Below are 443,885 nucleotides of genomic sequence, written 5' to 3' on the forward strand. Positions count from 1 at the left end.
GCTATGCCATCGATTCGCGCATGAAATCGCGGCTGGCTGTAGAAGCAATTGACGATGCTGTGGCCCGTCGCGGCGGGCCCAGCGTTGTGGCCGGTTGCCTCGTACACAGCGACCGCGGGTCGCAATTTCGCTCTCGCAGATTCCAGCATGCTCTACGAAACCATGGGCTCGTCGGATCGATGGGTCGGGTTGGCGCTGCTGGCGATAACGCTGCGATGGAATCGTTCTTCGCTGTATTGCAGAAAAACGTCCTCGACCGGGGCCGTTGGGACACGCGAGCTAGGTTGCGGACAGCGATCGTTCACTGGGTCGAGCGGACCTATCACCGCAAGCGTCGGCAACGGCGTTTGGGTAAACTGACCCCGGTTGAATACGAGCTTGTTCATCACAAGGCCGTCGCTCTGGCGGCGTAAACCCCGGAGTCAACCAAACCTTCAGCAGTCCCATGGCAACGTATTGCGATCCACGATCGGAGTGATGGACTAGTTCAGCAATGCCTGTGGTCGCGGTGTTCAGCGCGTGCTCTAGCGCTTCTAAGGACAGCGCGTGCGTCGTCATCGATGATCTGGTCGCCCAGCCGGCGATGCGGCGGGAGTACGCATCGATGACGAACGCGGTGTACACGAAGCCATACGATGTGCGCACATACGTGATGTCAGCGACCCACAGCCGGTTCGGGGCCGGTGCTTTGAAGTCTCGCATCACCAGATCCGGGCGCTCATCCGGTGTGCGCCCGGGTACCGTGGTGCGCGGTTTCCGGCCGCGAACCACGCCGCTGATTCCGGCCTGACGCATCAGCCGTGCGACCTGGTCACGGCCGATCTTCCAGCCGCTTCGGCGCATCGCGTGCCACATTTTGCGAACGCCGTAGACCCCGTAGTTGCGGGCATGCAGGTCCTTGATCACCACGGTCAGTTCCCGATCACGGATCTGGCGTTCGCAGGCCGGGCGGGTCTTCGCTGCCCGATAACCACGCGACGTTATGAATCCACCCTCGCGTGCTGCAAGTGTGCGGCAGATGAGCTCGACTCCGAACTGATCACGGTACATATCGATGTAGCGATCATTTCGGTAAGCGGCGGCCTGGCTCGGCTGCAAAAAACGCGGAGGCAGTTTTGAGGATCTCGTTCGCCCGTCGCAGCTCACGATTCTCACGCCGTAACCGGCGCAGCTCTTCAAGCTCATCTGTAGTCGCGCCCGGCTCAGTGCCGGCATCACGTCTGGCCTGCTTCAACCACCCGCGCATCGTATGCGGTGAGATCCCAAGTTTCGTTCCCACCGCCTGGGCGGCCGACCACTGCGAGCACTGCGTGTGGTGAAGATGATCCTCCATCAAACGCAACGCCCGTTGCTTGAACTCCTGGGTATAGACAGTTGGCATGATCCAATTCTCCTTCAATCAGTAGAACGGAACGAAACCCAGGACGCTTCACCCGAACGAGGGAGCCGTCAACGTCAGCAGCACAAACGTGCTCCGGCCCGGCTTCGACTCCCGCACACCATCGGCCAAAATCGCCTGCCAGTCCCGCCGATAGACCCTCGCGCACTTCGGGCACGTCAGGAACGACCGCGAACCGCAATTGACCACTTCACCCGTGGGCGTCACGACCTTCTTGGCACACTGCCGCCGGGCCACCTCACGGGCAAGAGCAACCTTGTCTGAGACCTCCATCACTGACCCACCCCAAGCACCCAGACGGGCCGGGCTGTGACCTGCACTTTTACTGCTCTGCCGCTGCACTGCGTTACGGCAGTTCGATGCTCTCGCACACAGTGAATTGCTCTTGTTTGGTGCCGTGCTAACGTATTCATCGACGCAAAGGCACCGACTGAAAATCGAAAGGTCACCGGATCGACGCCGGTCGGAGCCACAGCTTGAAGGCCCTCGCATGTCATGCGGGGGCCTTCGTGCATCCCCTGCGCTGCCCGTCCGACTGTGCGCCCAGAAATCACCGAAAACCCAGGTCCGCGGAAAGGTGAGGAGCAGAATACGTGGAGGCCGGCTCAGCAGGACCAACTGTGCTTCCACGGTGGAAACCTGCATCAGCCCCGGCACTACTCGCTGTACGTAGGGCTGCAGTTCAAGGCCTGTTACGATGGCACCGAGACGCCCGCCTATCGGCTGCAGGAGGTGCACCGCCGTGACTAGGCCATCAGCGAAGGATCGCCGCCTCACCGTCGATGGCGAGCAGTTCCGCATCCGGCAGACAGGTCGCACAGAGTACTACTACGACTGGCTCACCGGACCCAACCCGGACTACGGCTTCGCAGGCGGCACCTACCCGCCCAGCAAGCTGACCGACGACGACCACATCGAGGCGATCCGTGATTTCCTCGCTGACATCGACCCGGAGACCGGTTATCTCTCAGAGGGTTGAGGCCCCGGCCACCACGGACGGATCCGTGACGATCCGGCGCAGCACCTCGGTGAGGTGGTCGACACCGGCGAGCAGATCCTCGTCCTTGGTGAACTCGTTGAGATTGTGCGAGATCCCCTCGACGCTCGGCACGAACAGCATCACTGTCGGCACGAGGTCCTTCATGTTCGTCGAATCGTGACCGGCGACGGTGAGCACCTCGCCATGGGTCAGCCCCAGCGCCTCGGCGACGGACCGTGCGAGTTCGGTGCCTTCCGGCTGGTAGGGGTTCTGGTCCCAGGCGTGCTCGTGGACGATGTCGATCTCGACACCGACGCTCTCCTCCACCTCGACCATGGTCGCCTGCAGCTTCTTCGCCGCACTGTCGATGACCTCCATGCTCGGTGAGCGCAGGTCGAGGAGGATGCGGGCCTCGCTGGCGACAACGACCGGGGAGTTCGGGTAGACGGTGATCTCGCCGACGGCAGTATGCAGCGCACCCTCGTCGTAGTCGTCGACGAGTTCGCGGGCGGCGACAATGAGCTTGGCCGCCCCGAGCAGCGCGTCGCGCCGGTCGGCCATGAGCGCCGAGCCGGAATGCGCCTGCTCGCCGCGGATGCGCAGCTCGTACTTATGCGCAGCCCACGTGGCCGAGACAAGGCCGATCGTCACGCCGTCCTCGTCCATGCTGCGGCCCTGTTCGACATGGATCTCTGCATAGGCGGCCAGGTCGAGGTCAACTGGCCCATCGCCGCGCTCACCGATTGCTTCGAGGGCCTCGCGGACAGTCACGCCCTGTTTGTCGCGAGTCTCAAGCGCCTCGTCAAGCCCAAGCTTGCCGGTGAACACGCCTGAGCCCATCATCGAGGGCTTGAACCGACTGCCCTCCTCGTTGAACCAGTTGACAACGGCGATATTGCAGGCCGCCTGCCCGGGATTGGCAGCGAAGTGCTCGCCGAGCCGGAACGCCGCATGCGCTGAGGCCATAACGCCGTAGGCCCCGTCGAAGCGGCCGGCGGTCGGCTGGGAATCCAGGTGCGAGCCGGTGAGCACATAGGGCGCACCCGGAACGAGTTCGAGCAGCCCGAACTGGTTGCCGATCTCATCGCGGGTGACTTTCATGCCGTGACGCTGCATGAGTTCTGCGAACCAGCGGCGCTGCTGGCCATCGGGTTCGGTGGCCGCCTGCCGGTCGACCCCGTGGGTGCCGGGCACCGCACCGAAGGTGGTGTGGACGTTCCAGTCGGCGAGGAAGGCGTTGTCGCGCGTGGTGTCCTGACTCATATGTGGTCTCCGTTCTGCTGTGCGGCGTTCTCGTCCGTTCCCGAGGTGCGGTTCGCCTTCGGCATCTGGCCGCAGGGGCCCGCAGGGGCGGGCCGGGGATGACGCAGCCCTGAGCGCGAAGCCCAGGCGGGCCAGGCGGCTGCGGGATGGCCGCTGCGGATGTGCCGCTCCTCGTGCTCCACGATAGTCGCGAAAGCCCCGCTGCCGTCACCGAGTCCGCAGCCTCGCCTGCCGAGCGCGCGGCTGTGGCACGCTTTCGGCAGGCGAGCGTCAGCTACGCTCAGTCAGCGACGCCCGAAGAAAACGCCTCGGCGAGCTCCTCCCACGCGGCCTCGACATCACTGCCAGGCGGCAGCCGCCCGTCGAGTTCGAGGATCGTGAGCCCGTGGGTGGCCGCCCACAGTGCCTGCGCAATCACCGGATCGCCGATGACGGTGAAGAACGGCTGACCCGACCACTCCTCCAAGCCGCCTGGCAGCGCGGCCCGGTCAAGCGGCCCGGTCGTCGCCAGCCGGTAGAGCTCCGGCGACTCAGCCGCGGTGGCGCGGTAGGCCCGCAGCAGCGCGGGGACCGAGGCATCGGCCTCGATCGCATGCCAGCATGCCTGCCCCATCTGGGCGAAGGCGTCGATGAGCAGCTGGGTGCGCACCGCGTCCTTGCTCGGCAGATGCTTGTACAGTGACGGCGCCCGGATCCCGAGCTCGGCTGCCAGCGTACGCATGCTCAGCGCATCCCAGCCTTCGGCTTCGACGCGGCGTCGCGCAGCGGCGAGGATCTCGGCTTGGCGCCGGCTGCGCGCCGGCAGTGCGATCGGCATCTCAGTCATGGGCACCAGTCTGCCGCAGGCCGACAGCGCGCTGTCCGATCGCCGCGTTGACCTCGGCGAAGTCGGCTTCGAGGTCAGCGCGCATCGATGCCATGAACGACGCGACGACACCGGTGAAGGTCTCCTGCTGGGTCAGGCGGGTGCCGCCGCCGGGCAGCGCTTCGAGCCGGAACGAGTGCTCAGCATCGACCAACCCCGGCACCCACGTCCGCCCGGCCCAGGTGAGCTCGCGGCCGGGTTCGGCGGTCAGGATCGTAGGCGTGAAGGTCATCGTGCCTTCACCGAAGACGACGACTTTGCGCAGCTTCTCACCGACAGCGACGGTACCGGAGCTTTCGATGATCGAGGGATTCCATTCGCTGTAGCGCTTGGTGTCGGCTAGCACTGCCCACACCTCGTCGGGTGAGGCATCGAGCTCGGTGACAGCGACGACCATGACCGGGTTGAGGCGGCTGTAGGCGAAGAGGCCTGCGGCCAGGATGACGGGGATGGAAAGCCAGACGGCGATGGTGCGAGCGACGGTCATGACGAGGACTCCGATCAGTGAGGTGAACCGTCAGCCACCAGTGGCTAACACCGTTAGCCTACCGGTTGGCGCGGCTCCTCCGCAATGCCTTTCCGCTCGCCCTTCGGCTCACCGCTCCCGAGGCGGGCCCTGAGAACGGCGAACCACGCACCTGCAATGAGCACAAGCACCGCAGCGAAGGCTGTGAGCGCAACCGGGCTGGTTACTGCTGTCGTCCACATGAGGCGGGTGGGCACAAAGGCGGCGAAGCCGAAGGCGATGAGGGTGCCGATGTAGGAGCCGACCATATTGGCGATGTGCCCGGGCTTATTGCCGCGCGCGATCATCCAGACTCCGAGAGTGACGCTGACGGTGGTGAGTACCGAGAGGCCGTGGAGGAAGGTGAGGCCATCATCGAGGCCGAAGAAGAAACTGGAGGCACACGTGAGGTACATGAGCCCCACCCAGGTGCGCCCGAGCACCCGGTGCACGGCGTCGCGGCGGGGCCGGAAGATGTTGACAGGTCCGATGATGAGGACGAGGAACGCAGCACTGGCGTGAATGACAACGGCGAGCGGGATGGTCTCCATACTCGGTAAGATAGTGACGCTGTCCAAGCAAGTGCAACGTGGATAGCCACGCCCCGATTCAGTATCCGACCGTTCAGGAGAGCTAAGTGAAGCTCAGCGCGCTGGCAGAGGCCACCGGCATCTCGACCGCCTCGATCAAGTACTACCTGCGCACAGGCCTCCTGCAGCCTGGAGTCAAGCGGAATCAGACGACCGCGGTCTATCACGACACCCACGTCGAGCGTCTGGAGCTCATCGCCGCCCTCCGGCAGCTCGTCGGCCTGTCGATCGAGCAGATCAGCACCCTCACCGCCGTCATCGACGACCCGCAGGCGAGCATGCTCGATGTCATGCAGACCGCCCAGCTGCTCGGCGGCGGGCTCCCGCCGCTCACCGCCGAGCCTCCGGCTGCCCAGGATGCGCGCATGGCCGCCGCCGAGGCGCGGGTCGCCGCGGTGATGGAAGCCCAGGGCTGGCCGGACGCACCGAGTGCCGCCCGGGCAGCGGCCGCCTCGGTGGTGGCAGAGATGACGGGACTGGGACTGGAGGTCACCGATAAGTACCTGCAGCTCATCGGGGCGGCTGTCGACATGATCTCCGGTTCCGACCTCGACATCTCCGGGTCGCGGGACCGGATGGCGATGTATGTCGCCGTCGGCACCCACCGGTACTCACGCCTCGTGCTCGCGCTCCTGCAGCTGGGCCAGACCTCGCACAGCATCGCCCGGGCCGGTGAGCACACACACCGGTGACACAGAATTCATGTGCTCGCGAACGGACTGTCGCCGCAGATCAGTGTCGTTCCGGCAGCGACGCACCAGAGAAGTCCCCGCAGTGACTTCTCAGCGAATGCCACACGAGCACCGCGATCGGCGGTTTCAAGTGAATAGACCGCAAACGACAGGAGACCTGCGGCTGAGAGACCACCCCCGCGAGCCGTGTCTCAGCTGCTGCGGGCGTAGAGGCCGATCATCTCCCACTGGCGGGTGTAGCGGTTGAAAGCGCGGATCGCGCCCTCTGTGTCGTCGGTGTCGAGGCAGTCGATCCAGTCGGTGACGTGCGCAGCGCCGGTGTCCGGCCACAGCACCTCGCTCATACCACCGAGGTCGAGTTCGAGCATCGCGTTCATATCGAAGTCATCGAGCCAGTCGCCGAATGCCTCAGTCGATTCGACAACGGTGCGCAGCCGGGACTTCTCGTCCATCACGTCATGAGCCCACTCGACGCGGGCGGCAGCGGTGACAATCGGGGTGCGGATGCGGATCCGGAAGCTGCCGTCGTCGGTGTCGGTGCTGATGACGCGATCGTTGTCCGGATCGATCGCCAGCCACCACACCGGTGAGACGTCCCACGCCGAGGTGCGGGTGAACACGCGGGTGTCCGGGTCGTCCTGCATCCATTCGACCCGGTGGCTGGCTGCCCGGCGGCGGGCGGCCTTGGGCACGAACATGTCGAGCTCAGTGCGCGGATGGGCCTCCATGAGCGCATCGAGGGCGTGCCAGGAGCGGATGTCGTCCTGGACGGGGCAGACGCGGTCGAAGCTGTCGCCGGTCTCCGCGCCGGTGAGGAACAGCGGGGTGCCGCGGTAGGAGTCCGCGACAGGGTCCGGGGGCAGGCTGATGAGCCGGTCGTCGGCGTCCTCGGCGACGAGCCGCTCGATGGTCTCCCGGTTCGCACTGACGGGGTAGTCGGCGAACTCCTCGTGCACGACCAGCGGCTCGAACACCCGCAGGGAGATGACATAGCTGCGCTCGTAACCCATGTGCTCACTCTATCGTTCACACCCGGTTCGCCTCCGCCTCGGGCACGGGCTTTTCTGGACTCATTCGCCTTTTGCGCAGGACTGTCTCATAATGGTGTCCAGAATTCCCACGCTCGCCTGAGGCGACATGACACCTCTGTGGCGGCGGGGTAGGATTCGAAGCACAGACAACCGGAGAATCCCGGGGCCGACAGCCAGCAGCCCTGGGCCTGACCAGGAGGGGGTCGACGCCTGTGGGTCGCGGCCGCGCAAAGGCGAAGCAGATCAAGGTTGCCCGTAAGCTGAAGTACTACAGCCCGGAGACGGACCTGAGTGCTCTCCAGCGAGAGCTCGGGGGCGCGTCGACGTCTGATGACTCCGATGACTACGCGGACTACGATGATCCGGACTACTCCGATTATGCCGATAAGTACGCTGACGATGAGGACAGCGACGACCGCTCCCACTGAGCGCTGATTGCGAAGGGCCCTGCCGATAGGCGGGGCCCTTCGTCGTTCCCGAGGCGGTGGCTGCCGTTCCCGAGGCGGGGGCCGGCTCAGTCGAGCAGGATCGCCGCGCCCCCATCGACACCCTTGGCACCCTGCACGTAGTAGGGGTCAGAGGCATGGGTGCCGTCGTCGTCGCTGACCTCGCCGAGCAGCCAGGAGCCGGGCAGCGCGGCGAGCACCGCCTCGGCGGCGGCCGGGTCGGCGGCGAGCACCATACCGACACCGAGGTTCCAGGTGCGTTCGCGGTCGGCCTGCGGGACCTGGCCGAGGTCGCCGAGGACGTCGAAGACGGCCGGGATCTCCCAGCTGGACCGGTACATGCGCGCCAGCATGCCCGGCGGGATGACGCGGGCGACGTTGGCGGACAGACCGCCGCCGGTGACGTGCGACATCGCATGGACGGCGCCGGGCCGGGCATCGAGGATCGCTGCGAGGTCACCGGAGTACACGCGGGTGGGCGTGAGGATCTCCTCGCCGAGGGTGCAGGAGAACTCGGGCACCTCGCGGTCGAGGGCCCAGCCGGCGTCGGCGATGATGCGGCGGACGAGTGAGTAGCCGTTGGAGTGCAGGCCGGAGGCCGGCAGCCCGATGAGCACATCGCCGGGGTTGACGCGTTCGGGCCCCAGCAGGTCATCGGCTTCCACAGCGCCGGTGGCAGCACCGGCGACATCGTATTCGTCGACGCCGAGCAGACCGGGGTGCTCGGCGGTCTCGCCGCCGACGAGTGCGACGCCTGCTGCCGAGCAGGCCTCGGCGATGCCGCGGACGATGTCAGCGATGCGTTCGGGCACGACCCTGCCGCAGGCGATGTAGTCGGTCATGAACAGCGGGCGGGCACCGCAGACGATGATGTCGTCGACGACCATGCCGACGAGGTCGTAGCCGATGGTGTCATGGATGTCGAGGGCCTGGGCGATCGCGACCTTGGTGCCGACACCGTCGGTGGAGGTGGCGAGGTAGGGCCGGCGGTAGTCCTTGAGCCAGGTGGCGTCGAACAGGCCGGCGAAGCCGCCGAAGCCGCCGACGACCCGGTCGTTGTGGGTGGCGGCGACTGCGGACTTCATCAGCTCAACGGCCCGGTCACCGGCTTCGACGTCGACGCCGGCGGAGGCGTAGGTGGTGGCTTCGCGTCTTTGGTGGTCCTGAGTCATCAGCATCCTCTTTCAGCTGCCGCGGTGTCGGGCACGGTGATGGGGTAGTTGCCGGAGAAGCAGGCGGTGCACAGTTCGGCTTCGCGCTGCTGGGTGGCGGCGATCATGCCGTCGAGTGAGATGTAGCCCAGCGAGTCGGCGCCGAGGGACTGGCAGATCTCGTCGGTGTTGAGGCCGTTGGCGATGAGCTCGGCGCGGGTGGCGAAGTCGATGCCGTAGAAGCACGGCCATTTGACCGGCGGGGAGGAGATCCGGATGTGGATCTCCTTCGCCCCTGCCTCGCGCAGCATCCGCACAAGGGCCCGCTGAGTGTTGCCGCGCACGATCGAGTCGTCGACGACGACGAGCCGGCGGCCGGCGATGTTCTCCTTGAGCGGGTTGAGCTTGAGCCGGATGCCGAGCTGGCGCAGCGTCTGGGAGGGCTGGATGAAGGTGCGGCCGACGTAGGCGTTCTTCATCAGCCCCTGCCCGAAGGGGATGCCGGATTCCTCGGCGTAGCCGACGGCTGCCGGGGTGCCCGATTCGGGTGTAGCGATGACGAGGTCGGCGTCGACGGGGTATTCGCGGGCGAGCTGGCGGCCCATCTCGGTGCGGGCGGCATGCACGGTCTTGCCGTGGAGCACGCTGTCGGGCCGGGCGAGGTAGACGTATTCGAAGACGCAGCGGGCCTGTTCGGGTTCGGCCCACCGGTAGGAGCGCAGGCCGTCCTCGTCGATGGCGATGAGTTCGCCGGGTTCGATCTCGCGGACGAAGGAGGCGCCGACGATGTCGAGGGCTGCGGTCTCGCTGGCGACGACCCAGCCGCGCTCGAGGCGGCCGAGGGCCAGCGGGCGCACGCCGTGGCGGTCGCGGGCGGCATACAGGGTGTGCTCGTCCATGAAGACGAGGGAGAAGGCGCCGTCGAGTCTGGGCATGAGCTCCCGGGCGGCGGCAGTGAGGTTCTCAGCCGCCGACGAGGCGAGCAGCTCGGTGACGAGCGACGTGTCGTTCGAGGAGTCGCGCCCGGACCGGGTGCGGGCCGGTTTCTGGGTGGCGGCCTTGACCGTCTCGTCGCGGGCGGCGGCCTTCTCATCGGCCATTTCCTGCAGCTCGGCGAAGTTCGTCAGATTGCCGTTGTGGGCCAGTGCGACGGTGCCGAACGGTGTGGGCCCGAGAGTCGGCTGGGCGTTCTCCCAGGACGAGACCCCGGTGGTGGAGTAGCGGGTGTGGCCGACGGCGATGTGGCCGGGCAGAGTGTCGAGGTCGCTTTCGTCGAAGACCTGGGAGACGAGTCCCATATCGCGGTAGATGAGGATCTGCTTGCCGTTGCTGGCGGCGATGCCAGCCGATTCCTGGCCGCGGTGCTGGAGGGCGTAGAGGCCGAAGTAGGTGAGCTTGGCGACCTCCTCGCCGGGGGCCCAGACGCCGAAGACACCGCATTCGTCCTGCGGGCCCTGATCGGCGAGGTCGAAATCGTCGCTGGAGGCTGCGTTCACGCGTGTCACGCCGTCATTCTCTCACATCCGTCTCCCCCGCCCGGCCGGGTTCAGAGGGCTGTTCGCCAGCGGTCTCGACCTCGGGCACCTCGGTGTCAGCCGCCTCGGTGTCAGCCGCCTCGGTGTCGACGGCCCCGGGTGCGGGGTCATGTACGGCGGGCACAGTGTAGGTGCGGGCGCGGCGCAGGCTGATGCGGTCGAGGATGAGGGCGACGACGGCGCCGAGGAAGCCGCCGATGGTGCCGACGAAGACCATGAGCATCCACGTCGCCGAGGCCTGGGTCACCTCGACCTCGACGCCGGCCATGTCGACGGGCAGAAAGGACAGGATACCGCCTGCGATCATGCCGAGGATGACGCCGAGGATGATGAACGCCGAGTACTTGGGGCTGCGGCGGACCGAGACGTCGATCGTGTCGTCGTTCATGGGCTCCCTTGGTTGCCGTGGTGGCAGGCGGCGGCCTGCTGGTGTGCGCCCAACAGTCTAGTTCACCGGCCCTGCATGCCGCGATTTCGCTCACGCCAGAGCGATGAGCCCAACGCCGCTGATGACGATCGCAGCACCGGCCAGCCGTCTGCCGAGGTCGCGTTCGCCGAAGAGCCACCAGGCCAGCAGCACGCCGATGATGATCGAGGTCTCCCGCAGCGGGGCGACCAGGGAGACTGGCGCCTGCTGCATGGCGATGAGCACGAGGATGTAGGCCAGCGGACTGAGCACGGCGACGACTGAGACGGCGCGCTTGTCGCTGACGGCCACCGCACGCAGCTCGGCCGGACGGCACATGGCCCGCGGGGCCATGACGACGGCGTTGACGGCGGAGCTGAGCGCGAAGTACAGCAGCGGCGGATACTCGGTCGTCGTCACGACGTGGTGATCCCACAGGGTGTACCCGGCGATGAACGTGCCGGTCAGCCCGCCCCAGAACAGCCCGGGGACCAGCAGGCGGCTGCTCTCCCGTCTGCCCGTCACCCCGGCGGCGGGACGCCCGGGCACAGTGACGACGGCGATGCCGGTGACGATGATGAGCCCGCCGAGGATTCCCGGCCAGCCGGGCCGCTCGCCGAGCATCGCGAGCGCGATGAGCATCGTCAGCACCGGGCCGGTGCCGCGGGCGACGGGGTAGACGATGCCCAAATCAGCCCGATCGTAACCGATCTGCAGGGTCACCGAGTAGGCGATGTGCAGCAGGCCTGAGACGACTGCGACGCCGAGCAGCGGCCAGCCGATGAGATCCGGCTGCTGGGCGATGATCGCGATGCCCATAGGCAACAGCAGAACGGCGGAGACGAGCTGGTAGGCGAAGACGAATGCGTAGCCGTGTCCGCGCACGGTCTTGGCTGCGGCGTTCCAGACGGCGTGGGCGAGGCTGGCGGTGAGCACCAGCCCGAGGGCGGTGAGGGTCAAATCTTCATGACGACGGTCTTCGTCTGCGTGTACTCGTCGAAGGCCTCGATCGACTTCTCGCGGCCGTACCCGGACTTCTTGAAGCCGCCGAAGGGCAGTTCGACGCCGCCGCCGGCGCCGTAGGTGTTGACGAACACCTGGCCGGCTTCGATCTCTGCGGCCATCCGGTGGGCGCGTGAGAGGTTCTGCGTCCACACGGCGGAGACGAGGCCGTAGTCGGTGCCGTTGGCCTCGGCGATCGCCTGCTCATCGGAGTCGAAGCTGCGGGAGACGACGACCGGCCCGAACACCTCTTCCTGCCAGATCTCGGAACCGGCCTCGACATCGGCGACGATCGTCGGGGCGAAGAAGGCGCCCTGAGCGCCGGCCGAGCCCCCCGCACCCGAGGTGCTGATCGCCTCGGGTGCGGCGCCGCCGGTGAGGATCTCACCGGAGTCGAGACGCTCGAGGAACCCGGTCACCCGCTCGAACTGCTTACGGGAGACGAGCGGGCCGAGCATCGGGTCGTCGAGTCCGGGACCGATCGTCACCTCGCGCATCGCAGCGCTCATCTTCTCCAGCACTTCGTCGCGCACGTCGGTGTGGACGAGCAGCCGGGAGCCGGCCGAGCAGGTCTGGCCGGCGTTCTGGATGATCGAGCGGACCAGGGAGGGCACGGCTGCGTCGATGTCGGCATCGGCGAAGACGATGTTGGCCGACTTCCCGCCGAGCTCGAGCACAGTCGGGATGACCCGGTCGGCTGCCGCCCGGGCGATGATCGAGCCGGTGCCGGTCGAGCCGACGAAGCCAAGGTGGGCGACCTCCGGATGCTGGGCAAGTGCCGCACCGGCTTCCCGGCCGAGTCCGGTGACGACGTTGAAGGCGCCGGTGGGGAAGCCTGCCTGGTCGAGGATCTCAGCTAGGCGCAGGGTGGTGCGCGGGGTTTCGTCTGCCGGTTTGGCCACCGCGCAGTTTCCGGTGGCCAGCGAGGTGGCTGCCGCCCGGCCGACGAGCTGGAGGGGGTAGTTCCAGGCGACGATGTGGCCGGTGACGCCGTAGGGTTCGCGGCGGGTGTAGACGTGCATGTCCTCGCCGAGCGGGATGGTGTGGCCGTAGTAGGCCTCGATGGTGTGACCGTAGAACTCGAAGTAGCGCGCGCACACATCGACGTCGGCATAGGCCTGGGTCAGGGGTTTGCCGGTGTCTTCGCTTTCGAGCCGGGCGAGGTTCTCACGGTCGGCGCGGATGAGTTCGGCTGCTGCCACGAGCAGGCGGGAACGTTCCTGTGGGGCGGTGCGGCCCCAGGACTGCTGGGCTCTGCCGGCGGCGATGACGGCCTGATCGACTTCGTCGAAGCCGCCCCGGGCGATCTGCCCGATCGTCTCGTTGGTCGCCGGGTCGATGTTGTCGTAGGTCGTCACCGAGGGCACGTGACGGCCGCCGATGAAGGACGTGATCTGCGCAGGAGTTGAGGCCATGTCCTGAGCCTAAGCCCCCGCACCCGAGGTGTCAGCCCGCCGGCCGCATCCCGGACGCCTGACCTTCCTCAGTCGGTATCGAGGGCGGTGGCCCAGCCGGTGCCCGGCAGGTTTTCGAACACGAGGTTCGTCTGGGTGCGGGTGATGGCCGGGTGGCTGGCGAGGTTGTCGACGACGAAGTCGCGCAGGGCATCGGCATCGGTGGCGACGACGTGGATGATGAAGTCGTCGCTGCCGGCCATATGGAAGACCGAGAGCACTCCTGGCCAGGTGGGGGCATCGCGGCGCAGCGCGGCGATCGCGGTGCGGTCGAGGTGACCGATCTGGCAGGAGACCATCGCCTCCAGCGGCAGGCCGATGCGGTCCTTGTCGACGGTGATGCCGAATTTCGCGATCACCCCGGTGGACACGAGCCGGCGGATGCGCAGCGCCACAGTCGATTCGGCCACGCGCAGCCGGCGGGCCAGTGCTCGTCCTGAGGCGCGCGCGTCGGCATCGAGCAGGCGGAGCAGCTGCCGGTCAATGGCGTCGAGTTCGATATCGGCCATAGTGCACCCCTTTCCACATCGCAGTGTCTGCGGCAGACTGCGATACAGTGCCCATTGTGCCGTAGTTCCTGCGGGATTATACGGCTGCCCTGCAATTATCTGCAGCAGATGCGCAGGTTCATGTCGAAGAGGAGTTGAATGCAGGCTATGAGCCACATCACGCCCGGCGACTCCGCCGCCCACGACACCCACCCTGACACCCTGGCCGTGCACGGCATGGCCGCGCGTGCCATCAGCGAGGGCACGCACGTTCCGACGATCGATCTGTCGACGACCTACCCGCTGCCCGAGGTGGAGTCCGGCGGGGATTCCTACGAGCTGCTCGCCGGCGGCGGCCGCGCCAAAGATGGGGCGACCTCGCTGGTCTACCAGCGACTGTGGTCACCGAACGCCTCGGACTTCGAAGAGGGCCTGGCCGCCCTCGAAGGCGCGGACTCCGCTGTCGGTTTCACCACCGGGATGGCTGCGATCTGCGCCGTGCTCCAGCAGCGGGTGGCTGCCGGCAAGCCGCACATCGTAGCGATCCGCCCGCTCTACGGCGGCACCGACCATGTGCTGGCCACCGGGTTCCTCGGCACCCGCGTCACCTGGGCGACCCCCGACACGGTGACTGAGTCGATCGAGTCCGACACCGGTCTCGTCGTCATGGAGACCCCGGCGAACCCGACGCTCGAACTCGTCGACATCGCAGCTGTTGTCGCTGCCGCCGGTGACGTGCCGGTCATGGTCGACAACACGTTCGCCACCCCGGTCCTCCAGCAGCCGCTGGCGCACGGGGCTGCGTATTCGGTGCATTCGGCCACGAAGTACCTCGGCGGCCACGGGGATGCGATGGGCGGCATCGTCGCCTGCTCTGAGGAGCGCGCCGGTGAACTGCGCGGCGTCCGCTCGCTCACCGGCGGGCTGCTGCACCCGATGGGCGCCTATATGCTCGCCCGCGGCCTGCGCACGCTGCCGATCCGCATCCGCCAGCAGCAGGACAATGCGCAGGCTGTTGCCGAGGCACTCGAGGGCCATGAGGCGATCGCCCGGGTGTTCTTCCCCGGTCTCGACGGCCAGGATCCGGCCGGGCTCATCGGCTCGCAGATGTCGGGGCCCGGTGCGATGCTCGCCCTTGACATGGCTGGCGGCTACCAGGCCGCGGCGGCATTCGCCGAGCGCACCCGCCTGGCTGTGCACGCCGTCTCACTCGGCGGCGTCGACACCCTCATCCAGCACCCGGCCTCGCTGACCCACCGCCCAGTGGCCCCCGACGCCCGGCCGGCCGCCGGTGTCGTGCGCGTCTCGATCGGCCTGGAGGATCCGCGCGACATCATCGCAGACTTCACCCAGGCTCTCAGCTGAGGGACAGTTCCCGGCAGGATCTCACCGGTCGGGTGCAAGACGCGGTGCCGGCAGCCCGAACACCTGCTTCAGCGCCCGCTGCGCGGCGAACCAGCCGTTCATGCCGTGCACCCCGGGCCCCGGCGGGGTGGCTGCCGAGCACAGGTAGACGCCGGGGATGCCGAGGGAGTACGGGTCCCAGGTCAGCCTGGGCCGGGCGACCATCCGGTACAGGGACACAGTGCCTGCGGCGATGTCACCACCGGCGTAATTCTCGTTGTGGGCGTGCATCTGGGCAGCCGGCACGCAGGCGGAGTCGACGATGACATCGCGGAAGCCAGGGGCAAAGCGCTCGATCTGGGCGGTGATGTGCTCGGTGACATCGACCGGGCAGCCGGCCGGCACATGCGCGTACGTCCACAGCGGCCGCAGCCCGGCGACCTGCCGGGACGGATCAGCGACCGTCGGGTCGGAGACGAGCACGACGGGACGCTGGGGCAGCCGGCCGGCGGTGACCTCCGCCTCGGCGGCGGCCATCTGCTCCCGGGTCCCGCCCAGGTGCAGGGTCCCTGCCTGGGCGAGCTGCCGGTCGCGCCACGGAACCGGCCCGGAGAGCACGAAGTCGACTTTCGCAGCGGCATCCCCGAGCCCGAATCGCCTGAGTCCGCCTCTGACGCTGGCCGGCAGGCTGGCGTCCCAGATGCGGGCGGCAGTCCCGGCGGACGTGTCGAGCAGACAGGTGCGGGCAGGCGGCAAGTCGGCGGCGGTCTCAATGTGCACGCCTGTGCGGATCTGCCCACCGTGGGCTTTCAGGTCGGCGGCGAGCGCATCGGTGATCGCCTGAGACCCGCCGACTGGGATCGGCCACCCGGCCCCATGTGCCAGTGTCGCCAGCAGCATCGCCGCCGCGGCGGTCGCCGGGGAGGGCAGGGCGCCGATCGCATGGGAGGCAACACCTGTGAACAGGGCGCGGGCGGCGTCAGTGCGCAGCGGCAGATTCCAGGCAGGACTCCCCTGCTGCAGCAGCCGGGCTGCGAACCCGGCTGAGCGGGCGAGCGCAGCTGGGCTGCGCAGGGCGGCCGGCAGGGAGCGCTTGTCACCAAGCGAGAGCCACACGATCTCCTCAAGGTGCTCGGCAAACGAGGCGAAGAACCGCTTCCAGACCGGCCCGTCGGCACCAAGGCCTGCAGCGGTCCGGTCGAGGTCGCGCCAGGCCAGTGCCGCCGGCTGGTCCTCGAGCGGCTGGGCGTAGGAGATCTCCGGCACGGCGAGCTCAACACCGCGGGCGGCGAGGTCGAAGTCGAGCAGGAACGGGCTGGCGAGCGCCATCGGGTGGACGGCCGAGCACACGTCGTGCCGCAGCGCCGAGGCGCCGGTCCGGCCGGCGGCGAGCCCGAGGTTGAGGGTGCGCGCTCCCCCGCCGATGCTCGGCTGAGCCTCAAGAACTTCGACGGTCAGGCCGGCGCGGGCGAGCGTGACGGCAGCGGCCAGGCCGTTGGGTCCGGAGCCGACGATGACGGCATCGAGTGCCGGGCTGCGGCGGATGGCCGGCGACTGGTGCATCCGCTCAGCTGCCGGCGAGTTCAGCAGCGGTGAAGAGCGGCAGCTGCTGACTCAGATCGGCTCGCGTGCCCGAGGCGATCGCCGGGTCGGCGGCGCGTGCCTCAGCGAAGCTCAGTTCGCCGACCGCCAGGCGCAGCCACGTGTGTGGGTCGGTTTCGATGACATTGGGCGGGGTGCCGCGGGTGTGCTTGGGACCTGCGATGCACTGGGTGACGCCGAAAGGCGGGATGCGCACTTCGACCGTGCCGCCTGCGTGACGGGCGGCGAGCTCTTCGAGCGTGTAGCGCACGGCCATCGCCAGGGTGGCCCGCTCGACTTCCTCTGCGCTTGTGCGGCGGGCTTGTTCCCAGCGCGCGAGCGCGGCCCTGCCTTCGGTCTGGTCGATTCTGCGGCGAATGCTCATATCTGGTCCCCTCCGTGCATCGCATCGTACAGCCCGGCCCCGGCACGCACCTGACCGACAACGGCTGGGGCACCGTACTCGTCGATGCCGCCGGTGATCTGCGGGGCGAGATCGCTGATGACCGGCAGCGCGGCCTCCGCGTCGACCGCCCCAGCGTGGGCAAGCAGCTCGAGCGCGACCATCGAGGTGATCCGGTTCGACCCGTCGAGGCACTTGACCGCAACCGCCCAGCCGTCGCGGGTGCCCATCACCATGACGCCTTCGGCGCCGAACTTCGCGAGCACCTGCAGCCGTTCGATCGCCACCGCATTGGGCCGGCCGTGCCCGTCGATCGCCCACGGATGCTCGACGACCGCCTCGGTCAGCAGCCGGGCCGGTTCGCTCACACCGGCAGCGATCTGCCCGATGCCCCGGGCCAGGCGGGTGAGCGGCATCGCGTGCACCGGTGCCCCGCAGCCGTCGACGCCGACGTGATCTGACGGCGCCCCGCAGTAGCGTTCGACGGCGGCGGCGACCGCCTGCTGGACGGGGCTGTCGGGAGCGAGGTAGGTCTCGGTGTCCCAGCCGTTGTGGGCGCAGGCGGCCAGGAAGGCTGCGTGCTTGCCGGAGCAGTTGTAGAACAGCCGAGAGGTCTGCTGGCCGGCCGCCCGGGTGAGGTAGCGGTAGTCCGGGTCTGCCGGGGCGACCGCCGGGCACTTGAGCGCGGTCTCATCGAGACCGGCATCGGCGAGCATCGCTTCGACGACCCTCACATGCCCCTCTTCGGACCGGTGGGAGGCGGTGGCGAGCACAGCGGCCTCTCCGGCCAGCGCGACCCCAGACTCCATGACGGCGACTGCCTGCAGCGGTTTGAGGCACGAGCGGGTGGCCACCGGCGCCTCCGGCGCACCGGCGTGCGCATACACCCGTCCTTCAGGATCGACGACGACAGCGGAGCCGATGTGGCGGGATTCGATGAATCCGCTGCGCTCGATGACGGCGAGCTCAGCGGACTGGGCGGCGGTGCCCGTGGCAGGGTCAGCGGAAGCACTCATGCCCCCACTCTAAAGCCTGTCCGCCTGCGCCCCGGCTTGCTGACAGGCATACTAAGCTGAGGGGCATGAAGGTTCTCGTGCTGGGCTCAGGCGCCCGCGAACATGCCATCGTCGCCGGTCTGATCCGCGATCCGCAGGTCGATGCCGTCATCGCCGCCCCCGGCAATCCAGGCATCGCGCTCATGTGCGACACCCGCCCGGTCGAGGCCACCGACCCGGCCGCTGTCACCGCGCTCGCCCACGACCTCGACGCCGATCTCGTCGTCATCGGTCCTGAGGCTCCGCTCGTGGCCGGAGTCGCCGATGCGCTGCGCGAAGCCTCGCTGCCCGTCTTCGGTCCCAGCGGCGCAGCCGCCGTGCTGGAGGGTTCGAAGGCGTTCGCCAAGGAGATCATGGCCGCAGCCGGTGTGCCCACCGCCGAGGCGGTCGCCGCCGTCGATGAGACCGACGCCGCCGACGCCCTCGACCGGTTCGGCGCCCCCTACGTCGTCAAGGCCGACGGGCTGGCCGCCGGCAAGGGCGTCGTCGTCACCGAGGACCGCGACGCCGCACTCGACCACGCCCGCTCGTGCCTGTCGGTCGCTGACCGGGTCGTCATCGAGGACTACCTCGACGGGCCGGAGGTGTCCCTGTTCGTGCTCTGCGACGGCGTGACCGCAGTCCCGCTGGAACCGGCGCAGGACTTCAAGCGGATCGGCGACGGCGACACCGGCCCGAACACCGGCGGGATGGGCGCCTACTCCCCTCTGCCCTGGGCGCCGCCTGGACTGGTCGAGGAGATCGTCACCACCGTCGCCCAGCCGGTCGTCGACGAGATGGCCCGCCGCGGCACCCCGTTCGCAGGGCTGCTGTACTGCGGGCTCGCTCTGACCGCCCGCGGGCTGCGCGTCGTGGAGTTCAATGTGCGCTTCGGCGACCCGGAGACCCAGTCCGTCCTCGCCCGCCTGGAGACCCCGCTCAGCACCGCGCTCATGGCCGCAGCCACCGGCACACTCGCCGAGCTGCCGCCCCTGCAGTGGTCGTCTGACGCCTCGGTCACCGTCGTCATGGCCGCTGCCGGCTACCCCGAGGCCCCGGTCACCGGCACCGCGATCACCGGCCTGACCGACGCAGCCGCCCAGGATGGGGTGATGGTCCTGCACGCGGGCACCACCGCCTCGGGCCCGGCAGGCCAGCTGGCCACCAGCGGCGGGCGGGTGCTCTCCGTCGTCGCCAACGCGCCCACGCTGGCCGAGGCCCGCGAGCGCGCCTATGCCGCCGCCGCGCTCATCAGCTTCGACGGCCAGCAGCAGCGCAGCGACATCGCCGCCGCCGCGGCCGCCGGCCAGATCACGATCCCATCCACCACCGACTAGCACCACCGACTCAGGAGGTCCGCCATGAGCGCCGACGCACCGCAGAGCCTGCCGGGCTGGCAGCACGTGTACTCCGGCAAGGTCCGCGACATGTATGTGCCCGCCGACGGCCCGGCCGAGCTGGCCGAAGCCGAACGCGTGCTGCTCGTAGCCAGCGACCGGATCTCCGCATACGACTTCGTGCTCGACACCCCGATCCCGGACAAGGGCGCGGTGCTGACCGGGCTGAGCCTGTGGTGGTTCGACCAGCTCGCCGAGGTGATCGGCAACCACGTCACCTCCACCGACGTGCCCGAGGCGGTGGCCGGGCGGGCGATGGTGTGCCGGCCGCTGGAGATGTTCCCCGTCGAATGCGTCGCCCGCGGGTACCTGACCGGTTCGGGCCGGGCGGATTATGAGCGCACCGGCTCGGTGTGCGGGGTCGCGCTGCCCGCTGGGCTGCGCGAGGCCGACAAGCTGACACCGGCGATCTTCACCCCCGCCACCAAAGCCGAGCTGGGCGAGCATGATGAGAACATCAGCTTCGACAAGACCGTCGAACTGCTCGGTGAGGACGACGCCGAGCTGCTGCGCGATATCACCTTGCGCATCTACACCCGAGCTGAAGAGATCGCCCGCGAACGCGGGATCATCCTGGCCGATACGAAGTTCGAGTTCGGCCGCGATGCCAACGGCCGGGTGCTGCTGGCCGACGAGGTGCTGACCCCGGACTCCTCCCGGTTCTGGGACGCTGAGGCCTACGTGCCCGGGCAGGCCCAGGCGAGCTTCGACAAGCAGTTCGTGCGCGACTGGCTGACCGGCCCGGAGTCCGGCTGGGACAAGGACTCCGGCCAGCCCCCGCCGGCCCTGCCCGCCGAGATCGTGACCAAAACCCGGCAGCGCTACATCGAGGCCTTCGAGCGCATCACAGGCCAGGAGTTCCCCGGCTGACCTTCCGCAGCCGCGCGCGGGCCTCCGCAGCCTCGCCCGGGCCTCTGCAGCCGGGCGCGGCTCATTCCGGGGTGCGCATCCATTCGCGCTGGCCGTGGGTGAGCATCCGCAGATCCGTATCGGAGTCGAAGGTCGCGCCCAGCGCGCCGGCGAACAGCCCGAGGGCCGCTGACAGCCAGGCGAGTTCGACGTAGTCGTCCCAGGTGGCCTGTGAGCCGAGCACATCGGACATGAACTGGATGTCGATGACGACGAGCGAGGACAGCAGGATGAGGATGAAGAGGATCGCGTAGAGCAGCGCAACCCCGACGAGAAGGGTGACGACGGTCGAGAGGTTGTACAGCACGGTGACTGCGGCGAGGGTCTCGCGTTTGGGCTTGTCCCACAGCCGGTGCCCGAAGATCAGCCAGCCGACCACGAGGACGATCGACAGCAGCCCGATGAACAGCAGCCGGGTCGTCGACAGGTAGTCGGCCATCTGCCAGATCGACTGGTAGAAGATGCCGAAGGCGCCGGTGGCCGCAGCGGCGGCAAGCGCGCCGGAGAGCTTCGGCACGGCGCTCCACGGCTCATTGGACATGATCATGCCCAGCGCCATCCGCGGGCCGCCGGTGATGGTGTGGGCGTGGAGCAGGTAGACCTGCTCCTCAGCCTCGTAGCGCCAGGAGTTCCACCGATAGTCCGGCCCCGTGTCACGCGCCGGGTCCCCGCCGAGCATATGGACCACCGTGCTCGTAAGCGTCGTGATGAGCCGCCGGCTGCGCGCCCATACACCGAAAGCCGGCAGGGACACGACGCCGATCGAGGGGCCGGTGAAGACCTCGGCGACGAGCGGATGCCCGCGGGTGTGGCGGGGGATCTCGGTGAGGAAGATCGTCGCATGCGCCGGTTCGGTGCGTTCAGCGAGCTCTTCGGCGACGTCCATGTCGAGTTCGTACTCCGGTGTCAGCCGCAGCGCTGCCGCACGCACATCGACGCGCACCTCCTTGCCGAGCACGTCGCTGAGCCGGGCTGTGAGGTCCTCGCGGATCGCCTCGGCGCGCCGGGCCGGACCGCCTGGATCGGCCAGCAGCAGGATACGGTCGAAGCTCGTCGGCAGCGCTGGTGCATCGGCCATCGGCGCATTCCACCCTTCTGGTCGGCAGGAGGCGGGCGTGGAGCATGCGGTTCGGCGGCGCATCGGTCGCCGGGTGGCCAGGCTACCAGAGCACGCCGGGGGCTGGTGGCGCTGTTAGGATGAGACTGCTGAACAGACGGCTGCCGGTCAGCCGCGCACATCGCATAAGGAGAACGTGGACATGGCACGTGTCGTCGTCGAGGTCATGCCGAAGCCGGAGATCCTCGATCCGCAGGGCAAGGCGATCAGCTCGGGCCTGACCCGGCTGGGTTTCGACGGGTTCACCGATGTCCGGCAGGGCAAGCGCTTCGAGCTCACCGTCGAGGGCGAGATCACCGATGCGGTGCTGACCGAGGTGCGCGATGCGGCTGAGAAGCTGCTGTCGAATCCCGTCATCGAGAACGTCGTCGCTGTGCGTGCCGAGGAGGACCCCGGCACCGAGGCAGGTGCCCGGTGACCGACCGCAGCGCCTACACTGCCGGCGGCCCGCTCATCGGCGCCCCCACCTCGTCTGCGGCAACCCCCGGGGCTGCCGGCGCTCGGATCGGCGTCGTCACCTTCCCCGGCACCCTCGACGACCGGGATGCTGCACGCGCCGTCACCCTGGCCGGGGCCGAGGCGGTGCGCCTGTGGCATGCCGATGAGTCCCTGTCCGACGTCGATGCGGTGATCCTGCCCGGCGGGTTCTCCTACGGCGACTACCTGCGTTGCGGGGCGATCGCCCGCTTCGCCCCGATCATGGATGCCGTCATCGCAGCAGCCAAGGGCGGGATGCCGGTACTTGGCATCTGCAACGGCTTCCAGGTGCTGTGCGAGGCCCATCTGCTGCCCGGCGCGCTCGTGCGCAACGACTCTCAGCAGTTCGTGTGCCGGGACCAGAAGCTGCGCATCGAGAACGCTGAGACTACCTGGACCTCGGATTTCGCCGCAGGTCAGGAGATCGTCATCCCGCTCAAGAACGGCGAAGGCGGCTATATGGCTGATGACGCCGCACTCGACATGCTCGAAGGTGAGGGCCGGGTTGTGGCCCGCTACCTGGAGGTCAACCCGAACGGCTCACGCAACGACATCGCCGGCATCACCGATGCCAGCGGCCGGATCGTCGGGCTCATGCCCCACCCCGAACACGCCGTGGAAGCCGGCTATGGCCCGGACACCGCCGCCGGCATGCGCACCGGACTCGACGGCCAGGGCTTCTTCACCTCGGTCATCTCCGCACTCGTCAGCGCCTGAGGCCGCACTGCGGCGGTCTGCCTGCCGAGCCGGCACCGGAGCGCTAGAGTTGTGAGCATGACTGAAACGCTGCAGGATCTCGTCAACCGTGCCGTGTTCCTCTCCGCTGAGATGCAGGCCGCCTTCGGCCGCCGGATCGCCGATGCCGATTGGGAAGTCGACTTCGCCGCTGACCCGCCGGCGCTGCGCTTCACCGGCGAGCAGTCGCTGGAGGTGCGCGCCCACATGCTCGGCAGCGAATCGCAGCAGACCTCGACCTGGCATTGGGGCTGGGACAACATCAACGACTTCCCCGCCCCGGTCGTCGACCTCGCGCATGCGGTGCGCAGGCACGGCGCGGCTCATGAGCTGGGCGAACTCACCACCGAAGAGATCGACTTGAGCGATGAGCTGGCGCTGCGGCTGACGCTGGCGGCGAAGACGATCACCGGCCTGTGGGCGCACTACCCGGTCGATGCCGGTGGCGGTTCGGTCGTGTGGCTGCTCGTCGAGCACCCGGAGCTCACGCTCGGTCAGCCTGCGATCCGCGATCTCGTTCGCTCACTGGCCCAGGGCCTGACCGAGACCGAGGTGACCGATCACCGGGCTGCGCTCATCGCCTACGCCGAGCAGCGCGGCTTCCCGCTGGCCGAGCTGCCCGCAGGCGGCCTGCGCCTGCTGGCAGCCGACGGCAGCGCCGATGTCACCTTCGACGAGCAGAACCGCATCACCAACTGCGCCCTGCACCAGCCGCTCGAGGGCGAGGCCGCCGAGCAGTTCGCCGCCGGCAGCCCTGCCCCCGCTCCTGCCGAAGCCCCTGCCGAAGCCCCTGTTCCTGAGGCGGCAGCCCCGGCACCAGCAGACGAGCCCGCCCCTGCCCCGGCAGCTGCCGAAGACCCTGCTGCCAAGCCCCCCGTCGGGGAGGAACCGGCAGCGGACCAGTCGGCAGCTGACGACCCGGTCGAACAGCCTGCCGCCCCCGAGCCAGCACCGTCGCTGGCACCGGGCCCATCCCCGGCAGACCAACCAGAGAAGGAGAAGAAGCCGAAGAAGAAGGGCTTCTTCAAGAAGCTCTTCGGCGGCTGATGTCCGTTCCGGCCCGGCAAGCCGTCACCCGCGGCAGCCGGAGGCGCACCCCGGCAGCTGATCCGCCCGCGCTCCGACGAAGCGCATAGGCTAAACGGAGTAGTCGGACAATATGCGCTGAACATCGCATCACAGGTGCCTGGACGTTGCCGCGGCGGATCTTGAAATAGAGCTCACCATGCGGTGATGTGGTGCATGTCACCCTTATCTCCAACCCATGAGGTGATCCCCGTGAAAACACGTTCGAGCGCTTTCCTCGCCGCGGCCCTGAGTGTGGCCGTCGCCCTCGGTGTCTCCCAGCCGGCCTCAGCCGCCCCTGCGGAGTCCGCTGCCCCTCCGGTCGCCGACGCTTCTGTCGCGTTCGCTGATGAGCCGGTGAACGAGGCGGAGCTGGAGTCGGCGTTCTCCTACATCGAGGACATCCCCGACCACGCCCTCACGAGCCAGGAGGCCTTCGACACGTGGCAGGCAGAGCAGCCTGCTCAGGCCGCCGGCGCTGCCGGCTGCGCCCTGTCGATCACCGTGTTCATCGCCTCGAACGCCTTCGCTGTGGCGAAGATCGCCAAGATCAAGGCCGCGATCAAGGCCGCTGGCGGTGCCAAGAAGTTCGCTTCCAAGGCCATCGATGCCTACAAGTACGCCAAGCACACCAAGAAGATGAGCCGCGGAGACGCCATCGCCTATGCTGCTCGCAAAGCCGCATCGGCCGGCGGCGAGGACGTCGTCAACGCCCTCGTCGACCTGCTGTCTGCCCGCGGCATCGCCGAAGACTGCTTTGGAGCTGACCTATGAGCGAACGCAGCGACAACAGCGGCATGAAGCACAGCAGCCTCATGGTCGCCGGGCTGTTCGTCATGGTCGCGATGCTGCTCGTCCGCGAGTTCGCACCCGACGGCCCTGCGGCCATCATCGCACTCGTCGTCGGCATCATCGCCCTGGCCATCATCGTCCCGGCCTTCATCATCGCCTTGTTCCGCAGCAGATCCGGCAGCTGATCCCGCCGGTTCTGCAGCAACACCGTCCCGACGGCCACCGCCTGTCCTTCACGGCAGACGGTGGCCGTCCCCGCTTGGATACGACAGCGACATGGTCGATGATCGGGTGCCTGACAGCCGACCCGGGGCAGGACTCGGCCTCATCGCGGTCGCCGTGGCGATCACCGCTTGGCAGAGATGCGCGTCAACCGGCGCTGACGCCGAACAGCTGGCCGATGCCGTAGGTCACCGCCATCGCCAGCGCACCACCGATGAGCATACGCGCGACCGCCCTCCAGGCGATCGCCCGGCCGAGCTTCGCCGAGAGCCAGCCGGTCAGGCCGAGCGCGGCAAGCACCGCGATGAAAGCGGTGATGATCCGCCACTCCGGCGGCGGCAGCAGCACCGCGAGCAGCGGCAGCACCGCGCCGATGGTGAATGAGATCGCCGAGGCGATGGCCGCAGCCCATGGGTTCGTCAGGTCATCGGGGTCGATGCCGAGCTCAGCATCGAGGTGCGCTCCGAGCGCATCATGGGCGTGCAGCTCGGTGACGACCTGACGGGCGGTCGCCTCGCTCAGACCCCGCTGCCGGTAGATGCCGACGAGTTCGTCGAACTCCTCCTCCGGCTCATGTTCGAGCTCCCACTTCTCCAAACGGATGAGTGCCTGTTCGGAATCGCGCTGGCTGGACACCGAAACGTACTCGCCGACCGCCATCGAGGCGGCACCGGCAACGAGGCCAGCGGCGCCGGCGAGGAAGATCGCGCCCGTGCTGGCCGGGTCGGCTGCCGCGACGCCGATGACGAGCCCGGCCGTCGAGGTGATGCCGTCATTGGCGCCGAGCACTCCTGCGCGCAGCCAGTTGAGCCGGCTGGCCGTGCCGGTCTGGTGCGGTTCGCTGATCCGCTGATGCCCCTTTTCGCTCATGTCGCTGACCTCCCTGATTGAACCTGCGGTGTCTGCCGGAACCTACTGTGCGGCCGGGACCGCAGCCTTTGCCTCGGGCGCGGCGCACGCACCGCAGTACGGGTGCCGGCCGGCATCGGTGCAGTCCTGGCAGCGCAGGAACTGCTTCCGGCAGGACTCATCAGCGCAGTTGACGAACAGCGGGGTCGGCTCATCGCACTCCCGGCAGCGGCCCAGCGATTCGGCCCCGGAGCCGAACTCCATGTGCATGCGCTTGTCGAAGACGTACAGCGAACCGTCCCACAGCCCGGAGTTGCCGAAGGTCTCGCCGTAGCGGACGATCCCGCCGTCGAGCTGGTAGACCTCTTCGAAGCCGCGGTTCTTCATGAGCACCGAGAGGATCTCACAGCGAATACCGCCGGTGCAGTAGGTGACGATCGGCTTGTCTTTGAACTCGTCGTAAGCGCCGGATTCGATCTCGGCGATGAAATCGCGGGTGGTGTCCGTGTTCGGGATGACGGCGTTCTTGAACCGGCCGATCTCCGCCTCCATCGCATTGCGGCCGTCGAAGAAGACGACATCGTCGCCGCGTTCGTCCATGAGCTTGTGCAGCTGGCCGGGCCCCAGGTGCACGCCCCCGCCCTGCACGCCGTCCTCGGTGACCGTGACCTCGTCAGGATTGCCGAAGGTCACCAGCTCCGGGCGGACCTTGACGCTCAGGCGCGGGAAGTCATCGCCGGCGCCAGTCGACCACTTGATATCGGCCTTGCGGAAGGGCGCGTAGCTTTTCGTCGTGCGCACGTACTGCTTGACGTCGTGGATCTCCCCGCCGACGGTGGCGTTGATGCCGTCAGCGGAGATGATGATGCGGCCCTTGAGGTTGTGGCGCTCGCACAGCGCGTGCTGCCACAGGCGCACCGCCTCGGGGTCGGCCAGCGGGGTGAAGACGTAGAACAGGACGATCTTGGATACGGACATAGCCACATTCTAATTCGCAGCTCAGTACGGCGGCGGCGAGGCCGGAGCCGGACGGACCGGCACGGAGACCTGCGTATCGAAGCGCGTGCTCGCCATTCTGCGCTCAGCGTGCGCGACGATGTCAAGCAGGTCCCGGGCGATATGCCCACGGATGCCTCTGCCGACAGCCAGACTGTCAGTGATCCCAGCCTCGCTGAGCTGCTGCAGGGCTCTGCGCACCGATGGCACCGAGGCACCCGTCAGCTGCTCGGCGATGCGCTGGGTGAGAATCGGAGTGCGGGGCAGCAGCTCGAGGAGCTTCCACACGACAGCATCGCTGCGTGGGCGCCGGTCCAGCTGTGAATCGAGCGCCTCATGGTAGTCGTCGAGCACACTCTGCGCCTCCTGCATGAACCGCTCCGCTTGGCTGACGGCTGCATCTGCTGCGGTGATGAAGAAGTCCAGCCACGTGTTCACTCCTGCGCTGATGTCGAGCTCGGCGGGAGGCTCGGCGCCGGTCATCGAAGCACCCGGCGGAGTCGCCCGGTAAGCCGTCAGACCATCGATATATCGCTGCTGCCATGTCATGAGCACCTGGCTGATGGGCAGCACAGCTCCAGAGGTCAGTCCCCGCCGCGTGAGCACCGTGTGGATGAGGGCGCGTCCGATCCGTCCATTGCCGTCTGCGAAGGGGTGCAGCGTTTCGAACTGTGCGTGAGCCAGTCCCGCCTGGATGAGACCGCCCGTGGCTGCCCCGTTGATGAACGCCATCAGATCCTCAAGCGCTTGTGGCAGGACTTCCGGCCTCGGCGGAATGAATTCGGCCTCACCCGGGTGAATGGCTGATCCGCCCAGCCAGTTCTGGCGCTGACGCAGTCCCAGCTGACTGAAGCCGGGCAGCAGCTGTCGCTGCAGCTCTTCGAGATCGCTCCACGTCACTGCTTCAGCACTGCCGAGAGTGTCGACAGCCGCCACGACTGCAGCGACATTGCCTGCCACTTCGGCCGCCTGAGGACCGAAGCCGCTGAGAGCGTCCTGCGAGCTGAGTTCGGCGAGCACCACGTTCTTCACCGAGGGACTGACTCCCTCGATGCGTGAGCTGGCTGATAGAAACCTTAGACTCTATCCTTTCACTCACCATAGGTCTATCGAAAGCTTTCTACCTATCCTTTCACCCACCCGCCAGCCCCACTCATGCCAGCCTGGCCACTGCCTCGGGCGCGGTTTGAAGATAGGATGTCGAGTGGGATTTCACGAAAGGACCACACGAGGCGTATGTCGGACAAGCACGTCAAGGAGACCGTCGAATTCGCAGCTGCGAACCCCGACGTCGAGCAGCCCTTTGCCGAGCTGGGGCTCAAGGCGAATGAGTATGCGGACATCCGCGAGATCCTCGGCCGCCGCCCAACCTCCGCAGAGCTGGCGATGTACTCGGTGATGTGGTCCGAGCACTGCTCGTACAAGTCCTCGAAGGTCCACCTGCGCAAGTTCGGCGAGCACGTCACCGATGAGATGCGTAAGCATCTGCTCGTCGGCATGGGTGAGAACGCCGGCGTCGTCGACATCGGCGAAGGCTGGGCGGTGACCTTCAAAGTCGAGTCCCACAACTCGCCCTCCTACGTCGAGCCCTACCAGGGCGCAGCCACCGGAGTCGGCGGCATCGTGCGCGACATCATCTCGATGGGTGCCCGCCCAGTCGCCGTGCTCGACCAGCTGCGCTTCGGTGAGATCTCCCACCCCGACACCGCCCGCGTCGTCCACGGCGTCGTCGCCGGCATCGGCGGCTACGGCAACTGCCTCGGCCTGCCCAACATCGGCGGTGAGACCTGGTTCGACCCCTCATATCAGGGCAACCCGCTCGTCAACGCCCTGGCTGTGGGCGTCATGAAGCATGAGGACATCCGGCTGGCCAACGCCTCGGGCGTGGGCAACAAGGTCGTGCTCTTCGGCGCCCGCACCGGAGGCGACGGCATCGGAGGTGCCTCGATCCTCGCCTCGGAGTCGTTCGACGACACGAAGCCCTCGAAGCGTCCGGCCGTGCAGGTCGGCGACCCGTTCGCCGAGAAGGTCCTCATCGAATGCTGCCTCGAGCTGTTCGCCGCCGGTGTCGTCGAGGGCATCCAGGACCTGGGTGCGGCCGGCATCTCGTGCGCGACCTCTGAGCTGGCCTCCAACGGGGAGGGCGGCATGCACGTCAAACTCGACGATGTGCTGCTGCGCGATCCGTCGCTGACCCCGGAGGAGATCCTCATGTCGGAGTCGCAGGAGCGGATGATGGCTGTGGTGACCCCGGAGAAGCTCGACGAGTTCCTCGCAATCACCGGCAAGTGGGAGGTCGAGTCGTCTGTGCTCGGCGAGGTCACCGACACCGGCCGGCTCGTCATCGAATGGCACGGCGATGTCATCGTCGATGTGCCCCCGCGCTCGGTCGCCCACGACGGGCCGGTCTACGACCGCCCCTACACTGAACCGTCCTGGCAGGCCGAGACCCGCGCCAACACCGTCGAGGCCGCCGGACTGGCGAAGCCGCAGTCCGATGAGGAGCTGCGCTCGACACTGCTTGAGCTGCTCGGCTCGCCGAACCTGTGCTCGAAGGATTGGATCACCGGCCAGTTCGACCGCTACGTGCAGGGCAACACAGCGCTTGCCTACCCCGATGACGCCGGTGTCATCCGCATCGATGAGGAGTCCGGCCTGGGTGTGGCGATCGCCACCGATGCCAACGGCCGCTACTGCTACCTTGAGCCGTCTACCGGCGCGAAGCTCGCCCTGGCCGAGGCGTACCGCAACGTCGCCACCTCCGGCGCCCGGCCGATGGCGGTCAGCGACTGCCTCAACTTCGGCTCGCCTGAGGACCCGGAGATCATGTGGCAGTTCGCCGAGGCCATCGACGGCCTCGCCCACGCCTGCGAGGATCTCGCTGTGCCGGTCACCGGCGGCAACGTCTCCCTGTACAACCAGACCGGGCAGACCGCGATCTACCCGACCCCGGTCGTCGGCGTGCTCGGCGTCTTCGACGACGTCGCCCGCCGCAGCCCCGCCGGCTGGCGGGATGCCGGCCAGACGATCTACCTGCTCGGTGACACCGCAGCCGAGCTCGACGGCTCCGTGTGGGCCGATGTGGTGCACGGCCACCTCGGCGGTGTGCCGCCGCGCTACCGGCCGGAAGCCGAGCGCGAGCTGGCCGGCATCCTCATCAACGCCTCCCGCGACGGCATGATCGATGCCGCCCACGACCTGTCTGAAGGCGGGCTGGCTCAGGCGCTGGCCGAGGCGGTTCTGCGGTTCGGCACCGGGGCGCGGGTGTGGCTTGATGAGGTGTGCGACCGCGATGGCATCGACCTGTTCACGGCGCTGTTCTCCGAGTCGACAGCGCGAGCGATCGTCGCGGTGCCGCGGTCCGAGGAGGTGCGGTTCACCGATATGTGCACCGCCCGGAAGTTCCCGTTCGCCCGCATCGGCGTGACCGACACCGGCGAGAACGGTAACACCGCCTTAGAACTCGTCGATCACTTCACGATCCCCGTGACCGAGCTGCGTGAGACCCACGAGGCGACGCTGCCGAAGCACTTCGGGTGAGCGTGACGCCAGACGGTCGGCTGACGCATCCACCGTTCCGGTGCTGCATTGAGCACGAGTTCCTCAGGCCGTGCCCTTGAGGATCGCGTTCCAGTACAGCGCCGGCAGTCCATGACGTTTGAGCACCCACATATCGGTGCGCTCCTTCGTCGTGTCGATGAACGGAAACGACGGCCTCGGGCGCATCGTGTAGTCGAACTCGGCGAGGATCGTCTTACCGCGCGCAGTCGTCAGCGGGCACGAGGCGTAGCCGCCGTAGGACTGCGCCAGCGGCTCGCCCTTGAGGGTGGCCAGCAGGTTCGCCACAAGCACCGGGGCCTGCTTGCGGATCGCGGCACCGGTCTTCGAATTCGGCGTCGACGCGGCATCGCCGAGGGCGAAGATGTCCGGGTAGCGCACGTGCTGGAGCGTATGCTTGTCGACGTCGATCCAGCCCTTGGGGTCCTCGGCGGCCAGCGGGGATTCCTTGATCCAGTCCGGCGCTGACTGCGGCGGCACCACATGGGCCATGTCGAAGCTGATCTCCTCGCTCGTCCCCGCAGCGTTGTCGCGGACCGTCGCGGTGCCGGCCTCGGCATCGAGGCCCGTCATCTCCGAGTTGAAGTGCACTTCGATGCCGTAGCGCTCGACGACCTTCTCCAGCTCATTCGAGAACTCCTCGACCCCGAACATCGCCGGCGTCGGCAGCACGAGCACGACCCGGATGCTGTCCAGCACACCGCGGCGCTGCCAATGGTCACACGCTAAGTAGGCGATCTTCTGCGGCGCACCTGCGCATTTGATCGGGCCAGACGGCATGGTGAACAGCGCCGTACCCGAGGTGGTGGCCTGGATGAGCTGCCAGGTCTTGGGTGCGAGCTCGGGCAGATAGTTCGTCGAGACGTTCGGGCTCTGCAGCGCTTCGCGCATGCCCGGCACTTCGTCGAAGTCGAGTTGGATGCCCGGGCAGACGACGAGCCGGTCGTAGGCGATCTGCAGGCCCGAGGACAGGCTCACTCGGCGGGCTTCCGGATCGACCTCGGTGGCGAAGTCCTTGATCCACGACACACCTGCCGGCATGACATCGGCCTGGGCGCGTCGCAGCTCGCGCGCGGGAGCGCATCCGCCTCCCACGAGGGTCTGCAGGGGCTGGTAGATGTGCTGTTCGCCCGGTTCGATGACCGCGATGTCGGTCTTGCCGGCTCTGCGCAGCCGGGCGGCGACGCTGAGCCCGGCGTTGCCCCCTCCGATGATGACGATGGCGTGGTGCAGCGGATGCGAGCTCGTGGTCATAGCGGCAGTCTCCTCAGGTGATCGGCATTGATCTACTGCAAATGTACAGACAAATCCGGGCTGGGGTCCAGACCTGAGTGCCCACGCCGTTACCGAGACCGAAGCGTCACCCTTGGCGCGAGCCGGATCTGTCGGAATACCGTCCGCTCTCGCGCGGCGGCAGACGCTTCGATCCCGTCCGCGAGGACAGGGTGCCATCGGAGCGGCGGAACCACCGGCGCTGCGGTTCGTACGGGTCGATGACGTCGGGGGCGTCACCCTCCGCCTCGGGCAGCACGACAGCGTCCTTCGTGTCGTACTCATCATCGCGCAGCCGGCGGATGTATTCCTCCGGCGGCAGGACCTTCTTCCACTGCTTCGTGCGCATCGGCGGCAGCACGCCGGCATCTTCGCGCAGGGCCCGCAGCAGCAGGTACATCTCGAAGTAGCCGAAGATGAAGAACGGCAGACCGACGAGGATGATCGTCGACTGCAGCGCCTCGAGCCCCCCGGAACCGGAGAACACGAGGAGGGTCGCAGTCACCAGCCCGATCGCCAGGGCCCAGAAGACCCGCTGGCCGAGGGGGTTGTAGTCCTCATGTCCGTTCGTCATCGTGTCGGTCACGAGTGCGGCGGAGTCCATCGAGGTGACGAAGAAGACGACGACCACAAGGATCGCGACGACGGAGACGGCGAAGGCCAGCGGGTAGTGCTCGAGGAAGGCGAACAGCGCACCCGGGATGTCGCCGTCGTCGACGACCCGCTTGACGAGTCCGCCGTCACCGGACTGCTGGCCGATGCCCTCGATGGCAAACGAGCCCCAGCCGAAGATCCCGAACCAGATGACCGAGAACATCGCCGGCACCGCGAGCACGCCGGTGACGAACTGGCGGATGGTGCGGCCGCGGGAAATGCGGGCGATGAAGATGCCGACGAACGGCGACCAGGTGATCGTCCAGGCCCAGTAGAACACCGTCCACGTCGACTGCCAGCCGGATTCGGCAATGGTGTCGTTCCAGAAGGCGAGTTCGGGCAGGGTGACGATGTAGGAGCCGAAGGACTCGATGGTGCCCTTGATCATGTACAGCGTCGGACCGGTGACGAGGACGAAGACCAGCAGGCCTACGGCGATGACGATGTTGGCGTTCGACAGCACCTTGATGCCCTTCTCCAGTCCCAGCGACACCGAGGTCAGGGCGATGAGGGTGACGACGCCGATGATGATGAGCTGCCAGCCGGCGCTCTCCGGCACTCCGAAGAGCTGGGAGAGTCCGCCGTTGATCTGCAGGGTGCCCAGTCCGATCGAGACGGCCACACCGAAGACGGTGCCGACGATCGCGACGATGTCGATGGTCTTGCCGATCGGGCCGTGGATCTTCTCACCGAGCATCGGCTGGAAGATCGAGGACACCCGAGCGGGCAGGTTGCGCTTGTGGATGAAGTAGGCGAAGCACAGGCTCGGCAGCGCGAAGATCGTCCACGTGTGGAACGTGAAGTGATACAGCGTGAAGTTCATCGCATCCCGGGCCGCCTCCGCGCTTCCGGCCTCGATGCCGAGGCCGGCGCGCGGCGGGCTGCCGAGGTGGCTGATCGGCTCGGCGACACCCCAGAACATGAGAATCGTGCCGATGCCGGCGGCGAACAGCATCGCGAACCATGCCCGGCCCGAATGCTCGGGCTCTTCATCGTCGCGGCCGAGCTTGACCCGCCCATAACGGGAGAAGGCGATGTAGATGAGGAAGATGAGGAACAGCGTCACGCCGAGGATGTAGAACCAGCCGAGCGTGTCGAGCAGCCACGTCGAGGCTGCGGACACCGCGGCATCGAGCTGCTCGGTGAAGACGATGGTGCCGAGCACGAACAGCAGGATGACGCCGGCCGAGGCGAAGAAGATCACCGGCGAGGTGCGCAGGTGCAGCATGTCGTGGAGTTTTCGCAGCATCGTTCGCAGTCTCCTTTCGGCACGAACCACGCAGCGATGACTTCTGGTTCCACGCGATCCGCAGCGGGATCAGTTTCTTCGACTCTAGCGGCTCACATCGCTCCTGCCCAGGACATCGAGCATCCATGCGTAGTCGAATGCGTCTTCCTTCCACGCGTCATAGCGCCCGGATGCCCCGCCGTGACCGGCCGACATCTCCGTCTTCAGCAGCGCATCCGCGCCGACCTCACGCAGCCGGGCAACCCATTTGGCCGGTTCGACGTAGAGCACCCGGGTGTCGTTGAGCGAGGTGATCGCGAGGATCTTCGGGTAGTCCTGTTCGGTGACGTTCTCATACGGAGAGTAGGAGCGCATGTACTCATACACCTGCTGGTCGTGCAGCGGATCACCCCATTCCTCCCATTCGATGACGGTCAGCGGCAGCTCGGGCATGAGGATCGAGGTGAGCGCGTCGACGAACGGCACGTGCGCGCTGATCCCGGCGAACCGGTCCGGGGCCATGTTCGCCACCGCGCCCATGAGCAGCCCGCCGGCCGACCCGCCGGTGGCCACCAGCCGGTCTGGTTTGGTCACCCCGGTGCCGATGAGGTGGTCGGCTGCGGCGATGAAGTCGGTGAAAGTGTTGCGCTTGGCGGTCGTCTTGCCCTCGTCGTACCAGTGCCGGCCCATCTCTCCGCCGCCGCGCACATGCGCGATCGCGAAGACGACGCCGCGGTCGAGCAGCGAGAGCCGTTTGACGCTGAAACCGGGATCCATGCTCAGCTCATAGGATCCGTAGCCGTAGAGCACCATCGGGGCTGGGCCGGCATCGCGGGCGCCGGTCTTCCACACGAGCGAGACCGGCACCTCGGTCCCGTCGTCGGCACGCGCCCACATGAGCTCCTGCTCGTAGGCGTCCAGGTCGACGCCGCCGAGCACCGGCTGACGTTTGAGCACGGTCCGCTGTCCGGTGTCCATGTCGTAGGCGAACACGGTCCCCGGCGTCACCATCGACGTGTAGGTCAGCCGCAGCCGCGGCTGCGCGAACTCCGGGTTCGCGCCGGTGCCGAGCGTGCCGACGGGTTCGTCGACGGCGATCTCCGCAAGCCTCCCGTAGGGCTCCGCTTCCGAGGCGGTGATCGCCACGGTGCCCACCCGGGCGAATCCGCCGCGCCGGTAGGAGATGACGAGGTGGCCGGCGAACGCGTCGACGTCTTCGATCCGGCAGCCGGTCATGTCACCGTCGAGCACCGGCCGGCCGGCACCAGCCGGGTCTGCGGCGGGCACGTCGACGATGTCGAAGTCGGCGCGGTCGCGGTTGTGGGTGATGATGAACCGGTCCTCACCGGCGACGATCGCGTGCTCGACGCTGTATTCGACGCCCTGCTGGCGCTCCCACACCGCCTGCGGTTCGGCGGTCGGCTCCTCGGCTGGCAGCACCCACCAGCCCTCGGTCGTCTTCGACCCGGTGACAATGCACACGTACTTCTGCGAACGGGTGAGCCCGACACCCACGAAGAACCGCTCGTCGGGTTCGTGGAACACCTGTGCGTCGGCCTCTGCCCCGGTCCCGAGGCGGTGGCGCCACACCGTGTCGGGTCGCCAGGCGTCGTCGCAGGTGGTGTAGAAGACGTATTCGCCGGTGCCGTCGAAGGTCGCCCCGGCGAAGGTGTTCTCGATGAGCTCCGGCAGATCCTCGCCTGCCTCCAGGTCGCGGATGCGCAGCGTGTAGCGCTCATCGCCGGTCAGGTCGGCCGCCCACGCGAGCTTCGTACCGTCAGGGGAGACGCTGAAGGAGCCGAGGGAGAAGAACTCGCTGCCGGCAGCCTCAGCGTTGGAGTCGAAGATGACCTCCTCGCCTGCCAGCTGCTGGCCGTCGGCCACCTCGGGCGGGGTCCAGTCATCCGGGCCGCTGATCGGGGCGCGGCAGGAGATGCCGTAGTCTTTGCCCTCCTCGGTGCGGGTGAAGTACCACCAGCTGCCGCGCCGGACCGGCACGGACATATCGGTCTCCTTCGTCCGCGTGCGGATCTCGGTGAAGATCGTCTCGCGCAGGCTCTCCAGGTGTGCGGTGCGTGCGGCGGTGTAGGCATTCTCCGCCTCCAGGTGGGCGGTCACCTGCGGGGAGTCCTTGTCCCGCATCCATTCGTAGTCGTCGGTGAAGGTGTGGCCGTGGTGGGTGCGGTCGGTGGGGATGCGCTGGGCGATCGGCGCCTGTGCGTCACGTGGTGCAGTCGTCATACCCTCAAGCCTACGGTGTCCTCAGCTTCTCTGGCGGGCTCCCAGCGGAAGGAGGATCAGACCAATGGCGCAGAACGCCGCCGCAGGAAAGGCCAGGAGCGCAGCGTGCGTGAGGACGATATCGGCCCATGAGAAGTATTCACGGCGCCGATCGACAAACGCCGCGGTAGCTGTTCCGAAAAGATAGCCACAGAGCCCCGGAATCACAATGTACGTCAGATAGATTCTCAGAACGCGTTTCCATCCTGGGACCGATAACGAGCTGCGGAATTTCATGGAGAAAACGAGGATCTCAACGATGATAAGACCGACGATGAAAGGCGACAGGAGGAATACCAGGAGCATCGCATCGGTCAGGCTCAGGGTCCCGCCGGAGATCATCAACCCCGCAGCAAGCATCACCACGAGCCACGTCACGAAGACGGTCAGCACGTACACCAGTTGTGCGCGACTATCAGTTTTCACATTCCCCCCTTCTAGGGCAATCTCAACGAAATTCACCAACTGGAAACCACCGGCAAACAAACCGCACGACAGGTCGAGGATCAGATATTAACGCAAACCCAAGGGGTCGGTCACGGCAACTTAACCTTCCCATTCCAGTTCTGGGGTTTACACGCATTATTACTCACAAGACAATCAAAACTATTCAAGACAGATTTATCCAACCACCCCCACTTGAAGCTATCGCCTGCGGCACCAAAACCTGCGATTTCGTGATTCGGCACATCCCGACCTTGACCACCAACTTCGATAACGCCAGAACGATGCAACACAAAATTTGTGCGATGCCTAATCGCACCGGTTACACAGAACGGATTCCCCACTTCAACATCGAATGTAATCCGGGCGAGACTTGAACCCTTCGTTGCATCCTTAAACAACATCTTCTTAGACGTAGCGGTTCGCGTCGCCAGAAGCTTCTTTTTTGAGTCGTATAGCTTAGTTGCACCAACGCCCTTCTGAGTTTCAATATACCTTCCTCCATCCGGACCTTCCCAGGCGACTCGCGCGAACATAGCAGACTTGTAGTTCTTTTCCTCCGTAACAGTCCTGTATGACTTTGGAAGCATAAAATCTCTATTATTGCCATTGTGATAGATCGCGGATTTAGGAAACCCTCCCGAGTTGAAGCTACACCCGAGAGCCTTAAGCCCACTTAACTTAACGTATTCATAGGGAATAAAGCTTTTATGCGAAACTGCGGAAATCGTCATCTTTTCCGAGTTGAGCTTTGCATCTTGCACTGAAGGAAGTGTAAACGAAACCGGCTCGCCATTCTTACCTCTGCTCGAGACCTGTAACGTCGATCGATCCTCAAGCTGGGTGGCATCAACCACAACCTCGCTACCGCTTGTCGAACCGACCACGGCCCCGTCCTTCAGGACGACCTTTTGACCAGGCACCGAATCTGGCCACTTGATTATTGATTTAGTCGGAGTATCAATTCTGGAAACTTGCGGGGACGTAGGCTTCGATTCGGGAAGCGGCTTTGCCGAGATTTTTTTAATTTCAGTTGACCCATCAGAATCTTCCCACAGTCGATCATCTGTCCAATCTTCGATTTCTCCCTCGCTCATTTCACTTTTCGAATCGAACGGTGTTCGCACTTCATACGCTTCTACTTGGGGGTCAGTCGATACGCTCCTGTCAGTCGCATCCTTTTCACTGCTATCTGACGAGTAGATCGTAGTACCCTCGTCTTTCCGAACCACCTTTAGATCGCCCGTCGCCATTGAGACTTTCAAGGAGTCGGTGAAGCTAACTTCGAGCCCGGTGTTAGCAACAGCTGTGTTCGAACAAAGTGTGATGGGACTGAAGAGTGCTGCGACAGCGACGACAGCCAGATATTTACGCATTCATGTCTTTTTTCTTTGGTTTGGCGCTGTGGCAATTAAGCTGGGAAGTTCCCCACGCGTGAAAATCTATCTCAGGGGCAGCCTGAACGAGATTCTTGAAATTCATCGAGCCGATAAGATACCAAGCTTGTTACGCGATTAGACTACGGACGACACTGTGGCCTACGCGTCGCCTGAGGGGCAGCCGTTCTGGGAGAAAGCCGTAGACGTTTCCACGGTTGCACTGAAGGACTTTAACAATTTCATGCACTTTCAGGCTCAGAGGTATGTGATCCTCACCATAGCGCGAGCGCAGCACCGCGGTCTATTGGACTTTCGTCATAGGATTAATGGCTCTTCGGACATTCGGTGGGGGTGAGGCGCGCCGAGTGAGGTCGGGCGGGTAGAGATTGAGGTCCCCGAGGATCATAAGCGCTGACCACCTGATCCGATACGAGGACCTCGACGTGTTTCAACATACTTCGGCGTGGGCTGATCCGCGCTCCATCACTGCCCCGTGTTCCCGCTGCGATCTGCTCCTTGTTCCGAAGGAGGTGCAGGTTGAACAGGTCCACCGCGGCGGTGAGCGGATGGTCGTGACGGTCTCGACGCCGTCGCAGCCGACCGGATGCCCGGCGTGCGGGGTCATTGCGACAGGCCGCGGCCGGCGCCCACGCGTGCTCCATGACGTTCCCGGTGTGACACCGGTGCGGGTGCTGTGGCGGCAGCGAGTCTGGCGGTGCGTCGACCCAGATTGCACGAAGAATACGTTCGTGGAGCAACTGCCCGACCTGGTCGCGCCTCGCGGGTCGATCACCCGCCGCGCCATCGCGTGGGCGATCGGGCAGCTGCGTCGCGAGCACGCGACCGTCCAGGGGCTTGCTCGCCAGCTGGGGACATCGTGGAAGACCGTCTGCCCGGCCGTTCAGCCCGAGCTTGAACGCATGGCTGATGACTCCTCACGATTCGACGGGGTCACCATCTGGCACCATGTCGATCCACGTCGGCAGGGTCTGAAGGAACTGACCGGGATGGTCGACCTCACCCGTGACGAGCACGGCAAGGTGCGGGCCAGGTTGCTGGACTTGGTGCCGGGTCGTTCGGGGAAGGCCTACGCGACCTGGCTCCGGCAGCGCGGCACCGCCTTCCGGCGGCGAGTGAAGGTCGCAGCGCTGGACCCGTTCGCCGGTTACAAGAACGCCATCGATGATGAGCTCGACTATGCCGTCGCCGTCCTCGACGCATTCCATGTGGTCAAGCTCGGCACCGCCGCCGTTGATGAAGTCCGCCACCGTGTCCAGCAGTCAACGCTCGGGCATCGCGGACGCAAAGGAGACTCGCTCTACGGCATCCAGACCATCCTTCGTGCCGGAAGAGACAACCTCACCGAGAAGCAGCTTGCCCGCCTGCACGCGGCATTCACCAACCGGGAAGAGCATGTCGAGGTGGAAATGGCCTGGCGATGCGCTCAGCAACTGCGCGATGCCTACCTGCAAGCGGACCTGACCACCGGGCGGGCCATCGCCGAGACCGTCGTCGAGACGTTCCACACCTGCCCGATCCCCGAAATCGCCCGTCTGGGCCGCACCCTACGCCGGTGGCGTGAGGCGTTCTTGGCGTACTTCAGCACAGGGCGCGCGAACAATGGCGGCACCGAGGCGATCAACGGCATCATCGAGCTCCACCGCCGCCTCGCACGAGGCTTCCGCAACCGCGACAACTACCCGCTCCGGATGCTCCTCACCACCGGCGGACTCACCCCATGACCCCCATCGAATGTCCGAAGATCCGGATTAATCAACACCTCAAGCTTCCTTGCACGACATATCCGGCCTTCTCACCCGGTCACCCTGCTAGTCTGAGCTCATGAATCCGCAGCCGCGCCTGCTGACAGCCTCCCGCCCCCAGGAGCAGAAGGTGCGCGGCCGCAGCTGGGTCTGGCTGCTCGTGCTCGCCCTCATCGGCGGCTGGCTGGCGCTCTCGGGTCTGGGCGGCCCGTACTTCGGCAAGATCTCCGAGGTCGCCACCAACGACCAGTCGACGTTCCTGCCCGCCTCGGCGGAGTCGACTCAGGTGACCGACCGGCTCGGCGAGTTCCGGACCGGGCAGGGCGCTCCGGCGATCATCATCGCCACCCGCGACAACGGGCTCGACGCCGATGACCAGTCCTGGGCTGAGGACTTCGCCTCCGATGCCGAAGCGGCTGCCGTCGATGACGTCTCCCCGCCGATCCCCTCCGCTGACGGCCAAGCCCTCCAGCTCATCGTCCCGGTCTCCGAGGACGACACCGAGGCAGGAGTCGATCAGCTGCGTCAGCTCGCCTCCGCCTCCGCTCCCGATGGCCTCGAGGTCTTCGTCACCGGCCCGGCCGGGTTCTCCGCAGATCTGGCCGAGGCGTTCTCCGGCATCGACGGGATGCTGCTGATCGTCACCTTCTCCGCGGTGTTCGTCATCCTCATCATCGTCTACCGCTCCCCCATCATCCCAGTCTTCGTGCTGCTGACCGCGCTCGCCGCCCTCGCCTCATCGATCGTCGTCGTCTATCTGCTCGCCGACGCCGGGTTCATCACCGTCAACGGGCAGGTGCAGGGCATCCTCTTCATCCTCGTCGTCGGTGCGACAACGGACTACTGCCTGCTCTTCGTCGCCCGGTTCCGTGATGAGCTCACAGCCGCCGCCTGCGCGCCGGGCACGGAGCGCAGGCGCACGGTGTGGCGTGCGTGGAAGGGCACGGTCGAACCGATCCTCGCCTCCGGCGGAACGGTCATCGCCGGCCTGCTGTGCCTGCTCGTCTCCGACCTCGCCTCCACGCAGGCGCTCGGCCCGGTCGCGGCGATCGGCATCGCGATGGGCTTGGCTGCTGCGCTGACGTTCCTGCCGGCGCTGCTGTTCGCCGTCGGCCCGGTGGTGTTCTGGCCGTTCATCCCCGGCCGCGGGAAGCGCCGCGGCACCAAGGAGAACCACGGCCTGTGGTCGCGCATCGCCGCCGCGGTCACCGCACGCCCGCGCATCACGTGGGTCACTGTCGCCCTGCTGCTGGCTGTGCCGCTGCTGGGCATCACCCAGCTCAAGGCCGATGGCGTGCCGCAGAGCGAGTTCGTGCTCGGCGCCTCGGAGGCCCGCGACGGCCAGGATGCCCTCGGTCAGCACTTCCCGTCCGGATCCGGCAGCCCCGCCTATGTGCTGCTGGACGAAGACGATGTCGATGACGCCGTCGACGCCCTCGACCCGATCTCCGGGATCGACGCCCTCGGCCTGTCCGCTGACTCGCCCACCGGGTTCATTCCGCTCGGCGACGCCGCTGACGACGCCGGCCGGCAGGGCGGTCCGCCTGGTGAGCCGATCGTCTCCGACGGCGATGTGCTCATCAACGCGACGCTGGCCGATCCGCCGGACTCCCAGGAGGCTGAGGACACCGTCGTCGAGATGCGCCAGGCGCTGGCCGACGCCCGACTGCTCACGGCTGTCGGCGGTGAGCCGGCGGTGGCCCTCGACTCGAATGAGGCGGCCAAGCACGACCGGGCGCTGGCGATGCCGCTCATCCTCATCGTCGTCACGATCGTGCTCGTGCTGCTGCTGCGTTCGCTGCTGGCCCCGCTGCTGCTGATGTTCACCACGGTGCTGAGCTTCGGCACCGCGATGGGCGTCTCCGCGCTCGTGTTCAACCATGTCCTCGACTTCCCGGGCGCGGATCCGACGGTGCCGCTGTTCGCGTTCGTGTTCCTCGTCGCCCTTGGCATCGACTACAACATCTTCCTCATGTCCCGGGTCCGTGAGGAGTCGATGGCTGCCCGTGACACCCGCGCCGGGGTGGTGCGCGGACTCGTCACCACCGGCGGGGTCATCACCTCAGCGGGCATCGTGCTCGCCGCAACGTTCGCAGCCCTTGCGGTGCTGCCGATCATGTTCCTTGTCCAGCTGGCGTTCATCGTCGCCTTCGGTGTGCTGCTCGATGCGATCGTCGTGCGCTCACTGCTCGTCCCCGGCCTGTTCTACGATCTGGGCCGGGCGACGTGGTGGCCGTGGATGCGCACGTTCACCCCGCGGTCCTGATGCGGCTGTGGTCGCTGCATCCGGCGCACCTCGACCGGCAGGGCCTCATCGCCTGCTGGCGTGAGGCGCTGCTGGCGCAGAAGGTGCTCGCAGGCCTGACCACCGGCTACCGCAGCCACCCGCAGCTGATCCGCTTCCGCGCAGCCGACGGCCCGCTGGCTGCGATCGGCGCGTACCTGTCCGGCTTAGCCGAGGAGGCCGATGCCCGCGGCTACCGGTTCGACCGCACGAAGATCCACGATGGCTCCGGCCACGCCCAGCTGCCGGTCACGACCGGACAGCTCGACTTCGAGGCGCAGCATCTCGCTGCCAAACTCTGTGTCCGCTCCCCTGCTGAGGCCGAGCGCTTCGCGACCGCGACGATCGGCACCCATCCGCTGTTCCGCCTCGGGCCCGGCCCGATCGAAGACTGGGAGCGGCCCTGACTCAGGTCAGCAGCGCGCGGTCGTCGAGCTGGGCGCCCTTGACCTTGGCGAATTCGCCGAGCAGGTCCTTGACCGTCAGCTTCTCCTTGGTGGCGGCGTCGGCTTCGTAGATGATGTCGCCTTCGTGCATCATGATGATCCGGTTGCCCAGGGCGAGCGCCTGCTCCATGTTGTGGGTGACCATGAGGGTGGTGAGGTTGCCCTGGGCGACGATCCGCTCGGTCAGCTTGGTCACCAGCTCCGCACGCGAGGGGTCGAGGGCGGCGGTGTGCTCATCAAGCAGCAGGATGCGCGGTTCGGTGAAACCGGCCATCAGCAGTGACAGCGCCTGCCGCTGACCGCCCGACAGCAGCCCGACCTTCGCCTTGAGCCGGCGTTCGAGCCCGAGGTCGAGGCTGGTGAGCTCGTCGGCGAAGGCCTCCCGGCGGGCCTTCGTCAGACCCCGTCCGAGCCCGCGCCGGCGCCCGCGGTTGAGGGCCAGGGACAGGTTCTGCTCGATGGTGAGGTCGGGTGCGGTGCCGGCCATCGGGTCCTGGAACACCCGGCCGACGTAGCGGGCGCGGGAGTATTCCTTCATCCGGTTGACCTTGACGTTGTCGATGGTGATCGTCCCGGCATCGACGGGCAGCCGCCCGGAGATCGTGTTGAGCAGCGTCGACTTGCCGGCGCCGTTGGAGCCGATGACGGTGACGAAATCGCCTTCGTCGAGATACAGGGAGAGGTTCTGCAGGGCCCCGCGTTCGTTGACGGTGCCGGGGAAGAAGGTCTTGGAGATGTTCTCAATGCTCAGCATGCTCAGCTCCCCTCTGCTGCGGTGGCGGGTGTCTTGACCGGTGCCGGCTGTGTCTCCGGCGCCAGCTGGCCGGGCGCGCGGTTGCCTCGCCCGCGCAGGGAGGGGATCTTCTTGAGCAGGCCCCAGCGCGGCAGCAGCAGGGCTGCGACGACGAGGATCGCGGTGACGGCCTTCATGTCGTTGGGGTTGAGGCCGTAGCGCATCGCGTAGAAGATGATGAGCCGGTAGATGACCGAGCCGAGGACCGCTGCGAAGCTGGCGATGACGATGGTGCGCGAACCCAGCAGCGCCTGGCCGACGATGACCGAGGCGAGTCCGACGAGGATGAGGCCGACACCCATCGCGATGTCGGCGAAGCCCTGGTACTGGGCGATGATCGCACCGCAGGCGGCGACGAGCCCGTTGGACAGGGCGAGTGTGAGGATCGTCGTGTTGTCGGTGTTGACGCCGAGGGAGCGGATCATCTCCTTGTTGTTGCCGGTCGCCTGGATCGCCAGGCCGAGGTTCGTGGTGAGGAACCAGTCGACGACGAACTTGAGCACGAGCACGGCGAGCAGGAACGCCGCCACCGACATCCATGTGCCCATGATCCGCTCCTCTTTGAGCGGCGTCATGATCGTCGTCTCTCTCAAAAGCGGCAGGTTCGCCTTGCCCATGATCCTGAGGTTGACCGACCACAAGGCGATCATCGTGAGGATGCCGGCGAGCAGCCCGTCGATCCCGCCCTTCGTGTGCAGTAAGCCGGTGATGATGCCGGCGAGCACGCCGGCCCCGCCGGCTGCGACGGTGGCGACGATCGGGTTGACCCCGGCGATGATGAGGGCCGCTGCGGTGGCGGCTCCGGTGGTGAAGCTGCCGTCGACGGTGAGGTCGGGGAAGTTGAGGACTTTGAACGTCAGGTACACCCCGAGCGCCATGACGCCGTAGATGATGCCGAGTTCGAGTGCGCCGATCATAGTGTGGTGAGATTCTCCGAGTTGTGAGGCGGACTGCAGCGAACGGGAGTGTCCAAAGGGGAAGCACCGTCCGCTGCAGCCCGCACTGTCAGCCTACGCGCCTGTCAGTGCAGGGGCATGATCATTCGACGACAGTGTCAGCAGAGTCGATGAATTCCTGGTCCATCTCAACGCCCATCCGCTTGGCGGCTTCGGGGTTGATGACCAGCTGGTACTCCGACTGCTGCTCGACGGCCATGTCGGCCGGATCCTCGCCGTCCTTGAGGATCTTGAGCGCCATGTCGGCGGTCTGCTTGCCGAGTGCCTCGTAGTCGATGCCGTAGGTCGCTGCCGCGCCCTCCTCGACCTGGCCGGCCTCGGAGCCGATGAGCAGTGCTTCGTTCTTCTCCGCGGCCTGGACCATCGTCGAGATCGCCGAGACGACGGTGTTGTCGGTCGGGACGTAGTAGGCGTCGACGTCGCCGAGGGAGTCGGCGGCCTGCGAGACCTCACCGGAGTTCGAGACGGTGGCTTCCTTGATCTCGAGGCCCTGCTCCTCGGCGGCTTCCTTGGCCATCTTGACCTGGACCTCGGAGTTGACCTCGCCGGAGCTGTAGACGATGCCGACGCTCTTGGCGTCCGGGTTGATATTCTTGACGAGTTCGAGCTGCTCGGCGACCGGGTTGAGGTCGGTGGTCCCGGTGACGTTGCCGCCGGGCTTCTCCAGGCTGTCGACGAGCTGCGCTTCGACCGGGTCGGTGACCGCGGTGAAGACGATGGGCTTATCCGAGATCGCCTGGGCTGCGGCCTGTGCGGTCGGGGTGGCGATCGCCAGTACGAGGTCGAGGTCCTGGGAAGCGAAATTCTGGGCGATCGACGTTGCGTTGGACTGGTCGCCCTGGGCGTTCTGCTCGTCGTACTCGACGTCGACGCCGGCGTCCTCCATGCCCTTCTTGAAGCCCTCTGCTGCGGCGTCAAGCGCTGGGTGCTGGACGATCTGGGTGATGCCGACTGAGTAGGACTCCTGGCCGTTGCCGCCCTCTCCTCCTTCGCCGCCGCCGCTGCCGCCTCCGCAGGCTGCCAGTGCCAGTGCCGCCGATGCTGCCGTGAAGCCCACGGCCATGCGCTTGATCCGCATGTTCTCCTCCTCTGCGAGAGGGCCGCACACCCCTCTGTGCGCGGCCGCTCAACGAGCTCAACCTATCCCAGGTGAGCATGACCTGTTAACTATCTCACAGGGGCCTGACACCTTTGCAGACAGACGGCCTTGAAGGCTCATTCGTTACGGACATTTGACTCAGAACGCCCGTTCGGGCCGGACAGCGCGGCACATGCGTCGCCATATGACGTTCGGCGCATACGACACGCTGCGCGTGTGTTCGACTCTGAGAGACCACACTGTCTGAAAGGAGCTTCAATGACTACGATCCGCACGAGCCACGCCGGTTCTCTGCCCCGCACCGAGGCGCTCATCGCCGCCAATCGAGCCCGACGCGCTGAGAACACCAACGCCGAGGCGTTCGACGAGCTGCTGACGGAGAGTGTCGTCGACATCGTGGCCCGGCAGCGCGACCTGGGCATCACCGAACCCAACGACGGCGAGTACGGTCATGCGATGGCCGCCGACTTCGACTACGGGGCGTGGTGGCATTATTCGTTCGCCCGCACCGGGGGCCTGTCACTGTCCGAACACGGGCTGTGGGAGCAGCCGGCGGTGCGTTCCGAGCCGGGTCAGGTGCGGCTGACGAGCTTCGGGGACCGGCGTGACCGGCAGCTCTTCCCCGGTGTCTACGCGGATCCCGCCGGTGGCGCTGATACCGGTGAGCAGCCGGACTTCCCGAAGGTCACCGGCCCGATCAGCTACACCGGCCACGAGCAGGTCGCTCGCGATATCCGCAATGTCACCGCCGGCCTCGAACAGGCCGGCTATGAGATCTCGCGCGGGTTCCTCAACTCGATCTCTCCCGGCTCGGCCTCCCGGATCGCCAATGAGCACTATGAGACGGAGGAGGAGCTCATCTGGGCGTTCGCCGATGTGCTGCGCGAGGAGTACCTCGCGATCACCGAGGCCGGCCTCATCGTGCAGATCGATGACCCGTCGATCGCGGAGAACTTCGACCAGATCAACCCGGAGCCCAGCTATGAGGACTATCGGGCATTCACGCAGATCCGCGTCGAGGCGCTCAACTATGCGCTGCGCGGCATCGACCCGCAGCAGGTCCGCTTCCACACATGTTGGGGTTCATGGCATGGTCCGCATGTCACCGATCTGCCGTTCGCTGAGATCGTCGACCTGGTGCTTTCGATCGATGCTGCTGGGATCACCTTCGAAGCCGCCAATGTCCGCCATGAGCATGAGTGGCGGATCTGGGAGGACACGAAGCTGCCGGACGGCAAGTACATCATTCCCGGCATCGTCTCCCATGCCACGAACGTCGTCGAGCACCCTGAGCTGGTCGCCGACCGGATCGAGCGCTTCGCCCGGCTCGTCGGCCCGGAGAACGTCGTCGCCTCAACGGACTGCGGGCTCGGCGGCCGAGTGCACCCGGAGATTGCAGTCGCCAAGCTCGAGGCCCTGGCACGGGGTGCCGAGATCGCCGGCTCCCGCCTGTGATCAGTCGAGCAGTTCGTGGCGGACGATCGACTGCTCACGGTCGGGTCCGACGCCGATGACGGAGATCCGGCAGCCGGAGAGCCGCTCGAGGGCGTGCACGTAGTTCTGCGCGTTCTCGGGCAGCTCTTCGAAGCTGCGGGCCACCGTGATGTCCTCGTCCCAGCCGGGGAAGGTCTCGAAGATCGGCGTGGCGTGGTGGAAGTCGGACTGGCTTGCCGGCATCTCGTCGTGGCGCACCCCGTCGATCTCGTAGGCCACGCACACCGGGATCTCCTCGATGCCGGTGAGCACGTCGAGTTTGGTGAGCACGTAGTCGGTGAAGCCGTTGACGCGGGCAGCGTAGCGGGCGATGACCGCGTCGTACCAGCCGCAGCGGCGCGGCCGGCCGGTGTTGACGCCGTATTCGCCGCCGGTCTTCTGCAGGCGCACGCCCATCTCGTCGAACAGCTCGGTTGGGAACGGCCCGGCGCCCACGCGGGTGGTGTAGGCCTTGACGATGCCGATGACACGGGTGATGCGGGTCGGCCCGATGCCCGCACCAACGACCGCGCCGCCGGCGCTTGGATTCGATGAGGTCACGAACGGGTAGGTGCCGTGGTCGACGTCGAGCATTGTCGCCTGGCCGCCCTCCATCACGACGACCTCACCGGCATCAAGCGCCTCGTTAAGCAGCAGCGAGGTGTCGCACACCATCGGCCGCAGCCGTTCGGCGTGCTGCAGGAAGTACTCGACGGTCTCCTCGACCTCGACGGCGCGGCGATTGTAGACCTTGAGCAGCAGTTCGTTCTTCTGCCGCAACGCGCCTTCGACCTTCTGCCTGAGGATCGATTCGTCGAACAGGTCCTGGATGCGGATGCCGATGCGCGAGACCTTGTCGGCATAGGCCGGGCCGATGCCGCGGCCGGTGGTGCCGATGGCGCGCTTGCCGAGGAACCGCTCGGTGACCTTATCCATCGTCTGGTGGTAGGGGGCGACGACGTGGGCGTTGGCGGAGATCCGCAGCGCCGAGGTGTCGGCTCCGCGGGATTCGAGCATCTCGATCTCCTCGAACAGAGCTTCGAGATTGACGACGACGCCGTTGCCGATCACCGGGGTGACGTTCGGTGAGAGGATGCCGGCAGGCAGCAGCTTGAGCTCGTACTTCTCCCCGCCGACGACGACGGTGTGGCCGGCGTTGTTGCCGCCGTTGGGCTTGACGACATAGTCGACGCGGGTGCCGAGGATGTCGGTGGTCTTGCCTTTTCCTTCGTCGCCCCACTGGGCGCCGACGACAACGAGTGCTGGCATGTGGCAGGTCTCCCTTGCTGATCGGGCCGCCGCGGCGCACAGCAGCACACCGGGGCCTTACCCGACCATTCTACGCAGGGGCTCGGACGGCGGTTCGGGCCGTCGCCTGTTGAGCCGGCGCCTGCGTTCCGGCAATTGATATCATCGGAACGTCTGAATAGAGGATGACTATTCGAGTGAGGATGGGGGAAGGCGATGGGCAGTTCGACTGTTCCTGCCTCCAGCAAGCTCCTCTTCAACCCTGTCCCGGATACTGAGCGTGCGACGGCCGTGCGGCGCCGTATCCGCCGTGCTGTGCAGCTCGGGTTCCTGTCCACCGGCGACCGCCTGCCGAGCGAGAGTGAAATGGCGAACGCGTTCGGCGTGGCGGCGGGAGCAGTGCGCGAAGCACTCGCGGCACTGCGCTCGGAGGGCATTGTCACAACGCGTCGTGGACGTAGCGGCGGCACCTTCATCGTCGGAATCCCGGGGTTCCGCATCGACGAGGTGAAGAAGGACCTGGCAGCGATGTCGATGGCAGAGCTGCGTGACCTCTCCGATGAGCTCACGGCCATTGCCCGCGCTTCAGCCGATCTCGCCGCCGAGCGCGCATACGAGGACGACATCGACAAGCTGCGGAGGCTTGCTGCTGTGTTCGCCGACACCGCTGAGCCCACCGCTCAGGCGATGGCCGACAGTCGCTTCCATGTCGAACTCACGGCCATGAGCCAGTCATCGCGTCTGACGCAGGCGCAGCTGCGTCTGCAGAGCGAGTTCGCTGAGCTTCTGTGGTGCTCAGGCACCGTCGACGCGGCACGTGAGGCACGGGATCACGCCGCCATCATCGATGCGGTGGCCCAGGGACGTTCCGGCCGTGCCGGTGACGCTGTTGCCGTGCATATCCGCGCTGCTCTGAGGACCATCGTGGAGTTCAAGCTCTCGCTGCTTCCGGAGGTGGCATGACACCGACGGGCGTTGCTGAGCGCTTCTCCGACTGGTTCAGCGCTGAGTTTGCCGCTCTTGCCGAACTGACAGATGTCGTTGCGGCTGAGATCGCGGCCCGGGCGCGCGGCCACCGCCCGCACCTTGCCGACCTCCGGGAACTCGCGACTCTCTACCCGGAGTTCATTCTGCGATCCGAGACCGTCGCTGCGGCAGGTGCTCTGTTTGCGCCTGCATCAGTTGCAGGCGCAGACCGTCTCCTGGAGTGGTGGGAGCGATCCGACGGCACGATCGCGAAGGTGAACTTCAACCTGCTGCCGAACACAACGTCCTACTACGACTATGAGCTCCGCGAGTACTTCGTTCTGCCGACGGCGCACGGCCGACGCAATATCCACGGACCGTTCGTCGACTTCCTCGGTCTCGATGAGTACATCATCACGCTCACCCTTCCTCTCACTGTGGATTCGGAACGCATCGGTGTCTCCGGTGCCGACTATCGATGCCGCGACCTCGATCTGCATATGCTTCCGATCCTGCGGAGCCTGGGCGCGCCGGCAGTTCTGCGCAACAGCGACTCCCGTGTGATAGTCGGGACCTCCGCGGAGTATCTGGTGGGCGAGCGCATGATCACGGTGCCGACCGATGCGCGCGTGTACGGAGTCCCGGTCTTCGACCGACACCTCGACCTCGTCGTTCTGACCGACTGATCACCGTCCGCTCGTCAGACGTCTATGTGTTCTTCGACGCGCGGTGCGGGGTGACCAGAGTCTTGGAACGCAGCAGCCTGCGAGACGAACTCCCTGATGATCGCCGCGAAATCGTCATGGTTCCCGTCAGGGTCCTCAGGATGCCACTGCAGACCGAGAACCCACTGATCGGCCTCCAGCTCAGTCGCTTCGACGACGCCATCCTGCGCGAAGCCGACTGCCCGCAGTCCATCACCCAGCCTGTCGACGGCCTGGTGATGCCCTGACCGCACCGTGACGCCGCATCGTCCGAGGATCCTGTGGATGACCGAGCCATTCTCTAGGCGGACGTCCTCATCGAGGAACATCGGCTCACCTGGTTCGCCGCGGTGCAGGTGCCCTGGCACCAGATCAGGGATCAGAGTTCCACCGAGAGCCACATTCAGCAGCTGCGATCCACGGCAGACAGCCAGCAGCGGAGCTCCCCGCTGCAGGGTGTCGGTGATGCCGAGGATGCTGAAGACGTCGGCATCCCGATCGATGCCGTAGGAACCCTGGACAGTCCCGAGGCTGCCGCCGTACACCGTCGGATCCACATCCCCGCCACCCAGATAGAGCACCGCATCAGCCCGTGTGATGGAGTCGAGAGAGCGGGTCTGCGGATCGTTCGGGTCGATGATCGAGATCCTGGCTCCTGCCTCATTCAGGGCCGCAAGTGTGCTCGCAGTGAATCGCTGGACCAGTTCGAACATCTCCGCGGTGAACCCTGGGAAGCTCAGAGGGACGACGACAGCGATGAGCGGCGCGTCCGGATCGGGTTGGGGTCCTGCGGGCATGACATCGGCAAGGGTGACAGCCCGGTGGCTTCCGTCCTTTCGCTGCAGGTCGGCGCGGCACTGGGCGACCAACCAGTCGAACAGACCTTGGTCGACGGGGTCGCTGTGGGCACGGTCCTCGGGGTGCCACTGGACTGCAAGCAGCCGCGGCGCCTGAGTCTGCAGCGCTTCGATCGTTCCATCCGGGGCATAGGCCGTCGCTACCACGCCCGTGCCCAAGCGTCCGATTGCCTGATGGTGGTAGGACGAGACATCGACCTGCTGGCTGCCGAGAGCGGTGTGCAGGATGCTGCCCCGCTCTATCGACACCTGGTGCACGGTGCCGACATGGTCCAGGCCGGTGGCGAGGTGTTGGATGAGGTCTCCGCCGCATGCGACGTTGACCAGCTGCATTCCGCGGCAGATCGCCAGCGTCGGGATGTCCCGTCGCATGGCCTCGCGGACGATCTCCAGGTCGTAGGAGTCCTGGAAGTCAGCATCTGTCAGAGTGAGGTCGTCGCCGGGTTCCTGACCGTAGAGTCGCGGATTGATATCCGAGCCTCCCGGAATGATCAGACCGTCGAGGCCGGCCCAATGCGATTCGCTGGAAGGATCTCCGCCCGGGTAGAGGATGCGCGGTTCGCCCCCAGCTCGGAGCACGGCGTCGAGCACGGCTGCAGCGGCGGCAGTGCCTGCATAGCGGAGTCCATTCACGGTGGAGGAGACCATTCCCGTCACTCCGATGATCGGTCTGTGCATCATCGCTCCTCGTCGAAGGGGTAGGGAAGGTCGGGCATCCATGTCGTCCAGGCGGCCTGCAGCGATCCGTCGGCCTGCGCGATCCGCAGCGCGTCGTTGATGTCGTTCAGCAGATCTGCATGCTCGTGCGCCACGCCGATTCCCCACGGATTGCGCGTCTGCACTGTGAAGGCGACATCGAAGCTGGGGTCGGCACCGAGTGGAACGGTGACGACGTCATCGTCGACGACTGCATCGACATCGCCTTCCTTCAGAGCCGTGAGCATATCGCCGAAGACGTCAGCGCTCGCACCGAACCGACACAGCTCGGTGCCGCTGAAAGTCCGGGCGAGCTTCTCGTTCACGCTGTCTGCTATGGCCGCGATGCGGTAACCGGTCAGGTCCTGCGCGCTGCGAGCCGGATCGCCTGCCCGCACGAGCACCGTCTCGTTGAAGACGGCATATGGCACCGAGTAGCTCAGAAGCGCCTGCCGCTCCGGTGAGATCCCCTGACCACACAGCACGGCATCCGAATCGCCGCGCCTGACGGCGGGGATCATCTCATCCCATGGCATGCACTGCCACTCGACCTGCCGGCCGAGAGCGCGTCCGACCAACTGTGCGACATCAGGTTCGTAACCGTGCCGTGTCCCATCCGACTGTCGCGGTCCGAACAGCGGCGGAGCATCGGAGTCGATGCAGGCCAGGCGAAGCGGCGTCATGGCACCGTCTCCCAGTACTGATCGCGCTCCCAGTCAGTGATCGCCCCGCAGAAGCGCGCCCATTCGTCGCACTTCAGTTCGGCATAGTGATCCACCAGCAGGTCGGGCAGGACGGAACGGACGAAGCCGCTGCGGTCGAACAGGCTGATGGCATCACCCAACGTCGTCGGAACGCGCGTTCCGGATGCTGCCTCCCGGTCCGCTGCCTGGTCAACAGGTTCGCCAGGATCGAGTTCGCCGTCCAGACCAGCTCGGTAGGCGCCGACGATGAGGGCATGGGACAGATAGGGGTTGACTGCGGAGTCCGGGACTCGGTATTCCATCCGTCCGATCGAGGAGATCCTCACCAGGCAGCTCCGATCGTCCAGCCCCCAGTTGACAACGTCAGGGGCGAACTGCCCGACATCCCAGAAGCGCTTGTAAGAGTTCACCGTCGAGGCCATGACGCCCATCATGTCGGCGGCATTCTCGATGATTCCGCCCATGAGCTGCTTGCCGATCGGGCTGATGTGCAGCTCACGGTTTCCGCGTTCGATGAGCAGGTTGTCGTCGTTCTCCCAGACGCTCAGGTTGTGATGGCAGCCGTTGCCCATCTGTCCCACATACGGCTTCGGCATGAAGCTGGCGGTGATGCCGAGCTCCCGCCCCACCTGGCGACAGATCTGTCGGTAGGTGACGAGTCTGTCAGCCGTCAGCTCGATGCGGTCGTAGTTCCAGTTGAGCTCCAGCTGCCCGTCGTCCTCGTAGTCTCCCTGAATCATGTCAAGGCCCATTGCCTGCCCGTAGCGGATGAGCTTCTGGTAGACGGGACGCATGATCTCCAGGTTCTCAACCTGATAAGCAGGTGAGGCGCCGTCCTTCTTGATGACTTCGAGCCCCGCGCCTTCCCACGACATCTCGGGCTCACAGCCGGAGCGGACATGGAACCCCGTATGGTCTTCGAATTCGGCGTGCACTCTCCGCATGGCGGCTCGGCTGTCCGTCGCGAGGGGGCGGCCGCCGACACCAGGGAGATGATTGGGTTCATACGCACTGCAGAAGACTCGCGCAACGGAGGTGTCCCACGGCAGCACCGTGAAGGTCTCAGGGTCCGGCAGAGCGACGAATTCCTGTGCTCCGACTCCGCCGCCGATCAAGGCTCCTGTTCGGGTGGTCTGCAGATCAGTCATCGAGGTGCGGTGCTGAAACACACCCGAGCGGAATGTCTTTCTGAAGTGCACTGCCGGCACCACCTTGGCTACGACACGGGACCCCAGAGTCGGGAGCTGATAGTAGATGTACTCCACGCCGTTCGCTCTGATGATCTCCTCGATCTCTGCGAGCACGGCCGGATCCGAGTTCGCTTCGGCATGCCGATCCAGTGCTGAGTTGTCAGTCAGATCGAAGGAGCGGCGAACGAACTGCTCGTTCATCATCGCGGCGGGCGCTGACGGGCCGAACGGTTCTACGTTGCGTGTCAGGACAGTCATAATAGGTCATCTCATTTCGTTGTCAGAAGTAGTGCGTCTGCGTCTTCAAGCTGACGCCGGTAGAACAGCTGCCGCTGGGGCGGAAGGCCGACAGTGAGGACGCCGACAGTGCGGCCGTCGCGCTGATAGGCAACTGCCGATCCATCCGCAACGGCATCGATCTGTCCTTCCAGAAACTCAGTGTCAAGATCTGCGCGGATGAGTCCATAGCCCTGTATCCGGATCTCGAAGAGATCCGACCAGAACGATGGCGGCACATGGGCCGGTGCGGACTCATCGCAGACCGCCAGATCTGCCAGCAGAGATCGGGCGGCGACCTTCGCCGTATCTGTTGGTGTGGACCAGTGCTCGACACGCCGGTCCGGAATGTCGTACTTCGGGTCAGGGAAGCGGGCGATATCCCCGACTGCGACCACGTTTCGCACGCCGCGGACGCGAAGAGATTCGTCACAGTGCACACCATCGGAGAGATCGAGCCCATTGCCCTGCAGCCACTCGACGTTGGGGGCAGAACCGATCGCCTGGATGATCACGTCGGTGGGCACAGTTCTCCCGCTCGAGAGCACCGCGGCGGCCACCCGCTGCGATCCGGCGCGTTCTTCGCACTCAAGCGCAGTGACCCGCTCTCCACCGATGAACGTCACCCCTCTGCTCTCGAGCACATTGCGGAAGGCAGCCGCCAGGCGAGGACCGACAACCCTTTCGAAGGGGCCTGTCGACCCCTCGATCACAGTGACGGAGCAGCCCAGCTGAGTGGCAGATGCGGCCGCCTCGCAGCCGATGAATCCGGCTCCGATCACAGTGACGTGCGGCCGGGGCTCTCGGTGCAGGTCTTCATACAGCCCCATCGAGTCCTCGCGCGTGCGAATGACATGCAGACCGACAGCACCCTCTGCCATCTCGAGTCGCCTGGGACGCAGGCCCGTTGCGATGACGAGCCCGCTGTAGGAGATCTCCTCACCATCGGAGAGAGTGATGCTCTGACCGTCCAGGTCTGCGCTCACAACGCGGGTGCCGAGGATCCATTCGACATCGTGGACCGACTTCTTCAGCCGGAAAGCGAGCTTCTCATCAAGCACCTCACGATCGGACGGCTCCGCCGTCAGGAGATCCTTCGACAGCGGAGGCCGGTTGTACGGCATGTGCGGTTCTGCACCGATGACGATGATCCGCTGATCCCATCCTCCTGCGCGCAGCCGCTCGACTGCGCGCAGCCCGCCGAGAGATGCTCCGACCACGACGATGGGCGCCATGTCAGTCTCCATCGGATTCCAGGAAGATCGCCTGGACTGGGCAGACATCGATGGCTTCCTCCACCTCGTCGAGCTGATCCTCGCTGAATTCCTCGGTGTACTGCAGCACTCCGTCATCGTCGAGCCGGAAGACATCCGGGGCGGCGATGGTGCACTGTCCGTGGTTCTCGCACAGGGTGCGGTCGACATTGACCTTCATAGTTATTCTCCTTCTCTCTGTTGATCAGCGCTTCTCGAACCTGATGGGCAGTCGAACCGGACCGGTGTTCCCCGAGTCCGGCAGCCATTCGTCAGCGCCGTTGATTCGCAGGTTCTTCATCCGACTGGCGAGCAGAGGCAGCGCTTCGGACATGTCGGCTCGTGCGACGAAGTGACCGAGGCAATGATGCATGCCGCCACCGAAGGCGTAGTGAGGCTTGTGCTCCGCCTGCAGGTCGATCTCCGGGTTCGGGAAGGCCCGCGGATCTGTGCCGGCGCTGTAGGTGAAGAGGTGAACGGTCGTCCCCTGCTCGATGGTCAGCCCCTGGAACTCGAAGTCGGTCTTCGCTTCACGCGTGACCCACGTGGTTGTCGGATTGGTGCGCATGACCTCCTCGACTGCCTTTCCGCCGAGTGACGGATCGGCAGCGAGCAGCTCCCACTGCTCGGGATTGCGGACGAAGGTCTGGATGGCGAGTCCGAGCTGATTGCGAGTGGTGTCCATGCCGCCGAAGATGAGCAGCACCAGCGCGTTGCGCAGTTCTTCGTCCGTCAGTCGGTCCCCTCCGCGGTTGGCCTCAACGAGGCGAGTGACGAAGTCATCTCCTGGGTTGGCCTGTCGATCTGCAATGAGCTCTTCTGCGTATTCGTAGAGCTTGCCCAGTGCATCCTCGACCTGATCGATGTCCCGGTTGATGGTCACGCCGAGAGCGAGCCCGAGGGTCGATGCGAGCTTCGCGATGCGCGGCCACTCGGATTCCGGGATCCCCAGCATGATCGTCAGCACGCGAGTGGCATAGGGCTCAGCGAAGTCGGATACGAATTCGCAGTGCCCGCGTTCGATGAAGTCATCGATGAGTTCGTTGGCCATCGCCTGGAACCTGGGTACAAGCCGTTTGATCAGCCTGGGTGAGAATGCAGGGTTCAGCAGCCTGCGGATCCGGTGATGGTCCTCCCCTTCAAGAACGAGCAGAGTCTTGGACCACCAGTCATGGAAGGCTCCACCGTGGACCCCATTGAGGTCAGGCCACTTCGCACTCCCCTGGATGAGGTTCGGACTCTTGAGCAGCTTGGAGACCTCGTCGTAGCGCAGTACCGCGATGCCATAGTTCGTCTGGGCGTACCAGCTCTGCTCCCGAGCGTCGCGCAGCTGCTCCGAATGCATGGCGAAGGTCGGCTCTGCCAGGTCGAGGTACGGGGGATCGTGCGTGAGAGCGGTCGTCATTGTGCTTTCTCCTTTCGGACTGCGCCGTCGGAAGCCAGCGCGGTAGGTGTCTTCTGCATTGGATCGACATGAGCATCTCCGTGCGGAGTATCGCTCTTCAGATAGGGTTTCGCCGCCAGCATGTAGATCAGACCCGCTGTCACGACGACGACACCGGAGATGAGGACAAGATAGTTCTCGTACCACGGAGCGCCCGGGGTGCGCGGCCAGACCATGTTGATGATCCCTGTTGCGCCCCAGCCGAGCGCCAGAAGGTTGGCGGGAAGTCCCCACTTGCCGAGAGTGAACGCACCGGCTGGCTTCCACCCCTTCAGACGCGCGCGGAGGGCCGCTATCACCACCATCTGGAATCCGAGGTAGATCCCGAGAGAGGCGAAGGAGATGATGGCGGTCAGAGCGTTCGTCGATACCCGCGACCCAAGAATGATGCCGGCCGGAACGAGGCCTGCAACGAGCAGCGCGAACGGAGGCACGTGCAGTCGATCGGAGAATCGTCCGAGGAGGCCGCTGAGCGGCAGCATGTGGTCACGAGCAAGGGAGTATCCCAGCCGGCTTGCTGCGGCCTGCAGGCTGAGGACGCAGGAGGCGAACGAAATGAGGACCACGAGAAGAACGATGCGGTAGCCGATCGGCCCGAACGCACTCAGGAGTGCGGCTCCTACGGGATCTGCCACATCACCGCGCACGACTGCGGCGATATCAGGTGTGGCGAGAATGAGGGACAGGCAGACGAACGTTGCGGCAGCTCCACCGACGTAGATCGTCATGCGCATGGCCTTGGGGATCTGCCTGCCGGGATTGGGAACCTCCTCGGCCACATCGCCGCATGCCTCGAAGCCGTAGTACTGATAGACACCGATGAGACCGGCAGCAGCGAAGGCAGCGAAGTAGTTCCCGCCGAAGTTGTCAGCCGAACCGAATCCGTTGAACAGGACACCCAAGTCGTTATGGCGGGCGAACACAATCAAGCCGCCCCCGACGATCAGGGCCCCGCCGAGCTCAGCTATGAGACCGATGCTCGCTGCCAGGCTCACGACCTTGGTCCCGCCGAAGTTCAGCAGGGTGGCAATGGCGATCATTCCGAGTGCACAGGTGATGGTGGTCGACGGACCGGGCTCGAAGCCGAACAGAGCACCGAGGTACATTCCCGAGCCGTAGGCGACCGAGGCGATGGTCACGAGGAGCGAGATGAGGTAGACCCATCCATTCATCCATGCCCAGCGGCGACCCCAGAGTCGCCGCGACCACGGGTAGACGCCGCCTGACACTGGGAAGTTGGAGACGACCTCGCCGAAGACGAGTGCGACCATCATCTGGCCTACGGCGACGATGAGCAGCGACCAGAGCATCGGAGGCCCTGCTGATGCCAGAGAGACGGCGAATAGGGAGTACACGCCGACAACCGGTGAGAGATAGGTGAAGCCGAGCGAAACATTGCCGAAAAAGCTCATCTCGCGCTTGAACTGTTTGTCGTATGAGTAGCCCAGTGACGCAAGGTGAGCAGCGTCGGCATCGTGTTGGGTTGGCGTGTTCGTCGTTGAAGCATCCGCACGCATGGTTCCACCTTCGGTTCGCGTCACGTGCATCGACTGTGATGCACGCAACTACCGTAAACCATAAAACATCCTAGTTCAAAGGTTTTAACAAAAGTTGTTCATTGTGCCTGGTCAGAGAACTGCACCGCGCTCAACCACAGCTGCCTAGCAGAGACTCCCATCAGTGCGAGGCACCATCTGGAAGTCTCCGGCTCCGCATCACGGGACTCGCTCCCAGAGTTTCGCTCCATGCCGACAGTGCTGCAGCCGCTCCCTCGCGGCACCTTCGGCGCCGACCCGGCGCTCGCGGCCTCGTGCGGCCCCGGTATCTGGCGCCCCGCTTCACGCACCGCTGAGCGCCCCGGCCACCGTGCCGGTGCGCCGACGTTCAGGCATACAGCACAGCCGGTCAGCTGGTGGCGGAGTCGGACTCCTGGGCGATCTGCTCGCGGGCGGCGGGGTCGGATTCGCGCAGGAACCGCTCGATGCGCTGAGCTTCCTCACCTTCGCCGATGGTCGCTGCGGCCCGGCCGAGGGCGTAGAGGGAGCGGAGGAACCCGCGGTTCATCTCATGGGAGTACGGGATCGGTCCGGCACCGCGCCAGCCGGCCTGGCGCAGGGCGTCGAGACCGCGGTGGTAGCCGACGCGGGCGTAGGCGTACGAGTCGACGGTCCGGCCTTCGTCGTAGGCCTCATCGGCGAGCACGGCCCAGGCGAGGCAGCTGGCAGGCAGGTCGGTGACGACATCGGTGGCTTCTTCGCCGGCTGCCATCCGCTCGCGTGCTTCGGCGTCGGGGTGGTCTGCGGGAAGGAAGGTCGGCTGCGGGCCGATCTGGTCGGCGGACAGGTTGCCGATGTGCGAGGGATTTCCGAGCGGCTGGTTCATCACGTCTCCTGGTCTGGTCGCTTCAGTCGGTCTTCACGGCTGAGGGCTGGATGGTGAACGGGTTGTCGGCAAGCGCTCCGTAGGCTCCGGCCGAGGCGAGTTCGCCGAGCTGCTTCTCGGTGGCCACTCCGGTGACCCACGTCTGCACGTCGCTGCCGAACCACTCATCGAGGTTCTCAGCATCAGCCGACACCGCGGCCATCGGCGCATCAACGGCATCCGGGCTCTCCGCCTCCCCATCGAACAACGCAGTGAGCCCGGCATCGCCAGCCTGCTTGAGAACAGCAGGATCGTCGCTGCGGACGATGATCCCGTCGGTGCGACCGGCGTCTTCGGCGGTGGTGATGACCTCGCCGATGGTGTCGGCGTCGACGGCGGGCATGAGCACGGTCGCGTTGCCGAAGTCTTCGAGGGCCTGCGCCCATGTCAGTGTCGTGCCGGTGCGCTCGGAGTCCGTGGCGGGGGCGATCGCCGCCTCGGCGAAGGTCGCGTCGTCGGTCTCGATGACCGGCTTCTCAAGCCCGAGAGCCTTCGGCTCAGCTTCGGGGTCGGCGAGGACGAGGGTGCCGTCGGCGGTGCGGGCGAGGTCGACGGCCGGCAGGTACCCGAACTTCACGTCCTCGGCCAGCGCCTCCTTCGAGTTGGCCGGGTAGAGCGCCGAACCGCCCTGAACGGCGGCGACGACAGGGCTGTTGAGACTCGCGACGGTCAGGGACTTCGCGGGGCTGAGCATGTTGAAGGTCACGAGGCCGAGCACGGCGATGACGGCGATGCCGAGTGCGATGAACACCATCGGCGAGTTCTTGCGCTCGGGCTGTTCGGGCACCGGCGTCCAGCCTTCGGGGGTCTTCGTCATGCGCGACTCCGATCGACGGTGTGCTTCGCTCCGGTGACAGTGCCGCGCAGGAATCCAGCACCCCAGCTCAGGTGCATCGTCGGCACGATCGCAGCGAACCACGCCCGCTCACCGGGCGCGCAGTCCCGGGCGCTGGCGGAAACGGCGAGGATCCCTGCCGCATAGGCGGCCACAGGCGCGAAGGTCGCCCGCCCGAGCACACGCACAGGTGCCGGGGCGCGGCGCATAGTGCCCGACGCCTCGGCGACGGCACAGACGGCGGCCGCCGCGGTTCCGAGGACGACCAGCGGGGGTGCGAAGTAGCGCGGGGAGTTCTTCGCGCCGTAGCGGCGGACGATCTCGGCGCGCCACGTGCCGGTGGCGTAGAACTGCTGGACGACTTTGCGGTATTCGGCGCGCGGCCAGTAGGTCACCTGCAGGCGCGGGTCGAAGCGGACGCGGCCGCCGGCTTCGCGGATGCGCAGGTTGAGCTCCCAGTCCTGGCCGCGGCGCAGGGTGGTGTCGAAGCCGCCGAGGCGGTCGAAGACTTCGCGGCGGTAGATGCCGAGGTAGGCGGATTCGGCGTCCTGGGCTTCGTCGCCCGCGTGGTAGGCAGGGCCGCCGAGGCCGATGCGGGACATGTAGGCGCGGGCGACGGCCTTCTGCAGGGCTGTGCGGCCGCGGGCGACCATGAGCCCGCCGCAGTTGGCGGCGCCGGTTTCGCGCAGCACGGCGATGCCGGTGGCGGTGTAGTCGGCGGTGAGCTCGGAGTGGGCGTCGACGCGGATGATGACCGGGTGGCTGGTGGCCGCGACGGCGAGGTTGAGGCTCGTCGGGGTGTCGCCAGCGGGGTTGTGGACGAGGCGGATTCGCTCGTCAGCGGCGGCGAGGCGTTCGGCGATTCCCGTCGTGTCGTCAGTCGAGGGGCCGAGGGCGAGCACGATCTCCTTGGGGCCGGCGTAGTCCTGGGCGAGGATCGTGTCGACGGCTGCGGCCAAGTGCTCGGCTTCGTTGAGGACCGGCATGATGAAGGACACGCCCGGCTCGGCCGGCAGGGCTGGCAGTGACGCGGGGGCGAGGTCTGCTCTCACTTGTGCTGCTCGTACTCCTTCACGACGGCGTCGGTGTCCCCGTCGGCGAGCAGCTCGCCCTTCTCGATCCAGATGGTGCGGTTGCAGGTGTCGCGGATCGAGCGCATCGAGTGGGACACGAGGAAGACGGTGCCGGCCTTTTCGCGGATGCCGCGGATCCGGGCCTCGGAGCGCTTCTGGAAGTCGCGGTCACCGACGGACAGGGCTTCGTCGACGATGAGGATCTCATGCTCTTTGGCGGTGGCGATGCCGAACTTCAGGCGCGCAGACATACCGGAGGAGTAGGTGCGCATCGGCATGTCGATGAAGTCTCCGAGACCGGTGAATTCGACGATCTCGTCGTACTTCGACTCGATCTCCGCCCGCGTCATGCCCATCGCGAGGCCGCCGAGGATGATGTTCCGCGAACCGGACAGGTCGCTCATGAGCGCGGCACCGACGCCGAGGAGGTTCGGCCGTGACTTCGCGTAGACGGCTCCCTTGGTGGGCGGGGTGAGTCCGGTGATGGTGCGCATGAGCGTCGACTTGCCCGAACCGTTGGTGCCGATGATCCCGATCGACTCGTTGGCGTAGGCGGTGAAGGATACGCCCTTGAGGGCGTGGACGGTGCGCAGCTCACGGCCGCGCTGCAGCAGGCCCTTGGCTGAGCCGGGGGTCAGGCGCTTGCCGGTGGCCAGGGTCTTGAAGTCGACGTAGAGGTCGTCGACGATGACGACGGGCTGGCCGTCTTCAGGACGGCTGCCGTCAGGGGTGCGGTGCTCAATCGTCTCGGCCATATCGCTCCTCAGCTTTCCAGAAGAAGACGACGCCGATGCACAGGATGACAACGGCCCAGATGGCGTGCTTCCACCAGAAGTCGACGGGGATCTCGTACTCCGGCAGCAGGATGCCGCGGGCGATGGCGAGCACCTCGTAGAGCGGATGCCAGTCATAGACCGCAGCGACAGTCGGGTACTTGTCGAGGACCGTCGCCGGGTCGAAGAAGACACCGGAGGTGTAGAAGATCATGCGGGAGATGTAGGGCACGAGCTGGCTGAGGTCGCGCAGATGGACGGTCAGACGGGCGAAGATGAGGGCCACGCCCTGGTTGAAGATCCAGAAGATGAGCACGAGGGGGATGAGCAGGAACCAGGTGAACTCCGGCCTGGCACCCCACAGCATCGTCAGGATGATCATGAGTGCCAGGGTCGGCACGAAGTTGAGCAGGTTCTGCAGCACAGTCGAGACCGGCAGGACGAGGCGCGGGAACGGCAGGGACTGCACGAGCGCTGAGTTCGAGATGATCGATTTGGCCCCGCCGTTCATCGAAGAGTTGAAGAACTCCAGCAGGAAGACGCCGATGATGACGTAGGGGACGAATCCCTCTGGCCGCATGGACCCGAGCACGAGGCCGAAGACGAGGCCGTAGATGAGCGCGGAGAAGATCGGCCGCAGCAGCACCCACAGCATTCCCAGGCGGTTGCGCTCGTTCTCGCTTTGGATGCGGAACTTCGCGAGGCTGAAGATGAAGTCGCGCCGCCGCCACACCTCTTTCAGGTAGTGGGTCAGCGGCGGGCGGGCACCAACTCTGTCGAGTGAGTACTTCGCCGCCATCTCAGGCATGCTCATGGTGCGCAGAACGCCCTTCGTCGGTTACAGGATCAGTGCGGAACAGACACATTGTAATCAGGCCCGCTCTTAGCAGTGTACGAGGCCGGGCTCCTAGCTGCGCAGTCGGCGCACCCAGGCGCGCAGATCGAGCGCTCGGCCGGCCGCGTCCGAGGCGGTGGGCCGGCTGGCGGGCGGCAGGGCCAGAATCTTCCGGGCCGCGTTGTGGGCTGGCGGCTGGTTGAGTGTTTCGGCCCCGCACAGCACCCCATCGATGAAGTGCAGCACCTGGAAGCGCCCGGACTGCTCGTCTCCGCTGACGATCGCGGTGTCGGTGCCGGTGACCCGGCCGGCGGCGAAGACACGCTCGGGGCCCTGGAAGCTCCAGTGCCACGGCACGTCGGTCCAGGCAGCGTCGGTTGCACGGTCTGCTGCGCGGTCTGCTGCGGTTTCTGCGGAGGCGAGCTGCGCGCCGAGCCATGCGCCTTGGGAGGCGGCTGCGGCTTCGGATTCCTGGGCACCCCAGGCTGCCATCGGACCGGTGGCGGGGTGGGCAAGATCACCGATCGCCCAGACGTTCGGGACGGTGGTGCCGCCGGCGCACACGTGCAGGCCGGCGTCGACGCGGAGCCGGCCGGCGCCGTCGCGGTCCCAGTCGGCGGGCAGCTCGGGCAGCACGGGGGCGGCGCCGATGGCGGCGATCCACAGTGCGTGGGCGGCGTAGTCGCTCGGGTCGGCATCGAGGACGAACCGCACGCCGGCGGCGGCGTGGCGGTCCATGAGCGCTCGGCTGATCGCCGGATGGTGGGCTGCGGCCAGCGGCTGGTCCCCGCGCAGGTAGACGGTGACCTGGTGTCCGGCGTCGGCGGCGCTGCGGGCGGCTTCGAGGGCGAGGTAGCCGGAGCCGAGGATGCCGATGTCGGTGTTCGTCTTGGCTGCTTGCCGGATCGCTGCGGCGTCGGCGGCGGTGCGGATGGTGTGGACGGGTCCGCCGGGCAGTGGGGTCTGGGGCCGGCGTGCGCGCAGGCCGGTGGCGATGACGATGCGGCTGGCGTCGATCCGGCGGTGCTGCTGCTCGCTGCCGCCGGCGAGGGTGATGTGCCCGGGCGCGATGTGCGTCGCACCAGTGCTCATGAGGGTGGCTTCGGGGGTGGGCAGCGGGGTGTGGCTGAGCTCGCGGGCGAAGAGGGTCTTCGACAGCGGCGGCAGTTCGCAGCGCTCGGGCCGCGGGTCGATGAGGATGAGGTCGGCGGTGCCGCCGGAGTCCCGGTAGCTGCGGGTGCATTCGGTGCCGGCGAGGCCGGCGCCGATGATGGCGATGGTGTCCATAGGGCTCATGGTCTCACGTGGAAGCCGCGGTCAGCCGGCCGCACGGGTGCGGGCAGGTCGGTGCTGCCGAGCAGGTGGCGGTCGACGGCGGCGGCGCAGGCGCGGCCTTCGGCGATCGCCCACACGATGAGGGACTGTCCGCGTCCGGCGTCGCCGCAGATGAACACGCCTGCGGTGTCGGTGCTGGCGTAGTCCTCGCCGCGCGGGAACGGCTGTTCGGGTCCGCTGAAGCCCAGTGCCAGGAGCACGAGGTCGGCGTCGAGGGTCTCCTCGGTGCCGGGTTCGGGCACCCGGCTGCCGTCGGACTGGATGCGGGTGCGGGCGAGGCGGACGGCGCCGATGTGGCCGTCGCCGCGGTCGAGGAAGGAGATCGTCGAGGCGAGGAAGCGGCGGGTGCCGCCCTCTTCGTGGCTGGTGGAGATCTCCAGGGTCCGCGGGGTCATCGGCCACGGCTGGTCGGCTGGCCGTTCGGCAGGCGGTTCGGCGCCGATGGCGAGGGTGGTGACGGAGGCGGCCTGCTGGCGCAGGGCGGTGCCGATGCAGTCTGAGCCGGTGTCGCCGCCGCCGATGATGACGACGTGTCTGCCGGCGGCGTCGATGATCTCGGTGTCGTCTCCGGCCTGCTGCCGGTTGACGGGCACGAGGTAGTCCATTGCGTGGTGGATGCCGGCCAGCTCACGGCCGGGGATGGGCAGATCGCGGGGCACGGGGGCGCCGGTGGCGATGATGACGGCGTCGAAGCGCTCGCGCAGCTGCTCGTAGCTGATGTCGACCCCGATCTCGATGCCGGTGCGGAAGCGGGTGCCCTCGGCGCGCAGCTGCGCGAGCCTGCGGTCGATGGTGTGCTTTTCGAGTTTGAAGTCGGGGATGCCGTAGCGCAGCAGTCCGCCGATCCGGTCCTCGCGTTCGTAGACGACGACGGTGTGCCCGGCGCGGGTGAGCTGCTGGGCGGCGGCGAGTCCGGCGGGCCCGGAGCCGACGATGCCGACGGTCTTTCCGGTCATCCGGTCGGGGATGTGCGGTGTCACCAGGCCCATCTCGAAGCCGCGGTCGATGGTGGAGACTTCGATCTGCTTGATCGTCACGGCCGGCTGGCTGATGGCGAGCACGCAGGAGTCCTCGCAGGGGGCGGGGCAGGCGCGGCCGGTGAATTCGGGGAAGTTGTTCGTCGCGTGGAGCAGTTCGAGGGCGCGGGCGGGTTCGTCGCGCCAGGTGGCGTCGTTCCATTCGGGGATGAGGTTGCCCAGCGGGCAGCCGTGGTGGCAGAACGGCACGGCACAGTCCATGCACCGGCCGGCCTGGCGGTGCAGCTGGGCGGGGTCGTGGGCTTCGGCGATCTCCCGGTAGTCCATCAGCCGGATGGGCACCGGCCGGCGGGCGGGCAGTTCGCGGGTGCGGGTGGTGAGGAAACCGTGCGGGTCAGCCATGCTGTGCCTCCAGGATCTGCTGCCAGGCGGTGTCGCCGTCGGGGTCGAGGCCGTGGCTGCGGCAGTTGTGCCGGATGGTCTCGACCGTGCGGTACTGCCGTGGGGTGACGGCGGTGAAGCGGGCGAGGGTGTCGTGGCCGCGGGCCATGCGGGCGAGCAGTTCGGCGGCCAGCGGTGAGCCGGTCAGGTGGACGTGGTCTCTCAGCAGTGCGGTGACGGTGGCGGCGTCGTCGCGGCTGAGCCGGCCGATGCTGAGGGAGTCGGCGCTGCGTTCGGCGGTGTTGAGCTTGTCTGCGGTGAAGTCGAGCAGGTAGGCGGTGCCGCCGGACATGCCGGCGGCGAAGTTCCGGCCGACGGGCCCGAGGATGAGGGCGGTGCCGCCGGTCATGTACTCCAGGCCGTGGTCGCCGATGCCTTCGACGACGGCGGTGGCCCCGGAGTTGCGGACGAGGAACCGTTCGCCGACCTGGCCGCTGATGTGGAGCCGGCCGCTGGTGGCGCCGTAGCCGATGACGTTTCCGGCGATGACGTTGTCCTCCGGCCGGCCGGCAGTGCTGGCTGCCGGCTGCAGGGAGATGATGCCGCCGGAGAGTCCTTTGCCGACGTAGTCGTTGGCCTCGCCGTGCATCCGCAGGGTGATGCCGGCGGGCAGGAAGGCGCCGAGGGACTGTCCGGCGGTGCCGGTGAGGCTGACATCGATGGTGTGGTCGGGCAGTGTGTCGGTGAGGAAGGTGCGGGTGACGGTGTGGCCGAGGAGTGTTCCGACGGAGCGGTCGACGTTGGTGATGCGGGCATGCAGGGTGACCGGCTGCCGGGAGGTCAGGGCCGCCTCGGCGCCGGTGATGAGCTGGGTGTCGATGCGGGCTGTGGGCACCTGCGGGCCGGTGCGGGTGCAGTGCCGTTCGCTGCCTGGAACGGCGACGGTGAGGATGTCGCTGACGTTGAGGCCGGCGGCCTTCCACTGCTGTTCGGCGGTGCGGGTATCGAGCCGGTCGACGCGCCCGATGGCCTCGTCGAGGCTGCGGAAGCCGAGGGCGGCGAGGTGCTCGCGGACTTCTGCGGCGAGGAACTGGAAGAACCGCACGACGTGTTCGACCTGGCCGGTGTAGCGGGAGCGCAGCTCCGGGTTCTGGGTGGCGATGCCGACCGGGCAGGTGTCCTTGTGGCAGACGCGCATCATGATGCAGCCGGTGACGACGAGCGGGGCGGTGGCGAAGCCGAACTCCTCGGCTCCGAGCAGAGCGGCGATGATGACGTCGCGGCCGGTTTTGAGCTGCCCGTCGACTTGGACGGCGACGCGGCCGCGCAGCCCGTTGAGGGCGAGGGTCTGCTGGGTTTCGGCCAGGCCGAGCTCCCATGGGGTGCCGGCATGTTTGAGGGAGTTGAGCGGGCTGGCGCCGGTGCCGCCGTCGTGGCCGGAGATGAGGATGACGTCAGCGCCTGCTTTGGCGACTCCGGCGGCGACGGTGCCCACACCGCTGGAGGAGACGAGTTTGACGTGGATGCGCGCCTGCGGGTTGGCGAGTTTGAGGTCGTGGATGAGCTGGGCGAGGTCTTCGATGGAGTAGATGTCGTGGTGCGGCGGCGGGGAGATGAGGCCGACGCCCGGGGTGGAGTGCCGGGTGGCGGCGATCCACGGGTAGACCTTGCCTGGGGGCAGCTGGCCGCCTTCGCCGGGTTTGGCGCCTTGGGCCATTTTGATCTGAATGTCGTCAGCGCAGGTGAGGTAGAGGCTGGTAACGCCGAAGCGGCCGCTGGCGACCTGTTTGACGGCGGAGCGGCGCAGCGGGTCGAGGAGACGGTCGGTGTCCTCGCCGCCTTCGCCGGTGTTGGATCTGCCGCCGAGGCGGTTCATCGCGATGGCGAGGGTTTCGTGGGCTTCCTGGGAGATGGAGCCGTAGCTCATCGCGCCGGTGGCGAAGCGGCGGATGATCGCACTGGCCGGTTCGACCTCGTCGAGTGGGATGGGTCCGTCGGGGCCGGGCTTCAGGTCGAAGAGCCCGCGCAGGGTCTGCAGGCCGGTGGCCTGTTCGTCGACACGGCGCGTGTAGCGGCGGAAGTGGGTTTCGTCGCCGGTGCGGGTGGCGTGCTGGAGGGTGAAGATCGTCTCCGGGTCGAACAGGTGGGGTGGGCCTTCGCGCCGAAACTGGTATTCGCCGCCGATCGGCAGCGGCCGGTGTGCCTGCGGTGGGTGGTCTGCGGGGTAGGCGGCCTGGTGGCGGGCTTCGACTTCGGCGGCGATGCCGTCGATGCCGATGCCTTCGAGCCGGGCGGTCGTGCCAGAGAAGTACTTGTCGACAAAGGATCCCTTGAGCCCGGCGGCTTCGAAGGTCTGGGCGCCGCAGTAGGACTGGATGGTGGAGATACCCATCTTCGACATGATCTTCAGCAGGCCCCGGCCGAGGGCGCGGAGGATGTTGCGCACGGCGGTCTGTTCGTCGATGCCGGTGATGCGGCCGGAGCGGACCATCGCCTCGGCGGTCTCCATCGCCAGGTAGGGGTTGACGGCAGAGGCGCCGAAGCCCATGAGCACGGCGACGTGGTGGACTTCGCGGACGTCGCCGGCTTCGGCGATGAGGCTCACGGAGGTGCGCTGTCGCTCGCGGATGAGGTGATGGTGAACGGCCGAGATCATGAGCAGGGATGGGATCGGGGCGAGTTCGGCGGTGGAGTGGCGGTCGGAGAGGATAAGGAACCGGGCACCGGCGGCGACGGCTGCGCTGGCTTCGGTGCACAGCTGCTCGAGGCGCTTGGCGAGGTGGGTGCCGCGGCCACCGGGGGTGTAGAGACCGCTGAGCACGACGGTGGCGGGGTGGCCGTCGACGCCGCGGGTGTCGGGCAGGCGGAGGAGCTTGGCGAGTTCATCGTTGTTGATGACAGGGTGGGGCAGCAGCACCTGGTGAGCGTTGGCGGGGCCGTCGTCGAGGAGGTTGCCCTCTCCCCCGGCTCCCATCGACAGGCTCGTGACGAGGTGTTCGCGGATGGCGTCGAGGGGCGGGTTCGTCACCTGCGCGAAGTTCTGGCTGAAGTAGTCGAACAGCAGGCGCGGACGTTCGGCGTAGGCGGCGATCGGGGTGTCGGTGCCCATCGCGCCGATCGGCTCGCTGGCGGTTTCGGCCATCGGGCCGATGAGGACGCGAAGCTCCTCTTCGGTGTAGCCGAAGGCGCGCTGTCGGCGGACGACGGAGGCCTGCGGGTGGATGATGTGCTCGCGGTCGGGGAGGTCTTCGAGCCGGACGGTGTGGGCGGCCAGCCAGTCGGCGTAGGGGTGGCCAGCGGCGAGTTCGGCTTTGATCTCGGTGTCGGAGACGATGCGTTCGGCGACGGTGTCGACGAGGAACATGCGCCCGGGGGCGAGCCGGCCGCGTTCGATGACGGTGGAGGGGTCGATGTCGATGACGCCGGTTTCGCTGGCAAGCACGACGAGGTCGTCGGTGACGGTGTAACGGGCAGGGCGCAGGCCGTTGCGGTCGAGCACGGCTCCGGCGCAGCGGCCGTCGGTGAAGGCGACGCAGGCCGGGCCGTCCCATGGCTCCATGATGAGGGAGTGGTACTCGTAGAAGGCGCGGCGCTGCGGGCTCATGTGGGGGTCGTTCTGCCAGGCTTCGGGGATCATCATCATGACCGCGTGGGGCAGGGACCGGCCAGCCATGACGAGGAGTTCGAGGACTTCGTCGAAAGAGGCGGAGTCGCTGGAGGCGTCGGTGACGATCGGGCAGAGCCGGGAGACGTCACGGGTGGAGCCATCGGACCATGGTGAGGCGAGCCGGTCGGAGGCCAGCCGCGATTCGCGGGCGCGCATCCAGTTGCGGTTGCCGCGCACAGTGTTGATCTCGCCGTTGTGGGCGATCATGCGGAACGGCTGCGCCAGAGACCATGACGGGAAGGTGTTCGTCGAGAACCGCGAGTGCACGAGTGCGATGCGGGAGGTGAAGCGCTCGTCCTGCAGATCGGGGTAGAACGGCGCGAGCTGGGCGGTGGTGAGCATGCCCTTGTAGGTGAGGGTGCGTGATGAGAGCGATGGGAAGTAGATCCCGGCGTGTTCGCAGCGCTTGCGCACGGCGAAGGCGCGGCGTTCGATCTCGGTCTCGTCGATGCTGCCGGTGGACTCGAGCGCGGTCGGCAGTTCGGGACTGAGGGCGAGGATCACCTGCTCGAAACGGGGCATGACCTCGCGGGCGGAGGCGCCTGCGGCCTCGGCGTCGACCGGGAGCACGCGCCAGCCGAGCACGGTCATGCCCTCCTCAGCTGCCACCTCGGCGACGGTGCGGCGGCCGGTTTCCGGGTGCTGCGGGTCGAGGAACGCGGTGCCGATGGCGTAGCTGCCGGCAGGCGGCAGCGGCGTGTCGATGACGCCGCGGAGGAAGGCGTCGGGGATCTGCACGGTGATGCCGGCACCGTCACCGGAGCCGGAGTCGCCGCCGACGGCTCCGCGGTGCTCCATGTTCCGCAGCGCGTCGAGCGCCTGTTCGACGATGGTGTGATCGGCTGCGCCGCGGTAGCGCACGAGCATCGCCAGACCGCAGGCGTCGTGTTCGGCAGCGGGATCGTAGAGGCCTTGGGCAGGCGGGACCGCACTGTATTGCGTGTGTGCAGTCATAGGGCGTGGCGTCTGTGAGCCGTGCTGCATGCGAGCCTCCTGTCCTCGGGCGTTGCTGTCGTGAACACCAGGAGGGCGTGCTGACGCGACTGCCTCGACATGGGACGCCACCAGCAGCTCGGAGGATGCACGGTGTGACTCTCTGTGCGAGACGTCTGCGCTGGCGCCTCCTAAGCGGGGGTTCAGACTAGCGGCAGGTCGGATCTGTCCCGTGATCCGTTTCACATTCTGGTCATCGGTTCGGGCGACCAGGGGGACGGCAGATGGCGCTTATGCGGCGGGCCGTACGCTATTCAGTTATCAAAGAGCGATCTGACACTGCCGTGCGGCAGGCAGAGGTTCGGGGGCATTGATCGGATCGGAGTCACGGAGCGGGCTGTGCGGTAGAGACGGCGAGCAGCTGCTGGGCGTGGCGCTGCCCGATCGGCGCTGATGGCGGATGTGACGGCAGGGTGGTGCCTCCGGGCAGGGTCCAGGTCAGCATTCCGGTGTCAGGATTGCGTGAGACGCGGAGTCTGCCTTCGGTTTTCATCTGATGGTGTTCCCGGCAAAGCGGGTGGAGGTTCGTCATCGCTGTCGGCCCTCCCCCGCCGGGGTCTTCGTGCTTGAACGGCTCGATGTGGTCGAGTTCGGCCTTGACTGCCGAGCGGTCACAACCGGGAAGTGTGCAGAACTGCCATTTCTCGACGAGCGCGACGCGCATGCGTTCGGGAATCGTGTAGCTTTCGGCCGCATGGTCGAGGACGGCGCCGCTTGCCGGGTCTGTCAACAGCCGGTAGACCGTGGAGTGACCGGAGCCGACGAGGTGGCGCGCAAGGGCGGGAGCGATCGGGCTGCCATCGACCGTGCCGGGAACGCTGGCGCCCTCACGCTCGTCGAGGAGGGTGAGTGCGGGCACGGTGATGGTGACGCGGGCCTGGCGTTTGAGCCATTCGCCGTCGACGGGGCATTCGATACCCACGTCGTCGAAGAGTTCACTGATGCGCTCGGCCGTAGCCTCCATGTCGACGCGTGCAGGGTTTGCCGCTTCCACGGTGGCGGCATCGAGGTCTTCGGCACTGGCGGTGCCGATGGTGCCGGCGGGACGCGACCCGACAAGGAAGTCGAACATCAGCTCATTCAGGGTGCGGTCGTCGCTGATGGCCCGACCTTCTGGTATGCCGAAGGCCGAGGTCAGACCCCGGATGGCGCTGCGGGCCATCCCGGCGAGTCGGGCGCCGAGGAGCGCGATGTCGTGGGCGGGGCCGCGGGCGATGAGCGTGCCCTGTCCGTGTGCATCGAAGTGGGTTTCGACGGTGCGCCGGTCCCGGATCTCGCGGGTGCGCTGTTCCCGGGTGGTGATGGCGGCGATGAGCTGGGTGACTGCTCGCTTGAATGCGGTCATGTCGGAGACGCGGATGCGGATGAGCCCGGCATCGAATTCTGCCAGCTGCTGCGATTCGAGGGACCGGGACCGTTCCGCGGCGTAGAGGTAACGGTCGAAGCCGACAAGCCCAACGCGCGCTTGGGCGGTGAACGCCGGCAGTCCGATCAGACCGCACGCTGCCGTATGGATGCGCAGGCGGACCTGCCGGACGGTGGTGTCGAGAGCGTCAGCCAGGTGCATAAGCGAGGTGGCCGAGAGTCGTTCGAGAAGCCAAACACAGGCCTGGTGCCGCCGTTCAGCCTCGTTGCAGAGGTCTGTGACGTCACGGTCGGCGAGCCCGAGCGCGCGCGGATCGGCGGCAAGCCAGCGGATGGCGGCGATCTGCTCGGCGAAGTCTTCGCGCGCATCAGCCGAGGTGCGGGCGAGGAAGGCGTCGAAGAGATGTCCGAGCTCCGTCATACGCTGGGAGTCGATGGCGCGGGCGGCGGAGGTGAGGCGGTAGAGGCAGTCACTGAAGTCCGCGACACCGAGCAGAGCATCGTCACCCTCTCGGGCCATCGGCTGCTGCGTTACGGACATCTTCGTCACCTCATCTCGCACATCAACTGCGCGCTCTGTACGCTCAATTATACATCAGTACGAATCCATTTCACATCAGATTCGATTACTCTCAGGCAGCTCACATATTCGAACGCACAGTCGAGTATCGGCGGAGGGGCGCTGTTCGAGGGAGCGGAACCACCGCTCCCGGACACGGCAGACTCCCCTCCGCCATGGCAGCCGCTGCCTCCCGAGGCAGAGATCCCGGCAACGGAAACCACGACTTGAGGAATGGAGACTACGACCTCGGCAGCGGGGACCACGACCTCGGCGACGGGGACCCGGGCCACGCGATGGGCGACTGCAACGGGGCCATACGCGGAAGCGAAGGAGGCGCACGGAAGCGCGCACAAGCAGCGGGAGGGTGCGGTTATCCGCGCCCTCCCTGAGCTATCCGCGGCGGGCCTTACGACGGCCGGCCAGCCCTGCCCCAGCCAGCCTCAACGCCAGCCAGCCTCGCCCCAGCCGGCCGCGCGCACCCGCGCTCGACGCGCACCCTCCCCTACACGCGGGCGCGGATCTCGCGGGCGAGTTCGCGGCGCTTGGCCTGCTCGACGGGGTCGGGCACGGGCAGCGAGGCGATGAGTTTGCGGGTGTAGTCGTGCTGCGGGCTGCCGAGCACCTGCGCGCCGGTGCCCTCTTCGAGCAGGCGGCCGTGGAAGAGCACGCCGATGCGGTCGGAGAGCATGTCGACGACGGCGAGGTCGTGGCTGATGAACAGCGCGGCGTAGTGGAACCGCTCCTGCAGCTCAGCGAAGAGCTCGAGCACGCGCGCCTGGACGGACACGTCTAGGGCACTGGTGGGCTCGTCGGCGATGAGCAACTCGGGATTGAGCGCGATGCCACGGGCGAGCGAGGCGCGCTGGCGCTGACCGCCGGAGAGCTCGTGCGGGTAGCGCTGGGCGTAGGCCTCGGGCAGCTGAACGGCTTCGAGCAGCTCGCGGGTGCGCTGGCGGCGGTCGTGAGCGGACATGTCCGGCTGGTGCACGGCGATCGGCTCAGCGACGCACTCGCCGATGCTCAAGTGCGGGTTGAAAGACGCCGCCGGGTCCTGGAAGACGAATCCGATGCGCTTGCGCAGCGGCTTGAACTTCCGCTCCTTGAACCCGACCATCTCGTGGCCGAACACGGTGAGCGAGCCGCCGGTGGCCTTCGTCAGGCCGGCGATCGCACGCCCGATGGTCGTCTTGCCGGAGCCGGACTCGCCGACCATACCGAACACCTCACCAGGCCGGATCTCGAAGCTGACCCCGTCGACGGCGGTGAAGTCGGGCTTGCCGATCCCGCCGGGGTAGACGATCTCCAGGTCTCGGGCCACGACGATCGGGGCGGCGTCCGGGCCGGTGCGCCCCGCCTCGGCGCCGGTGGCCGTTCCCGAGGCGCCGGCGGCCTCTCCCGAGGTGGTGGCCGCCCCAGCAGACCCCGCTCCCGAGGCGCCGGTCGCCTCACCAGCCCCAGCCTCGGCTCCCAGCCCGCCGGCCTCGCGCTCGGACACCGAGGTCAGGCGCGGCACGGCGGCGAGCAGGCTGCGGGTGTACTCTTCGCGCGGATCGGCGAACAGCGTCTGCACATCGGCGGTCTCGACGAGGTCGCCGCGGTACATGACGGCCACGCGGTCGGCGAGGTCGGCGACAACGCCCATGTTGTGGGTGATGAGCACGATCGCGGTGTCCATCTCGTCGCGCAGGTCGCGCAGCAGGTCGAGGATCTCGGCCTGCACGGTGACGTCGAGGGCGGTGGTGGGCTCGTCGGCGATAATGAGCTTCGCTCCGAGCGCGAGCGCCATCGCGATGACGATGCGCTGCTTCTGTCCGCCGGAGAACTGGTGCGGGTAGTAGTCGCAGCGTTCGGACGCGTTGGGAATGCCGACCTTCTCCATCGCCTCGACGACGCGGGCGCGCAGCTCTTTGCGGCCCATCTTGGGATTGTGCACGCGCAGGCCCTCGGCGATCTGCCAGCCGACGGTGAACACCGGGTTGAGGGCGGTCGAGGGCTCCTGGAACACCATCGAGGCGGATCTGCCGCGCAGTTCGCGCAGCTGTTCGCGGCTGGCGGTCACGACGTTGTCGCCGGAGACGATGATCGCCCCGCCGACGGTCGCGGTCTCGGGCAGCAGGCGCAGGATCGACTTGGCGGTCACGGTCTTGCCGGAGCCGGATTCGCCGACGATCGCAAGCACTTCGCCTGGCGCGACGGCAAGCGAGAGGTCGTTGACGGCGTGCACGTCACCGCCGTCGGTGGCGAAGGTGATGTCGAGGTCCTCGATGCTCAGCAGCGGCTCGCGCCCCGCGCCCGAGGCGGTGCTCGCCTGTCCTGCCTCCGCTCCCGAGGCGGTGGCCTCGTGGCCGCCGCCGGCACCTGTGGCTGGGGTGTGGCTGTCGTCTGTCATGCGTTCTCCACCTTCTTTGCGCGGGCCTTCTTCCTGCGCACGCGCAGCCGGGGGTCGTTGAGGTCGTTGATGGACTCGCCGACGAGCGTGATGCCCAGCACCGTCATGACGATGGCGGTGCCGGGGAACACGGAGGTCCACCAGATGCCGGAGGTGACGTCGGCCAGTGCCTTGTTCAGGTCGTATCCCCACTCGGAGGCCGAGGTCGGCTCGATGCCGAAGCCGAGGAAGCCAAGGGCTGCCAGGGTGAGGATCGCCTCGGAGGCGTTGAGCGTGAAGATGAGCGGCAGGTTGCGGGTGGCGTTGCGGTAGATGTGGCGGGCCACGATCCGCGTCTTCGACACGCCGATGACCTGGGCAGCCTCGACGAAGGGCTCGGCCTTCAGCCGCACGGTCTCAGCGCGTACCACCCGGAAGTACTGCGGGATGAACACGACGGTGATCGAGATCGCTGCGGCGAACACGCCGCCGATGACGTTGGACTGCCCGCCGGAGATGACGATCGTCATGACAATCGCCAGCAGCAGAGTCGGGAAAGCGTAGATGGCATCGGCGACGACGACGAGGATCCTATCGAGCCAGCCGCCGATGTAGCCGGAGACGAGCCCGAGGATGACGCCGAGGAAGATCGACATGAGCACGGCGACGACGATGACGAACACAGCGGTACGCGCGCCCCAGATGACGCGGGAGAGCACGTCGAATCCGCCGACGGTGGTGCCCCACGGGTGCTTGGAGCTCGGCGGCTGCTGGGCGCCGAAGCGCCCGGCCTCGTCGGCGAGCTGATTGAACCCGTAGGGGGCCAGCAGCGGGGCGAGCAGGGCGGTCAGCAGCACGATCGCGCACATGACGAGGCCTGCGATGAGCATGCCGCGCTGCAGCCCGACGGACTGCTTGAGGTGGCTGATGACCGGCACCCGCGAAGTCCAATGCCGCTTCGAGGCGCCGGTGGCGGCGTGTGCGCTGCCGGTGCTGTCGTTCGTGCGATCGGTTGGCTGGGTCATCAGTACCTCACTCGCGGGTCGATGAGGGCGGCGATGATGTCGACGATGAAGTTCGTCACCGCGACGATGACGGCGAGCATGACGACGATGCCCTGCACGGCGACGAAGTCGCGGGCGGTCAGGTAGTGGGCGAGCTGGAAGCCCAGCCCCTTCCACTCGAACGTCGTCTCCGTCAGCACCGCGCCTGCGAGCATGAGGGCGATCTGCATGCCCATGACGGTGATGATCGGGATGAGTGCTGGCCGGTAGGCGTGGCGAGTCACGAGCCTGAACTCGGACACACCTCGGGAGCGGCCGGATTCGATGTACTGCTGACCGAGCGTGCCGATGAGGTTGGTGCGCACGAGGCGGAGGAACGTTCCGCCGGTGAGCAGGCCGAGTGCGATCGCCGGCAGCACGGCGTGGCTCATGACGTCGGTGAAAGCGGCCATGTCGCCGATCCGCAGTGCATCGATGAAGTAGATGCGGGTGGGTGCGACCACCCCGCCCATGACGAGTTCGGTCGAGGAGCTTGCACGGCCGGCGATCGGCAGGATCGGGAAGAGCACGCCGAAGATGAGCTTGAGGATGAGGCCGGCGAAGAACACCGGGGTGGCGTAGCCGAGGATCGCGAGCACGCGCAGGGTGGCGTCGGGCCAGGTGTCGCGGAAGCGGGCGGCGATCATGCCCAGCGGGATGCCGAGCAGCAGCGCGACGATGAGCGCGAAGAACACGAGCTCCAGCGTCGCGGCCCCGTAGGTCATGAGGATCGAGGTGACCGGGCGGTTGTCCGACAGGGTGGTGCCGAAGTCGCCGCGCAGCATGTTTCCGAGGTATTCGAAGTACTGCACGAGGATCGGCCGGTCGTAACCGGCCGCGGCGACGCGCTCGGCCAGCTGCGCTTGGGTCAGGCGCCCGCCGAGGGCGGCGGTGATCGGGTCGCCGGTGATGCGCATGAGGAAGAAGACGAGGGTGGTGAGGATCCACACGGTCGGGATGATGAGCAGGAACCGGATGAGGATGTATCTCCCCAGGCCGGATCCGGAGCTGCGTTTGGCCGTCTTCGCTGCTGGATCCTCAGCGAGATCGGGCACCTGGACGCTTGCGGTCATGGGCTCACATTTCGTGGGTTGGGATCTGGGTGGTTCTGGTCTCCGCCGCCGAGGCGTCTCTCGCCTCCCGGCAGACCGGAGCCGAGGCGGGGGTCTGGTGGGATCCCCGCCTCGGCTGCGGTGCGCGGTTCAGTCGGGCGTCACTTCTCCAGCAGCGCCAGGCGGAACTGGAAGGACGGGTCGAGGGTCTCGTCGACGCCCTTGACGTCCTTGCCGGCGACGGCGATCTGGTTGCCCTGCAGCAGCGGCAGGGTCGGCAGATCTTCGCCGATGATGTCCTGCGCCTTGCCGAGCTCCTCAGCGCGCTTGCCCTCGTCGGCCTCGGAGCCCTGCTCCTTGAGCAGCGTGTTGAGCTCGTCGTTGGTGTAGTGGTTGGCGAGGAACGACGGGTTCTCCTCGGTGTTGTAGAAGAACGGCACGAGGTAGTTGTCGCCGTCGGCGTAGTCGGGGAACCAGCCGAGCTGGTACAGCGGGTAGACGTCGGCGGTGCGGTCCTCGGCGTACTTGACCCATTCGGTGGACTGCAGGTCGACGGTGAACAGGTCGGTCGACTCCAGCTGGTCCTTGATGAGCGCGTACTCGTCACCGGAGGACGGGCCGTAGTGGTCGGGGTTGTACTGCAGCTTCAGCTCGACCGGGGTCTCAACACCGGCGTCCTCGAGGCGCTTCTTGGCCTTCTCAGCATCGGCGCCGCCGTTGCCGTCGCCGTACATCTCCTTGAGCGATTCCTTGGCTGCCGGCAGTTCGGTGGGCATGTGCGAGTACAGCGGGGTGTAGGTGCCCTTGTAGACCTGGTCGGCCACGGCCTCACGGTCGATCGAGTCGGCCATCGCCTGGCGGACGGCCAGTGCCTTGTCCTCGTCGGCCTCATCGGTCTTGGCACCGTAGGGCATGGTGTCGAGGTTGAAGACGATGTAGCGGATCTCACCGCCGGGGCCCTGGTGGACCTCGACGCTGTCGCTGCCTTCGAGGTCTTCGATGTCGGTGGCCGACAGCGAACGCCAGGCCACATCGATCTGACCCTTCTCGACGTCGAGCTTCATGTTGTTGGCGTCGGAGTAGTAGCGCATCTGCACGTTGGACGTCTTGGCCTCGCCGAGCGCGCCCTGGTATTCGGGGTTGGCTTCGTAGGCGACGAGCTCGTTGAACTGGTACGAGCCGATCTTGTACGGGCCGCCGAAGGCGTCGCCGGAGACGATGTCGTCATCGGGGGTGATCTCGTCGGCGGAGAAGGTGTCCTCATCGACGATCGGGCCGGCCGGCCCGGCGAGCACCTGCGGGAAGATCTGGTCGTTCTCCTTGTTCAGCTTGAACTGGACCGTCAGGTCATCCGGGGTCTCAACGGATTCGAGGCTGCCGAGCAGGGAGGACGGGCCGTTGGGGTCGGCGATGCCCAGCTGGCGGTCGAAGGAGAACTTCACATCGGAGGACGTCAGCTCGTTGCCGTTGGAGAACGTCAGGCCCTCCTTGAGCTTGACCTCGAAGGTCTTCGGGTCGGTGAAGTCGGCCGATTCGGCGATGTCGTTCTCGATGTCGGCGGTGCCGGGCTTGTAGCTCAGCAGGAAGGGGAACACCTGCTTCATGACGAAGAAGGAGCCGTTGTCGTACGAGCCGGCCGGGTCGAGGACGGTCACCTTGTCGGTGGTGCCGATGGTGAGCGCATCACCGGACTCTCCTTCGCCACCGCCGCCGGTGGTCGAGGTGGAGCAGGCCGACAGCACCATCGCTGCCGCGCCGAGCGCTGCGCCGGTGGCCAGCAGCTTGCGTGATCGGAACATGAACGCGCCTTTCGTCATTCAGGAGTGGAGCAGACGTCATCCTAGTGCTGCGGTGTCACGAGGCGACGGCTTGAGCCATGTATATCCCAGATCGCAACCGAAGTGTGACCGTGGGCACGGGACTCCCCCGCACCTGCGGACGTTCGACAGCGTGCGACCCGAATACCAGGACGTTCGTCACGCCGCTAGGGGGATGCGGCGATTCACAGTGAATTGACACACACCACTGAATGTGGCTGAATCACCTCTTGTGATGCCGCGCACAAGGATCGTGCGCGTGCCGCTGTTCCCCCTCCCCTCCCGCATCCGGGACCGGAGGATGCTGCCGCCTTACCCGAGGCGGTGGCTGGGCTGATTTCCTAAGGAGTCCTTTCATGTCAGACATCATCAGTCTGCTCAACGACCTCGTCTGGTCGCCGGTGCTCGTGTACCTGTGCCTGGGCGTGGGCGTGTTCTTCACGATCCGCACGAAGGCGATCCAGATCCGCCGGATCGGCGACATCTTCGTCTACATGTTCACCGGCAAGGGCTCCTCCTCGGGGGTCTCGTCCTTCCAGTCCCTGGCGGTCTCGCTGTCCGGCCGCGTAGGCACCGGCAACATCGCCGGTGTCGCCACCGCGATCGCGCTCGGCGGCCCGGGTGCGGTGTTCTGGATGTGGACGGTCGCCCTGCTCGGCGCCTCCACCTCGTTCGTCGAGTCGACGCTGGGCCAGATCTACAAGGAGCGCGACCGCGACACCGGTGAGTACCGCGGCGGCCCGGCCTACTACCTGGCCAAGGCCTATGCGCACACGAAGGCCAAGGGCCTGTTCCAGCTCTACGGCGCGATCTTCGCCTGTGTCACGATCTTCGCCATGAGCTCGCTGCTGCCCGGCGTGCAGGCCAACGGCATCTCCTCGGCGATGGCCAATGCGTGGGGCCTGGAGCCGTGGATCCCGGCTGTGGGCATCGTCATCGTGCTCGGCTTCATCATCATCGGCGGCATCAAGCGCATCGCGAACTTCGCTTCGATCGTCGTGCCGTTCATGGCTGTCATCTACATCATCGGTGCGCTCGTCGTCGTCATCATCAATGCCGGCGCCATCCCTGAGGTCATCTCGCTCATCTTCTCCTCGGCCTTCGGCGTCAACGCCGCTTTCGGTGCCGTCATCGGCGAGGCTGTGGCCTGGGGCGTCAAGCGCGGCATCTACTCCAATGAGGCCGGCCAGGGCACCGGCCCGCACGCCGCAGCCGCCTCGGAGGTCTCCCACCCGGCCAAGCAGGGCCTGGTGCAGGCCGGCGCGGTCTACATCGACACGCTGCTCGTGTGCTCGGCCACGGCGTTCATGATCCTCTCGACCGGCATGTACCGCGTGTATGAGGGTGAGGACGGCGGCCCGCTCGTCGGCGAGGGCGGACGTCTGCCCGAGGGCGTCGAGGCAGGCCCCGGCTATGTGCAGAACAGCTTCGACACGATCGTGCCGGGCCTGGGTGCGAGCTTCATCGCGGTCTCGCTGGCGTTCTTCGCCTTCACGACGATCGTGGCCTACTACTACATGGCAGAGACGAACCTCTCCTACCTGCTGCGCAACTCGCGCAACACGCTGCTGCGCAGCGTCCTCATGCGCCTGCTGCAGCTGGCGATCCTCGTGGCCGTCGTCATCGGTGCGGTCGGCGGTGCCGGCGACGCCTGGACGCTCGGCGACATCGGTGTGGGTCTCATGGCGTGGCTCAACATCATCGGCATCCTGCTCATCCAGGGTCCGGCGTTCAAGATCCTCAAGGACTTCGAGGCCCAGCGCAAGGCCGGCAAGGATCCGGTCTACATCCCGGAGAAGTGCCCGATCCCGGGTGCTGAGCACTGGGAGTCGGGTCTGCACATCGAGGCGCACGAGGAGGCCACCGGTCAGAAGATCGACCGCCGCACCGGCGATCTCCTCGACCTCCCGCGCCCCTGATCTGCTGGCCTGACCGGCAGGGCACCTGACCGGCGGGTCACCTGACCGGCAGGTCACGTGACTGAACCGGCCCTGGCCGATGGAGATCCCATCGGCCAGGGCCGGTCTCATGTCTGCGAAGCCCTCACCCGTGCACGAACTCGATCGTCGTCGCCGTGCTCGGGGCGATGTCCATGACGAGCCGCCCGTCCTCGGCGGTCTTCACGCCGCTGCCGGAGTCGGCGAATTCGGCGAGCTCCCGGTATCCGGTCTGGCTCTGCGCGGCATTCGAGGGCGCATGGATCTGCGCGGCGCGTTCGGCGGTGAACCCCTCCGGGACACTCACGGTCACCTCGCGGCTGCCGTACTGGGCGGCGTCGGCGTTGTTGACGATGGTGACGATGTAGGAGCCCTCGGTGCGCACGGCGTAGGCGTAGGCGTCGCTGCCGCTGACGGCGACGTCGTGGAAGGTTCCGCCCACGCCGATCTCGGACAGCCGCAGGCCCTGGAAGTTCGGCTGCGTGAGCACCTCACCGTCGCCGTCCTCGCCAGTGCCCTCGGCGGAGCAGACGACCGACATCGGCGCTCCGCCCTTGCAGGCGCCGAGCATCGAGTGCATGTTCATCCGCTCGACGCCCATCTCGGCGGCATGCAGCACGTAGTCGACGGTCCACAGCGCCGAGGCGTGGGTGCGGGAGGTGTCGTTGGTTCCCGGGCAACTGGTCGGCCCGGTCTCCTCGACCCATAAGGGGATGTCGGCGGCTGTGGCCTTGTCCAGCCCGATCGACAGGAGGCGTTCGGCGCTGTCGTGGGCCAGTGGGTTGACGAGGTTCTCCCATTCGGGCCCGCGCCCGGGGACTACGTCCGAGGTGCATTCGTAGGTGGCATACCAGTGCTGGCTCAAGGCTACGGTCTCGTCGAATCCGGCATCGAGGAACGCGGTCATCCATGAGCCTTCGGCCACGCCTGGCCCGACGAGGCTGACGTCGTCGCCGACGCGCTGCTCGATCGCCGACCTGTACGCTTCGACTTGCTTGAGGTAGGCGTCCTCATCCCACTCCCCGGCCTCGCGGATCTTGAGCCCCTCGCGGTGATCGGCGGTGAACCCGTTGGGTTCATTGCCGATCGACACCGCCAGCAGGTGGGATCCGAAGGCCTGCTGCGCATGGGCGACCATGTCTGCGCCGCGCTCCGGATCGTAGTCACCCAGTGGGATGCCGAGAGTCACACTCGCGTCGACCTTTTCGACCGTACGCGCGACGCGGTTGAGATCCTCTGGAGTCACGGCGACTCTGCCAGCTGGCGGCTGTTCCCCCGACGAGGTCCAGAACATGCCCCGGTCGAGCTGGTTGCCCCCGAACCGCAAGCCCGGGCTGCCGAGTTCGGCCAGCACGTCGTCGAGGTTCCCGGCGTCAGGGTCCCAGCGCGGATCAGCCAGGTCCGTGGCCTCGAAGGAGATGCCGATGTTGTCAGCTGACAGCGCAGTACTCGCGGGGTCCGTGCTGACGCCTACGTCCACTGGATCGGGGTTGGGCGCATCAGAGCCGAGTTTCTGCACAAAGGGCACGACTGCGTCGCCAGCCTCACCCCGACCAGATGTGTCGTCTGAGCGGTCGCGCTCTTTCCCGTTGGTGCAGCCCGTGACGAGGACGGTGATGGCAAGCACTGACGCCACGCCGGCCGTAACGAGCCGGTGCCGAGCTGAGGTTGTCACAGGTGCTGCTGGTCGGCGTTTGCCGCGTAGTCCTTCACGGTGTCGTCCTTGAAGGCCTTGCGGACGTTCTCGAGTTCTTTCTCGTCGACCTTGACGTATGACTGGCCATCGGATGATCGGCCGACACCCGCGATGGGAGCGGTGAAGAAGTCGATATCGTCGCTGCGGATATCGCGCATCGCCAGCGCATACCGGGAGATCGCTGAGGAATGCAGTCCCGAGTCCAGGTACATGTACGGCGAGAAGTCCCGGACCATGCCGGTGACCTTGTTCGGGTTGGACAAGGTATCAGCGTCGACGATCTTGCCGAACAGAGAGGACATGAACTCCTGCTGGTTGCGGGCACGCTGTAGGTCTCCGTCGGCGAACTGCTTTCGTGCGCGAACGAAAGCCAGCGCTGCTTCACCGTCGAGGTGGTTTGTTCCCTCCGTGAAGCTGTGACCGCCGCTCGAGAACGCCTGCGAGGATTCGACATCGACACCGCCCACCGAGTCGGTGAGCAGCTGGAAGCCCTCGAAGTCGATCATCGCCACGTGGTTGATCGGCGCGCCGATGAAGTCCTCAACAGTGCTGACGGCGAGCGGCAAGCCTCCATACGACAAGGCCGCGTTGATCTTCGCCTTGCCGTGACCTTCGATCTCGACCCAGGAGTCACGCGGGATCGACATGAACTGGATGCTCGAACGATCCTCTGGGACGTGGGCAACCATGATGGTGTCAGAGCGGAGTCCGCGCGAGTTCGAGAAGTCCACCTGATCCATGGGCTCATCTGCGCCGAGCACAAGGATGTTCATCGCTCCGCCATCGACCGGCGGCGGCGTCTTGTCACCGAAGACCTGCTCGTCAGGGATCGTGTTCGAGTTCTTGTCAAAGGTCCGGCCGAGGTACCACGCATATCCGCCGACCGTTGCAACGAGTACAAGAACAAGGATGAGGAATCCGAAAAGAATCTTCCTGCCAGTTCGGCGAGGCTTGCGCCGCGGTCTCTGGCGACGCTCCGAGGCATCCTCAAATATGTCGTCGGGCATTACATGCGTCATTGGTTGTCCTACTCGTTCCACAGGTATCGGGAGCTGCTGACCCCTGAGGCGTCGATGGCGGTCGCCTGACTTCTGACGGCATACAGTCTTCAGAGTCTTTCCGCACAATGATAGAGCGGGACTGCTGAAGGTTTGGTTGACTTCACGACTGGATAGATTCCAGGAAGGTGAGAGGTCATGCCGAAGATCTACACCGATGAGTTCAAGCAGTCAGCGCTCGAGCTCGTGGGCGACGGAATGTCCCAGAAGCAGGTGTGCGCTGATCTTGGGATCTCGAAGTCAGCCCTGCGGGCCTGGGTCCGTGACTCCCGCCTGCGCGAGCACGGCCTCGAGCCCGTGCGCGATCCCGAGGGGTCACGCGCCCAGGCGGCAGCACTCAAACGCATCCGCGAGCTAGAACGAGAGAACAAGATCCTGCGTGAAGCAGCAGCGTATCTCTCGCAGGCGAACTTGAAGCTCGGCGGTCAGCACCCAAAATGATGTACCCGCTGGTCCGTGATCTTGCTGCCACCGGCGTGCCGGTGGCAGTGACCTGTCGGGTGCTCGGCTTTACCACGCAGGGGTTCTACAAATGGTGTGCGAATCCGGTCTCAGCCCGGGACTGGGAGGAGGCGCACCTGCTCAATGCCGCCTACGACATCCATGCAGATGACCCGGAGTTCGGATATCGCTTCATCGCTGATGAACTCGCTGCTGCCGGCTACTGCACTTCTGAGCGTCGTGTGTGGCGATTGTGTTCGCGGCAGGGATTGTTCTCTCACACGGTCAAACGGGCCCGGAAACGTGGTCAGAAGCCCGGCCCGCCGGTGTGTGATGACCTCGTCGAACGTGACTTCACAGCTCAGGCAGTCAACGAGTTGTGGCTGACCGATATCACCGAGCATCACACCGGTGAGGGCAAGCTGTATATGTGCGCGGTCAAGGACGTGTTCAGCAATAGAATCGTCGGCTATGCCATCGATTCGCGCATGAAATCGCGGCTGGCTGTGGCGGCGATTGAGGACGCTGTCACCCGTCGCGGCCGGTCACACGCTGTAGCCGGCTGCGTGGTGCACTCCGACCGAGGTTCACAATTCAGGTCGCGAAAATTTCAGCAGACGCTGAAACGTCTCGGACTGATCGCCTCGATGGGCCGAGTCGGTGCCGCTGGAGACAATGCGGCGATGGAATCGTTCTTCGCTGTGTTGCAAAAGAACGTCCTCAACCGGCGCCGGTGGGCCACCCGCGCACAGCTTCGCATAGCAATCGTCCACTGGGTCGAGCGGACCTATCACCAGAAGCGTCGGCAGCGCCGTCTGGGTAAACTGACCCCGGTTGAATACGAACTGGTTCACCACACAGCCGCCGTCCTGGCGGCATAAACGCCAGATTCAACCAAACCTTCAGCAGTCCCCTCAACGGCGATGCCGGCGAACGTGCCCGCGATCTCTACCGTCTGTTCTGCGACGGCGAGTTCCACATCACCGACGCCCGCACGGCCGAGATGGCCAAACTTGTCGAGAATGCCTACCGCGACGTCAACATCGCCTTCTCCAACGAGCTCTCCGTCGTCGCCTCGAAGCTCAACGTCGACGTGTGGGAGCTCATCGACCTGGCAAACCACCATCCGCGCGTCAACATCCTTCAGCCTGGACCTGGTGTCGGCGGACACTGCATCGCCGTCGATCCGTGGTTCCTCGTCTCGGCAGCACCTGAGGAGAGCCAGCTCATCCGCACCGCCCGCGAGGTGAACGACAACAAGCCCGAGTTCGTCCTGAACCACGTGGTGCCCAAAGCCCAGCGATTCAAGGAACCCCGGGTGGCCGTTCTCGGGCTGGCGTTCAAGCCGGACATCGACGACCTGCGCGAAAGCCCGGCCATGTACATCGCCGAAACCCTTGCCGATCGTCTTCCTGAGGGCACAATCCTCGCTGTCGAGCCGAACATCGACGAGCTCCCTGCCTCGCTGGCCGATAAGGGAAATGTCGAACTCACCGAGCTCGAAGACGCCGTCCAGACAGCCGACATCGTGCTGCTGCTGGTCGACCACTCGGAGTTCAAGAACTACGACCAGCGCCGCCTGCAGAGCACTATCGTCTACGACACCCGCGGCACCTGGCGCACCCTGCTCTGATCGATTCCTCGTCGTGACCGGTGAACCCTCCGTGGGTTCACCGGTCACGTCTGTCTGAGTCCGACTCCCAGGCTGCAGACCTACCGTGGGCGCATGCCGTCTTCCCGCCGCCCGGACTTCACCCGTGTCGAAGCCGCCATAGACTCGTGGGCAAACCAACGACTGGCAGCCGGAAATCTTGATCGCAGTGGGCGGTTGGGCCACATCATCACCGAGTTCACCGTCTTCGTCCTCAAACAGGCGTGGGCGTGCCTGTTCGGCGCGGCAATGCTGGCAGCGCTCGTCCTCACACACGTCTTCTACCCGGCCGAAGCCGGGCTGTCCCGCAGCGATGCACTCGTGCTCATCGCCATCGGCATCCAAGTGGTCATGGTGATCGGCCGACTCGAGACCGGCCGCGAGCTGTGGGTCATCGTCATCTTCCATGTCGTGGGCACTGGGATGGAGCTGTTCAAGACCTCCGTCGGCTCGTGGAGCTACGGAGGTGACGGCCTGCTATTCATCGGCTCAGTCCCGCTGTACACCGGGTTCATGTACGCTGCCGTCGGCTCCTACCTCGTGCGCGTCTTCAAGCTCTTCCACCTGCGCTTCAGCCACTATCCGCCGATCTGGCTGACGGCCCTCATCGCCGCAGCGATCTACGCGAACTTCTTCACCCACCACTACCTGCCCGACATCCGCTGGCTGCTCGTCGCCGCGGTCCTCCTCGTGTGGGGACGGTGCATGATGCACTTCCGCAACCACCGCGATCAGCCGTACCGCCGGATGCCGGTGCTCGTCTCATTCATCGGGGTGGCCTTCTTCATCTGGATCGCCGAGAACATCGGCACCTACACCGGCTCGTGGATCTATCCGCACCAGAACGACGGCTGGGAGCTCGTCTCGATCTCCAAGCTGGTCGCCTGGTTCCTGCTCATGATCATCTCCGTCGTCCTCGTCACCCTCGTCTACCGGCCCCAGCCACCAACGCCGGATACCGGCACCCGGACGTGACAACGGCGGCCCCACCTCGGGAACGGGAAGATGCCGTCTGAGGTGGAGCCGCCGGTGCTGTGGTCAGGTCACTTCATGCGCTTGCCGGCCGAGCCGAGGTGCTCGCAGGCCCCGACGATGCGGGCGGCCATGTTTGCCTCTGCGGCCTTGCCCCAGGAACGCGGGTCGTAGATCTTCTTGTTGCCGACCTCGCCGTCGATCTTGAGGACGCCGTCGTAGTTCTTGAACATGTGGTCGGCGACCGGGCGGGAGAAGGCGTACTGGGTGTCGGTGTCGATGTTCATCTTCACGACGCCGTTGCGGACGGCCTCGGCGATCTCCTCGGCCGTCGAGCCCGAGCCGCCGTGGAAGACGAGGTCGAAGGGCTTGTCCTTGCCGACCTCGGCGCCGACGGCGTCCTGGATCTCCTTGAGCAGCTCCGGGCGCAGCTTGACGTTGCCGGGCTTGTACACACCGTGGACGTTGCCGAAGGTGAGAGCGGTCAGGTAGCGGCCCTTCTCGCCGGTGCCGAGTGCCTTCGCGGTGGCCAGGCCGTCTTCGACGGTGGTGTAGAGCTTCTCGTTGATCTCGTTCTCGACACCGTCCTCTTCACCACCGACGATGCCGATCTCGACCTCGAGCAGCGTGTGGGCCTCCTGCGAGAGACCCAGCATCTCCTCGGCGATCTGCAGGTTCTCATCCAGCGGCACGGCCGAGCCGTCCCACATGTGGGAGCCGAACAGGGGCTGCTCGCCGTTCTTCACCCGCTGGGTGGAGATCTCCAGCAGCGGCTTGACCCAGTGCTCGAGCGCATCCTTGGGGGCGTGGTCGGTGTGCAGGACGATGTTGACGTCGTAGCTCTTGGCGACCTCCTGGGCGAAGACGGCGAAGGCCACTGCACCGCGCACCCGGTCCTTGATGGTCGGCCCGGACATGTACTCGGCGCCGCCGGTCGAGATCTGGATGATGCCGTCGGACTCAGCCTCGGCGAAGCCGCGGATCGCGGCGTTGATGGTCTGCGAGGATGTGCAGTTCACGGCGGGGTAGGCGAACTGCTGCGACTTGGCACGGTCGATGAGCTCGGAATAGACCTCGGTCGTTGCGATGGGCATGGGCTTCTCCTTCGACGAGCAGGGATGGACGCATGGTCGGTCGTACTCCCGATCTTGTCACCTCAGGGTCCGTATTGCCACATGTGCATCGGCTGCAGGCGGGCGGTTCCGGGCTAAAGTCGAACCATGACCTCTTCTCCCCCGCCCTCCGGCGGCCCGGCCCCGGAGCAGACCGCCGCAGCACAGATGCAGGCCGGCACCGCAGCCGGCCCGACCCCGCGCGGGGGCTCGCGCACGGCGATCGCCGCGTGGGCGCTGTGGGATTGGGGTTCGGCTGCGTTCAACGCCGTCATCATCACCTTCGTCTTCGCCCCGTATCTCACGAAGGCCGTCGCCTCGACCGAGGAGGCCGGCTCGAGTGCGCTCGGCTGGTCGATGGCCGGCGCAGGCCTCATCATCGCCCTCATCGCGCCGGCAGCCGGCACCCGCGCTGATGCCGGCGGGCGGCACAAGATGTGGCTGGGCATCCACACGCTCATCGTCATCGCGAGCATGGCCGGCATGTTCTGGGTCAAGGACACCCCCGACCACCTCGCCCTCGGGCTCATCCTGCTGGCCGTCGGCAGCATCTTCTTCGAGTTCGCCGAGGTCTCCTACAACGGGCTCATGATCCGCATCACGACACCGGCGAACATCGGCAAGGTCTCCGGATTCGGCTGGGGCATGGGCTATGTCGGCGGGCTCGTACTCCTCGTCATCCTGCTCTTCACCGTCATCCAGCCCGAGGTCGGGATCTTCGGCGCCACGGATGCCGAGGGCCTGCGCTACCGGATCGTCGCGGTGATCTCCGCGGTGTGGTTCCTGCTGTTTGCGATCCCCGTCTTCCTCTTCGCACCCGGTGCCGCCGACACGGCAGCCATGCGCGAACAGGGCAATCCGGTCGTCGCCTTCGCCCGTGACTACAAGGCACTGGTCATCCGGCTGGTGACGATGTGGCGCGATGAGCGCCGGACGCTGAAGTTCTTCATCGCCTCGGCCGTGTTCCGCGACGGGCTGGCGGCCATCTTCGCCTTCGCAGGCGTCCTGGCAGCTGGCTCCTACGGGTTCTCCCCCGCTGATGTCATCATCCTCGGCGTCGCAGCCAACATCGTCGCCGGCATCGGGTCGGTCCTCGCCGGGTTCCTCGATGACCGGTTCGGGCCCAAGAGCGTCATCATCGGCGGGCTCATCGTCCTCATCGTCGCCGGCACCCCGATCGTCTTCACCGACAGCGTCACCGTGTTCTGGGTGTGCGCCATGGTGCTGAGCTTCTGCGTGGGGCCGGTGCAGGCGGCCAGCCGCTCCTTCCTCGCCCGCATCACCCCGCCGGAGAAGGCCGGAGAGAACTTCGGCCTCTACGCCACCACCGGCCGGGCCGTCAGCTTCTTAGGCCCGGCGATGTTCGCCGTGTCCATCGCGATCTTCGGCTTCCAGCGCGCCGGAGTCATCGGCATCATCGCCGTGCTGGCCCTCGGGCTCATCCTCGTCATCCCCGTCCCCGAAGGCTCCGCCAAGGCGGCGACCGGACGCCGGGACACCTGACCACCGCCTCGGGCGCGGCCACAAGCCGAGACCAGCCCTCCTGCCGCCAGCCGATCGAGTTGTGAGACCTCAGCCACAGGCTTAGACTGAACGCACGCTCACTTATCGAACGATCGAGGTAGTTCTTATGGATCATCTGCTCAGCCCGGAAGAGCTCGATTTCGCCCATCAGATGCGCGAGTTCTTCCGCACCGAAATCCCGGAGGAAATCCGCTACCGCCAGGCCATCGGCCAGGAGCTTTCCAAAGAGGACATCGTCACCAGCCAGCGCATCCTCAACAAGCACGGCTACGCGGTGCCGAACTGGCCGGTCGAATGGGGTGGCCAGGACTGGACGCCCGTGCAGCGCCACATCTGGCTTGAGGAGATGCAGCTGGCCTCCGTGCCGACTCCGCTGCCGTTCAACACCGCGATGGTCGGCCCGGTGATCGCGACGTTCGGCTCCCGGGAGCTCAAGGAGCGCTTCCTGCCGGCCACAGCCAACATCGACATCTGGTGGTCCCAGGGCTTCTCCGAGCCCAACGCCGGCTCCGACCTCGCCTCGGTCAAGACCTCGGCCGTGCGCAAGGGCGATGTCTACATCGTCAACGGCCAGAAGACCTGGACGACGCTCGGCCAGTACGGCGACTGGATCTTCAACCTCGTGCGCACCGACCCGGATGCCAAGAAGCAGGCCGGCATCTCGTTCCTGCTCATCGACATGAAGTCCCCCGGTGTCACCGTCCGCCCGATCGAGCTCATCGACGGCGGCCACGAGGTCAACGAAGTGTTCTTCGACAACGTCGAGGTCCCCGTCGAGAATCTCGTCGGCGAAGAGAACAAGGGCTGGACGTACGCGAAGTTCCTGCTCGGCAACGAGCGCACCGGCATCGCCCGGATCGGCGACTCGAAGGTCGCACTGGCCCGCGTCAAGGCCTACGCCGCGGCCACCAAGACCTCCCGCGGCACGCTGCTCGACGACCCGCTGTTCGCCGCCCGCCTGACGAAGGTCGAAGCCGAACTCACCGCGCTCGAGTTCACCCAGCTGCGGATCCTCTCGACCCAGGTCGCAGGCGATGACAAGCCGGATCCGCGCTCCTCGGTGCTCAAGCTGCGCGGCTCGATGATCCAGCAGGACATCTCCGAGCTCATGATGGACGTGCTCGGCCCGCAGGGCATCGACTTCGTCGACAGCCGCGAGGTGCCCACCGGCTTCACGACCCTGCCTCCGGGTGCTGTCGATGCCGGCCCGCACTACTACAACTACCGCAAGGTCACCATCTACGGCGGCTCCTCGGAAGTCCAGCGCTCGATCATCTCGAAGGCTCTGCTCGGACTCTGATCCGCAGGCTCGACTCTTTCACCACTAGGAGAACTCAATGGATCTCGAACTCACAGACGTCCAGCAGGAGCTTGCCTCGACCGTCGGCCGCCTGCTTTCCACCAAATACGACGCCGCCGCCCGCGACGAGGTGCTCGCCTCCGAAGCCGGCTACAGCGCGGACATGTGGAACCAGTTCGCTGAGATCGGCCTGCTCGGCCTGCCGATCGACGAAGACTACGACGGCGCCGACATGGGATTTGCCGAAGTCGCCGTCGTCATGGAGCAGTTCGGCCGCGCACTGACCTTGGAGCCGTACCTGGCCACCGTCGTGCTCGGTGCCGGGCTCATCACCGCCGTCGGCACCGACGAGCAGAAGTCGGAGCTGCTGCCCGGCGTGGCCGCCGGTGAGACGAAGCTGGCGTTCGCCGCCTACGAACCGGCCGGACGCTACGATCTCACGCAGCCGGGCACCACCGCCTCGGTCTCGGAGTCCGGCGGAACGCTGACCGGCGAGAAGTCCGGGGTGCTCGGACTCGGAGCCGCTGACCGGCTCATCGTCTCCGCTGCCGTCGACGGCGGGGTGGGCCTGTTCCTCGTCGACCCGGCTGCCGAGGGTGTGACGATCGACGTGCGTACGCAGGCCGATGGCCACAAGGCCGGCTCGGTGCTCTTCGACAGCGCCCCGGCCACCCGCCTGGGCGAAGGCGATGCTTCAGAAGCAATCGCTGCCGTCATCGACACCGCCAACGCCGCCCTGTGCGCCGAGGCCGTTGGCGCGATGGAGGCCTCGCTGAAGATGACCGCGGAGTACCTGCACACCCGCGAGCAGTTCGGCTTCCCGATCGGCCGCAACCAGGTCCTGCAGCACCGGGCAGCCGACCTGTACGCCACGCTCGAGTACGCCAAGAGCATGGCCCTGTACGCCAAGCTCGCCGTCATCGAGAACAACCCGCAGACCCGCCACCGGGACGTCATCGCAGCCAAGCTCGTCATCGACGACGCCTGCCGGCACATCAGCCAGGAGGCGATCCAGATGCACGGCGGCATCGGCATGACGATGGAGTACCCGATCGGCCACTACGCCAAGCGGCTGACGGTCATTCCGCGCACCTTCGACGAAGCCGACGCCTTGAGCGCCGAGCTTGCCGAGATGGGCGGGCTCATCGAAGCCCGCGCAGCCGACCTGCAGGCCGGCTGAGACCGCGGGCGGCAGACCGAGACTCCCTGCCTGACCCGCGCGCTCCCCTGAACCGACCCCGAGGTGGTGAGAACCGCCTCGGGGTCGGTTGCTGCGCAGACGATGGGCACGGTGGCTGCCGGCGGTGAGTTCGGTTAGGTTGAGGAGTGCACTGCGCTGCCGCCAGTGATGACCCACTGAAGGAACCGCGATGACCCTGCCCCGGATTTCTGCGACCCGCCACCTGGCAGTCGTCGTCCTGCTCGTCCTCACCGTCCTGCTCACCGGCTGCATGAAGATCAACGGCGACCTCGCCATCAGCAGGGACCTGATGGTCTCCGGCACCGTCGACGCACTCATCGAGCGCACTGCCGTTGAAGACCTCAGCGCATTCGACTCCAGCACCTACGGCTCAGGCACCGGCGACGCTGACACCCTGATCGATGAGTCGATCGAAAGGGCACGGCAGACCCTGCCTGCAGGTGTCACGGTGGAGAAGATCGCCGATGAGCAGTACATCGGGGCGCGCTACACCTACGATGCGGTCGACCCCAGCCATACCGCGGTGGAGGACTTCGGCCTCAGCGGACTGCACCTCAGTGACCAGGACGACGAGATCACCCTGCGCATGCCCAACTTCCTCCTCATCGATGACGTCGGCCCCAGCTATGGGTCCGCCGGCTGGAGTCATGCTCCCGGCCGGTTCATGTTCGATCAGGCGAAGATGACGTTCACGTTCCCCGGTCGTGTCGTCAGCGCACCCGGCGGCGAGGTCAAGGGGAAGACGGTGACGTTCGACCTGCGGCAATTCTCAGGCGACACCGTCACGGTGACGGCGAAGGCCTCGTCGTTTCCCTGGTGGGTCCTGTTCGTCGTCGGCGGGGTGCTCGTGCTGCTCATCGTGGCCGGAGTCATCATCGCCGTCATCGCGCGCAAGAAGCGTCAGCGGCAGGCGATGCCGCCTGCGCCTGGTTACGGTGGGCCCGGTTACGGTGGGCCCGGTTATGGAGCAGGTCCCTGGATGCCAGGGCCGGGAGGACCCGGATACGGCGGGCAAGGGTACGGTTCAGCAGGACCGGGGCCTGCAGGTCCCGGGTATCCCGGGCCGGTGGGTGCTGCAGGTCCGCCGCCAGCTGGGCCCGGTGCGGGCCCGCCGCAGAATCAGCCGATGCCCCCGCACGCTCAGCCGGGGACCTATGGTCAGCCCACCCCATATACGTCTGGTCCTGCGCACCAGCCGGGCCAGCCTCATTCGGGAGCTGCGCATCCGGGGCCGGCACAGCCGGGGCAGCCAGGTATGCCGCACCCAGGGCCTGCGCAGCCGGGACCGGGGCAGCCGGGCCCAGGGCCTGAGTCGGCTGCGCCGAATGACCACCGTCGTTTTGCCCCACCCGAATCGCGCACGCACATGAAACGGTCGGGCGCAGACTGATACCTCCTGCAACGATGCACCACATGTAGCTCATGGTCTTATCAAGCTACATCGCTACAATAGCGTGGAGGAGGGCCGCCATGACCATCAGCAGTTCAGACCAGTTTCACGTCAGCGATGTCAACGACCACCTCGAGGTCGTAGGAGCCAGCAAGGAAGAATTGGAGCAAGCTTTCGCTCTGATCCGGGCCAGTCGGCACAAGAAAGTCGAAGCTCGGGCTGCTTTCGCGTCCTACGTCCGCCAGACGATGTTCGACGAGAGCGCAGCGCTCATTTCGCTTGCATCGCAGAAGCAGGTCCAACGAAGCGCGGGCCTCCGGCAGCACCTCATGGACGTCGAGGGCTTCGAAACCTATGCTTCTCTGGCAGAAACACGCAACTCTCTGGAGAGCTCTGTTCGCACGTGGGTTTCGCGGAAGCGGAAGCGCAATGAGCTGTTCACCATCGAGCTCAATGGGGCCACCATGATTCCCACGGTTCAGCTCACGAGCTCAGGTGATGAGGACCCTCGCATTGTCGAACTCATGCGCCCCCTCCTCGACGCCGGCCTCGACGGCTGGTCACTCTGGGCATGGCTCACACAGCCGAACGGGCTGCTCAGTGGAGAAGTTCCAGCCGAAGTGGTGAAGACCAACACTCGACGAGCGGTACGAGCCGCGGACCGCTACGCGGCTGAGATCCGGCGCGCGACGGAAAGCGCATGACCCGCATCTTCCCTCCCCAAGACCTACAATGTCCTGACCCGAAGAGATGCACGGTAGCCGCTATTGAACTCAGTGGTCTAGCAGAAGCTGGCGACCTGCCTATCGTCACTATCCCGAAAACGCGGCACTGGTATTGGGTCTACGACACGCAGGACGGGTACAGCCACCCAAACCCTGGTTTCGGAGACACGAGGTTCGCACCATTCGATGCACTCGACACACAGGAGCGTGTTCCGACGCTCTACCTCGCTGAATCACTTTCTGCAGCACTACTCGAAACCAGCTTCCATGACGTTCATACGCAGACACCGCGAGTCGTGTCGGAACTATCGCTGCACGACAAACTGCACGCTCGGCTCATTCCGCCCTGTGATGTGGAGCTGACCGATCTTCGGGACTCCCAGCTGAGCCGACTCGGCTACACGCGACCTCAGCTTGCGAGCAGCTCACCCGAGCACTATCCGTGCACGCGCCGGGTGGCCCGGGCAGTTCACGCAGCTCCACAGAACTGTGCAGGAATCATCTGGCATTCGCGCCAGGCGGAGCTCAGCAGCGCAGGTCCTGCTGAGGTGGCCGTTGTCTTCGCAGACCGCGTCGCGCATACACGCGGAGCCTGGAAGCTCGGCCCCTACCGAGACGCTTACGGTTCCCTTCTCGAAGGGACTGGCCGTCTCATCCTCGATGAGGTCGCTGAGACCCTCAACGTCACCATCTCGCAGATCGATCTCTGACCGCCTGCCGGCGCGGTCTCCCTGCACACGGCTGAGGGGCCCAGACGGCTGTCTGGACCCCTCAATGCTCAGCGCATGTCATGCGCGCTCAGCTCTCACTGTCGTGGTGGCTGCGGACCTGAACCATATCCGGGATTGCCGTAGCCCGGCTGTCCCGGGCCCTGCTGGGGCGGCTGTCCGAACTGCTGACCGGGCTGCCCCTGTCCCCACTGCGGTTGCGAACCACCCTGCTGCCCGTAGGACCCTGGTGCCGAACCGGGTGCCTGCGGTGGCTGCACGCGGCCGGGTCCACCGGGCTGCCCCTGCTGAGGCGGCTGACCATACGGGCCAGGCTGGCTCTGCGGTCCGGGGTGTCCGTACTGGCCGGGAGCCGAAGGGCCGGCGCTGGGCTGTCCGTACTGGCTCTGATGACCGTACTGGCCGGGTACGCCGTAGGAGGCGGCAGCGGCGGGACCGCCCTGGTGCTGCTGTTGCTTCTTCTTCCGCGAGAGCAGGACGGCGAGCAGAATGCCGCCGCCGATGAGCAGCAGCAGAAGGATGCCGCCGATGACGAAGAGGACCCACCACGGGAAAGACGAGCTCTTCGCCTTGACGGTGATGGTGTCGCCGTCGAAGCTCTTCAGGTCGTAGGTGACGACATTGTCCTCGATCTGACCACCGGGGGCGTCGATGATCTTGCCGGGGAACGTGAGCTTGACGGTGGCCTCGGTGAACAGACTGGCGGGATCGCCACCAGCGGTCTCGTATTCGCCGACACCGGATCCCAGATCGGAGGAGCGGATGAAGTTCGGCATCGAGAACGAGATCTCGCCGTTCTCCTTGCTGATCGACAGGCCATCAAGACCAGTCTCAGTGCCGCCGGTCAGCGCATTCGGGTCGACCTTGTCGAGAATGAGCTTCATGCCGAGGTCGGTGTCCGTGGAGATCTTCTCCACCGTCATCCCTTCAGGCGCCTCAGCCTCTGCTTCCCGGATGGACTCGTCGACATCGCCTTCATAGTCAGTCGACGTTCCGTAGCTGCCGTACTGGGAGGACTGGTCTTCGAGCATCTGCCGGTCGAACGTGTACTGCATGGTGCCGCTGAGCTTGAGGTCCTTGTCGATCTCCATGTCGAAGCTGACGGCCATGCATCCGGTGAGGACGAACCCCAGCAGAAGCATCAGGCCCACAGCCAGCGGCTTCGTCACACGGTCTGTCAGCGTCTTCATGGGGCACCTCTCACGCATCGTCACCGCCACAGCTTCGCAGCGCTGGTCTCAACCTATCAGGACACATGCGGGCTCGCCATGCATCGCTGTTCCAGTTTCGACACTCGGCATCGTTGCCGGCGACCTCAGCCGGTGAGCTTCCCGTTGCGGGCGATGAGCCGGCCTGCCTTGAACACGAACCGCTCATCCGGGCAGTCCATGATCGCAGCGGTCACGGTGTCGGCCTTGGCCAGCAGCAGGTCGGCTGGGGCACCGACGGCCAATCCCGCCTCGGCGTCGGAGGTCACGTCACCGGCAGGGGCGTGCGGGACACCGTCGAGGATGTGGCGGCCGCCGCGGGAGGCGACGTCGAGGCAGTGCTCGATGTCGGCATCGGCGCGGAAGCCGTTGGTGAAGGCCAGCTGCCACACCCGGCGCAGCACATCACCGTCACCGTAGGGGCTCCAGTAGTCGCGCTGGCCGTCCTCACCGAGGCCCACCCGCACGCCGGTCTCGGCGAGCATCCCCAGCGGCAGCACGGTGCCGGCCGGGGCGACAGTGGTGACGGCGATCTGGTTCGCCGCCAGCATCTCGGCCAGCCTGCGCTGTTCGCGCTCGGCGACGCTGCCGAGGACGAAGCAGTGTGAGACGGTCACCTTGCCCTGCATGCCCGCTGCCTGCGTGCGGGCGATGATCTCTTCGAGGCTGAACACGCCGACGGTGCCGCGTTCGTGGAGATGGATGTCGATGCCGAGGCCGTACTTCTCGGCCCAGCCGAAGACCATGTCGAGGTGCGTCTTCGGGTCCCGGTCATACGTCGTCGGGTCGAGCCCGCCGATGAGGTCAGCTCCGGCGGCCAGCCCCTGTTCGACGTAGCGCGGGGCGTCGGCATCGCGCAGCAGCCCGGCCTGCGGGAAGGCGACGATCTCCATGTCGACGATCCCGGCCAGGGTCTCCTTGGCGGCGTGGAGGGCTTCGAAGCGCTCGAGCTGGCAGTCGGAGTCGATCTGGGCGTGCGTGCGGATGCGGGTGGCGCCGGAGGCGACCATCCGGCTGGCGGCGTAAACGGCCTGGTCGTAGGCGCTGCGCTCACCGTGGCGCCAGTTGGCGCGGTCGTTCATGATGAGCTCGTGCAGGCTGGATCCGGCGGTGTGCGGCCTAAACGTCTGGCCCAGCCGGTTCGAGTCGAGGTGGGCGTGGACATCCCCCAGGCTCGGCATGACGACGTAACCGGTCGCGTCGATGACGTCCGCGGTCGAGGCGGGGGCCGCCTCGGCGGCGGGAGCGATGGCTGCGATGGTGCCGTCATCGAGGGTGATGTCGACGGGGTCTGCGTCAGGGGCGCGGTTGAACAGGCGGGCGCCGGTGAGGATGGTAGGCATGATCTGAGTCTATGCCCGCTGGCGCATGGCTGGAGGTGTACGGCAGGTGGGGCTCAGCTGACCGGCTGGCCGAAGGCGTGCCGGCGGATCCAGGCGTGCATGGCGATCGCGGCGGCGGCTGCGGCGTTCATCGACCGGGTCGAGCCGTACTGCTGGATCGAGAGCACCGCCTCACAGGCGGTGTGGGCGGCGTCGGTGAGGCCGGGGCCCTCCTGGCCGAAGAGGAACACGCACTTCTCCGGCAGCTCGTAGGTCTCCAGGGGCACGGAGTCGGGGAAGTTGTCGACGCCGATGAGCGGGAGGCTCCGCTCGGCACACCAGGCGGCCAGCGCCTCGGCGTCGGGGTGGTGGTGCAGGTGCTGGTAGCGGTCGGTGACCATCGCCCCGCGGCGGTTCCAGCGGCGCCGACCGACGATGTGGACGGCGGCGGCGTTGAAGGCGTTGGCGGTGCGCACGACCGAGCCGATGTTGAGGTCGTGCTGCCAGTTCTCGACGGCGACGTGGAAGCCGTGGCGGGTGCGGTCGAGGTCGGCGACGATCGCCTCGAGCTTCCAGTACCGGTACTTGTCGACGACGTTGCGGCGGTCGCCTTCGGCGAGCAGTTCCGGGTCGTAGTGCTCGCCGGTTGGCCACTCACCGGCCCAGGAGCCGACGCCGACGGTGGTGTCGGCATCGGCCCCTGGTGCAGGTGCTGGGTGCTCAGCACCCGGTGGCTGGGTCACGGCTTCTTCTTGGAGCCGGACTTCTTGGCGGCAGGCTTCTTCGCCGCAGGCTTCGACTTCGTGGCGGTCTTCGCAGCCGTCGACCCGCTGGAGGACTCGTCAGCGTCGTCGACGTCGTCAGTCTCGTCCGCCTCGGCGCCGGCATCGTCTGCATCTGCGGAGTCGTCGGCGGCAGCGGACTTCTTGTCCGCCTCGGCACCGGCGCCCTTCTTGCGCAGCTTGACGGTGCGTCCGCCGTGTCCGGCGCCGCGCAGCAGGTTCTTCTCATAGGCGCCTGAAGAGAGGCCGAAGGCCATGAGCGCAAGGACGAGCGCGATGCCGGCGGCCAGCAGGCCCTCCCACCACTCGGCCTGGCCGGCGAAGTAGCGCATCGGCATGGCGACCGGGGCGGTGAACGGGATGAAGGACAGGATCCGCAGGATGTCGGCCTTGAGCGCGAAGACCATCGGCACGAAGGCGCCGGCGGCGGCGAGCAGCACGATGAGGCCGTAGCCGATCTGGCGGGCGCGGCGCCCGGCTGGGGTGGCGGCCCACAGGAACAGCGACATGTACAGCAGCACAACGATGAGGAAGATCGCCGAGAACCAGCCGATGCCCGGGAGTGCGGCCATCGCCAGGGAGTTGAACGAGGCGATCGACAGGCCGAGCATGAGCACGCCGACGGTGATGACGAGGTAGACGAGTGCGAGCACCGTCAGCCCGTAGACCCGGCCCCAGGCAGCGGCCCTGGGCGGGATGGTGGCGGCGATGACCTCGGCGAGGCGGTTGCGCTTCTCGACCCGGGCGTTGGCGTACAGGGCAGCACCGAGGGTGAGCACGGAGGCGAGCAGCAGCAGGGCCATGCCCCAGACGAACACCGAGCTAGCCGCGGCCGGCACGGGTGGTTCCTCCAGGTAGGTCACCGGCATCTCCGGCTGCAGCTTGTTCATGATCTCCGTCGGCTTGGAGTTCAGCGCCACCAGCTGCTGCTGGCCCATGCCCGAGGGGTCGACGAGGAGTGCGGCATCGGCTTCGCCGGTGCGCACGAGCTCCTGGGCCTTCTCCACGGAGTCGACGTCCTTGATTTTCAGGCCCAGCTGCTGTTCGGCAGCTGCGGCCTGTTCGCCGAGGCCGACGGTGGCCAGAGTCGAGTCGCCGGTGGAGCCTTCCGGGCTGGCGTTCTGCGCGCCGATGATGATCGCGGCGATGACGGCCAGGCCGAGGATCAGGCTGGTGACGTAGAACAGCGGCGAGCGGGACACGGACACGGTCTCGCGGTTGGACACGAGCCAGGCGGCCTGCCGGCCGGTGAGGTCGCGGAACTCAGACACGAGCCCGGTCTTGGGTTCGCTGCCGGGATCCGGGCGGTCTTCGCGCAGCTCATAGGGCACATCGGCATCGGTGAGCAGATCGTCATCGGAGTCGATCGTCTCGACCGGGATCTCGTCCTCGGAATCGACGTCTGTCTCAGCGTCAGCCTCAGCGTCTGCGTCCTCGGCGAGGGCATCGGCTTCGCCGGGTTCGGTGTCCTCATCGAGGATGACGAGGTCGTCATCGGCGCCGGGAGCCGTCGGGTCGGCCGGGTCGACCGGGGCGCTGGCCTCAGCTGGGTCAGTGGGGTCGACCGGGTCGGTGAGGTCCTTCTTGTTCTTGTCGTTCACTCAGATCCTCTCCTTCAGCAGCTCGGCCAGGCTCGCGTTGTGCGCACCATATTCTGTCACGCCGCTCGTCTCAGCCACGGCAGCGAAGGCCCCCTGCGGATCGGATGCGGAGAAGACCACCAGCTCGCGGTCAGCTGCGCCGGTCTCCTCATCGTCTGCGACATCGATGCCAGGGTGAGCGGCCAGGCTGGTGCGTCCCGCCTCGGCGGCGGCAGCGCTCTCGTAGCGGACGGCGTACTGGTTCGCGTCCCGGCGCAGCGTGGCCAGTGCACCCTTCCCGACGACTGTGCCGCGGTCGAGGGCGATGACGTCATCAGCGACCGATTCGGTCAGCTCATAGGAATCGGAGGTGAAGATGACCGGGACGCCGGAGTCGGCGTGGTCGCGCAGCAGGCTGAAGACCTTCTCGGTGCTCGCGGCATCGAGACCGTCAAACGGGTCGTCGAGCACGACGACGTCCGGGTCGGCAGCGAGCACGGCGGCGATCTCAGCACGGGCGACCTCGGTGCCCGACAGGTGCGACAGCGGCGCGTAGGCGCGGTCGGACAGGTCGAGGCGCGAGAGCAGAATGACGGCGTTGCGCTCGGCTGCCCCCATCGTCATGCCGTGCAGGCGGGCGAGGTAGACGATCTGCTCGAGGACCTTCATCCCCGGGTAGCCGCCGCGTTCGGCGGGCAGATAGCCGAAGTTCTGCCGGTCGCCGAAGCCCAGTTCGTGGCCTTCGAGTTCGACGGTGCCATCATCGGGGGTGATGAGGCCCATGATGACGCGGACGAGTTCGGTCTTGCCGGAGCCGCGCTGGCCGACGATGCCGGTCAGGCGGCGCGGGCGGGCGGTCAGCGATACGTCCTTCAGCCACGTCTTGCGGCCGGACTTGAGCGTGATGCCGGTGAGTTCGAGCACGGGTGGTCCTTCGATTGACGGGGGTGCGCGCCGCGTGCGGCGCCGGGTCTAGTGTTGCGTGCGGTGTCAGCTGCCGTCCAATCCCAGCGGTGGCGGCACCGGGCCCGAGGTGCCGGTCCGGTTGGGATCGTGACGCTCAGTCGAGACCGAGGTCGCTGGTGCTCAGCGCGATGAGGTACGGCAGGCCTGCGGCCTCGACGCGCTCCTTGGCACCGGTGTTGCGGTCCATCACGACGGCGACGGCGATGACCTCAGCACCGGCTTCGCGCAGCGCCTCGACAGCGGTGAGCACGGAGCCGCCGGTCGTCGAGGTGTCCTCGACGGCGATGACCTTGCGGCCGGCCACATCGGGACCTTCGACGCGGCGGCCCATGCCGTGTTCCTTGGCGGCCTTGCGCACGACGAAGGTGTCCTTGGGGGTGCCGCGGACGACGGAGCGGTGCATGATCGCGGTGCCGACCGGGTCGGCGCCCATCGTCAGGCCGCCGATCGCCTCGACCTCGTCGAGGTAGCCGGTGGATTCCAGCAGGTCGAGCATGACGTCGCCGATGAGCGGGGCGCTGCGGTGGTCGAGGGTGACCCGGCGCAGGTCGAGGTAGTAGTCGGCCTCCTTGCCGGAGGACAGCGTGACCTTTCCGCGCACGACGGCGAGTTCGTCGATGAGCTGCAGCAGCTGGGATTTCGCAGTTTCTGACATGCGCTCAGTCTACGTGGACGAAGCCGAGTGCCAGCTGAAGAGGTCCTGCCTGGAGAAACACAAAGACCCCGGGGCGCGTCACGCGTCTTCCCGGGGCCTTTGCAGCACTCCCCTCGAGTACCCGGACGCATCCCCATACGTCCGTCATTCGCCCGATCCCCACCGGGTCGAATTATCACCATTTAACCATGGATTAGTTGATTTGTGAACTTGTCCTGCGAAGAAAATCTCACCGGTCACACGCGCCACCCGAGTCCGGAAATCGGCCTCTTACCTGCGTTTATATTGCATGTTTGGCTTTGCATATGCGAAGCGGCTGATAGGCGGAAGGGGCTGCTCGTGGCGAGGCGTGCCGCTCGCTGTGCCCGGCTGCCGATTCCCCAAAGGCACCTTGTCTTCACTGCGCGGGCGGCCTCGGGAGTTCAGCGGCGTGGCTGCCGGGTGAAGCGGAAGCCGTTGCTGGCGAACCGGATGAGGGGTCTGGGCAGCACCTGGGCTGCGGCGTAGGCGAGCTTGTACTGCAGGCCGGGCACGGAGACGACCCTGCCTGCGCGGGCATCGCGCAGCCCCTGCCGGGCGACGGTCGAGGCGTCGACCCAGGCTGCGGCCGGCAGATGCGACATGTCGACGTCCATGCGGTCGTGGAACTCGGTGCGCACGAACCCGGGCAGCACCGCGGTGGCGGTCACGCCGGTGCCGGCGAGTGCGGCGGCGAGGCTTTCGGTGAAGATGAGCACATGCGACTTCGCTCCGGCGTAGGTGCCCATCGTCGTGACCGCGGCCATCGAGGCGATGTTGACGATGCCACCGCGGCCGCGGGCGCGCATCGCATGGGCTGCATGCCAGGAGATGTCCTCAACGGCGCGGATGAGCACGGTGTCGAGCTTCGCGAGCTCCGCCGGGTCGGTTCTCAGCACCGAAGAGCGCAGTCCGTAGCCGGCGCTGTTGACGACGACGTCGACGCGGCGGGAGTCGATGAGGTCGGTGACCTGCCGGATCCCGCCGATCGTCCCGTCGCCCTCAGTCCGGCTGAGATCGCAGCTGAGCACCTCGCAGACGATCCGGTAGCGGTGCATGAGCCTGACGGCTGTGGCGTCGAGGCGCTCGAGGTCGCGGGCGACGAGGATGAGCCGGTAGCCGTCGGCGGCGAGCTCATGGGCGATCGCCAGCCCGATGCCGCTGGTGGCACCCGTGATGAGGGCGACCGGCGCCTCGGGCGCGGGGGCAGCGGGCACGGAACTCAGGCTGGGTGTCGATGCCATGGCCACAGCATAAGCGCACACGGCTGATCCCGCCCTGTCATCTGCAGGGCGGGATCAGACGGCTGCCGCTCAGGCGCGCTGCTCGGCCTTCTTGGCCCGGCGGGCGCGGTGCAGGATCGGCTCGGTGTAGCCGCTGGGCTGGCTGGCGCCGTCGACGATGAGCGAGCGGGCGGCTTCGAAGGCGATGCCGCTGCCCTTGCCGTCGGTGACGAGCGGCTCGTAGTTCGGATCGCCGGCGTTCTGCTCATCGACCACGGCGGCTAGGCGGTTGAGGCTCTCGTCAACCTGGTCGAGGCTGATGACGTCATGGGCGAGCCAGTTGGCCAGCAGCTGGCTGGAGATGCGCAGGGTGGCGCGGTCCTCCATGAGAGCGACGTCGTGGATGTCGGGCACCTTCGAGCAGCCGACACCCTGGTCGACCCAGCGCACCACGTAGCCGAGGATCGACTGGACGTTCTCATCGACCTCGGTCTGGCGCTCCTCGTCGCTCAGCGAGGCCGGGTCGCCCAGCGGCAGCACGAGCAGCGGGTCGAGCCCGGCGGGTTCACGGGTGGCGATCTCGCTCTGGATCTCGAAGGCGTCTGCCTGGTGGTAGTGCAGCGCGTGCAGGGTGGCGGCGGTCGGCGAGGGCACCCAGGCGGCGGTCGCGCCGGCCTTCACGTGGCCGATCTTCTGCTTAAGCATGTCGTGCATGAGGTCGGGCATCGCCCACATGCCCTTGCCGATCTGGGCGTGGCCGCGGAAGCCGGCGGCCAGGCCGATATCGACATTGGCATCCTCGTAGGCCTTGAGGAAGCTCTGGGACTTCATCTCGGCCTTGCGCACGACCGGCCCGGCCTGCATCGAGGTGTGGATCTCATCGCCGGTGCGGTCGAGGAAGCCGGTGTTGATGAATACGACGCGGTCGGCTGCCTGGGCGATCGCGGCGGCGAGGTTGGCGCTCGTGCGGCGCTCCTCGTCCATGATGCCGATCTTGAGCGTGCGCGCAGGCAGGTCAAGGAGCTGCTCGACGCGGGCGAAGAGCTCGACGGCGAAGGCGACTTCGTCGGGCCCGTGCATCTTCGGCTTGACGATGTACATCGAGCCAGCACGCGAGTTGCCGGTTCCTGCTCGCAGGGCCGGTGCGGCGGCGAGCGCGGTCATGATGGCGTCGAGGATGCCCTCGGGGACCTCCTTGCCGTCGGCGCCGAGCACGGCGTCGGTGGTCATGAGGTGGCCGACGTTGCGCACGAACAGCACCGACCGGCCCGGCAGGGAGATCTCGCCGCTGCCATTGGGGGCGACATAGGTGCGGTCGGGGTTGAGCGAGCGGGTGAAGGTGCGGCCGTTCTTCGTCACCTCTTGGGACAGGGTGCCGGTGGCCAGGCCGCGCCAGTTGCGGTAGCAGTGCGTCTTGTCCTCGGCATCGACGGCGGCGACGGAGTCTTCGAGGTCGATGATGGTGGTGACGGCGGATTCGACGACGATGTCTTCGATGCCGGCGGCGTCGGTCTTTCCGATCGTGCCGGTGGGGTCGAAGACGATGTCGATGTGCAGGCCGTTGTGCAGCAGCAGGACGTTCGTCGGCGAGTCCGGGTCACCAGCGAAGCCGGCGAACACCTCGGGCTTGGCGAGCGTGGCCTCACTGCCGCCGTTGAGTGTCACGTGCAGCTGGCCATCGGCGATCCGGTAGCCGGTGGCGTCGGCGTGCGAGCCCTCGGTGAGTGCTGCGGCCTGGTCGAGCAGTTCGCGGCCCTTGGCGATGACGGCGGCGCCGCGGGTCGGGTTGTAGCCGCTGCCCGGTGCCAGCTCACCGCTCTGGTCGATGGCGTCGGTGCCGTAGTAGGCGTCGTAGAGCGAACCCCAGCGGGCATTGGCGGCGTTGATGGCGAAGCGGGCGTTGGAGACCGGCACGACGAGCTGCGGGCCGGCCTGGTCGGTGATCTCCGGGTCGACGTTCTCGGTGGTGACCGTGACGTTCTCCGGTGCGGGGACGAGGTAGCCGATCTCCTCGAGGAACGCCCGGTACTCCTTGGCATCCGGGGCGCCGGGGTTTTTGCGGTGGTAGTCGTCGATCTTGTGCTGCAGCTGCTCGCGGATGTCCAGCAGCTCGCGGTTGCGCGGGGTGAGGTCGGCCAGCAGCTCAGCGACTCCGCTCCAGAACGCGTCGGCCTTGATGCCGGCCGCCGGCAGCGCCTCGCGTTCGGTGAAGTCAGCCAGCTCAGCGGCGACCTGCAGACCAGCGCGGGTCACTGTGTTCGATGCGGTCGTCTGATTATTGTCAGTCATCGTCATTCCTCCATGCCGGGGATGCAGGGGGATGCTGCGAGCGGGCATACCTGCACTATAGATTCCATTACGTGGAATAGTGTATCTATATTGCGGATGCTTGTGAAGCAGCTCTCAACGACCGGGTTCGTCGGGCATTGAGAGCACCAGATTCGGCCATGACAATGCGGGTGATGGGATCGGCTCCGATCTTCTTCATCCGGTTGAGGGAGACGGCAATGCCCCGCTCGACTGCCGCGCAGCCGCCGGAACGTCCTGTTCCAGCTCCGCAGGGGTCGGCCGTCGTCTGCATTGCGGGCGCTCACCTCGGTCCGCTGACGAGGTGCGGGCCCGGGGAGGCGGCAGCGGCTGTGTCCTCGGTTAGAGTGGGGGCGTGCGAATCGCTACGTGGAACGTGAACTCTGTCAGGGCCCGCGCCGAACGCATCGGTGCATGGCTGGAGCGCTCGGATGCCGATGTGCTCGCCATCCAGGAACTCAAGTGCAAGGACGCGCAGATGCCTGTCGCGGTCTTCGAGGAGCGCGGGTACGAAGTCGCCTATCACGGGCTGAACCAGTGGAACGGGGTGGCGATCGCCTCCCGGGTGGGGCTTGCCGATGTGCAGCTCGGCTTCGAGAACGTGCCCGGCTTCGGCGATGACGACGCCGTGGAGGCCCGCGCCATCAACGCCGACTGCGGCGGGGTGCGCGTGCATTCGCTGTATGTGCCCAACGGCCGCGAGCTCGATCACCCGCACTATGACTACAAGCTGCGGTGGCTGTCGGCGCTGCGCCAGGACGTCTCCGCGCAGCTAGCCGAAGACCCTAAGGCCAAGCTCGTGCTCTGCGGTGACTTCAATGTCGCCCCGCACGATGAGGACGTGTGGGACATGGAGGCCTTCGCCGGCTGCACGCACGTCTCCCAGCCTGAGCGCGACGCCTTTCAGGCACTCCTCGACGCCGGCCTGACCGATGTCGCCCGCCCGTTCACTCCCGGCCCCGGTGTGTACACGTACTGGGACTACCAGAAGCTGCGCTTCCCCAAGAAGGAGGGCATGCGCATCGACTTCCAGCTCGCCTCCGCGACCCTCGCCGAGGCAGCGACCGGTGCGTTCATCGATCGCGAGGAGCGCAAGGGCAAGGGAGCATCCGACCACGCCCCGGTCGTCGTCGACTACGCGCTCTGAGCTGACCCTCAGCCGGCCTCGCTAGCCTGACGGGAAACCGCGCACCGGCCGCTGCGGCCGGTGACCGATCCCCGAAAGGCTCCCGCATGCACACGCAGTCGCACCGTCTCCTCCCCTGGTCCAGTGCCGGTCTCGCCGCCCTCGGCGTGGGCCTGCTCATCACCTGGGCCGTCAGCATGTACAACTACGGCGTCTACGTCGATGAGCACGCACTCGGCGGGGACATCCGGCCGATCGAAATCATCCTCTTCCTCTCCGGGGTTGGGGCCGTCATCGCAGCGATGGTTCTCTTCGTCATCTGGCAGCGGCGCAGCGCCTAGACACAGACGAAGAAGCGGCGGGCTGGTTCTCACCAGCCCGCCGCTTGCTCTGCCGAGGGTCAGTCGATGACCTCGCCATCGATGATCTCGGGATCATCCCCGTCATCGTCAGCCTCGCCTCCCGTGACAGAGGTGAGGGTCAGACCCTCCCCAGCGCCCGCCTCGGCGCTGGTGTCCGGGCGATCGACGCGCACGGTGTCGCCGTCGCGCACAGCACCGGCGAGGATCTCGCGGGCCAGCCGGTCGCCGATCTCGCGCTGCACGAGCCGGCGCAGCGGGCGAGCGCCGTAGGCCGGGTCGTAACCCTCCCGGGCGAGCCACTCGGCGGCCGCCGGAGTGATCTCCAGGTTGATCCGGCGCTCGGTGAGCCGGGCCTGCATGGCAGCGATCTGCAGGTCGACGATCCGGGCGAGCTCGTCCTGGCTGAGGGCATCGAAGATGACGATGTCATCGAGCCGGTTGAGGAACTCGGGCTTGAACGCCGAATGCACCACACCCATCACCTGTTTGTGCTGCTGTTCGACGTCGAGCGTCTGGTCGACCAGGAACTGCGAGCCCAGGTTCGAGGTGAGGATGAGGATCGTGTTGCGGAAGTCCACGGTCCGGCCCTGGCCGTCGGTCAGGCGACCGTCGTCGAGGACCTGGAGCAGGATGTCGAAGACATCCGCGTGGGCCTTCTCCACCTCATCAAGCAGCACCACCGAATACGGGCGGCGGCGCACCGCCTCGGTCAGCTGACCACCAGATTCGTAACCGACGTATCCGGGAGGCGCACCGACGAGACGGGAGACCGAGTGCTTCTCGCCGTACTCACTCATATCGATGCGCACGAGCGCGCGCTCGTCATCGAAGAGGAAGTCGGCAAGCGCCTTCGCCAGCTCGGTCTTGCCCACACCGGTCGGACCGAGGAACAGGAACGAACCGGTCGGGCGGTTCGGGTCCGAGACCCCGGCGCGCGAACGGCGGATCGCATCGGCGACCGAGCGCACGGCAGACTGCTGGCCGATGAGCCGGCGGCCGATGTACTCCTCAGCATGCAGGAGCTTCTCGCGCTCGCCTTCGAGTAGCCGGCCGGCGGGAATGCCGGTCCAGGCTGCGACGACCTCGGCGATGTCGTTCTCAGTGACCTGGTCGCCGACCATCGTCTGCGCACCGGCCCTGGACTCAGCCGCCTCGGCTTCGGCGATCTGCTTCTCCACGGCCGGGATCTCGCCGTAGAGCAGGCGCGAGGCCTTCTCCAGGTCGACGTCGCGGCGGGCAATCTCGGCCTGCGAGCGCAGCTCGTCGAGCTTCTCGCGCAGCTCGCCGACGCGGTTGATGTCCGCGCGCTGTTTCTCCCATGCGGCGTTGAGACCGGCGAGCTCCTCCTGCTTGTCAGCCAGGTCCTCGCGCAGGGCGGCCAGCCGCTCGACCGAGGCCGGATCGGATTCCTTGGCCAGGGCCATCTCCTCCATCTTCAGCCGGTCGACGGCGCGGGAGAGCTCGTCGATCTCGACGGGAGCGGAGTCGATCTCCATGCGCAGCCGGCTGGCGGCCTCATCGACGAGGTCGATGGCCTTGTCCGGCAGCTGACGGTCGGCGATGTAGCGGTTCGACAGGCTGGCCGCGGCCACGAGTGCGGAGTCGGCGATCGTGACCTTGTGGTGGGCTTCGTAGCGCTCCTTGAGCCCGCGCAGGATCGCGATGGTGTCCTCGACACTCGGCTCGCCGACGAACACCTGCTGGAAGCGGCGTTCGAGCGCGGGATCCTTTTCGATGTTCTCGCGGTACTCATCAAGCGTGGTGGCACCGACCATGCGCAGCTCACCGCGGGCGAGCATCGGTTTGAGCATGTTGCCGGCGTCCATCGAGGAGTCACCGGAGGCACCGGCACCCACAAGCGTGTGCAGCTCGTCGATGAAGGTGATGACCTGGCCGTCGGAGGACTTGATCTCCTCGAGCACGGCCTTGAGGCGCTCCTCGAACTCACCGCGGTACTTCGCGCCTGCGACCATCGCGGAGAGGTCGAGGCTGATGAGGCTCTTGTTGCGCAGCGATTCGGGCACGTCACCGGCGACGATGCGCTGGGCGAGGCCTTCGACGACGGCGGTCTTGCCGACGCCGGGTTCGCCGATGAGCACCGGGTTGTTCTTTGTGCGGCGCGAGAGCACCTGCACGACCCGGCGGATCTCCGAGTCACGGCCGATGACCGGATCGAGTTTGCCCTCGCGAGCCTGGGCGGTGAGGTCGACGCCGAACTTCTCCAGGGACTGGAAGGTGTCCTCGGGGTTCTCGCTGGTGACCTTTCTGCCGCCGCGCACCTCGGGCAGGGCGGCGAGCAGGCCGTCGCGCGTGACGGACTGGCTGGTCAGCAGCCGGCCGACCTCGCCGGTGTCAGCGGCTGCGGCGATGAGCAGGTGCTCAGTGGAGACGAATTGATCGCCGAGGGCCTGCATCTCCTGTTCGGCGTTGTTGATGAGCTGCAGTGCCTGACGGGACAGCTGGGGCTGGGAGACCGACGAGCCCGAGGCCGACGGCAGACCGGCGACGGTCCGCTCAGCCTCTGCCCGAATGGCGGCCGGGTCGGCGCCCATGTGCTCGAGCAAGGCGGCGGCGATGCTCTCAGGCTGGCTGAGCAGTGCCGTAAGCAGGTGAGCCGGCTCGACCTGCGAGTTGCCGCGGGTGACGGCATCCTTGACCGCTGCGGAGAGCACCTCCTGCGATTTGGTGGTGAACTTGGCTTCCATAGGAGTTCCTTTCGGCGCCGGCATACCGACGCGGATCAGCATGAATGTGAATCTTCTGATCAGCACAACACCGTCAAACTTGAGTCTATTCCACTCAACCCTGGTTTTCGAGAGGTTTGATGCGCATACGCCACCCGTGAGGAAGGCTGCGAAAGTCCCATCTCAACGCCGGTGGTCGCACGAGTGAGGCGCTCGCCAAAGGCCCGATCAGCTCAACGGGCACCGCCCTTCAGGCCACAGCAGATCGGTTTCCGACGGGCCCACATGCGCAAAATGTCGGGACCATCGGACAGTCAGTCGGAGTTGGTCTGACCCGCCAGCACATCTGACACAGCACGGGCAAAACGGGGCGCACCACTTCGCGACAGCTTCGCGAGCAAGGTCTCCACGGTGACCGGCGGCCGCCTCATTGCAGCCGCTTGGTCTTTCACGACTCGGCAGATCGCACCCGGACTCAGGTCAAGTTGGTCCAGCAAGAAGTCATCGAGCCGAGTCGCTTCCAACCCGAGAGGTTCTAGAACCCTTTCAGGGAAGTCCTTGGTGTTCTCGGTGATGATTGCATCAGCGCGACCGCGGAGGGCAGCCGCGACTACGTGCCGGTCATCAGGGTCGGGTAACTCGACAGCTCGCTCAATGGGCTCCCATCCTTCGACGAGGGCGTCCTTGAACGCATAGTCCATCGAACGAAATCGGCTGAGGAATCTACTCTCGTCCACCTCTGGGTGAGTTCGCGCTAACGCCTTTAGCGCCTCGTCGACAACCTTGGCCGACCACAAGGGACGAAAGGTCCCCGCATCAGCGATACGCAGCAAGGTGTCACACGGCGCAATCGGCACCAACACGCATGCGTCAAGGACGACTGTGAAGCGCGACGTCAGTCACGACTTCCGTGCCTCAGCCAGCGCCTCCCGATAGGCCGCGGGCTCGACATCGTATAGACCGTCCTCTTCGGCTTGCCGAGTCAGCTCGTCCAGCCGGCTGCGGCGTTCCGCGCGCTTGCGTTCCCGATACGCCAGAACATCGTGCAACCGAAGCCTACGGTGCCGCGACTGTCCGAATCGCTCGAACGGCAACTCATGCTCTTCCAGTAGACGAACCAAGGTATTCCGGCTTACGCCTAGCAGATCGGCGGCCTGCTGTGTTGTCAGCTGCTTGTCGATCGGCTCAATACTGACGGATGCTCCTCGTTCCATCGCGCTCACGACCCTGCGGAGCACCTCGTACGCAGGGAGTGGCAACGGGATCTGTTCACCGTCCGGACCCAGAAGCACAGCTGGAGCAGGCTGATTCTCCAGGAAGCGCGCCAATTCGAGCATGTCGTGGAGATCCTCAGGAGGTTCGACGACATGCTCGTCTCGCGCACCCCGGTTCTTGGTATTGCTCATGCCTATATTATCGCCCAAAACGGTCAAATCAGCCATATCGACCATACCTTCGGATGCAGAACCGCATCTTTGACCAGACGCCAGAGCGCCACAAGCGCAGGCGTCCGTGGCGGGTGTCACACTGGTGCCATGACGAACGAATCTGCCACCACCGCCTCGGGACCGGCCACCACTGATGCACCTGTCACTGTCACCGTCGAGGGCGCGGTCGCCCTCGTCATGATCGATGCCGCCCAGACCCGCAACGCCCTGTCGATGCCGGTCATGAGTGCGCTCATCGACGCGCTCACCGAGATCGGCGAGCGCACCGATGTGCACGCTGTTGTGCTCTCGACTGCCGGGCACGTGTTCTGCTCCGGCCACGATCTCAAGGAGATCCGCGGGGCCGACCATGCCCGGCAGCAGGAGATCTTCGAGCGCTGCTCGCAGCTCATGCTGCTCATCCAGTCGATCCCGCAGCCGGTCATCGCCGCTGTCCAGGGTGTTGCCACGGCGGCCGGCTGCCAGCTGGTGGCCACCTGCGATCTCGCAGTCGCTGCCGAATCAGCCCGGTTCGGCACCCCGGGTGTGCGCATCGGGCTGTTCTGCTCGACGCCGATGGTTGCGCTCTCGCGTGCGGTGCCGCGCAAGACGGCGATGCGGATGCTCATGACCGGTGACCTGCTCACCTCCGAGGAGGCGATGGGGTTCGGGCTCGTCTCCCATGTCGTGGCTGATGACGAGCTCGCCGCTGCCGCCTCGGAAGTGGCGCAGAAGGTCGCCGAGGCCTCGGCTGCGACCGTGGCGATCGGCAAGGAGGCGTTCTACCAGCAGATTCACCTCGATACGCCGGGCGCGTACGCGCAGATGTCAGAGACGATGGCCGCCAATGCCGTCATGCCCGATGCGCAGGAGGGCATCGATGCATTCCTGACGAAGCGCCAGCCGCAGTGGCAGCACCGCACGGACGGCACCTGATCCAGGTCGCGGGACGGACTGCTGAGCTTGGTCGCGAACCGGGTCAGCCGGCGGTGGCGTCGAAGCGGTCGAGGAACCGCTTCGCCCAGCCGGTGGGCTTCGGGTCGACTCCGTGCAGGGACATGCGGGCACCTCTGGCCTTCCCGCGCTCGGTCGCGGTGAAGGTGGGGTGACCGCCGGTCGACAGAGTGATGAGCGCCCTGCCGTCCCAGCCGGTGTCACGCAGCACCTCGATGAGCCCATCCTGGCTGACCGCACTCGTGAGGTCCTGGCTGTCGGTCTGGTGGAGATCGATCCGGAAGTCAGCGCCCGTGCCGCCGACGTAGTTCGACATGCGCACTGAGGTGAAACCGGCATCCCACAGGGCGGTCAGCAGGTCGGCATGGGCCGGCCACTCTGCGGCCGGAAACCTCGAGCTGTCGTCCGGGTAGGCGGTGTTGCTGACGCTGAGCTCCACGTCGCCGGGCAGCGGCCACGTGCTGCCGCTGAGCAGGTCGGCAAGCTCGCGCAGCTCGGTGCTGGAGCGGGTCACGACGTCCATCGACTGCCGGTTGAGGGCGATGTGCTCGACGGTGATGCCGCGCTCGGCCAGCAGGTCCCGGGCCTGGAAGTAGGCGTCAGCGTCCGCCCGCCCGTCGCCGAACTCCACGCGCAGCCCCTCAGCAGATCCCGCCGTGAGGTCAGAGAGCTCACCGGCCCCGTATTCGGCGGCGAAGACGTCGAGGACGTCTGGGATGTCGGCATCGTGTTCGACGAGCACAGTCGCATCGGGACGTTCGAGGGAGTGCGTCCACTGGACGGTGAAGGGCAGGCTGCCGGCCTGCTCTGCGGTGTCGTAGAACCGGGTGATGGCGTCCTGGACGCCTGGTTCGGACATGTCGACACGGGCGGTGACGCTCGGCTCCCAGTCGTCTCCGTCCCCGCCGGAGGTGCCTGGGCCGTGTTCGACGAGCTCGACCTCGTCTGCTGCCGCGGCTCGGCGCACGCCGAGGAGGAGCTGGCGCTCACCGGCGGCAGCGTCGGTGAGCCAGCTGCGCATATCGGTTCCGAAGGCGAGCGTGACGCTGGCGTTCATGTTCTCGCCGATCTCCCCGCCCGTGACATCGGGCAGGCTGGTGAGGAACGGCAGCTGGGAGAGGTTGAGCGGTCCCGGCTGCGGAATGCTGGTGGTGACATCGTGGACGACGTGCCCGACGGTGCCGGTGAACCGGCCGGACTCCACGCTCACCTCCGGTGGTCCCTGCGGGTAGCGGTAGTCGTTGACGCGTGCGAGGAGGGCTTTCGCGGTGTCGTCGAGGGCATCGGGATCGGTGTCTGCGTCGACGGTGACGGTGACGTCGGTGCCCGAACGCGTCACCGCGGTGACGCCGGCCAGACCCTCGATCTCCGTGACGAGCTCGTCGTAGGTCGATTCCGGCAGTGGTTTCGCCGGCTGCGTGCACGCGCTCAGCGCACCGCCGGTGAGCAGCAGGCAGAGCAGCGCCGCAACGATCCGGAGTCGAAGTGGCCGGAGATCAAGGTGCGGTGTGCTGCTCATGCCTCCAGGCTATGGACGGGCACCGGCCGTGCGGTCACAGCGATGTGCCGGTTCGGGCACACCGTCTGCAAGCGGCGACCACCGCCTCGGGAACGGGAGAACCACCTCGGGAACGGGGTGCTCAGGGGAGTCACAGCAGACACGGCGCGGGCAATGACGGCAGGCCGCGGGCGGGCGCATTAGCCTGATCGCAAGGAGAGGAGTCGAAGTGAGAGTCGTCGTCACGGGTGCTGCCGGTTACGTCGGTCAAGCGATCGCCCGCAGGCTGGCCGAATCCGGTCGCAGGGTCACGAGCGTCGGGCTGGCCGACCCGCAGATCAGCGGGGTCGAGCACCACGAGTGGGACATCCGCGAGGAGATTCCCCAGCAGCTGCGGGGCCGGCTGCGCTTCACCGATGCCGTCGTCCACGCTGCGGTCATCGACGACGACTGGGCGCGCGAGGACGAGCTGCAGGCCGTCAACGTCACCGGCACCCGCCATGTGCTCGACGCGTTCCCCAAGCCGCGGATGATCTGCCTGTCCAGCACGGCCGTCTACGCGCCGGCCGATGCGCACCGCTACCTGTACGAGGAGGGCGGGCCGGTCGACCCGGACCGGTACCTGTGCGCCTATGAGCGCATCCTCGCCGAGGCCGAACGGGTCATCGCCCGGGTGCGGCCCGAAGCGCTCGTGCTGCGCCCGAACGCCGTGTACGGGCCAGACGATACGACGCTGTGGCCGATCCTGGAGCGGATGGCCGACGGCGGTGTGCTCAAGCTGCCGGCAGGCGGGCGGCACACGATGACGATGACGCACATCGACACGCTCACCGCAGCCGTCGATGCCGCGCTGACGAAGCCGGAGGCCTACGGGCCGATGAACATCGGCGACCCGCAGCCCTATGTCGTGCACGAAGCGCTCAACACCTACCTCGGGCGGTTCGGCCACCCCTCGCTCGAACTCGACACGATCGCCGCCGACCTTGCGCTTGTCAAGGCGTGGTTCGCGGAGCGCAAGGCGCGCCGGAAGAAGCGCCGCCCGCCGTACACCCGGCATGCGATGCGGAATCTGGCTCGGGAGCGGACGTACAGTCTGTCGCGGATGCACCGGATGCTCGGGATCGAGGGTGTGCAGGGGCTGCGCCGCTCGGGTGCGGCTGCCGGGCGGGTGCCGCGACGCGACTGAGGGGCCCGCCCAGGTGGGCAGACCCCTCAGTGTCTGTGGTGCTGGTGACGCGGCCTAGAGCTGGCGGCGCCGGTTGGCCATGGTGATGAAGGCCAGCAGCAGCGCGAGAACTCCGACGCCGATGCAGATGTAGCCGACCATCGTCAGGTCCATGACGCTCCAGGCGTCTCGGACGGCGAAGGCCAGGATCGCGCCGATGAGGATGAGGAAGACTCCGACTCCGAATCCCATGGGTTGCTCCGTTTCTGTCGCGCCGGAGCGCTGATCGCGCCCGACTCGGTCAGTTTCAGTATTGACGAAGTGCCCGCCTGAGACAACGACCCGGCGGAGTTTGGTGATGACAGGTGTGCAGGCACCGGTGATCTGAGTCGTTTCGGATGCATCTGCGGTGCCCGAGGTGCCGGTCGCGGGGATCTCAGACGGCGGGCTGGGAGTGTCGGTACTGGTCAGGGGGGTCGCGGAAGATCGGGCAGCTCATGCAGCGCGGCCCGCCGCGGCCGCGGCCGAGTTCGGTGCCGGCGATCGGGATGACATCGATGCCGTGCTCGGCCAGCAGCGTGTTGGCACCGGTGTTGCGGGCGTAGGCGATGACCGCACCAGGAGCGACGGCAAGCACATTGAGGCCGTCGTGCCACTGCTCGCGTTCAGCAGCGTAGGGGTCCTGGTCGGGGACGAGGACGCGCATCCTCTCGCGGCCGAGCGCCTCGGCCATCGCTGAGTGCATCTGCGCGGCCGGATAGTCGGTGATCGACAGCTCGCCTGACTGGCTGCCGGGGGTGATGAGGTAGGACGGCAGCGGGTCGAGGCCGCCGTAGCAGAGGAAGGTCCGCTCATCGACCATAGTCATGACGGTGTCAAGGTGCATGAACGACCGCCGCTCAGGCATCCGCAGCGCCAGCACCCGTTCAGCCGCTCCTGCGGTCATGAGGGTGCGGGTGAGCCGTTCGACCCCGGCTGGGGTGGTGCGCTCGCTCATCCCGATCATGACCGCGCCGTTGCCGAGGACGAAGATGTCGCCGCCTTCGGTGGTTGCGATCCCGGATTCGCCGCCGGCACTCCAGTGGGCGAAGCCGGCGGCTGCGAAGCGGGGATGCCAGCGGTAGACGGCCTCGTAGCTGATGGTCTCGCGTTTGCGGGCGCGCTTGCGCATCGAGTTGATCGCCACCCCACCGTAGATCCAGGCAGAGGCGTCGCGGCTGTAGAGGTGGTTGGGCAGCGGCGGCAGCACGAAGTCACCGTCATCCAGGTCGGCCAGCCACAGCGAGCCGGGCACTGCAACGCGGTCGACCACCTCGCGTTTGGTGATCCCGCCGATGAGCACCGCGGTGAGCCCGGTGGCATCCATGGCCGCGAGCATCTAAGAAAGCGGTGCGGCCGCGACTGGGCCGCAGGCACGCTCGTCGACGACCGCCTCAAGCACGGCGGTCTTCGCCTCGGGCACTGTGAGGGTTTCGGCGAGCAGGTCGCTGAAGAGGTGGACGGTGACTCCGGCCTCGCGCAGGGCTGTGATGAAGCCGTCGTGTTCGCTGCGGGCTACTTCGGCGAAGGGCACGTCGTCGAAGAGCAGTTCGCCCATATTGCTCGGGGTCAGCCGCTCCAGCTCGATGCCGGGCCGGTGCACGATGACCTCCCGCAGCCGCCCGGTCTCGGAGCCGACCCCCAGCGTCATCTCAGCCCCGGATCGCCGCAAGCCACTCGTGGGCGGCGGTGAAGGCCTGGGCGGTCATATCCGGGTCGACGACGACCTTCTCCCCATCAGCCGAGGGGTAGGAGCCGAGGAACTGCAGACGGCGGGCGATCCGGTGCACGCCGGCCAGCGCCTCGGCCATCCGCGGTTCGGCCACATGCCCCTGCGCGTCGATGGAGAACTGGTAGAGGCCCAGCCCGTCGCCGGTGGGCCGGGATTCAATGCGTGAGAGGTTGACCCCGCGGGTGGAGAACTGCTCCAGCAGCTCCAGCAGCGCACCGGCCCGGTCCGAGGCGAGCGCGGCGACGAGCGTCGTCTTATCCGCCCCGGTGGGTTCGGGCAGTTCGCGTTTGGTGGAGACGAGCACGAACCGGGTGTCGGCGTCCTTGCGGTCGCCGATGTCGTCGGCGAGCGCCGTGAGACCGTAGCGTTCGGCGGCCAGGGCCGGGCAGATCGCGACCTGGTAGTCGACGTCCGACTCTGCGAGGTCGCGGGCGGCGGCCGCGGTTGAGGCGGCGGGGATGTAGTGGGCGGCCGCCAGGTTCTCAGACAGCCAGGCCCTCGTCTGCGCTTCGGCGTGCGGGTGGGTGGAGAACGCGGTGACGTCGGCAAGCTCGGTGCCGGGTTTGACGGCGAGGACGAAGCGCACGCGCACGACGGTTTCGGCCACGATCTGCAGCTCGTCGTGCTGGGTGAGCGCGTCGAGGGTTGCCGGCACGCCGCCTTCGAGTGAGTTCTCGATCGGCACGACCGCGCCGGTCAGCTCGCCTGCGGCCACGGCGGCCAGGGCGGCGTCGGCGCTGCGCATGGGCGTGCGGACAGCGTCCATCCGGTCGTGGGCGGTGAGCAGCTGGATGAGTGCGGCCTCGGTGAAGGTCGCCTCGGGTCCGAGGTAGCCGAAGGACAGGGTCACAGTTGTGGTCTCCTTTCGGGGCGGGTCAGCGGGTGCCGCGCCCGAGGCGGTGACGGGCTCGGCGGGCCCGGCGCACCGTGAGTGCTCGGAGCACGTCGCGGTACTGGGCGGCCCGGTGCAGCTGGGCCTTGAGGTCCTTGCCGGTCACCCGGTGGTGGAGGTCGCATTCGACCTCTTCGACGCGCAGCCCGGCGTCGAGGACGTCGATGGTCATGGCGGTCTCGACTCCCCAGCCGGCGGCGAACGGCAGGGCGGCTTCGAAGGCCTCACGGCTCAGACACCGCATGCCCGATAACGGCTGGGTGGCCTCGAAGCCGGTGAGCTCGGCGATGCCCTTCTTCGCCAGGCCGACGACGAACCCGAATCCGCCGCCGGAGCGCTTCTGCGGCGGCAGGATCGCAATCGTCATATCGGCCTCGCCGGCGAGCACCGGTGCGGTCAGAGGTGCGGTGGCGACGGCGGAGTCCTCCAAGTCGGCGTCGATGAACAGCAGCGCCCGGTGCTCTGGCTGCTGGCCGGTGGGCGCTTCAGTGATCTCGCGGTTGCGCACGGCGAACGCGCCCGTCATCATCGCTGCGGCCTTGCCGCGGTTCTTCCGGTGCACGAGCACCTGCGCCCCGGCCTGGCGGGCCAGGTTCGCGGTGTCGTCGGAGGAGCCGTCGTCGACGACGATGACGAGGTCGACACCGGGGATCTGCCGGGTGGCGGCCACGGTCGCGGCGATCCGCTCGGCTTCATCCTTGGCCGGGATAATCGCGGCGACAGCTGTGGGTGCAGACATCGGATCCTGCCTCCTGAGGTGCAGCGGGCGGTGGGTCAGCGGATGGTGAGCTGGCGGGAGACGACGCCGGCCTTGGCGCGGCGTTCGTCGTAGTCGAGACTGCCGGACTCGTTCATCGCGGCATCGAGCTTCTTGGCGAACTCGCCCAGCGGCTCTTCGACCGCGTCGGGCTGGGTGCCGTCGGGCAGCTCCCAGACGGGGATGACGATGCCGTGGGCGCGGAAGCAGCCGAGGTAGCGGCCGAGCCCGGAGACGGTGTTCTCGCCGCGGGCGTGCAGGCGGGCCAGGCCGTTCATGACGGTGTCCTCGTCCTGCTTCTGCGCCCAGCGCAGGTAGATGTGCCCGCCCATCTCGGTCCAGTATGCGGAGTCGGCGGAGACGAGCTTCTCCGTCGGGCTGATCGACTCGTTGGCCTGTTCGAGCGCACCGGCGAGGTCCTCATCGCGGTGCTCGGGGTCATCGGCGAGCCAGTAGTCGAAGGTCTCCTGCACGCTGACGGTGAAGGGAGCAGAGGTGTCGAGGATGTCCTGCAGTCGCGGGCCGGAACCGGGGTTGGCGTTGGCCTCAGCGTAGGTGCCGGGCTCGGCGTCCTTGACCTTGAGGATCGCTGCGGCGATGTCGCGGGAGGGATCCGGGGAGGCGACCGGGACCTGCATGCCGGCCATGATGACGCCGTCCTGGCGGTGCAGTGCCTGCCAGGCCGCCGGCAGCAGCGAGGCGATGACGATCTCGCCGCCGCCGTGCTCCTCGTTCAGCTTCGCAGTCGCGGTCGCGGCGGGCACGAGTTCGCGCAGGCACACGAGGTCGGCTTCGAATGGCAGGCCCTCGAAGGGGCGCTTGACGAAGCCGGCGGCCTGCTGTTTGGCCAGGCGCTTGGCGATGAGCTCTTCCTTGGACTTCTTGGACTTCTTTCCCATGCCGGTCAGTGTATCGCCCGCACCCGGTGCCGATATCGTGGGTCTCATGGCTCTCCTCCACTCCGGACTCCACGATTCCGCCGTCGCCCAGCGCCATCTGCGCTACGCCCAGCGGCTCGTCGACGCCGGCTACAGCTTCGACCTGCTCACTGCCGATGACCACGGCCCCGCTGCCGAGGTGCTGCGGGCTGCCGAGGCGACCGGAGCCTCGGGCGCGGACTTCGCGTTCCTTCCGCAGGACTCCGGGCTCATCGCCCGGTCCGCCGATGGGCAGATCGCCGCCGTGCTCGCCGTCACCGCGGTGAGCTTCGACAACGGCCAGGCGCTGCTCATCCGGGCGCTGGCCACCGCCGAGGAGTTCCGCTCGCAGGGGCTTGCCACGGTGCTGGCGGGCATGGCCCCGCAGGTGCTCTCGGCTGCCGGGCTGCCGACCCGCTGCCTGCTCGTGGCCTCCGCTTCCGAGGCGCGGGCCACGTTCGCACACCGGGCCGGGTTCCGCGTACTCACCCCAGGCTCGGAGCTGCCGATCGACCTCGGCGGCATCGAGACCGACGTCTTCGGTGAGATCGGCGACCGGTGCTGGTGCCTCAAAGAAGTGAAGTAGAGCGCAGAGGGCCTGAGCGTTTTGAGCGTTTCTCGAGTAGAATGAGGATATGGCTGGAGCAACGAAACACGAGCGATCCTCAGAGCTGCGCGACGTCGTCGACGAAGCTTTGGACACGATGCCGAATCTCACTGACAATGTCCGGGCAGCATTCGGCAGGCTCATCGACGTGCTCGAATCCAGCGGCGACGCCGTCGTGTTTCCCGCCGAGGCGTCGCTCTCCACGACTCAAGCAGCCGACCTTCTCGGTGTCAGCCGAATGACAGTCGTGCGACTCATCGACCGCGGCGAACTCCACGCAGACACCAGCTCGGTGCACCGCCGTATTCCGGTGTCGGAGCTGAAGCGCTACCAGACCGAATTCCGCCGCCGACAGCGCACGGCAATGAGTGAGCTTGCCGAGGACATCACCGCGACCACGCCCGCCGACCGGGTGATCGAAACCCGGTGAGTGCAACGAAATCAGGCAGCGCTCCTGCGGTCGTCCTCGATGCTTGCACATTGGTGCCCATCAGACTCGCGACGACCTTACTTTGGCTGGCAGAAGCCGGAATCTTCGAGCTGCTCTGGTCCGAGCAGATCCTCGGCGAGGTGCAGCGCACGCTCCCCAAACTCGGCCTCAGCCCTGAACGAGCTGAGCGGCGCGTTGGCTCCATGCGGTACGCGTTCGGGGAAGCGGCACTTGTCGACGACTTTGACCACCTTATTCCTGCTCTGACATGCGATCCAAAGGACCGACATGTGCTAGCCGCAGCCGTGCGCGCAGAGGCTGATCTCATCGTGGCGTTCAACCTCAAGGACTTCCCTGCCGAAGCTGTGTCCGGCCGAGAAATCGATGTCGTACATCCGGATACGTTTCTGACCGCTCTGGTCACAGAGAATCCTGTCGTTGTCATCAAGGCAGTTGAACGCGGTTGCGCCGAGCTGAAGGATCCGCCACAGACCGCCTTGCAGTTCCTAGCGTCGCTCGCCTCGACTGTTCCGGCTTTCGCCGATACGGCTGCCGGTGAAATCAGATGAGAAATCGAGTTCTGTGTTTCCACACGTCTTATCTCGCCCCCCCATCATCGAGATGTCTTGGCCTGTAAGCAGATGTGACCCCTACTGCCAGGAATTGAAACAGTCACGGGTGACGGCGGGTTGATCCTGATTTCGGAGTCAGCCCGGGCAATACAAAAGCCCCGGGCGCATGCTGAGGCAGAGGCAACACCGGGGCGTTCGCTTCTATTGTAATGCGAGCTCATTCGGTTCGGCCCTTCCAGTTGCGCAGCGCAATGGCGCCGACTGCGACGGCGGCGATTGCGGCAATCACCACCCCGATGACAAGTGCTGATTGGGCTGGAACTCTCTTGACAGCTACTGCGGGTGCCGCAGCGCTCAACCCGTACCCGAGGCCGCTGAGTGAGTACAGCAGAGAGAAGCCCACGACGTGCAGATCGGGTCTCAGCTGCTGACGCAGCGTCAGATTGCGCGCGACGATACACACCGACTGAGCGACTCCTACGACGCACAGCAGGACGGGAAATGCTGGTGTCGACACGCTCAGGCCCGCTGCTCCTGCAGCGACCGTCATCACTGTCAGGGCCAACCAGCTGTGCGCGGCAGGTGCGCCTGGGATCCTCAGCCAGCCGTACAACAGCACCCCGCCGATGCTGGCGATGGCCATCGCTGAAAGCAGAACACCGGCACGCGCTGGGTTCTCTCCGCTGTCGACGAGCATGGCCGACAGCAGCAGCTCCACGAAGGACACGATGCTCATCGCGAGACCTGCGCTGATGAAGATCGGCCAGAGGACTGAAAGCGATGCCCACCGCGTTGTTCCCGGTGCTTCACGCACAGGCTTCTGGACCGCCGTGGCTTCGGGCATGACCCGAACGGAGACGGCACCAGCAAGCAGCAGCAGTCCGCACACGGCGAATACCGCCCGCGGTGACAGTGAGAAGCTGAGCGCGGCGACGAGTGCGGGCGCGACGGCCCAACATGCCATCGTCACACCGACTTCGAGGCTGAACGACCGGTGCATCTGGTCGCCGTGCACGATATTTCCCACCCCTGTCCGCAGCACTCCGGGAACTGCCGCCGCTCCACCGCCGGCCAACACGGCGATCAGCCAGGCCGCTGGTTGCACTGCGCCGCCCAGGATCGCGACCGTTGAGTAGGCGCCTGCGCTGAGGAGCAGACCGACAGTCGCTTCTCGTCGGAAGTACGCGGGACTCAGCCGCACTCCGAGCAGCGGAGCACAGCAGGCTTCAGCCACAGCGAAAAGTCCGGCCAACACGAGTCCGTGAGCGTACGAGTCGAGGAGCTGGCTTCCGAGGAAGGCCATCGCAAGAGGTGTCATCGCCACCGGCAGTCGCGTCGCGGCGATGCTCACCAGCCAGATGACGTACTCGAGTCGTGCTGAACGTTGCGTCATTGCACCGTCAGCACAGCCGCACTCACTCCGCGATCACCTGCACCGAGTCGCTGTCTCAGCTGCGCTCACCGCTGAGGATTGCCTCACGTGCTGACTCCATGAGCGCTGCTGGCTTCCCCGCCCGATCTCGGCTGAGCTGGCGATGGGCCGCAGGAAGGTCTTGCATCAACCGCGACACCGTCGACTTCGGAATCTGTGTCATGCGGGCGATCTCCCGGACGCCGACACCGGCATCAGCAAGCCTACCGATCGCCTCAAGTTCTATCTCCTTAGCTGCGACTGTGACAGCCTCGTGATAGACCCGAGCGCGCTGGCACGCACTCACGAGCGGCTCCCATTCCTCCACCACGCTGACCCTCCATCTCCTCAACTGTCCCACGCGGGACACTGCTACATTACTGTCCCACGTGGGACAGCGGCCGTCAAGAGCCCTAATCCAGCGAGGGGTGCCGGACGCGTGCGTGACCGTCTTCACGCCCGCACCATCGGCGAATCGGGAATAGGCTTTCAGGTGTGCTGGTTGGCGCAGAGTCCACCGCACCACCACCGGCAAGGAGCCCATATGCCTGCAGCAGCGCCGCCCGCACGCGCAGCGGTCAGCCCGCTGGAGGCCAAGCTCGCCGTGTTCGCCCTGGCGATCGGCGCCTTCGGCATCGGCACCGCCGAGTTCGCCACGATGGGCCTGCTGCCGCAGATCGCCGAGGGCCTTAACGCCTCAATCACCCAGGCCGGTCATGCGGTGTCGCTGTATGCGCTCGGCGTCGTCATCGGCGCACCGGTCATCACTGCGTTGGCGGCCAAGATAGACCGCCGCTGGCTGCTGCTGAGCCTCATGGTCGTCTTCATCGTCGGCAGCGTCGGATCGACCCTGGCCCCGACGATGCACCTCATGCTCGTCTCCCGATTCATCACCGGCCTCCCGCACGGTGCGTTCCTCGGCGTCGGCGCCGTCGTCGCCGCAACCCTGGCACCAGCGCACCGCAAGGGCACCGCAATGGCCCGGGTGATGCTGGGTCTGACGATCGCGAACATCATCGGTGTCCCCGCCGCTGCCGCACTCGGCACGGAGTTCGGCTGGCGGGTCGCCTATGCGCTCGTCGCGTTCATCGGCCTGCTGACCCTGGTGGCCGTGTTCTTCCTCGTCCCACAGACCGCGCCGGCTGCAGCACCGTCGATCCGCGGTGAGCTGCGCACCATGAAGCGCCCACAGGTGATCCTCACCCTCATCGCCGGATCGGTGGGTTTCGGCGGCATGTTCGCTCTCTACACCTACATCGCACCGACCCTGACCGAGCTCACCGGGCTGCCCGCCTCGGTGATCCCATGGGTGCTCGTGTGCTTCGGGGTCGGCATGACCGTCGGCACCTTCGTCGCAGGCCCGCTCGTCGATCGGTCGATCGAGCGCTCGGCTGTCATCGGGCTCGTCGGCCTGGGCATCGTGCTGCTGACCTTCGGGCTGTTCGCCCACGTGCCGGCGTTGGCGATCGGCTGCGTGTCGGTCATCGGCATCTTCAGCTCACTGTTCGTCACTGCCCTGCAGGCCAGGCTCATGCGCGAATCCCACGACGCGCCCTCGTTGACTGCGGCGATGAACCATGCGGCATTCAACTTCGCCAACGCGCTCGGCGCGTTCGCCGGCGGCATCGTCATCGACGCCGGACTCGGCTTCCGCGCACCAGCGCTCACCGGTGTCGGGCTGACCGTCGTCGGGCTGGTCGTCACGACGATCGCGATCACCACCTACCGCCAGTCACGCGCCCGTCAGGTCATCGACGTCGAAGGGTGAGTGGTCTGCGGCGCTCAACCGTGCGCACTCGTCCATCAGCTGCCGCACCCCGACAGCGAAAGCACGTTCAGCTTCTGTATGAAATCCCGTTTGAGCGATCACGTTGTCAGCCGCGCGAATCAGTTCGGCTTGCATCTGACCATCGGGTAGCGTGACGGCAGCCAGGCACACCTGCTCGACGTCTTCGACAAGCTCTTCAACATCTATGGCCAGATCATATTCTGGATCGGCCCGATGCCGACTGTGATCGATTGGCAGCAAGCGGAAGTTCGGGCAGTGTTCGCAGAGGAGTTCTTCTGCTCGCTCACGCAGTTTCACGACTTCTTCGTCAAGCACTGATCCGTCTGGAGCGACTGCGAGAATCAGCGTTCTGTCCGAAAAGTGTCCTCCGCCCAACGCTCGCGACACACCTGCTGTGGCGATCGTTCCAGCCAGCACACATACACCGAAGACCGGCAGCCAGAAAACCGCAATCTCCGAGGGCCGGTCAGCGACGCCTTCGCTGGTGAGCATGTGGAGCCACGGCGCTGAATGCACCGGAGACACCAGCAAGACCACTCCCACGGCTCCGAGCCCGGTCAGCGGCAGCGTACCTCGTACCGTTGAGAAGGAAGCTGCACCGGCGAACAGACCACATCCGAACCCGGAAAGCATCATCCAAGCGAAGAAAGTGATGAACCCACCGACGATTGGCTCGACTTCGAGCGCAACTGTCAGCGGGTCGGGTGCGGTCACGATTGACACAGCGACACTGCTGAGACCATAACCGGTTGCAGTGACGACAAACAACGGCGACCATGACGGGATCAGCCACCGCTTCATCAACCGCATAGGCCAATCCTCACAATGTCAGACGTCAGTGAGATCACTATACTCACGACGATCCGTAACTGGCCGCCGTTGAGGGCCCTCCATCGGTTGACCGCCAGCCGGGTGTCTCACCGCCGGCCGATACCACTTCACTTCCCGCCGGTGATCTCCGCGTACAGCGCTGCGAGCAGATCCTTGACCCGGGTGTCGACATCCTCTGACTGCATCTCATTGGTGAGGAACGAGAACGCGATCCCATGCTCGGGCCAGGCGCCGTGCAGTCCCCCGCCGGCCCCGGAGTGCCCGAAGGCCGCCTCGACCGGCCCGTAGGCGCCGATCGGGTCGGCGAGTTCGAACCCAAGGCCGAAGCGCAGCGGCCGGTCGTTGATCGCATCGATCCCCTCCGACCAGGTGCGGGTGAACACCTCACGCGTCTGCCGGGAGAGGATTGCGCCGTCTGCCAGCAGCAGCGCGTAGAACCGCGCCATCGACTCCGCTGTCGCGATGCCACCGCCGGCGGCCTGCTGGGCGGCATGGAAGGCGCGGGTGTTGAACGGGCTGTCCCCGGAAAGCAGCAGCCCGGCGTACATCCGGTCGACGATCGCCCGGCGCTCGGGGTCGTCATCGAGGAACGTCGAGACCCGATAGCCGGCCGCCTGGTGGATCGGCGCAACCCGGTCCTCCAGCTCCGCAGGCAGCCCGAGGTGGATGTCGAGGCCGTGCGGGCCGGCGATGCGTTCGGCGATGAGCTCGCCGACATCAGCGCCGGTGACCCGCCACACGAGCTCGGAGAGCAGATAGCCATAGGTGATCGCATGGTAGGCGACCTTGGTGCCTGGTGACCACAAAGGCTGCTGGGCTGCGAGCCGGCTGGCCATGAGCCGGTTGTCGTACTGCTCGCCGGGCCCGGCCGGATCCGGGTCGACATAGGGCAGCCCGACCGTGTGATTCAAAAGCTGGCACACCGGCACTTCGTCCTTGCCGGCAGCCGCGAACTCCGGCCAGTACCGGGCGACGGGTGCCTCGACGTCGATGAGCCCGTCATCGACGAGCATCCCGACGACGGCTGCGGCCAGGCCCTTCGTCCCGGAGAACAGCACAGCCATCGTCTCCGGCGTCCACACCTCGGGCGCAGCAGCCCCGCCACGGCAGGTGTGCCCGCCGGCCAGGCTGCAGATGAGCTCGCCGTCGCGGCACACGGCGAACGCCATGCCGCCGCCGCTTGCGCGCACGTGCCGGTCGAAGACCTCGGCGACAGAGCCGGACTCAGAGGCTGGGGACATTGGTCAGCAACTCCTGTGTGTACGTGTGCTGCGGGTTCTCCAGCACCATATCGACCGGGCCGTCATCGACGATCCGGCCGCCGTTGAGCACCGCCACGCGGGAGGCGATGTGGCGGGCAAGGGCGATGTTGTGGGTGACGAAGAGCATCGCCAGACCGCGTTCGTCCTGCAGGGTGCGCAGCAGCGAGATGATGCTGGCCTGCACGGACACATCGAGGGCAGAGGTGATCTCATCGCAGATGAGGACGCTGGGCATGTTCACCAGGGCGCGGGCGATCGCCGCACGCTGCCGCTCACCACCCGACAGGTCACCCGGGCGCCGGTCGTGGAACTGGCGGCCGAGCCGCACCGCATCGAGGGCGTCCTTGACCTGCTCGCGGCGTTGGGCGGCACTGAGCCCACCGGCCATCTCCAGGGGCACGGCCAGCGATTCGCCGATCGTGCGCCGGGGATTGAGTGAGGAGAACGGCGACTGGAAGATGTACTGGATGTCGGTGCGCTGGCCGATGCTGCGCTGCCGCGTCGAACGCGCGATCGTCTCGCCACGGTAGATGACATCGCCGGTGTAGCCGTCGTTGAGGCCTGCGATCGAGCGCGCCAACGTCGTCTTGCCGGAACCGGATTCACCCAGCAGGAGGGTGCACTCCCCGGCCTGCAGGTCGAGGTCGATCGATTTGAGGATCGTCTTCGGCCCGTAGCTCAGGCCCAATCCGCGCACCTGCAGCACCGCATCGAGCGCCGGCGCCGTCGGCTGCGGCTCGCCCACCTGGTTTGCCGTCGTCGCCCCGCCCGTACCCGAGGTGCCTGTCGCTGGGCTCGCGGTACCGGCGGTGCCGGACTCTGGGCTCGCGGTGCCGGTTTCCGAGCCCGAGGCGGTGGCCGCCTCGGCGGCGGGGCTTGCGTGGGTGGCATCGGTGGTGAGCAGGTGGGTCTTCTGGCTCTTCTCAGCGTCCTTGGCTCTGGCTTCGGCGGCGGCCTTCTCGTGCTCTGGCACGTCAGCGCGTTCGAAGTCGCCGATCCGGTTGCGTCCGGCCAGATCCGGCACGGCAGCCAGCAGCGTCTTCGTGTAGTCGTGCTGGGGGCGTTCGAGCACATCGGCGCATGAGCCGTGTTCGACGATGCGCCCGCGCAGCATCACCGCGATTCGGTCGGCGATCTCTGCCACGACGGCGAGGTCGTGGGTGATGTAGAGGCCGGCCACCTTGTTGCGCACGGTCATCTCGCGGATGGTGTCCAGCACCTGCGCCTGGGTGGCGACGTCGAGGCCGGTGGTCGGTTCGTCGAGGACGAGCACATCGGGATACATCGCAAAGGCCATCGCAATCCCGATGCGCTGCTGCTGCCCGCCTGAGAGCTGGTGCGGCCAGCGCCGCTGGTAGGCCTCGTCATCGGGCAGGCCGACTTCGCGCAGCACCTGACGGACCCGCTCGGCGCGTTCCTCGGCGGAGGAGCCGAAGCCGTGGATGTCGAGGACCTCGCTGATCTGCTCGCCGACGCGCATGCCGGGGTTGAGTGAGAGCGCAGGATCCTGCGGAATGTAGGACACCCGCGCTCCGCGCAGCTGCCGCAGCGTGGCATCGGGCAGGGCGGTCATCTCCGCCGGTTCGTCGGCATCGGAGGGGTAGAGCCACACGGTGCCGCCGGCATGGGTGAGCCCGGTGCGGAAGTGGCCGAGCACCGCGAGCCCGACGGTCGTCTTGCCCGAGCCGGATTCGCCGACAAGCGCGAGGATCTCCGAGGGTTTGAGGTCGAGGTCGACGTCGGTGATGACGTCGGCTCCCGAGGCGGTGGCGGTGATGTGCAGATCGTCGATCTCGAGGACGTTGCCGCCCTCCTGTGCCCGCGCGTGCCAGGCTGAGGAGCGGCGCGCAGACGGGCTGACCGTGGCGATGCTGCCGGTGGAAGTCGTGTCGAAGCTGCTCATTGCTCACCTACATTCGATGTGGCCGAGGCCCGTGCGATCGAGTCGGCGATGAGGTTCGTGCCGATGGTCAGCAGTGCGATCGCTGCCACCGGCAGAAGCACACCCCAGGGCTGGATGGACAGTGCGATGCGGTTCTCGTTGATCATCAGGCCCCAGTCGGCGGTCGGCGGCTGCATGCCCAAACCCAGGAAGGACAGCGAAGCGATCGCACCGATCGAATATGTCAGGCGCAGGCCGGCCTCAACGGCCATCGGGCCGGTGATGTTGGGCATGATCTCGCGGGTCAGCAGCCGCAGACGCGGCATCGCGTACATTTCGGCCGCCCGGATGTAGTCCTCGTTGATGACTCCGAGAGTGGCCGAGCGGGCCACGCGTGCGATGCGCGGGGCGTGGGTGATGCCGATGACGGTGATGAGCACCCAGCCCCGAGGCCCGAGCACGGTGATCGCCAGCAGCGCGAAGACGAGCTGCGGAATCGCCAGCAGTACATCGTTGCTGCGCATGATGAGCGAGTCGAGCCAGCCGCCGGTGTAGGCCGCGGTCATCCCGAAGAGCACGCCGAGCACCAGGCCGATGAGGGTGGCGAGCAGCGCGTAGAGGAGGAGCGTCAGGCCGCCGCCGATGAACCGGGTGAAGACATCGCGTCCGAGGTTGTCGGATCCGGCGATCCCGTCGGGTTGAAAGGGGCGGGCGACGAATTCCGTCGTCGTGTATCCCGTCGCCCAGGGCACGAAGAGCGGGCCGAGGAAGGCCAGCAGCACGACTGCGGCGGTGATGATGACGCCGATCTTCGCCTGCTTCTGCGCCCAGAACCGGGTGAGCACGGTGTTGCGCTGGCCGGTGTGGGCGTCCTTGGTCGCCAGGCTCGGGGCCGCCGCCGAGGCAGTGGTCGCCGGGTCGAGGTCGGCGCGCTGTTCGACGGCGGAGCTGTCGCGGTCGGCCGCGCCGGTGTGCGGAGGCGGGGTGGTGGTCATCAGGCGTCACCTCCGGTGCGCAGCTTGGGGTTGGTGAGGATGCCGACGATGTCGGCGAGCAGGTTGACGATGACGTAGATGAGGGCGACGATCATCGTCACCGCCTGCACGACCTGCACATCGCGGTAGTCGACGGCGTCGATGAGCGCCTGCCCGAGCCCGGGGAAGCGGAAGAGGAACTCGACGACGACGACACCGCCGGCCATCCAGGCCAGCTGGATGGCGATCACCTGTGCAACCGGGCCGATCGCGTGCGGCAGAGCGTGCCGGAAGATGACGCGGCGTTCGGGCACCCCTTTGAGGCGGGCCATCTCGACGTAGCCGGAGTCGAGGACTTCGAGCATCGTCGCGCGCATCATGCGCGCGATGTAGGGAGTGACGACGAGGACGAGCACCGCAATCGGCAGGATGAGCTGGCTGGGGAAGTCCCACACCTGGCTGCCTGGCGGCCGCATCGTCACCGCCGGCAGGATGGTGAAGACGGTCGTGGAGAAGAACGCGACGAGCGCGATGCCGACGACGAACTCCGGCAGCGCGGCAAGCACGAGGGACAGGCCGGTGACGGTGTTGTCGACGGCCTTGCCGCGGCGCAGTGCGGAGACGATGCCGAGGATGACACCGGCCGGGATGCTGATGAGCGCAGCGGCGACCATGAGCAGCACCGAGGAGCCGACCCGGTCGCTCAGCAGCTGGCTGACCGGCTGGCCGGTGGCCACCGACGTGCCGAGATCGCCGACGAACAGCCCTCCCAGCCACAGGAAGTAGCGGGTCAGCGGCGGCTCGTTGAGATTCATCTGCTCGTTGATCGCGGCAATCCGCTCCGGGGTGGCCTGCTGGCCGAGGATCGCGCGGGCCGGGTCCCCGGGCAGCAGCACGGTGGCGAAGAAGATGATGAGGGAGACGGCAAGCAGGATGACGATGCTGATCGCCAGCCGTTGGAGGATGAGTCTGACGATCATGCGACGTCTCCGATCCACACGCGGTGCAGGTTGAAGCCGGAGAGCGGCAGGCCGGTGGCGTTCTCGACGATGCCGCCGAGGTACGACTGGTAGGCGTCGACCTGGTTGGCGAAGCCCCAGATGATGAGGCCGCCACGGTCATAGAGGATCCGCTGGGCCTGCTCGACGAGTGCGCTGCGCTTGGCGGTGTCGGTCTCCCGCCGGGCGGCGGCGATGACCTCCTTGAACTCCTCGTCGTCCCAGTGCGTTTCGTTGAACGGCGCATCGGGCATGGTGCCGGAGTTCGTCTGTCCGAGGAAGTTGCGGGTGTACCAGAACGACTGCGAGAACGGATAGTTGAGATAGTCGCCCCAGTACGAGGTCAGGTCCATCCGCTTGATGTTGATGGTGATGCCAGCCTCGCTGGCCTGCTCGGCGAACACCTGTGCGGCTTCGACGACGCCGGCCTGGATCGGCGCGGTGACGAGCTCGACCTCGAGCCCGTCGGGATGGCCGGCCTCGGCGAGCAGCCGTTTGGCTCCCTCGATGTCCTGCTGGCGCTGCGGGAACTCCGGGTAGGCGGGGTCGTAGGGCGAGTACATGTCGTTGGCGACGCGGCCGAAGCCCGAGAGCACCTGCTCGACCATCTCCTCGCGGTCGATCGCCAGCCGGAAGGCCTGCCGGACGCGTTCGTCGTCGAAGGGCTCGACGTCGACGCGCATGGTGAACGGCAGCCACATGCCGGTCTCGGAGTTGAGCACCTGCATGCGCGCATCGGCGCTGATGACTTCGGCCAATGCCGCCGGGATCTGGGCCACGGCGTCGACCTGGGTGGACAGCAGCGCATTGATGAGTGCATCTGTGTCGTTGAAGTTCAGCAGCTGCACCTCGTCGAGGTACGGCCCTTCGTCGCCCCAGTAGTGAGGGTTGGCGCGCAGGATCGTCGACTGTGCCGGTGTGAAGCTCTCGAGCATGAATGGCCCGGTGCCCACAGGATTCTGCGGGTCGAAGTCGGCGGGCACGATGATGTTCGCGTACTGGCTGAGGGTGTCGTCGAGCGCGGTATCGGGGGTGCTGAGGTGGATCTCGACGGTATGGTCGTCGATCTCGCGCACTTCTTCGACGGCAGCCAGGGAGGCGGCGCCGTTCTTCGGATCGTCGGGGTCGACGATGCGTTCGATGCTGGCGCGCACATCGGCAGGCGTCAGCGGCCGGCCGTCGGAGAAGGTCACGCCCTCGCGCAGGCGCACCGTCCACACAGTCGCATCGTCATTGGAGGTGACCTCGGTGGCGAGCATCGGCACGAGGTTGTAGTCGTCGTCGCGGGTAAGCAGCGAGTCGTACATGTTGACCGCCCGGGCAACGTCGCCGAGGTTGGTGGCGACAGCGCCGTCGAGGGTGTCGGCAGCGCCGCCGCCGACGAAGCCGAGCCGCATCGTCCCGCCCTTCTTCGGCGGCCCTGTGACCTCAGCGGCCGGCCCGACGGCCGGCTGGGTGCCGGTGGCGCAGCCGGCGAGCATGAGGCCCATGCCCATGCCGGCGCCGCCGAGAACCGCCCGCCTGGTCAGCCCCTGCGGCGGTGCGGGTGGGGGTGGTGCTGTCATGATGCGGGCTCTCCTTTCGTCCTCGCCGCCCGCGCCGAAGGAGCGGGCGCGGTGTGCGCGTCGCTTTCCAGCAGGCCGGGAGTCAGGATGGTGTCGGTGAGGTAGCGGTCGATGAGTGTGTGCGGGTGGTCAACAGCCCCGGCGAGGGTGCGCAGCACGAGTCCGTCGAGGAAGATCGTCAGCTGGCCGGCCGCCTCGGCTGGGCTGGTGAGGTCGAAGGCACCGTCGCGCTGGCCGGCGGCCAGGCAGGCGGTGAGAATCGCGTCCCAGTCAGCGGCAAGCCCGGCCGCCTGGTTGCGGGAGCCTGCGCCCACGGCGATCTCGGCGTAGTTCTGCAGCCAGATCGACCAGTCCCCGGCCAAGGGGGTGGCCGCGTCGGCGTCGGTGATGCGCGCCGCGAAGCCGCGAGGGATCTTCATCTCGATGAGTGACTGCAGCAGTGCGCGGTGCTCGGCTGGTGCGCAGGCGGCTGGGGCGCGGGCCTGCAGGAGGGCGGCGCGCTCGCTGGCCAGCCGCTGGGCGGAGTGCTGGAGGGCTGCGTCGAAGACCTCTCTCTTGGAGGTGTGGTAGTAGTGCAGGCCGGCTGCGCTGATCCCGGCTTGGCGGGCGATGTCGATCATCCGCACCCGGTGGTAGCCCCATTCGGAGAACAGCTGCCAGGCCGCCTCAGCGATCCTGGCGCGCATCCGCTGCGCTTTCGCTCCGCCCGGCCGGCTTGACTCGGCTGCGCTGTCCACCGGGCCCGAGGCGGTGGCTGGGCTGGGTGCCCGCGTCTCCGAGGCGGCGGGGGCGCTGGCCCGCTGTGCGGCGGGCGCGTCCGCGCCAGGTGTGCTGGCGACGGTCGGTTCGACTCCGGCGGCGCTGGTGGTCACTCCCCTGCTGAGCCAGTCGAGGGAGACACCGGTGAGCTCAGCAATGGCCGAAAGCTCCTCAATGCGGAAACGCCGGGCACCGGAGAGCGACTTCGACAGCTTCGTCTTGTCCAGACCGATGTGCCGGGCCGCCTCGACCTGGCTGAACTCACTGTCGCGCAGGGCGCGCGCAACACGTGCAGCCACCGATGCGGTGGCCGCCGAGGCAGGCAGTGTCGCGGCAGTCATGGCCTCACCGTACAGTGAAGTTGCGAGAATCGCTACGTTGCCGGTCGCCAACCGGTTTGAAACCTGGGTCACAGCGCATCCGCGGCAGCCACACTGACCCCACCGCGCACCTCCGGGCAGCAGCCCGTCTGATGCCCGGCAATCACGCTGCATCCACTCCCCCGCGCCCACTCCATGACCGGATGCCGAGAGGCTGTTGACGCGCACCGCCGAGCAGGTAAAGTTAGTAAACAATCGTTCAGCAAGTATTCAAGCGATCTGCCGGGAGGCACCATGAGCCAGCGTTTCACGGGGAAGACTGCGATCGTCACGGGCGCATCGCGCGGCATCGGCTTCGGCATCGCCGAACGCCTCGTCGCCGAAGGAGCACGGGTGTGCATCACCGCCCGCGGTGAGGCGGCACTCGCCGAGGCAGCCGAGAAGCTCGGCGGGCCGGACAAGGCGATCTGCGTCGCCGGCAAAGCCGATCGCCCCGAGCACCAGGATGAGGCGATCGCCAAGACGACCGAGGCCTTCGGGCCGATCGACATCCTCGTCAACAACACCGGCATCAATCCCGTCTACGGCCCGATGATCGACCTCGACCTCGATGCCGCCCGCAAGGTCTTCGAGGTCAACGACATCTCCGCACTCTCCTGGACCCAGAAGGTCTACGCTGCATCGCTGGCCGAGCGTGGCGGCGCGGTTCTCAACGTCGCCTCGGTCGCAGGCCTCGGCCAGCCCGAGGGCATCGGCTTCTACGGATCGTCCAAGGCGATGCTCGTGCACATCACCCGTCAGCTGGCGATGGAGCTCGGACCGGGCATCCGCGTCAACGGCGTGGCTCCGGCCGTCGTCAAGACCCGGTTTGCCGAGAAGCTCTACGCCCACGACGAAGAGGGGGTGGCCGCGGCCTATCCGCTCAAGCGGCTCGGCACTCCTGAGGACATCGCAGCAGCCGCAGCCTTCCTGCTCTCCGACGAGGCCGGCTGGATCACCGGCCAGATCCTGACCCTCGACGGCGGCATGACACTGTGCGGCGGCGTCTGACCCAGACCCCTCAGCCAGCTGCCTGCTGACCCTTCCTGCGAACGCCCGGTCGAGCCCGCCTCAGCCGGGCGTTCGCGCTGCCAGCGATCAGCCGGATGTGCTTCGCGTCACAAAGCGCCCTGCAAGCATGCGAACCGCCGGGGGAGTTAGGTAACATTAGCCTAACGAACTTTGGACACGTTTCCGTTTCGTAAATGGGTGAGCGTAGCCTTAGTGTGGCTCACCTAAGCAGTCGGGAGTTCCCGTCTGTCCGAGCCATACCGTTACGCCCCAGCGCGTCACCGGTGAAGTCCACTGGCTGCGCGCACTCGAAAGGAGCCCTACCTGATGCGGATCAAGCATCGCCGCCTGAGCGCCGTCGCTGCTCTCTCAGCCGTCGCACTCACCCTCAGCGCCTGCGGTTCAGGCACCGGCACCTCGGCGGAGGAGACCCCCGAGAACTCCGCGACCGTGACCGTCGAAGACAACAACGGCACGCACGAGATCGCCACGCCGCCCACGAGCGTCGTCGCCACCGACAACCGCACCTTCCAGACTCTTGATGACTGGGGCGTGGAGCTCAAGGCCGGCGCCGTGGCCCTCATGCCCGAGAGCGTCTCCTACACCCAGAACGAGGATGTCATCGACCTCGGCAACCACCGCGAGCCCAACCTCGAAGCCGTCGTCGAAGCCCAGCCGGATCTCATCATCAACGGTCAGCGCTTCGCCCAGTACCAGGAGGATCTCGCCAAGCTGGCCCCGGATGCCACGATCCTCAACCTCGATCCGCGCGACGACCAGCCCCTCGACGCTGAGCTCAAGCGCCAGACCGAGGTGCTCGGCGAGGTGTTCGGCAAGCAGGAGGAGGCCAAGCAGCTCAACGAGGACTTCGATGCCTCGATCGAGCGGGTGAAGGAGGCCTACAACTCCGATGACAAGGTCATGGGCGTCATCACCTCCGGCGGCGACATCAACTACTCCGCACCGAAGGTCGGCCGCACGCTCGGCCCGGTGTTCGACATCCTCGACCTGACCCCCTCGATCGAGGCTCCGGAGGGCGCATCGGATGACCACACCGGTGACGATATCTCCGTGGAGGCGATCGCCGACTCGAATCCGGACTGGCTGCTCGTGATGGACCGCGACACCGCGGTCGAAGACGATGCGAAGCCTGCCCAGAGCATCATCGAGGAGTCCCAGGCGCTCAAGAACGTCAACGCCGTGAAGAACGGCAACATCGTCTACATGCCCAAGGACACCTACCTTGCCGAGGGCATCCAGACGTACACCACCTTCTTCAACGACCTCGCCGACGCAATGGAGAACTCCCAGTGACACCGCGCCGGCGGTGCGGGCCTGCTCCGCGCCGCCGGCGGTCCACCTGATCCCAACCGATTGAGACGATGAGCATCCACGAACGCCACCAGGCACACGCACCAGCTCACGGTGCCGCTGCCGGCGTGCTCGGATCCGCCGGCACGTCCGCCGGGGCACCTGGATCCGCCGGGGCGCCTGCGGCGGCCGCGCCCGAGGCGGTGGCCGGCACACGTGCATCGTCGCGCCTGTTCTCGTGGCCGCTGCTCATCGGCGTGCTTCTCACCGCAGCGCTGGTCGCCTCCTCGCTGTTCATCGGCGTCTACGACATCTTCGGCGCTGAAGACGGCTCGGAGATGTTCGCCATCACCCGCGTCCCGCGCACCATCGCCTTGGTGCTCGCCGGAGCGGCGATGGCAATGTCCGGTCTCGTCATGCAGCTGCTGACGCAGAACCGGTTCGTCGAGCCGACGACGACCGGCACCACCGAATGGGCGGGCCTGGGTCTGCTGCTGGCCTTCATCGCCTTCCCCGGCGCTCCGCTCATCGTCACCATGAGTGTGGCGATCATCACCGCATTCATCGGCACCCTCATCTTCTTCGCCTTCCTGCGCCGGGTGACACTGAAGTCCTCGCTCATCGTGCCGATCATCGGGCTCATGCTCGGCGCCGTCGTCGGCGCGGTCTCGACCTTCCTGGCCCTGCAGAACGACCTGCTGCAGACCGTCGGCATCTGGTTCGCCGGCTCCTTCACCGCGGTGCTGCGCGGCCAGTACGAACCGCTGTGGTTCGTGCTCATCGTCGTCATCGCGGTATTCATCGTCGCCGACCGGTTCACCGTCGCCGGCCTCGGCCAGGAGATCGCCACGAACGTCGGCCTGAACTACAACCAGGTGCTGCTGCTGGGCACCGGGCTCATCGCGATCGCCACCGGCATCGTCACCGTCGTCGTCGGCAACCTGCCGTTCATCGGTCTCATCGTGCCCAACATCGTCTCCCTGTTCCGCGGTGACGACCTGCGCTCGAACCTGCCGTGGGTGTGTCTGCTCGGCATTGCGATCGTCACCGTCTGCGACATCATCGGCCGCACGATCGTCGCCCCCTTCGAGATCCCCGTCTCGCTCATCCTCGCTGTCGTCGGTGCAGCGGTCTTCATCACCCTGCTGCTGCGGAGGCGCCGGAATGGCTGACCTGTACGAAGCGACCTACACCGACCCGGCCTCGCTGGCCCGCCAAGCCGGCCAGCTCGGCCCGTCCACCCTGCCCGACGTCAGCGGCGCCACCCCCGCCGCCGGCACCGCACAGGCCACCGCCGCCACCGCCTCGGGCGCGGCAGACGAGACCGCCGCCACCGCCTCGGGCGCGGCAGCCCGGTCCACCACCGCACGCACCCACTCTCCGGCACCGGCGCCAGACACCCGCCACCAGGGCGCCCTGCCGACGCGGGCCGCGCGGGTGCGCTACTTCGCGATCCTGGCCGGGATCGGCGCCTTCGCGCTGGCCGCCTGTTTCGCGCTGCTGGCCTGGGACAACCCGATGCCGGTCGGCTCGGAGGGGTTCTGGCTCATCGCGAATCTGCGTGCGACGAACATCACCGTCATCGTCATCGTCGCCTTCTGCCAGGCGATGGCGACCGTGGCCTTCCAGACGGTGACCCACAACCGAATCATCACGCCCTCGATCATGGGCTTCGAGTCGCTGTACACGCTCATCCACACCTCGATGGTGTTCTTCTTCGGCACAGCCGGCATCGTCGCGGCCGGGTCGACGAGCATGTTCCTCACCACCGTCGGGATCATGGTCGTCTTCGCGGCCTTCCTCTACGGCTGGCTGCTCTCGGGCCGGTACGCGAACATGCAGATCATGCTGCTCATCGGCATCATCCTGGGTGCCGGCCTCGGCTCGCTGTCGACGTTCATGCAGCGGCTCATGACCCCGGGTGAGTTCGATCTGCTCACCGCTCGGCTCATCGGCTCGATCTCCAACGCCGAGGCCAGCCATCTGTGGATCGCCGCCCCCATCGTCGCCGTCGCCGGTGGCGCACTCTGGCTGCTGGCACCCAAGCTCAACGTGCTCGCCCTCGGCCATGACACGGCCGTTAACCTCGGGCTCAACCAGCGGGCCTACAACATCATCGTGCTGCTGCTCGTCTCCGTGCTCATGGCGATCTCGACCGCCCTCATCGGGCCGATGACGTTCTTCGGGTTCCTCGTCGCGATGCTGGCCTACCAGCTCGCCGACACTCACGACCACCGGTATGTGTTCCCGCTCGCCTGGATGACGGGTGTGGCGGTGCTGGCCGGGGCGTACTTCGCGCTCAAGCACCTGTTCTATGCCGAGGGCGCGGTCGGCATCATCATCGAGGTCGTCGGCGGTTCGTTCTTCCTGCTCTACGTCCTGCGAAAGGGCCGCCTGTGATCACCCTCTCCGCTGTTCGCAAGAGCTACTCGGCCGAGGTCTCGATCGGCCCGGTCGACCTGCAGATCCCCGCCGGCGGCGTCACCGCCCTCGTCGGGCCCAACGGAGCCGGCAAGTCGACGCTGCTGACGATGATCGGCCGGCTCATGGGCATGGACGAGGGCGCGATCGAGATCGCCGGCTACGACGTCGCGACGACGAAGTCGAAAGATCTGGCGAAGATCGTGTCGATCCTGCGGCAGGAGAACCACTTCGTCACCCGGCTCACCGTCCGCCAGCTTGTGGGCTTCGGCCGGTTCCCCTACTCGCAGGGCCGGCTGACCGCCGCCGATGATGCGATCATCACCCGCTCGATCGATTTCTTGGGCCTCGGGCCGCTGGAGGGCCGGTACCTCGATGAGCTCTCCGGCGGTCAGCGACAGCGCGCCTACGTCGCGATGGTGCTCGCCCAGGACACCGACTATGTGCTCCTCGACGAGCCGCTGAACAACCTCGACATGCGCCATTCGGTGCAGATGATGCAGCACCTCGAGCGCGCCGCCGAGGAGCTCGGACGCACCGTCGTCATCGTGCTGCATGACATCAATTTCGCCGCCCACTACGCCAAGCGGATCTGCGCGGTCAAGGACGGGCAGGTCTGCTACTTCGGCACCCCGGGCGAGATCATGCGCCCCGAGGTGCTCTCCGATGTCTTCGACACCCCCGTCGACGTCATCGACGGCCCGCGCGGGCCGCTGGCCGTGTACTACTGAACCGGGCCCGAGGCGGTGGTTGCGGCAGCGCCGGATGCGGCACTCGCAGCACCGCCGAGAGCACCCACCACGTCACAAGCCCGAGGGCACACGCCGCCAGGCTCAACGGCAGCATGAATACCGAGACGTCGAACAGCCTGCCGGCGACGACACCCGGGACAGCGAACACCAGCATCGACAGCAGCGCCGCCAGACCCGGCTGGGCGGTCGCCGGCTTGAGCGTCCACAGCAGGATGGCCGCGAGGATCCCCGGCAGCGCGATGGCGAACAGGCACATCATCACCGTCTTCGTCTCCGTCATGTCAGCGGCCAGGAGCGAACCTGCGCACACCACGCTGTAGGCGAGCGCGCCGATGAGCATGCTCGTGCCGAGCAGCCGCACGGACGCCGCACTGTCAGCCCCGGCCTGGTCGTCATCACGGGGGCCGTCTGCGCTGACTGCCTCGATGCTGCTGGTGTCGGAACCTGCCGTCACTTCGGGCTCATCATCGTCACCGGCTGCAGGCTCCGCGGTGCGGTTGATGTGCCGGCCGGAGAGGAACGCCCGGATCGCGAGGCCGAGCACCCAGAGCGCGAAGGCGATGAGCAGCGGGGGCAGACCAAAGACGAGCGGATAGTAGTAGTTGCCCAGGCCAGCCAGGGTGAAGCCCCCTGACCAGAGCGGGCTCTCCAACACGAGCATGGCCGTCCAGATGACCGCATAGACGGTGATGACAGCCGCTGCGATCCACTCCCACTCGGTGCGCCGAGACAGCAGCGCCACTGCGCCCGCTGCCAAGAGCGAGGGCAGCAGCTCGAAGATGAGGCTGCTGATGAGCGCGGCCGCCTCCGGCAGGCCGCTGCGAAAGATGGCCTCGATGAGCGACAGAGCAGCGAAGACCACCCCGGCGGCTGCCAGAGCGGCAACGAGCAGCGTGTGGGATCGCGCCCGGAGACCGGCGGCGCGCACAACAGGTGGCGGTGTCTGCTGGCGGGAAGATGACATACTCTCAGCGTCTCATGCCATCCAGACACCGCCTCGACAGCGGTGAGAGGCGAGCACGGGCATCTCAGCCAGCGGCGCGGCCGTCGGCACCAGGCTGCCGGCGACTGCGGGCGGCTGCGACGGCGAGGAAGATGCGGTGGCCGGTGATGACGACGGTGATCCAGGCGATCGCGACGAGCCAGGCGGTGAGCACATCGGTCGTCCAGTGCTGGCCGAGATAGATGCGGCTGAGCCCCATGCAGGCGGCGAAGGCCAGGCAGCCGAGGACGATGAGGATCTTCAGCCACCACTGGCGGATGAGGATGAGCACCAGGTAGGCGATCATGCCGTACAGCGCCAGGGAGTTGAGCGAGTGGCCGCTGGGAAAGGAGAACCCGCCTTCATACGGCGGAACCGCATCGGCATGCGCTGGGCGCGGACGGCCGATGAGGTTCTTGCCGAGCACCGTGAACGCGACCGAGCCCAGGGCGGTGATGAGCATGAGCAGCAGCGGTGTGCGGCGCCGGTAGACGATCGTGAGGATGCCGGTGATGATGAGCGCGATGACGGTCATCCCGACGATGTCGCCGAGGTTGGTGAAGACGGTGACCGCGCGGTTGAGTGCCGGTGTGCGCAGCTCCTGCATCCAGTGCAGGATCGGCCGGTCGAGGGCGGTGATGCCGTCACGCGGGTTGTCGAGGCTTTCGTAGATCTCCTCGGCGATGGCCACGCAGCCGAGCATGATGCCCAGGCCGATGCTGGTGAAGAGGATGAGCGCGGTGTAGGGGCCGAACCAGCGGCCGAGGACCTGGCCGATCTTCCCGAGCAGCTTCCAGCCCGGCAGCAGGCGTTCATGGCGCTGCACGAATTCGGGCGCCTCGCGGATGAGCGGGTCGTCGGAACCACGCAGCCGATCGGTGCTCGTGTACTTGTCAATCACCGTTCCATTCTTGCCGATTGCGGCTGCAGACCGCCGGTGCCCCGCCGCAAGGAGCCCTGCCGGTTGAAAGTCTGAGGAAGCGCTAAGAAACAAGGACTGTTGTCGAAGTGAGCGAGGTGTTAGCGTGAACTCATCCGATGTCACTCCGGATACAGCACTTCAGTGCTGACAGGCACCACCCGTTGGGGAAGGGTTCCTCGACGGTGAAACGTCGCACCATAGGAGTTCAGCATGGAAAACATCGACATCGACCGACTTCGCGGATCCGATCTCTACGATCAGACCGGAAGCAAAATCGGCAGCATCGGGGAGGTCTACCTCGATGACCAGACCAATGAACCAGCATTCCTGACCGTCAACACCGGTCTCTTCGGCATGAACGAGACTTTCGTTCCGTACCAGAGCGTCTCGCGTGACGGCGACAACCTCGTCGCTCCGTTCGAGAAGTCCTTCGTCAAGGACGCACCGAACATCGCCGCTGACGGCAGCCTGACGCCGGAGGAAGAGGAAGAGATCTTCCGCTACTACCAGCTCGATTCCGGCACCGGCCGTGACCGCGACCGCGATGGCGTGCGCGACCACGACCGCCACGGCAAGCATGATGCCGACCGCGACGGCGTCCGTGACGCCGGTGTGGCCGGCGCTGCCGGTGGAGTCGCCGGTGCAGCCGGACACGACCGCGACCATGATCGCCACGGCAAGCACGATCTCGATCGTGACGGCGTGCGCGACCACGACCGTGCTGCTGCTGGTGACCAGCAGCAGGTCGTCGCCCATGAGGAGCGCCTCAACGTCGGCAAGGAGCAGGTCGAGACCGGCAAGGTGCGCCTGCGCAAGCACGTCGTCACCGAGAACCAGCAGGTTGAGGTTCCGGTGCAGCGCGAGGAGCTCGTCGTCGAGCGCGAGTCGATCGACCCGAACTCCCCCGAAGCCCGCAAGGGCGGCGGAATCGACGCCGATCGCGGTGCTGTCGATGAGACGGTGACGTTGCGCGAGGAGCGCCCGGTTGTCGACAAGGAGACCGTGGCAACGGAGAAGGTCAACGTCGGCAAGCGCGTCGTCGAGGACAAGGAGACCGTCGGCGGTGAGGTCCGCAAGGAGCAGATCGACATTGACGGCGCTGAAGGCCGCGATGCTGCCGGACGCGGCGTCGATGGACGCGGCGTGGACGGACGCGGGGTTGACGGCCCGGGTCCCGACGCGGACGGACGCCCGCTGCGCTGAGCTGTACCTGCTGAGCTTCAGCACCACCCCGGCCGCCCGGCCGGCTGAGCAGTCAGCGATCGGGTGAGCGATCAGAACACGGCACCCTGCCAGGTGACGGTGCACCTGCATCGGATCCCGGCAGGGTGCCGCTGTCATGTGCGCACACTGTCACGTCCGCGACATCAAACCGGCCGCCCCGCCCAGGCGTGCGGGTAGGCCACCGGCCACCGCCTCGGGAACGGTCCGTGCCCGAGGCGGTGGGCCGGTGAGCGTGTTACTGAGAGTCTGCCTGCCGGTCGGCTGGATGCTGCAGCCAGGCGCGGATCGCCTCGGAGTCGGCGCCGAGGGCCGGCGGGGCGAGGTCGTAGCTGACCGGGGTGGCCGAAAGCGTGATCGGGTTCTTCACCGTCGGGATGACGCGGTCGCCGGAGCCGGCGTTGACGACGGGTTCGAGACCGAGCTCGGCGGCGAGCTGGACGCCCTGTTCGATCGTGTTGATCGGCGCGCACGGCAGACCCGCGTCACTGAGCAGCGTGAACCATTCCTGCGCGGACTTCGCTGACAGCGCTTCGATGAGAAGCGGCTCGAGCTCACGCCGGTTGTGGTTGCGGTCAGCGTTGTGGGCAAACCGCGGGTCGTCGAGCAGCTCGCGGCGGTCGATGACGGTGCACAGGATCTCGAACTGCCGGTTGTTGCCGACGGCGACGATGAGCTCACCATCGCCGGTGGGCATCGGCTGGTACGGGTACAGGCTCGGGTGCTCGTTGCCCATGCGGTGCGGCACGACACCGCCGGCGACATAGGCGCTCGTCTGGTTCGCCAGGCCCGAGAGGGCTGAGGACAGCAGGTTCGTGTCGACCTTCTGACCCTCCCCGGTCTGGCTGCGATGCCGCAGCGCGGCGAGGATGCCGATAGTGGTGTGCAGGCCGGTGATGACGTCGAAGATCGCGACGCCGGCCCGGTACGGTTTGCCGTCGGCTTCGCCGGTGAGGCTCATGAAGCCCGAGAGTCCCTGGACGAGGAGGTCGTAGCCGGGCTGCGGGTTCTGCGGGCCGAAGCCGGTGACCGAGGCGTAGATGACCGCCGGGTTGGTCTGCACGACGGTGTCGTAGTCGAGTCCGTACTTCGCAAGTCCGCCGGGTTTGAAGTTCTCGACGAGCACATCGGCGCGGCGGGCGAGTTCGTGGGCGAGCGCGAGATCGTCGGGGTCCTTGAAGTCGAGGACGACGTCGAACTTGTTGCGGTTGGCCGACAGGTAGTAGGTGGCGTCGTCTTCGCGGATCGGCGGCTTCCAGGCACGGGTGTCGTCGCCGCCGGGGCTTTCGACCTTGATGACGGTCGCGCCGAGGTCGGCGAGCATCATGGTGGCGTAGGGGCCTGCGAGCACGCGGGAGAAGTCGGCGACGACGATGCCGGCCAGCGGCCCGGTGCCGGTGCGCGTCAGCGCCTGGTCAATGCTGCGGTTGTCCTCATGCGGTGCGCTCATGCCCCTCGCCCTCCTGCCGCGGCTGCTGTGCGTCCGCGGCCCTCGCCGTGCTGTTGCTCACAGCCACGGTAGCAAGTCTGTGCTGGCGCCCGGCAGGCGGTTCACGGCCCAGGCTGTTAGCCTGCCAAGCACACCCCGCCTGCCTGATCGGAAGCGAGCGACCCGCATGCCCTCTGCCGTCCAGCCGTCGAAGCTCATGACGGTGCTGCTCAGCGTCTGCATCGCCGCCGCGTGCGGGGCCGGCGCCGAGGTGGTCAAACGCCTATTGCGCGGCGACGACGTTACTGCTTCCTGGTGGCTGTGGCTGGCCGGCGCTGCTGTGGCGGCGGTCGTCGTGGCGGTTGTGTTCCGGTCCCGAGGTGACAGGTTGGCGGCCCTGCCGTTCATCGGCAGTCAGAGTCTGGGTTTCGGCCTCGTGTGTCTCATCGTCATCGGCTATGGGCTGCCCGGCATGACCGTGGCCGGATTCGATCCGCTCGATGCAGCCCTCACCGGCATCCTCGCCGTCATCCTCGGGCTGCTCGTGCTGTTCCTGCTCAAGCGCTGGTTCTACACTCCCCCGGACACGGCCGAGGGCGGCGAGACCGACTGAGGCATCAACCGCCTCGGGCCGGTGTCCGCGGCGGGGACTACTATGAGCCATGTCACCGTCGAAGGAGAACCTGTGTCCGAGCCCATCGTCATCTGCGAACCGCTGCGCTCCCCCGTCGGAGGCTACGGCGGCCAGTTCAAGACCACCCCTCCGCAGGAGCTCGGCCGGCAGGTCGTCGTCGCGCTCGTCGAGCGCACCGGCATCGACCCGAGCGTCATCGACGATGCCGTGTTCGGCCAGTGCTTCCCGCATATGGAAGCGCCCGCCCTCGGCCGCGTCGTCGCGCTCGATGCCGGACTGCCGACGAGCGTGCCGGGACGGCAGCTCGACCGGCGCTGCGGTTCCGGCCTGCAGGCCGTCATCGACGCGATGGGCATGATCGCCACTGGTGGTGCTGAGGTCGTCATCGCCGGCGGGGCTGAGTCGATGAGCCGCGCGCCGTACTTCAACGAGGAGATCCGGTGGGGTGTGCGCGGGCCCGGCATCGATCTCAAGGACAGCCTCGCCCGTGGGCGCGTGACCGCAGGCGGCAAGGACCACCCGGTGCCCGGCGGGATGATCGAAACGGCGGAGAATCTGCGCCGCATCTATGAGATCAGCCGTGAGGAGCAGGACGCGTTCGCCGTCGAATCCCACCGGCGGGCAGCCGCGGCGACCGAGGCCGGACGGTTTGCCGATGAGATCGTGCCGATCCAGATGCCGGCGACCCGCAAGACCGCAGCCTACGAGGTCACCACCGATGAGCACATCCGCCCGGACGCCAGTGTCGAGAAGCTCGCGAAGCTCACCCCGATCCGCGCGAAGCTCGATGAGGCCGCGACCGTGACTGCCGGCAACGCCTCCGGACAGAACGACGGCGCCGCCGCCTGTCTTGTCACCACCGCCTCGAAGGCCGAGCAGCTCGGGCTCAAACCGCTGGCCAAGATCGTGTCGTGGGCAGTGGCCGGGGTGGATCCGGCTACGATGGGCATCGGCCCGGTGCCGGCGACCGCGCAGGCTCTCGAGCGGGCCGGGCTGACACTTGCCGATATTGATCTCATCGAGCTGAATGAGGCCTTCGCCGCCCAGGCGCTGGCCTGCACCCGCGAATGGGGCTTCGGAAGGGGCGACTTCGAGCGCGTCAATGTCAACGGCTCCGGCATCTCACTCGGCCACCCGGTCGGGGCGACCGGTGCGAGGATTCTGGCGACCCTGCTGCGGGAGATGGACCGCCGTCAGGTCCGGTACGGATTGGAGACCATGTGCATCGGCGGCGGGCAGGGACTGGCCGCGATCGTCGAACGCATCGAAGCCTGACCGACTGCCGACTGGGCACACGCACGTGGGCGACCACGTCCTCGGGACCGGTGACCGGCGCCTCGGGACCGGCGACCACCACCTCGGGAACGGGCGTCACAGCAGGTGACCGTGCTGTCCGGCCAGTGGGCAGGGGCAGGTTTGGGTGCGGCGAATGTGACATGAGATACTGGCACTGAACGAGCGATAAGTCGCCGCGTTCGCACCCGACTGCACGCCACATCCCAGACTCGGATAGGCTCACCCTCAACAGTGGCCCACGTCACTGGGCAGGGGAGTCGGACCAGGCCCCGGCGAACGGCCCCACCGCTGTGAAGTGAGACGGACGCCACTTGGTAACGTTAGAGAAACGACGCCCTGTTTCGAGGGTGATCCTCGGTTCTCAGGAAGGATGAACTACCCACATGCGGATTGTCACTTTTGTCAAGTACGTCCCGGATGCTGCCGGTGACCGTACCTTCGAGTCGGACAACACCGTCGACCGCTCGGTCGACGGCCTGCTGTCGGAGCTCGACGAATACGCTGTTGAAGAAGCTCTCAAGATCGCTGACGGTGACAAGAAGGGCACGGAGGTCATCGCCCTGACCGTCGGACCCGACGACGCCGTCGACGCTGTGCGCAAGTCCCTCCAGATGGGCGCGAACAAGGGCGTCCACATCTGCGACGACAGCCTCGAAGCCTCCTGCGCTGTCGGCACCGCCAAGACTCTGGCCGCCGCCGTCAAGGTCGTCGAAGAGGAAGAGGGCCCGGTCGACCTCATCATCACCGGCCTGTCCTCGACTGACGGCGCGATGTCGGTCGTGCCGGTCATGGTCGCCGAGCTGCTCGGCCGCCCGGCTGCCACCCAGGCCTCGCACCTGGAGGTCTCCGGCGGAGTCGCCAAGATCCGCCGCGACGGCGACACCGCCTCGCAGTACGTCGAGGTGCCGCTGCCGGCTCTCGTGTCGGTGACCGACCAGATCAACGAGCCGCGCTACCCGTCGTTCAAGGGCATCATGGCCGCCAAGCGCAAGCCGCTGGACGAGTACGACATCGAAGAGCTCGGCCTCGACGCCGGCGAGGTCGGCACTGCTGGTGCCACCACCGAAGTCGTCACGCTGACCGAGCGTCCGCCGCGCACCGCCGGTGAGGTCATCACCGACGAAGGCGAGGGCGGCAACCAGCTCGTCGAGTGGCTGGCCTCGAAGAAGCTCGTCTGATCCACTATCTGAACGCAGAGGAAGCGAATACACACTTATGTCTGAAGTTCTCGTTCTCGTAGACCATGTGGACGGCGACGTGCGCAAGTCCACCTTCGAACTCCTCACCGCCGCCAAGGCACTCGGTGAGCCGACTGCACTGTTCATCGGCGATGCCGCCAAGGGCGAGGCCGCTGCCGCCAAGCTCGGCGAATACGGCGCCGAGAAGGTGCTCGTCGCCTCGGACCCGGCATACGATGAGTTCCTCGTCGGCCCGAAGGCCGAGCTGCTCGCCGAGCTCATCTCCACCCGTCAGCCGGCTGGTGTCCTCGTCCCGGCCAGTGCTGAGGGCAAGGAGATCGCAGGCCTGGCAGCCATCAAGACCGGTTCAGGCATCCTGACCGACGCCGTCGGCGTGGCTGAGGGCTTTGTCGCCACCCAGTCGGTGTTCGCCGGCGGCTACACCGTCGAGTCGAAGGTCACCCGCGGCACCCCGATCGTCGCGATCAAGCCGAACTCGGTTGCCGCTGAGCCTTCCCAGGGCGCGGCTGCTGTCGAGTCGGTCAGCTTCGCCCCGAGCGATGCCGCCAAGACCGCCCGCATCACCGCCACTGAGGAGAAGCCGGCCTCCGGCCGTCCGCAGCTGACCGAGGCCGCCACGGTGGTCTCCGGTGGTCGCGGCACCGGCGGCGACTTCGCCCCGGTCGAAGCCCTGGCCGATGCTCTCGGCGCTGCCGTCGGCGCCTCGCGTGCCGCCGTCGATGCCGATTGGTACCCGCACTCGGCGCAGGTCGGCCAGACCGGTAAGACAGTCTCGCCGCAGCTCTACGTCGCCTGCGGCATCTCTGGTGCGATCCAGCACCGGGCCGGCATGCAAACCTCGAAGAACATCGTCGCGATCAACAAGGACGAAGAGGCTCCGATCTTCGAACTCGCCGACTTCGGCGTGGTCGGCGACCTCTTCTCGGTGTTGCCGCAGGCCACCGACGCGATCAACGCACGCAAGTGATGTGACCTGCCGCCGGCCTCGGCTGGCTGCAGGATCACATGCGAAAGGGCAGGTGCCGCACGGCACCTGCCCTTTGGCATGCCCTTGGCCAGTCAGGCAGTGGCACCGAGCGGGGTGATCGTGTGCTCGATACCAAGCGCCTCCCATGCCACCCGCGCACACGAGCGCAGCCCGGCATCGGCCTCGGCGACCGGCACGATCGGCCGGTCGAGGACGAGTTCAAGGATCTGGCGGATCCCGGGTGAAACGGTCAGTCCGCCGGTGACTGGCAGCGGAGCGTGAGGGTCAGTGCCGAGGGCAGCGCAGAGCCGTCCGAGGTTGGCGGCGATGCCGGCGGCCAGGCCGGCGTAGAGGTCGGCTGCGGTGGTGGCCGGCTGGATGCCGGTCAGCGCCCCGGTCGAGACCGCGGTCCCGAGTGCCGGGGTGCGCTCACCGGCGAGCGCGGGATCGCAGGTGAGACCCTGCCACCGGCCGGCTGCGAGCGCCTCGGTCAGCGCCGCCTCGGCAGCGGCGTGGGCAGCAGGCGCGTGCTCGTCTCCGGCGCTGATGCCGAGCAGCACGCGCCTGCCCCAGGTCAGGGTGGAGCCGGCGTTGACCATCGCGGCGATCGCCAGCGTCCCGGCCGGGTGGACGAGCCGGTGGAAGTCCGAGGTGGAGCCTGCAAGCGGGCGCGGGGTCTGCGGGTCGATGTGGGCGATCCAGCCGGAGGTGCCGAGGTAGGCGTAGGCGGCACCGGGTGTGCTGCCGATGATCCCGTCGCTTGCAGCCCCGGCATCGCCGAGACCGGTGACGACCGGGATGCCTGCGGCCTCCGGGCCGAACCCGAGGTGTCCGGCGGCTGCCGGGGTCAGCGTGCCGATGGTGCCTGGGTCGACGAGCTCGGGCAGGCGCCAGGCCGCTGCGGGGGATTCGGTGATTGGGCGCGGCAGCATCCAGGCATCGGCTGCCGCGTCGTAGAGCGACGTGGTCGAGGCGCTCAGCCGGTCGCAGGTGAGGCGCCCGGTGAGCTTCCATCCGAGGAACCCGGCCGCGCTGAGAGCCAGCGCGTCGATGTGAGCTTCTGGGTGGTGGCCGGTGAGCCAGGCGATCTTGGCCGGCAGGCAGTCCGGGCCCGGTGTGGTCAGCAGCCTGGCTTCCCAGTCGGCATCGGCTGCGCGCAGCTCGGCGAGTTCAGCGGTGGCGCGGGTGTCGGAGTAGAGGATGACCCGAAGCCCCTCCGCCCCTGCCGGGCTGGAGGTGATGGGCACGAGGTCCTGCATCTGGCCGGTGAGCGCAATGGCAGCCGGCAGGCTCCCGTCTGCATCCAGGTGACCATCCGTGCGCAAGGCGCCCACCGCCTCGGCGACGGCCTGCCACCACTGGGCCGGCGACTGCTCGATCGCCCCGGTCAGCTGCCCATCCTCACCGCAGTGGCGGGTGTCGATCGCAGTCTGCGCGGAGGCGAGCGTGCGGCCGGTCGTGTCGATGAGCGCGGCCTTGAGGGTGCTGGTGCCGAGGTCGAGGCAGAGGACGTGCATGGTCGTCACTGTAGCTGCTGCGCAGGTCAGGGTGCCCTGCCGTAGACTCGGAGTGTGACCCGGAAGAAGAACCTGTCTCCAGCGGCGTGGCGCTATGTGTGGGAGCGGACGATCATGTCGTTCGCCCGCAGCCGGCGCACCGATACGGCGGCGACGCTGTCGTTCTACTTCCTGCTCGCCCTGCTGCCAGCACTCACCGCGATCCTGTCGATCCTCAACGTCTTCGGCGAAGGCCCGGACACCGTGTCGAAGGTGCTGAACTGGGCGCAGCAGGCCGGGGCCGGTGAGAACGTTACGCAGCTGGAGGAGCCGCTGCAGGATCTGGCGAAGTCACCGGCCGGTGGGCCGTTCTTCGTCGTCGGCATCCTCGTGGCGATGTGGTCGGCCTCGAAGTTCGTCAACGCCTTCGGCCATGCCGTCAACGAGATCTACGCGATGACCGAGGGCCGGCCGGCCTGGAAGCAGCGCCTGCAGACCTATCTCGTCACCATCGTCGTCATCCTGCTCACCGTCGCTGCGGTGCTCAGCCTGGTGAGCTCGCCGAGCATCATCCTGCCCTTCGGCCTCGGTGAGCAGTTCGTCGCTGTGTGGGCTTGGGTGCGGTTCCCGCTCGCGGCGATCTTCATCCTGCTCATCACCACGCTGCTCTACATCGCCACGAGCAACGTCAAGCGCGCGCACGTCACACTGTCGTCCCTCGGTGCGCTCATCGCGCTGGTCGCCTGGGTGCTCTTGAGCGTTGGCATCTACCTCTACGCGGTCGTGTTCGGCGGGTTCGAGTCGACCTACGGTTCGCTGGCCGGCGTGCTCATCGCGCTGTTCTGGGTGTGGCTGTCGAATATGGCGCTGCTGTTCGGCGTGCACTTCGACGCCGAGGTCGAACGCGCCCGCCAGCTGCGCGACGGGATCCGCGCCGATGACGTCCTCCAGGTGCCCCCGCGTGACACCCGCCGGATCGTCTCCGATGCCCGGATCCAGGCCCGCATGCGCCGCAAGGCCCATGCCCTGTGGCGCAGTCGCGGAGAGACCGATGACGAGCCGGTAGCCGATCCCGAGGCGCCGCGGCCCCTGCCGTGACCGCGCGCAGGTGAGGACAGCTCATCCCACCTGGGAAATCGCATCGTGACAGCACGGCCTGCCGGTATATGATGTGGGTAACAGCCTCAGCCAGTCATACCCGCCCGCGCGGGAGACAATGTGGCTTGCTGGAATCGACTCCCACAGGAGGGGATTATGAAGAAGCGTCTGACTCTGCTCGTTGGAATTGGCATCGGTTTCGTTCTCGGTTCGCGCGCCGGCCGCCAGAGCTACGAGCGCCTCAAGACCCAGGTCGAAGAATTCTGGCAGAACCCACGCGTCCAGGAGGGCGTCCAGCAGGCAACCGACACCGTCAAGGAGAAGGCCCCCGAGGTCGCCGAGATGGTCAAGGACAAGGCTCCTGAGGTTGCCGGCAAGGTCCAGTCCGCCGCCACCTCGGCTGCGGGTGCCGCACAGGCCAAGGCCGACGACGTGAAGTCGAATGTGCAGCAGAAGAAGGCTGAGAAGGATGCCCAGAAAGCAGCCGACAAGGCTTCGTCGCAGGCTGAGAAGGATGCGAAGAACGCCGGCGCTGTCGAGGATCCGGTCGTTCTCAACGACGCGGTCGCCGATCCGTCGCAGGATCCGCTGTCTGAGGGCGGCAACCCGAAGCGCTGATTCCTGACTCGACACTCCAGCTGTAGTGAATGCGCGCCGGCAGATGCCGGCGCGCATTTGCGTTGCCTGGGGTGGGCGCTGGCTGGGTGGCTGCCGACAAGGGCCGGTCGTTGCCCGAGTCGGCTACTCTCTGGGGCCGGCCCAATGGCGGGCGGCTGGGCCCGGCAGAAGCTGGCCTCACGCGCCGAGCGCGTTCAGTGCAAAATCCGCGCTCGTCGATATTGCACTCAACGACTATGAATCGGGGGTTTGATAGTCGCTGACTGCAAAAATCAGACGTCTCGATATTGCACTGAACGCACACACTGCCGGAAAGCTGGCGTCTAGAGCCGGCCCTGCCCCCAGCCCCAGCTCGCACCCGCCCCTTACAGCAGCGAGCTCGTCAGCCGGCAGACGTTTTCCAAGTACTTCTGTCCCAACGAGCGCTCCATCCACTCCCGCCGGTCGACCTTGACGCTGTTGGTTCGGTAGTCGGCAGCCTCGAGGTCGTACATCGCCTGCGTGAAGTCGCGGTCGACGATGAACATCGAGACCTCGAGATTCATCGCAAAGGACCTGGCGTCCATGTTCGACGAACCGATGATCGTGACCTCGTCGTCGATGAGCAGGAACTTCGAGTGCAGCACGGTCGGCTCGTGGTACTGGAAGATCTGCACGCCGGCGTCGAGCAGGTCGGCGTAGTAGGACTCCTGTGCCTTCTGCGCCACCCAGTGATCGCTGGTGGCCCCGACGTAGATGCGCACGTCGACCCCGGAGTGGGCCTCGGTGACGAGCGCGTGCATGAGCGACTCATCGGGTACGAAGTACGGCGAGCAGATGACGATCTGCTCATTGGCGTTGTAGATGAGGTGGTTGAACAGCCGCAGGTTGTTCTCCAGGTCGAAGCCCGGGCCGCTGGGCACCACCTGAGCCATCGCCCCGCCCTCGTGGACTGGGTCGAGTTCGGTGTCGAACTCCTCGAACAGGATGACCTCAGTCTCGGAGTACCAGTCGGAGGCGAACACGGCGTTGAGCTCGGCGACGATCGGGCCGGTGCAGCGCACTGACAGGTCCTTCCACTGGAATCCCTTGCGCAGGTTCGTGCGCTTGTTGTACGAGCGGTGGATGACGTTCTGGCTGCCGGTGTAGGCGATCTCACCGTCGATGACGAGGATCTTGCGGTGGTTGCGCAGGTCCGGGCGCTGGTATTCGCCCTTCCACGGCCGCAGCGGCAGGCTGCGCCGCCACGGCACTCCCGAGGCGTCGAGCTCCTTGACGAGATCGGAGTAGCCGGGGTAGCCGAGCGAGCCGACGTGGTCGATGAGGATACGCACCGTCACCCCGCGCGCATGGGCGCGCAGCAGCGCATCGAGCAGCGGGCGGGAGGCGTCGTCGATGGCGACGATGTAGAACTCGAAGTGCACGTACTTCTGGGCCTGGTCGACCTCGCGGGCCATATCGAGCATGCACTGGTGGTTGTCGCCTTCGAGGGTGAACTCATTGCCGTGGACCATCGGCAGGGCACCGAGCGAGTAGTTCAGCTGGGCAGCCGTTGACAGCGGCTCGGGCAGGTGGTCGTCGCGGCCGAGGATCGACTGGCCGCCGGTCTCATGCTTGATGAGCCGGTTGATCTCCGTCTGCATCTCCCGGCGCTTGCGCGGCAGCTTCGAGGATCCGAACATCCAGAATGCCAGCAGCCCGATATAGGGGATGAGGAAGATCGCCAGCAGCCAGCCGAGGGCCACCGAGGGCTTGCGGCGGTAGGGGATCGCACCCAGCGCAACGACGCGGATGACGAAGTCGACGGTGATGAGCGCGATGGTCACCCACAGCGGCCATCCCGGTTCGAAGGGGATGAAGGTGAAGAAGTTCACCGCTCCATCCTACTGGCCGCCACTGCAGCCGCGCTGGCGCGTCCGGCCCCGTGACGGCGGTCCCGTTCCCGAGGCGGTGCTCGTCTTAGTGCCGATGGCCGGCGATCCGGGCGGCCCACACCTCGGGTTCGGGCAGGGCGGCCCGGTTGAGGGAGTCGTTGCCGATCGTCCAGTCCTCTGTCGCCCGGCCGATCGCCGAGAGGCCGGGCACCGGCTGGCCGTCGGCGCCGACAAGCTGGAGGGAACCGGTGACCTGGATGCCGCGCTGGACGGCCGGCTTGGCGACGATCCCCTCGGCGATGAGCGAGTCGATGACCTCAGTGCGGGCATGCACGGCACCCGGCGGGGCAAGCACGGCGAGCACATGCAGGTCCGGGTGGCCGAACATGTGCGCGTCCTTCTCCCCCGGGCCCGGGCTCATCATCTCCAGGTCGATGACTCCGGCGCGGATGAGGGCGAGCAGCTTCTCGGCGTTCACCAGCGGCGGGCCCTCGGCAAAGCGCACGAGCTTCGTGCTCAGCGCCAGGAACTCCTCCCACTGCTGAGGATCGTGGGCGCGGAAGGACAGCACCTGGCGGATGCGGGGCAGCAGGCCCGTCCAGGCCTGGCCGAGAGCGCACTCGGCATCGGGGGCCTGCAGCCCGCGGGCGATGAGCACCGAACGCTCCAAGGCGGCCTTCGCCGAGGTCGCCAGACCCGGACCCCAGCCGGACTCGGCGGTCTCGTCGACCGCAGCGACCACCTCGGCGCTGGCAGGCTCCTGCCAGGCACCGGCCCGGCCGCTGAGGATGTCGGCAGCCAGGTGGCGCAGCGCGGCAGCGACATCGCGGGGGCTCGCGTCCTCGGCGAGTGCGGCGGCGTGGTGGCCGGTGAGCTCGTCGAGGTCGGCCTGCTGCTGGCCGCCGTCGGCGGGGATGTAGATGCTCGGCGGTTTGGCGTTGTAGAAGCGGCCGGACAGGCAGGTCGGCAGCAGCACCGGCTCTGCTCCGCAGGCGCGGTAGATGACATCGCCGGTGACGACGTTGCGCTCGAAGTGCCCGCAGCGGTTCTCGGTGACCATGAGCGCGAAGTCGATGAACGTCAGCGCCGCCCCGCTGGTGAGCACCCGCTGACCGGGTGAGATGCGGGCGACGGTCGAGTAGTCGTCGTGGCTGAGCGTGCCGGTCTCATCGTGGACCTCGCGGGTGGTCAGCGCCCGGCTGTGGCGGCGGGCGTGGCCGGTGGCCAGCAGCACCTCGTCATACGGTTCCCGTACCTCGGGCCCGGCGTGGACCTGCCAGCCGTCACCGGCACGGCACAGGCGGCGCACCCGTGCGGGCACGACGGTGACGGTCATCGTTTCGGGCAGCTCGGCGATGACGGTCTCGAACGCCCAGGCAAGGTAGGCGCCGACGGCCGCGCGCGGCGGGAACGGGTCGAGGCGGTGTTTGGAGGCGTGGGCCTCAGCCCAGGCGGAGAAGGACTTGCGGGCCTTGCTGGCGGCACTGCGGGAGGCTGGCCAGACGCTGACGATCGCCGAGGTGACGTTGAGGACGAAGCAGCTGGGCTGGTCGGTGCGCCAGATGCGCCCGGCACCTGGGGTGTCCTGTTCGTAGATGTCGACGTGGAGGTGCGGCCGGTCGGCAACCGGGTGATCGCGCACAGCTGCCGACAGGCTTTCCAGGGCGAAAAGACCCTTGGGGCCTCCGCCGACGATCGCGACTCTCAGTGCTGTGGAGTTCACGGGTCTCTCGCAATCTGCGTTGCGGCGCTCCGGCCGGCGCAGACCGGGCGCTCAAGTGTCAGCTGGTGAACGAGCTGCTGCACTCCTGAGGCTACAGGCGTCGGCTGACAAAGACATGAGCGTGAGACGAACGAGCGGCGACGCTGAGGACGCAGCTGCGCGCGCATCGGCCCGCAGAAGCCGGATGCGGACTGGGCTTCCATGCCGCCGGCACCCGATGGAGAATTGAAGCCAGACGTGTGGGAAGCCAGACGTGTGGAAGGAGGAAACCGTGCCCGCGATCTCGGATCAGGATTTCAGCGCAGACGTCCGCGCTGCGATGCGTGCTGCAGGACTCGAGCCGGTCACGGTGACCGATGACGGCAGGCCGGCTTACGCCCTGCTCAGCATTGACGACTACCGGCGTCTGACGCGGCAGAGCAGTGAGTCGTTCCTTGCCGCAATGAGCATGGACGACCACGCTACCATCGACTTCCAGCGGCCTGACTCCACACCGCGGGACCCTGGATTCTGACGCCTTACCCTGCGGCGTGCTGGGCTTGGACGGCGGTGACGGCGACGGTCGTGACGATGTCCTCGACCGTGCAGCCGCGCGAGAGGTCGTTGACCGCCTTCGCCAACCCCTGCAGAACCGGGCCGACGGCGACGGCGCCGGAGGACTGCTGGACGGCCTTGTAGGTAATGTTGCCGGCTTCCAGGCTGGGGAAGATGAGCACATTGGCCCGGCCTGCGACCTCGTCGCCGGGCAGCTTCTGCGCGGCGATGTCGGGGTGGACGGCGGCGTCGTACTGGATCGGCCCGACGACCGGCAGGTCCGGGTGGGCCCGGCGCACCGCAGCGGTCGCCTCGCTCACGGCGTCGACGGCCTCGCCCGCGCCCGAGGCGCCGGTCGCGTAGCTGAGCATCGCCACCTTGGGCTCGAGGCCGAAGCTGCGTGCGGTGGCCGCCGATTCGGCGGCGATCTCAGCCAGCTGATCCGGGCCGGGCTGCGGGTTGACGGCGCAGTCGCCGAACACGAGCGCGCCGTGGCCGAAGAGCATGAGGAACACCGAGGACACTGAGGCGACCCCTTCGCGGGTGCCGATGACCTCGAGTGCCGGGCGGATCGTCTCGGCGGTCGTGTGCCGGGCGCCGGAGACGAAGCCGTCGGCGTGGCCGAGTTCGACGAGCATCGTCGCGGCATAGGCCGGGGCGGCAACGCGTTCGGCGGCTTCGGCTTCGCTGATGCCCTTGTGCTTGCGCGCTGCGTAGTAGCCGGCGGCCAGTTCGCCTGCCAGCTCCTGGTTGTCTGCCGCAGACAGGTCGAGGGTGCGCACGCGGTCGAGGTCGAGGGCGAGGTCGTGTTCGCCGGCCAGTGCCGCGATCGCCTCGCGCTCACCGAGGATCGTGAGGTCGCAGAAGTCGCGCTTGGCGATCCGTGCGGCAGCGGTGAGCACGCGCACATCGTCGCCTTCGGGCAGGATGATGTGCTTGGGGTTCGCGGCCGCCTGATCGATGAGACCGGCGAGGAACCGCTCGGGGAAGTCACCAGGCGAGGCGGCTGGGCTGGTCTCCGGGGCCGAGGCCGTGGCGACGGTCGGCTGGGGTGGTGCGGTGGTCATAATGGCCGGCTCCCTTCGGATGTTTTCGGGCGCACTCGGGGCACCGACCGGCCGGGATGACTCCCGGCCGATCGTGCCGTGCGGTTGTGGTGGTGTGCTGTGTTGCGGTTGTGGGCGGGTGGCTCAGCTGTCCGGGTGGCTCAGCTGGCCGTCGTGCTGGACGGGCGGCGCAGGAACTCCGGACGCGGCCCGCCGAGCACGGCCTCGTCGACGTAGTGGTCGCTGAGGGTGCGGTTGTGGCTGCGGCGCAGGAGGTAGAACACGACGCCGACGAGGATCCAGATGCCCATCGCGATCATCGACGGCAGCGTCAGCTGGGCCGGTGAGCCGGGCACGAGCAGCAGCAGGCAGAAGGCGATCGCGACGACGACGCCGGCGGCGGCCATGATCTTGCGCGGGGTCGACCGGGCGCCTTCGACATCGGCGTGGTCCTCCTGGTGCGACCAGCGGAAGAGTTTGAAGGCGCACGCACACGTGTAGAGGAACGCGAAGGTGAAGCCGATCGAGGCCATGTCGACGATCCAGCTGAGCGCGGTGCGCCCGAACCACGGGGCGACGAGGCAGAAGGCCATGACGAAGAAGATGCCGATGTGCGGGGTGCCGTGTTTGCGGTGCACGCGGGAGAACACGGCCGGGATCATCTCGGCACGCCCCATCGCCAGCAGCACGCGGGAGCCGGAGACGAAGAAGCCGTTGAGGCCGGTGAAGATGCCCATCGAGGCGGCGATGACGAGCAGCACGAGGCCGAACACGCCCATCGAGGCCATGATCGCGTCAGCGGTCGCCCACACGCGGTCGGTGCCCATGAGGTCCTGCCACGGGTAGGCCGAGGCGGTCGCGAGGATCATCGCGCAGTACAGGCCGGTGGCAGCCAGCAGCGACCAGACGATGAGGCTGAAGGCCTTCTTGGCCGGGAAGTCAAACTCCTCTGCCGCCTGCGGGATGTTGTCGAAGCCGATGTAGGCCCAGGGGGCGATCGCGACGATGGCCATGATGCCGGCCAGCGGGTTGATGTCGGGGTGGAAGACCGGCTCGGCATTCGACAGCTGCCCGGCCGGGGAGACGATGACGCCGATAAGGACGATGATGACGGCCGAGACCATGATGACGCAGAAGATGAACTGCGCGCGGCCGGAGAAGCTGGCGCCGGTGATGTTGATGAACGCGAAGACGACGAGAGCGACGGTGGCGATCATCACCTCACCGAAGTACACATCCCAGCCGGCGACGTTGTAGAGGTAGCCGAGTTCGGCGACCTGTGGGAACACGCGCCTGCCGAGCAGGGCAAGCGCGGAGGCGTTGAGGGCGACGATCGAGGTGTAGCCCAGGGTCATGAACCACGCGCAGATGAAGGCGTGTGTGCGCCCGAAGCCCACGAGCGTGTAGGCGAAGGCGCCGCCGGAGACGGGGAAGGTGCGGGCGAGGAAGCCGTAGCTGACGCCGACGAGGATCATGAGCCCGCCGCCGATCGCCAGGCCGAGCAGCGCACCCATCGGGCCGGCTGCGGCCATCCAGTCCGTCGGCAGCACGAAGGCGCCCCAGCCGACAGCTGAGCCGAGGGCGATCGCCCACACCCAGTGCGGTTTGAGGTTCTTCTGCAGGCGGGTAATCTCGCCGGTCTCGGTGGGGCCTGCGAGGTTGGCGGCGGTGTCAGCGCCGGTGGCCGGGGCCTGTCCGTGCGTCGTTGCAGCGGAGGCGCCGGGGCCGGTCGCTCGGGTGGTGCTCATATTCGGGTCGCGGGCAGTCATGCAGGCGACCTCCTTCCGTATCCATGGGGTGATGTCGGATGCGCGTCTCGGCTGCTTCCCAGCCTGCCGGTTCGCACCCTCATCACCTATGTGATGTGCATCACTGCATCGGCTACATTACCGACACCTGTCGCCGGGCCTCAGTGCCAGACGGCGACCATTCGCTGGGTCCACGCCACCGCCTCGGCGACGGGCCCAGCCCGGGCTGCGGCACAGCCCGCGGGTACGCACAGGGGGAGGGGCATTGATGCACCCCTCCCCCAGTGCGATCGCTGTCGATCAGCCGATCGCGGCCTCGACATCGCTGAGCATGCCATCGATGCCGTGGACGAGCTCCGAAAGCTCCTCGTCGCCGGCAACCAGCGGCGGGGAGACCATGAGCATCGTCGCGCCGCGGTCGTCGCCGCGCAGGATCACGCCGGTGCGCTCGAAAGAGGCCGGCAGGATCTCGCGCAGCACCTTGAGCGACTCCTCGTCGGTGAGATCGCGGCCGGAGGCGCGGTCGGCCATGAGCTCGATAGCGTAGAAGTAGCCGGTGCCACGGACGTCCTTGACGCAGCGGTGGGCTTCAGCGAGCTTGTCGATGTCGGCGCGCAGGCCCGGCCCGCGGCGCTGGACGTTGCCGAGCACGTCCTCATCGCGCATCGCCGAGATGTTCGCGTGCGCGACGGCGGTGGCGACAGGGTGGCCGCCCCAGGTGGCACCGTGGGTGAAGACGCCGCCCTGCTCGGAGGCGTAGAGCTGGTCGACGAGCTCCTCACGGACGATCATGCCGCCGAGCGGCGCGTAGCCCGAGGTCGAGCCCTTGGCGAAGGTGATGATGTCGGGCACGACACCGGTCAGACCCTCACCGAACCAGTAGCCGAGGCGGCCGAAGGAGCAGATGACCTCATCGGAGACGAGCAGGATGCCGTACTTGTCGCAGATCGCGCGCAGGGCCTTCCAGTAGCCGTCCGGGGCGACGAGTGCGCCGCGGCCGTTCTGGACCGGCTCGGCGAAGATCGCCGCGATCGTCTCCGGGCCCTCCTCCTGGATGACCTTCTCGTAGGCCTGGATGATGTCGAGCTCCTCAGCCGGGCCGCAGTCGCCGGTGTAGCCGAGCGTGTTTGGCACCGAGCGCACACCGTCGAGCAGCGGCTCGAACGGGGCCTTGATCTTCGGCAGCTGGGTGACCGACAGGGCGCCCATCGTCACGCCGTGGTAGGCCATCTCACGCGAGATGAACTTCGTCCGCTGCGGCTGGCCCTGGCTGCGGTGGTACTGGCGGGCGAACTTGATCGCCGTCTCGACGGCCTCGGAGCCGGAGTTGACGAAGAAGGTGGTGCCCAGGTCGCCGGGGGCGAGCTCGGCGATCAGCTCAGCAGCGGCGACAGCCGGCTCGTGGACCATGCCCCAGTTCGAGGCGTAGGCGAGCTGGTGGATCTGCTTGGCACCGGCGTCGGCGATGTCGGTGCGGCCGTGACCCATGTTGACGCAGAACAGGCCGGCGAGCCCGTCGAGGTAGCGCTTGCCGTCGGTCGAGTACAGGTGGCAGCCGTCAGCGCGGGTGAAGACGGGGAAGTCGGCGTCGCGCTGGTCGCGGCGGGTGAAGTGCTGGAAGAGGTGGCGGCGGGCGCTGTCGCGCAGGCGGCCGGTGTCGGCTCCCGTCGCCGAGGTGGTGGTCGACGTGTCCATAGTCGTCATGAGTGTCTCCTTAGCTGCTGGGCAGGTGCGGCAGGTGTGCCGCGGCTTCTGCGGGTGGCGCTGGGGCGCGGGCTAAGTCGGCGCTGACCGTGCCCATCTGTCCCTCGAGCCTAGAGACCGGCGTCACACTGCGGGAGAGCCAGATGCCGACGACTTCGGGGATCCAGCGTGGACCCCTCACCCGGGCACAATCTGGTGCTGGCGCAGACGCCGACCGGGGCAGACGCTTCGAAGAGCAGGTGCCGCTCAGCGCTGAGCGGCACACCCGCGCCCGCGCCTACGGCACGGGCGCCGCCCCAGTCAGCGCTTGTGCCCCGGGCACGGCGGCCATATCCCAGACAAGGAGGATCAGCATGAAGATCGGCGTCCCAAAGGAACTGAAGAACAACGAACACCGGGTCGGCTCCACGCCTGCCGGTGTCCACGAACTCGTCAGCCGCGGCCATGAGGTCGTCGTCGAATCCGGCGCCGGCACAGGCTCGGCGATGACCGATGAGGACTTCCGCGCAGCCGGGGCGACGGTCCTCGCCACCGCCGACGAGGTGTGGGAGGCCGCTGAGCTCATCCTCAAGGTCAAGGAGCCGGTGGCTGAGGAGTTCCACCGGATGCGGCCGGGCCAAGCGCTGTTCACCTTCCTGCATTTGGCCGCCAGCCAGGAGTGCACACGTGCGCTGATGGACAAGCAGGTCGATTCGATCGCCTATGAGCTCGTCCGTTCCCCCACTGGTGCGCTGCCCCTGCTGTTCCCCATGTCCGAGGTCGCCGGGCGGCTGGCACCGCTGGTCGGCACGCAGGCGCTCATGAGCCCGGCCGGTGGGCCGGGCAAGCTCATCGGCGGGGTCTCCGGGGTCCGGCCCACCCGCGTCGTCGTCATCGGTGCGGGGGTCTCGGGCATGAACGCGGTCGCAGTGGCCGTCGGTCTGTGGGCCGATGTCGTACTGCTGGACAAGGACATCGACAAGCTGCGCGCAGCCGACCGGATGTACCAAGGCCGCATCCGGACCGTCGCCTCGACGGCGTTCACGCTCGAGCAGGAGGTGCTCGAGGCCGACCTCGTCATCGGCTGTGTGCTCATTCCCGGCTCCCGCGCCCCGAAGCTCGTCACCAACGACATGGTCCGGCGGATGAAGCCCGGTTCGGTGCTCGTCGACATCGCCATCGACCAGGGCGGCTGCTTCGAGGACTCGAAACCCACCACGCATGCGGATCCGACGTTCACCGTTCATGACTCGATCTTCTACTGTGTGACCAACATGCCCGGCGCGGTCGCGCACACCTCGACGGTGGCGCTCAACAACGTCACCAGCCCGTATGCCACGCTCATCGCTGATCACGGTGTCGCCGAGGCCGCCAAGCGCAGCGAGGCGCTGCGCGCCGGCCTGTCGACCTACCAGGGCACGCTCACCAGCCCGCCGGTCGGCGCCGACCTCGGCATCGACTCGGTCACCCCTGAGGAGGCACTCGGCATGTGAGACCGCGCCTGGGCCTCACCAGGGCGGGGCCCGCCGGCCCAATCCCGGGTACGCTGCACTCCTGCCCGCAGGGGAGCCGTCCAGCCTGCAGTCAGGCGAGGCCGCGGCGGCGCGGCTGGCATAGACTGTCAACCACGCCGCGGCACCGGTCTGCCCTCTTCGGCACGCCTCTTGCGGCGGGACGTCACCGTTGACGGCAGGCATAGGAGGGACCGATGGCCGAAACACTCATCAGGATCGACCCGTCCTCGCCCACCGCTCTGTACCGGCAGGTGCAGGAGGCGATCGTGGCCGGCATCGCCGCCGGCGTCTTCGATGTCAAGCGCCGCCTGCCCAGCTCCCGCGAGCTCGCCGCCGAGCTCGAAGTCTCGCGCAACACCATCAACCTCGCCTACCAGGAGCTGCTCGCCCAGGGCCTGCTCATCAGCCAGGAGCGGCGGGGAATCTTCGTCAATCCCGACCTGACCCCCGACCAGCTCGAGGCTTTCACCGCCTCGGCGACGGACACCGGGCCCAACGCGCCGGTCGCGCGGATCGACTGGGCCTCCCGCCTGGCTCCGGCCGGGGATGCCAGCCTGCCGGAGCTCATCAAGCCGCCGGACTGGAGTCAGTACCCGTTCCCGTTCCTGCCCGGGCAGATCGAGCTTGCCCAGTTCCCGGCGCGCTCGTGGACCCGGTGTCTGCGCGAGGCACTGTTCCAGCCGCACCTGGCCCATGCGCTGCAGGACTCCGCCGGCTGCGATGACGACATGCTCGTCGAGATGATCCGCACCCGGCTGCTGCCCTCGCGCGGGGTGCATGTGCAGCCTGAGGAGATCATGATCACGCTGGGCACCCAGCACGGCCTCGACCTCATCGCCGAGGCGCTGCTGAAACCCGGTGACCGTGTCCTCATGGAGGACCCCGGCTACCTCGACATCCGGCACATCTTGACCCGCCACCAGGCCGAGGTAGGCGAGATGCCCGTCGATGCCGACGGTGCGATCGTGCCCGCCGACCTCACCGGGGTGCAGGCGGTGTTCCTCACCCCGAGTCACCACCATCCGACGAATGTGACGATGTTGATGGACCGGCGGCAGGCCGCACTCGAGGCGGCCGCCGCCTCGGGCACGGTCGTCGTCGAAGACGACTACGATGCGGAGTTCCGCTACTCCGGCCAGCCCTCCCCTTCACTCAAGGCGATCGACCCGAGCGGCGACGTCGTGCACCTGGGGTCGTTCTCGAAGTTCCTCGCCCCAGGCCTGAGGCTGGGGTTCCTCGTCGGGCCCGCCGAGCTCATCGCCGCGCTGCGCCACTCGACTCGGTACACGGTGCGGCATGCGCCGGGGGTACTGCAGCGGGCGATGGCGCTGTTCCTCGACTCTGGTGACTATCACCGTACGCTGCGACTCAACCGGGAGCGGATGCGCAAGAAGTTCACGCTGATGTGCGAGGGCGTGGCCGAGCTGCTGCCGTTCGAGTCGCGGTGCCGGTTCCCGTCCGGTGGAGTGAGCCTGTGGTTCGAGGGCCCGGCCGAGCTCGATGCGCGCGTACTGCAGGAGGCGGCCTGCCAGCGCGGGGTGCTCGTGGAGCCGGGTGACTACTTCTTCGCCGCGACTGCTGAGCACGGGTTCGGCTCACGCGAGGTGCCGGGGCATCCGGGCGGGATCGAGCGCTACCCGTGGGCGACCCTACGGCTGGGCTACGCCGCGATCCCGACCCGGGCGATCCGGCCCGGGCTCGAGCTCCTCGCCGAGGTCGCCCGAGAGGTGCTGTAGCGGTTGGGCGCCGGGCGCCGCGCGTGAGGCACCCGCAGTCGGGGGCGGCGCGTGAGGCACCCACAGTCGGGGCGTGGCGCGTGAGGCACCCGCAGTCGGGGGCGGCGCGGCTGGAACGCCGCGATTGGGAAAGTTAGCAAAGTTATTCACGGTTTGTGGGCTTCAAACCGTCATTTACTTTGCTAACTTTCCCGACGGGCTGCCGGAAACGCCAGCGCCTTCAGACGCCGCGACTCGTCACCAGAAGAGGCGCAGCGCCGGCCCCCTCACGGGAGTCGACGCTGCGCCTGAAGTGTGTCAGCGGGACCGCGCGGCCCAGCAGCCGGTTTCCGGCTGATCACGCGTGGTCACTGCTTCAGCACAGAGATCACACATGCCGGATCACACCTAGCGGATCACACGTAGTCCTTGTACTTGTCGAGCAGGCGGACTGGCTTCTTGAGCGCGTCGCGGCGGAACGGGTCGCCGAGCTCACGGTTGCACATGATCTCGATGACGGTCGTCTTGCCTTCGTTCATCTGCGCATCGATCGCGGCCTTGAGTGCGGGGCCGACCTCGTCGAGCTGGTCGACGGTGACGCCCTCAGCGCCCATCGCGCGGGCGATCTCAGCGTAGGAGTCGGTGTCGATCTCGGCGGCGACGAAGCGGCGATTGTAGAACTCGACCTGGTTCTTCTTCTCCGCACCCCACTGGCGGTTGTGGAACACGACCGCGGTGACCGGGATGTCGTGGCGCACAGCTGTCATCACCTCGACCATCGACATGCCCCAGGCGCCGTCGCCGGCGTAGGCGATCGCCGGGCGCTCCGGGCAGGCCTTCTTGGCGCCGATGATCGTCGGCAGGGCGTAGCCGCAGTTGCCGAACGACATCGGGGCGAAGAACGACCGCGGCTCTTCGAAGCGCAGGTAGGAGTGGGCCACCGAGTTGATGTTGCCGATGTCAGTGGAGACCATGACGCGTTCGGGCATGGCCTCCTCAAGAGCGCGCAGCACCTGGCGCGGGTGCAGCCAGTTGCCCTCTTCCTCTTCAGCTTCGGCGATCATGTCCTGCGAGAAGTCGTCGCGCTCCTCGGTCCACTCCGAAAGCTCCTTCTCCCAAGCGTCCTTCTCAGACCGGATCCGCTCAGCGCGCTCATCCTTGGTCTTGTCCGAGGCGACGTCGAGGCTGTTCAGCCGCTCGAGCAGCGCTGAGGCTGCCTGCTTGGCATCGCCGAGCACGCCGACCTCGATCTTCTTCACGAGTCCGAGCATGTCGGCATCGGCGTCGACCTGGATGATCTTGGCGTCCTCCGGCCAATAGTTCAGGCCGTGCTGCGGCAGGGTGCCGAAGGGGCCCAGCCGGGTGCCGAGGGCGAGGACGACGTCGGCGTCCTTGATGAGCTTCATGCCGGCCTTTGAACCCTGGTAGCCCAGCGGCCCGCACCACAGCGGGTGAGAGGCGGGGAAGGAGTCGTTGTGCTGGTAGGAGTTGACGACCGGGGCGCCGAGGCGCTCGGCCAGGGCCTTGCATTCCTCGACTCCATCGGCGAACACGACGCCGCCGCCGGAGACTATGACGGGGAACTCCGCCTCGGCCAGCAGCGCGGCGGCACGGTCGAGAGACTCGGGCCCCCCGGGGCCGCGGTCGATGATGGCCGGTTCGCGGATCTCGGTCTCGATCTCGCCGTAGAAGTAGTCGCGCGGGATGTTGAGCTGGGTCGGGCCCATCTCCGCCTTGGCGCGGTCGAAGCAGCGGGCGGTGAACTCGGCCATGCGGGCCGGGTTGGACACATGCCCCTGGTACTTGGTGAATTCCTGGAACATCGGCAGCTGGTTGGCTTCCTGGAAGCCGCCGAGGCCGATGCCGTTGGTGCCGGCTTCCGGGGTGACGATGACGACCGGGCTGTGGGCCCAGTAGGCGGCGGCGATCGCGGTCACGCAGTTCGAGATGCCCGGGCCGTTCTGCCCGATGACCACGCCGTGGCGGCCGGAGGCGCGCGAGTAGCCGTCGGCCATGTGGGCCGCGCCCTGCTCGTGCACGACGGGCACCAGCTCGATGCCGGCCGGGGCGAAGATGTCCATCGCATCCATGAATGCCGATCCCATGATGCCGAAGATCGTCTCAACGTCGTTGGCGACGAGGGTCTCGACGAAGGCCTCCGACGGTGTCATCCGCTGTACGCCCTTGACGACCTCGCGTCCTGTCTTGGTCGAAGCCATTGCTCCCGACCTCCTTCTGGTCCGTGGACTCCAATGTTCCCGATAACGGAACAGTCCGTTCCGATTACTGTTGCGTGCTTCACTCTAGAGACCGAGCCCCCGATCGTCAACACATATTCCAAAATTGCGAACAGTCTGCAATACTTTTCGAGACAGAACGTTCGCTGGCGTCGCCGATCCGGGGCGCAGACTGGAGGAATCGTGAGCACCGCAGAGATCGTGGGGACCGCCGCCCATCCCGCCGCCGAGGCGGTGGAGACCGGCCGCGGACTCATCGGTGACACCCCGGTCCAGCGGCATCTGTCCCTCCTCGAGCTCATCGCCACCCGCGAGACGCCCTCGACCCTGCAGGGCCTGACGGAGGAGACGGGGCTGCCGAAGCCCACCCTGCACCGGATGCTCCAACAGCTCGAAGACGCCGGAATGGTCCTGCGCGACGGTGACGGCCGCCGGTTCCGCACCGGCCCGCGCATGCGCCGGATGGCTGAGCGGACCCTGCTGACCGATGTGCACTTCGGCAACCGCAACCGGATCCTCGCCGAGCTCGTCGCCGAGATCGGCGAGAGCTGCAACATCACCGCCCTGTCCGGTCACGAGGTCGTCTACCTCGACCGCGTCGAAACCCCCGAACCCCTGCGCGTGACCCTGGCGCCCGGCTCGCGCGTGCCGGCCCACGCCTCGGCCTCGGGCAAGCTGCTGCTCTCCCAGCTGCGTCCGGCTGCCCGCCGCCAGCTGCTCGGCACCGCCCCGCTGCGCAGCTTCACCCCGAATACGATCACCGATCCCGAAGCGGTTGATGCTGAGGTGGCGCGCGCCGCTGAGCTCGGCTACGGGATCGACAACGAGGAGTACCTCGCCGGGCTCGTGTGCGCCGCCGTGCTCATCCCGGATCCGTCCGGGGTCTCAAACCTCTGCGTGGCCGTGCAGGCCCCGGCCCTGCGGCTGAGCACCGCCGACTGCGTCGACCTGGTGCCGGTGCTGCGCCGGGCCGCCGAGCAGATCGCCACCCACAGCCACCCGACCGACGACAGCAGCGCCGATCAGAGCAGCGACGATGCTGCCGCCACAACCTGAGGAGGCTCCCATGACCCCGACGACACCGGACCTGACCGACACCTCATGCGTCCCGGACACCACCGTCAGCGCCCGCGAGGTCTTCGGCATCGACCGCGACATCGAGGTCCCGGCGTTCTCCGAGCCCAATGAGCTCGTCCCGGCGATCGATCCGGCCCACCACTTCGACCCGGATGTGACCCTGGCGATCCTCTCCGGCTACGCGAAGAACCGCCGCGTCCTCGTCCAGGGCCTGCACGGCACCGGCAAGTCCAGCCACATCGAGCAGGTCGCCGCCCGCTTGAACTGGCCGTGCATGCGCGTCAACCTCGACGGACAGATCTCGCGCCTCGACCTCATCGGCCGTGATGTCGTCACCCTCGAAGACGGCAAGCAGATCACCGAGTTCCGTGAGGGCATCCTGCCGTGGGCCGTCCGCCGCCCGGTCGCGCTGCTGCTCGATGAGTACGATGCCGGACGGCCGGACATCATGTTCGTCATCCAGCGCCTGCTCGAACGCGAAGGCCGGCTGACCCTGCTCGACCAGTCCACCGTCATCGCCCCGCACCCGGCCTTCCGGCTCTTCGCGACTGCCAACACCGTAGGGCTGGGCAATGTCACCGGCATGTACCACGGCGTCCAGCGGCTCAACCACGCCCAACTCGATCGCTGGTCGGTCGTCGCCCACCTCTCGGCCCTCGACCCGGAGGTCGAGGTCTCGATCGTCGCCGCCCGCGTCCCGGGCCTGGAGCCGGAGACGATCGAGGCGATGGTGCGCCTGGCCAACCTCACCCGCGAGGGCTTCAGGGTCGGCGACCTCTCCACCCTCATGTCCCCGCGCACCGTGGTGACCTGGGCGGAGAACATCGAGATCTTCGGCGAGCGCGAACGCGCCTTCCGCCTGTCCTTCCTCAACCGCTGCGATGAGTACGAGAAGGGCATCGTCGCCGAATACTACCAGCGCTGCTTCGACGCCGAGATCACCGAGGCGGCACCCGGGTCGCTGACCCCAGCCGGAGCCTGAGCATGAGCACCCAGCCGACCACCTCCTCGGGCGCGGGTGCCCCGCTGACCGCCGACCCGACGACCGCGACCGGCGGGCCGCCGCCGGGTGCCCAGGAGAGCCCGCGGACCACGCGGCGGCGCGAGCACTTCCGCGAGCTCGCCGACGCCCAGGCTCGCGCTGCGACCGGCCGGCCGGGCCTGCATCACCGCGGCGGCAGGCTCTACGACGGGCCCAAGCGGCTGGCGGTGCCGGCCCTGCACCTCAATCCTGCACCCGAGGCGTCCCTTGCCTCCCTGCGCGGAGTCGCCGATGCCGTGTGGCTGCGGTGGGAGGCCTCGGACCGGCAGCTGCACCGGCGGCTGCGCCCGGCCGAACCTGCCGCCCGGACGGTGTTCGATCTGCTCGAGCAGCTGCGGGTCGAGTCGCTTGTGCCGGATTCAGCACCGGGAGCCCGGCGGAATCTGGCGCTGCGCTTCGGTGAGTGGTCTGATGAGTTCCTCGCCTCGGGTCTCATCGACACGAAGGTCGGGCTCATCATCTTCGCCCTCGCCCACACCGCCCGCTCGAGGATCCTCGCTGTACCGATCCCAGCGCACCTGGAGGATCTGCTCGAGCACACGCGCTTCGATCTGGCCGAGAAGATCGGTGCGCCGCTGCTGCAGCTGCGGCGGGCCCGCCATGACCAAGGATCTTTCGCCGGCCCGGCTCGTGAGCTGGCGGGCATCGTCGCGGCCCTGGCCGAGGAGGCTGCAGCTGAGGATGAGCTGGCCCGCGGCGGGCGGAGCGGGCGCGCCCCGGAACTGGCGCTCTTCGATGAGGAGCGTGAGGCCGAAGACGACGATGACGACGGTGCGGTCGCAGGGCTCGGGCAGTCGCAGACGCTCAGTGCCGCCGCCGGGCAGTATGCGGTTTTCACCCGCGTCTATGACGAGACGACGACCGCCCTCACGCTCGTGCGCCCGGTCAGGCTGCGGGAGCTGCGCCGCCGGCTCGATGAGGCGATCAGCGAACGTGGGCTCTCAGTTCACCGGCTGACCCACCGGCTTGAGCGTGAGCTCGCCCGCGCCGGCAGTGACGGCTTCGATGCCGGGCAGCCAGAGGGCCGGCTCGATCGGCGCCGGCTCGCCCAGCTCATCGCCGCTCCGAGCCAGACGCTGGTCTTCGAGTCCGAGCGGATCGTCCCGCGGACCGAACTTGCCCTCTCTGTGCTCATCGACTGCTCCGGTTCGATGCGCACCCACCAGTTCGCCATTGCCTCAGCGGTCGACACCTTCGCCCGGGCTGGTGATGCGCTCGGCATGAGTGTCGAGGTGCTCGGCTTCACCACCCGGTCGTGGACCGGTGGGCGGGCGAAGAAGGACTGGCAGCGGGCCGGTTCACCCCTGGGTGCCGGCCGAATCGCCGAACGCCGGCACATCGTGCTCCTCGACGCTGACGCCGGCTACCGGCGCGGGCGGGCAGGGCTCGCGGCACTGCTGCGCTCGGACCTGTACAAGGAGGGTCTCGACGGGGAGGCGCTCGACTGGGCGGCTGCCCGGCTGGCCCGCCGCGAAGCCGAGCGCAGGGTCGTACTCGTCATCTCCGACGGGAGCCCCTCGGATGCGGTGACGGCCAACGCCAATGACGATGAGTACCTCGGCGCCCACCTGCGCCGCACCGTCGATCAGTGGACGGCCAGCGGCCAGGTCGAGATCGCCGGCTTGGGCGTCGGGCTCGATCTGAGCGTCTTCTACGACCGGCACCAGACCGTCGACATCGACGCCGGAGACGCCAACGCCGTCATCACCGGGATGGTCGAGCTGCTCTCCCGGCGCTGAAGGCTGGTATGCCAAGCCGCCCGGCTCAGCCATGGGCGGCGTGCGGTTCAGGGTCAGCGCGTGCGGTTCAGGGTCAGCGCGTGCGGTTCAGCTCAGAGTTCGACCTGACGGTTGACGTCCTTGTACAGCAGGTACCGGAACGGTTCCGGTCCGCCGGCGTAGCAGGCCTGGGGGCAGAACGCGCGCAGTGCGAGGAAGTCGCCTTCCTGCACCTCGACCCAATCGTCGTTGAGCCGGTAGACACCCTTGCCCTGCAGAATGTAGAGCCCGTGTTCCATCTCGTGCGTCTCGGCGAACGGAATGGAGGCACCGGGTTCGAAGGTGACGATGTTGACATGCATGTCGTAGGCGAGATCGGCCGGATCGATCATCCGGGTCGTCCGCCAGCGACCCTCGGTTCCCGGCATCGGAGAGGGCTCGATGTCGTTCTCGTTGCCGAACAGCGGCGCAGGCGTGTGGCCTGCGAGCGGCTGGTAGCGCTTGCGCAGCCAATGCAGCCGGGCCGCCTCGCCACCCACAGACGTCAGCGTCCACTGCGCACCTGCTGGCAGGAACGCATACCCGCCGGGCCCGAGGCGGTGGGTCTCGTCATCAAGGGTCACCTGGACCTCACCCTCCATGAGGAAGAGGAAGCCCTCAACCTCCGGCTGGAGCTCCGGGGCGTCCGATCCGCCGCCAGGGGCGACTTCGAGGATCGTCTGCGAGAAGGTCACGGGGCCGCCGTGGGCCGGGCGGTTGAGCACCCACGCGCGGGTGTCGCGCCACTCCGGCAGCACGGTGGTGACGATATCGCGCAGCACCCCACGGGGGATGACACTATAGGCTGTGCGGATGACCGCCCGGTCGGTGAGCAGGTCGGTCTGCGGCGGGTGCCCGCCGTGCGGCGCATAGTAGGTGGCACCGGTGCCGGCGTGCGCCTGCTGTGCGGTGAGTTCAGCGTCATTCATCATTGAACCTGCCTTTCTCAAGTCCGTCGTTGAATTCGTGGGAGTGCTCGCGCGGCGATCGCTCGCCTGCCGATCTCACCTTAGTTCTCCTGGGCAGACAGCTGCCCGGTGCGGGCCAGTCCACGCAGCTGAGCCAGCGCGATGCCGGCAGCGGTGTTCACCTCGGCTGCGGAGACAGCTCCGCAGGCCAGGGCCCGCTCGAGGTATCGGGCCAGCGCCTTGGCTGTGGCCGGCTCGTCGAGCACAGCGGAGTCCGTCCCGTAGACGTAGTTGCGCAACCGCTGGGCTGCGGAGCCGAAGCCTTCGCGGTAGAAGTGAAACGTCGCCAGGAAGCGGGTGGGCAGCTGGTGCGGATGCAGATCCCACCCCTGGTAGATGCCGTGCTGCAGGTGGCGGCGCACGAGCCGGGCATGCAGATCCCAGGCGGCATGCACCGCCTGCGGCTGGCCGATCGGCAGGATGTTCGTCGACCCGTCCGAGACGTGTACCCCGGTGCCGGCAGTCGCCAGCAGCATCTGCTGTTTGGCGAAGTCGGCGACCGGGTGGTCCATCGCCTGGTAGGCCGCGGCGATGCCAAGGGAAGCCGAGTAGTCGTAGGTGCCGTAGTGCAGCGAGGTCACGCGTCCCTCACCGGCGTCGAGCACCGCCCCGAGCGGAACAGTGCCGTCGGCAGCCTGGATGATCTGCGGGGTCTCGACCTGCACTTCGAAGCCGATCGCACCCTCGGAGAGCCCGAGGCTCGATTCGATCGTCCGGCAGGCGGCGACCATCGCGGTCACCTGATCCGGCGTGCTGACCTTGGGCAGCGTGAGGACGAGCTGCTCGGGCACTGATCCCCAGCTGGTGACGAGCCGCGAGACGAACAGGTCAAGCGTGCGCAGTCCGCGGTGCCGGGTCGCAGCTTCGAGGCACTTGAAGCGGATGCCGATGTAGGCAGGCGCGGTCTCGACCCTGAGCCCGGCTACCGCCTCGTCTGCGGTCTGCTGCGCCCAGCGGTCCTCCTCGTCATCGGGGCGGTCGCCGAAGCCGTCTTCGAAGTCGATGCGCAGATCCTCGATGGGTTCGGTGCTCAGCTTCTTCTCCACCGCGGCAGCCAGCGCCTCGGCTTCGGCAGCCCGTGCGCTACCGTCGTCAGCGCCACCGGGCGAGGCGTCGGCGCGTGCGACGGGTCCGAGTGCGCTGCCGGCTGCGGTGATGACCTGTTCGGCCAGGCGGCGCATACCGCCGTGCTGCTCGACGGCCTCGAGGGCCTGCTGACCCCAGCGCGCCGGAAGCTCCGGGGTGTAGCTGTCGGCGGGAACGTAGACGGTGTGCACGGCCTGCCGGATGTCCCGCTCGCCGGGGTATCGGCGTTCCAGCAGCTCGTCGGTGGCGGCCAGGCTTGCGTCGATGGAAGTCAGCACCTCGTCGGTGAGGGCTGCAGCGCCATCGGTCCTCTGTACTCCGCTCATGCGGGAACTCCTTCCGTTGCAGAGTCTCAATCTGCAGCCAATGCGGCTTCGACAACGGCCTGTGCCACCTTCTCGGCGACCTCGGGGTCGAACACTGAGGGAATGATATACCCAGCATGCAGCTGGTCTGATGGGATGCACGCAGCAATCGCCTCAGCTGCTCCGACGAGCATGGCGTCGGTGATGTCGGGGGTCTCGGCGTCGAGGAGCCCGCGGAAGAAGCCAGGGAAGGCGAGGACGTTGTTGATCTGGTTCGGGAAGTCGCTGCGCCCGGTGGCGACGACGGCGGCGTGGCGGCCGGCTTCGACCGGATCGACCTCGGGATCCGGGTTCGACATCGCGAAGACGATGGCGTCGCCGTTCATGGCGGCGATGTCATCGCCGTCGAGCAGGTTGGGCGCCGAGACGCCGATGAAGACGTCAGCACCGGCGACGGCCTCCTTGAGCGTGCCGGTGAAGCCGTCGGCGTTGGTATTCTCGGCGATCCATGCCCGGTGCTCGTCGCGTTGCTCACGGCTGCGGTCAATCGCGCCGTCGCGGCCGCAGGCCACGATGTGCTGGGCACCGGAGGCGATGAGCAGGCGGATGATCGCATGACCGGCTGCGCCGACCCCGGAGACGACGATCTTCACGTCCTCGATGCGCTTGCCGACGACGCGCAGGGCGTTCTCCAGTGCGGCGAGGGTGACGATGGCGGTGCCGTGCTGGTCATCGTGGAAAACCGGGATGTCGAGCTCTTCGCGCAGTCGCGCTTCGATCTCGAAGCAGCGCGGAGCGGAGATGTCTTCGAGGTTGATGCCGCCGTAGGCCGGGGCGATGGCCTTGCAGATGCTGATGATCTCCTCGGTGTCCTGAGTGTCCAGCGCCACCGGCCAGGCGTCGACGCCGGCGAACTGCTTGAACAGCACAGCCTTGCCCTCCATCACCGGCATGGCGGCTTCTGGGCCGATGTTGCCCAAACCGAGGACGGCTGAGCCGTCAGTGACGACGGCGACTGTGTTGCGCTTGATGGTGAGCCGGCGGGCATCCCGTCGATCAGCAGCGATAGCCTGGCAGACGCGGGCCACGCCGGGGGTGTAGGCACGGGATAGGTCATCGCGGTTGCGCAGCGGCGCCTTCGCCACCACTTCGAGCTTCCCGCCCAGGTGCAGGAGGAAGGTGCGGTCTGAGACCTTGTGGACGTCAACGCCATCGAGAGCGCCGAGAGCGCCTGCGACTTCGTCGGCGTGGGCAGCGTCGCGGGTATCGCAGCTGACGTCGACGATGAGTGCGTGCGGGGTCGAGTCTGCAACGTCGAGTGCCGTCAGGACCGCTCCGGCATCCGCGACCGCCCTGACAAGATCAGAGGAGGCGGTCAGCCCAGCCGGTGCAGCCACCCGCAGTGTGATCGAGTATCCGGGGCTCGGTGCGGCCATAGGAGTCCTTCCGTAGGGTTGAAGTTTCGTATGCCGAACAATACCTTCTGTTATACGAAAAAGCGACTAGCCGATAGACTCATCTCATAATCTTTTTCGCAGGCACGCCGAGCCCCGCCCCGCCGTTGAGCTCACCGGGATCTCGGCCGACTTCTCCCCAGGAGGGACCTCGCACCATGTCGCGCAACGCAGACGAAAAACCGCCCAATCGCCCCGCCAGGGGCGGCGTCCAGTCCGTCGAGCGCGCCTTTGACCTGCTGAACCTCATCGCAGACGCCGGAGGCCACACCACACTCAGCGAACTGGGCGCGGCCGTCGACCTGCCTATGCCCACGATCCACCGCCTACTCAAGACCCTCGTGGGTCTCGGCGCAGTCCGCCAGCTCCCCGATCGAGGCTACGCCCTGGGCCCTGGCCTCATCCGCCTCGGGAACCTGGCCGGCGAGCAGCTCGGCGCCATCGCCCGCCCCTACCTACGCGTCCTCGCCCAGGACCTAGGCGAAAGCGCCAATGCCGCAGTGCTCGATGGTGACATGGTTGTCTATGCAGACCAGGTGCCGTCGCAGCAGCAGATGCGGATGTTCACCGAGGTCGGGCGCCGGACGCACACTCATGACACCGGAGTGGGCAAGGCGATCCTTGCCGGACTTCCCGCCGAGCAGGTCCGCCGTATCGTCGAGACCGCCGGCATGCCCACGCCGACGTCGCACAGCATCGGCACGATCGAGGAGCTCGAAGCCGAGCTGGAGCGGATCCGCCAGCAGGGCTATGCCGTCGATGAGCAGGAGCAGGAGCTCGGCGTCCGCTGCTTTGCCGTCGCCGTACCCGAGGCGCCGACACCTATGGCGATCTCGGTCTCCGGGCCGACGAGCCGGGTGGATCAGAAGTTCGCTGACAAGGCGGTTCCGCTGTTGCAGGCCGCTGCCGCCAAGATCGCTGAGGAACTTCGGACCGATTGACCCCTTGACTCCCCATCCGGAGATGGCGGAAACTTGTAGCCACAAAGCGGAATAATAATTTCTCTTTGCGGAAGCTCAGCAGAGTCGTCGCTTCCTGCCACTGGAATGGAGAGTCCAATGAATCCAACCACACCTGATCGCGCTGTCTCACCGGAAACGGCCCGCACGGCCGCTGAGGAGTTCGTCGTCGGCAGCGAGGACCCGGATTTCGTCCTGCGGCCGGCGGGCACTCCGCAGCGCCCGTTTGTCTGCTACGTGCCTGTCATCGGCGGCATGCTTCCGCAGTGCCGCTGAGGCAGCCGAGACGACGAGTAGCTGGTCAGACACTGCCACTCAGCGCAGAGCCGGCACAGAACTGTGGCCCTTCCCGACAACTTCGGGAAGGGCCACAGTGCATTCGGAACATGTCGCGCACGCGGCAGACGATCCTGGCGCTGCCCTTCGGCACGCTGCCCATCGACACCTCGGGACACCTCGGGAGCGGCTCCAGCCAGAAATGATTCCAACCCGGAGCGGCGCGCGAGCCCGTGACAGCCGGAAGCGCCCGGTCGCGGCACCGATGTGTCTGGCGAAGAGCTGACAAGGCGACGAAGCGGCGCCGATCGACGAGGCACCCACACCGTAGCAGCCCATACAGATCCGCGACCCTCCCTGGAAGAGTCGGGGAGAACCGCGGTGCGCGAGGAGGACGCGGCCGGCTCAGCAGAATCCGGCGATGCCCATCCAGGCCTCAGGGACGTCCGGTGCGGAGTCGCGCACGATACTGGCCTCGATCAGGCCGTACGGGCGATCGGCTGCGTAGAACACCTCGTTGGGATTCTCCAGGCCGAAGGGCGAGAGATCCTGTACGAAGTGATGCTTGTTCGGGCAGGAGAATCGGATCTCGTCGATCTCGGGCACCTCAGCGATGACCCTCTCACCCATCTTGTACAGCGTCTGCTGCAGGGCGTGGGAATAGTGGTCGGTGAAGGTCGAGAGGATGAGCTCCTTGACGCGTGCGTACTGGGCCTCGAAGTCCAACGAGGTGGTGTTGTAGCGCCACCGGGTCGCGATATCGGTGGCCAGGATCCGGTCCTCGGTCTCCGGCAGGGTGGTATACGTGTCCTTCGGGTAGCCGACGAAGCCCGAGCCGGTTGATTTGAGGACGGTCAGTCCGTAGAAGCCGGAGATGAGATGATCGACGTCGCCGTCACGGGTCAGCACTGCGGTGCGCACCTCGGGGGCGGAGCGGTAGAAGGAGTGATCGTGGTCGTTGATCCGCGACCAGCCGTATTCCTCAGCTGCCCAGCGGCCGCCGGAGACCCAGTCGAAACCGGAGGTGAAGTGCTCGGCGAGCACCTTGAGGAAGTCCTCCGGGGAGGCGATGCCCTCTTCCTTCGCCTTGGCGAAGACGGTGTTCTTCTGCGTGTCGGTCGGCACGACGTGCTCGTTGTTGCCCTCGGTGTGGGCAGTTGTGAAGTCGCCCCACAGCTGGGAGGTGACGTTGAGATCGCGGATCTCATGGCGGTCGGTGTCGCGGTAGACGCGCACGACGCGATTTTCTGCCTTGCCGAACTGATTCTTGCCGAGTCGGACTGCGGTCATGATGATCTCCTGTCAGAAAAGTTTGAGCTCGGTTGACGGGGGTGGATTGGGGAGGTCGCGTTCAACTGCCGCGGTAAGTCGTGTAGGCGAAGGGGCTTAACAGCAGGGGGATGTGGTAGTGCGCCTCGCCTGCCCTGACGCTGAAGTCGATCGTGACCGAGGGATGGAAGTGATCCTGTCCGCGACGGCGGAAGTAGTCCCCGACTGCGAAGACGATCCGGTAGTCACCCGGATCGAGGGCCTCTGGACCCAGTTCGCCAACGCGGCCGTCGTCGTTGGTCGTCGCGGTGGCGATCCGGTCTCCGGACGCAGTCATGAGGGTGACCTCGACGCCGCGCGCCGGCACGCCGAGCATCGAGTCGAGAACGTGGGCGGTAATATGACTCACCTGAGGATCCCTTCCAGTCTGAGGGCGGCGATCTGCTCCAGCTGCTCGCCCGTCTCCGCGAGCTCGTCTTCAGGGGAGTTCTGCATCCGCCGTTCGAGCTCGGCGAGGATCTCCTCGGGAGTGCGTCCGGCGGCACGGATGAGGAAGACGCGGTCGAAACGCTCCTCATAGGCTTTGTTGCCTTCTGCGAGGCGCTCGCTGACGGAGCCTTCGAGGGAGCCGAGGCCGGCCTGCTCCTGGCGCGACTGCTTCGCCTCGACCGAATCACCGCCGGCGCGTTCGCCGATGCGCGGATGATGAGCCATCGCCGCCTCGATCTCCCCGGGACTCAGCGGATGGGCTCCGGCGCGTGCGACACTCAGGCATGCATCGACATCGGCGTAGGGGCGCCCCTGCGCCACGGCATCGATCCATCGGTCCACATCAAGACAGGGCCGCAGCAGCGATCGCACCTCCTCGCCAGAGAGCCGGTTGAAGTCTTCCAGATCCACACAACCTCCTCGTTGCCCGATTTCGCACTACGGAATACACATTCCGTGTTGCGTGAAAGTGTGACCCAGGACTCCATTTCCTGTCAACCGAGCAGCCCTGAGGCGAGACCCCCTGCTCATCGTTATCGAAACCGCCCGCACCGCACAACTGGACGCACGGCATACAGATGGCGACCCCGCATCCGCCAGCATTCTTATCCACACACTGAATTTATCCATACACTGGACTTTTATTTTCACATATCGGATAATTCCTCTATCGGATTGCACCCCACCTGCAGCATTGCCCGCCTGGAGGAACACGATGAGCATCGCGAGCACGCAGGCGCATGGTGCCAGCAGCGGATCCCCGAGGGAGCGCTCCGCCGGAGCGCTCAAGCTCCCCACCGTGCCGGCACGATGCGCCCCGGGTGCTCGACGCGACAGCATGGACTGCCATGGCAGAACCGCGCGCGCTGCACGCCGCTGGCGACTACCGCACCGCAACTCACAGAGGATTCTCCGATGACCGCTTCGCCCCCGCACATCGTCTGCGTCCCGGACTCCTTCAAGGGCTCTGCCTCGGCTGCGGAAGCTGCTGCAGCCCTGGCCCGCGGGGCCCGGCAGGTTTTCCCCACCGCCGAGGTAGTCGAGTTGCCGTTCGCCGATGGCGGTGAGGGGACGCTGGAGGCATTGCTGGCCGCGTGGGGCACCGAGCCCGAGGAAGCCCGTGTGGTCGACGCCATCGGACGTCCGGCGATTGCTCGCTTCGGTCGTTCGGCTGACGGCCGCGCGGCTGTCATCGAAGCGGCCCAGGCCAACGGCCTGCCCCAGGTCTCCGATGTCGAGCTGCAGCCGCTGCGGGCTGATACCTACGGCGTGGGGTTGATCGCCGCAGGCGTACTTGACGAGGTCGACGAGATCCTGCTGTGCATCGGCGGCTCGGCCAGCACGGATGGCGGCACCGGTCTGCTGCGCGCCCTCGGCGCACGGTTTATCGACTCAGCCGGTCAGGAGGTGGAGGCAGGCGGCCAGGGATTGGCCGACATCGCCGAGATCGACGTGTCCGGCCTGCACCCACGCGCCGGGCTGGTGCGGTGGCGGATCGCCGTGGATGTCGACAATCCGCTGACCGGACCCCGCGGCGCAGCAGCCGTCTTCGGGCCGCAGAAGGGAGCCACCAGCGACGACATCACGACTCTGGACGCCGGCCTGACCCAGCTTGCCCAGGTGCTGAGCACCCACCTCGGCAGCGGCTCCGACGCCGGCGCTGCCGAACGGCTCCGCGCCCGCGCGGGATTCGGCGCCGCCGGGGGAATCCCCATCACGATGACGACCCTACTGGGTGCAGAGACAGTGCCCGGTTCGCAGCTGGTCGCCGAGGCGGTCGGCCTAGCCGAAGTGCTGGCGCCGGCGGATCTGGTGCTCACCGGTGAAGGGTCGCTGGATTCGCAGTCGCTGGCCGGCAAGGTCGTCGACGCCGTGCTGCACCACACCCCGCAGGGGGTTCCGGTCATCGCAGTGGCCGGAACCGTGAAGCTCTCCCCCGCCGAATGCCGTGAAGCCAGGCTGGCCGCTGCGTTCTCCATCGCACCCGGAGCCGCATCATTGGAGGACCTGCGGACAGAGGCGGAGTCGCTGATCGAAGACACCGCGGCCCACGTCTGCGCCCTGGCGGCCCTCGGACACACCTCAGCTGAAACCGAATCAGAGACACGATTCTCCAACTAATGGATGCTCGGTGGGCGCTCTCACGCCCCCGTTCTCAGGAAGGATGGACCATGACCCGTCATCTCACCGCAGGCGACACCGCACCTGATTTCACCCTCAGCGACGCCGAGGGACGCAGTGTCTCGCTCGCCGACTACTCCGGCACAAGCGTCATCGTGTACTTCTACCCGAAGGCGGCGACGCCTGGATGCACCACCGAAGCCTGCGACTTCCGCGACAACCTGGGTTCCCTGCAGTCCGCCGGATACCAGGTGCTGGGCATCTCCCCGGATGATCAGGACGCGATCCGCGCCTTCGCCGCAGCCGAGAGCCTGCCCTTCCCCCTGCTGTCGGATCCCGGGAACGCCACGGCCAAGGCCTTCGGTGCCTTCGGTGAGAAGACGCTCCAGGGCCGCACTGTGAAGGGCACGCTGCGTTCGACCTTCGCCATCGATGCCGAAGGCATGCTGACCTACGCCGAGTACGACGTCGATCCCGAAGGCCACGTCAGCCGCCTCCGCAGCGCGATCGAAGGCTGAGCACACCCGAGGGCGGCACGTTTTCGAAGGCTGAGCGAACTCACCCCTGAGCTGCGACAGTGAGCGCGGTTCGGCTTGGCGCAAACGGTCGAAGGCCCGGAATCCTCTCTCCTGGCTCCGGGCCTTCGACATGCGGTGGCACAGTCAGGGGTGGTCGCCGCACCGCAGGACACCCCGAACTCCGCGGCGGTCGTCTCCAGCGTGTGAGCGGTCGTCTCCGGCATGTGAATTGCCTCTGATCCCGCACGGGCGGTATCGGAGGCCATGTCGGGAGTTTGCGGGCCGCTCTCCGGCGGCAGGTTCAGCCCTGCCGGCAGACTCAGCCTTGGCGGCAGACTCAGCCTTGGCGGCAGGCTCAGCCCTGAGGGCAGGCTCAGCCCTGAGGGCAGACAGTCAGCCCTGGCGGCGGAGAAGCTGACCGTGTGGGTTCGTGAAGTCCACGCGCTGACCGCGCAGGATGGTCTGCTCGACCTTCCCGAGCACCTCGCGAGTCTCATAGGCAGTGATCGGGTTGCGGTGCCAGAGATCCTCAGCCCGGACTTCCCAGCGGCACTCCGGGTCGAAGACGGCGAAGTCAGCCGACGCGCCTGCAGCGATCCGGCCCTTGCCCTCGACGCCGGCGACCCGGGCTGGCGCCTCAGACATCCAGCCGACGACCTCGGCGAGGTCGATGCCCTGCTGCCGGGCTTCGGTCCAGAGCAGTGAGAGGCCGAGCTGCAGAGATGAGATGCCGCCCCAGGCTGCGCCGAAATCGCCACTGTCGAGCAGCTTGAGCTCCGCCGTCGACGGCGAGTGATCCGAGACCACGCAGTCGATGATGCCGCTGCGCAGCCCCTCCCATAACGCTGTCCGGTTCGACTCCTCGCGGATCGGCGGGCAGCACTTGAAGGTCGTCGCTCCTCCGGGGATGTCCTCGGCGGCAAGCACCAGGTAGTGCGGACAGGTCTCGACCGTCAGCCGGACGCCGTCTTCGCGTGCCGCCGCGATCTCCTTCAGCGCTGCTGCTGAGGACAGATGGAGGATGTGTGCGCGGCAGCCGGTGCGACGGGCGGCTTCGATAACGGTGCGGATGGCCTCGTCTTCGGCTTCCTGCGGCCGTGAGCTGAGGAAGCTGCTGTATTCCCGGCCCTGTGCCTGGGGAGCGGCCTCCAGCACCCCGGAGGCTTCGGCGTGCACGATCATGACCGAGTCGACCTCGGCCAGGATTGCCATGTCACGTTCGAGCTCGTCGGCCGTCAGCGGCGGGAACTCCTCGACTCCGGAATCGGCGAGGAAGCTCTTGAAGCCGTAGACGCCCTGACGATGCAGCGGCACGAGGTGCTCGCTGTTGCCCGGGATCGCCCCGCCCCAGAATCCGACGTCAACGAAGGCCGCAGGAGCTGCAACCTCACGCTTCGCCTCCAGGGCCTCGGCGTCGACGGTGGGCGGCAGCGAATTGAGCGGCATGTCGACGATCGTCGTAACGCCACCGGCTGCGGCTGCCCGGGTGGCCGTGCCGAAGCCCTCCCACTCCGTGCGTCCCGGGTCGTTGACGTGGACGTGGCTGTCGACGAGGCCGGGCAGCAGCACCTGGCCTGCGGGAATGTCGATGACCTCGGCAGCTGCGAGGCCGGAGCCGAGGTCGGCCACGGCGACGATGACGCCGTCCCTGACTCCGACCTCGGCTGCGGACCACCCGTCTGGCAGCAGCACGCGCTCGGCACGGATCACCAGATCCAGCGACCCGTGCGCACCGGGCTCACCAGTCGTGCTCTGTGAATACGGAGCCTGTCCAGGCTGAGAGTTCAACGGACCTCCTCGAGTTCGCGCTCCACCTCCGGCGTCTGTGCCGGAGCGGCGAGCGGAGTCAGCGCGGTGGGCGCCTCGCCAGCAGTCTGGGCGAGGGCCTCGAACTCCTCGATGCTATCAATGGCCTTGCCCATGGCGATATTGGTCACGCGCTCGAGGATGACCTCGACGACGACCGGCACCTGGTGCTCGCGCATGAGGTCAAGCCCCTGACGCAGCCCGTCAGCGATCTGCTCAGGATCCTCAACACGCAGCGCCTTGCAGCCCAGCCCCTCGGCGACAGCGACGTGATCGACGCCGTAGCCTGCCGCCTCACCGGTGCTGTTGATGTTCTCGAAGGCCAGCGATACTTCGTAGTCCATCTCGAATCCGCGCTGGGACTGGCGGATCAGTCCGAGGTAGGAGTTGTTGACGACGACATGCAGGTACGGGATCCGGTGCTGGGCGCCGACGGCCAGCTCTTCGATCATGAACTGGAAGTCGTAGTCGCCTGACAGCGCGACGACCGTCTCGTCCGGTTTGGCGCGGGCCACACCGATGGCAGCCGGGCCGGTCCAGCCGAGCGGGCCCGCCTGCCCGGCGTTGATCCAGTGGCGCGGACGGTAGACGTGGAGCATCTGGGCGCCGGCGATCTGGCTCAGACCAATAGTCGTGACGTAGGTGACGTCCTTGCCGAAGACGGAGTTCATCTCCTGGTAGACGCGCTGCGGTTTGATCGGCTTGTCGGTGAACGACGTCTTGCGGTGCAGCGTGCCCTTGCGCTGCTCGCAGGCATCAGACCAGGCGGAGAAGTCCGGCAGGCCGGAGTCCTCGCGGCGCCGTCGGGCGACGCGCAGAAGTGTTTGCAGTGCAGCACCGGCGTCGGAAACGACGCTGTAGTCGGGGGCGAAGACGCGCCCGATCTGGGTCGGTTCGATATCGATGTGGATGAACCTGCGCCCGCGGCGGTAGACCTCGAGGTCGCCGGTGTGGCGGTTGGCCCAGCGGTTGCCGATGCCGATGACGAGGTCGGACTCCAGGAAGGAGGCGTTGCCGTAGCGGGTGTGGGTCTGGATGCCGACCATGCCTGACATCAGGCGGTGGTCATCCGGGATAGCTCCCCAGCCCATGAGGGTCGGTGAGACCGGGATGTCGAGCAGCTCGGCGAATTCGACGAGCGCGTCCTCGGCAGCGGCATTGAGGATTCCGCCGCCGGCAACGATGATCGGGTGCTCGGCGGCGGCGATCATGTCGAGGATCTTCTCCGCCTGGGCATCCGTGGCCTCCGGCTTGCCGACCGGCAGCGGCTCGTAGGTGTCGATGTCGAAGTCGATCTCGGTCAGCTGCACATCCAGCGGCAGGTCGATGAGCACCGGACCCGGGCGGGAGGAGCGCATGAGCTGGAACGCCTTCTGGAAGGTGCCCGGCACCTGGCCGGCCTCCAGCACTGTCTTGGCCATCTTCGTCAGGGGCGCGGCCACGGCGGCGATGTCGACGGCCTGGAAGTCCTCCTTGTCGAGCACGGCCACCGGCGCCTGGCCGGTGATGCACAGGATCGGCTGGGAGTCAGCCTGTGCGGCATACAGGCCGGTGATCATGTCGGTGCCGGCCGGGCCGGAGGTGCCGATGCACACTCCGATGTTGCCGGGCGCCGAACGGGTGTACCCGTCGGCCATGTGCGAGGCCCCTTCGACGTGGCGGGCGAGGGTGTGACGGATGCCGCCATGCGCCTTCATCGCCGAGTACAGGGGGTTGATGGCCGCGCCGGGCAGTCCGAAAGTCTCTGCGGCGCCTTCCTTCTCGAGGATGAGGGCCACCGCGTCGACTGCACGCATGCGGGTCATGATGGTTTCTCCTTTGATCTGAGGGATGAGGTGGACGCTCAGTCCTGCGCCCTGTTGCGCCCGGAGAGCTGCTCGACCACGGTGAGCAGACCGGAGTGGTCGAGGCCGCCGTTGCCCTGCTGGACGGTCGAGGCGATGAACTGGGCCACCGCGCTGGCCAGGGGCGTGACGACGCCGGCCTCGCGCGCGGCGGCGGTGACGATGCCCATGTCCTTGTGATGGAGTTCGAGGCGGAAGCCGGGTTCGAAGGAGCGTTCGAGCATCTTCTGGCCCTTCTGGTCGAGCACCTTCGAGCCGGCCAGGCCGCCGCCGAGGACCGTGAGGGCGGATTCCATGTCGACGCCGTAGGCCTCGAGGAAGATGACGGCCTCGGCCAGCATCTGGATGTTGCCGGCGACGATGAGCTGGTTGGCGGCCTTGACGGTCTGCCCCGAGCCGGCTGGCCCGACGTGGATGATGGTCTTGCCGACTGCATCGAAGACATCGCTCACGGAGTCGAAGTCGGCCTTCTCGCCGCCGACCATGATCGACAGGGTGGCGTCGATCGCACCCTGCTCACCACCGGAGACCGGTGCGTCGAGCGGACGCAGCCCGGCGTCGCGGGCCTGCTCGGCGAGCTCCCGGGCGACGTCGGGGCGGATGGTCGAGTTGTCGATCCAGACGGCGCCCTTCTCAGCGTTGGCGAGCACGCCGTCGTCTCCGGTCAGCACTGCCTCGACGTCAGGTGAGTCGGGCACCATGGTGATGATGACATCGGCACCCGTGACCGCCTCGGCGACGGATGCGGCAGCGGTGCCGCCGGCCTCGGCGAGCTTCTGGGCCTTGGCGGGTGTGCGATTGTAGCCGGTGACGGAGAATCCGGCGGCCTGGAGGTTCTTGGCCATGGGCAGTCCCATGATTCCGAGTCCGATGAAGGCGATCTTCTTGCTCATGTTCGCGTTCCTTTCTATGTGTCCCGGTCCAGGCGGCTGTGCCTGCAGGTCTGCGGGACGGGGTTGTTCGGGTGGCCGTGGCGGGGCCTGTCCGGCCGGGTCAGCTGGACAGCCAGTCGAAGGCGGTGTCCTTGTCCTGCTTGTACTCGAGGGCGATCCGGCCGGTGTAGCCGAGCTCGTAGGTGCGGTTGATCCACTGTTTAAGGGGCAGCTCGCCGGTGCCGGGAGCTCCGCGGCCGGGAGCGTCGGCGATCTGGACGTGGGCGAATTCGGCGGCGTGCGCCTCGATGACGGCGGCGACGTCGTCGCCGTTGACATGCAGGTGGAAGAAGTCGGCGAGCAGGCCGATGTTGTCGACGCCCTGCTCCTTGACCCGGCGGACGACGTCGAGGGCGTCGGCTGCGGTCGTGAGCGGGTAGCCGTCGGCACCGGAGACCGGCTCGACGAGAACGGTGCCGCCGACAGCGGCGGCCCTCTCAGCAGCCAGGTGCAGATTCTCCACCGCGACCCGGTCCTGGGTCTTTGCGCTCTCGGAGTTCTGGCGCAGGCCGTACAGAGCGTTGAACGCCGCGCATCCGGTGCGCTCGCCGATGGAGACGGCGAGTTCGACGTTGGCGGCGAAGTCGCTGCGGGCGCTTTCGATCGAGACCATGCCGCGGTCGCCGCCGGCCATGTCGCCGGCCCAGAAGTTAAGGCCGCGCAAGGCCACGCCGGCCTCATCGAGTGCGGCGACGAACTGGTCGACGTCACCTGATGACGGTGCAGGCTGGCCGTCGAAGGGCCACCAGAACTCCACCTGGGTGAAGCCGGCTGCACGTGCGGCGGCGGGGCGCTCCATGACGGGCAGCTCGGTCAGCAGGGTCGAGCAGTTGAGCACGTAGCTGTCGGGCGAGGTAAAGGTGAACGGCGTCGGCATCGGATTCCTCCTGCACAGGTTCGATCAATATAGTTTCATCATGCGGAAGTATTAATCCGCATCCTGGAAACTAGGGTAGCCGCGCATCCAGGCCGCGTCAACACGCACCCCCCTTCCGGGGCGTCGGCGCAGGCAGCGCCACATCGCTCGCGCGAGGAAGCGGAAGAGGCGACGGGAAAAGCTCACTAGGCACTTGACACCGCAACTGTGACTGGGGTTACATTGCTCTCATTGCCGTTCCTGAAATGGAACGATTTATCCGCAATACGGTATTCGTTCTGCTGTCGGACTGAAGGGCTCTCACGATGAGTCACAAGACCACCCCCAAGAATCAACGAGCGGTCACGACCGTCCCCCGCGGCTCCGACCGCCCCGAGGACGAATGGCTGCCGATACCGCAGCTAGCCACCTACGGTCTGCAGCATGTCCTGACCATGTACGGCGGCATCATCGCCGTCCCGCTCATCATCGGCAATGCCGCCGGCGCCACCCCTGAGCAGATCGTCATGCTCGTGACCGCCAGCCTGTTCGTCGGCGGTTTCGCGACCATCCTGCAGAGCATCGGCCTGCCGTTCTTCGGCTCGAAGCTGCCGCTGGTCCAAGGCGTCTCCTTCGCCGGCGTCGCCACGATGCTCGCCATCCTGTCCGGGCCGGGCAACGACCTCACCACCGTCTTCGGCGCAGTCATCGTCGCCTCGCTCATCGGCTTGGTGATCGCGCCGTTCTTCGCCCGCATCATCCGGTTCTTCCCGCCGGTGGTCACCGGTGTCGTCATCACCGCGATCGGGCTGACCCTCATCCCGGTGGCGGCGAACTGGGCGATGGGCGGCAACGCAGAAGCCGATGACTACGGTTCACTCACCAACATCCTGCTCGCCTTCATCACCTTCGCCGTGATCCTCATCTTCAGCAAGGTCGGCTCGGCCACACTGTCGCGGCTGTCGATCCTGCTCGGCCTCGTGGTGGGCACCATCGTCGGCGCGGTGATGGGCGTGGCGGACTTCTCGAAGGTCGGCTCGGGCGCACCGGTCGCCTTCCCCGACTTCCTCGGCTTCGGCGCCCCGAGCTTCGACGTCGCGGCGATCATCTCGATGTTCATCGTCGTCCTCGTCATCAAGACCGAGACGGCCGCCGACATCATCGCCGTCGGCGAGATCGTCGGCTCGCCGGTCGACCGCAAGCGCATCGCCAGCGGTCTGCGCGCCGACATGATCTCCTCGGCCGTGGCCCCGCTGTTCGGCGGATTCACCCAGTCGGCTTTCGCCCAGAACGTCGGACTGGTGGCGCTGACCGGCATCCGCAGCCGTTTCGTCGTCGCCGCCAGCGGCGTCATCATGGTGCTGCTCGGACTGCTGCCGATCCTCGGTGAGGTCATCGCCGCCGTCCCGATGCCCGTGCTGGGCGGTGCCGGCATGATCCTCTTCGGCACCGTCGGCGGTTCGGGCATCAGGAACCTCAAGAACGTCTCCTACCAGGGCAACATGAACCTCGTCATCGTCTCGGCCTCGCTGGCCTTCGCGATGATCCCGGTGGTCAAGGAGGACTTCTACCACTCGTTCCCCGAATGGTTCCAGACGATCTTCCACTCCGGCATCTCCTCGGCAGCGGTCATGGCCGTGCTGCTCAACATCCTGTTCAACGAACTGAAGTTCGGAAACACGAAGAACCCATCGGTGTTCGCCGCCAAGCCGGTGCGCATCCTCACCCCGACCGACCTGCGCGAGCTTCGAGAGGGCGATGTGTTCATCGACGGCCGGTTCCTCGACCCCGACGGCGAGGAGATCCCGGTCGTGCCCGACGAGAAAGTCGAGGAGATCCGCGAGGCCATCGAATGCGGAGAGATCACCGACACCGCCGAGGTGAAGGCGATCGCCGAAGGCGAGAAACCGCTGCCACGGCAGAACGGCACGTCAGCCGGAACTGCGCCCCGGAAGGACGCTGCCACGCGCGAGAACGGAGCCTCGCACACCAGCTGAGCTGCCCGCCTGACACCCAGCCGGCCCGGCGACCCACGGTCGCCCGGCCGGCTGTCGTCATTCCGCAAGCCGGGTGAGACGACACGCGAGCCGCACCTGCCAGTGAACCACCGCCTCGGGAACGGGATGCGGACTCATGCGCCCGGGAGCATCTGGACTCATCAACACCGGTTGATCTGGCGCTTGCCACCAGCCCGTGCAGATGGTGAACTGGCGGCTGGTGCCCGAACCGCGCCGTGATGTCAGCGTCCTCATCAGCGTCGATAGGAGAACGATGGAACCGACGGTCGTCTACCCTGCCTGCATTGTCCGCACGATGGATCCCGCTCGGCCCACTGCGGAGGCGATCGCCGTGCGCGGCGACCGGATCCGGGCAGTGGGCACGGTCGAGGAGCTGCTGACCTACCCGAACGCGGTCATCGACGACCGCTACGCCGAGGCGGTGCTGCTGCCCGGCTTCGTCGAGGCCCATTCTCATGCCGGCTCGGGCAATGTGTGGGCCTCGACGTACGTGGGTCTCGTCGACCGGATCGACCCCGATGGCCGCCGGTGGCCCGGTTGCCGCAGCATCGAGGCGGTGCTCGAGCGGCTGCGCGAGGCCGAGGCGGAGCTGACCGGCCCGGAAGAGCCGCTGCTGGCCTGGGGCCTCGACCCGATCTACTTCACCGGCGACCGGCTCGTCGCCGCCCACCTCGACCGCGTCTCGACGACCCGGCCGATCCACGTCACCCACACCAGCGGGCACGTCTCGACGGTCAACTCCGCTGCCATGGCCCGCTGCGGCATCGACGCCTCGACCGAGGTCACCGGCGTCGTCAAGGACGAAGACGGCAACCCGAACGGCGAGCTGCAGGAGTTCGCCGCGATGGCACTCGCAGGTGAGCTGACCGAAGGCGCCGGGCTGCTGAACATCGATGCGGCCGCCCTGCACAGATTCAGCCAGGAGGGCATCAACACCGGCACCACGACGCTGACCGACCTCGGCACCACGATCCTCATGGAAGACGAAGGTGTTGAGCTCTTCCGCTCGACTGTCGGCGACGACTTCCCGGCCCGCATCAACGTCTTCCACTTCGGTGCAGGCGTCGGCGAGGTCGCCCTGTCCCTGCCCGAGGCCGCCGAAAGGCTTATCGAGCTGCGGGCGACCTCGACCGACCGGCTGCGCTTCGGCAACGTCAAGCTCATGCTCGACGGTTCGATCCAGGGCTTCACCGCCCGGATGATGGAGCCGGGCTACTTCGGCGACGAGCCCAACGGCATCTGGGGCGTCGCCCCGGAGGAGTTCATCGAGGCCTTCCGCATCTTCCACGAAGCCGGCCTGCTCATCCATGTCCACTGCAACGGCGACCAGACCACGCAGCTGTTCCTCGACGCCCTCGAAGCCGCGCTCATCGCCCACCCGCGTCCGGATCATAGGCACACGTGCACGCACTCGCAGCTGACGACGCAGGCGCAGTACAAGCGGATGAAGGCCCTGGGTGCCGGGGCGAACATCTTCGCCAACCACATCTGGGCGTGGGGCGACCAGCACATGGATATCACCGTCGGGCCCGACCGGGCTGCGCGGATGAACGCGGCGGCGACCGCACTGCGGATCGGGGTGCCGATCACCCTGCATTCGGACACCCCGGTCACCCCGCTCGGGCCGCTGCAGACGGTCAAGCACGCTGTCACCCGGCTGACGGTCTCCGGGCGGGTGATGGGCGAGTACGAGCGCATCAGCCTCGATGACGCGCTCGAGGCCGTCACGCTCGGGGCGGCGTACCTGCTGAAGATGGATCATGAGGTTGGTTCGCTCGAGGCCGGCAAGTTCGCCGATGTCGCCGTTCTCGACGCCGACCCCTATGAGGTCGCGCCCGAGGCGGTCGGCGAGATCCATGTCCGCGGCACCATGGTCGGCGGGCAGCACTACGCCTCTGTCGTCGAGCCAGCCGGCACCTCGGGAGCGGATGGCCAGTGACCGCACCTGCGGCAGGCCGTCCGGCGACCAGCCCGGCGAGTGATCCTCGTTCCGGTGCCGGCCGTTCCGCTGCGCGGCTAGGGATCATCGGCGGCTACCTGGGCGCCGGGAAGTCGACGCTGGTCAACCGCCTGCTGGCCGGGATCCTGCCTGGACGCACCGCGGTCGTCGTCAACGATTTCGGGGCCGTTAACATCGACGCTGCACTCATCGCCGCAGCCAGTGACGACACCATCGAGCTGACGAACGGCTGCATCTGCTGCCAGATCAGCGACGACGCGCTGCGCACCATGAGCGCACTGGCCGCCCGGGATGACCTCGACCACGTGCTGTGCGAGGTCAGCGGGGTCGGCGATCCCGGTCAGCTGGCCGGCTGGCGCAGCTATCCCGGCTTCACAGCAGGCCCCGTGCTCGTGTGCGCCGATGCAACCGCGATCGTGCGCCAGCTGGGTGACGTCTATGTCGGCGATGCCGTCGCAGGCCAGCTCGCCGCCGCCGAGGTGGTGCTCGTGACGAAGACGGACCTCGCCTCCCCCGCTCAGGTCGACGCGGCGGTTGCCGCCTGCCGTCGGGCCGCCGGGCAGGCCGTCATCGTCGTCCAGGATCCAGATGATCCCGATGCCACCGCCGCCGAGGCGCTGCGCACCCCCGTGCCGCAGGCAGCTGAGGCGAGCGCCCCGGACACGGCTGGGGGATCCGCACCGGGAGCGAGCGCACCCCACCGGCGAGTCCATGACGCCGCGGCGTCGAGTCATGCGGCTGCGCACGCCACGGCCACCGTCGACATCACCGGCCCTGTCGACGTCGAGGCGCTCACCGGCGTGCTCGATACCCTCGCCGGCACCCTCGTGCGCGCGAAGGGGATCGTGCCCACCGCCTCGGGAACGGCGCACTCCGTGCAGCTCTCCGGGCGCCGCATCGACGTGCGCCCCACCGACCGGCCGGCCACCGGAGGCTTCGTGCTCATCGCCGCCGGGTCCGACCCCCAGGCCGCCATCGACGCGGCGGCCGCCGCGCTCGCACCTGTGCTTACCGGTGACTGAGCGCACCGACTCCAGCGCAGTGCTGGACCCATCGGGAGTGACGGAACTGGTCCTAGCCACCAGCAACGATCGCCGGAATGGTGAGGGAGTACGCACTCATCAATGATGATGGAATTCATCAACGGGGATGGAGAATCTGCGCCCATGAACTGGTATCTCGTATGGATCATCGGCTTCCTTCTGCTGCTGCTCGTCATCAGCGTCGTGGCCACGACCCGCGTCAAGAGCGCTGACGGCTATGTCATGGCCGACTTCAGACTCGGGTTCTTCCCCATCTGCGGTTCGGTCATCGCCACCGTCACCGGTTCGGCCGCCCTCATCGGCGGTGCGGGCAAGGGCTTCGAGATGGGACTGTCGTACAACATCACCGGTGTGGCCTACGCCAGCTTCACCATCGCCGCTGTGCTGCTGCTCGGCCCGGTCATCCGCCGGCTGCGGCTCTACACCGTGCCTGAGCTCTTCGCCCGCCGCTTCGGCAAAGTCGCAGCCCTCATCCCCGCCCTTATCGTCGGGCTGCTGTACATGACCCCGACGTTCGGCATGCAGCTGGTGGGCATGGGCGCGATCCTCGCCTCGATCACCGACCTCACCGTGTTCTGGGGCATCCTCGCTGGCTTCGTCGTCACCTTGGCATTCACCCTCGTCGGCGGGATGCCGAGTGTCGCCTGGACGGATGCGATCCAGACCTTCGTCATCCTCGCCGGTGTCATCATCACGCTCATCATGGGCATCAACTATGTCGGCGGAATCGGCACGATCATCGAAAACACCCCGGCCGATCACTTCTCCTTCACCTCAATCGGCGGCATCGAGCTGCTCAACTGGTTCCTCATCTTCGGCCCGTTCTACATCGTCTGGCAGACGACCTGGCAGCGGCTCACCGCGGCCAAGAGCGACCGGGTCGGCATCTGGGCGGTCGTCATCGGCTTTGCCGTCTCCGTACTCATCGGCGCAGCAGCGATCATCATCGGCATCGCCGCACTGCAGATGTTCCCCGCAGACACCATGCCCGATGTCATCTACACCTCGTTCATCGCCGAGATCTTCCACGGCTCGATCGGCGGGCTGCTGATGGTCTCGCTGCTGGCCGCACTGCTGACCGGAGCGACGTCGTTCCTGCTCTCGGGTGCGATCAACATCTCCAAGGACATCTACCAGGGCTGGGTCAACCCGCGCGCCACCGACGACCAGATCCTCACCGTGTCCCGAATCTCGGTCGCGGCGATGGCGGTCATCGGGCTGGGGATCGCCCTGGTCATCAAGGACATCATCGCGATCTACCAGGTGGCTCTGTCCTTCACCGCGACCACGCTCGTCATGCCGGTACTGGCGGCGATGTTCTGGAAGCGGGCGACGAAGCGCGGGGTCGTGTGGTCGATGATCGCTGCGATGGCCGTCTCGCTCGTGTGGCGCTTCTCCGGCCAGCCTTTCGGCATCCACGAGATCCTGCCCGGTCTCATCACCTCGGCGATCGTGCTCATCGCGGTGAGCCTGGCGACTCGCCACTCCGATGACGAGGTCGTCGTCGCCTACTACCACGCCTACCGGGCCGGTGAGCTGCGCACGCACGGTGTCGATGAGGAGCCGGCTGCGCCTGGGGACGTCCCCGCGGGGACGTCGACGGCAGCAGGTCAGGCCACCGCGCCCGAGGCGGAGGTCGCCGCTGGCACGCAACCGGCACGGACGGCTGAGGCTGCGTCACCCGGCGTTGAGCAGCAGCGGCCGCAGGCGGAGTGACCTCAATCCGGTTCGGTGCGTCAGGACTCGAGCACGGCAGCGGTGCTGGCAGCCGGTGAGAGGTCGAGACGGCGCAGCAGCTGCGCGTTGAGCGCCACCACGACTGTGGAGGCGGACATGAGAATCGCGCCGATGCTCATCGGCAGCACGAAGCCGACCGGTGCCAGCACGCCGGCGGCAAGTGGAACCGAGATGAGGTTGTAGCCGGCAGCCCACCACAGGTTCTGCTTCATCTTCCGATACGTCGCACGCGAGAGCTCGAAGACCGAGAGCACCGAACGCGGATCTGACGAGGCGAGGATGACACCAGCGGAGCCGATCGCCACATCAGTGCCCGCTCCGATCGCGATACCGACATCCGCCTGGGCGAGCGCGGGAGCATCGTTGACGCCGTCGCCGACCATCGCCACGCGCCTGCCCTCACGCTGAAGCTCCTCAACCTTGGCGGCCTTGTCCTCGGGCCTGACGCCGGCGAACACCCGGTCGATGCCGAGCTGCCCTGCGACGGAGCCGGCGACTGCCTGCGCGTCACCGGTGATCATCACGACCTGCACCCCGGCTGCATGCAGGGCAGCGACGGCATCGTGCGATTCCGCGCGGATCTCATCGGCCAGCCGCAGCGCACCGATGTCGGCGCCGTCGGCAAGCCCGGTTGGGCCGATTGACACCTGTCGAGTACGAAGCAATTACTGACTCACCTGCAGCCGCAGCGTGACACCCTGATTGTCACCTCCCCTTGCATCAGTCCCAACGCAAGATCTTCTTCACCCGGGGACGGCCGTATACGAAGAACGACCAGGCCACGATCGAGTCGAAGAACAACCATCTCGTGCGTCGGTACGGGTTCTACTACCGCTACGACACCCCGGCTGAACTCGAGTTGCTGCAACGCCTGTGGCCGCTGGTCAATGATCGGTTGAACTACTTCACTCCGACGAAGAAACCGACCGGGTACTCCACCGACCGTGCGGGAAGGCGCAAACGCGTCTATGACGCCCCGAAGACCCCGTACCAGCGACTGCTCGATTCCGGCATTCTCAGCGTCGAGCAGAAGGCCGAGCTTCAGCAGTATCGGGCACGCCTGGACTTGGTCGACCTCGCCGAGAAAATCGACCAGATCCAGCAACGGCTGGTCAAGCTCGCCGCGAGCAAGACCGCGAAGCTGGAGCGCGAGATCGAGAGAGCACAGGCCCTGCCGGATCCGGCGGGCATCAAGGTCCACCACACCCGGGCCGGCTGAGACCCGGTTAGCGAGGAAAATGTGTGTGAGGCACGGCCTGCAATTCCCGGGGATCTTGACATGAGGCACTCCGTGGTTCAAGAGGCTTCCCCCTGGATCAAAGTCGCATCAATACTCCATTCGTCATACCGGCGAAGAACGTACGTCAGTCGTAAGGGGTAGAATCTGTATCGCGGTCACCGTCCAGCAGTGATGCGCGCCCCTACGTATCCGGAGGGACGTAGACGCAGGCACCGCTCGCCACGCTGCGTCGAACCAGGCGATCAGAACCTGACGGGAACTGCGGCGCCATGTTTCTCCGCCGCGTGCGGGGCCAGTCTCATGCCCACTTTGCCGTCACACACTCACCGGCCGGCTGGCGGCACCCGCGCCGGCCTCACCACCAGCCCCGTCAGCTGACCTCACAGATTGCGGCCGCCGGAGATCTCCAGCACGATGCCGGTCACGTAGCTCGACATGTCCGAGGCGAGGAACAGCGCGACCTGCGCGACCTCGGCCGGTTCGCCGAAGCGGCCGAGCGGAATCTCGGTCAGGCGCTGGGCCAGCACATCCTCCTTCATCGCCTCGATCATCGGGGTGCGGATGAGGCCGGGCTGGATCGCGTTGACGCGCACGCCGGCGAAGCCGACCTCCTTGCACGCCGCCTTCGTCATGCCGACGATCCCGGCCTTGGCTGCCGAGTAGTTCGTCTGCCCCGGGTTGCCGACCTTGCCGGAGATCGAGGAGACGTTGACGATCGAGCCGCCTGACTCCTGCCCGCGCATAATGCCCGAGGCGGTCTTGAGCCCGTTCCACGTCCCGCGCAGGTGCACGGAGATGACCTGGTCGAACTGCTCCTCAGTCATCTTGCGCATCGTCGCATCGCGGGTGATGCCGGCATTGTTGACCATGACATCGAGCGCACCGAAGGCATCGACGGCCTTCTGACACAGGGCTTCGACATCGGCCAGGGCGACGACATCGCAGCCGACCCCGATGGCACGCTCACCGATGTCCAGACGCTCCGCCGCCTCTGCGACGGCCGAGCCGTTGAGGTCTCCCAGCACGAGGTTCGCACCCGCGGCGGCATACGCCTCGGCGATGGCGAACCCGAGGCCCTGGGCAGCACCGGTGATGACGGCGGTGCGGCCGGCGAGCAGCCCGGAGCTCACTGTTCGACCATGAGGGAGACGCTCTCGGCGATGCAGGCCGGACGGTCAGCACCGTCGATCTCGATGACGTGGGTCATGATGACCATGACGCCGGCATCCTTGCGCTCGACGCTGTCGAGGGTGATGGTGTCGCGCACGCGCGCGCCAGAGGGCACCGGCTGCGGGAAGCGGACCTTGTTGAGCCCGTAGTTGATCTTCATCTTCATGCCGGTGACGTCGACGGTGCGCTGCGAGAGCATCGGCAGCAGCGACAGGGTGAGGAAGCCGTGGGCGATGGTGCCGCCGAACGGGCCGGCCTTGGCCTTCTCCTCATCGAGGTGGATCCACTGATGATCGTCGGTCGCATCGGCGAAGAGCTGAATCCGATCCTGGTCGATCGTCACCCAGTCGCTTGAGCCGACCTCGTGTCCCACGAGCTTCTCCAGCTCGGCGATCCCGTTGATCTCACGCACCATTGCTACTCCTTCATCGCCGCAGGCGGCACTTGCGCGGCCCGCCCGATTCGCACCGTGGCAAGCCGCAGTCGTCTTGCATCAGGCCGCGGCCGGCACCTCGGCCCGCCGCGTCCCAGGTCAGTCTAATGGGTTAGGGTGACAGACGACACACCTGGTGACAGCTGACTGGAGGCATGATGGTCCGCAATCTCGGCCCGGAGGGAACCGACCGCTCCGACGTCGTCGACATCACCGACGCGACCGTCATGCCCGCCGACCCGCACGCCGTGCCCGTCCGCCCGGCCGTCAGCGTGCTGCTCATCCGCGACGGCGCTGCCGGCCTGGAGGTCTTCGTCCAGCACCGCGTGGCGACGATGGACTTCGCCGCCGGGGTCGTCGTCTATCCCGGCGGCCGGGTCGATCCGATCGATGAGACGACCGGGGCGAACCTTGCGACCGCGCCCGAGGTGGTGGACGCCCATGAGCAGGCGTGGCACCTGAGCGCGTGTGCGGGACTGCCCGGAGGCGCCCGGACGCTCATGGCGTGTGCGATGCGCGAAGTCGCCGAGGAGGCCGGGATCGTGCTGGCCGCTGAGGACCTCAAACCGTGGGCGAATTGGGTGACCCCGCCGGGGCGCTCCCGCCGCTTCGACACCTACTTCTTCGTCACCGCCCCGGAAGATGCCGATGCCGCGGTGCACCAGACGACCGAGGCGCACAACTCCGAGTGGATGAACGTCAAGCACATCATCGCCGAGGAGGAGGCCCAGCGCCTCAAGCTCATGCGCCCGACGCTGGCGCTGCTCGGTGAGATCGACGCGCTCGGCTCTGTTGATGCGGTCATGAGCAGTGATCATGAGATCGTGCCGGTCAAGCCGCGCGAACCCGGCAAGCACAGCTGAAGGTCAGCTGGCCGACTGCGCCCGGCGCTCCTCGTCCTTGCGGCGGCCGACGATCTCGGCGATCCACCAGAACCCGGTCCACATCACGAACATGAGGGCCAGCCCCCATGCCAGGAGCGCGACGAAGCCGATGCTCCTCCAACCCTCGGTGGCTGTCATCGCCATGATCGACAGGACGACCGCTACGGCGAACACGAGACCGGAGACGATCGTGGTGAGGCGCAGCGCCAGCGGAGCGCGGGGCTTCCGGCCACTGGGAGTGGGACCGCCCTGAGCGCGGTGACCTGGAGCGATGTCGGGGGATGTGGGGGAGCTGTCCATCTCGTCAGTCCAGCCCCGCCATCTCCATCGCAATCTTCACAAGCCCCACCTGCGGCAGGTCAGCCAGCTCATCAAGCGGGATCCAGGCGGCCCGGTCGCTCGACCCGCCGACCTCGTGGCGCAGCTGCCCGCCGGTGACTCTGGCGGTGTAGATGATGCGCAGTGCGTGCAGGGTCTTGCCGGGTTTGAGCCGGCGCTCCCCGGGCACCACGAGCGAATCGATGCCGAGCAGCTCACCCAGGGCGACCTCATAGCCGGTCTCCTCATACACCTCGCGCACGGCGGCATCGGCCGGATCCTCACCCTCCTCGAGTCCGCCGCCGGGCATCGACCACAGCGGCGCGGGTCCTTCGATCCAGCGGGACATGAGCAGGCGACGGTCGTCATCGACGATGACGCAGTAGGCTCCCACACGCAGACGCATACCGTCAGATTACGGCACCACCGGTGCGCTGTGAGCGAGAACACCCACATGGCTATAGGCATCTGACGGCCACCGGAGTAATGTAGTGCCTTCGCCGGTCGGCCCGCCGGCACTGCGCAGCTGCCCGCAGACTCACGACTGCCTGCCGTTGCGTCACCTGCCAGCACCCACGCCGCAGGCGTGCCACGATCTGCCTTCCGCCACTGCCGACGGAAGGTCCGCTCGCCGCCTCCGGCCACCGCCTCGGCGGCGTCAATCAGCTGCATCAGGGGAGACATGCTGCTCACGCTGCTCAAACGGTACCTGCGCCCCTACACCGGAGCGCTCGTCCTCGTCCTCATCTTCGAGTTCGTCCAGTCCCTGGCCGCGCTCTACCTGCCGACCCTCAACGCCGCGATCGTCGACGACGGTGTCGCCCAGGCCGATGTGCCCCTCATCTGGCGCCTCGGCGGCTTCATGCTGCTGGTGAGCTTCGTGCAGCTGGTCACGATGATCATCGCGGTGTACTTCGGCGCGCGCACCGCGATGCGCGCCGGCCGCGACCTGCGCCGCGACGTCTTCCACACCGGCCAGTCCTTCTCCCAGCACGAAGTCGCCCACTTCGGTGCGGCCACCCTCATCACCCGCAACACCAACGACGTCCAGCAGGTGCAGATGCTCATCCTCATGAGCTGCACGATGCTCGTCATGGCCCCGATGATGGCCCTCGGCGGGATCATCATGGCACTCAGCCAGGACGTCCAGCTCTCCTGGCTCATCCTGGTGGCCGTGCCGCTGCTGCTCGTGGCCCTCGGCATCCTCATCGCCCGGATGATCCCGCAGTTCAAGGTCATGCAGACCCGCATCGACAAGATCAACGCCGTCGCCCGCGAACAGCTCACCGGCATCCGCGTCATCCGCGCCTTCGCCCGCGAGGCCACCGAACGCGACCGCTTCGACATCGCCAACCGGGAGCTCACGGAGACGAACTTCAAGGTCGGGATGCTGTTCGCGCTCATGTTCCCGCTCGTCATGGGCATCCTCAACGTCTCCTCCGTCGCCGTCATCTGGTTCGGCGGTCTGCAGGTCGAGGCCGGCATCACCGAGGTCGGCACGATGATGGCGTTCATGCAGTACCTCATGCAGATCCTCATGGGCGTCATGATGGCGACCTTCATGACGATGATGATCCCGCGCGCGGCCGTCTCGGCCAAGCGCATCGGCGAGGTCCTCGACACCGCCCCGACGGTCAACCCGCCCGCTGACCCCGTGCCCGAGGTGGAGGTCCCGGGCGCCGTGCGGCTCGCCTCGGCGACGTTCGGGTTCCCCGGGGCCGAGGCGCCGGTGCTGCGCGATGTCACCGCCGCCTTCCAGCCGGGGACGACGACGGCGATCATCGGCTCAACCGGTGCCGGCAAGTCGACGCTGCTCGGGCTCATCCCCCGCCTGTTCGATGTGCAGTCCGGGATGGTCGAGGTCGGCGGTGTCGACGTACGCCGGCTGGACCCTGCGGTGCTGCACGCCCAGATCGGGCTGGTGCCGCAGAAGGCGTTCCTGTTCTCCGGGACGGTCGCGTCGAATCTGCGCTACGGCAACCCCGAGGCCACTGATGAACAGCTGTGGCAGGCCCTCGAGGTCGCCCAGGCCGCCGGGTTCGTCGCCGAGATGCCCGGCGGACTGGAGGCGCGCATCGCCCAGGGCGGGCAGAACGTCTCCGGCGGGCAGCGCCAGCGGCTGGCGATCGCCCGCGCGCTCGTGGCGAACCCGCCGGTGCTGCTGTTCGACGACTCGTTCTCCGCCCTCGACACCGAGACCGATGCCCGGCTGCGCGCCGGCCTCGATGAGCACTTCGGGCACACCACCCGGATCATCGTCGCCCAGCGCATCGCCTCGATCACCGACGCCGACCAGATCATCGTCCTCGACGAGGGTGCGATCGTCGGGACCGGCACCCATGCCGAGCTCGCGGCCGCCAATGAGGTCTACCGCGAGATCGTCGAATCCCAGCGCAGCGTCGGGAGTGCACTGTGAACCCCGTGAATCCAGAGAAGCCCACTGCGGCGAAACCGACCGACCCGACCACTGATCCGGCCGCGGCGACTACCACCTCGGGCGCGGTCGACGAGGCAGACGACAACCAGCCCCCGCCCTCAGCCGGCGACTGGGGCTCAGCACCCATGGGCAAGGCGAAGGCGTTTTGGCCGAACTTCAAGCGGCTGGCCGGCTGGTTCCGCCCGCACTCGCTGCTGCTCCTGCTCGCGCTGCTCTCCGGCGTGGCTGCGGTCGTGCTCACGACGCTGGGGCCGAAGATCCTCGGCGAGGCGACGAACATCGTCTTCGAAGGTGCGATCGCCTCGCGCCTGCCGGCCGGTGTCAGCCAGGACCAGCTGGTCGGCCAGCTGCGCTCCGAGGGCCGCACGACCGAAGCCGACATGCTCTCGGCCATGCACATCACCCCAGGTGAGAGCATGGATGTCCGCGCGCTGGGGCAGACGCTGCTGCTGGCGCTCGGGGTGTTCCTCGCCGGCTCGGTGATGCTGTGGGCGATGTCGGCACTCGTCAACGTCGTCATCCAGCGGGTCATGCGGCTCATGCGCACCCGGATCGAGGACAAGATCCACCAGGTGCCGCTGTCGTACTACGACCGGATGCAGCGCGGAGATCTGCTCTCACGACTGACGAACGACCTCGACAACCTCAGCCAGGTGCTCAACCAGTCGGTCGCGCAGATCGTCAACAGCGTGCTCACGATCATCGCGGTGCTCGTCATGATGCTGACTATCTCGCTCAAGCTCACGCTCGTCGCTCTCGTCGCGATCCCGCTCATCGCGGTCGTCGTCGGGGTCATCGCGACGCGCTCGCAGAAACAGTTCGTCGCCCAGTGGGCCGAGACCGGCAAGCTCAACGCGCGAGTCGAGGAGTCCTTCACCGGGCATGCGCTCGTGCGCGTGTTCGGCCGCAGCGACGACGTCCAGCAGGCCTTCGATGCCGAGAACGAGCAGGTCTACCAGGCCAGCTTCAAGGCGCAGTTCCTCTCCGGTGTGCTCATGCCGATGATGATGTTCCTCGGCAACCTCGTCTATGTCGCCATCGCCGTCGTCGGCGGAGTCATGGTGGCCACCGGTTCACTGCGGCTGGGCGATGTGCAGGCGTTCATCCAGTACTCACGCCAGTTCATGCAGCCCCTCGGGCAGCTCGGCGGCATGGCCGCCCAGCTGCAGTCGGCAGTGGCGAGCGCCGAGCGGGTCTTCGAGTTCCTCGACGTCGACGAGGAGGTTCTCAACCCGGATCCGGTCGAGGGCGCACGCCCAGTTCGCGGGGCGATCGACTTCGAGCACGTCCGCTTCTCCTACTCACCCGACAGCGAGCTCATCCGCGATATGAACCTCTCCGTCGAGCCCGGACAGACGGTCGCGATCGTCGGACCGACCGGCGCGGGGAAGACGACGCTGGTGAATCTGCTCATGCGGTTCTACGAACTCGACGGCGGGCGGATCCTCTTCGACGGGGTCGACACGGCGCAGATGTCACGGGCCGCGGTGCGCCGCCGGATGGGCATGGTGCTGCAGGATACGTGGCTGTTCGGCGGCACGATTGCTGAGAACATCGCCTACGGCAATCCCGATGCCGGGCCCGATGAGGTGCAGCGGGCGGCCGAGGCGACCTATGTCGACCGGTTCGTCCGCAGCCTGCCCGACGGCTACGACACTGTCCTCGATGAGGACGGCACGAGCCTGTCGGCCGGTGAGAAGCAGCTCATCACGATCGCCCGTGCCTTCGTCGCCGATCCCCCGGTGCTCATCCTTGATGAGGCGACTTCCTCGGTCGACACCCGCACCGAGGTGCTCGTCCAGGAGGCGATGCACGCGCTGCGCTCCGGCCGGACGAGTTTCGTCATCGCCCACCGGCTCTCGACGATCCGTGATGCCGACGTCATCATCGTCATGGAGCACGGCGACATCGTCGAGCAGGGATCGCATGAGGAGCTCATCGCCGCCGACGGCGCCTATGCCGGTCTGTACCGTGCACAGTTCGCGCAGGCGGTGGCCAGCGGCGAAGAGGAGTGACCGGCGGGGTACGGCCGGCGCTGCGCACAGGACTGCGCTGAGCCTCCTCGGACGACGGCGGCAGCGCTCAGCGCTCAGCGTTTGCGCGCTGCCAGCTCAGCCATCCGCTTCTCGACTGCCTGCTGCTGTTCGGGTCCGCCGATGAGTGAGCGGATGGCGTCCTGTTCGGCGGCGAATCCCGCTGTGAGATCGGCGGTGGCGGCCAGGTCGACGAGCTGCTTGGCGGCGCGCAGAGCCGGTCGTGACTTCTCGGCCATCTCGCGGCCGAGGGCGAGCGCTGCGGCGTTGGCGTCATCGGCGAGTTCGTCGACCATGCCCCACGCGAGTGCGGTGTCGGCATCGATGACGCGGCCGGTGAGGATCGCCAGCTTCGCCCGGCCGGGCCCGATGAGGCGGGTGAGCAGCTGGGTGCCGCACATGTCGGGGATGATCCCCCAGTTGACCTCCATCATCGAGGCCTTGAGCTCGCGGCTGGCGATGCGCACGTCGGCGCCGAGGGCGATCTGCAGTCCGCCGCCGTAGGCGACCGACTGCACAGCGGCGATGACCGGGGCCGGCACGAGCGACCACACGTGCACGCACTGCTGGGCCAAGGCGCGGGCGGCGCCGAGGGGCTCCTCGGACTCCGGTGATCCCCCGCCGCCGGAGACCATCCGGCCGAATTCGCTGACATCGAGGCCAGCACAGAACGCCCGGCCGCGCCCGGAGAGCACGACGGCGCTGACATCATCGCGGTCGACGAGGCCCGTACCGATCTCGACGAGGTCGGCCATCACCTCGCCGGTGAGCGAGTTGAGGGTCTCGGCCCGGTCGATTTCGACGTGGGCGAGGCCATCGGTGACGGTGAGGACGACGGTGCCGTGGGAGGCGCGGGTCTCGGTCATGGTGCTCCTTTGCAGGCCAGGGGCAGGCGGGACGGTGCCGTCAGCCTATCGCGAGAACCGCCTCGGGAACCGATTCCGGCTTGGGGGCGGTCACGGATTCAGGGAAGTCGCCGGTGCTGGGCGCGGCGCCTCCCTTTCGTTGATCGTCTCGTCAATGGTTCTGACCAGCAGCTGCATCGTTTCGAGGCGGTGCAGTGTCAGTCAGGTCCCACTTTCGTTCGCATCGGTGACGGCGCAGGTCAGAGGGCAGGAGTCAGTCAAGGACACTTGCATTCATACACAGGGAGGAGGACAGTAGGAACCGGAGTGGACGCCGTGCCCGCCGGAAAGGTCAGCGATGTGCAGGCTCGTCGGTCTCAGCGCTGGGCGGCAGCGCGTGGAAGCGACAGTCTGGCTGAACGCCGTGCTCGCCGCCGACGACGAGCTCTGCGCACTGCGCTATCCCGGCACCCACGAACTCCATCTGCTCAGCCGCGAGATTCCGGCCCTCCGGCGGACCAGCCCGCCACCCGCACACACGGCCTCCGCCTCGGCGCCGGGACGCGGCCGGGCCCCACAGCCGCCCGCACCTGACCACACGGACGCACACGAGAAGGAGTCCATGTCATGACGACGATCGCCGAGCACATCATCCGCACCCTCGCCGACCACGGGGTCGAGCAGTCCTGGGGTGTCGTAGGCGATGCGCTCAATCCGCTGACCGATGCGATCCGCCGCGACGGGCGGATCCAGTGGATCGGGGTGCGGCACGAGGAAGCTGCCGCCTTCGCCGCTGGCGCCCAGGCTCAGCTGAGCAATCGGATCGGGCTGTGCATGGGCACCGTCGGGCCGGGTTCGGTCCACCTGCTCAACGGCCTGTACGACGCGAAGAAGTCCCACGCCCCGGTGCTGGCGATCTGCGGGCAGGTGCCGAGTGCCGAGGCCGGCAGCGACTACTTCCAGGAGGTCAACAACGACCTGCTGTTTTCCGATGTCGCCGTGTACAACCAGACGATCACCTCCGCTGAGCAGGTGCCGCACATGCTCGAACAGGCGATCAACACCGCCTACGCCGAATCCGGCGTCGCGGTGCTCACGATCCCCGGCGATCTCGGCACGCTCGACCTCGACGACCCAGTCGAACCGGTGCTCGCCGGCCCGCTGCCGGCCGGTGCGCCGGCGGCATCCCAGCTCGATGCGGCAGCTGCCGCGATCAACGACGCGAAGGCCGTCACGGTGCTCGCAGGGATCGGCGCGCGGGAATCCCGGGCCGAGGTGCTCGCGCTGTGCGAGACGCTCAACGCGCCGTTGGTCGTCTCCATCAAGGGCAAGGATGCGTTCGACGACGACAATCCCTTCAACGTCGGGCAGTCCGGGCTCATCGGCAATCCGGCCGCGGCCGAGGCGTTCGACGGCTGCGATGTGCTGCTCATGCTCGGCACCGACTTCCCGTACCGCGAGTGGTTCCCCGAGGGCAAAACCGTCATCCAGGTTGACGTGCGCCCGTCCCACATCGGCCGGCGCACCCAGGTGAACCTGCCGCTCGTCGGCGATGTCGGTGAGACCCTGCGGGCCCTGCAGCCGAGGCTGCAGCCGAAGAAGGACGACAAACTGCTGACCAAGGTGCAGAAGCGCTACGCCGACTGGCGCAAGCACCAGGGCATCCTGTCGGACCCCGAGGGCGGCACGGGTTCGATGCTCGAGCGTATCCGCGGGCTGTTCGACAACCCCGATGACCGGATCCGCCCGGAGATGGTCGGTGCGCTGCTCGACGAGCTCGCCCCGGCCGACACGGTTTTCACCTCCGATACAGGTATGTCGACGGTGTGGATGTCGCGCTTCATCAGCATGCGCGATGAGCGCCGGCTGCTCGGCTCGTTCAACCTCGGGTCGATGGCCAATGCGCTGCCGCAGGCCCTCGGCGCACAGGCCCTCGACCGGAAGCGGCCGGTCGTGGCGATGTGCGGTGACGGCGGGCTCATGATGCTGCTCGGCGATATGCGCACCGCGGTCACCTACGATCTGCCGATCGTCGCGGTCGTCTTCAACAACTCGCGTCTCGGCATGGTCAAGCTCGAACAGGAGCAGGGCGGGCTGCCGGAGTTCGGCACCGAGCTCGACAACCCGGACTTCTCCGCCGTCGCCACGGCCATGGGCTGGACCTCCCGCCGGGTGGAGGAGCCCGAGGATCTGGAGGAGTCGCTGCGCTGGGCGTTCGCGCAGAAGTCGCCGGTGCTCATCGATGTGCTCACCAACCCCGATGAGATCTCCGTGCCGCCGAAGCCGACGGTTGAGCAGGGCTGGGGCTTCGCGATCGCGAAGGTCAAGGAGACCCTCGAAAGCCGCCGCTGACGCACAGTGGTTCGCCGGAGTGACGCACCGGCCCGGCGCCCTGGTCTCACCGAGGCCAGGGCGCCGGTGTGTGCGGGGACGGGTGGATCGACGTTGAGTGCCAGATTCAGAGTCCTTGATTCAGCAGTCATCGTCGACGTTTCACCCGATTCATCGACGTTGACTGCAAAATCCAGAACCGAGGATTCAGCAGTCAGCGCGGGTGGCTGGCGGCACCGCTCAGCCTGGCACCTCTCAGCGCGGCACCAGGGTGCCGATCCGTTCGGCGGCGTCCTCCGCCTCGGGCGTGGTGAACACGATCGCCTTGCCGGCGGTTCGGTGGATGATGAGTGCTGGCCCGTCGCGCAGCACGAAGCCCTTGGCGGTCTTGTTCGACCGCCATCCCCAGCCGAGGTAGTCGCCGAGCGGGTCGACGCGAGTGACCTCGACGCCGGTGATGTCCTCGCGCGGAATGATCGCGCGCGGGAATCCCAGGACCGAGGCGGTGGTCACCCCGGTCTCGTCGATGCGCAGGCGGGCGGCGAAGAGCGGGACGGCGAGGACGATGACGACGATCGTGCAGGCGAGCATGAACCAGCCGACCTCCGACCAGAAGGCGATGCTGAGCCCGGCGACCGTGACGACCGAGAGGATGAGGACGCCCAGCGGCAGCGGCGACATGACGGTGGTGGTGCTCCGTGGGGATGTGTGAGCCATATCTCCACCATACAGACGCCCGAGGCGCCGGTTCCGAACTCACGGAACCGGCGCCTCGGGGACGGGATCACCAGCTGGAAGACACCAGCCGGGATTCACCAGCAGAAACTCAAGACCCGAGCCTCACACGCGGTGGAGCAGCGGAGCGAAGTGCTCGCCGACGAGCTCGGGACGATCGAGCGGCAGCACGGCGGAGACGTACTGGTCGGGCCGGACGATGACGACAGCGCCTTCGCGGGAGATCTCGCGCATCGCGAAGATGTCGCCGGCGAGGTGGCGGTCGCTCTCATGGGTGTCCTGCGGGGCGGTCGCGAAGACCTTCTCCTGGTCGATGAGCTCATAGGGTCCGACCTTCGGGCGGAACACCTCGGGCACGGAGGTGACCTCGAACTCGTGGTGCGCCTGCTGGTAGACGACCTTGACGTCGAAGAGCGCATCCGGGTCCGCGCCGGCCGGCGTGTGCACGCGCAGCGGCGAGGCAGCGTCGCCTGCCATCCAGTCCGCCCAGCTGGCGAGCTTCGAATCCGCAGCCCCGGCAGCCGGGGCGTCGGCGAAGACGTAGATGCGCCAGCGGCCATCGGCCCGGGCGTGGTGGCCCAGGTGCAGCGGCACCGCATCGGCGACGCGGACGACCGGGGCTGACTTGAAGCGCTTGCCCAGCGGGAAGCCCGCGGCCAGCTGCTGGTGCTCGGCGCTGCCGGTCAGCGGGGCGGAGTCGTACTCGGTCATGAAGCCGGCCGGGAACTCAGCGGTCTTGACGTAGAAGTCGGCGAGGAAGGCGGGGTCTTCGAACTCGCTGGACTTCTTCGCCATGAGCGTCGACCATTCCTTGTCGAAGTCGATGAGGTTCTGCGCCACCGGCTGGCGCTCCCGCGAGTAGGAGCGCAGCAGCGACTCCGGGGCCAGGCCGGAGAGCACGTGGCCGAGCTTCCAAGCGATGTTGAACCCATCCTGCATGGAGACGTTCATGCCCTGTCCGGCCTTCGCCGAGTGGGTGTGGCAGGCGTCGCCGGTGATGAAGACGCGCGGAGTGCGCTCATCGCCGTCGTCGATGTCGTCGAACCGGTCGGTGACCCGGTGGCCGACCTCGTAGACGGAGTACCAGGCGACGTTCTTGACGTCGAGGGAGTACGGGTGGATGATCGCGTTCGCCTTGGCGATCGTGTCCTCGACGGTGGTCTTGCGGATCGCACCGGCGTCCTCGGGTGAGACCTCGCCCAAGTCGACGTACATGCGGAACAGGTAGCCACCCTCGCGCGGAATGTGGAGGATGTTGCCGCCGGAGCTCGACTGGATCGCGCATTTCGTGCGGATGTCGGGGAAGTCGGTGACGGCGAGCACGTCCATCACGCCCCAAGCGTGGAAGGCCTGGTCACCCTGCGGTTTGCGGCCGATCGCCTTGCGCACCTGCGAGTGCGCGCCGTCGCAACCGACGACGTATTTCGCACGCACCGTGCGGGTGCTGCCCTCATCGGGTCCGGTGGTGCGGCGCAGCTCGACGGCGACCGGGTGCTCCTGGGCGTCATCGCGGGACAGGCCGAGCATCTCCCAGCCGTAGTCGGGCTTCATGCGCGCCGGCGAGTTGTGCATGAACGCCGCGAAGTGGTCCTGGATGCGGGCCTGGTTGACGATGAGGTGCGGGAACTCGGAGATTCCGTGCGGGTCATCGGCCGGCCGTGACTGACGCACGATGTTCTCCGGGTTGTCCGGGTCCGGGCCCCAGAAGCACATCTCGGTGATCCGGTAGGCCTCGTCGATGAGCCGGTTGGCGAACCCGAAGGCCTGGAAGGTCTCGACGCTGCGCGCCTGGATGCCGTCGGCCTGCCCGATCTCCAGCCGCTGCGGGCGACGTTCGATGATCCGGGTGTGGACGTCGGGGAACTGTGCGAGCTGGGCGGCGGTGATCATGCCGGCCGGCCCGGTGCCGACGATGAGCACGTCCATCTCTTCGGGCAGCTCCTCGGGCCGGTCGAGGCCGATGCCGGCTGCCGGTTCGATCAGCGGGTCGTGGGTGACGTATCCATGGTGGTGGAATTGCATCTGAGGCTCCTTTGGCTTCGCGCGGCTCAGCGGCCGGCAGTTCCCCGGCGGTCGGTGTACATGAACGCTCCTTATACGTCTCTCCAGACCGCACAAGCGCCGAGTTCTCGTCGACCCGGCGGCGCGGCCAGGCGGTGCGGCCAGGCAGTGCAGCCAGGCGCGGCTGCAGAGTATGCGCTGCGGAATATTCGCGGTCTGGGTGAGGGTGCTCACAGTGATAGATGAAAAGATATATGATTTCAGATATTGTGTAAAGCAGATCACATCCGAAGCCGTTTCAGAGACCTGCCTCACAGGCAGTATCACCAACAGAAAGCAAGGAGCCCATGGACACCGACGCCGCGACGAACAAACGCACTGCCGCGCTGCCCCAGGTGCCCGGCAAGATCATCGCCGTCCACCTCAGCTACGAGTCCCGCGTCGCCCAGCGCGGCCGCAAACCGTCCAGCCCCTCGTACTTCATCAAGCCGCTGAGCTCGGTAGCCGCCTCCGGTGACCCGGCAGGCGCTGAGGTCGCCCGCCCGGCCGGCACCGAGCTGCTCGCCTACGAAGGCGAGATCGCCCTCATCATCGGCACGCCTGCCCAGCGGGTGAACCCCGCCGATGCCTGGTCGCACGTCGGCTGGGTGACCGCGGCCAACGACTGGGGCCTGTACGATCTGCGCTCCAACGACAAGGGCTCGAACCTGCGCAATAAGGGCCGCGACGGCTACACGCCGCTCGGCCCCGGCCTCATCACCGCCGCCGAGGTGTCCCCTGAGCAGCTGCGCGTGCGCACCTGGCACAACGGGAACCTCGTGCAGGAGGACACCGGTGCCGGCATGTTCTTCCCCTTCGCCCAGCTCATCGCCGACCTGTCCCAGCACGTGACCCTGGAGACCGGCGACATCATCCTCACCGGCACCCCAGCCGGCTCCTCGGTCGCCGAACCCGGCGACGTCATCGAGATCGAGGTCGACGCTCCCGATGCGGCAGGCGCACCGTCGACCGGCCGGCTGGTCAGCACCGTCGTCGAGGGCCCGGGTGACTTCGATGCCGCGATCGGCTCGCTGCCGAAGGTCGATGACACCCAGCGTGAGGAGGCCTATGGCTCCCGTGAGGCCGCCGGTTTGGATCCGCACCCGGCCTTGACCGCTGAGCTGCGCGCCAAGCTCGCTGAGATCCCGGTCGCCGGGCTGTCCCAGCAGCTGCGCCAGCGCGGGCTGAACAATGTCACCATCGACGGGGTGCGCTCCAACCGGCCGGGCGCCAAGATCGTCGGCACCGCCAAGACCCTGCGCTTCATCGCCGGGCGCGAGGACCTGTTCACGAGCCACGGCGGCGGCTTCAACGCCCAGAAGCGCTGCTTCGACACCGTCGGCGAAGGCGAGGTCATCGTCATCGAGGCCCGCGGCGAGACCGGCTCGGGCACCCTCGGCGACATCCTCGCCCTGCGCGCCAAGACCCGCGGTGCCGCCGGCATCATCACCGACGGCGGCGTGCGCGACTACGCCGCCGTCGCCGACATCGACATCCCGGTCTTCTCCCAGGGTGCACACCCTGCCGTGCTCGGCCGCCGCCACGTGCCGTGGGACACCGACCTGACGATCAGCTGCGGCGGCACCGTCGTGCAGCCCGGCGACATCATCGTCGCCGATGACGACGGCGCCATCGTCATCCCCCCGGCCCTGGCCGAGGAGGTCGCCGAGGCGGCAGCGAAGAAGGAGACCGAGGACGCCTGGGTCTTCGAGCAGGTCGCCGACGGCCACCCGGTCGACGGACTGTTCCCGATGAACAAGGACTGGCGCGCGAAGTACGAAGCCGACCAGCAGGCTGGCCGGTCATGAGCCGCCAGCCAGCCACCGCCTCGGCGACGGCGAGCCCACCGGAGGTCGAGACGACCGTCGTAGCCTCGAAGTCGCAGCGGGCCTACGACTGGATCCGCGAACGGATCCTGTCAAAGGAGTTCGGCTCCGGGTACCGCCTCGTCCTCGCGCCGATCGCCGAACAGTTGCAGATGAGTGCGATCCCGGTGCGCGAGGCGATCCGGCGGCTCGAGGCCGAGGGCCTCGTCGAATACGACCGCAACGTCGGCGCCCGTGTCGCGCTCGTCGACGAGCAGGCCTACCTCGATGCGATGCAGACCCTCGGCGTGGTCGAAGGCTATGCGACCGCGCTGTCGGCGCCGCTGCTCGATGCGGCTGCCCTCGATGAGGCCGAGGCGATCAACGAGCGGATGCGTTCGCTGCTCGACCGGCTCGACCCCAACTACTTCACGCAGCTGAACAAGGAATTCCACTCCGTGCTGTTCAGGGCGTGTCCCAACCCGCTCGTCCTCGAGCAGGTGCACCGCTGCTGGACGCGGATGTCGGGACTGCGCGATTCGACGTTCACGTTCGTGCCCGGCCGGGCCGAGGAGTCGGTCGTCGAGCATGCGCAGATCCTCGGGCTCATCCGCGACGGAGCCGAGCCCATCGACATCGAGCTCGCCGCCCGCAACCACCGCCACCGGACCCTGCAGGCGTTCCTCGACCGCAATCCCGCCACCTCGCCGACCGGGCCGGCAGCCGACCGGCAACCGGCCACCACTGACCACCTGCCCACCTGATCGCATCTGCCCACCTGATCCGTTTCACCCACTGACTGCGTCCGGCCCTGGGCGCACCGACACTCGGAGGGAATCCATGACGAACACTGACACCCCGAACCAGGCATCGCTGAGCGAGCGCCACGTGCCGGCTGATCTGCCCGAGCGGATCCAGCACTACATCAACGGCGAGTTCGTCGACTCGCTCGACGGCAGCACCTTCGACGTCCTCGAACCGGTGTCGAACGAGACCTACGTGCAGGCCGCCGCCGGCAAGAAGGCCGACATCGACCGTGCCGTCGAGGCCGCCCGGAATGCCTTCACCGAGGGCCCGTGGCCCAAGATGCTGCCGCGTGAGCGCTCGCGCGTGCTGCACCGCATCGCCGACATCGTCGAGACCCGCGGCGACCGGCTGGCCGAACTGGAGTCCTTCGACTCCGGTCTGCCGATCTCCCAGGCGCTCGGCCAGGCCCGCCGCGCGGCCGAGAACTTCCGGTTCTTCGCCGACCTCATCGTCGCCCAGACCGATGACACCTTCAAGGTCCCCGGCCGCCAGATCAACTACGTCAACCGCAAGCCGATCGGTGTTGCCGGCCTCATCACCCCGTGGAACACCCCGTTCATGCTCGAGTCCTGGAAGCTCGGCCCGGCGCTGGCCACCGGCAACACCGTCGTGCTCAAGCCGGCGGAGTTCACCCCGCTCTCGGCCTCGCTGTGGGCTGGGATCTTCGAGGAGGCGGAGCTGCCGGCCGGTGTGTTCAACCTCGTCAACGGTATGGGCGAGGACGCCGGCGATGCGCTCGTCAAGCACCCGGACGTCCCGCTCATCTCCTTCACGGGTGAGTCGAAGACCGGCCAGCTGATCTTCGCCAATGCAGCCCCCTACCTCAAGGGCCTGTCGATGGAGCTCGGCGGCAAGTCCCCGGCCATCGTCTTCGACGACGCCGACCTCGACGGCGCTGTCGACGCCTGCGTCTTCGGCGTGTTCTCCCTCAACGGCGAGCGCTGCACGGCCGGTTCGCGCATCCTCGTCCAGCGCAGCATCTACGACGAGTTCGTCGAGAAGTACGCCGCTCAGGCCAAGCGCGTCAAGGTCGGCTACCCGCACGATCCGAAGACCGAAGTCGGCGCGCTCGTGCACCCGGAGCACTTCGAGAAGGTTATGAGCTACGTCGAGATCGGCAAGACCGAGGCGAAGCTCGCCGCCGGCGGCGGCCGCCCGGAGGGCTTCGAGTTCGGCAACTTCGTCGCCCCGACCGTGTTCGTCGACGTCCCGCCGACCGCCCGGATCTTCCAGGAGGAGATCTTCGGCCCCGTCGTCGCGATCACCCCGTTCGACACCGAGGAGGAGGCGCTCGAGCTGGCCAACAACACGAAGTACGGCCTGGCCGCCTACGTGTGGACCAACGACCTCAAGCGCGCCCACAACTTCGCCCAGGCCGTCGAGTCGGGCATGGTGTGGCTGAATTCCAACAACGTCCGCGACCTGCGCACGCCCTTCGGCGGCGTCAAGGCCTCCGGACTCGGCCACGAGGGAGGCTACCGCTCGATCGACTTCTACACCGATCAGCAGGCCGTGCACATCAACCTCGGCAAGGTACACAACCCGTCATTCGGCAAGCAGTGAGCGCTCCGCGCAAGAAGTAGGGAACCGTCATGACCACCACACCACCGCCCGCCAACCCGATTCCGACCCCGCAGGCCCCGGCACCCGATGTGCTGCGCTGCGCGTACATGGAGATCCAGGTCACCGACCTTCAGCGCTCACGCGACTTCTACGTCGACGTGCTCGGGCTCGTCGTCACCGCAGAGGACGACAACGCCATCTACCTGCGCTCCTTCGAGGAGTTCATCCACCACAACCTCGTGCTGCGCAAGGGCGACGTCGCCGCGGTCGCCGCGTTCTCCTACCGGGTCCGCACCCCGGAAGACGTCGACCGCGCCGAGGCGTACTTCACCGAGCTCGGCTGCCGCGTCGAGCGCCGCCGGGACGGCTTCGTCAAGGGCATCGGAGACTCGGTGCGCGTCGAGGATCCGCTGGGCTTCCCGTACGAGTTCTTCTACGACGTCGAGCACGTCGAGCGCCTGGCCTGGCGCTACGACCTCTACACGCCTGGCGCGCTCGTCCGCCTCGACCACTTCAACCAGGTCACCCCGGACGTGCCGCGGGCGGTGAAGTACATGGACGACCTCGGCTTCCGCACCACCGAGGACATCCGCGACTCCGAGGGCACCGTCTACGCCGCCTGGATGCGCCGCAAGCCGACCGTCCACGACACCGCGATGACCGGCGGCGACGGCCCGCGCATGCACCACGTCGCCTTCGCCACGCACGAAAAGCACAACATCCTCGCCATCTGCGACAAGCTCGGAGCGCTGCGTCTGTCGGACCACATCGAGCGCGGTCCCGGCCGTCACGGCGTGTCGAACGCCTTCTACCTCTACCTGCGCGACCCCGACGGCCACCGTGTGGAGATCTACACGCAGGACTACTACACCGGCGACCCGGACAACCCGGTCGTCACCTGGGACGTCCACGACAACCAGCGCCGCGACTGGTGGGGCACCCCGGTCGTGCCGAGCTGGTACACCGACGCCTCCCTCGTCCTCGACCTCGACGGCAAGCCCCAGCCGCTCGTGTCCCGTAAGGACGATTCGGAGATGGAGGTCACCATCGGCGCCGACGGGTTCTCCTACACTCGGGACAACGACGAGGATTCGATGCCGGAGTGGAAGCAGGGCGAATACAAGCTCGGCCACCAGCTCTGATCCATCCCACCCCACCCGCACCACCGCCTCGGGCGCGGTCGCTGCCCTCAGCAGCCGCTGCCAGGCCACCGTTGCCAGGCCACCGTTGCCGAGGCGGTGGGCACCTCCGCCTGGAAGGAGACCCCATGCTCGATGAGCAGACCATCGCCCAGATCGCCGACGAGCTCGCCGAGGCTGAGCGCACCCACACCCAGATCCCGAGGCTGACCGCCCGGTTCGAGTCCATGACCGTCGAGGACGCCTATGCGGTGCAGAACGAGTGGCGCCGCCGCCAGATCGCCGCCGGGCGGAAGCAGGCCGGACGCAAGATCGGCCTGACCTCGAAGGTCATGCAGCAGGCGACCGGGATCAGCGAACCGGACTACGGCGTCATCTTCTCCGACATGGTCTACGAGAACGGTTCGGTCATCGAGCATGAGCGGTTCTCCGGGGTGCGCATCGAAGTCGAGCTCGCCTTCGCGCTCAAGGAGCCGCTCGCAGGCCCCGATGTCACCGTCTTCGACGTCATGCGCGCCACTGAATACGTCATCCCGGCCCTGGAGATCCTCGACAGCCGCGTCGAGATGGACGGCCGCAGCATCGTCGACACCATCAGCGACAACGCCGCGATGGGGGCGATGGTCATCGGCGGCAACCCGACCGACCCGCACGACGTCGACCTGCGCTGGGTCTCGGCACTGCTGTACCGCAACGAGTCGATCGAGGACTCCGGTGTCGCCGCCGCGGTGCTCAACCACCCGGCGATGGGTGTCGTGTGGCTGGCCAACAAGCTCGCCGAGCACGGTGACAGCCTCGCCGCCGGTGAGGTGATCCTCGCCGGCTCGTTCACGAAACCGATGTGGGTTCAGCCCGGCGACACCGTGCTGGCCGACTATGGACAGATGGGAACGATCTCATGCCGCTTCGTCTGAACCCGACCTTCGCCGCCGAACTGCAGCAGGCGACCGGCGCCCCGGGCGCGGGCACTGCTGCCGCGCGCACGCTCTACGGCGGCTGGGTGTCCTCCGGTTCGCCGACGATGGCCGAGATCATGGCCGGTGCCGGCCTCGACTGGCTGCTCATCGACATGGAGCACACGCCCAACAGCCTGGAGTCCGTCCTCCACCAGCTCTACGCTGTCTCCGCCTACCCGGCGACGCCGGTCGTGCGGGTGCCGGTGGCCGATGCGACGATCATCAAGCAGATCCTCGACCTCGGCGCGCAGAACCTGCTCGTGCCGATGGTCTCCACGCGTGCCGAAGCCGAGGCGGTGGCTGCCGCAGCGCAGTACCCGCCGGCTGGTGTGCGGGGCGTGGGTTCGGCGCTGGCGCGCTCGGCGCGCTGGAACCGGGTGCCGAACTATCTGACCGAGGCGGCTGAGCACGTGTCGGTGTTCGTGCAGATCGAGACGCGCACCGGGGTGGAGAACGCCGCGGCGATCGCCTCGACGCCCGGCATCGACGGCGTTTTCGTCGGGCCCTCGGACCTGGCCGCCTCGATGGGGCTGCTCGGTCAGCAGACGCATCCGGATGTCGTCGCTGCGGTGCGCTCGGTGCTCGCCGAGGTGCGGGCGGCCGGCATGTTCGCCGGTGTCAACGCCTTCGACCCGGACACCGCGCGCGCCTATGCGGAGGCCGGTGCCCAGTTCATCCTCGTCGGCGCTGACGTCGCGATCGTCGCCCGCGGGGCGGAGAAGCTCGCCGCGGACTTCATCGGGAACGCCGCGGACTTCACCGGGAACTGAGGATGCACAGGCATTGATCTGACGCTCACCGCCGCCTTACGATGAGGATTCCACTGCCGGAATCCGGGCAGACCGCGCCTGCCGGGCTGAGGGGAGAGACGATGCAGATCACCGGAGCCGTCCTCGAGCAGATCGGGGCCGGCCGCCCCTACGCCGACACCCGGCCGCTGACGATCAGCCGCCTCGACCTCGACGAACCCGGCCCTGAAGATGTGCTCGTGCGCATCCGCGCAGCAGGGCTGTGCCACTCGGATCTGTCCGTCGTCGACGGCAACCGGCCCCGGCCCACCCCGATGCTGCTCGGCCACGAGGCCTCCGGCATCGTCGAACGGGTCGGTGAGCAGGTCACCGACATCGAACCCGGCCAGCAGGTGAGCACCGTGTTCCTGCCGCGCTGCGGGCAGTGCGCCAACTGCGCGACCGACGGCAAGCTGCCGTGCGCTCCCGGCACTGCGGTCAACAACGCCGGCACCCTCGTCGGCGACCGGATCCTGCTGCGCCGCGACGGGGCAGAGGTGCGCCACCACCTCGGCGTCTCCGGTTTCGCCACCCATGCGGTGCTGCACCGCTCCTCGGTCGTGCCGGTCGGAGCGGATGTGCCTGCCGACATCGCCGCAGTCCTCGGCTGCGCGGTGCTCACCGGCGGTGGGGCGGTCATCAACGCAGGCCGCCCAGCCGACGGCGATGACGTCATGGTCGTCGGACTGGGCGGGGTGGGGATGGCTGCGCTCATCACCGCGCTGTCGCTGAAGACGCGCGCCCGGACCGGCAGCGACGGTGGTGGTGACGGTGGTGGCGACGTCGGCAAGGTGATCGGCGTCGATGCGAATCCGGCGAAGCTGTCCCGGGCGATCGAGCTCGGTGCCGATGCCGCTCACACCCCAGCCGAGGTGGCCGAGCAGGGTGTGCGCGCTCATGTCGTCATCGAGGCCGCGGGACATCCGAGGGCCTTTGAGACCGCCGTTGCTGCGACCGGGGTCGGCGGGACGACCGTGACTGTCGGCCTGCCGGCACCCGATGCGCGTTCGGAGATCACCCCGCTCGTACTCACCGCTGAAGCGCGCACGATCATCGGCTCCTACCTCGGCTCAGCTGTGCCGGCACGCGATATCCCGGTCTATGAGCGACTGTGGCGTGAGGGTGCGCTGCCGGTCGGCGAGCTCATCTCCGGGCACATCCGGCTGGAGGAGATCAACGACGCCCTCGACACACTCGCCGACGGCCAGGCCGTCCGCCAGGTCGTCATGTTCGACGACCCGGCAGACGCCTGACCTGGCGTGGCGACGGTGGCCGCGTGAGCCGGCGCCGGCGCTGTCAGTCCGCTGACTTCGGCGCTCCGATGCCCGGGTCGATCTGCGTCGGGCCGTCTGCCGAGGGCCGGATGTCGATGTCGAAGATCGCCGTCGGCAGGTAGACGGTGGCACATGAGTTCGGGATGTCGACGACGCCGGAGAACCGGCCTTCGATCGGCGCCGCGCCCAGCAGCAGGAAAGCCTGCTCAGCGCTGTAGCCGAACTTCGTCAGGTAGTTGATCGCGTGCAGGCAGGCCCGCTGATACGCCAGGTGCGAATCGAGGTAGCGCTGCTCGCCGTCGAGCGTGACCGAAGTGCCGGAGAATGACAGCCATTCCGAGTACTGCGGATCGACGTTGCCCGGCATGAACACGGCGTTCTCCTTCACGCCGTAGGTGTCCATGCCGCCCTTGATGAGGTCGACGCGCAGGTCGATAAAGCCGCCCATCTCGATGCCGCCGCAGAACGTGATCTCACCATCCCCCTGCGAGAAGTGCAGGTCTCCGACGGAGAAGTTCGCGCCGGGCACGAACACCGGATAGAAGACACGGGTGCCCTTGGTGAGGTTCTTGATGTCCTGGTTTCCGCCGTTCTCACGCGGTGGTGCCGTGCGAGCACCTTCGGCTGCGGCGGCGGCGAAGGCCTCGCCGGTCAGCCCACCGAGCACTGCATCCTTGGGCTCCGGCGGCAGCGCCAGAGGCGGCAGGCGATTGGGGTCGGTGGCGATGAGATCGGCTTCGCGCTTGTTCCACTTCTTCAGCAGTTCGGCCGACGGCGCGGTGCCCATGAGACCCGGGTGGATGATGCCGGTGAAGGACACTCCAGGCACATGCCGGGATGTCGCGGTCTGACCGGTGAAGTCCCAGATCGCCTTATAGGCATCGGGGAACTGGTCGACGAGGAAGGATCCGCCGTTGCTGCGCGGGAAGATGCCGGTGTAGCCCCAGCCCTGGCCGGCCAGCGGCCCCTCGTCTTCCTGTGGGATCGGTCCGACATCGAGGATGTCGACGACGAGCAGATCTCCTGGCTGCGCGCCCTCGATGGCGAACGGGCCTGACAGTGCATGGACCTTGCTCACCGGAGCATTGCGGATGTCATCTGCCGAGTCGTCGTTCTTGATCGCCCCGTCGAACCACTCACGGCAGTCAGCGCGGAACGTGTCGCCGGGCTTGAGGGTCTCGACCGGTGGAATGTCCGGGTGCCAGCGGTTGTGCCCGAGCTTCTCCTGCTCGGTGAAGGACTTCGTCGAGTCGAGTGGAAAGATGTTCTTCGGCATTGCGCGTTCCTTTCAGAAGTGCGGCGCCGTCGTGGTCGTCAGGGCCGCGGGAGTTTGGCGTGCAGCGGGTTGCGCGTGATGCGCGGTTGGGGGGCCCGCTTGGTGTGAGGCAGTGAGGAAACAACGGATGGTTCGTGTGCGGTGCGTTCGGTCGATTCGACGAGGGACTTGGCTGCTGACTGGCGGTGCAGTCCAGCGGCACCGATCTGGCGGCGGGCTGAACCGCTGCATTCAGGGCAGGTCACGGCAGCTGGCACATCGGCCATAGAGAAGGATTCTTCGATGACTCCGCAGGTCTGGCAGCGGAAGTCGTACAGCGGCATAGCGGCACCCTGCCTTTCGCAATGCTCCATTGCGCTGTCGGCACTTTGCGGCGGAGAGCTTCACCGAAGCCATCGCCTCCGCGAGAAGTGCGATATCTGTGATCTAGGCCACAGCCTATCCCGGATTGCAGATGCCGTCACCCGCTGCACGGCAGCGACTGGGACCTCACCTAACTCGCACTACCCGTGAACTCAGCGACTGTGACACGGTTGAGCCATGCGTGATCCGAAGAAGAAGCTCAGCGCTGACGAGGTCGCCGAGGCGAACCTGGCTGACTGGCAGCAGCGCGGTGAGACCATTACCGCGACCTATCGCACCGGTGATTTCGCCACGGGCCTGGAGTTCACCAACCGGATCGGCGCTGCCGCCGAGGACGCCGATCACCATCCCGACATTCTGCTGACCTACCCGCAGGTGCAGGTGACGTTGTGGAGCCATGATGTCGGAGGGCTGACGAGCCGTGACGTCCGCATGGCCCGCACCATCAGTCAGCTCGCCGCCGAGCAGGACCTCGAAACCGTCTGACCTCAACCAGTCCGGCGTCTGCCGCTGTGCGGCGCACCGCCACTGTGGGCACTTCGTGTGGAATCCAGACCACTCGCTTCTGCACGAAACGCACGCGGAATCGTCGGATCGTGTGCATCTCGTGGGGAATCGAGGCTCATCCATTCGACACGAACTGCACACAGCCGGCCAATCCAACCCGGCGCCAGGGACTCATCAACGTCCACTGCTGCCTCGAGACCTCTCGATGTTGCACTCAACGACTATGAATCCGGATTCTGATAGTCGTTGAGTGCTGAATCCAGACTCCTCGATTCAGCAGTCAACGCATATCGCGCCTCCGACCGGCTCAGCCCCGCCCTGTCAGCCGGTGCGTTCCGAGCACTTCATGCCGGGTCGGCCCGTGCCGGAGGTGGGAGGCGACGAGGCTGATCTCCTCGACCCTCCAGCGCAGCGGCGGGAATGCGTCGAGCACCTGCAGCCATTTCGTCGCGTTGATCGCCCGCCTGCCGGTGCGGGCGAGCGTCAGATGCGGCACCGGATCAGCCGAGTCGACCCGGGTGCCGGCATTGTTGGCGACATTGCGCGCCCGCTGCTGCAGGCGGATGACCTCATCCCGCCCCGCCCCGATCCCGAGATAGAGCACCTTCGCCTCGGCCGCGTTCGGAAACGCTCCTCCCCCAGCCAACTCGATGTCGAAGGGCGCAATCGTCTGGGCGGTCTCGGCGAGCATCTCGTCGATCCGGTCCTCGCAGTCGGTAGTGACATCGGGCATGAACGCCAGCGTCACGTGCCACAGCCGTTCAGCTGTGAAGCGCAGGTTCTCGTCGATTCCGCGCCGGGGCTCGACGAGCTCACCCAGCGTCTGCACGATCTCAGACGGCGGGTGGATGGCGGTGAACATCCGCTGTCCCATCAGTCCTCCTCAACCCCGCACCCTGACCGGCCCCTCAGCCCTCGCCGCGGTCCCGTTCGGCCCGGCGGATCATATCCGGGTTGAGGTCCGCGAGAGTCGCGGCACCCATGAGGTGCATGGTCACCCGCATCTGCGCTTCGAGCAGTTCGAGGACCTTGCGCACGCCGGCCTCGCCTGCAGCCATCAGGCCGTAGAGGTATGCCCGGCCGATGAGCGTGAAGTCGGCCCCGTAGGCGAGCGCGGCGAGGATGTCGGCACCGTGCATGATCCCGGAGTCGAGGATGATCTCGACGTCGTCTCCGGCGGCGGCGCGCACCACCGGTAGGGCATCGAAGCTCGTCGGCGCGCGGTCGAGCTGGCGACCGCCGTGGTTCGATACGACGAGGCCGTCGGCGCCGTTGTCGAGTGAGCGCTGCGTGTCCTCGGCGGTGAGCACACCTTTGACGAACAGCTTCCCGGGCCACTGCTCGCGGATCCAGGCGAGGTCCTCCATCGACAGGGTCGGGTCGAACATGCCGTTGACGAGGGCGGCCAGCGATGAGGTGTCATCGGACAGCGAGGCGAAGGTCAGCGGGTCAGTGGTGAGGAAGTTGAACCACCATTCGGGGCGGTAGGAGGCGTCGAGCACAGTGCCGATCGTCAGCTTCGGCGGCACAGACAGGCCGTTGCGCACGTCGCGCAGCCGGCGGCCGGAGACTGCCGTGTCGACGGTGACGAGCAGGTTCCGGTAGCCGGCAGCCCAGGCCCGCTGAATGAGGTCAAGAGACGCCTCCCGGTCGCGCCACAGGTACAGCTGGAACCACTTCGTCGCATTCGGTGCGGCTGCGGCGACGTCCTCGATCGACTGGGTGCCCATCGTCGACAGCGAAAACGGCACGCCGGCGCGTTCAGCCGCTCGCACCCCGGCGACCTCGCCCTCAGCCTGCATCATGCGGGTGAAGCCGGTCGGCGCGATGCCCACCGGCAGCTCGAAGGTCTCGCCGGCGACCGTGGCGCGCAGATCGATGTCGTCATTGGCGGCCAGGATCGCAGGGATGAATGTCAGTTCGCCGAAGGCATCCCGGTTGCCGTAGTGCGTGCTTTCGGATTCGGCTGCCCCGTCGACGTAGTCGAACGGCCCGGTCGGGGTTCGCCGTTTGGCGATCCGCCGCAGATCCTCGACGCTGCTCACCCGGGTGAGCCGGGCCTGGCGGCGATTGCGCTGAAGGTCGAACTGCAGCAGCGGGCCCAGATCGGCCCAGCGGGGTATGCGTCGTCGTAGTGCCATGGCCACAGGCTACCGTCTTGCCCGCCGTCGCCGAGGCGGTGGCCGCCAGAGGAGATCCGGTCCCAGAATGGCTGGGAACCGCGGTGTGCGTGTGCCAGGATGAGGCCATGGCTGATCTTGTGCTCTTCCATTCCGCGCTCGGGCTGACCGAGGGCATGTCCCAGCTGGCAGCGCAGTTCTCCGATGCCGGTCACGCTGTCCACACCCCCGACTACTACGAGGGCCATGTCTTCGACTCGGTCGATGCCGGCATCGCTTACCGCGACGAGGTCGGCTTCCCGGAGCTTGCGAAGAAGGCCGCCAGCCTTATCGAAGACCTCGAGGGCCCGCTCGTCTTCGGCGGCTGGTCACTCGGTGCCGCGCTGGCCCAGTCGATGGGCAAGCGTGATCCCCGCGCGGCCGGCGCGCTGCTCTTCCACGCCGGAGGTGTGCCGAAGAAGACCTCGTGGCAGGCCGGGGTGCCCCTGCAGATCCACTACGCGATCGGCGATGAGTGGATCGATGCTGGTGCGCCGGAGCTGCTCGTCGCCTCCGTCGCCGAGGCGGGGGCGAACGCCGCGCAGTTCGTCTACCCCGGCGACGCGCACCTGTTCACCGACCCATCGGCCCCGGAGTACGACGAGGATCTCGCCTGCCTGCTCATGGCCCGGGTGCAGGCGTTCCTGGCAGAGGAGATCGACCGCAACCGGACCTGATCAGACCGCGCTCTGATCGGCGGAGCGGGGAGCTCGAACTGCGTCGTTCACGCGACCGGCGGGGTGGGACCGCAGGGTATGGCCGAATATATCTTCAAAAACTTTATTTGCGCCCTGACCTGCAACGATAGTTGTTACACAGGCTGCCGGGACTCGTTTTCACCGCTGTGAGGGCCCGTTCTGTGGTAGTGATGTCAGTGCCTCAATCTAGGTTAGAGGCAGATACACCGAAGGAGGTGATCTGCCATGACCGCCGAGTCCGTTCCAGCTGATGGCGCCCAGCCGGCCGAGGCCCATCCGGAGTTCCTCGATGCTGCCGACATCGCACAGTTGAAGGCGCACTGCCCCGAACTGCTGGCTGCGGTCACGGCACTAGAGGACACCGGCGCCACGATCCAGCACAATGCCGCCCTGGACAGCGCCGCGGCGATCGCCATCGGCAAGGGACTTGAGCTCGTCCGCCGCAAACTCGAATCGGCCACCGCTCAGAGCACGCGCCTCATGTCCCAGCAGATCGAACCCAGCCACTACGGTGTGCGGAAGCTGCCGGCACTGCTGAAGCAGAAGATGCGCATCACCACGTACGAGGCCCGCCGCCGGCTGTCGATGGCCCGCTGCTTAACGGAGCATCACAGCACGACCGGTCAGCCGATCCCGGCCCAGCTGCCGGAAGTTGCTGCCTGCCTGCAGGCAGGCACGATCTCGGTGGACCAGGCGCAGGCGATCATTCAGCAGATCGATGCGCTGCCACCTCGCGTGCGCGCCGAGCACGAACCCGCCGTCGAGCGTGTGCTGGTTGAAAATGCCCCAGGCCTGCGGGTGGAGGAATTCCGGGTGCTGGGCAAACGCATCCTCGGCTACCTCGACCCAGACGGGAAACTCGAAACCGAACCCAGCCACCCGGATGACTACTTCGTCACCGTCAACCAGAAGACCAATGGCGACTGGATCCTGCGCGGTCTTCTCGACTCGACAACCGGGCTGACCCTCAACGCACTGCTGACCAACCGCCAACAAGGCCCTGCCGATATCGTTGAGACAGTCCGCACTGCAGCAGACAATCCACAAGGTGGCTCCGCGTCCCCTGAAGAGGACGGTTCCACTGTGGCCGGTGCCGGGCACCTCGACGCGGCAGGCTCATCGTTCGGCCCACCCGCCATGGATCCGTTCGCGGACTCCTGGGAGGACGCCGGCTGCCAACCGAACGCAGCCACAACCGATGGCAGCCCGACCATCGCACCGGTCTTCGACGACACCCGTCCCGACGGAGCACGCCGCCACGACCGGTTCTCAGTCCTCATCACCCGCGGCGCCTGCGAACCCACCGGTGCCGGCTCATATGCCCTCGTCGTCACCGCCACAGCTGAACAGCTCGCACGCGGTGAAGGCGAAGTCGAAGCCGCAGGCGGCCACACACGACTCGAAGACATCCTGCAGCTCTCCCCTGGAGGCAAGTTCTACTACTCCTCCACCAGACCAGGCACCCGCGACGTCAAGGTCCGCACAGAAGGCCGCTTCGCCACTCCAACCCAAATGACACTGCTCAAAGCACGCGACCGCGGCTGCAGCTTCCCCGACTGCGATATCCCCGTCGGCTGGTGCGAAGCCCACCACATGCACGCCCACCGCCACGGCGGACCCACCGATCTGAACAACCTCACGCTGCTGTGCCGTTTCCACCACGCCTGGCACGAACGCCACGGCTGGCGATCCACACTCCTCAACGGGCTACCCGCCTGGATACCACCCCAGACCCTCGACCGAACCCAACGACCGCTCTTCCACTCCCGATTCCAAGCCGAACTAGCCGACCCAGTCACACTCTTCCCCGAATGATGTATCCGCCTGCCTAAGCGGGCTACCGCCGGAGCGCTCCTCGTGGGGTGACCGGACGTGCTCGCCGCATCACCCCACCGGCAGCTCAGTCCATCACGAGCCCGTTGTCGACGATGAGGTTCTGGCCGGTCACCGCGCGTGAAGCCGGTGAGGCGAAGAACGTCACCGCCGAGGCGAACTCCTCCGGCGTCGTGACATGCCCCAGAGGCGTGTTCGCAGCGATAGCATCGAACACCTCATCAGGGGTGGCCGAGGACGCGTCGGTGGTGCGCAGCAGCCCGCCGGAGACCATGTTGACGCGCACACCCAACGGGCCGAGGTCCTTGGCGTAGGTGCGGGTGAGCGAGAGCAGCGCGGCCTTCGCGGCGGTGTAGTCGTGGTAGGGCACGACGGGGTTCTGGAACAGGTTGGTGCCGATGTTGACGACCCGACCCGAACCGATCTCGCGGAATCCGCTCATCGCAGCCTGAATGACGTGCATCGCCCCGCCGACGGTGCCGCGGAACTGCTGCTCGAAGGCGGCGAAGGCGATCTCATCGGCGTCCGGGCGCTCATCGCCGTTGAAGGAGAAGTCGACAAGCGCGTTGTTGATGACGGTGGAGACCGGCTGCCCGAACTCCTCGCGGGCGGTCTCGAACATCGCCACCACCTGGCGGAAGTCGGTGACGTCGGCTTCGACGGCCAGCGCGCGACCGCCTCGGGCTCGGATCTGCTCGGCGAGCTCCTGGGCCTGGTCAGCCGAATAGCGGTAATTGATGACGAGTGCCGCGCCTTCGCGGTAGAAGGCCTTGACGAGCGCGGCGCCGAGCCCGCGGCCGCCTCCGGTGACAAGGACGAGCTGTTCGTTCAGCGGCAGCGCCGCCGTCGTGTGAGCCTGCGCGTTCGACATCGAAACTCCCTAAGGCTGGGGCCGCACGCGGCCCGTGGACGTGAGGTGCCACCAGCCTATCCGGTTCGCACCGGTCTGAGCAGTGCGCGCTCAGCAGGGCTCAGCCCCGTCCGGCGCGTTCGGCTGCGCGGCGCTGCCGGCGGGTGAGGAACTCTCCGTCGCCAGCGGCCTGATCCCCTCCCGACGCGGTGGTGGCCGGTTCCGAGGCGGTGGTGGCCGGTTCCGAGGCTGAGGTTCCCTCCGCCTCGGCGACGTCGCGTGCTGGGACGGACGCTTCACCCGGGCGGGTCGCAGCGGCGCCGTCGGCGAGACGGTCGCCGTCCTCGCCGCCGGGCAGTTCCGAACGGTCGAAGCCGAGCTTCCTGCCCGGGGCCGTGAGGGGGTAGAAAATGAGGAACCACAGAGCGATGAGCACGCCTGCGATGATGAGGATGCTGCCCCAGGCCGGGATCGTGCGGTCGAAGGCGAGCAGCGCTTCCTGCAGTGCTCCGGCGGTCGTGGTGGAGATGATCTCCGGGACGCCGACGAGGCCGTTGGTGGCCATGAAGATGACGCCGACGGCGATGAAGACGATGCCGGAGATGAGCGAGGTCGTGTGGAAGTCGCGGCCAGCGATCGTGATCGTCTTGCCGCGCAGCCACGAGATCCGATCGGCGCCGAGCTTCTGCCAGACAACGGCGATGACGAACACCGGCACCGCGATGCCGAGCGCATAGACCGACAGGTAGAACATGCCGGTGAGCGGACTGCCGCCCGAGGCCGCCAGGGTGAGCACGGCACCGAGGATCGGGCCGGTGCAGAACCCGGCGACACCGGAGACGATGCCGAGCACGTAGGCACTCAGCAGCGAGGCGGTGCCGCCGCTGCCGGCGCCGGGGTTGCGCAGACTCTCGGGCATGAAGCGGCCCAGGTCGAAGCCGAGCCCGAAGATCTGCAGCAGCCCGAAGATGATGAGCAGGACGCTGGCGACCATGATGAGGGTGGTGCGGTGGGCGGTCAGCAGCGCGCCGATGAAACCGGCGCCGGCACCCATCGGCAGCAGGATCGTGAGCAGCCCGATGAAGAACATCGCCGCCCGGCCGACGAGCTTCGTCCCACCTGAGACACTGAAGGCGAAGAACGCCGGGATGAGCAGCGCCCCGCACGGGCTCAGCAGAGCGAGCACGCCACCGAGGAAGGCTGCGGTGAGTCCGATGGTCATGAACTGCCTCCTGCCTCGTACGGGTTGTCCTGCTCAGCGGCCTCGATGGCCTTCTGGAACTCCTCCAACGGCTGTGCACCGGACATCGGCTGCCCGTTGATGACGAAGGCCGGGGTGGAGAACGCACCGACCTCGGCGGCCTCTTCGGCGTTGTCGCGCACGTGCTGGTAGGCCTCATCGGATTCCATGTCGCGCTCGAACTGCGCGAGGTCCATGCTCAGCGCCTGCGCGGCCGCAGTGAGCTTCTCCTGTGTCAGGTCAGGGGGGTCGAGCGGCTCGCCGTCGCCGAACAGGCTCTGGTGGAACTCGATGTAAAGGTTCTGCTGGCCGGCCGCCCACGCGGCGCGGGCGGCTCGGTTGGAGTCCTCGCCGAAGAAGTCGACGTCGCGCCATTCGATGCGCAGCTTCGCCTCATTGAGGTACTGGTCGATGAGCTGCGGTTCGACCTCGGCGGAGTGCTTGGCGCAGAACGGGCATTGGAAGTCGGTGAAGACGACCATCGCCACCGGCGACTCGGGGTTGCCGAGCCCGAAGGGGTCCTCAACGTCACGCCGAGCTTCACCGGGGGTCTCGCCGTCGGAGTCGCCGTCGGCAGCAGGCGAAGCGCCGGCACCGGCGTCGCCTCCCTGGCCAGCCGTCCGGGTCTGCTCAGCCACCGGGGCAGGCTGGTCGTCCTCGTCGATGACGAGGATGAAGATCGCGATGAGGGCGATGACGAGGATATTCACCGGAATCGCCCAGAACCAGAAGGGACGCGAATTGGCACGCACCCTGACACCATAACGAATGTCCTCTGTGCCGGTACATCCCCTGACACAAGGTCACTCGCGGCTTATTGAAGTTTTCGGTGTCGGCACAGCCTGCTCCCCTGCCTGGCCCCGGCAGCTGCGGTGCGCCTCACGTTGCGCTGTGCGCCACACCCCGGTGACCACAAGCCCCCTTGCCGTCAACGAGCAGCCGCACACCACCTCGGGCCCGGTGCCGTCGATCCTCGCCTCCAGCTCCCTGCCCGGGGCCGCGACCGCCGCCTGAGCGCGCAGGGACGCCGAACGCCGGGCACCTGCCGGTTGCAGTGATTTGCCAGCTTGGGTATTAGGATGAGTCGGAGACTCTGCACCGTCAACCTTGCGAAACGGACCCTTCTTTGAACGGCAATTCGACTTTCCGGCATTCCAACGTCGCGCTCCTCGGCCTGGTCGAGGTGACGGCACCCGTGGAGGTCACCTCGGCCTCCTTCGACCAGCGACTCGCCGGAACCCTTGAGCGTCTGGGACTGCCCCACGGCCTGCTCGAACGCGTCGCCGGGGTCAACGCCCGCCGCAACTGGGAGCACCCCTCGGACTTCTCCACCGGTGCCGCCGAGGCCGGGCGCAGGGTGCTGCGCGAGACCGGCATCGACGCCGAGCAGGTCGGGCTCATGATCAACACCTCCGTCACCCGCGAGAACCTCGAGCCCTCTGTTGCGGTGTCGATCCACCACGGCATCGGCCTGCAGCCGCACGCCATGAACTTCGATCTCACCAACGCCTGCCTGGGGTTCGTCAACGGCATGACCCTGGCAGCGACGATGATCGACTCCGGCCAGCTCGACTACGCCCTCATCGTCGCAGGTGAGGACGCCTCCCGGGTGCAGGAGTCGACGATCGAGCGGCTCTCCCGCCCGGAGATCACCCGGGCCGAATACCTCAACGAGTTCGCCTCGCTCACCTTGGGCTCCGGCGCCTCGGCCGCCCTGCTGGGCCCGGCGGACAAGCACCCGGAGGGCCACCGGATCCTCGGCGGGGTGACCCGGGCGGCGACGTGGAACCATCAGCTGTGCGTCGGCGACCACGACGGCATGTTCACCGACGCCAAGGGACTGCTGGAGAACGGCATGGAACTCGTCACCACCGCCTGGCACACCGCCCACGGCGACGGCTGGGACTGGCGGAACATGGACGCCTATGTCATGCATCAGGTCTCTGACATCCACACGAATTCGATCGCCAAGGCCGTCGACCTCGACACGACCCGGATCCCGAAGACCTACCCGCAGCTCGGCAACGTCGGCCCGGCCTCCCTGCCGATCACGCTCACCCGCAAGGCCGCTGAGCTCAGTGCCGGCGACCGGGTGCTGTGCATGGGCGTGGGCTCGGGCCTGAACACGGCGATGACGGAGATCGAGTGGTGAGACTGCCCGGCCTCAGCCTGCGTCCTGGCAGCTCCGGCCTGCCGGCCCGGCCCGCCTCGACGCCGGGTGCGCTGCCGGGCTGGGATGAGCAGTGGTCGCGTCTCGTGACCGTCGGCACCGTCGACGGCGAGCGCACCTTCCACGTCCTCGACACGCTGCCGGCCCTGCAGGCCGAAGGGCTCGCACCAGCCGGCACGATCCTCGCTCTGCACGGCAACCCCACCTGGTCCTACCTGTGGCGCCACCTGGCTGCCGTTTCGCTTGACCGTGCCCGAGGCGGGGGTCCCGTCTGGCGGGTCATCGCCCCGGACCAGCTGGAGATGGGATTCTCCGAACGCCTCTCACACACCGGCCTGCCGACCACCCACGGTCCTGGTTTCCGGCGCATCGCCGAACGCGTCGCGGATTTCGACGCCGTTGTCACCGAGCTCCTCGCCGAGCGCCCGGCCGAGCGCACCGTCACCCTCGGCCACGACTGGGGTGGGGTGCTGTCGCTGACGTGGGCGGCCCGCAATCAGGACCGCATCGACGCGGTCATCTCACTCAACACCGCTGTCGCCCAGCCGGAGGGCACCCCGATCCCGGCACCCCTGCAGGCGGCTCTGGCCGGGCCGATGCTGCCGCTGTCAACAGTGCGCACCGACTGGTTCCTGCGCACCACCCTCGCCCTGGCCCAGGGCTCGCTGACCGATGCACAAAAGGACGCCTTCCGCGCCCCGTACCGCACGGCTGAGCTGCGCGGCGGGATCGGCGCCTTCGTCGCTGACATCCCGGCGGTCGAGACCCACCCGTCGTACGCCGAGCTGCAGCGCCTCGGTGACGACATCGCCGGCATCGACCTGCCGGCCCTGCTCATCTGGGGGCCGAAGGACCCGGTGTTCTTGGAGCGGTTCCTGCGCGATCTGCGCCACCGCCTGCCCCAGGCCGATATCCACCGTTGTGAGAAGGCCTCCCACCTCGTCAGCGAAGACGCCGATGTCGCCGGCATCGTCCTCGACTGGCTCTCCGCCCAGTTCGACGCACCTGGCCAGGCGACCGGGACTGCTGAGGCAACGGGCGCCTCGGGAGCGGCCGACGACCAGGCGCCCACCACCGCTGCTCCGACCACCTCCCGGATGATCTACGATGCGCTGGCCGAACGCGCCGACGACGAGGCGATCGCCTCGGTCGACATGTCCCAGAACCCGCCGCAGTCGGTGAGCTGGCGGCAGCTCTCCGGCGTCGTCGACGGAATCGCAGCCGGACTGCAGGCCCGCGGCCTGGCGCCCGGCGACCGGGTGTCGCTGCTCGTAACCCCCGGCAACAACCTCACAGCCGCCGCCTACGGCGTGCTCAAGGCAGGCGGCACCGTCGTCGTCGCCGACGCCGGCCTCGGGGTGGCCGGGATGACCCGGGCGATCCGGTCTGCCGACCCGCAGTGGATCATCGGCGAACTTCCCGGCCTCACCCTGGCTCGCACCGCCGGCTGGCCGGGCCGGCGAATCTCCATCAGCCCCCTGCCGGGTCCCGAGCGGCTGGCGCTGAACGTCGAGACCTCGCTGACCGAACTCATCCGCGAAGGCCACGCCCACCTCGCCGCCGGTGAGCCGCTGCGCACCCCAGCACCCGCGGATCTGGCTGCGGTGCTCTTCACCTCCGGCTCAACCGGCCCGGCCAAGGGCGTGCGCTACACCCACGCCCAGCTCGCCGCCCTCATGGACGTGCTCACCCGCACCTTCGACATGCGCCCAGGCGCCGGCCTCGTCGCCGGGTTCGCGCCGTTCGCGCTCTTCGGCCCCGGCCTCGGGGTCACCAGCGTGACTCCGGACATGTCGGTGACGAAACCGCGCACGCTCACCGCCGCGGCCCTAGCCGATGCCATCGCCGAGGCGGACTGCACGATGGTCTTCGCCTCACCTGCCGCCTACACCAACGTCTGCGCGACCGCCGGTGACCTCACCGAGGCACAGCGGGCCGCCTGTGCCGGGGTCGAGCTCGCGCTCTCGGCCGGAGCGCCGGTGCCGCTGTCGCTCATGAACCAGGTGGCAGAGGTCTTCCCGCACGCACAGATCCACTCCCCCTACGGGATGACCGAGGGGCTGCTGCTGGCCGATATCGACCGGCACGCAGTGGCCACCGCCGAGGCGGAGGGCACCGCGCGCACGGACGGCACCGGCTCGAACGGCACCAGGTCGGACGGCACCGCGCGCACCGACGGCGCCGATGATGCAGGCCCAGGTGCACAGGCGGCGCGCGGCGTGTGCGTCGGCACCCCGATCGACGGGGTGCGCTTCGCCCTGGCCCCCATCGGCGCCGACGGCCGGTCTGCCGATGAGCTGCTGACCGGGACGGACGCCCAGCAGGTGCTCGGAGAATTCGTCGTCTCCGCCGCCCACATCAAGGACGGCTACGACCGGCTGTGGTCGACCGACCAGCAGGCCGGCCGCGACACGCTCGACGGACAGCGCTGGCACCGCACCAACGACATCGGCCACATCGACACCGCTGGCCGCATCTGGATCGAAGGCCGCCTCCAGCACATCATCACCACCCCGGCCGGGCCGCTCGGCCCCGGCGGGATCGAAGCGCTGACCGACCGCGACCCGGCAGTCTTGCGCTCGGCGGCCGTCGGCGTCGGACCGACCGGCACACAGGCACTCGTCCTCGTGCTCGAACCCGCCACCGGCAGCGACCCGGAATCCCGCGAACCCCTGGCCCCCGGCCTGGCACCGCTGCCGGTCGCCCAGCGACTGCGCGCTCAGGTGGCCGCCGTAACCGGCTCGGACGTCGCCGCCGTGCTCATCGCCCCGTCGTTCCCGACCGACATCCGCCACAACTCGAAGATCGACCGCTCCCGGCTGGCTGACTGGGCCGCCGCCGTGCTGGGCGGCGAGCCGATCCGCACACCCTGACGACCCCCTCGGGACCGGCCAGCACATATCGCACCAGCCAGCTCACCAGGAGGAACAGTGAAGATTCTCGTCACCGGCGCATCCGGTCTGCTCGGCTCCTCAGTCGCTGCCGCACTCGTCTCCGCCGGGCACACGGTCACCACCCTGCAGCGCCGCCCCTCCGGGGTCGGCGGGGCGCGGGACATCGCCGCCTCGATCACCGATGCTGCTGCCGTGGCCGAGGCGGTGGCCGAGCAGCAGGCGGTCGTCCACCTGGCAGCGAAGGTCTCAATGGCCGGGGATCCGGCCGATTTCGAGGCGATCAACATCGCCGGCACCCGCACACTGCTCTCAGCGGCCCAGGATGCAGGGGTGAGCCGGTTCGTGCACATCTCCTCCCCCTCGGTCGCCCATGCCGGTGACTCGCTTGTCGGCGTCGGGGCGGGCCCGGCTGATCCGGAGCATGCCCGCGGTGAGTATGCGCGCACCAAAGCCCACGGCGAACTGCTGGCACTGGCCGCTGACAGTGAGGATTTCCGGGTGCTCGTGCTGCGCCCGCACCTCATGTGGGGGCCAGGGGACACGCAGCTGACCGAGCGGATCATCGACCGCGCCCGCGCCGGCCGGATGCCGGTGCTCGGCACCGGGGCGGCACTTGTCGACACGCTCTACATCACCAATGCCGTCGACGCGATCGTCGCCGGGCTCACCGCCGTCAACCGCCATCACGGGGAGGCGCTCGTCGTCACCAACGGCCAACCGCGGCCGGTCGGTGAGCTCATGACCCAGATGGCGCTGGCCGGAGGGGCTCGCCGCCCGAAGCTCAGCGTGCCCGTGCCCGCCGCCCTGGCCGCCGGCACCGTCGTCGAAAAGGTCTGGGATCTCGCCGCCGAGGTTGAGGACACGCTGGCCGGCCGGCTGCCCGAGACGACTGCCGCCCGCCTCCACGAGACGCTTTCCGATGAGCCGCCGCTGACCCGGTTCCTCGCCGAACAGCTCTCGACCGCCCACTGGTTCGACCAGCGCCGCACCCGCGAAGTCCTCAACTGGACGCCCCGGGTGAGCATCGAGGAGGGGCTCGGCGAACTTGCCGCCCACTACGGCGGCACCGCACCCGACCCTGGGGCCGCGCTGACGGTAGGCCGCTGATGCTCAGCATTGACGGACTCGTCGCCGGCTACCCGGCGGGATTCGCCCTGCCGCCGCTCGACCTGCAGCTGCAGCCCGGGTCGATCACCCGGCTGGCCGGGGCGAACGGGGCCGGCAAATCGACCCTGCTGCAGACGATCGCCGGCCGGCAGACGCCGCTTTCCGGCCGCGTGCTGCTCGGCGGCGAACCGGCAGACCACACCGGGTCTGCCTGGAAGCGGCAGGTTGCAACCCTCCTCGGCGACGACGCCTGGCTCACCGGGCTCACCGCCGGTGAGCACCTGACGCTGCTCGCCCGCGCCCATGACGTCACCGCTCCCGAGGCGGCCATCACCGAGATCTGTGCCGCCCTCAACCTGCCGATCCGGTTCCTCGACGCTTACCCGGAGGCGCTCTCCAGCGGGCAGCGGCGCAAGGTGCTGCTGGCCAGCGCCCTCTTCCGGTCAGCCGAGGTGCTGCTACTTGATGAGCCCGAGCAGAACCTCGATGCCGCCTCGGTCCAGGCGCTGCGCCGCCTGCTGATTGCCCGCGCGGAGAGCGGCACGGCGATTCTGCTCTCCACCCACGACGACGCGCTCATCGACCCCGAGCGCACTACCACCGTGCAGATCTGCGAACACCCCGACGGGACGCTGGGCTATGACGCCGCCTGACCCGGCCCTGCCGCACCCCCTCACCCCTGCCGGCCTCGCCCGGCTCACCCGCAGCCGCCGCCCGCACACGCTGAGCGCCGGAGCGGTCTACACCTACGCGCTGGCCGCAGCCGTGTTCATCGCCGTCCTCGCCTCGGCCGCGCAGTCCCTTGCCGCGCCGCTGGTGGCAGCGCTCACCGCCGGGCCGGCCGACACCGTCGCCGAGGCGGTGGTCGCCTCCCCGTTCCCCGTCCTGCAATCCGTCCTCATCTCCGCGTGCGGGCTGCTCGTGCTCTCCTGGCTGCTCACCCGCCTCGGCCCGCTCGGGCTGCCCGAACCGGTGCGGGTGTGGCTGTTCCAGCACCCGGGCTTCAGCCCGTCCTGGCTGCGCCGCCGCCTGAGTGCCGTCATCCTCGGTGGGGTGCTCGGCGGGATCATCATCGGGCTGCTGGCGGTCGTGCCGCACCTGTCCTGGCAGGCCACCGGTGGCGCGATGATCCTCGACCTCGGCATAACCGCAGCTGCCGCGATCGCACTTGTGGCCGTGCTGGCGGCCACCGGAGCGGCTGGTGCCCTCATCCTCATCGGCCTGCAGGCGGGCCTGTTCGGCACGACGGTCGACACTGAGCATCTCAGCGACCGGCTGCTGTGGGCGGCGGTCGCGGCACTGGCGGTGCTTGCCCTCACCGCACCGCTGGGCGACTTCGCCGGTCCGGTCATGCATGCTGCAGCGAGCGGTCTGAGCGCACCTGTCGCGCTCGGTTTCACCGCAGCCCTCGTATTGACCGTCGTCAGCGCAGCCGTGTGGATGGTGCTGAGGCCCCCACGGTTGTCATGGCCGCAGCTCGAAGCCGGGTCGCGGTCCTCGCAGCTCATGCGCTTCGGGCTGGTGACCGCCGATGCCAATGCGATGGCCACCACCCTCTTCGCCCGCCTGCGCGCCTGCCGGAACGCATCCGGTCAGCTGGCACGCCTGAGGCGGCTGCCGTCCCTGCTGGCCCTGCCGACCGGAATGCTCATCGGGCTGACCCGCACGGCAGGCGTACCGGCGCTGCTCGCCATAACGGTGCTGCTGCCGTGGGCGGCCAGCGCGCTGCCGCTTGGTCAGCTGCCGGTCGCCGGTGTCCTCATCGCCTGCCTGAGCCTGGGCATCGCCGGCTGGCTGGCCGTCATGAGCGTGCGCGCCTGTGCTGCGAACCCGGCCTTCACCGAGGTGTTCCCGTTTGGCAGCGGCACCTGCCGGCTCCTCATCGCACTCACCCCTGCCACCGTGCTGCTGCCTGCCGGTGTGCTCGTCTTCCTACCGATAACCGTCCAGCTCGGTCAGCCGGTCCTGCTCGCCCTCGCCTGCCTCTTCGCACTCCTGTGCGCGGCAGCCGCGACGCATGCGGCGCTCCGGCCGCCGCCGAACTGGCTGGCACCTGCGGTCATGACCGAAGCCGGGGCGCTGCCCGTCGGCGTCATCGCACAGCTGACCACCCCGGTCCTTATGACATCGCTCGGCGCGTTGGGCATGCTGCTGGCTGCCAGCACAGTGGTCTCACCGGCAGCTGGTGCGGTGCTGCTGGCCGGCGTGGCCGGCTGGGCGGTCTACCGGCTGCGTCGCAGCGGACACCAGTGACCCGGTGACGAGGGGTCTCAGTCGGTGCCGTCTGGTCGCCCGGCACCCGGTTCGCGCGGCCCGGCCTGCTCGCCTCGGCGGCGGGCGTTGCGGGCGGCCTCGCGCTGTGCGCGGCGCAGCTCGCGCTGCTCGTCCTTGGCGGCCTCTTCGACGGCGATGCGCTTGTCGCGGTCGGCGTTCTCCTCACTCGGGCTGATGATCTCCCAGACGATGAGGGTGGCCACCAGCGTGACACCGGCGACGGTGCCGAGGCCCAGCGCACCCCACGGGCGGGGCAGTGTGCCGAGCCCGATCGCCCAGTGGACGCCGAGCACCGCGAGCGCGGCCAAGGCCAGGGCAACGACGTAGCGCATGTTTCTCCAGCTCCTTCGCCGGTGTTCCTGCGCACCGGCACGTGTCTGCAGACCCGACCACCGCCTCGGCGACGGCGCCCAGCCCTGCCTGAGGGTGAGCCGTGAAGTTCGGGGACCCGCTGTTCAACTCTGGTGTGTTGTAGGCAACAATAGAATATGAGCGATCACACCGACAGCGCCGTCTCGACGGCGCAGCAGCCGACAGACACTCCCTACGACCGCGCCTTCGCCCGGGCCGCCGAGGATCCTGAGGGCTTCTGGCTCGACGCCGCTGAGCTCATCGACTGGGTGAGGAAGCCGACCCGCGCCCTCGACAGCTCGCGCGCCCCGATCTACCGCTGGTTCCCCGACGGTGAGCTCAACGTCTGCTACAACGCCCTCGACCGGCACGTCGACAGCGGCCGCGGGTCTGATACCGCACTCATCTACGACTCCCCGGTCACCGACCAGATCAAGCACTACAGCTACGCCGATCTGCTCGATGAGACCGCCCGGTTCGCCCAGGCGCTGGCCGAGCGGGGCATCAGCAAGGGCGACACCGTCGTCATCTACATGCCGATGATCCCCGAGGCGGTCATCGCGATGCTCGCCTGCGCCCGGCTCGGCGCAATCCACTCGGTCGTGTTCGGCGGATTCTCCGCCAACGAGCTGGCCGTGCGGATGAACGACCTGCGCCCGAAGGCGATCATCTCGACGTCCTGCGGCATCGAACGCAACCGGACGATTGAGTACAAGCCCCTTCTCGATGCCGCGATCGAGAAGGCCGAGGAGGACCCGGAGTTCACCGTCATCGTCCAGCGTCCGCAGCACGAGTGCGAGCTGACCGACGGCCGCGACCTCGACTATGCCCAGCTGCTCGCCGCGACCACCGAGCACGCCCCGTGCACGCCGGTCGCCTCCACCGATGAGCTCTACGTGCTCTACACCTCCGGCACCACCGGCAAGCCCAAGGGGATCGTGCGCGACGGCAGCTACGCGACCGCACTCGCCTGGTCGCTGCCGAACATCTTCGGTTTACATCCCGGCGACACGATGTTCACCGCCTCAGACGTCGGCTGGGTGGTCGGCCACTCCTACATCGTCTACGCTCCGCTCATCGGCGGGGTGACGACCGTGCTGTTCGAAGGCAAGCCGATCGGCACACCGGATGCCTCGACGTTCTTCCGGATCGTCGCCGAACACGACGTCGACGTCTTCTTCGCCGCCCCGACCGCCATGCGCGTCATCCGCAAGGAGGACCCCGACGGCGAGATGATGAAGCGCTACGACATGGCCTCGCTCAAGGCCTGGTACATGGCCGGTGAGCGGCTCGACCCGGACACCTATGAATGGACGACCGAGAAGCTCGCCGAGGCCACCGGCCGGTCGATCCCGGTCATTGACAACTGGTGGCAGACCGAGACCGGCTGGCCGATCGCCGCCAACCCGATCGGCCTGCACACCTACCCGCTCAAGGCCGGCTCACCGACGAAGCCGGTGCCCGGCTACCAGGTCGAGGTTCTCGACGCCGCCGGCAATCCGGTGCCGGCCGGCCAGGACGGGCTCGTCGTCATCCGGCTGCCGATGCCGCCGGGCACGATGGCCACCGTGTGGGATGATGACGAACGCTACGTCTCCTCCTATCTCTCGGCCTTCGACGGCTATTACCTCACCGGCGACGGCGGGCTCATCGACGACGACGGCTACGTCTACGTCATGGGCCGCACCGACGACGTCATCAACGTCGCCGGTCACCGCCTGTCGACCGGCATCATGGAGGCCGCGATCGCCGCCCACCCGGCCGTGGCCGAATGTGCGGTCATCGGCGTCTACGACGCAACGAAAGGCCAGATCCCACGGGCGTTCGTTGTGCTCAAGGACGGCCCGGAGACCGACGAGGAGAAGGTCAAGGCCGATCTCGTCTCGCTGGTCCGCTCGGACATCGGCCCGGTGGCGGCGATGAAGCGCGTCGACGTTGTCTCCGCGCTGCCGAAGACCCGTTCGGGCAAGATCCTGCGCAAGACGATGCGCGAGATCGCCGACGGCCGCGAGGACGTCGTTGTGCCCTCGACGATCGAGGATCCCGACGTGCTGGAGAACATGCGCAGCGCACTGCGGGAGGCCTGAGACGCACTGCGCTCACTGCGGGTCCTGAGTCGATAGCGGCCAGGGCCCGCAGTGCAGTCACCGCACGACGGCCGGAGGCGCTCGGGACAGGGCGCGAAAGTCTACGACAAACGTGCAGAGAGGCTCTGCGAAGGTCGTAGACGATGAGGCCGCCTCGGCTTCAACGTCACTGAAGATCTCTCATAGTGCGGACGCATGGAGGTTTCTTTCATCTGCCCTGGCTGAAGCACCCAGCCCGACGGTTGAGACCTCAATGACCGCGCCGGTCCGCATGTGCATGCCGGATGCGGCAGGTGGGCATTGGAGCTGCAAGCCGGGATTCCCACGCACAGTGCAGCCGATGATCAGACTTCAGTCAGATTCGGGGCCTTGAGAGATCACAAAACGGTTGCGATTGTTAAACACGTCGCCGAGACCGGGACGGGAGACCATCCCCAGATCTCCCGTCAGCCTCACGGGCAGCTGGGCTCAGCAGACACAGCACAGAATCAATCAACCCCTGAAAGAGCACCGTCATGAAACTCTCCAAGACACTGCTGGCCACCGCTCTCGCTGTCGGCATCCTCGGCGGCGGGATTATGGGATCACCAGCGATGGCCGCCCCGAGCTTCGACCCGGCCGCGGCTCCGGTCGAACAGCGGCAGGAGGCATTCACCACCGTGGCCGACCTCGACCAGACGCAGATCGACAACGCCCGCACCATCATCGGTGTCGGACGCGGTGGCGCACTGCCCGACCAGGGCATCGTCATCGCCCTCATGACCGCAATGCAGGAATCCTCGATGTACAACCTCGACTACGGCGACCGTGATTCGCTCGGTCTGTTCCAGCAGCGCCCGTCGATGGGCTGGGGTGCACCCGAGCAGGTGACCGACCCGGTCTACGCCTCGAAGTCCTTCTACGGCATCAACCCCGAGGGCTCGAACCCCGGTCTCATCCAGATCAACGGCTGGGAGAGCATGGCCCCGACCCAGGCCGCGCAGGCAGTGCAGCGCTCGGCCTACCCTGATGCCTACGCCAAGTGGGAGCCGCTGGCCCGCGAACTGCTCGCCGCCCACGGCGACGCACCGGCGATCCCCTGACCCTGCCGGTCGTCCGCTGACCCCACCGGTCATCCCCGCTGACCCCACTGGCCATCCCCGCTGACCCGATGACTTCCTGAGGGCAGCCCAGAACCCGCAGGAAGCCGACCCCACCCCTCCCCTCGCCCGGACGCATACCGGCACCGACCATCCCCACACACCCTGTGACGAACGGAGCAAACCATGTCGATCACACCCCTGTCCTCCACCGCCCGCCGCATCGGCACCGCTGCCGCTGCCCTGACCCTCGCCGCAACCGGCATCGCTGTCGCCCCGGCGACCGCCGCCTCGGGACCGGACACCGCAGCCACCCAAGAGCAGACCGTCGAAAACGACCGGCGAGCCGAGATCATCAACCGCGCCCAGTTCTGGGTCGACCAGGGCGTGCCGTACAGCATGTCCGCCTACTACCCGGACATCGACGGCAAGAACTACCGCACCGACTGCTCAGGATTCGTCTCCATGGCCTGGGGACTTGACGACAGCCTCAGCACTGTGACGCTCGTCGACGTCGCCCATCCGATCGCCAAGGAGGACCTGCAGCCAGGTGACGTGCTCATGCGCGGCGGCCCGGGCACCGGCGGCGCTGCAGGCCATGTCGCCATCTTCAACGGCTGGGCCAACGCTGAGCAGACCGCCTACCACGGTCTCGAACAGGCCGGCGACGCCGGAGCTGTGGCCCGGGAGATCGGCTACCCGTACAACGGACTGGAGGGCTTCGAAGCCTACCGCCTCAACGGCCTCTGATTCCAGCGCCATCCCACCGGCACCGACATGGGAGCGGGTCTGCGCGCAGCTGGGCCCGCTCTCGTCGTGCCCCCTGCAGCCGGGGTCCGTGACTGTGACGAAGTTTGCACCGCACCCCCAGCCGACGCGGGTGTCGAAATCCGCCGGGCAGGGGCTAGCATGTCTGCCATGGCCAGCTCCACCCGCCGACCGCAGCTCGTCGGCCCCGCCATCGGATTCAGCATCACCGCAGCGATCCTCGCCGCGGTGTTCGTCGTCGTCTGGGCAATCGGCGCGATGGGCGTGACCGGCCCGACGATCGTGCGCCAGTGGGAGCTCAGCCACGTGGACCGGCTCAACAGCAGCCAGCTCGAGCACGCCGAGACGATCATCAGCGTCGGCCGGGATGCCGACCTGCCTGATGACGCCATCGTCATTGCGCTCATGACCGCGTTGCAGGAGTCCTCACTGCGCAATCTCGACTACGGCGACCGCGACTCACTCGGCCTGTTCCAGCAGCGGCCCTCGCAGGGCTGGGGCACACCTGAGGAGGTGCGGGACCCGGTGTGGGCCGCGCAGTCCTTCTACGGCGTCAATCCCAAGGGACGCAACCCGGGGCTGGTGCACATCTCAGGCTGGGAGTCGATGACCCCGAACGAAGCCGCCCAAGCGGTCCAGCGCTCGGGCTTCCCGCACGCCTATGGCCGATGGCAGTCGCTGGCCGAGGAGATCCTCGAGTCCCACGACACCGTCACCGCGTCACCCTGAGCACTGCGCGGCTGGCTCTGCAGACCCCACCCCAGTCACTTATGCGCGGAGTTGCATACAGCCTGCAGTATGCATTTATGCGCATGGGTTGATATGCTGGCAGCGTCGCACTTTCCGCAACGTCTCCCCTGGAGGATTCAATGGCAGACCACAAGATCGCTGAGCACACCGTAGAAGACCACCAGCACGGCGGCCCGGACTGCAACCACGAGAGGGTGCAGCACGGCGACCACTACGACTACATCCACGACGGACACAAGCACGCCGAACACGGCGACCACTATGACGAGCACTGATCCCCGGCAGCCCAGCTGACAGGGCCTCGATCAGACGTGCGGGTTCTGCTGCGTGAGCGGCAGAACCCGCGGTCGATTCACAGCACGGTCGAGCGGATCACAGCACGGTCGAGTCGACCGCGACGATCCACACATGCTGAGCGTGACACATCCAGGTACGGGAGCTCCCGCTCAATGCTTTCAAGCCTCTCACAGGGAATCCAGCATCTTCTGATAATTTGCCTATCTCCCAGTAAAACAACCGCGATGCGACCATCGTCGCCTGCGGCCCGTCGTCCAATGGTACAGTCCTCCCATGCTCAACGAAGCCGACGCATATTCCCTCCGACGCACACACGACGACCACCCCCACGTCTCCGAAACACCGTTGACCGACGTCCCCACCAATGTGCGCGATGATCTGACGATCAGCCGCACGGCAGAACTGTTCAAGGCCCTGGCAACCCCGTCTCGGCTGCGCATCCTGCTCGTGCTCTCGCACGGTCCGACGACCGTCTCGAGCGTGGTAGAGCAGACGGCGCTGTCCCAGCCGCTCGTGTCCCAGCACCTCAAGCTGCTGCGTGGACTGCACCTCGTCAGTGTCAACCGCGTCGGTCGCGAGGCGATCTACTCGCTCAAAGACGACCACGTCGCACACATCATCGTCGACGCCATGACCCACGCAACCGAACAGCACTTCTGATCGCCGGTGCGCTGCTGAACACCTCCCGCCCCCTCATCATCACCTTCGATACGACGCTTAGGCCCCGCTGCGGCCAGCCTCAGCGGGGCTTATTGCTGCTCAGGCGACCTCGGACATGTCGGGGGACCAGAGTAGGACATAGCACAATACGGCATCTGTCCCTGCACCGTGGCAGACCGGCCTGTCGAGGAGTTCTGCGCGGGAAGGCGCAGCTAGCGCGCCGGTCACCGGCCGCGGGTGCGCAGCAGGCGCATGCCCCCGGAGACGAGCCACACCACTGCGATGACGACCGCAATGCCGGCCCACTGGCCGATCGCCAGCTGCTCTCCGGCGAGCAGCGTGCCGAGCAGGACCGCAGTGATCGGCTGAGCGAGCATGAGCGAGGCGGTCTCAGTGACCGGCAGGCGGGTGGAGAACACCGCCAGCAGGCCCCATGCGCCGGCCTGACCGAGAACTGCCAGGCCGACCATCGCCGCCCAGCCGCCGACCCCCAGATCGAAGTCGAAGCCGCCGAGGATGAGCCCGCCGATGAAGGTGACGGCGCCGGCCGAGGTGGTGGCGACGAGCACCGGGGTGACGATGAGGCCCGGGTCGAGCACTCGGCAGCGGTAGGTGCCGTAGATGTAGACGCCGTAGAGCACACCAGAGAGCACCCCGAGAATCGCCCCGCGCAGGGGAGCGGTTGCACCGGGGTCGACGCCGAATGCGCCGCCGGTCAGCAGCATGCCCACGAGCATGACCGGCATGCACCACAGGAACAGCCGGCCGGGATGCTGACGGTGCAGCAGCCACACGAGAGCGGGGAAGACGACGACCTGAACGCTGATGAGCACCGTGGAGACACCGACGCCGGCGTCGTAGACGCTTTGGGCCCACATGATGTAGTCCAGACCGAGGAACGCTCCGGCAGCTGCGGCGACCCCCACAGTCCGGCGACCGGGCAGACCACGGCGGGACACCTCGGCGACGGCGAAGGGGGCGAGCGCGATGATCGCCAGCGCGCAGCGCAGGAACGCCGCCGTCGAGGGGGTGGCCTGGGCGAGAATGAGCAGCAGCGCCGCCGAGCCGAGGCCGACTGCGGCGGTCAGCACTCCGAGGCGGGCGAGTGCTGGCGAGTCGGTCAGGCTCACCGGCGCCTCGGTGCTGCGGGGACGTCAGGCTGCATGGCGCAGCCGTTCGGTGAAGGCCCTGATGCGGGTCAGGGCTGCGAAGATCTGGTCGGGGCCGGCGGCCAGCGACAGGCGCACGCACTCGTCGCCGTGGACGTTGTCGAAGTCGAGGCCGGGTGAGAGTGCGACTCGCTCCTCCTCCAGAAGTGCCGCGCACCATTCGGTGGCTGTGGAGTAGGGGCCGAGGACATCGGTGATATCGGCGTACATGTAGAAGGCGCCGTCGCAGGGTGCGAGGTCCTTCCAGCCGAGTTCGTCGACGGCGTCGAGGACGTACTGGCGGGCGGCGGCGAAGCCGGCCACGGCAGCCTCGCCCTCGGCATAGGCGGCTTCGGAGAAGGCGGCGACGCCGGCGTGCTGGGCCGGCACGGGGGCGCACAGGGTGATGTTGCCGGCTAAGCCGGCGGCGGCCTGGTGGATCTCCGGGGGCATGATCGCCCAGCCGAGACGCCAGCCGGTCATGCCCCAGTACTTCGAGAACGAGGAGATGACGATGGCGTCGGGGTCGTAGGCGATGGCGGTCTCACCGTTGGGGTTGCCGGATTCGGTGGCCTGGGTGCCGAGGAAGGTGATGCCGTGGTAGATCTCATCGGAGATCAGCTGCACACCGTTGTCACGGCACCACTGGCTCAAGGCGATGAGGCTGTCGCGGTCGAGCATCGTGCCGGTCGGGTTGGCCGGTGAGGCAACCATGAGGCCGCGCAGCGGAGCCTCGGCGTGGGCGGCTTCGAGCAGTTCGACGGTGGGCTGGAAGCGCTCCTCGACGCCGCAGTCGAGTTCGACGACCTCGCAGCCGAGGGCGGTGAGGATGTTCTTGTAGGCGGCATAACCGGGCCGGGCGAGCGCGACGCGGTCGCCGACGTCGAAGGCGGCGAGGAAGGCGAGCAGGAACCCGCCGGAGGAGCCGGTGGTGACGAAGAACCGGTCGGCCGGCACATCGAGGTCGTACCAGCGGCGGTAGTGACCCGACAGCGCCTCGCGCAACTCGCGGATGCCGGTGACCGGCACATAGCCCAGGTCGGTGCCGTCGCGCATGATCTCCTCCGCCCGAGCGCGCACAGCGGCCGGCGCGCCCTGGCCGGGTTCGCCGACGCACAGGGAGATGACGTCCTCGCCAGCGGCCTTGAGTTCAGCCACACGGGAGACGATGTCCATGACGGCGAACGGGCGGACGGCCTGGGCTCGCTCAGAGATGTGGATGCTGCGCTGTGTCATACCGCCAGCTTCTCATACCATGCCCGGCCGATCCCGGCCCGACAGGCGCGAGAGACCAACGGGTCACAGCCGCCTACTGGTCGCCGACCGGCCAGGTGTGCACCGGGGCACCGGTGGACTGGTGGCGGATGTAGAGCTCGAGCAGCCGTTTGAGGGCGTCGCGGCGCTCGGTCGTGTCCGGTTCGGTCAGCCGCGGTTTGAGCGCCATGAGGGTGCGCAGCTGCCAGGTCGCGCCGTTCTGCCGGGTGCGGGCGCGGGCTTCGATGATGTCCATGTACTCGTCGATGATCGCGGCATCGACGTCAAGCATCTGCAGGCCCTTGCGCGCCTGCGGCACAAGCGTGGTGCGGATGAGGTCGGCGACGTCGACGCGGCCGAGCTTGGGCCACAGGATCCGCGAGTACAGCCCGGAGCGGGCAGCGGCGAAGAAGTTCTTCTCCGCATCGGGAAACGACAGCCGTGACCACACCGGCCGGTTCTCCTCACCCATGTACTTCACCACGCCGTAGTAGAAGGCGGCATCAGCCACGAGGTCGGTGACCGTGGGCCCGGCCGGCAGCAGCCGGTTCTCCAGCCGCACATGGGCGAGATCGCCGTCGGCAGCGTAGATGGGCCGGTTCCAGCGCCACACCGTGCCGTTGTGCAGGTTGAGGTAGTGCAGGGCCGGAGAGCTGCCGAGCATCACCGGGGTGCCGGACTCCTCGCGGCTTTCGGGCAGCATCGGCGGGAAGTAGCGCACATTCTCCTCGAAGAGGTCGAAGACGCTGGTGATCCACCGTTCACCGAACCACACCCGCGGGCGCACTCCCTGGGTGACGAGCTCGGGGGTGCGAGTGTCGATCGATTGGGTGAAGACCGGGATGCGGTTCTCATGCCACAGCTTGTACCCGGCGAACAGCGGGGCGTTGGCGCTCAGCGCCACCTGGGCTGCGGCCATCGCCTGCGAGGCGTTCCAGGCGGTGGCGAACCGGTTGGGCGGGACCTGCAGGTGCAGCTGCATCGAGGTGCAGCTTGATTCGGGGGCGACATCGGTGAAGTCGTGCCGGTAGTACTCGCGGTCGTGGACCTCGATGCGCACAAGCTCACCGCGCATGTCGATGACGGCATTGCTCAGCGCCCGGTACCGGTTCTCATCGGTGACCCAGCTGGGGTCTTCGAGGAACTCAGTCGTCAGCGTCGGCAGCGTACCGATCATCGCGACCTTCGCGCCGTGCTCGGCTGCTGCGGCATGGGCCATGTCGAGGCGGGACTGCACCCCGTCGTGCAGCTGTGTGAGGCCATCGCCCTGGACGGTGAGGACGGGATGGTTGAGCTCGATGTTGTAGGCGCCGATCTCAGATTGGAAGTCCGGATGGTCGATCGACTCGAGCACCTTGCGGTTGATCTTCGCCGGCTGCATGTCCGCATCGACGAGGTTGAGCTCGAGTTCGAGGCCGATCGTACCCTGGCTGGAGAACTCCGCCTCCTGCAGATACGAATCGAAGGTCTCCAGATCCGCATTCAGCTGCTCGCGGTACGTCGTCCGCTGCTCCGGCGAGTAGCGCTGCCGCGAAACGTCATCTCCCATGGCTCAATGATACGTGCCGGAACCGCGCCTGGGCAGGCCTGCGGCATACAATGGTCCCGACTGGTACGCCGCTGTGTGGAATTGAGGACTTCATGACTGACCGCTCCGTCGACCTTACTGCTCTGCCCGATGCCGCCCAAACACGGCTGCCGCAGATGCTGACCGATCTGGAGCGGGTCATCACCCTGGAGACTCCCTCGCAGGACCACGCCGCGGTCGCCGCCGGCGCCCGTGACCTCGCCGCGCTCATCGAGGAGCGGGTGGGCACCGCGCCCGAGGTGCTGGAGATCGATGGGGTGACGCACCTGCGCCTGCGGTTCGGTTCCGGACCGGTGAAGGTGGTGCTGCTGAATCACCAGGACACCGTGTGGCCGCACGGCACGCTGGAGCGGCTGCCGTTCTCCGTCGCTGACGGGATCCTGCGCGGGCCGGGCAGCTTCGACATGCTCACCGGCACGATCATGAGCATCCACGCCACCGCGATGCTGCTCGAACAGGCCGGAGACAGCTCAGCACTCGATGGACTCACGATCCTCATCACCGGTGACGAGGAGCTCGGCTCGACGACATCCTCCCAGCTCATCCGCGACGAGGCCGCCGGCGCGCGGGCCGTCTACGTCATGGAGGCCTCGGCCGCAGGCTCCCTCAAGCTCGCCCGCAAGGGCACCTCGGACTACGAGGTCACCGTCCACGGCAAGGCCGCCCACGCCGGATTGGAACCGGAGAAGGGCGTCAACGCCGGTCTCGAACTCGCCCGCCTCATGCCGCTCATCGCCGAGATGGCCGATGACGAGAAGGGCACGACCGTCGTGCCGACGACGATCACCGCCGGCACCACTCCGAACACCGTGCCAGCCAAGGCAACGGTCCACGTCGATGTGCGCGCCCGGCTGACCTCGGAGCAGGAGCGCATCGATTCGGAGATGCGGGCCTTGAAGGCTGAGATGCCCGGCGCCGAGGTGGAGGTCACCGGTGGGATCAACCGGCCGCCCTTCGAACGCGACGCCGCAGCCCACCTCTTCGACCGGGCCGTGGCGCTGGCCGGTGAGATCGGCATCGCCGAGCCGACCGGCACCGCTGTCGGCGGGGCCTCGGACGGCAACTTCACCGCCGGAGACGGCATCCCCACCCTCGACGGCCTCGGGGCCGTCGGCGATGGCGCGCATGCCGAGCACGAGCATGCGATCATCTCCGAGATCCCGCCGCGCACGGCACTGCTGGCAGCCCTCATCGCCGACCAGCTCGCCGACTGAACCACCACCTCGGGACCGGCCTGCGACCGGCATCACACTCCATTGCTATGGTGGCGGTACCATCTGCCGCCGCGCCGCACGGGAGCCTGCTATGAAACTGACCTCGCTGACCCTCCACCAGATCCGGCTGCCGCTCGTCAGCCCCTTCACCACCTCGTTCATGAGGGAGACGGAGAAGGACTGCTACCTCGTCGAGGCGCGCTTCGACACCGGCAGCGGCGAGGTCACCGGCTGGGGTGAGTCGGTGGCGATGGTCGGGCCGCTGTACTCCGATGAGTACACCGCAGGCGGCATCGCCGTCACCCGCGACTGGCTGGCACCGGCGCTGTTCGCAGTCGAGAACCTGACCGCCGAGACCGTCGGCTGGCACCTGCGCCACATCATCGGCCACCCGATGGCGAAGTCGGCGTTGGAGATGGCCGTCATCGAAGCGCAGCTGAAGGTGCAGAACCTGTCGTTCAAGGACTACCTCGGCGGTGTCGTCGACGAGATCCCCTCCGGAGTCTCGGTCGGCATCCAGGATTCGATCCCCGAACTGCTCGCCGCGATCGGCGGCTACCTCGATGAGGGGTATGCGCGCATCAAACTCAAGATCAAGCCCGGTGCCGACATCGAACCGGTAGCAGCGGTGCGCCGCGAGTTCGGTGATGACTTCCTCTTCCAGGTCGACGCGAACGCCGCCTACACGCTCGTCGACGCCAACCACCTCAAGCAGCTCGACGACTACGGTCTGCTGCTCATCGAACAGCCCCTCGGCGAGGCCGACATCCGCCAGCACGCCCAGCTGGCCAAGCTCATGGACACCCCGATGTGCCTCGATGAGTCGATCGTCTCCGCAGAAGCGGCTGCCGATGCCATCAGCCTGGGCGCCACCTCGGTCATCAACATCAAGCCCGGCCGGGTGGGCGGCTACATCGAAGCCAAGCGCATCCACGATCTGTGCCGCGCGCACGGCGTGGCCGTCTGGCACGGCGGCATGGTCGAAACCGGACTGGGGCGCGCCGCGAATGCTGCAATGGCGTCGCTGCCTGGCTTCACGCTGCCGGGTGATGTGTCCGGTTCGAAGCGGTTCTTCCACGAGGACATCACCGAGGAGATCGTCATGCACGACGGTGTCGTCGATGTGCCGAGAGGCCCCGGTTTCGGTGTGACGATCGACCCGGGCCAGCTGGAGAAGTTCCGCGTCGCCGAATACACCATCACGCCCGACTGACATACACAGCGGCCGGCCACCGGGATCCTTCCCTGTGGCCGGCCGCATTCGTGTGCAGTGAGGGGCGCTCAGCCCTTGGGGATCGGCGGGCCGAGGAACAGCAGCACCCCGAAGAGACAGGCGACGCCGACGAAGCCGACGACGAGTGCGGCGAACGGGCGGCGGATCGCCCAGTCGCACCAGCCTTCGAAGAAGTTCCGCGGTTCGCGCTTGCCCGCGCCGAGCTCCCAGGAGCCGTCGAGCAGTCCGGCCCGGCGGGCGTGGATCTCGAACGGGATCGTGGCATACGGGATGATCGCCGAGAGCAGGCCGGAGGCGATCTGCCCGGCCCTCCACCTCTGAGAGGTGCCGATGAGCACCGTGACGACGCAGTAGGTGAGGAACACGAATCCGTGGATGCCGCCGCCGATGCGCACACCGAGTTCGGTGGAGTGGGTGACGTATTTGAGGATCATGCCGGCGATGAGCAGGGTCCAGGTGATGGCCTCGGCGATCGCGAACGTGGTGAAGAGCTTCTTGGGAGTCACCCGACCATTGTGCCGAAGCAGTCTGAGTGAATGCGCAACAGGGCCGGTGGCGTGTGCCACCGGCCCTGTGCTCTCAGCTGAGGGATCTCAGCTGATCATCAGGTGTCCGATCAGAGGCTGGACTTCCGGCGCAGGGTTGCGGCGGTGATGCCGATGCCTGCGATCAGCAGTGCAGCAGCGCCCCAGACGAGCGGTCCGGCTTCGCTGCCGGTGCGCGGCAGCTTGCCCTTGTCGTCCTTGCCCTTGTCGTCTTCGCCGCCCTTGCCGTCGTCGTCCTTGACATCGCCGACGGTGAAGGTGCCGGTGAGGTCGTCGCCGCCGTCGCAGGCAACGCGGACATCGTAGGTGCCGACGTAGCTGTTCGGGCGATCGGCGTTGACGCCGTGGACGGCGAAGGTGACGTTGCCGTCCTCATCCACGGTGGCAGTGTCCTCGTGCTTGAGGACGTCGATGCCGCGGGCTTCGACGGTCAGCTTGGCCTCGGTGCCCGGGGTGCAGCCGGTCGCCATGATGGTGACGCCCTTGTCCTCTTTGACGAAGTCAGCCGGGGAGATCTGCTCAGGCTTGACGGTCAGTCCGCGTTCGGCCGGAGCGTCGTCATCCTTGCCGCCATCCTCATCGCCGTTGTCGTCGTCTTCATCTTCGAGGTTGTAGGCGAGGGTGTGGGCGGCGAAGGCCATCGCGGGAGCGAAGATGCCAAGCGATTCCTGGTTGACGTTCTCCAGGTTGTCTTCCGGCGTGTGGTAGTAGCGGTCGCGCGGGACGCCGGCGGTGCCGCCGAACTTCTTGACGTCTTCCTCAGTCTTGATGCCGTCGGCACCGGAGAACAGACCGGAGACCGGGACACCGTTGTCGATGAAGGCCTGGTAATCCGAACGGCCCGAGAACTCGGTGCCGATGTGCAGCTGACCCTTGTCATCGAAGTAGTCGGTGAAGATCTTCTCCAGCTCAGCCGAGCCCTCCGGAACGGTGACGCCGTCCGGGATCTTCACGTCCGAACCATCGGAGTCAAGCGTGCCGACGACGTAGTTCTCCGAGCCGATCATGTCGTAGTTGAGGTACGCCTTGATCTTCTTGAGCTCTTCAGGGTTGTTCTGCGCGAGGTCGTTGACGTAGTGGGTCGAGCCGACGAGACCGACTTCCTCTGCAACCCAGAATCCGAACCGGACCTTGTTGTCGACCTCGTAGTCGAGCCCGGCCATGCCCTCTGCAACAGCGAGGAGCCCGGCCACGCCGGAGGCGTTGTCGTTGACGCCCGGGCCCTCAGGCACACCATCGAGGTGGGCGCCCATCATCTGGACGTTGTCCGGGTCGCCGGCCTTGGTCTCGGCCATGACGTTCCAGGTCTTGACAGTCTCGAAGGTCGTCTCGACCGTCATGTCAGCGGTGACCGCGGTCTTCGGGCCCTCCGGGTCGACGGCCTTGATCTTCTCGACCAGGGCATCGCCCTCGGCCTTGCTCAGCGCACCGGCGGGGGCATTGCCCTCGACGCGATCGCCGGCGGTGAAGTTGCTGGCGCCATCTTGGTTGTTGTAGATGATGACGCCGGCCGCTCCGGCCTTGCTCGCGTTGGTGATCTTGTCGCCGAAGGCGCATTCGCCGCGCTGGATGAGGACGATGGTTTTCTTATTGTCCTCGGTGAAGGCCTCACCGGAGCAGCCCAGCCCGGCGTTGTCAGCTGCACCAGCTGGCAGCGTCATCGGAACGTCCGTGAGCGGCTCCTCGGTGCCTTCGGCGTTCGAGATCGTGCCGAAGTCCTTCTGCTCCACGCCGTTGACGCTCAGGCTGACCTCGTCGAAGGTCTGCCGCGGGAGATCGAACTCCTGACGCTCAACCTCGAAGCCGGCTTCCTTCATGACGCCTTCGACGTACTCGGAGGCCTCTTCATAGCCCTTGGTGCCGAGCGCGCGGTATCCATCCTCCTTGTTGGCCTCGGAGATCTCGTTGAGCTCGGTGAGGTGCTTGAACACCTGGTCACCGGTCACACCCATATCGGTGTGCTCTGTCACTGGAGCGGCCATTGCCGGGGAGGTCATCCCCAGACCGAGCGCCGCTGCGGCCGTAACCGCTACTGCGGCGCGTGCCAATCGATTCGACATAACAACCTTTCGGTCCATCTGACGGTGCTGCACCTCGGTGTGCCTCACCCCGTGATAGTCATCACACAATGCAACACATTATTACAGTTCTCTGCACGTTTGGTAACGGAATGATAACGACAGTAACGGCTCGGTAACGAAAACCCCCGAGATCCGCGGATGCACGCGGAATCCGGGCGTTCAGAAAGCACACAGAAATATTCTTTTGCTCATCTGCGCAAGTGTTGTACATACAAACGTTTGCGCCTATCATTGAACGTATGCCTGACACCCGCGCCGCCGTGCCCGCTGAGCCGAGCCCTGCCCTCATCCGGCAATGGCAGCGGCACCTGGCCAATGAGCGCCTCGAAGAGCGCGTTTACCGCAAGCTCGCCGCCCGCAAGCAGGGTGAGGAGCGCGAGATCCTGCTCGCCATCGCCGATGCCGAGCGCCGCCACCAGCAGCACTGGATCGACCTCCTCGGCGAGCACGCCGAGCACCGCCGCGCCCCGGACCTGAGCACCCGCATCCTGTCCCTGCTCGGCAGCATCTTCGGCTCCGTCTTCATCCTCGCGCTCATCCAGCAGCAGGAGACCTCCAGCCCGTACGACACCGACCAGTACGCCAGCGACCAGATGGCCGCCGATGAGAAGGTCCACGCCGAGGTCGTGCGCGCCCTGGCAGCGAAGTCCCGCGCCCGCCTGTCAGGCAACTTCCGCGCCGCCGTCTTTGGCGCCAACGACGGACTCGTCTCCAACCTCGCCCTCGTCCTCGGCGTGGGAGCTGCCGGCATGTCGAATCCGGTCATCCTGCTCACCGGGATCTCCGGTCTGCTCGCCGGAGCCCTTTCGATGGGAGCTGGTGAGTACATCTCGGTGCGCAGCCAGCGCGAGCTGCTCGAGGCCTCCCAGCCGGTCCGCCAGCCAGCCGAAGCACTGGCCTCACTCGACTTCGACGCCAATGAGCTCGCGCTCGTCTACCGCGCCCGCGGCTACGACGAGGATGAGGCACTGGCCAAGGCGCAGCGCACCCTCGCCCGCGCCCACGGCGGCACCCTGCCCTCCCACACCGCGCCAACCGGCAAGGAGAACGAACACGAGGAGCTCGGCACCGGCATCGGTGCGGCGGCCTCCTCGTTCTGCTTCTTCGCCTCGGGGGCGATCGTGCCGATCCTGCCCTACATCTTCGGCATGCACGGCATGCCGGCGATCCTCACTGCCGCCGGCCTCGTCGGCGTTGCGCTGCTGGGCACCGGCGGCACCGTCGGCGTGCTCTCCGGCCGCCCGCCGCTGCCGCGCGCGCTGCGCCAGCTGGCGATCGGCTTCGGCGCGGCCGCTGCGACCTATCTGCTCGGCCTGGCCTTCGGCACGACGCTGAGCTGACACCTCGGGCGCGGATGTCAGCAGCTGAACGGCGGGCCAGCCCACCGGTGCCAAGTGATTTAATTGAGGGCATGACCCTCACCCATTCCCTGGCCCTCATCGACGTCGCAGCCGGCACGCACGAGCTGGCCGACCTCGCGGCGGCCCACCTGCCGGTCGATGACCTCTCGGCCCACCGCGGTGACGGGATCTTCGAGACCGTGCTCGTCACCATCACCGACGGCGCACCGTCGGTCAAGGCCCGGCGGCTGCACTTCGACCGGTTCCGCGGCTCGGCCCGCGCCCTTCAGCTGCCGGTGCCCGTGCCCGAGGTGTGGGACGCCGCTGTCGACGACGTCGCCCGCGCTGTCATCGCCGCCAACCCCGCGGTCACCGAATTCAGTGTCCGCTACACGCTCTCGCGCGGACTCGACGCCCCGCGCGGCTGGGTCATGTCGATCTCCCTGCCCGAGGCGTACCCCGCCCAGCGCCGGGAGGGGGCCGACTTCATCAGCCTCGACCGCGGCTTCGAGGCCTACACCGGGCAAACCGCGCCCTGGCTGCTGCTCGGCGCCAAAACCCTGTCCTATGCCGCGAATATGGCAGCGACCCGCTGGGCGCAGGAGCACGGCGCCGATGACGGGCTGTTCATCAGCCGCGACGGCCTCATCCTCGAAGGCCCGACCTCGAATGTCATCATCCGCCGCGGCCACGAGCTGCTCACCCCGGACCCGAAGGCCGGGCTGCTGCACGGCACCACCCAGCAGACGATCTTCGCCGCCGCTGCCGAGCACGGCTACCTGTGCTCATATGCCGACCTCACCCGCGATGACCTGCTCACCGCCGACGGGGCGTGGATGGTCTCCTCGGCCCGCGTTGCAGTGCCGTTCCGCAGCCTCGACGGGGAGGCAGTGACGATGGACCCCGAACTCACCGGGCAGATGTTCGACTGGGTGACCGGCGCCCCTGATGACGGGACTGCAGGTGATGCCGCGGCTGGAACCGACACGACGGCTGGAACCGACACGACGGCTGGCATCACTGCCGCAGACGGTCAGCCGCAAGCAGACACGCCATGACGGTCGGCGCGATTCTCTTCGGGCTGCTGACCGGTTCGGTCATCGGACTCACCGGCGGCGGCGGGGCGATCGTCGCCGTGCCGGCGCTCGTCTACGGCCTCGGCATGCCGATGGCCAAGGCGGTGCCGACCTCGCTCATCGTCGTCGCCTCCTCCTCGATCGTCGGCGTTCTGCCGCGGCTGCGCTCGAAGATGGTCGACTGGACGACCGCCGGCACGATCGGCGTCACCGGCATGCTCACCGCGATCGTCGGGGCCCGGGTGCACGACATGTTCCCCGAGAAGGGCCTCATGATCGCCTTCGGCGTCCTCATGCTCATCGCTGCGATCCGCATGTTCATGCCGATGCCCTACATCGACCCCGACACCGGAGCGTTCACCGGCCGGCGGTTCGCCAAGGGCATCGCCGTCGGTGCCGTCGTCGGGTTCCTCACCGGCCTGCTCGGCGTTGGTGGCGGGTTCCTCATCGTCCCGGCACTCACGATCCTCATGCGCGTGCCGATGCACATCGCCGTCGGCACCTCCCTGGCCGTCGTCGCGCTCAACTCGATCGCCGGAGCCATCGGCTACTTTGACCGGCTGCCCGCGATCGACTGGCCAATGGCCATCACCTACACCGTGTGCGCAATGACCGCGGCGCTGGTGGCCGGTCAGCTTGGCCGGAAGCTGCCGAACAACATCGTCCGCTACGGCTTCGCCACCCTCGTCGTCCTGCTCGCCGGGTTCGTGTTCTTTGAGACCTTCGTCCTGCAAAGCTAGGGACACGTGACCCGGACACGGACTGTGGCGGTAGGCTAGGACACAGCAGTCCCGTAACAGACCTCAGATCCGCAAGGGAGATGGAGACATGGGCAAGATCGCTTGGCAGATCCTCGGTGTCGGCGGCACCGCACTGGCAACGCTGGCCGCACGCAAGGCACTGGGCATCGTGTGGGAGAAGACCACCTCGAAGCCGGTGCCGATCAACACCGAAGACGACCAGGTCGGCCTGAGCGAGGCCCTGGCCTGGACGATCATCTCCGGCGTCGGCATCGCCGTCGCCCAGCTCGTCGTGCAGCGCTACGCTGCATCAGCCGTGCGCAACCGCTTCGGTGAGACCGCACTGCCCAAGAAGCTGCAGAAGGGCGCCGACGTCGACTGAGACACCGGCACCTGAAGGACCCGCAGCCTCGGCCCGTGATGCCGGAGCTGCGGGTCTTTCCATGTGCGAGGCGCAGCTCTGTTGACACACTCGCCCAGCACGACTCAGACTGTGAGCCATGACACAGCCGCGTGCACCCCATCCGGGCCTGCACCCGCCGGGGGCCACCACCTCGGGCGCGGACCCGGCCACCACCTCGGGACCCGGAGACATCCACAGCATGCGCCCCGGCGGTTTCGGAGCCGAGCGCCGGCCCGAACCGCGGCCGGGAGACGCCGGCACACCGGGGGCTGGCGGATTGCTGTTCTCCGCTGAGGAATACGAGCAGCGGCTGGCCGCCGTCCGGCGCCGGATGCGCGATCAGGGACTGTCCGGGCTCATCGTCACCGACCCGGCGAACATGTTCTACCTCACCGGATACAACGCCTGGTCCTTCTACACCCCGCAGCTGCTCTACGTCCCGGCATCGGGCCCGATGACACTGTTCGCTCGGGAGATGGACGCCCACGGGGCGCAGCGCACCTGCTGGCTGCCCGAAGAGGATATCGTCGGTTACCCCGAGCGCTACGTCCACCGCCCGCACATCCACCCCTTCGACTGGGTTGCGTTCGCCCTGCGGCAGCGCTGGGAGGTCGCCCCGGCCGCCCACGGGTGCATCGGCGTGGAGATGGACAGCCACTACTACTCCCCGCGCGCCCACCGCGCACTCGTCCACGGCATCCCAGAGTGGACTCTCGTCGACTCCTTCGAGCTCGTCAACTGGATCCGGGCGATCAAATCTCCAGCCGAGATCGCGATCATGCGACAAGCCGCTCAGGTCACGACCGCGGCGATGAACGCCGCACTCAACGCCGTTGAGCCAGGGGCCCGGCAGAACGACGTCGCCGCCGCGATCGCCCACGCTCAGGCGGCCGGCACCGCCGAGGTGTGGGGAGACTTCCCGGCGATCGTGCCGATGCTGCCGACCGGTGAGGGCGCCGACACCCCACACCTGACGTGGACCGACCGCAGGCTCAGGTCCGGGGAGCCGGTCGTCATCGAACTCGCCGGCGCCCACCACCGCTACCACGTGCCGCTGGCCCGCACCGTCATGCTCGGCGAGCCGCCGGCTCAGCTGCAGCACACCGCAGATGTCGTCGCCGAAGCGCTCAACGAGGTGCTGGAGACGATGCGCCCGGACGTGCCGGTCGCCGAACTCGCCCGGGTGTGGAATGCGGTGCTGTCCCGCTACGAGATGGTCAAGGAGTCGAGGCTGGGCTATTCGATCGGGATCGGCTACCCGCCGGACTGGGGCGAGCGGACGATCTCCCTGCGCAGCGAGGACGAACAGGTGCTCGCCGCCGGGATGACGTTCCACGTCATCGCCGGCATGTGGCTCGATGGCATCGGCTACGAAGTCAGCGAACCTGTCGCCGTCACCGCCACCGGCGTCGAGCGCTTCACCGACTTCCCGCAGAACCTCATCCGCAAGTGACGACTGCGATGGGCGGGGCTGACGGAGAGCTGGCAGGCCGGCTGGTGGAGCTGACCGGGGACCTCATCCGCGCCCGAGGTGAGAACCCCGGTGGGACCGAAGAGGCGACCGTTGATGTCATCGCCGGGTTCGCGCGCGCTCATGGGCTTCACGTGCACATCGCCGAGGTGGCCAGCGGCCGGCCGAACATCGTCGTCACCGCACCAGCGGCAGAGGGTGCGGCGAGCGCCGCGCCGGACGTGCCCGCAGAGGGCCTGCTGTTCCTCGGTCACTCCGATGTCGTACCCGCTGGAGACGGCTGGTCCGGCGATCCGTTCGAACCCCGGCTGACCGCGGGCTGGCTCACCGGGCGCGGGGCCGCGGACATGAAGGGCGGGCTTGCCGCGGTCTTGTGCGCGCTCACCGACGCACATGCCGCCGATTGTCTCGCGGCTGCTGTGAGTCTGGCGGTCACCGTCGACGAGGAGGATCTGGGCACCGGCATCCGGCAGCTCGTGGCAGACGGGCTCGGCCCGCACGCCGGGCAGCGCTTCGCCGCGTGCGTCGTCGCCGAGCCGACGGATCTGGACATCGTCACCGCCTGCCGCGGAGACGCCTATCTGGAGGTGCAGCTGACCGGCGTCTCGGCTCATTCGGGCAGGCCGGCCGATGGCCGCTCGGCGATCATCGCCGGAGCGAGGCTCATCAGCGTACTCGTGGAGAACCAGGAACATCTCGACGCACGTGCTCATCCGCTGCTCGGCGCCGGGTCGTGGAGCCCGGGCATCATCAACGGCGGGCAGGGCACCTCGATGGTCGCCGATGCCTGCCGGATCTCACTCGACCGCCGGCTCCTGCCAGACGAGGACGCCGCCGACATCGCCGGCTGGCTTCGCGCTGTCGCGGCCGAGGCAGGCATCACCGGTGATGGGATCGGACTCGACGTCGCGGTGACGATGGAGATGCCGGGCTTCATCACCGACCGTGACTCCCCCGCGATCACGACGCTTGAGGCCGCAGCCGAGGCGGTGACCGGGCAGGTGCCCGAATGCACGGTGTGGACGGCAGCCTGCGACGGCGGCTACATCGCCCGGGACTTGGGGATCCCGACCATCGTGTACGGTCCAGGCAGCATCAGCGAACAGGCCCACCATGTCGATGAGGCGATCGAGGTCGCCGAACTCGTACGCGCCTGCCGGGTCTACCGGCAGTTCATCGCCCGGACCTGCGGCTGAAGCGACTCAGGCGCCGGCAGCGGGGAGCAACCGCGCACGACAGCTGTGTCGCCGCATGACCTTGAGGAGTGGAAGCAGCAGCAGACCGACGACGCCGAAGACGACTGCCGGAATCCACAGCAGCGATGCATGCGCTGCGAGCAGTTCAACGAAGGAGAAGTACGCGCCTCGCCTGTCGAGCAGCGCTGCGATCGTCACTCCGAGAAGATAGGCGACCAGGATCGGACCCAGAATGTATGTCGCATAGATCCCGGCATACAGCCGCCACCCGGCGCGCGGTCTCGCGATTCTGCGTTCGGCAGCGAAGGCGAGGCCCTCGGCAAGCAGCAGACCGGGCAGCAGCGGCAGCAGCAGGAAGATGAAGAGCAGGAAGTCGGTGGAGCCCAGATCGCCATCGGACATGACCCACGATGCAGCAGCCAAGATCACCAGAGAGACGAGGCCGGCCAGCGCCGCGTACCCGGCGATTGATGGTCGATCAAGCGTCCTGCTGCCTGCCATGTCATCAGTCCTCACCGGCAAGGATCTGCAGAGTCTGCAGCACCTCGGACGCGGACACCTGGCCGGGAGCTGAACCCTCACCGACGGTCGCGAAAGTGGCCGCCGAACCGAACTCACCGCCGATGAGCCGGGTGAGCCTGCCGCGCCGGCCCATCGCGATGACGATGATGGGGATCCGCAGGCGGGCCCGGCCGCGGTCGGCGGCTTTGAGCGCTTCGAGCACATCGGAGCGGTCATGCGGCATCACCGCGACCTTCGCGACATCAGCCCCGAGGTCGGCCATGGCCTTGAGGGTGCGCAGCAGCTGCTTCGACGGCGGGGTGTCGGTGAAGTCGTGCGCCGAAACCACCGAGGCGACCCCCGCCTCGGCGGCGGCAGTGATGAGATCACCGGCATCCCGGCGGGCGAACTCGATGTCGACGGCGGCCGGGCCGGCGGCGATCGCCTGCCGGATGAGAGTGGTGTAGGCGTCCTCGTCGAGGTTCGCGGCCCCGCCCTCGGAACCGGTGCGGATGGTCAGCAGCACCGGCAGGCCCGTGTGCGCACGGATGGCCGCCAGGCCGGCGGAGAACAGCTCGCCTGCCTCGGCGGTCAGCCCGGCGGCCAGGGCGTCGACGCGCCATTCGAGCGCGTCGATCCCGGGAGTCTGCGCGCAGTCAGCGGCCAGCCGGCCGAGCTCGTCGAGGTCGCCGGCGACGAGCGGGACGATGACGGCGGGCAGCTGATCTGAAGCCACGAACGGCAGCGATTTCATGGCACTACCCTAGAGCACTCACGATTCGAAGAGCGCCTGGCCGATGTACTCGCCCTCGCGCACGCCCGGCGGGATCGCCCACACGGTCGAGCCGATCGGCGCAGTCCACTGATTCAGCAGGTCGACCTCGTCGAGGCGCTTCTGGATCGGCAGGAACTGCCGTTCGACCGAGGCCTGGTAGGAGGCGAACATGAGACCGGCCTTGCCGACGATCGCGCTGCCGGTCGGGCCGGTGGCGGCATCGGCGGCGTCGGGCACCGAATGGTAGTTGTACACGCGCCGGAAGATCTGCTGCTCAGGTGCTGCGTTGTTGCGGCTGCGGGCGACGTGGCTGGCCGGCGAGATGATCGTGAAGCCCTTGTCGTCGGTGGCCTCCAGATCGGGGATGTCATGCTCCTCAGTGCCGGTCATCGGTGCGCCCTTCTTCAGATCGCGGCCGATCGAGAACTCCCGGGCCGGCCGGTCGGCCTCATCCCAGGTCGCGAGGTTCATGTCGATGTCGCGCAGCACGAGCGAGGTCCCGCCTTTGAGCCACGCCGGATAGTCAGCCGCCAGGTCGAGCGGCGGCTCGCCACGGGCGGAGAACACCGGGCTGGCCTGCCCGAGCGTCTTGCCCCACACCAGCCGGGCGAAGTCCTCTGAACCGGGTCCCGGGTTGGCGGTGCCGTCGACCTGGCCGAAGAGGTTGCGGGTCGTCGTGCCCTGCGGATCGGACCCGTAGGAGCGGCGGAAGCTCGACCGCGACCAGGCGACGTCCATGAAGGCGCGGGCGTCCTTGAGCAGCATCCGCACCGCATGCGCGATGGTGAACGGATCATCGCCGCACACCTGCAGCAGCAGATCGCCGCGGCACAGCCGGTCCTCAAGCCGGTCGATGCCGAATGCCGGCAGCGGGCCCAGCCAGCCGGGGACGTGCTGGCTGCCTGCCAGCTCGACGAGCCCGCGGGCGAACCCGAAGGTCACGGTCAGTCTCGCGGGGCGCTCGTTGAGCTCCGGTTCGGTGTCGGCCAGGGGCGACTGGCCCTGGGTCATGAGCGCGGCATCATCGGTCAGCAGCTTGAGCATCCGGATGAGCCGCGTGAGGTCGGTGTCGTCCTTGCGGGTCAGTGAGACGAACATGGCGTGGGCCTGCGGGATCGTCTCGACCCCGGACTGGTGCTCGCCATAGAACGGCTCGATCTGGGCGCCGTTGAGGCCCGAGGTGTCGGGCTGGGGCTGGGCTGTCGCGGCCGGTTGCTGCCGGCCGGTCAGGAACCCGAGTCCGGCGCCGGCGGCTCCTGCCCCGACGCCGAGTGCGGAGGCGCCGAGCAGACGCCGGCGATCGATCTCCACAGAAATCATCTCCTCGATGGTAGGCGGCTGCCCGAGCCGGCCGGGCGGCACCGGCCGGCTCCAGGCAGCAGGTCACGGCCGATCAGTGATCGTGTCCGTCTTCGTCATCGCCGTGGTCCATATCGCCATGGTCCATGTCGCCGTGGTCCATGTCCGAGCCGTCGCCCTGGTCGTATTCCTCCTGGGCGCCGGCGAACTCCTTGGCCGGGACGGTGACGTCGAGGTCACCGGCGTCGGTCTTGAGCGTCGTGGTGACCTCAGCACCGGGCTCGATGCCCTCCTTAAGCTTCATGAGCATGATGTGGTCGCCGCCCGGCTCCAGCTTCAACTCACCGCCGGCGGGGATGACGAAGCCGCCTTCCTTCTCCTGCATCTTCGTCGAGCCAGAGTTGTCTTCGACGGTCTCGTGCAGCTCGGCCATTGCGGCGACCGAGGACTCGGCACCGGTGAAGTGGATGTCCTGGTCGGAGGAGTTCTTCAGGGTGCCGAACACGGCGGTCATGCCGTGGTCCTTGTCGACGGCCTTGACCCAGCCGTCTTCGAGCGTGAGTGCCGATTCGGCGGTGACCGCCTCGTCCTGCTGGGCGTCGGTGCCGCCGGCTTCGGTGGAGGCGTCGTTGCTGCCGTTGCTGCCGCAGGCGGCCAGGGTCAGTGCCAGGCCGAGGGCGGAGGCGGCTGCGGCGGTGCGGAATGCGATGGTCTTCTTCACTGTGTTGAGTCCTTTGCTCTTACGCGCCGTGCACGCTGGTGCACGCAGGGCAGCACCGCAAGCGGGGTGCTGTCAGAGCCCTGCCGGGGGCACGGGGTTCAGACGGGTGAGGATCTGCACCGCTCCCGAGGCGGGAGTCCGGTGGTGCAGATCAGGCAGGCGTGAGTGCCTGCAGGCGGGTGAAGAGGACCGCAGGAGGCCCGCGTCTGAACCGGGAGTCGAGCACGGCGGGTGTGACAGCAGCCAGCACCGGAGCGACCTGCACGGGCAGGCGCGGGGGCATGACGAGCGGGACGAAGCGGGTGAAGGCCGTGGCAATCGGGCCGAGGGCTGCCTGGATGAGGGCGAAGACGAACTCTTCGCCGCACTTGAGGATCGCGATCGTGACGACAGCCGAAAGCAGGTGGGCGATGAGCATCGAGGTGCCGGCGCCGCTCTGTGCGGCTGTCTGCCCGGCAGCTGCGGCGGTGTCGGCGACGGCGGCAGAGACCTCGGCATCGGTCATATGGTGGGCGTGCGCGCCGGACCCGGCGCCGGTGCCCAGCTGCAGGTAGACCCGGCCACTATGGCCGCTGATGATGAGCGGGGCGTGACTGAACAGGGTCATGAGGTGGTGCAGCGCCAGCTGCGCGAACGCCACGATCGCGCTGAGCGAAAGGATCCCGAGGCGGCGGCCGGCCAGCAGCACACCGATCCACAGGGTGAGCACGAAGCACACGACGCCGGCCAGCAGGGAGGCGCTGCCGTGGGCGCCGAGGTGGAAGAGCGTCGCGATGCCGGTGGCGATGAATGCTGCGCCGACGGAACGCCAGATGCGCATCTGCCTGCTCATGCCACCTCCTCAGCTCGATCGCACACGCCCGCACACCGCGTGCGAGCCCGACTCATTCTACAACTTGTCGTGCTAGCTCTGCCCCGCGGGTTTGGCTGCGAGACAGCCGCCGGGCCCGCGCCTACGGCTGAAGTGCGCGCACGGCGCCGCATGCCCACCGGACGGTCGCTGTTCACCCTCCTCGGCGTAACGATGGTGTAACGTTCCCTCTTTCAGTGTTTGCCCAGGTCAGAGCGGGTTTCATGAGCAATTCGTGAGAGCGCATCGGAAAGGCACCCTGCACGGCCAGGGTCTGTGCGACACGCGGCTCCATAGACTGGTCGTCGTGGCCTGGCAGCGCCCGGACCTGCATGCCGGTCGCCAGCCTGGGACCGGCCACCGCCCGTTCGCTCTTCCGTTCCATCGGCAGCTGCGCTGGGCCGCACACCTGTGTCGCCGTTAGAAAGGTATCCGACCGCAGTGGCAGTCGTCGAAGCCTCACACGTATACAAGGTCTTCGGAAAGCGCGGGCGCGACGTCGTCAAACGCCTCAAAGCCGGTGCTGACCGCGAAGAGCTCTCCCACCTCGGCACCGCTGCCGTCATCGACGCCAGCTTCACCGTCGAACGCGGTGAGAGCTTCGTCGTGATGGGCCTCTCCGGATCCGGCAAGTCCACCCTCATCCGGATGATCAACGGACTGTGGTCACCCACCTCGGGAACAGTGCGCGTGGCCGGCGAGGACATCTCGCAGATGCCGGCAGCCCAGCTGAGGCGCGTGCGCCGGGACAACATCGCCATGGTCTTCCAGCACTTCGCGCTCATGCCGCACCGCACGGTGCGTGAGAACGCCGCCTACGCCCTCGAGATCAAGGAGGTCGCCAAGACCGAACGCCTTGAGCGCGCCGATCACTGGCTCGAGGTCGTCGGTCTCGACGGGTGGGGCGACAAATACCCCAGCCAGCTCTCCGGCGGCATGCAGCAGCGCGTCGGGCTGGCCCGCGCGCTCGCCTCGGAATCAGACATCCTCCTCATGGACGAAGCGTTCTCGGCACTCGACCCGCTGATCCGGCGCGAGATGCAGGAGCAGCTCGTCGAGCTGCAGTCGTCGCTGAACAAGACGATCATCTTCATCACCCACGACCTCAACGAGGCGATGTACCTCGGCGACCGGATCGCAGTCATGCGCGCTGGCCGGATCGTGCAGATCGGCACAGCCGAGGAGATCCTCACCTCCCCAGCCGATGACTATGTCGCGTCCTTCATCCAGGATGTCGACCGCACCCGTGTGCTCACGGCCGGTTCGGTCATGAAGACCACCGATTCGGTCGTGCCGGTGACCGCCGGCCCGCGGGTGGCCGCCCGCACAATGGAGGAGCGCAACGTCTCAGCGCTGTTCGTCACCGACCGCTCCCGCCAGCTGCTCGGCATCGTCACCGATGACGATGTCGTCGCTGCTGCCCGCACAGGGACCAGCGACCTCAGCGGGCTGCTGCGCACTGAGGGCCTGCTCAGCGTCTCAGTCGACACGCCGCTGTCCGACCTGTTCGCCCCCAGCGCCGAGGCGCTCGCGCCGCTGGCGGTGACCGATGACAAGAACCGGCTGGTCGGCATCATCCCGCGCATCCAGCTGCTCAATGCGATGGCCTCCGCCACGAGCGACACCTCGGCGGCATCCCCGCCGGAGGCTCTGACAGGAGCCGGCGCGGCCGCCGCCGGCGGGTCATCCCCGGCGAGCGGATCGACTGCCGCTGCAGTCATCGACGACGAGCAGAATCAGGAGGACTGAGCATGGACTTTCTCAAACCGCGCATCCCACTTGGCGACTGGGCGGAGGCGTTCCTCGACTGGTTCGAAGACGCGTTCGGCTGGCTCATCAGCGGCGTCACATGGCTGCTCGACGCTCTGTACGACAACATCGAGGCAGCGCTGACGTACCCGCACTTCCTCATCATGATCATCATCTTCACCGCAGTCGCCTGGCTGGCGGCGTCGTGGAAGCTGGCGATCTTCACTTTGCTCGGCTTCTACCTGCTGGCCGCACTCGATCAGTGGGAGACGGCCATGTCGACGGTCTCCCTCGTCATCGTCGCCGTCATCTTCGCGCTGCTGCTGGCCCTTCCGATCGGCATCCTGGCAGCCAAGTCGCAGGTCGTCTCCACCGTCGTGCGGCCGATCCTCGACTTCATGCAGTCGATGCCGGCGCTGGCTTATCTGGTTCCTGCCATCGTCATGTTCGGCGTCGGCCAGGTTCCCGGGGCCATCGCCACGATCATCTTCGCGATGCCGCCGGGCGTACGCCTGACCGAACTGGCCATCCGCCAGGTCGACCGGGAGGTCGTCGAGGCCGGTCACGCCTTCGGCGCCTCCGAAGGCCACATCCTCGGCCGCGTCCAGCTTCCGCTGGCGATGCCGACGATCATGGCCGGTGTCAACCAGGTCATCATGCTCGCCCTGTCGATGGTGGTGCTGGCCGGTATGGCCGGCGCTGGCGGGCTGGGCGGCCAGGTCATGCGCTCGATCAGCTCACTGGATGTGCCGCTCGGCGTCGAAGCCGGACTCGCCGTTGTCATCATCGCCATCTATCTCGACCGCGTCACCGCCGCACTCGGTGCCCGCAGCCCAGCCACCCGGGCTGCGGCGGCCTCCACCGGCTGACCGCCCACCGCTGTCACACGTCCGCAGAAGAACACAGGAAAGAGGTATCGTCCGATGAAACTCTCGACTCTGACCAAAACCGGCGGCATCCTGGCCGCATCGGTTCTCGCGCTCACCGCATGCGGGGGCGGATCCGAATCCAACGGCGGATCAGGCAATGGCGACGGCCCTCAAGTCGAGATGGCCGACCCGGATCGCGACTGGGAGAACTGCGACCCCGGTGCCACTGCCAAGGACGTCACCGACACCGAAGCAGACGACAACACCGACATCACCCTCGGTGCGTTCGACGGCTGGGACGAGTCCTTCGCCGCAGCCCACCTGACGAAGGCTGTCCTCGAAGAGGACGGCTACTCCGTCGACATCGAGAGCTTCCAGGCCGGGCCCGGCTTCACCGGTGTCGCCAACGGCGACATCGACGTCGTCCTCGACGGCTGGATGCCGCTGACGCACAAGGACTACATCGAGGAATTCGGCGACAAGATGGAGGTCCACGGCTGCTGGTACAACAACGCTAAGCTCACCATCGCCGTCAACGAGGACTCCCCGGCGCAGTCCATCGCCGACCTCAAGGACATGGGCAACGAGTACGGCAACACCCTCTACGGCATCGAGCCCGGCGCCGGCCTGACCTCCACGACGGAGAACGAGGCCATCCCGACCTACGGTCTGGACAACCTCGACTTCAAGATCTCCTCAACGCCTGCGATGCTCGCACAGCTGAAGAAGGCCACCGACGCCGGTGACAACGTCGCCGTGACCCTGTGGCGCCCGCACTGGGCCTACGACGCCTTCCCGGTCCGCGACCTCGAAGACCCCGAGGGAGCCATGGGCGGAGCTGAAGTGATCTACAATTTCGCCCGTGACGGCTTCGCCGAGGACAACCCGAAGGCCGCGCAGCTGCTGCAGAACCTCGTCCTCGATGACGAGAACCTCGCCAGCCTGGAGAACGTCATGTTCTCCGATGAGAACTACGGCGGCGAGAACCTCGAGGAGGCCGTGGCCGAATGGCTCGAGGACAACCCGGACTTCGCCGAGGACTGGAAGGCCGGCAAGCTGAGCTGAGTTCTCAGCTGAGCTGACTGACGCCCGGCACCAATACGACGCCTGCCCCGCATCTGCCCGATGCGGGGCAGGCGCGTCTCATCCCGCGGTCCCGCCGCTGCTGCTGACCTCACCGGCTCGGCGCGGACGCATGAGCCTATTGCCATTAGTGCTTACGAGCACCCGGCGCCTACTGTGTCGGTCATGCTCGTCAACGTTCACCATCAGCTGCCGCCGCAGCCCGGGCATGCCCCGGTGCGGGTGCGGCTGCCGCGCCACCGTGGGTATGTCGTCGACACCCGCGACTGGGGTCCGGCGCTCTCCGGTCCCGAGGCGGAGGGCACCGAGCCGCGTGCGTGCACGGTGTGCGCGCTCGCCCATGAGCTTGTCGAGGTGCTCGAGCGGCTCTCCCACACGACCGAGGTGTTCGAGGTCATCATCCCGTGGTGGCTGCACATCGGCCGCTTGCGCTCAACTCTGACCAGCCACCTCGAGGATGTGCGCATCGGGCGGACGGTGCTGCACGGCAGCCTCGATGGCCTCGAGGACCTGCTGTGGTCGACCGACGGGCTGGAGGAGTCGGCTGACTGTGCACTCACCGGTCACGCCGAACTCGCCGCTGTCGCCGTCGAGCACGCCAGCGTGCTCACCGCCCGGCACGTCCTGGGTGAGCGCACCCGGGAGCTGCTCATCCACCTCGGCTGCCCGGCCTTCGGGCCTGCCGCCGAGTTCCTGCCCGCCCCCGCCGCCGGCCCCATGCGGGTGGGCCTGACCGGGGAGGGTACGCACTTCGTCACCCGGGTCGTGTCCGCTCACGGACAGCTGGATGCTGAGCGCTTCTGCCGGCTGCTGCCCGAGGCGGCCGCCGGGGCCTGCCGGATCCGCGGCACCGTGTGGGTCGACTCCAGGCCCGAGACCCGCGTGCGGGTGTGCGGGATCGGCTCACAGGTGTGGATGGAGGAGGACGGCCAGTGGTTCGCCCCGGCGTTCTCCTCACCATCAGGGGTGCTCGCCTGCCATCACAGCTCAGATCCGCAGGTCATCGACGCGCTGTGCCACTGGCATCCGCACCACGGAGACCGGTGCTCGCGCATCGCGCTCACCGCCCCACGCGAGTACGCCCAGGACTGGGCGGGCCTGCTGGCTGAGGCGGTGCGCTCCCAGCCGGCGCTGCCCGACCACCTGTCCCAGCACTGAACCACCAGCACCGAACAGTCAGCACGGAAGAATCAGCTACAGAAAGGCACCATCATGGAGGTCCGCAATTCGCTTCGCTCCCTGAAGAACCAGCCCGGCTCCCAGGTCGTGCGCCGCAAGGGCAAGACCTATGTAATCAACAAGAAGAACCCGCGCCTGAAGGCACGGCAGGGCTGATCACATCCGCAGCCACGTCTGCGCGGCATCCGAAAGCACCGCGCCGTCGCCGGCTGCCGCGTCCGCCCAGTCAACCGGCTGGCCATCGGCTGCGATGACGCCGTCTTTGAGCACGACGACGTCGAAGTTGCACGCCAGCCCGGCCATCGCGGTGTGATAGACCGACCGGTCGACATCGATCCCTCCGATGATGAGCCGGTCGATCGCCAGGTCATGCAGCCCGGCTGCCAGGTCGTCGATGCCGTCGAAGGCATCGGCGACCTCTGAACTGAGCGCCAGATCATCCTCGGTCTGCCCGAGGCCACCGGCCGGGGAGTCTGCATCCGCACCCGAACCGGCCCCCGCCTCGGGCGCGGGAGCACGCAGATAAGCGACCACGCCGTCAGCCACACGTGCCCGGTTGAGAACTTCGGTAAGCTGTGCAGAGATCTCAGACAGGGCGTCGCCGCTGCCGGCGGTGTTCATGAGCATGAGTGCGTCCATGGCTTCAAGCATAGTCACCGCGCACGCACACCAAGGAGGGACGATGGCCGATCTGCGCTACACCTACCGGTTCGCCTCCGAACATCTGGGACACCGGCGCGACGACAATTTCGTCCTCTACTCCGATCACGTCGAGGTCGCCTCGATGACCTCGATCCGCGAGGCCGCCCGGGCATTGGCCGCGGCCGAGGAATCCGATGAGGAGCGGCCGTTCCTGTGGATCGACATGTACCGGCCGACCCATGAGGACCTCACCGAGCTGGCCGAGGCGTTCTCCCTGCACCCGCTGGCCATCGAGGACGCGATCGAAGCCCATCAGCGGCCGAAGTACGAACGCTACGGCTCCACCGAATTCGTCGTGCTGCGCCCGGCGGTCATCCGCCGCAACCGGCCGCAGGCCCCGGCCGGGCTGACCGATGCGCAGACCGGTGCCGCAGCCGGGGGTGCCAGGGATACAGGCGGTGCCGACGGTTCCGGTGCCAGCGAGCCGGCGGAGGCCCAGTCGGTCGACATCAAGGTCGGTGAGATCCACATCTTCCTCGGCGCCCGGTTCATCATCGTCATCCGGCACGGCACGCTGCTCGATACGCAGAACGTCCGCGAGGTCTTCGAATCCGACACCCGGTTCTCCGGGTTCCCGCAGTTCTCGGCGCTCTACCGCGTCATGGACCGCATCGTCGACAACTACCTGCCGGTCGTGGCGATCCTCGAAGACCAGACCGATGACCTCGAAGAGCGGATCTTCACCGGCACCCCGGCGCAGTCGCAGGACATCTACCACCTCTCCCGCGAGCTCATCGAGCTCGACCGGGCGGTCAAACCGCTCGAAGGGGTCATCGACACGCTATTCGACTCGCTTGTCGTGCACACCGTGCCGGCCGAACTGCAGCGCGGCCTGCGCGACGTCGCTGACCACATCCACAGCGTCAACGAGCGCGTCGAACGGCTGCGCAGCGTCCTGCGCGAGCTGTTCACCTTCAACTCCACGCTCATCTCCGAGGCGCAGAACGAGGACATGCGGCGAATGAACGAACTGTCGATCCAGCAGAACGAGCAGATGAAGAAGATCTCCGGCTGGGCCGGCATCCTCTTCTTCCCGTCACTGGTCGCCGGCACCTACGGCATGAACTTCGACACGATGCCCGAACTGCACTGGATCTTCGGCTATCCGTTCGCGCTCGGGCTCATGGTCGCCGGCTCCGGGTTCCTGTTCTGGCTGTTCAAGCGGGCCGGGTGGCTCTGAGAGACCCTGGCCGCAGAATTGCTGAAAGGCCCGCCACCGGCCGCATGCGAGAATTCCACACGTGACCCGATCCCCCTGGTTTCAGCTCATCGCCTCCTACAGCGCAGCCGACCTGCCGCTGTGCCGGCGCTTCGAGATGGACGCCGCCACCCTCATCGAGATCTCCGGTGCCGACCGCCTCGGCGACCTCACCCCAGCCAACGCGATCGAGGTCCCGCAGCTGTCCGAGATCTCCGCCAGCACGCTGACCGCCGAGGCGATCGCCGCTGACGACCCGCTGGCCACCACGCTGGCCGCTGCCCTGCGGCAGGCACTGCAGCGCCGCCAGCTGCTGTGGCTGGCTTCGATCGACGCCGGGCAGGTCGCCCGGCTGCAGGAGGCCTTCGGGGCGAACGTCCTCCATGTCGCTGGGGCCGGTGACAACGGGTGCGTGCCGGTCGCCCTCAACCCCGAGAACTGGGTGCGCACATGGGCGGACGGCTCACCTGCCCAGCAGGCGTTCGTCCGGGCTGCCGGCACCGGCACCGATGCGCTGACCCTGACCCGCCGCAGCCTGGCGGCATTGCGCCGCACCGCCGCCCCGATCATCGAACGGTCCTGGCCGCGCCGGTTCTTCCGCAGCCCGAAGGTCATCGCCTATTTCGTGGTGCTGGTGTACTCAGCGCTGCGGGCGCTGCCGGTGTCGTTCGTCTCCCAGTTCAAGGGTCAGCTGTGGGTGCTGTGGACGATCGACCTCGTCACCGCGATCCCGTACACGTGGGGTGTCATCGCGATGGTCGCCGGGCGGCAGCGGATCACCCGGCTGCTCGGCACGATCGTCGCCATCATCACCTTCACCGCCCCGTACGTGTACTTCTGGCTCAAGGGCGATCAGTACCCGCTCTACGTCATCCTCATCGTCGCAGGCCTCATCGTCTTCACCTGCCTGCTCGAGGCCTCCCGCTGGCAGCGTAACCGGATCGTCAAATGGCGACTCGGCGGCCGCGCGCCGACGCGGAAGGGCCTCTCCGAACGGTTCTAGCTACTCGACGGCCTCGGCGGTGCTGCGGGCGCTGCGGCCGCGGATATCGCGCAGGATGCAGGTGGCGGCGAACCAGCCGCCGGAGAGCCAGAACGCTGCGAGCAGCCACACCGGGCGCGCAGGGTAGATCGCGACCATCCAGGCGGTCGCCCCCATCCACACGAGCACCGAGATGATGTTGAGCGCCATGAACCGTTCGACCCGGAACGGGTGCGTGTAATGCGTCGGCACGAGGGTGAGCACGACGAACACGAGCACCGCGGCGATGGTGAGCGATGCCGGCAGGGCCAGCACATAGAGCATCACCGCGATGACGTTCCAGGCTGCCGGGAAGCCGATGAAGTAGTAGTCGGTCGACTTCCAGTTCTCATTGGCGTAGCAGAACATCGAGGACACGAGGATGAGCACCGCCAGCCCGATCGCCACCGGCTTGGGACCCAGCGGCAGGTGCATGAGCATGAACAGCACCGGGATGAACGTCCACGTCAGGTAGTCGACGACGATGTCGACGACGGTACCGTCGAACCACGGGGCGATCTCCTTGACGCGGGCTTTGCGAGCGAGGAACCCGTCGACACCGTCGATGAGCGCGGCGATGCCCAGCCACAGCCACATCCAGCCGATATGCCCGTCGAGCAGGGCGAGCATCGCCAGCAGCGCCCACAGGAACCCGGAGAGGGTGAACAGGTGCACCGCCCACGCGCCGGCGTATGCGCGCCGGCGGTGGGTCGTGCGCTGGGGTTCGGGAGCGGGGCTGGTCGTCATGGCAGTCTGCGGTCCGGCGCTCATGCGCCGGTCACGTGCTGGTCGAGGAAGGCGATGAACTCCCGGTACCACTGGCGGGCGTTGCCGCGTCCGAGGATCCAGTGGTTCTCATTCGGGTAGTACAGGAACCGGTGCTGGGTCTGGCCGTTGGCATCGAGCGGGGTCTTGGAGAAGGTCAGCAGGTCGAACCACAGCTGCTGGCCCTGCCCGATCGGCACCCGGTAGTCCTTGTCGCCGTGGATGACGAGCACCGGCACCTCGATGTCGCGCACATACAGGTGCGGCGAGTACGTCTGCGCCTGCTCGGCCATCGCCAGCGCCCATGAGCCGTTGTCGGTCGTCGCACCCATCGTGGTGACGTCCCACAGGGAGGCGTGGGTGACGATGCAGCGGAACCGGTCTGCGGTGTGACCGGCGACCCAGTTGGCGAGATACCCGCCGTAGGAGCCGCCGGCGAGCGCCTGCCGGGTCTCGTCGATGTCGTCGCGGGCGATCGTCGCGTCGGTCAGTGCCATGACGTCGTCGAAGGGGGCGCCGCCGAGCTCCTGCTGGCCGCGGTCGATGAAGGCCTGCCCGTATCCGGTCGAGATCGCCGGGTCCGGCATGAGCACCGCATAGCCGGCTGCGACGAAGGGCCACGGGTTCCAGCGGTAGGTCCAGGAGTTCCAGGACCCCCACGGCCCGCCGTGGACGAACACGGCCAGCGGGTAGGGTGCGCTGGCCCCCGTTCCCGAGGCAGTGGTTGCCGTTCCCGAGGCGGTGGCTGGCAGGGCGAGCCAGGCGCGGATCTCGGTGCCGTCGGCGGCGGTCGTGGTGACCTCTTCGAGCCGGCCGGCAGGTTTCAGGTCATCGGCAGCGTTGGTGCGCACCGCGACGTCGCCGGTCGCGGTGTCGATAGACACGAGATGCGGGGCTTCGGCGACCGAGGAGCGGATCGCGAGCACCCCCTCGGGCGTGGTGACGAGATTGCTGTAGTGGTACGGCTGATCGTCCCCGCCTGCCAGCAGGCGAGGTTCGGCGTCATCGAGTCCGCCGATCCACACGGCTCCGCGGCCGCGGTAGTCCGAGGTCGCCAGCAGTGTGGTGTCATCGAGCCAGGTGATGGAGTACCACTGGTCGCCCTCAGGCCACAGCCGGCGGGTGGTGCCGGTGGCGAGTTCGACGAGCAGCGGCCGCATCTGCAGGTTCGACTCCGGGGTCCACGCGGACTCTTCGCTCACCACGACGAACCGGTTATCGGGGCTGAGCGCTTCTGCGGTGTAGTCGGTCGGGTGTGCTGAGCGCAGCAGCACGCTGGTCTCACCGGAGGCGATGTCGACGAGCCAGATGTCGGTGACATCGGTCGTCTTGGCCTCCAGATGCCGCACGTCGAGAATGGCACGCCTGCCGTCGGCGGCCAGTTCGACCCCGGTGATCCGGCCAGCGGGCACCGGTCCGTGCCGGAAGGAAAGCGTCCCGTCATCGGCGATGTCGCCGAGGTCGGCGATGAGCAGGCCGTCGCGGTCGGGTCCGAGGTCGGTGTCCCAGCGGCGGATGGGGAAGGAGTCGTGCAGGATGCCGGTGATCTTGTGGGCCTTGCGCTTGCCGTACAGCTCGGCGTGGGTCTTCTCATCCTCAGCGCCGGGGACGATCGGGCCGGTAGCCAGCACGGTTGCACCGCGCACGGCCACGGAGGAGAAGCCGCCGGGGCGGGTGGCCATCTGGATGGCCTCGCCGCGGGCAGGCAGCTTCCACAGGCTGGCGTCTTCGGCTGCGTCGTCGGCGGTGTTGGCGCGCTTGGCGATGAACCACACATTGCCGTCATCGTCGACGCTGGCGGCTCCGGCTGAGGCGAGCGGCGATGTCAGCCGCACAGGCGCCTCGTCGACGGAGTAGAGGGCGGTGAGGTAGTCACCGGCGGCCGGATCGCCAGCCGCGTCGTCGCGGCCTGCGGTCTCGTCGGTCTCCTCCGCCTCGGCGGCGGGAGCCTGCTGGACCGTCTGCACGAGGGCGACGGCACCGCCGGTGGGGTTGGCGGCCAGGCCGTTGAGGCGGTGGGCGTCGAGCAGCGCGTCGATGCTGATGCCCGGGGATGCGGGAGTGTCGGAAAGAGTCATGGGCGAAACGCTACCAGCGTTGGCCGGGAGTGCGGTGGGGGGAAATGCTCAGAATTCACATCGTGGCACACGCATATGCTCCCCTGATCGCGGCGGATACGCTGAGGTCATGACGACCGCACATGTGCGTGAGCGCCTCGCCTCGGGCAAGACAGCGCTGGGAACCTTCATCCTCGAATTCGCCACCCCGGGCATCGGGGCGATCTGCGCTCGGGCCGGAGCGGACTGGGTGCTCTACGATCTCGAGCACACCGGCTGGTCACTCGATGCGATCCGCCCGGCCCTCGCCGTGTCCCGCCGCGAAGACATCGCCTCCTTCGTCCGGGTCGCCGGGCACAGCCAGCATCTCGTCTCCACCGCGCTCGATGCCGGGGCCGAGGGGATCATGATGCCTTATGTCGACACGGCTGAGCAGGCCGCGGAGATCGCCGCGTGGATGCACTTCCCGCCGGCCGGCCGGCGCGGCAGCGCCTTCGGCATCGCCCACGACCTCTACTCCCCCGGCGCTCCGGCGGACAAGCAGGCGGCGGCGAATGAGTCGGTGATGTTTTTGCCGCAGATCGAGACCCCGGCTGCGGTCGAAGCTGCCGAGGAGATCGGCGCGGTCGAGGGTGTCGATGTGCTTTTCGTCGGCCCACTGGACTTGTCGACGAACCTCGGCAGGCCCGGGGACTTCACGTCCTCTGCGTTCCTCTCCGCCCTCGACACGGTGGCACAGGCGGCGCAGGAGACCGGCACGGCCGCTGGGATCTTCTCCACCTCCGAGCAGCTGAGCGCCGCAGCATTGGAACGCGGTTATTCGGTCATCTCGCTCGCCGGCGACATCTTCACCTACCAGGCCGCGCTGGCGGCAGGGCTGACGGCGATCCGCGAACGGGACTGAGGCTCAGGCCGAAGTTCAGACCCACATCCTCGAAGGCGGTTACTGCCAGTCGGGGATGATGAGCTGTTCATGTTCGAGGAAGACGTGCTGGACGATCTTCTCAGCCGTCTCAACAGAGGCCGGATTCCCGTCACCTGCTGCGGTGTTGACGCTGACGGTCTCCATCCGGCCCTCAGCCTGATGCGAGGCGTGGACGGTGAACCCGTACCCTGATTCCGCGTCGGTGCCGATGAACTGGATCGCTGAGGCGCCGAGTTCGGACTTGTACGCCCAGCCGGCGCCGTTCTTGACCCGGATGTCGCGGTCGGCGAGCTTCTTGCCGTTGGTGTCGCCGTAGTCGAACTCGTATTCCTTCTTGAACTGCAGCTCCTCCTGCGGCGACTGCCGGAAACTCTCCTCGCAGGTGATGTGCATCGTCATCTGCTCATCGGGGGACCCGAAGGTGTAGAAGATGTACCTGCCGCGCTCAGAGCCCGGCACCGGTTTGGCATTCGGCGGCAGCGCGACCTCGAGCCGGGAGGCGCACTCGCCGGCGAAATCCGCCCGGTGCATCTTCCAGCCCTCGGGGATCTGCGGGCCGGTCTCGGTCGGTTCGGGTGCGGGTCCCTGGGTCGGGGCGACGGCGATGCCCAGCGGCCCGCCGGGCTCATCGGAGGTGCGGATGCCCACCAGCCCGCAGCCGGAGAGCAGCACCGCCACTGCGCTCGCTGCGGCGAGCGCACGCAGGGGGCGGCGGTGCCGGGCCCGAGGTGTGCGGTGTGTTCTCACGGCGTCTCCAGTGTCGTGGGGCGAGCGGGTGTCAGTGGGCGGGCGGCTGCGGTGAGCCGGAGCCGTGCTGCTGCGGGCCTGAGCCGTACCGCGGCTGCGGGCCCGAGCCATGCTGCTGCGGGCCGGGACCGGTCTGCGGCTGCTGCCCGGTCTGCGGCTGCTGCGGGGCGTGGGTCTGCGGTGGCGGGGATCCGACCGGCTGGGATCCGACGGGCTGCTGCGCAGGCCGCGGCGGGGCGAACGGCGAGCGCTGTCGGCCGGGCTGCTGGGGCGGCATCCCCTGCTGTGGCGGCGGGCCGTAGGGACCTGGCTGGCTGCCGGGCATCGGCTGCTGCTGGCCGTTGTTGCCCAGCGTCTCACCGGTGGCGGTGTCGTGCCATTGGCCGTCGACCTTCTGCAGGCGGCGCTTCGATCCGCGGCGCGGGGTGCCGAGCATCCGGCCGAGTTCGGCCTCGGATGGGGCGCGGGGCGGGCGGAAGGACTGGTCGGCGCGGCCGGCCTTGTTGGCGTTGACCGGTTCGACCGGCCGGGAGCCGGCCACGGCTGCCGCACCGTCGTAGTCCTGCGGGGCGACCGGCTGCTGTGCTTCGCCGAGCACCGGCAGCACGAGGCGGACCGAGGTGCCCTGGCCCTCTTGGCTCAGCAGGGAGACCGAACCGCCGTGGCGGCTGATGATCGAGCGCACGAGCGAGAGCCCCATGCCGGAGCCGGCGACGGCGCGGACCTGTTGGCCGCGGCTGAGCTCGTCCCAGACGGTGGCCTGTTCGGCTGCGGGGATGCCCATGCCGGTGTCGGCGACTTCGATGACGATCCAGCGGTGCTGGTTGATGACCTGCTCATTGGCGCGCAGCTCGATGACGTCGGTGTCGGTGGAGTATTTGATGGCGTTGCCGAGCAGGTTCATGATCGCTGACATCAGCAGGTCCTCTTCACCAGCCACATCGGGCAGCCGCCAGGGGGCGCGGGCGACGGTGGCGATGATCATCCGGTCCTCGGCACCGGGTGCGGTGCGGGCGTCTTCGACGGCCTGGTGGATGAGCTGATCCATATTCACCCGCTGGTAGTGGATCTCGCGGGATTCGATGTCGGCGAGCTTGCGCAGATCGGCCAGCAGGCGGGCCACACGGCGGGAGGAGGTGTCGATCTGCCGGGCGACCGGTTCGATCTCACTGGATGAGGCAACCGGTTCGGTGACGAGTTCGCGGATCGTCGCCGCCGAGGTGCGCAGTGCCGTCAGCGGGTTCTTCAGTTCGTGGTCGAGGCGGATGAGCATCCGGTTGCGGTTGGCCAGTGCTTCGTGTTCGGCCCGAGCCCGCTCCTCAGCCCGCAGGGCGGCTTCGCGTTTGCGCAGCAGGTGGCGCAGGTAGAAGAACGCGCCTGCGAGCAGGCCGAGGAGGAGCAGCACCAGGATGAGCAGCAGCCAGATGCGGATCTCTAAGATGAGGAACTGGTTCATCACGGTCTCGCGTTCTCAGCGCCGGTGACCTCGGCGACGAACCGGTAACCGCGGCCCTGCACGGTACCGATCCAGCGCGGGTTCGAGGCGTCCTCGCCGAGGACGCGGCGCAGCTCGGCGACCCGGGAGTCGACCGCACGGGTGCCGACGGCGTCGTCGAAGCCCCACAGCACCTCGAGCAGGCGCTGGCGTTCGATGAGCTCGTCGCGGTGGACCATGAGGTATTCGAGCAGTGTCACGCCCTTGGGCGTGATGACGAGCTCGCGGTCGCCGAGCCACACGCGCCGCGAGGTGCGGTCCAAGCGCAGCCCGAAGGTCGACACGAGCACCGGGGCGGTGGCCAGCGGCGGGCCGTCGTGACGGGTGCGGCGCAGCACCGCGCGGATGCGGGCGACGAGTTCGTGCGGGTCGAAGGGCTTGTTCAGGTAGTCGTCAGCACCCTCTTCGAGTGCCATGGCGCGTTCGACGGCTTCGCCGACCTGGGTGAGCAGCAGCACCGGCACCCAGTTCTCCTCGCGGCGCAGGGTGCGCAGCACTTCGCGGCCGTCAGCGCCGGGCATGAGCACGTCGAGGACGCAGACGTCGGGTTTGTGCCGGCGGATCTCGTCAAGGGCCAGTTTGCCGTCGGGTGCGGTGATGACCCGCAGGCCGGAGCGTTCCAGGAACGGGGCGACGGCACCGAGCACATCGGGTTCGTCGTCGGCGAGGACGACAACAGGACGGTTGTCGACACCGGGCTGCGCAGTCATGGAGATCCTTCGCTTGGCTCAGATTTGCTGTTATCCCGAACTTTAGCCGTCTTGCCGGCGTTCGTGCTCGATTGCGTCGCGCTCCTCAGCCAGCGCCACGGCATCGGAGAGCTCATCGCGATAGAGCATCGAGCGGCGCAGGTGCTTGGTGCGGTAGCCGGCGCGGCCGACCATGTGGGTGCCGACCGGGGTGGTGACCATCTGCAGGGTGACGATGAGCAGCAGGGTGGTGATGACGCCCCAGTGGAACTGCTGGATGCTGATGGCGACCATCATCAGGATGAGCCCGAGGATCTGCGGCTTGGATCCTGCGTGCAGACGGCTCATGAGATCGGGGAAGCGCAGCAGCCCGATGGATGCGGCCAGCGACAGCGCTGCGCTGCCGATGAGGAGGGCTCCGGAGAGGATGTCAGCGATCATTCTCATCTCCGTTCGACTCGTCAGCATCGACTGCCGGATCGTGCAGCTCCACGACGTCCTCGCCGACGTCGCCGTCTGCAAGGGCTTCGGCGGCGGAGTGCTCGACCACCGCCTCGGCGTCGGAGGCGAACAGCGGACCGACCTGGTGCCGGCCGGGAACATTCGATTCCGACAGCGCACGCTCGTGGGCCTTGGCGGTGCCGCGGGACTCACCGATGACCGGGGTGCGGGACTCCGAGCGGCTGACGTAGCGGGACACCGCGACCGAGCCGGCGAAGCCGAGGGAGGCGAGCGCGAGCATGACCGGCAGCAGGTCTGTGCGGCCGGTGACCACGATGAAGCCGCCGAATCCGCACAGCATGGTGGCCAGCAGCACGTCGGTGGAGATCATCCGGTCGAGGATCGAAGGCCCCTTGATCATGCGGGTGACGGTGATGTAAAAAGCGGCTGCGAAGAGCAGACCGGCGATGACGGCGACGATCGTCATGGGCGCTTCCTCCTCCGCTGGGAGATCGACAGGTGTTCGAGCACCGGCCGCTGTCCGTTCTCCTGCCGCCAGTCGTTGAGGATCGCGATGTCGTGGGCGGAGCCGATGGCGCGCACGAGATGGTATTCGATGCGGTAGGCCAGGGCTCTGGCCTCTTCGACGTCCTCATCGCTTGCGCAGTTGAGCACATGCAGGTAGATCGTCGACCGGGCTCGGTTGATCTCCGTGGCGAAGGAACCGGGGATGAGTCCGGCGACGAGCGCGACGAGCGTGATGAGCAGGTCGGAGCGGGTGTGCAGGTCGATGGCGACGAGACTGCCGGCGCGCACCTTCGCCGGGCGCACCGACAGCCACGCCACTTCGATCGAGGCTTTGACCATCGACCAGGTGAACCAGGCGATGAACACGATGACGTACCAGACGTTCATGCGACCGGAGAACTCCACCGGCGGCAGATAGAAGATGCGGCTGACTGTCCAGGCGATGATAAGCCCGGTGCCGACCGTCAGCACGCTGACATCGTCCCACAGCATCACCCATAGGGCGATGAGACCGGCGAGCAGCAGCCAGTGCTCCCGACTGGGCAGGCGGAAGAACCAGCGAAGCCGCTGGCCCAAGGTGGGTTTGCGCTCTGCAGAGAGGATCCGCTGGGGACTCATCGGTCACCTCGCAGATCGAGCACAGAGGTGATGTAGGTGTTGGGTCCGCGCAGGTTCTCCGCTGCCCGGGACGAGACGTCCCACAGGGGGCCGGCGATGAGCGTGAGCGAGACGCTGACGGCGACGATGAGGGTGGTGGCAAAGACCATTGTCGGATCCGAGGTGATGGAGGAGGTCCAGCGGCGGCCGTCGGCCAGGGCCGCGCGGCGTTCCTTGAATTCGGTGACGAGTTCCTCGGTGGGCTCTTCGACGTCGTCGGGGTCGCGCCAGAAACCGAGGTTCCAGGTCTTGCCGATGACGTAGAGGGTCAGCAGGCTGGTGAGCGTGCCCGCGCCAATGAGCACGAAGATGAGCCAATCGCGCGTGTCGAAGCCGGCGGTGAAGAGCGCGACCTTGCCAATGAACCCGGAGAAGGGCGGGATGCCGGCGAGGTTGAGAGCGGGAATGAAGAACAGCAGGCTGATCCAGGGAGCGAGCACACCGAGTCCGCCGAGCTTGCGGATCGAGGTGGAGCCGGCGCGCTGCTCGATAAGCCCGATGGCCAGGAACAGCGCGGTCTGCACCAGAATGTGGTGCAGGGTGTAGAAGATCGCAGCAGTCAGTCCTTCGACGGTGCCCATGGCGACGCCGAAGATCATGTAGCCGATGTGGGAGATGAGCGTGAAGGACAGCATCCGCTTGATCTCCGACTGGGCGATCGCACCGAGGATGCCGACGATCATCGTCAGCCCGCCGATGACCAGCAGCGGTACGCGCAGGTCGGATTCTGCGAAGATGACGGTTTCGGTGCGGATGATCGCGTAGATGCCGACCTTCGTCAGCAGCCCGGCGAATACGGCGGTGACCGGGGCGGGGGCCGTCGGATAGGAGTCCGGCAGCCAGAACGCCAGCGGGAAGACCGCGGCTTTGATGCCGAAGCCCAGCAGCAGGATGATGTGCAGAATCAGCTGGACGTCTTCCGGCAGCCGGCCGATCCGCTCGGACAGCTGGGCCATGTTGACGGTGCCGGTCGCGGCGAAGATGAGGCCGATGGCCGAGAGGAAGATGATCGAGGACACCAGCGAGATGACGATGTAGGTCACGCCCGCCCGGATCCGCTCACCGGTCGAGCCGAGGGTCAGCAGCACATACGAGGCCGCCAGCAGCATCTCGAAGCCGACGTAGAGGTTGAACAGGTCGCCGGTGACGAACGCTGCTGCCACACCGGCGCACAGAATGAGGTAGGCGGGATAGAAGACGCTGACCGGCGTCTCGTTTGAGGTGTCGGCCATCTCTTCGCCGACGGCGTAGAGGAGGACGCCGAAGGTCACGATCGCTGAGATGACGAGCATGAGCGCTGAGACCCGGTCGACGACGAGCGCGATGCCGAAGGGCAGCTCCCAGCCGCCGACGGCCAATGCCTGGGTGGCGCGGGCGTCGACGCCGATGAGCAGGACGACGTCGATGGCGAGCACGGCCAGCAGCGTGATGATGGTGATGGCCGCCTGAGCGCGCGCGCGGCCGGCGAGCATGAGGGTGATGCCGGCGCCGATGAGCGGCAGCAGGACAGGCAGAGGGATGAGCATGGCCAGACTCATGAGCGCTCATCCTCCTCATCGAGGTCGAGGGCACCGGGGATCGGCGACTGGGCTTCGTCACCGAATTCGGTGTCGTCGTATTCGCCGCTGGTGCCGGCTTCCTCGGCGCTGTCACGGCCCTGGGCCAAGGCGATGCGGATGTCCTCGATGTCGTCTTCGAGGTTCTCATTGCGCACCAGTCGCCAGGAGCGGTAGATCATCGCGAGCAGGAACGCACTCATCGCAAAGGTGATGACGATGGCGGTGAGGATGAGTGCATGCGGCAGCGGGTCGGACATGCCGGCGGCGGAGAGGTTCTGCCCGTCGGTCAGCGGCGGGCGCCCGGGTGGGCCGGCGGTGAGCATGATGAGCACGTTGGTCGCATTGCCCATGAGCATGAAGCCGAGCAGCACGCGGGTCAGGGACCGGTCGAGCATGAGGTAGATGCCGCAGGCGTACATGACGCCCATAGCCAGCAGCATGACGATCGAGGGACTCACAGTCGTCCTCCCGATGCTCCGCCGTCGACGTCGACATCGTCCATCCGGCCCAGCAGCGTGTGCAGCTGCTGGGTGTCCGGTCGGGCCTGTTCGGTGGACAGCGATTCGGCCAGCCGCCGCTCATCGACTTCGTGGTGGCGGTCGACCTCGGCGCCGAGGCTGCGGAGGATGTCGAGCATGAGGCCGATGACGATGAGGTAGACGCCGATGTCGAACAGCAGCGAGGTTCCGAGGTGGATCTCCCCGATGACGGGAATCTTGACGTCGAACCATGCCGCGTCGAAGACGGTGCTGCCCCAGAGGAGCCCACCCACCGCTGTGCCGGCGGCGAAGACCAGGCCGAGGCCCAGCAGCTTGCCGGCGTCGACCGGAGCGGCCTCTGCCAGTTCGTAGCGGCCACCGGCCAGATAGCGCAGCGCCAGCGCCAGACCGGCGACGAGGCCTGCGGCGAAGCCGCCGCCGGGCAGATTGTGTCCGGCGAAGAGCAGATAGACGGAGAACACGACAACAGCGTGGAAGATGAGCCGGACGATGACTTCGAGCATGATCGATCGGTTGGCCGGCGACAGGGTCCGTCCAGCCAGCAGCCAGGCGCTGCGGCGCTCTTCGGAGCTCTCCTTCTCATCCGCCAGCGCCCACGCCGGAGCGAGATCGTCCTCGACGGGACGGTAGAGGCGAGAGAAGACGCTGGGCCGGTTTGCGTCGATGCGCTGCAAGGTGCCTTCACGGCTGCGGACGAAGATGAAGCTTGCGACGCCGGTGGCCGCGGCGACGACGACGGAGAGTTCGCCGAGGGTGTCCCAGGCGCGGATGTCGACGAGGGTGACGTTGACGACGTTGGTTCCGTGGCCGATCTCGTAGGCCAGGCGCGGGAACATGTCACCGATCGAGGCGTCGGCCCGGGCGCTGAACGCAACGAAGGCCACCACCATCATGGTGATGCCGAAGCCGGCGCCGATGAGCGCCCGCAGTGAGGGTGAGAGGCGACCGGCTGAGCGGCCGATGCGGGCCGGCAGGCGGCGCAGCACGAGGACGAAGACGACGATCGTGATGGTCTCGACGAGCGCCTGGGTCAGTGCCAGGTCGGGTGCGCCCTGGTGGGCGAAGAACACGGTCATGCCATAGCCGGTGACGCCGACGACGACGACGGCGGCGAAGCGCTTGTCCGCAGTCGCTGCGGCGATCGCGCCGATGATCAGGGCGCTGGCGATGAGCAGCTGGAGCCAGGAGTCGGTGAAGCTGACCTCGGCGGGCCAGGTGTCGTTGAGGATGAGGGCGATGACGATCGTGACGATCGCGAACAGGTAGATCACGCCCTGGTAGAACGGCATCGAACCGCGCTGAGTGCGGGCGGTGACGCCGGCAGCGAAGGACTCAAGCCAGCTGACGGTCCAGCGGTAGCCGCGGTGGAAGTCGAGTCCGTCGGGCATCGCCGCCTGGAAGGACCTGACCCGGGTGCGGAAGGCGAACAGCACAAGACCCAGGCCGATGATGAGAAGGCTGAACAGCAGTGCCGGCTCCAGCCCGTGCCACAGCGCCAGATGGTAGGGCTGTCCGCTGCCGGTCACCGGCAGCTGGCTGGTCCAGGGGCTGATGAGCCGGTCAACGGACGAGGCGGCAAAGCCGCCGATCAGGGTCAATGCGGTCAGCAGCACCGGGGAGCTGATGAGCAGCGGGCTGTCGGATCCGGCGTCGACCGGTTCGACGCCGGGCTTGACGGAGAAGGCGCCCCAGACGAACCGGGCGGAGTAGGCGACGGTGAGGATCGAGCCGACGGTCACGCCGATGAGTGCGATGACGCCTTCCTTGGAGCCGTCGGCCAGCAGGGTGGAGAAGACGGCTTCCTTGGCAGCGAAGCCGAGCGTCGGAGGCAGCCCGGCCATCGAGGCAGCAGAGATGAGGGTGAGGGCGAACAGCAGCGGTGAGCAGCGCGCATAACCGGAGAGCTTGCGCAGGTCGCGAGTGCCGGCATGGTGGTCGATGATGCCGACGATGAGGAACAGCGCGGCCTTGAACAGGCTGTGGGCCAGCAGCAGGGCAAGCGCTGCGGTGGTGAGGTCGCGACTGCCGAAGGCCGAGACGATGGTGAGGAAGCCCAGCTGCGAGACGGTGCCGTAGGCCAGCAGCAGCTTGAGGTCGTGCTGCTTGAGGGCCTGCCAGGCCCCGATGAACATCGTGGCGATGCCGAGGCTCAGCAGCATCAGGTGCCAGCCGGGCATGCCGCTGAAGCCCGGTGCCAGGCGCATGACGAGGTAGATGCCGGCCTTGACCATCGCAGCGGCGTGCAGGTAAGCGCTGACGGGGGTGGGGGCGGCCATGGCACCGGGCAGCCAGAAGTGGAAGGGCACAAGCGCGGACTTCGAGACCGCGCCGACGAGGATGAGGATGATCGCGGCGATTACGAGGCCGTCGTGGTAGCCGGGCTCGAAGCCGCGCTGGACGGCCGAGGAGAGCTTGCCGCTGCCGAAGATGTTGCCGAGGAGGATGACGCCGATGAGCATCGACAGCCCGCCGGCGGTGGTGACGATGAGGGCCTGCAGGGCCGCACGCCTCGTCTGCTGCCGGGAGTGGTATTGGCCGATGAGCAGGTAGCTGAAGATCGTCGTGCCCTCCCAGAAGATGTAGAGCAGCAGCATCTCATCAGCGACGATGAGCCCGTACATCGTTCCGGCGAACGCCATGAGAATCCCGGCGAAGCGGCCGAGCCTGAGCTCGTCGGCATCGAAGTAGCGCGCGCAGTAGAGGAAGACGAGCGCCCCGACACTGGTGACGAGCAGGGAGAAGATCCACGAGAGCATGTCCATCCGGAACACCAGCGACATGTCGAGCGCCGGGATCCAGCGATAGGACTCAACCCACACCTCGGCGCCGGTGAGCATGAGCGGGGCGAGCGACAGCGACAGGGCGAGACCAGCGGCGGGGACGAGTGCGAGCGCGGCGAAGCCGGTGCGGCCGAGGTACCGGATGAACAGCGGGGCGATGACGGCAGCCAGGAAGAAAGCTCCCGTCATCACTGCCATGCTGTCACCTCACCCCCAGCGGTCCACGCCTCTATTCTGGCATATCCGCCGATGCCGGTGAAAAGCGGCGAGGGGATCGATGCTGGTCAGCATCGACGTCAGATCCTCCTGTCAGCCGCGCAGCTGGTTCTCGGTGACGAGGAAACCGCTTTCGTCGGCGGCGATGCCGGCAGTCCCGGAGATGACGGAGGCGGCCATCTCCTCGAGCCTCACGGCGGCGGTGCGGCGCAGGTTCGACAGCCATGCGCCGGGCTGCCGGTCGTAGCGGCGGTCGTCGGTGTCGATCCAGGTCAGGTGGTAGCACACGGCGGTCTCGCCGAGGTGTTCGGTGACGATGCGCGGCATAGCGGTCTCGACGCTGACGCGCACCGCGATGCTGCCGGCGGCCGGGCCCAGCTCATCGAGGCTGACGGTGACCTCATAGCCATCGAGCACGACGGGTTCGTCGGGGTCGACGATGCCGGCGCCGATGAGCTCACTGACCCGGGCCTCCTGCTCCGGGGTCAGCGGGCCGGGCAGGTCGGCGCTCGGTTCGAGTTCGCGCAGCCGGGCCAGCAGCACGTCAGGGGCCAGCCAGTAGGGCGAGTAGACGAAGATGTCGATGTGGGATTCGGGATCCGGGGTGATGATCCGGTTGGTGCGCCCGTTCTCGTCTGCGAGCCTCACGGCGACGTGGAGGCGGCGGGCGAGGGCGATGAGCGCGGCCAGTGACCGGCCCTCTTCGCGTTCGGGCAGGCCGTCGGGGAAGTGGCGTTCGAGGCCGTCGGCATCGGAGTACCACTCCGGGGGTGGGGCGTCCTCGCGGTCGCGGGGGCAGGACAGGGCGAAGACGACATCGGCCCAGTCGGGCAGTCCCAGCCGGGTGCGGGCCTCGGCCGGCAGGTAGATCGGGCCTTTGAGGGCCGAGTGGCGGGTCATCCGCCAGCGCAGCACCTCAGGTGCGGTGCTGGTCGCCGGTGCCACCGCCTCGGGTTCGGGCAGCCGCGGGTAGAGGTTCGACAGCAGCGCGATGACGTCGCTGGCCTCCAGGCCGGCGTCGACGATGAGCAGGTGCTCACCGGCGAGGACTTCGGGGCTGCGCGGGTCGGGAGTGGCTGGTGCGCTCATGGCGGTGGTGTCAGTCGTCTGGGCCGTTGCCGGTCATGGGCGCGCGGTGGAAGTTCATGAACGCGCGCGAGGCGGTGGGCCCGCGCTGACCCTGGTAGCGGTTCTTGCGGGCGGCATCCGAGCCGTAGGGGTGCTCGGCTGGGGAGGACAGGGCGAAGAAGCACATCTGGCCGATCTTCATGCCCGGCCACAGAGTGATCGGCAGGGTCGCGACGTTCGACAGCTCCAAAGTGACGTGACCGGAGAAGCCGGGGTCGATGAATCCAGCAGTCGAGTGGGTCAGCAGGCCGAGGCGGCCGAGGGAGGACTTGCCTTCGAGCCGGGCGGCGATGGTGTCCGGCAGGGAGATGAGCTCAAGCGTCGAGGCGAGGACGAACTCCCCGGGATGCAGGACGAAGGGGCCTTCGGGGTCGACTTCGACGAAGCGGGTGAGCTCCGGCTGCTCCTGGGAGGGATCGATGACGGAGTACTTGTGGTTGTCGAAGAGCCGGAAGTAGCGGTCGAGGCACACGTCGATGCTCGCCGGCTGGATCATCTCCGGGTCGTAGGGGTCCAGACGCACGTTCCCGGCGTCGATCTCGGCGCGGATGTCACGATCGGATAGCAGAGTCACCCTGCCAATCTATCGCGATTTGGCAACGATTTCGTCACTTTCCAGCGGGCTGGTTCACAGAAAACTCACCGAGAGCTGGACAGATGCTCTACAGTGGGTTGTGACATTACGCCCGCGCCGATGGTGCCTTCCCCCTTTGTGACCAAAGGAAGCCGGGAATGCCAGGGTCATCCCTGGACGCACTTCGTCGCCTTCTGCGTGGACGTAGCTTCCACAACCGAAAGGCCGAACTGTGAAGACTTCCAAGAGTCTTGTGCTTGCCCCCGCAGTCGCCGTAGCGGTTTCCGGCATGTTTGCCGTACCAGCCGTCGCGTCCACCAGCACTGCGCCCGATAGTCCGCCCTCGCAGGGCGAGACGAAGAAGCCCGAAGCCACTGTCGAATCCGAGACTGTCACGCAGTCCGACATCACCGACGAGGACAAGGGCATCAAGTTCTCCGGAAGCGGGTTCAGCGGTGACAAGACCGCGAGCGTCACCGTCACCGGAACCGACGGAACCGAGTACAAGGCCGAGAAGAAACTGACCGTCAACGACAAGGGTGAAGTCAACGGATCGTACTACTTCACCACCACTGGCGACGCCAAGGTGCCGCTCGGTGAGTACAAACTCAAGCTGGTCGGCAATGACTCGAAGGTCGAGTCGACTGAGGTGTCCTTCAAGGTCGTCTCCGATTCCGACGCACCGGCTCCGACGCCGACCGAGGAGGAGACCACCCCGTCACAGGACCCCACCACACCGACGGTTGATCCGACGACGCCGACCGCGACTCCCACCGAAACCAAGAAGCCGAAGCAGACTGAGGAGCCGAAGCCGGAGATCGGTGAGATCAAGGCCAGCGCTGCCGAGGTCAAAGAGAAGGCCTTCCTGGACAAGGACATCGAGTTCACCGGCGAGGGATTCACCGCCAACCTCAAGACCACTGTCACCGTCAAGGCGCCGGCTGAGAACGGCGAGGCGCCGCAGACTGCCGAGGCCGAGGTCACCACCGACAAGGACGGCAAGCTCGCGTTCACCGTCAAGGGCGCGCCTGCCGCCGACGCCCTGGCCACACCGGCCAGCGGCGACAGCGATGCTCCGCTCGAGATCGCCGTCAAGCCCGGCACCTACACCGTCGAGGTGAAGGCCGAGGGTGCAGAGAAGGCCGCAACGACCACCTTCGATGTCACCGCTGCCGCGACCGAGGAGCCGACCCCGACAGGCACCCCGAGCCCGTCGGACAGCCCGTCTGCCACCAGCGATCCCTCGGAGTCGGCAACCCCGAGCGACACCCCGAGCGCCACGCCTTCTGAGACCCCATCGGAGACGACCGCGCCGAGCAAGTCGCCGGTGCCCACCGGCCAGCCGACGGAATCGGATGACAAGAAGGCTGAACCGAAGCTCACGATCGATCCGCTGGAGATCGCCTCTGCCGATTTCGGCAAGGACGGCGTCAAGATCATCGGTGAGAACTTCGAGCCCGGCCAGAAGGTCACCATGGTCGTCAACCACGCCCAGGGCAAGGTCAAGCAGTACACCACGGAGGTCACCGCCGATGACAACGGCGTGGCTGCCTTCCGTGTGCGCGCGGTGACCACCCCGGTGCTCGGCCAGTACAACGTCACTGTCCACCCGTCTGACTCGGCAGCCGACGGCGATCAGGCGCTGCACGGCAGCTTCACCGTCATCACCAACGGCTCGTCGGTCGGCGATGAGACGACCGGTGACACGAAGAAGGACACCTCCGGTGGCACGGACCTGCCGCGCACCGGTGCTGAGCTGACCGGACTGGCGATGGGCGCAGGCCTGCTCGTCATCGGCGCAGCCGCTGTCGTCATCACCCGCCGCCGCACCGCCGGTGGCAACGGACCTGCCGACATCTGAGCTGAGAGTTCAGAAGGCAGGCTGCTGTGACGATGCGCGAGTCCGGGCACCTCGCTGTCCACACAGTCGAGGTGTCCGGGCGACCGCTCGTCTCCGCTCCGCTTGACCCCAAGGGACGCCTGGTCGTTATGGGCGACCGGGGCGACGTCTCCCATGTGCTTGAGAGGGTGGCTGCGCTGCCCGGCACCGCTGTGGTGCCGGCACCTGACGGGGCACGCAGGCTCAGCGTGACCGCCTACCTCCGCCGGGTCGCCGGTTCGGGAACACCTCAGCAGGGTGGCCCCGAACCGGTTGATCCGGATCATGCCCTGGATGCCTTCGGTCTCTCCTATGACCGGCTGCGCCGCACCCGCCTGGGTGATCTCGGATCCGACACCCGTGTGCGCCTCCACGTGGCGGCAGCGCTCGTCAGCGGCGCACAATGGCCCATCCTGGACAACCCCTTCGCCGGCCTGCCCGGTGACCTTCGAGCAGGTGTGCGAGGAAGACTGCTCGGAGTGTGCGAAGAGTTCGGGCTCGGGCTCATCCTGGCCAGCAATGACCTCCTCGACGCCGCGACCACCGGGGGAACGACGGTCGTCGTCGAGAAGGGCCAGGTCGCCGATTCCGGTGAGCTGGCGGCCATGCTGCGCAGCCCGCGCAGCAACCTGGCGGCATCGTTCGCCGGGGTCAACGTCTTCTCCGGGCTGGCTCGCCGCGGCTGGCTCTCGATCGGGCACTCCCAGGTGCGTGCCCGCACCGAACTCGACGGCAAGGTCTTCGTCACCATTCCCACCGATGCGACGACGATGTCCTTCGACGAGTTCGATCCCGTCTTCACCGCCGAGACCGTCTTCGAGGCGCTCATCGTCGGCATCCGCGATCGCGGCGGGCGTCTGCAGATCGTCGTCTCCCCCTCCGACACCGAGGTGGGGCTGGCGATGACCGCTGATGTGCTCGACTTCCGCTCACTGCCGGCTGACACCCCTCACCGGGAGCCCGGTCCGGGTTCCGACGTCGAGGAGCCCACCGCCTCGGGCACGGAGTGCTCACCGCAGTGGGGTGTCCTGCACCCCGGGCTCGGTGCCACCGTCGCTGAGACGCTGGCGAACGTGCGGGTCGGCGCGCGGGTGCATATCGAGGTCGATACCTCCCGCATGCACGCCTATCCTGTTGAGGTGGACTAGCCGCGCCCAGGCTACCGGGCCGGCGACGCAGAGCGGAGGGAACAGGCGATGAGGCGAATGGTCGGGCGCGCCCGCGCGCTGCTCATCGCCGGCCTGCTCATCATCGCGCTCACCGCAGCTGCCGTGCCGCTGCTCAACCTCACCGTCTACTCCCCCGCCCGGGCCGTCGACGCCTATTTCGCCGCCCTGGCCGACGGGGATGCCGCCGCCGCGCTCGGGATGCTCGCAGCCCCATCGCACAGCGAGCGCACCCCGCAGAACGCCCTGACCGATGCGGTGCTCGCCGGTGCCCCGGCTGTTCCCGAGCACGTGCAGATCTCCGACACCGAACGCGACGGCGACACCGCCCGCGTCCGTGTCCGCTACAACCTCGGTTCGGCCACCCGCACCACGGATCTGACCCTGCAGCAGGGGCCTGCGACATGGGGGCTGTTCGAGCGCTGGGCGATCGTCTTCGACTCCTGGCCGCAGCTGTCCCTGCAGATCAGCGGCTCAGCCACCGCCGATGTCAACGGGGTCGAGGTGCCGGCCGGTGACGGCCCGGTGCCGGTGCTGTTCCCCATGGGCTACAACATCGGCTTCAATGCCGAGTACCTGACCTCCGAGGTTAAGCAGGTGATGGTCACCAGCAGCTCCGACGACTTGGGTGTGGCCCTGCAGCCGACCCCCACCCCGGCGCTGACCGCCGAGGTCGAGCGCCAGATCGAGGAGCACCTCGCTGGCTGTGTGAGGGCGACGACGCTCATGCCGACCGGCTGTACCTTCGGCTATGAGACAGAGAACGAGATCGTCGGCGAGGTGTCATGGCGGATGCTTGAGGACCCGCAGGTGAGCCTGCGCAGCTCCGGTTCGCAGCTGTCGCTCGTGCGGTCTCCTGCCGTCGCCGAGGTGTCGGGCACCTACCGTGACAGCGTCACCGGGTTCGAGTTCGACTTCCGTGAGGAGGTGCCGTTCACGCTCGGTGCCGAGGTGATCGTCACCGGTGATGAGGTGCGGGTCGAGCCCAACAGCGGAGCCGAACTCGGCGGGTGATGAACCGGCGACGGCCGGTCAGCTGAGCCGGTCTGTCAGTTCGTGCCGCGCAGGTCGAGGCGCAGCTCGTGCGGTCCCTCAGCGCTCAGGGTCACTGGGATGCCCCAGTCCTGCTGGTAGAGGTGGCAGGCGGCGTGCAGCGGGATCTCGCCGTCCTCGGACCCGTCGCAGGCCGCGGCCCGGGCGGTGATGTGCAGGACACCGGATTCGATGCCGTCGGCGATCTCAATGGTGCGCTCCAGGCCCTCGCTGCCGCCGGCGCCAGCGGTGATGAGCTCTGGCGGGGTGGACGAGACCTGCAGGTGGGTCGGGTCGCCGAACCGGTCGTCGAGCTTCTGCCCGGCAGGCACGCTGAACCCGACGGTGAGGGTCAGCGTGCCGGTGCCGAGCTCGGTGGCCGGCCGTGAGGTCTGCTGCGCCCCTTCATCGACATGCTGCGCTTCAGCTGGGATGGCGACCCGGGTGAGCCGGTGGGCTGCCGATTCGGCGACGAGCAGGCTCGGCTGCTCGCCGTCGCTGCCGGGCAGGACGAGGATGTCAGACGGTTCGTCGAGCCCGCGGGCCAACGTCGTGACCTCATCGGTGCGGGGCTCGTAGCGGCGGATCGCACCGTTGTAGGTGTCGGCGATCGCCACCGACCCGTCGGGCAGTTCGGTCACGCCGAGCGGATGCTGCAGGCGCGCCTCGGCGGCGGCTCCGTCGCGGAACCCGAAGTCGAACAGGCCCTGCCCGAGCTTCGACTCGACCACTCCGGTGGCCGGGTCAAGCAGTCGCAGCGCCGAGGTCTCGGAATCAGCCAGCCACACGCGGCCGTCCGAAGCGGCTGCCACGCCGGAGGTCTGGGCGTACCAAGCGGTTTCGGCGTCCCCGTCGACGAGTCCTTCGTTCATCGTGCCCGACAGCAGCCGGATCGTGCCGGTCTGCGGGTTGAACGACCAGATCGTGTGGTTTCCGGCCATCGCGATGACGACCTCGCCGGTGGTCTCGGCGTAGTGGACGTCCCAGGGGCTGGAGAGCTTGATCGCATCGGCTGGGCCGTCGTAGCGGCCCGTGTCGCCGTGGGTGCCGGTGACATTGTCGACGGCACCGACCATGTACTGCTGACCCGTGCCGGCGACCGTCGAGATCTCACCGGTGTCGAGGTTGAGGCCGCGCAGCAGGTGGTTGACGGTGTCGGCGATGACGACGTGGTAGCCGACCTCAGCTGCCAGCTCGGCCGGGAGTTCGGCTAAGCCACCGGGTTCGCTCAGTTCGGCGGCCCCTGCCGGCCCGTCAGTCCGACCGCGGTTCCCGGAGCCGTAGCGGCGCAGGATGGTGCTGCCGGTCGGGTCGAATTCGACGAGTGAGTGGTGCCCGGAGTCGGCGACGAGCAGGTTGCCGGCATGCTCGCCGGGGGTGAGCCGGATGAGCTTGCCGGGGTAGAACAGGTCGGTCTCGACTGGTGCCGGCGGGACATAGGGGTCGTCGCCGCGGCGCAGGGTGCCCTTGGCGGAATGCTCTGCGATGAGGTTCTCGATGAGTGAGGCGAGCCCGGCGGCATGCCCTTCACCGGACATCGAAGCGACGAGGTTGCCTTCGGGGTCGATGAGGGCGAGTGTCGGCCAAGCGCGGGCCGAATACGCCTGCCAAGTCTCAAGGTCCGGGTCGTCGAGGACGATGTGCTCGACCTGGTAGCGCTCGACGGCCTTGCCGACGGCTTCGACGGTGCGCTCGAACTCGAACTTCGGGGAGTGCACGCCGATGATGACGAGCTCATCGGCGTATTTCTGCTCAAGCGGGCGCAGCTCGTCGAGCACGTGCAGGCAGTTGATGCAGCAGAAGGTCCAGAAGTCCAGCAGCACGACCTTGCCGCGCAGGTCGGCGAGGCTGAGGTCGGTGCCGCCGGTGTTGATCCAGCGGCGGCCAGTGAGTTCAGGAGCGCGCAGGCGCGGAGCGTCAGTCATACCCTCATTGTGCCACCGGGGCTCACCTGCCTGCCGTACAGCTGTCATATGTGTCAGCAGCACCCGAGGCGGCGGCCACGACAGAGAGGAGAAGTGCCATGATGGAGTCATGAACGATGCAGCCGCGATGAGCACCGAGCCCCTCTCCTCCGAACATGCTCAAAAGATCCGCGACCGTCTCGATGCGGTGGCCGGTCAGGCCGCCGAGGCGGCGCGGAGATCCGGACGCACACCTGAGGATGTGCGGATCATGCTGGCGACGAAGACGCAACCGGTGGAAAAGATCCGGGTCGCGATCGAGCACGGTTTCACGCTCATCGGCGAGAACCGCGTACAGGAGCTGACCGGCAAGGCCGACGGCTTAGCTGATCTGGAGCACGAGACGCACCTCATCGGGCCGCTGCAGCGCAACAAAGTCAATCACACGCTGCGCGTCGACTCGTGCACGTGTGTCGAGTCGGTCGACAACCTGCCGCTGGCGGAGAAGCTGCACAACCGCCTGGAGGTCCTCGACCGTTCGATCGACATCCTCGTCCAGGTCAACACTTCGCGTGAGGATTCGAAGTTCGGCACTGCTCCCGAGGCCGCGGCTGAGTTCATCGAGTCACTGGCCTCTTTCGACCGGCTGCGGATCCGCGGGCTCATGACGATCGGGCTGCCCGGGGAGAGCGACGAGGTCATCCGCCCCAGCTACGCCGATCTGCGTCAGCTGCGCGACCGGCTCATCGACGACGGGACCCTGCCTGAGGGTGCGACGGAGCTGTCGATGGGCATGAGCGCTGACTTCGCCCTCGCCATCGAAGAGGGTGCGACGATCGTGCGGATCGGATCGAGCGTCTTCGGCGCGCGACCGCCTGCAAGTTCACCGACCTGACCGACACGTACCGGTTCACCGACCTGACCGACACGTACCGGTTCACCGACCTGACCGGCATGTACCGGTTCACCGGCCTGACGGACACGCGCCGAAGAGCGCAGGCTCACTCCTGCGGGACGCCGGGTGCCTGCGGATCGATGTTGCGGATGATGAGCGAGCAGTCCATATCGGCGTAGCCGTCATCCATGAGCTTCTGCAGGTTCTCGAACGCCGCCTTCGCCCCCGGCAGCGTGACGCCGACATCGGCGGCCGCCTCCTGTGCCAGGCCTGCGTCCTTGTGGGCGAGCGCGGCGGAGAAGGTCGCCTCGAAGCCGTTGTTGGACGCGGCGGTCTCGACGATGCCGGGCACCGGGTACCAGGTGCGCAGCGGCCACGAGTCCCCGGAGGAGACACTGGCGACGTTCCAGAACGTCTGCGCGTCGAGGCCGAGCTTGTCGGCGAGCACCGCACCTTCGGCTGCGCCCTGCAGGCTGACGGTGAGCATCATGTTGTTGACGATCTTCGCCGCCTGCCCGTTGCCGGGCCCACCGCAGTCGAAGATGTTGCCGGCCATCGGCTCGACGAGCTCTTTCGCCCGGGCGGTGTCGGCTGGGTCGCCGCCGAGCATGAAGGTCAGTGTCGCCGCCGCGGCACCGGAGATGCCGCCGGAGACCGGGGCGTCGACGAAGGCGAAGCCGGCCTGCTGGGCCGTCTCGTGGATCTCCCGGGCCGAGGCGACGTCGATCGTCGAGGAGTCGATGAGCAGCGCGGTGGGTTCGGCGAATTCGAGCACACCGCCGTCTCCGCAGAACACCTCCTTCGAGATCGTCCCGTTGGGCAGCATGCCGAACACGGCATCGGCACCGGCCACCGCCTCGGCGATGGTGGTGCAGGCGGTCACACCGTTGGCTTCGGCCGCACTGCGGGCACTTTCGCTCAGGTCGTATCCGCGCACGCTGTGCCCGGCTGTGATGAGGTTCTTCGTCATCGGCAGGCCCATATTGCCCAGGCCGATCCATCCAATCGTCGCCATGAGGTCTCCTTCTTCTCGTGTCGTCTCAGGTGCGGACGTGCAGGTCAGGCGGCGGACCAGCCGCCGTCGACGGAGTGTGCGGCTCCGGTGATCGCCTTGCCGCCCTCGCCGGCGAGCAGCGCGGCGATCGCGGCGACGTCCTCGGGCTGGGCGAGGTGCGGCAGCGCCGAGTGGGCGAGGAACACCTCGTCGAGGACGGCATCCTCGGAGATCCCGCGCGAGGCGGCCTGATCGGCGATCTGCTGTTCGACCAGCGGGGTCATGACATAGCCGGGGTTGATCGCATTGCAGGTCACCCCGTGCTTGCCGGCCTCCAGTGCGGTCGCCTTCGTCAGGCCCATGAGCCCGTGCTTGGCGGCGACGTAGGCGCTCTTGAACGCCGAGGCGCGCAGCCCGTGGACCGAGGAGATGTTGATGATGCGGCCCCAGCCGCGCTTGTACATCCCCGGCAGCACAGCCTTCGTCAGCACGAACGGTGATTCGAGCATGAGCTTCTGGATGAGCTGCCACTCAGCGAGCGGGAACTCTTCGATCGGGTGGATGCGCTGAATGCCGGCGTTGTTGACGAGGATGTCGGTGTCGATCGACTCTCCGTCGAGTGCCTGCGTGTCGGACAGGTCGACGACCCAGGCCTTCCCGCCGATCTCCTCGGCGACCGACTCGGCGGCCTCGGCCGAGACATCGGCGACGGTCACCTCGGCGCCCATCCGGGCGAACCGGGCCGCAATCGCCTTGCCGAGGCCCGAACCGCCACCGGTGACGAGCGCGCGGCGGCCGGAGAGTTCCTGCTGAGCGTTCTGCTTCGGATCGTGCTCCATGCGCTCAGCCTACTTCCGGCCGGTCGAGCCGGCACGGGCAGCCCACTCTGTGGCACGGCGTTCGTTGTCGATCCGGTCGATCTCGGCCAGGTCCATGCCGTTGGTCTCACGCGTGAAGAACCAGGCGGTGAGGCTGATGCCGGCTCCGATGGCGAGGTAGATCGAAATCGGGATGCTGGAGTCGAAGGCCCGCAGCAGGGTGGTGGCGATGATCGGGGCGAAGGAGCCGGCCACGATCGCGGTCACCTGATAGCCCAGCGACACACCCGAATACCGCATGCGGGTGGGGAACATTTCGGCCATGAGCGCCGGCTGGCCGGCGTACATGAATCCGTGGAAGATGAGCCCGACGACGATCGCAATGAAGATCGGCAGCCCCTGGCCGGTGTCGAACATCGGGAAGGCGAAGAAGCCCCAGGTTGCGGTGGCCAGGATTCCGAGCAGATATGGGATCTTGCGTCCGAGGATGTCGCACAGCCGACCGATCAGCGGCACGATGACCGCGTGGATGACGTGGGCGCCGAGCAGCAGTCCGAGGATTTCGCCGCGTTCGATGCCGACCTGCTGGCTGAGGTAGGTGATCGAGAAGGTCACGACGACGTAGTACATGACGTTCTCGATGAAGCGCAGGCCCATGGCGGTGCAGACACCGCGCGGGTAGCGCTTGAAGACCTCGATGACGCCGTAGCCGGCGTCCTCTTCGTGGACCTCCTGCTGGGCCTCTTCGAAGATCGGGGCGTCAGAGACGCGGGTGCGGATGTAGTAGCCGATGAAGACGATGACAGCTGACAGCCAGAAGGCCACCCGCCAGCCCCACGAGATGAACGCCTCATCGCTGAGCGCGGTAGAGAGGGCGAAGAGCACCGCAGTGGCCAGCAGGTTGCCCAGCGGAACTGCGGCCTGCGGCCAGGAGGCCCAGAAGCCGCGGGAGTGGTTGGGTGAGTGCTCGGCGACGAGGAGGACGGCTCCGCCCCACTCGCCGCCGACGGCGAATCCCTGGGCGGCGCGCAGCAGCACGAGGATGATCGGGGCCGCGTAGCCCCATTGGTCGAAAGTCGGCAGGCAGCCCATGAGGAAGGTGGAGACGCCGACGAGGATGATGGAGAGCTGCAGCAGTTTCTTGCGCCCGTACTTGTCGCCGAAGTGGCCGAACACGACACCGCCGAGCGGGCGGAAGATGAAGCCGATCGCATAGGTGGCGAACGCGGCGATGATCGCGTCGAGCGGGTTGTCCGAGGCTGGGAAGAGGATGACGTTGAAGACCAGGGTGGCCGCTGAGGCGTAGAGGAAGAATTCGTACCATTCGACGATCGTGCCGGCCATCGAGGCCGCGACGACGCGCTGGAGGTTGCGGCGCACGCTCGTAGTGTCTTGGGGTGGTGCTGCACTCATGATGGTGCTCCTTGCGTGAGGAGGAACGGCGCCACAGCAGCGTGGGCTGTTCGTCACTGCGGTTAGGACTCACCCAATCATGAGATCTGCATCACATGTCGTCAAGCATCATGTCGATTCCGCGCCGGCCGCGCGAGCGCCCTGGTGCGTCCGACTCAGCTGCGCGGGCCGCGCTGCAGGTTGGCGAGCATCTCGTTGTAGGCCTTGAGCTCGGCATCGCCGCTGCGGTCCTCGGAGCGGTCGCGGCGCTTGGCCTCGCGGTCGGAGGAGCGCGACCACTGCACGGCGACGATGATCGCCAGGGCCAGCGTCGGGAACTCGCCGATGCCCCAGGTGATCTCACCGCCGAGCGCCTGGTCCTCCAGCGCCGGGAACCAGCCGTGGCCCATATTGCCGAACCAGTCGGGTTCGATGAGCGCCTCGGAGGAGATGATCGAGACGCCGAAGAAGGCGTGGAAGGTCATCGTCACCAGCAGCATGAGCAGCCGCATCGGGTAGGGCAGCCGGTTGACGCCGGGGTCGATGCCGATGAGCGACTGGGCGAAGAGGTAGCCGGCGGCCAGGAAGTGGACCATCATGAGCTCGTGGCCGAGGTGGGTATCCAGGGCCGGGTACATGATGCCGCTGTAGTAGAAGATCACCATGGAGCCGGCGAAGTTGACCGCTGCGACGATCGGGTGGGCCCAGAACCGCAGGTAGCGGGAGTGCACGGCGCCCAGGATCCATTCGCGCGGACCGCGGGAGCCGTCGGTGCGCGGCTTCGTCGCGCGCATGAGCAGGGTGATGGGCGCACCGAGGACCATCGGCAGGGGCACCGCCATGACGAGGAGCATGTGCTGGATCATGTGCCCGGAGAACAGCACCTGGCCGTAGACCATCGGCCCACCGGAGGTGATGTAGAACAGCCCGGCCATGCCGATCACCCAGCTGATGGTCCGCCCGGTCGACCAGGTGTCGCCGCGCCGGCGCAGCTCGCGCACGGCCAGCAGGTAGCCGACGACGAAGCCGACGGTGATGACCGTCCACAGCGGGTCGACGCGCCATTCCGTGAAGTACGACAGCCAGGTCGGCTCCGGCGGCAGCGGCTCGGAGGTGAGGATCTCCGCCGGGGTCGGGGCCGGCGGCGGTTCATCGGGGATCGGCGGCTGGGAGCGTGAGAGCACAACGCCGAGCGCCATGACCGCACCGAAGATGAGCGTTTCGACGCCGAGCAGCCGCCAGAACTCCTTGCGAGCCGCAGCAGTGGTCTTGAGCCGGTTGATGACGAAGGTGCGGTGCCAGTAGCCGATGACGCCGAGGATGATCGTGAGCACGACCTTCCCGATGACGACAAGCCCGTAGGGGGTCTGCCAGTCGTCGAGGGTGCGCACGCGCAGCAGCGCGTTGACGAACCCGGAGTAGACCATGATGGCGAACGCGATGAGCGCCATCGTCGAGAACCGGGAGACGAGCACGGCCAGGTCGTCGCGCTTGGTCAGCAATGGAGCGAGCACGGCCATGACGAGGATCCCGCCGAGCCAGGCGACGACGGCGAGCAGGTGCAGGCCGATGCTGTTGACGGCCTGCATGTGGCCGTAGGCTTCAGCCGAGTGGCCCATGAGTGCCAGCGGCACGAGTGAGAGCACGCCGAGGACGGTGATGAGCCCGATGCCCATGAAGGAGCGGGTGGCGAAGACGAGCGTGGAGAGCGTCGCGGCCATGAGCACGATCGCCAGGCGCAGCTGCCCGTAGGGGATCTGGGTGATGTAGACGCCGAGCTGCTGGGAGAAGTCGCCCTCGAATGCCTGCGCGCCGACGGAGTCGATGAACGCGAAGATGAGCACGGCGACCGCGGCGACCGTCCAGACGATCGAGGCGATCTGGGCGATGCCGAGCGTGCGCTCCCACAGCGGGTCCAGCGGGATGTCGCGGCGCGTCTTGCGGTCCTTGTGGCGGATCCGCCCGCCGTGGTCGCGCGGGAAGACGAGCGTGGCCAGGAACAGCGCGGCCAAGGTGACCGACATCGAGAGGTTGAAGAGGAACTCGGCGATCGGCAGGCCGAACCGGCCGAGCGGGCCGGAGTCATTCAGCAGCAGCGGTGCGGCGGCGCCGGTGAAGTCGAGGGCGAAGGCGCCGCAGACGGCGGCGACGAGGATGAAGCCGGGGATCGCGGCCAGCCGCAGCCGGCGGGCTGCGGTGACGTCGGGGCCGGATCCGCGGGCCGGGCTGGAGCCGGAGTGCGCGCGGCCGGTTGAGGGTGCAGACGTTGATGTCACGTGTGTGCTCAGGCCTTCAGCTCAGCCGCCGGTCGGCCAGCGCCGGGAAGCTCTCGCGGCGCTGGGCGATCGCGTCGATGTCGATGTGGGCAGACAGGATGGTCGCGTCCGGCCCGGCCTCGGCGAGGGCGACGCCGGCGGCGTCGACCATGACCGAGCGGCCGCCCATCTGGGTGCGGGCGTGGTAGCCGGCGGTGTTGCAGGCGATGAGGGCGGTGAAGTCCTCCGCGGCCCGGGCGCGGGCGAAGAGGCTCCAGTGGTCGACACGTGCGGCCGGCCATGCGGCAGGCACAACCACCACCTCGGTCCCGGCGTCGACGAGTGCGCGGAACATCTCCGGGAAGCGCAGGTCGTAGCAGGTCGCCAGGCCGAGGGTGACCTCGCGGCCGTCGACGGTGATCGGGCAGGTGACGATGTCCTCACCGGCGTCGAGCAGCGTCGGCTCGCCTGCACCGAACCCGAACCGGTGGATCTTGCGGTAGGCGGCGACCACCTCGCCGGCGGGGTCGAGGAGGACTGAGGTGTTGTACAGGCCGCGCTGCCCCTCGGGGATCTCCCCGAGAGCCGTGATGTCTCCGCCGGCGGCGGAGAGCCGGGCCTGCGCTTCATCGGTGGCTTCGAGGATCGACCCGGCGTGGATGTAGGCGCCGGTCTCCCGGGCGATCGCCGCCAGCGCGGCGATGGTCGGGCCGGTGGCGACGGATTCGGCGCGGGTGCCCCAGGCGCGGTAGTCGAAGGCGCCAGCGGACCAGAGTTCAGGCAGCACGATGAGGTCGGCCTCGTGCTGGGAGGCGGCCAAGGCGGCGGCCCGGCGGATGCGCGCAGACTGGTCCTCACGGTCGGTGTAGGCCAGCTGAATCGCAGAAACTCGCATGCCCTCTAGGGTAGTCGCGCGCTTCGGGGCGGCCAAAGCCGGGGCGGGGTGGACGCAGAAGCGCCCGGGACCATCAAGGTCCCGGGCGCTTCCCGAAGTTCCGTATCCGGAAGAGGAGGTCACTTCTTGGGCGAGCCGGCAGCTGCCTTGAGCTTCGATCCGGCCGAGAGCTTCACCGAGTAGCCAGCGGGAATCTGGATCTCTTCGCCGCTGCGCGGGTTGCGGCCCTTGCGAGCTGCACGCTCGGTGCGCTCAACGGACAGCCAGCCCGGGATGGTCAGCTTGTCGCCGTTCTTGACGACCTCGCTGAACGACTCGAACACACCGTCGAGGACGTCCGACACCTGCTTCTGGGTCAGATCGGTCTTCTCGGCAACCTCGGAAACGAGTTCACTGCGGTTCTTAGCCATAAGGTTGTCCTCCTTCAGGACATAGGTCGGTTGATTCACCGATACCGAACTTACCAGAGATTACCAGCTCGACTTGGTAACTCCGGGCAGTTCTCCGCGATGTGCCATCTCACGGAAGCGCACCCGGGACAGTCCGAACTTGCGGAGGTAGCCGCGCGGACGGCCGTCGACCTGGTCGCGATTGCGCAGGCGGATCGGCGATGCGTCGCGCGGGAGCTTCTGCAGACCCAGGCGGGCCTCCTCGCGCTGCTCGTCGGTCGAATCGGGGTGGACCAGCTGACGCTTGAGCTCTGCGCGGCGCTCGGCGTAGCGCTCGACGATCTCGGCGCGCTGCTTGTTGCGTGCGATCTTGGACTTCTTAGCCATTGTGTGCGCTCAGCGCTCCTCTCGGAAATCTACGTGCTTGCGGACGACGGGATCGTACTTCTTCAGCACGATGCGGTCCGGGTTGTTGCGGCGGTTCTTGCGGGTGACGTAGGTGTAGCCCGTGCCGGCAGTGGACTTGAGCTTGATGATCGGACGGATGTCCTTGGTCTTCGCTGCCATCAGAGCTTCACTCCTTTCGCGATGAGATCGGTCACCACAGCGTCGATGCCGCGTGCGTCGATGACCTTCATGCCCTTGGCGGACACGGTGAGGGTCACGGTCTTGCGCAGCGAGGGCACGTAGTAGCGCTTCTTCTGAATGTTCGGGTTGAACCGGCGCTTGGTGCGGCGGTTCGAGTGGGACACATTGTGTCCGAAACCGGGAACTGCTCCGGTCACCTGGCAGGTTGCTGCCATTTCTCTCCTCCAGTTCACTTGAGCGGCGGAATCCGCTGCGCCGTGCGGGCGCGGGGCGGGATTCGCCGAAGACATCAACACATCGTCGTCACCGGTGCTGCATTCCAGATGCACCGCCTGCGCAGGCAGACCGGTGCACACCCGTGGAACACACTGCGGTGGCGTGAATGAAACCCCGGTGAAGGGTTTGTGTACGCCGCAATCGTGCGACGTGATGTCTCACCAGCGCTGAAGCCGTTGAGGCCTGTGAGAGAGGGCCGAAGCTATCGTGCAGCGCTCAATGAGCACGATCATCAGGACAGCGATGCTGTCTGACGAGTCAACAGGAGAACATCTTACTGACGCACGCGCGTCGCAGGCAAATTCAGTTGAACTCGGTAGTACCCTCTGCCAAGGTATATGGACATGGACAGTGTTCGCATGCGGGAGGATGCTGCATCCGGTTCACGCAGGCGTCGTTCGACGGGCCGGCGATGACCGGGCCGGCCATCCCGCCACGCCCCGAGGGCTCACCCCTGAGCCCGCCGTCGCCGCCCGCTCCCGAGGCGTCGCGCACCGAACCAGCTGAACCCGCCTCCCAGCCGGCGCGTCCGCGCATTCGCCCGGCGCAGAGCGAGAAGTGGGACCGCGAACCCGAACCGAGCCCGGCTGTCAGCGGGCCAGCCGTCGCTCCCGCCTCCGGCGCAGCGGCCAGCACCCCTGGTCCGGGGGCCGGTGCGCACGCCGGCCTGCCGCAGGGCTATTGGTCCAGCCCGGCCGGGCAGCTGTACTACCGGGCCGCTGACGGCCAGGACTACTGCCAGGCCTCGGACGGGAAATTCTATCCGGTGGCCACGCTGCTGGCCCAGCAGCCGGCAGGCGCTGCGGCTGCGCCTGCCGCAGCCGCACACACGCGACCGCCGTCCGCTACCGGGCCCACCGAGGCAGCGGCCGGCCATCCTGCGCCCGGGGCCTCAGCTGCCGATGACCGTTCGACCTATTACGAGTACATCGCCGCCCACACCGGCGAGCAGCGCATTGCGCAGAACGACTCCCCCTCGGGCCCGCCCGACCCCGCCGGCCTGCGCAGTCCCGCCAGCTCACGGGCACCGCACCGTCGGCGGCGCACCGGCATGACTGTCGTCGCGGCGATCGCTGCGACCGTCCTCGTCGCCGTCGCCGTTTTCCTCGGACTGCCGCTGCTCAGCCCGAATGAGGACCTCAAGCCGTCCGAGGAGCCCAGTGCCGAAGACACCGGCACCGGTGGCGGTGAGACCTCGGCCCCGGCTGCCGAGCAGCTCAAGGAGCTGGCGCAGAATGACCACGCGACAGTCGCCTCGAAACTCGACGGGCACTGGGTGGTGCAGCTGAGCGCCAAGCAGGAGGGCCTGACGACCGAGCAGCAGACGTGGACCAATGAGGCGATCCTGGAGGAGTTCGAGACGCTGCGCGCCCAGCATCCGGAGGCGCTGCTGCTCAACAGCTCACAGTGGTCGAGCTTCCGGCTCAACGACTACTGGATCACCGTGCTCAACGAGCCCTATGACGATCCGGAGGCCGCACTGGCCAAATGCCGGGAGCTCGGCATCGACCGCGACAACTGCTTCGCCAAGAAGATCTCCTCCACCGAAGGCCCCGAGGGCACGACGAAGCTGAACCCTTAAGCCTCTCTGTCCCCCGGCACCCCTGGCTCCCGTCGTTGAGCGCCAGGCACCCGCACACGCCAGCGGGCCCGCCCCGAAAAGGGAGCGAGCCCGCTGTGTCAGTGCAGAGTCACCTCACTCACATGAGCATGAGCGCCGGGTCTTCGAGTGCCCGGCCGACGTCGGCGAGGAACATCGAGATGACCTCACCGTCGACGAGCCGGTGATCGGCTGAGACCGCCAGTGTCGTGATGTCGCGGGCGACGATCTCATCATCGACGACCCATGGGCGCTTGCGGACCTGGCCGAAGGCCAGGATCGCCGCCTCTCCCGGGTTGATGATCGGGGTGCCGGCGTCGACGCCGAACACGCCGACGTTGGTGATGGTGATCGTGCCGCCGGCCTGATCGGCCGGTGCCGTCTTGCCGGCCCGCGCCGTGGCGGTCAGCTCGCCGAGTTCGAGGGCCAGGTCGCGCAGTCCCATCGCGTGGGCGCCCTTGATGTTGGGCACGATGAGTCCGCGCGGGGTGGCCGCGGCGATGCCGAGGTTGACGTAGTGCTTGACGACGATGTCGTCACCGTCGAAGCACGAGTTGATCCGCGGGTTGCGCAGCGCAGCCCAGCACACGGCCTTGGCAACGATGAGCAGCGGGGAGACGCGCACGTCCTCGCCGAGCTGCTTCTTCGTCTTCAGCCGCTTGACCAGCTCCATCATCGCAGTGACGTCGACGTCGAGGAACTCGGTGACGTGCGGGGCGGTGAAGGCGGAGTCGACCATGGCCTGGGCCATGAACTTCGTGACGCCCTTGAACGGGATCCGCTCCTCGGTTCCGGTCGCTGGCTGCTGGCCGGCTGCCGGCGCCGAGGCGGTGGCCGGCTGGGCAGCCGATCCGCCGGATTCGATGTGGCGCAGCAGGTCGTCGCGGGTGACTTCACCGCGGGCACCGGTCGGGGTCACGTCGAGCAGGTCGATGCCCTTGCTCTTGGCCAGCTTGCGCACCGGCGGCTTGGCGAGCACCTTCGGGCGCTCTGCGCCGGTACCGCCGGGCTGCTCCTGCGGTGCGGCTTCGGCCGGCTGTCCCGGCTCTTCCTGCACCTCGGGCACCTCGCGGGACGGTGCCTCGGTCTGGGCGGGCTTGGCCGCCTGGGTCTTGCGCGGGCGGCGCTTCGAGGAGTCCGCACGTACGCCGTAGCCGACGAGGTTCGGGCCGGCGCTGCCATCGCTGGAGTCACCGGACTTCTCAGCCTGGCCGCCTTCGGCTTGCTCGCCGGCTGCACCGGCATCGGATCCGCCGCCAGCACCGGAGCCGTCACCGTCGAATTCGATGATCGGGGTGCCGACCTCGACGGTCTGGCCTTCCTCGACGAGGAGGGCGGAGATGGTCCCGGCCTGCGGGCTGGGCAGTTCGACAAGCGACTTGGCGGTCTCGATCTCAACGAGGATCTGGTTGACGGTGACAGCGTCGCCGACTGCCACCTTCCACGAGACGATATCGGCTTCGGTGAGACCTTCGCCGACGTCGGGGAGGTTGAAGAGGTTCGACATGCAGGTCCTTAGTAGGCGAGGGCGCGATCGACACCGTCGAGGATGCGATCGAGGTCAGGCAGGTAGTGGTGCTCGAGCTTCGAACCCGGGTACGGGGTGTGGAATCCGCCGACCCGCAGCACGGGCGCTTCGAGGTGGAAGAAGCAGCGTTCGGTGATCCGGGCGGCGATCTCCGAGCCCAGGCCCAGGAACACCGGGGCCTCGTGCGCGATGACGAGCCGGCCGGTCTTCTTCACCGAGGCTTCGATGGTGTCGAAGTCGATCGGGTTGAGCGAGCGCAGGTCGATGAGCTCGATGCTCGTGCCCTCCTCGGCCGCAGCAGCGACCGCATCAGCGGCAGGCGGCATGAGCGGGCCGTAGGAGAGGAGCGTGACGTCGGTGCCCTCGGTGACGACCTGGGCGGAGTGCACGTCGAGGCCGCGGTTGTCCATGTCGACGTCCCCGCGCATCCAGTAGCGGCGCTTGGGCTCGAAGTACATGACCGGGTCCGGGCTCTTGATGGCCTCCTGGATCATCCAGTAGGCGTCATGCGGGGTCGACGGCGAGATGATCCGCAGTCCGGCATGGTGGGCGAAGACGGCCTCGGGGCTTTCGGAGTGGTGCTCCGGGGAGCCGATGCCGCCGCCGTAGGGCACGCGGATGACGACCGGGACGTTCTCCTGGCCGAGCGTGCGGTTGTGCAGCTTCGCCAGCTGGGTGACGATCTGGTCGTAGGCCGGGAAGATGAAGGCATCGAACTGGATCTCGACGACCGGGCGGTAGCCGCGCACGGCCATGCCGATCGAGGTGCCGACGATGCCGGATTCGGCCAGCGGCGAGTCGATGACCCGGTGCTCGCCGAAGTCCTTCTGCAGACCCTCGGTGACGCGGAAGACGCCGCCGAGCTTTCCGATGTCCTCACCGATGAGGACGACCTTCGGGTCGTCCTCCATCGCCTTGCGCAGGCCTGCGGTGATCGCTTTGGACAGCGCCAGAGTCGTCATTTACCGCGCTCCTTCAGCTGTGTCGGCGAACGAGTCGAGGTAGTCGAGGTAGGCTGCCTTCTCCTCTTCGATGAGCGGGTGCGGGTCTTCGAAGACGTTGTCGAAGATCTCCGAGACGTCCGGCTCGACCATGGAGACGCAGGCCTCGCGGATGCGCGCGGCCAGCGCGTCAGCTTCCTCGTCGACCTGGGCGAAGAAGTCCTCGCCGGTGTCGGTCTCGTTCTCCAGGTAGATGCGCAGGCGCTTGATCGGATCCTTGGCCTTCCACTCCTCGGTGACCGCGTCGTCACGGTACTTCGTCGGGTCGTCAGCCGTGGTGTGAGCACCCATCCGGTAGGTGAACGCCTCGATGAGCATCGGGCCGTGGCCGGCGCGCACCGAGTCGAGCGAGGCGCGGGAGACGGCGTACATGGCGATCGGGTCGTTGCCGTCGACGCGCACGCCGGGCACGCCGAAGCCCTGACCGCGGGTGTAGAGCGGGGCCGGGGTCTGCACGCTGGTCGGCTCCGAAATCGCCCACTGGTTGTTCTGACAGAAGAAGAGCACCGGTGCGTTGAAAGCGCCGGCGAAGGTCAGCGCCTCGGACACATCGCCCTGGCTGGTCGCACCGTCGCCGAAGCAGGCGATCGACACGGCGTCGCGTTCCAGGTCGCCGGTCCCGACGTCGCCGTCCATCTGGATGCCCATGGCGTAACCGGTGGCGTGCAGGGTCTGGGAGCCGATGACGATCGTGTAGGAGTGGAAGCGCAGCGCCTGCGGATCCCAGCCGGAGTGGTTCTGGCCGCGGAACATGCCCAGCAGGGTCTCCGGCGGCACGCCACGGCACCATGCCAGGCCGTGCTCGCGGTAGGTCGGGAAGACGAAGTCCTGCGGGCGGCTGGCCCGGCCCATGCCGATCTGCGCGGCCTCCTGGCCGAGCAGCGGGGCCCACAGGCCGAGCTGGCCCTGGCGCTGCAGGGCGTTGCCCTCAGCGTCGACGCGGCGCACGAGCACCATGTCCTTGTAGAAACCGCGCAGATCCTCGTCGGTGAGCTCTGCAGCGAAAGCGTCGTATTCTCCCGAGCTGACACGTTCGCCTTCGGGAGTCAGCATCTGGATCATTCGCGGGCCTGACCCAATATCAGGGCTGGCGCCCTGCGCAATATTCGATGTCATGGCGTTCTCCTAACGTCGTGGCCGCTGACCGAGTTCGTCGGTGAAGCGGTCCGAACCAGTGGGGTCGGCGCGGTTGTGCACCCAGCCCCGGCAGTGAGACATTTCACAATGTGGTCACACACTAACGGATTCGCATGGTGTGTGCCAAGCTGACGGATTGCCTCGGACGGGTGTTCCGAAGCGGTGGCGCGGCCGTGCACCGACCTGCTTCCAGCGTAGGCTCACCACCCCGTCCCTGGTAGGCCGCCGCCGAGGTGGGGGCTGGGTTTTTGACGTTGTCGAACAATTGCTTGGACACCCGACTAAATGTCGGCTGGGAACCTTCTGAGAAACCCCTCTGTTATGTGCGTCACTGCTGCTTTCGCGTGCCCTTGTAGGAGTATCGGGCGGTCGTCGTGCCGGCGAAGAATCCGGCAGCGCTGCCGGTGGCCCACGCGTCGACACTCGGGTCTCCAGAGGCGAGCAGTTTGGCCATGCTCTCGGTGTACAGGGTCCCGTTGTGGGCGAACCCGGGGCTGGCGAGCGCGGCGTCGATCTCCGCATCGGTCTTGCCGTCGAACATCGGGTGATCCCGCAGCGCCTCGTAGTCGAGTTCGACTCGGGCGGTCGTCCGGTCCTGTCCTGCCGGGTTGTCGGTCCCGTCGAGAGTCGGCACGATGTCCTGGGCGTGTTCGAGGGAGAGCACCTCGATGCCGTCGGGGATGTCGAAGTCCCCGACCGGGCTGCCGGTGGTCATGACGGCGGAGACGTTGACCCGCTTGCGGAACTCCGGATCGGCCGCGAGGCTCGCGGCGGTCATGCCGCCTTGGGAGAACCCGGTGATCATCACCTCGTCACCGGGCGGGATGCCGGCGTCCTCGATCGCCTGCCTGACGGTTTCGCGCATGACGCTGTCGTATCCGGCTGCGGTTTCGACGTTCGTCGTCATATCTGTGCCATTGCGGCTGGGGTCCGCGCTCCAGTCGGTGGTGGCTGGGACGTAGATGATCCAGCGGGTGTCGCCGTCTGCGTCGACGATCTTCTCGATCTGCACATCCCCGTTGTCCTTGCCGCGGTGGGAGTCCAGGGTGCGTTCAAGCAGTTCGGTGGCGTCCTTCGGCGCGGTGGCCCGCTGCGGATCCGGCTGCCGGTGCTTGCCGCCGGTGACGGTGACGTCAGTGGAGTCGAACAGACCGAACTGACGGCCGGCGATGAGGATGATCCCGGCGAGATCCTCTGTCGACTGCGGGCCGGTGACGGTGCTCAGCGGGCCGGGCAGGCCGAGGAACCCGCCGATGAAGCCGGGCAGGACGTGTTCGATGAGCGGCTGGGCGAACTCGGGATGGTGGGCGAGCGCGGTGCCGATCTTCTCCAGTTCCCGGCCGGCGGCATCGGCGAGGACCGTGTGCTTTCCCGTCGTGATGAGGTGCAGCGCGGTACCTCCGGCGACGATGAGCGTGATGGGGTTGGTCAGCACGGCAGCGCCGACGGCAAGCCCGATCCCGGCTCCGGCGACGACGGCGGTGCGGGCCATGTGGCCGAGTGCGACGCCGGCAGCGGTGGCCGCGCGGGAGAAGATCTCCTCTGCTGCCTGTTCGCTGGCCCGGTAGGCGGCAGCGCTGTTGCTCAGTGCCCCGGCGGTCAGCAGCAGCGAACCGGCTGTCGATCCGCTGCGCAGCAGGAAGTCGTTGATGCGGCCCTGCAGCTGGAGGGCGGCTGGCATGGCCAGTGGGCTGATGACGAGGCGGGAGATCGTGGCGTCCGACGCCGCCGCCCCGCGCAGCACAGCGCCGAGGTCGCCTGCCGTGGAGATGAGGACTTCAGCGGTGCGGTCGAAGTCGTTGAGGTGGGCGTGGATGCCGCCGGCACCGCCGCTGACCTGGATGTCGCTCATCGCCGGATCTCCTCCTCGTCGACGGCCAGGGCTGCGGTGGCGGCGATGAGGTCTCCTGCCATGCGGGTGCGGATCCACTGCTGGAATCCGGTGCCGCCCAGTTCTGCGTGCATCTGCTCCCACACGTCAGCACCGAGCAGCGCGCTCACTCCGTGCGGGCAGTCCGGGCAGTCGTGGATGACCCACCGGCGGGCCCGGACCGGGTCGATGCGATCGCTCAAAAGGCAAGTGACGGTGCGCTGCCCGTCATCGGGAATGAGAGCCGTGATGACATCGCCGATCTCCGCCGGGGCGCAGGTGGTGCCGATGAACCCGGCTGGTGCAGGTTGATCGGGGGTGTGCTGGCGGCACAGCAGCACGCAGGTGTGGCCGAGGAGGGCTGCGACGATGAAGAGCTCTCGTTCGTCCAGGGTGATGCTCACACTCCATCGCAGGCGTCCGGCGGCCAGCACGGCGCTGGCCTGCCGCACCCAATCCTTCATCTGCGCTGCGCTCGGCAGCTGCTCACCGGCAGCGATCGCGGAGGCATCATCGAGCGGAGTCGTGCGCGCTCGCTGCTCTGGGATGAAGGCCGGTGGCCAGTGTGCCAGGTCAGCGGCGTCCAGACAGGTGAGAGCTGCAGCGGCGATCGGCAGCCATGCGTGGCGATCGGGTGCGTGCGTGCTCATAGGCCCAGCGCCTGACCGACCGGTGAGCTGCGCAGCTCAGCGAGGTAGTGGTCGTAGGCTTCGACGACGGCTTGGGCCTCTGTGGCGAGTGACCCGACCTCACGGGCGTGTTCGTCGATCCGCTCGCGGAACACCTCGGCGGCGGATGAGACCCAGCCGACGGAACCCGATTGCCGGCACACCGCCTCGGCTCTGGCGCATTCCTCGGCCACGCGCATCCACGCTGCCTGCGACTGTTCGACATCGGCAAGCAGGCCTTCGAGTGCTGGCATGAGATGCGGTTCGATGATGTGCTCATCGATCTGGTCTTCTGCCCACTCCCTGCCGGCCTTGCCGACCTCGATGGTCTTGCCGACCGCCTTGTCGACGATCGGCTTGGCCACCGGCCAGACGTACCCTGTGTGTCCACCCATGCCGGAAGTCTCACCGGCCCTGTCACGATGAGCACCGCCTCGGGCACGGGGTGTGGACGATCGCCCGGTGTCCACATGCGTCACCGGGCCGGCGTCAGCCTCGCTCTCACCTCACGCGAACGACGGCTGTGCGAGGTTGTCCTGCAGCTCGGAGCAGATGCGTTCAGCAGTCTCATCAGCTGTCTCGTCGCTGCCTTCACACCCGAGGGGCAGCTCCAGCGGTTCAGCGACGGTCTCGATGACAGCGACGATGTCGCCGCGCTCACCGCGCAGTCCCGTCCGGACCCGCCGCATGAGATGATAGGGGCCATGACTCGCGCATCGCTCTCTTCGCTTGACCTTGCCCTTGGACCCCTCGACGGCCGCTACCGCGCCGACGCCGCCCCGCTGCTGGATTACCTGTCGGAGGCCGCGCTCAACCGCAACCGCATCCACGTCGAGGTCGAATGGTTCATCCATCTGGCCGACAACCGCGTGGTGCCCGGCACGCGCGAACTCCTCGATGACGAGAAGTCGCAGCTGCGCGGAATCGTCGAGAACTACGGCCAGGAGACCATCGAACAGCTGGCGACTTTCGAGGCCGTCACCGTCCACGACGTCAAGGCCGTCGAGTACACGATCAAGGAGGCGCTGTCGTCGATCGGTGCTGATGACCTCTCGGAGCTCGTGCACTTCTGCTGCACGTCCGAGGACATCAACAACCTCTCCTACGGTGTCGGCATCAAGGGTGCGGTCGAGGACATCTGGCTGCCGCGGGCAGCCGCGCTCATCGACCAGCTCGCCTCGATGGCCGAGGAGCTGGCCGAGGTGCCGATGCTCTCCCACACCCACGGACAGCCGGCGACCCCGTCGACGATGGGCAAGGAGCTCGGCGTGTTCGTCCACCGGCTGCGCCGCCAGTACGAGCGGATCCGCGACACCGAGTTCCTCGGCAAGATCAACGGCGCGACCGGCACCTATTCTGCGCACACGGTCACCGTTCCCGAGGCGGACTGGCCTGCCCTTGCACGCGAGTTCGTCGAGAAGCTCGGGCTGACATTCAACCCGGTGACCACGCAGATCGAATCGCATGACTGGCAGGCGGAGCTGTTTGCCGACATCGCCCGGTTCAACCGGATCGCTCACAACCTCGCCACCGATTTGTGGACCTACATCTCGATCCACTACTTCAAGCAGATCCCCGTCGAGGGCGCGACCGGCTCGTCGACGATGCCGCACAAGGTCAACCCGATCCGGTTCGAAAACGCCGAGGCGAACCTCGAGATCTCTTGCTCACTGCTCGACACGCTCGCTGAGACGCTGGTGACCTCGCGGATGCAGCGCGACCTGACCGACTCGACCAGCCAGCGCAACATCGGCGTGGCCCTCGGCCACTCGGTGCTCGCGCTGGGCAACCTCGTCAAGGGTCTGGAGAAGCTCGCCATCGACACCGATGCGCTGGACGCCGATCTCGAGAGCAACTGGGAGGTGCTGGCTGAGGCGATCCAGTCGGTCATGCGTGCGGCCTATCTCGCCGGTGTGCCCGGGATGGACAACCCGTACGAGAAGCTCAAGGACCTCACCCGCGGGCACCGCGTCGACCAGGCCGAGCTGCAGTCCTTCGTCCGCAGCCTCGGGCTGCCGCAGGAGGACGCGGACCGCCTCGCTGCGCTCAGCCCGGCGACCTACACCGGCCTGGCCGCCAAGATCGCAGCCGAGGCGGTGTCCGCCTGGCGTGCAGCCGAGCGCTGAGCGCAGTGACGACGCCCCAGTGACTCACCGCCCCTGTCTCACCCCGCCGGACGCGGCGTGAGACGAGAGGCGATGAACGGGAATACAAGCACCGTCACCGCTCCTCCGGTGACCATGGTCGAGGCCATCGTCGTGGAGATGAGACCAGACGATGCTGCGATCTGGGTGACAGCGACGATGATGGGCAAACCGGTCGCCGAGTAGAAACCCAGTGCTGCCCTCTCACGGACCGATCCCAGCTCGGAATGCGTCGATGTCAGCTGCTCGCGCAGGAAGACCGGCAAACCGCGCACCAATCCGATGACCATCACGAAACCGACGAGCAGCGGCCACTGAGCGAAGACGGCGGCAAGATCGATGGTCATTCCGCTGGTGACGAAGAATACCGGGATGAGAAAACTGAACCCGACGATTTCGATCTTATGCATGACCTCGTCGGCGTGGCTGGGAGAGGCGGCACGCAGAGCCGCATTCATGAGGAGTCCGGCGGCGAATGCGCCGAGAGCGACATCGAGTTCCAGCAGTGCCGTCAGCAGCATGAGGGTCACGAGCACCCAAACGGTGACGCGCAGCGTTGTCTGCATCGTCGAGTTCGACGCCGCCCCAAATGCCCGTCCGAGCAGCGGGATCCGGCGGAAGATCCGCGCCGGGATCGCGACAGTCACCACTGCGGCGACGGCGAAGAACAGGAGGATCAGCGCTGCCTGCCAGGTGCCGCGGGTGGACAGCAGCACGGACATCGCCACGATCGGCAGCAGCTCGCCGTATGCCCCGTGGACCATGGCGGCCCGGCCGAGCGGAGAGTCCATCACGCCGGAGTCCTTGAGGATCGGCAGCAGGGCGCCGAGGGCAGTCGAGGTGGAGGCGATGCCGAAGACGATCGCGACCTGCCAGTCACCCTGGAGCACGAGGAATCCGGCGCCGACGCCGAGCAGCGCACAGAGGACCCACGTCAGTGCCGCGTGCCGGCCCTGACGGCCGCGCATGTCCGAGGTGTTCACTTCGAAACCTGCGAGCAGGAAGAGGAAGCCGATGCCGAGTTCGCGGAGGAATTCAACCGCCTCGGTGCTGTCGGCCAGGCCGAGGGCGTGCGGCCCGATGACGATACCGAACACCAGCAGCCACACGACATCGGGCACGAGGCGTCTGGTGGTGAGCGCGAGGATCGGTGCGAGCACGGCGGCGATCGCGATCCACCACATCGACAGGAGATTGTCGACGAGCATGTGAGCCTCGTGCATGAGCCTGCTTCCTTCCTCGACCTGGTCCTACGCTACCTGCGCCGATATGCACAGGACTCGTTGAGTCCTGCTCACCGCCGGCGCACCCAGTAGCCGATGAGCGTCACAGCCACGGCGATCGGCCAGGTGTAGAACGGGATGTAGCAGGCCAGCCAGAGGACTAGCTGACCTGGGCTCATGCCGGCGTAGGGCTGCCAGGCATCCGTGTCGCCGAGGGCTCCTGCGACGATGTCGGCCAGTGTCTGGCCGAGCAGGATCACCATGACGATGACGCCGATCGTGCCGAGTGTCAGCGGCAGCCAGCGCGGGATCGCCCGGGCGGCGCCGGGCAGCCAGCCGGGCACCCGCTCACCCCACGGGCGGATGAGCCCGAAGCACAGGATCGCCGCCAGCACCGAGACGATCTCCAAGATGAGCACGTAGCCGACCCCGCCGGCGGAGGACCGGAACTGCTCGACATCGGCGAAACCGACATCGACACCGGCGAGCATCGCCACCCGCCACGCCACCGCCGGCAGAGGCATGAGCAGGCTGAGCCAGCCGGCCGCCTTCGCCCAGCCGGGCACCGGCCGGCCGGTTGTGCGCGCCGCCGGGCTGCCGTCCGGGTTGCTGGCCGGGTTCTCAGCCATGGCCGGGCCGGATGAAGAGCGTGTCCGTGTAGTCGTTGGAGAACATCCCGGCCGGGTCGAGGCTCTCACGCAGGGCGCAGAACTCCTCGAACCGCGGATAGCGCTCAGCCAGCTGCCGATAGCCCAGCCGGTGCAGCTTGCCCCAGTGCGGCCTGCCGCCGGCGGCCAGAAGGATGTCCTCAAGGGTGCGGAAGTACGGCTCCCACTCCTCTTCGACGTAGCGGTGCACGGCGATGTACATGACCTCCCGGCCCGAGGCGGTCGACATGGGCACATCGTCAGCGGCGGCGACCCGGACCTCGAGCGGGAAGGAGATCTTCCACCCGCGGGAGGCGATGGTCCGTGCGATCTCGGCGAGCACCTCGGGCCCGGAGGCCAGGGGCACGGCGTACTCCATCTCGTTGAACCGCACCCGGCGCGGGGAGACGAACACCTCGTGTGCGGCGGCTCGGTAGGCGCGGTTGGACACCGCGGCGGTGGCCAGCCGGTTGAAGTGCGGGACGAGGGCTGGCATACGGGCGCCGAGCGCGCAGATCGCGGCGAGCGCCGCGTTGTCGACGACCTCCTCGCTCAGCATCCGCAGCCATGCCGGGCGGTACGTGACGTGGGCGAGCTCGGCTGGCGCCTGGGCTCCGGGGCTGATGCGGGTGTTGGTCTTGACTGCAGCGCGCTCGGAGTGGGGGAACCAGTAGAACTCGATGTGGTCGGCTGCGCGGGCGCGGTCGACGATCGAGGAGCGGATCTCGTCGAAGGGCTCAGCGGTCTCACAGGCGATGAGGTCGAAAGCCGGCACGCACATCAGCTCGATCTCGGTGAGCACGCCGAGGACGCCGAGGCTCAGCCGGGCGTGGTCGAAGAGCTCGGGTTCGCGCGTGGGTGAGAGCTCGCGGCGGGTGCCGGTCGCGTCGATGAGAGTGAGGGCGGTGACCGCGCCTGCGAATCCGGTGAAGGCCAGCCCCGTGCCGTGGGTGCCGGTCGAAACCGCGCCGGCGAGTGCCTGCGGGTCGACGTCGCCCTGATTGGGCAGGGCCAGGCCGTGGGCGGCCAGCAGCGCGGGAATGTCGCGCAGCCGCGTGCCGGCGCGGAACCGGGCGCGCCCGGCGTTCGCGTCTGCGCTGATGAGTCCGGACAGTCTGTCGAGCTGGAGGAGTTGATCGTTGCTGGTGGCGACCGGGGTGAAGGAGTGCCCGGCTCCGCGTACGCGCACCCGCTGGCCCTGTTCGGCAGCGGTGGTGACGATGTCCTGGATCTCGGCATCGGTGCTGGGGGTGTGGAGGGTCTGCGGGTGGGACCAGACGCTGCCGGACCAGTTGCGCAGTGTGCGTGTCATGTCTCGTGTCTCTTCATCGGGAAGGGGTGTGCTGCGGGTGAGACATCCCGGTTTCGAAGTTCCAGCCCAGCCCCCGGTAGGTCTCCCAGGTCTCGATGAGCTGACCGTCTGCGACGATGTGGAAGAAGTCGAGGTGTTCGGCGAGTTCGCCGGCTTTTGCGTGGCGGAAGAACACGTGGTCGCCGATGCGCAGCTGGCGGGTACCGCGGCCGGTCAGAGGGGTCTGCACCTCCCCCATCCCTTCAGTGGCAGAGGGTGCGAGCCCTGCCGGCCAGGCAACGGCGGGGAGTCGGTCGATTCCTGCCGCGCCCGAGGCGATCCAGCCTCCGCCTGCCACGGTCACCCAGTCTGGGGCTGGGGTCCTGACGACCGGTGCGGTGAAGTAGGCGGCAGGGGTGTGGCGGAAGTGGGCGAAGCGATCGAAGCTGGCGGGCGCGAAGAGCCCGGAGCCGGCGGCCACCTCGGTCAGCGATCCTTCGGCGGCACTCGTCTCAAGCGAGCCGGTGCCCCCGCCGTTGACGAACTCCAATTCGGCTTCCCCGCGCACGGCGGTGACGATGGCGGTGCGGCGTTCGGCCAGTTCGCGGATCGAGCGGGCCTGCAGCCGGCGCAGGATCGCCTGCCGGGGATTCATGCCGGCGTTCGGGACGCCGGCGACCTGGCTTTCGTAGCACATGAGCCCGACGAGCCGGAGGCGGTGGCGGGCGGTGATGTCGCCGACGAGGCTGAGCACCTCGCGCACTTCGTGCAGCGGTGAGCGGCGGGCGCCGATATGGAGGCCGGCGACCCTGAGCGACCCGTCGATGTCGATGCACACCCGCACCACCGCCTCGGGCGCGGTTGCGGCTGTCTCGATGAGATCGAGCTGGGCCGGGTGGTCGACCATAAGCGTGATGTGGGCTGCGGCAGCGGGATCGGCAGTGAGCGCGGCCAGTGCCGCGCGGTCGACACTCGGGTAGGCGACGACGATGTCGCGGATTCCGCGGGCGTGCAGGGCCAGCGCCTCGGGCAGGGAGAAGGCGAGGACGCCGGCGAATCCGGGAAGTTCGAGGGCTCGTTCGATCGCGGCCGGGGTGCGCAGGGACTTCGAGGCCACCCGGATCGGCAGCCCGGCCGCGCGTTCGGTCATGGCGGCGGCGTTGGCGTCGAAGGCGTCGCGGTCGATGACGCCGAAGGGCGCGTTCAGGCCGGCGACGGCGCGGCGCAGATCCGGTGTGACCATGGTCTCAGTCTAGCCGCCGCGTCTGTACCGGATGAGACACTGGGAACATGAGCACAGGCACCGAGGAAACCGCCCCGCTGACCGACGCCCGGGCGGCTGCCCATCCGATCGAGCTGCCGGCCCGGCTGCGTGATTTCCTTTCAGGCGGCCCTCTGCGAGATGTCGCTGGGACCGGCCGGCAGATCACCGCGAGTCTGCCGTTCACCGGTGAGCCGCTGGGCTCCTTCGCCGGGGCGACGGCCGGTGATGTCGAGGCTGCGATCGCCCGCGCTCGGCGTGCTCAGGCGGCGTGGGCTGCCCGCAGTGTGCGTGAGCGCGCGGCGGTGTTCCTCACCCTGCATGATCTCGTGCGGCGGAACGAGGAGCTGCTCCTCGACGTCGTCCAGGCCGAGACCGGCAAGGCCCGCCAGCACGCCTATGACGAGGTGCTCGACTCTTACAACGTCTGCCGGTTCACCGCTCTTGCCGCCCCGCGCACGCTGCGCCCCTCGCGCAGGCGCGGTGCCGTACCGGGGCTGACCCGCACCGAGGTCGACCACGCTCCACTCGGAGTCGTCGGGTTCATCTCACCGTGGAACTACCCGCTGTCGCTCGGCGCCAACGACCTCGTTGCCTCGCTCACCGCCGGCAACGCGGTGGTGCACAAGCCCGATTCGCAGACGGCCCTTTCGGCTGTACTCATGCGCCGGCTCGCGATTGAGGCAGGGCTGCCGCGGGATCTGTGGCAGTTGGTGCCCGGTCCGGTGGAGGAGGTCTCCGAGCCGCTGCTGGCTGGGGTGGACGGGCTGTCGTTCACCGGATCGACGGCGGCCGGCCGGGCCATCGCCGAGGCGGTGGCCGGCCGGCTCATTCCGGCTGTCCTGGAACTCGGGGGCAAGAACGCGATGATCGTCTGCGCCGACGCCGATATGGACACCGCTGTGGACTGCGCCGTGCGCGGGGCGTTCTCCTCTGCCGGGCAGCTGTGCCTGTCGATCGAGCGGATCTACGTCGTCGGCGGCCGCTATGAGGAGTTCGTCGACCGGCTCGTCGCCGCCGCCGAATCCCTGCAGCAGGGGGCGGCGTTCGACTATTCGCGTGGGCTCGGTTCGCTGACCTCGACGGCACAGGTGAAGAAGGTCCACGGTCATGTCGAGCAGGCCCGCGCAGCCGGTGCCACGGTGCGCTGCGGGGGTTACCTGCGCACGGCTGCCGGGCCGTGGATGTACGCCCCGACCGTGCTCACCGACGTCGCCGCTGAGGCCGACCTGTTCGCCTCGGAGACCTTCGGCCCTGTCGTGAGCGTCTACCCGGTCGCCGACGATGCCGAGGCGATCGCTGCGGCCAACAGTCTCAACGTCGGGCTCAATGCCAGCGTCATCTCCGCCTCGGCGTCCCACGGCTGGGAGGTCGCCCGCCAGGTCGAGGCCGGGATGGTGAATATCAACGAGGCCTTCGCCGCGGTGTGGGGTTCGATTGCGGCTCCGTCTGGAGGCATCAAGGACTCTGGGCTCGGGCACCGGCACGGGACCGAGGCGCTGCTCGCCTTCACCCGCACCCGCACGATCGCCCGGCAGTCCCTGCACTCGCTGGCCCCCAGTGACCGGCTGCCGGCTGCGCGCTTCCAGCAGACGATGACCGCCGCGCTCGCCGCGCTGCGGGCCCTGCGGATGCGCTGAGCTCACCCCACATCTGACGTCCTGCTATGTCCCGCACCGCACAGCACCTGCCGCAGACCGCGTTGATTGATACCCTAGGAGGGTATATATTAGCGTCATGACGGAGACGCACCCAGACCCCGCGACCCCCGCCTCGGGCCCGGACACGAACAGCCCGGCAGCCGGTGCCGACGCCCCGGCGCCCCCGGGCTACCTGGAGGACAAGCAGGCCTTTCGCAACCGGGTCAAGCGCATCGAAGGACAGGTGCGCGGGATCGGCCGGATGATCGAAGAGGACACCTACTGCATCGACATCCTCACGCAGATCTCGGCGGCGACTGCCGCGTTGCACTCGGTGTCGGTCGAGCTGCTGCGCGAGCACATGGGCCACTGCGTCGTCTCCGCTGCCCAGGAGTCCCCGGAGGCGGCGGCCGCCAAGGTCGACGAGGCCACTGCCGCCATCCGCCGGCTTATCAAGAGCTGAGGAGGGAGAATCCCATGCACACCACCACCATCACCGTTTCCGGCATGACCTGCGAGCACTGCGAGCGCGCCGTGAAGGAGGAGCTCAGCGAGCTCGACGGCGTGCGCAGCGTCGAGGTCGACCTCGTCGCCGGCGGCGACTCGACCGTGCGCATCGAATCCGATGCCGAGCTCTCCGCAGTCGCCATCGAAGCCGCCGTCGATGAGGCCGGATACGAGGTCCGCTGATGAGCGCCGGCCCCGAAGCCGATCGCACCCATCCTGCCGAGCAGTCGCGCAGCGTCGATCTCGACATCACCGGGATGACGTGCGCGTCGTGTTCGGCGCGGATCGAGAAGAAGCTCAACCGCCTCGACGGCGTCGAGGCGACCGTCAACCTGCCGCTCAACTCCGCGCGCGTGACCGCCGGGCCAGGCATCACCGATGAGCAGCTGACCGCTGCTGTTGAGAAGGCCGGTTATGCGGCGACCGTGCGCGCGCCCATGGCCCCAGGCCGCGGGCCCGAGGTCGTCGACTACGACCCCAGGCACCTGCGCCCCCGGCTCATCGGCTCGGCGATCCTCGGCCTGCCCGTCGTCGTCATCTCGATGGGCATGGGGCTCGGGATCCCCGGTTGGCAGTGGCTCGTCGCAGCCCTCAGCCTGCCGGTCGTCACCTGGGGCGCGTGGCCGTTCTACACTGCCGCCTACAAGGCCGCCCGCGGCCGGTCGACGACGATGGACTCGCTGGTGAGCGTCGGTGTCATCATCGCCACCGTCGTCTCCCTCACCGCGCTCGCCCGGGCGGTGGCGGCCGGGCACCTGTGGCACATCCCGCACGACTACCACGTGTGGTTCGAAGCTGCCGTGGCGATCATCGTCTTCCTGCTCACTGGCCGCCTCATCGAGGAACGCGCCAAGGGCCGGGCGACCGAGGCGCTGCGCGAGCTGCTGAGCCTCGGGGCCACCGAGGTGCGCGTCATCCGCGACGACGGTGAGGTCGAGGTGCCGATCGAGGACCTGGCCGCCGGCGAGGTGTTCCGCGTCCGGCCGGGTGAGAAGGTCGCCACCGACGGTGAGGTGGTCAGCGGGCATTCGGCGGTCGATGAGTCGATGCTCACCGGCGAGTCCGTGCCCGTCGAAGTCGGCCCCGGTGACACGGTCACCGGCGCGACGATCAACACCTCCGGGTCGCTCACCGTGCGCGCCACCCGCGTCGGCGCGGAGACGACGCTGGCACAGATGGCCGAGCTCGTCACCCGCGCCCAGACCGGGAAACCGCCGGTCCAAAGGCTGGCCGACCGGATCTCGGCGATCTTCGTGCCGGTCGTCTTCGTCATCGCCGCAGCCACGCTGCTCATCTGGGGGCTGGCGGCCGGCTCGTGGTCCGGCGGGCTCATCGCCGCGACCACCGTGCTCATCATCGCCTGCCCGTGCGCGCTCGGCCTGGCCACCCCGACGGCGGTCGCCGTGTCCTCCGGGCGCGGCTCCCAGCTCGGGATCCTGGTCTCCGGGCCCGAGGTGATGGAATCGACCCGGCGCCTCGACACGATCGTGCTCGACAAGACCGGCACGGTCACCGAGGGCCGCATGCAGGTGACCGAATCCCGGCTGACTGATAACGACCTCGCGATCGCAGCGGCAGTCGAGGGACATTCGGAGCACCCGATCGCACAGGCCGTGGCAGCCGCAGTGCCAGCCGAACAGAGGGGTGCAGTCGAGGTCAGCGACTTCGCCAACATCCCCGGCGGCGGCGTGCGCGCCAACGCGAGCACCGCCTCGGGAACGGCGCACGAGGTGCTCATCGGCCGCCCGGACCTGCTGCGCGAGAACGGCATCGACGTGCCGGCAGAGGCGGTGCCGGATCTGCCGGCCACGATCGTGGCCGTCGGCATCGACGGCCGGTTCGCCGGCTGCATCGCCGTAGCCGACACGCTCAAGGAGTCTGCGGTTGCCGCGATCGGCGAGCTGCGCGAGCTCGGGCTTGAGCCGATCCTGCTGACAGGTGACAACGCCCGGGTTGCCGAGGCGGTTGCCGCCGAGGCCGGCATCGAGCGCGTCCATGCCGATGTCCGCCCGGACGGGAAGGTCGAGGTCATCACCGCGCTGCAGGGCGAGGGCCGATCGGTGGCGATGGTCGGCGACGGCGTCAACGACGCTGCGGCACTGACCCAGGCCGACATCGGCCTGGCGATGGGCTCGGGCACCGACACCGCGATCGCGGCCTCGGACATCACGCTCGTGCGCGATGACCTGGCCCAGATCCCGCAGGCGATCCGGCTCTCGCGCCGGACGCTGGCGATCATCCGCGGCAACCTGTTCTGGGCGTTTGCCTACAACACCGCGGCGATCCCGGTCGCAGCGCTCGGGCTGCTCAACCCGATGATCGCCGGTGCCGCGATGGCGCTGAGCTCTGTGTTCGTCGTGCTCAACAGCCTGCGGCTGCTGCGGTTCCGGTGATATGTAAAACCGTTTGCAACGTTTCTGGGATAGTGAAAGATTTCGCCGAATTCTTTAAACGTCCCAGGTCAGCGCATATGCAAAAGGCGCCCACCGCCTCGGGAACGGTGGGCGCCTGACGCATGCGCGCGGTCTACTTCAGGACTGGGAAGGACTTCTGGTCGCGGTCGTCCTTGCGGGTGCTGATCCAGTTGAGCAGTGCGGTCACGCCGAAGACGACGAGGAACGTGATGACGGTGTAGAGGCCGACGAGACCGATCGCCTTGAGGCTGGACCACGCGGCGGTGAAGAAGATCGTCGAGATGAGGACGATGCCAGCGGCGACGACGCCGAACATGAACGAGTCCTTGTAGCTCACGGTCGTGTTCGACGGGTATGCCGGGGAGTGGGAGTCCTGTTGATGAGCCATAGTGCCCGCCATTCTACTCGGTGCGCCTGCGGCGGGCGAGGCCGGGCACAGCCTGGCACACTAGTGGCATGACAGGACGAACACCCGCCAGCCCCGCAGCCTGGATGCGCAGCAGCGGCGTGCGCGCAGCAGCGGTGCTGAGCGCCGGTGTCTTCCTGCTCACCGGCTGCAGTCCCGACGGTGGGCTGCGCGTCGAAAGCCCCAGCGGCCAGCCGGTGCCCAGCGCCACCCGGCCGTCAGAGAACCTGCCTGTCGACGAGCCGTTCTCCGCCGATGAGATCCGGGAGGCCGCCGTCGATGACGCCGCACTGGCCGCCGACGCCGCGCATGCCCAGGTGCTCGAGACTCTGCTGTACTGCACCGACTGCCTGACCCTGGACGAACCGCTCATGGTCGGAGAGACGAAGTACCAGATCGCCCAGGTGACCACCCCGCGCGACGAACAGCGGTTCGCTGGCCTGGTGGTGGGCGATGAAGACGGCAGGCCTGCGGTCGAGCTCGTCGTCTCGGGCACAGACCTGACGCTTACCCCCGGGCAGGGCGGTACGCTCGTGGCCCAGGAGTCGCTGTATCGCGACGGCGACAAGCGCTGCTGTCCCTCGGGCTGGTCGGTGCGCGTGTACCGGTATCATGACGGCCGGTTCGAGGGCGGGCAGCGGATCAGCCGCGACGGCGGGGAGTGATTCATCCCCGCGTCAGAGCCGCAGCCGGTGGCGCGCCCCGTTAAGCTGTATGTCACACCCCTTCAGTACCGCGACTCATGTGCAGCGAAACGAGGTCCCTCATGCATATCGTGCTGGTCGAAGATGATGAGGTCATTCGCGAGACCACACAGATCTCCCTGGAGCGCTTCGGCTACACCGTCAGCGCGTTCGAAGACGGCCGCGACGGCTACGAGTTCGTCGCCTCCCACGGAGCTGACGTGGTACTGCTCGACCTCATGCTGCCGACGATGAACGGCGCCTCGATCTGCCGGGCGATCCGCGAGAAGTCGACCGTTCCCGTCATCATCATCTCCGCCCGCTCTGAGCCGATCGATATCGTCCAGTCTCTTGAGGCCGGCGCCGACGACTACCTCGTCAAGCCTTTCGACATGCAGGTCCTCAACGCCCGCATTCGCGCCGTGGTGCGCCGGTTCATCACCGCCGGCAACGAGCCGATGGGCTTCTCGCCCGACGAGATCGGCCCGCCAGCTGAGAAGACCGGCAGCGACGCCGGCACGACCGTCGGCCTCGACGGGATTCCCGAGGTGCTCGGTCCCTCCCCGGGACTGTCGAACCCGGGTTCGCATAACGCCACCTCCGAATCCTCCCCAGCGTCGGTCGCCGCACCTGCCGTCCCGACCGCTCCCATCGGGCCCCGCGCGGGCCAGGCGACCCCTGCCTCGGGAACGGATGCCGCCGACCGCGGGCACTACCGCACGCGGCTGGGTTCGCTCGTGCTCGACAGCGCACGGCTGACAGTGCTCGTCGATGACAAGGAGGTGCATCTGACGCCGACCGAGCTGCGGGTGCTGCTCTTGCTGACCGAGGAGCCGGGGCATGTGTACTCGCGGGAGAAGATCGCCTACACCGTGTGGGGATACGAGTGGGCCGGTGACTCGCGAGTTGTGGATGTCCACATCCAGCGGCTGCGCAAGAAGATCGGCGCACGGATGATCGAGACGGTGCGCGGCTTCGGCTACAGGTTCGCCGGGTAGGGGCGCGCGTGTCCCTCAGGTGGAAGATCGTCCTCCTCATCGTCGTCTCCGTCATCATCGCGGTGCTGTCCTGCGGCGTGGTCGTGCGGCAGTCCGCGGCGGCTGCCGAGGACGACCGGATGCGACAGCGGGTCTCCGACCAGCTCGAAGACGCGATCTCGATCTACTCCGACACCGGTGTGCTGACCCTCAACGCCACCGTCGACGACCCCGAGCTTCCCGATGAGGCGCAGACTGCCGCCCGCAAGGGCGAAAGCGTTACGATCCGCTCGACGGTCGACTGGCAGGAGACGATGTGGGCGGCCGCGCCGATCCAGGTCGGATCGCACACTGCGGTCATATCCGTGCGCAACTCGACGGAGGAGTCACAGAACCTGCTCAACGAGATCGACCGGGCGATCCTGCTCGGGATGATCGGCGCAGCCGTCGTCATCGGCGGCATCGGTTCGCTGGCTGCCGGGCAGATCTCCAGGCGCCTGACGCTCGGCGCGCAGGCGGCCCGCAAGATCGCCGGCGGGGACACCTCGGTGCGGATCTCGGACGTCATCGAGGCTGGTGATGATGAGGTCGCCGCCTTCGCTGAAGCTGCCGACACCGCCGTGTCACGGCTGGTCGAACGACTGGACTCCGAACAGCGATTCACCGCTGACCTCGCACATGAGATGCGCACGCCGCTCACCGGTCTGGTGAATGCGGCGAACCTGCTGGAGGAGGATTCCCGTCCTGCTGAACTCGTCAAGGAGCGGGTGAGCCGGCTGCAGGTGCTCGTCGAGGACCTGCTGGAGGTCTCGCGCTTGGATGCGGGGCGGGCGACCCCGTCGATTGCGCCGATGAACGTCGACAACTCCATCCGCTCGCTCGTCTCGACGCTGCAGGGCTCCGGTGCTCTGACCGGCCAGGAGATCGAGGTGGTCTGCGATTCCGACGGGCGGACGGTGATGACCGATCAGCGGCGCTTCGAACGCATCATCACCAACCTCATCGTCAACTCCGTGCGTCACGGCACGGCGCCGATCGTGGTGCGGACGACCCCAAGCTCGGTCATCGTCAGCGATGCCGGATCCGGGTACCCGGCCGATATCCTCGCCTCGGGCCCGACCCGGTTCGTCTCCTCCGGTGGCGGCGGCATGGGCTTGGGGCTCGTCATCGCCCAGGGCCAGGCGAAGCTGCTGGGCATGCACCTGCTGTTCCGCAATGCGCCGGAGGGCGGGGCGGTCACCGAGGTGGTCTTCCCCGAGGCACGGGTTGAGGAGGAGATCGTCAAAACCCATACCGGCGCGCTGCCCGAGGTGGGCTGAAGCGCCGGGCCCGAGGTGGGCTGAAGCGCCGGGCCCGAGGTGGGCGAAGCGCCGTGCCCGGGCGGGTCAGTGACGTCCCCGCGGGGACGTCTGAGCGGGGGCGTCGGCACGGAGACGTCTCGCCTGGACGGCACAGAGGAGGCACCATGAGCATGACAGCAGATGAGTACACCAATGGCGATCGCGCGCCCCGTGTGCGTGTTCGAGAGGTGGCTGAGGCGGACGAGCCGCAGTGGCGGCAGCTGTTCGCTGCCTACCGGGACTTCTACCGGCTCACTCCTGATGAGTCGGTCGTCGACCGGGTGTGGGCGTGGCTCAACGATGAGGGCCATGAGCTGCGCGGGCTGGTGGCTCTCACCGATTCTGCCGAATCCGCAGGCAGACGAGGTGAGTCGATTGTGGGGATCGGGCATTTCCGCCGGTTCGCCCGCCCTTCGACGGGTTCGGTCGGGTTGTGGCTCGATGATCTCTTCACCGCTCCCGAGGCCCGCGGGCTCGGCGCCGGCAGCGCGCTCATCGACCGGATCCGCGCCGAAGCGCGCGCACAGAGCTGCTCGGTCGTCCGGTGGATCACCGCCGAGGACAACTCAACTGCCCGGTCGCTGTACGACCAGTTGGCAGTTCAGACGAACTGGGTCACCTACGACACGCAGCCCTAGAGCAGGCGCGGTGGGAGAGCATCCTGGCTAGGCGGCTAAGCCGAGGTCATCCTGTGGTTTCTCGACGTCGAAGAGCCAGGAGACGCACTCTGCGAGATTGAAGCCGTAACCGCCGCCGAAGGTGCTGATGCGATCAGGTCCGTAGAGCTGCTCGAACGGGCAGGCCGTGAGATTCAGCGGCTCTGACATGACCTCGGTGACCTCGTCGAGGTCGTCGGGCGGGTGCTCCGACGGCGTCCAGTCGATGGTGTCCTGCGTGTGTCCTGGGGGTGCCAGGAGCAGATGGGTTTCGAACTTGCCGACATCCCGGCCGTCTTCGGTGAGGAAGACGAACCCGGTGCTTCCCTGCCGGGCCCCGGAGTGCGGTGCATCGGTGCGGGCGATGCGCAGGTGGTGCTCATGCACGGCGATGTGGTGGGAGCGGCACAGCAGGATGAGGTTGTCGAGGTCAGTCGGCCCTCCTTCCGACCAGGGCTGACGGTGGTGCGCCTCCAGCCGGCGGCGTCTGCCGCAGCCGGGGAACTGGCACAGTCCCAGGTCTCGAACGCTGAGGGCCAGACGCTGTCGAGAGCTCGCCAGCCGCTTCGTCCGCCCGAGCACCAGCACGTCACCGAATCGGTCGAGTGCGGCACCGATGATCGCCGAGGTGCACGCCAGCCGGGCTGACGACTCCGCAGAGATCGCCCCGTACCCGTCGACATAGCTCTTCTGCTCTCCCGCAGACGTCCCCGCGGGGACGTCTCCGGCATCGTCGGGTACTGGCTGCGTCTGCACCTGCGTCTGTATCTGCGCCTGTTCCTGTGTCTGCACCTGTGCCTGCGCCTGCGCGAGGGTGTCGGGTGAGACGTGGACGACCATCGTCGCGCGGGCCGCATCGGTGCGTGAGCCGTTGGCTGCATCGGAGCCGCAGCGCACGAGCTCCATCAGCGCTTCGGCTTGGGTGGGGAAGCCGTCGGCGTGGACGCTGCTGGGGTTCTCCGGCACCTCTGGTTCCCCGGCAGCAGCTGCTTCCCCAGCGGCTTCGGCCTGCTCGCGGACGAGCCGGTCATGGGCGGCGTTGACCGCAGCGAGGATCTCCGCGGCCTCGGTCTCGGGCACGTCGATGAGGATCCGTGCCCGCCCCTGCCCGTTCGGCAGGACGGTGAACCGGTCCTTGTCCCCGCTGATGAGCTCCTGCCGCTCGTCATGCTTGACGAGCAGTGAGTACGTGCTCACCATCTTCGACAGCTGCTCGGCGGTGGCGAGGACGACGATCTCGGCCGCTCGCCTGCCGTCGATGCGATCGGCGACCCGGGTGATCGCCCGGACCTTCGAATACGAGACCCGTCCGACGGCGAACAGCGAGGCCACCTCCGGCAGCTTGCGCAGCGCGCGCATGACGCGCAGATATTCGCGTGCGGTGTGCACCTGCACTTCGCACACGAATGACACCCAGTGCGCCAGGCTGCGGATGCCGATCCAGCCTTCCCAGATGCGGGTGCGCTCGACCTCGTCGAGCAGCGCCAGCAGCCTGGCCTGACACTGCGAGACGTGCGCAATCGCCTGTTTGACGGCGAGCACGAGGGCATCCGGATCCTCACCGGCCACCCCCAGGGAGGGAAAGCCCTCGATCGTGCTCAGCCGTGCGCCGAGCTCATCGGCCCCGGTTGCTCTGCCTGTCGCGGTATCGATCTCGTCCGTCTCGGTCATATCCGTCATCGCCATCACGGTCCCCTGTCACCGGGCAGTCACCTGCCCATTCGATACGTACATCCACGCTAGACTCCGGCACTGACATCGTGGGCTGACCTGGGGCGATGATGGCGAGCGGGGAACCCGCCGGCCAGTCAGCTCAGCGGCGGCCACCACCTCGGGAACGGCCACCTCGGGAACGGCCACCTCGGGAACGGTCGCCTTGGGAACCGGTGCCGCCACGCGGTGACCAGCCGCAGCCAGCGACCAGCGCGTAGAGGCCAGCCCACTGCTCAGCCGACAGGTCCTTGGGCAGGGTGCTCGCGCCGAGGCCCTCGCGGGCCAGCCAGCCCTTGACCGCCTGACGGGCGCGCTGCCCGACGATCCGGCTGAGGATCTCGGGCAGCCCGCGCCCGCGGCCGGTGAACACCGCGTGGACGAACCCGCGGTAGGCCCGCCGGTCGCTTTCGGCGAGCAGGGGCGCAGCGCGCCGGGTCATCCGCAGCATCCCGCCGTCGACGCTCGGCATCGGCCGGAAGGCACTGCGAGGCACCCGGCCGAGCAGCGTGAAGTCGATCCACGGCCACCACTGGGCGGTCATCATCGAGGCACCGCCCACCCCGGCCCGGCGCCGGGCGACCTCCCACTGCACGAGGAGCACCGCCTCCTGCCAGTGCGGGATCGGCAGGATGTGGCGCAGCATCGCCGTCGTCAGGTGGTACGGCAGATTGCCGACGATGACGCATCTGCCGGCCGGCAGATGCCAGCGCAGGAAGTCGGCGGTGACGATCTCGACCGGCGGCCCGTCGCTGGGTGCGGTGAGCTCGCGGCGCAGCGCGGCGGCGTTGCGCGGGTCGATCTCCACCGCAGTGAGAGGCCGGCCGAGCGCGGCGAGCCGGTGTGTCAGGGCGCCGCGGCCGGGCCCGATCTCGATGATCGGTCCGCGGGATTCGGCGACGGCGCCGATGAGGGTGGTGATGGTGTGTGAGTCGATGAGGTAGTTCTGGCCGTGCTCATGACGGCCGCCACGATACGTGGGCATGATGTGGGACGCTCCGAAGAAGTCTGGCGTCCGGGCAGCACAATGTCTCCGCCCGGCTGGTCACAGCGGAGCGGCGAAACCTGGGAATGGGGAATTCGAAGCAGGGTCCGCCGCTCAGAAGCGGAGACGGCCCCAAACGATAGCCTCAGTTGCTGACATCATGATGACACTGATGATACCGGTCCCGAGGCGGTGGTGTCGATGTCGACCTCGTCGAGGCCGTCGTCGTCGAGTTCGGCATCGGAGGCCACATCGAGCAGCTCGTCGAGCTGCTGGGCAACACGGATGTAGCCCAGGTGCGAGTACGCCTGCGGGTGGTTGCCCAGGTGCTGTTCGGCGATCGGCTCGTACTCCTCGGGAAACAGGCCGGTGGGCCCCATGAGGTTGTCGAGCCGCCGGAACAGGTCGCGGGCATCGGCGATCCGCCCGACCTTGATGAAGGCCTCGATGAGCCAGGTGGTGCAGATGTGGAAGCCGCCTTCGAGTCCGGGCAGCCCGTCATCGTAGTGGTAGCGGAACACCGTCGGCCCGACCCGCAGGTCGCGTTCGATCGCGTCGACGGTGGCGATGAACCGCTCATCGTCTGCCGGCAGAAGGCCGGAGAGCCCGACGAACAGGCAGGCCGCGTCGAGGTCGTCCTCGCCGTAGGCCACCGTGTAGGCGCCGACCTTCTCATTCCAGCCGCGGGTGATGACGTCCTCGGCGATGGTTTCGCGCAGCCGCCGCCACGCCCCGGGCATCGTGCGGCCGAACCGCTCGGCGATCCGGATCGCCCGGTCGACGGTCACCCAGCACATCACCTTCGTGTATACGTTGTGCTTCGGGGCCCGGCGGGCCTCCCAGATGCCGTGGTCGGGTTCGTGCCAGCGGCGCTCAACGGCAGTGACCATATCGCAGGTGAGCTTCCAGTTCTCCTCCGACAGCGTGCCGACGGCCGCGGTGAAGTCGTCGAGCAGCTCGGTGACCGGGCCGAACACGTCGAGCTGCACCTGATGCTCAGCGGCGTTGCCCACCCGCACCGGCCGCGAGCCCGCATAGCCGGGCAGATGCTCCAGCACCGCCTCGGTCGTGAGCGCTGAGCCGTCGACGGCGTAGAGCGGGTGGAGCTGTTCGGGCCCGACCGTCATCTCCAGGATCCCGGCCAGCCATGCCAGGAAGCCCTCCGCCTCGGCGGTGGAGCCCAGGCTCAGCAGGGTGCGCACGGTCATCGAGCCGTCGCGCAGCCAGCAGTAGCGGTAGTCCCAGTTGCGGATGCCGCCGATCCCCTCGGGCAGGGAGGAGGTCGCGGCGGCGAGCACGCCGCCGGTGGGCACGTGGCACAGGGCGCGCAGGGTGATCGCCGAGCGGGTGACCTCGTCGGTCTTGAGTTCGGGCAGGGTGAGGCCGGTGACCCAGTTGCGCCAGTAGCCGGCCGCGCGCCGGCGCACGAAGGACTCTCCGCCGGCGAGCAGGTAGTCCGTATCGGCGAAGGACCCGCCGCACACGAGCACCAGCACGAGCTTGGCGCGCTCCTGCGTGGTCGGCACGACGCGGGCCACGGCGGTGTCGGAGCCGTCTTCGCTGATGATGTCGAAGTCGACGCCGGGAGCGTGGAGCATCACCGGCTCCGAGGTGCCGAGCACCCGCACACCGTCGCCGACCTTCTCCAGCCGGATCGGGTACGAGCCGAAGTCCGGGCGCGGGGCGAACCGGATCTCGGCCTCGGCGTCGCCGGTGAGCACGCGCACGAGCACGGTGTCGAGGCTGTCCTCGGACACCGGGGCGAGGTAGTCGCGGGCGGTGAGCCCGGCCCACCGGGTCTCGACGATGGTGGTGTCGCGCTGATAGCGCTGGGTCAGCGACTTCTGCTTGCGGGCATCCGCGCCCGAGGCGGTGGCTGGGGCGACCGAGTAGTAGCCGGCGGCTGGGGAGCCGAGGATCTCGGAGAACAGGGAGGCCGAGTGGGGCAGTGGGTGCGGCATCCAGCAGATCCGGCCGCCGGGGTCGATGAGCGCGGTCGACTGCCCGTTGGCGAGTATCGAGTGCCGTTCGATCGGCACGGCGGTCTGGCCGAACAGCCAGGAGCGGCGCAGCTCGAAGATGCTCGAGAGCACGAGCGAGACGGTCTCGGGGTCGGCAAGCTGGAAGCCTGCGGCGGTGTCGACGCAGGGGCGGCCGGAGACGGCCTTGCGGCAGTCGAGCGGGGCGACCGTGATGCCCAGGTCGGTGCTCGTCAGGGTCTCCAGAGCCCGCTCATCTGAGGTGTCGTCGCCGATGTAGACGACCGCGGCCGCTCCGAGGCGTTCGCGCAGCCCATTCAGCGCCTCGCCCTTGGTGGATTCGACGACGGTGAGGTCGGCGACCTCTTTGCCGCGGACCACGGACACGGCGACGTGCCGGGCCATCTGCGTGATGCCGGCTTCGACGACGGCCCGGGCATCGGGGTCGAGGCCGCGCAGATGCACGGCCACACCGGTGGGTTTGAGCTCGAACTGCGCCTCGGGCACCATCCGCGCCAAGGAGGCCACCGACTGCTGCAGGTCCTTCAGGGCCGCCTTCGCCTCGGCGTCGAGGGCGTCGATGGCGTCGATATCGGTCTCCGAGCCGTGGGAGCCGACGAGATGGACCTCACGCGGCAGCCGCGACATCGCTGCGAGGTCGCGCAGGGACCGGCCGGAGATGACCGCGGCGTTGGTGTCGGGCAGGGCGGCCAGTGCGCGCATGCTGATGAGGCTGATGGGCAGCGGATAGGCGTGGGTGGGCTTGTCGACGATCGGAGCGATGGTGCCGTCGTAGTCGGTAGCGATGAGCAGCTTGGGGGTCCGGGCCAGGCGGACGATCTCTGCGAACAGCTCGGCATCAAGGGTGCGGGCGGCCTCGGCGAGGTCGCCGAGCGGGCCCGAGGTGGGGGCTGCGGGATCCCAGGAGTCGAGCAGGTCGAGAGATGCGGTCATGGTGTCCTCGTGGTGCAGGTGGTGCGGGGGCGCCCGGTGGGCAAAGCGCATTCAGTGTAGTGGCTTGCCCGCGCCCAGGCGAACGGCCGCCTGCCGCCGGTGTCTCAGCGCCTGCCGAGCAGGTGGTCGGGGAAGCGGTCGCGTTCGTAGGTGACGGTGTCGTAACCGTGTTCGACGGGCCGGCCGTGCTCGTCGAGGCCGACGAAGACGATCTTGTCGATCGAGAGGATGATCTCGCCGGTGATGATGTTGCGGACCTGGCAGCGCATCGTCAGGGAGGTGCGCCCGAACTTCACGGCCACCAGCCCGATCTCGATGATGTCGCCCTGGGTCGCGGAGGCAAGGAAGTTGATCTCGGAGATGAACTTCGTCACGATCCGCTGGTTGCCCAGCTGGATCATCGCGTAGACGACAGCTTCGTCGTCGATCCAGCGCAGCAGCGAGCCGCCGAACAGGGTGCCGTTGGCGTTGAGGTCTTCGGGCCGCACCCATTTGCGGGTGTGGAAGTTCATCGCCGGGCGGCCGGCCTCGTCGCGGGCAGTGGATTCGTCGGTGCCGAGCAGGGGATTCGTCGCGTCGCTCATGTGCCCAGTCTAGGCATCGGGGTTCGCGGCGGGGTCGGTGGCCGGTCCCGAGGCGGTGGTGCGGCGGGCCTGGGAGCGGCGGGAGTAGCCGCCGAGCATGTAGAGCACGCCGGAGGCGAGCATGCCGGCGCCGGTGAAGCCGATGACGGTCAGTGCTCCCATATCGTCGCCGAAGGCGATGATGATGCCGATGAGGGCGTGGATGCCTCCGACGATGAGGAAGTCCGAGGAGCTCGGCAGGCTGCGCACCAGCGACCACAGCCACAGTTCGCAGGCGGCGTGCAGCAGCGCCCACACCGCGACGGCGGCGCGCAGCTGGCCGGGCTGTTCGGCGAGGAACAGGAAGATGATCGCCGGGATGACGATGACCGCCTGGCCGAGCACCGGGGTGCGGGCGGAGGTGGTGACGGCGCGGGCGAAGCCGAGGATGAGCAGACCCTGGACGACGAGGTAGCCGATGAGCAGGTAGTCGGCGGTGTCGACGCGCAGGGCGAGCTGAGCGGGCCCGCCGATCTGCTCGCGGGGGAAGAAGACGGTGACGATGCCGAAGATGAATGCCGCGGCACCGCGGGCGAACATCCACGTGCCGCGGGCGGACTGACCGGCCCGGATCTCAGCTGGGCTGACCGCCTCATCTGCGCTGTGCGTCTCGTCTGCGCTGTGCGTCTCGTCGGGCTCTGGTGCTCCTGCGGGGGTATCAGACATCACCGCCCAAGTGTAGCGGCAGGCCCACGCGGTGCGGATGCCAGCGTCGACGGGCCTGACCCGCCCGACAAATCCGTACTTTCAATAATTCCGTATTTCTTGTATAACTGGGGTATGACCGATTCTGCTCCCGATGCACTGCGCGAGCGGCTCAGCGCGCTCGAAGACCGCATCGCCGCCCTCGAAGCACGCCAGCCCGGCACCGCCGCCGACCCAGCACCCGCCGACCCGGCACCGGGAGGCCCCGCTTCACCGTACGGATCTGAGGCAACGCCACACGGATCTGAAACGCCAGCACCGCCCGCGGTGGATCCGGCGCGCAGCTCGCTGTGGGCGCTCGAGGGTCTCAAACAGGCCACCGGCGGGGCCGGCGGGATCCTCTTCACCGGGGATCTGCCGCAGACTCCGGCCGGTCCGGTGTCCTGGCAGTACGGGCGGCCGGCCGGCTACATCGACGACCTCGACTTCACCGCCGCCGCCACCAGGCTCGACGCCCTCGGCCACCCCGTGCGGCTGGGACTGTTGCAGGAGATCTACCTCGGCACCACCTCGGTCGCGGGGCTCTCCGAGCTCGGCCGCTTCGGCTCGACCGGGCAGATCTACCACCACCTGCAGCAGCTGGCGAGCGCCGGCTGGCTCGAATCACCGCAGCGCGGGCAGTGGCGCATACCCGTCGAGCGCGTCATCCCCGTCCTCACGATCATCATCGCCGCGGTCGGCTGAGCGCCGTCCTGCCACCGACTCGCCGCTTTCCGTCAGCAACGCACAGGAGGGACGCATGGCTTACCGCACCTCGCCCACCGAGCACCCGAACACCGAGCACCCGAACACCGCCCACCCGAGCACCGGCCGCACACCGCGGCGCTTGCTGTGGCCCGGCGCTGCCGCACTCGCCGTGGCGCTGCTGCTCACCGGTCTGTCCCCGCTGTTCCCGCGCCTCGGCGCACCGACCGGTGACCGCGCGCTCGGAGAAGCGGTCATCGAGGCCGTCGGCTCCCGCGACCGCCATCATGTCGCGATCGCGCAGGTGACGCCGGGTGGCGATGAGATCCGGTATGCCGGTTTCGGTGCAGATGCGCACACCGAGTTCGAGATCGGCTCGATCACGAAGACCTTCACCGCCGTGCTGTTCGCGCAGGCGATCGAACGCGGCGAGGTCACCGCGGACACGACGCTCGGCGAACTGTTCGGCCCCGCGGCCGGCGCCGCCTCCGAGGTGACCCTGCTGCAGCTGGCGACCCACACCTCGGGGCTGCCGCGGCTGCCACCGGGGAACCCGCTGCCGAATTTCGTCGCCGCGGTGCTGCACACCGATCCGTACACGGAATCCGCTGACGATCTGCTCGCCGGGCTCTCCGACATCAGCACCCCCACCGCCGTCGCAGCCGACGCCGCTGCAGGCGAGTACTCGAACTACGGCTACGCCCTGCTCGGCCTCGCACTGGCCCAAGCGGCAGACACCGACTATCCGCGTCTGCTGCAGGAGCGGATCCTCACCCCGCTCGGCATGGACGATACATATCTGCCCGTCGAACGCGGCGGGTTGAGCGCCGGAGCCCCGCGCGGCCTGGCCGCCGGCGGCATCCCCGCCTCACCGTGGACGATGGCTGCCAGCGCACCGGCCGGGGGCATCCGCTCGACTGCAGCCGATATGGCCCGGTACCTGCAGGCGGTCATGACCACCGACCTGCCCGGCAGCGGCGACGCGACCACACCGCACGCCCTGCTCAATGAGGAGACGGAGATCGGATACGGCTGGCTCATCGAGGCCCAGGCGGATCCCGCACTGACATTCCACAACGGCGGCACCGGGGGTTTCCGCTCGGTAACCGGATTCACCGCCGACGGTGCCGGACTCGTCGTGCTCAGCGACACGACGCGCTCGGTCGATGCCGCACTCGATCTGCTGAGCACGCCGGCCGGGAAGGAGACCTCATGACCCTGTACGCGACCATCGTCTTCCTCGGACTCATCGTCTTCTACGCCGCCGTGGCGGTATGGCGAGCGCGGCAGGCCAGCCGCGCAGCCGCGTCGGTCTCGCGCCTCGGGCTCATCGTCTCGATCGCGGCAGCCCTGGCGGTCTTCGTCTTCCAGTGGATGCTCGTGAGCCTGCCCAGCTGGGCGTATCTCATCTGGGTGCCGGCAGCCCTGGCCCTCGTCTACGCCACGTTCGAGGCCGTGCGCATCGGTCCGCAGCTGCCGTGGCTCAGGCCCGGCCACCGGCGCTCTGACATAGCCGCAGCGCTGGCTGAAGGGACGTTCGCGCTGCTCGTCATCGCAGCCGTGGTCGCCTCTGTCGTCCTGGCGCTGCAGTGAAACCTCAGGCGTCTCCGGTCATGCTGATCGTCAGCTCATCGCCTGACTGCGTGATCTTCGCGGCGGCTAAGCCGGTTTCGGCTGGGCCGGAGAGCGGCTCTCCGGTCTTCGGGTCGAACCGGGAGCTGTGACAGGGGCAGATGATCTCCTCTTCCGTCACCGTCTGCACCAAGCAGCCCTGGTGCGGGCAGATCGCGTTGAACGCGTGGAAGTCCCCCTCGGTGGGCTGGGCGACGACGTACCGGTCGTCGACGACGACACCTGAGCCGACCGGCACCTCGGCCGCGGCCACGGTCGAGGGCTCGACGATGTCGTCGTCAGTGCCCGAGCAGCCTGACAGCGCTGCAGTCCCGCCGATGCTGGCGGCACCACCGGCCAGGGCTGACAGCTGCACCATGCGCCTGCGGCTCATCTCGTTGCTCATGCGTTCTCTTCTCCTGTCCTGCTCTTCCCTCGCGGGGTCACGGTGTCCTCGATGACGAGCCTGCCGCTGCCGCCGGGGCTCGTCCATTTCCCGCGCAGCGCATCGGCTTCGTCGACGCCCTGCATCATCGTGCGGTCGACCGGCGTGCCGACGGGGATGACGCTCAGCGTCCCGCTCGGCTCCAGGATGACACACTGGGCGTCCTGCAGCCGTCCCAGCCCCGCCCTGCGCACGGCGATCTGCACATCATCGGCGGTGACGTGCACGCGCCGCATCACCCGGGTGAGCATCGCGCCGTGGGCGACGATGAGGATCGGCTGGTTGTTCAGCGCCCGGTGCATCGGCAGAGAACTGCGCAGCGCCCCGAACAGCGCCTCCAGGCACATGAGGGTGACGAGCCCGATCGCACCGGCGGAGACCGTCGGCGGGTGTCCGATGATGACCCGGCCGGCGACCGCACCGACCATGATGGCGACCACAGCGTCGAAGCTCGTGATGCCGGAGAGGACGCGGGCGCCGAAGATCCGCAGCAGGATGACGAAGACGGCGTAGATGAGGATCGCGGAGACGATGACGACGGGGATCCGCCACAGTTCGATGCCGAGCGTCTCGAGCAGCGCCGCCTGCCAGCCCTGCGGCGGAGTCAGGGACACGACGGCAGGGGTCATCGGAGCACCTCGCGCAGCACCGGCCAGGTGCGCTTCATCCGTTCCCGTCCGTAGGCGGCGCGCGGATCATCGGCCCGGGCGGTGAGTGTGCGGGAGGTCCAGATGCAGGCATTGAGGCACAGCCGGGTGAACGCGGCGTGCTCGATGAGGCCGAGCTCGGTTCCCGTCAGCTCGGCGGGCGTGCCGGCGACAGCAGTCTGATAGGCGGCCACGGCCTGGCGCAGTGCTGTCAGCGGCCGGTCCGTGCCGAGCATCGTGTAGGCCGCAGCGATCGCCAGCTCGGCCACCCGTGGGGCGGTGCGCGCATCGCCGAAGTCGATGATCCCGGTGATCTTCCCGTCGCCGACGAGCAGATTGAAGTCATTGAGGTCCTGGTGGACGACCTGCCTCTCAAGCCCGTCCAGCTGCGGGACGATGTCGGCCTCGAAGCGCTGCGCGGCCGCCCGGGCCAGGGCGAGGTCGCCGGAGAGCTGGCCGCTGACCTCGGCCGCAACCTGTCCGGCGGCTTCGAGGCTGGCGATGCGCTGACAGGCGAAGAGGACGTTGGCACCGGTGGTCTCGAACGACCAGGGGTGCACCATGGGACCGGGTTCCCCGGCCATGCCAGCCAGTGCGTTGACCACCGCAGCTGCCGTCCGGCCCACCTGGGCGGGGTAGTTCTCGGGCAGGTGAGCGCCGGCAGCGACCCGGCCGGGCAGGTACTCCTGGATGCGTATGAGCGCCGGCTGCGTCCCCGCGGGGACGTCGACGCTGGCGACGAACGGCCGGTGCTCCTCCCCTGCCCGGGTGTGGCCCGCCTCGGCGACCCCCGCGTCGGCAGCGGCGTCTGTCAGGGCCGGGACCTGGCCGGCGACCGGCAGGCAGGCCCGGGCAGCGGTCTCCTGCACGCGGGTGATCCAGTCGATGTGGCCCGGGCTCATCGTGCGGGTGGGGTATTCGGCCTTGAGCACGTAGTCGCGGCCGGCGGCGCGCAGGCGCACGTTGATGGCGATCTCGCCGGGCAGGAACTCGCCGACCTCGGCGTCGAGGCCGAAGTGGGTGCGGCAGATCTCGGTGAGCTCTGCGGCGGTGAGCGTGTGCAGCGGCCGGTTCATATGTTCAGGGTATCGGTTCGGGCCGGTGGAATCTGTACCGTCCGGGCTGAGGATGTGGGACGCTGGGGCCATGGCGCAGATGCACATGGCCAACGCCTTCGATCCCGAATCCGCTCCCGAGGTGCCGGCGCGCACGGCTGCCCTGCTCGCCCGGCGCGACGCGGCGCTGTCATCGAGCTACCGGCTGTTCTACCGGGAGCCGGTCGAGGTCGTGCGCGCCGAGGGCGCGTGGCTGTACGGCTCGGACGGCCGCCCGCACCTGGACATGTACAACAACGTCCCGGCGATCGGGCATGCGCATCCGGCCGTGACCGAGGCGGTGACCCGGCAGCTGGGCCGGCTCAACACGCACACCCGGTATCTGACCGAGGGGATCCTCGACTACTCCGAGGCCCTGCTGGCGACCTTCCCGGCGGCGCTGGACCAGGTCACCTATGCCTGCTCCGGGTCCGAGGCGGTGGACCTGGCGGTCCGGATGGCCCGGTTCGCCACCGGTCGTGAGGGTGTCATCATCTCCGCCAACGCCTACCACGGCACAACGGCGCTGGCAGCGAGCCTGTCGCCGAGCCTGGGGGTCAACAATCCCATCGCCGAGGCGGTGGCGAGAGTCGACATGCGTCCGGGGATGAGCGTGGAGACGCTGGCCGCTGAGGTGCGGGCGGCAGCAGCCGATCTGGAGGCGCGCGGGCACGGGGTGGCGGCGGTGATCTTCGATTCGATCTTCTCCTCTGATGGGGTGCTACCCGAACCGGTGGGCGGCTTAGCCGCTGCTGCAGATGTGGTGCGGGCCTTCGGCGGGTGTGTCATCGCCGATGAGGTGCAGGCCGGGTTCGGGCGCACCGGTACGATGTGGGGGTTCTCCCGGCACGGCATGGAGCCGGATCTCGTGGTGCTCGGCAAGCCGATGGGCAACGGGATGCCGATCTCCGCGGTCGTCAGCCGGCGGGAGATCTCCGATGCGTTCGGCGCGAGTGTGCGCTATTTCAACACCTTCGGCGGCAATCCGGTGTGCATCGCGGCAGCCCAGGCAGTCCTCGATGTCATCACCGGGTCGCTGCTGGCCCGGCATGCAGAGCAGCTCGGGCAGGTGCTCGCCGACGGCTTAGCCGTTCGTGCCGGGCGCACCGACCTGCTCGGGGATGTGCGAGCGGCCGGGCTGTTCGTCGGCGTCGATGTGCGCGGGTCCGCTGCGCGGCCACCGGCTGAGGCCGCTGCGGCGATCGTCAACGGGCTGCGCCAACGCCGGGTGCTCATCTCCGCCTCGGGACCGGGCGCCGATGTGCTCAAGATCCGCCCGCCGCTGGTCTTCGATGAGCCCGAGGCCGAGGTGTTCTTCGCAGCACTCGACGACACGCTCGACGAGCTGAGCTGATCCGGCGACACGTCCCCGCGGGGACGTCACCTGCCGGCACTGGGCGGGCGGCCATCGTCGCCGGTCTCCCCCGCCTCGGGCGCGGTGTCCGTTTTCGAGGCGGTGGTGTCCTCGGAGGTGACCTCGTCGATGACCTCGCGGGCGACCTCTCGGGCGGTTTCCTTGGCCCGGCGCACCGGTGCGCGGAAGGCTGAGGCGGTGCGCTTCATGCCGGCGCCCACCCCGCGGTAGCTCCATCCGCGGATGCTGCCTGGGGCCCGCCAGCCGCGGAGCCAGGCGGTGAGCCGGAAGGCGAAGACGACGCTGGCGGCGGCAATCGTCACCCACACGTTCCAGATGCTCGTCTGCTGGCCGAGTGCTGCCAGCAGTGCACCGCAGAAGGCGGGGATGATGTAGAGCTCGGAGCCGGAGAACACGGCCGGGATCTCGTTGGCGACGACATCACGCATCAGCCCGCCGCCGACGGCGGTGATGATGCCGAGCATAATCGAGCCGTAGACGTTCATGCCGTGCTCCAAGGCGATGATCGTGCCGGTGGTGCAGAACAGCGCGAGGCCGGCGGCGTCGAAGATGACGATCGGCAGACGGGCGCGTTCAGTGTGCCGGCCGATGAAGTAGACGAGGAGGGCGGCCAGCAGCGGGATGAGCAGGTAGATCGGCTCGCGCAGCGACGTCGGCACCTCACCGAGGACGACATCGCGGATGATGCCGCCGCCCAGGCTGGCAAGGTAGCCGAGCACCACCCCGCCGGTGATGTCGAAGTCCTTGCGCGCGGCGAGCAGGTTGCCCGAGATCGCGAAGGCGAAGACGCCGACGAGTTCTAAGATGAACAGTGCGACTGAGACGTTCACGGCCTCAGCCTACGTCACGCGTCACATGCTCGGTCACCGGCTGCTCCTGCGTCCCCGCGGGGACGTGGTTGGGGCGTCGAACGATCTGGAAAGTCGGTACTCAGCCGTCGACGGCGTCGGCGAGCGCGGTGAGGAGGGCGACCTCGGTGCCGGCTAAGCCGCGGGAGAGGTACACGCGGCGGCCGTCGGTGCGCGGGCGGACCTCGTTGTTGGCGATCTGGCCGAGCGGGATGATCGCCTCGGCCCCGCCGGGCGGCAGCAGCGCCTCTGGGTCGGCCAGGTGCTGGTCGCGTGCGTCGGTGACGACGTAGGCGCCGGTGAGCAGGTCGTCAGGGATCTCCGAGCCCGAGGCGGCGGCTGGCCCGAGAGTGGAGATGAGGCAGTCCTCGGCAAGCCAGCTGGTGTCGATGACCGGGGTCTGGGAGGTGGTGGCGAGAATGACGATGCTTGCCTCGCGCACCGCCTCTTCGGCGGTCTCCACGGCCGTGGCGGTGAGACCGTAGCTGCTGGCGGCATGTTCAGCCAGTTCAGCGCGGCGTTTGAGAGTCGGCGCGTAGATGCGCACGTCCTCGATCCCGACGACTGCGCGCAGCGCCCACAGCTGCTGGGCGGCCTGCCGGCCGGCGCCGATGAGTGCGACCCGGTGCGGGCCATCGCCTGCGACATAGCGGGCGGCCGCACCGCCGAGCGCGCCGGTGCGGCGGTTGCCGAGCAGGGAGCCCACCGCGATCGCCTCGAGCGCGCCGGTCTCCCGGTTGAAGGCCGTGACGAGCTGCTCTTCTTCTGCGCCACCGGGAAGCTGCCGGTCGCGCACATAGGACCGGTAGCCCAGATGCGTGGTGGTCGCACCGGCTGTGATGACGAGGGTGCCAGCATCGAGGCCGGCCGCCTGCAGCGGTGCGCGCAGCCGGGGCGGGCAGGCGAACTCGTCTCGTCCATCGGCGGCGAGCGCGGCGCACATCGTGTCGACGGCCAGGCGCGGGGTCAGGCGGGTGCGGATATCGGCGTCGGTGAAGATGCGCATGCCACTGAGTCTAGGCCGCTGCCAGGAACCCGGCCAGACTGTCCGACCAGGCTGTCCGGCCAGGGAACTCTGAGGTTCGGCTGACTGATATTCCAGCTTCGCTTGCTTGTGTGGGTCATGGCCGGTCACCCACGGCCGGTCGGAGAACGCACAGATCCCAAGTCGTCAGAAAGGTGGATCCATGTCCTCCGCAATCCCCGCCCCCTCGACCACAACCCCCTCGACCACGGCGCCGACCCAGCGCCGCCGCACCTTTCTCGCCGCAGCAGTCGGCACCGCTGCAGGCATCGGCCTGCTCGCCGGTGGGCTCTCCCCTGCCGCCGCCCACGCTGCCCAGGCGACCACCGCCTCGGGAACGGTCGCCGAGCAGTCAGCCGAACAGGCCGCCGAACGCACCTACAGCTCACCGGTGCCGGCCGGTGCCGGCGCCCCGACCAGCGTGTTCGGCCCACGCGGCGACTCCTTCCACCTCGGCACCGATTACGGGGTGGCCACCGGCACCCCGATCACCGCGGTGACCGACGGCGAGGTGCTGCGCGTCGAGACCGGCAAGAAGGTCGGCGACACGAGCCCGAGCTCCGCGCTCAAGCACCACACCGGCAACGGTGTCGTCGTCAAGCACGGCGAGATCAGCGGTGATGAGATGTACAGCTACTACGGCCACCTGAGCGAGGTCGACGTCAAGCCCGGTGACAAGGTCAAGGCCGGTTCGGTCGTCGGCAAGGCCGGCAACACCGGCAACAGCACCGGCCCGCACCTGCACTTCGGCGTCATGGTCAACAGCGATGAGCCGAACGGCGCGAAGTGGAAGTCCGCGACGAACACCGGGTTCATAGACCCGCACGACTGGCTCAAGCGCAAGGGCGTCAACGCCGGCTCCGATGCGCCGGTGACCCCGTAACCTGCACATACCCGCGCACGCTGTGTGCATGAGACCCGCGCCCGAGGTGGGACCCGCCTCGGGCGCGGTCGTGTCTTCAGACGAGATGGCGGGGTTCAGGTGAGCAGCAGCTTGTAACCGGTGTGGCTGGCAGTGAAGCCGAGGCGGTCGTAGAAGCGGTGGGCGTCAGCGCGGGAGTGATCGGTGGTGAGCTGGACGAGACCACAGCCGCGGGAGCGGGCGTGGGCGATCGCCCACGTGAAGAGCGCCGTGCCCAGGCCCTGTCCGCTGTGGTCGGCGCGGATGCGCACGGCTTCGATCTGGGCACGCAGCATGCCGTGCCGGGAGATGCCGGGAATGAAGGTCAGCTGGCAGGTGCCCACCACCTCGGGCGCGGGGCCAGGAGTTTCGATCACGAGGAGGAGCTGACCGGGGTCGGCATCGACAGCGTCGAAGGCCTGCCGGTAAGCGTCATCGACAGTAGCGGACTCGCGTGACTGCCCGAGCGGGTCGTCGGCAAGCAGCGCGACGATCGCTGGAAGGTCTCCTGCGCTGGCGCGACGGACGGTGAACTCTGCACCATCGCGAGTGGTCAGGCGGGTGAGCGACTCGGTCATGGCATCAGTGTCGCACGCCTGGTCAGAGCAGCAGGTGGGCCAGCGGGGCGGCGATGAGGATCGATAGGGCGACGCGTTCGAACCAGATGACCACGAGGTGCCACAGCTTGATCGGGATGTCGGTGGCGAGGATCGACGGCACCATGGCGGAGAAGAAGATGATGCCTGAGACCGAGATGATGCCGACGACGAAGCGGGTGACGAGCGACTCGACATCGGCGACCTGGGTGGAGGGCAGGAACATCTCGACGAGGCCGAGCGAAAGCGCCTGGCCGGCCAGCAGCGGTTCGCTCATCCGGGTGATCCAGGTGAACGGGTAGAACAGGTAGCCGAACCATTCGAAGAGCGGCGTGTGCTTTGCCAGCAGCAGGCCGATGAGCCCGACCGACAGGATCGAGGGCAGGATCGAGGCGGCCATGTAGATGCCGTCGCGGAAGTTCAGCAAGATGTTGCGCCCGAAGCTCGGCGCACGGTCGAGCGCCTCAAGGGCTTCACCCCAGGCCGCGCGCAGGCGGGATCCGGCAGGCTTCTCCTCCGGCTGCGGGGTCGCTTCATGCCAGTAGTCGTGCGGGATCGTCGACAGCGGCGGGATGCGCACGGTGATCGCGGTGACGAGGAAGGTGACGAACAGGGTGGTGAAGAAGTACAGCAGCCAGTGGTCCATGAGATCGAGCGCACTGGCGACGATGATCATGAAAGTCGCTGACACCGTCGAGAAGCCGGTGGCGATGATCGCGGCCTCACGGCCGGTGTACTTGCCCTGGTGGTAGACGCGGTTGGTGATGAGCAGGCCGAGGGAATAGGACCCGACGAAGGAGGCGACCGCGTCGATCGCCGAGCGGCCGGGAGTGCGCCAGACCGGGCGCATGATCGGCTGGACGAGCACGCCGATGAACTCCATGAGCCCGTAGCCGACGAGCATCGCCAGGAAGATCGCACCGACCGGGACGATGAGACCCACGGAGATGACGAGCTTCTCCCACAGGAACGGCCCGATGTCCTCAGCCGCCAGCCAGGCCGGCGGGGAGGTGAGGATGAGGATCGCGACGATAAGACCTGCGATGTTGAGGAAGGAGAACACGGTGCGGGTCGGCGAGTCCCGCCAGCTGCCGGTCAGGAACGGGCGTACAGTGCCCAGCAGGATGAGAGCCAGCACGATGAACGGCACGACCGGTGCGGCGTAGGTCTTGATGCCGGTGACGATGTGGTCGAGTGGGATCGTGTTGGTGCCGGCAATGGTGATCGGCACGAAGAACATGAAGATGCCGATGGCCGAGAAGACGAAGATGCGCCAGATGCCCCGCGGCCGGGTCGGGGAGCTCGGTTCGGTGCGTGCCGTCATGGTCGGTTCTCCGCGGAGGTTCAGTGGAGCTTTCCCGCTCACTGTAACGCACGTCACCTGTGCTATGAGCGCCCGGGCATGGTTCGCTGTCCGATATCGCGGAATTCCGGCTGGCGTGCCGGGCCGATACTCACAGGCGGGAATGAGCGATTCTCAGCTCGAATGTCAGCGGTGTTGTTTATGCTTGGGTCAGGGGAGCGAGAAAGGTGAAAGCCATGACGCCGCAGATCCAATGGGAAGACTGTCTCGACAACCAATCCATCCTCAACGACCTCACCGAAGCCGCTGAGCAGTCCCGGCGCGAAGTCGCCCGCTGCGAACAGTGCCTGCGCATCACGGCCGGTGATCCGAACCTCGACGGCGATGAACGCGAAACCCTCATCGAAGCCGCTGACGAAGCCCGCGAATCCCACGCCGAACTCCTCGCCGAACGGCTGCTGCTGGAGGAGAAGCTCCATTCCGACATCGCGCATCTGACGCGCGAGGCGATCGACGAGTTCGTCCTCGTCTACGGCGAGCGCCAGACGGACTCACCCGGCAGCCCGTCGGCCGGCGTCTGACAAACACCGCCGCTGCCATCGCCGAACCGCTACACTGACCCAGGTGCTGCCGCCTGGGGGTCGCGTGATGCCCGGGCTGTGCACCTGAGATGACGCTGCACATGACGGGAGGATTCCGGTGGCCGGGACGGCTGAAGCACCACGGCGGCTGCGCGGCTGGATGCTGCTCATCGTCGCGATCATCGCCGAGGTGTCCGGGTCGCTGTCGCTCAAGGGCGCGCTGACCCACCCGGCGCTCTACGCCGTCGTGGTGGCCGGCTTCCTCATCGCTTTCACGTGCCTGGCCGGGGTGCTGCGCGCCGGCATCAGCCTGGGGGTCGCCTACAGCGTGTGGGCGGCCTTCGGAGTCGCGCTCACCGCGGTGCTCTCGGTCATCATCTACGCCGAGCCGTTCTCCTGGCTCATGGGTGCAGGCATCATCGTCATCATCGCCGGGGTGCTGTGCATCGAACTCGGCGCCCACGCCGCGAACCGTTCAGTCGATGGGCTCGGAACCGCTGAGGGGCCGGCATGATCGCCTGGGTGTTCCTCACCGCTGCGATCGTCTCCGAGGTCGCCGGCACCCTGTGCCTGCGCATGGCCGTCACCGGCGGCCGCATCTGGTACGCCGCCGTCGGCCTCGGCTATGTCATCGCGTTCTCGTGCCTGTCGCTCACACTTGCCAGCGGCATGGATCTGGCCGTCGCCTACGGCATCTGGGCCGCCGGGGGTGTCGCCCTGACCGCGCTGCTGTCTCACCTGCTCTTCCGCGAACCGCTCACCTGGGTGATGGGATTGGGCATTGTGCTCGTGGCAACCGGTGTGCTGATGGTTGAACTCGGATAGGGGCTGAGTACCCCGCCGCCGAGGTGGTCCTGGCGCAGTCTGGCAGCATGCCGTCAGCGTCCGGTCCCGTCGTTGCAGAGGCAGCCAGGACCGTGCACGATCTTCGGTGCTCGGGTTCCCGAGTCCGTTCCTGCGGTGGTCTGGTCAGCTGGCCGCGATCTCAACCCCCTCGACGTCACCGGCGAGTCGGATCTGCGATGGCTGGAGTCGCTCGTCTGGCCCGAGCACGAGGCTCGAAGGCAACGGCTGCGGGCAGCCGCTCAGATCGTCGCCGCAGACCCGCCGCGAATTGTCACCGGGAATCTGCTCACCGACCTCGATTCCCTCATCGCCGAGGCTCCGGCAGAAGCGACCGTCGTTGTGTTCCACTCGGCGGTGCTCGCCTACGTGCATGCAGAAGCCCGCCGAAAGTTTGCTGATTCGATGGCCGCGCAGCCCTCAGTGGTGTGGATCAGCAATGAAGGCGCAGGCGCGTTCCCGGAATTCGATGAAAGCGTCGCCCAGCAGGCCAAGGGACGGTTCGTCCTCGCAGTCGACGGCGAACCCGTCGCATTCACTGGACCGCATGGTCAGTCGTACCGGGGACTCACCCCGAGACCCGCCGACTTCTAGGCAAGACCCACAGCCGCTACCCCGGGTCTATTGCCGACGCTCAAGATAGAGAAATTCCTCTTCCCTCAAAGCGTATTACGTAATACAATAAGAAGTATGTCGAAGCGCATTATCAATGGACACGAAGTCTCGGACGAGCAAGTACAGGCCTGGGCAGACGAAGCAGAAGCCGGTTACGACGTCGATCAGCTGAAGCGGCGCTGGGGACGGCCACCCCGTGCTGAGAAGGCCTCCCAGGTCATTCCGACACGCTTTTCCGACTCCGAGCTGGCAGAGCTGATGGAGCGCGCGGATCGCGAGGGCATGGACCGCTCGACCGCAATCCGCACTGCAGTGCGAGAGTGGTCAGCAAAGTGATCATCTCGCCATCGGCTCGAAAGCACGGGATCAGCGATGAAGACGCCTTGTGCGCCGCGACGGCAGTTCTCGCCGGTGGCCCACTGGATGACGAGCACCCGCGACGGGAACTGCGCATCGGTCTCGACATTAAGGGAAGACTCCTCGAAATTGTGGTGCTCATATGGGACGACGGAGAGATTGAGATCATCCATGCGATGAAGGCACGAGCCGAATATCGCCGCCTCGTGTTCTGACGTCACGGCAGCCAGATCGGTGACGGCTTCGCGATCCACGACGCGTTTCACGACTTCTGTTCGCCCGCCGACCGCAACGCCCCGTCAGTGCGGCATGTTCGCAAAGCGCGAGCGCGCACCCTGGAAGGCGACCTTGATCTCGCCGGTCGGGCCGTTGCGGTGCTTGGCGACGATGATGTCGGCCTCACCGGCGTGCGGGGACTCCGGATCGTACATGTCCTCACGGTGGATCAGCAGCACCATATCGGCATCCTGCTCGATCGAACCGGACTCGCGCAGATCCGAGATCATCGGCCGCTTGTCGGTGCGCTGCTCAGAGGACCGGTTGAGCTGCGAGAGCGCGATGACCGGAACCTCGAGCTCCTTGGCCAGCAGCTTGAGCGACCGGGAGAACTCCGAGACCTCCTGCTGACGCGACTCCACACGTTTGCCGGATGACATCAGCTGCAGGTAGTCGATGACGATGAGCTGCAGATCGTGCTGCTGTTTGAGCCGGCGGCACTTCGCGCGGATCTCGGTCAGCGCCATGTTCGGCGAGTCGTCGATGTACAGCGGCGCATCGTGCATCCGCGACATCTTCGCCGCCAGCGTCGTCCAGTCCTGTTCGGAGACCTCACCCCGGCGCAGGTTCTGCAGCGGCACCCCGGATTCGGCGCTGAGCAGGCGCATCGACAGCTCCTGCTTGCCCATCTCCAGGGAGAAGATGACGGTGCACTGACGCGCGGCGATCGCCGCCGAGCGGGCCATATCGAGGGCCAGCGTCGACTTGCCAACGCCAGGGCGGGCAGCGATGACGATCATCTGGCCCGGATGCAGACCGTTGGTGAGGTCATCGAACTCGGTGAAGCCGGTCGGCACGCCCACGGTGTCATCGCCGTGCTCGCCCATCCGCTCGATCTCGTTGGCAGTGCTCTCCATGATCTCGCCGAGGCGCACATAGTCCTCAGCGGTGCGCCGCTCGGTGACCTGGTAGATCTCGGCCTGCGCGCGATTGACCAGATCGTCGGTGTCGCCCTCGGCGTCGTAGCCCATCTGCACGATCCGGGTGCCGGCTTCGACCAGCTTGCGCAGCATCGCGCGTTCGCGCACGATCTGGGCATAGTAGCCGGCGTTCGCCGCAGTCGGCACCGAGGCGATGAGCGTGTGCAGGTAGGTTGCCCCGCCCACTCGGGCCAGCGACCCGGCCTTCTGCAGGGCGTTGGCGACGGTGACCGCGTCGGCGGGCTCACCGCGGGCGTAGAGGTCGAGGATGACGTCGTAGATCGTCTCGTTGGCCGGCTTGTAGAAGTCCTCGCCGCGCACCGTTTCGACAACGTCTGCGATCGCGTCCTTCGACAGCATCATGCCACCGAGGATCGACTCCTCGGCATCGAGATCCTGGGGCGGGGTCCGCATTCCGGCCTCTGCCCGCTGCCACTGATCGTCTGTCATCGGCGCCTTTCCATCAGCTGTCTGCTGTCCCACTGTAGCCGCTCGGGAACCAGCCGACATATCGCCCGCAGGCGGGTGTGAACGGCCCGCACGCGAGGTGCCGGTCGCGTGTGGACGCGACCGGCACCTCGGCGACGGCGACTGTGGAGACTGGCTGCGCCAGCCGGAATCAGCGCGTGGTGACCTTGCCCGACATCTGCGCGACCGGCTGCAGGAACAGTGGGCGGGCGGCGATCCAGCCGACGGCCAGGACGATCATCGCGATGGCGAACATGATGAAGCCCCACCAGCTGGTGGCGTTGTCACCGGTCCACGAGAACATCATGTTGAGGTTGTGCCGCATGCCGGTGGTGAAGACGAGCAGCACGTGGATGACGATGAAGGCCACGAAGTAGAACATCACCGGCAGGTGGATGGCACGCGCGACCGGAGCCGGGTAGGCCTTGGAGATCGGCCAGGTGTTCTGCCAGATCGGCGACATCCGCACACCGGAGATCGCTGCCAGCGGGGCGGCGATGAAGATCGTGACGAAGTAGGCCATCACCTGCAGGGCGTTGTAATTGACCCAGGCCATCTCCTGTGGCCAGTCGAACGACAGGTACTGCAGGCCGGCTGAGACCATGTTCGGGAAGATGTCCCAGCTGACCGGCACGACGCGCGCCCAGTGGCCGCTGGCGAACAGCAGAATGACGAAGATGAAGCCGTTGAGCAGCCACAGCACATCGAGGCTCAGGTGCAACCACAGGTAGATGCTCATCTTCGTCGGTTCGGCTGCGCCCTTCTTCCGCTTCTTCACGGTCCGCGTCCAGTAGGCCTCCGGCTTCTGCTGCACGCGCACGAGCCACCCGGAGCGGATGATGAGGACCATGAGGAAGATGTTGAAGAAGTGCTGCCACTGCGCCCACCACGGGAAGCCCTCCGGGGTGCCTGCAGGCAGCTCTGAGTGGCCGGGATACTTGGCGAGGAACTCCTGGCCGCTGGCCGAGCCCAGGAACATGCGCGCGAGCACGCCGGCAATCGCCAATACGACGAGTGCGATCGGGACGATCCAGACGAGCTTGAAGAACGGCGATTCGCGGAACGGGGTGCCGCCGCTCTTCTTCTTTTTCTTCTTGCGCTTCTTCTTGCTGTCCGCTGCTGCCATGAGGGTCTCCTCCGCCGAAGTTCCACAGCCTGATGGTCATTGACTCTGACACCTGACTTTAGCGCCTGTCATCGCCCGACGGAGCATCGGGTCCCGTTCCCGAGGTGCAGACCAGGCTGCCAGCGCCATCCTCCCCTGCAGCGGCCGGGTCAAGGACAGGCTGGCGCGCACGATGAGTGCACCGAGGACGACCGAAGCGGGCATGGTCGCCATCGTGACAGGTGAGAGAACCATCGCGAGTCCGGCAGGCGGGGCGACGAGCAGCAGTCCGATCGACGCCGCGGCTGCTGATCTTGCAGGGCTGCCGACCGCGATGCCGGCCAGGGTCACGGCGCGGCCGGTGACGGGGATGATGCCGATCAACGCGTGCGCGGTGAGGATCGGTGTGTTCATATTCCCAGTCTCCGCCTGTGGCCGGCTGAGCAGAATGCGGTTCTCCCTGCAGCCCGGTCCGGAAATCCCCACCCTCGGCACCACCGGTGACCCCCACCTCGGGAGCGGGAACTGCAGCGGCACGCATCCCCCATCGGCCCCTGACAGCACGGGCAGGCAGTGCTAGGGTCGAATGTGCGGCAGGTCACACCCCAGGTCCTTCCGCCCGGACGGCGCCGTCCGGCAGACATCACATCCCCACCCCGAAGGACACCCCTCCGACATGCCCCCGACTCATCCCCACTCCCGTTCCGGTGCCGCGCGCCTGACGCTGCTGCCCGCGCTGGCCTTCATCGCCGCCCTCCTGCTCGGTGCTGAACTCCTCACCAGCCCAGCCGCAGCTGCCCAGACTGCCCCGCTGCGCGTGCCGGTGACCTCGATGTCCGACGAGGCGGGCAGCCAGGCCGTCCTCATCGCCGACCCTGTGCCGCTGCCGGCAGGCGCCACCACCTCGCAGCTCGAACTCGACCTGCCCGGAGGCTGCCACCTGGGCGAGGGCGCCGAGCTCACCTGCACTGACAGCTCCTTCACCTTCACCGCGATGATCGCCACCCCAGACGGGTTCAGCGACCCGGCCGTGAGCGCCACTGACACCGGTGTCGAGGTCACGACCGCCGAGCCGGCCGGTGAAGGCGAGCTGCTCGTGCCGATCTTCAGCCCCGCCGGGCTCGATGTCGATGACACCGCCTCGAAGCAGATGCTCGCCGAGCTGGTCCTCGGCAATGGCACCGCCGCGGCGCCTGACACGGCCGAGACCGCCGGCGCACCGCCGAGCCTGGCCCCGTATGCCGAGGCGATCGAGCGCCCGGAGCAGGTCACGGTTCCCAGCGACTACATCTACGACCCGGATCATGTGCAGAAGGCGCTGCACGACTACTGCACCTGGTCGCCGGACGCGTGGGGCAAGGCCGACTTCCGCGGGCCGTGCGCCCGGCACGACATGTGCATCGAGGTCGACCTCGACCTGCCGCGCCCGGAGCGCAGGGAGCGCCGCAAGATCTGCGACAGCACTTTCCTCGACCATCTCGTGCAGAACTGCGACTACGGCTACTACGATGCCGGCGTCAAACGCCGCGGCTGCCGAGTGATCGCCGGCCACTACTATGTCGCCGTGGCCGGGAAGACCGCGATCTCGTGACCGGACGGATCCTGCCGCCGGTGCTCGTGGCCGCCTCGGTGGCGCTCATGTTCATCGGCGGGGCCATGCCGAGCCGGGCTGGGCTCGTCGTCGTCGACCTGCTGGCGATCGCGGCGGTGGCGGCTGCTGCCGGTCTCATCCTCATGCTGAGTCTGCGCGCCGCGCGCGAGGCGGTGGCTGGCGAGCGCTGGCTGCGGCGGGGAATCGCCGGGGTCGCGGTCGCCGCGGCGATCGGTGCGGTCGTGGCGATCGGGATGAACATCGCCGATCCGCTCGGCATCAGCTTCGCTGTGCCGATCATCTGGCTGCCCGCCTCGCTCGTGCTGCTGACGACCTCGCTCCTCGTCCTCGCACTGCCGAGTGGGCCGGCGCCGAGATGGCAATTGTGACGCCGACCCATCGATCACTCTCTATCGCCGGCGGCGTTGCGCCGGGATAACCGGCTTGCGCGTCTCATCCTGAGGAGAAGTCCGCAGACACCAGCAGCGATCCACAGCAGCACAATGGCTGTATACCCGCCCGTCGACACCGTCGCCGCACCGGCCGGGCTCTCACGCAGCCAGAACCCGGCTCCGAACACCGCAAGGCCAACCGGCAACATGATCAGGGTCGTGCGCCAGCGCGCGACGAGCCGGGCTGCGGCGTACCAAAACCAGCCGAAGAGAAATGCAAGCGGCAGCGCTCCTAGCACCAGCAAGATAGTCGACATGACTCCCTCATCTCCTGAGATTCTTTACAATCGCGCCGCATGACCCGAGCCCAAAGAAGTTGGCATCTTCGCCGCTGCGAAGTGCCGTGGATTGCCGCGCGTGGTGTGATTCGCAATGAGCGGAATCCTGCTGCTGCCGCGGCCTCGGGCTACGGCAGCAGCAGAATCACCCCGTGCAGGAACAGTCCGACGAGCGCGCCGATGACGGTGCCGTTGATGCGGATGTACTGCAGGTCCTTGCCGACGTAGAGCTCGATGCGCTCGGAAGCCTCCTTCGCATCCCAGCCGGCGATCGTATCGGAGATGACGCTGGCGATCTCCGGGCCGAAGGACTCGGCCAGGTCGCCGACGGTGATCGCGAGCCGATTGTCGATCGCGTGGGAGAACTCTGCGTCTTCGACCATCCGGGTCGCGGTCTGGTTGAGCAGCGCACGCAGCCGCTGGTGCACCTCGCCGGAGGTGTCGAGCACCGCCCCGCGCAGCAGCCGCTTGAGCGAGGACCACACATCGAGGACGGCTTGGACGACGCCCTCTTCGCGCAGCAGGTCGTCGATGACGTTCTCGGCGCGCTTCGCGATCGAGGTGTCCTCGCGCAGGTTGGCGGCGAGTTCGAGCAGCCACCGGTCGAGGGCCTGCCGGGCCTTGTGGTAGCGGTTGTCGCGCACATCGGAGATCCATTCGAGGACTTCGCGGCGCAGCCGGCGCGCGACCCCTTCGTTGACGAAGGCCGGCACCCAGTCCGGGGCCTTCTGCGCGACCACGTCGTCGATGACCTGCGGGTTGGCCGCCAGCCACGTGTACGCCTCCCCGACGACGAGGTCGACGAGCCGGTGGTGGGCCCCGTCCTGCACGATCTCGTGGACGAGCCGGCCGAGCACCGGCGACTTGTGCGTATCGACGAGCTTGGGCACCAGCACCTCGCGGGTCAGCGCCTCGATCGCATCATCATCGACGCGCCTGAGCACATACTCCAGGCCCTGCCCGGCACGGGTGACGACGATCTCCTGGTTGCCCGGCTCCTTCAGCCAGCCGCCGATGCGCGCGGTCACCTGGGCGTTGCGGATCTTCGCGGCGACGGTGACGGAGGTGAGGAAGTTCGCGGCGACGAAGTTCGACATGCTCTCGCCCAGCACGTCCTTCTTGCGCGGGATGATCGCCGTGTGCGGGATCGGCAGCCCGAGCGGGTGGCGGAAGAGCGCGGTGACCGCGAACCAGTCGGCGATCGCCCCGATCATCGCCGCCTCGGACCCGCGGGCGACGAACCCCCACACGCCGGTCAGGTCGGTGAAGACGTGGGTGAGAACGAAGATGCACGCCGCCAGCACGAGCAGCGCGGTCGCCAGCTGGCGCATCTTCCTCAGCGCACGCGCCCGCTCGAGGTCGCCGAAGGTGTCGTCGATGCGCGCCGGTGCGGTCGGTCCGGTGGATCCGGCCGCCGCCGAGGTGGTGGGCGAGTGAGTCATGTCCCTATTCTGACACCTCGGCCCGGACTCCCCACCCGGAAGACACGACTGCCCGCTCTCGCCCTTGCCGCCTCGATCGCGGTGCTCGGCACCGCCTGCTCAGCACCTTCGCACAGCGGCGGATCCTCAGCAGCTGCCGGTGCAGATCAGCAGGCGGCCTCGGAATCCGCCCGCGCGCTCAGTGAGAAGATCGCCGCGCACTGGCCGCTGGTGGCGAAGGCCCGGCCCGGGACGGACTGCTCCGGCCACGTCGCAGTCCTCTTCCACCGCGACGACAAGGGCGAGATCGTCACAGGGGCCTGACACCTCGGGCACCCGGAAGCTCGCCGACTCCGAACGCACCGGCCTCACCTCTCCCCCGGGCGGGCGGGTGCAGCCCGGGTGAGTTCGGCGGCAAGCCGGCAGTTCTGCTGGCTTGCCGCCGATCAGCAGATGCTGGATGACCCTCGAGCTGAGGAGTTCTGCCTGCTCGCCACGCATGGGCTCGGGCGGTGCGCACTTCATCGTCGTCGACGGCAGGGAAGTCACCACCGGCTTCACCAACACCTATCCGATGGGGTATCGGCGGAGAGAACCACCGATGCCGATGGCCGGGCCGTCTATACGGTCACGGCCACCGGCTGAGGCCGGAACTCACTGCCATTCGGCAGTCTCCGGGTCCACACCTCGGGCGAAGGCGCCGGCAGCGATCACCTCGACGAGCCAGGCGGCTAAGCCGTCTGCGCGCTCATCGTAGTGCGCGGCGAAGCGCGGGTCGCTGACGTAGAGGCGCGAGATGCACACCTGCTTCTCGATGGTCATGTCGAACCACTGGCCGATCGAGGCGCGGTGCCGCTCGGCCAGCATGTTCGCCTCCTGGCTGCCGGGCTCGACTCCGCGCGTGAACGCGGCGACGAGTTCTGCCTCGAAGGCGTCCATGTCGTTCTTGACCTGCTGCCAGTCGGCGGCGGTCATCTTCTGCTTGATCGACTCGGACTGGGCCCATTCGTCGGTTTGGCCCCAGCGCTGCTGCGCTTCGGCCTCCCACTCGGGGTTCCAGTTCGGGCCGAGGATCTCAGCCTGCTGGGCTGCTGTCAGTTTCTCCATAGTGGTGGTCTCCATCATCCGTTCGACTGCAGAGACAACTCTCTGCAGCTGGTCGATACGTGTCAGGAGGGATTCCCGCTGTTCAGCCAGCTCTGCTGCCAGGTCGATGTCCGGATCGTCGAGGATCCGGCCGATCTCTGCCAGCGGCAGGCCGAGTTCGCGGAAGATGAGCACGCGGCGCAGCCGCTGCATATCGGCTGCCGTGTAGATGCGGTAGTCGGCCCACGTGCGTTCGCTCGGGCTGGCCAGCCCGATGGCGTCCCAGTGGTGCAGGGTTCGCACGCTGACGTCAAGCAGCCGGGCGGCCGCGCCGACTGTCAGCTCCGTGGTGTGCTCGTCCATTCCCTCAGTATCGTCCACATCCACCACGTTCGGCCCTGACGCAGCGTGAGGGTCAAGTCCGACCCACACGCGCACAGGCCCCGGAACCGCGTGGGGCGGGTTCCGGGGCCTGTGAGAGCTGCGTCAGCTCAGTGGCAGTTCAGCGAGCGGCTCAGCGCTTGCCGATGACGTCGAACTTCGCGTTCGCGGTGATCTCGTCGTGCACGCGCACGGTGGCGGTGTAGCTGCCGGGCTCCTTGACGTGGCCGGGCAGGGCGATCTGCCGGCGATCGAAGGTGGTGCCGTGTGCCTCGGTCAGTGCGTCGGCGACGAGTGCGGCGGTGACAGCGCCGAAGAGGCGGTTGTTCTGTCCGGCCTTCATCTCGATCTTCGCCGAGCTGCCCTCGAGCTTCTCCTTGAGTGCGAGTGCTTCGTCGCGGTCGGCCAGCTGGCGGGCCTGGCGCGACTTGCGCAGCGACTCGATCTGCTTCTCAGCACCTGCGGACCAGGTGGTGGCCCAGCCGCGCGGGATCAGCAGGTTCCGGGCGTAGCCGGCCTTGACCTCGACGACGTCGCCGGCGGCTCCGAGGCCGTCGACTTCCTGGTTGAGAATGACCTTCTTGGTAGCCATTGTTCTACTCCCCTCGTCTTATCGGGTCGAGCCCGAGTAGGGCAGCAGCGCCATCTCGCGGGCGTTCTTGACGGCCTTGGCGATGATGCGCTGTTCCTGCACGTTGACACCAGTCACGCGACGAGCGCGGATCTTGCCGCGGTCGGAGATGAACTTGCGCAGGGTTGCGGTGTCCTTGTAGTCGATCTGGGCTGCCTCGCCGAACTTCAGCGGGTTCGCCTTCTTCTTGATGGGCTTCCGGGGATCCGGCTTTGCCATGATGTGCTCCTGTCAGAAAATCTGTTGATCAGCGGCAGGCACGCGCCTGCCGGGGTGTGATCAGAATGGTGGTTCGTCCGAGGTCGGGCTGCCCCAGCCTCCGCCGGGGTTGGCCTGCGGGTTCGAGCTGGCCCACGGGTCGTTCGACTGACCCTGGCCGCCCTGCTGCCCGCCGAAGCCGCCGGGGTTCTGTCCCCAGCCGCCGCCCTGCTGCTGACCGCCGCCTTGCTGTCCGCCACCGGAGAATCCTCCCTGGCCGCCTCCTGAGAAGCCGCCGCCGGAGAACTCCTTCTTCGTCACGTTGGCCGTGGCGTAGCGCAGGCTCGGGCCGATCTCGTCGACGTCGAGCTCGAAGACGGTCCGGCGTTCGCCTTCCTTCGTCTCGAAGCTGCGCGACTTCAGCCGGCCCTGCACGATCGTGCGGGTGCCGCGCTGCAGGGTCTCGGTGACGTTCTCAGCAAGATCCCGCCACGCGTTGCAGCGCAGGAACAGGGTCTCGCCGTCTTTCCATTCGTTGCTCTTGCGGTCGAACATGCGCGGGGTCGACGCCACTGTGAAGTTCGCGACCGCAGCCCCGTTGGGCGTGTAGCGCAGTTCGGGGTCGGCGGTGAGGTTTCCCACCACAGTGATGATCGTGTCGCCTGCCATGATGCTCCTTACAGCGTGGGGGTCAGCGGTTCCGAGCTCGGATCTGCTGGATTACTTCGCGTCGGGACGCAGGATCTTCGAGCGCAGAACGGTCTCGTTGAGGCCGAGCTGGCGGTCGAGTTCCTTGGTCGTGTCGGGCTTGGCGTGGAAGTTCACCACAACGTAGGTGCCTTCGGCCTTCTTGTTGATCTCGTAGGCGAAGCGGCGACGGCCCCACACATCGACATTGTCGACGGTGCCGCCGTCAGCGGGAACCACCTTCAGCAGCTTTTCGACAGTGGTGTCAACGGAACGGTCTTCGAGTTCCGGATCCAGAATGAGCATCAGCTCGTAATGACGCACGTGTCACCCACCTCCTCTGGTCTCAGCGGCCATGGTCGGTCCATGGCAGGAGGGTATATGCGTTGCGTCTGGCCGGGTGCGGAATCGGTCCGCAGCGGACACAGACTGGTTCATTCTAGTGTGTTCGCGCCCGCCTCGCCAGCTGAGGCGCCGGCTTCCGTGCCCGAGGCGGTGGTCGCCGTGCCCGAGGCGGGGCTCACCTCGGACTCGGGGGCCGGCTGGGGGCTGCGGTCGAGTTCGAGAGCGGCGGCGGTGATGACGGCGACGACGGCCGCCAGTCTCAGGCAGGTGAAGAGCAGCAGCCAGGCTGGGGAGAGTCCCTTGCTGGCTTCGAAGGCGGTGATGTCGGAGAGGTTGACGGCGATGACGAGGGCCGCCTCGGCCAGTGCCCAGGCGATGAAGACCCACAGCCGGCGGATCGCCAGTGCTGCGAAGGGCAGCAGCCACAGGGCGTGGGTGATTGGGGCTGAGGGCAGTGTGACAACGGCGAGCCCGAGCACCACCGTGAGTGCGGCGTACAGGTTCGGCCGGGGCCTGCGGGTGATGTAGGCGAGTGCTGCGATGACGGCGATCGCGCAGGCGGCGAGGCTGACAGCGGCCAGCAGCTGCGGATCGGTGCCGTCGCCGTAGGCGAGCAGGGAGACGAGTGAGCCGCGGTCGATCGGCTCCTGCCACCACATGGTCAGCCGGTAGAAGATGAGCCCGTCGATGGCGAGGAGGAGGCCGACGGTGATGAGGGCCGCCCCGCCGATCGACAGCAGGTCGGAGCTCTGCCCGGCCCGCCACAGCAGGACGATGACGGTCAGCAGTGCGAGGATGCCGAGCGGGTTGATAAGGGCGGCGATGGCGAAGAGCACTCCGGCCCCGAGGTTCGAGTGGGGGCCGGCCGCGGTCGGATTGAGCAGCACGAGCGCCCACACGAGGCAGGCCACACCGACGGGGTCAAACGACTGACCCATCGAGAAGATGATCGCCGGGGAGATGCAGGCGACCGGCAGCCAGGCGAGCGTGCGCATGAGCACGGCGACGCCGAGTGCCATGGCGGCTATGGCGATGGTGTTGATGACGAGCAGGAAGGCCATCATGTCCCCGGCCCCCAGGCCGGCACTGAGCATGAAGCCGAGTTCGACGAACCATCCGGTCACCGGGTCGAGCGCGGCAGGTGCGCCGGTGGCCCGGCCGGGTCCGGCGGGGAACTCGGTGCCGGTGAGCGCATTGGCCACCGGTGAGGCGCACATCCGCGCCGAGGCGCCGGGCAGCTCGTAGCCGGGCATGCACGCCCCGTGCAGCAGGATACCGATCCCGGCGGTGCCGAAGGCGGCCAGCATGCACATGAGCGCGGCCGTCGTCCGGAACGGCGAGGGGCCCGACGCCGCATGGGCGCCGGGCCTGCCGCCGAGCAGCGGCTCAGCAGCTCTGAGGGGGCTCACACCTGGCATGCGCCTAGGCTATCGCGCCTCACAGGACGCTGACGGTTCCCTGGCGGATGAAGCCGGGCATGATGAAGCCTGCCCCTTGGAAGCCACCGTTCTTCTTGTCTTCCTTATCCTTCTTGTTCTCGTCCTTGGGCGGCTCTGGCTTCTGCGTCGGAGGCCTCGGCGGATCGACCGTCGGAGGATCGTTCTTCGGCGGCTCCGATGGCTTCGGATCCTCCTTCGGCTTCTCCTCTTCCTTGGTCTCGTCGTCCTTCGGCTCCTCGTCCTTCGGCTTGTCGTCCTTGGGCTTGTCGTCCTTCGGCTTCTCGTCCTGCGTGGTCTTCGGCTTCGGCGACGGCTTGGGCTTCGGGCGCTGGTTCGGCACGCCGGACTTCGGCTTCGGCTTCTCCACCTGCGGCAGCTTGCCACGCTTGGGGAACTGTTTGACCGGTTCGTCCTTGAGCGCGTCCTTCATGTACTTCGTCCACGTCTGGGTCGGGAACGAACCACCGGTGATCGAACCGCGGCCGCCGTAGGGACCGATCTCGACCGGATTGCCCTCTCCGTCATCGCGGAAGATCGACACCGTGGTCGTGAGGTTCGGGGTGTAACCGGCGAACCAGGCCGAGTAGTTGTCCTGCGAAGTACCGGTCTTGCCGGCTGCCGGACGGCCCAGCGTCGAGGCGTACGAGCCCGAACCACCGGTCACCACGCGCGAGAGCGCGTAGGTGGTCTCGGCCATGACGTTCTTGTCGAAGTTCCGCTTACCCTCAGTATCGGGCTCGTAGAGCTTCTCACCCTCCGGGGTGACCGCGGCCTTGACGGTGTGCGGCGTGTGCGTGATGCCGTTAGAGGCGAACGTGTTGTAGGCCGTGGCCATGTCCTTGACCGTCGGGCTAGCGGTGCCGAGCACGTTGGCGGCGTTCTTCTCCAGGCCCTCGGTGTCCTTCGGCAGGCCGGCACGCTCAGCCACGTCGACCGTCTTCTCCGGGCCGACCTCGATGTTGAGCTGCGCGTAGGCGGTGTTGACCGAGCTCTGGGTCGCCTTGAGCAGGCTGACCGGGCCGTAGCTGGCGCCGCCGTAGTTCTTCGGGCTCCAGCGGGTTCCCTCGTAGTTCATCGGGGTGCCCGAGGTGCCGGTCAGGTAGTCGGTGAGGCGGTAGCCGTTCTCCAGGCCGGCCACCAGCGTGAACGGCTTGAACGTCGAACCGGCCTGGGTGATGTCCTCGGTCGCAGCACTGTGCTGGCGCTCGAGGAAGTCCTTGCCGCCGTACATCGCCACGATGCCGCCGGTCTCCGGGTCCATCGACACGAGTCCGACGTGCATGCCCTCCTTGAGCTTCGGCAGGTCCTCGACGGCCTCGATCGCCGCGTCCATCTTCTTCTTCGAGAAGGTGGTGGTGATCTCGAGCCCGCCGCGGTCGATGACCTCGTCCTCGATGCCGTTGCGCTTGAGCTCCTTGCGCACCTCATCGAGCAGATAGCCGTTGGGGCCGGCGAACTGGTTGTCGGTCTGCGCGGCCCGGACCTCGGGCATCTCAGTGCTGGCGGCCTCATCCTCGGTGATGTAGCCGAGTTCGGCCATGTTCCCCAGCACATACTTGAAGCGGTCCTCGTACTTGCCGGGGTCCTCAGCCGGGTCCGCCAGACCCGGACGCTGGATCATCGCAGCCAGCAGTGCGCTTTCGGCCACGTCGAGTTCGCTGGCCGGCTTGTCGAAGTAGTTCTTCGAAGCGACCTCGATGCCGTACGATTGGCGGCCGAGGTAGATGGTGTTGAGGTAGTTGGCGAGGATCTCGTCCTTCGACAGCTCCTGGTCGATCTTGAGCGCGATGAACATCTCCTTGACCTTGCGGTCGAGGGTGCGCTCATTGGTGAGGTAGAAGTTCTTGACGTACTGCTGGGTGATCGTCGAACCGCCGCCGGCGTAATTGTCAGTGGCCACACCGATGACCGCACGCGACAGGCCCTTGATGGAGATGCCGCGGTTCTCGTAGAAGCTGTTGTCCTCAGCGGCGATGGCGGCCTGCTGCATCGGTGTCGAGATCTTGTCGATCGTGACGTTCTTGCGGTCCTCGGTCTTGAAGGACCCGAGCACGGTCTCGCCGTCGTCGTAGTAGACCGTCGAGGTCTGTCCGGCGGCTTCCTTGTTCGGTTCGGGGACGTCGGTGACGGCATAACCGATGCTGAAGAGGCCGATGACGACGACGCAGGCGGTGAGGATGCCGACGCCGATGAGCCGCAGCGAGGGCAGCCAGCGAGTCCAGCCGGTCACGCCCTGGCGCGGATAGTTGAGCAGGCCTTTGTTCACGTCCCGGCGCGCGCTTCGGCTCGCCTTCGGTGCGGTTTTGGCCACAGATCCCCCAAGAGTGAGTGTGCGGTGTGTCGATTCAGCCAAACATTCAAAGATTGGAAGTCGATGAAGATCACCTGACGCCGGTCACAGCGCAGGCAGGCCGCATGCGCGTGCTTGTCCGAATCGCACTGCATGTGACCTGCAATTTTAGCGCACAACCCGACGCACCGACCAGACCATGGGTCATCTGATCGGTGCGCCGGGACGTGAGCAATCACACGTCGGCAGGGCAGGGATGCTCAGCTGACAGCCGGTTCCTCAGCCCTTGAGGTCGGGGAAGTCAGTGTCGGCCCACTCCTGATGCTCAACGGTCGCAGTGCCCTCGAAGGGGTGGAGTTCGCGTTCGCGGGCACGCAGCTCGACACGGCGGATCTTGCCCGAGATCGTCTTCGGCAGCTCGGTGAATTCGATGCGCCGGATCCGCTTGTAGGGGGCGAGGTTCTCGCGGCAGAAGCGCAGGATGTCCTTGGCGGTGTCGGCATCGGGTCGCCAGCCGGCGGTGAGCACGACATAGGCCTTCGGCACCGCCAGGCGCACCGGGTCCGGGGACGGCACGACGGCGGCTTCGGCGACGGCTTCGTGTTCGATGAGCACGCTTTCGAGTTCGAAGGGCGAGAGCCGGTAGTCGCTGGCCTTGAACACGTCGTCGGCCCGGCCGACGTAGGTGATGTAGCCGTTCGCGTCGCGGCTGGCGACATCGCCGGTGTGGTAGACGCCGTCGGCGAACGCCTCGGCGGTCTTGGCCTCGTCTCCCCAGTAGCCCTGGGTCAGGCCGGCCGGGCGGGGGTCGAGCTGCAGGCAGATCTCCCCCTCATCACCGATCTCCCCGGTCGCCGGGTCACGCAGGATGACGTCGTAGCCGGGCAACGGCTTGCCCATCGAGCCGTAGACGATCGGCTCCCCGGGCGGGTTGCCGATCTGCAGGGTCGTCTCGGTCTGGCCGAAGCCGTCGCGGATGTCGACGTTCCAGTGCTTCTTGACCCGGTCGATGACCTCGGGGTTGAGCGGCTCACCGGCGCCGAGCGCCTTGACCGGCGGGTTCGTCAGCTGAGACAGGTCGGCCTGGATGAGCATCCGCCACACCGTCGGCGGGGCGCAGAAGCTCGTGACGCCCACCCGGCCCATCGTCTCCATCATCGCTGTCGCATCGAAGCGAGTGTAGTTGTACAGGAACACGCAGGCTTCGGCGATCCACGGGGTGAAGATGTTCGACCAGGCGTGCTTGGCCCAGCCGGGTGAGGCGACGTTGAGGTGGATGTCGCCGGGCTCCAGGCCCATCCAGTACATCGTCGACAGGTGGCCGACCGGGTACGAGGTGTGGGTGTGGGCGACCATCTTCGCCTTCGAGGTCGTGCCCGAGGTGAAGTACAGCAGCAGCAGGTCATCGGCCGGGGTCGGGCCGTCGGGTTCGAAGGTCTCGGGGAAATCCGCAGCCGAGGTGTAGGCGAGGTCGTTCTCGCGGGCCGGCTCGGCGCCGACGACGATCCGGGTGAGGTCGACGTCGACCTCGTCGAACTTCGCGGCATCGGCGGCACCGGCGATGACGAAGGAGGCTTCACCGCGTTCGGCGCGGTCGGTCAGGTCGATGGGGCCCAGCTGGGTGGTCGTCGGCAGCAGCACGGCGCCGAGCTTGATCCCGGCGAGCATCGACTCCCACAGCTCGACCTGGTTGCCGAGCATCACCATGACGTGGCTGCCGCGGGTGACGCCGGCAGCGCGGAGCATGTTGGCCACCTGGTTCGACCGGCGGGAGAGCTGGGAGAAGCTGTAGATGTTCTCGGTGCCGTCCTGTTCGCAGATCCACAGGGCCGGCTTGTCGTTGCCCTCGGCGATCCCGTCGAACCAGTCGAGGCCGAAGTTGAAGTGCTCGAAGCGCGGCCACTGGAATTCGTCCTTCGCCTGCGCGTAGTCCAGGCGCAGCTCCAGCAGCCGGTCGCGTGCCGCCCGGTACTGTTCGGTCACGGTCGTCATGGTGCCTCCTCACGGCGTGTCCCATTCATTGGTCTCAAGGTAACAGGCCCCTGTGGCAGTCAGGTGAACCGGGTCACAGTGCAGCCGTATGCGGCAGCCCGCTGCCCAGTCCGCCGGGGCCGGGTCACTGCGGCTGCGAGGAGCCGCCGTCCTGTTCGGCCCACCACTGGCGCAGCACCTCTTCGGCGCGCTGCTGACCGAGCGGGCCGTGTTCCATCCGCTGGGCGAGCAGAAACTGATAGGCCTGCCCGACCGCCGGACCGGGGCTGATGCCGAGGATGTCCATGATCTGCCGGCCGTCGAGGTCCGGGCGCACGGCATCGAGCTTCTCGCGTTCGGCCAGCTTCTCGATCCGGTGCTCGAGGTCGTCGTAGGCGTGGGCGAGGCGTTCGGCCTTGCGCCGGTTGCGGGTGGTGACATCGGAGCGGGTGAGGATGTGCAGGCGGGTGAGCAGCTCACCGGCATCGGTGACGTAGCGGCGCACTGCCGAGTCGGTCCAGCCGGCATCGCCGTAACCGTAGAAGCGCAGGTGCAGCTCGACGAGCCGGCTGACGGCCTTCGTCGTGGCCTTGTCGAAGCGCAGCGCCTTCATCCGCTTGCGCGTCATCTTCGCTCCGACGACATCGTGGTGGTAGAAGGTCACCGCCCCGTCAGGGGTGAATCGGCGGGTCGAGGGCTTGCCGATGTCGTGCATGAGGGCAGCGAACCGGACGATGAAATCAGGCACGGCGATGCGCTGGGTGTCCTCGGCGACCGCAGTGACCGGCCCGGCAGGCGCGTCCTGTGCCCCGGCGCCCTCCGCCCCGGGCGCGGCGCCCGGCGGCGTGGACTCTGCCTCCTCGGCAGTCTTCTCAGTGCCGGTCTTCTCGGCGGCGGTCTTCTCGGCGGCCGCCGCGGCCTGGCGGGCGGCGTAGACAGCCTCGAGGTCGACGGCCTGGTCGAGGACGGTAAGGCTGTGCTGGTAGACGTCCTTGTGCCGGTGATGCTCGTCGCGTTCGAGCTGCATGTCGGTGACCTCGGGCAGGATCCGCTCGGCGATCCCGGTCTCGACGAGCAGTTCGATGCCGGCCCGCGGCCGGATCCCGCAGATGAGCTTGACGAGTTCGTCGCGGACGCGCTCAGCGGAGATGATGTCGATGCGCTCAGCCATCTGGGTCATCGCCTCACGCACCTCAGCGTCGACGCCGAAGCCGAGCTGGGAGACGAAGCGGGCGGCGCGCATCATGCGCAGCGGGTCATCGGAGAAGCTGTCGACGGCCTTGCCCGGCGTGCGCACAAGCCCGTTCGTCAGGTCGGCGAGTCCGCCGAAGGGGTCGGCGAAGACGCGCTCGGGCAGCCGGACGGCCATCGCCCCGATCGTGAAGTCCCGGCGGACGAGGTCGTCATCGAGGTCGTCGCCGAAGGCCACCGTCGGCTTGCGAGAATCCGGGTCATAGGCCTCGGCGCGGTAGGTGGTGATCTCGATCTGCAACTCGTCCTTGAGCAGCCCGATGGTGCCGAATGCCCGGCCGATCTCCCACACCGCATCGGCCCACGGATTCACGATCGCCAGGATCGCATCCGGGTCGGCGTCGGTGGTGAAGTCGAGATCGGGCATCGGCCGGCCGAGCAGCCCGTCGCGCACCGAACCGCCGACGAGGGCGAGCTCCCGACCGGCAGCGGAGAACATCCGGCCCAGCGGCTCGAGGATGTGCTCGTGCGCATCAAGGGCGGTGAGCAGGCGTGCATGGGCTTCGGCCAGGGACACGTGATCTCCATTCGAGGGGGTCGGTTCAGCATAAGGTTATCGTCAGGTTGCGGATATACAGTAGAAGCTATGCCTCGACCATTGCCGAAGCCGGGGGTCATGCCGGCACGTTCGAACACCGTGGAGGAGGTCTCCGCGGGCGGCGTCATGGTCGACTTCGATTCGCCCACCTTCGAGGTGGCGATCATTGCACGCATCAACCGGGCCGGCAGGCTCGAATGGTGTCTGCCGAAGGGTCACCTGGAACTCGGCGAGACACCCGCCCAGGCGGCCCGTCGCGAGGTGGCTGAGGAGACCGGCGTGCACGGCGATGTCGTCACCGCCCTCGGCAGCGTCGACTACTGGTTCTCCGTCGGCGGCTACCGCATCCACAAGCTCGTCCACCATTTCCTGCTGCGCGCCACCGGCGGCTACCTCACCGTCGTGAACGACCCGGACCAGGAGGCCGTCGACGCCGCCTGGATCCCGCTTGATGCGCTGCCGGAGCACCTGTCCTTCGCCAATGAACGGCGCATCGTCGCCGCTGCCCGCTCCGTGCTGCCGTACTACCATTCCGTCATCCAGTCGACGTGATCTCCGCCCGCCGCCTGCCCCACCCGCGCCGCTGTGCGGCGCTGGCTGCTGTCTGCACCCTCATCGCGGTGCTGCTGGGCACCGGAGTGCCCACCGCCTCGGCGACGGCCGCCCCCACCCAGCCGAGCTTCCCCTCCCCCGTCCCGGCAGCACCCGGAGACGGTACGGACGAGGAGACCGCTGGGTCGCCCGGAGACAGCGACATCGCCGCAGCCGGAGTGGAGCTGGCCTTCGACGAGATCAGCCCGGTTCTCACAGCCGAGGGCACGCTGACGATCAAGGGCCGGATCATCAACTCCAGTGCCGTGGAGATCCCCGAGCCGCGCCTGGACTTCCGCATCAGCCGTCGGGTGCTCGACTCCCGCGATGCGATCAACGAGTGGAAGGACCAGCCGGCGCGCTACCGGCAGCTCGGTGACACCGCCTCCGCGGCTGCCCAGCAGGACACCGCCGGTGGCGCCGAGGACGCCGACGACGCCCCGAGGATGGACATCGAGACGCTGCCGGAGTCAGTCGCGCCCAAGAGCGAGGCGGCGTTCACCCTCACCGCCGATGCCGAGACGCTCGGGCTGCCGCGCAGCCAGCCGCTGACCTCGTGGGGGGCCTACGGGCTGGCCGTCAAGCTCAGCAGCGAAGCAGCAGCAGCCAGCGCGCAGCCGTCGCTGTCACTGACCCGCACCGCCTTCACCACCTGGTATCCCGATCCGCAGCTGCTGCCGAGCAAGGTGACGTTCCTCGTGCCGGTCACGCTGCCGGGCTTCGACCCCAGCGGGCAGGTCGCAGCCGACACGCTCGAGCAGGCCGCCGGTCCCGAGGGGCAGCTCACCTCGGCATTGGCCGCCGTCACTGCCGCTGACGAGGTGGCCCTCGCCATCGACCCGCGGCTCATCGGCAGCATCGAGGACGTGCTCGGCGTCGACCGCCCAGAGGCCGACCCAGACGATGGAGCCGGCGATCCCGCTGACGACGGCACCGAGGAGGGCACTGAGGAGAGTACTGAAAAGGGCGCGGATCCGGCCGAACCGGGCGCAGCACCGGCGGACGAGACGCCCGCTGATGCCACCGAGGCCCCAGAGGGTGACGACGGCGAGGAGACCACTGCCCCCGGTGAAGACACCAGCGGTGAGCAGACCGCGCCAGCGCCGAGCCCGCAGGCCGATCGCTACCCGCAGCTCAACGAGTGGTACACCTCCTTCGTCGCCGCCGCCGAGCAGCGCACCGTCATCGCCCTGCCCTACGCCGATGCCGACCTCACCGCGCTGAGCGCTGCTGATGAGTCGGTGCTCGCACGCGCGGCCGAAGCCGCCGCCGATGACCTGCGGGCCACACTGCCCGAAGCCCGCACCGACATCACCTGGCCGGCTTCCGGCAGCCTCACCCCCGACTTCGCCGAACGCGCCGCACAGGCTGGGGCGAAGACGATGCTCGTCTCCGACATCCAGCAGCCGAGCGTGCGCAGCTACACCTCCTCAGCCCCCTCCACCCTGCCGGTCGGTGAGGATCAGCACGGCCTCAACTCCCTGGCCGTCGACACCGGCCTGTCGGAGGCCGCCGAACTCGCCGGCCATGACGACACACGCGTGCTCGGGCTCAGCGAGCTCATCGCCGAAAGCTCGGCGATCACCACCGAGCGGCCGTTCGACCCGCGCAGCCTGCTCATCACCCTCCCCCGCCGGGCCGCCGACCCGCACTGGGCCGAGGCGATCAGGCAGACCGCGGCAGCACCGTGGATCGACCTGCAGAGCCTGGCGGACCTGAGCGAATCCGAACCGGTCCAGCGCGCCCCGCTGACCGAACCCACCCGCGAGGCCGGGGATCGGGCCGCCGGTCTGAACCGCCTCGGCGAGGTGCACTCCACCGGCGCTGAGGCGTCGACCGCCTTCGCCGATCCCGAGGCGGTGGCCACCCGCCTGAGCCGGGCCACCCTGACGTGCACGTCGACGGCCTGGGGTGAGACGGCCAATGACGGCGGCTTCTCCTCCTGTGTCGACGCGGCCGCCGATGAGGTCAGCTCACTCACCGGCGGGGTGAAGCCCGAGGAGGGCTCGGCTGTGCTGCTGGTGACCGGTGAGAAGACGACGATCCCGGTGCGCATCGACAATACGACCGCCGAGTCCGCCCATGTCATGGTCCGGGTGGTGCCGGCGACCCCGCAGCTGCGCACGCAGGTGTCCGAACCGGTCGTCGTCAGCCCCGGTGAGCAGGCCCGCGTCGAGGTCCCGGTCGAAGGATTGGCCAATGCCGATGTGCAGACCCGCATCGAACTCGTCGCCGCCACCCCGCCCGGCGACAGCGATTCCACAGCCACGACGGAAACCGGTCCGGGCCCGGCGGCGGCTGCCGGGCATTTCGTGCTGCCGGAGACGACCTCGCTGACGGTGCGCGTGCGCACCGACTGGGAGAACATCGGGGCTGCGGTGATCGGGGCCGGTCTCGTCATCGTGCTGCTCATCGGCCTGTATTCGTCTGTCTCCCGCGGACGGCGTAAGATTCCCAAGAGCCAGCTGGACGCCGCCGTCGCGCGAGCGCACGAGAACGACCCGGGCTGATTCGATCCCCGCGCGCGACCAACGCGCCAACGCCCCTGAGACCGGCAAGGAGCCGCATTGTCCTCCACCGACCCCTCCGAGACCGCACCGGACCGCGCCGCTGACGCGCACGCGGCCGGCGGTGCCGGCAGCACCGCAGCCGGCGCTGTGACTCCGGAGACGGCCGGGCACCCGGAAGCCGAAGCCACCGCCGAGGCGCCGGGCGGGGGTGCGAAGCTGAGCTCGCTGGCGAAGTCCTCAGCGATCATGACCGCCGGCACTCTCGTGTCGCGGGTGCTCGGATTCGTCAAAGCCGGCATGCTCGCCTTGGCGATCGGCGTCACCTACGGCGGGGTCGCTGACGCCTTCGACGTGGCGAACAAGGTGCCGAACAACCTGTACATGCTGCTCGCCGGCGGCATCCTCAATGCGGTCCTCGTCCCCCAGATCGTGCGCGCCACCCGGCGGCCCGACGGCGGGAGGGACTTCACCAACCGGCTGCTGACTCTGGCGATCCTCATCCTGTTCGGCGTCACCGTGCTCGCCACGGCCGCCGCTCCCCTGCTCGTGCGCGTGTACTCCTCGTCGACCTGGAGCAGCGAGCAGACCGCCCTGGCGGTGGCGTTCGCGTTCTGGTGCCTGCCGCAGATCTTCTTCTACGGCCTGTACACGATGCTCGGGCAAGTCCTCAACGCCCACTCGTCGTTCGGGCCGTACATGTGGGCGCCGGTCATCAACAACCTCGTCTCCGTCGCCGGGCTCGGCATCTTCATCGCCCTCTTCGGCACCGGTGAGTACGGTGAGCACGCGATCGACACCTGGGACGTCACCAAGATCGCCGTGCTCGCCGGATCCGCCACCCTGGGCGTCGTCTGCCAGGCGCTCGTGCTGATCTGGCCGCTGCGTCGCATCGGCTTCCGCTTCACCCCGACCTTCGGGTTCCGCGGTGTCGGCCTCGGCACCGCCGGCAAGGTCGCCTCCTGGACCTTCGGTGCGGTGCTCATCGGCCAGCTCGGCTTCATCGTCATCTCGCAGGTCGCCTCTCTGGCCTCAGCGACCGCCGACAGCGGCCCGAGCCCATCGAACGCCGCCTACACGTACAGCTACCTCATCTTCATGCTCCCCCATTCGCTCATCGCGGTGTCGCTGGCGACCGCACTGTTCACCTCGATGAGCACCTCGGCTGCCGACCGCGACACCGAGGCGGTGCGCGCCTCCTTCGGCCTCGGCGTCCGGCTCGTCGGCTTCGTCAACGTCTTCGCCACCGTCGCCTTCATGACACTCGGCGCCCAGACAGCGATGGTCCTCGCCCGCGGCTCGGTCGAGCAGGCCGTCTCGCTCAGCGTCGTCATCGCCGCCATGATCCTCGGACTCGTCCCGTTCTCGGCCAACTACCTGTTACAGCGGGTGTTCTACGCCTATGAGGACGCCCGCACCCCGTTCTGGGTGCAGGTCCCGCAGGTCGCCCTCACCTCCGCCGGGGTCATCGCGTCTGGCCTGCTGCTGCCCAAGCACTACATCGTCGCCGGCATCGGCCTGTCGATGAGCCTGGGCTACGGTCTCGCCTGCCTCATCAGCGCCTGGCTGCTGCGCCGCCGCCTGCACCACCTCGGGACCAAGCGGATCCTGCTGGCCCACCTGAAGTTCGTCATCGCCGGTGCGCTGGCCGGCATCGTCGGCGTGTTCATCGTCCGCGCGATCGGCACCGATGCCTGGGACACCCGGACGACCGCGTTCATCACGATCGCGTGGGTCGGGCCGGTCATGCTTGCGGTCTATCTGGTCGTCTGCTGGATCCTCCGTGTGAGCGAGCTGCGCAGCCTTGCCGAGACTGTCCGGCGGAAATTGAAGCGCTAGACTGAGAAGCGAAGGACTATTCGCCCTGCACAGCTCACCTGTGCAGCGCATTCACAAGGGGGTCTGGTGATCGGCATCGAACGCGGAACGGTTGTCGCCGAGCGCTATGTGGTCTCCGACATCGTCCGCCCCTGGTTCGCCGACCACCCCGACAGCGGCACCGTCTGCATCGCCCTCGACGCCATCCTCGACATGGCCGTCACCCTCTACGTCGCGCCCTCGGAGACCTCCGGCGACCTGCTCGATGCCGCCCGCCGCTCAGCGCTGCTGACCGATCCGCGGATCCCCACCGTCCTTGACGTCGGACGCGCTGACGGACTCGACTTCGTCGTCTTCGAACGCTCCTTCGCCACTCCCCTGCCGGCCATCCTGCGCAACGGCCCGCTGGCTCCCGAGGCGGCACGCGCCTTCGTCGGCGAGCTCGCCACCGCACTGGCCCACGCCAGCTCCCGCGGCCTGTACCACCTGTGCCTCGGCCCCGAGTGCGTGGGGCTGAAGGACAACTTCGACGCCACCGTCACCGGAGTCGCCATCGACGCCGCTGTCGCCCACACCGCCTACGGCCTCGATCTTGAGGCGATGCCGACAGCAGCGAAGAAGCGCGAGGACGCGCTGGCGCTCATGAACATCTTCTACGCCGCGCTCACCGGTCACTGGCCCAGCGATGAGCCGCGCGCCGGCCTGCCGGTGGCCCAGCGGCGCAACAACCGCTTTGTGCGCGTCTCCGAGCTCGTCGACGGGGTGCCGAGTGACCTGGAGGAGTTCGTCTCCGGCGTCGTCATGAAGATCGAGCCCGGCCCGCGCTCAGCCAGCGAGGTGGTGCGCTTCCTCGACGAATGGGACGTCCACCAGCTGCGCCAGCTCTCGACGGGCAGCCCGCGCCCGGACGGCGATGAGCTGCGCCGCACCGAGGACGAGAAGTTCTCCGGCACCGAGGCGGCCACCGGCGCGTCCTCGGCCCGCCCGACGACCAAGGCCGACCCGGCCACCGCCTCGGGAGCGGCTGCTCTCACCCCACCACGGCCGGCCACGCCGCCTGCAGCGGCAGGTGCCCCAGCACCGGAGAAGCGGGCGACACCCGCCCAGCTGCGGGCCGCGCTCACTCGCATCGGCCTCACCCGGCCCGGCGCCTCGGGCCTGGCAGCCGGCCGGTTGGCTGACAGCGAGACCCCGTATGACGACCGGATGCAGATGCGGCAGGCGGCCGTCTTCCCGATCTCCTGCGAACAGCTCGCCTCGGCTGAAACCGATGAGTGGCAGCCCGAGGACACTTTCGCCTCCTATGAGCAGTACGCCGATGCCGAGGCCGACGCGAACGAAACCCAGCGCATCGCCGATCGTTCGCGCATGTTCACCAGCGACGAGGAGCTCAGCGTCGACGATACGCAGGTCATCAGCATCGACCAGGAAGCCGTTGAGGACCCTGAAGCCGACGAGGACGAGGACGATGGTTCCTGGTTCCTCGGCGGCATGTTCACCACCCGCGAGGAAGAGCTCGAACGCCAGCGCGCCGAGTACGAGCGCGAGCGCCGCCTGCAGCAGGAAGCTGAGGAGCGGGCACGCGCCCAGGAGCAGTCGCGCCGGAAGTCCGCTGCAGCGCCTGCCGCCGGCCTGGGCGCCGATCTCGCAGACGACACCGCACAGTCCGATGCCACCGAACGCGAGAGCGACCAGCAGCCCGCGAATCCTGCTCCCGCTGCTGCTGGCAGCGAGAGCAAGCCGAAGAGTGGCCCCGGCCGGAAGCCGAATGCCACGGGTGGTGCTGCCACTTCCGCTGCCGCAGCCGCGCCCGCTGCTGCGGCTGGTGGCTCCGGTGGCAAGGGATCCCGCCCACCGGCTGAGGATGATGCGTCTGCCGACAAGCCGTCTCGGCCCCTGGTCCCGATTCTTATCGGCGTCCTGGCACTGCTGGTCGTCGGCGCGCTCATCGTCGGGATCATCGTCGGCACGCAGGGCGATGATGAGCCCACCGCTGAGGAGCCGACGGCCGAGACCGAACCGACTGAGGAGCAGCCTCCGACCGAAGAGGAGCCGCAGGGCCCGAAGCCGGTGATCGCCGATGTGTCCGCCCTTGATCCTGAAGGCGACGAGACCGAGAACGACGATGCGGCATCGAATGTCCTCGATGACGATGATTCGGCGTGGCGGACCGACCGCTACAATTCCTCGAAGTTCGGCAACCTCAAATCGGGTGTCGGCCTGGCACTCGAGCTCGAAGAGTCAGCCACCGTCTCCCAGGTTGAGCTGACCTCCGATCACGAGGGAAGCGACTTCGAGGTCCGGATCGGCGACTCCGATGACCCGGAGGACGCCACGGTTGTCGGCAAGGGAACGACGGAGGACGGAAAGACCACCGTCGACCTCGATGACGGCGCCGAGGGATCTGTCGTCATCATCTGGTTCACCGAGCTCGGCTCTGCCGACGGTGGATACCGCGCGTACGTCAGCCACGTCGGACTGTCCTGAGTCTGCAGCTCCTCTGTATCGGATATCCGCGTGAACTGCCCAGTGTCCTCCGGGGACATAGGGTGGAATAAACCTGCCGAACCCCAGTGTTCGGGTTAACGGAAACATCCCCAAGAGGAGGCTTTATGACAGCTCAGCGACTCGTCATCGTCGGATCGGGTCCAGCCGGCTACACCGCTGCCGTGTATGCAGCTCGTGCCAGCCTGGAACCGATCGTCATCGCCGGTTCCGTCACCGCTGGCGGCGAGCTGATGAATACGACAGATGTTGAGAACTTCCCCGGATTTCCTGCCGGGATCCAGGGCCCTGAGCTCATGGAGAACATGCGCCAGCAGGCAGAGCGCTTCGGCGCGACCGTCATCTACGACGACGTACAGGAACTCGTCCTGCAGCCGGGAGCTCACAAGATCACCACGGCTCTCGGCGAGAGCTACACCGCCGAGGCGGTCATCCTCGCCACCGGCTCGGCCTACCGAAAGCTGGGCCTGCCCAACGAGGACAAGCTCTCCGGCCACGGTGTCAGCTGGTGCGCCACCTGTGACGGCTTCTTCTTTAAGGACAAGCACATCGCCGTCGTCGGCGGCGGAGATTCAGCTATGGAGGAGGCGACCTTCCTGACGAAGTTCGCATCCAAGGTCTCCGTCATCCACCGCCGTCAGGAGCTGCGCGCTTCGCAGGCGATGCAGGACCGTGCGAAAGCCGATCCGAAGATCGAGTTCATCCTCGATTCGGAGATCTCCGAGATCCATGGAGATGACGCACTGACCGGAGTGACTGTCCGCAACGTCGTCACCGGTGAAGAGTCGCCGCTTGATGTCACCGGCCTGTTCATCGCCATCGGATCGGATCCGCGCACCGAGCTCTTCGCCGATCAGCTCGAACTGCGCCCCGACGGCTACCTCAAGGTCGACGGACGCGCTTCGCTGACGAACGTCGAAGGAGTCTTCGCAGCCGGCGACCTCATTGACCCGGTCTATCGCCAGGCGATCACCGCAGCCGGATCCGGATGTTCGGCTGCCATCGACGCCGAACACTACCTGTCCAACCGCTGACGTTGTCACTCGACGACCCAGCCTGTCCAACCAAGTCGTTCAACCCCGGCCGGCCGGCCGGCCAATCACGTAAGGAGCAGCAATGACTGCAGATGTCACTGACGCAAACTTTGAGGCCGAGGTCCTCCAGGCAGACAAGCCCGTCCTCGTCGACTTCTGGGCGCCGTGGTGCGGACCGTGCCGCATGGTCTCCCCCATCGTCGACGAGATCGGTGAGGAGAACGCCGACAAGCTCAAGGTCGTCAAGGTCAACACCGACGAAAATATGCAGACCGCCTCGACCTACGGCATCACCTCGATCCCGGCACTGTACGTCTTTAAGGACGGCCAGGTGGCCAAAACGATCATCGGTGCCCAGCCGAAGCCCATGCTGATGCAGCAGCTCGAGGAGTTCCTCGGCTGACCCTCCTATCAGCTAACACACTGGCGCCTGTTGTAGTATCAACAGGCGCCAGTGGCTGTTAGGCCTACCAGCAACAACCCAGTCAATCCCGACTCCTAGCCCAGCGAGACGATATGACCTCACCATCTGCCTACCCCACCCTCACACGGGGCGACTCCAGCACAGTCTTGCTGGCCACTAAGGCACAGCTGGATCGCCTGGGAATCAAGGTCGGCGATGTGGCGTCGCCCGAATTCGATCGCACGTTCGAATTAGCGATTCTCGCTTTCCAGCAGAGTCGCGGCATCACGACGGACGGGATCTTAGGCCCGGAGACATTCGAGCAGATTGAACTCGCACGCTACCGCTTCGGCGATCGCGTGCTGCGCTTCGACCCTGTCCGGCCACTCGTCGGAGACGACGTCGGTACCCTTCAAAAGCGCTTGTCGAAGCTCGGGGTCTACACCGATCGCATCGACAGTGTCTTTGCGGAGGGCACTGATGCCGCCGTCCGGGAGATCCAGAGCGGACTGGGTCTGCGCACCGACGGCGTTGTCGGTCCGAACACCATCTCTGGCCTTGACTCGATCAACCGGAATCACAGTACCGGGAACCTCTACGCGCTGAGAGAGCACGCTCGCGTCACATCCTCGGGTCCTTCGCTTGCAGGACGTGTCATCGTCATCGAAGCTGCAACGTCCGCACGAGATTTCAAGGCCACGCCCTATACCTCCGAGCAGCGACGACTCGAAGAAGAGTACTCGATCGACATCGCCCGCCGCCTCGACGGCCGTCTGAGCGCCCTTGGCGCTGCGACAGTACTCGTCAGCTCCCCCGTGGCACACCAGACACTCGCCGACGAGCTCGGAGCCTCCGCAGTCGTGACGATCACGCAGGACTCCTCGCTGTCAGAATCAGCGAACGGAGTCGCAACCTTCTATTTCGGTCGTGCAGACGACGACGAGGTCTACTCCCCCGTCGGCAAACGGCTAGCCGAACTCGTGCAGAAGGAAGTCAAAGCCCGAACGGACTTCCTCGACTGCCGAACTCACGCCCGGACCTGGCAGAGCCTGGCCGCAGTACGCAGCCCGAAGGTCCACGTTGTCGCCGGCTACGTCAGCCATGAACGCGATCGCGAAATGCTCGCTGACGACCTCACCCGGGATCGGATTGCAGATGGCATCGCCGCGGCGCTCCAGCGCCTTTACCTCGCTCGGGATTCCGATCCCGAGACGGGGGCATTGAACATCCAGTCGATCACGAACTGATCTCGTTTCACGTGAAACACCCATCAGAGCTGCCATCATTGTTGCTTCGATGAACTGATGTACCGACCGCGCAGTTAGTGCAAGCCCATCCCTGGTGGATGTAGCTCGTGATGACCCTAGCCTCGCTGCCATCGTCGACCGGAATACAAACGGCTCGCTCTCGTCAGCGTTCTATGCGGCCGACAGCCGAAAGATGTTTCACGTGAAACGGAAGGGCCCCGGCATGTGCCGGGGCCCTTCGTGTATCTAGCTGTATTGTGTTAGGCCTCGTCTTCGATGCCAAGAGCAGTGAGGATTCGCTTCAAATCGTCTTGATTCGCAAACTCCACGCTGATTCTGCCTTTGCGCTTGCCCATGACGATGTTCACACGAGTATCGAGCTTATCCCCCACACGGTCTGCGATCTGCGCCAGTTCCGGCGAAAGCTGCTTCGTTTCACGTGAAACGCGTGGCTTCTCGCCACGGTTCAGCAACACGACAGCTTCTTCAGTTGCCCGTACCGAGAGGCCTTCAGCCACAATGCGCTGAGCCAGAACTTCCATATTCGCCGGATCCTCGACTCCGAGGATCGCACGTGCGTGTCCCTGCGAGATGACTCCGGCGGCGACCCTCCTCTGGACCAGCGGCGGCAGCCGCAACAGGCGCAGCGTATTCGAGATCTGCGGACGCGACCGACCGATCCGTTCAGACAGCTCCTCCTGAGTACACTGGAAGTCGCTCAGCAGCTGCTCATAGGCCGCGGCTTCTTCGAGTGGGTTGAGGTCAGAACGGTGCAGGTTCTCGAGAAGTGCGTCACGAAGCAGCTCGGTGTCTTCGACTGCTCTGATGATCGCCGGAATTGTTGTGGTTCCAGCAAGCTCTGACGCCCGGAAACGCCGTTCACCCATGATGAGCTCGTAGGAAGGCTTCTTTTCATCGACAAGGCGCACCACGACAGGCTGAAGCACACCGACTTCACGGATCGATTGCACCAGCTCATCAAGGGCGTCTTCATCAAATACCTGGCGCGGCTGCCGTGGGTTAGGGCTGATCTGCTCCAGGGGGATCAGACCGAAAGCTGTGCCGGGGACTTCCTGCAGGACTGTTTCACGTGAAACATCCGACGTGCCGAGGGTGACCGAATCCGTTCCGGACTCACTTGGAATGACCGTTGACTTCTTCGTCGGTGCCCCTTTCGAATCGGCCCGCTGGGTCTTCTTCGCAGCTGTGGGCGCAGAGTTCTTTACCGCGGGGGAGGAGCCCTTCTTCGCCGGCTTCGCAGAGGTCCGCTTCGCAGCCCGCGCCTTCCGCATGCCTTCAGCCGGATCCTTCGAACGCGGTGTTTCACGTGAAACATCGGTTTCTTGTTCGCCTTGCTGCCCGAAGAAAACGTCTACCGGACGCTCATCAGTCACAACATCCGGGATGAGGGCTCCCAGACCCCGACCCAATCCTCGTTTACGCTCAGCCATGATCTGTTACTCCTCGATGTGCAATTTCTTCGGCTGCTTCCCGATAGGACAGAGCGCCGGACGATGAAGGTTCATAGGTAATGACAGTTTGTCCGTAACTCGGAGCCTCGGAGATTCGGACAGATCGGGGGATAGTCACCTCAAGTACTTGGTTCGGGAAGTGCGCCCGTACATCATCAGCAACCTGACGGCTGAGATTGGTGCGCCCATCAAACATGGTGAGCAGAATCGTCGAGATCTCCAGAGCTGGATTCAGATGCTTCTGGATCAGCTGAATATTCTTCAACAGCTGGCTCAAGCCCTCAAGAGCATAGTATTCGCACTGAATTGGAATGAGCACCTCATTTGCCGCAACAAACGCGTTGACCGTCAGCAAGCCCAACGATGGGGGACAGTCAATGATGACGTAGTCGACCCGATCTCCCGCATCTTCGCGCTCCTTAAGATACGCCCGAAGCGCTCGGGCGAGACGCTGCTCGCGCGCAACAAGAGAGACGAGTTCAATCTCGGCCCCGGCCAGATCGATGGTCGCCGGCACGCACGTGAGAGTTTCGATGTCGGAACATTGCGCCACGGCTTCCGAGACGGGCAGATCCTCGATCAGGACGTCGTAGATACTGTTGACCTCTGTCGAATGCTCAATGCCGAGAGCTGTACTCGCATTGCCCTGGGGATCAATGTCGATGACGAGAACCTTCAGGCCCTGGGCAGCGAGTGCTGCAGCGATATTCACCGCCGTGGTGGTCTTGCCCACCCCGCCCTTCTGGTTGGCGACGGTGAAGATCCGTGTCGAATCGGGGGGTGGAAATGTCGTCGCCGCGAGGCGCTCTGCGCGACGGTGGTCCCGCGCGATCTGAGCACCCAACGGAGTCGACTCATCCATGATGGGCATACAGAACTCCGTTCATCAACAAGAGCCGACTGGCTCGCAAACCGTCTCTAAGTCTACCCAAGTACAAGGACATCAGCAGACAAGAATGACGCGACTTCAGGCGTCAAAACGAACGACTCTAGGCGAAGCGCCGATCGTCCACCGGAGCAACTGGAATTCGATGTTTCACGTGAAACACGACTGCCCTTCGGCTCCACCCGCGGACCGAAGAGCACCACCTATTCGAACGCTATTAGAACGAGCGGTTCATCGGCGCCGCAGTTCAAGTACCGTAGTAGGGACCTCGAGGAACTCTGTCCCGAGGGTGTGAACCTTCGGCTGGGACAATCGATAGCGCTTGATGTGCTTAGCGGCCTTCTTGATCTCGGCTTCGTAGGACTGGCCCTTGATCGCGAGCAGACGACCATCCGGGCCGAGGACTGGGGTGCACCATTCGATGAGCACCGGCAGTGATTTCACGGCACGTGCCGTAGCGACGGTGAAGATCTCCTCGTCAACGAGCTCTTCGACTCGGGAACGGACGATCCTGACGTTGTCGAGGTCCAAGTCGTCGACGACCATCTGCAGCCATTCGACGCGCCGCTCCATCGCCTCCACGAGCACGAAACGAGTGTTGGGTCGCGCGATAGCCAGGGCAATGCCGGGCAGGCCGGCGCCGGAGCCGATATCGCCGACCACGTCGCTGTCGTCGAGGAGTTCGGCCATGACGGCGCAGTTGAGGATATGGCGGCTCCACAGACGAGGGAGCTCGCGGGGACCGAGAAGACCCCACTCGACTCCGGTGGTTGCCAGGTGGCCGGCGAAGCGGCGTGCGAGCTCAATGCGATCACCGAAGATCTCGGCAGCTGCCTGGGGTTCGGACTCGATGTTCTCGAGTTCCGGCGCTTCGCCGGCGGGGGAGTGGGTGCTGTCCATCAGCGTGCCAACTCAGGCTGTCTGGATGACCACACGACGACGATCGCCTTCGCCGGCGGATTCGGAGTACAGTCCGGCCTTGGCGACTTCGTCGTGCACGACCTTGCGTTCGAAGGAGTTCATCGGCTGGCACTCGAACGAGTCACCGGACTGCTTGACCTTCTCGATGCCCTTGCGAGCGATCTCGCGGACGTCTTCCTTCCGCTGGTCGCGGTAGCCGTCGATATCGAGCATCAGCCAGGAACGCTGTCCCGTCGCCGTCTGCACTGCTAAGCGGGTGAGCTCCTGCAGCGCCGAGAGCGTACGACCCTGCTTGCCGACCAGAGTCGACAGGTTGCTGTCGCCCTCGTCGCAGACGATGGCGACCTCTGCACGGCTGTCGGCGACATCGATGTCGATGTCCCCGTCGATATCGGCGATATCGAGCAGCTCTTCAAGGTAGTCGGCCGCGATCTCGCCCTCTTCTTCGAGCAGCTCCGCGCGGGTCGGCTTGGTCTCTTCGACCTGCCCGTCGGCGTTGTCGCCACCGTTGGCGGTGTCAACGGACTGGTCTGTGTCCGTCGTGCTGAGTTCGTCGGCGGTGTTGACCATCGAGTCTTCGGACATGCGTCGGCTCTACCTCTTCCTCTTCTTCTTCTGGCGTGCCTTGCCGACCGGCTGCTTGCGCTGGCCTGAGGCAGGCTGGGGGTTCTGGGGTTCCTCGCTGATCGGCTTTGAGCCCGGCAGCGGAGACTTGCCCTTGCGGGCGCGGCGCTCCATGAGCTCCTTTTCGGCGCGCGAGCCGGGAGCAGGCATGTTGCGGATGACGATGAACTGCTGAACCATCGTCCAGGAGTTCGACACGAGCCAGTAGATGAGCACACCGAGCGGGAAGTACACACCGCCGACGGCGAAGACCACGGGCATGATGTAGAGCAGCATCTTCTGCTGCTGCATGAACGGGTTGTTCATGGCAGCTTCCGACATGTTCTTGCTCATCATCTGCTTCTGGGTGATGAATTGGGTCGCGCCCATGATGATGATGAGGATCGCAGTGAGGATCTTGACTGAGATGTCACCGGTGAGGAAGGTCTCGGACAGCTGCACACCGAAGATGGTGGCGCGCTCGGCCTCCTGGGCCAGTGACTGCGTCAGACCGCCGATGGGGTCGGTCTCACCGCGGGCAACCATCGGCATGTTGAAGATGACGCGGTACAGCGAGAAGAAGATCGGCAGCTGTGCCAGCAGCGGCAGGCACGAAGCCCACGGATTGGTGCCGTGCTTCTTGAACAGGGCCATCTGCTCTTCGGCCATGGCCTGGCGGGAGAACTGATCCTTCTTGCCCTTGTACTTCGCCTGCAGGCGCTGCACATCCGGCTGCAGCAGCTGCATCTTGCGCTGCGACTTGATCTGGTAGACGAAGAGAGGAATGAGGACCGCCCGCACGACCATCGTCATGCATGCAATCGACAGCACCCAGGTCCACCCGCTGTCCGAGGGCATGCCGAGCATCTCGAAGATCTGGTGGAAGATTGTCAGAATCCAGGCTATGACCCACTTCAGTGGCCATAGAACACTGTCAATCCAGTTCATTCATTCTCTCCTCGACCGCGGCCGATGCACGGTCTGCTGGTTCTATATCTCGTATATTGTGCCACTATTGTGGCGCCGACCATCAATCGCCTGATCGGCTGCGGTGCCGTTCCCGGCCGGCCGCTGTTCCCTTATTCAGAAGCTCCGACTGCTGCTCCAGAACAGAGCCGGAGACGTAGTCGATTCCGCCGGGGGAGAAGGGGTTGCAGCGCAGCAGCCGCCAGATCGTCATGACTGTGCCGCGCACGGCTCCCTTGACCTCGAAGGCATCGAGTGCGTACTTCGAGCAGCTGGGGTAGTAGCGGCAGACCTGGCCGTACAGCGGCGAGATCGCCAGCCGGTACAGCCGCATGAACCACACGAACGGCATCCGCGGGGCGATGCGCAACCAATGCAGGGTCCTGGCGCCGGTTCCCGCCGGCGCCAGCGGCAGGGAGGAGCGGGTGTGCTCAGCTGAGTGCTTCATGCCGGCTGCGCCTTTTCTCCTCGCTGGTCAGTCCGAGCCTGTCCATGCCCTTGGTCAGGGCACGCTCGAGTGCGGCGAAGTCCGCGTCGGCCGCGGCCGGCAGCGCACGGATGACGAGCAGCGTGCCGTTCCCGAGGTGGTGAAGCCGCGGGCGCATGAGCTCCCGCAGCCGGCGTTTGACTCGGTTGCGGACCACAGCGTTGCCCACTGCCTTGGAAACGACGAAACCCACGCGTGGAGCGTGGGCGTCGTCGGAAGTCCGCAGGCAGTGGACGACCAGCTGACGGGATCCGGCTTTGGTGCCCGCACGGAAGACCGACCGAAACTCATCGGGCAGTCGCATACGGTTCACCGCAGGGAGCACAGGGTCCTCAGATCCCCGAACCCGTACCTGCGCATGCGCAGGAGTGAGGGTGCGGCAGGGTCGTCGACTGTGGCGCTCAGGCCGAGAGGGCCTTGCGTCCCTTGCGGCGGCGGGCAGCCAGAACGGCGCGGCCGGCGCGGGTGCGCATGCGCAGGCGGAAGCCGTGCTTCTTCGAGCGCTTGCGGTTGTTGGGCTGGAAGGTGTGCTTGCTCACAAGTGTCTCCGTCTATCTGTTGTTGCTTTCAGCCGCCGCAGGAATGCGGGCGGTTCGCACGCAGCTGGTCTCAGCTCTTGCGAGCGCAGCTGGTGGTGACGCTCCTGCGCCGAGTGGCCAAACGGGGAAGTTCGCTCAATCACAACTCAAGTGGGCCCGCAACACAGGACACTCAAGTCTACGAGCGCCTGCTGGGCAGGGTCAAACTCGGTTGCACCGGGGGATGAACGGGACATTCCGGCGTCACACCGCGGTCAACCTGAATCCACATAGTGCCATGAACAACCACGTCCACAACTCACAACGATGTATTTTCCACACGTTTCTCCACCGATGTGGATGATTCCGGCACCGTTGTCGTTTTTTTCCACCGTCTGTGGAAAACTATGTGGAAGTGATGTCCCCTTGTTATCCACAGCTGAGGAGGGAGTGTTCATGCCCGAGAACACGGACACCGAGCACCTGCTGACCACCTGGCACACGGTGCTGGCGAATCTGCTGAACGACCCGACGATCACAGCCCAGCAGAAGGGCTTCCTGCAGCTGGCAGTGCCCAAGGCAATGGTCGGGGACAATCTCGTGGTCCTCTCAGTCCGCGATGACCTCACCCGCTCCACCCTCGAGCGGAACCTCCGCGAGCCGCTGGCGGCCGAGTTCTCCTCCGTCCTCGGTCACGATGTCAGCTTCGCCATCGCGATCGAACCGGATCTCGATCCGCCGCTGGCCACCCGCGAGAGCCCCGGCGAAACCCCAGCTGAGACTTCCCCTGCCGAACCCACGGGGCCGGCCACCCCAACCGCTCCGACTGCCAACGCGCCCACCGCCTCGGGCACGGAGACTGCCGCTGCGACCAGCGATGAGATCGACGACGCAGCCATCGAACAGGTGCTCACACCTGCCCCGGAAGACCAGGCCGGGGGAGTAAGCCAGCTGAATGAGAAGTACACCTTCGACACCTTCGTCATCGGCTCGTCGAACCGCTTCGCCCACGCCGCTGCCTTCGCCGTGGCCGAATCGCCGGCCAAGGCCTACACCCCGCTGTTCATCTACGGCGATTCGGGACTGGGCAAAACCCACCTGCTGCATGCGATCGGGCACTACGCCGCGCAGCTCTACCCGAATATCCGGGTCAAATACGTCTCCAGCGAGGAGTTCGTCAACGACTTCATCAACACCATCGGCTCCTCGACGTCTGGTTCGCTGCGCCCGAAGTTCCAGCGCCGGTACCGCGAAGTCGACATCCTCATGATTGATGACATCCAGTTCCTGCAGGGCAAGGACGCCACCGTCGAGGAGTTCTTCCATACCTTCAACGCCCTGCACAACGAGCACAAGCAGGTCGTCATCACCTCCGACCAGCCGCCGAAGATGCTCAAGGGCTTTGAGGAGCGGCTGCGCTCGCGCTTCGAGTGGGGGCTGCTGACCGATGTGCAGCCGCCGGACCTCGAGACCCGGTTTGCGATTCTGCGCAACAAGTCGATCGCCGAGGGCCTGCAGGTGCCTGACAACGTTCTGGAGTACATCGCCTCGCGGGTGTCCTCGAACATCCGCGAACTCGAGGGCGCGCTCGTGCGGCTGACGGCTTTCGCCAATCTCAACGACCAGGAGATCGACATGTCCCTGGCTGAGACGGTGCTTAAGGACTACATCACCCATGAGGACACCCCGGAGATCACCGCGACCGACATCATGGGCCAGACCGCGGCGTACTTCGGGCTCACGCTCGAGGATCTGTGCGGCTCGAGCCGGTCACGGACGCTGACGACTGCCCGGCAGATCGCGATGTACCTGTGCCGTGAGCTCACTGATCTGTCGCTGCCGAAGATCGGCCAGGAGTTCGGCGGCCGTGACCACACGACAGTCATGCATGCCAACAAGAAGATCCGCACGCAGATGGCCGAGCGGCGCAATCTCTACACGCAGGTCACCGAACTGACAAACCGCATCAAACAGCAGCACCGTCTCTGAAACGACACAGAACACGATCTTCACAGCTGTGGAAAAGTCTGTGTGTAAGGGGGTTCACACCGGGGTGCGACCGGTGTACGATTCCGGGTCGTCGGTGGACGCGTGTGGAAGCACATCGGTGTGATTTACAGGGTGTGGAGCGCCGTGTGCAGTTTGTCAACAGCTCATCCACCGGGCTGAATCGGACCTCGACCGCCTGGATGCTCGATGACATCGATGTGATTACACAGGATCCACAGGTGCTACTGACACGACTGCCTATTCATCTATCGAGCTTCCGAAGCGCACCGCTCATTGCTCGGCGGGCTGTGGATGAGCGAACGACCGGACAGGGGAGTGACATGCTGACTGCGGTGTGACATGGTGCTTCGCACGGCAGCAATGACAAAGCTCCTGGTCAAGCACGATTTCGGCCTCCATGCAATTGCCCACGCCGATAGCCCGGTGTAAAGTTTCAGTGCGCTGTCGTGTCCGCATCCAGGGCACGGCAGAAGACCATTCACCACACCGGCCAGCACCCTCGATACCGCAGGAGAACCGTGAACACCGACGCAGCGCAGCCCGTGAAGTTCAAAGTCGATCGCGACGTCCTGGCCGAGGCTGTCACCTGGGCGACCAAGAGCCTCCCACAGCGTCCCGCTGTTCCCGTCCTCACCGGTATCCTCATCACCGCCGATGCCAGCGGCTCGGTGCAGTTGGCCGTCTTCGACTACGAGGTCTCCTCGCGTGCCGAGATCGCCGCTGAGGTCGAATCCGCCGGCACCGTGCTCGTCTCCGGCCGGCTGCTCGCCGAGATCGCCAAGGCGCTGCCGAACCAGCCGGTGATCCTCGAGCAGCAGGACAACAAGGTGTCCCTGACCTGCGGTTCCTCCCGGTTCGCACTCATGACGATGCCCGTCGAGGAGTACCCGGCCCTGCCGGAGATCCCCGAGACTTCGGGCATGGTCGCCTCCAGCGACTTCCAGCACGCCGTCTCCCAGGCCACCATCGCCACCTCCAAGGACGACACGCTGCCGATCCTCACCTCGGTCCGCGTCGAGATCGAAGGCGAGACGATCACCCTGCTGGCCACCGACCGCTACCGCCTGGCCGTGCGCGAATTCACCTGGAACCCGCGCCGACCGGACTTCTCGGCCACGGCCCTGGTCAGGGGCCGGACCCTCTCAGACGCCGCGAAGGCGATGGGCGGGGACGTCGAGATCGCCCTGGCCGAATCCGGTGGCAAGGAGATGCTGGCCTTCTCCGCCAACGGCAGGGTCACCACCTCTCTGCTCGTCGAGGGCGACTACCCGAAGGTCCGCTCGCTGTTCCCCAAGGACGTCGCCATCACCGCCGTGTGCGAGACCGCCACGCTGCGGGAGGCGGTGCGCCGCGTCAGCCTCGTCGCCGAGCGCAACACCCCGATCAAGTTCGAGTTCGCCGACGGTGCACTCACCCTGCGCGCCGGCGCCGGCGACGACGCCCAGGCCAGCGAATCGCTGCCGGTCGACATCAGCGGTGAGGACATCTCCACCGGCTTCAACCCGCACTTCATCGCCGAGGGCCTGGCCGCCATCGACAAGCCCTACGTCCGGTTCTCCATGACCGAGCCGAAGAAGCCGGTCGTCATCTCCGGCCAGGACGAAGCCGACAGCGAACTCGACACCTCTTACCGCTACCTGCTCATGCCGGTCATGCGGTTCTGATGTGGGTTTCGCGACTTCTTCTCCGCAACTTCCGCTCCTACCCGCAGCTCAGCCTTGATCTGCAGCCGGGTGTGACGACCTTCGTCGCACCCAACGGCTGGGGGAAGACGAATCTCGTCGAATCGATCGGCTACCTCGCAGCCCTGCGCTCCCACCGGGTGGCCGGCGATCAGCCGCTCGTGCGCACCGGTGCCGAGCAGGCGACGATCTCCGCTCTGGCCCACCGCGGGCCCCGCCAGGTCACCCTCGAGGTCACGATCCGGTCCAAGGGTGCCAACCTTGCCCGCATCAACCGCTCACCGGTGCGCGCCCGCGATGTCCTCGGCCTCGTCCGCGCCGTCGTCTTCGCCCCGGAGAACCTCGCCCTCGTCAAGGGCGACCCGGCCGAGCGCCGCCAGTACCTCGATGACCTGCTCATCGCCCGCCAGCCGCGCTTCGCCGGGGTCATCGCCGATCACCAGCGAGCATTACGCCAGCGCAACGCGCTGCTCAAGAGCCTGCGCTCCAACCGCGATCCCGGTCTCGAGGCCACCCTCGACATCTGGGATGAGGCATTCGCCGAGGCCAACGCGCAGCTCGTCCTCGGCCGCCGGCAGCTGCTCGAAGAGCTGCGCGCACCGGTCACGGCCGCCTTCGCCCACATCGCCTCCGGTGCCGCCGAGGCCCGCCAGCAGGTCGACCTCGACTACACCTCACGTCTCGACTACCGCGGCATCGACGATGCCCGTGCCGCCGCCGAGGTGGTCGTCGCGGGGCTCGCCCAGCGCCGCCGCGTCGAGATCGAGCGCGGGCTCACCCTCGTCGGCGCTCAGCGCGATGACGTCGAGCTGCTCATCGGGGGAGTGCCGGCCAAGGGCTATGCCTCACACGGGGAATCATGGTCACTGGCCCTGGCGCTCCAGCTGGCCGGCTGGGAGCTGCTCAGCGGCGAGGACGGGTCACCGGACGATCAGCCAGTGCTCGTGCTCGATGACGTCTTCGCCGAACTCGACGCCGATCGCCGCCGCCGGCTCGCCGAACGGATCGACGGCGCCGAACAGGTGCTCATCACCGCCGCCGTCGCCGGCGACATCCCGGACAATCTCAGCGGGCGCATCGTCGACCTGCCCGCACACGTCGCCGAGGCGGCAGGCAATGAGCAGTCCTGAGCACCTCGTGCCCGTCGCCAGCCTGGAGGCACTCGACCGGATCCGGCGGATGGCCGATTCCGAGTTTAGGCCGCTTCACCGCGGGCCGCGCCGCAGCCTGGCCGGAATGCGGCGAGCGGAGATCGCCTACACGTCTGCCCGGCCGGACTCGCGTGATCCGCAGCCGCTCGATGCCAGCCTCAAGGCGCTGGTGAAGAACCAGGGCTGGACGAACAACCTCGACGTCGGCGCGGTGCTCGGCCGCTGGGACGAGCTCGTCGGCAAGAACGTCGCCGCCCACTGCACCCCGGAGAAGTTCGACCCACCGGTGCTCGTCATCCGCGCCTCCTCGACGACGTGGGCGACCCAGCTGACGATCCTGCGCACACAACTGCTCGATCGGTTCGAACGCGAACTCGGCCGCCGCATCATCGACGACATCGAGATCATCGGACCGGTGCAGCGGTCGTGGAAACACGGCAGACGCTCAGTCAAAGGTCGGGGACCTCGCGACACCTACGGATAGACTCCGGATCGATATGCCTGCCACCATCCTCCTTGCCCAGACGCGCACCGGCGAGCTGCTCGAGCGCCTGAGCGCCCACACCCCGCCGGCCCACGGCACACTCATCTTCCTGCTCATCGGCGCGATCATCGCCGCCGTCCTCGTCATCCCGCGCGGCATGTGGCGGCTCACCGGCCTCATCGTCACCATCGTCCACGAACTCGGCCACGGATTCGCCGGACTCATGCTCGGCCGCAGATCCCTGGCGATCCGCATCTCACCTGACCAATCCGGCCTCGCGCTCTCCCGCGGGACCGGCACCTCGGCGCCGTGGATGACCTTCTGGGGATATCCGGCACCGGCACTCATCGGCTCCCTGCTCATCTTCGCCGCCCTCTTCGGCTATCCGGCCCCAGCCCTGGCAGCAGCTGCCGTGCTGCTGATCATCTCGCTCGTCTTCATGCGCGGGTTCCTCGCCGTGGCCGTCACCGCACTGACCGCCGTGATCGCCGGGTTGCTCGTGTTCTGGGCGCCGCCGGTCATCGCCTCCTATGCCGCGCTCGGCGCGGGGCTGTTCCTGCTGCTCGGGGCATGGAAGGCCTTCGGCAACCTGCTCGGTGCCCACGCCCGGGGTGATCGCGGCCAGTCCGATGCCGCGATCCTCGCCCGCGCCACCCGCGTGCCGGCAGGCGTATGGATCGTGCTCATGCTCCTGGCGATGGCCGGATTCACCGCCCTGAGCGCCTGGGGTGTGTGGCACCATCTCCAGGTCCTGGGCTGAGCTGAAATCGAGCGCCCAGACCGAGTCCGCAGACCGCGTTGAGAGCCGCTGAGAGCCCCTGAGACGAGTCGGAGTACGTTTGCAGGCCTGAAAACATGGAAAAAGGCCGATTGCGGGCCGCGCAGGGCATAATCTCGCCGCGCGAGCAGGTAGAATGAACAGGGTTGTTCAACTGCGACAAGGAGACTCATGGCTACTGAGGAGAACCGGGAATACGATGCCGGTGATATCACCGTTCTCGAGGGACTCGAAGCGGTTCGCAAACGGCCCGGCATGTACATCGGCTCCACCTCCGAACGCGGCCTGCACCACCTTGTCTACGAAATCGTCGACAACTCCGTCGACGAGGCACTGGCCGGATACTGCGACCACATCGAGGTCGTGATCCGCGCTGACGGCTCCGTTCAGGTCACCGACAACGGCCGCGGCATCCCGGTGGCCATGCACCCGACCGAGGGCATCCCCACGCTGCAGGTCGTGCTGACGATCCTGCATGCCGGCGGCAAGTTCGGCGGCGGCGGGTACGCTGTCTCCGGCGGTCTGCACGGGGTGGGCTCCTCTGTCGTCAATGCCCTGTCCGAACGCCTCGACGCCGAGGTCCACCGCGACGGCCATGTGTGGCGGCAGGATTACCGCCGCGGCGTGCCCACCGGCGAGGTCACCAAGGGCGAGGAGACCGACAGGACCGGCACCATCATCACCTTCTGGCCGGATGCGGAGATCTTCGACACCACCGAATTCACCTTCGAGGTGCTGCGCTCGCGGTTCCAGCAGATGGCCTTCCTCAACAAGGGCCTGAAGATCTCGCTGACCGATGAGCGGTCTGAGGAGATCGACGATGACGACGTCCAGCTCGAAGCCGAGGACACTGCTGAGGTCAAACCGCGCAGCGTCACCTACCTGTACGCCAACGGGCTGCTCGACTACGTCGAGCACCTGACGGCGACGAAGAAGACCGAAACAGTTCACGACGACGTCATCGCCTTCGAAGCCGAGGACACCGAGCAGCAGATCGCGCTCGAGGTCGCCATGCAGTGGACGAGCTCCTATGCCGAATCCGTCCACACCTACGCCAACACCATCAACACGCATGAGGGCGGCACCCATGAGGAGGGCTTCCGCACCGCGCTGACCAGCCTCATCAACGCCTATGCCCGCGAGCAGAAGCTGCTGCGGGAGAAGGACGCCAACCTCACCGGCGACGATGTGCGCGAGGGACTCACCGCCGTCGTGTCCGTCAAGCTGGGCGAACCGCAGTTCGAAGGCCAGACGAAGACGAAGCTGGGCAACTCCGAAGCCAAGACCTTCGTCCAGCGCATCGTCCGCGATGAGCTCGGCCACTGGCTCGAATCGAACCCGGCACAGGCCAAGGAGGTCGTGCGCAAGGCGATCCAGGCCTCGCAGGCCCGGATGGCCGCTCGCAAGGCTCGTGAGGCCACCCGCCGCAAGGGCCTGCTCGAATCCTCCGGCATGCCCGGCAAGCTGCGCGACTGCCAGTCCAAGGACCCGGTCGTCTCCGAGATCTTCATCGTCGAGGGCGACTCCGCCGGCGGTTCCGCGCTGCAGGGCCGCGATGCCATCCACCAGGCGATCCTGCCGATCCGCGGCAAGATCCTCAACGTCGAGAAGGCCCGCCTCGACCGCGCCCTGGGCAACCAGGAGGTGCAGTCGCTCATCACCGCTTTCGGCACCGGCATCGGCGAGGAGTTCGACCTCGACAAGCTGCGCTACCACAAGATCGTGCTCATGGCTGATGCCGACGTCGACGGCCAGCACATCGCCACGCTGCTGCTGACTCTCATCTTCCGCTACATGCGCCCGCTGGTCGAACACGGCTACGTCTACCTGGCGACCCCGCCGCTGTACCGCATCAAGTGGTCGAACGCCGAACACGAATACGCCTACTCCGACCGGGAGCGCGACGCCCTGCTCACCGACGGGAAGGCCTCAGGCAAGCGGCTGCCGAAGGACCAGGCGATCCAGCGCTACAAGGGCCTGGGCGAGATGAACTACAGCGAACTGTGGGACACGACGATGAACCCCGACTACCGGCTGCTCAAGCAGGTCACCCTCGATGACGCGATGAAAGCCGATGAGATCTTCGCGATCCTCATGGGCGAAGACGTCGAATCCCGCCGCCAGTTCATCCAGGAGAACGCCAAGGACGTCCGGTTCCTCGACATCTGATCCACCGGCCCGGCCAGCCGACCGCACCCCAGGCGCCCGCCGCCTCGGGAGCGGGGCAGCAGGCCGGATGCCACCGAAGAGTTTCTGCACACGACTGACGAATACAAGAGGTAAACAGCCCCGTGGCCGATGACACTGACAACACCCAGCCAGGCGACCAGCAGCCAGACGACGGTCCGGTGATCTCCCCGGAGACCGGCACCCCCGTCGCCGCCCGCGTCGAGAAGGTCGACCTCAACCTGGAGATGCAGCGCTCCTACCTCGACTACGCGATGAGCGTCATCGTCGGGCGCGCGCTGCCCGACGTGCGCGACGGCCTCAAGCCCGTCCACCGCCGCGTGCTCTACGCGATGTACGACGGCGGCTACCGGCCGGACCGCTCCTTCAACAAGTGCTCGCGCGTCGTCGGCGACGTCATGGGCCACTACCACCCGCACGGCGACACCGCGATCTACGACGCACTCGTCCGGCTCGTGCAGCCGTGGGCGATGCGGTATCCGCTCATCTCCGGACAGGGCAACTTCGGCTCCGCTGGCGACGACGGTGCCGCAGCCCCGCGTTACACCGAGTGCCGGATGGCGCCGCTGGCCATGGAGATGGTTCGCGACATCGAAGAGAACACCGTCGACTTCCAGGACAACTACGACGGGCGCAACACCGAACCGGTCTACCTTCCTGCCCGGTTCCCCAACCTGCTCGTCAACGGCTCGGCCGGCATCGCCGTGGGCATGGCGACGAACATCCCGCCGCACAATCTGCGGGAGGTCGCCAAGGCCGCCCAATGGCTGCTGGCCAACCCCGAGGCGGAGAAGGACGAAGCCCTCGAGGCGATCCTCGGCATCGTGCAGGGTCCCGACTTCCCCAACGGCGCGACGATCCTCGGGCGCAAGGGCATCGAGGACGCCTATCGCACCGGGCGCGGGTCGATCACTCAGCGCGCTGTCGTCGAGGTCGAGGAGATCCAGGGACGCACCTGCCTTGTCGTCACGGAGCTGCCCTACCTCGTCAATCCCGACTCGCTGGCCACCAAGATCGCCTCCTATGTCAAGGACGGCAAGGTCGCCGGCATCGCCGACCTGCGCGATGAGTCCTCAGGCCGTGTCGGCCAGCGGCTGGTCATCGTGCTCAAGCGTGACGCCGTGGCCAAGGTCGTGCTGAATAACCTGTACAAGCACACCTCGCTGCAGGAGAACTTCTCGGCCAATATGCTCGCCCTGGTCGACAATGTGCCGCGCACCCTGTCGATCGACGCGTTCCTGCGGCTGTGGGTCAAGCACCAGATCGACGTCATCGTCCGGCGCACGAAGTTCCGCCTCAAGAAGGCCGAGGAGCGCGCCCACATCCTGCGCGGCTACCTCAAGGCCCTCAACGCCCTCGACGAGGTCATCGCGCTGATCCGCCGCTCACCGTCGTCCGATGAGGCGCGCAGCGGATTGATGGAGCTGCTCGATGTCGACGAGATCCAGGCGAACGCGATCCTCGATCTGCAGCTGCGTCGTCTGGCCGCTCTCGAACGCCTCAAGATCGAAGAAGAGGCCAAGAAGATCGAGGAGCTCATCAAGGAATACCACCACATCCTCGACACCCCGGCCCGGCAGCGCGAGATCGTCTCCGAGGAGCTGCAGGACATCGTCGACCGCTACGGCGATGACCGCCGCACCCGAATCCTCGCCGGCTTCGACGGGGACGTCTCGATGGAGGACCTCATCCCCGAGGAGGAGGTCGTCGTCACGATCACCCGCGGCGGATACGCCAAGCGCACCCAGTCGGCGCTCTACCGTGCTCAGCATCGCGGCGGCAAGGGCATCACTGGTGCGCGGCTGCGCGGTGATGACGTCGTCGACCACTTCTTCGTCACCTCGACGCACAACTGGCTGCTGTTCTTCACCAACACCGGCCGGGTCTACCGTGCGAAGGCCTATGAGCTGCCCGAGGGATCCCGTGACGCCAAGGGCCAGCACGTGGCGAACCTGCTGGCGCTGCAACCGGATGAGACGATCGCCCAGGTGCTGTCGATCCGCGACTACGATGAGGCAGACTACCTCGCCCTGGCTACGAAGAGTGGCCTGGTGAAGAAGACCCGGCTGGTCGAATACGACTCCAACCGCACCGGCGGGGTCATCGCGATCAACCTGCGCGAGATCACCCCCGGTGTGCCCGATGAGCTCGTCTCCGCTCGCCTCGTCTCACCTGAGGACGATCTGCTGCTCGTCTCGCGGAAGGGAATGTCGATCCGGTTCAAGGCCAGCGATGAGTCGATCCGGCCGATCGGCCGTGCCACCTCGGGTGTCACCGGCATGAAGTTCAAGGACGACGACCAACTGCTGACGATGGATGTCATGACTCCGGACAGCTACGTCTTCGTCGTCACCGAAGCCGGATTCGCCAAGCGCACCCCGATCGAGGAGTACCGGCTGCAGGGCCGCGGCGGCTTCGGCATCAAGGTCGCCAAGATCACCGAACAGCGCGGCGATCTGGTCGGCGGGCTCATCGTCTCCGATGGTGAGGAGGTGCTCGTCGTCATGGAGCGCGGTAAGGTGGTCCGGTCCTCGATCGACGAGGTGCCCGCCAAGGGACGCAATACTATGGGAGTAGTATTTGCGAAACCGGGAAAGAACGATCGCATCATCGCCGTCACCCGCGGCCCGGAGAAGGTCGTCGAGGACGAAGCCGAAACCCCGGTCGATGCTGAGGCCGAGGCAGCAGCCGAAGCCGCAGAGGTGGCGCGCGAGGATGAAGGACAAGCATGACTGACAGCGAACAGAAACCCGCCAAGGTGATCCGGGCCTCATCCGGCTCGACCCGCCTGTCTGCCAGCGGCAAGGGCAAGAACTCCGAGACCGCCGCCTCGGGCACGGCGAAGACGCCGACGAGCACCGCCGTCTCCGGCGGCAAGCGCCCCGGCAGCGGAGAGGGCAAGCCGCGCAGCGTCAAGGCCGGCACCACCCGGCTCAAGGCCGGCTCCGGGACCGAGGCGGGCAGCAATCCCAGCGGGACCGCCGCCTCGGCAGTGGGTTCGGGTCCGAACCAGACGACCGGATCAGGCCCCCGCAGCGCGGAATCCTCCGGTTCCGGGCCCTCGGGCACCGCGCGCATCGCCGGCGTCCCGGAGGAGCAGGCGGCCAAGGCCGACGGCTCCGTGCGCGCCTCGGCAGGACCGGTGCGGATGGGTGGCAAGACGAAGAAGAAGGGCCCGCGCACCGTGCGGCTCACTGTCGCCACCGTCGATCCGTGGTCGGTCATGAAGATGTCGTTCCTGCTCTCGCTGGCCATCGGCATCGCCACCGTCATCGCAGCGCTTGTCCTGTGGCTCGTGCTGCAGGCCACCGGCACGCTCAGCGGCATCCAGTCGACGCTGACCGAGCTGGCCGGCACCGAGGGTGCTGACAAGGTCATCGGCATGTTCAGCCTTGGGCGCGTGCTGTCCTTCGCCGTCATCCTCGCGCTGGTGAACATGGTGCTGATGACCGCGCTGTCGACGCTGTTCGCGTTCCTGTACAACATCGGTTCGACGCTCGTCGGCGGTTTCCACCTCAAGCTCACCGACGACTGATCGGCACCTCTTCTCAGCACGGGCCGGTGCGGCGCAGTGAGCGTCGTGCCGGCCTTTGCATTGCGGGGGAGAAGCCGATTTTGCACTGACCGGGGGCAGTGTGTATATTGGTTCCTCGGGTCATCCCACACGGGCCTATAGCTCAGGCGGTTAGAGCGCTTCGCTGATAACGAAGAGGTCAGAGGTTCAAGTCCTCTTAGGCCCACGCAATCATTCGAAACGGACATCGGGAGATGACGTGAAGAAGTGGTTGACGCTGACCGGCGTCCTCTCTGCTCTTGCAGGAGTGCTGGTGGTGTTCCGGGGCAACCGCCGCCGGCAGCACGAACAGTGGTCGTCCTACACTGACCAGGTGTAGAATGGAGCCACGCTTGGGGGTATGGCGCAATTGGTAGCGCATCTGCTTTGCAAGCAGAGGGTTAGGGGTTCGAGTCCCCTTACCTCCACCATTGTGAAGTCTCGGGACATCGTTCACTCGATGTCCCGAGATTTCTTTTTGTTCTGGGGCTGATGGCTCGCGTCATCGTTCCGGTAGCCTCCAGCGGGATCTCAGCTCCGCTGGGAGGTCACCGATGTGACAGACACACCCGCGTTCTCGAAGGCTTTCACGATCTTCTTGTCGCGAGCATCTGTGATGAGCGTCCACCCGGTCGGAAGGGTCGCCCAGGCCGGTACCTGACGGGCTTCGAGCTTTGAGGAGTCGGCCAACACAGCCGTTCGACTCGATCGCTGCGCCACCTGTTCTTTGGTGAGAGCCTCCTCAACAGTCGGTTCGCCTACGCCATCGCGCGGATCGACCGCGTCGGCGCCCAGGAAGGAGACGTCGAAAGTGAAGCGCCTGAGTGCATCCGACGCGAGCGCTCCAGCGGTGCCGTGGGAATTGCGCGACAGATGCCCCCCGACCACGATGACGTCGATGCCGTCTTCTTCGGCCAGAGAAAGAGCGATCTCGAGACCTCTGGTGACCACGGTGAGACCAGAGCTGCCGCGGAGGTTGTCGATGAGGTGAGCCGTCGTGGAACCTGCGTCTACGAAGATTGTGGCACCGGGCGGCACGAGCGATGCGGCCACGGACCCGATTGCCGCCTTGGCACGGGTATTCATCGACATCCGCTCCGCCAGCGCTCTCTCCTGGTAAGGGGCCAGGCTCGTAGCACCGCCGTAGGTTCTTGCGAGCTGTCCGGTTCTCTCAAGCGCGGAGAGATCACGGCGGATAGTGGACGTCGACGTCGACAGTCTCTCGGCCAGAGCCTCGACACGATTGATTCCCGAACGGACTAGTCGCACAACTTCCATGCGTCTGTCGCGAGTCGCCTCACGTGGATTCATCGGTTCTCCCAACGCTCTTCTCATACGAATGGCGCAAACCGCATCCAGGCTCGTCAGCGGGGCAAGTACTCGGCGCGGATCGCTTCGACATGCGGTGCATAGCCGATCGCCGCACGGTACGCAGACCGCATTGTGCCCGGGTCGGCTTTTCCGGTGCCGGCGATATCGAAAGCGGTGCCATGGTCGACAGATGTGCGCAGGATGGGGAGTCCAACAGTGACGCTGATGGTCCCATCGAAGTCGAACGTCTTCGCAGCGATATGACCTTGATCGTGATACTGAGAGAGAATCCCGTCATAGCGACCCAACAGCCCATGGTGGAACACGGAATCGGCTGGGATCGGGCCCGCCACATCCAAGCCGCGTGAGCGGACCTCTTCAATGGCTGGGGAGAGGATCTCGATCTCTTCATCACCAAACGCACCGTTTTCGCCACCATGAGGATTGATGGCGGCGGTCGCCAGACGAGGTTCCGCCACACCGTAGACTTCGAGTGCACGATGGGCTCGCATGATTGAGCCGACCTGGTTGTCGATGTTGATTGCGTCGAGAGCTTTGCGCAGTGACATATGGCGGGTAGCGAAGAACACCTGCATCTTGTGTCCGGGCTGATGGGTTTTCTCGACAACGAACATCGTGTCCTGCTTGGTGACCCCAGTGAGCTCACCGAGCATTTCGGTATGACCGAGGTGCTTGGACCCTGTCTTCCACACCGCTTCCTTATTGATGGGGCCGGTGACGATACCGGAAACCTCTTGATTCAGTGCAGCTTCCGTTGCCACCTCGATTGCGGTGACGGCTGCTCGTCCGGCCCTTTCGTCTACTCTGCCCCATTCGGGAATCTGGGAGCCGAGAACCTCGATGTCGAAGACATCTATGACGCCTTCGCCGCCCGGAGCGGTGTCCCATGACGACACCGCCCGGACCTCGGCATCGAGGTTGAGCACCTTGACCGCCTTCTCCATGACGGCAAGGTCGGCGACGGCGATGCCGTGCTGAGAGCTGTCGGTCGAGAACTCGTGCAGTACCGCTGCGGTGATCTCAGGCCCGATGCCGACTGGATCTCCGACGGTGACAGCGAGAACGGGGGTATTCGAGGTCATGGTTTTTCCTAATCTTCTCGAGAACCGGACTTGTACAAGCGGTCTTGTGCGCGAACCATAGCGGATAGATGGTCAAGACATGCGACAGCGGTGTCGGGGCCGCCGACCAGCCCGCCTTTTGTGACGATCGGCAGGCCCGCGAACTCTCCGCCGATGACAACGCCGGCTGCGGCGAGCGGGACGACTTCTTCATGGACTTCAATGCCTGCGGCCCCCAGAGCGGAAAGCACTGCGGCGGTGATGTCGCCACCTGTGGTGTAGAGACCTCCAACGCACGGGCCGGCGGCTGGATCGCCTGAGATGCGGGCAGTCGCGAGTACACCGGCGGTGATTCGGCCAATGCGCCTGGGGACCTCCTCAGCCTCCTCCGCCGTCAGCTCTAGGATGTCCGACTCCTCAAGCACCGAGGCGAGGAGCACGATGTTCCCGGGGCCAGCGTTTTCGAGTGCTGTTGAGACCTCGGCGATGGTGGACGAGATGTCCGGAACGGGCCGGTTGCTGTCGAGAACAGGGCGGACAAGGTGGACGGGGCGCGTTTCAGACAGCTGTCTCAGCTGAAGCTGCGTGAGTTCAGTCGCTGAGCCGGCAATCGCCAGCAGCGGAAGGCTCCCTCCAGTCGGCTTGGTTTCGAGAGCGTGGGCAATGGCGAGGGTGCCTGGTCCGGGGTCGATCCCCACCCACATGACGCGGGGGTCTGCTGCCACCGCCGCTTCGGCTGTCCGCTTGAGGTGTTCATCAGTGAGTGCGTCTGCGACGACGACATCGACACCATCGTCGAGAACTGCACGGAATCGTGCGACTAGCGCGTCCCATGACCCGGTGACCTCGGCCAGTCCTATCACTGCTGTGCGCAGCTCAGTGCTGCGCTGCAGCGCGGCCTCGACGGAGGAGTTGTCGACGGGTGCGCGTACATCATGAGCGAGTTCGGTGTCTTCCAGCCGCTTGCCGGCCATGAGTTGCAGCCCGTCGACGGTCTGCCTGTCGGCTTGAGGAAACGCCGGCATACACAGACCGACAGCCTGACGACCACGTTCCCGGACAGCCGCGAGGACGGCTTGAGCTTCCGCGCCGAAGTTGCCGCGCAGCGTCGAGTCTGCACGTGAGCAGATGAGGTCTGCGGGCCACGCTGCTGCGACGACGCCGCGCACCGTCTCTTCAGCATCTGCAGGCGGCAGATGGCGCGAGTCTGTCGTGACGACAAGGACGTCGTAGGTGTCAAGCAGGCCAGTGAGTTCGTCCGGAGGCAGTCCCAGGTGCACATTTGCGGCGCGCAGGCCCGAGCGTGCGAAGCCCGCAGCACAGCCGTTGCCTCCGGTGAGGTCGTCCGCGACGACGAGTATGCGTGTCATGGTCACCCGATGAGCAGGTTTGCCAGGAAGAGCAGTGGGATCGATCCGAGCCAGACGGCGGTGGTGATACCCGACCAGCCTTTGAGAGCGGCAGTGCCGGTCAGCCCCGTGAACCGTGTGACAACCCAGAAGTAGGAGTCGTTGAAGTAGGAGAAGACCATCGAACCGCAGACACATGCCATGACTGCGATGAGAGGAGAGACTCCCAAGGAATCAACGAGCGGGGCGGTGACAGAGGCAGCGGTGATCATGGCCACGGTTCCGGAGCCCTGAGCGATTCGCACCATGGAAGCGATAAGGAACGGGATGAGGAACGCAGGCAGCGCCATGCCGGCGATGGCCTCGGCTAAAGCGTCACCGACCCCAGAGTCTCTCAGCACCTGGCCGAAACCTCCGCCAGCACCGGTGATGAGGAGAATCAGGCCTGCGGATTCGGCGGCCTGAGCCAGCCAGGCGTGTGTCTTCTTCCGCGGCGTCCACCGGGGGAGCAGAACGTAGACCGCCAAAATGATGCCGATGATCAGCGCGACCACAGGATTTCCAAGAAAGAGGAGCGGTTTGACCCAGTCGGAGGCAGCATACTCTTCAGCATTGATCTGACCCGTGGCCGATTTGTCGATAGCCGAGGTCACAGTGTTGGCCACAATCAGCAGGAGCGGAACGAGAAGCGGAAGAGAACCGAGAGCCGCATTGATGCGGTGCGGCTTGCGACCTGCCGGGGTCTCACCGAGGTAGTCCTCAGACCGATAGGTCTTGATCGCGTCGAGGTGAGATGCAACGTCTTCTCCGCCGTTCTCGGCAATTTTCACGTCGTGATTCTCGCCGTAGACCTCTGCAGCGACCTCGGGGACGACCTGCGATTCGAGCTTAGGGCCCATCCACCTGGCGTAGAACACCACGACGGGCAGAAGGATGATCGTGAAGATGCCGCCGGTCAGGATGACCGCACCGAGGTCTGCCCCGAGAAGGCCGGTGACGGCGAGCGGGCCGGGTGTCGGCGGCACCATGTGGTGGGTGAGTGTCATACCGCAGCCGAGGGCGAGGCAGAGAGTGACATATCCGCCCCGCTTGACTCGTGCAATCGAGCGGGCCAGAGGGTTCATGATCACGAAGCCGGAGTCGCAGAAGACCGGGACCGAGACAAGGGACCCGACAGTGCTCATCGCCCAGGGTTCTCTGCCTTTGCCGAATCCCCGAAGGAAGGCTCGTGCCAGTGCATCGGCGGCCCCTGAGACCTCCAAGATCTTTCCGACCGCAACACCGAGTCCGATGACGATTCCGATGCTGGCCAGCGTGTTGCCGAAGCCAGTCGTCACGGAGTCCACGACACCGAGCATCTCCTGCCCGGCCACCAGGCCGGTGACCAGCGCTGCTATCAGCAGAGCGATGAAGGCATCCAGCCGAGTGCGCAATACGAGAAAGACGATTGTGGCGATGCCGAGCAAGAGGGCCAGAATCAGCCGCGCATCCATGGGCGGTCTCCTAAGAATCGGGCGCGAACACAGTCACACAGAAAGAAACACAGTCACGCAGAAAGACAGGTGGAGCAACGTCGTCGAAGCGTGTTGATGAAAGCATGCATGTTCGTGATCGGTAAAGCAAGTAGTCATGCAATCAGCTGCTCAATCTGCGCATGAGACTGCAGCATGTTCTGCGCGCACGTGGCGAGGCGCATGCGACATCCGGGCAGCAGGGAAATGCTCATGCTGGCCGTCCTTTCCTGACCCTCTTCATTCGCCCAGGCCAAACCATCAGAAACGCCGCAGATACAACGATCGTCGTAGCACCAACGCGGGATTGTCGGGCAATCTCACCGTCTCTAACGTCGTGTGCATGGACACGAATACGTTCTCCCGCCGCTCACTGTTCGCATCCGGCGCAGCAGTCCTCGGATCCGCAGTACTGCTCAGTGCCGCACCCGGCCATGCTGCCGAAAACCGGCCCATCACCGAAGCCACCGGCTTCCGCACCTCCGACTCCGATGGTGGTGAGGCCTCGAATCCGGCCAACCGCCTCGGCTGCGCGCTCGGCCGTGGATTGGAGGACTGAGCCATGGCAGAACCCATCTGGATCGGCAGCCCGAACTTCAACCACGGCCGTGGAGGCTCCGGCATCGACCGCATCGTCATCCATTACATCGTCGGCACTCTCGCCGCCGCGGATGCCACCTTCAAGGACCCGGCCTCCCAGGTCAGCGCTCACTACGGCATCGGCGAAGGAGCCCTGCATCAGTACGTGAACGAAGGCGACACCGCCTGGCATGCCGGCAGCTTCGCGATGAATCAGCGCAGCATCGGCATCGAGCACTCCGCAGACCAGAACCGCGCCCCCGACGAGTTCACCTACAACACCTCGATCGCACTGTGCGCACGCATCTGCCGCGACTACGGACTCGACCCCCACGTCGCGCTCATCCCACACAGCGCCGTTGTCGCCACCTCGTGCCCGGGCACCGTCGACTTCGAGCGCATCAAGAACGCAGTCGCCGCCGCCGTCTGACGCGCCCCCGCCACCGCGGGCCCTGATCACCCTCGAATACCCCACTAACACAACCACACCCCCGCCCCCGCGCCGCCCAGCCTCCCAAGCTGGGCGGCGCTCTGTCGTTCCACTGTGTGACCCGGATCTCACGGATGTGCCTGCGGGAGCTAAGATAATGGTATGAAACTTCCACACAGCGATATTGATCCCGACGGCCTGCTGGAGTACTCCGTCGTCTTCACGGACCGCTCCCTCAACCACATGTCCGCCCGCTTCGTCTCCGTGATGGAGGAGACGCTGTCGATCCTGCGCAGCACCTACAACGCCAAGACCGCGGTGCTCGTGCCCGGCGGCGGCTCCTACGGCATGGAATCGGTCGCCCGCCAGTTCGCCGGCGGCAAGCGCTGCCTCATCGTACGCAACGGCCAGTTCTCCTACCGCTGGTCGCAGATCCTCGACACCGGCCAGATCCCTGCCGAACATGAGGTGCTCAAGGCCCGCCCCGCCGGCGGCGACGTCGATGCCGGGTTCGCTCCTGCTCCCATCGAGGAGGTCGTCGAGACGATCCACCGGCAGCGCACCGAGCTCGTGTTCGCTCCGCACGTCGAGACCGCCTCGGGCGTGCTGCTGAGCGATGACTACATGCGCCGGATCGCAGACGCCGTGCACGAGGTGGGCGGCCTGTTCGTCCTCGACTGCGTCGCCTCCGGCCCGCTGTGGGTTGACATGGACGACATCGGTGTCGACATCCTCCTCTCGGCCCCGCAGAAGGGCTGGAGCGGCACGCCGTGCGCCGGCTACATCATGTTCGGTGAGCGCGCTCGCACGGCGATCGAGGACACCACCAGCTCGAGCTTCGCACTCGACCTGAAGAAGTGGATGACGATCTGTGAGGGCTACGCCGAAGGCAAGCACGGCTACCACGCCACGATGCCGACTGACTCGATCACCCACAACCTCACCCTCATGCAGGAGGCTGTCGAGTTCGGGCTGCCGCAGCTGCGTGAGCGCCAGATCGAGCTCGGCACCAAGGTGCGCGAGCTCCTCAGCTCACGCGGTTACTCCTCAGTTGCCGCAGAGGGCTGGCAGTCTCCGACGGTCGTCGTCGTGCAGGCCGAGCGACCCGCCGCCGAGGTGGTAGCCGCGTTTGCGCAGGCAGGCGTGCAGGTAGCCGGCGGGGTCCCGCTCATGGTCGACGAGCCGGAGGGTTTTCAGACCTTCCGCATCGGCTTGTTCGGCCTCGACAAGTGGGCTGATGCTGATGCAGCGGCAGCGCGACTGGAGGCGGCGCTCGACCAGGTGGCCTGACACAGCTCTCGTGGTTTCGACAGACAGCTGGGGTGTGCGCGACAGCGCGCGGTGACGGCGTCACCGCGCAGAGCGTCGCCATTACCTGACGGTAAGCGGACTGGCGGCCTTGTTATGGTGTGAAGTGCCCGGCAGGCGCAGGGATCCCTGCGCCTGCACTCACACCACTGCAGAGACGAAGAGATGAGCGATTCGAAACAGCCGTCAGATCCGATAGAGCCTTCAGACTCGAACGCCCCACACGACGCCCGCCCCGGTGCCACTGCAGCAGCCACCGATGCTGCAGGGGCACCGGTTGACCGTGCACCGGCTGACGGTTCGCCGGGAGACCCGCCTCCGCCCAACTGGCCGGTCTTCCTCATCTCCGGCATCAGCATCCTGGCGATCGCCCTGTGGGCGATCATCGCCCCGGAGAACGCCGACCTCGTGCTCAACACCGCCGTCGGCTGGATCTCAGCGAACTTCGGCTGGTACTACATCCTGACCGCCACACTCATCATCGTCTTCGTCATCATGATGGCCGCCGGCCGCACCGGCAAGATCCGTCTTGGCCCGCAGCACTCCCGACCGCAGTTCAGCCTGTTCACCTGGACGGCGATGCTGTTCGCTGCCGGCATCGGCATCGACCTGATGTTCTTCTCGGTCTCCGAACCGGCCTCCCAGTTCCTGTTCCCGCCAGAGGGCGCGGTCGACGACCCGCTCAACCCGGACACCGATCCGAACGGCCGGGCGCGCATGGCCGTCATCTGGACGCTGTTCCACTATGGCATCACCGGCTGGGCGATGTACGCCCTCATGGGCATGGCGTTCGCCTACTTCGCCTACCGCAAGAACATGCCGCTCTCAATCCGCTCGATCCTGTACTGGGCGATCGGCAAGCGCATCAACGGCTGGCTGGGCTCCACCATCGACGTCGCCGCAGTGCTCGGCACCGTCTTCGGCATCGCTACCTCACTGGGCATCGGCGTCGTGCAGCTCAATTACGGCCTGCACCTGATGTTCGGCGTCCCCGAGGGCGTCGGCGCCCAGATCGGCCTCATCGCCCTGGCCGTGCTCATGGCCACGATCTCGACCGTCACCGGTGTCGAGAAGGGCATCCGCCGTCTGTCTGAGCTCAACGTCATCCTCGCCATCGTGCTGCTGGCCCACATTCTCATCACCGGCAAGACCCGGTTCCTCTTCGACGCACTCGTGACCAACATCGGCGAGTACCTCTACGAGCTGCCGCGGATGACCCTCGACGTCTTCCCGTTCATCCAGCCCGATGACTGGATGGCCGGCTGGACGCTGTTCTTCTGGGCCTGGTGGGTGGCCTGGGCGCCGTTCGTCGGACTGTTCCTCGCCCGCATCTCCCGCGGCCGTACGATCCGCCAGTTCGTCATCGGGGTGCTCATCGTCCCCTTCACCTTCATCGCCATCTTCATCTCGATCTTCGGCAACTCCACGCTGCGTCTCGTGCTCGACGGCAACCTGGAATTCGCCGACGTCGCCGCCAACACCCCCGAGCGTGCCTTCTACTCGCTGCTGGAGATGTACCCCGGCGCCCCGGCCGTCATCGGCCTGGCCACCATCGTCGGACTGCTCTTCTACGTCACATCCGCAGACTCCGGCGCACTCGTGCTGGCGAACTTCACCTCCCACACCCATGACCCGAACACCGACGGCCGCAAGGGGCTGCGCGTGTTCTGGGCGATCGCCACCGGCGTGCTGACGCTCGGCATGCTCATCGTCGACGGCGTCACCACCCTGCAGGGAGCCACTCTCATCATCGGACTGCCGTTCTCGGTCGTGCTCTATCTCGTCATGCTGTCGCTGTACCGGGCGCTGCAGGTCGAGCTCGACGTCACCGACAGCCGGTTCAACAGCCTGCCCGGCCGCCTGTCCGGCCAGGCAGGACTGTCCTGGCAGCAGCGCCTGCGCCGCGCCACGAGCTTCCCCAGCCGCGGGGCCGCCTCCCGCTACTTCAAGTCCACTGTCATCCCGGCGCTGACCGAGGTGGCCGAGGAGCTGCGCGCCAACGGCTCAGACGCCCGCCTCGACACCTCGGAAGTGGTCTCCCACAAGCTGCCGCAGGCAGCGCTGACGATCGAGTTCGAGGACGCGGAGCCGTGTGTCTACCAGGTCTACCCGGTGGCCGCGCAGATGCCGTCGTTCGCCCTCAACACCGCCCGCGAAGGCAGTGACGCATACTACCGCCTCGAAGTCTTCAACACCGAGGGATCGCGTGGATACGATGTTTTCGGGTACACCAAGGAACAGCTCATCTCCGACGTCCTCAGCAGCTTCGAGGCACACCTGGAGTTCCTGCGGATCTCAGACGGCACCCCGCCGGACGTCGCCGCAGCATCGACCACCGCCCTCACCACAGATTGGGAAGAGGAAACCCCTGACAAGACACGGACTGAGTCCAGCGACCGCTGACCTCAGCGCTGTGCAGAAATGAGGAGTGCCATGCCGAAAACCCTGTACATCGACGGCGAATGGGTCTCCGCCTCCGCCGGAGGAACCCGCGAGATCCACTGCCCGGCCGACGGCGAGCTCGTGGCCGTGGTCGACGAAGCCACCCAGGACGACACCGTCAAGGCGATCGAAGCCGCCCGCCGCGCCTTCGACGCTCAGGTGTGGTCGAGCGTGCCGGCCGCCGAGCGCGGCGCGCTGCTGCTCAAGGTCGCCGACGCCATCCGGGAGCGCAAGGATGAGTTCGCCCGCGCCGAGTCCCTCGACACCGGCAAACGGCTGATCGAATCCGAGATGGACATGGACGACATCGCCGCCTGCTTCGACTACTTCGGCCGCATCGCCGACGCTGATCCCGGTCGCGTCGTCGACGCCGGCGACAGCACCGTCGTCTCCCGCATCGTCCACGAACCGGTGGGCGTGTGCGCGCTCATCACCCCGTGGAACTACCCGCTGCTGCAGGCGGCCTGGAAGATCGCCCCGTGTATCGCCGCCGGCAACAGCTTCGTGCTCAAGCCGGCCGAACTCACCCCGCACACCGCGATCCTGACGATGCAGGTCCTCGACGAGCTCGGCCTGCCCGCCGGTGTCGGCAACCTCATCCTGGGCGCCGGCGCCGAGGCGGGAGCCCCGTTGTCAACGCATGCGGATGTCGACATGGTCTCGTTCACCGGCGGTCTGGTCACCGGCCGGCTCATCGCCCGCAACGCAGCCGAGACGGTCAAGAAGATCGCCCTCGAGCTCGGCGGCAAGAACCCGAACGTCATCTTCGCCGACGCTGATCGCGCAGCCGCGCTCGACAATGCGCTCAACGCCGCTTTCGTGCACTCCGGCCAGGTGTGCTCTGCCGGTGCCCGGCTCATCGTCGAGGAGTCGATCGCCGAGGAGTTCGTCGACGAGCTCGTCGCCCGGGCCGAGAAGATCCGCCTCGGCGGGCCCTTCGACGAGAACGCCGAGACCGGCCCGCTCATCTCCGCGGAGCACCGCGACAAGGTCACTGCCTATGTCGAGGCCGGCAGGCAGGAAGGTGCCCGCGTGCGCTGCGGTGGTAGGTGGGGCACCGGAGAGCTCGAATCCGGCTTCTACTACCTGCCGACCGTCATCGACCAGGTCAAGCCGGGCATGTCGGTGCTGCGCGACGAGGCCTTCGGCCCGGTCGTGACCGTTGAGACGTTCTCCACCGAAGATGAGGCGGTCGCGCTGGCCAACGACACCCACTACGGCCTGGCCGGCGCAGTGTGGACGCAGGACGCCGGCAAGTGCCAGCGGGTCGCCGGCCGGCTGCGTCACGGCACCATCTGGATCAACGACTTCCACCCCTACCTGCCGCAGGCCGAATGGGGCGGATACAAGCAGTCCGGATTCGGCCGCGAACTCGGGCCCACCGGTCTGGCCGAATACCAGGAAGCCAAGCACATCTACCAGAATCTCGAACCGGCCGTCACCGGCTGGTTTCCCGAGCACTGAGAGGGAGCCATGGAGACCACCCACACTTTCGACTACATCGTCGTCGGCGGCGGTTCGGCCGGTGCGGCCGTCGCTGCCCGCCTGAGCGAGGACCCCACCGTCACCGTCGGACTGCTCGAGGCCGGCCCGAGTGATGAGGACCTCGACGTGGTCCTCACCCTCAACCGGTGGATGGAGCTGCTCGAATCCGGCTACGACTGGGACTACCCGATCGAAGAGCAGGCCAACGGCAACTCGTTCATGCGCCATGCCCGCGCCAAGGTGCTCGGCGGCTGCTCCTCGCACAACTCCTGCATCGCCTTCTGGGCGCCGAAGGAGGACCTCGACGCCTGGGCGCACACCTACGGTGCGACCGGCTGGGAGGCGGAGAAGACCTTCCCGCTGTTCACCAAGCTCGAGACCAATGAGGACGACGGCCCGCTGCACGGCTACGACGGCCCGGTCGAGCTCATGAACGTCCCGCCGAAGGACCCCTGCGGTGTGGCCGTGCTCGACGCCTGTGAACAGGCTGGCATCCCGCGCGCGCAGTTCAACACCGGTGAGACCGTCGTCAACGGCGCGAACTTCTTCCAGATCAACCGCAGGGCCGACGGCACCCGCGCGTCGTCCTCGGTGTCGTACCTGCACCCGAACCTGAAGCGTGAGAACCTCACGATCCTCACCGACACGTGGGTGCGCGAACTCGAGTTCGACGACAGCAACACCTGCACCGGCGTCCATGTCGTCAACAACGCCTTCGGCACCACCCAGCGGATCGCAGCCAACCGCGAGGTCATCGTCTCCGCCGGCGCGATCGACACCCCGAAGCTGCTCATGCTCTCGGGCATCGGCCCGGCCGCCCACCTTAAGGAGGTCGGCGTCGACGTGCGCGTCGACGCCCCGGGTGTGGGCTCCAACCTGCAGGACCACCCCGAGGCGGTCATCCAGTGGGAGGCGAAGAAGCCGATGGTCACTGAATCGACCCAGTGGTGGGAGATCGGCATCTTCACCCGCATCGACGGCGAGGGCGACGTGCCCGACCTCATGATGCACTACGGTTCGGTGCCCTTCGACATGCACACCCTGCGCCAGGGCTATCCGACCTCGGAGAACGCCTTCTGCCTGACCCCCAACGTCCCGCACGCCCGCTCGCGGGGCACCGTGCGCCTGCGCAGCCTCGACTACCGGGACAAGCCGAAGGTCGATCCGCGCTACTTCACCGACCCCGAGGGCTATGACATGCACATCATGGTCGAGGGCATCAAGAAGGCCCGCGAGATCGTCTCCCAGCCGGCGCTGGCCGAATGGGCCGGCCGCGAACTCTACCCGGGAGACGACGTGCAGACCGATGAGCAGATTGAAGACTACATCGTCCGCACCCACAACACTGTCTACCACCCGGCCGGCACCGTCCGGATGGGCCCGGCGGACGACAGCGAATCGCCGCTGACCCCCGATCTCAAGGTCAAGGGCGTCACGGGCCTGCGCGTGGCCGACGCTTCGGTCATGCCGCTCATCACCGCTGTCAACCCGAACATCACCGTCATGATGATCGGCGAGAAGTGCGCCGAGCTCATCAAGCAGGACAGCTGAGCCTGACAGACTCACCCAGAAAGGGGGCGGGCAGCGATGATTCGCTGCCCGCCCCCTGTTGGTCATCGGCTCGGTGACCTCAGATCAGGACGTCTCCTCCGCCTCGGTGGTGGCTGGCGGCTGAGATGCCCCGGCACCCGGAGCGGGCTGAGATGCGGAAGTCTCAGAGTCTGCGGCTGTGTGCAGAAGGGTCCGGAGGTCGACTCCGGTGGTCTCATCGACGACCTGCAGCACTTTGGCGAGGTTGACGCCGATGTTCTCGCTGAGCTTCCCTTCCCCATCGGAGGAGATGATCGAGAGCCTGTCGATGCTGCCGTAGGGCTCAGCCAGTCGGCCGGCCATCTCCGGCAGCACCTTGAGGATCTCGGCCAGGCGCGCGGCATCGTTGTAGGAGGCGTATGCCTCGGCGGCGGCCTCGATCGCCCGTGCCTCGGCCTCACCGCGAGCGGCCACCGCAGCGGCCTCGGCCCGACCGCGCGTCTCAGCGGCCGCAGCGTCGTTCTGCGCTTCGACCAGTGCCGCTGCCGAGGCGCGCTCGCGCCGGTAGTGATCGGCATCGGCGTCGCGTTCGGCGGCGTACTTCTTGGCATCGGCTGGCTTCTGCACCTCACCGATGAGTTCGCGCTCACGCAGCTCGTTGTTGCGGTCGGCGATCTTCTGCTTCTCATCCAGGATGCGCTGCTCCTGCTCCGCACGGGCCAGCTCCTCAGCGGCAGCCGCCTGCGCCTTCTCGGCAGCGGTCTCACGCTGGATCGCGGCCTGGCGCAGCTCGAGGTCCTTCTGGGACTCGGCCACCCGCTGGGCATCGGCGTTCGAGGCCTCGGTCGCCTTGCGGCGCGACTCCGATTCGGCGATCGCGGCGCGCTCGGCGACGAGTGCCGCCTCGGGCCGGCCGAGATCCTTGAGATAGCCGTCATCGTCTTCGATCGAGATGATCTGGAAGGTGTCGATGACCAGGCCCTGGTTGTTCATCGAATCCGCGGCATCGGCCCGCACCTGCGCGGCGAACTCGGCGCGGTCGCGCAGCACCTGCTCGACCGTCAGCGTGCCGATGACCGCGCGCAGCGTACCGGAGAGGATCTCCTGGCAGTAGTTGTCGATGGCCTTCTGCTGATCGAGGAACCGCTGGGCTGCCTTGCGGATGTCGGCAACCGATTCGCCGACTTTGATCTGGGCGACACCGCGCAGCCGGAGGAAGATGTTGTTCGACGAGTAGCCCTCGATCTCGATGCTGATCTGGCGCGAGGACAGCGAGATCGTGTGCGCGCGGTCGAACAGCGGCCTGACGATCGCGCGACCGCCGACCACGACGCGGGTGCCGCTTTCGAGGTCGACGTCCCCGCCCTTGCTGCGGGTGGGTGCGCGGCCGGTGATGACGAGCGCCTCATTGGGCGCAGCGACGCGGTAGGCGCGGCGGAACATGATGAAACCGATGATGCCGATGATGAAGACGACGGCGAGGATCGCGCCGATACCGGTCACCAGTGTGGGATCGAACATGGGGATTCTCCTGAAAGTGACAGCGCGGGGCTGCTGGCAGTGCCGAATAGGTCACTGGCAGACTATCCGAAGAATCTGAGGCGCGGCACCGTCAGCTCGCAGCGGGCCGGCACCTGCGGCTGCCGGCCCGCTGCGAAACCAGGGACAGGGTCGTCGTCCTAGGTCAGAAGGCTGCACCAGTGGCCGCAGGAACTTCCTCGGCGGCGCGAACGCGCACTGCGTCACGGGCGGCGATGAGGTTCTCCAATGCCGGACGGACCTCCTCGTACCGGCGGGTTTTGAGTCCGCAGTCAGGATTCACCCACAGGCGATGGCGCGGCACGTGGGTCAGGGCTGCCTCCAGCAGGCCAACGAGCTCATCGACCGAGGGCACCCGCGGGGAGTGGATATCGTAAACGCCTGGGCCGACGCTGCGGTCGAACTCGGCGGGGTCGAGGCTGTCGAGCAGCTCCATCCGCGAACGGGCGGCTTCGATGCTCGTGACATCGGCATCGAGGGCATCGATGGCGTCGATGACCTGCTCGAACTCCGAATAGCACAGATGCGTGTGGATCTGGGTGCCCGGCTCCACGCCGATGCTGGCCAACCGGAAGGCATCGACCGCCCAGTCCAGATAGGCGTTCCGGGCATCGGCGCGCAGCGGCAGCAGCTCACGCAGAGCCGGCTCATCGATCTGGATGATCCGGATGCCGGCGGCCTCCAGTTCGGCAACTTCGTCGGAGAGCGCCAGGCCGATCTGCTCAGCAGCAGTCGACAGCGGCACGTCATCGCGTACGAAGGACCACGACAGGATCGTCACCGGGCCGGTGAGCATTCCCTTGACCGGTGTGTCGGTCAGGCTGGCGGCAAAGGTCGACCACGGCACCGTGATCGGAGCCGGCCGGTGCACGTCGCCGAACAGGATCGGCGGGCGGGTGCAGCGGGTGCCGTAGGACTGCACCCAGCCGTGATCGGTGACCGCGAAACCGGCCAGGTGCTCGGCGAAGTACTGCACCATGTCGTTGCGCTCGGGCTCACCGTGGACGATGACATCGAAGCCGAGCTCCTCCTGCAGGCGCACCACCTCGGCGATCTCGGCCCGCATCGTCGCCTGGTACTGCACCTCGGTGATGCGCTCATCGCGCAGCGCGGCTCGGGCGCGGCGCACCTCGGGCGTCTGCGGGAACGAGCCGATCGTCGTCGTCGGCAGCACCGGCAGGCTGAGCGCCTCCTGGGCCCGCCGGCGCTCTTCGAGGCTGCCAGCGCGCACCCGACGCTCACCGATGGCAGCGGTGCGGGCACGCACCTCGGGGTTGAGTACGCGGTCGGACTCTGCGCGGGTGCGCACCGCCCGGGCCGACCGGTCGAAGACGGGCTTACGGACACCGGCCGGGTCGGCAGCACCGCTGCCGCGGGCCCCCAGTGCCGCCGCGAGCGCCTCGACCTCGGTGAGCTTCTCAGCGGCGAAGGACAGCCAGCCGGCCACATCAACCGGCAGCCGGGTCTCGGCGGCCACTGTGTAGGGGACATGCAGCAGCGAGGTCGAGGTGGAGACCGAGACGTCGCGGCCACGGTCCTGCAGCCCGGTGAGCACCTCGAGCTCGGCAGCCAGGTCGGCAGCCCAGATGTTTCGGCCGTCGACCACCCCTGCCACCAGCCGGGTGGCGCCGAAGTCCGCTGTCTGCAGGCGGGCCAGCCAACCAGGGTCCACGGCTCGGGTGGCGGGCGAGACATCGACGCCCAGCGCCTCGGGCCCGGCGGCCAGCAGGGTCTCAAGTCCTGCCCGCAGCGCACCATATGGCGCGGTGATGAGCACCTGCGGGCGCTCACCGGCTGACAGCAGACGGGCGTGCGCGTCACCGGCGCAGGCGGCCAGGTCGGCATCGCTGATCGCGTCGATGTCGGTCACCAGGATCGGCTCATCGAGCTGCACCCACTCGACTCCGGCGGCATGGAGGGCAGCCAGAAGTTCGGCGTAGACCTCGACGAGCTCGTCGAGCCGCTCCAGCGGCGCGTGCTCTGCTCCGGCCGCCGGCTTCGACAGCGCCAGCAGGGTCACCGGACCCACCAGCACCGGACGGATCCGATGCCCGGCCTGCCGCGCCTCGGCGACGAGGTCGAGGAGACGCTGCGGGCGGGCGGTGAAGGTGCGCTCATCGGCGACTTCAGGCACCAGGTAGTGGTAGTTCGTGTCGAACCACTTCGTCATCTCCAGCGGCGGACGCTCTGCGGTGCCGCGGGCCAGAGCGAAGTACTCACCCAGGGCGGTGCCGGACGGATCCTCGCCGACGATGCCGGTGGTGATGGCAGCGTCGAGGACCTGGTCGTAGGCGGAGAAGTCGCCGGGGATCGCGTAGTCGGCGGCCAGGCCGAGCTCGCGCTGCCGCTCATAGGCGGTCACTCGCAGACTGTGGGCGGCATCGGCATAAGAGGCTTCGTCGATGGTGCCGGCCCACAGTGCTTCGAGGGCGCGCTTGAGTTCGCGGCGCGGGCCGATGCGCGGCAGCCCGGTGACGGTTGCAGGCGGGAACGCACACTTCTGTGAGGCGGTCAAGGGAAGTCCTTTCGGTCGACGATCAGCCGGGCGAGGGTGGCTGGTCGCAGGCGGGAGAGCAGTTCGGTGATGGTCGTCGGGTCGTTGAAGGTGTAGAAGTGCAGGCCCGGCACCCCGGCGGCGATGAGCTCGTCGACGAAACCGGCGGTGAGGTCCAGGCCGATGTCGTACTCCTCGGCTGGGCTGCGGGCTGCGGCCAGCGTCTGGGAAATGCGCGGCGGTGGCGTGAGCCCGGAGAGCCGACACATCCGCTGCAGGCGCGCGGTGCCGGTGATCGGCATGATCCCCGGGATGATCGGCAGGGTGACGCCGGCCAGCCGAGCACGCTCGGCAACAGCGGTGATGAGGGCGGAGTCGAAGAACAGCTGTGTGATGGCGAAGTCGGCGCCGTTGCGCTGCTTGGCGGCCAGCACGTCGATGTCCTCCGCCGGATGCCGTGACTCGGGATGCCCGCTCGGGTAGGCCGCCACCCCGATCGCCAGCCTGCCGCCGCACAGCCGGGCGACATGGCCCTGCTCGACCTCGCGCAGCAGTGCTACGAGCGCATCGGCGTGCGCGAGGTGCCCGCGCGGGGGAGCCGACTGCCCGGCTGCCAGATCCCCGCGGACGGCGAGGAATCCGCGCACCCCGGCGTCGATGAACCACTCGATCCACTCGATCAGCTCGCTGCGCGGGGCTGCGGTGCACGTCAGGTGGGCCAGCGGCCGCAGCCGGGTGGTCGCGGCCAGCTGCTCGATGAAGGCCGCCGTCCCCGCCGACCAGCCGGTGCCCACCGCTGAGGTGACGGCGAGGTAGTCGGGGTCGTAGGAGGCCAGCAGCTCCAGCAGCGCACCGGAGCGCTGCTGCTGGGCGGCACTGCGCGGGGGCATGACTTCGAAGGACAGCGCCAAACGGGTCCCGGACGTCCCTGCGGCCACGCCGGCCTCCGGTGCGGCGGCCGGCGACCAGGCATCGAGGGGTGCTGAGGCGGAGATCGTGCTCACTGGGCTTCCGGCGAGGCAGTCAGCAGATCGGGGTGGTGGAGTGCGGCGACGTCGGGGTGGGAGCGCAGTCGAGAGGCCAGCGCGTTCTCCCCGTAGACAGCGTGCAGCGTGTCGCGCTCATCAGCGCTCACCCCGCGCGCGGATGGGGCCAGTTCAGCAGGCAGGGTCACCTCGGGCAGGCTGGCGCGCAGGGCGGGGTTGTAGAAGAACGGCACCGAGATCCGGTCCGCACCCGGTGCGGTCGGCAGCACGCGGTGGACGGTGGCGCGCAGGTAGCCGCCCGTGGCGACTTCGAGCAGCTTGCCGATGTTGACGACGAAGGTGTTCTCGATCGGTTCGACATCGATCCACCGGTCCTCATGCAGCACCTGCAGCCCGGTGGTCCCCGGCTGCGGGTACAGCAGGGTGAGCACCCCGCCGTCGCGGTGCGCGCCGACGCCCTGGGTGATGTCCTCGGTGGCCGTGCCCGAGGCGGTGGCAGGCTCGGGTGCCGGGTAGCGGACGATCTTGATGAAGGACTCGGGGTCTTCGGCGAAGGCCGGTGCGAAGAAGTCAGCCGGCTGGCCGAGGCTCACCGCCCATTCGGACAGCAGCCGGGCTGCGACCGCACTCAGCTGGGTGTGCCAGGCGTCGGTGACGGCCCTGAGCTCCGGCAGGGCCTCCGGGTAGAGGTTCGGGCCGGTGAGCCGGTCGTAGGCGTGCAGCGGTTCGGCGACCGGTGCGCGGTGTGGGCCGATGTCGATCTGCTCGCGCCAGTCGACCAGGCCCTGGGTGCGCTCGCCGCCAGTGCGGGTGTAGCCGCGGAAGTGCGGGGAGCGGGTGTTCTCGATGGCGAGCTTGTCCTCCTCGGGCAGGGCGAAGAAGCGCTCAGCGGTCTCAAGCAGGGCGGTGAAGTCTGCGGCGGGGATGCCGTGGCCGGTGAGGTAGAAGAACCCGATCGAATGGGTGACCTCGCGCAGCTGGCGGCGGAAGTCGGCGGCCAGCTGCGGGTCGTCGGCGCGGGACAGGTCGAGGATGGGCAAGCGGGTCAGCGGCATGATGGCTCCTAGGTCTGTGGGAGGACTGATGCGGAACTCACGCTAGGTCCGGGCGGCGGCCGGAGCCGGTGGGGATGTCACGGCACGCCTCATAGCGTCATAAACATGCCATGCAGCGTCATGAATGCGACTTCTCGCGTCATCTGCCGACGCACAGCCGGTCAGTCGCGCACTATGCGCTGCTCGCGAGCGGCAGCGATCGCTGCGGTGCGGTTGGAGACGCCGAGCTTGGAGTAGATGTGGTTGAGGTGAGTCTTGACGGTCGCCTCAGAGATGAACAGCTCGCTGGCGATCTCCCGGTTCGAGGTCCCGGTCGCCAGCAGCTGCAAGATCTCGATCTCCCGGTTCGACAGCGAGATGCCCGGGCTGCGCATCCGGTCGAAGAGCCGGGCGGCGATCTCCGGTGCCAGGGCGGTGCGCCCGGCAGCGGCTTCGGTGACGGCCTGCCGGATCTTCTCCGGGTCGGCATCCTTGAGCATGTAGCCCGAGGCACCGGCTTCGATTGCTGCGACGATGTCGGAGTCGGAGTCGTAGGTGGTGAGGATGAGCACCGGCAGGTCCGGGCGGGACTCCTTGAGTCTGCGGGTCGCGGTCACCCCGTCCATCCCGGCCATCTGCAGGTCCATAAGCACCACGTCGACCGGTTCGCCCAACGTCTCGGCCCGCTCGACGGCCTTGATGGCCTGCATGCCGTCGGAGGCCTCGGCGGCGACTTCGAACTCGGTGAAGCCGTTGAGCATGGCGATGAGCCCGGTGCGCACCACCGGGTGGTCATCGACGATGAGAAGGCGGATCTCCCTCATGCGGTTGTCTCCAGTGGCTCGGGTGGGTGATCGCTGCCGGGTGGCAGCGGCAGGCTGACGCCGACGACGGTGCCCTTGCCGGGAGCTGATTCGACGGTGACATGGCCGCCGGCCCGGCTGATGCGCTCACGCAGCAGGCGCAGCCCGTAACCGGAGTCGGCACCGACCTCGTCGGCCGGGTCTGCCGGCAGCACGGTATCGGGGTCGAAACCGCTGCCGTTGTCGAAGACGTCGATGGTGACGGTGTTGTCGAAGAACGCCAGCGTCACCCGGGCTGCTGAGGCGTGTGCGTGGGCGGCGACGTTCGACAGCAGCGACTGCACAGACCGCACGAGTGCCGCCTCGGTCGCGGCTGAAACCGGAACCGGGTCGCCCTCGACGGCGAACGTGCACCTCAGGTCCTGCCCAGCAGCCTGGACGCGCTCCTGCGTGTCAGCGCACAGCTGCGGCAGGCGCTGGAGCAGCCGGGTGGTGCGCTGCTGGCGCGGTGTCTGCCCGGCAGCCAGATCGCGGACGAAGGCGCGGGCCTCGGCGAGATTCTCAGAGGCGGTGCGCTCGATGATGTCGATGTAGTCATCGGCAGCCTCGGGCTTGCCGCCGGCCTGCGCATCACGGGCGGCGCGGGAGACGAGCACGATGCTCGACAGGCCCTGGGCGAGGGTGTCGTGGATCTCCTGGGCGAGGCGTTCGCGTTCGGCCAGCTGCCCGGCCTCGTGCTGGGCGGCGGCGAGTTCGCTGCGAGTGCGGATGAGCTCTTCGACCGCGCGGCGCTGATGTTCGCTCTCGGTGTAGAGGGCCTGGTAGACCAGCGACATGATGATCGCCACCCCGGCGCCGAGCAGCGGGCCGACGATGAGCGCTGGCTGCAGCTGACCGGTGTGCGCCCACTGGATGGCACCGACCGAGCAGGCGAGTGCGAGCACGGCGAAGATCGCATGCCGGGTGCGCAGGATGTGCAGGTGCAGGAAGAACAGCGGGAAGGCCAGCCAGGTGAAGTGCTCGCTCAGCGAGACGAGGCACAGCCACTGCACGGTGACCGCGGCCAGCCACATCATCGCCATGCGCTGCGGCAGACCGGCGAGCCGGCCGTCGACGCCGACGTGCTCGCTGTGGTGCTTCTCGCGCACCGTGCCGTAGACGTAGGTCGCGGCCAGCAGGACCGAGAGCACCAGGATGATCCAGCCGATGCCGTGCAGCCCGATCTCGGTCAGCGCGCGGATGAGCCCGATGCCCATGAGGAGCGCGAACCCGACATGCAGGGTCACCCGCATGGCGCGCAGCACCAGCGGAACACGGCTGTCAGGCTCGGGCATAGTCCAACTCTAGCCGTGCCGCTGCGCTGTGAGAATCAATCGAATGGTTGAGGCGAAGTCCCACCGTTCTCCCGATGTGCGCACGCGCGGAAGGCGAGATCGTGGAGATATGTTCCTAGCATTTCGTGAGATCAAGTTCGCCAAGGGCCGCTTCGCCCTCATGGCCGCAGTCGTCGCGCTCATCAGCGTGCTGCTCATCATGCTCTCCGGGCTCACCGCCGGCCTGGCCCGCCAGTCCACCTCGGCGATCGCCGAGCTGCCGGCCTCGATGGTGGCCTTCGGCAGCGGCAGCGAGGATGAGGAGGTCGACGACCCGTCCTATACCCAGTCCCGCGTCACCACCGATCAGGTCGACGCCTGGCAGTCGACGGCTGGTGTCTCCGGTGCCGAACCGCTGGGCATCGTGCAGTCCCGCCTGGAACTCGACACCTCCACCCAGGCCGCCGGCTTCGCCGCCGAACCGGGCTCGGGCATCGCACCCGATGCGCTGCGCGCCGAGACCATCGTGCTGAGCGAGGAACTCGCCACCGAGCTGTCAGCCAAGACCGGTGACATCGTCACCTTCGGCGGCACCGAGCTCGAGGTCGCCGGCACGATCCCCGACCAGTGGTACTCCCACACCCCGGTCGCCTGGATCGACCTGGCGACGTGGAAGTCCATCACCCATATCTCCGACCCCGAGGTGGCAGGCACCGTCGTGCTCGCCAACGTCACCGACACCTCGGTCGCGGCAGCTGGCAGCCAAACCGCCGGCACCGACGTCGACGACGTCCGGGCTGAGGCCGACGACAGGGCCGGCACCGTGTCGATGACGCCGAAGGAGAGCTTCTCCGCGCTGGCCTCATACAGCTCGGAGAACGGCTCGCTGACCCTCATTCAGGCGTTCCTCTACGGCATCTCCGCCCTTGTCGTCGCTGCGTTCCTCAGCGTGTGGACGATCCAGCGGACTCGTGAGATCGCCGTGGTCAAGGCACTCGGCGGCTCCACCCGCTATGTGCTCGGCGACGCGCTCGGCCAGGCGCTCATCGTGCTCGGCATCGGCGTCATCGCCGGCGGCATCATCGGCATCGCAGCGGGCCTGGCACTGTCCTCGGTCGCACCGTTCACCGTCAGCCCGGCGACCACGCTGCTGCCGATGGCAGGCGTCATCGGCATCGGCCTCATCGCCGCCGCCTTCGCCGTCCGCCGCGTCACCCGCGTCGACCCGCTTCTCGCACTGGGAGGAAACTGATGACCACCATCCTGCAGACCACGAACACCCAGACCACCTCCGGCGCTCCTGCGCTTGAGCTGGAGCGCATCACCCTGACCTACCCGGACGGCACCGGCACGGTCACCGCGCTCGATGACGTCAGCCTGACCCTGACACCGGGCACCGTCACCGCGATTGTCGGCCCGTCCGGTTCGGGCAAGTCGAGCCTGCTGGCTGTCGGTTCGACACTCGTGACGCCGACCTCCGGTGTGGTGCGCATCGACGGCACCGACGTCGGACGCCTCAAGGAGTCCGAGCGCAGCCGGCTGCGCCGCGAGAAGATCGGCATCGTCTTCCAGCAGCCGAACCTGCTGGAGTCGCTTACCGCCGTCGAGCAGCTCATCATCACCGACAAGCTGCGCGGCACGGGCGGCGGGGATGACACCCGCAAGCGGGCTGAGGCACTGCTCGAACGCGTCGGCTTAGCCGATGCCGCCAGGCGCCGGCCTCACCAGCTCTCCGGTGGTCAGCGGCAGCGCGTCAACATCGCCCGCGCCCTCATGGGCGATCCGAGCGTGCTGCTCGTCGATGAGCCGACCGCTGCTCTCGACCACGACCGGTCGGAGGCGATCATGGACCTGCTGTGTCAGGTGACGAAGGAGTTCAGCGTCGCCACCGTCATCGTCACCCATGACACTGAGTTCCTGCCGAAGACCGATGTCGTGGCCACGATGCGCGACGGCAAGCTCTCGGAGCCGGAGTGCGCTGCCGCTGCAGCGTGCTGACCCGGTCGGCACTGCAGCCTGAGGCGGCCCCGGCGCTGACCCAGCGGCGGCAGCCCGACTGGGCTGAAGCAGAGCGATCTGTCAGCCGAGCTGCCGGATGACCCGGGCCGGAACTCCGGCTGCGAGTGCACCGGCGGGGACATCCTCAGTGACGACGGCACCGGCGCCGATCACGGCATCATTGCCGATCGTCACGCCCGGGCAGATGGTCACTCCGCCGCCGAGCCACACGTTGTCGCCGATCGAGATCGGCTCAGCTGATTCGCGCCCGGTCCGCCGCGCGCCGGGTTCCAGCGGATGGATCGGGGTGAGAAGCTGGACGTTCGGCCCGATCTGGCAGTCGGCACCGATGCTGATCGGCGCGACGTCCAGGGCAGTCAGCTGCGCGCCGATGTACGTGCGCTCGCCGATGCTGATGTTGCTGCCGTAGTCGATGGTGAACGGCGGGCGCACCTCGACGTCAGCACCGACGGTGCCGAACACAGCCTCCAGGCGCGTGCGCACGAGGCGCGCATCGACCTCGGCGCCGGAATAGAACGCCTCCGCGTAGGCGTGCGCCCGCCCGGTCGCGGTCCGGTGACTGCTGGCCAATGCTGGGTTGTCGGCTGCGATGTACCAACCGGTGGCAGCCGGCAGCACCGCCTCAGCTGCCCGAGACGAGGCGACCGCCACCTCGGGTGCGGGCCCGCCAGCGGGGGAGGAGGCAGAATCGGCGGTCTGGTTGCGGGCCCCGGTCACAGAGTGGGCAGCGGCATCGACGTCACCGCTGGTGAGTTCCGCCAACTCGGCCATATCGCCGACGACGACGAGCTTGAACCGGGCACGGGACATACCGACGTACATCATCTCCCTGGCCCGCTGCGGGTCGCGGAAACCGTTGGCGCACAGCACGACGACCTCGCGGTCGAGGCCCTTGAAGCCGAGCACGTGACCGTAGAAGGCGTCCGTGCCGGCGAAGAACGCATCCCAGTAGGCGGCGAAGCCCTCGATTGCGACGACCTCGCGCTGCACCGGATGCCTCGGACCGGTCGTCAGCAGTGCGATCTGGTTCAGCTCCCAGTCCCCCGAGTCGGCAATCCGGGCGAGCACATCGTCGGCGGTCTCGAGCGCCGCGTCTGTGGGCACGTCGACGAACTCGACGCGCTCACCGCCGTGCAGCCGCACGATCTGGGGTTCGGAGGCGAGCCCGGCGATCGACTCGACGATCGTGTCGGCATTGCGCAGATTCTCACCCAGATAGAACGGGTTCATGGTGATCGGTGCCGCGCCGTCCCGGTCGAAGATCCGCTGATGTTCGTCAGTGAAGGCGTAGAGAATGCCGGTCGCCGGTGCGCGCAGGCACGACTCGACAGCCTGCCACCAGATGTCAGAGAAATCCTGGCCCTCGTCGACGATGATCGCATCGAACAGGTCGGCAGGATCACGTTCACCGGCGAGTTTGCGCAGCCGCTGAGGCAGCGCGACCTCCCAGTAGTGCGAGTCGTCATCGGCACCCGGCTGCGCGCCCCACTGCAGCGGCAGGTCATGGAACAGGCCGACATATGCCGGGCGCTCAGGCGGCGCCCACTGGGCGATCGTGAGCTGCATGAACCGGGCCAGGCCACGCGAATAGCACATCACTGCCACACGTAGCCCCTCCCGTGTGAGCTGGCGAGCCTTGAGCAGCGCCAGGTGCGTCTTGCCCGAGCCGGGGCCCCCGCTGAGCTCAGCCCGCGTCTGGTAGCGCAGCACCGACAGGATCCGCTCCTGTTCGGCTGTCAGCGCATTCGAGCGGCTGTCGAGTTCAGCCGCACGCAGCCGGGAGGTCTCAGCCGCCTGATGAGTCTGGCGCAACTGGCGAGACAGCAGCTCCAGCTGCTGGGCAGACAGCGGCGCAGTCTCGCTGTAGTAGGTGCGCAGGGCGGCTTCGATGCGCGCGCCGATGCTGCCGAGATCCTGCCCGTCGATGAGCAGATCGCGCGGGGCATCGGGCACACTCGTCCAGTCCCGCAGGCTGCTGAACGGCAGGCTGGCCATCTGCACCATCCGACCTGCACCGGTGCTCAGCCGGTTGCGCAGCCACCGGCCGAGCGCGTGCTTGGCACGCATCGCCTGCTCCAGCGGCGAGATCTGCAGCTGGGCAGACCCGTGCCGGCCGGCGGTGCACCACCGGCCCTCGCGCATCGACACCTGCCCGCCTTTGACCTCGAGGACGACGATGCCCAGACCTGGCCACAGGATGAGCATGTCGATCTCGACGTCGAGGTCTGCGCTGGTGATCCGCTGCCCGCAGATGACTGTGACCTCCTCCGGCAGCTGCTCGCGCAGGCGGCGCAGCACCACCGCCTCGGCAGTGGAGGCATCATGCGGCTCACCGAGCACACGCGGGCCGGTGTCGTTCGTCTGGGTTGGAGGGTGGAGGCCAGAGGCGGTTTCGGACATGCGCGGTCTCTCTGCTGGGACGATCTGCTCACCGTGAGGCCGGCAGCGCCCACCGGCTGCGGCACTCGCCCTCAGCGTAACCCGTTCGACATCCAGCAGCAGCCCGAGACAGCGCAGCGCCCCTGCTCATCACGAGCAGGGGCGCTGGTGTCCTCACCCGAGGCTCACCTCCGGAGCGGGGAGATCAGAAGTTGTCCGGATCTTTGGCGCGCGGGTTGCCGAACTCGTCGATGCCCTCTTCCTCAGCATCAGCGTCGACGTCCTCGACCTTGGCTGCCGGGACCGGAGTCTCGGAGACCTCGGTGACCGGGGTCTGGCGGGATGCCGGGGTGGTGCCGACCGGGCGGGCGTCGGCGGGGCGGTTGCCCTCCAGCGGCGTCGACCAGGGGTCTTCGACCGGCTGGGCCTTGCGCCACACGAAGTAGGCGACACCGGCCAGGCCGACGAGCACGAGCATCCACAGGAACACCTTGGTGCCGGTGCCCATGCCGGACTTCGTGGTCCGCTTCTCGATGTCCTTGCCGGCCTTCTTCAGGGCCTTCTTGGCCTTCTTCACGGCCTTCTTGTCGCCGGTCAGCTTGGTGGCGATGTCCTCGATGGCCTTCGGAGTCTGGGCCGAAGCCAGGGCTCCGGCAGCACCGGCGGCCAGGGCGCCTGCGCGCTGGGTGGCGTCGGGAGCCCAGTCATCGGCCACGCGCTTCTTGGCGGTGGCCAGGCGCTCGCGGCTGTCTGCGCTGAGCGAATCGAACTGGTCGGCCACCTGGTCAGCGACGGCGCCGAACTGCTTGCGGCCGTCCTTGCCCAGCTTCTCCAGGCGGGGGCGGAGATCCTTCTCGAAATGGTTCACATCTGGTCGCACTTGGTCAGCAGCCTCCTTGAGCTTCTTCGACACTCGACGCAGCTTCGGCGCATTCTTCGCCGCACCGCCGCCGACAAAGGCGTTGGCCTTCTCCAGTGCCGGTCCGGAGGCTTCGATGGCCTGTGCAGATCCTGCGCGCACTGCATCACCGACTGCGACGGCGACATCGCTGACCTCGTGGAGCAGGCGCTGGGACGTGGGCTGGGTCTTCTTCTTGAACATCTCACCCTCCGGAATCGGTGGATTCATTCTGTGACTTCAACGTTACCCCCAGTCTAGAGGCTGAGCTAATCAGTGCGGCGCCCGGGTGGGCGTCTGAACGCTGACAATTCGCCTAGGATTCCCGCCGGTGACGGTGGGCGCTCCGCTCCCGAGGCGGTGGGCGCGTTCGTGCGTTCGTGACAGAATGACGTCTATGAGTATTGCAACGCAGCAGGCAGTCCTGCACACGAACAAGGGTGACATCGTCATCGACCTCTTCGGCAACCACGCCCCGAAGACCGTGGCGAACTTCGTCGAGCTCGCCGAGGGCAAGCGCGAGTTCACCGATCCGCAGTCCGGTCAGCAGGTCACCCGTCCGTTCTACGACGGACTCGGCTTCCACCGCATCATCAAGCAGTTCATGATCCAGGGCGGCTGCCCGCTGGGCACCGGCACCGGCGGCCCCGGCTACGTCTTCGACGACGAGATCCACCCCGAACTGCAGTTCAACAAGCCCTACCTGCTGGCCATGGCCAACGCCGGCAAGCAGATGGGCCGCGGCACCAACGGCTCGCAGTTCTTCATCTCGACCGTGGAGACCCCGTGGCTCAACGGCAAGCACACGATCTTCGGTGAGGTCGCCGACGAGGACTCGAAGAAGGTTGTCGACGCCATTGAGGCCGTGCCGACTGGTCAGGCTGACCGCCCGACCGAGCCGGTCGTCATCGAATCCGTCGAGATCCGCTGATCCCAGTCCTTCTTTCACCGGCCCCTGATCCCCTGTGGACCAGGGGCCGGTCCCGTTCACTGCCGTCCATAGGATGTGGTCATGTCAGTTCCTCCGCATGAGTCGCCGGAGCCCGGCAACCCGCGCCTCGGAGGCAGCGGGCCGGGCTCTCCCCAGCCTGGGTCTGGCCACCCCGGTCCGTTCGCGCCGGGCCCCTCGGCGCCGGGTCCGCCGCAGGGCATGCCGGGCAGGAACGCCCGCAGGCTGCCGTCGACTCCGGTGACGTATGCGCTCATCGGGGCGTGCGTGGTCGTGTGGCTGCTGCAGCTGCTGACCGGTGACTGGATCCCGCGGATGTTCGGCTTCGCCGCCTACTGGGCAGCGCCCGAGCCCTACACCGCGCTCACCACGGCCTTCATCCACGGCGGCAGCATGCACATCATGTTCAACATGATCGGGCTGTACTTCTTCGGCACGTTCCTCGAGCGCTACGTCGGCTCAGGCTGGTTCGCGCTGCTGTACCTCTTCAGCGCACTCGGCGGCTCACTGGCCGTCTTCTTCCTCGCGCTCGCCGACGGCAGCCCGCAGGCCCTGGTCACGGTGCACATCGGCGCCTCGGGAGCGTTGTTCGGCTTAGTCGGATTCGTCGCCACCCCCACCCGGCGCCTCGACCGGAACCTCACCGGTGTGCTCGGGTTCGTCGCGATCAACGCCGTGCTCATCTGGCTGGTGCCCAACATCTCCTGGCAGGCCCACCTCGGCGGATTCCTCACCGGCTTCGTCTTCGGCTGCGTGTACTTCTTCACTCCGCAGCGGCTGCGCGCCCTCGGCCTGCTGATTCTGACAGTGGTGGTGGCCGCAGTCGGGTTCGCGGCACTCGTCTTGGTGCCGGTGACTGTTTAGGGTCAGGTGTCCTCGGAGACCATCGGGTCGCCGGGCCCGAACAGCTTGATCGCCAGGTGCAGGATGTAGTGGGTCACCGGCCCGATCACCACGGCGAAGACGATCGTGGCGATGAACAGGGTGCCGCCGAGCAGCCAGCCGATGAGCATGACGGCGATCTCGATGGAGGCGCGCACGACCGTGACCGAGCCGCCGGTCTTGAGGACGAGGCCGGTCATGAGCCCGTCGCGCGGGCCCGGTCCGAAGTTCGGAATGATGTAGAGCACCGTGGCCACGGCATTGATGAGGATGGCGAGGGCGACGAAGACGATGCGCAGCCACAGCTGCTCCGGTGCCGGGACGATGAACAGAGTCAGGTCGATGAACAGGCCCACCAGCAGTGCATTCGACAGGGTGCCCAGACCCGGGCGCTGCTTGAGCGGGATCCACAGCAGCAGCAGGAGGAACGACAGGATCACGACGATGAGGCCGATCGAGATGCCGGTCAGCTTCGACAGGCCCTCGTGGAGCACATCCCAGGGCATATTGCCCAGCGTCGACCGCAGCATGAGCCCGGCGGAGAACCCGTAGAGGAACAACCCGACGTACAGTGCCGCCAGGCGGATGGGCAATGGGTGGTGAGCTAGAAGACGGAAGTATCCGGCCGGTTTCGCCATTCCCTCAGCGCCATCGTGTCGACATCAGAAGCCCGGCGACGAGGATCGAGAAGCCTGCGACGAGGTTCCAGTTGCCCCAGGCCTCAACGGGCCAGGCGCCCTGGGAAAGGTAGAAGACGACGAGCCAGGCGAGACCGAACAGCAGGATGCCGACCATGACGGGCACGAACCAGCGCGGGTTCGGCTTGGCCACCGTCGAGGTGGTGCCGTCGTAGGTCGAGGTGGTGCGGCCGGTCGACCGCGAGGTGGACCGGGAGGTCGACCGGCTGGTACGCGCCTTGCTGCGCTTGGCGGGGTTGCCGGAGCGGGCGGCCTTACCGGACTTCTCGTCCTTGGCGTCGTCGTCGGCGTCAGCCTTCTTCGAGGTCTTCTTGCCGGCAGCGGTCGCGCCGGCCGGCTTAGAACCGGTGGACTTCTTCTTCGCTGCGGTGCTCTTCGCCGGTGCCGTGTCCTTCTTGGGCGGCGTGTCCTTCTCGTCTGCAGTGTCTGCAGTGTCGACGTCGGTGGCCTCAGCGGTGTCGTCGATGTCGAGAGTCTCGTCGTTCAGAGTCTCTTCGGTCGTCTCGGCGGCCTTGGGGCTCTCCGTGTGGCGCGAGGTGCGGTGCGCTTTGCGGTTACGGCTCGACTTGGACACGTTTCTCCTCCGGTGGACAGACCAGGCCCGGCGAGGGGCCTGCGGATGCTGTCCCTGGGTGCATGTGGGGGTTGGACAACAACCAAAGTCTACTCGAGGAGCACTGCTGTGCACATTGCCCGAAAGCCAGCAGTTGTGCGGGGGTGCTCGATCAGAGGATGCGGCCGTCGTCGGTGATGACCGACCCGAGCCGGGCCGCACTGTTCCGGGCCGCGCTGCGCCGCCGGCGCGCCTCCGGGTGGAATGTCACCGGGGTGGCGTCGAGCACCCGGTTGACCATGACGGTGAGGAACCGGCCAGGGGAGAGCCAGTCGGCGACGACATCGTCGCGGACGCGGGCCTCAGGCAGGCGGTCGATGATCGCATCGAGGTCCCCGCCGGGTGCCAGCTGTGCGGCGTCGTCGAACAGGGTGCCGCTGGCTCTCGGGTCGGTGTAGTCGAAGATGATGATGCTGGTGGCGTGGTAGGCATCGTCCTCCTGCCCGAGCTTGCCGACGAGGTCGAAGAGCCAGTCGGCAGTCGCCGGAGCCGTCTCCAGGATGTCCGAGCGCAGTCCGAGCACGAAGCCGAGGGCGGCCAAGGGGTGGCGCAGCCGCAGGTTCTTCGCATCTCCGTAGGACTCCTCGACGCGGTTGGCGGCGTTCTTGCCATAGGAGGAGTCCATCCGCTTCGTCGAGATGAGCAGCTCGGGCCCGGTCGCCCAGTCGGTCATCATGACATCGACCTGTTTGAGGTAGTGCTTGCCGAGGATGTTCGCACTCGCCGCCGTCGCACCGGGAATCGCGGTGCGCTGGGCCAGCCGGGCGGTGAGGGCGTCGCGTTCGGCTGCCGGCAGGCCGGCGAGCAGCTTGGCGATCGGGGTCGGCAGGATCCGCGGATGGGTCGCCCGCGGCCACACGGCATCGGGGTCGAAGCCGGCGCGGCGCAGCTCATAGGACAGCCACACATCCAATGCCAGGGCAGGCACACCGGTCTGGCTGCCGGCCCGCAGCAGCAGCGGCACGCCGAGCAGCCGCTCCAAGGTCGGGACGTCGGGGGAGAACCGCAGCCTGCCGTCATCGGTCGTCGTCCACGGATCGGCGTGCTCACCGTCAGGTGCGGCCTGGGCGATGATGTGGTCGAAGAGCAGCCAGGCGCGTTCCTTCGCACTCGTCTCAGCGGCCACTGGCACCCCTGACGGTCCGTCGGCGCACCATCTCATCTCTGGCCTGTCGCACGTCGTCGAGCTCTCGTGCGCTCAGGTGCTCGGGCTCAGACAGCAGCACGGCATCAACGAGTGCGGATGCCTCGGCCAGCCGGCCGGTGCGCAGCAGCCGGGCGACGCGCGGGCGGATGGCGGCCAGCGCCTCGGCGGCGGAGGCGATGAGCGCAGGGGAGGGGACTGCCCAGCGGTCGGCTTCCTTGGGTTCGAGTTTGAGGATGCCCCCGCCGTAGCTGCGGCCGACGATCTCAGCGTGCAGCATCGTCACGGCGTTGAGGCTGGCCAGCGGCAGCAGCTCACTGCCGAGCTCACGGTGCTCCTCGCGCAGATACACCCCGTGCACGGAGTTGAGGTGCCGGGCGCGGGCGCTGTTCGTCGTCAGGCGGGGAGTGTCGGCGTTCATGCACGTCAGCAGCAGATCGGCAGGCTCCAGCAGCGGCACCCGGTACCAGGTGCGGCGCACCCGGCACTTGTAGGCCTCGTGCACACCGGTGCGCTCACCGGCCTCGATGTAGGCCGCCGCCGCAGCAGAGAGCGGTTCGCGCGGATAGAACAGCTGCGTTGCCTGATCCTCGCCTGCCAGCCGGCGCAGCTGTGCAGGGGTGAGGGAGAGCCCGCGCAGATGCGAGCTGCCGGGCGGAGAGACGCGCATGAGATCACGGGAGGTCAGCCCGAGTTCGGCGGCACGGGAGGTCGAGAGCGTGAAGTACTTGTTGTTGCCGGTCACCGTGCCCAGCGTCGTATCCCCCCAGGTCTCCAGATCGCAGAACCGCCCGGCCTCCATCTGCGTCTGCAGGGCGGTAGTCGCTGCGGGGCTGACGAGGCTGTCGATCCACTTGGCCGCCGGGTCGACCGGCGTCCACTGCTGACCGGGCGCCAGGGCAGTGAGCTCTGAAGCCGCACGGGCCTGCCGGATCGTCGCATGGGCGCTCGGGCCCTCCTGGTAGCCGTCGGCCAGCAGCAGGACGACCTCGGTCTCAGCACCTGGGAAGACCTGCTCTTCGAAGAGGACGAGTTCGACGCTGCGGAAGCTCTCGAACAGGAAGGTGCGCACCGGGGCGGCATAGTTGACGGTCAGCAGCTCGGCCGGCAGCACGAGGCCCAGCCGGCCGCCGGACCGCAGGAACAGAGCGGAGTGGATGGTGAAGGCCGCCCAGCTGGAGGCCAGCCCGGACAGGGCGACCCCGCCGCGCAGCGCGGCCTCCCGGGCGCGAGCCCGGCTCTCACCGGTGAACCCCTGATAGCGGATGAACGGCGGATTGCCGATGACGGTGTCATAGTCACCGGTCGGCGGCAGGCGGAAGAAGTCGCTGACCTCGATATCGGCCCGGCCCCCGGCAGCGGTGACGCGGGCACGGCCGATCTCCGCGCTCTCGGGATGGATCTCCACCCCGTGAACGGTCGGGGTGCTGGCGCGGGCCGGATCGAGGGCCGTCAGCCGCCGGTGGGCTGAGAGCAGGAACGCGGCATCTCCGGCAGAGGGCTCGAGCACCCGGTCATCCGGGGAGCGGACCGCCCAGGCGGCGATGAACTCGGTGATGTCGGCAGGCGTGAAGAACGCACCGCGGGCCTTGCGCAGGGCGGAAGTGTCAGCCGGCGAGGCTGCGGGCATGGACGTCACCTCTCCATTATCGATCATCGCGCTTCGAAATCCCGACCCCGCGGCGTGTGCTGCCTGCCGGTGGGATCGCCTCCCAGTCAACACCTCGGCACTGACATCGACACCCGGGCGCTGTCGCACGCCGTCACGGCGCGGTCGTCACTTGGCCGCCTGTCGACGCGCTGGGTACATTGGAAAGCACACACGACACTGCGCCGGCAGGCGGTGCAGAGGGCGGAGCACAGCAGAAGTGAAGAGACTCTTCGGACACCCGATGGTATTCATCGTGCTGCTCATCTGCGGGCTGCTCATGGCCACCTCGGCGAAGACCTCCGACGGCACCCGGCTGCGCACCGAGGCCTCAACACTGCCCGACATCGTCAAGGAGCGCTCCGACCAGGGCCGCAAGCTCGAAGAGAGCGTGGCCGAGCAGCGCCGCACCGTCGAGGAGCTGCAGCGCCGCTCCGGCTCCGACGAAGCCGATGAAGCGCAGAAGTTCGCCGATGCGCTCGCCGCCGAGGCCCGGGCAGCCGAACTCACAGGCGAGGGTGTCACCGTCACCCTCGATGACGCGCCGCGGGAGTCGATGAACCTGCCCGGCGTATCCGTCAACGACCTCGTCATCCACCAGCAGGACCTCGAAGGCGTCATGAACGCGCTGTGGGCCGGCGGGGCGAAGGGCATGTCCGTCCAGGGCCAGCGCATCGTTGCGACCTCCTCGGTCCAGTGCGTCGGCAACACCCTGCGGGTCAGCTCGCAGGTGTACTCCCCGCCGTATGTCATCGAAGCCGTCGGCGACCCGGACGCACTGCGTCAGGCACTCAGCGACTCTCCAGCTGTGCAGGTCTATCAGCAGTACGCCGAGCGCTTAGGATTAGGGTGGAAAGTCGAGACCGGAACGCTGACCCTCGATGCGTATGAGGGCGCGTTCGACCTCTCCCAAGCAAAGGTGAAGCAGTAGTGGATCAACCGATGTCGCGCCGTGAGCGCATCGCGCAGGAGCGCGCTGCCGCAGCTCGGCAGACCGGCAATGGCGCCGGTGACAGCGGAACCGCAGCCGCCTCCGGCACTGCAGGGGCACCGACGAGTGGGGCAGCCCCCACCGGCCCGCGGCCTGTCATCAAATCCGCCTCTCGCCACTCCGAGCACAGCTACGGCACCCCGAGCGTCGCCTCGGCGCAGGCCTACGGGGCCACTGCCCCGCAGACCGAGCCGATGCCGAGGGCCAACCAGCACGGCGACTTCGACACCGTCGTCTTCGGCGATGAGCCGTCGCACAACCGCACAGCCCGCAAACCCAAGCCCGAACGCGAGCCGCTCGGCCCGGTGCGCGGCACCATCCGCGCATTCGGCGAGCTGTGCATCACCGCCGGTCTCATCCTCATCCTGTTCGTCGTCTGGCAGCTGTGGTGGACCGACATCGCGGCCAACGAGGACAACCGCAACCTCGCAAACGAGCTGACCACGCAGTGGCAGGACAACCCGCGCAACGAGCTGCCTGACGATCCCGACACGCCCTACGTCGGCGATCCGGCCGATCTCAACTCTGCCTTCGGCATCATGTACATCCCCCGCTTCGGCGAGGACTACTACCGCACGATCGCCGAGGGCGTCTCACTCGAGCCGGTGCTCAACCGGATGGGCCTGGGCCGCTACCCGAACGCCGCGATGCCCGGAGAAGTCGGCAACTTCGCGATGGCCGGCCACCGCGTGACCTACGGCAAGCCGCTCAACCTCATCGCCGAGATCCGGCCCGGTGACGAGGCGATCGTGCAGACGGCCGACGGCTACTACACCTACACCTTCGTCAACTTCGACATCGTGCTGCCGGACCAGACCGAGGTGCTCGCCCCCGTACCGGACATGCCGGACTACAAGGGCAAGGACCGGATCATGACGCTCACGGCCTGCAACCCGATGTTCTCGGCCCGGGAGCGCTACATCGGCTACTTCGAGCTCACCGACTGGCGGCACGCGAGCGAGGGCCCGCCGGACTCCATCAAGGACTCCTCGGCATACAAGAAGGCAGGTGCGACTGACTGATGTACGAACTCATCTGGCGGATCCTGCCCGGCAACTGGTTCTCCAAGCTCATTCTGTCCCTCGGCCTCATCGCCGGGGCGTGCTACCTGCTCATGCAGTTCGTGTTCCCCATCGTCGCCCCGTACATGCCGTTCAACGAGGCGACGATCGAGGAGGAGGGCGACCACGCCCCGGCCCGGCCCGGTGAGGGCGGCGAACCCGGCGTCGAAGAGCCCGGACAGGGCGGCTGATGGCGCGCATCCTCGTCATCGACAACTACGACAGCTTCGTCTACACCCTGGTGAGCTACGTCCGCGAGCTCGGTGCCGAGACGACGGTGATCCGCAACGACGATCTCACCGCGCCCGAGGTGGCGGGCACCCTGGCAGAGTACGACGGGGTGCTCATCTCCCCGGGTCCCGGAGCCCCAGCCGATGCCGGTGTGTGCCCGCAGGTCATCGCCCACTGCGCGGACATCGGTCTGCCGGTCCTCGGCGTGTGCCTGGGCCATCAGGCGATGGGCGAGGTGTTCGGGGCGACGGTGTCGCACTCGCCGGTGCTCATGCACGGCAAGACCTCGCAGATCACCCACACCGGCACCGGCCTGTTCGCCGGCTGCCCGAGCCCGCTGACCGTCACCCGCTATCACTCCTTGGCGATCGTCGACGAGACCCTGCCCGCGGACGTCTTCGCCGTCACCGCGCAGACCGCCGACGGAGTCATCATGGGCATCGAGCACCGAAGCGCGCCGGTGTTCGGCGTGCAGTTCCATCCCGAGTCGGTGCTGACCGAATGCGGGTACCAGATGATCGGCAACTTCCTCGCCGCTTGCGGGATGCCTGAAGCAGCTGAGGCCGCCCGCTATCGCGCCCCGCTGCTGTCGGCCCGCAGCTGAGGCGCCGCAGCTGAGCCCGGTCCCACCACGCACTGGGCTGGGACCACCACGCATTGGGGTGAGTCCGGAATGCGCTGAGCCGTGAATGCACTGACCGGCCGAGGGATTCCCGGCCGGTCAGTCGTCTCGCACAGCTCAGCTGGTGAAGCCGAAGCGTCCGCGCATGCGGTTCAGGGCGTCGTCTGCGACTTCGTCGAGCCGGTTGCCCGGGTCGAAGGTGTTGTCCGGCCACGGCCATTCGATGCCACCGCCGTCGCCATCGTCATCGTCCTCGGTCGGTGTCGGCGACGGAGTCGGGGTCTCGGTCGGCTCCGGCGGGGCCTTGGCGATCGTGATGGTGATGGTGGCGTGCTGCTCGACCTCCTCACCGGCATCAGTGCTCTGCTTGAAGACCTTGCCCTCTTCGTGATCGGCGGTCTCCTCTTCCCTGACGTCGCACTCCAGCTGGTAGTCGTCGCTCTTGAGCGCGTCGCAGGCCTCCTGCTCGGTCTTGCCGAGCACATCGGGCACATCGATCCGTCCGGTCGAGAGCACCAAGTCGACGTTGGAGTCCTTGTCGACCTCGGTGCCGGCCTTCGGGCGCGTCTCGATGACCGTGCCGGCTTCGACGTCGGGTGAGTTCTCGTCGATGTTGTTGCCGGCCTTGAGGTCGGCATCGTTGATGCGCTGGCGGGCCAGCGACTCGGTCTCCCCGGACACATCGGGCACGGAGACCACGTCGGGGCCGGTGGAGACGTAGACCTTGATGGTGTCGCCGTGTTTGACCTGGGAGCCGGCCGGAGGATCGGTCTTGACGACATTGCCCTCCTTGATCTCATCATCGGCGATCGGCTCACGATCAGGTGTGAGGTTCTGGTTGATGAGGTAGCTGTCGGCATTATCGGCTGAGCGGTCGCGCAGATCCGCCAGCTCGAAGGTCACCGGCTCCCGTTCCTTCGTGGCGTTGTAGACCCACAGACCGAGCCCGGCGAGCACGACGGCGACAAGCGCAGCACCGATCCACATCCAGGTCTTGCGCTTGCGCTCCTTCTCCTCATCGACACCGTCCTCATCCTCCGGCACGGTGGCGACGGCATTCGTCATCGGCGCGGTGTTCATCGCCTGGGTCGGCACACCGGTGGCGTAGGCCGGCTGCGGAGTGCCGATGCCGGCTGCGGCCGCCCCTAGCCCGGCACCGGCCAGAGCCGCCGGTGGTCTGAACATCTGGGTGGCGTCATCGGCATCGCCGTCGAGCGAAGTCGGTCGGCCGTCGCGCACGGCAAGCACGTCCTCGCGGAAGGTGAAGGCATCCTGGTAGCGGATGTCGCGGTCCTTCTCCAGGGCGTGCATGAGCAGCCGGTCGAGAGCAGGCGGCACCTCGGGATTGAACTCCGAGGGAGCCTTCGGTCGTTCGCCGACGTGCTGGTAGGCGACCGCGAGCTGCGAATCGCCCTGGAACGGCGGCCGGCCGGCGACGAGTTCGTACAGCAGGCAGGCGGTGGAGTACAGGTCGGAGCGGGCGTCGACGATCTCGCCGCGCGCCTGCTCGGGTGAGAGGTACTGGGCGGTGCCGACGACCGACTGGGTCTGGGTCAGGCTGCCGGTGTCCTCCAGGGCGCGGGCGATGCCGAAGTCCATCACCTTGATGTCGCCCTCAGGGGTGAGCATGACGTTGGCGGGTTTGATGTCGCGGTGGACGATGCCGTTGCGGTGGCTGTACTCCAGCGGGCCGAGCACACCTGCGGTGACGTCGAGGGCCTCGCGGATCGTCAGGCTGCCATGGGTGGAGATGACCTCGCGCAGCGTGTGCCCCTCGACGTACTCCATGACGATGAAGGGCACCTGCACGGTCGAGCCGCCGGATTCGGAGAAGACCTCCTCACCGGAGTCGTAGACGGCGACGATGCCGGGGTGGTTGAGACCCGCGGCCGCCTGCGCTTCACGCTTGAGGCGGGCGTGGAACGACGGGTCACGGGCGAGGTCAGAGCGCAGCAGCTTGATGGCAACACGACGGCCCAGGCGGGTGTCGAGGCCCTCATGGACCTCGGCCATGCCGCCACGTCCCAGCAGCCGATGCACTTCGTATCGGCCGGAGAGTATCCGCGGTTCGCTCATGCTGTTCCTTCTCGTCTGTCAGTTTCCGCCGCGGCCGGAGTTCTGGCCCGGTCCGCTGCCGTTGTTGCTGCCACCGCCGTTGCCGTTGCCACCGCCGTTGCCGTTGCCGTTGTTGCCACCGCCGTTGCCGTTGCCACCGCCATCATCGCCGCCGTCGCCACCATCATCACCGCCGTCGTCCGGTGGCTGGGTGGGCTCAGGTTCGGGTTCCTGCGTCGGCTGCGGGTTGCGCGTGGGCTCACCTTCCCGCGTCGGCTCCGGGGCGCGGGTCGGCTCCTGGCGCTGCGGTCCTTCCGACACTTCGATCGTGACGGTGTCACCAGGGGCAAAAGTGTAGCCGTTGCTGCCCTCGCGGACATCGACGACCGTGCCGGCAGGCTCGTTCGAGGCCACCATCGTCGACCTGACCTTCAGGCCCAACTGTTCGAGGTTCGAGGTCGCCGAGGATTCTGAGAGGCCGATGTAGTCGCTGGGCTTGATGGTGATCTCCTCCTGCGTCGGCGTTGCCGTCGTTGTCGGAGCAGGAGCCGGTTCATCGTCCTTGGGGCCGAAGAACAGCCAGCCGATCCAGGCAAGACCGGCCAGCAGCAGGATCACCAGGATCGTGACGATGACCGCCGAGGCCTTCGACTTCTTCCCGTCCTCCTCGGCCTCCGGGTCCTCGGCCAGCTGGCCATCGGACCCGTACGGGGCGACGGCTGAGGCACCGGTGTGGCTGCCCGGCTGATAGGCGCGGGTCTGCTGGGTGGCCGGCATGACGCGAGTCGAGGAGTCCTCAGGCTGGCTGAACACGCGGGTGACCGCCTCGGAGGCGGCTGCCGCGGCCGCCCCAGCGGCGAGCATCTGCGGGACCGCCGCCTCGGCTGCGGGCACATCGCCGTTCATGAGAGCACGCGCTGCAGTCGCGAGAGCGGCACCGGAGGCCGGGCGCTTCTCCGGCTGCTTCGACAGCAGCGAGTCGACCAGCCGGCGGACCGGTTCGGAGACCGTCTCCGGCAGCGGCGGGTGCTGGCGGTTGACCTGCGCGATGGCGATCTCGACCTGCGAATCCCCGGTGAACGGGCGATTGCCGGCCAGCGCCTCGTAGGCGATGATGCCGAGCGAATACAGGTCCGACTTCGGTGTCGAACCCTTGCCCGTCGCCTGCTCGGGAGCCAGATACTGGGCGGTGCCCATCACCTGGCCGGTCTTCGTCAAAGGCGCCTGGTCAGCGACCCGGGCGATGCCGAAGTCGGTGATCTTGACCCGGAAATCCGGGGTGATGAGCAGGTTGCCGGGCTTGACGTCGCGGTGGACGACCCCGGACATGTGCGCAGCATGCAGCGCCTGCGCGGCCTGAGCGACGATCGAGAGCGTATCGGCCTCGCTCATCGGGCCGCGGTCGAGCAGAGCGGCCAGCGACTCACCGGGCACGAACTCCATGACGAGGTACGGTGAGCCGTTCTCCTCGCCGTAGTCGTACACGCCGGCGATGCCGGGATCGGACACAGCACCCATCGAACGCGCCTCGGCACGGAAGCGGGCGAGGAATCCCTGATCGGACAGGTACTCGTCCTTCATGATCTTCGCTGCGACCTCGCGTTCGAGGACGGTGTCGCGTCCGCGCCACACCTCGCCCATGCCGCCGACGGCGATCCGGCTGGTGAGTTCGTAACGGCCGCCGAGCAGCGTGCCTGGTTCTGGCCTCATGAATCCATCACCGCTTCCATGACTGATTTTGCGATCGGGCCGGCGACGCGTCCACCGGAGGCCTCATTGCCGGCATTGCCGCCGCTTTCGACGACGACTGCCACGGCGACCTGCGGGTCGTCTGCCGGGGCGAAGGAGGTGAACCATGCATGCGGTGCCCTGCCCTTCGCGTGCTGTGCCGTGCCGGTCTTCGCTGCGACATCGACACCGGGGATCTTCGCGGCTGTGCCGGTTCCCCCGTCGACGACGTTGACCATCATGTCCGTCAGCTGACCGGCGGTGTCGCTGCTGATCGGGTTGGAGAAGGTCCGCGGCCGCGGCTCCTCGATGAGATCGAGGGTGCGGGCATTGCGGATCTGGGAGATGAGCTGGGGCTGCATGAGCTCTCCGTCGTTGGCGATCGCCGAGGCGACCATCGCCATCTGGATGGGGGTGGCGCGCACCTCGAACTGGCCGAGCGACGACTGGGCGAGCTGCGGTTCGTTCACGTCGGCCGGGAACGAGGAGGCGGTGACCGCCAGCGGCATGTCGAAGCTCTCCCCGAACCCGAACTTCTTCGCCTGCTCATTCATCGCCTCAGCACCTAGGTCCATGCCCAGCTGCGCGAACGTCGTGTTGCACGACTTCGTCAGCGCATGGTCGAGGCTGGCGGTGCTGCCGTTGCCGCAGGAGGCGCCGCCGGCGTTGCGGATCGTCGCCGAGGTCTGCGGCAGGTCGAGAACGGTCGGCGAGGGCAGCTCGGAGTCCTGGGTGTACTGCCCGGATTCGAGCGCGGCAGCAGCGGTGACGAGCTTGAACGTCGAGCCCGGCGGGTAGAGGTTGCCGCCGATCGCCCGGTTGTAGGCCGGGTTGGCGTCGTTGTCGATGAGCGAATTGTACGCATCGAGGGCGGCATCCCGGTTGTGCGTGGCCAGCGCGTTGGGGTCCCAGCCCGGCGTCGAGACCATTGCGAGGACCTTGCCGGTCTTCGGGTCAAGTGCCACGGCGGCGCCGCGCTGGCCGCTCAGACCGTCCCAGGCGGCCTTCTGGGCCTTCGGGTTGATCGTGAGTTCAACGGCGGCGCCGGCCGGCTGCTGGCCGGTGAGCAGGTTGGAGACCTTGTCGTAGAACAGCGCGTCGTCGGTGCCTGAGAGCAGCCCGTTCTCGGTGCGCTCGAGCCCGGAGGTGCCCGAGGTGATGGAGAAGTAGCCGGTGAGGCTGGCGTACATCTCCGCCGACATCCCCTCAGCGCCGTACTTGCGCTGGAACTTGTACGGGTCGTCGACGGGTTCTGAGTAGGCGATCGGGGTGCCGTCGACGAGGATAGGCCCGCGGTCACGAGAGAGCTCGTCGAGCAGCGTCCGGTTATTCAGCGGATTGTCCTTCAGCGACTGCGCGGCGAAGTACTGCACGTAGCTCGTCGAGCCGAACAGCAGCGCGAACATCACGAAACCGACGACGGCCAGGTGCTTGAGCGGATTCTTCACTGGCTCTCACCTCCGCGCTGGAAGTTCGTCGTCGGGGCGTCATCGGCGTCGATCCCCGCTCCCGAGGCGGGGGTGCGGTTCTGCTCGCCGGTCACGTACACCTCGGGAGGGGCCACCGGTGCGTCACCGGGACGGCGGACCTTGCGCTTGGAGCGCAGCCGGCCGAGCGTGGAGGCCAGCGCGGATTCGTGGGCCTCGTCCTCGTCGACGGGCTTCTGGATGGTGAGCACGCCGGTTTGGAACTCCTCGGCCGGGCGGCGGGCGTTGTCGCTCATGCGCAGCATCAGGCCGATGATGATCCAGTTCGCGATGAGCGAGGAGCCGCCGTAGGCCAGGAACGGCGTGGTCAGGCCGGTGAGCGGGATGAGCCGGGTGACGCCGCCGATGACGATGAAGCACTGCAGAGCGATGGTGAAGGACAGGCCGGTGGCCAGCAGGGTGCCGAAGCCGTCGCGCAGCTGCTGGGCGATCTTCATGCCGCGTTCGAAGAGGACCACGTAGAGCAGCAGGATCGCGAACATGCCCACCAGCCCGAGCTCCTCGCCGAGGGAGGCGTAGATGAAGTCGGATTCGGCATAGGGCACGATGTGGGGCCGGCCGTTGCCCAGGCCCGCGCCGGTCAGTCCGCCTTTGGCCATGCCGAACAGGCCCTGCACCAGCTGGTAGGACCCGCCGATCTCACGGTTGTACATGTCCGGGTTGAGCGCATCGAGCCAGCCGTCGAGGCGCTGCTGGACGTGGCTGAAGATGCGCGAGGCGATGAGCGCACCGGCGGTGAACATGCCCAGGCCGAGGAAGATCCAGGCCTTCTTGCCGGTGCCGACGTAGAGGACGGCGACGAAGAGGCCGAAGAACAGCAGCGAGGTGCCGAGGTCGCGCTGCAGGACGAGGATGCCGACGCTGGCGATCCAGGCGATGATGATCGGCCCGAGGTCGCGTGGGCGCGGGAACTGCATGCCGAGGAATTTGGGTCCGGCGAGCACGAGCTGGTCGCGGTAGCTGACGAGGTAGCCGGCGAAGAAGATCGCCAGGCAGATCTTGGCGATCTCACCGGGCTGGAAGGACATGCCGCCGATGCCGATCCAGATGCGGGCGCCGTTGATCGTCTTGCCGAGGCCGGGCACGAGCGGCAGCATGAGCAGCACGAGAGCGGCTAAGCCGGTGAGGTAGGTGTAGCGGCGCAGCATCCGGTGATCGCGCAGGAACGCGATGACGAGGGCGCACAGGATGATCCCGAGGGTCATCCAGATGAGCTGGGAGACGGCGGCATTCGATTCGCGACCGGCGGCGGTCTTGGCGACGTCGATGCGGTAGATCATCGCCAGGCCGAGGCCGTTGAGCAGCACGGCCAGCGGCACGAGGACGGGGTCGGCGTAGCGGGCCCGCCACCACACGATGAGGTGCAGGGCGAGGGCGAGGGCTGCCAGCCAGCCGGCGTACTGGTAGACGTTGGCGGGCACGGTCTGTTCACTGCCGAGGCCCACGAGTGCGTAGGCGCCGGCGGAGATGACGACGGCCAGCGCGGTCAGCAGCAGCTCGGAGATCCGCAGGGCCTGCGGGCTCCGGTGCCGCTGGGGCGTCGTCGCGGCCGGGGAGAGTGCGGGAGCGTCAGGTGCGTAGCTCATGCTCACCCGCCCGTGTCCGAGGACCGTTCGGGCACGCCCTGACCCTGCTGGTCGGTGCTGTCGGGGTTCGGTTCGCCGGTGTTCTTCGGCGGCGGTGCCGGGTCCGTTGAGGTATCGGCGGCGCCGGCGCTCATCTTCTTCGCGGCGTTCTGCTCGGCCTCATCGCGCAGGTTGCCGACGAGTCTGTCGGCATCGGCGCGTGAGCTGGCCGGAATGGTCTGCTCGATGCGGCGCTGCGAGTACGCCGAGAGGTCATCGACGCGCACCTCGGTGGTCTCGTCGAGTTCGGAGAGTTCGATCGGCCCGAGCTTCTGGGCGATGCCGCGGTAGACAGCGACATTGCCGGCGTCGGCGGCGACGTAGTACTGCCCGCGGATGAAGGTGTAGCCGACGACGCCAGCGAGCACGAGTGCTGCGAGCACGGCGATGGTGACGATGATGCCGAGCAGCGGGCGGCGCCTGGGTCTCTCATCATCGTCCCAGTCCTCGTCGTGACGGGCGATGTCCTCGTCGTGGCGGGCGATCTCCTGGGTCTCAGCGACGGTCGCGGTGCGCGTGCCGCGACCGCGGGCAGCCGAGCCAAGATCCCCGGCGGCGGTGGCCCCACCGGGACCAGCGGCCGTGCCCGAGGCGCCGATCGCCGCGGCAGGTGCGCCGTTGTCGGGCCGGTCGACGACGTCGAGTGGGCGGGTGTCGGTGTTGTCTTCGCCGATGGTGTCGAACTGGCCGGTGTCGATGAGTTCGGTGGGGGTGTCCTTCTGGCCCAGCAGCGCGAACTGCGGGTTGTCGCGCACCGAGCCGACGGATTCGCCGCTGGTGGTCTCAGCGCTGTCGTCGGCCGCGACGACATCGCCGATGACGACGGTGATATTGTCTGCGCCGCCGCCGTCGAGGGCCATTTCGACGAGCCGGTCGCAGCAGGCGCCGGGGTCGTCGACGGTGGCCAGGGTGTGCTTGATCTCGTCGATGTCGGCGAATCCGGTCAGCCCGTCGGAGCACAGCATCCAGCGGTCGCCGATGCGCGCCTCGCGGATCGACATGTCGAGTTCCGGTGCCGCGCCGACGTCGCCGAGCACGCGCATGACAACCGAGCGCTGCGGATGCTGTTCGGCCTCTTCGGCGGTGATGCGGCCTTCATCGACGAGCATCTGCACGAAGGTGTGGTCGTGGGTGGCGAGGTCGAGTTCGCCGTCGCGCAGCAGGTAGCCGCGCGAGTCGCCGATGTGGGCCAGGGCCAGCTTCGAACCGGCGCGCAGCAGCGCGGTGACGGTGGTGCCCATTCCGGCGAGTTCGGGCTTCTCGGCCACCGAGTTGGTGATGCGCTCATTGGCGTCGAGGATCGCGGTGCGCAGCGCTTCGGAGGCGTCGTGTTCGTGATCGTCGGCATCGAGGTCGGAGAGCCGGGCGACGGTGATCGCCGAGGCGACGTCACCTCCGGCGTGCCCGCCCATGCCGTCGGCGATGAGCAGGAAGTTCGGCCCGGCATAGCCGGAGTCCTGGTTGTTCTTGCGCACCGCGCCGACGTGGGAGCGAGCGGCTGAGCGCAGCATGATGGGGTGGGGACTGCTCACGAACGTAGCTCCATGGTGGTGTGGCCGACGGTCACGGCGGTGCCGGGGGAGATGGGGATGGGGCTGGACAGGCGCTGTTCGCCGATGAAGGTTCCGTTGGTGGAGCCGAGGTCCTCGACGTACCAGCGGCCGCCGGAGGGGACGAAGCGGGCGTGATGGCCGGAGGCGAAGTCATCGTCGAGCACCAGGGTGTTGTCACTGGAGCGGCCGATCGTGATCGGCGCGGTGCCCAGCGCGATGACCATCCCCTGCAGCGCACCGGAGGTGACGACGAGGGAGTGGGGCTGCTGCGGCGCGGCAGCAGGCGGGTGGTGTGGCTGCGAGGAGGCCGAGCCGGCAGGCGCAGCAGCGGGGCTGCCAGCGGTCTTCCGGCTGCGTCGGGACGCTCGATTGCGGCTGCGACGTGGGCCGAAGAGGTCTTGGCGCAGGACACCGGCGATGAGGAAGACGAAGAGCCACAGCAGAACGAAGAATGCCAACCGCAGCACCAGGACGGTGAACTCGCTCATCAGCCTCCCATTTCCCGGTGCCGGAACAGCACCTCGGTGTCGCCGGCGGTGAGCCGCGCCCCATCGGTGAGCATGACAGAGGTGATGCGGCGGCCGTCGAGCAGCGTGCCGTTCGTCGACCCGAGGTCGGCAGCGGTGGCGTGGCCGTCGCGCACTGTGATCTCGAAGTGCCGGCGCGAGACGCCGGAGTCGTCGAGGACGATGTCGGCGCTGTTCGACGAGCGGCCGAACACGGTCGTGCCTTCGCCGAGGCGGTAGCTGCGGCCGTTGATCTCGGCGCTGCACTGGACGTTCGATCCGGGGCGCTCGGTGCCTCGGGGGCGGCCCATCGTCGCACCGGCAGCGCCGGGGTATGCCGGAGCCGGGACGGAGGTGGCGGCAGGCGCGTGGCCGGATGCGCGGCTGGCGGCGACCTGCGGGTTCGGTCGCGAAGAGGTGTGACCGGTGCGCTGCTCCCATTCCTCGGCGACGATGGGGTTGGCGCGGCTCTCAGGGTCGTAGCCGCCCCGGTTGGGCGGCTGCGCGGCCGGCGAGCCGTCGGGGCGCAGCGTGTTGGAGCGCACCCGGTAGATGCCGGTGTCGAGGTCTTCGGCGCGTTCGAAGCCGACGCTGATGGGGCCCACAAAGCTGTAGCCCTGTTCGACGGCATGGTCGCCGACGACCTGGCGCAGATCGCGGCGCAGCTCGGCCTGGATCGGCTCGAGGCGGTCGAAGTCGTTGGCGGAGAGTTCGATCGTATAGCTGTTGGCTGTCAGCGTGCGCCCGCGGGAAACGACGGCTGCGCGGTTGTCGGACTCGGTGCGCAGTGCGCCGGCGAGTTCGACGGGCTCGACCTGGGAGCGGAAGGCCTTGGCGAAGGCGCCGTTGACGACGCGTTCGATGCGGCGTTCGAAGCGATCGAGTACGCCCATTCGGTGCCTCCTCTCCTGCCGGCTGCGGCACGTGGGCTGCGGCAGCGGGCTGCGGCAGCGGGTCGTGCGGTCGGTTCTCCGTGCACGTTGAAGGGATCAGCGTGCGAGCTGTCAACACTCCATGCTAACGCGATACCTTGTCAATCACATGCCGACTGTGCTGAATATCTGCCCAGAATGCCATACCGCTGTCGCGCCTGAGGTGGGCCTCTGCGGTTGTCACCGGTTGTTCCGGCCAGCGTCGCAGAGCGGTATCAGCTGTGTCCCGCGCCACCGGATTGGCGCTGCCGCGGGCAGGGTGTTAGAGTTTCCTGGTGCTGCTCGCGCGAGTGGCGGAATTGGTAGACGCGCTGGCTTCAGGTGCCAGTGATCGCAAGATCGTGGGGGTTCAAGTCCCCCCTCGCGCACGTTGGGAAAACAGCCCCTCACCAGGCGAAACACCTCGGTGGGGGGCTGTTTCGCATCGTCGGCGGTCCGTGTTCCGCGCGCCGTGCTGCTGCGCGTCCGTCCCGTGCTGCTGAGAATCCTCTTTGCCGCACGCGACGCACCCCGATAGCGTGTGAGCAACCATGACAACGATGTCTGCTGATGAAAGAGGTGCCGCATGGTGGAGAAGTCCGCGTCGGTGACGGGCAGGGCGCTGCTGCGCGGAGTGCGGGTGTTCGATGGGGAGGACTTCCTCCCCCAGCTGCAGGACGTGCGCGTTACCGATGGGGTGATCGAGTCGCTCACCGCGACCGAGGCCTCGGCAGCGGAAGCGGATTCACCGGCCGCCTCAGGCGCGGATGCTGCCAGCGGCGACCTCGAGGTCATCGACGCCTACGGCCACACCCTCACCCCGGGCATCATCGACTGCCACGTCCATGTGTGCTTCTCCGATGCGGGATCGCTGACCGCCTTCACCGAACCGTTCTCACTGCAGTTCTACAAGTCCGTCGTCCACCTGCAGCGCACCCTGCAGGCCGGGGTCACCACTGCCCGTGATGCCGGCGGCGCCGACGCCGGAGTGCGTCACGCTCTGCAGACCGGGCTCATCAGCGGTCCCGACCTCCGCCTGGCGATCTCGATCATGTCCCAGACCGGCGGGCACGGTGACGGGCAGATGCTCTCAGGCTGCTCGATGCCGATGCTCACCAGCCATCCCGGCCGACCCGACGGTGTCGCCGACGGGCCTGAGGGGGTGCTGCGGAAGGTGCGAGAGATCCTGCGCGCTGGCGCCGATCAGATCAAGATCTGCTCGACCGGCGGGGTGCTGTCGCCGACTGACGATCCCCGGCACTCACAGTTCACCGAGGAGGAGATCGCCGTCATCGTCTCCGAGGCGCACGCCCAGGGCTCCTATGTCATGTCCCATGCCCAGGGGACCGAGGGGATCAAGAACGCGCTGCGGGCTGGGGTTCGTTCGATCGAACACGGCATCTACCTCGACGACGAGTCGATCGAGATGATGCTCGAGGCCGGCACCTTCCTCGTTCCGACTCTGCAGGCCCCGATGTCCGTCATCGCCGCCGCCGATGCCGGTGCACCCCTGCCGCCAGCTGTCGTCGACAAGGCCCGGCGGGTCGCTGAGACGCACGCCGCTTCGATCGCCGCCGCCTACGAGGCCGGTGTGCAGATCGCGATGGGCACCGATGCCGGAGTCGGCGAGCACGGGCAGAATCTCGAGGAGATCGAGCTGATGATCGCCAACGGCATGGCCCCTGTCGATGCGCTCGCCTCCGCCACCTCGGTCGCGGCACGCCTGCTCGATGACGAGAACATCGGGCGGATCGCACCCGGTCAGACAGCTGACCTTGTGCTCTTCGACACCGACCTGCGTGACGGCGGAGCCGAGAAGATCCGCCAGCACACCATCGGTGTGTGGCAGGCCGGTAGGCGCGTGCGCTGAGACCTTCCGGCACCCAGGCTCAGCGCTGTGTCGGCACCCCCTGCTCTCCCAGTTGTGATCTGTGCTTCGCTCCCGTCGGCTGAGAATCTGCATTGTCCAGGCGTTTCGATCGGTGACAGCCTGACAGCAGTATGCACAAGGGAGTGTCATGTACGACGTCATCGTCATCGCTATCGCCCTCGTCGCCTGTCTGGCGGTCGGGGAGCTCATCTCCACTCAGTGCGGGGTCGGGAAAATCCACCTTCCTGCGTTGCATCAATCTGTTGGAGCAGCCTGATGGCGGGCGGATCCTGGTTAAGGGTGAGGACGTAGGCTACACGGTCAAACGGGATCGATTGCATCAGCTCCCTCCGCGAGAACTGGCACGGAGGCGCGCCCGAATCGGCATGGTGTTTCAGCAGTTCAACCTGTTCACGCACATGACAGTCTTGGAGAACATCACTGAAGGTCCTGTCGGCGTCCTGGGTCATAAGCGCAGCGCCGCGAACCGGCGTGCTGCGGAGTTGCTTGATCTGGTCGGGCTGGCTGGGCGAGAGAAGGCCTATCCGGAGCAGCTTTCGGGAGGACAGCAGCAACGGGTCGCGATCGCTCGCGCATTGGCGATGGACCCAGCACTCGTGCTCTTCGACGAGCCGACCTCGGCTCTCGACCCCGAGCTCGTCGGCGAGGTGCTCTCGACGATGCGCACACTAGCCGACGGAGGACTGACGATGGTGGTCGTCACCCATGAGATCTCGTTCGCCAGAGAAGCAGCAGATCGCGTGATCTTCATCGACGGCGGTGTCATCGTTGAGCAGGGGCCACCTGAAGACGTGCTTGATCACCCCCAGCACGCCAGGACTCGGGAGTTCCTCGCTCGGTGAACTCAGACGTCACCGGCAGAATCACTCTGCTCGTGATGGCGGTCGGGGCAGCTCCTGCAGCTGCCCCGACCCTTTCGTATCTGCGCTTCAGATCAGCTCCCACGCGTCGGTGAGCACCGAGCGGATGATCTGCTCCATCTCCTCGAAGTCTTCCGGGCCGCAGGTCAGCGGCGGGGAGAGCTGGATGACCGGTTCGCCGCGGTCATCGGCGCGGCAGTACAGGCCGCGCTCGTACAGTGCAGAGGAGACGAAGCCCTTGAGGACGCGCTCGCACTCCTCAGCGGTGAAGGTCTCCTTCGTCGCCTGATCCTTGACCAGCTCGATGCCGTAGAAGTAGCCCTCGCCGCGCACATCGCCGACGATCGGAAGGTCGAGCAGCTTCTCCAGGGTCTTGCGGAACGTCGGTGCGTTCGTGGCGACCCGGGTGTTGAGCTCTTCGCTTTCGAAGATGTCGAGATTGGCCATCGCGACGTGGCAGGCAACGGGGTGACCGCCGAAGGTGTAACCGTGGTAGAAGGTCTCCCCGCCCTTGCCGAAGGGCTCGAACAGACGATCCGATGCGATCATCGCACCCAGTGGCGCATAGCCGGAGGTGATGCCCTTGGCGCAGGTGATGATGTCGGGGACGAAGTCGAAGTCGTTGCAGGCGAACATCGAACCGATGCGGCCGAAGGCGCAGATCGTCTCATCGGAGACGAGCAGCACGTCATGCTCATCGCAGATCTCGCGCACCCGCTCGAAATAGCCCGGCGGCGGCGGGAAGCAGCCGCCGGAGTTCTGCACCGGCTCGAGGAACACGGCTGCCACCGAATCGGCGCCCTCGAACTCGATGGCCTCCGCGATGCGGTCGGCTGCCCACTGGCCGAAGGCCTTCTCATCACCGGCGAAGCGGTCATCGGCACGGTAGAAGTTCGTGTTCGGCACCTTGTGGGCACCCGGCACGAGCGGAGCGAACTGATTGCGCAGATCCGGCAGGGAGGTGACGCTCAGCGCACCGTGCGGAGTGCCGTGGTAGGCGGTGGCGCGGGAGATGACCTTGTGCTTGCCGGGCTTGCCGGTGAGCCGGAAGTAGTTCTTCGCCAGCTTGAGCGCCGACTCGACCGAGTCGCCGCCGCCGGAGGTGAGGAACACGCGGTTGAGGTCACCGGGGGCGTAGCCGGCCAGGCGCTCAGAGAGCTGGATGGCCGGTTCGTGGGTGTAGGACCACAGGGGGAAGAAGCCGAGCTTCTTCGTCTGGTCGTAGGCGGCCTGGGCGAGTTCCTCACGGCCATGGCCGACCTGAACGACGAACAGTCCGGCGAGACCGTCGATGAGCTTTCTGCCGGTGTCGTCGAAGATGTGGTGGCCCTCGCCGTGGGTGATGACCGGGGTGCGGCCGCCCTCGAAGAGGTGCTTGTGATTGGCCATGTGCATCCACACGTGATCGCGGATGCCGGTTTGAAGGTTGTGCTGTTCCACGTGGTTCTCCACTTCCTAGCGTGTGCCCCAGTTGTACTTCTGGTCCCAGAGCTTGAGGTACATCATCGTCTCGGTTGATTCGACATGCTCGATCGAGCGCAGCTGCCGCAGCAGGGCCAGCAGCTCATCGTCATCAGCGCAGACGACTTCGATGAGGATGTCGTAGACCCCAGCGGTGACGACGGTGTAGTCGACCTGCGGCAGCTGGCTGAGGATCTCGGCGGTCTCAGTGATGTCTCCGCTGACCTTCACCCCGATCATCGCCTGCCGGTGAAAGCCCAGCTGCAGGGGAGAGGTGACGGCCACGATCTGCATGACCCCGGCTGCGGTGAGCTTGGAAACCCGCTGGCGCACGGCCGCCTCGGACATGCCGATGTCGCGGCCGATCTCGGCGTAGCTGCGCCTGCCGTCCTGCTGAAGGGCCTCGATGATCGCCTTCGACTTGGCATCGAGCTCCGTATCCGGCGCAGGGGTCTCAGCGGTCATGACGCCTCCTTCAGAACTCACCATAACAATGCAATCAGTGGTTCGTACCATATCTGATTGCGAAAACAGTTTGCAAGAGTGACCAGGAGTACGAAATCAGTAGACATTGCGGGGAGGTGTCGTTACTCTGGTGAAACGCTGATGTGCCTCGCCTCACACCACGGCACCACCTGTGCCGGGGCAGGACCCCAGTTCAGCACCACCGACACGGAGGTTCGAAGACCCATGCACGTCATCAACGGGCAGCGCACCCCCGGCACAGGACCGGAGTTCGTCCGCCGCTCACCGGCCACCGGGGCAGAGGTCGCCCGTTACCGCCTGGCCAGCCCCGCCGACGTCGACGCAGCCGTCACCGCAGCCGCCGAGGCCTTCCCCGGCTGGAAGAACACCACACCCGGCGAGCGCTCCGATCTGCTCTTCGCCCTCGCCGCCGGACTCGAGGCCCGGGCAGCCGAACTCGCCGAGCTCGAATCGGCCCAGACGGGCAAGTCGATCCGACTGGCCACCGAGTTCGATATACCCGGCAGCATCGACAACGCCCGGTTCTTCGCCGGCGCCGCCCGCCAGCTCACCGGACTGGCCGCAGGCTCCTACTGGCCGAACTCCACGTCGATGACCCGGCGGGAGCCGATCGGCGTCATCGGCTCGATCGCCCCGTGGAACTACCCGCTGCAGATGGCGGCCAGGAAGATCTTCCCCGCTGTGGCCGCTGGCAACACCATCGTGCTCAAGACCTCCGAACTGACACCGGGAACCTCGCTCATCCTCGCCGAGGTCGCCGCCGAAGTCGGCTTCCCTCCCGGTGTCATCAACGTCATCGCAGGCGACGGCCAGAGCGCCGGAGAGGCGCTAGTGCGCGATGCGCGGGTCGTCATGACCTCCTTCACCGGCTCGACGGCTGTCGGCCGGAAGGTCATGGAGATGTGCGCAGCCAAGGGTGCGCGCGTCCACCTCGAGCTCGGCGGTAAGGCCCCGTTCGTCGTCTTCGACGACGCCGATGTCGAAGCCGCAGCCCGCGGCGCAGTCGCCGGCTCCCTCATCAACGGCGGCCAGGACTGCACCGCCGCCACCCGCGCGATCGTCCACCGCAGCATCTTCGAGGACTTCTGCACCCGCGTCACCGAGCTCATGAACGGCGTCATCATCGGCGATCCCGACGATGCGACCACCGGCCTCGGCTCCCTCATCAGCACCGAGCACCGTGACCGGGTCGCCGGCTTCGTTGAGCGCGCCCGCGCGGCCGGTGCCCGGATCCGGTGCGGTGGTGCGATCCCAGCCACCGCCTCGGGCGCGGGGGAGAGCGTCTACTACGCACCGACCCTCATCACCGGCATCGGCACCGAGGCCGAGGTGTGGCGCGAGGAGATCTTCGGTCCCGTGCTCGTGGCCATGCCCTTCGACGACGATGACGAGGCGATCGAACTGGCCAACGACACCGTCTATGGGCTGGCCGCCAGCGCCTGGACGACCACGACCCGCCGGGCGCTGCGCGCGGCAGCCGAGATCGAAGCCGGCTGCGTGTGGATCAACGAGCACATCCCGGTCATCTCCGAGATGCCGCACGGCGGATACAAGGCCTCCGGATTCGGCAAGGACATGTCGCAGTACTCCTTCGAGGAGTACACGCAGGTCAAACACGTCCTCATCGACGAAAGCCCCGACGCCCACCGCGACTGGCAGGACATCATCTTCACCACCGACAAGGAGCGGGCATGAGCGCGCACACCGAGACCACCGCCGCACAGCCTCCCGGCACCAGGGCCGGCACCGCGGGCACCCGCCACAGCGGCGAGGGCCCCGGGCAGCTGGAGATCCGCGGGGTGACCAAGCGCTTCGGCAGCCACACCGCCCTGAGCGAACTCGACCTCACCGTCGAGGCCGGGGAGTTCCTGTCCCTGCTCGGGCCCTCCGGCTGCGGCAAGACGACCCTGCTGCGGATGATCGCCGGCTTCGAGGAGCCGACCACCGGGCACATCCTGCTCTCCGGCCAGGACCTCGTCGGCGTGCCGGCTCACCGCCGGCCGGTCAACACCGTCTTCCAGTCCTACGCTCTGTTCCCGCACATGAGCGTGTCCGACAACGTCGCCTATGGGCTCAAGCAGAAGCGCGTGCCCAAGACCGAGATCCGCGAGCGCGTCATCGAAGCGCTGCGGCTGGTGCAGATGGGCGGGTTCGCCGACCGCAAGCCCGACCAGCTCTCCGGCGGCCAGCAGCAGCGTGTCGCCCTCGCCCGGGCGCTGGTCAATCGGCCGCAGGTGCTGCTGCTCGATGAGCCGATGTCGGCACTCGATCGCAAGCTGCGCGAGGAGATGCAGATCGAGCTCAAGCGCCTGCACGCCGAACTCGGTATGACCTTCGTCTTCGTCACCCACGACCAGGAGGAGGCACTGGCGATGAGCGACCGGATCGTCGTGCTCAACGCCGGGAAGATCCAGCAGGTCGGCACCGCCGAGGAGATCTACTCCAGGCCCGCCAACCGGTTCGTCGCAGGCTTCATCGGCAAGCAGAACTTCGTCTCCGCCACCCTCGACTCGATCGACGGCGACACCGCCGTGCTGCGCACCGCCCGCTCCCTCATCACCGTGCCGGCCGGACTGCTGGGACCAGAGGCGAAGCCCGGCGGATCCGTTGAGGCGGCCGTGCGCCCGGAGATCATCGACGTCACCCCGCTCGACACCGCCGGCAGCGACAGCACGGCCAGCGGTGACAGCAGGGGCGGCAGCGACAGCAGAGCCGGCAGCGGCAGTGCGGCCGGCGGTGACAGCAGGGAGCTCACCGATGCCGTCGACGGCGAGATCGTCGGGGTGTCCTTCCTCGGCGACGTCGTGCAGTACATCGTCCGGCTGCGCGACGGCCATGAAGTCCTCGCCCGCGTCCCGGCACTCACGAGCGACCACCTCGGGCCCGGTGCCCGGGTGCGGCTGTCATGGGGACGCAACCAGGCGCAGGTGTTCTGCGATGGCTGAGCGCAACCACCGCGTGCGCTTCCTCGCACCCCGCTCCGAGGCCCCGCGCATCCGCCGGCAGCTGCTGAGCGCTGCCGGTCCGAGCCGGCGGGCCTTCCTCACCGGCGTGGGACTGGCCGGGCTGGCCGGGCTCAGCGCCTGCGGGCAGACCGGCCGGATGGCCAGCTCCCCGCCGGCCGACGGCGAGATCGAGGCGAAGCTCAACCTGTACTCATGGGGCGACTACGACGACCCCGAGATCATCAGCGAATTCAGCGACACCGCCGGCGTGCGCGTGCAGGTCGACTCCTACGGCTCGAACGACGAGCTGATGGCCAAACTCGCCGGCACCCGCGGCACCTCCGGCTACGACATCGTCGTGCCGACCGGCTCGCGGGTGCAGCAGATGATCGAACACGACCTCATCCAGCCGCTCGACCTGACGCGGATCCCGAACTTTGCGAACATGGACCCGAACTTCATCCACCAGGAGTTCGACCCGGAGAACCGGTACTCGATCTGCAAGGCCTGGGGCACCACCGGCTACGTCTACGACCGCACCGTCATCGACCGGGAGCTGACCAGCTGGCAGGACTTCATCGACGCCGCCGGCACAGACGCCTCCGGCTCGACCGCGATCCTCGAAGACCCCTGGGAGCTCACCGCGATCGCCCTCGCCTCGATGGGCGAGGACGTCAACACCGTCGACGAGGCGATCCTGGAGAAAGCCAAGACGATCGTCGTCGACGACATCGCCCCGCATGTGCGCGCCTATATGGGCAACGCCGCCCAGGGCATGACCCAGGGCGGGCTGAGCCTGCTGCACGCCTTCAACGGCGACGCCCGGCAGGGACTGCTCGAATCCGATGACCCGGACCGGTGGCAGTTCGTCTTCCCGACCCCGGTCGCCAACCTGTGGATGGACAACTGGTGCCTGGCCACCGGCGCCCCGCACCCGGATGCCGCCTACGCCTTCATCAACCACATGATCAGCCCTGACGCCGCGCTGCGCAACGTCGACTACATCGGCTACCACGTCGGCACCCAGGGCCTGAAGGAGGAAGCCGCCGACTTCGACTTCCCCGACATCATCTTCCCCGAACAGGAGATCCTCGACCGGCTCGTGCCCTCCGAAGAAGGGGCCGGCATCCAGCCGCGGGTTGAGATCTACACCGCCGCACAGACGAGGAGTTCAGCATGAAGCGCTTCGCCGCCCGCATCCTCGGCCCCGGAGCGCTCGCGTTCCCCACCTGGGCCTACGTCGTGTTCTTCTTCGTCATCCCCGTCGCCCTCGTACTCTGGTACAGCTTCGGGTACAAGCCCGACGAATTCACCACCGTGTCGATGGAGCAGCTGAGCTTCGACCGCTACTCCGAAGCCTTGACCTCCTCATCCCTGGCGACGTTCCTCGCCACTTTGCGGATCTCGATCGTCGGCACCATCATCTGCCTGCTCATCTCCATCCCGTTCGCCTACTGGCTGGCCGTCAAAGTCCGGCCCGAACGGCGCGGACTGCTGCTGGCGCTGGTGATGGTGCCGTTCTGGACGAACTTCCTCGTGCGCACCCTCGGCTGGCAGATCATGCTCTCCAACGAGGGCTTCGTCTCCAAGACCCTCCAGGCCATCGGCTTATCCGACGGAGGCCTCGACATCCTCTACACCCGCACCGCCGTGCAGATCGGCGTGGTCTACAACTACCTGCCGCTCATGATCCTGCCGCTGTTCGTGGCCATGGACGCAGCCGGACGGCACCTGCGCGAAGCCAGCTACGACCTCGGCGCCGGACCCTGGAAGACCTTCTTCACCGTCACCCTGCCGCTGGCCATGCCCGGCGTGGTCTCCGGCTGCCTGCTCGTGTTCATCCCGCTCAACGGCGACTACGTCACCGCCACCGTGCTCGGCGGAGCGAGCGGCTCGATGGCCGGCCAGCTTATCGCCAACCAGTTCAACACCGCCCAGAACTGGGCACTCGGCGCGGCGATGGCCGTCATCCTCATGCTCGCCACCCTTATCGTCGTCGCGCTCGGCGGGCTGCTGCTGTGGGGGCTGCGCTCACTGATGGAGAGGCTGAACTCGGTGCGCATCACCCCGCCCGAGCCGGCCGTGAGCGAAGGGAGCCGCGCATGAGACGTCAGGCCCGCGACCTCGGGTTCACCCTGTGGGGTGTGCTCGTCTTCATCTACCTCTTCGCCCCGATCGCCGTCATCGTCGCCTACTCCTTCAACACCGGGCGCATCCTCGCCTCCTGGCAGGGATTCGGCTTCGACGCCTACATCTCGGGCATCAACAACGACGTCATCGTCTCCTCGGTCATCACCAGCCTGCAGGCCGCCGTCGGCTCTGCGCTGCTGGCCACCGTGCTCGGCACCCTCGGCGGCATCGCGCTCGCCCGCGCCAGGCTCGGCACCTGGTGGGCCCTCGGCCTGACCGGACTGCTGGCGACCACGCTCGTGACCCCGGAGATCGTCGACGGCATCTCGTTCCTGCCGTGGTTCGTCACCCTCGGCGTGGACGCGGACCTCACCTGGTTCAACAACGGGCTTGTGCGCCTCATCGTGTCCCATGCGATGTTCTCCGTGGCCGTCGTGACCTTCATCGTCCGCGCCCGCATGGCCGGCGTCGACACCTCCCTGCAGGAGGCCAGCGCCGACCTCGGGGCGACCCCGTGGACGACCTTCCGCCGGGTCACCCTGCCGATCGCCGCCCCCGGCGTGATGGCCGGTGCGCTCATGTCGTTCACCCTCAGCCTCGACAACACGATCCTCTCCAGCTTCGTCCAGCAGCCCGGCTACACGCCCTGGCCGGTCTACATCTTCTCCGCCGTGCGCGTGGCGCTGCGCCCAGAGGTCGCCGCGATCTCGACGGTGATGCTGCTGCTGACCCTCATCGCCCTCGCACTTGTCGGCCTCGTGCTGCGCCGCTCGGGCGAATCATCCACCGACATCGTCAAAACCATCGTGAGGTAGCCATGTCCATCACCCCTGAGATGATCTCCTCGAGCCTCGCCGGCGTCTCGCACGTCCCATACTGGCTCGATGACCCCGCCAGGCCCGAGGCGGGCCCCGCCCTAGTCGGAGACCGCACCTGCGATCTCGCCGTCGTCGGCGGCGGGTTCACCGGTCTGTGGACGGCCCTGCAGGCCAAGGAGCGCGACCCCGGTCGGCACGTCGTGCTGCTGGAAGGCGGCCGTATCGGCTGGGCCGCCTCCGGGCGCAACGGCGGGTTCTGCGAAGCCAGCCTCACCCATGGCCACGAGAACGGCGTCAAGCACCTGCCGGAGGAGAACGACGAGCTCAGCCGGCTCGGCTACGAGAACCTCGACGCGATCGAAGATGCTGTCGCCCGCTACGGGCTCGACTGCGACTTCGAGCGCTCCGGGCTCATCCAGATCGCCACCGAGGACTACCAGATCCCCAGCCTGCGTCAGGCGCACAATCCGGAAGAAGGCGAGGTCTACCTCGACGGCGAGGAGCTGCGCGAGCGCATCGACTCCCCGACCTATCTGGGCGGGCTGCGGCTTGATCGGGAGTGCGCGATCATCAACCCGGCCAGACTGTGCTGGGAGCTGCTGCGCGTCTGCCGTGAGCTCGGCGTCGAAGTGTACGAGAACACCATCGTGCGCAGGCTCACCGACAGCGGGGACACCGTCACGCTGACCACTGACGCCGGCACACTCACCGCCGGGCGCGCAGCACTCGGCACGAACGCGTTCCCCGCACTGCTCAAGCGGGTCAAATGGCACACCGCACCGGTATACGACTACGCACTCATGACCGAACCGCTCAGCGATGAGCAGTGGGCGGCGATCGGCTGGAACGGCAGGGAGGGCCTGGCCGACTCGGCCAACCGGTTCCACTACTACCGGCGCACCGTCGACGGCCGGATCCTGTTCGGCGGCTGGGACGCCGTGTACTACTACGGTCGGCGCGTCTCCAGTCGCTTCGACACCCGGCAGGAGACCTTCGAAACTCTCGCCCGGCACTTCTTCGAGACCTTCCCGCAGGCCACCGGCATCCGCTTCACCCACGCCTGGGGCGGGGCGATCGACACCTGCACTCGGTTCTTCTCCTTCTTCGACACCGCCTATGCGGGCAAGGTCGCCTACGCCGCCGGGTTCACCGGCCTCGGCGTCGGGGCCTCCCGGTTCGCCGGTACCGTCATGCTCGATCTGCTCACCGGTGAGCCGACTGAGCTGACCGAACTGGAGATGGTGAAGAAGAAGCCGCTGCCGTTCCCACCTGAGCCGTTCATGTGGGCCGGAGCGAAGATGACGACCCGCGCGCTCATCAAGTCCGACGAGAACGAAGGCAGGCGCGGCCCGCTGCTCAAGACGCTCGACGCATTCGGGGTCGGCTTTGACTCATAGCATCCGCCGCGACTGGGTCGGCCACGGCGGGGTCCGCCGCGGCTGGGTCCGCCGGGACTGTGCTGGCTGCCAGGTTCTCCTGAGAGAGTAGGACTATGGCAGTCTTCACGAGTTCGCTGGTCGTTCCGCATCCTCTGCACACCGTCTTCGATTGGCATCGACGGCCCGGGGCGCTGACCCGGCTGAGCCCGGAATGGGCGATGCAGATCGAACAGGAGGCCGAGCCCCTGACGCCGGGCTCGCAGGCGTCGATGAAGATCACCCTGCCCGGCACGCACGGGCTCGTGCGCACCCCCTTCTCCGTCGAACACGCCGCCGGGCCGAGTGAGCACTCCTTCATCGACCGGCAGGTGCGGGGTCCGCTGAGCTCCTGGGAGCACACCCACACCTTCACCGAGGTGACCGGCGCTGAATCCGTCGGCTCGGCCTTCACCCGGATCGACGACCACATCGACTACAGCTTCGCTCCCGGCATCCTGCCCGGCGCGACCGAGATCGACGCGGCCGCGATGGAACCGACGCTGCGGGCGATCTTCAACGCCCGCAGCGAACGGCTGCTCGCCGATCTCGCCTACCAGGATGAGCTCACCGCGATCGGCGGGCCGGAGCGGAAGAAGGTCCTCATTGCTGGTGCCTCAGGCACCGTCGGCTCACAGGTCGCCGCCCTCCTGTCGACCGGTGGACACGAGGTGCGCACACTGGTGCGCGACACCCCGTGGAAGGACTCCGAGGTCAAATGGAACCCCGACCTCGGCATCCTCGACCCCAACGCACTCGCCTGGGCCGACGTCGTCATCCACCTAGGCGGCGCGACCATCGGCACCCGCTTCTCACCGGCGGCCAAGGATCGGATCATGCGCTCGCGGCGCGATTCGACGAAGCTCATCGTGCTCACCATGGAGCAGCTGTCGGAGACCCGCCGACCCGAGGCGTTCATCTGCGCCTCGGCGATCGGCTACTACGGCTACGACCGCGGCGACGAAGAGCTCAGCGAAGACGCCGGTTCCGGCGGCGGGTTCCTCGCCGAGGTGTGCCGTGCCTGGGAAGAAGAGGCTGCGAAGGCCGAAGCGCTCGGCGTGCGCTGGGTGTCGGTGCGCACCGCCCAGGTGCTCACCGCCCTGTCAGGACCGCTGCGCCTGCAGCTGCCGCTGTACCTCTGCGGCCTCGGCGGGCGGATCGGCACCGGCCAGCAGTGGATGTCGTGGATCTCGCTCGACGACATCGCCCGCATCTACGCCCGTGCCGCCGTCGACCCGACCATGAGCGGGCCGGTCAACGCCGCGGCCCCACAGCCGGTGCGCCAGGCCGAGTTCGCTCAGGCGCTCGCCGGGCTGGCCTCGATGCCGGCGCTTGTGCCGACTCCGCGCCTGGGTCCCGAGATGCTGCTGGGCAAGCAGGCGGCCCAGGAGCTCGTGCTCGCCGACCAGCGGGTGGTGCCCACCCGGCTCGACGAGCTCGGCTACCGGTTCCGGTACCCGGAGATCCGGCAGGCGATGGCCGACGCCCTCGGCTTTCCCGACACCGACCACACCGGCACTTGACTCGACCACCTTCAGCCCATTTCACCCGACCCCGACAGATCCACGCGCCCGGCACCTCGGGCGCGGCCGAACAGAAAGGACACCCCATGAGCAGCGCAGGATACCGCGTGCAGAATCCCGCCACCGGCGAGATCGTCGAGACCTTCGACACCGCCAGCCAGGCCGACGTCGACACCGCCCTCGACCGCGCCCACACCGCCTACCAGTCGTGGCGCGAGATGCCGATCGAGGAGCGCGGGAAAATCGTCAAGCGCGTTGCCGAGCTCTTCACCGAGCGCAAGGACGAGCTCGCCCAGATCATCGCCGACGAAATGGGCAAACCGTTGCCCGAAGGCGTTGAGGAAGCCGAATACTGCACCGACATCTTCAACTACTTCGCCGACAACGGCCCCACGCTGGCCGCTGACCAGGAGATCCCGACCTTCTCCGAGGGCAAGGCCTACGTCGAACGCCGCCCGATCGGTGTGCTGCTGGGCATCATGCCCTGGAACTTCCCCTACTACCAGGTCGCCCGCTTCGCCGCCCCGAACTTCATGCTCGGCAACACCATCATCCTCAAACACGCCGAGATCTGCCCGCGCTCAGCCCAGGCGATCCAGCAGATCATGGACGACGCTGGCGTGCCGGCAGGCGTGTACAACAACCTCTTCGCCAGCCACGACCAGATCGCCGAGATCATCGCCGACCCGCGCGTGCAGGGCGTCTCGCTGACCGGCTCCGAACGGGCCGGCTCCGTCGTCGGTGCGCTGGCCGGCAAGCACCTGAAGAAGGCCGTGCTCGAACTCGGCGGTTCCGACCCGTACGTCATCCTCGACACCGATGACGTCAAGGAAGCGGCGAAGACCGCCTGGGAGACCCGGATGTACAACACCGGCCAGGCCTGCAACTCGAACAAGCGGATGATCGTCATGGACGACATCTACGACGAGTTCGTCTCCGAGCTCACGAGCCTCGCTGAGGGCATGAGACCCGGCGGGCCGGGCGATGACTACGAGACAACCTACACGCCGCTGTCGTCGAAGGAGGCCGCTGATCGGCTCGATGCGCAGGTCCAGCAGGCCGTCAAGGACGGCGCGACGCTGCGCGCCGGCGGCACGCGCGGCGACGGCGCCTACTACGCACCGACCGTCATCACCGATGTCACCAGCGACATGGAGGCCTACCGCGAGGAGCTCTTCGGACCCGTCGCCGTCGTGTACAAGGTGTCCTCTGATGAGGAGGCGCTCACGCTGGCCAACGACACCGACTTCGGGCTCGGCGGCGCGGTGTTCTCCAAGGACAAGGCCCGGGCGGAGAAGATCGCCCAGCAGCTCGACGTCGGCATGTCGAACGTCAACACCCCAGCCGGGGAGGGCGCCGAGGTGCCCTTCGGCGGCGTCAAGCGCTCCGGCTTCGGCCGCGAACTCGGCCCGCTGGGCATGGACGAGTTCGTCAACAAGCGCATGTACTACGTCGCCGAGTGATCTCTGCGGCACAGCGCTGAGCTGAACTGCCAGCGGGGCTCCCCTTCATCTGGAGGGGAGCCCCGTCTGCGCTGCCGGCCGGCTGACGTCAGAAGGGTGCCCACGACCTGCCGATGAATGCTGCCCCGGGCGCTACTGTGGAGACATGTCACTGCGGATCCTCGTCATCGAACACGAAGCCGGCACGGATGCCCGGCGCTTCGGCGACTGGCTCGAACGCGCAGGTGCCGAGCTCATCGTCGCCCGCCCCTACCTCGGGTCCGAACATGCCGACCCCGGCCCGTCGCTGCCTGCCGATGCCGCTGCGCTGCGCGCCGCCTACGACGCCCTCATCGTCCTCGGCGGAGCCGCCGGCCCGCTCGATGATGAGGACAACCCGTGGTTCCCGCATGTGCGCAGCCTGCTCGCCGCCTCAGCCGAAGGTGCATTCCCCAGCTTCAACATCTGCCTGGGCGGCGAGCTGCTCGCCGCAGCCACCGGCGGGCAGCTGCGCCGCCGCCGCGTCCCGCAGGTCGGGGCGTACATCGTCGCCGCCCGGCCCGAAGCCGCAGACGACCCGGTCTTCTCAGCGATGCCCGCCTCGGCGCCTGTGGTCCTGTGGCACCAGGAGGAGATGGGCCTGCCGCCGGGCGCGGTCCACCTCGTCGACGGCACCGACGCACCTGTGCAGGCGTTCCGGATCGGTCAGGCGTGGGGCACCCAGTTCCATCCCGAAACCACGGGATCGCAGGCGCGCAGCTGGGGGCAGCACGTGTCGATGCCGGTGTGGTGCGGCAGGGCACGCGAGCAGGTGCTTGCGGAGATTGCGAACGCCGAGCCCGAGGTGGAGGCCGCAATGGCCCCGCTGGCGGCGGCGTTCGTCGACTATCTGCGCAGGTGATCACCGCTGCGCAGCCGATGACGGCGGTGCTGCCGCAGCGGTGGAACGGCGGGGGTGACGGGTCCAGCGGAACGCCGCAGATGAACCCGGCCAGTCCTGAAACTGCCGCATTCCGCGTCACGAAGCGGTGACGTTTTGACTCTGAGCATTGGATTGGCAATGACTGAGTTGTTACTCTGCACACTGGCGCCGCAGCCGAACCGACCCTTTGGCCGTACGTCTACCACGCGCCCGACAACATGAATATGATTGCTCCACCTGCCGTTCTCGCCGGAGCGGCTGACCAGTCCAGCTCCTCCGTTGACCAGTTCATCGACGGTCTCTTCGCCCCATTCGCCGAATGGCTGTCATTCATCGTCTTCTACGAGATTCCGATCTTCGGCGTCGGACTGCCGATCATCGTCGTGTGGCTCATGGTCGGAGCGATCTTCCTCACGGTCTTCCTGCGCTTCCAGCCGATCACCGGACTGGGGCACTCCCTCAAGGTCATCCGCGGCAAGTTCACCCGCAAGACCGACCCCGGTGAGGTTTCGTCCTTCCAGGCCCTGGCCACCGAGCTCTCCGGCACCGTCGGGCTGGGCAACATCGCCGGTGTGGCCGTGGCGATCACGATCGGCGGGCCGGGTGCGGCACTGTGGATCATCATCTTCGGTCTGCTCGCCATGTCGATGAAGATGGCTGAGGCGACCCTCGGTGTGAAGTACCGCCAGATCGCCGGTGACGGCACCACCTCGGGCGGGCCGATGTACTACCTGTGTGAGGGCCTGGCCGAGGTCGGCTGGCCGCGGCTGGGCAAGTTCCTCGCTGTGTTCTACGCCCTCACCACCCTCATCGGTGTGTTCGGCGCCGGCAACCTGTTCCAGGCCAACCAGGTCGCAGCGATCATCGTCGACTCCACCGGCGGTGACTCCAGCTTCCTGGCCGACAAGCTGTGGCTCATCGGCCTCGTCATGGCGCTCGTGGCCGGCTTCGTCATCATCGGCGGCATCAAGAAGATCGCCGAATGGACCTCGGCGATCACCCCGGCGATGGCGATCCTCTACACCGCAAGTGTGCTCATCATCCTCGCGATGAACGTCACCGCCATCCCGCACGCCTTCTGGCTCATGATCGAAGGCGCCTTCACCGGTGAGGGCGTGACCGGCGGCATCGTCGGTGTGGCGATCGTCGGCATCCAGCGTGCGCTGTTCTCCAACGTCGGCGGTGTCGGCACCGCCGGCATGGCCCACTCGGCGGTCAAGACCGATGAGCCGGCCACTGAGGGCTTCACCGCGATGTGGGAGCCGCTGGTCGACTCCGTCATCATCTGTACGCTCACCGCCCTGGCGATCATCACCACCGGTCTCTACCAGGCTGATGCCGGTGACGGCTCCACCGGTGCCGGTGTGGCGCTGACCAGCCAGGCGTTCGCAACCGTCTCGGCGTGGTTCCCGTACCTGCTGACCGTTGCCGTGGTGCTCTTCGGCTTCTCGACGGTGCTGTCCTACGCCTACTACGGACAGAAGGCGCTGGGCTACCTGACGAAGAACTCGGCTGTGGCCGACAAGATCTTCCAGTTCGTGTGGGTCGCTGCCGTCGTCGTCGGTTCGGCCGTCTCGCTCGACAGCGTCGTCGCCTTCTCCGATGCGACCCTGTTCCTCATGGCCGTGCCGAACCTGCTGGGCCTGTACTTCCTGTCCAAGCTCGTGCGCCTGGAGATCCTGCGGCACAAGAAGAAGGCCGTCGTCGGCACCATGCGCGAGGTGCCCGAGGACCTGCAGGTCGGTCTGCGTGACCACGAGCCCACCCCTGAGCAGGTCGAGCGGGAGAAGACCCGCCGCCACAAGGCCCGCGAGCACCGCAAGCGCGTGCGCACGGGCTTCCGCAGCGCCCAGCGCAAGCGCGGAGTCGACGTCGACGCGCTCGACGACCCCGACCGGAAGATCTGAGCCGCACTCAGCTGAAACCGCACATCAGGCGGGCAGACGAGGGAGCGTCTGCCCGCCTGCGGCATTCACGCACCGGCACGGAGACCTTGGCGCACCGGCACGGATGCGTCGGCGCGGCTCCGACCGCCTCACCTGCGGCGGTTCAGCCGGCGAGCATGACAAGCCCGCGCACGAGCGCGACGGCGGCCCCGGCGCCGGCGAGCGAGATCGCCAGCCTGCGGGCCGCCTCGGCGGTCACGAGCCTGGCGAGCCGGCCGCCGGCGATGATGCCCAGGCCCACGGCGGCGAAGATGACCGGGAAGATCCACCACGGCGGCAGCTGGGAGATCGCCATCGCCCCGACTGCGAGCTTCGAGCCGACCGACAGCGCCCCGAAGGTCGCGAACGTCGGCTGCATCGTCGCGGCGAACGAACGCTGCGGCCAGCGCGCGAATTTCGCGTAGATGACCATGCCGGGCGCGGCAACGCCTGCTGAGGTGTTGAGGAACGCACCGGCTGCCCCGCCGGCGGCGGCGAGCCAGCCAGAGCGGATGTGCGGAACGCGCGGGGTTCCGAAGGTCAGGGCGAGGGCAGCGAGCACGACGAGGCCGATGACGATGTTGAGCCAGGCCGCTGAGAGCTCGCGGACGAGCAGGGCGGCTGGGATCGCGCCGAGGATCCCGGCAGGGAGGAAGATGAGGTAGCGGCGCCAGTCGACGTCCTTGAGAACGGCGAGCATGATGATGGTGCCGGAGAGCATCGTCGTCGCATTCGCCATGAACACCCCCAGCGCCGGGCCCATGAGCAGCGCCAGCACCGGGGCGACGACGAGGCCGACGCCGGTTCCCGACAGCCGCTGCAGGGTGGCGCCGAGGAAGACGGCAGCGAGGGTCGCTGCCACGATGCCCAGGGTCATGCGGCAATCCTAATGGCAGCCGCCCCACCGGCGGGCTCACCTGCGGCGGCCAGCGCGCTCAGGCTGGGAACTCGTACAGCTCCCCGAGTTCGCGGAAGATCGCCTGGTTCATCCGGTAGCCGATCGCCGCCTCATCGATGAGCGCATCCTGCTGCACCGGACTCAACGGCGCGGCATCCAGACTGGCCCGGTAGGCGTCCTTGAACAGCTTGGGCTTGTCGATCCCGGCGAAGCTCCACATCGACAGCGCCTCCGGCCCGATTCCGTAGTGCCGGCTGACAAGCCGCCCGATCGCCAGACCGCCGGAGAGATCGCCGAGGTAGCGCAGGTAGTGGTGGGCCAGCAGCCGTTCGGCCGGCAGCCCGGAGCCGATCCGCTCCGCCAGCGCGCGGGTCGCCGGCAGCGCCAGGGGCGGCAGCCGATCGGCGCCGCAGAGCGCATCGAGGTCGGCGTTGATCGCCTCGGTGCGGGCCAGACCCGGATGGTCGAAAGCGGCCAGCAGTCCGTCGCCGGTGTGCTCGCGGACGCTGACTTCGAGCATCGGATACAGCACCGCGTACTGCTCGAGCAGCGAGCAGTACGCATCACGGTCGAGCCGGCCGGCCATGAGCTCGACGATGAAGCGCTCGGATTCGGCCGCGCGGTGCGGGCGCATCGTCTCCTCGCGCAGTCGCTGGGAGAAGGTCGCCGTTCCCGAGGTGGGGGTGGTGGTCGTCATGATGTCTCCTTGGTTTCGGTGAGGGCGGCAGCGGGGTCGGTGGACTGCTTGGGCGCCAGGTGCGGATTCACCGCCACGTGCCCGGATCGAGGCCGATGCGCCTGCGCAGCAGCCAGCCGATGCCGGACGTTCCGGCCAGCGCGGCTGCCACGGTTCCGCCGCCGAACGCCCAGTCCTGCCAGCTCAGACCGGTGACCCCGCGGCCAGCCCGCGCCTCAGCCGCGCTGGGGGCGAACGCCGTGACGTCCTCGGTCTGTGCGGGCGGCGCCGCCTTGCCCGCCGGTGCTGCGCCGCCGGCTGGGCCGCCGGCCGACCCGCCGCCGGGTCCGGCCGACCCACCGGGGTCGGCAGTGCCGCCGGCACCGTCGGCGCTGGCTCCGGCATAGTCTGCCGCCGGCGGCTGATAGTCGGCCGTGAGCGCGATCGTCAGCGGTGCGGCCGGTTTGCGCGGATCGGCGATCCCGCCGGAGGTGTACCAATAGGAGTGCTGGCCGGTCTTCTGGTTGAACTTCACCCAGCTGGCCGGGAACGACCCCCATCCGGGGCTGCTGCGATCCTGGTTGTCCACCGGTGCTCTGACCCCGGCGAAGTCCGGGGTGACGGTGAAGCCGCCGTCGGCGATCGCCTTGGCGACGTCGACGCCGCTGAACGTCGCCATCGTGATCGTCTCGGGTGTGATCGGCTCCCATTTCGACAGGTCGTCCATATCGGCGGCGAAGCCGGAGGCGGTGCCGATGAGCTCACCGCTGCCGTCGGCAGCGACCTTCAACTGCGGATCGGAGATCGACCAGTACGTCATCCCGGAGTAGAACACGATCGTGAAACCGCCCTTCCAGCTGGCGGTGATGCCGCCGTCGCCGGCGTCGGCTGCGCCTTTGGCGATGACGACACGCGATTCGTGCTGGGAGTTCTTGTCGTTGGCCACCACTCGCTTGCCGTTGCGGTCATCGCATTTGTTCTCCCAGGTGGCGGTGTGGAAGGTGCCCGAGCGATCGGGCTTCTCAATGCGCACATTGCCGTCGCTGGGCTTGTAGAACCGGCCCGGAGCATCCCACACCTTCGTTCCGCCGCTGTCGGGGGAGACTCCGGCGGACATGAAGTTGCAGGTGCCCGGGGCGAACCCGCCGGCACTGGTCTCGGCGTTGACCGGCCAGAACATCGTCGCCTCACCCGTTCCCGAGGTGTCCTCGGGCTTCCGGCTCGGCGGCGGGCTGGGCTCGGGGTCCTCAGCCGGGGGATCTGTCGGATCGTCATCGGGCGGCGGGTTGTCCGGGGCAGTGCCGGTGAAGCTCACGCGGATCTCGGTGGCGGGTTTGCGTGCGTCGGCTGCGCCTCCGGAGGTGAACCAGTACTGGGCCTGTCCGGTCTTGACGTTGAAATCGACCCAGCTCTTGGGGAACGACCCCGAACCCTGTCCGGTCTTC

393 protein-coding genes, 3 tRNA genes and 7 pseudogenes are annotated in these 443,885 nt (G+C 67.3%); 179 read left to right on the forward strand and 224 right to left on the reverse strand.

From position 1 onward, the window contains the following. Positions 1-413, forward strand: a 413-nt coding sequence (locus HLA91_RS03515) for a DDE-type integrase/transposase/recombinase (RefSeq protein WP_170273567.1), incomplete at its 5' end; no start/stop codon positions are given. Between the two features lie 37 nt (positions 414-450). On the opposite strand, the pseudogene HLA91_RS13765 reads toward HLA91_RS03515, so the two are convergent. Then, a pseudogene (locus HLA91_RS13765) lies at positions 451-1,050 on the reverse strand (IS3 family transposase); the annotation flags it as partial. A gap of 13 nt (positions 1,051-1,063) precedes the next feature. After that, positions 1,064-1,381, reverse strand: coding sequence for a transposase (locus HLA91_RS03520; RefSeq protein ID WP_170273568.1), 318 nt, complete (start codon positions 1,379-1,381; stop codon positions 1,064-1,066). A gap of 760 nt (positions 1,382-2,141) precedes the next feature. Here HLA91_RS03520 and HLA91_RS03525 point away from each other — a divergent pair. Beyond that, on the forward strand, positions 2,142-2,378 hold the full coding sequence (locus HLA91_RS03525) for a hypothetical protein (protein ID WP_204514221.1): 237 nt from the start codon (positions 2,142-2,144) through the stop codon (positions 2,376-2,378). Here the strand turns inward: HLA91_RS03525 and HLA91_RS03530 are convergent. The 4 genes from HLA91_RS03530 to HLA91_RS03545 all read right to left on the reverse strand — a co-directional run bounded on the left by HLA91_RS03530 (position 2,367) and on the right by HLA91_RS03545 (position 5,562). Next, complete coding sequence (locus tag HLA91_RS03530) at positions 2,367-3,641, reverse strand: M20 family metallo-hydrolase (RefSeq protein WP_170273570.1); 1,275 nt, start codon at positions 3,639-3,641, stop codon at positions 2,367-2,369. The two genes, HLA91_RS03525 and HLA91_RS03530, sit on opposite strands and share 12 nt — an antisense overlap. Before the next feature lie 280 nt (positions 3,642-3,921). Beyond that, positions 3,922-4,467 (reverse strand): TetR/AcrR family transcriptional regulator, encoded by a 546-nt coding sequence (locus tag HLA91_RS03535; RefSeq protein ID WP_170273571.1) that lies wholly within the window; start codon positions 4,465-4,467, stop codon positions 3,922-3,924. Further along, entirely contained in the window at positions 4,460-4,993 is a 534-nt protein-coding gene (locus tag HLA91_RS03540) for an SRPBCC domain-containing protein (protein ID WP_170273572.1), read from the reverse strand. The genes HLA91_RS03535 and HLA91_RS03540 overlap by 8 nt, the downstream gene beginning before the upstream one ends. A 53-nt stretch (positions 4,994-5,046) precedes the next feature. Then, positions 5,047-5,562 (reverse strand): DUF2306 domain-containing protein, encoded by a 516-nt coding sequence (locus tag HLA91_RS03545; protein ID WP_170273573.1) that lies wholly within the window; start codon positions 5,560-5,562, stop codon positions 5,047-5,049. A gap of 86 nt (positions 5,563-5,648) precedes the next feature. Here HLA91_RS03545 and HLA91_RS03550 point away from each other — a divergent pair, with 86 nt between their 5' ends. Continuing rightward, complete coding sequence (locus tag HLA91_RS03550) at positions 5,649-6,293, forward strand: MerR family transcriptional regulator (RefSeq protein WP_170273574.1); 645 nt, start codon at positions 5,649-5,651, stop codon at positions 6,291-6,293. Positions 6,294-6,484: 191 nt separating this feature from the next. Here the strand turns inward: HLA91_RS03550 and HLA91_RS03555 are convergent, their stop codons facing one another. Then, positions 6,485-7,303: a DUF8083 family protein gene (locus HLA91_RS03555; RefSeq protein ID WP_170273575.1), complete on the reverse strand. Its 819-nt coding sequence runs from the start codon at positions 7,301-7,303 to the stop codon at positions 6,485-6,487. Positions 7,304-7,536: 233 nt separating this feature from the next. Here HLA91_RS03555 and HLA91_RS03560 point away from each other — a divergent pair, with 233 nt between their 5' ends. Then, positions 7,537-7,752, forward strand: a complete 216-nt coding sequence (locus HLA91_RS03560; protein ID WP_102162091.1) for a DUF3073 domain-containing protein — start codon at positions 7,537-7,539, stop codon at positions 7,750-7,752. 86 nt (positions 7,753-7,838) lie between these two features. On the opposite strand, the gene purM is transcribed toward HLA91_RS03560, so the two are convergent. The 6 genes from purM to HLA91_RS03590 form a co-directional block, all read right to left on the reverse strand. After that, entirely contained in the window at positions 7,839-8,948 is a 1,110-nt protein-coding gene (purM, locus tag HLA91_RS03565) for a phosphoribosylformylglycinamidine cyclo-ligase (RefSeq protein ID WP_420867897.1), read from the reverse strand. After that, a complete protein-coding gene (purF, locus tag HLA91_RS03570) occupies positions 8,942-10,426 on the reverse strand; it encodes an amidophosphoribosyltransferase (protein WP_170273577.1) in 1,485 nt (494 codons plus the stop codon). The genes purM and purF overlap by 7 nt, the downstream gene beginning before the upstream one ends. Before the next feature lie 4 nt (positions 10,427-10,430). After that, positions 10,431-10,844 (reverse strand): hypothetical protein, encoded by a 414-nt coding sequence (locus HLA91_RS03575; RefSeq protein WP_170273578.1) that lies wholly within the window; start codon positions 10,842-10,844, stop codon positions 10,431-10,433. Between the two features lie 90 nt (positions 10,845-10,934). After that, entirely contained in the window at positions 10,935-11,822 is an 888-nt protein-coding gene (locus HLA91_RS03580; RefSeq protein WP_170273579.1) for a DMT family transporter, read from the reverse strand. Then, positions 11,819-13,279, reverse strand: coding sequence for an aldehyde dehydrogenase family protein (locus HLA91_RS03585; protein WP_170273580.1), 1,461 nt, complete (start codon positions 13,277-13,279; stop codon positions 11,819-11,821). Before HLA91_RS03585 ends, HLA91_RS03580 begins: the two co-directional genes overlap by 4 nt. Positions 13,280-13,347: 68 nt before the next feature. Then, positions 13,348-13,827 (reverse strand): Lrp/AsnC family transcriptional regulator, encoded by a 480-nt coding sequence (locus HLA91_RS03590; protein WP_170273581.1) that lies wholly within the window; start codon positions 13,825-13,827, stop codon positions 13,348-13,350. Positions 13,828-13,974: 147 nt separating this feature from the next. Here HLA91_RS03590 and HLA91_RS03595 point away from each other — a divergent pair, with 147 nt between their 5' ends. Beyond that, positions 13,975-15,171, forward strand: coding sequence for a trans-sulfuration enzyme family protein (locus HLA91_RS03595; protein ID WP_170273582.1), 1,197 nt, complete (start codon positions 13,975-13,977; stop codon positions 15,169-15,171). Between the two features lie 21 nt (positions 15,172-15,192). Here the strand turns inward: HLA91_RS03595 and HLA91_RS03600 are convergent, their stop codons facing one another. Genes HLA91_RS03600 through HLA91_RS03610 form a run of 3 tightly spaced genes read right to left on the reverse strand, consistent with a single transcriptional unit; the run spans position 15,193 to position 18,150 of the window. Next, a complete protein-coding gene (locus tag HLA91_RS03600; protein ID WP_170273583.1) occupies positions 15,193-16,713 on the reverse strand; it encodes a phytoene desaturase family protein in 1,521 nt (506 codons plus the stop codon). Positions 16,714-16,717: 4 nt separating this feature from the next. Continuing rightward, positions 16,718-17,116, reverse strand: coding sequence for a sterol carrier family protein (locus HLA91_RS03605; RefSeq protein WP_170273584.1), 399 nt, complete (start codon positions 17,114-17,116; stop codon positions 16,718-16,720). Beyond that, a complete protein-coding gene (locus HLA91_RS03610; protein ID WP_170273585.1) occupies positions 17,113-18,150 on the reverse strand; it encodes an asparaginase in 1,038 nt (345 codons plus the stop codon). The genes HLA91_RS03605 and HLA91_RS03610 overlap by 4 nt, the downstream gene beginning before the upstream one ends. Positions 18,151-18,215: 65 nt before the next feature. Here HLA91_RS03610 and purD point away from each other — a divergent pair, with 65 nt between their 5' ends. Together purD and HLA91_RS03620 are read left to right on the forward strand one after the other, a co-directional pair. Then, positions 18,216-19,505, forward strand: a complete 1,290-nt coding sequence (gene purD, locus HLA91_RS03615; RefSeq protein ID WP_170273586.1) for a phosphoribosylamine--glycine ligase — start codon at positions 18,216-18,218, stop codon at positions 19,503-19,505. Positions 19,506-19,529: 24 nt separating this feature from the next. Beyond that, the gene (locus HLA91_RS03620) at positions 19,530-20,435 is read left to right on the forward strand and encodes a phosphoribosylaminoimidazolesuccinocarboxamide synthase (RefSeq protein ID WP_170273587.1); all 906 of its coding nucleotides are present in this window, start codon (positions 19,530-19,532) and stop codon (positions 20,433-20,435) included. 61 nt (positions 20,436-20,496) lie between these two features. On the opposite strand, the gene HLA91_RS03625 is transcribed toward HLA91_RS03620, so the two are convergent. Beyond that, complete coding sequence (locus tag HLA91_RS03625) at positions 20,497-21,552, reverse strand: hypothetical protein (RefSeq protein ID WP_170273588.1); 1,056 nt, start codon at positions 21,550-21,552, stop codon at positions 20,497-20,499. Positions 21,553-21,733: 181 nt separating this feature from the next. Between HLA91_RS03625 and purS the strand changes: the two genes are divergently transcribed. From purS to HLA91_RS03650, 5 genes are all read left to right on the forward strand, one after another. Further along, positions 21,734-22,009 carry a phosphoribosylformylglycinamidine synthase subunit PurS gene (gene purS, locus HLA91_RS03630; protein WP_170273864.1) on the forward strand — a complete coding sequence of 92 codons (276 nt, stop codon included), beginning with the start codon at positions 21,734-21,736 and terminating at the stop codon, positions 22,007-22,009. Positions 22,010-22,044: 35 nt separating this feature from the next. Further along, positions 22,045-22,785, forward strand: coding sequence for a phosphoribosylformylglycinamidine synthase subunit PurQ (gene purQ, locus HLA91_RS03635; RefSeq protein WP_170273865.1), 741 nt, complete (start codon positions 22,045-22,047; stop codon positions 22,783-22,785). 57 nt (positions 22,786-22,842) lie between these two features. Then, positions 22,843-23,850 (forward strand): DUF6882 domain-containing protein, encoded by a 1,008-nt coding sequence (locus HLA91_RS03640; protein WP_170273589.1) that lies wholly within the window; start codon positions 22,843-22,845, stop codon positions 23,848-23,850. A 231-nt stretch (positions 23,851-24,081) separates the two neighbouring features. Beyond that, entirely contained in the window at positions 24,082-24,642 is a 561-nt protein-coding gene (locus HLA91_RS03645) for a hypothetical protein (protein ID WP_170273590.1), read from the forward strand. Continuing rightward, the gene (locus HLA91_RS03650) at positions 24,639-24,845 is read left to right on the forward strand and encodes a hypothetical protein (protein WP_170273591.1); all 207 of its coding nucleotides are present in this window, start codon (positions 24,639-24,641) and stop codon (positions 24,843-24,845) included. The genes HLA91_RS03645 and HLA91_RS03650 overlap by 4 nt, the downstream gene beginning before the upstream one ends. 184 nt (positions 24,846-25,029) lie before the next feature. Here HLA91_RS03650 and HLA91_RS03655 read toward each other — a convergent pair whose 3' ends face one another. The 3 genes from HLA91_RS03655 to HLA91_RS03665 are packed head-to-tail and all read right to left on the reverse strand — an operon-like array spanning position 25,030 to position 27,759. Then, positions 25,030-25,752 (reverse strand): VIT1/CCC1 transporter family protein, encoded by a 723-nt coding sequence (locus tag HLA91_RS03655; RefSeq protein ID WP_170273592.1) that lies wholly within the window; start codon positions 25,750-25,752, stop codon positions 25,030-25,032. Positions 25,753-25,794: 42 nt separating this feature from the next. Beyond that, positions 25,795-26,709: an oxygen-dependent tRNA uridine(34) hydroxylase TrhO gene (trhO, locus tag HLA91_RS03660; RefSeq protein WP_170273593.1), complete on the reverse strand. Its 915-nt coding sequence runs from the start codon at positions 26,707-26,709 to the stop codon at positions 25,795-25,797. 21 nt (positions 26,710-26,730) lie between these two features. Beyond that, the gene (locus HLA91_RS03665; protein WP_170273594.1) at positions 26,731-27,759 is read right to left on the reverse strand and encodes a Fic family protein; all 1,029 of its coding nucleotides are present in this window, start codon (positions 27,757-27,759) and stop codon (positions 26,731-26,733) included. 204 nt (positions 27,760-27,963) lie between these two features. Between HLA91_RS03665 and purL the strand changes: the two genes are divergently transcribed. After that, on the forward strand, positions 27,964-30,267 hold the full coding sequence (gene purL / locus HLA91_RS03670; protein ID WP_170273595.1) for a phosphoribosylformylglycinamidine synthase subunit PurL: 2,304 nt from the start codon (positions 27,964-27,966) through the stop codon (positions 30,265-30,267). Between the two features lie 63 nt (positions 30,268-30,330). Here purL and HLA91_RS03675 read toward each other — a convergent pair whose 3' ends face one another. The 5 genes from HLA91_RS03675 to HLA91_RS03695 form a co-directional block, all read right to left on the reverse strand. Beyond that, positions 30,331-31,539, reverse strand: coding sequence for an NAD(P)/FAD-dependent oxidoreductase (locus tag HLA91_RS03675; RefSeq protein ID WP_170273596.1), 1,209 nt, complete (start codon positions 31,537-31,539; stop codon positions 30,331-30,333). Positions 31,540-31,645: 106 nt separating this feature from the next. Beyond that, a complete protein-coding gene (locus HLA91_RS03680) occupies positions 31,646-33,460 on the reverse strand; it encodes a BCCT family transporter (RefSeq protein ID WP_170273597.1) in 1,815 nt (604 codons plus the stop codon). Between the two features lie 84 nt (positions 33,461-33,544). Beyond that, positions 33,545-35,680, reverse strand: a complete 2,136-nt coding sequence (locus HLA91_RS03685; RefSeq protein ID WP_170273598.1) for a S9 family peptidase — start codon at positions 35,678-35,680, stop codon at positions 33,545-33,547. A gap of 21 nt (positions 35,681-35,701) precedes the next feature. Continuing rightward, positions 35,702-36,181: a hypothetical protein gene (locus HLA91_RS03690; RefSeq protein WP_170273599.1), complete on the reverse strand. Its 480-nt coding sequence runs from the start codon at positions 36,179-36,181 to the stop codon at positions 35,702-35,704. A 74-nt stretch (positions 36,182-36,255) separates the two neighbouring features. After that, positions 36,256-37,539, reverse strand: a complete 1,284-nt coding sequence (locus HLA91_RS03695) for a hypothetical protein (protein WP_170273600.1) — start codon at positions 37,537-37,539, stop codon at positions 36,256-36,258. 446 nt (positions 37,540-37,985) lie between these two features. On the opposite strand from HLA91_RS03695, the gene HLA91_RS03700 reads away from it, so the two are divergent. From HLA91_RS03700 to HLA91_RS03710, 3 genes are all read left to right on the forward strand, one after another. Further along, positions 37,986-39,284 carry an ISL3 family transposase gene (locus HLA91_RS03700; RefSeq protein ID WP_420867898.1) on the forward strand — a complete coding sequence of 433 codons (1,299 nt, stop codon included), beginning with the start codon at positions 37,986-37,988 and terminating at the stop codon, positions 39,282-39,284. A 100-nt stretch (positions 39,285-39,384) separates the two neighbouring features. Further along, entirely contained in the window at positions 39,385-41,571 is a 2,187-nt protein-coding gene (locus tag HLA91_RS03705) for an MMPL family transporter (protein ID WP_170273601.1), read from the forward strand. Next, positions 41,571-41,996: a pyrimidine dimer DNA glycosylase/endonuclease V gene (locus HLA91_RS03710; protein ID WP_170273602.1), complete on the forward strand. Its 426-nt coding sequence runs from the start codon at positions 41,571-41,573 to the stop codon at positions 41,994-41,996. The genes HLA91_RS03705 and HLA91_RS03710 overlap by 1 nt, the downstream gene beginning before the upstream one ends. Position 41,997: 1 nt before the next feature. Here the strand turns inward: HLA91_RS03710 and HLA91_RS03715 are convergent, their stop codons facing one another. The 3 genes from HLA91_RS03715 to HLA91_RS03725 form a co-directional block, all read right to left on the reverse strand. Next, complete coding sequence (locus tag HLA91_RS03715) at positions 41,998-42,789, reverse strand: ABC transporter ATP-binding protein (RefSeq protein WP_170273603.1); 792 nt, start codon at positions 42,787-42,789, stop codon at positions 41,998-42,000. 2 nt (positions 42,790-42,791) lie between these two features. After that, entirely contained in the window at positions 42,792-43,745 is a 954-nt protein-coding gene (locus HLA91_RS03720; RefSeq protein ID WP_170273604.1) for an ABC transporter permease, read from the reverse strand. 121 nt (positions 43,746-43,866) lie between these two features. Beyond that, positions 43,867-44,862, reverse strand: a complete 996-nt coding sequence (locus HLA91_RS03725; protein WP_170273605.1) for an ABC transporter substrate-binding protein — start codon at positions 44,860-44,862, stop codon at positions 43,867-43,869. A 279-nt stretch (positions 44,863-45,141) separates the two neighbouring features. Between HLA91_RS03725 and HLA91_RS03730 the strand changes: the two genes are divergently transcribed. Next, the gene (locus HLA91_RS03730; protein WP_170273606.1) at positions 45,142-46,338 is read left to right on the forward strand and encodes a cobalamin-independent methionine synthase II family protein; all 1,197 of its coding nucleotides are present in this window, start codon (positions 45,142-45,144) and stop codon (positions 46,336-46,338) included. Here the strand turns inward: HLA91_RS03730 and HLA91_RS03735 are convergent, their stop codons facing one another. Beyond that, entirely contained in the window at positions 46,339-47,625 is a 1,287-nt protein-coding gene (locus HLA91_RS03735) for an adenylosuccinate synthase (RefSeq protein ID WP_170273607.1), read from the reverse strand. Between the two features lie 270 nt (positions 47,626-47,895). Here HLA91_RS03735 and HLA91_RS03740 point away from each other — a divergent pair, with 270 nt between their 5' ends. Together HLA91_RS03740 and HLA91_RS03745 are read left to right on the forward strand one after the other, a co-directional pair. Then, positions 47,896-48,567 carry a GntR family transcriptional regulator gene (locus HLA91_RS03740; RefSeq protein WP_170273608.1) on the forward strand — a complete coding sequence of 224 codons (672 nt, stop codon included), beginning with the start codon at positions 47,896-47,898 and terminating at the stop codon, positions 48,565-48,567. Beyond that, on the forward strand, positions 48,564-49,256 hold the full coding sequence (locus tag HLA91_RS03745; RefSeq protein ID WP_170273609.1) for a PDC sensor domain-containing protein: 693 nt from the start codon (positions 48,564-48,566) through the stop codon (positions 49,254-49,256). Before HLA91_RS03740 ends, HLA91_RS03745 begins: the two co-directional genes overlap by 4 nt. 14 nt (positions 49,257-49,270) lie before the next feature. Here HLA91_RS03745 and HLA91_RS03750 read toward each other — a convergent pair whose 3' ends face one another. The 20 genes from HLA91_RS03750 to HLA91_RS03845 all read right to left on the reverse strand — a co-directional run bounded on the left by HLA91_RS03750 (position 49,271) and on the right by HLA91_RS03845 (position 77,173). Beyond that, complete coding sequence (locus HLA91_RS03750; RefSeq protein WP_170273610.1) at positions 49,271-50,809, reverse strand: gamma-glutamyl-gamma-aminobutyrate hydrolase family protein; 1,539 nt, start codon at positions 50,807-50,809, stop codon at positions 49,271-49,273. Further along, on the reverse strand, positions 50,809-51,510 hold the full coding sequence (locus tag HLA91_RS03755) for a substrate-binding periplasmic protein (RefSeq protein ID WP_170273611.1): 702 nt from the start codon (positions 51,508-51,510) through the stop codon (positions 50,809-50,811). Before HLA91_RS03755 ends, HLA91_RS03750 begins: the two co-directional genes overlap by 1 nt. Then, on the reverse strand, positions 51,507-52,979 hold the full coding sequence (locus HLA91_RS03760; RefSeq protein ID WP_239557087.1) for a glutamine synthetase family protein: 1,473 nt from the start codon (positions 52,977-52,979) through the stop codon (positions 51,507-51,509). Before HLA91_RS03760 ends, HLA91_RS03755 begins: the two co-directional genes overlap by 4 nt. A gap of 11 nt (positions 52,980-52,990) precedes the next feature. Continuing rightward, on the reverse strand, positions 52,991-54,280 hold the full coding sequence (locus HLA91_RS03765) for an NAD(P)/FAD-dependent oxidoreductase (RefSeq protein WP_343898537.1): 1,290 nt from the start codon (positions 54,278-54,280) through the stop codon (positions 52,991-52,993). Next, entirely contained in the window at positions 54,234-54,431 is a 198-nt protein-coding gene (locus tag HLA91_RS03770) for a ferredoxin (protein WP_170273613.1), read from the reverse strand. The genes HLA91_RS03765 and HLA91_RS03770 overlap by 47 nt, the downstream gene beginning before the upstream one ends. Before the next feature lie 24 nt (positions 54,432-54,455). Further along, entirely contained in the window at positions 54,456-55,655 is a 1,200-nt protein-coding gene (locus HLA91_RS03775) for a cytochrome P450 (RefSeq protein ID WP_170273614.1), read from the reverse strand. Further along, entirely contained in the window at positions 55,652-57,211 is a 1,560-nt protein-coding gene (locus HLA91_RS03780) for an APC family permease (RefSeq protein ID WP_170273615.1), read from the reverse strand. The genes HLA91_RS03775 and HLA91_RS03780 overlap by 4 nt, the downstream gene beginning before the upstream one ends. Positions 57,212-57,599: 388 nt before the next feature. Then, positions 57,600-58,076 (reverse strand): DUF3151 domain-containing protein, encoded by a 477-nt coding sequence (locus HLA91_RS03785; RefSeq protein ID WP_170273616.1) that lies wholly within the window; start codon positions 58,074-58,076, stop codon positions 57,600-57,602. Between the two features lie 22 nt (positions 58,077-58,098). Beyond that, entirely contained in the window at positions 58,099-58,932 is an 834-nt protein-coding gene (locus HLA91_RS03790) for a hypothetical protein (protein WP_170273617.1), read from the reverse strand. Next, positions 58,929-59,936 carry a glycosyltransferase family 2 protein gene (locus tag HLA91_RS03795; RefSeq protein ID WP_170273868.1) on the reverse strand — a complete coding sequence of 336 codons (1,008 nt, stop codon included), beginning with the start codon at positions 59,934-59,936 and terminating at the stop codon, positions 58,929-58,931. The genes HLA91_RS03790 and HLA91_RS03795 overlap by 4 nt, the downstream gene beginning before the upstream one ends. Positions 59,937-59,998: 62 nt before the next feature. Continuing rightward, on the reverse strand, positions 59,999-60,778 hold the full coding sequence (locus tag HLA91_RS03800; protein ID WP_170273618.1) for an ABC transporter ATP-binding protein: 780 nt from the start codon (positions 60,776-60,778) through the stop codon (positions 59,999-60,001). Then, positions 60,762-61,610, reverse strand: coding sequence for an ABC transporter permease (locus HLA91_RS03805; RefSeq protein ID WP_170273619.1), 849 nt, complete (start codon positions 61,608-61,610; stop codon positions 60,762-60,764). Before HLA91_RS03805 ends, HLA91_RS03800 begins: the two co-directional genes overlap by 17 nt. Positions 61,611-61,703: 93 nt before the next feature. Further along, positions 61,704-62,918: an FAD-dependent oxidoreductase gene (locus HLA91_RS03810; RefSeq protein ID WP_170273620.1), complete on the reverse strand. Its 1,215-nt coding sequence runs from the start codon at positions 62,916-62,918 to the stop codon at positions 61,704-61,706. 5 nt (positions 62,919-62,923) lie between these two features. Further along, complete coding sequence (locus tag HLA91_RS03815) at positions 62,924-64,345, reverse strand: glutamate synthase subunit beta (protein ID WP_170273621.1); 1,422 nt, start codon at positions 64,343-64,345, stop codon at positions 62,924-62,926. Further along, complete coding sequence (gene gltB, locus HLA91_RS03820) at positions 64,338-68,945, reverse strand: glutamate synthase large subunit (protein WP_170273622.1); 4,608 nt, start codon at positions 68,943-68,945, stop codon at positions 64,338-64,340. Before gltB ends, HLA91_RS03815 begins: the two co-directional genes overlap by 8 nt. 364 nt (positions 68,946-69,309) lie before the next feature. Continuing rightward, positions 69,310-70,890, reverse strand: coding sequence for an HNH endonuclease signature motif containing protein (locus HLA91_RS03825; protein WP_170273623.1), 1,581 nt, complete (start codon positions 70,888-70,890; stop codon positions 69,310-69,312). A 523-nt stretch (positions 70,891-71,413) separates the two neighbouring features. After that, a complete protein-coding gene (locus HLA91_RS03830) occupies positions 71,414-73,300 on the reverse strand; it encodes a dipeptide ABC transporter ATP-binding protein (RefSeq protein WP_170273624.1) in 1,887 nt (628 codons plus the stop codon). After that, positions 73,297-74,304, reverse strand: a complete 1,008-nt coding sequence (locus tag HLA91_RS03835; RefSeq protein WP_170273625.1) for an ABC transporter permease — start codon at positions 74,302-74,304, stop codon at positions 73,297-73,299. Before HLA91_RS03835 ends, HLA91_RS03830 begins: the two co-directional genes overlap by 4 nt. Beyond that, the gene (locus tag HLA91_RS03840) at positions 74,304-75,395 is read right to left on the reverse strand and encodes an ABC transporter permease (protein ID WP_170273626.1); all 1,092 of its coding nucleotides are present in this window, start codon (positions 75,393-75,395) and stop codon (positions 74,304-74,306) included. The genes HLA91_RS03835 and HLA91_RS03840 overlap by 1 nt, the downstream gene beginning before the upstream one ends. A gap of 140 nt (positions 75,396-75,535) precedes the next feature. Next, complete coding sequence (locus HLA91_RS03845) at positions 75,536-77,173, reverse strand: ABC transporter substrate-binding protein (protein ID WP_170273627.1); 1,638 nt, start codon at positions 77,171-77,173, stop codon at positions 75,536-75,538. 374 nt (positions 77,174-77,547) lie between these two features. Here HLA91_RS03845 and HLA91_RS03850 point away from each other — a divergent pair, with 374 nt between their 5' ends. Continuing rightward, positions 77,548-79,110: an alanine/glycine:cation symporter family protein gene (locus tag HLA91_RS03850; RefSeq protein ID WP_170273628.1), complete on the forward strand. Its 1,563-nt coding sequence runs from the start codon at positions 77,548-77,550 to the stop codon at positions 79,108-79,110. Positions 79,111-79,234: 124 nt separating this feature from the next. Here the strand turns inward: HLA91_RS03850 and HLA91_RS03855 are convergent, their stop codons facing one another. Together HLA91_RS03855 and HLA91_RS03860 are read right to left on the reverse strand one after the other, a co-directional pair. Beyond that, positions 79,235-80,656, reverse strand: coding sequence for a hypothetical protein (locus HLA91_RS03855; protein WP_170273629.1), 1,422 nt, complete (start codon positions 80,654-80,656; stop codon positions 79,235-79,237). 143 nt (positions 80,657-80,799) lie between these two features. Next, positions 80,800-81,831, reverse strand: coding sequence for an LCP family protein (locus HLA91_RS03860; protein WP_239557088.1), 1,032 nt, complete (start codon positions 81,829-81,831; stop codon positions 80,800-80,802). A 189-nt stretch (positions 81,832-82,020) separates the two neighbouring features. Between HLA91_RS03860 and HLA91_RS03865 the strand changes: the two are divergent. From HLA91_RS03865 to HLA91_RS03875, 3 genes and pseudogenes are all read left to right on the forward strand, one after another. Then, a pseudogene (locus tag HLA91_RS03865) lies at positions 82,021-83,204 on the forward strand (IS3 family transposase). After that, positions 83,201-83,956, forward strand: a complete 756-nt coding sequence (locus tag HLA91_RS03870) for a nucleotide sugar dehydrogenase (protein WP_420867902.1) — start codon at positions 83,201-83,203, stop codon at positions 83,954-83,956. Before HLA91_RS03865 ends, HLA91_RS03870 begins: the two are co-directional and overlap by 4 nt. Before the next feature lie 93 nt (positions 83,957-84,049). Beyond that, complete coding sequence (locus tag HLA91_RS03875; protein ID WP_170273631.1) at positions 84,050-84,949, forward strand: DUF817 domain-containing protein; 900 nt, start codon at positions 84,050-84,052, stop codon at positions 84,947-84,949. A 68-nt stretch (positions 84,950-85,017) separates the two neighbouring features. Here HLA91_RS03875 and fbaA read toward each other — a convergent pair whose 3' ends face one another. Next, positions 85,018-86,040, reverse strand: coding sequence for a class II fructose-bisphosphate aldolase (gene fbaA / locus HLA91_RS03880; RefSeq protein ID WP_170273632.1), 1,023 nt, complete (start codon positions 86,038-86,040; stop codon positions 85,018-85,020). A 126-nt stretch (positions 86,041-86,166) separates the two neighbouring features. Between fbaA and HLA91_RS03885 the strand changes: the two genes are divergently transcribed. From HLA91_RS03885 to HLA91_RS14150, 7 genes and pseudogenes are all read left to right on the forward strand, one after another. Beyond that, complete coding sequence (locus HLA91_RS03885) at positions 86,167-87,561, forward strand: MFS transporter (protein WP_239557089.1); 1,395 nt, start codon at positions 86,167-86,169, stop codon at positions 87,559-87,561. Positions 87,562-87,688: 127 nt separating this feature from the next. Further along, positions 87,689-88,882 carry an acyl-CoA dehydrogenase family protein gene (locus HLA91_RS03890; RefSeq protein WP_170273633.1) on the forward strand — a complete coding sequence of 398 codons (1,194 nt, stop codon included), beginning with the start codon at positions 87,689-87,691 and terminating at the stop codon, positions 88,880-88,882. 37 nt (positions 88,883-88,919) lie between these two features. After that, positions 88,920-90,062: an acyl-CoA dehydrogenase family protein gene (locus HLA91_RS03895; protein ID WP_170273634.1), complete on the forward strand. Its 1,143-nt coding sequence runs from the start codon at positions 88,920-88,922 to the stop codon at positions 90,060-90,062. Between the two features lie 190 nt (positions 90,063-90,252). Next, complete coding sequence (locus tag HLA91_RS03900; RefSeq protein WP_170273635.1) at positions 90,253-91,473, forward strand: LppM family (lipo)protein; 1,221 nt, start codon at positions 90,253-90,255, stop codon at positions 91,471-91,473. An 80-nt stretch (positions 91,474-91,553) separates the two neighbouring features. Next, entirely contained in the window at positions 91,554-92,177 is a 624-nt protein-coding gene (locus tag HLA91_RS03905) for a hypothetical protein (RefSeq protein ID WP_170273636.1), read from the forward strand. Further along, a pseudogene (locus HLA91_RS03910) lies at positions 92,174-92,707 on the forward strand (RES family NAD+ phosphorylase); the annotation flags it as partial. The gene HLA91_RS03905 and the pseudogene HLA91_RS03910, both read left to right, overlap by 4 nt. A gap of 39 nt (positions 92,708-92,746) precedes the next feature. After that, complete coding sequence (locus HLA91_RS14150; RefSeq protein ID WP_338076823.1) at positions 92,747-92,908, forward strand: hypothetical protein; 162 nt, start codon at positions 92,747-92,749, stop codon at positions 92,906-92,908. A 95-nt stretch (positions 92,909-93,003) separates the two neighbouring features. Here HLA91_RS14150 and HLA91_RS03915 read toward each other — a convergent pair whose 3' ends face one another. From HLA91_RS03915 to HLA91_RS03950, 8 genes are all read right to left on the reverse strand, one after another. After that, positions 93,004-94,116 (reverse strand): LppM family (lipo)protein, encoded by a 1,113-nt coding sequence (locus tag HLA91_RS03915; protein WP_170273638.1) that lies wholly within the window; start codon positions 94,114-94,116, stop codon positions 93,004-93,006. A gap of 125 nt (positions 94,117-94,241) precedes the next feature. Continuing rightward, positions 94,242-95,477 carry an amidohydrolase family protein gene (locus tag HLA91_RS03920; RefSeq protein WP_170273639.1) on the reverse strand — a complete coding sequence of 412 codons (1,236 nt, stop codon included), beginning with the start codon at positions 95,475-95,477 and terminating at the stop codon, positions 94,242-94,244. 53 nt (positions 95,478-95,530) lie between these two features. After that, entirely contained in the window at positions 95,531-96,199 is a 669-nt protein-coding gene (locus HLA91_RS03925) for a TrmH family RNA methyltransferase (protein WP_170273640.1), read from the reverse strand. Further along, a complete protein-coding gene (locus tag HLA91_RS03930) occupies positions 96,196-97,839 on the reverse strand; it encodes an ABC transporter permease (protein WP_170273641.1) in 1,644 nt (547 codons plus the stop codon). The genes HLA91_RS03925 and HLA91_RS03930 overlap by 4 nt, the downstream gene beginning before the upstream one ends. Further along, entirely contained in the window at positions 97,840-98,742 is a 903-nt protein-coding gene (locus HLA91_RS03935) for an ATP-binding cassette domain-containing protein (protein WP_170273642.1), read from the reverse strand. It abuts the gene before it with no gap. Between the two features lie 136 nt (positions 98,743-98,878). Further along, positions 98,879-99,439 carry an orotate phosphoribosyltransferase gene (gene pyrE, locus HLA91_RS03940; protein ID WP_170273643.1) on the reverse strand — a complete coding sequence of 187 codons (561 nt, stop codon included), beginning with the start codon at positions 99,437-99,439 and terminating at the stop codon, positions 98,879-98,881. Between the two features lie 422 nt (positions 99,440-99,861). Next, entirely contained in the window at positions 99,862-100,701 is an 840-nt protein-coding gene (locus HLA91_RS03945) for an SDR family NAD(P)-dependent oxidoreductase (RefSeq protein WP_170273644.1), read from the reverse strand. Between the two features lie 69 nt (positions 100,702-100,770). Next, entirely contained in the window at positions 100,771-102,969 is a 2,199-nt protein-coding gene (locus tag HLA91_RS03950) for a malate synthase G (protein WP_170273645.1), read from the reverse strand. A 373-nt stretch (positions 102,970-103,342) separates the two neighbouring features. On the opposite strand from HLA91_RS03950, the gene HLA91_RS03955 reads away from it, so the two are divergent. After that, complete coding sequence (locus HLA91_RS03955; protein ID WP_170273646.1) at positions 103,343-104,134, forward strand: exodeoxyribonuclease III; 792 nt, start codon at positions 103,343-103,345, stop codon at positions 104,132-104,134. An 86-nt stretch (positions 104,135-104,220) separates the two neighbouring features. Continuing rightward, on the forward strand, positions 104,221-104,454 hold the full coding sequence (locus HLA91_RS03960) for a hypothetical protein (RefSeq protein ID WP_170273647.1): 234 nt from the start codon (positions 104,221-104,223) through the stop codon (positions 104,452-104,454). A 59-nt stretch (positions 104,455-104,513) separates the two neighbouring features. Here the strand turns inward: HLA91_RS03960 and clpB are convergent, their stop codons facing one another. The 3 genes from clpB to HLA91_RS03975 all read right to left on the reverse strand — a co-directional run bounded on the left by clpB (position 104,514) and on the right by HLA91_RS03975 (position 108,565). Further along, a complete protein-coding gene (gene clpB / locus HLA91_RS03965) occupies positions 104,514-107,180 on the reverse strand; it encodes an ATP-dependent chaperone ClpB (protein ID WP_170273648.1) in 2,667 nt (888 codons plus the stop codon). Positions 107,181-107,473: 293 nt separating this feature from the next. Beyond that, complete coding sequence (locus HLA91_RS03970; RefSeq protein WP_170273871.1) at positions 107,474-108,058, reverse strand: PIN domain-containing protein; 585 nt, start codon at positions 108,056-108,058, stop codon at positions 107,474-107,476. Beyond that, positions 108,059-108,565 carry a helix-turn-helix domain-containing protein gene (locus HLA91_RS03975; RefSeq protein ID WP_102163113.1) on the reverse strand — a complete coding sequence of 169 codons (507 nt, stop codon included), beginning with the start codon at positions 108,563-108,565 and terminating at the stop codon, positions 108,059-108,061. It abuts the gene before it with no gap. Between the two features lie 129 nt (positions 108,566-108,694). On the opposite strand from HLA91_RS03975, the gene HLA91_RS03980 reads away from it, so the two are divergent. Beyond that, positions 108,695-109,522 (forward strand): enoyl-CoA hydratase, encoded by an 828-nt coding sequence (locus HLA91_RS03980; protein WP_170273649.1) that lies wholly within the window; start codon positions 108,695-108,697, stop codon positions 109,520-109,522. A 43-nt stretch (positions 109,523-109,565) separates the two neighbouring features. Here HLA91_RS03980 and HLA91_RS03985 read toward each other — a convergent pair whose 3' ends face one another. Next, positions 109,566-111,059 carry a hypothetical protein gene (locus HLA91_RS03985; protein WP_170273650.1) on the reverse strand — a complete coding sequence of 498 codons (1,494 nt, stop codon included), beginning with the start codon at positions 111,057-111,059 and terminating at the stop codon, positions 109,566-109,568. A 208-nt stretch (positions 111,060-111,267) separates the two neighbouring features. Here HLA91_RS03985 and HLA91_RS03990 point away from each other — a divergent pair, with 208 nt between their 5' ends. After that, the gene (locus HLA91_RS03990; RefSeq protein WP_170273651.1) at positions 111,268-112,224 is read left to right on the forward strand and encodes an NAD-dependent epimerase/dehydratase family protein; all 957 of its coding nucleotides are present in this window, start codon (positions 111,268-111,270) and stop codon (positions 112,222-112,224) included. A gap of 54 nt (positions 112,225-112,278) precedes the next feature. Here the strand turns inward: HLA91_RS03990 and HLA91_RS03995 are convergent, their stop codons facing one another. From HLA91_RS03995 to HLA91_RS04015, 6 genes are all read right to left on the reverse strand, one after another. Next, positions 112,279-112,455 carry a DUF6458 family protein gene (locus tag HLA91_RS03995; RefSeq protein ID WP_165883811.1) on the reverse strand — a complete coding sequence of 59 codons (177 nt, stop codon included), beginning with the start codon at positions 112,453-112,455 and terminating at the stop codon, positions 112,279-112,281. A gap of 184 nt (positions 112,456-112,639) precedes the next feature. Then, positions 112,640-113,581, reverse strand: coding sequence for an arginine deiminase (locus HLA91_RS04000; protein WP_239557090.1), 942 nt, complete (start codon positions 113,579-113,581; stop codon positions 112,640-112,642). Beyond that, positions 113,582-113,893, reverse strand: a complete 312-nt coding sequence (locus tag HLA91_RS13770; protein ID WP_239557091.1) for an arginine deiminase family protein — start codon at positions 113,891-113,893, stop codon at positions 113,582-113,584. Between the two features lies 1 nt (position 113,894). Beyond that, on the reverse strand, positions 113,895-114,818 hold the full coding sequence (gene pheA, locus HLA91_RS04005; protein WP_170273872.1) for a prephenate dehydratase: 924 nt from the start codon (positions 114,816-114,818) through the stop codon (positions 113,895-113,897). Positions 114,819-114,849: 31 nt separating this feature from the next. Further along, complete coding sequence (locus HLA91_RS04010) at positions 114,850-115,605, reverse strand: glycosyltransferase family 2 protein (RefSeq protein ID WP_170273652.1); 756 nt, start codon at positions 115,603-115,605, stop codon at positions 114,850-114,852. 35 nt (positions 115,606-115,640) lie between these two features. Beyond that, positions 115,641-116,522 carry a DUF5926 family protein gene (locus HLA91_RS04015; protein WP_165883813.1) on the reverse strand — a complete coding sequence of 294 codons (882 nt, stop codon included), beginning with the start codon at positions 116,520-116,522 and terminating at the stop codon, positions 115,641-115,643. 46 nt (positions 116,523-116,568) lie between these two features. On the opposite strand from HLA91_RS04015, the gene HLA91_RS04020 reads away from it, so the two are divergent. Genes HLA91_RS04020 through HLA91_RS04030 form a run of 3 tightly spaced genes read left to right on the forward strand, consistent with a single transcriptional unit; the run spans position 116,569 to position 118,146 of the window. Beyond that, a complete protein-coding gene (locus tag HLA91_RS04020; protein ID WP_146004415.1) occupies positions 116,569-117,126 on the forward strand; it encodes a GNAT family N-acetyltransferase in 558 nt (185 codons plus the stop codon). Between the two features lie 49 nt (positions 117,127-117,175). After that, positions 117,176-117,577, forward strand: coding sequence for a helix-turn-helix domain-containing protein (locus HLA91_RS04025; RefSeq protein ID WP_102163096.1), 402 nt, complete (start codon positions 117,176-117,178; stop codon positions 117,575-117,577). After that, positions 117,574-118,146 carry a VapC50 family PIN domain-containing toxin gene (locus tag HLA91_RS04030; protein WP_170273653.1) on the forward strand — a complete coding sequence of 191 codons (573 nt, stop codon included), beginning with the start codon at positions 117,574-117,576 and terminating at the stop codon, positions 118,144-118,146. The genes HLA91_RS04025 and HLA91_RS04030 overlap by 4 nt, the downstream gene beginning before the upstream one ends. A 220-nt stretch (positions 118,147-118,366) precedes the next feature. Here HLA91_RS04030 and HLA91_RS04035 read toward each other — a convergent pair whose 3' ends face one another. Both HLA91_RS04035 and HLA91_RS04040 read right to left on the reverse strand, forming a co-directional pair. Further along, positions 118,367-119,542 carry an MFS transporter gene (locus HLA91_RS04035; protein WP_170273654.1) on the reverse strand — a complete coding sequence of 392 codons (1,176 nt, stop codon included), beginning with the start codon at positions 119,540-119,542 and terminating at the stop codon, positions 118,367-118,369. Between the two features lie 55 nt (positions 119,543-119,597). Beyond that, a complete protein-coding gene (locus HLA91_RS04040; RefSeq protein WP_170273655.1) occupies positions 119,598-120,017 on the reverse strand; it encodes a helix-turn-helix domain-containing protein in 420 nt (139 codons plus the stop codon). An 87-nt stretch (positions 120,018-120,104) separates the two neighbouring features. Here HLA91_RS04040 and HLA91_RS04045 point away from each other — a divergent pair, with 87 nt between their 5' ends. Then, positions 120,105-121,328 (forward strand): MFS transporter, encoded by a 1,224-nt coding sequence (locus tag HLA91_RS04045; protein WP_170273656.1) that lies wholly within the window; start codon positions 120,105-120,107, stop codon positions 121,326-121,328. Here the strand turns inward: HLA91_RS04045 and HLA91_RS04050 are convergent. The 7 genes from HLA91_RS04050 to HLA91_RS04080 all read right to left on the reverse strand — a co-directional run bounded on the left by HLA91_RS04050 (position 121,293) and on the right by HLA91_RS04080 (position 129,961). Continuing rightward, positions 121,293-122,159 (reverse strand): hypothetical protein, encoded by an 867-nt coding sequence (locus tag HLA91_RS04050; protein ID WP_170273657.1) that lies wholly within the window; start codon positions 122,157-122,159, stop codon positions 121,293-121,295. The two genes, HLA91_RS04045 and HLA91_RS04050, sit on opposite strands and share 36 nt — an antisense overlap. A gap of 128 nt (positions 122,160-122,287) precedes the next feature. Continuing rightward, the gene (locus HLA91_RS04055; RefSeq protein ID WP_170273658.1) at positions 122,288-123,421 is read right to left on the reverse strand and encodes a serine hydrolase domain-containing protein; all 1,134 of its coding nucleotides are present in this window, start codon (positions 123,419-123,421) and stop codon (positions 122,288-122,290) included. Then, entirely contained in the window at positions 123,405-125,345 is a 1,941-nt protein-coding gene (locus HLA91_RS13775) for an ABC transporter ATP-binding protein (protein ID WP_170273659.1), read from the reverse strand. Before HLA91_RS13775 ends, HLA91_RS04055 begins: the two co-directional genes overlap by 17 nt. After that, positions 125,342-126,319, reverse strand: a complete 978-nt coding sequence (locus tag HLA91_RS04065) for an ABC transporter permease (protein WP_170273660.1) — start codon at positions 126,317-126,319, stop codon at positions 125,342-125,344. The genes HLA91_RS13775 and HLA91_RS04065 overlap by 4 nt, the downstream gene beginning before the upstream one ends. Further along, positions 126,319-127,278 carry an ABC transporter permease gene (locus tag HLA91_RS04070; protein WP_204514222.1) on the reverse strand — a complete coding sequence of 320 codons (960 nt, stop codon included), beginning with the start codon at positions 127,276-127,278 and terminating at the stop codon, positions 126,319-126,321. Before HLA91_RS04070 ends, HLA91_RS04065 begins: the two co-directional genes overlap by 1 nt. Further along, positions 127,275-128,861, reverse strand: a complete 1,587-nt coding sequence (locus tag HLA91_RS04075; RefSeq protein WP_204514223.1) for an ABC transporter substrate-binding protein — start codon at positions 128,859-128,861, stop codon at positions 127,275-127,277. Before HLA91_RS04075 ends, HLA91_RS04070 begins: the two co-directional genes overlap by 4 nt. Then, positions 128,858-129,961, reverse strand: a complete 1,104-nt coding sequence (locus tag HLA91_RS04080; protein ID WP_170273661.1) for a TetR family transcriptional regulator — start codon at positions 129,959-129,961, stop codon at positions 128,858-128,860. Before HLA91_RS04080 ends, HLA91_RS04075 begins: the two co-directional genes overlap by 4 nt. A gap of 273 nt (positions 129,962-130,234) precedes the next feature. Between HLA91_RS04080 and HLA91_RS04085 the strand changes: the two genes are divergently transcribed. The 5 genes from HLA91_RS04085 to HLA91_RS04105 all read left to right on the forward strand — a co-directional run bounded on the left by HLA91_RS04085 (position 130,235) and on the right by HLA91_RS04105 (position 135,453). Beyond that, positions 130,235-130,990 carry an SDR family oxidoreductase gene (locus HLA91_RS04085; RefSeq protein WP_170273662.1) on the forward strand — a complete coding sequence of 252 codons (756 nt, stop codon included), beginning with the start codon at positions 130,235-130,237 and terminating at the stop codon, positions 130,988-130,990. A gap of 327 nt (positions 130,991-131,317) precedes the next feature. Beyond that, on the forward strand, positions 131,318-132,304 hold the full coding sequence (locus HLA91_RS04090) for a siderophore ABC transporter substrate-binding protein (protein ID WP_170273663.1): 987 nt from the start codon (positions 131,318-131,320) through the stop codon (positions 132,302-132,304). Positions 132,305-132,372: 68 nt separating this feature from the next. Then, positions 132,373-133,473, forward strand: a complete 1,101-nt coding sequence (locus tag HLA91_RS04095) for an ABC transporter permease (protein ID WP_170273664.1) — start codon at positions 132,373-132,375, stop codon at positions 133,471-133,473. Continuing rightward, positions 133,466-134,701, forward strand: coding sequence for an iron chelate uptake ABC transporter family permease subunit (locus tag HLA91_RS04100; RefSeq protein ID WP_170273665.1), 1,236 nt, complete (start codon positions 133,466-133,468; stop codon positions 134,699-134,701). Before HLA91_RS04095 ends, HLA91_RS04100 begins: the two co-directional genes overlap by 8 nt. Next, on the forward strand, positions 134,698-135,453 hold the full coding sequence (locus HLA91_RS04105) for an iron ABC transporter ATP-binding protein (protein WP_170273666.1): 756 nt from the start codon (positions 134,698-134,700) through the stop codon (positions 135,451-135,453). Before HLA91_RS04100 ends, HLA91_RS04105 begins: the two co-directional genes overlap by 4 nt. On the opposite strand, the gene HLA91_RS04110 is transcribed toward HLA91_RS04105, so the two are convergent. Together HLA91_RS04110 and HLA91_RS14155 are read right to left on the reverse strand one after the other, a co-directional pair. Then, positions 135,413-136,438, reverse strand: coding sequence for a hypothetical protein (locus HLA91_RS04110; RefSeq protein WP_170273667.1), 1,026 nt, complete (start codon positions 136,436-136,438; stop codon positions 135,413-135,415). The genes HLA91_RS04105 and HLA91_RS04110 overlap by 41 nt on opposite strands. A 64-nt stretch (positions 136,439-136,502) precedes the next feature. Beyond that, positions 136,503-137,357 (reverse strand): phosphatase PAP2 family protein, encoded by an 855-nt coding sequence (locus tag HLA91_RS14155; protein ID WP_170273668.1) that lies wholly within the window; start codon positions 137,355-137,357, stop codon positions 136,503-136,505. Positions 137,358-137,588: 231 nt separating this feature from the next. On the opposite strand from HLA91_RS14155, the gene HLA91_RS04120 reads away from it, so the two are divergent. Continuing rightward, on the forward strand, positions 137,589-138,581 hold the full coding sequence (locus HLA91_RS04120; RefSeq protein WP_170273669.1) for a PRC and DUF2382 domain-containing protein: 993 nt from the start codon (positions 137,589-137,591) through the stop codon (positions 138,579-138,581). 256 nt (positions 138,582-138,837) lie between these two features. Here HLA91_RS04120 and HLA91_RS04125 read toward each other — a convergent pair whose 3' ends face one another. After that, positions 138,838-140,049 (reverse strand): CaiB/BaiF CoA transferase family protein, encoded by a 1,212-nt coding sequence (locus HLA91_RS04125; protein ID WP_170273670.1) that lies wholly within the window; start codon positions 140,047-140,049, stop codon positions 138,838-138,840. Between the two features lie 166 nt (positions 140,050-140,215). Here HLA91_RS04125 and HLA91_RS04130 point away from each other — a divergent pair, with 166 nt between their 5' ends. The 4 genes from HLA91_RS04130 to HLA91_RS04145 all read left to right on the forward strand — a co-directional run bounded on the left by HLA91_RS04130 (position 140,216) and on the right by HLA91_RS04145 (position 144,124). Then, positions 140,216-140,641, forward strand: coding sequence for a hypothetical protein (locus HLA91_RS04130; protein ID WP_170273671.1), 426 nt, complete (start codon positions 140,216-140,218; stop codon positions 140,639-140,641). Positions 140,642-140,713: 72 nt separating this feature from the next. Next, positions 140,714-141,937, forward strand: coding sequence for an acetyl-CoA C-acetyltransferase (locus HLA91_RS04135; protein ID WP_338076773.1), 1,224 nt, complete (start codon positions 140,714-140,716; stop codon positions 141,935-141,937). 404 nt (positions 141,938-142,341) lie between these two features. Continuing rightward, a complete protein-coding gene (locus tag HLA91_RS04140; protein WP_102163073.1) occupies positions 142,342-143,136 on the forward strand; it encodes an electron transfer flavoprotein subunit beta/FixA family protein in 795 nt (264 codons plus the stop codon). A gap of 37 nt (positions 143,137-143,173) precedes the next feature. Then, positions 143,174-144,124 carry an electron transfer flavoprotein subunit alpha/FixB family protein gene (locus tag HLA91_RS04145; RefSeq protein ID WP_170273673.1) on the forward strand — a complete coding sequence of 317 codons (951 nt, stop codon included), beginning with the start codon at positions 143,174-143,176 and terminating at the stop codon, positions 144,122-144,124. Between the two features lie 92 nt (positions 144,125-144,216). On the opposite strand, the gene HLA91_RS04150 is transcribed toward HLA91_RS04145, so the two are convergent. Beyond that, positions 144,217-145,641, reverse strand: a complete 1,425-nt coding sequence (locus HLA91_RS04150) for an FGGY family carbohydrate kinase (protein WP_170273674.1) — start codon at positions 145,639-145,641, stop codon at positions 144,217-144,219. A 54-nt stretch (positions 145,642-145,695) separates the two neighbouring features. On the opposite strand from HLA91_RS04150, the gene HLA91_RS04155 reads away from it, so the two are divergent. Together HLA91_RS04155 and HLA91_RS04160 are read left to right on the forward strand one after the other, a co-directional pair. Then, positions 145,696-146,718: a YihY/virulence factor BrkB family protein gene (locus HLA91_RS04155; protein WP_170273675.1), complete on the forward strand. Its 1,023-nt coding sequence runs from the start codon at positions 145,696-145,698 to the stop codon at positions 146,716-146,718. Positions 146,719-146,874: 156 nt separating this feature from the next. Further along, a complete protein-coding gene (locus tag HLA91_RS04160) occupies positions 146,875-147,336 on the forward strand; it encodes a YtxH domain-containing protein (RefSeq protein WP_170273676.1) in 462 nt (153 codons plus the stop codon). Positions 147,337-147,701: 365 nt separating this feature from the next. Here HLA91_RS04160 and cls read toward each other — a convergent pair whose 3' ends face one another. Both cls and HLA91_RS04170 read right to left on the reverse strand, forming a co-directional pair. After that, on the reverse strand, positions 147,702-149,189 hold the full coding sequence (gene cls, locus HLA91_RS04165; RefSeq protein ID WP_170273677.1) for a cardiolipin synthase: 1,488 nt from the start codon (positions 149,187-149,189) through the stop codon (positions 147,702-147,704). A gap of 85 nt (positions 149,190-149,274) precedes the next feature. Then, positions 149,275-150,912 carry an FAD/NAD(P)-binding protein gene (locus HLA91_RS04170; RefSeq protein WP_170273678.1) on the reverse strand — a complete coding sequence of 546 codons (1,638 nt, stop codon included), beginning with the start codon at positions 150,910-150,912 and terminating at the stop codon, positions 149,275-149,277. 271 nt (positions 150,913-151,183) lie between these two features. Between HLA91_RS04170 and HLA91_RS04175 the strand changes: the two genes are divergently transcribed. After that, on the forward strand, positions 151,184-151,426 hold the full coding sequence (locus HLA91_RS04175) for a type II toxin-antitoxin system prevent-host-death family antitoxin (RefSeq protein WP_170273679.1): 243 nt from the start codon (positions 151,184-151,186) through the stop codon (positions 151,424-151,426). Positions 151,427-151,430: 4 nt separating this feature from the next. Here HLA91_RS04175 and pta read toward each other — a convergent pair whose 3' ends face one another. The 3 genes from pta to HLA91_RS04190 all read right to left on the reverse strand — a co-directional run bounded on the left by pta (position 151,431) and on the right by HLA91_RS04190 (position 155,944). After that, entirely contained in the window at positions 151,431-152,513 is a 1,083-nt protein-coding gene (pta, locus tag HLA91_RS04180; RefSeq protein WP_170273680.1) for a phosphate acetyltransferase, read from the reverse strand. 140 nt (positions 152,514-152,653) lie between these two features. Continuing rightward, positions 152,654-154,261 (reverse strand): APC family permease, encoded by a 1,608-nt coding sequence (locus HLA91_RS04185; protein ID WP_239557093.1) that lies wholly within the window; start codon positions 154,259-154,261, stop codon positions 152,654-152,656. Positions 154,262-154,540: 279 nt separating this feature from the next. After that, complete coding sequence (locus HLA91_RS04190; RefSeq protein ID WP_239557094.1) at positions 154,541-155,944, reverse strand: aspartate aminotransferase family protein; 1,404 nt, start codon at positions 155,942-155,944, stop codon at positions 154,541-154,543. A gap of 353 nt (positions 155,945-156,297) precedes the next feature. On the opposite strand from HLA91_RS04190, the gene ald reads away from it, so the two are divergent. Together ald and pdxR are read left to right on the forward strand one after the other, a co-directional pair. Then, positions 156,298-157,416: an alanine dehydrogenase gene (ald, locus tag HLA91_RS04195; protein ID WP_170273681.1), complete on the forward strand. Its 1,119-nt coding sequence runs from the start codon at positions 156,298-156,300 to the stop codon at positions 157,414-157,416. Between the two features lie 215 nt (positions 157,417-157,631). Further along, positions 157,632-159,173, forward strand: a complete 1,542-nt coding sequence (gene pdxR, locus HLA91_RS04200) for a MocR-like pyridoxine biosynthesis transcription factor PdxR (RefSeq protein ID WP_170273682.1) — start codon at positions 157,632-157,634, stop codon at positions 159,171-159,173. A 395-nt stretch (positions 159,174-159,568) separates the two neighbouring features. Here the strand turns inward: pdxR and xsc are convergent, their stop codons facing one another. After that, positions 159,569-161,371 (reverse strand): sulfoacetaldehyde acetyltransferase, encoded by a 1,803-nt coding sequence (gene xsc, locus HLA91_RS04205; RefSeq protein WP_170273683.1) that lies wholly within the window; start codon positions 161,369-161,371, stop codon positions 159,569-159,571. A gap of 201 nt (positions 161,372-161,572) precedes the next feature. Here xsc and HLA91_RS04210 point away from each other — a divergent pair, with 201 nt between their 5' ends. The 3 genes from HLA91_RS04210 to HLA91_RS04220 are packed head-to-tail and all read left to right on the forward strand — an operon-like array spanning position 161,573 to position 165,247. Next, the gene (locus tag HLA91_RS04210; protein WP_204514224.1) at positions 161,573-162,445 is read left to right on the forward strand and encodes an IclR family transcriptional regulator domain-containing protein; all 873 of its coding nucleotides are present in this window, start codon (positions 161,573-161,575) and stop codon (positions 162,443-162,445) included. A gap of 10 nt (positions 162,446-162,455) precedes the next feature. Beyond that, a complete protein-coding gene (locus HLA91_RS04215) occupies positions 162,456-163,448 on the forward strand; it encodes an AAA family ATPase (RefSeq protein WP_170273685.1) in 993 nt (330 codons plus the stop codon). Between the two features lie 2 nt (positions 163,449-163,450). After that, positions 163,451-165,247, forward strand: a complete 1,797-nt coding sequence (locus tag HLA91_RS04220) for a cobaltochelatase CobT-related protein (protein WP_170273686.1) — start codon at positions 163,451-163,453, stop codon at positions 165,245-165,247. Positions 165,248-165,339: 92 nt separating this feature from the next. Here HLA91_RS04220 and HLA91_RS04225 read toward each other — a convergent pair whose 3' ends face one another. The 3 genes from HLA91_RS04225 to HLA91_RS04235 all read right to left on the reverse strand — a co-directional run bounded on the left by HLA91_RS04225 (position 165,340) and on the right by HLA91_RS04235 (position 169,060). Then, on the reverse strand, positions 165,340-166,197 hold the full coding sequence (locus HLA91_RS04225) for a bifunctional allantoicase/(S)-ureidoglycine aminohydrolase (protein WP_239557095.1): 858 nt from the start codon (positions 166,195-166,197) through the stop codon (positions 165,340-165,342). Positions 166,198-166,274: 77 nt separating this feature from the next. Next, positions 166,275-167,645: a DUF6986 family protein gene (locus HLA91_RS04230; RefSeq protein WP_170273687.1), complete on the reverse strand. Its 1,371-nt coding sequence runs from the start codon at positions 167,643-167,645 to the stop codon at positions 166,275-166,277. A 26-nt stretch (positions 167,646-167,671) separates the two neighbouring features. Further along, a complete protein-coding gene (locus HLA91_RS04235; RefSeq protein WP_170273688.1) occupies positions 167,672-169,060 on the reverse strand; it encodes an NAD-dependent malic enzyme in 1,389 nt (462 codons plus the stop codon). Between the two features lie 176 nt (positions 169,061-169,236). Between HLA91_RS04235 and HLA91_RS04240 the strand changes: the two genes are divergently transcribed. Continuing rightward, on the forward strand, positions 169,237-170,019 hold the full coding sequence (locus tag HLA91_RS04240) for an IclR family transcriptional regulator (RefSeq protein ID WP_170273689.1): 783 nt from the start codon (positions 169,237-169,239) through the stop codon (positions 170,017-170,019). A 117-nt stretch (positions 170,020-170,136) separates the two neighbouring features. Beyond that, positions 170,137-170,313, forward strand: a complete 177-nt coding sequence (locus HLA91_RS04245) for a hypothetical protein (protein ID WP_170273690.1) — start codon at positions 170,137-170,139, stop codon at positions 170,311-170,313. Between the two features lie 405 nt (positions 170,314-170,718). On the opposite strand, the gene pucL is transcribed toward HLA91_RS04245, so the two are convergent. The 3 genes from pucL to uraD form a co-directional block, all read right to left on the reverse strand. Next, positions 170,719-171,603 carry a factor-independent urate hydroxylase gene (gene pucL / locus HLA91_RS04250; RefSeq protein WP_170273691.1) on the reverse strand — a complete coding sequence of 295 codons (885 nt, stop codon included), beginning with the start codon at positions 171,601-171,603 and terminating at the stop codon, positions 170,719-170,721. A 61-nt stretch (positions 171,604-171,664) separates the two neighbouring features. Beyond that, positions 171,665-171,991 (reverse strand): hydroxyisourate hydrolase, encoded by a 327-nt coding sequence (gene uraH / locus HLA91_RS04255; protein WP_170273692.1) that lies wholly within the window; start codon positions 171,989-171,991, stop codon positions 171,665-171,667. Continuing rightward, positions 171,988-172,482: a 2-oxo-4-hydroxy-4-carboxy-5-ureidoimidazoline decarboxylase gene (gene uraD, locus HLA91_RS04260; RefSeq protein WP_170273693.1), complete on the reverse strand. Its 495-nt coding sequence runs from the start codon at positions 172,480-172,482 to the stop codon at positions 171,988-171,990. Before uraD ends, uraH begins: the two co-directional genes overlap by 4 nt. 504 nt (positions 172,483-172,986) lie before the next feature. Here uraD and HLA91_RS04265 point away from each other — a divergent pair. Together HLA91_RS04265 and bcp are read left to right on the forward strand one after the other, a co-directional pair. Further along, complete coding sequence (locus HLA91_RS04265; protein ID WP_170273694.1) at positions 172,987-174,192, forward strand: glycerate kinase; 1,206 nt, start codon at positions 172,987-172,989, stop codon at positions 174,190-174,192. A gap of 50 nt (positions 174,193-174,242) precedes the next feature. Continuing rightward, positions 174,243-174,710 (forward strand): thioredoxin-dependent thiol peroxidase, encoded by a 468-nt coding sequence (bcp, locus tag HLA91_RS04270; protein WP_170273695.1) that lies wholly within the window; start codon positions 174,243-174,245, stop codon positions 174,708-174,710. 393 nt (positions 174,711-175,103) lie between these two features. Here bcp and allB read toward each other — a convergent pair whose 3' ends face one another. From allB to HLA91_RS04290, 4 genes are all read right to left on the reverse strand, one after another. Then, positions 175,104-176,429 (reverse strand): allantoinase AllB, encoded by a 1,326-nt coding sequence (gene allB / locus HLA91_RS04275; RefSeq protein WP_204514269.1) that lies wholly within the window; start codon positions 176,427-176,429, stop codon positions 175,104-175,106. Positions 176,430-176,494: 65 nt separating this feature from the next. Next, a complete protein-coding gene (gene gcl / locus HLA91_RS04280) occupies positions 176,495-178,321 on the reverse strand; it encodes a glyoxylate carboligase (protein ID WP_170273697.1) in 1,827 nt (608 codons plus the stop codon). A 38-nt stretch (positions 178,322-178,359) separates the two neighbouring features. Continuing rightward, complete coding sequence (locus HLA91_RS04285) at positions 178,360-179,253, reverse strand: 2-hydroxy-3-oxopropionate reductase (protein ID WP_170273698.1); 894 nt, start codon at positions 179,251-179,253, stop codon at positions 178,360-178,362. Positions 179,254-179,353: 100 nt separating this feature from the next. After that, on the reverse strand, positions 179,354-180,169 hold the full coding sequence (locus HLA91_RS04290; RefSeq protein WP_170273699.1) for a hydroxypyruvate isomerase family protein: 816 nt from the start codon (positions 180,167-180,169) through the stop codon (positions 179,354-179,356). 305 nt (positions 180,170-180,474) lie between these two features. Here HLA91_RS04290 and HLA91_RS04295 point away from each other — a divergent pair, with 305 nt between their 5' ends. The 4 genes from HLA91_RS04295 (at position 180,475) to HLA91_RS04310 (ending at position 186,885) form a co-directional block, all read left to right on the forward strand. After that, entirely contained in the window at positions 180,475-182,145 is a 1,671-nt protein-coding gene (locus HLA91_RS04295) for a nucleobase:cation symporter-2 family protein (RefSeq protein WP_170273700.1), read from the forward strand. A gap of 202 nt (positions 182,146-182,347) precedes the next feature. Continuing rightward, positions 182,348-184,105 (forward strand): amidohydrolase, encoded by a 1,758-nt coding sequence (locus tag HLA91_RS04300; protein WP_239557284.1) that lies wholly within the window; start codon positions 182,348-182,350, stop codon positions 184,103-184,105. Next, positions 184,102-185,148, forward strand: coding sequence for a GTP-binding protein (locus HLA91_RS14160; RefSeq protein ID WP_170273701.1), 1,047 nt, complete (start codon positions 184,102-184,104; stop codon positions 185,146-185,148). Before HLA91_RS04300 ends, HLA91_RS14160 begins: the two co-directional genes overlap by 4 nt. Positions 185,149-185,292: 144 nt before the next feature. Continuing rightward, positions 185,293-186,885, forward strand: coding sequence for a sodium:solute symporter family protein (locus tag HLA91_RS04310; protein WP_170273702.1), 1,593 nt, complete (start codon positions 185,293-185,295; stop codon positions 186,883-186,885). 20 nt (positions 186,886-186,905) lie between these two features. Here HLA91_RS04310 and HLA91_RS04315 read toward each other — a convergent pair. Further along, a pseudogene (locus HLA91_RS04315) lies at positions 186,906-187,532 on the reverse strand (HAD-IC family P-type ATPase); the annotation flags it as partial. 89 nt (positions 187,533-187,621) lie between these two features. Here HLA91_RS04315 and HLA91_RS04320 point away from each other — a divergent pair. Beyond that, entirely contained in the window at positions 187,622-188,125 is a 504-nt protein-coding gene (locus HLA91_RS04320) for a hypothetical protein (protein WP_204514225.1), read from the forward strand. A gap of 401 nt (positions 188,126-188,526) precedes the next feature. Here the strand turns inward: HLA91_RS04320 and fabG are convergent, their stop codons facing one another. Both fabG and HLA91_RS04330 read right to left on the reverse strand, forming a co-directional pair. Further along, positions 188,527-189,276 carry a 3-oxoacyl-ACP reductase FabG gene (gene fabG, locus HLA91_RS04325; RefSeq protein WP_338076774.1) on the reverse strand — a complete coding sequence of 250 codons (750 nt, stop codon included), beginning with the start codon at positions 189,274-189,276 and terminating at the stop codon, positions 188,527-188,529. Next, positions 189,273-189,731 (reverse strand): MaoC family dehydratase, encoded by a 459-nt coding sequence (locus HLA91_RS04330; protein ID WP_170273703.1) that lies wholly within the window; start codon positions 189,729-189,731, stop codon positions 189,273-189,275. The genes fabG and HLA91_RS04330 overlap by 4 nt, the downstream gene beginning before the upstream one ends. A gap of 173 nt (positions 189,732-189,904) precedes the next feature. Between HLA91_RS04330 and HLA91_RS04335 the strand changes: the two genes are divergently transcribed. Next, the gene (locus HLA91_RS04335; RefSeq protein ID WP_239557096.1) at positions 189,905-190,612 is read left to right on the forward strand and encodes an NUDIX hydrolase; all 708 of its coding nucleotides are present in this window, start codon (positions 189,905-189,907) and stop codon (positions 190,610-190,612) included. 3 nt (positions 190,613-190,615) lie between these two features. Here the strand turns inward: HLA91_RS04335 and HLA91_RS04340 are convergent, their stop codons facing one another. Together HLA91_RS04340 and HLA91_RS04345 are read right to left on the reverse strand one after the other, a co-directional pair. Continuing rightward, entirely contained in the window at positions 190,616-190,933 is a 318-nt protein-coding gene (locus HLA91_RS04340; RefSeq protein WP_170273704.1) for a hypothetical protein, read from the reverse strand. Positions 190,934-190,937: 4 nt separating this feature from the next. Further along, positions 190,938-191,357, reverse strand: coding sequence for an NUDIX hydrolase (locus HLA91_RS04345; protein ID WP_170273705.1), 420 nt, complete (start codon positions 191,355-191,357; stop codon positions 190,938-190,940). A gap of 276 nt (positions 191,358-191,633) precedes the next feature. Between HLA91_RS04345 and HLA91_RS04350 the strand changes: the two genes are divergently transcribed. Continuing rightward, positions 191,634-193,367, forward strand: coding sequence for an ABC transporter ATP-binding protein (locus HLA91_RS04350; protein ID WP_170273706.1), 1,734 nt, complete (start codon positions 191,634-191,636; stop codon positions 193,365-193,367). A gap of 5 nt (positions 193,368-193,372) precedes the next feature. After that, positions 193,373-195,403, forward strand: a complete 2,031-nt coding sequence (locus HLA91_RS04355; protein ID WP_338076775.1) for an ABC transporter ATP-binding protein — start codon at positions 193,373-193,375, stop codon at positions 195,401-195,403. Between the two features lie 74 nt (positions 195,404-195,477). On the opposite strand, the gene HLA91_RS04360 is transcribed toward HLA91_RS04355, so the two are convergent. Continuing rightward, positions 195,478-196,287 carry an enoyl-CoA hydratase-related protein gene (locus HLA91_RS04360; protein WP_165883875.1) on the reverse strand — a complete coding sequence of 270 codons (810 nt, stop codon included), beginning with the start codon at positions 196,285-196,287 and terminating at the stop codon, positions 195,478-195,480. 606 nt (positions 196,288-196,893) lie between these two features. Here HLA91_RS04360 and HLA91_RS04365 point away from each other — a divergent pair. After that, entirely contained in the window at positions 196,894-198,618 is a 1,725-nt protein-coding gene (locus HLA91_RS04365) for a thiamine pyrophosphate-dependent enzyme (RefSeq protein ID WP_102162367.1), read from the forward strand. A gap of 234 nt (positions 198,619-198,852) precedes the next feature. On the opposite strand, the gene HLA91_RS04370 is transcribed toward HLA91_RS04365, so the two are convergent. Then, the gene (locus HLA91_RS04370; RefSeq protein ID WP_146004372.1) at positions 198,853-199,314 is read right to left on the reverse strand and encodes a hypothetical protein; all 462 of its coding nucleotides are present in this window, start codon (positions 199,312-199,314) and stop codon (positions 198,853-198,855) included. A gap of 123 nt (positions 199,315-199,437) precedes the next feature. After that, positions 199,438-201,354 (reverse strand): FAD-binding monooxygenase, encoded by a 1,917-nt coding sequence (locus tag HLA91_RS04375; protein ID WP_170273707.1) that lies wholly within the window; start codon positions 201,352-201,354, stop codon positions 199,438-199,440. A gap of 326 nt (positions 201,355-201,680) precedes the next feature. Between HLA91_RS04375 and HLA91_RS04380 the strand changes: the two genes are divergently transcribed. From HLA91_RS04380 to HLA91_RS04410, 7 genes are all read left to right on the forward strand, one after another. Beyond that, on the forward strand, positions 201,681-203,180 hold the full coding sequence (locus tag HLA91_RS04380; protein WP_170273708.1) for a fumarylacetoacetate hydrolase family protein: 1,500 nt from the start codon (positions 201,681-201,683) through the stop codon (positions 203,178-203,180). Then, positions 203,177-203,941, forward strand: coding sequence for a GntR family transcriptional regulator (locus HLA91_RS04385; RefSeq protein WP_170273709.1), 765 nt, complete (start codon positions 203,177-203,179; stop codon positions 203,939-203,941). Before HLA91_RS04380 ends, HLA91_RS04385 begins: the two co-directional genes overlap by 4 nt. A 76-nt stretch (positions 203,942-204,017) precedes the next feature. After that, positions 204,018-205,547, forward strand: coding sequence for a 5-carboxymethyl-2-hydroxymuconate semialdehyde dehydrogenase (gene hpaE / locus HLA91_RS04390; RefSeq protein WP_170273710.1), 1,530 nt, complete (start codon positions 204,018-204,020; stop codon positions 205,545-205,547). Positions 205,548-205,576: 29 nt separating this feature from the next. Next, on the forward strand, positions 205,577-206,689 hold the full coding sequence (gene hpaD, locus HLA91_RS04395) for a 3,4-dihydroxyphenylacetate 2,3-dioxygenase (protein ID WP_170273711.1): 1,113 nt from the start codon (positions 205,577-205,579) through the stop codon (positions 206,687-206,689). Between the two features lie 125 nt (positions 206,690-206,814). Next, positions 206,815-207,600, forward strand: a complete 786-nt coding sequence (hpaH, locus tag HLA91_RS04400; RefSeq protein ID WP_170273712.1) for a 2-oxo-hept-4-ene-1,7-dioate hydratase — start codon at positions 206,815-206,817, stop codon at positions 207,598-207,600. Then, positions 207,585-208,412 carry an HpcH/HpaI aldolase family protein gene (locus tag HLA91_RS04405; RefSeq protein ID WP_170273713.1) on the forward strand — a complete coding sequence of 276 codons (828 nt, stop codon included), beginning with the start codon at positions 207,585-207,587 and terminating at the stop codon, positions 208,410-208,412. The genes hpaH and HLA91_RS04405 overlap by 16 nt, the downstream gene beginning before the upstream one ends. Positions 208,413-208,513: 101 nt before the next feature. Next, positions 208,514-209,683, forward strand: a complete 1,170-nt coding sequence (locus HLA91_RS04410) for an alcohol dehydrogenase catalytic domain-containing protein (RefSeq protein ID WP_170273881.1) — start codon at positions 208,514-208,516, stop codon at positions 209,681-209,683. Positions 209,684-209,726: 43 nt separating this feature from the next. On the opposite strand, the gene fmdA is transcribed toward HLA91_RS04410, so the two are convergent. Beyond that, positions 209,727-210,980 carry a formamidase gene (fmdA, locus tag HLA91_RS04415; RefSeq protein WP_170273714.1) on the reverse strand — a complete coding sequence of 418 codons (1,254 nt, stop codon included), beginning with the start codon at positions 210,978-210,980 and terminating at the stop codon, positions 209,727-209,729. Positions 210,981-211,018: 38 nt separating this feature from the next. Further along, positions 211,019-211,333: an FmdB family zinc ribbon protein gene (locus tag HLA91_RS04420; protein WP_338076776.1), complete on the reverse strand. Its 315-nt coding sequence runs from the start codon at positions 211,331-211,333 to the stop codon at positions 211,019-211,021. Between the two features lie 187 nt (positions 211,334-211,520). On the opposite strand from HLA91_RS04420, the gene HLA91_RS04425 reads away from it, so the two are divergent. Continuing rightward, positions 211,521-211,829: a 4a-hydroxytetrahydrobiopterin dehydratase gene (locus tag HLA91_RS04425; protein WP_170273716.1), complete on the forward strand. Its 309-nt coding sequence runs from the start codon at positions 211,521-211,523 to the stop codon at positions 211,827-211,829. A gap of 328 nt (positions 211,830-212,157) precedes the next feature. On the opposite strand, the gene thpR is transcribed toward HLA91_RS04425, so the two are convergent. Next, complete coding sequence (thpR, locus tag HLA91_RS04430; protein WP_170273717.1) at positions 212,158-212,724, reverse strand: RNA 2',3'-cyclic phosphodiesterase; 567 nt, start codon at positions 212,722-212,724, stop codon at positions 212,158-212,160. Positions 212,725-212,758: 34 nt separating this feature from the next. After that, positions 212,759-213,991 (reverse strand): alpha-hydroxy acid oxidase, encoded by a 1,233-nt coding sequence (locus HLA91_RS04435; RefSeq protein ID WP_170273718.1) that lies wholly within the window; start codon positions 213,989-213,991, stop codon positions 212,759-212,761. A 107-nt stretch (positions 213,992-214,098) separates the two neighbouring features. Here HLA91_RS04435 and HLA91_RS04440 point away from each other — a divergent pair, with 107 nt between their 5' ends. Then, positions 214,099-214,686: a dienelactone hydrolase family protein gene (locus tag HLA91_RS04440; RefSeq protein ID WP_170273719.1), complete on the forward strand. Its 588-nt coding sequence runs from the start codon at positions 214,099-214,101 to the stop codon at positions 214,684-214,686. 246 nt (positions 214,687-214,932) lie between these two features. Then, positions 214,933-216,522: an HNH endonuclease signature motif containing protein gene (locus HLA91_RS04445; RefSeq protein ID WP_170273720.1), complete on the forward strand. Its 1,590-nt coding sequence runs from the start codon at positions 214,933-214,935 to the stop codon at positions 216,520-216,522. A gap of 85 nt (positions 216,523-216,607) precedes the next feature. On the opposite strand, the gene HLA91_RS04450 is transcribed toward HLA91_RS04445, so the two are convergent. The 3 genes from HLA91_RS04450 to HLA91_RS04460 form a co-directional block, all read right to left on the reverse strand. Next, a complete protein-coding gene (locus tag HLA91_RS04450; protein WP_170273721.1) occupies positions 216,608-217,411 on the reverse strand; it encodes a 3-oxoacyl-ACP reductase in 804 nt (267 codons plus the stop codon). Positions 217,412-217,511: 100 nt separating this feature from the next. After that, positions 217,512-218,612 carry a cytochrome c biogenesis CcdA family protein gene (locus HLA91_RS04455; RefSeq protein WP_170273722.1) on the reverse strand — a complete coding sequence of 367 codons (1,101 nt, stop codon included), beginning with the start codon at positions 218,610-218,612 and terminating at the stop codon, positions 217,512-217,514. Next, a complete protein-coding gene (locus tag HLA91_RS04460; RefSeq protein WP_102162384.1) occupies positions 218,609-219,382 on the reverse strand; it encodes a DsbA family protein in 774 nt (257 codons plus the stop codon). The genes HLA91_RS04455 and HLA91_RS04460 overlap by 4 nt, the downstream gene beginning before the upstream one ends. 374 nt (positions 219,383-219,756) lie before the next feature. Here HLA91_RS04460 and HLA91_RS04465 point away from each other — a divergent pair, with 374 nt between their 5' ends. The 5 genes from HLA91_RS04465 to HLA91_RS04485 are packed head-to-tail and all read left to right on the forward strand — an operon-like array spanning position 219,757 to position 227,054. Further along, a complete protein-coding gene (locus HLA91_RS04465) occupies positions 219,757-220,782 on the forward strand; it encodes a 3-oxoacyl-ACP synthase III (RefSeq protein ID WP_170273723.1) in 1,026 nt (341 codons plus the stop codon). After that, positions 220,776-223,673 (forward strand): alpha/beta fold hydrolase, encoded by a 2,898-nt coding sequence (locus HLA91_RS04470; RefSeq protein ID WP_259855920.1) that lies wholly within the window; start codon positions 220,776-220,778, stop codon positions 223,671-223,673. The genes HLA91_RS04465 and HLA91_RS04470 overlap by 7 nt, the downstream gene beginning before the upstream one ends. Positions 223,674-223,730: 57 nt before the next feature. Next, positions 223,731-224,801: an NAD-dependent epimerase/dehydratase family protein gene (locus HLA91_RS04475; RefSeq protein WP_170273724.1), complete on the forward strand. Its 1,071-nt coding sequence runs from the start codon at positions 223,731-223,733 to the stop codon at positions 224,799-224,801. Beyond that, complete coding sequence (locus HLA91_RS04480) at positions 224,801-225,454, forward strand: ABC transporter ATP-binding protein (protein WP_170273725.1); 654 nt, start codon at positions 224,801-224,803, stop codon at positions 225,452-225,454. Before HLA91_RS04475 ends, HLA91_RS04480 begins: the two co-directional genes overlap by 1 nt. Next, positions 225,441-227,054: a hypothetical protein gene (locus HLA91_RS04485; protein ID WP_170273726.1), complete on the forward strand. Its 1,614-nt coding sequence runs from the start codon at positions 225,441-225,443 to the stop codon at positions 227,052-227,054. The genes HLA91_RS04480 and HLA91_RS04485 overlap by 14 nt, the downstream gene beginning before the upstream one ends. A 17-nt stretch (positions 227,055-227,071) precedes the next feature. On the opposite strand, the gene HLA91_RS04490 is transcribed toward HLA91_RS04485, so the two are convergent. After that, positions 227,072-227,407, reverse strand: coding sequence for a hypothetical protein (locus HLA91_RS04490; RefSeq protein ID WP_165883899.1), 336 nt, complete (start codon positions 227,405-227,407; stop codon positions 227,072-227,074). 156 nt (positions 227,408-227,563) lie between these two features. On the opposite strand from HLA91_RS04490, the gene HLA91_RS04495 reads away from it, so the two are divergent. The 6 genes from HLA91_RS04495 (at position 227,564) to HLA91_RS04520 (ending at position 233,067) form a co-directional block, all read left to right on the forward strand. Further along, entirely contained in the window at positions 227,564-229,513 is a 1,950-nt protein-coding gene (locus HLA91_RS04495) for an acetate--CoA ligase (protein WP_170273727.1), read from the forward strand. A 515-nt stretch (positions 229,514-230,028) separates the two neighbouring features. Next, on the forward strand, positions 230,029-230,595 hold the full coding sequence (locus HLA91_RS04500) for a peptidoglycan-binding protein (protein WP_170273728.1): 567 nt from the start codon (positions 230,029-230,031) through the stop codon (positions 230,593-230,595). A 183-nt stretch (positions 230,596-230,778) separates the two neighbouring features. Next, entirely contained in the window at positions 230,779-231,342 is a 564-nt protein-coding gene (locus HLA91_RS04505; protein ID WP_170273729.1) for an NlpC/P60 family protein, read from the forward strand. Between the two features lie 168 nt (positions 231,343-231,510). Beyond that, positions 231,511-232,089 carry a peptidoglycan-binding protein gene (locus tag HLA91_RS04510; protein WP_170273730.1) on the forward strand — a complete coding sequence of 193 codons (579 nt, stop codon included), beginning with the start codon at positions 231,511-231,513 and terminating at the stop codon, positions 232,087-232,089. Positions 232,090-232,229: 140 nt separating this feature from the next. Continuing rightward, complete coding sequence (locus HLA91_RS04515; RefSeq protein ID WP_102162394.1) at positions 232,230-232,385, forward strand: zinc transporter permease; 156 nt, start codon at positions 232,230-232,232, stop codon at positions 232,383-232,385. A gap of 295 nt (positions 232,386-232,680) precedes the next feature. Next, positions 232,681-233,067 carry a metalloregulator ArsR/SmtB family transcription factor gene (locus tag HLA91_RS04520; RefSeq protein WP_170273731.1) on the forward strand — a complete coding sequence of 129 codons (387 nt, stop codon included), beginning with the start codon at positions 232,681-232,683 and terminating at the stop codon, positions 233,065-233,067. A gap of 224 nt (positions 233,068-233,291) precedes the next feature. Here the strand turns inward: HLA91_RS04520 and HLA91_RS04525 are convergent, their stop codons facing one another. From HLA91_RS04525 to HLA91_RS04535, 3 genes are all read right to left on the reverse strand, one after another. Further along, positions 233,292-234,197 carry an EamA family transporter gene (locus tag HLA91_RS04525; RefSeq protein WP_170273732.1) on the reverse strand — a complete coding sequence of 302 codons (906 nt, stop codon included), beginning with the start codon at positions 234,195-234,197 and terminating at the stop codon, positions 233,292-233,294. A 24-nt stretch (positions 234,198-234,221) separates the two neighbouring features. Beyond that, the gene (locus HLA91_RS04530) at positions 234,222-235,451 is read right to left on the reverse strand and encodes a pyridoxal phosphate-dependent aminotransferase (protein ID WP_170273733.1); all 1,230 of its coding nucleotides are present in this window, start codon (positions 235,449-235,451) and stop codon (positions 234,222-234,224) included. Positions 235,452-235,524: 73 nt separating this feature from the next. Beyond that, positions 235,525-237,018: a glutamate-cysteine ligase family protein gene (locus HLA91_RS04535; RefSeq protein ID WP_170273734.1), complete on the reverse strand. Its 1,494-nt coding sequence runs from the start codon at positions 237,016-237,018 to the stop codon at positions 235,525-235,527. A 92-nt stretch (positions 237,019-237,110) separates the two neighbouring features. Between HLA91_RS04535 and HLA91_RS04540 the strand changes: the two genes are divergently transcribed. Next, positions 237,111-238,271, forward strand: coding sequence for a M20 family metallopeptidase (locus tag HLA91_RS04540; protein ID WP_170273735.1), 1,161 nt, complete (start codon positions 237,111-237,113; stop codon positions 238,269-238,271). Between the two features lie 91 nt (positions 238,272-238,362). Then, positions 238,363-239,484, forward strand: coding sequence for an o-succinylbenzoate synthase (menC, locus tag HLA91_RS04545; RefSeq protein WP_170273736.1), 1,122 nt, complete (start codon positions 238,363-238,365; stop codon positions 239,482-239,484). Between the two features lie 68 nt (positions 239,485-239,552). Here menC and HLA91_RS04550 read toward each other — a convergent pair whose 3' ends face one another. Both HLA91_RS04550 and HLA91_RS14040 read right to left on the reverse strand, forming a co-directional pair. Further along, positions 239,553-240,011 carry a DUF3817 domain-containing protein gene (locus HLA91_RS04550; protein WP_170273737.1) on the reverse strand — a complete coding sequence of 153 codons (459 nt, stop codon included), beginning with the start codon at positions 240,009-240,011 and terminating at the stop codon, positions 239,553-239,555. 110 nt (positions 240,012-240,121) lie between these two features. Then, positions 240,122-242,032 (reverse strand): M20/M25/M40 family metallo-hydrolase, encoded by a 1,911-nt coding sequence (locus HLA91_RS14040; RefSeq protein ID WP_275587844.1) that lies wholly within the window; start codon positions 242,030-242,032, stop codon positions 240,122-240,124. Positions 242,033-242,370: 338 nt separating this feature from the next. On the opposite strand from HLA91_RS14040, the gene HLA91_RS04560 reads away from it, so the two are divergent. The 6 genes from HLA91_RS04560 to HLA91_RS04585 all read left to right on the forward strand — a co-directional run bounded on the left by HLA91_RS04560 (position 242,371) and on the right by HLA91_RS04585 (position 248,357). Next, positions 242,371-243,471 (forward strand): VIT1/CCC1 transporter family protein, encoded by a 1,101-nt coding sequence (locus HLA91_RS04560; protein ID WP_170273739.1) that lies wholly within the window; start codon positions 242,371-242,373, stop codon positions 243,469-243,471. Positions 243,472-243,542: 71 nt separating this feature from the next. Continuing rightward, positions 243,543-244,529, forward strand: coding sequence for an aminotransferase class IV (locus HLA91_RS04565; RefSeq protein ID WP_170273740.1), 987 nt, complete (start codon positions 243,543-243,545; stop codon positions 244,527-244,529). Continuing rightward, positions 244,526-245,287, forward strand: coding sequence for a sulfite exporter TauE/SafE family protein (locus HLA91_RS04570; protein WP_170273741.1), 762 nt, complete (start codon positions 244,526-244,528; stop codon positions 245,285-245,287). Before HLA91_RS04565 ends, HLA91_RS04570 begins: the two co-directional genes overlap by 4 nt. Positions 245,288-245,375: 88 nt before the next feature. After that, positions 245,376-245,669 (forward strand): DUF4235 domain-containing protein, encoded by a 294-nt coding sequence (locus HLA91_RS04575; RefSeq protein WP_102162405.1) that lies wholly within the window; start codon positions 245,376-245,378, stop codon positions 245,667-245,669. 298 nt (positions 245,670-245,967) lie between these two features. Further along, the gene (locus HLA91_RS04580; RefSeq protein ID WP_420867903.1) at positions 245,968-247,143 is read left to right on the forward strand and encodes a M24 family metallopeptidase; all 1,176 of its coding nucleotides are present in this window, start codon (positions 245,968-245,970) and stop codon (positions 247,141-247,143) included. Continuing rightward, on the forward strand, positions 247,140-248,357 hold the full coding sequence (locus tag HLA91_RS04585; RefSeq protein WP_338076778.1) for a M20 family metallopeptidase: 1,218 nt from the start codon (positions 247,140-247,142) through the stop codon (positions 248,355-248,357). The genes HLA91_RS04580 and HLA91_RS04585 overlap by 4 nt, the downstream gene beginning before the upstream one ends. Before the next feature lie 6 nt (positions 248,358-248,363). On the opposite strand, the gene HLA91_RS04590 is transcribed toward HLA91_RS04585, so the two are convergent. The 5 genes from HLA91_RS04590 to HLA91_RS04610 form a co-directional block, all read right to left on the reverse strand. Further along, on the reverse strand, positions 248,364-248,858 hold the full coding sequence (locus HLA91_RS04590) for a hypothetical protein (protein ID WP_102162407.1): 495 nt from the start codon (positions 248,856-248,858) through the stop codon (positions 248,364-248,366). A gap of 4 nt (positions 248,859-248,862) precedes the next feature. Next, positions 248,863-249,612: a type I 3-dehydroquinate dehydratase gene (gene aroD, locus HLA91_RS04595; RefSeq protein ID WP_170273742.1), complete on the reverse strand. Its 750-nt coding sequence runs from the start codon at positions 249,610-249,612 to the stop codon at positions 248,863-248,865. A gap of 18 nt (positions 249,613-249,630) precedes the next feature. Then, a complete protein-coding gene (locus HLA91_RS04600) occupies positions 249,631-250,953 on the reverse strand; it encodes a Dyp-type peroxidase (protein WP_170273743.1) in 1,323 nt (440 codons plus the stop codon). Between the two features lie 73 nt (positions 250,954-251,026). Continuing rightward, entirely contained in the window at positions 251,027-251,653 is a 627-nt protein-coding gene (locus HLA91_RS04605) for a copper chaperone PCu(A)C domain-containing protein (RefSeq protein WP_170273744.1), read from the reverse strand. A gap of 151 nt (positions 251,654-251,804) precedes the next feature. Then, entirely contained in the window at positions 251,805-252,485 is a 681-nt protein-coding gene (locus HLA91_RS04610) for a hypothetical protein (RefSeq protein ID WP_170273745.1), read from the reverse strand. A gap of 459 nt (positions 252,486-252,944) precedes the next feature. On the opposite strand from HLA91_RS04610, the gene HLA91_RS04615 reads away from it, so the two are divergent. From HLA91_RS04615 to ykgO, 5 genes are all read left to right on the forward strand, one after another. Continuing rightward, complete coding sequence (locus HLA91_RS04615; RefSeq protein WP_170273746.1) at positions 252,945-254,252, forward strand: betaine/proline/choline family ABC transporter ATP-binding protein; 1,308 nt, start codon at positions 252,945-252,947, stop codon at positions 254,250-254,252. A gap of 2 nt (positions 254,253-254,254) precedes the next feature. Further along, positions 254,255-255,121, forward strand: coding sequence for an ABC transporter permease (locus tag HLA91_RS04620; RefSeq protein ID WP_204514226.1), 867 nt, complete (start codon positions 254,255-254,257; stop codon positions 255,119-255,121). Between the two features lie 54 nt (positions 255,122-255,175). Then, entirely contained in the window at positions 255,176-256,186 is a 1,011-nt protein-coding gene (locus HLA91_RS04625) for a glycine betaine ABC transporter substrate-binding protein (RefSeq protein ID WP_170273747.1), read from the forward strand. 183 nt (positions 256,187-256,369) lie between these two features. Continuing rightward, complete coding sequence (locus tag HLA91_RS04630) at positions 256,370-257,362, forward strand: CobW C-terminal domain-containing protein (protein WP_170273748.1); 993 nt, start codon at positions 256,370-256,372, stop codon at positions 257,360-257,362. A 54-nt stretch (positions 257,363-257,416) separates the two neighbouring features. Then, the gene (gene ykgO / locus HLA91_RS04635; protein WP_170273749.1) at positions 257,417-257,539 is read left to right on the forward strand and encodes a type B 50S ribosomal protein L36; all 123 of its coding nucleotides are present in this window, start codon (positions 257,417-257,419) and stop codon (positions 257,537-257,539) included. Here the strand turns inward: ykgO and HLA91_RS04640 are convergent, their stop codons facing one another. Further along, positions 257,540-258,022, reverse strand: coding sequence for an isochorismatase family protein (locus HLA91_RS04640; protein WP_170273750.1), 483 nt, complete (start codon positions 258,020-258,022; stop codon positions 257,540-257,542). A gap of 43 nt (positions 258,023-258,065) precedes the next feature. Here HLA91_RS04640 and HLA91_RS04645 point away from each other — a divergent pair, with 43 nt between their 5' ends. Together HLA91_RS04645 and HLA91_RS04650 are read left to right on the forward strand one after the other, a co-directional pair. Next, the gene (locus tag HLA91_RS04645; protein WP_239557098.1) at positions 258,066-259,265 is read left to right on the forward strand and encodes a magnesium and cobalt transport protein CorA; all 1,200 of its coding nucleotides are present in this window, start codon (positions 258,066-258,068) and stop codon (positions 259,263-259,265) included. 61 nt (positions 259,266-259,326) lie between these two features. After that, complete coding sequence (locus HLA91_RS04650) at positions 259,327-260,286, forward strand: hypothetical protein (protein ID WP_170273752.1); 960 nt, start codon at positions 259,327-259,329, stop codon at positions 260,284-260,286. Here the strand turns inward: HLA91_RS04650 and HLA91_RS04655 are convergent, their stop codons facing one another. Further along, a complete protein-coding gene (locus HLA91_RS04655) occupies positions 260,287-261,051 on the reverse strand; it encodes a CDP-alcohol phosphatidyltransferase family protein (protein WP_170273753.1) in 765 nt (254 codons plus the stop codon). It abuts the gene before it with no gap. A gap of 20 nt (positions 261,052-261,071) precedes the next feature. Then, positions 261,072-263,147: a S9 family peptidase gene (locus HLA91_RS04660; protein WP_170273754.1), complete on the reverse strand. Its 2,076-nt coding sequence runs from the start codon at positions 263,145-263,147 to the stop codon at positions 261,072-261,074. Positions 263,148-263,256: 109 nt separating this feature from the next. On the opposite strand from HLA91_RS04660, the gene HLA91_RS04665 reads away from it, so the two are divergent. Then, entirely contained in the window at positions 263,257-264,030 is a 774-nt protein-coding gene (locus tag HLA91_RS04665) for an HpcH/HpaI aldolase family protein (protein WP_170273755.1), read from the forward strand. A 39-nt stretch (positions 264,031-264,069) separates the two neighbouring features. On the opposite strand, the gene HLA91_RS04670 is transcribed toward HLA91_RS04665, so the two are convergent. The 11 genes from HLA91_RS04670 to dcd all read right to left on the reverse strand — a co-directional run bounded on the left by HLA91_RS04670 (position 264,070) and on the right by dcd (position 275,365). After that, the gene (locus HLA91_RS04670) at positions 264,070-264,798 is read right to left on the reverse strand and encodes a hypothetical protein (protein ID WP_170273756.1); all 729 of its coding nucleotides are present in this window, start codon (positions 264,796-264,798) and stop codon (positions 264,070-264,072) included. A gap of 31 nt (positions 264,799-264,829) precedes the next feature. Beyond that, positions 264,830-266,254 carry a sensor histidine kinase gene (locus HLA91_RS04675; RefSeq protein WP_170273885.1) on the reverse strand — a complete coding sequence of 475 codons (1,425 nt, stop codon included), beginning with the start codon at positions 266,252-266,254 and terminating at the stop codon, positions 264,830-264,832. Next, on the reverse strand, positions 266,254-267,003 hold the full coding sequence (locus HLA91_RS04680) for a response regulator transcription factor (RefSeq protein ID WP_165883944.1): 750 nt from the start codon (positions 267,001-267,003) through the stop codon (positions 266,254-266,256). The genes HLA91_RS04675 and HLA91_RS04680 overlap by 1 nt, the downstream gene beginning before the upstream one ends. 42 nt (positions 267,004-267,045) lie before the next feature. Beyond that, the gene (mnhG, locus tag HLA91_RS04685; protein ID WP_170273757.1) at positions 267,046-267,423 is read right to left on the reverse strand and encodes a monovalent cation/H(+) antiporter subunit G; all 378 of its coding nucleotides are present in this window, start codon (positions 267,421-267,423) and stop codon (positions 267,046-267,048) included. Beyond that, positions 267,413-267,910 carry an MrpF/PhaF family protein gene (locus HLA91_RS04690; RefSeq protein WP_170273758.1) on the reverse strand — a complete coding sequence of 166 codons (498 nt, stop codon included), beginning with the start codon at positions 267,908-267,910 and terminating at the stop codon, positions 267,413-267,415. The genes mnhG and HLA91_RS04690 overlap by 11 nt, the downstream gene beginning before the upstream one ends. Then, positions 267,907-268,569, reverse strand: coding sequence for a Na+/H+ antiporter subunit E (locus HLA91_RS04695; protein ID WP_170273759.1), 663 nt, complete (start codon positions 268,567-268,569; stop codon positions 267,907-267,909). Before HLA91_RS04695 ends, HLA91_RS04690 begins: the two co-directional genes overlap by 4 nt. Further along, on the reverse strand, positions 268,566-270,146 hold the full coding sequence (locus HLA91_RS04700; RefSeq protein WP_102162427.1) for a Na+/H+ antiporter subunit D: 1,581 nt from the start codon (positions 270,144-270,146) through the stop codon (positions 268,566-268,568). The genes HLA91_RS04695 and HLA91_RS04700 overlap by 4 nt, the downstream gene beginning before the upstream one ends. Then, positions 270,143-270,625: a Na(+)/H(+) antiporter subunit C gene (locus HLA91_RS04705; RefSeq protein ID WP_170273760.1), complete on the reverse strand. Its 483-nt coding sequence runs from the start codon at positions 270,623-270,625 to the stop codon at positions 270,143-270,145. The genes HLA91_RS04700 and HLA91_RS04705 overlap by 4 nt, the downstream gene beginning before the upstream one ends. Then, complete coding sequence (locus HLA91_RS04710) at positions 270,622-273,645, reverse strand: Na+/H+ antiporter subunit A (RefSeq protein ID WP_239557099.1); 3,024 nt, start codon at positions 273,643-273,645, stop codon at positions 270,622-270,624. The genes HLA91_RS04705 and HLA91_RS04710 overlap by 4 nt, the downstream gene beginning before the upstream one ends. A gap of 111 nt (positions 273,646-273,756) precedes the next feature. Continuing rightward, the gene (locus tag HLA91_RS04715) at positions 273,757-274,752 is read right to left on the reverse strand and encodes a hypothetical protein (RefSeq protein ID WP_170273761.1); all 996 of its coding nucleotides are present in this window, start codon (positions 274,750-274,752) and stop codon (positions 273,757-273,759) included. A gap of 10 nt (positions 274,753-274,762) precedes the next feature. Next, positions 274,763-275,365, reverse strand: a complete 603-nt coding sequence (dcd, locus tag HLA91_RS04720; protein WP_170273762.1) for a dCTP deaminase — start codon at positions 275,363-275,365, stop codon at positions 274,763-274,765. A 232-nt stretch (positions 275,366-275,597) separates the two neighbouring features. Here dcd and HLA91_RS14165 point away from each other — a divergent pair, with 232 nt between their 5' ends. The 3 genes from HLA91_RS14165 to HLA91_RS04735 are packed head-to-tail and all read left to right on the forward strand — an operon-like array spanning position 275,598 to position 279,424. Further along, positions 275,598-277,226, forward strand: a complete 1,629-nt coding sequence (locus tag HLA91_RS14165) for an LPXTG cell wall anchor domain-containing protein (RefSeq protein WP_170273763.1) — start codon at positions 275,598-275,600, stop codon at positions 277,224-277,226. Between the two features lie 26 nt (positions 277,227-277,252). After that, positions 277,253-278,392: a P-loop NTPase family protein gene (locus HLA91_RS04730; protein WP_170273764.1), complete on the forward strand. Its 1,140-nt coding sequence runs from the start codon at positions 277,253-277,255 to the stop codon at positions 278,390-278,392. 48 nt (positions 278,393-278,440) lie between these two features. After that, positions 278,441-279,424: a hypothetical protein gene (locus HLA91_RS04735; RefSeq protein ID WP_170273765.1), complete on the forward strand. Its 984-nt coding sequence runs from the start codon at positions 278,441-278,443 to the stop codon at positions 279,422-279,424. A 35-nt stretch (positions 279,425-279,459) separates the two neighbouring features. Here HLA91_RS04735 and HLA91_RS04740 read toward each other — a convergent pair whose 3' ends face one another. After that, a complete protein-coding gene (locus tag HLA91_RS04740; RefSeq protein WP_170273766.1) occupies positions 279,460-281,367 on the reverse strand; it encodes an NHL domain-containing thioredoxin family protein in 1,908 nt (635 codons plus the stop codon). 109 nt (positions 281,368-281,476) lie between these two features. Between HLA91_RS04740 and HLA91_RS04745 the strand changes: the two genes are divergently transcribed. Continuing rightward, the gene (locus HLA91_RS04745; RefSeq protein ID WP_225210521.1) at positions 281,477-282,241 is read left to right on the forward strand and encodes a YggS family pyridoxal phosphate-dependent enzyme; all 765 of its coding nucleotides are present in this window, start codon (positions 281,477-281,479) and stop codon (positions 282,239-282,241) included. Between the two features lie 106 nt (positions 282,242-282,347). Here HLA91_RS04745 and mmsB read toward each other — a convergent pair whose 3' ends face one another. The 9 genes from mmsB to rpmB form a co-directional block, all read right to left on the reverse strand. Next, a complete protein-coding gene (gene mmsB, locus HLA91_RS04750) occupies positions 282,348-283,256 on the reverse strand; it encodes a 3-hydroxyisobutyrate dehydrogenase (protein ID WP_170273767.1) in 909 nt (302 codons plus the stop codon). A gap of 44 nt (positions 283,257-283,300) precedes the next feature. After that, positions 283,301-284,074 carry a 3-hydroxybutyrate dehydrogenase gene (locus HLA91_RS04755; RefSeq protein WP_170273768.1) on the reverse strand — a complete coding sequence of 258 codons (774 nt, stop codon included), beginning with the start codon at positions 284,072-284,074 and terminating at the stop codon, positions 283,301-283,303. A 9-nt stretch (positions 284,075-284,083) separates the two neighbouring features. Continuing rightward, entirely contained in the window at positions 284,084-285,466 is a 1,383-nt protein-coding gene (locus tag HLA91_RS04760) for an MFS transporter (protein ID WP_212754001.1), read from the reverse strand. 155 nt (positions 285,467-285,621) lie between these two features. Next, on the reverse strand, positions 285,622-287,721 hold the full coding sequence (locus HLA91_RS04765) for a bifunctional copper resistance protein CopD/cytochrome c oxidase assembly protein (protein ID WP_257995155.1): 2,100 nt from the start codon (positions 287,719-287,721) through the stop codon (positions 285,622-285,624). Between the two features lie 16 nt (positions 287,722-287,737). Further along, the gene (locus HLA91_RS04770) at positions 287,738-288,595 is read right to left on the reverse strand and encodes a nitrilase-related carbon-nitrogen hydrolase (RefSeq protein ID WP_170273769.1); all 858 of its coding nucleotides are present in this window, start codon (positions 288,593-288,595) and stop codon (positions 287,738-287,740) included. A gap of 119 nt (positions 288,596-288,714) precedes the next feature. After that, the gene (locus HLA91_RS04775) at positions 288,715-289,005 is read right to left on the reverse strand and encodes an HU family DNA-binding protein (RefSeq protein WP_102162442.1); all 291 of its coding nucleotides are present in this window, start codon (positions 289,003-289,005) and stop codon (positions 288,715-288,717) included. A 60-nt stretch (positions 289,006-289,065) separates the two neighbouring features. Continuing rightward, positions 289,066-289,371, reverse strand: coding sequence for a 30S ribosomal protein S14 (rpsN, locus tag HLA91_RS04780; protein WP_102162443.1), 306 nt, complete (start codon positions 289,369-289,371; stop codon positions 289,066-289,068). 9 nt (positions 289,372-289,380) lie between these two features. Further along, positions 289,381-289,551, reverse strand: coding sequence for a 50S ribosomal protein L33 (gene rpmG, locus HLA91_RS04785; protein WP_102162444.1), 171 nt, complete (start codon positions 289,549-289,551; stop codon positions 289,381-289,383). Beyond that, a complete protein-coding gene (rpmB, locus tag HLA91_RS04790) occupies positions 289,551-289,787 on the reverse strand; it encodes a 50S ribosomal protein L28 (RefSeq protein WP_165883958.1) in 237 nt (78 codons plus the stop codon). Before rpmB ends, rpmG begins: the two co-directional genes overlap by 1 nt. Positions 289,788-290,260: 473 nt before the next feature. On the opposite strand from rpmB, the gene HLA91_RS04795 reads away from it, so the two are divergent. Beyond that, a complete protein-coding gene (locus tag HLA91_RS04795; RefSeq protein ID WP_170273770.1) occupies positions 290,261-291,430 on the forward strand; it encodes a hypothetical protein in 1,170 nt (389 codons plus the stop codon). A gap of 118 nt (positions 291,431-291,548) precedes the next feature. Here the strand turns inward: HLA91_RS04795 and HLA91_RS04800 are convergent, their stop codons facing one another. From HLA91_RS04800 to HLA91_RS04830, 7 genes are all read right to left on the reverse strand, one after another. Continuing rightward, the gene (locus HLA91_RS04800) at positions 291,549-292,955 is read right to left on the reverse strand and encodes a dihydrolipoamide acetyltransferase family protein (protein WP_170273771.1); all 1,407 of its coding nucleotides are present in this window, start codon (positions 292,953-292,955) and stop codon (positions 291,549-291,551) included. An 8-nt stretch (positions 292,956-292,963) separates the two neighbouring features. Then, positions 292,964-293,938 carry an alpha-ketoacid dehydrogenase subunit beta gene (locus tag HLA91_RS04805; protein WP_102162448.1) on the reverse strand — a complete coding sequence of 325 codons (975 nt, stop codon included), beginning with the start codon at positions 293,936-293,938 and terminating at the stop codon, positions 292,964-292,966. Further along, the gene (gene pdhA / locus HLA91_RS04810) at positions 293,939-295,093 is read right to left on the reverse strand and encodes a pyruvate dehydrogenase (acetyl-transferring) E1 component subunit alpha (protein WP_249362004.1); all 1,155 of its coding nucleotides are present in this window, start codon (positions 295,091-295,093) and stop codon (positions 293,939-293,941) included. Between the two features lie 349 nt (positions 295,094-295,442). Beyond that, positions 295,443-296,966, reverse strand: a complete 1,524-nt coding sequence (locus HLA91_RS04815; RefSeq protein WP_170273772.1) for a hypothetical protein — start codon at positions 296,964-296,966, stop codon at positions 295,443-295,445. After that, entirely contained in the window at positions 296,963-297,634 is a 672-nt protein-coding gene (locus HLA91_RS04820; RefSeq protein WP_170273773.1) for a hypothetical protein, read from the reverse strand. Before HLA91_RS04820 ends, HLA91_RS04815 begins: the two co-directional genes overlap by 4 nt. Beyond that, entirely contained in the window at positions 297,631-298,047 is a 417-nt protein-coding gene (locus tag HLA91_RS04825) for a hypothetical protein (protein WP_165883964.1), read from the reverse strand. Before HLA91_RS04825 ends, HLA91_RS04820 begins: the two co-directional genes overlap by 4 nt. A 111-nt stretch (positions 298,048-298,158) precedes the next feature. Further along, complete coding sequence (locus HLA91_RS04830) at positions 298,159-298,341, reverse strand: hypothetical protein (RefSeq protein ID WP_170273774.1); 183 nt, start codon at positions 298,339-298,341, stop codon at positions 298,159-298,161. A 15-nt stretch (positions 298,342-298,356) separates the two neighbouring features. Between HLA91_RS04830 and purB the strand changes: the two genes are divergently transcribed. Then, a complete protein-coding gene (purB, locus tag HLA91_RS04835) occupies positions 298,357-299,778 on the forward strand; it encodes an adenylosuccinate lyase (RefSeq protein ID WP_170273775.1) in 1,422 nt (473 codons plus the stop codon). Between the two features lie 38 nt (positions 299,779-299,816). On the opposite strand, the gene HLA91_RS04840 is transcribed toward purB, so the two are convergent. The 4 genes from HLA91_RS04840 to HLA91_RS04855 form a co-directional block, all read right to left on the reverse strand. Next, entirely contained in the window at positions 299,817-301,019 is a 1,203-nt protein-coding gene (locus HLA91_RS04840; protein ID WP_170273776.1) for a cation:proton antiporter, read from the reverse strand. Positions 301,020-301,090: 71 nt separating this feature from the next. After that, the gene (locus tag HLA91_RS04845; protein WP_170273777.1) at positions 301,091-301,648 is read right to left on the reverse strand and encodes a hypothetical protein; all 558 of its coding nucleotides are present in this window, start codon (positions 301,646-301,648) and stop codon (positions 301,091-301,093) included. Further along, the gene (locus HLA91_RS04850; RefSeq protein ID WP_170273778.1) at positions 301,641-302,978 is read right to left on the reverse strand and encodes a D-arabinono-1,4-lactone oxidase; all 1,338 of its coding nucleotides are present in this window, start codon (positions 302,976-302,978) and stop codon (positions 301,641-301,643) included. Before HLA91_RS04850 ends, HLA91_RS04845 begins: the two co-directional genes overlap by 8 nt. Before the next feature lie 13 nt (positions 302,979-302,991). Beyond that, positions 302,992-304,200: an alanine racemase gene (locus HLA91_RS04855; RefSeq protein ID WP_170273779.1), complete on the reverse strand. Its 1,209-nt coding sequence runs from the start codon at positions 304,198-304,200 to the stop codon at positions 302,992-302,994. Positions 304,201-304,247: 47 nt separating this feature from the next. Here HLA91_RS04855 and HLA91_RS04860 point away from each other — a divergent pair, with 47 nt between their 5' ends. From HLA91_RS04860 to HLA91_RS04875, 4 genes are all read left to right on the forward strand, one after another. Then, positions 304,248-305,858, forward strand: coding sequence for a succinic semialdehyde dehydrogenase (locus HLA91_RS04860; protein WP_170273780.1), 1,611 nt, complete (start codon positions 304,248-304,250; stop codon positions 305,856-305,858). A 97-nt stretch (positions 305,859-305,955) separates the two neighbouring features. Continuing rightward, positions 305,956-306,321: a metal-sensitive transcriptional regulator gene (locus HLA91_RS04865; RefSeq protein WP_170273781.1), complete on the forward strand. Its 366-nt coding sequence runs from the start codon at positions 305,956-305,958 to the stop codon at positions 306,319-306,321. Between the two features lie 14 nt (positions 306,322-306,335). Continuing rightward, complete coding sequence (locus HLA91_RS04870; RefSeq protein WP_165883973.1) at positions 306,336-306,548, forward strand: heavy-metal-associated domain-containing protein; 213 nt, start codon at positions 306,336-306,338, stop codon at positions 306,546-306,548. Further along, positions 306,548-308,758: a heavy metal translocating P-type ATPase gene (locus HLA91_RS04875; protein WP_170273782.1), complete on the forward strand. Its 2,211-nt coding sequence runs from the start codon at positions 306,548-306,550 to the stop codon at positions 308,756-308,758. The genes HLA91_RS04870 and HLA91_RS04875 overlap by 1 nt, the downstream gene beginning before the upstream one ends. Positions 308,759-308,891: 133 nt before the next feature. On the opposite strand, the gene HLA91_RS04880 is transcribed toward HLA91_RS04875, so the two are convergent. Next, positions 308,892-309,167 (reverse strand): DUF3021 family protein, encoded by a 276-nt coding sequence (locus HLA91_RS04880; protein ID WP_165883975.1) that lies wholly within the window; start codon positions 309,165-309,167, stop codon positions 308,892-308,894. Positions 309,168-309,235: 68 nt separating this feature from the next. On the opposite strand from HLA91_RS04880, the gene HLA91_RS04885 reads away from it, so the two are divergent. From HLA91_RS04885 to HLA91_RS04900, 4 genes are all read left to right on the forward strand, one after another. After that, positions 309,236-309,850, forward strand: a complete 615-nt coding sequence (locus tag HLA91_RS04885; protein WP_170273783.1) for a hypothetical protein — start codon at positions 309,236-309,238, stop codon at positions 309,848-309,850. Between the two features lie 101 nt (positions 309,851-309,951). Then, entirely contained in the window at positions 309,952-310,866 is a 915-nt protein-coding gene (locus HLA91_RS04890) for a response regulator transcription factor (RefSeq protein WP_170273784.1), read from the forward strand. Positions 310,867-310,874: 8 nt separating this feature from the next. Next, positions 310,875-312,164, forward strand: coding sequence for a histidine kinase dimerization/phospho-acceptor domain-containing protein (locus HLA91_RS04895; RefSeq protein ID WP_170273785.1), 1,290 nt, complete (start codon positions 310,875-310,877; stop codon positions 312,162-312,164). A gap of 146 nt (positions 312,165-312,310) precedes the next feature. Beyond that, positions 312,311-312,823 carry a GNAT family N-acetyltransferase gene (locus tag HLA91_RS04900; protein WP_239557100.1) on the forward strand — a complete coding sequence of 171 codons (513 nt, stop codon included), beginning with the start codon at positions 312,311-312,313 and terminating at the stop codon, positions 312,821-312,823. A gap of 27 nt (positions 312,824-312,850) precedes the next feature. Here HLA91_RS04900 and HLA91_RS04905 read toward each other — a convergent pair whose 3' ends face one another. From HLA91_RS04905 to HLA91_RS04925, 5 genes are all read right to left on the reverse strand, one after another. Next, complete coding sequence (locus tag HLA91_RS04905) at positions 312,851-314,512, reverse strand: HNH endonuclease (protein ID WP_170273786.1); 1,662 nt, start codon at positions 314,510-314,512, stop codon at positions 312,851-312,853. Positions 314,513-314,654: 142 nt separating this feature from the next. Next, complete coding sequence (gene erm / locus HLA91_RS04910) at positions 314,655-315,536, reverse strand: 23S ribosomal RNA methyltransferase Erm (RefSeq protein ID WP_170273787.1); 882 nt, start codon at positions 315,534-315,536, stop codon at positions 314,655-314,657. Between the two features lie 158 nt (positions 315,537-315,694). Next, positions 315,695-318,469, reverse strand: a complete 2,775-nt coding sequence (gene otsB, locus HLA91_RS04915; protein WP_170273788.1) for a trehalose-phosphatase — start codon at positions 318,467-318,469, stop codon at positions 315,695-315,697. A 104-nt stretch (positions 318,470-318,573) separates the two neighbouring features. Further along, entirely contained in the window at positions 318,574-318,981 is a 408-nt protein-coding gene (locus HLA91_RS04920; protein WP_170273891.1) for an acyl-CoA thioesterase, read from the reverse strand. Between the two features lie 81 nt (positions 318,982-319,062). After that, complete coding sequence (locus tag HLA91_RS04925) at positions 319,063-319,758, reverse strand: hypothetical protein (protein ID WP_170273789.1); 696 nt, start codon at positions 319,756-319,758, stop codon at positions 319,063-319,065. A gap of 114 nt (positions 319,759-319,872) precedes the next feature. On the opposite strand from HLA91_RS04925, the gene HLA91_RS04930 reads away from it, so the two are divergent. Genes HLA91_RS04930 through HLA91_RS04940 form a run of 3 tightly spaced genes read left to right on the forward strand, consistent with a single transcriptional unit; the run spans position 319,873 to position 322,074 of the window. Further along, complete coding sequence (locus tag HLA91_RS04930; protein WP_170273790.1) at positions 319,873-320,481, forward strand: winged helix-turn-helix domain-containing protein; 609 nt, start codon at positions 319,873-319,875, stop codon at positions 320,479-320,481. A gap of 55 nt (positions 320,482-320,536) precedes the next feature. Continuing rightward, positions 320,537-321,697 carry a serine hydrolase domain-containing protein gene (locus HLA91_RS04935; protein WP_170273791.1) on the forward strand — a complete coding sequence of 387 codons (1,161 nt, stop codon included), beginning with the start codon at positions 320,537-320,539 and terminating at the stop codon, positions 321,695-321,697. Continuing rightward, a complete protein-coding gene (locus HLA91_RS04940; protein ID WP_170273792.1) occupies positions 321,694-322,074 on the forward strand; it encodes a hypothetical protein in 381 nt (126 codons plus the stop codon). The genes HLA91_RS04935 and HLA91_RS04940 overlap by 4 nt, the downstream gene beginning before the upstream one ends. 4 nt (positions 322,075-322,078) lie before the next feature. Here HLA91_RS04940 and HLA91_RS04945 read toward each other — a convergent pair whose 3' ends face one another. From HLA91_RS04945 to HLA91_RS04955, 3 genes are read right to left on the reverse strand one after another with little or no spacing between them, the layout of a single operon-like run. Then, on the reverse strand, positions 322,079-322,498 hold the full coding sequence (locus tag HLA91_RS04945; RefSeq protein ID WP_239557101.1) for a QcrA and Rieske domain-containing protein: 420 nt from the start codon (positions 322,496-322,498) through the stop codon (positions 322,079-322,081). Beyond that, a complete protein-coding gene (locus HLA91_RS04950) occupies positions 322,495-323,166 on the reverse strand; it encodes a DUF421 domain-containing protein (RefSeq protein ID WP_170273793.1) in 672 nt (223 codons plus the stop codon). Before HLA91_RS04950 ends, HLA91_RS04945 begins: the two co-directional genes overlap by 4 nt. Further along, positions 323,163-324,260, reverse strand: coding sequence for a phosphotransferase (locus HLA91_RS04955; RefSeq protein WP_170273794.1), 1,098 nt, complete (start codon positions 324,258-324,260; stop codon positions 323,163-323,165). Before HLA91_RS04955 ends, HLA91_RS04950 begins: the two co-directional genes overlap by 4 nt. Positions 324,261-324,330: 70 nt before the next feature. Between HLA91_RS04955 and HLA91_RS04960 the strand changes: the two genes are divergently transcribed. Next, positions 324,331-325,632: an aspartate aminotransferase family protein gene (locus HLA91_RS04960; protein ID WP_239557102.1), complete on the forward strand. Its 1,302-nt coding sequence runs from the start codon at positions 324,331-324,333 to the stop codon at positions 325,630-325,632. 26 nt (positions 325,633-325,658) lie between these two features. Here the strand turns inward: HLA91_RS04960 and HLA91_RS04965 are convergent, their stop codons facing one another. Together HLA91_RS04965 and HLA91_RS04970 are read right to left on the reverse strand one after the other, a co-directional pair. After that, positions 325,659-326,483 carry a TRIC cation channel family protein gene (locus HLA91_RS04965; protein WP_170273795.1) on the reverse strand — a complete coding sequence of 275 codons (825 nt, stop codon included), beginning with the start codon at positions 326,481-326,483 and terminating at the stop codon, positions 325,659-325,661. A 100-nt stretch (positions 326,484-326,583) separates the two neighbouring features. After that, entirely contained in the window at positions 326,584-327,507 is a 924-nt protein-coding gene (locus HLA91_RS04970) for a hypothetical protein (protein WP_170273796.1), read from the reverse strand. A 181-nt stretch (positions 327,508-327,688) separates the two neighbouring features. Here HLA91_RS04970 and HLA91_RS04975 point away from each other — a divergent pair, with 181 nt between their 5' ends. Next, a complete protein-coding gene (locus HLA91_RS04975; protein WP_170273797.1) occupies positions 327,689-328,408 on the forward strand; it encodes a M23 family metallopeptidase in 720 nt (239 codons plus the stop codon). A 95-nt stretch (positions 328,409-328,503) separates the two neighbouring features. On the opposite strand, the gene HLA91_RS04980 is transcribed toward HLA91_RS04975, so the two are convergent. Both HLA91_RS04980 and HLA91_RS04985 read right to left on the reverse strand, forming a co-directional pair. After that, positions 328,504-329,004, reverse strand: coding sequence for a GNAT family N-acetyltransferase (locus tag HLA91_RS04980; protein WP_170273798.1), 501 nt, complete (start codon positions 329,002-329,004; stop codon positions 328,504-328,506). 22 nt (positions 329,005-329,026) lie between these two features. Beyond that, entirely contained in the window at positions 329,027-330,346 is a 1,320-nt protein-coding gene (locus HLA91_RS04985) for a YjiH family protein (protein ID WP_170273799.1), read from the reverse strand. Positions 330,347-330,561: 215 nt separating this feature from the next. Here HLA91_RS04985 and HLA91_RS04990 point away from each other — a divergent pair, with 215 nt between their 5' ends. The 6 genes from HLA91_RS04990 to HLA91_RS05015 all read left to right on the forward strand — a co-directional run bounded on the left by HLA91_RS04990 (position 330,562) and on the right by HLA91_RS05015 (position 332,936). Beyond that, positions 330,562-330,906, forward strand: a complete 345-nt coding sequence (locus HLA91_RS04990; RefSeq protein WP_170273800.1) for a hypothetical protein — start codon at positions 330,562-330,564, stop codon at positions 330,904-330,906. A gap of 118 nt (positions 330,907-331,024) precedes the next feature. Continuing rightward, positions 331,025-331,420 carry a DMT family transporter gene (locus HLA91_RS04995; RefSeq protein ID WP_338076780.1) on the forward strand — a complete coding sequence of 132 codons (396 nt, stop codon included), beginning with the start codon at positions 331,025-331,027 and terminating at the stop codon, positions 331,418-331,420. Then, positions 331,420-331,731, forward strand: coding sequence for an SMR family transporter (locus HLA91_RS05000; protein ID WP_170273895.1), 312 nt, complete (start codon positions 331,420-331,422; stop codon positions 331,729-331,731). Before HLA91_RS04995 ends, HLA91_RS05000 begins: the two co-directional genes overlap by 1 nt. A 72-nt stretch (positions 331,732-331,803) precedes the next feature. Beyond that, positions 331,804-332,343, forward strand: a complete 540-nt coding sequence (locus HLA91_RS05005; RefSeq protein WP_239557103.1) for a DUF2332 family protein — start codon at positions 331,804-331,806, stop codon at positions 332,341-332,343. 96 nt (positions 332,344-332,439) lie between these two features. After that, a complete protein-coding gene (locus HLA91_RS05010; protein ID WP_102162481.1) occupies positions 332,440-332,700 on the forward strand; it encodes a ribbon-helix-helix protein, CopG family in 261 nt (86 codons plus the stop codon). Continuing rightward, positions 332,685-332,936: a BrnT family toxin gene (locus HLA91_RS05015; protein WP_346726240.1), complete on the forward strand. Its 252-nt coding sequence runs from the start codon at positions 332,685-332,687 to the stop codon at positions 332,934-332,936. The genes HLA91_RS05010 and HLA91_RS05015 overlap by 16 nt, the downstream gene beginning before the upstream one ends. An 84-nt stretch (positions 332,937-333,020) precedes the next feature. On the opposite strand, the gene dnaB is transcribed toward HLA91_RS05015, so the two are convergent. The 3 genes from dnaB to HLA91_RS05030 form a co-directional block, all read right to left on the reverse strand. Next, the gene (gene dnaB / locus HLA91_RS05020) at positions 333,021-334,367 is read right to left on the reverse strand and encodes a replicative DNA helicase (protein WP_170273802.1); all 1,347 of its coding nucleotides are present in this window, start codon (positions 334,365-334,367) and stop codon (positions 333,021-333,023) included. 169 nt (positions 334,368-334,536) lie between these two features. Next, positions 334,537-335,511 carry a cytochrome b/b6 domain-containing protein gene (locus HLA91_RS05025; protein ID WP_170273803.1) on the reverse strand — a complete coding sequence of 325 codons (975 nt, stop codon included), beginning with the start codon at positions 335,509-335,511 and terminating at the stop codon, positions 334,537-334,539. Between the two features lie 36 nt (positions 335,512-335,547). After that, positions 335,548-335,904 carry a hypothetical protein gene (locus HLA91_RS05030; protein ID WP_170273804.1) on the reverse strand — a complete coding sequence of 119 codons (357 nt, stop codon included), beginning with the start codon at positions 335,902-335,904 and terminating at the stop codon, positions 335,548-335,550. A gap of 262 nt (positions 335,905-336,166) precedes the next feature. Here HLA91_RS05030 and HLA91_RS05035 point away from each other — a divergent pair, with 262 nt between their 5' ends. Together HLA91_RS05035 and HLA91_RS05040 are read left to right on the forward strand one after the other, a co-directional pair. Next, positions 336,167-337,081: a phospholipase A2 gene (locus tag HLA91_RS05035; RefSeq protein WP_170273805.1), complete on the forward strand. Its 915-nt coding sequence runs from the start codon at positions 336,167-336,169 to the stop codon at positions 337,079-337,081. Then, positions 337,078-337,470, forward strand: coding sequence for a hypothetical protein (locus HLA91_RS05040; RefSeq protein ID WP_170273806.1), 393 nt, complete (start codon positions 337,078-337,080; stop codon positions 337,468-337,470). The genes HLA91_RS05035 and HLA91_RS05040 overlap by 4 nt, the downstream gene beginning before the upstream one ends. Before the next feature lie 14 nt (positions 337,471-337,484). On the opposite strand, the gene HLA91_RS05045 is transcribed toward HLA91_RS05040, so the two are convergent. Continuing rightward, a complete protein-coding gene (locus tag HLA91_RS05045; RefSeq protein ID WP_170273807.1) occupies positions 337,485-337,790 on the reverse strand; it encodes a cytochrome c oxidase subunit II in 306 nt (101 codons plus the stop codon). A gap of 149 nt (positions 337,791-337,939) precedes the next feature. Then, complete coding sequence (locus HLA91_RS05050; RefSeq protein WP_170273808.1) at positions 337,940-339,253, reverse strand: DUF445 domain-containing protein; 1,314 nt, start codon at positions 339,251-339,253, stop codon at positions 337,940-337,942. Here HLA91_RS05050 and HLA91_RS05055 point away from each other — a divergent pair. After that, the gene (locus HLA91_RS05055) at positions 339,245-339,556 is read left to right on the forward strand and encodes a hypothetical protein (protein ID WP_170273809.1); all 312 of its coding nucleotides are present in this window, start codon (positions 339,245-339,247) and stop codon (positions 339,554-339,556) included. The two genes, HLA91_RS05050 and HLA91_RS05055, sit on opposite strands and share 9 nt — an antisense overlap. 330 nt (positions 339,557-339,886) lie before the next feature. Here the strand turns inward: HLA91_RS05055 and HLA91_RS05060 are convergent, their stop codons facing one another. The 9 genes from HLA91_RS05060 to HLA91_RS05100 form a co-directional block, all read right to left on the reverse strand. Next, positions 339,887-340,681, reverse strand: coding sequence for a MerR family transcriptional regulator (locus HLA91_RS05060; RefSeq protein WP_170273810.1), 795 nt, complete (start codon positions 340,679-340,681; stop codon positions 339,887-339,889). A gap of 151 nt (positions 340,682-340,832) precedes the next feature. Continuing rightward, positions 340,833-341,291 (reverse strand): 50S ribosomal protein L9, encoded by a 459-nt coding sequence (gene rplI / locus HLA91_RS05065; protein ID WP_165884026.1) that lies wholly within the window; start codon positions 341,289-341,291, stop codon positions 340,833-340,835. A gap of 18 nt (positions 341,292-341,309) precedes the next feature. Beyond that, positions 341,310-341,549: a 30S ribosomal protein S18 gene (gene rpsR, locus HLA91_RS05070; RefSeq protein ID WP_102162491.1), complete on the reverse strand. Its 240-nt coding sequence runs from the start codon at positions 341,547-341,549 to the stop codon at positions 341,310-341,312. 60 nt (positions 341,550-341,609) lie between these two features. Then, positions 341,610-342,197, reverse strand: coding sequence for a single-stranded DNA-binding protein (locus HLA91_RS05075; RefSeq protein ID WP_170273811.1), 588 nt, complete (start codon positions 342,195-342,197; stop codon positions 341,610-341,612). Positions 342,198-342,248: 51 nt separating this feature from the next. Then, positions 342,249-342,539, reverse strand: a complete 291-nt coding sequence (gene rpsF / locus HLA91_RS05080; protein ID WP_102162493.1) for a 30S ribosomal protein S6 — start codon at positions 342,537-342,539, stop codon at positions 342,249-342,251. 110 nt (positions 342,540-342,649) lie between these two features. Further along, entirely contained in the window at positions 342,650-343,978 is a 1,329-nt protein-coding gene (locus tag HLA91_RS05085) for a hypothetical protein (RefSeq protein ID WP_170273812.1), read from the reverse strand. A 19-nt stretch (positions 343,979-343,997) separates the two neighbouring features. Beyond that, positions 343,998-346,229, reverse strand: a complete 2,232-nt coding sequence (locus HLA91_RS05090; RefSeq protein WP_259800580.1) for a transglycosylase domain-containing protein — start codon at positions 346,227-346,229, stop codon at positions 343,998-344,000. Positions 346,230-346,568: 339 nt separating this feature from the next. Further along, positions 346,569-348,281 carry an AMP-binding protein gene (locus HLA91_RS05095; protein WP_170273814.1) on the reverse strand — a complete coding sequence of 571 codons (1,713 nt, stop codon included), beginning with the start codon at positions 348,279-348,281 and terminating at the stop codon, positions 346,569-346,571. 124 nt (positions 348,282-348,405) lie between these two features. Then, a complete protein-coding gene (locus HLA91_RS05100) occupies positions 348,406-350,028 on the reverse strand; it encodes a tRNA nucleotidyltransferase/poly(A) polymerase-related protein (RefSeq protein ID WP_338076781.1) in 1,623 nt (540 codons plus the stop codon). A 69-nt stretch (positions 350,029-350,097) separates the two neighbouring features. On the opposite strand from HLA91_RS05100, the gene HLA91_RS05105 reads away from it, so the two are divergent. The 7 genes from HLA91_RS05105 to HLA91_RS05135 all read left to right on the forward strand — a co-directional run bounded on the left by HLA91_RS05105 (position 350,098) and on the right by HLA91_RS05135 (position 360,154). Beyond that, the gene (locus HLA91_RS05105) at positions 350,098-350,601 is read left to right on the forward strand and encodes an NUDIX hydrolase (RefSeq protein ID WP_102162497.1); all 504 of its coding nucleotides are present in this window, start codon (positions 350,098-350,100) and stop codon (positions 350,599-350,601) included. Next, positions 350,598-353,150, forward strand: a complete 2,553-nt coding sequence (locus HLA91_RS05110) for a DUF6049 family protein (protein WP_170273815.1) — start codon at positions 350,598-350,600, stop codon at positions 353,148-353,150. Before HLA91_RS05105 ends, HLA91_RS05110 begins: the two co-directional genes overlap by 4 nt. A 57-nt stretch (positions 353,151-353,207) precedes the next feature. Further along, positions 353,208-354,986 carry a murein biosynthesis integral membrane protein MurJ gene (murJ, locus tag HLA91_RS05115; protein ID WP_275587849.1) on the forward strand — a complete coding sequence of 593 codons (1,779 nt, stop codon included), beginning with the start codon at positions 353,208-353,210 and terminating at the stop codon, positions 354,984-354,986. A 66-nt stretch (positions 354,987-355,052) separates the two neighbouring features. Next, on the forward strand, positions 355,053-357,452 hold the full coding sequence (locus HLA91_RS05120) for a protein kinase family protein (protein WP_170273816.1): 2,400 nt from the start codon (positions 355,053-355,055) through the stop codon (positions 357,450-357,452). A gap of 125 nt (positions 357,453-357,577) precedes the next feature. After that, positions 357,578-358,504, forward strand: coding sequence for a thioredoxin-disulfide reductase (gene trxB, locus HLA91_RS05125; protein WP_170273817.1), 927 nt, complete (start codon positions 357,578-357,580; stop codon positions 358,502-358,504). Positions 358,505-358,586: 82 nt separating this feature from the next. Next, complete coding sequence (gene trxA / locus HLA91_RS05130; protein WP_102162501.1) at positions 358,587-358,907, forward strand: thioredoxin; 321 nt, start codon at positions 358,587-358,589, stop codon at positions 358,905-358,907. Positions 358,908-359,020: 113 nt separating this feature from the next. Beyond that, a complete protein-coding gene (locus HLA91_RS05135; protein ID WP_170273818.1) occupies positions 359,021-360,154 on the forward strand; it encodes an N-acetylmuramoyl-L-alanine amidase in 1,134 nt (377 codons plus the stop codon). Positions 360,155-360,414: 260 nt separating this feature from the next. Here HLA91_RS05135 and HLA91_RS05140 read toward each other — a convergent pair whose 3' ends face one another. The 8 genes from HLA91_RS05140 to rpmH all read right to left on the reverse strand — a co-directional run bounded on the left by HLA91_RS05140 (position 360,415) and on the right by rpmH (position 366,028). Continuing rightward, positions 360,415-361,605: a ParB/RepB/Spo0J family partition protein gene (locus tag HLA91_RS05140; RefSeq protein ID WP_170273819.1), complete on the reverse strand. Its 1,191-nt coding sequence runs from the start codon at positions 361,603-361,605 to the stop codon at positions 360,415-360,417. Then, entirely contained in the window at positions 361,598-362,497 is a 900-nt protein-coding gene (locus HLA91_RS05145; protein WP_102162504.1) for a ParA family protein, read from the reverse strand. The genes HLA91_RS05140 and HLA91_RS05145 overlap by 8 nt, the downstream gene beginning before the upstream one ends. Positions 362,498-362,743: 246 nt before the next feature. After that, positions 362,744-363,412 carry a 16S rRNA (guanine(527)-N(7))-methyltransferase RsmG gene (gene rsmG, locus HLA91_RS05150; RefSeq protein ID WP_170273820.1) on the reverse strand — a complete coding sequence of 223 codons (669 nt, stop codon included), beginning with the start codon at positions 363,410-363,412 and terminating at the stop codon, positions 362,744-362,746. Between the two features lie 12 nt (positions 363,413-363,424). Continuing rightward, complete coding sequence (locus tag HLA91_RS05155; protein ID WP_170273821.1) at positions 363,425-364,018, reverse strand: Jag family protein; 594 nt, start codon at positions 364,016-364,018, stop codon at positions 363,425-363,427. A 9-nt stretch (positions 364,019-364,027) separates the two neighbouring features. Further along, positions 364,028-364,984, reverse strand: a complete 957-nt coding sequence (gene yidC / locus HLA91_RS05160) for a membrane protein insertase YidC (protein ID WP_102162507.1) — start codon at positions 364,982-364,984, stop codon at positions 364,028-364,030. A gap of 82 nt (positions 364,985-365,066) precedes the next feature. Then, positions 365,067-365,450 carry a membrane protein insertion efficiency factor YidD gene (yidD, locus tag HLA91_RS05165; protein WP_102162508.1) on the reverse strand — a complete coding sequence of 128 codons (384 nt, stop codon included), beginning with the start codon at positions 365,448-365,450 and terminating at the stop codon, positions 365,067-365,069. Next, on the reverse strand, positions 365,434-365,814 hold the full coding sequence (gene rnpA, locus HLA91_RS05170; protein ID WP_102162509.1) for a ribonuclease P protein component: 381 nt from the start codon (positions 365,812-365,814) through the stop codon (positions 365,434-365,436). Before rnpA ends, yidD begins: the two co-directional genes overlap by 17 nt. Positions 365,815-365,890: 76 nt before the next feature. Further along, positions 365,891-366,028, reverse strand: a complete 138-nt coding sequence (gene rpmH / locus HLA91_RS05175) for a 50S ribosomal protein L34 (RefSeq protein ID WP_102162510.1) — start codon at positions 366,026-366,028, stop codon at positions 365,891-365,893. A gap of 435 nt (positions 366,029-366,463) precedes the next feature. Between rpmH and dnaA the strand changes: the two genes are divergently transcribed. From dnaA to HLA91_RS05225, 10 genes are all read left to right on the forward strand, one after another. Continuing rightward, entirely contained in the window at positions 366,464-367,996 is a 1,533-nt protein-coding gene (gene dnaA, locus HLA91_RS05180) for a chromosomal replication initiator protein DnaA (protein WP_170273822.1), read from the forward strand. A gap of 563 nt (positions 367,997-368,559) precedes the next feature. Then, positions 368,560-369,681 carry a DNA polymerase III subunit beta gene (gene dnaN, locus HLA91_RS05185; protein ID WP_102162547.1) on the forward strand — a complete coding sequence of 374 codons (1,122 nt, stop codon included), beginning with the start codon at positions 368,560-368,562 and terminating at the stop codon, positions 369,679-369,681. Next, the gene (gene recF, locus HLA91_RS05190) at positions 369,681-370,829 is read left to right on the forward strand and encodes a DNA replication/repair protein RecF (RefSeq protein WP_170273823.1); all 1,149 of its coding nucleotides are present in this window, start codon (positions 369,681-369,683) and stop codon (positions 370,827-370,829) included. The genes dnaN and recF overlap by 1 nt, the downstream gene beginning before the upstream one ends. Beyond that, positions 370,816-371,334 (forward strand): DciA family protein, encoded by a 519-nt coding sequence (locus HLA91_RS05195; protein ID WP_170273824.1) that lies wholly within the window; start codon positions 370,816-370,818, stop codon positions 371,332-371,334. Before recF ends, HLA91_RS05195 begins: the two co-directional genes overlap by 14 nt. Before the next feature lie 13 nt (positions 371,335-371,347). Beyond that, entirely contained in the window at positions 371,348-372,094 is a 747-nt protein-coding gene (locus HLA91_RS05200) for a M50 family metallopeptidase (protein ID WP_170273825.1), read from the forward strand. Positions 372,095-372,283: 189 nt separating this feature from the next. Beyond that, positions 372,284-374,281 carry a DNA topoisomerase (ATP-hydrolyzing) subunit B gene (gene gyrB, locus HLA91_RS05205; protein WP_170273826.1) on the forward strand — a complete coding sequence of 666 codons (1,998 nt, stop codon included), beginning with the start codon at positions 372,284-372,286 and terminating at the stop codon, positions 374,279-374,281. Positions 374,282-374,463: 182 nt separating this feature from the next. After that, complete coding sequence (gyrA, locus tag HLA91_RS05210) at positions 374,464-377,031, forward strand: DNA gyrase subunit A (RefSeq protein ID WP_338076816.1); 2,568 nt, start codon at positions 374,464-374,466, stop codon at positions 377,029-377,031. Next, complete coding sequence (locus HLA91_RS13800; protein ID WP_239557104.1) at positions 377,028-377,834, forward strand: DUF3566 domain-containing protein; 807 nt, start codon at positions 377,028-377,030, stop codon at positions 377,832-377,834. The genes gyrA and HLA91_RS13800 overlap by 4 nt, the downstream gene beginning before the upstream one ends. A 131-nt stretch (positions 377,835-377,965) precedes the next feature. Beyond that, a tRNA-Ile gene (locus HLA91_RS05220) sits at positions 377,966-378,039 on the forward strand. Between the two features lie 168 nt (positions 378,040-378,207). Continuing rightward, positions 378,208-378,283, forward strand: a tRNA-Ala gene (locus tag HLA91_RS05225). A 100-nt stretch (positions 378,284-378,383) separates the two neighbouring features. Here the strand turns inward: HLA91_RS05225 and HLA91_RS05230 are convergent. The 5 genes and pseudogenes from HLA91_RS05230 to HLA91_RS05245 all read right to left on the reverse strand — a co-directional run bounded on the left by HLA91_RS05230 (position 378,384) and on the right by HLA91_RS05245 (position 383,087). Continuing rightward, positions 378,384-378,944 carry a DeoR/GlpR family DNA-binding transcription regulator gene (locus HLA91_RS05230; RefSeq protein WP_239557297.1) on the reverse strand — a complete coding sequence of 187 codons (561 nt, stop codon included), beginning with the start codon at positions 378,942-378,944 and terminating at the stop codon, positions 378,384-378,386. Positions 378,945-378,989: 45 nt separating this feature from the next. Beyond that, positions 378,990-379,187, reverse strand: a pseudogene (locus HLA91_RS13805) (DeoR family transcriptional regulator); the annotation flags it as partial. A gap of 29 nt (positions 379,188-379,216) precedes the next feature. Next, positions 379,217-380,266, reverse strand: coding sequence for a 4-hydroxythreonine-4-phosphate dehydrogenase PdxA (gene pdxA / locus HLA91_RS05235; protein ID WP_170273829.1), 1,050 nt, complete (start codon positions 380,264-380,266; stop codon positions 379,217-379,219). Positions 380,267-380,274: 8 nt separating this feature from the next. Beyond that, complete coding sequence (locus tag HLA91_RS05240; RefSeq protein WP_170273830.1) at positions 380,275-381,615, reverse strand: four-carbon acid sugar kinase family protein; 1,341 nt, start codon at positions 381,613-381,615, stop codon at positions 380,275-380,277. Positions 381,616-381,617: 2 nt separating this feature from the next. Then, entirely contained in the window at positions 381,618-383,087 is a 1,470-nt protein-coding gene (locus HLA91_RS05245) for a GntP family permease (RefSeq protein WP_170273831.1), read from the reverse strand. A gap of 361 nt (positions 383,088-383,448) precedes the next feature. Here HLA91_RS05245 and HLA91_RS05250 point away from each other — a divergent pair, with 361 nt between their 5' ends. The 6 genes from HLA91_RS05250 (at position 383,449) to HLA91_RS05275 (ending at position 390,900) form a co-directional block, all read left to right on the forward strand. Next, entirely contained in the window at positions 383,449-383,664 is a 216-nt protein-coding gene (locus tag HLA91_RS05250; protein ID WP_170273832.1) for a hypothetical protein, read from the forward strand. 3 nt (positions 383,665-383,667) lie between these two features. Further along, entirely contained in the window at positions 383,668-384,114 is a 447-nt protein-coding gene (locus HLA91_RS05255; protein ID WP_170273833.1) for an N-acetylmuramoyl-L-alanine amidase, read from the forward strand. Between the two features lie 162 nt (positions 384,115-384,276). Next, a complete protein-coding gene (locus HLA91_RS05260; protein WP_170273834.1) occupies positions 384,277-385,404 on the forward strand; it encodes an aminotransferase class V-fold PLP-dependent enzyme in 1,128 nt (375 codons plus the stop codon). A 183-nt stretch (positions 385,405-385,587) separates the two neighbouring features. Then, positions 385,588-387,825 carry a choline BCCT transporter BetT gene (gene betT, locus HLA91_RS05265; RefSeq protein WP_170273835.1) on the forward strand — a complete coding sequence of 746 codons (2,238 nt, stop codon included), beginning with the start codon at positions 385,588-385,590 and terminating at the stop codon, positions 387,823-387,825. Positions 387,826-387,855: 30 nt separating this feature from the next. After that, complete coding sequence (locus HLA91_RS05270) at positions 387,856-389,328, forward strand: aldehyde dehydrogenase family protein (RefSeq protein ID WP_170273836.1); 1,473 nt, start codon at positions 387,856-387,858, stop codon at positions 389,326-389,328. A gap of 9 nt (positions 389,329-389,337) precedes the next feature. Continuing rightward, positions 389,338-390,900, forward strand: coding sequence for a GMC family oxidoreductase (locus HLA91_RS05275; RefSeq protein WP_170273837.1), 1,563 nt, complete (start codon positions 389,338-389,340; stop codon positions 390,898-390,900). Positions 390,901-390,984: 84 nt separating this feature from the next. On the opposite strand, the gene HLA91_RS05280 is transcribed toward HLA91_RS05275, so the two are convergent. The 6 genes from HLA91_RS05280 to HLA91_RS05305 all read right to left on the reverse strand — a co-directional run bounded on the left by HLA91_RS05280 (position 390,985) and on the right by HLA91_RS05305 (position 399,069). Further along, positions 390,985-392,400 carry a flotillin family protein gene (locus HLA91_RS05280; protein WP_102163239.1) on the reverse strand — a complete coding sequence of 472 codons (1,416 nt, stop codon included), beginning with the start codon at positions 392,398-392,400 and terminating at the stop codon, positions 390,985-390,987. Positions 392,401-392,563: 163 nt separating this feature from the next. Beyond that, positions 392,564-394,933 (reverse strand): 5-methyltetrahydropteroyltriglutamate--homocysteine S-methyltransferase, encoded by a 2,370-nt coding sequence (metE, locus tag HLA91_RS05285; RefSeq protein WP_170273838.1) that lies wholly within the window; start codon positions 394,931-394,933, stop codon positions 392,564-392,566. Beyond that, entirely contained in the window at positions 394,930-395,916 is a 987-nt protein-coding gene (locus HLA91_RS05290; RefSeq protein ID WP_257995244.1) for a methylenetetrahydrofolate reductase, read from the reverse strand. The genes metE and HLA91_RS05290 overlap by 4 nt, the downstream gene beginning before the upstream one ends. Next, positions 395,913-396,953, reverse strand: a complete 1,041-nt coding sequence (locus HLA91_RS05295) for an isopenicillin N synthase family dioxygenase (RefSeq protein WP_102163237.1) — start codon at positions 396,951-396,953, stop codon at positions 395,913-395,915. Before HLA91_RS05295 ends, HLA91_RS05290 begins: the two co-directional genes overlap by 4 nt. Before the next feature lie 161 nt (positions 396,954-397,114). Further along, positions 397,115-397,756 (reverse strand): response regulator, encoded by a 642-nt coding sequence (locus tag HLA91_RS05300; protein ID WP_170273839.1) that lies wholly within the window; start codon positions 397,754-397,756, stop codon positions 397,115-397,117. Beyond that, on the reverse strand, positions 397,753-399,069 hold the full coding sequence (locus HLA91_RS05305; RefSeq protein WP_212754012.1) for a sensor histidine kinase: 1,317 nt from the start codon (positions 399,067-399,069) through the stop codon (positions 397,753-397,755). Before HLA91_RS05305 ends, HLA91_RS05300 begins: the two co-directional genes overlap by 4 nt. 109 nt (positions 399,070-399,178) lie before the next feature. Between HLA91_RS05305 and HLA91_RS05310 the strand changes: the two genes are divergently transcribed. Continuing rightward, positions 399,179-400,300, forward strand: a complete 1,122-nt coding sequence (locus tag HLA91_RS05310) for an ABC transporter permease (RefSeq protein WP_170273840.1) — start codon at positions 399,179-399,181, stop codon at positions 400,298-400,300. After that, on the forward strand, positions 400,300-401,046 hold the full coding sequence (locus HLA91_RS05315) for an ABC transporter ATP-binding protein (protein ID WP_170273841.1): 747 nt from the start codon (positions 400,300-400,302) through the stop codon (positions 401,044-401,046). The genes HLA91_RS05310 and HLA91_RS05315 overlap by 1 nt, the downstream gene beginning before the upstream one ends. An 81-nt stretch (positions 401,047-401,127) precedes the next feature. Here HLA91_RS05315 and HLA91_RS14170 read toward each other — a convergent pair whose 3' ends face one another. Together HLA91_RS14170 and HLA91_RS05325 are read right to left on the reverse strand one after the other, a co-directional pair. Beyond that, on the reverse strand, positions 401,128-403,467 hold the full coding sequence (locus HLA91_RS14170) for a DapH/DapD/GlmU-related protein (protein WP_338076782.1): 2,340 nt from the start codon (positions 403,465-403,467) through the stop codon (positions 401,128-401,130). Positions 403,468-403,651: 184 nt separating this feature from the next. Then, entirely contained in the window at positions 403,652-404,575 is a 924-nt protein-coding gene (locus HLA91_RS05325; protein WP_146004424.1) for a hypothetical protein, read from the reverse strand. Between the two features lie 166 nt (positions 404,576-404,741). Between HLA91_RS05325 and HLA91_RS05330 the strand changes: the two genes are divergently transcribed. Both HLA91_RS05330 and HLA91_RS05335 read left to right on the forward strand, forming a co-directional pair. Further along, complete coding sequence (locus HLA91_RS05330; protein ID WP_102163232.1) at positions 404,742-405,275, forward strand: peptidylprolyl isomerase; 534 nt, start codon at positions 404,742-404,744, stop codon at positions 405,273-405,275. Between the two features lie 81 nt (positions 405,276-405,356). After that, positions 405,357-406,157, forward strand: coding sequence for a rhomboid family intramembrane serine protease (locus tag HLA91_RS05335; protein WP_146004423.1), 801 nt, complete (start codon positions 405,357-405,359; stop codon positions 406,155-406,157). Between the two features lie 2 nt (positions 406,158-406,159). On the opposite strand, the gene yczE is transcribed toward HLA91_RS05335, so the two are convergent. The 4 genes from yczE to HLA91_RS05355 all read right to left on the reverse strand — a co-directional run bounded on the left by yczE (position 406,160) and on the right by HLA91_RS05355 (position 410,260). Further along, a complete protein-coding gene (gene yczE, locus HLA91_RS05340) occupies positions 406,160-406,768 on the reverse strand; it encodes a membrane protein YczE (protein WP_239557105.1) in 609 nt (202 codons plus the stop codon). Between the two features lie 49 nt (positions 406,769-406,817). Then, positions 406,818-407,447, reverse strand: a complete 630-nt coding sequence (locus HLA91_RS05345) for a cell division protein CrgA (RefSeq protein WP_257995242.1) — start codon at positions 407,445-407,447, stop codon at positions 406,818-406,820. A gap of 151 nt (positions 407,448-407,598) precedes the next feature. Continuing rightward, a complete protein-coding gene (locus tag HLA91_RS05350) occupies positions 407,599-408,612 on the reverse strand; it encodes a hypothetical protein (protein WP_102163229.1) in 1,014 nt (337 codons plus the stop codon). Beyond that, on the reverse strand, positions 408,602-410,260 hold the full coding sequence (locus HLA91_RS05355) for an HsdM family class I SAM-dependent methyltransferase (protein ID WP_204514228.1): 1,659 nt from the start codon (positions 410,258-410,260) through the stop codon (positions 408,602-408,604). Before HLA91_RS05355 ends, HLA91_RS05350 begins: the two co-directional genes overlap by 11 nt. Before the next feature lie 238 nt (positions 410,261-410,498). Here HLA91_RS05355 and HLA91_RS05360 point away from each other — a divergent pair, with 238 nt between their 5' ends. From HLA91_RS05360 to HLA91_RS05375, 4 genes are read left to right on the forward strand one after another with little or no spacing between them, the layout of a single operon-like run. After that, entirely contained in the window at positions 410,499-411,209 is a 711-nt protein-coding gene (locus HLA91_RS05360; protein WP_204514229.1) for a DUF881 domain-containing protein, read from the forward strand. Then, positions 411,209-412,291: a class E sortase gene (locus HLA91_RS05365; protein ID WP_259835571.1), complete on the forward strand. Its 1,083-nt coding sequence runs from the start codon at positions 411,209-411,211 to the stop codon at positions 412,289-412,291. Before HLA91_RS05360 ends, HLA91_RS05365 begins: the two co-directional genes overlap by 1 nt. Further along, a complete protein-coding gene (locus tag HLA91_RS05370; RefSeq protein ID WP_102163227.1) occupies positions 412,291-412,521 on the forward strand; it encodes a hypothetical protein in 231 nt (76 codons plus the stop codon). Before HLA91_RS05365 ends, HLA91_RS05370 begins: the two co-directional genes overlap by 1 nt. Then, a complete protein-coding gene (locus tag HLA91_RS05375) occupies positions 412,521-413,165 on the forward strand; it encodes an anthranilate synthase component II (RefSeq protein ID WP_170273843.1) in 645 nt (214 codons plus the stop codon). Before HLA91_RS05370 ends, HLA91_RS05375 begins: the two co-directional genes overlap by 1 nt. A 135-nt stretch (positions 413,166-413,300) precedes the next feature. Here the strand turns inward: HLA91_RS05375 and pknB are convergent, their stop codons facing one another. The 7 genes from pknB to HLA91_RS05410 are packed head-to-tail and all read right to left on the reverse strand — an operon-like array spanning position 413,301 to position 423,030. Then, positions 413,301-415,259, reverse strand: a complete 1,959-nt coding sequence (gene pknB / locus HLA91_RS05380; RefSeq protein WP_170273844.1) for a Stk1 family PASTA domain-containing Ser/Thr kinase — start codon at positions 415,257-415,259, stop codon at positions 413,301-413,303. 18 nt (positions 415,260-415,277) lie between these two features. Next, positions 415,278-416,948: a protein kinase domain-containing protein gene (locus HLA91_RS05385; protein WP_170273845.1), complete on the reverse strand. Its 1,671-nt coding sequence runs from the start codon at positions 416,946-416,948 to the stop codon at positions 415,278-415,280. Then, entirely contained in the window at positions 416,945-418,414 is a 1,470-nt protein-coding gene (locus tag HLA91_RS05390) for a penicillin-binding transpeptidase domain-containing protein (protein ID WP_170273846.1), read from the reverse strand. The genes HLA91_RS05385 and HLA91_RS05390 overlap by 4 nt, the downstream gene beginning before the upstream one ends. Further along, a complete protein-coding gene (locus HLA91_RS05395; protein WP_170273847.1) occupies positions 418,411-420,039 on the reverse strand; it encodes an FtsW/RodA/SpoVE family cell cycle protein in 1,629 nt (542 codons plus the stop codon). The genes HLA91_RS05390 and HLA91_RS05395 overlap by 4 nt, the downstream gene beginning before the upstream one ends. 2 nt (positions 420,040-420,041) lie before the next feature. After that, positions 420,042-421,610, reverse strand: a complete 1,569-nt coding sequence (locus tag HLA91_RS05400) for a PP2C family protein-serine/threonine phosphatase (protein WP_338076783.1) — start codon at positions 421,608-421,610, stop codon at positions 420,042-420,044. Continuing rightward, positions 421,607-422,119, reverse strand: a complete 513-nt coding sequence (locus HLA91_RS05405; RefSeq protein ID WP_102163221.1) for an FHA domain-containing protein FhaB/FipA — start codon at positions 422,117-422,119, stop codon at positions 421,607-421,609. The genes HLA91_RS05400 and HLA91_RS05405 overlap by 4 nt, the downstream gene beginning before the upstream one ends. Then, positions 422,119-423,030 carry an FHA domain-containing protein gene (locus HLA91_RS05410; protein ID WP_170273848.1) on the reverse strand — a complete coding sequence of 304 codons (912 nt, stop codon included), beginning with the start codon at positions 423,028-423,030 and terminating at the stop codon, positions 422,119-422,121. The genes HLA91_RS05405 and HLA91_RS05410 overlap by 1 nt, the downstream gene beginning before the upstream one ends. 323 nt (positions 423,031-423,353) lie before the next feature. Between HLA91_RS05410 and HLA91_RS05415 the strand changes: the two genes are divergently transcribed. From HLA91_RS05415 to HLA91_RS05425, 4 genes and pseudogenes are all read left to right on the forward strand, one after another. After that, positions 423,354-423,437 (forward strand) — tRNA-Leu (locus HLA91_RS05415). Between the two features lie 197 nt (positions 423,438-423,634). Then, entirely contained in the window at positions 423,635-424,918 is a 1,284-nt protein-coding gene (locus tag HLA91_RS05420) for a metal-dependent hydrolase family protein (RefSeq protein ID WP_102163219.1), read from the forward strand. A gap of 148 nt (positions 424,919-425,066) precedes the next feature. Then, positions 425,067-425,195 carry a hypothetical protein gene (locus HLA91_RS14050; protein WP_275587921.1) on the forward strand — a complete coding sequence of 43 codons (129 nt, stop codon included), beginning with the start codon at positions 425,067-425,069 and terminating at the stop codon, positions 425,193-425,195. Further along, positions 425,140-425,781 (forward strand): annotated as a pseudogene (locus tag HLA91_RS05425) (amino acid ABC transporter ATP-binding protein); the annotation flags it as partial. The gene HLA91_RS14050 and the pseudogene HLA91_RS05425, both read left to right, overlap by 56 nt. An 87-nt stretch (positions 425,782-425,868) precedes the next feature. Here the strand turns inward: HLA91_RS05425 and HLA91_RS05430 are convergent. Together HLA91_RS05430 and HLA91_RS05435 are read right to left on the reverse strand one after the other, a co-directional pair. Beyond that, positions 425,869-427,239 (reverse strand): aspartate aminotransferase family protein, encoded by a 1,371-nt coding sequence (locus HLA91_RS05430; protein WP_170273850.1) that lies wholly within the window; start codon positions 427,237-427,239, stop codon positions 425,869-425,871. A gap of 15 nt (positions 427,240-427,254) precedes the next feature. Then, positions 427,255-427,725, reverse strand: coding sequence for an Lrp/AsnC family transcriptional regulator (locus HLA91_RS05435; RefSeq protein ID WP_204514230.1), 471 nt, complete (start codon positions 427,723-427,725; stop codon positions 427,255-427,257). Between the two features lie 225 nt (positions 427,726-427,950). Here HLA91_RS05435 and HLA91_RS05440 point away from each other — a divergent pair, with 225 nt between their 5' ends. The 10 genes from HLA91_RS05440 to HLA91_RS05485 all read left to right on the forward strand — a co-directional run bounded on the left by HLA91_RS05440 (position 427,951) and on the right by HLA91_RS05485 (position 440,848). Next, positions 427,951-429,441, forward strand: a complete 1,491-nt coding sequence (locus tag HLA91_RS05440) for an aminobutyraldehyde dehydrogenase (protein WP_170273852.1) — start codon at positions 427,951-427,953, stop codon at positions 429,439-429,441. Further along, entirely contained in the window at positions 429,438-430,691 is a 1,254-nt protein-coding gene (locus tag HLA91_RS05445) for an ABC transporter ATP-binding protein (protein ID WP_170273853.1), read from the forward strand. The genes HLA91_RS05440 and HLA91_RS05445 overlap by 4 nt, the downstream gene beginning before the upstream one ends. After that, a complete protein-coding gene (locus HLA91_RS05450) occupies positions 430,684-431,871 on the forward strand; it encodes a polyamine ABC transporter substrate-binding protein (RefSeq protein WP_170273854.1) in 1,188 nt (395 codons plus the stop codon). Before HLA91_RS05445 ends, HLA91_RS05450 begins: the two co-directional genes overlap by 8 nt. Then, complete coding sequence (locus HLA91_RS05455) at positions 431,868-432,797, forward strand: ABC transporter permease (protein WP_170273855.1); 930 nt, start codon at positions 431,868-431,870, stop codon at positions 432,795-432,797. The genes HLA91_RS05450 and HLA91_RS05455 overlap by 4 nt, the downstream gene beginning before the upstream one ends. Continuing rightward, positions 432,794-433,636, forward strand: coding sequence for an ABC transporter permease (locus HLA91_RS05460; RefSeq protein WP_170273856.1), 843 nt, complete (start codon positions 432,794-432,796; stop codon positions 433,634-433,636). The genes HLA91_RS05455 and HLA91_RS05460 overlap by 4 nt, the downstream gene beginning before the upstream one ends. 2 nt (positions 433,637-433,638) lie before the next feature. Further along, positions 433,639-435,036, forward strand: coding sequence for an NAD(P)/FAD-dependent oxidoreductase (locus tag HLA91_RS05465; RefSeq protein ID WP_170273857.1), 1,398 nt, complete (start codon positions 433,639-433,641; stop codon positions 435,034-435,036). A gap of 95 nt (positions 435,037-435,131) precedes the next feature. After that, positions 435,132-436,577: a TIGR01777 family oxidoreductase gene (locus tag HLA91_RS05470; RefSeq protein WP_170273858.1), complete on the forward strand. Its 1,446-nt coding sequence runs from the start codon at positions 435,132-435,134 to the stop codon at positions 436,575-436,577. 86 nt (positions 436,578-436,663) lie between these two features. After that, positions 436,664-438,040, forward strand: coding sequence for an NAD-dependent succinate-semialdehyde dehydrogenase (locus HLA91_RS05475; RefSeq protein WP_170273859.1), 1,377 nt, complete (start codon positions 436,664-436,666; stop codon positions 438,038-438,040). 145 nt (positions 438,041-438,185) lie between these two features. Continuing rightward, positions 438,186-438,920: a type 1 glutamine amidotransferase gene (locus tag HLA91_RS05480; protein ID WP_170273860.1), complete on the forward strand. Its 735-nt coding sequence runs from the start codon at positions 438,186-438,188 to the stop codon at positions 438,918-438,920. A gap of 245 nt (positions 438,921-439,165) precedes the next feature. Then, positions 439,166-440,848 (forward strand): alanine/glycine:cation symporter family protein, encoded by a 1,683-nt coding sequence (locus tag HLA91_RS05485; RefSeq protein ID WP_170273861.1) that lies wholly within the window; start codon positions 439,166-439,168, stop codon positions 440,846-440,848. Positions 440,849-440,990: 142 nt separating this feature from the next. Here HLA91_RS05485 and HLA91_RS05490 read toward each other — a convergent pair whose 3' ends face one another. The 3 genes and pseudogenes from HLA91_RS05490 to HLA91_RS05500 form a co-directional block, all read right to left on the reverse strand. Then, complete coding sequence (locus HLA91_RS05490; RefSeq protein WP_170273862.1) at positions 440,991-441,743, reverse strand: sulfite exporter TauE/SafE family protein; 753 nt, start codon at positions 441,741-441,743, stop codon at positions 440,991-440,993. Positions 441,744-441,801: 58 nt separating this feature from the next. Continuing rightward, entirely contained in the window at positions 441,802-442,461 is a 660-nt protein-coding gene (locus tag HLA91_RS05495) for a biliverdin-producing heme oxygenase (RefSeq protein WP_170273863.1), read from the reverse strand. Positions 442,462-442,528: 67 nt separating this feature from the next. Further along, positions 442,529-443,885: pseudogene (locus tag HLA91_RS05500) on the reverse strand (hypothetical protein); the annotation flags it as partial.

It is taken from the genome of Brevibacterium luteolum, assembly GCF_013004595.1.
Classification (GTDB): Bacteria; Actinomycetota; Actinomycetes; order Actinomycetales; family Brevibacteriaceae; genus Brevibacterium; species Brevibacterium luteolum.

What these genes read in the sequence shown, in the direction of transcription:
- HLA91_RS03520 (WP_170273568.1), bottom strand. Translation starts at nt 1,381, where the DNA reads ATGCCAACTGTCTATACCCAGGAGTTCAAGCAACGGGCGTTGCGTTTG.
- HLA91_RS03530 (WP_170273570.1), bottom strand. Translation starts at nt 3,641, where the DNA reads ATGAGTCAGGACACCACGCGCGACAACGCCTTCCTCGCCGACTGGAAC.
- HLA91_RS03535 (WP_170273571.1), bottom strand. Translation starts at nt 4,467, where the DNA reads ATGACTGAGATGCCGATCGCACTGCCGGCGCGCAGCCGGCGCCAAGCC.
- HLA91_RS03540 (WP_170273572.1), bottom strand. Translation starts at nt 4,993, where the DNA reads ATGACCGTCGCTCGCACCATCGCCGTCTGGCTTTCCATCCCCGTCATC.
- HLA91_RS03545 (WP_170273573.1), bottom strand. Translation starts at nt 5,562, where the DNA reads ATGGAGACCATCCCGCTCGCCGTTGTCATTCACGCCAGTGCTGCGTTC.
- HLA91_RS03555 (WP_170273575.1), bottom strand. Translation starts at nt 7,303, where the DNA reads ATGGGTTACGAGCGCAGCTATGTCATCTCCCTGCGGGTGTTCGAGCCG.
- purM (WP_420867897.1), bottom strand. Translation starts at nt 8,948, where the DNA reads ATGCTGATGACTCAGGACCACCAAAGACGCGAAGCCACCACCTACGCC.
- HLA91_RS03575 (WP_170273578.1), bottom strand. Translation starts at nt 10,844, where the DNA reads ATGAACGACGACACGATCGACGTCTCGGTCCGCCGCAGCCCCAAGTAC.
- HLA91_RS03585 (WP_170273580.1), bottom strand. Translation starts at nt 13,279, where the DNA reads ATGGCCTCAACTCCTGCGCAGATCACGTCCTTCATCGGCGGCCGTCAC.
- HLA91_RS03590 (WP_170273581.1), bottom strand. Translation starts at nt 13,827, where the DNA reads ATGGCCGATATCGAACTCGACGCCATTGACCGGCAGCTGCTCCGCCTG.
- HLA91_RS03595 (WP_170273582.1), top strand. Translation starts at nt 13,975, where the DNA reads ATGAGCCACATCACGCCCGGCGACTCCGCCGCCCACGACACCCACCCT.
- HLA91_RS03600 (WP_170273583.1), bottom strand. Translation starts at nt 16,713, where the DNA reads ATGCACCAGTCGCCGGCCATCCGCCGCAGCCCGGCACTCGATGCCGTC.
- HLA91_RS03605 (WP_170273584.1), bottom strand. Translation starts at nt 17,116, where the DNA reads ATGAGCATTCGCCGCAGAATCGACCAGACCGAAGGCAGGGCCGCGCTC.
- HLA91_RS03610 (WP_170273585.1), bottom strand. Translation starts at nt 18,150, where the DNA reads ATGAGTGCTTCCGCTGACCCTGCCACGGGCACCGCCGCCCAGTCCGCT.
- purD (WP_170273586.1), top strand. Translation starts at nt 18,216, where the DNA reads ATGAAGGTTCTCGTGCTGGGCTCAGGCGCCCGCGAACATGCCATCGTC.
- HLA91_RS03620 (WP_170273587.1), top strand. Translation starts at nt 19,530, where the DNA reads ATGAGCGCCGACGCACCGCAGAGCCTGCCGGGCTGGCAGCACGTGTAC.
- HLA91_RS03625 (WP_170273588.1), bottom strand. Translation starts at nt 21,552, where the DNA reads ATGGCCGATGCACCAGCGCTGCCGACGAGCTTCGACCGTATCCTGCTG.
- purS (WP_170273864.1), top strand. Translation starts at nt 21,734, where the DNA reads ATGGCACGTGTCGTCGTCGAGGTCATGCCGAAGCCGGAGATCCTCGAT.
- HLA91_RS03640 (WP_170273589.1), top strand. Translation starts at nt 22,843, where the DNA reads ATGACTGAAACGCTGCAGGATCTCGTCAACCGTGCCGTGTTCCTCTCC.
- HLA91_RS03650 (WP_170273591.1), top strand. Translation starts at nt 24,639, where the DNA reads ATGAGCGAACGCAGCGACAACAGCGGCATGAAGCACAGCAGCCTCATG.
- HLA91_RS03655 (WP_170273592.1), bottom strand. Translation starts at nt 25,752, where the DNA reads ATGAGCGAAAAGGGGCATCAGCGGATCAGCGAACCGCACCAGACCGGC.
- trhO (WP_170273593.1), bottom strand. Translation starts at nt 26,709, where the DNA reads ATGTCCGTATCCAAGATCGTCCTGTTCTACGTCTTCACCCCGCTGGCC.
- purL (WP_170273595.1), top strand. Translation starts at nt 27,964, where the DNA reads ATGTCGGACAAGCACGTCAAGGAGACCGTCGAATTCGCAGCTGCGAAC.
- HLA91_RS03675 (WP_170273596.1), bottom strand. Translation starts at nt 31,539, where the DNA reads ATGACCACGAGCTCGCATCCGCTGCACCACGCCATCGTCATCATCGGA.
- HLA91_RS03680 (WP_170273597.1), bottom strand. Translation starts at nt 33,460, where the DNA reads ATGCTGCGAAAACTCCACGACATGCTGCACCTGCGCACCTCGCCGGTG.
- HLA91_RS03685 (WP_170273598.1), bottom strand. Translation starts at nt 35,680, where the DNA reads ATGACGACTGCACCACGTGACGCACAGGCGCCGATCGCCCAGCGCATC.
- HLA91_RS03695 (WP_170273600.1), bottom strand. Translation starts at nt 37,539, where the DNA reads ATGCGTAAATATCTGGCTGTCGTCGCTGTCGCAGCACTCTTCAGTCCC.
- HLA91_RS03705 (WP_170273601.1), top strand. Translation starts at nt 39,385, where the DNA reads ATGAATCCGCAGCCGCGCCTGCTGACAGCCTCCCGCCCCCAGGAGCAG.
- HLA91_RS03710 (WP_170273602.1), top strand. Translation starts at nt 41,571, where the DNA reads ATGCGGCTGTGGTCGCTGCATCCGGCGCACCTCGACCGGCAGGGCCTC.
- HLA91_RS03715 (WP_170273603.1), bottom strand. Translation starts at nt 42,789, where the DNA reads ATGCTGAGCATTGAGAACATCTCCAAGACCTTCTTCCCCGGCACCGTC.
- HLA91_RS03720 (WP_170273604.1), bottom strand. Translation starts at nt 43,745, where the DNA reads ATGATCGGCGCACTCGAACTCGGCATCATCTACGGCGTCATGGCGCTC.
- HLA91_RS03725 (WP_170273605.1), bottom strand. Translation starts at nt 44,862, where the DNA reads ATGCGGATCAAGCGCATGGCCGTGGGCTTCACGGCAGCATCGGCGGCA.
- HLA91_RS03730 (WP_170273606.1), top strand. Translation starts at nt 45,142, where the DNA reads ATGACTACGATCCGCACGAGCCACGCCGGTTCTCTGCCCCGCACCGAG.
- HLA91_RS03735 (WP_170273607.1), bottom strand. Translation starts at nt 47,625, where the DNA reads ATGCCAGCACTCGTTGTCGTCGGCGCCCAGTGGGGCGACGAAGGAAAA.
- HLA91_RS03745 (WP_170273609.1), top strand. Translation starts at nt 48,564, where the DNA reads ATGACACCGACGGGCGTTGCTGAGCGCTTCTCCGACTGGTTCAGCGCT.
- HLA91_RS03750 (WP_170273610.1), bottom strand. Translation starts at nt 50,809, where the DNA reads ATGCACAGACCGATCATCGGAGTGACGGGAATGGTCTCCTCCACCGTG.
- HLA91_RS03755 (WP_170273611.1), bottom strand. Translation starts at nt 51,510, where the DNA reads ATGACGCCGCTTCGCCTGGCCTGCATCGACTCCGATGCTCCGCCGCTG.
- HLA91_RS03760 (WP_239557087.1), bottom strand. Translation starts at nt 52,979, where the DNA reads ATGACTGTCCTGACACGCAACGTAGAACCGTTCGGCCCGTCAGCGCCC.
- HLA91_RS03765 (WP_343898537.1), bottom strand. Translation starts at nt 54,280, where the DNA reads ATGTCTGCCCAGTCCAGGCGATCTTCCTGGAATCCGATGGAGACTGAC.
- HLA91_RS03770 (WP_170273613.1), bottom strand. Translation starts at nt 54,431, where the DNA reads ATGAAGGTCAATGTCGACCGCACCCTGTGCGAGAACCACGGACAGTGC.
- HLA91_RS03775 (WP_170273614.1), bottom strand. Translation starts at nt 55,655, where the DNA reads ATGACGACCGCTCTCACGCACGATCCCCCGTACCTCGACCTGGCAGAG.
- HLA91_RS03780 (WP_170273615.1), bottom strand. Translation starts at nt 57,211, where the DNA reads ATGCGTGCGGATGCTTCAACGACGAACACGCCAACCCAACACGATGCC.
- HLA91_RS03785 (WP_170273616.1), bottom strand. Translation starts at nt 58,076, where the DNA reads ATGAACCAGCCGCTCGGAAATCCCTCGCACATCGGCAACCTGTCCGCC.
- HLA91_RS03790 (WP_170273617.1), bottom strand. Translation starts at nt 58,932, where the DNA reads ATGACGAAGACCCCCGAAGGCTGGACGCCGGTGCCCGAACAGCCCGAG.
- HLA91_RS03795 (WP_170273868.1), bottom strand. Translation starts at nt 59,936, where the DNA reads ATGCCGGTCCTCAACGAAGCCGAGCACTTGGCCGCAGCCGTCGACACG.
- HLA91_RS03800 (WP_170273618.1), bottom strand. Translation starts at nt 60,778, where the DNA reads ATGGCCGAGACGATTGAGCACCGCACCCCTGACGGCAGCCGTCCTGAA.
- HLA91_RS03805 (WP_170273619.1), bottom strand. Translation starts at nt 61,610, where the DNA reads ATGAGCATGCCTGAGATGGCGGCGAAGTACTCACTCGACAGAGTTGGT.
- HLA91_RS03810 (WP_170273620.1), bottom strand. Translation starts at nt 62,918, where the DNA reads ATGGACACCATCGCCATCATCGGCGCCGGCCTCGCCGGCACCGAATGC.
- HLA91_RS03815 (WP_170273621.1), bottom strand. Translation starts at nt 64,345, where the DNA reads ATGGCTGACCCGCACGGTTTCCTCACCACCCGCACCCGCGAACTGCCC.
- gltB (WP_170273622.1), bottom strand. Translation starts at nt 68,945, where the DNA reads ATGACTGCACACACGCAATACAGTGCGGTCCCGCCTGCCCAAGGCCTC.
- HLA91_RS03825 (WP_170273623.1), bottom strand. Translation starts at nt 70,890, where the DNA reads ATGTCCGTAACGCAGCAGCCGATGGCCCGAGAGGGTGACGATGCTCTG.
- HLA91_RS03830 (WP_170273624.1), bottom strand. Translation starts at nt 73,300, where the DNA reads ATGACAGACGACAGCCACACCCCAGCCACAGGTGCCGGCGGCGGCCAC.
- HLA91_RS03835 (WP_170273625.1), bottom strand. Translation starts at nt 74,304, where the DNA reads ATGACCCAGCCAACCGATCGCACGAACGACAGCACCGGCAGCGCACAC.
- HLA91_RS03840 (WP_170273626.1), bottom strand. Translation starts at nt 75,395, where the DNA reads ATGACCGCAAGCGTCCAGGTGCCCGATCTCGCTGAGGATCCAGCAGCG.
- HLA91_RS03845 (WP_170273627.1), bottom strand. Translation starts at nt 77,173, where the DNA reads ATGTTCCGATCACGCAAGCTGCTGGCCACCGGCGCAGCGCTCGGCGCG.
- HLA91_RS03850 (WP_170273628.1), top strand. Translation starts at nt 77,548, where the DNA reads ATGTCAGACATCATCAGTCTGCTCAACGACCTCGTCTGGTCGCCGGTG.
- HLA91_RS03860 (WP_239557088.1), bottom strand. Translation starts at nt 81,831, where the DNA reads ATGCCCGACGACATATTTGAGGATGCCTCGGAGCGTCGCCAGAGACCG.
- HLA91_RS03875 (WP_170273631.1), top strand. Translation starts at nt 84,050, where the DNA reads ATGCCGTCTTCCCGCCGCCCGGACTTCACCCGTGTCGAAGCCGCCATA.
- fbaA (WP_170273632.1), bottom strand. Translation starts at nt 86,040, where the DNA reads ATGCCCATCGCAACGACCGAGGTCTATTCCGAGCTCATCGACCGTGCC.
- HLA91_RS03885 (WP_239557089.1), top strand. Translation starts at nt 86,167, where the DNA reads ATGACCTCTTCTCCCCCGCCCTCCGGCGGCCCGGCCCCGGAGCAGACC.
- HLA91_RS03890 (WP_170273633.1), top strand. Translation starts at nt 87,689, where the DNA reads ATGGATCATCTGCTCAGCCCGGAAGAGCTCGATTTCGCCCATCAGATG.
- HLA91_RS03895 (WP_170273634.1), top strand. Translation starts at nt 88,920, where the DNA reads ATGGATCTCGAACTCACAGACGTCCAGCAGGAGCTTGCCTCGACCGTC.
- HLA91_RS03900 (WP_170273635.1), top strand. Translation starts at nt 90,253, where the DNA reads ATGACCCTGCCCCGGATTTCTGCGACCCGCCACCTGGCAGTCGTCGTC.
- HLA91_RS03905 (WP_170273636.1), top strand. Translation starts at nt 91,554, where the DNA reads ATGACCATCAGCAGTTCAGACCAGTTTCACGTCAGCGATGTCAACGAC.
- HLA91_RS03915 (WP_170273638.1), bottom strand. Translation starts at nt 94,116, where the DNA reads ATGAAGACGCTGACAGACCGTGTGACGAAGCCGCTGGCTGTGGGCCTG.
- HLA91_RS03920 (WP_170273639.1), bottom strand. Translation starts at nt 95,477, where the DNA reads ATGCCTACCATCCTCACCGGCGCCCGCCTGTTCAACCGCGCCCCTGAC.
- pyrE (WP_170273643.1), bottom strand. Translation starts at nt 99,439, where the DNA reads ATGTCAGAAACTGCGAAATCCCAGCTGCTGCAGCTCATCGACGAACTC.
- HLA91_RS03945 (WP_170273644.1), bottom strand. Translation starts at nt 100,701, where the DNA reads ATGGCATCGACACCCAGCCTGAGTTCCGTGCCCGCTGCCCCCGCGCCC.
- HLA91_RS03950 (WP_170273645.1), bottom strand. Translation starts at nt 102,969, where the DNA reads ATGACTGACAATAATCAGACGACCGCATCGAACACAGTGACCCGCGCT.
- HLA91_RS03960 (WP_170273647.1), top strand. Translation starts at nt 104,221, where the DNA reads ATGCACACGCAGTCGCACCGTCTCCTCCCCTGGTCCAGTGCCGGTCTC.
- clpB (WP_170273648.1), bottom strand. Translation starts at nt 107,180, where the DNA reads ATGGAAGCCAAGTTCACCACCAAATCGCAGGAGGTGCTCTCCGCAGCG.
- HLA91_RS03975 (WP_102163113.1), bottom strand. Translation starts at nt 108,565, where the DNA reads ATGAGCAATACCAAGAACCGGGGTGCGCGAGACGAGCATGTCGTCGAA.
- HLA91_RS03980 (WP_170273649.1), top strand. Translation starts at nt 108,695, where the DNA reads ATGACGAACGAATCTGCCACCACCGCCTCGGGACCGGCCACCACTGAT.
- HLA91_RS03985 (WP_170273650.1), bottom strand. Translation starts at nt 111,059, where the DNA reads ATGAGCAGCACACCGCACCTTGATCTCCGGCCACTTCGACTCCGGATC.
- HLA91_RS03995 (WP_165883811.1), bottom strand. Translation starts at nt 112,455, where the DNA reads ATGGGATTCGGAGTCGGAGTCTTCCTCATCCTCATCGGCGCGATCCTG.
- HLA91_RS04000 (WP_239557090.1), bottom strand. Translation starts at nt 113,581, where the DNA reads ATGCTCGCGGCCATGGATGCCACCGGGCTCACCGCGGTGCTCATCGGC.
- HLA91_RS13770 (WP_239557091.1), bottom strand. Translation starts at nt 113,893, where the DNA reads ATGACGCTGGGGGTCGGCTCCGAGACCGGGCGGCTGCGGGAGGTCATC.
- HLA91_RS04010 (WP_170273652.1), bottom strand. Translation starts at nt 115,605, where the DNA reads ATGTCTGCACCCACAGCTGTCGCCGCGATTATCCCGGCCAAGGATGAA.
- HLA91_RS04015 (WP_165883813.1), bottom strand. Translation starts at nt 116,522, where the DNA reads ATGGGAAAGAAGTCCAAGAAGTCCAAGGAAGAGCTCATCGCCAAGCGC.
- HLA91_RS04020 (WP_146004415.1), top strand. Translation starts at nt 116,569, where the DNA reads ATGGCTCTCCTCCACTCCGGACTCCACGATTCCGCCGTCGCCCAGCGC.
- HLA91_RS04025 (WP_102163096.1), top strand. Translation starts at nt 117,176, where the DNA reads ATGGCTGGAGCAACGAAACACGAGCGATCCTCAGAGCTGCGCGACGTC.
- HLA91_RS04035 (WP_170273654.1), bottom strand. Translation starts at nt 119,542, where the DNA reads ATGACGCAACGTTCAGCACGACTCGAGTACGTCATCTGGCTGGTGAGC.
- HLA91_RS04045 (WP_170273656.1), top strand. Translation starts at nt 120,105, where the DNA reads ATGCCTGCAGCAGCGCCGCCCGCACGCGCAGCGGTCAGCCCGCTGGAG.
- HLA91_RS04050 (WP_170273657.1), bottom strand. Translation starts at nt 122,159, where the DNA reads ATGCGGTTGATGAAGCGGTGGCTGATCCCGTCATGGTCGCCGTTGTTT.
- HLA91_RS04055 (WP_170273658.1), bottom strand. Translation starts at nt 123,421, where the DNA reads ATGTCCCCAGCCTCTGAGTCCGGCTCTGTCGCCGAGGTCTTCGACCGG.
- HLA91_RS13775 (WP_170273659.1), bottom strand. Translation starts at nt 125,345, where the DNA reads ATGAGCAGCTTCGACACGACTTCCACCGGCAGCATCGCCACGGTCAGC.
- HLA91_RS04065 (WP_170273660.1), bottom strand. Translation starts at nt 126,319, where the DNA reads ATGACCACCACCCCGCCTCCGCACACCGGCGCGGCCGACCGCGACAGC.
- HLA91_RS04070 (WP_204514222.1), bottom strand. Translation starts at nt 127,278, where the DNA reads ATGATCGTCAGACTCATCCTCCAACGGCTGGCGATCAGCATCGTCATC.
- HLA91_RS04075 (WP_204514223.1), bottom strand. Translation starts at nt 128,861, where the DNA reads ATGACAGCACCACCCCCACCCGCACCGCCGCAGGGGCTGACCAGGCGG.
- HLA91_RS04080 (WP_170273661.1), bottom strand. Translation starts at nt 129,961, where the DNA reads ATGACTGCCGCGACACTGCCTGCCTCGGCGGCCACCGCATCGGTGGCT.
- HLA91_RS04085 (WP_170273662.1), top strand. Translation starts at nt 130,235, where the DNA reads ATGAGCCAGCGTTTCACGGGGAAGACTGCGATCGTCACGGGCGCATCG.
- HLA91_RS04090 (WP_170273663.1), top strand. Translation starts at nt 131,318, where the DNA reads ATGCGGATCAAGCATCGCCGCCTGAGCGCCGTCGCTGCTCTCTCAGCC.
- HLA91_RS04095 (WP_170273664.1), top strand. Translation starts at nt 132,373, where the DNA reads ATGAGCATCCACGAACGCCACCAGGCACACGCACCAGCTCACGGTGCC.
- HLA91_RS04100 (WP_170273665.1), top strand. Translation starts at nt 133,466, where the DNA reads ATGGCTGACCTGTACGAAGCGACCTACACCGACCCGGCCTCGCTGGCC.
- HLA91_RS04110 (WP_170273667.1), bottom strand. Translation starts at nt 136,438, where the DNA reads ATGTCATCTTCCCGCCAGCAGACACCGCCACCTGTTGTGCGCGCCGCC.
- HLA91_RS04120 (WP_170273669.1), top strand. Translation starts at nt 137,589, where the DNA reads ATGGAAAACATCGACATCGACCGACTTCGCGGATCCGATCTCTACGAT.
- HLA91_RS04125 (WP_170273670.1), bottom strand. Translation starts at nt 140,049, where the DNA reads ATGAGCGCACCGCATGAGGACAACCGCAGCATTGACCAGGCGCTGACG.
- HLA91_RS04130 (WP_170273671.1), top strand. Translation starts at nt 140,216, where the DNA reads ATGCCCTCTGCCGTCCAGCCGTCGAAGCTCATGACGGTGCTGCTCAGC.
- HLA91_RS04140 (WP_102163073.1), top strand. Translation starts at nt 142,342, where the DNA reads ATGCGGATTGTCACTTTTGTCAAGTACGTCCCGGATGCTGCCGGTGAC.
- HLA91_RS04145 (WP_170273673.1), top strand. Translation starts at nt 143,174, where the DNA reads ATGTCTGAAGTTCTCGTTCTCGTAGACCATGTGGACGGCGACGTGCGC.
- HLA91_RS04150 (WP_170273674.1), bottom strand. Translation starts at nt 145,641, where the DNA reads ATGCACGTCCTCTGCCTCGACCTCGGCACCAGCACCCTCAAGGCCGCG.
- HLA91_RS04160 (WP_170273676.1), top strand. Translation starts at nt 146,875, where the DNA reads ATGAAGAAGCGTCTGACTCTGCTCGTTGGAATTGGCATCGGTTTCGTT.
- pta (WP_170273680.1), bottom strand. Translation starts at nt 152,513, where the DNA reads ATGACCACCGCACCACCCCAGCCGACCGTCGCCACGGCCTCGGCCCCG.
- HLA91_RS04185 (WP_239557093.1), bottom strand. Translation starts at nt 154,261, where the DNA reads ATGACTGCCCGCGACCCGAATATGAGCACCACCCGAGCGACCGGCCCC.
- HLA91_RS04190 (WP_239557094.1), bottom strand. Translation starts at nt 155,944, where the DNA reads ATGACGACTATGGACACGTCGACCACCACCTCGGCGACGGGAGCCGAC.
- ald (WP_170273681.1), top strand. Translation starts at nt 156,298, where the DNA reads ATGAAGATCGGCGTCCCAAAGGAACTGAAGAACAACGAACACCGGGTC.
- pdxR (WP_170273682.1), top strand. Translation starts at nt 157,632, where the DNA reads ATGGCCGAAACACTCATCAGGATCGACCCGTCCTCGCCCACCGCTCTG.
- xsc (WP_170273683.1), bottom strand. Translation starts at nt 161,371, where the DNA reads ATGGCTTCGACCAAGACAGGACGCGAGGTCGTCAAGGGCGTACAGCGG.
- HLA91_RS04215 (WP_170273685.1), top strand. Translation starts at nt 162,456, where the DNA reads ATGACCCCGACGACACCGGACCTGACCGACACCTCATGCGTCCCGGAC.
- HLA91_RS04220 (WP_170273686.1), top strand. Translation starts at nt 163,451, where the DNA reads ATGAGCACCCAGCCGACCACCTCCTCGGGCGCGGGTGCCCCGCTGACC.
- HLA91_RS04225 (WP_239557095.1), bottom strand. Translation starts at nt 166,197, where the DNA reads ATGATGAATGACGCTGAACTCACCGCACAGCAGGCGCACGCCGGCACC.
- HLA91_RS04230 (WP_170273687.1), bottom strand. Translation starts at nt 167,645, where the DNA reads ATGAGCGGAGTACAGAGGACCGATGGCGCTGCAGCCCTCACCGACGAG.
- HLA91_RS04235 (WP_170273688.1), bottom strand. Translation starts at nt 169,060, where the DNA reads ATGGCCGCACCGAGCCCCGGATACTCGATCACACTGCGGGTGGCTGCA.
- HLA91_RS04240 (WP_170273689.1), top strand. Translation starts at nt 169,237, where the DNA reads ATGTCGCGCAACGCAGACGAAAAACCGCCCAATCGCCCCGCCAGGGGC.
- HLA91_RS04245 (WP_170273690.1), top strand. Translation starts at nt 170,137, where the DNA reads ATGAATCCAACCACACCTGATCGCGCTGTCTCACCGGAAACGGCCCGC.
- pucL (WP_170273691.1), bottom strand. Translation starts at nt 171,603, where the DNA reads ATGACCGCAGTCCGACTCGGCAAGAATCAGTTCGGCAAGGCAGAAAAT.
- HLA91_RS04265 (WP_170273694.1), top strand. Translation starts at nt 172,987, where the DNA reads ATGACCGCTTCGCCCCCGCACATCGTCTGCGTCCCGGACTCCTTCAAG.
- bcp (WP_170273695.1), top strand. Translation starts at nt 174,243, where the DNA reads ATGACCCGTCATCTCACCGCAGGCGACACCGCACCTGATTTCACCCTC.
- gcl (WP_170273697.1), bottom strand. Translation starts at nt 178,321, where the DNA reads ATGACCCGCATGCGTGCAGTCGACGCGGTGGCCCTCATCCTCGAGAAG.
- HLA91_RS04285 (WP_170273698.1), bottom strand. Translation starts at nt 179,253, where the DNA reads ATGAGCAAGAAGATCGCCTTCATCGGACTCGGAATCATGGGACTGCCC.
- HLA91_RS04290 (WP_170273699.1), bottom strand. Translation starts at nt 180,169, where the DNA reads ATGCCGACGCCGTTCACCTTTACCTCGCCCGACAGCTACGTGCTCAAC.
- HLA91_RS04295 (WP_170273700.1), top strand. Translation starts at nt 180,475, where the DNA reads ATGAGTCACAAGACCACCCCCAAGAATCAACGAGCGGTCACGACCGTC.
- HLA91_RS04300 (WP_239557284.1), top strand. Translation starts at nt 182,348, where the DNA reads ATGGTGAACTGGCGGCTGGTGCCCGAACCGCGCCGTGATGTCAGCGTC.
- HLA91_RS04310 (WP_170273702.1), top strand. Translation starts at nt 185,293, where the DNA reads ATGAACTGGTATCTCGTATGGATCATCGGCTTCCTTCTGCTGCTGCTC.
- HLA91_RS04330 (WP_170273703.1), bottom strand. Translation starts at nt 189,731, where the DNA reads ATGGTGCGTGAGATCAACGGGATCGCCGAGCTGGAGAAGCTCGTGGGA.
- HLA91_RS04335 (WP_239557096.1), top strand. Translation starts at nt 189,905, where the DNA reads ATGATGGTCCGCAATCTCGGCCCGGAGGGAACCGACCGCTCCGACGTC.
- HLA91_RS04340 (WP_170273704.1), bottom strand. Translation starts at nt 190,933, where the DNA reads ATGGACAGCTCCCCCACATCCCCCGACATCGCTCCAGGTCACCGCGCT.
- HLA91_RS04345 (WP_170273705.1), bottom strand. Translation starts at nt 191,357, where the DNA reads ATGCGTCTGCGTGTGGGAGCCTACTGCGTCATCGTCGATGACGACCGT.
- HLA91_RS04350 (WP_170273706.1), top strand. Translation starts at nt 191,634, where the DNA reads ATGCTGCTCACGCTGCTCAAACGGTACCTGCGCCCCTACACCGGAGCG.
- HLA91_RS04360 (WP_165883875.1), bottom strand. Translation starts at nt 196,287, where the DNA reads ATGACCGAGACCCGCGCCTCCCACGGCACCGTCGTCCTCACCGTCACC.
- HLA91_RS04365 (WP_102162367.1), top strand. Translation starts at nt 196,894, where the DNA reads ATGACGACGATCGCCGAGCACATCATCCGCACCCTCGCCGACCACGGG.
- HLA91_RS04370 (WP_146004372.1), bottom strand. Translation starts at nt 199,314, where the DNA reads ATGGCTCACACATCCCCACGGAGCACCACCACCGTCATGTCGCCGCTG.
- HLA91_RS04375 (WP_170273707.1), bottom strand. Translation starts at nt 201,354, where the DNA reads ATGCAATTCCACCACCATGGATACGTCACCCACGACCCGCTGATCGAA.
- HLA91_RS04380 (WP_170273708.1), top strand. Translation starts at nt 201,681, where the DNA reads ATGGACACCGACGCCGCGACGAACAAACGCACTGCCGCGCTGCCCCAG.
- HLA91_RS04385 (WP_170273709.1), top strand. Translation starts at nt 203,177, where the DNA reads ATGAGCCGCCAGCCAGCCACCGCCTCGGCGACGGCGAGCCCACCGGAG.
- hpaE (WP_170273710.1), top strand. Translation starts at nt 204,018, where the DNA reads ATGACGAACACTGACACCCCGAACCAGGCATCGCTGAGCGAGCGCCAC.
- hpaD (WP_170273711.1), top strand. Translation starts at nt 205,577, where the DNA reads ATGACCACCACACCACCGCCCGCCAACCCGATTCCGACCCCGCAGGCC.
- hpaH (WP_170273712.1), top strand. Translation starts at nt 206,815, where the DNA reads ATGCTCGATGAGCAGACCATCGCCCAGATCGCCGACGAGCTCGCCGAG.
- HLA91_RS04405 (WP_170273713.1), top strand. Translation starts at nt 207,585, where the DNA reads ATGCCGCTTCGTCTGAACCCGACCTTCGCCGCCGAACTGCAGCAGGCG.
- HLA91_RS04410 (WP_170273881.1), top strand. Translation starts at nt 208,514, where the DNA reads ATGCAGATCACCGGAGCCGTCCTCGAGCAGATCGGGGCCGGCCGCCCC.
- fmdA (WP_170273714.1), bottom strand. Translation starts at nt 210,980, where the DNA reads ATGCCGAAGAACATCTTTCCACTCGACTCGACGAAGTCCTTCACCGAG.
- HLA91_RS04420 (WP_338076776.1), bottom strand. Translation starts at nt 211,333, where the DNA reads ATGGAGCATTGCGAAAGGCAGGGTGCCGCTATGCCGCTGTACGACTTC.
- HLA91_RS04425 (WP_170273716.1), top strand. Translation starts at nt 211,521, where the DNA reads ATGCGTGATCCGAAGAAGAAGCTCAGCGCTGACGAGGTCGCCGAGGCG.
- thpR (WP_170273717.1), bottom strand. Translation starts at nt 212,724, where the DNA reads ATGGGACAGCGGATGTTCACCGCCATCCACCCGCCGTCTGAGATCGTG.
- HLA91_RS04435 (WP_170273718.1), bottom strand. Translation starts at nt 213,991, where the DNA reads ATGGCACTACGACGACGCATACCCCGCTGGGCCGATCTGGGCCCGCTG.
- HLA91_RS04440 (WP_170273719.1), top strand. Translation starts at nt 214,099, where the DNA reads ATGGCTGATCTTGTGCTCTTCCATTCCGCGCTCGGGCTGACCGAGGGC.
- HLA91_RS04445 (WP_170273720.1), top strand. Translation starts at nt 214,933, where the DNA reads ATGACCGCCGAGTCCGTTCCAGCTGATGGCGCCCAGCCGGCCGAGGCC.
- HLA91_RS04450 (WP_170273721.1), bottom strand. Translation starts at nt 217,411, where the DNA reads ATGTCGAACGCGCAGGCTCACACGACGGCGGCGCTGCCGCTGAACGAA.
- HLA91_RS04455 (WP_170273722.1), bottom strand. Translation starts at nt 218,612, where the DNA reads ATGACCATCGGACTCACCGCAGCCTTCCTCGGTGGCGTGCTCGCTCTG.
- HLA91_RS04480 (WP_170273725.1), top strand. Translation starts at nt 224,801, where the DNA reads ATGCTCAGCATTGACGGACTCGTCGCCGGCTACCCGGCGGGATTCGCC.
- HLA91_RS04485 (WP_170273726.1), top strand. Translation starts at nt 225,441, where the DNA reads ATGACGCCGCCTGACCCGGCCCTGCCGCACCCCCTCACCCCTGCCGGC.
- HLA91_RS04490 (WP_165883899.1), bottom strand. Translation starts at nt 227,407, where the DNA reads ATGCGCTACGTCGTTGCCCTGGCCTTGGCCGCGCTCGCGGTGCTCGGC.
- HLA91_RS04495 (WP_170273727.1), top strand. Translation starts at nt 227,564, where the DNA reads ATGAGCGATCACACCGACAGCGCCGTCTCGACGGCGCAGCAGCCGACA.
- HLA91_RS04500 (WP_170273728.1), top strand. Translation starts at nt 230,029, where the DNA reads ATGAAACTCTCCAAGACACTGCTGGCCACCGCTCTCGCTGTCGGCATC.
- HLA91_RS04505 (WP_170273729.1), top strand. Translation starts at nt 230,779, where the DNA reads ATGTCGATCACACCCCTGTCCTCCACCGCCCGCCGCATCGGCACCGCT.
- HLA91_RS04510 (WP_170273730.1), top strand. Translation starts at nt 231,511, where the DNA reads ATGGCCAGCTCCACCCGCCGACCGCAGCTCGTCGGCCCCGCCATCGGA.
- HLA91_RS04515 (WP_102162394.1), top strand. Translation starts at nt 232,230, where the DNA reads ATGGCAGACCACAAGATCGCTGAGCACACCGTAGAAGACCACCAGCAC.
- HLA91_RS04520 (WP_170273731.1), top strand. Translation starts at nt 232,681, where the DNA reads ATGCTCAACGAAGCCGACGCATATTCCCTCCGACGCACACACGACGAC.
- HLA91_RS04530 (WP_170273733.1), bottom strand. Translation starts at nt 235,451, where the DNA reads ATGACACAGCGCAGCATCCACATCTCTGAGCGAGCCCAGGCCGTCCGC.
- HLA91_RS04535 (WP_170273734.1), bottom strand. Translation starts at nt 237,018, where the DNA reads ATGGGAGATGACGTTTCGCGGCAGCGCTACTCGCCGGAGCAGCGGACG.
- HLA91_RS04540 (WP_170273735.1), top strand. Translation starts at nt 237,111, where the DNA reads ATGACTGACCGCTCCGTCGACCTTACTGCTCTGCCCGATGCCGCCCAA.
- menC (WP_170273736.1), top strand. Translation starts at nt 238,363, where the DNA reads ATGAAACTGACCTCGCTGACCCTCCACCAGATCCGGCTGCCGCTCGTC.
- HLA91_RS14040 (WP_275587844.1), bottom strand. Translation starts at nt 242,032, where the DNA reads ATGGCCGCTCCAGTGACAGAGCACACCGATATGGGTGTGACCGGTGAC.
- HLA91_RS04560 (WP_170273739.1), top strand. Translation starts at nt 242,371, where the DNA reads ATGCCTGACACCCGCGCCGCCGTGCCCGCTGAGCCGAGCCCTGCCCTC.
- HLA91_RS04565 (WP_170273740.1), top strand. Translation starts at nt 243,543, where the DNA reads ATGACCCTCACCCATTCCCTGGCCCTCATCGACGTCGCAGCCGGCACG.
- HLA91_RS04570 (WP_170273741.1), top strand. Translation starts at nt 244,526, where the DNA reads ATGACGGTCGGCGCGATTCTCTTCGGGCTGCTGACCGGTTCGGTCATC.
- HLA91_RS04575 (WP_102162405.1), top strand. Translation starts at nt 245,376, where the DNA reads ATGGGCAAGATCGCTTGGCAGATCCTCGGTGTCGGCGGCACCGCACTG.
- HLA91_RS04590 (WP_102162407.1), bottom strand. Translation starts at nt 248,858, where the DNA reads ATGGCAGGCAGCAGGACGCTTGATCGACCATCAATCGCCGGGTACGCG.
- aroD (WP_170273742.1), bottom strand. Translation starts at nt 249,612, where the DNA reads ATGAAATCGCTGCCGTTCGTGGCTTCAGATCAGCTGCCCGCCGTCATC.
- HLA91_RS04600 (WP_170273743.1), bottom strand. Translation starts at nt 250,953, where the DNA reads ATGATTTCTGTGGAGATCGATCGCCGGCGTCTGCTCGGCGCCTCCGCA.
- HLA91_RS04610 (WP_170273745.1), bottom strand. Translation starts at nt 252,485, where the DNA reads ATGAGCAGGCAGATGCGCATCTGGCGTTCCGTCGGCGCAGCATTCATC.
- HLA91_RS04620 (WP_204514226.1), top strand. Translation starts at nt 254,255, where the DNA reads ATGGACTTTCTCAAACCGCGCATCCCACTTGGCGACTGGGCGGAGGCG.
- HLA91_RS04625 (WP_170273747.1), top strand. Translation starts at nt 255,176, where the DNA reads ATGAAACTCTCGACTCTGACCAAAACCGGCGGCATCCTGGCCGCATCG.
- HLA91_RS04630 (WP_170273748.1), top strand. Translation starts at nt 256,370, where the DNA reads ATGCTCGTCAACGTTCACCATCAGCTGCCGCCGCAGCCCGGGCATGCC.
- ykgO (WP_170273749.1), top strand. Translation starts at nt 257,417, where the DNA reads ATGGAGGTCCGCAATTCGCTTCGCTCCCTGAAGAACCAGCCCGGCTCC.
- HLA91_RS04640 (WP_170273750.1), bottom strand. Translation starts at nt 258,022, where the DNA reads ATGGACGCACTCATGCTCATGAACACCGCCGGCAGCGGCGACGCCCTG.
- HLA91_RS04645 (WP_239557098.1), top strand. Translation starts at nt 258,066, where the DNA reads ATGGCCGATCTGCGCTACACCTACCGGTTCGCCTCCGAACATCTGGGA.
- HLA91_RS04655 (WP_170273753.1), bottom strand. Translation starts at nt 261,051, where the DNA reads ATGACGACCAGCCCCGCTCCCGAACCCCAGCGCACGACCCACCGCCGG.
- HLA91_RS04660 (WP_170273754.1), bottom strand. Translation starts at nt 263,147, where the DNA reads ATGACTCTTTCCGACACTCCCGCATCCCCGGGCATCAGCATCGACGCG.
- HLA91_RS04665 (WP_170273755.1), top strand. Translation starts at nt 263,257, where the DNA reads ATGACGACCGCACATGTGCGTGAGCGCCTCGCCTCGGGCAAGACAGCG.
- HLA91_RS04675 (WP_170273885.1), bottom strand. Translation starts at nt 266,254, where the DNA reads ATGAACCAGTTCCTCATCTTAGAGATCCGCATCTGGCTGCTGCTCATC.
- HLA91_RS04680 (WP_165883944.1), bottom strand. Translation starts at nt 267,003, where the DNA reads ATGACTGCGCAGCCCGGTGTCGACAACCGTCCTGTTGTCGTCCTCGCC.
- mnhG (WP_170273757.1), bottom strand. Translation starts at nt 267,423, where the DNA reads ATGATCGCTGACATCCTCTCCGGAGCCCTCCTCATCGGCAGCGCAGCG.
- HLA91_RS04690 (WP_170273758.1), bottom strand. Translation starts at nt 267,910, where the DNA reads ATGACGATCGTCGCCGTCATCGCCGGTCTGCTCTTCGCAGCCGCTTTT.
- HLA91_RS04695 (WP_170273759.1), bottom strand. Translation starts at nt 268,569, where the DNA reads ATGAGTCCCCAGCGGATCCTCTCTGCAGAGCGCAAACCCACCTTGGGC.
- HLA91_RS04700 (WP_102162427.1), bottom strand. Translation starts at nt 270,146, where the DNA reads ATGAGTCTGGCCATGCTCATCCCTCTGCCTGTCCTGCTGCCGCTCATC.
- HLA91_RS04710 (WP_239557099.1), bottom strand. Translation starts at nt 273,645, where the DNA reads ATGGCAGTGATGACGGGAGCTTTCTTCCTGGCTGCCGTCATCGCCCCG.
- HLA91_RS04715 (WP_170273761.1), bottom strand. Translation starts at nt 274,752, where the DNA reads ATGAGCGCACCAGCCACTCCCGACCCGCGCAGCCCCGAAGTCCTCGCC.
- HLA91_RS04735 (WP_170273765.1), top strand. Translation starts at nt 278,441, where the DNA reads ATGAGGCGAATGGTCGGGCGCGCCCGCGCGCTGCTCATCGCCGGCCTG.
- HLA91_RS04740 (WP_170273766.1), bottom strand. Translation starts at nt 281,367, where the DNA reads ATGACTGACGCTCCGCGCCTGCGCGCTCCTGAACTCACTGGCCGCCGC.
- HLA91_RS04745 (WP_225210521.1), top strand. Translation starts at nt 281,477, where the DNA reads ATGAACGATGCAGCCGCGATGAGCACCGAGCCCCTCTCCTCCGAACAT.
- mmsB (WP_170273767.1), bottom strand. Translation starts at nt 283,256, where the DNA reads ATGGCGACGATTGGATGGATCGGCCTGGGCAATATGGGCCTGCCGATG.
- HLA91_RS04755 (WP_170273768.1), bottom strand. Translation starts at nt 284,074, where the DNA reads ATGGAGCACGATCCGAAGCAGAACGCTCAGCAGGAACTCTCCGGCCGC.
- HLA91_RS04760 (WP_212754001.1), bottom strand. Translation starts at nt 285,466, where the DNA reads ATGAGTGCAGCACCACCCCAAGACACTACGAGCGTGCGCCGCAACCTC.
- HLA91_RS04770 (WP_170273769.1), bottom strand. Translation starts at nt 288,595, where the DNA reads ATGCGAGTTTCTGCGATTCAGCTGGCCTACACCGACCGTGAGGACCAG.
- HLA91_RS04775 (WP_102162442.1), bottom strand. Translation starts at nt 289,005, where the DNA reads ATGGCTAAGAACCGCAGTGAACTCGTTTCCGAGGTTGCCGAGAAGACC.
- rpsN (WP_102162443.1), bottom strand. Translation starts at nt 289,371, where the DNA reads ATGGCTAAGAAGTCCAAGATCGCACGCAACAAGCAGCGCGCCGAGATC.
- rpmG (WP_102162444.1), bottom strand. Translation starts at nt 289,551, where the DNA reads ATGGCAGCGAAGACCAAGGACATCCGTCCGATCATCAAGCTCAAGTCC.
- rpmB (WP_165883958.1), bottom strand. Translation starts at nt 289,787, where the DNA reads ATGGCAGCAACCTGCCAGGTGACCGGAGCAGTTCCCGGTTTCGGACAC.
- HLA91_RS04795 (WP_170273770.1), top strand. Translation starts at nt 290,261, where the DNA reads ATGACCGGGCCGGCCATCCCGCCACGCCCCGAGGGCTCACCCCTGAGC.
- HLA91_RS04800 (WP_170273771.1), bottom strand. Translation starts at nt 292,955, where the DNA reads ATGTCGAACCTCTTCAACCTCCCCGACGTCGGCGAAGGTCTCACCGAA.
- HLA91_RS04805 (WP_102162448.1), bottom strand. Translation starts at nt 293,938, where the DNA reads ATGACGACTCTGGCGCTGTCCAAAGCGATCACCGCAGGCCTGCGCAAG.
- pdhA (WP_249362004.1), bottom strand. Translation starts at nt 295,093, where the DNA reads ATGACATCGAATATTGCGCAGGGCGCCAGCCCTGATATTGGGTCAGGC.
- HLA91_RS04815 (WP_170273772.1), bottom strand. Translation starts at nt 296,966, where the DNA reads ATGAGCGACATCCAGGTCAGCGGCGGTGCCGGCGGCATCCACGCCCAC.
- HLA91_RS04820 (WP_170273773.1), bottom strand. Translation starts at nt 297,634, where the DNA reads ATGAGCACGCACGCACCCGATCGCCACGCATGGCTGCCGATCGCCGCT.
- HLA91_RS04825 (WP_165883964.1), bottom strand. Translation starts at nt 298,047, where the DNA reads ATGGGTGGACACACAGGGTACGTCTGGCCGGTGGCCAAGCCGATCGTC.
- HLA91_RS04830 (WP_170273774.1), bottom strand. Translation starts at nt 298,341, where the DNA reads ATGCGGCGGGTCCGGACGGGACTGCGCGGTGAGCGCGGCGACATCGTC.
- purB (WP_170273775.1), top strand. Translation starts at nt 298,357, where the DNA reads ATGACTCGCGCATCGCTCTCTTCGCTTGACCTTGCCCTTGGACCCCTC.
- HLA91_RS04840 (WP_170273776.1), bottom strand. Translation starts at nt 301,019, where the DNA reads ATGCACGAGGCTCACATGCTCGTCGACAATCTCCTGTCGATGTGGTGG.
- HLA91_RS04845 (WP_170273777.1), bottom strand. Translation starts at nt 301,648, where the DNA reads ATGGCTGAGAACCCGGCCAGCAACCCGGACGGCAGCCCGGCGGCGCGC.
- HLA91_RS04850 (WP_170273778.1), bottom strand. Translation starts at nt 302,978, where the DNA reads ATGACACGCACACTGCGCAACTGGTCCGGCAGCGTCTGGTCCCACCCG.
- HLA91_RS04855 (WP_170273779.1), bottom strand. Translation starts at nt 304,200, where the DNA reads ATGGTCACACCGGATCTGCGCCGCGCCGTCGCCGGCCTGAACGCGCCC.
- HLA91_RS04860 (WP_170273780.1), top strand. Translation starts at nt 304,248, where the DNA reads ATGAGCACAGGCACCGAGGAAACCGCCCCGCTGACCGACGCCCGGGCG.
- HLA91_RS04865 (WP_170273781.1), top strand. Translation starts at nt 305,956, where the DNA reads ATGACGGAGACGCACCCAGACCCCGCGACCCCCGCCTCGGGCCCGGAC.
- HLA91_RS04870 (WP_165883973.1), top strand. Translation starts at nt 306,336, where the DNA reads ATGCACACCACCACCATCACCGTTTCCGGCATGACCTGCGAGCACTGC.
- HLA91_RS04875 (WP_170273782.1), top strand. Translation starts at nt 306,548, where the DNA reads ATGAGCGCCGGCCCCGAAGCCGATCGCACCCATCCTGCCGAGCAGTCG.
- HLA91_RS04880 (WP_165883975.1), bottom strand. Translation starts at nt 309,167, where the DNA reads ATGGCTCATCAACAGGACTCCCACTCCCCGGCATACCCGTCGAACACG.
- HLA91_RS04885 (WP_170273783.1), top strand. Translation starts at nt 309,236, where the DNA reads ATGACAGGACGAACACCCGCCAGCCCCGCAGCCTGGATGCGCAGCAGC.
- HLA91_RS04890 (WP_170273784.1), top strand. Translation starts at nt 309,952, where the DNA reads ATGCATATCGTGCTGGTCGAAGATGATGAGGTCATTCGCGAGACCACA.
- HLA91_RS04900 (WP_239557100.1), top strand. Translation starts at nt 312,311, where the DNA reads ATGAGCATGACAGCAGATGAGTACACCAATGGCGATCGCGCGCCCCGT.
- HLA91_RS04905 (WP_170273786.1), bottom strand. Translation starts at nt 314,512, where the DNA reads ATGACCGAGACGGACGAGATCGATACCGCGACAGGCAGAGCAACCGGG.
- erm (WP_170273787.1), bottom strand. Translation starts at nt 315,536, where the DNA reads ATGCCCACGTATCGTGGCGGCCGTCATGAGCACGGCCAGAACTACCTC.
- otsB (WP_170273788.1), bottom strand. Translation starts at nt 318,469, where the DNA reads ATGACCGCATCTCTCGACCTGCTCGACTCCTGGGATCCCGCAGCCCCC.
- HLA91_RS04920 (WP_170273891.1), bottom strand. Translation starts at nt 318,981, where the DNA reads ATGAACTTCCACACCCGCAAATGGGTGCGGCCCGAAGACCTCAACGCC.
- HLA91_RS04925 (WP_170273789.1), bottom strand. Translation starts at nt 319,758, where the DNA reads ATGTCTGATACCCCCGCAGGAGCACCAGAGCCCGACGAGACGCACAGC.
- HLA91_RS04930 (WP_170273790.1), top strand. Translation starts at nt 319,873, where the DNA reads ATGACCGATTCTGCTCCCGATGCACTGCGCGAGCGGCTCAGCGCGCTC.
- HLA91_RS04935 (WP_170273791.1), top strand. Translation starts at nt 320,537, where the DNA reads ATGGCTTACCGCACCTCGCCCACCGAGCACCCGAACACCGAGCACCCG.
- HLA91_RS04940 (WP_170273792.1), top strand. Translation starts at nt 321,694, where the DNA reads ATGACCCTGTACGCGACCATCGTCTTCCTCGGACTCATCGTCTTCTAC.
- HLA91_RS04945 (WP_239557101.1), bottom strand. Translation starts at nt 322,498, where the DNA reads ATGAGCAACGAGATGAGCCGCAGGCGCATGGTGCAGCTGTCAGCCCTG.
- HLA91_RS04950 (WP_170273793.1), bottom strand. Translation starts at nt 323,166, where the DNA reads ATGACCCCTGCCGTCGTGTCCCTGACTCCGCCGCAGGGCTGGCAGGCG.
- HLA91_RS04955 (WP_170273794.1), bottom strand. Translation starts at nt 324,260, where the DNA reads ATGAACCGGCCGCTGCACACGCTCACCGCCGCAGAGCTCACCGAGATC.
- HLA91_RS04960 (WP_239557102.1), top strand. Translation starts at nt 324,331, where the DNA reads ATGGCGCAGATGCACATGGCCAACGCCTTCGATCCCGAATCCGCTCCC.
- HLA91_RS04970 (WP_170273796.1), bottom strand. Translation starts at nt 327,507, where the DNA reads ATGCGCATCTTCACCGACGCCGATATCCGCACCCGCCTGACCCCGCGC.
- HLA91_RS04975 (WP_170273797.1), top strand. Translation starts at nt 327,689, where the DNA reads ATGTCCTCCGCAATCCCCGCCCCCTCGACCACAACCCCCTCGACCACG.
- HLA91_RS04980 (WP_170273798.1), bottom strand. Translation starts at nt 329,004, where the DNA reads ATGACCGAGTCGCTCACCCGCCTGACCACTCGCGATGGTGCAGAGTTC.
- HLA91_RS04985 (WP_170273799.1), bottom strand. Translation starts at nt 330,346, where the DNA reads ATGACGGCACGCACCGAACCGAGCTCCCCGACCCGGCCGCGGGGCATC.
- HLA91_RS04990 (WP_170273800.1), top strand. Translation starts at nt 330,562, where the DNA reads ATGACGCCGCAGATCCAATGGGAAGACTGTCTCGACAACCAATCCATC.
- HLA91_RS05010 (WP_102162481.1), top strand. Translation starts at nt 332,440, where the DNA reads ATGTCGAAGCGCATTATCAATGGACACGAAGTCTCGGACGAGCAAGTA.
- dnaB (WP_170273802.1), bottom strand. Translation starts at nt 334,367, where the DNA reads ATGACAGACGATCAGTGGCAGCGGGCAGAGGCCGGAATGCGGACCCCG.
- HLA91_RS05025 (WP_170273803.1), bottom strand. Translation starts at nt 335,511, where the DNA reads ATGGCAGCAGCGGACAGCAAGAAGAAGCGCAAGAAGAAAAAGAAGAAG.
- HLA91_RS05030 (WP_170273804.1), bottom strand. Translation starts at nt 335,904, where the DNA reads ATGAACACACCGATCCTCACCGCGCACGCGTTGATCGGCATCATCCCC.
- HLA91_RS05035 (WP_170273805.1), top strand. Translation starts at nt 336,167, where the DNA reads ATGCCCCCGACTCATCCCCACTCCCGTTCCGGTGCCGCGCGCCTGACG.
- HLA91_RS05045 (WP_170273807.1), bottom strand. Translation starts at nt 337,790, where the DNA reads ATGTCGACTATCTTGCTGGTGCTAGGAGCGCTGCCGCTTGCATTTCTC.
- HLA91_RS05050 (WP_170273808.1), bottom strand. Translation starts at nt 339,253, where the DNA reads ATGACTCACTCGCCCACCACCTCGGCGGCGGCCGGATCCACCGGACCG.
- HLA91_RS05060 (WP_170273810.1), bottom strand. Translation starts at nt 340,681, where the DNA reads ATGGACGAGCACACCACGGAGCTGACAGTCGGCGCGGCCGCCCGGCTG.
- rplI (WP_165884026.1), bottom strand. Translation starts at nt 341,291, where the DNA reads ATGGCTACCAAGAAGGTCATTCTCAACCAGGAAGTCGACGGCCTCGGA.
- rpsR (WP_102162491.1), bottom strand. Translation starts at nt 341,549, where the DNA reads ATGGCAAAGCCGGATCCCCGGAAGCCCATCAAGAAGAAGGCGAACCCG.
- HLA91_RS05075 (WP_170273811.1), bottom strand. Translation starts at nt 342,197, where the DNA reads ATGGCAGGCGACACGATCATCACTGTGGTGGGAAACCTCACCGCCGAC.
- HLA91_RS05085 (WP_170273812.1), bottom strand. Translation starts at nt 343,978, where the DNA reads ATGCCAGGTGTGAGCCCCCTCAGAGCTGCTGAGCCGCTGCTCGGCGGC.
- HLA91_RS05095 (WP_170273814.1), bottom strand. Translation starts at nt 348,281, where the DNA reads ATGACGACCGTGACCGAACAGTACCGGGCGGCACGCGACCGGCTGCTG.
- HLA91_RS05105 (WP_102162497.1), top strand. Translation starts at nt 350,098, where the DNA reads ATGCCTCGACCATTGCCGAAGCCGGGGGTCATGCCGGCACGTTCGAAC.
- trxB (WP_170273817.1), top strand. Translation starts at nt 357,578, where the DNA reads ATGACAGCTCAGCGACTCGTCATCGTCGGATCGGGTCCAGCCGGCTAC.
- trxA (WP_102162501.1), top strand. Translation starts at nt 358,587, where the DNA reads ATGACTGCAGATGTCACTGACGCAAACTTTGAGGCCGAGGTCCTCCAG.
- HLA91_RS05135 (WP_170273818.1), top strand. Translation starts at nt 359,021, where the DNA reads ATGACCTCACCATCTGCCTACCCCACCCTCACACGGGGCGACTCCAGC.
- HLA91_RS05140 (WP_170273819.1), bottom strand. Translation starts at nt 361,605, where the DNA reads ATGGCTGAGCGTAAACGAGGATTGGGTCGGGGTCTGGGAGCCCTCATC.
- HLA91_RS05145 (WP_102162504.1), bottom strand. Translation starts at nt 362,497, where the DNA reads ATGCCCATCATGGATGAGTCGACTCCGTTGGGTGCTCAGATCGCGCGG.
- rsmG (WP_170273820.1), bottom strand. Translation starts at nt 363,412, where the DNA reads ATGGACAGCACCCACTCCCCCGCCGGCGAAGCGCCGGAACTCGAGAAC.
- HLA91_RS05155 (WP_170273821.1), bottom strand. Translation starts at nt 364,018, where the DNA reads ATGTCCGAAGACTCGATGGTCAACACCGCCGACGAACTCAGCACGACG.
- yidC (WP_102162507.1), bottom strand. Translation starts at nt 364,984, where the DNA reads ATGAACTGGATTGACAGTGTTCTATGGCCACTGAAGTGGGTCATAGCC.
- yidD (WP_102162508.1), bottom strand. Translation starts at nt 365,450, where the DNA reads ATGAAGCACTCAGCTGAGCACACCCGCTCCTCCCTGCCGCTGGCGCCG.
- dnaA (WP_170273822.1), top strand. Translation starts at nt 366,464, where the DNA reads ATGCCCGAGAACACGGACACCGAGCACCTGCTGACCACCTGGCACACG.
- recF (WP_170273823.1), top strand. Translation starts at nt 369,681, where the DNA reads ATGTGGGTTTCGCGACTTCTTCTCCGCAACTTCCGCTCCTACCCGCAG.
- HLA91_RS05195 (WP_170273824.1), top strand. Translation starts at nt 370,816, where the DNA reads ATGAGCAGTCCTGAGCACCTCGTGCCCGTCGCCAGCCTGGAGGCACTC.
- HLA91_RS05200 (WP_170273825.1), top strand. Translation starts at nt 371,348, where the DNA reads ATGCCTGCCACCATCCTCCTTGCCCAGACGCGCACCGGCGAGCTGCTC.
- gyrB (WP_170273826.1), top strand. Translation starts at nt 372,284, where the DNA reads ATGGCTACTGAGGAGAACCGGGAATACGATGCCGGTGATATCACCGTT.
- HLA91_RS13800 (WP_239557104.1), top strand. Translation starts at nt 377,028, where the DNA reads ATGACTGACAGCGAACAGAAACCCGCCAAGGTGATCCGGGCCTCATCC.
- HLA91_RS05230 (WP_239557297.1), bottom strand. Translation starts at nt 378,944, where the DNA reads ATGTCGATGAATACCCGTGCCAAGGCGGCAATCGGGTCCGTGGCCGCA.
- pdxA (WP_170273829.1), bottom strand. Translation starts at nt 380,266, where the DNA reads ATGACCTCGAATACCCCCGTTCTCGCTGTCACCGTCGGAGATCCAGTC.
- HLA91_RS05240 (WP_170273830.1), bottom strand. Translation starts at nt 381,615, where the DNA reads ATGACACGCATACTCGTCGTCGCGGACGACCTCACCGGAGGCAACGGC.
- HLA91_RS05245 (WP_170273831.1), bottom strand. Translation starts at nt 383,087, where the DNA reads ATGGATGCGCGGCTGATTCTGGCCCTCTTGCTCGGCATCGCCACAATC.
- HLA91_RS05250 (WP_170273832.1), top strand. Translation starts at nt 383,449, where the DNA reads ATGGACACGAATACGTTCTCCCGCCGCTCACTGTTCGCATCCGGCGCA.
- HLA91_RS05255 (WP_170273833.1), top strand. Translation starts at nt 383,668, where the DNA reads ATGGCAGAACCCATCTGGATCGGCAGCCCGAACTTCAACCACGGCCGT.
- HLA91_RS05260 (WP_170273834.1), top strand. Translation starts at nt 384,277, where the DNA reads ATGAAACTTCCACACAGCGATATTGATCCCGACGGCCTGCTGGAGTAC.
- betT (WP_170273835.1), top strand. Translation starts at nt 385,588, where the DNA reads ATGAGCGATTCGAAACAGCCGTCAGATCCGATAGAGCCTTCAGACTCG.
- HLA91_RS05270 (WP_170273836.1), top strand. Translation starts at nt 387,856, where the DNA reads ATGCCGAAAACCCTGTACATCGACGGCGAATGGGTCTCCGCCTCCGCC.
- HLA91_RS05275 (WP_170273837.1), top strand. Translation starts at nt 389,338, where the DNA reads ATGGAGACCACCCACACTTTCGACTACATCGTCGTCGGCGGCGGTTCG.
- HLA91_RS05280 (WP_102163239.1), bottom strand. Translation starts at nt 392,400, where the DNA reads ATGTTCGATCCCACACTGGTGACCGGTATCGGCGCGATCCTCGCCGTC.
- HLA91_RS05295 (WP_102163237.1), bottom strand. Translation starts at nt 396,953, where the DNA reads ATGCCGCTGACCCGCTTGCCCATCCTCGACCTGTCCCGCGCCGACGAC.
- HLA91_RS05300 (WP_170273839.1), bottom strand. Translation starts at nt 397,756, where the DNA reads ATGAGGGAGATCCGCCTTCTCATCGTCGATGACCACCCGGTGGTGCGC.
- HLA91_RS05305 (WP_212754012.1), bottom strand. Translation starts at nt 399,069, where the DNA reads ATGCCCGAGCCTGACAGCCGTGTTCCGCTGGTGCTGCGCGCCATGCGG.
- HLA91_RS05310 (WP_170273840.1), top strand. Translation starts at nt 399,179, where the DNA reads ATGTTCCTAGCATTTCGTGAGATCAAGTTCGCCAAGGGCCGCTTCGCC.
- HLA91_RS05315 (WP_170273841.1), top strand. Translation starts at nt 400,300, where the DNA reads ATGACCACCATCCTGCAGACCACGAACACCCAGACCACCTCCGGCGCT.
- HLA91_RS14170 (WP_338076782.1), bottom strand. Translation starts at nt 403,467, where the DNA reads ATGTCCGAAACCGCCTCTGGCCTCCACCCTCCAACCCAGACGAACGAC.
- HLA91_RS05325 (WP_146004424.1), bottom strand. Translation starts at nt 404,575, where the DNA reads ATGAATCCACCGATTCCGGAGGGTGAGATGTTCAAGAAGAAGACCCAG.
- HLA91_RS05330 (WP_102163232.1), top strand. Translation starts at nt 404,742, where the DNA reads ATGAGTATTGCAACGCAGCAGGCAGTCCTGCACACGAACAAGGGTGAC.
- HLA91_RS05335 (WP_146004423.1), top strand. Translation starts at nt 405,357, where the DNA reads ATGTCAGTTCCTCCGCATGAGTCGCCGGAGCCCGGCAACCCGCGCCTC.
- HLA91_RS05355 (WP_204514228.1), bottom strand. Translation starts at nt 410,260, where the DNA reads ATGCCCGCAGCCTCGCCGGCTGACACTTCCGCCCTGCGCAAGGCCCGC.
- HLA91_RS05370 (WP_102163227.1), top strand. Translation starts at nt 412,291, where the DNA reads ATGTACGAACTCATCTGGCGGATCCTGCCCGGCAACTGGTTCTCCAAG.
- HLA91_RS05375 (WP_170273843.1), top strand. Translation starts at nt 412,521, where the DNA reads ATGGCGCGCATCCTCGTCATCGACAACTACGACAGCTTCGTCTACACC.
- pknB (WP_170273844.1), bottom strand. Translation starts at nt 415,259, where the DNA reads ATGAGCGAACCGCGGATACTCTCCGGCCGATACGAAGTGCATCGGCTG.
- HLA91_RS05385 (WP_170273845.1), bottom strand. Translation starts at nt 416,948, where the DNA reads ATGAGGCCAGAACCAGGCACGCTGCTCGGCGGCCGTTACGAACTCACC.
- HLA91_RS05395 (WP_170273847.1), bottom strand. Translation starts at nt 420,039, where the DNA reads ATGAGCTACGCACCTGACGCTCCCGCACTCTCCCCGGCCGCGACGACG.
- HLA91_RS05405 (WP_102163221.1), bottom strand. Translation starts at nt 422,119, where the DNA reads ATGAGCGAGTTCACCGTCCTGGTGCTGCGGTTGGCATTCTTCGTTCTG.
- HLA91_RS05410 (WP_170273848.1), bottom strand. Translation starts at nt 423,030, where the DNA reads ATGGGCGTACTCGATCGCTTCGAACGCCGCATCGAACGCGTCGTCAAC.
- HLA91_RS05420 (WP_102163219.1), top strand. Translation starts at nt 423,635, where the DNA reads ATGGTGGAGAAGTCCGCGTCGGTGACGGGCAGGGCGCTGCTGCGCGGA.
- HLA91_RS14050 (WP_275587921.1), top strand. Translation starts at nt 425,067, where the DNA reads ATGTACGACGTCATCGTCATCGCTATCGCCCTCGTCGCCTGTCTGGCG.
- HLA91_RS05435 (WP_204514230.1), bottom strand. Translation starts at nt 427,725, where the DNA reads ATGACCGCTGAGACCCCTGCGCCGGATACGGAGCTCGATGCCAAGTCG.
- HLA91_RS05440 (WP_170273852.1), top strand. Translation starts at nt 427,951, where the DNA reads ATGCACGTCATCAACGGGCAGCGCACCCCCGGCACAGGACCGGAGTTC.
- HLA91_RS05445 (WP_170273853.1), top strand. Translation starts at nt 429,438, where the DNA reads ATGAGCGCGCACACCGAGACCACCGCCGCACAGCCTCCCGGCACCAGG.
- HLA91_RS05450 (WP_170273854.1), top strand. Translation starts at nt 430,684, where the DNA reads ATGGCTGAGCGCAACCACCGCGTGCGCTTCCTCGCACCCCGCTCCGAG.
- HLA91_RS05455 (WP_170273855.1), top strand. Translation starts at nt 431,868, where the DNA reads ATGAAGCGCTTCGCCGCCCGCATCCTCGGCCCCGGAGCGCTCGCGTTC.
- HLA91_RS05460 (WP_170273856.1), top strand. Translation starts at nt 432,794, where the DNA reads ATGAGACGTCAGGCCCGCGACCTCGGGTTCACCCTGTGGGGTGTGCTC.
- HLA91_RS05465 (WP_170273857.1), top strand. Translation starts at nt 433,639, where the DNA reads ATGTCCATCACCCCTGAGATGATCTCCTCGAGCCTCGCCGGCGTCTCG.
- HLA91_RS05470 (WP_170273858.1), top strand. Translation starts at nt 435,132, where the DNA reads ATGGCAGTCTTCACGAGTTCGCTGGTCGTTCCGCATCCTCTGCACACC.
- HLA91_RS05475 (WP_170273859.1), top strand. Translation starts at nt 436,664, where the DNA reads ATGAGCAGCGCAGGATACCGCGTGCAGAATCCCGCCACCGGCGAGATC.
- HLA91_RS05480 (WP_170273860.1), top strand. Translation starts at nt 438,186, where the DNA reads ATGTCACTGCGGATCCTCGTCATCGAACACGAAGCCGGCACGGATGCC.
- HLA91_RS05485 (WP_170273861.1), top strand. Translation starts at nt 439,166, where the DNA reads ATGATTGCTCCACCTGCCGTTCTCGCCGGAGCGGCTGACCAGTCCAGC.
- HLA91_RS05490 (WP_170273862.1), bottom strand. Translation starts at nt 441,743, where the DNA reads ATGACCCTGGGCATCGTGGCAGCGACCCTCGCTGCCGTCTTCCTCGGC.
- HLA91_RS05495 (WP_170273863.1), bottom strand. Translation starts at nt 442,461, where the DNA reads ATGACGACCACCACCCCCACCTCGGGAACGGCGACCTTCTCCCAGCGA.